The organism is Mycobacterium marseillense (genome assembly GCF_010731675.1).
In the GTDB taxonomy this organism is placed as follows: domain Bacteria; phylum Actinomycetota; class Actinomycetes; order Mycobacteriales; family Mycobacteriaceae; genus Mycobacterium; species Mycobacterium marseillense.
Genome location: NZ_AP022584.1, coordinates 4671141 through 5129588 on the forward strand (window position 1 = coordinate 4671141; position 458448 = coordinate 5129588).

The window sequence follows — 458448 nt, forward strand, 5'->3', positions numbered from 1 at the left end:
CCGCCCGCGGCGACGACGATGTGGCCGCGATCTCGGTGCTCAAGCTGCTCGGTTCCGAAGCGGAGTTGCGTGGAATGGAATTGGCGCTGACCTCGGCGGGCGCCGAGGGGCTCATCCATCCGGGCCAGACCGGGCCGTATGCGCACATGAACCTCGATCACTACTTCTCCAGCTGGTTTGAGCGCTTCGCCCGCAGCTTTTCCGGGACCATCGCCGGCGGCACGTCGGAAATCCAGCGCAACATCATCGCCCAGCGGGTGCTCGGCCTCCCGCGCGGCTAGCGCGCGCATCAAAGGGTCCGCCCAGACGTCTTGCTGGGCAACGGGATCCGGGGTGCATCCGGCGTGTCCAGCTGACCGGCCAGCCACGGCAACGCGGTGGCGAAGGCCGTGCCGGCGGTCGGCCAGTCGTGTTTTCCGCTCTGGGCGACCACTGCGCAGTCGATGCCCTTCGCGCGGCCGAGGGCGCACAGGGACGCGGCGGCCGCGGACTGGTTGGTCGGGTCGGTGGCGGCGCCGCGGCTCGCGAGAGCCATTGCGGCGGAATCGATGGTGGTGATGTCGCGTCGTGGCGTCGGTGTACCGCCCGAGGAGATCGCGAACCAACCGGAGACCCCGGTGTAATGGCCGTGGCGGTTGATCACCGTCGTCGGATCGAACTCCGCCCACGCTTCGGCGTTCCCGCCGAACAGATCGGCGATGGTCTGTTCCTTGGTTCCGGTGTTCGGGGTCAGGTCGCCCTCGATGTCGACAAACGCGCTGAACTGGGTGGGGTGCCGGACGGTCAGGTTGACCGCGCATGTTCCGCCCATCGACCAGCCGACGACGCCCCAGCGGGACGGGTCCGGGCTGACTCCGAAGTTCGAGACCACATAGGGCACAACGTCTTTGGTGAGGTGGTCGGCGGCGTTGCCCCGGCTGCCGTTAACGCATTCGGTGTCGTTGTCGAACGCCCCGCCCGGGTCCGCGAACACCAGCACCGGCGCGTTGCCGCCATGTGTGGCCGCGAAGGCGTCGATGGTGTCCACGGCATTGCCGGCGCGCACCCAGTCGGCGGGCGTATTGATCACGCCGCCGATCATCATCACCGACGGCAGCTGCGGTGGCGGGTAGCTGGCGAACCACGCCGGCGGCAGGTACACGAGTTCCTCGCGGTGCTGGAAGTGCGACGCGTCTGCGGGGATCGTCACCGGCACGAGGCTGCCGTGGGGCGGCTTGGCGCCTTTCGCCGCGAGCGTGGCGACGGTGGCCTTGTCGGTTTGGTCGGGCAGCGGAACGGAGGTGAAGTGATTCCACGCGCTCTGCACCGTCTGGAAATAGCCGACCCATTGGTTGAGGACCAGCAGCGAGCAGAGCGCACACAGCGGAACCGCCAGGATCGACAGGCCGCGCCGCCACCAACGCGCACCGCGCCAGCCCAGGACCAGGACCGCCGCGGCCATGCCGGCCAATGCCATCCACACATACAGTGCCCGCGGCACCGGCGCGCCGAGGCAACGGTGCGCCCCGACGGCCGCCATGACCCCGACGGCGGCCGCGATCGGCAGCGAGAGCAGCCGCCAGCGGCGCGAGCGCCATCCGGCGGCCAGTGCCAGCGAAAGCGGGGCGACGACCTGGGCCGTGATCGGCACCCAACCGTGCATCAGAGATATGTGGTTGCCCAGTGGCGACATCGCGATTCCTCCTCTCAGCTGCCAGCCCTGAAAGCTGCGTGGGAAAAGGATCGAATGCCGCGCTCGGCGAATCCTTGGTGGATTCTTGGCGTGCGGCTGGGGGGCGCCGCAGCATGTGACGCCACGGCTTTGAGCGTGGCGGCCGGTGGCGTGTCCTGGTCTCAGCGCAGAGTCAACGCCGCGGAATCACACTCGATGACACGGCGCCGCAACCGCGAGCCCAACCGACCGTCTAGACGGGATCGAATTTGGTGATCAGCCACTTGCCGTTGACCTGGCTCAGGCTCACCAGCACGCTGCTGGAGGCCATCGCCGGGTCGGGGTTGTCCTTGCTCGTGGTGCTCTGATCGACCAGCACCAGCACGACGGCCGAATTCGGATGCAACTCCTGAACCGCGGCCCCCAGCACCCGAGCGTTGGTTTTCAGTGACTTCTGCTTGGCTGCCGGAGCCACGATCTGTTCGGTGAACTGGTTGTAGTACGACAGGAAGTCGCCGGACAGGTGCGACTTGGCGGCGGCGAAGTCTTTGTCAAGAGAATCGGGTGAGTAGGAGAGCAGCGCGACCGTCCCGTCGGACGCCGCATTGACGACCGCGCTCGCGACGCTGGCATCGGTCTGTTTGTCGGGCCGGTACTGCTTGAAGTACAGCCACGCCGCCCAGCCACCGGAAAGCAGCAGCAGCACAATCAGAACAACCGGAACGATTTTCACCCTGCGCCGCGGGCGCGGGGCACTGGTTTCGCTGCGCTCGGTTTGTTCGGCGGTGTCGTCGGCAGTGTCGATGGTGGGCTCGTCCTCGCTCATGGGATGAACTCCACGTTGGACATCTTGTATTGCCCGCCATCGTTTTTGATGGTCACCTTGAGCCGCCAATTGCGGGGTTCGTCCTTGGCGCCCGCGGCGTTGGTGATGTGCGATGTCGCGGCGACGAGAACCAACGCGGCATCCCCGTTCATGGATTGCACGGCCGCCGCATTCACGGTGCCCTGGGTAACCACTTTGGACTGCTCGACGACGGTCGTGAAATCTTTTGCGCGCGCCTGGAAGTCGTCGTGGAACTGGCCGGTCGAGCTGTCGATCACCCGCTGGACGTCCTCCTTGGCCTTGTTGAAATCCATGGACGTCAGGTTGACGACACCCTGCCTGGCTCCGGCGATGAAGTTCGCGGCGCGCTGGTTGCGTTCGTTGACTTGATGGCGGTTCCACATCATGTATCCGCTGGCCGCGACGAAGGCGCAGATGAGCAGGATGACGGCTGCTTTCCACGTCACGGACAACGACGGGAGGCGCAAGCGTCGTCGTGAGCGGGCCGGCTCGGATTCTGGTTCCGCACCTTCGGGGGTTTCGTCGGAGACCTCATCTTTGTCGGTCTCCGCCTCGTCGGCGTCGGCGGTGTCGGCGACGTCCTCGTTGGCCTTTGCCTCGGCGCCGGCGGGTGCTTCCTCGTCGGCGGCTACCGTTTCTTGGGCGTCCGAGGACTCCTCCTCGGCGGCCTTTGCCTCAGCCGCTTTCTGGGCCTCTTTCTCGGCTTCGGCTTCGGCCAGCGCCTCGCGCCGGAGCCTGGCGGCACGGGCGCGAGCCCGCGCCGCGGCGGCCAGCGCTTCGGCCTCGGCTGCTTCGGCCTCGGCTTCCTCGAGCAATGCCCTCGCATCGGCTTTCGAGCTGGCCGAATCGCGCGGCGGTTCTTTGGCCTCAGCCATCGTGCTTACTGACTCCTGTACCTCTCACGCGGCTAGAATCGCACGAGCGAGAACGGCCAACTGTTGGTGCCCCCCGGTGCGCCACCGCAGCCCGTGTCGAACGTCGAGTCGACCTGACCCGTCAGCGTCACCGCATCCCACGAGTAAACGTCGTGCGAGGGAAAGAACTGGACCACGCAGCGCACACCGTCGGGCACGTCAACGGCCATGGTGTAGCGGCCGTTGGACAGGCGGGCCTCTCCCCGGTAGACCGTCGCCTGCCCGTTGGGCTGCGGGGTCGCGTATATCTGCAGGCATCCGGGCTGATTAGGGAAGCACGGGTTGATCGACCAAACCCAGAAATGGCCGGGATCCCGGTCCGAGTTCACGCTGTAGTTGGCATACAGCATGTCCGCGTGGGCCGTCGGCGTCATGGTCAGCGCGGCCATGGCAAGCGCAAGGCTCATTGCGAATCGCTTCACCGTTGCGTCTCCCATCTCCGTACACGCTCCGGCCCAAATATAGGGGGCGGTCACGCTGCACAGGCCTACTCGGAAAAATTGCGGCCGTCAACGCCCTGATCCGGCCGGTCCTGCCTAGTCGATGACGGCGGCTTCCTTGCGTTCGGTGATCGGAAGGGCGAGCTCTTGCTCGTCGCAGATGCGTTGGAGCTTTTCGAGTGTCTCGTCCAGGCCGGCCCCGACCTTGCGACCGGGCGTGAAGGTGGCCGGCAGCTTGCGCATGCCCTGGATGACACCGATCGTCTCGTAGTGGACGGTCCCCTCGGGATCGCACTTGTAGTCGGGCATCCGGTCGAGGACCGCGGTGAGCATGGATTTGAACACCGTGCGTGCCACATTCGACCCGATGCACCGGTGGACACCCAGCCCAAAGCTGAAGTGCCGGTTACCTTTACGGTCGAGGATGATCTCGTCCGGGTCGTGGAACACCGAGGGGTCGCGGTTGGCCATCGCCCACGAGATCCACAGCCGCTCGCCCTCTTTGAACTGGGTGCCGTCGAGTTCGGTGTCGTCGGAGAAGGTCCTGCCGTCCCCGGGCGCCGGGGTGAAGAAGCGCAGGAACTCTTCGGTCGCGGGGTCGAGCAGAGTTTTGCGCTCATCGCTGAGCAGCTGCCGTTGCTGCGGGTGCTCCGAAAGCCATTCCAGCGAGTGGGCGGTCAGGGCGGTGGTGGTGTCGAAGCCACCGCCGATGACCAACCCGAGGTTGCCGAGGATCTCCAGCTCCGGTGCGGGCTCACCGTCGATGCGCATCTCGAGCAGGCCGTTGACGATGCCTGGCCGCGGGTTCGCGCGGATCTCGATCATGTTGTTGACCATGTCGAGCCCCATCTCCCGGTGCATCGCGGTGACGCGCTCGATGTCGGGGGAGTGCTCGGGCGTGTAGACCGCGGCGTGCACCGGCTCGCTGTACATGTTCCACTTCTTCAGCGGGATGCCGAGCATGGCGAGGGTGAAGACGGCGGGCACGATGTTGGCGAGGTCGTCGACGAAGTCGATGCTGCCACCCTCGATCTTCTCGTCGAGGCAGGCGCGGGTCACGTCGTCGATGAACGGCTCCCACCGCTTGATCGCGGCCGGGGACAGATACGGGTTGAGCACGGTCCGGTAGGTGCGGTGCTCGGGGTCGTCCATTTCCAGGATGCCGCCGCGAACCGCGCTGACGCGGCTGGCCGTGGGGATCGAAATACCTTTATAGCCACGGCGTTCGCCGTGGAGGTCGTGGTCGTTGGAGACCGCGGGGCAGCGCGCCAGCTCGAAGACCTCGTGGCTGCCGGCTGCCACCCAGTGGCCGCCATAGGTTTCCGTCCAGGCCATGGGGCACTTGGCGTGCATCTCTTCGGTGATCGTCTTGAACTGCGACCGGTACTCGGAAGAATGCCGATCGAAGTGGTATCGGTTCTTCTTGCGGTCGCCGTCGTTGACGACGTCGTCGACACTCAACGCTCTGTCTCCCTCGGTGTTTCGCTGCTAAAGACTTCGGTGTCGGCTCAGTCAGTCTTCGGTGATCATGATCGCCTGCTCCGGGCAGGACTGCGCCGCTTCACGAACCTGGTCCTCCCGATCGGCGGGCACCACCTCGTCGATCGCCGACGAGCTGCCGTCGATGTCGCTGAGCTGAAACGAATCCGGAGCGATCATCGCGCACAGGGTATGCCCCTGGCATCGTTCTGAATCCACCCAAACCTTCACGGCTGTCTCCTCTCACCTGATGCTGGTTTGCCGGGCACCGTCGACGAATCGCCACCGCTCAGGTGTTACGACCGCCGTTGACGCCCAAGATCTGACCGGTGATGTAGCCGGCTTCCTCGGACACCAGGAACGCGCATGCCGCGGCGATGTCCTCGGGTGTGCCGATGCGGCGGACCGGGGTCCGGGCGATGGTCTCATCGATGTCGCCGAGAAAGCCGTTCTTCTCCGCGGCGCGCAGCATCGGGGTGTCGATGAAGCCGGGCGGCACGGCGTTGACCGTGATGCCCTTGGGTCCGTACTCGAGCGCCAGCGACTTCGTGAGGCCGTTGACCGCCGACTTGGCCGCCACGTAGTGACTCATGTAGGGGGCGCCGGAATGCGTGCTCGACGAAGAGATATTGACGATGCGTCCCCACCCGGCCTCGACCATGTCGGGCAGCACCGCTTGCACGGTGTGGAAGACGCCGTTGAGGTTGACGTCGATCACCCGCCGCCAGTCCTCGAAGGTGATGTTGTGGAACTTCTTGAAGCCATCGAGTCCGGCGGCGTTGACCAGAACGGTCACCGGTCCGAGTTGGGCGCGGATGGCCGACAGCGCGGCATCCACTTGCGAGCGGTCGGTCACGTCGGCGGTGAAGGTGAAGTCGGCGTCCGACGCCCGCAAGTCGATGGTGGCGACGTTCAAGCCGTCGGCGCGCAGGCGTTGCACGACGGCAAGCCCGATGCCGGATCCGCCACCGGTGACCACCGCAGTCTTCATGTTGAGGCCTCTACTCCGACGGGGGCCATTTCAGCCACAAAGAATCTCCCTTACAATTATGAGAACCCTACTCTCCTCGCGGAGTGGCGTGCAACACGCCCGCGAAACCGTGTTCGGCCTGCGCCGGGAGCGCCGCAGGGGCAACTTCTAGGCGTTTGCGCCGCTGGTCAGCACCTCGATCTCATTCCTGAGACTTTCTTGAATTATCGAAACTCGAATGTAAGATTCGCCGGGGAAGAGAATGAAATTATCGTGATCGTCACCACACGAGGGGGTACCGGCATGCCTGCCCAGGACACGGCAGAACCCGCCGTTGGGTCCACAGCGACCATCGCGGATGCCGCGCCTGAGTCGGGCGCAGATCGCCGTTTGTTGATCGACGGCAGGCTCGTCGCCACCGGCAAGGCCTTCCCTTCGATCAACCCCGCGACGGGCGCGGTCATCGGGCACGCTCCGGACGCCGGGGTCGAGGAGGCCAAAGCCGCGATCGCGGCAGCGCGGCACGCGTTCGACAGCACCGACTGGCCCACCGATGTCGAGTTGCGCCTCCGCTGCCTCGACCAACTGCACCGCGCGCTCGTCGAGCACGCCGACGAGTTGCGTGAGCTCACCATCGCCGAAGTCGGCGCCACGCGCGCGCTGACCCAAGGTGCTCAGCTCGACGAGCCGATCGGCATCGTGCGCTTCTACGCGGACTTGCTGCGCACCTATCAGTTCTCCGAGAACCTCGGCGAACGGGAATCGCGGGGCATGCGCCACCACCGCTGGGTGGAGAAAGAAGCCGCCGGAGTGGTGGGCGCCATCATCGCCTACAACTATCCGAACCAGCTCGCGCTCGCCAAGCTGGCACCGGCGCTGGCCGCGGGATGCACGGTCGTGCTCAAGGGAGCGCCGGACACGCCGCTGGTCACCTTGGCGCTCGGCGAGCTGATCGCCAACCACACCGACATTCCCGCCGGCGTGGTCAACGTGCTCAGTTCGTCGGATCCCGCTTCCGGTGTCGCCCTGACCACGAGCCCGGACGTCGACGTCATCACCTTCACCGGATCGACCGATGTCGGGCGCAAGATCATGGCCGCGTCCAGCGAGACCGTCAAGCGCGTCTTCCTGGAGCTGGGCGGCAAGTCGGCGGCGATCATGCTCGACGACGCCGACTTCGCCAACGCGGCACTGTTCGCGGCCTTCAGCATGGTCACCCACGCGGGCCAGGGGTGCGCGCTCACGTCCCGGCTCCTGGTGCCCCGAAAGCACCACGACGAAATTGTCGACCTCATCGCCCAGAACTTCGCCAAGGTGAGTCATGGCGACCCGGCCGACCCCAAGACCTACATGGGGCCGCTGATCAACGAACGGCAGCGCGAGAAAGTCGACGGTATGGTTCAGCGCGCCGTGGCCGCCGGGGCGACCCTGGTCACCGGTGGCAAGCGCCTCGACCCTGGCTTCTTCTATGCGCCGACGCTGCTCACCAACGTCGATCCCGACAGCGAGATCGCGCAAGACGAGGTCTTCGGGCCGGTGCTCGTGGTGATCGCCTTCGACGATGACGACGACGCGGTGCGCATCGCCAACAATTCGATCTACGGCCTGGCGGGCGCGGTGTTCAGTCGCGACCAGGACCGGGCGCTGGCGGTGGCGCGCCGGATCCGGACCGGATCGTTTTCGATCAACGGCGGCAACTACTTCGGCGCCGACAGCCCGTTCGGGGGCTTCAAGCAGTCGGGCGTCGGCCGCGAGATGGGGGTAGCCGGGTTGGAAGAGTTCTTGGAGCGCAAGACCTTTGCCGTTCCCGCGGCGATGGCCAATGGGGCCGGCGCATGAAGCCGCTCGAGGGCATCCGGGTCCTGGAAGTCGCCATGTACGGGTTCGTCCCGTCGGCGGGCGCGGTGCTTGCCGAATGGGGCGCCGACGTGGTCAAAGTCGAGCACGCGGTGACCGGCGACCCGCAGCGCGGGCTCCGGCAGACCGGGATGTTGCGCGTCGAAGGCGATCCCAACCCCAACATCGAGCACGCCAACCGCGGCAAGCGCAGCATCGGCCTGGACATGTCGGTGCCCGAGGGCAAGGAAGTGCTCTACGAACTGGCCCGTCGCGCCGATGTGTTCCTGACAAGCTTTCTTCCCGCTCATCGGAAGAAGTTCGGCATCGACGTCGACGACATCCGTACGGTCAATCCGACCATCGTCTACGCCCGCGGCAGCGCGCTCGGCCCGCGTGGCACCGAGTCGGAAAAGGGCGGCTACGACATGACCGCGTTCTGGTGCCGCGCCGGAACCGCGGCGACCATCACCCCGGTGGGAATGCCGGGGATGATCGCGCCGCCGGGCCCCGCCTACGGCGACACCATCTCGGGCACGAACCTCGCCGGCGGGATCGCGGCCGCGCTGCTCAAACGTGAGCGCACCGGCGAACCGTCCGTCGTCGATGTGTCGCTGCTGGGCAGCGGGCTGTGGTCGATGGGGCATACCGTCGCGCTGACAAAGCATCTGGGCCAGCGGCTCGAGGCGCCCCCGCCTGGCGTGCACGGCGCTCCCAACAATCCACTGGTGGGGCTATACACGACGTCGGACGGCCGCTACATCTCCTTCGTGATGATGCAGCCCACCAAGTTCTGGGCTGACGTGTGCCACCACGTCGACCTCCCGGAGCTGGCCGACGATCCGCGCTTCGCGACGGTGGAGGACATCGCCGCCAATACGGCGGACGCGGTGGAACTTCTGACCAAGGCCATCGCAACGCGCACCCTTGCCGAGTGGAGCGAACGCTTCGCCACGCTGTCCGGGCCGTGGGCGCCGGTGCAGGACACCCTGCAAGCCGTCGACGACGCGCAGATCCGCTCGAACGAGTACATGGTGCAAGCGGGTGAGCTCGAGTTGGTGGCCAACCCGGTACAGTTCGACGTCGCAGCGCCGCAGACCGGACCGGCCCCCGGGTTCGCTGAGCAGACCGACGAAATATTGATGGAACTCGGACTTGATTGGGACCGCATCATCGAGCTCAAGACGGCCGGCGCCGTCACTTGAGTACTACCGGGACTGGAGCTAGCCCTCACATGTTCGATTCGATCGTCGCTTCCGTTGGGCCGCATGTGCGTTGCGGCACGGAGCCGACCACGCGATGTCGCATAACGCTTATTCACTTTTCGCTCCGCCCGGACGCAGCATGAGTCATAATCGCCGGACGCTTCAAGACGAGGAGCCCCGCGTGTTGAAGCGCCAACTCACGCAACGGAACGGAGGACTGGCGTGAGCGAGGCCGCCGCTTGCACATCGAAAGCCGATGCCGGAAATTGGCTGCCCTCTGAGCATTTCGCCCTTGTCAGCGCGCCTTTACAGCTGTCAATTATGCCGAATGTACCGCACTCGTTGCGCCACAACAAGACTGTCGGTCTCGTAGCGCGGGAAGGGGCTGGCGCCCATGGCAACCAAGGGAGCTGACCACTGGTCGACGGGATTGCCCGCGCTTCGGCTCAAGTTCGACCTGTCGGGGCCGATGCATGCCGTCGGAGCCTTGTTCGCGATGTCGGCCGATGCGGTCAAGTTCCTGTTCCGCCGGCCGTTCCAGTGGCGCGAGTTCTTGGAGCAGTCCTGGTTCGTCGCGCGGGTGTCGTTGGCTCCCACCCTGTTAGTAGCGATCCCGTTCACCGTCCTCGTCAGCTTCACGCTGAACATCCTGTTGCGCGAGCTCGGCGCCGCGGACCTGTCCGGAGCGGGCGCGGCGTTCGGCGCCGTCACCCAGCTCGGACCGCTCGTCACGGTGTTGATCGTGGCCGGCGCGGGCGCCACGGCCATGTGTGCGGACCTGGGGTCGCGGACGATCCGTGAAGAAATCGACGCGATGGAAGTGCTGGGCATCAACCCGATCCAGCGGCTGGTGACACCGCGGATGTTGGCGTCCGGGTTGGTCGCGTTCTTGCTGAACAGCCTCGTCGTCATCATCGGCGTCCTTGGCGGCTACGTCTTTTCGGTCTTCGTGCAAGACGTTAATCCCGGCGCGTTCGCCGCGGGTATCACGTTGCTCACCGGCGTGCCGGAGGTGGTCATCTCCTGCATCAAGGCAGCGCTTTTCGGCCTCATCGCCGGCTTGGTCGCCTGCTATCGGGGCCTGTCGATCACCGGCGGAGGCGCCAAGGCCGTCGGCAACGCGGTGAACGAAACCGTGGTCTATGCCTTCATGTCCCTGTTCGTCGTCAACGTGGTTGTCACCGCGATCGGCATCAAGATGACGGCGAAGTAGGACGACCATGGCGCTGAGGGCTGCATATCCGCGATTGACCCGCCAACTCGAGCGGCCGGTCGCCCTGATGGGGCGCATCGGTGACCACACCCTGTTTTACGGCAAAGCGCTCGCCGGGGTGCCGTTCGCGGCCACCCGTTACACGCGTGAGGTCGTTCGGCTGATCGCCGAGATCAGCATGGGCGCGGGCACTTTGGCGATGATCGGCGGGACCGTGGTGATCGTCGGCTTCCTGACCCTGGCGGCGGGCGGCACCCTGGCCATCCAGGGTTATACCTCGCTGGGCAACATCGGCATCGAGGCGCTGACGGGCTTTTTGGCCGCGTTCATCAACGTACGCATCGCGGCCCCGGTGGTCGCCGGGATCGGTCTCGCGGCCACCTTCGGTGCCGGGGTGACGGCCCAGCTGGGTGCCATGCGGATCAACGAGGAAGTCGATGCGTTGGAGAGCATGGCGATTCGACCGGTCGCCTATTTGGTGAGCACCAGGATCCTGGCGGGAATGATGGCTATCACGCCGCTGTACAGCATCGCCGTGATCCTGTCGTTCGTGGCCAGCCAGTTCACCACGACGTTCCTGCTCGGACAGTCACAGGGCCTGTACCAGCACTACTTCAACACGTTCCTGAACCCGATCGACCTGTTGTGGTCGTTCCTGCAGGCCATCCTGATGGCGCTCACCATCCTGCTGATCCATACCTACTATGGCTATTTCGCTTCGGGTGGGCCGGCCGGTGTCGGCAATGCGACCGGCAACGCGGTGCGCACCTCGCTCATCGTCGTGGTGTCCGTGACGCTGTTGGTCTCGCTCTCGATTTACGGTACGAACGGCAACTTCAACCTGTCGGGTTAGCAGAGGAGGTGAAACAGCAATGACGCAGAATGTTCCAGCGGGTCGCGGCGCGGTCGCCGGCCGACCGCCGCGCACCGGCCATGCGCGGCCGCCGGCCGGACGGAATTACCTGCCGCCCTTGCTCGGACTGGCCACCGTCCTCATCATCGGCCTGATTTTCGCCGTGGCGGTGGGTCTGTTTCAGGGCTCCTTCACCGAGACGGTGCCGGTGACCGTGATCTCCAAGCGAGCCGGTCTGGTCATGAACCCGGACGCCAAGGTCAAGATGCGCGGTGTGCAGGTGGGCAAGGTCGCCTCGATCGAACCCCTGCCCAATGGGGAAGCGGCCATTCACTTGGCGATGGATCCGTCGCAGCTGCACTTCATCCCCCGCAACGTGCTTGTCGACATCGCGTCGTCGACGGTGTTCGGCGCCAAGTCCGTCCTGCTGGTCGAGCCCGACCAGCCCTCGGCACAGCGGCTACACAGCGGCCAGACGTTGCAGGGCCAGCACGTCATGGTCGAAATCAACACGGTATTCCAGCAACTGGTGTCGGTCCTGAGCCACATCGATCCGCCGAAGCTCAACGAGTCGCTGGGTGCGCTGGCGCAGGCGTTCAGTGGGCGGGGGCCACAGCTTGGCCAATCGCTGAGCGACCTGGATTCCTTTCTCGCCAGGCTGGAGCCGAGCCTGCCCGCTTTCAGGCATGACCTCTCGGTCTTGCCGGTGGTGTCCAACGCCTATGCCGACGCGGCACCCGACCTGATGAAGACCGCCTCCAACGCGACTCGGATCAGCAAGACGATCGTCGACGAGCAGCACAACCTAGATGCGTTGCTGATCAGCGCGATCGGCCTGGCCGACATCGGCAACGACGTCTTGTCGACCAACCGCCAACCGCTGACGGATGTGGTGCATCTGCTGGCGCCGACCACCGATCTGACCAATGAGTACGCCCCGGCGCTCAACTGTGCTTTAGCCGGGCTCATCCAGATAACGCACGGGGCGCCGTTGTCGGAACCGAGCATCAACATCTCGGCGAGCCTCACGTGGGGCGCCGAACGCTACCGGTATCCGACGAACCTGCCCAAGGTCGCGGCGACGGGCGGCCCGCAATGCGTCGGCCTGCCGAAGCTGCCGTTCAATACGGCCCCACCGCAGCTGATCGCCGACACCGGCGCCAACCCGGTGAACTACGGAAACCCCCAGCTGCTGATCAACTCCGACCTCCTCAAGGAGCTGCTGTACGGACCGATCGCAGGCCCGCCACGCAATCCCGCTCAGATCGGACAACCCGGATGAGAACACGTGCCACGCTGATCAAATTCGGGATCTTTGCGGTCGTCATGGCGATGCTGACCGCGTTCCTGTTCTTCATCTTCGGCCAGTACCGAACGGGCGCGACGACCAAGTATTCGGCGGTGTTCACCGACGTGTCGCGGCTCAAGCCGGGGCAGTCGGTGCGGGTCGCCGGGATCCGGGTGGGCACGGTCGACAGCGTTTCGCTGCGGCCCGACAAAAAAGTTGTAGTGAAGTTCGACGCCGACCGCAACATCGTTCTCACCGAGGGCACCCGGGCGGCGGTGCGCTACCTGAACCTGGTGGGCGATCGCTACCTCGAACTCGTCGATGGGCCGGGCTCGCCCAAGCGGCTGTCCTCCGGCGGTCAGATCCCCGTCAGCCGCACCGCGCCCGCGCTTGACCTCGACCTCCTTCTCGGCGGACTGAAACCCGTCACGCAGGGCCTGAATGCGCACGATGTCAACGCGCTGACCTCAGGGCTGCTGCAGGTCTTCCAGGGCCAAGGCGGGACTATCGAGTCGCTGTTCACCAAGACGACGTCGTTTTCGAATGCCTTGGCCGACAACGATCAAACCGTCCAGCAGCTGATCGACAACCTCAACGCGGTGATCGGCACGGTTGCCAAGGACGGCAAACAGTTCTCCGGCGCAGTCGATCGCCTCGAGCAGCTTGTCAGCGGACTGTCGAACGATCGCGACACGATCGGGTCCGCGATTGACGCGCTGGACAAGGGAACCGCCTCGCTGGCGGACCTGCTTGCCCAGGCCCGACCGCCGCTGTCCGGGACCATAGCTCAGTTGAATCGGTTGGCGCCGATACTCGAGGGTGACAAGGACCGCCTCGAGACCGCAATCGCCAAGGCGCCGAAGAACTACCGCAAGCTGGTTCGACTCGGCGTGAACGGCGCCACCATCCCGTACTACCTCTGCCAATTCGGGCTCCGCGGTACGGATCTCAACGGCAAGACCGTGCGCGCCAATATCTTCAGGTCAGATGCAGGAAGGTGCACCGAACCCTAATGCTCAAGTATCGCGGAGCTGGGCTGGTCAAGCCCGGACTCATCGGCGTCGTCCTGGCGGTGCTGATCATCCTCGTGGGCCTGTCGCCCGACCGATTCATCGCCTGGGCGACGATGGTCAGGTACCAGGCGCTGTTCACCGAAGCCGGCGGTCTTGCGGTGGGCAACCCCGTCATCGTGTCGGGGCTGAAGGTCGGCACGGTGTCGGATGTGAAGCTGCGCCACGGCGATGCGTTGGTGACCTTCGCGATGAGGGGCAACGTCCTGCTCGGGTCGGAGACTTCCGCGCACATCCGCACGGGCACACTGCTGGGCGAGCGGATGCTGACGGTGGAGTCCGCCGGCAGCGGCACGATGCACCCGATGACTCTCATTCCCGTCTCGCGCACGTCCTCGCCGTATTCGTTGACCGAAGCGGTCAGCGACCTGACATCGGACACGGCCGGCACCAACACCGCGGCGCTGAATCAGTCGTTGGACACGCTGGCCGCGACGCTCGATCAGATTGCGCCCCAAATGGGGCCGGCCTTCGACGCGCTCACCCGGTTGTCGCGCACCCTCAACAGTCGCAACAAGAACCTGGGGGAGCTTTTCAAGAGTGCCGGCGACGTCACCGGGGTCCTTTCCGAACGCAGCATGCAGGTCAACAAGCTCATCCTCAACTCTGATTCTCTGCTTCAAGTGCTGGTGGCACGCCGGCAAGAGATCGTCGACCTGCTGGCCAACACGTCGGCGGTGGCCAAGCAGCTGACGGCATTGGTGCACGACAACGAAGCCACATTGGCACCGACGCTGGAAAAATTGAATTCGGTCACCGCGATGCTGGAGAAGAACCGCGACAACATCGCCAAATCGCTGGCGGGCCTCAAGAAATTTCAGGTCACGGTTGGTGAGGCCATCTCAGGTATGTACGCCTACCAGGCGTTCGCCCCGAACTTCCTTGTCCCGCAGCTGTTCCAGGAGTTGTTCGACTACCTGTGGGGATTCCGCACCTTCGATACGTCGAAGGGCCCGGGCTTCCCGTCGCCGGTACCTCGGGCGCTGACCCCCTGGCCGTACAACTTGATTCCAATGTGCCCTGGCTGCACGTTGGGCGGACGGATCGGAGGATCACAATGACCTCTCGGATCCCGCGCAAGCGGCTGGCGGTCGTGACGGCGGTCGCCCTGGTCGGGCTCCTGCTCGCCGGAGCCGCCGTGGTCGTCCGCAATACGTTCTTCGGGCAGAGGACGATCACCGCCTATTTCACCACCGCCACCGCGATCTATCCCCATGACGACGTACGGGTTTCGGGTGTCAAGGTCGGCAGCATCAAATCCATTCAGCCGCAGGGCACACAGGCCAAGATGATCCTCAAGGTCGACCACGACGTGTCCATTCCGGCGGACGCGAAGGCGGTGATCGTCGCCTCGAACCTGGTGTCCGCCCGCTACGTTCAACTCACCCCGGCCTATCGGGACAGCGGGCCGGTCATGCGCGACGGCGCGGTCATCCCGGTCGAACGGACCGCGGTGCCGGTCGAGTGGGACGAAGTTAAAACCCAGTTGATGCGGCTGGCAACGGATTTGGGGCCCAAGAGCGGGGTATCGGGCACATCCGTCGGCCGGTTCATCGACAGCGCCGCCAACGCCCTCGACGGCAACGGCGACAAGCTGCGGCAAACACTCGGTCAACTGTCCGGGGTCGGCCGGATCCTCGCCAACGGCAGCGGCAACATCGTCGACATCATCAAAAACCTGCAGACCTTTATCGGCGCGCTGCGCGACAGCAACGTGCAGATCGAACAGTTCAACGGTCGGCTGGCCACGCTCACCAGCGTCGTCAACGACAGCAAATCCGACCTGGACGCGGCGCTGACCGATCTGTCGACGGCGGTCGGCGAGGTGCAGCGCTTCATCGCCGGCACGCGCAACCAGACCAGCGAACAGATTGCCCGGTTGGCCGATGTCACGCAGAACCTGGTCGATCATCACATGGATCTGGAGAACGTCCTGCACGCGGCGCCGAACGCGTTCGGCAACTTCTTCAATGACTACAACGCCGACACCGGAACCATCGTGGGAGGATTCGGGCTCATGAACATGGCGAATCCCACCTGGGGCGGCCAGGTTCTGCTGGGCGTACCGGGCTGTACGCAAATCGGCGCCATCGGGAACATCACGTCGGTCGAATCGGGCAAGCTGTGCTCCCTGTTCATCGGTCCCGGATTGCGACAAACCAACTTCAACAACTCGCCCCTTCCCCTCAACCCGTTCATCCAAAAGTCGATTGACCCGGCCAGGGTCCTCTACACCGAACCGCGCCTGGCGCCCGGCGGCGAGGGACCGAAACCCGCGGCACCCGAGATCCCGCCCGCGGTGTCGGCCTACACCGGCCTGCCGGGCGACCCGGTGGGACCGCCGGGGGCCGTGCCGCCGGAGCGGATACCGGGCGCCGCCATGCCCCTGCCGCCCCCACCGTCGACACCGGTGCCGCCACCGCCGGCGCCGAGCGCCTCAGAGATGCTGCTGCCGGCAGACGGGCCACAACAGTGATCGCCCGGGTGGCGGCACGGCGAGTGTTCACCGTCGGCTGTTGCGTGGTGTTGACGGCGACGGGATGCGCATTCCACGGCCTGAATTCACTACCGCTGCCGGGCGCGGTCGGACGCGGGCCGGGGGCCAACATCTACCACGTCGAGCTCCCGAATGTCGGGACGATGGAATCGAATTCGCCGGTGATGATCGACGACGTCGTCGTCGGCAGTGTCGGTGCGATGAGGGTGCAAGGCTGGCACGCCGACGTCGAGATCTCGGTCAAGCGCGACGTGTCGGTCCCGGCCAACGTGGTGGCCACCGTCGGTCAGACCAGCCTGCTGGGCTCGATGCACGTGGAGCTCAATACTCCGGTGGGCCAGCAGGGGAGCGGGCGGCTGCAGCCGGGCGCCACCATCCCGCTGAGCCGGTCCTCGGCCTACCCGTCGACCGAGCAGACGCTGTCGTCGCTGGGCGCGGTCGTCAACGGCGGTGGACTGGGACAGATCGGGGATGTCATCCACAATTTCTCGGCCGCCCTGTCCGGGCACGAGGGCGCGGTGCGCGATCTGATCACCCGCCTGGACACGTTCGTCGGGACTCTGGATGACCAGCGGGACAACATCATTGCCTCCATTCAGGCGTTGAACCGGCTGTCGGCCACCTTCGCCGACCAACGCGACGTTGTCACCGACGCGCTGCGCAAGATACCGCCGGCGCTCGAGGTGTTGGTCAAGGAGCGGCCTCGTCTGACGGCCGCGCTGGATCACCTGCGGACGTTCAGCAACACCGCCAACCGGCTGGTCAACGATGCCCAGGCCGACCTGGTGCGGAACCTCAAGAACCTGGAGCCGACCATCAAAGCGCTCGCCGACGTCGGACCGGAGTTCGGCGCGGCCATCGCGGCGTCGTTCGTGTTCCCGTTCACCCAGAACTTCGTCGACCGAGCCGTCCGGGGCGACTTCTTCAACCTGCATTTCGATTTCGACCTGACGATTCCACGGCTCAAGAAGGGGTTGTTCCTCGGAACCCACTGGGGGCAGCTGGATATGCCCATTCCACCGGTGCCCGGCGATCCGTATCGCCTCAATTACACGCTCGATCCCTTGCATAACCCGCTGAGGCCGCCGTGGGTCGATCCCGACGCGTTGCCTCTGCCCCCACCACCGCCGGGTGCGGCACCGGGACCTGGACCGGGGAACTATGGACCGCGGCCGGGGCCGGCGCCTGCCGCGGCCCCGCTGCCCGGGCCTCCCCCGGGCGCGGCCGCGTCGCCCGACGCGAACCTTGGTCAAACGCCGCCGCCGGCAGAGGCACCTACGACGGAAGCGGGTGGATAGATGCTGACGCGCTTCGTTCGTATCCAGCTGGCGATCTTCATGGTCGCCGGGACTATCGGCGTGATCGCGATGGTGCTCTTCTACATTCAGGCGCCGACCTTGCTGGGCATCGGCCGGATGACGGTGACACTGGAGTTGCCGGCCACCGGTGGCCTGTACCAGTTTTCCAACGTGACCTACCGCGGTGTTCAGCTCGGCAAGGTCACCGCGGTCGGTTTGACGCCGACGGGCGCGAAAGCGACGCTGTCGCTGAGTACTTCACCCAAAGTCCCCGCGGACCTGACGGCGGAGGTGCTCAGCGTCTCCGCGGTGGGCGAACAGTACGTGGACCTGCGGCCCAAAACCAGTTCGCCGCCGTACCTGCACGACGGCTCGGTAATCTCCGTGCGCGACACCACGATTCCGCAGCCCGTCGCGCCGATGCTCGAGCAGGTCAATGCGTTGGTCCAAAGCATCCCGAAGACGAAACTGGGCCAATTGCTTGACGAGTCCTTCGAGGGCTTTAACGGCACCGGTTACGACCTGGGGTCGCTGATCGATTCCTCGAAGACGCTGTCCCGCGACGCCAACGGTGTCGTCGACCGCACCCGGGCCCTCACCGAAGACACCGGGCCGCTGCTGGATACCCAGGCAAACACCACCGATTCCATCAGAACGTGGGCGCATAGCTTCGCGGGCATCTCGGATGTGTTGGTGAACAACGATTCCCACTTTCGAACCATCCTGCAGAACGGTCCGGACACCGCGAACGAAGCATCCCGGCTCCTCGAACAGATCAAGCCCACGCTGCCGGTGTTGCTCGCCAACCTGACCACCATCGGACAGATCGGCATCACCTACCACCCCTCGATCGAGCAGCTGCTGGTGTTGCTGCCGTCGGGGGTTGCCATCGAGCAGGCCGCTCAGGGAGAAAACCATCCCGACGGTAGGGCGTACGGCGACTTCGCGGCCACAGTCGACGATCCACCGATCTGCACGGTCGGCTTCATGCCGCCCAACACCTGGCGATCCCCGGACGACCTCAGCGACATCGACACCCCGGACGGGTTGTATTGCAAGCTTCCGCAGGATTCACCGATCGCGGTTCGCGGTGCCCGCAACTATCCCTGCATGGGTCACCCGGGCAAGCGCGCGCCCACCGTCGAAATCTGCAACAGCGACAAGCCGTACATGCCGCTGGCGATGCGTCAGCACACCACCGGGCCCTACCCATTGGATCCGAATCTGATCTCCCAGGGCGTGCCGCCCGATGACCGGATTACCGTCAACGACAGGATCTTCGGCCCGGTCGAGGGAACGCCGCTCCCCCCGGGGGCGGTGCCGCGTGGCGACGCGGCGGGGCCGCGGGGAGAAAATCCACCACCGGGCACGGTGGGAGCAGCTGTGCCCCCCGTGCCGTCATCGGGACCAACCCTGGCGCCGATGACGAGAATGTCGGCCGACATTCCGGCTTTTGCGCCACTCGATGTCGCTGCACCGGAGGAGCTTCCGGTACCATCGCCACCGCCGGTGCCCCCACTGGCGCCCGCACCACTGGATCAGGTCGACGGTGGACAGCCCCAGGCCGCGCCAAGCTCGTTCGGAGCCAACGCATCTAAGCCCGCGCCGTCGGTCGTGGTGGCGAAGTACGATCCGCACACCGGTCGTTATGTCGGCCCGGACGGAAAGTTGTACCAGCAGTCAGATCTCGCCGCTGCGAACGCGCCCAAGACGTGGAAGGACATGCTTCCCACCTGAATCCACCGCTGAGGGCGATGCGGGCCGCGAAGCGGCCCGCGGGGCGGGCCAATGGAGTTATGGCAGCCGGGTCAGGAGAGCTGGTCCAGGCGCAACGGCATCGCGACGTCAAGCCACTGGTTCTGCCCGCAGGCACCGCTGGGGCCGACCGTCTTGTCCTTGCCCGCGAAGACTCGCGACCCGATTTGGAATCCACCATTGTCGTTCACCGGGTAGAAAAAGAAGGTCTCTACCCCGGAAAACGCGGTGCCGTCTTCACACCGTTCCCAGTTCGGCACTTCGCGTCTCACCTTCCACATCTCCCCATCGGTCATGTAGAGGGGCGCGGTCCAGCCCTGGTCGCTCGTCACCTGGCCATGGCATTCCAGGGTTGAGTCACACGTCGAACTGATGGTCCACGTTTGGTAGACCGTCGGCTCACCCTTGTACTGATCGTTCGTCTGGGCATAGTCGCCGATGGACGTGACACGGAAAGTCCCATTGACCGCCACGTCTTCTTTGGTGATGGCCTGGGCCGTGGGGGCAGTGCTCAAACCGCCGAATGCAGTGGCAGCCACCAGCGTTGCGGTGGTGAGCGTTTTGGCTGAACGCATCAGGTGCTCCTCGAAGCGCGTGATCCGAGAGTGCCTATGGCACCTTTTCGCCGTCGGTTGCGGCGTTCCCGAGCGATGACGTTACACCGCTTCGGGCGGCCCGGTAACGGTTAGGACAAGATCTGCCGTGCTCACAGGGACGGGTCGAATTTCGAGATCAGCCAGGAACCGTCGATTTTTATCAGCGTGACCAGGACGCTGCTCTGCGTCTTCTCGGGATCCTTCTTTTGCACGCTTGCCGTGGTCTGGTCGACGAAAACCAGCACGGTGGCCGAATCGGGATGCAATTCCGAGACTGCGGCCCGAACTACCTTGGCGCTCGCCGTCAGTTGTCCCTTCTCCGCCGTCGGCGCGACCACCTCGTCGGCGAATTTGCTGTAGTAGGCGAGAAAGTCGCCGGTGAGATGGGATTTCGCATTGTTGAAATCGCGGTTCAAGTGTTCGTACGAATAGGACAACGCCGCCACGGCACCATCTGACGCCGCCTGGATTACCCGGTGCGCCGCCGCGTCGCCGACCTGCTGATCCGGCCGATACACAAAGAGATACACGCCGGCAGCGACTCCCACCGCGGCAATCACCAACGTCGTCGCAACGATCGAACGCCACCGTGCCAAATACCGGCGGGCGCGACGCCGAATCGCTGGCAGCCGACGCGAGCGTGCCGGTACCTCGCCGGCGGGTGAAGTCGCCACGTCGTCAACCGCCTCGTTGGTGCCGTTCGGCGGTGAGCCATGTTCTTCGGTCATCGCAGGAAATCAACTTTCGACATCTTGAGCCGGCCGTCGTCGCGGTCCATGTTGACGCTGAGCCGAAACAAGGCCGGTGGCGGTTTGGCGTTATCCGGCCCTGTGGGAATGGTTTTCGCCGCCACCAGCACGACTCCCGAATTGTCGCTCAGCGATTCGACGGCGACGGCTTCGATGGAGACCTTCGTGCCGACCTTCGTTTCCTGGGCCTTCTGGACAATCAGGGTCGACAGCACAGACAGCTGGTTCTTCTGGTCGCCGGTGGAGGCATCGATCGCGCGCTGGACATCCTCCTTGGCGTGATCGGGGTCAATCGACATGAATGCCGTGATCCCTTGCCGGGCGGCCGCACTGAACTCCGCGGCGAGTTGGCGATTGTGCACCGCGATGTGGTGCTGCCAGAGCGTGTAGCCGCTCGCGGCCACAGACGTGGAGAAGAGCACGATGCCGACGCCGGCAGCTACAGTTTTTCGCCCCGGGCGCCGGAGCCACCCGGGACGGCGCAGCCGCCCACGACGGCGCAACCGTAGCCGTTTCCGGGTCCATTTGGCGCGGCGCTGCCCAGGATCGTCGGCGTCGTCGGCGCCTTCGGTTTCGGCCGCCCGGCGCAGGCGCAGCAGGCGCGCCAGAGCCGCCTCGGCGCGCGCTTCGGCCTGGGCAACTTCGTCGTCCGCGTTCGTTTCTGACGGGGCCGCTACGTCGTCGCTGTCGGCCCCTGTGCCTGACTGTGGTTCGTCGGGATCGGTTGCGTCCCTGGGGTCACCACGATCGTCGGCGTTGGGTCCCTCCGGGTCGTGCACGGAGAAGCAGCTTATCACTGGAACCTGGGGTCAATGCCGTCATCGGACGGCTGGCTTCGTCGTCCTCACGTGCGGAAATGGCCGCTCGTCGGGGGGCGGGGCGACAGCGGGTTCGGCACGACCCGGTGCCACCACCGTTCGGTCCAGATCATCTTCTCCAACCAGGAGAATTTTCTTTTCAGGTGTGGCAGAGTGATCGGGTGCGATCAATCGTGGCTCTGGTTGCCGCGTTGCTGGGCGCCGGTGTGGTGGTGGCGCCGCCAGCCACGGCAGGACCGACTGTCTGCGACTACCCCGCCTGCACCCCGGGCATCATGCCCCATCAGGTTCTGGGCGCGCCGTGTGACAACACCACCTACTACGCCTTCGGTGTCGCCGACGGCTATGTTTCCTTCGCGTCGGAACCCGGACGGTTGATGTTCTGCGGGTCGCCGAGGCGATACCAGCCTCGATGGTTCCGCTCTCCGCCGATGGCTGGGGTCAAGGAAGAAAACGCCGACTGCACGAACTACCTGAACTACGTCGCGCAGTCGCCCGATGGCCTGTTCCTGATCTGTATTGCTCACGACGGCATATCGAGCTGGGTCCGCGCCGACACGTAGCCGCGTCAGTCGCACGTCTGCCGAGGCAGCCCGAGCAGCCGGCGGCTCAAATCGGTAACCCGGTCGAGCAGTGTGGCGTCGTCGATGTCGGCGACCAGCGGATGCATGACCGCGGTGCTGAGCGCGCCGGAGAACATCGCCGCCTCGATCCGGCCGTCAAGTCCCGCATCGCTCAGTAGCACCCGATACAGGCGGTCCATGAAAAGTTGAAACGGCTTGTGCTCGGCCAGCAATCGGACGACAACGGGGTCGAATTGCAGCGTGCGCACCAGCCGGCGGTCGCGCACGGCCATCTCAATCACACCCACTAGCAGGGCATCTCGCGCTTGAGGCCCGTCGTCGTATGCTTCGGCCGCCTCGAGTGCCGGAGCGAGGCGGCCGAGTTCGCGCTCGGTCACTGCGATGACGATCTGCTCTTTGGTCCGGAACTGATGGTAGACAGCAGCTTTCGTTATGCCGACGGCGTCGGCGATCATCTGCAGCGACGTACCGCTGACCCCGTGGGTGGCAAACAGATCCAGCGCGGCATCGAGCACCCGCGTCCGGGCCGCGCTGTGCGCGATCAGCCAGAACTGCTCATCGGTGACCTGCCGCCGTCCTGTTTCCACGCACCGAGACTAGACGACGCTATTGACCGTGGCTAGCCGATCGGCTAGCTTCGCTGACTAGCCGAGCTCTCGCGCTGATTTCGTGTGGGGAAGGAGTACCGATGTCTGACATCGGCCGAAACGATGCAGGCGCTCGCCAATCCGCGCGCACCGCGCCCCGGCGGACCGACGGCGAGGTGATCCTGCTCTGGACGTTGCCGGCCGCGCTGATCCTCTGGGTCGCCTCCTTTTTCCTGTTTCCGGGCTTCAACCCGCCGATGTCGCCCACCATGCCCGCCGACCAGGTCGCCGCGTTCTATCGCGATCCGGCCCACCTGCCCGAGATCCGCTACAGCATGATCCTGTTCAACTGGTTCGGCGTGTGTCTGGTCCCGATTCTCGCGCTGATCGTGCTGCAGATCCGCCGCATGGCCCATCGGACGCCGATCTTCTCGTACGCGATGTTGGGTTGCGTGGCCGGCGGTCCGACGCTGTTTCTCGTCGCCAACGTCTGCTGGCTGCTGGCCGCTTTTCGCCCGGAACGCAGCCCGGCGCTGACCCAGCTGCTCAATGATCTGGGCTGGATGACCTTCACCATCCTGGTCCCATTTCTGATCGGGCAAAGCGTAATCCTGGCCCTGGCAATCTATTTCGACGGCCGGCCGCGCCCGGTATTCCGACGCTGGGTGGCCCACTTCAATCTGGTGGTGGCGGCCGCGCTGGTACCCGCCGCGTTCGTCGGCGTTTCCTTGACCGGCCCGCTGGCCTGGGACGGATTCTTGTCCTTCTGGGTCAAAAATGTCGCGATCGCCGTCTGGATCGTCGTGATGGGCGTCGTGTTGGGGCAAGCCGTCTACCGGGAGCGCGCCGAGAACGCCGGGCGCGCAGACGAACTGGTCGACGCATGAGCGCGGTGATCACACCGACATTGCCGGCCACTCCGCCTGCCGGACCGTTGCATCAACGACTCGCCTGGCACCTGCGGTACAACCCCAAGCGCGAACTCTGGTTGGCGTGGTGGACACTCGTCGTGTTCTACAACATCTTCTTTCCGATGTTCTTCATCGTGGCGCAAGTCCAGCCGCCACCGCAGCCCACCTGGGACCTTGCGACGCAGGCGCACTGGTTCTCCGAACGCCACCTCGGCATACCGCTTGGCTTCGGCGTCATCTTCGCGATCAGCGGCATGATCGCGATCAACAACGCCCTCATCGCGTATTCGATGCGGCGCATGTCCGTCAGCCCCGCGTTCGGCTACACCTATCTGATCATCTACTCGCTCAGCGCCGTTCCCGGGATGCTGCTGCTCAACATCGCGTTGATCGTGGGGACGCTGCGCCCCGAGCGCGACCCCGAAGCGCTCGGCTGGCTCTACGACTTTGCGTTCCTGTCGTTCGACGGGACCATGGGGGTGTTCCTGATCGGCTCGCTGATCTGGATGGTCGCCATCCTGCTCGACAAGAATCGCGTGTTCCCCAAGTGGTTCGGCTATCTCAACCTGTGCAACGCACTGACCGAAGTCGTCGTGGCGCCGTGCTGGATCTTCCGGCGTGGCGTCTTGGCGTGGAACGGCCAGATCGCCTGGTGGCTGGACATGGTGGTGTTCGGCATCTACCAGGTCACGTTCATCGTCATGCTGTTCCAGATGATCCGGCGCGAGGACTTCGGCACCGGACCGCTGCCCGAGCGCGCCCGCAAAGAGGCGGCCATCCGATGACCGACCTCGCCGAACGCAACAAGCGCGCCGTGCCGGGCCAACCGGACATGTGGGCCTTCGTCCTGTTCGAAACACTGGTCTTCACAGCCTATTTCGGCTTCTACCTGTTCTACCGAGCCCGGCATGCCGAGCTGTTCTTGCACTCCCAGGCGCAGCTGGATCTGCGGATCGGAGTGTTCAACACGCTCGTCCTGCTGCTGAGCTCGTGGTCGGTGGCGCGCTGCGTTCAGTCGGCCCGCGCCGGCGCCTACCGGGCGGCGCTCAAAGACGTGTACATCACGGCCGCATTCGCCGCAGTCTTCCTCTTCTTCAAGGTGTTCGAGTGGGCCCGGTTGGTCGGCATCGGAAGCGGATTCGACAGCAACGACTTCTTCACCTACTACTTCTTCCTCACCGGCATTCACTTCGTGCACCTGTTGATCGGCTTCGTCGCGCTCGGCGTCATCGTCTACCAAATCCATCGAGCGGCGCGAAAAACGCAGGAGCCCAACGAAGCCCAGCAACTCGTCGAAACCTGCGCTACCTATTGGCACACCGTGGATTTCCTATGGGTGCTCATCTTTGCGCTGCTGTACGTGGTGAGGTGATCGGAATCAAATTCAACAAGCGGCTGATGATCGTGTGGCTCGTTCTCTCGACGCTCACGCTGGCCTACCTATGGATAGATCACTCCGCCGGCGGATTGCTGACGTCGAGTGCGGTGGTGACATCGAGCGTCATCGTGATCGCACTGATCAAGGTGCGCATCATCTTTCGCGAGTTCATGGAGGTGCGAAACGCCCCCGTCCTGCTGTGCCGACTCACCGATGCGTGGGTGGCGCTGATCGGCGCCGTCTTGCTCGGCTGCTACTTCGTCGGCATGCAGATCTGACTCAGGCCACGGGCACGACCGCGTCGGCGGTCGTGAACGTCAGGTGCAGCTCGCTCAAACCCCGCAGGATGTACGTGGGCTCGTAGGTGTAACGACGCTCGGTGGCCGGCCCGTGGTGGGCTTCGTTGATTTCGATGTGCGGCATCCGATCCAGGATCCGCTCGATCGACACGCGGCCCTCCACGCGGGCCAACGGCCCCCCGGGGCAGGAGTGCACACCGCGCGCGAACGCCATGTGTTCGCGGACGTTCTTGCGGCGCAGGTCGAACTCGTGCGGGTTGTCGAACCGGCGCGGGTCGCGGTTGGCGGCGCCCGGCAGGATCATGACCACGGTGCCGGCGGGGATGTCGACGCCGCCGATGCTGGTCGCCTTGCGGGCCAGGCGTGAGTCGCTCTTCACCGGGCTGTCCATCCGCAGCGACTCCTCGATGAAGCCCGGAATCAGGCTGCGGTCGTCACGCAGCTGTTGCTGGATGTCCGGCCGGTCACCGAGCACCTGCAGGGCGGCGCTGAGCAGCTTGGCCGTGGTTTCCTGGCCGGCGGCGAAGAGGAACGTCGCCGAGCGGACGACCTCGATCACCGGGGGCGTCGAGCCGTCCGGGTACTTCGCTTCGGCGAGGAAGGTCAGGACGTCGCCGCGCGGCTCGCGACGCCGATCCTCGATGTAGTGACAGAATTTGTCGTCGAGCCACTCCAGCGGGTTGATGCCGACCGACTCGTGGTCCAGGGCGCCCACCCGCGCGCCAGGACGATCGGCACCCAGGACGGTGCGGAACTCCTTGTGGTCCTCCTCCGGCACACCGAGCAGGTCCGCGATCACCAGCGTGGCGAACGGCTTGGAATATTCGGCGATGAACTCGCACTCACCGAGGCCGAGGAACTCGTCGAGCTGACGGTCGGCGAGGCGCCACATGAACTCCTCGTTCTGCTTGAGTCGGCTCGGGGTCAGCAGCTTGGCGAGCACCGATCGGGCTTTGGTGTGGTCCGGCGGATCCATGGTGACCATGTGCTCGAACATGGGGAACGAACTGCGGTGCGCGTCGATCTGTGCGCTGATGTCGTCACCTTCGGGGGTGAACGGCAGCGGAGGGAACGGGCCGCCGAGCGCGACGATGTTGGAGAACGTCTCGGGATCCTTGTAGATGTCGCAGGCTTCGTCGTAGCCGGTGATCGCAACGACGCCGTAGTGCGGCAGCCGCAGCACCGGGTTCTGGCTGCGCAGGTAATCGAAGTACGGGTGCGGATCTGGGACCAGAGACGGATCGGTGAAGAAGTCGATCGACTCGAAGGTGCTCATCGGATTGCGTCTCCCTGGGCTGGGTTAACCGGTGTCATCAACGGCAGGCGGTGTCGCCCCCGTGATTTCGAAATCGAAAATGTGCTGAGCACCTGCTTAGCATGGCGGTAATGTCAGGGTCAAGATCGAGGGCGCCGCGCCACGATACGATCCGTGTGGTCGGCACGGGATGGCACACAGTACGGAGCCGGGACATGACATCTGCCCGCAGGATCGGGGCGCCGGACGCGAAAAACCGCGTCTTGTTGCTCGATGCCGCCGAGAAACTGATGCTCGAAGAGGGCTATGCCGCGGTGACGTCGCGCCGCCTTGCGAACAAGGCCGGGCTGAAACCTCAGCTGGTGCACTACTACTTCCGCACCATGGAGGAGCTGTTCCTGGAAGTCTTTCGGCGCCGGGCGGAAGAGGCGCTCGTAGCGCACGCGCAAATGCTGAAGTTGCCACAGCCGTTGTGGGCGCTGTGGCGATTCGGCACCGATCCCGCCTTCACCCGCATCTCCATGGAATTCATGGCGCTGGCCAACCACCGCAAGGACATGCGCGCCGAAATCGCTTATTACGCAGAGCGTTTCCGCGAAGAACAGCGGCAAGCGGTGGCGACGGCGCTGGAGCGCTACGGCTCCAGGATCCAAGACGAGGGCCAGGACATCGACATCCCTCCGGTGGTGTGGACGGTGCTGATGAGCAGCCTGTCGCGTTTTCTGGTGCTCGAGCAGGCGATCGGTATGTCCGCCGGCCACGCGGAGACGGTCGAGTTGGTGGAGAACTACTTGCGGCGCCTGGAAGGCGAACCGCAGCCGATCGAGGGTGTGCCGGAGACCTGGGTGGTTCACCAATTCCGCAGTGAGCAGAGCACGCCCTTGGCACCGTCCTTGGACACGACGACGGCACCGTCCACCGCCAAGTCGCAATGAAGGTTCGGCGCCCCGGGTTCGGTACCCGTGCTCGCCACGACCATCGCATACACGTCGGGCTTTGACAGGTCCAGCTCGTAGCTCCACGGCTTGCCCGGTCCGAGGTCGATGTCGACGTGCGGCGTGAACGCATAGGGGTTGTGGCTGTAGTCGGCAAAAATGGCCGGCTCGTGATCCAGGTAATAGATGCTGGTGTAAATCGGATTCTGCGCGGACACCGTGTACTTGACGTGATGCATGACGGCCTCGTCGGCATGTGCCTGGCCGCTTCCCGCCAGCACACCGGCTGCCACCAAGAGGGACGCCGACGCCACGACGGACCCGACGCCCATCGCCGTCCTCAGATTGATGGTCATGACGCTCCTCCGGCTGCCGGGCGAGGTTTGCTGTTGCGGGTCATGACCCGTTCCGCGGCCTGCCAGTGCGGATCGGCAACCCATAGCCGTGCAAAGGATGCTATCGCCTCCTCGGGGGAAACTCCGCGGATTACGCGCTTTATCTCCGTCGCCGGCTGACGCGCGAGCGACCGTGCCACCGAACGCCACCCTTCGTCGGCCGAGTCGAAGACGGCGCGCGGCAAGACCCGGTCTATCAGGCCGATCCGCTCGGCATCCGCCGCGTTGAGCGCGGTTCCCGAGCCGGCCAACAGGAGCGCCTTGCTCTTTCCGACCAGCGCGGCCAACCGCTCGGCTCCGCCCCAGGCCGGCATGATCTCGAGCTGCACCTGGTTGAAGGCGATCTTGATGTCGTCGGCGGCCACCCGGATATCTGCGGCGACGGCGACCTCGGCGCCCCCGCCGAACGCGTGACCGTTGAGCGCGGCGACGACGGGAGCGGGGAAGTCCGCCAGCTGATCGCAGATGGACCGCATCCGCCGGGCCATCGCCGCGGCGTCGGATTCGGTCCGTAGCGCGCTCAGTTCCTTGAGGTCACCGCCGGAGACGAAAGCGTGCTCGCCGGCGCCCTTGATCACCAGCGCGTGGGCACCCGCCGCCGCATCGATCGCCTTCTCCAGCTGGTCCATGGTGTCCAGGCCGATCGCGTTGCGCGCGTGCGGGCGGTCGATGGTGAGCACCGCCAACCCGTCGTCGATCTCCAGGTCCACCATGCGTTATCGCTCCTCGACAACAACCCGATATTGGCATTCTCTTTTCGCGAGAATAACATCATCGCTGCAGGCACAAGAATTTTCGTCGGGAGATGGAGGTGACTCGGTGCGGAACCGAACAGTGGCCGCCGCTGCGGTCCTCACCGTTGCCTTGCTGGGGGCATGCGCGTCGCATCCACCGACCCACATCTCCAGCTCGGCGTCGGTGACCGTGAACGGTATCGACCGAAACTTCCACATCGTGAAGTGCGGTCAGTTGCAGTGGACGCGGACGATCGACATCGGCAGCGAATTCTCCGGCGCCAACGTCATCGTCGACGAGAGCGCGCAACTTGCGACAACCCAGTCTGTGCACATCCGGAACGTGGGCGGGTTCAGCGGGATGTATTCCCGGGGTGGCGACGGCAGCGCCGACATGAGCATGACCGGCGACAAGTTCACCATCAGCGGCACCGCCAACGGCTACAAGACCGACAAATCCAGTGAACCGGCCACGGCCACGTTCAAAATCGTCGTGACGTGCTGACACCGCGCCGAATCGGGCCCGGCGACGCCCACGTTGCGGTTGGGCACCTGTAGAGAATAGTATTCTCACAAATCAAGAAGGAGGATTCCATGGGCCAGTTGTCCCACAAGGTGGACGTTCCGTTCCCGATCTTTGACGCGGATAACCACCTCTACGAGCCGCCGGAGGCGCTGACCAAGTTCCTGCCCAAGGAGTACAAGGACTACGTCCAGTACGTGCAGATCAACGGTCGCACCAAGATCGCCATCCGCGGCCAGATCAGCAACTACATTCCCAACCCGACCTTCGAGGTCGTCGCCCGGCCGGGCGCCTGGGAGGAGTACTTCAAGTACGGCAACCCGGACGGCAAGAGCAAGCGCGAGCTGTTCGGTGAGCCGATGCGCGCCATCCCGGCGTTCTTCGAGCCCGGCCCGCGGCTGGAGACGATGAACGAGCTGGGCCTGGACAAGACCCTGATGTTCCCGACCTTGGCCAGCCTCTTGGAGGAGCGTCTGCGTGACGACCCGCTCGCTATCCACGTTCTGGTGCATGCGCTGAACGAGTGGCTGGACGAGGTCTGGGGCTTCAACTACCAGAACCGCATCTTCACCACCCCCGTCATCACGTTGCCGATCGTCGAGAAGGCGATCGAGGAGCTGGAGTGGGCGGTCAAGCGTGGCGCCCGCGCCATCCTGATTCGCCCGGCTCCGGTCCCCGGCTTCCGCGGTCCGCGGTCGTTCGCGGTACCCGAGTTCGACCCGTTCTGGGAGCGGGTTGTCGAGCACGACGTGCTGGTCGGCATGCACTCCAGCGACAGCGGCTACTCCCGGTACACCTCCGAGTGGGACGGCGCCGACCAGGAGATGCTGCCGTTCCAGACCAACGCGATGGGCATCCTCAACGAGTGGCGCCCCATCCAGGACTCGGTGGGGTCGTGGGTGATTCACGGCGCGCTCTACCGGCATCCCAAGCTGAAGGTCGCGATCGTCGAGGCCGGTTCGAAGTGGATGACCCCGCTGCTGGACGGCCTGGCAGAGGTCTTCCGCAAAGCGCCGGAGGCGTTCCCGAGCGACCCGGTCGAGATGGTCAAGAGCCGGATTCACGTCAGCCCGTTCTTCGAGGACGGCATCGACGACCTGGTCAACCTGGTCGGTGTGGATCAGGTGCTCTACGGTTCGGACTGGCCGCACCCCGAGGGACTGGCGGAGCCGACCTACTACATCGAGGCGCTGTCGCACCTGTCCACTGAGGACCAGGCAAAGATCATGGGCGGCAACCTCGGTCGACTCGTCACGGTGTGACGAAGGCCGTTGCCGGGCGGCGACGATGCGGGACGTGACGCGTCCTGAGGAGGAGCCGGCCGATCAACCACGGGCGGTGACGATGCAGAGCGCGCAGCGCGATGAGGAGGAGCCGCCCAATCGGGAATGGCAGACCATCCCCGAGATGGTCTTGAGCGCGGCGGACCGCTTCGGCGACGCGGAAGCGGTCGTCGACGGTCCGCTGCGCCTCACCTTCACCGACGTTGTCGAGCGGATACGCTGCGCCGCAGGTTCTTTCGCTGAACTCGGCATCGACAAGGGTGACCGCGTCGCGATCTGGGCACCCAACTCGGCCGAGTGGATCATCGCGGCGTTCGGGCTGCTCGCGGCCGGCGGCGTGCTAGTCCCGGTCAACACGCGGTTCAAGACCGAGGAAGCCGGCGACATCATCGCCCGCAGCAAGGTGAAGGCCGTCCTGATCCAAAAGGGCTTCTTGGACCAGGAGTACACCGCGCCCGCCGGGACACCGGTCATCGATCTGAAGTCCGACTTCTTGTCCAGCGGTTCACCATTCGAGCGGCCGGTCAGCGGCACCGACATCTCCGACATCATCTTCACCTCGGGCACGACCGGCCGCCCCAAGGGGGCGATGCTCAATCACGGCCAGACGCTGCGGATGTACGAGGAGTGGGCGACGCTCGCCGACCTGCGCGAGGGCGATCGCTACCTGCAGATCAACCCGTACTTTCACACGTTCGGTCTGAAGGCGGGGCTGGTGACGTCCTTCCTCCGCGGCGCGACGATGCTGCCGGTCGCGGTCTTCGACATCGACACCGTGGTCGATCTCATTGAACGCGAACGCATCACGATGCTTCCCGGGCCGCCGACGCTGTACCACTCGTTGCTGGGCGTCAGCGACAAGTCCAAGCTGTCGTCGCTGCGGGCCGCGGTGACCGGCGCCGCCGACATCCCGGTCGAACTGGTCCGTCGCATCCACGGCGAACTGCCGTTCGAGACGTTGATGACCGGCTACGGACTCACCGAGGCCGGCAACGTGACGCTGTCCCGGCCCGGGGATTCCTTCGAGGATGTCGCCACCACCGCGGGGCTGCCCTGCGACGGAGTCGAGGTGCGCATCGCCGACGACGGCGAGGTGGTGGTTCGCGGCTACGGCGTCATGCAGGGCTACCTTGATGACCCCGCCGCCACGGCCCAGGCGATCGACGCCGAGGGGTGGCTGCACACCGGAGATCTGGGAAGTTTCGACGATGCCGGTCGGCTGCGCATCGTCGGCCGGAAGAAGGACATGTTCATCGTCGGCGGGTTCAACGCCTATCCCGCCGAGATCGAGGGCTTCCTGCTCAACCACCCCGCCGTCGCGCAGGCGGCCGTCATCGGCATCCCCGACGAACGGATGGGCCAGGTGGGCAAGGCGTTCGTGGTCCGCAAGGGCGAGGTCGGTGCCGACGAATTGATCGGCTGGTGCCGTGACCGCATGGCCGGGTTCAAGGTGCCGCGCGCGGTACAGTTCCTTGATTCACTCCCACTCAACGCGACGGGGAAAGTGATGAAGGACCAACTTCGATGAATAACGGCGATATTCATTCGATGGTGATCGCCTCGGACTACCGCGTCCCCGATCCGTCCCGGGTATGGCCGCTGCTGGAACGCAACAAAGCGGCGCTGGCCGATATCGGCGCGCACCACGTGCTGGTCTACACCTCCACGCACGACTACGGCCGGGTCCTGGTGATGATCGGAGTCCACAGCCGTGAGCCGATCGTCGAGCTGCTGCGTTCGCGGGTCTTCTTCGATTGGTTCGACGAAGCCGGCGTCGACGACATCCCCGCGGTCTTCGCCGGCGAGATCATCGACCGGTTCATCGCCCAGCCGCCGCAAAACCCGGCGGCCCCCGGCGTAGTGGTGGCCGCCATCGCGTCCGTCAACGATGTGACCCTGCTGACCTCCGAAGTCGGCACGGCGATCGACAGATTCACCACGGCAGGCATCCGAAAGACATGGGTATTCCAGGCTTTCGACGATGACCACGAGGTGCTGATCCTGCAGGAGTTCCCCGACGAAGAAAGCGCGCGGCAGTGGATCGACCACCCCGACGCCGCGGCGCAGTGGATGTCGGGAGCGGGCATCGGCGCCTACCCGCCGCTGTTCGTCGGCCGGTTCTCCGACATGATGCGCATCGAGGCGGACTGAGGGTTCGCCGGTGTTCGTGTGCCTGTGTAACGGCGTCACCAGCCAAACCGTGTGCGATGCGGTGGAGTGCGGGGCGTCGACCACCAAGGAAGTCGCCCAGGCCTGCGGGGCGGGCGCCGACTGCGGTCGCTGCCGGCGGACGGTGCAGGCCATCCTGCGGTCATCGTCGCCGGAGCGAACGCCGAATTCGCGCTAGACCTTCAGCGGCGCGGGCTGCCGTCCGGTGACGTGGGTTGCACGAGTTCGACGAGCAGGCGCGGAATCTCGAGCCGCGGCAACACCACTTCGACGAAGACCATGCGGTCTTTGTGTTCGGCGGCGGCGGTCAATGCTTCGTCGAGCTCCCCGTAGGTCTGGACCCGGAACGCCAGGTGGTCGGTGACGCCCAGCGCGTGCGGAACGTCCGTCCACTTCCAACTGACGATGTCGTTGTACGGCGCCGTCTCGCCGTGGATGGCGCGCTCGACGGTGTAGCCGTCGTTGTTGACCACCACGATGACGGGGGAGAGCCCCTCGCGGGAGAAGGTGCCGAGCTCCTGGACTGTCAGCTGCGCGGCGCCGTCCCCGATGAGCAACACCGTGCGGCGGTCCGGATGCGCGACGGCGGCCCCCAGCGCGGCGGGCAATGTGTAACCGATTGAGCCCCAGAGCGGTTGACCGATGAAGGTGACACCCTGCGGCAGCCGGTGGTCGGCCATGCCGTAGAAGGAGGTGCCCTGGTCGGCGAGCACCACGTTGCCCGGTGTGAGGGCCAGACAAAGCCGATCCCACACCATCTTTTGGGTCAGGGGTTGATCGCGCGGCGGGGGCGGCGGCAGCGGCTCGGCCGGCGGCAGCGCCACCGGTGGCGACGGGGTCGCGCGCCGGGCCAGGATGGTGGCCAGCGCCTCCAGCGCGGCGCCCATCTCCAACGGCGCGAACACTTCTCCGGCCACACTGCTCTGGTACTGGCCGACGTCGATGGTCCGGGCCGGGTCGATCCGCTGGCTGAAGAAGCCGCTCACCATGTCGGTGAAGACCACGCCGGCGGTGACCAACACGGGCGCCTCTTCGATCGCGGTGCGCACCGCCGGGGCGCTGGCCGATCCCGCGTAGATTCCCAGGAAATTCGGTGCGCTCTCGTCGAGCAGACTCTTCCCCCACATCAGGGTGGCGTGCGGCACGACGTCGGCCGCCAGCAGCGCCTCGAGTTCTTTGATCGCCTGCAGGCGGTGGACCAGCAGGTCGGCCAGGACGGTAATTTGGTGGCCACCGATGAGTTCGGTCGCGGCCTCGACGAACATCGCGAGCGCGCGCGGGCTGGTGCCGCCGCTGTAGCGGGGCAGCGGGGCCTCGGGCGGTTCGGTGGGGAAGCGGGCCACGTCGGTGGACAGCAGGATGTATCCGGGCCGCTTCTGCTCGCGCACCTCGCACAGCACCCGGTCGATCTCCCGGCGGGCCGTTGCGGGCATGAGATTGGCTTGAGCGCAGGTGATTTCGCGGCTGACCCGGAAGAAGTGTTCGAAGTCTCCGTCGCCGAGCGAATGGTGCAGCGCCCGCCGGGTGCCCTGCGCGTCCTTGGATGGGCCGCCGACGATGTGGACGACGGGTACCTGCTCGGCGTAGCTGCCCGCGATCGCATTGGCCGCGGACAGCTCACCGACGCCGAATGTCGTTACCAGCGCCGACATCCCGCGCAGCCGCCCATATCCGTCGGCGGCGTAGCCGGCGTTGAGCTCGTTGGCGTTGCCGACCCACCGCAGACTGGGGTGGGCAATGATGTGGTCGAGGAACTCCAGGTTGTAATCACCGGGCACGCCGAAGATCTCCGAGATGCCGAGTTCGGCGAGACGGTCTAACAGGTAGTCACCGACGGTGTATGCGGGATCGGTCGCGGCATCAGTCACAGGCACGACGGTACGCTCGGCCGAATCCATTCCGGGCGGGACGCCGTGTGAGTATCGTGCGGGCCATGGCACTCAAAGAATCCCGCGACATCGTGATCGAAGCCAGTCCCGAGGAGATTCTGGACGTCATCGCCGATTTCGAATCGATGCCCGAATGGTCGGAACCGCACCAGAGCGCGGAGGTCCTCGAGACCGGCGACGACGGGCGGCCCCGTCAAGTGAAGATGAGGGTCAAGGTCGCCGGGATCACCGACGAACAGGTGGTCGCCTACACCTGGGCGGACGACGCGGTGAGTTGGACGCTGGTCAGCTCCTCGCAGCAGAAGGCGCAGGACGGGAAGTACACCCTGATCCCGCAGGGCGACAAGACGCTGGTGAAGTTCGAGCTACTCGCGGACCCGAATGTGCCGCTGCCCGGCTTCGTGCTGAAGCGCGCCGTGAAGGGGACGATCGACTCCGCCACCAAGGCCCTGCGCGAGCGGGTGCTCAAGGTGAAGAAGGGTAAGTAGTCAGCGTGAGCGGCGGCGGCCCGCTGGCCGGGGTGAGAGTCATCGAACTCGGCGGCATCGGACCGGGGCCGCACGCGGGCATGCTGCTGGTCGATCTGGGCGCCGACGTGGTGCGGGTGCGCCGCCCATCGGGCGGTCTCGACATGCCGGCCGAGGGCCGGGATCTGTTGCACCGCGGCAAGCGGATCGTCGACCTCGACGTCAAGGCGCAGCCGCAGGCGCTACTCGAGTTGGCCGCGAGGGCCGACGTGCTGCTGGACTGCTTCCGCCCCGGCACGTGCGAGCGACTCGGCATCGGTCCCGAGGATTGCGCGGCGGTCAATCCGCGCCTGATCTTCGCGCGGATCACCGGCTGGGGGCAGGACGGGCCCCTGGCGCGTACGGCGGGTCACGACATCAACTACCTGTCGCAGACCGGGGCGCTGTCGGCGCTCGGTTACGCCGACCGGCCGCCGATCCCGCCGCTGAACCTGGTCGCCGACTTCGGCGGCGGCTCGATGCTGGTGCTGCTCGGCATCACGGCCGCGCTCTACGAACGCGAACGCTCGGGCAAGGGTCAGGTCATCGACGCCGCGATGGTCGACGGGGTCAGCCTGCTGGCCCAGATGATGTGGACGATGAAGTCCACTGGCGCACTGCGCGACCGGCGCGAATCCTTCCTGCTCGACGGCGGCGCCCCGTTCTACGGTTGCTACGAGACCGCCGACGGCGGCTACGTGGCCGTCGGCGCCATCGAGCCGCAATTCTTCGCGGCGTTGCTCAATGGGCTCGGCCTGTCACCCGACGAGGTGCCCGGCCAGTCCGACCGGGATTCCTACCCACGGATGCGCGAGGTCTTCACTCAGCGGTTCGCGAGCTGCACCCGCGACGAATGGGCGCGGACGTTCGCCGGAACCGATGCGTGCGTCACCCCGGTGCTGACGTGGACCGAAGCCGCGACCGACGACCACTTGCGGGCACGCTCGACCGTCATCACCGCCCACGGCGTCGACCAGGCCGCTCCCGCCCCGCGCTTTTCGCGAACACCGTCCGGCCCCGTAGAGCGACCGCCGTCGGCGACCACCCCGCTTAACGAAATCAACTGGTAGAGCATCGATTACGTCGAACCCATCCAAGGCCGGGCCGACGTTGCTAAATTTGATCTCAGTGGCCGTAAAAGCATCACGCGAATTTGTCGTCAACGCGCCGCCAGAAGTGGTCATGGAGGCGCTGACAGATGTCGGCGTCCTCTCGTCGTGGTCACCGCTGCACAAACACATCGAAGTGATCGACCGCTATCCCGACGGCCGCCCCCACCACGTCAAGACCACGATCAAGATCCTGGGGCTCGTCGACGAGATCCTGGAATATCACTGGGGCCCGGACTGGGTCTGCTATGACGCCAAAGGAACCTCCCAGCAGCACGGTCAGCACGTCGAGTACAACCTGAAACCCGAAGGCGTCGGCCAGACTCGAGTGCGCTTCGACATCACCGTCGAACCGGGCCGGCCGATGCCCGCGTTCATCGTCCGGCGGGCAAGCGAAAGCGCCCTCGACGGGGCGGAAAAGGGTTTGCGCGAATTGCTGATGCGCGGCAACCCTTCCGCCGAGCCCGAATAATCGGCGTCTGCGGTTTTCGGCCTTCGCCGGCGGTGGCGCTGTTGTTAACTTATTAGCAGTGGCTGTACAAGCATCGTCGGAAATCGTGATCGATGCGCCTCCGGAGGTCATCATGGAGGCGCTCGCCGATATGGACGCGGTGCCGTCCTGGTCGTCGGTGCACAAGCGGGTCGAAGTCGTCGACAAGCACCCCGACGGGCGACCGCACCACGTGAAGGTCACGATCGCGGTGACGGGCATCCACGACACCGAACTGCTCGAATATCACTGGGGGCCCGACTGGATGGTGTGGGACGCCCACAAGACGGCCCAGCAACACGGCCAGCACGGGGAGTACAACCTGAGCCGGCTGGGCGACGACAGGACCCGGGTGCGGTTCACCATCACCGTCGAACCGTGGGCCCCGCTGCCGGAGTTCTGGGTCGCGCGGGCCCGCAAGAAAATCCTTCATTCCGCGCTGGAGGGGTTGCGCAAGCGGGTGATGGGCCTCGAGGGCTTCGGCCCGGCTAGATAGCGTCGCGCAGCGCGGCCAGCCGCTTGATCGCCTCGTCGAGCGTGTCGTCGCGTTTACAGAAGGTGAAGCGCACCAAGTGATTCCACACGTCGGCCGGTCCGTGCGTGGTGTCCGGATCGCAGAAGGCCGACATCGGGATGGCGGCGACCCCGACCTTCTCGGGGAGCGCCGCGCAGAACGCCGCGCTGTCGTCGTAGCCCAGCGGGCGTGGGTCGGCGCACAAGAAGTAGGTGCCGGCGCTGTCGTGCACCTCGAACCCGATGTCGATCAGCCCGGCGGCCAGCCGGTCGCGCCTGGCCTGCAATGTGGCGCGCAGGTTGTCGACCCACGCGCCCTCCTGCTCCAGGGCCAAAGCCACGGCCGGCTGGAAGGGCGCGCCGCCGACGTAGCTCAGATATTGTTTGGCCGCGCGCATGCCCGCGATGAGTTGTGCTGGGCCGCAGGCCCATCCGATCTTCCAGCCGGTGCAATTGAACATCTTGGCCGCGCTGGAGATGGTGATCGTCCGCTCGGCCATGCCCTCGAAGCCGGCCAGCGGCACGTGTTGCCGCCCGTCAAACACCAGGTGTTCGTACACCTCGTCGGTGATCACCAACAGGTCGGCCTCGACGGCGATCTCGGCGATGGCGGCCAGCTCGGTCGCGCTGAGCACCGTGCCGGTCGGGTTGTGCGGTGAGTTGACGATCAACGCGCGGGTCCGTGGCGTGACCGCCCGGCGCAGCGCGTCGGCGTCCAGGGCGAAGCCACGACCATCGGGGACCAGCGGCACGGCGACCCGCTGTGCGGAGGCCATCGCCACCACCGGGGAGTAGGAGTCGTAGAACGGCTCGATGAGCAGGACGTCCGAGCCCGGCTCGATCAGGCCGATCACCGCCGAGGCGATGGCCTCGGTCGCCCCGACCGTCACCAGGACCTCGGTGTCGGGGTCGTACTCGATGCCGTACTGGCGATGGCGCTGGGCGGCGATCGCGTGTCGCAGCGGCGCGATGCCGATGCCCGGCGGGTACTGGTTGACGCCGTTGGCGATGGCCTCCTGCGCGGCCTTCAGCATGGCCGGTGGCCCGTCTTCGTCGGGAAACCCCTGGCCGAGGTTCACCGCTCCGATCCGCGCGGCCAGCGCCGACATCTCGGCGAACACCGTGGTCGCGTACGGGCGCAGTCGCGAGACCGTCATGGTCGTCGAGCTTAACTTCCGGCCCCGAGCGTGACTGCACCGTCACGCTCGGCGCCGAACGTGACTGCACCGTCACGCTCGAGGCTCTGACCAGGGCCGACCTGCTCAACCAACAGGTTGGCCGGGCCCTGCTGTTAGGGTGGTGCGGGACCTAGTCTTGAAGACGGGATTCGAACCCTATTCGCGAACAAGGAAGTCGTCATGTCCGAAGAAGCTTTCATTTATGAGGCCATCCGCACGCCGCGGGGCAAGCAGCGCAACGGCTCGCTCAACGAGGTGAAGCCGCTCAACCTGGTCGTGGGCCTGGTCGACGAGCTGCGCCGGCGCTACCCCGACCTGGACGAGAACCTGATCAGCGACATGATCCTCGGCGTCGTGTCCCCGGTCGGCGACCAGGGCGGCGACATCGCCCGCACCGCGGTGTTGGCCGCGGGCCTGCCCGAGACCACCGGGGGCGTGCAGCTCAACCGGTTCTGCGCCTCCGGTCTGGAAGCCGTCAACACCGCCGCCCAGAAGGTGCGCTCCGGCTGGGACGACCTGGTGCTGGCCGGCGGCGTCGAGTCGATGAGCCGCGTCCCGATGGGCTCCGACGGCGGCGCGTGGGCGACCGACCCTGAGACCAACTACCAGATCGGCTTCGTGCCGCAGGGCATCGGCGCCGACCTGATCGCCACCATCGAGGGCTTCTCCCGCGAGGACGTCGACGCCTACGCGTTGCGCAGCCAGCAAAAGGCCGCCGAGGCGTGGTCGGGCGGTTACTTCGCCAAGTCGATCGTGCCGGTGCGTGACCAGAACGGTCTGGTCGTCCTCGATCACGACGAGCACATGCGGCCCGAGACCACCATGGAGGGCCTCGCCAAGCTCAAGACCGCGTTCGACGGCGTCGGTGAGATGGGTGGCTTCGACGACGTGGCGCTGCAGAAGTACCACTGGGTCGAAAAGATCAACCACGTCCACACCGGCGGCAACAGCTCGGGCATCGTCGACGGCGCCGCGCTGGTGCTGGTCGGTTCGGAGGCCGCCGGCAAGTCGCAGGGGCTGACCCCGCGGGCCCGCATCGTCGCCACCGCGACCAGCGGCGCGGACCCGGTCATCATGCTGACCGGCCCGACGCCGGCCACGCAGAAGGTCCTCGACCGGGCCGGCCTGACCGTCGACGACATCGACCTGTTCGAGCTCAACGAGGCGTTCGCTTCGGTGGTGCTGAAGTTCCAGAAGGACCTCAACATTCCCGACGAGAAGCTCAACGTCAACGGTGGCGCCATCGCGATGGGCCACCCACTGGGCGCCACCGGCGCCATGATCACCGGCACCATGGTCGACGAACTCGAGCGCCGCAACGCGCGTCGCGCCCTGGTCACGCTTTGCATCGGCGGCGGCATGGGTGTCGCCACCATCATCGAGAGGGTTTAAGACCATGGCAGAGAACACCATTCAGTGGGACAAGGACGCCGACGGCATCGTCACCCTGACGCTGGACGACCCCACCGGGTCGGCCAACGTGATGAACGAGCACTACAGCGAGTCCATGCACAACGCCGTCGAACGCCTTGCCGCCGAGAAGGAATCGATCACCGGCGTCGTGATCACCAGCGCGAAGAAGACCTTCTTCGCCGGCGGTGATCTCAAGGGCATGATCAACCTCGGCCCGGAGAACGCCGGCGAGGCGTTCGACACCGTCGAGTCGGTCAAGCGCGACCTGCGTGCGCTGGAGACCCTGGGCAAGCCCGTGGTGGCCGCCATCAACGGCGCCGCGCTCGGCGGCGGCCTGGAGATCGCGCTGGCCTGTCACCACCGCATCGCCGCCGACGTCAAGGGCAGCGTCCTGGGTCTGCCCGAGGTGACGCTGGGCCTGCTGCCGGGCGGCGGCGGGGTGACCCGCACCGTGCGGATGTTCGGCATCCAGAACGCGTTCATGAACATCCTGTCGCAGGGCACCCGCTTCAAGCCGGCCAAGGCCAAGGAGATCGGTCTGGTCGACGAGCTCGTCGGCTCGGTGGAGGAACTGGTGCCCGCCGCCAAGGCGTGGATCAAGGCCAACCCCGATTCGCACGAACAGCCTTGGGACAAAAAGGGTTACAAGATGCCGGGCGGTACCCCGGCCAGCCCGGCGCTGGCGGCGAACCTGCCAGCGTTCCCGGCGCTGCTGAAGAAGCAACTCAAGGGCGCCCCGATGCCCGCGCCGCGGGCCATCCTGGACGCGGTCGTCGAGGGTGCGCAGGTGGACTTCGACACGGCCAGCCGCATCGAAAGCCGTTACTTCACGTCGCTGGTGACCGGCCAGGTCGCCAAGAACATGATCCAGGCGTTCTTCTTCGACCTGCAGCACATCAACGGCGGCGGTTCCCGCCCCGACGGCATCGAGCCGGTCAAGATCAACAAGATCGGTGTGCTGGGCGCGGGAATGATGGGCGCCGGCATCGCCTACGTGTCGGCCAAGGCCGGGTACGAGGTGGTGCTCAAGGACGTCAGCCTCGAGGCCGCCCAGAAGGGCAAGGGCTACTCGGAAAAGCTTGAGGCCAAGGCACTTCAGCGTGGCAAGACCACCGAGGAGAAGAGCAAGGCGCTGCTGGACCGCATCACCCCGGCCGCCGACCCCGCCGAGCTGGCGGGCGTCGACTTCGTGATCGAGGCGGTGTTCGAGAACCAGGAACTCAAGCACAAGGTGTTCCAGGAGATCGAGGACATCGTCGAGCCCAACGCGCTGCTCGGGTCGAACACCTCCACGCTGCCGATCACCGGTCTGGCGACCGGCGTCAAGCGGCAGGAGGACTTCATCGGGATCCACTTCTTCTCGCCGGTGGACAAGATGCCGCTGGTGGAAATCATCAAGGGCGAGAAGACCTCTGACGAGGCGCTGGCCCGGGTGTTCGACTACACGCTGGCCATCGGCAAGACCCCGATCGTGGTCAACGACAGCCGCGGGTTCTTCACCAGCCGGGTGATCGGCACGTTCGTGAACGAGGCCCTGGCGATGCTCGGCGAGGGCGTGGCCCCGGCCAGCATCGAGCACGCCGGTTCGCAGGCCGGCTACCCGGCGCCGCCGTTGCAGCTGTCCGACGAGCTCAACCTGGAGCTGATGCACAAGATCGCCGCCGCCACCCGCAAGGGCGTCGAGGACGCCGGCGGCACCTACGAGCCGCACCCGGCCGAGGCGGTGGTCGAGAAGATGATCGAGATCGGCCGGCCCAGCCGTTTGAAGGGTGCCGGCTTCTACGAGTACGTGGACGGCAAGCGCACCCGCCTGTGGCCGGGCCTGAGCGAGACGTTCAACTCGGGCAGCGCCGACATTCCGTTGCAGGACATGATCGATCGGATGCTGTTCGCCGAGGCGCTCGAGACGCAGAAGTGTCTGGACGAGGGCGTGCTGACCTCGACCGCCGACGCCAACATCGGCTCGATCATGGGCATCGGCTTCCCGCCGTACACCGGGGGTAGCGCGCAGTTCATCGTCGGCTACTCCGGTGCCGGCGGCACGGGCAAGGACGCCTTCGTGGCCCGCGCCAAGGAACTGGCCGCCCGCTACGGCGACCGATTCCTGCCGCCCGCGTCGCTGAGCTGATCCCGCGCCGCGCAAACGCGAAAGCCCCCGAAACAGCGAGGTTTCGGGGGCTTTTTGCGTTGCGTCTCCCGAAAAGCTAACGGCGCCTTTGGAACAGGTAGTACCGAGCCGGGGTTTTCTCGGCGCGGTCGAGCTCGCGTTCGGCGCCCGCGGACAACAATGTCCAGGTGGGCGTGAACCGTCGTTCCATCTCGGCGTGATCGACGCCGCGGACCCCGACCCGGCCGCCGGGCACGAACGCGACGATCAGCAGCCGCGCATCAGGGGCCGCGACGGCGCTGATCTCCCGGACGTAGGCGTCGCGATCCGCGTCGCTCATGTTGTGCAAGCACCCGTTGTCGACGATCAACTCGAAGTTTGCGCCGATTCCGGCGTGGCTCAGCTGTGTGACATCGGCCTGGACGAAATCGACCGCCGCGCCGGCTTTACCGGCTTTGGCCCGCGCCCGTTCGAGGGGCTTGGCCACGAAGTCGACCGCGGTGACTTTCCAGCCGTGTTGGGCGAGGTAGATCGAACAGTCGCCGGTACCGCATCCGAGTTCAAGGGCGGAGCCGGCGGGAAGCGCGGCCGTGCCGCCGGTTCCCTCGACCAGGTCGCGCACGCTTTGGGCGAGCGGGTGACCGTCCCACGGGGTGAAACCGATGCGGTAGAAGATCCGAAACAGCGTCTGCTTGGAAGCCATAGCTCACCTTAAGGCCCGCGGCGAGGCATCCTCTATCGGGTGGCGGCGGCGATGCGGCGCCATTCCTCGCGCGGGAAGGCCCGGGGATCGGCCCGCAACACCTGGACGCAGACATGATCGGCGCCGGCGGAACGATGCTCGGCGACCCTGCGCATGACGGCGTCTTCGTCGCCCCAGGCAATGATCGCGTTGAACAGCCGATCGCTCACCTGCGACACGTCGTCTTCGGAGAAGCCGCTGCGAAGCAGATTGTTCGCGTAGTTGGGCAACGCCAGATAGGACCGCAGCCAGTCGGTTCCGATCTGGCGCGCCTCGTCGGCGCTGTCGGTCAGAATGACCGTCTGCTCCGGCAGCAGCAGGGGGCCCTGGCCCAAAGTCGAACGGGCAGAAGCGGTGTGGTCGGGAGTGACCAGGTACGGGTGGGCGCCACCGGCGCGGCTCGCGGACAACTTCAGCATCTTCGGGCCGAGTGCGGCAAGCACCCGACGCTCGGTGGGGACCGGCCGCGGCGCGGCATCCAACCCGTCCAGGAATGACGCGGTGGCCGCCAGCGGTTTGCGGTAGCGCCCCGGGTGTCCGGCATCGATCAGCGGTGCGTGGCTGACGCCGATGCCCAGCAGGAAGCGGTCCCCGTGCTCGGCGGTCAGCGTCGCAAAAGACGCGGCGACGTCGCCGGGCGCATGCATCCACAAATTCAGGATGCCGGTGGCGATCACGGTCCGCTTGGTCGCGCCGAGCAAATGACCGACCGAGTCGAACACCGCACCGCCGACATCGGGTATCCACAGCGCGGGGAAGCCGAGTTCATCGAGTTCGGCTGCCGCGTCGGCGGATTCGGCCGGGTCGCCGTAGCGCAGTTGACTGCTCCAGATCCCAACACCGGTCAGTTCCATCTGAGGCCTTCCCTTCGTGGCAGGCGCGCCGCGGCCGCTCGGGTTCGCGGCCTACTGGACATGCTGTCAGACGTCGCTTCCGGCGTAGTCGGGGACCGGCATCGAGTCGTGCATGCGGACGCCCTTGGTGTTCAGCTTGGCCAGCGACCGGGACAGCGACCCTGGCATCGCCGAGATCAATTGGGCTCCACGGGTTAACGCCCATACTCCGGCGCGGGAGCCGGGGATGAGGCCCTTGGCGGCGCCGCGGGCGAAGGACCGGCTGCGATGCACCGGATCGCGCATCTGCAGTTCGTAGGCGGCGAAGGCGCGCAAGTGGTCGCCGTCGGCACGGGCAAGCTCGCCGGCCAGCACGTAGGCGCCGAGCACGGCGAGGCTGGTGCTGCCGCCCACCGCCGGTCCGGGGCAGTATCCCGCGTCGCCGACCAGGGTGACGCGGCGGCGCGACCATCTGTCCGTGCGGAGCTGGGTGATGGAGTCGAAGTAGAAGGTGGGCGTGTGCTCGATGTGGGTGAGCCAACTGTCCACCTGGTCATGCATCCCGGCGAACGCGTCGCGCAGTAACGCCTTCTGCCGCAACACATCGCGGTGGTCGTAGTCCAGTTCGTCGGTGTGGCGAAACAGAAACACCACTCGCGCGTCGTCCAGGTGGTCCGCGGTGTAGATCCCGGCGAAGCGGCCGACCCCGACGTGGCCGACCATCTCGCCGGGGCCGACCAGCGTCTTGGGCGCCGACAACACCGACAGGTACCCCCCGAGGAAACGCGTCAGGCCGGCCTCCTCGCCGAAAGTCAGGCGCCGAACGTTGGAGTGCAAACCGTCGGCGCCGACGATGATGTCGAAGCGGCGTGCCGCGGAGTGCTCGAACGACACGGTGCCGTCGTGCTCGATGGCGGTGATCGAGTCGCCGAACAGGTACTCGACTTCGTCGCGGGCGGCGTCGTAGTAGATCTCGCTGAGGTCGTCGCGCATGATTTCCACGTGCCGGTCGGAACTGGCGGCATAGATCTTGGTGAGGTCGACGTTGATGGCCCGCGGCCGGCCTTCCCGGTACAACGCCAGCCGGTTCGTCCCGGTGGCCAGGGCCTCGATGCGCGGCAGGACACCCATCCTCGCCGAGATCTCCATCGCGGGACGGAACAAGTCGACGGCGTGGCCGCCGGTTTTGCGCAGTGTCGGCGCGCGCTCGACGACGGTGACGTCGAAGCCGTAACGGGACAGCCAGTATGCCAGCACCGGGCCGGCGACGCTGGCGCCGGAAATCAATATCCGCATGCTCCACCTCCCGCACTTACTTAACGTTCGGTAAGCATAGCATCCCACTTACCAATCGGTAAGTCAGATAAACTCCGGGGGTGAGCAGGCCCCGGTCGGACACGCGTGAGCGGATTCAAGAGGTCGCCCGCGAGCTCTTCTTGCGGCGGGGCGTGCAGCGGACCAGCCTGCAGGACATCGCTAACGAGCTGGGCATCACCAAACCCGCGCTGTACTACCACTTTCCGTCGCGCGAAGACCTGGTGCGCAGCATCCTGGTGCCGCTGATCGACGAGGGTGAGCGGTTCGTCACCGACCACGAGGCCCGGGGCGGCATCGACGTTCGCGAGTTGTTGGAGGGCTATTTCGATTTCCACTACCGGCACCGGCGGGACTTGGTGCTGCTGCTGCTGACCGAGCTGTCGACGCTGATCGACCTGGACCTCATCGACACCGTGCTCGCGTGGCGCGAGCGGTTGGCTCGGCTGGTGTTCGGTGAGACGCCGACGCTGGCGCAGTCCACCCGGGCGGTCGTGGCGTTCGGCGGTTTGCAGGACTGCTGCGTGCAGTTCGTCGACGCGCCGCAGGCGGAGTTGCGCGAGAAGTCGGTCGCGGCCGCACTCGACGCGCTGAATGGCTGAATTCCGGCGGGGCTAAAGTCCGTTGGTATGCGCTTCGGTCTCTTCATTCCGCAGGGCTGGCGAATGGATCTCGTCGGCATCGAACCCGAGAAGCACTGGGCGGTGATGCGCGACCTGGCCGACTATGCGGACCGGGGAAGCTGGGACTCGCTGTGGGTCTACGACCATTTCCACACCGTCCCGGTGCCCACCGCGGAAGCCACCCACGAAGCGTGGTCGCTCATGTCCGCGTACGGGGCCACCACGTCGCGGATCAAGCTCGGCCAAATGTGCACGGCGATGAGCTACCGCAACCCCGTCTATCTGGCGAAGGTGGCCGCGACGGCCGACATCATCTCCGGTGGCCGGATTCAGATGGGGATCGGTGGCGGCTGGTATGAACATGAATGGCGCGCTTACGGTTACGGATTCCCGTCGGCGGGCGTGCGGTTGCGTCGCCTCGACGAAGGCGTCCAGATCATGCGCGACGCCTGGCGCGAGGGCAAGGTCAGCTTCGACGGCAAGCATTACCAGGTGGACGGCGCGATCGTCGCCCCTAGGCCGCTGCAGGACAACGGAATTCCGCTGTGGATCGCCGGCGGCGGCGAGAAGGTGACCTTGCGTATCGCCGCCCAATACGCGCAGTACACCAACTTCACACCCGAGCCCGACGCGTTCGCCCACAAGTCGGAGGTGCTGGCCGGGCACTGCCGCGACCTGGGTACCGACTTCGATGCCATCGTGCGTTCGGTCAACGTCAACGCCATCGTCGGCGCGTCGGAGGCCGACGTCAAAGACCGGCTGCAACGGGTCCGCGACCGCATGGTCGGCTACGTGGGCGCAACCGCCGCGGACGCGATGATCGCCGGCACGAGCGGGCCGGAGTCGGCAACCGGCACACCGGAACAGGTCATCGAGCGCCTGGTAAAGCTCCGCGACCTCGGATGCGACTATGCCATCTGCTATTTCCCCGAGGCCGCCTACGACCGCTCCGGCATCGAGCTGTTCGAAAGCCAAGTCATTCCCGCGCTGACCTAAGAGGTCTCGGTGCTTCGGTGCATTGGGGTTGGCTCATGAAGGTCGGCATCGTCGGCGGTGGCTTCGCGGGTTTGGCCGCCGCTATCGCATTCCGGCAGGACGGTCACGACGTCACCGTGTACGAGAAGGCGGCCGCACCCTCCGCGATGGGTGGCGCCATCGCGCTCGCACCAAACGCGTTGACGTGCTTGTCGATTCTGGGAGTCAGACACAACGTGGTGACCGAACCGTGGTCCCGAATGGCGGCCACGGTGCGTGCCCGCGACGGCCGCATTTTGATCAGCCGCACCCTTGCGCAGCTCGCTGGAGGCAATGAGTTCGCGACCGTGCCGCGCGCTCAGTTGATCGCCTGGCTGGCTGCCGCGCTGCCCTCGCAGTGTGTGCAGTACTCGGCCAATGTCAGCCACGTCGCTGCGGACGGCACGGTTGTGGTCGGCGGCAGCGCACAGCGATTCGATCTGGTGATCGGCGCCGACGGTCTGCGAAGCATTGCGAAGAAGCTGCTGTTTGCGGACGCGCCGCCACCGCGCGCGACCGGCATCACCGGCTGGGCCTGGACAGTAGACCGCGAACTCGCAACGGGTTTTGGTCCGATCTGGGGCAGCACAGCGGATTTCGGGATCTTGCCATTGGTCGACGGCCGCACCTATGTCTACGGCGGCAGTCGGCTATGGGACACGGACTTGCGGTCGTTCCTTGACTGGCCCCAGCCCCTGCCGGCGCTGATCCTGGCCGCGAACGCGGACGAGATAATCACCCCGGAGATCTTCGAAGCGAGACCACCGCGTCAACTCATCAGGGGCAACGTCGTGCTCATCGGCGACGCCGCGCACTGCATGCGTCCTACATTCGGCCAGGGCGCCGCGCTGGCGATGGAGGACGCCATAACGTTGGCCCGCTGTGGCGCGCCCGGGCTCGCGCGACGCCGGCTGCGCATGCTCGCGTTGTACGGCGCCTCGAAAGCGGGGTCGCGATTCACGGCGCCGGGCAGCACCGCCCAGGAAGGCGCCCGCAACCGGGCGCTTCGATTGATGCCTGACCCGTTGTTCGGCGCCCTGGCGGGCTCGGTGAGCCGGTGGCGCGTCCCGCGCGCTACACGTCGCTGGTGATGTACCTGGTCTTGGCCGGCGGGGCGGCGAGCAGCGGCGGAAGCTGAGTCAGCTTGCCTTCGCCGGCCCGAAACGCGCGGTAGGCCTCGTCGTGCTCGACCGTCTCCCAGATCTCGTAGATCAGCCAGTGCGCTTCGTCGTCCTCGTCGACGAGCACGTCGGTGCGGACGTTCCCGTCGAACGCGCGGGTGTCCTGCAGCGCCCGGCCCATCAGCTCGCGCCCCGCGGCGACCTCGTCGGGCTTGAACCTGAGCTCGAGTATCACGGTGACCGTCATGGCGCCAACATATCCTCCCTGCCCGGGACGCCAGTCCTCGGTCGTTGTGCGGAGGCGAGAATGCGGTTTCCACTTTTCGGAAAGCTGTTATACGGTTCAGTCAGTTCTGTTGGCGGATTGTCGACGTTCCTGGAGGACCCCTCGATGCAGAAGGCACTTGCCCCCGAGATCTCTACCTGGCCGGATGAGAGCCCGCAGCTGATCGGCAGCCGATGCGGCAGTTGTGAGGCGACCACCTTCCCGGTGCAGCAGTGGTGCCCGCGCTGCAGCGCCGGCGAGATGTCCGAGGTGCGGTTGCCCCGCCGCGGAACGCTGGTGGCGTGGACCACCCAGGGCTTCCCGCCCGGAGCCCCCTATGCCGGCCCGACCGGTAAGGACTTCGTGCCGTTCGGCGTGGGACTGGTCCAGCTCGGTGACGTGATCCGCGTCGAGGGCCGCCTGACCGAGAACGACCCGGCCAAGCTGAAGTTCGGCCAGGAAGTCGAGCTCACCATGGTGCCGTTCGCGACCGACGACGAGGGCGCCGAAATCATCACCTTCGCTTTCCAGCCGGTCTAGCGGGTCGCCACCCTCTGATTAGGAGCACATGAGATGACCAACGACGTCGCCATCATCGGCGTGGGCCTCCACCCGTTCGGCAGGTTCGAAAAGACCGCGATGCAGATGGGCGCCGAGGCCGTCCAGCTCGCGCTCAAAGACGCCGGCGTGGACTGGAAGGACATCCAGTTCGGCTTCGGCGGCAGCTACGAGGTCTCCAACCCCGACGCGGTGACCCGCCTGGTCGGCCTGACCGGCATCACCTTCACCAACGTGTTCAACGCCTGCGCCACCGCGGCCAGCGCCATCCAGCAGACCGCCGACACCATCCGGTTGGGCAAGTACGACATCGGCATCGCCATCGGCCTCGACAAGCATCCACGCGGCGCGTTCACCGACGACCCCGCCAAGCTGGCACTGCCGCAGTGGTACGCCAACAACGGGCAGTTCGTCACCACCAAGTTCTTCGGCATGAAGGCCAATAAGTACATCCACGACCACAACATCTCCCAGGAGACGCTGGCGCGGGTGGCCAACAAGAACTTCCGCAACGGTGCACTGAACCCGAATGCCTTCCGGCGCAAGGAAATCTCCGTCGAGGAGATCCTCGCCTCGCCCGCGCTGAACTACCCGTTGACGCAGTACATGTTCTGCGCGCCCGACGAGGGGGCGGCCGCGGTCATCATGTGTCGCGCCGACATGGCCGAGAAATTCACCGACAAGCCGGTCTATGTGCGCGCCTGCGAAATTCGGACCCGCCGCTTCGGCGCCTACGAGGTGCACGCCACCTCGGCGCCCCTGGACGAGGACGCGTCGCCGACGGTGTACGCGGCCAAGGCCGCCTACGAGGCGGCCGGCATCGGACCCGAGGACGTCGACGTCGCGCAGCTGCAGGACACCGACGCCGGCGCCGAGGTGATCCACATGGCCGAGACCGGCCTGTGCGCGGACGGTGAACAGGAGAAGCTGCTGGCCGACGGCGCCACCGAGATCCACGGCTCGATACCGGTCAACACCGACGGCGGGCTGATCGCCAATGGCGAGCCCATCGGCGCGTCGGGGCTGCGACAGATGCACGAACTGGTGCGGCAGTTGCGCGGCGAGGCGGGGGAGCGACAGGTGCCCGGTGACCCGCGCGTCGGCCTGGCCCAGGTGTACGGCGCACCCGGCACCGCGTCGGCGACCATCCTGTCCCGGTAGCGCCAGCAGACACAAAAGCCCCCGAAACAACGGCGTTTCGGGGGCTTTTGCGTCTGCTCGTGTTAAATGGCCGGGCCCAGGAGGTCGTCGGCGTCGCGAATGATGTAGCCATAACCCTGCTCGGCGAGGAAGCGTTGCCGGTGCGCCGCGTATTCCGCGTCCAGGCTGTCGCGCGCCACCACGGAATAGAAGACGGCGCCGCCGCCGTCGGCCTTCGGCCGCAGCAACCGGCCGAGACGTTGCGCCTCTTCTTGGCGGGAGCCGAAGGTACCCGAAACCTGCACGGCCACCGCGGCTTCGGGCAGGTCGATAGAGAAGTTGGCGACCTTGGACACCACCAGCGTGTTGACCTCGCCGCGGCGGAAGCCGTCGAACAGCTCTTCGCGTTCCTTGGTCCGCGTGGAGCCCTGGATCACCGGGGCGCCCAGTTCGGCGCCCAGCTCGTCGAGCTGATCGAGATACGCACCGATCACCAGGGTCTGCTCACCCGGATGCTTCGCCAGAATCGATTTGACCACAGCAATTTTCGTGTGCACCGTCGAGCACAGCTTGTAACGCTCTTCGGGCTCGGCGGTGGCGTACATCATCCGCTCGTTGTCGGTCATGGTGACCCGCACCTCGACACACTCCGCCGGCGCGATCCAGCCCTGCGCCTCGATGTCCTTCCATGGCGCGTCATAGCGTTTCGGGCCGATCAAGGAGAACACGTCGCCCTCGCGCCCGTCCTCGCGCACCAGTGTGGCGGTCAACCCCAGGCGCCGCTTGGATTGCAGGTCGGCGGTCATCCGGAACACCGGCGCCGGCAACAAGTGGACCTCGTCGTAGATGATCAGGCCCCAGTCGCGGCTGTCGAAGAGTTCGAGGTGGCGGTACTCGCCCTTGGTGCGGCGGGTGATCATCTGGTACGTCGAGATGGTGACGGGCCGAATCTCCTTGCGCTCGCCCGAATACTCGCCGATCTCCTCCTCGGTGAGCGAGGTGCGGGCGATCAGCTCGCGCTTCCACTGCCGCGCCGCGACGATGTTGGTGACCAAAATCAGCGTCGTCGCACCGGCTTTCGCCATTGCGGCGGCCCCCACCAACGTCTTACCGGCGCCGCAGGGAAGCACTACCACACCGGAGCCACCGGACCAGAACGAGTCGGTGGCCATCTGCTGGTAGTCGCGCAAGTGCCAGCCGTCCTGAGCCAGGCTGATCGGGTGTGCCTCGCCGTCGACGTATCCCGCCAGATCCTCGGCGGGCCAACCGATCTTGAGCAGCATCTGCTTGACCCGACCGCGCTCGCTGGGGTGGACGATGACCGTGTCGTCGTCGATGCGGGCGCCGAGCATCGGGGCGATCTTCTTGTTGCGCAGCACTTCCTCGAGCACCGCGCGGTCCAGGCTCACCAGTGTCAGGCCGTGGGCGGGGCTTTTCACCAACTGCAGGCGGCCGTAGCGGGCCATGGTGTCGACGATGTCGACCAGCAGCGGCTGCGGCACCGCGTAGCGGGAAAAGGAGACCAGCGCGTCGACGACCTGTTCGGCGTCGTGTCCGGCGGCGCGGGCGTTCCACAGCGCCAGCGGTGTGATGCGGTAGGTGTGCACGTGCTCGGGTGCGCGTTCGAGCTCGGCGAACGGCGCGATGGCGGCTCGCGCGGCGCCGGCTTGTTCGTGGTCCACTTCGAGCAGCACCGTCTTGTCGGACTGCACGATCAACGGTCCGTCAGACATGACTAGCGCCACTCCTCCTCATCGCTTCGCTCTGCATCGTCGTCGGCACGCATGACTAGCGCCACTCCTCCTCATCGCTTCGCTCTGCATCGTCGTCGGCGCGCATGACTAGCGCCACTCCTCCTCATCGCTTCGCTCTGCTTCGCGCCCGGCATGCCAACCATTATTGGCCGGAGGCCGACACCACCGACGTGATGCGGTGGATCGCGAAGTCGCGCAGCCTCCCCGATGCCGAATCGAAGGCGACCAACTGGCCGCCCCGGACGGAGATCGGCGACACGACACGCTGCGTGGCCACGCCGGCCGCGTCTAGATAACCGATCACCAGGGTGCCTTGTTCCCGGGCGGCGCGCTGCAACAGGGTCATGGTGGCCGCCGGATCGACGCGGATGTTGCCGAACGGGGCTGCGGTGACCTTGCGCAGCACCGCGACGACCGCGTGCAAGCTGTCGCTGTTGGGACGCCGCAGCGGGCGATACGGGCGGCGTTGCTGTGGTGTGGCCACCCGGGCGCCGCGCGGCCGCACGTCGACGATGGCGCCCGTCGAGTCCTCGGCCGCCGGGGCGAATCCGGCTGCCCGCAGCGCGGCGAGCACCTCACCGATCGGCGCCGGCGACACCGCCACCGTGGGAGCCAGCGCGCGCAGCTGCACCTCTTCGGTCGCCGGCGCGGCCACGGCCTGGGCCAGCAGCGCCGGATCCTCGCAGCGCACGAACGACGCGGCCATGCCGATCCGCAGCTGCCCGTGCCGGCGCGCAACATCGTCAATGAGGTAGGTAAGCCCTTGGGGCACAGGCGTTTTAGAGTGGTTAGCGAACAGGGCGTGCATCCAGTCGCGGGTCTTGCCGACATCGAGCGCATGCCGAATCGACTGCTCGCTGACGCGGTACACCATCGCGGTACCGGCCGATTCGACGGTGGCCACAGTGGCGAGCTGCTCGGCCAGGTCACGTTGCAGCGGACCGGGCACCACGACCGTCAGATCGGCCTGCACCAGGAAATGGTCGACCGGTTTGGGGAGGGCCCGGGACATCGCGTCGACCGCGACCTGAAGATCGTTGTCCCCGTCCAGCAGCGACCGAGCGGGCGTGCTGATCGCCCCGCGCCCCACCAGGCCCATGGCGTGGCTCTCGGTGAGCAGGTCCCCGACGGGTCCCGGCTGTAATCGCTTGGCCCAGCGCGGACGCCGCCAGATCAGTGCCGCCGACGCTTCCGCCGCGTCCACGCCGGCGCCGGGCGGGAGCTCGGACAGCATGCCGAGCAGCAGCCGGCGATCCAGCGGTGCGGCCGTGGAGTACAGGGCGTCGGTAAGCGCCCCATAGGGTTTGGCGTCGGGGCTGCGGGTGCCGATCAGTGCGGGCCGGCTGGGAAGGTCGAGCCAGCTGCGTGCCAACAGCTGCCAACGCTCGGCGGTGGACAGCGCGGCGAACCGGTCGGTGGCGACCGTCGGGGCCCAGTACGGTGCCTCACCGGCGGTGGGTTCGGGGTCAGGCATGCCGCTGGCGATCAATCCCGCTGCGGCGGCGACTTCGAGGATCAAACCCAGCCGCGACTCGTCGATGCCGGTCACCTTGCTCAGCCGCTTGACGTCCCGAATCCCCAGTCCGCCGCTGCGCAGCTCGGAAACCGGTGTGGCGGAAAGTGTTTCGAGCAGGACGTCGAGCTCCCGCAGCAGGTCGATGGCGGCTCCGGCGGCCGTCGCGTCGACATCGTCGGTGCTGGTGGTCGACACCACCGGGTCCGGCGCGGTCAGTTGCATAGGGCCGGGCTGCTCGCCGCGCAGCACCTGTCCCACGTGGCGGGGCAGGATCACGGTCTCGGCGTCGATGCGCCGCAACAGGCCCATGGCCAGCAGCTGCGGCACCGGGCGGTCCGGCGCCGCGCCGGGCGCCGCATCCCGCGTGCGGCCCATCGGGGAGCCTTCGAGAAGTTTCTCCAGCACGTCGAGCTGCGCCGGGTCGAGGTCGTCGATCAGGGCGGCGATCTGCTCGGCGTCGCGCGAGGTGTCCTCGAGGATGACCTGCCCCGGATGCCACGGCATTCCCGTCCCGGCGTCCGGGGCGACCCGCAGCGCGGTCTCGCCCCAGACCAGGACGCGGTGCCGGAGGTCGTCGACCGCCTCGAGGACCTCGCCTTCGGGGGCACGGTCGCCGATCAGCGCCAGCAGCTTGGCGGCCGGCACCGGTTCCGCATCGGCCTGCAGCACCAGCAGCGCGTCGAGCACCGCCAGCCGCAGGAAGTCGAGGTCGTCGGTGGCAGCCTTGATCGACTGGCGGGCCTGGGCTCGGGCCGCCAGCGCGGCGATGCTGCCGGGCGGGGGCTGGGCGAGGTCCGGCCGCAATTCCAGCAGGCGGATCAGGCGCTCATCGGACAACTCGGCCAGCCACGACCCCAGCGGGATATCCGGGGTGTTGTCGGTCATCGCTGACCAGCGTAAAGCAGGTCGTGGGTGCTGAGCAGACTGCGAAGGGCCGGCGCGAACCTACGGTCTTGCGCCACGCGCTCCAGGGCCACCTGTCAGAATGGACCTCGTGGCTGACACTGCTGAGGGCAAAGCTCGCAAAACCAAGTATGTCGACAACGGCTGGCCGACGACGGACCCCGACGACCACGCGGTCAGTGAACTCGTGACCGACCGGACGGGTGCGCTGTCGCCCTTCGGCGAGCTGACGTTCCCGCTGCCCTCCACCGAGCTTCCCTACCTGCACCCTGTCACCGTCGTCAATCGGTAGGTCTCCACATGGCCAGGGCCTCTGAGGCCGCGAAAGCCTCGGCGACCTGGGCGTCGGGAGAATCCCGCTCGGGTGCGCTGTCACACGTGGACGACCAGGGGGCGGCGCACATGGTCGACGTCAGCGAGAAGGCAGCCACCAAGCGGACCGCCGTCGCCGCGGGTGCCTTGCGCACGTCGGCGCACGTGGTGGAACTGATCTCGTCGGGGGGCCTGCCCAAGGGCGACGCGCTTGCCACCGCCCGGATAGCGGGTATCCAAGCGGCGAAGCGCACCAGCGATCTCATTCCGCTCTGCCATCAGCTCGCGCTCACCGGGGTCGACATCGACTTCGACGTGGCCGAGTCGGACATCGAGATCACCGCCACGGTGCGCAGCACCGACCGCACGGGGGTGGAGATGGAAGCGCTTTGCGCCGTCAGCGTCGCGGCCCTGACGCTCTACGACATGATCAAGGCGGTCGATCCGGCCGCGCGGATCGATGACATTCGAGTCCTGCGCAAGGAAGGCGGCAAAACCGGAATGTGGACGCGGTCATGAGCACGCGATCGGCCCGCGTCATCATCGCCTCGACCCGGGCGTCGGCCGGACAATACGAAGACCGATGCGGGCCGATCATCACCGAATGGCTCACGGAGCGGGGCTTTTCGGCCGCAGAGCCGGAGGTGGTCGCCGATGGGTCGCCCGTCGGCGATGCGCTGCGCAAGGCGATCGATGAGGACGTCGACGTCATCCTCACCTCCGGCGGCACCGGCATTTCACCCACTGACAGCACCCCGGACCAGACCGTGGCCGTCATCGATTACCTCATCCCCGGCCTGGCAGAGGCGATCCGCCAGTCGGGGCTGCCCAAGGTGCCGACGTCGGTGTTGTCCCGCAGCGTGTGCGGGGTGGCCGGACGGACCCTGATCGTCAACCTGCCGGGGTCACCCGGTGGGGTGCGCGACGGGCTCGGCGTGCTCGCCGACGTGCTCGACCACGCGCTCGATCAACTCGCCGGTAAAGACCACCAGCGATGACGCTGGTCGTGCGCGCAGTCATGACCGAGCATCCGATCCTTCTGGCTGAGCATGAAGAGATGGTGGGCCATCAATCGGCCGGGGCCATCGTCGGCTTCGTCGGCATGATCCGCGACCACGACGTCGGGCGACGCGTGGTGCGGCTGGAGTACTCGGCGCACCCCTCGGCCGCGCAGGTCATGGCTGACGTGGTGGCCGATGTGGCGGCGCAATCGAGCGGCGTCCGCGCCGTCGCCGCCAGCCACCGCGTCGGTGTGCTGCACATCGGAGAGGCGGCTTTGGTAGCGGCGGTCGCCGCCGACCACCGGCAGGCGGCCTTCGCCACCTGCGCGCAACTGGTCGACACCATCAAGGCGCGGCTACCGGTGTGGAAGCACCAGTTCTTCGCCGACGGCACCGAGGAGTGGGTCGGCTCGGCCTGACGCCGTAGCCAGCTGACGCCCCGGATTTGGTGCGCCGTGCCCTACACGCCCCGAACAGGAGGGTTTTCGGGGCGTGCGGGGAATCTGGTGGTGCGGGAGCCTCAGGCGTTGGACGGCTGCGCCAGGGCGTCCAACGCGTCGTTCCCCTGAACGTCCTGTGCCCGAATCGCTTCCCACAGTTGCTGGGTGTAGCTGGCGTCGGACGCGAGCTCCGGCATGCCGACCGGGACGAAACCTTGGAAGTCCGCCTCGGCGACGGGCGCGGCGGGCGCGTCCACCGGAGGGGCGGGCGGCATCGCATCGGCGGGCGGAGCGGGGGGCAGATCGGCCGGGGGAGCGGCGTCCGCGGGGGGAGCTGGGGGCAGCTCCTCAGGGGGGGCCGGCAGGTCTGCGGGCGGAGCCTCCGGTGCCGGACGGTCGAAGGAGGCCAGCTGTACCGGAGCGGGCGGCGGGGCGTCCTGCGCGGGCGCCTCGGCGGGCGGGGCCAGCGGCGCCGGTGCGCCGTTGACGCCGGGCGCATCCAGCGGGGCGTCCAGGCCGGCCGGGGTCGGCACGTCGCGCGCGCTGGGAGCCGACAGCGGGCCGCCGCAGACGGGCCACGCGCCGCGCCCCTGGGTCGCCAGCACGCGCTCGGCGACGGCGATCTGCTGTTCCTTCGTGGCAAGTTCGGCCGATGGGGCGTATTGGCCGCCACCGTGTGACGACCACGTGCTGGCGCTGAATTGCACCCCGCCGTGGTAGCCGTTTCCGGTATTGATGGCCCAGTTGCCGCCCGACTCGCAGCGGGCTACCTGGTCCCATTCGCCGTCGGTGGCCGCGGCCGCCTGGCCGGCGAGGGCGATGCTGCCGCCACCAAGCACTGCGCCGGTAAAGGCGATCTTGGCGACGTTGACACTGGATGCGGTGGGCTTACGGTGACGTCCGCTCATGCGCGCCGATGTATTCCTCTCTCGTCACGCGCCTGCGAGGTCAGCTGTCGGGTTCGGGTTGGAGAGGCCACCCGGCCGGCGTGGTCGTCGGGGACGACGTCGGCTTCACCCCTAGGGGCCGCGAGCGGCCCCAGTCCGATCACGGTGGACCGGTGGGTCCCCCGTCTCCATCCATGAGTTGGTTGCCCCCGCCTATTGGATGGAGCTCGGCGCGATAGGGAGGGGAGGTCCGCCAATCGGGATGGCTGGCGAGCCTTCGGAGACCGTAACGGTTTCTGTTGGTCTCGTCACGTGTCGCGAAACCTGGCGTTTCGCTCTCGATAACGTGCGAAAACCGCAGGAGCACATGGTGTTTGCGCAGGTCATCACACGCGAGATTGGACCGTGACCGCGCCGTTATCGTTCCGTTATGTGAGATGTTTCACAGTTTCAGCCGCCGGAGAAGGGCGGCAGAACATCGATCGTGTCACCGGATTGCAACGTCGTGGTCTCATCGCGCACGGCGACGCCGTCGCACAGGTACGAGCATCGGCTCAAGACGGTGGCAAGGCGTGATCCTCGCGTGGCGAGCCGCTCGACCAGCTCGCCGACCGTGGTGCCGGGGCGCACCACCAGGGTCTCGGCCTCGACGCCCGCGGCCGCGTGAGCGGCCGCAAAGTAGCGCACCGTCACTCCGATGCCGGTTGCCTGGACGGGGGACTGCCCCATGGGGCTAGCCACCGATCGCGCTCATCGGGCGGTCGGGCTGGATGAAGTTGGGGTCGTTGATGCCGTGGCCGGCGGGCTTGCCCCACATCGCGGTACGCCACCTTGCCTCGATCGCCTCGTCGGGCGCGCCGGTGCGCAGCAGCGCCCGAAGGTCCGTCTCTTCTTTCGCGAACAGGCAGCTGCGGATCTGCCCGTCGGCCGTCAACCGGGTGCGGTCACACGTCGAGCAGAACGCGTGCGACACCGAGGCGATGACGCCCACCTTGCCTTCCGGCGTGCCGGGGCCCTCGTCGACCAGCCACAGCTCGGCGGGAGCGGAACCGCGCGGCGCCGGGTCGGGCCGCAGCCGGAAATGCGGGCGCAGCGCGGCCAGCACGTCGTCGGCGCTCAACGCCGCGTCGCGGCGCCATTGGTGCCCGGCGTCCAGCGGCATCTGCTCGATAACCCGCAACTGGTAGCCGTGCGCGAGGCAGAACCGCAACAGCTCCACCACGTCCTCGCGGCCGGTCGCGGGGTCGAGCACGGCGTTCACCTTCACCGGCGCCAGGCCCGCGTCGTGGGCGGCGGTCAGGCCGGCCAGCACGTCGTCGAGCCGATCGCGACGGGTGATCGCCGCGAAATGCTGCCGATCCACGCTGTCCAGCGAGACGTTGACGCGGTCCAGGCCTGCCCGCGCGAGCCCGGCGGCGCGGCGCGCCAGCCCGACACCGTTGGTCGTCAGGGAGATCTCGGGCCGGGGCCGCAGCCCGGCCGCCGCGGCGATCACCTCTTCGAGATGGCGTGCCAGCAACGGCTCCCCGCCGGTGAACCGCACACTGGTCACCCCCAACCGGGTGACCGCGATGTCCATCAGCCTGGCGAGCTCGCCGGCGGTCAGCAGTTGCTCGCCCGGCAGCCAGTCCAGGCCCTCGGCCGGCATGCAGTAGGTGCAACGGAGGTTGCAGCGATCGGTCAGCGAGATCCGCAGATCGGTGGCGACCCGCCCGTAGGTGTCTACCAACGGGCCCGCGGACGGCGCTTCCCCGGCAACGGCACGATCACCGCGCGCGCCGTCAGGGCGGCTCCGGACCGTCGGGAAACCCAATGCCGTCAGGGTCATGCGGCCACCGGCGCCGCGTGGTGGATCGGCGAGTCGAGGGGAACGATCTCCTTGCCCAGCGGCATCAGGGACACCGGAATCAGTTTGAGATTGGCCAGCGCCAGCGGGATGCCGACGATCGTCAGCGCCATCGTCACCGCGCTGACCAGATGACCGATCGCCAGCCACAGCCCGAACAGGATCACCCAGATGATGTTTCCAATCAGGGCCCCCGATCCCGAGGTGGGCTTGTCGACGATCGTGCGGCCGAACGGCCACAGCGCGTACGAGGCGATGCGCAGCGACGCGAAGCCGAACGGGATGGTGATGATCAGCAGAAAGCTGACGAGCGCGGCGACGAGGTATCCGGCGGCCATCCAAAGGCCGCCGAATAGAAGCCAGATGATGTTCAGGATCAGGCGCATATCTCCTCCGCGGGTACTACCAAGCGTACCGAGTGACCAATAACGGGGGTGCTCGTTATGCGCGCATCCGAGTAGGATCAGACTCTCAATACGGCGTCCTGCGCAGGCGGGACGCTTGTTGTGTTGCCTATTTCTAATGATCCGTAAGACAAGCAGGTGAGACCAGTGCCGACCGGCAAGGTTAAGTGGTACGACGCTGACAAGGGCTTCGGCTTCCTGTCGCAAGAGGACGGCGAAGACGTCTACGTCCGGTCGTCGGCGCTGCCCGCTGGGGTCGAGGGGCTCAAGGCGGGCCAGCGGGTGGAATTCGGTATCGCCTCCGGCCGGCGCGGACCGCAAGCGTTGAGCCTCAAGCTGATTGAGCCGCCGCCCAGCCTGACCAAGGCGCGGCGCGAGACGCCCGCCGAGCACAAGCACAACCCGGACGAACTGCACGGCATGGTCGAGGACATGATCACGCTGCTGGAAAGCACCGTGCAGCCCGAGCTGCGCAAGGGTCGCTACCCGGACCGCAAAACGGCGCGCCGGGTATCCGAGGTGGTCAAGGCCGTGGCGCGGGAGCTCGACGCCTAAGGCGCGCACCACCGCCAATTTGCAGACGACGGCTCGGTGGCGGGCCGCAGATGGGGTACTCAACACCCCATGACGGTCGTCTAGCAAGGAGGCTGCGATGGCACAGCAAGCGCAGGTCACTGAGGAACAGGCGAGAGCGCTCGCCGAGGAGTCTCGCGAAACCGGTTGGGAGAAACCGTCCTTCGCGAAGGAATTGTTTCTCGGCCGCTTCCCGCTGGAGCTGATACACCCGTTCCCCACACCCACGGAAGCCGACGAAACGCGCACCCGCGCGTTCCTCGACAGCGTGCGCGAGCTCCTCGAGACCGTCGACGGCAGCGCCATCGAGCGTGACGCACAGATCCCCGACGAATACGTGAAGGGCTTGGCCGACCTGGGCTGCTTTGGGATGAAGATTCCCGCCGAATACGGCGGCCTGGGCATGTCGCAGGTCGCCTACAACCGGGCGTTGATGATGGTGACGAGCGTCCATCCCAGTCTGGGCGCGCTGCTGTCGGCCCACCAGTCCATCGGGGTGCCCGAGCCGCTCAAACTCGCCGGCACCCCGGAGCAGAAGCAGAAGTTCCTGCCGCGCTGTGCCGCCGGCGCCATATCGGCGTTTTTGCTCACCGAACCCGACGTGGGCTCCGACCCCGCCCGACTGGCGTCGACGGCGACCCCCACCGACGACGGGCAGGCCTACGAACTCGATGGCGTGAAGTTGTGGACTACCAACGGCGTGGTCGCCGAACTGCTGGTGATCATGGCCCGGGTGCCTAAGAGCGAAGGGCGCCGCGGCGGCATCAGCGCCTTCGTCGTCGAGGCCGATTCACCCGGAATCACCGTGGAGCGGCGCAATAAGTTCATGGGCCTGCGGGGCATCGAAAACGGCGTGACCAGGCTGCACCGCGTCCGGGTCCCGCGCGAAAATCTGATCGGCTCCGAAGGGGACGGCTTGAAGATCGCGTTGACCACGCTCAACGCCGGACGCTTGTCAATCCCCGCCAGCGCGACGGGCTCGTCGAAGTGGGCGTTGAAGATCGCGCGCGAATGGTCCGGTGAGCGCGTCCAGTGGGGCAAGCCGCTCGCCGAGCACGAGGCGGTGGCCCGCAAGCTCTCGTTCATCGCTGCGACCAACTACGCGCTCGATGCCGTACTCGAACTGTCCGCGCAGATGGCCGACGAAGGGCGCAATGACATCCGGATCGAGGCGGCGCTGGCCAAGTTGTGGTCCAGCGAGATGGCCTGCGTGATCGCCGACGAGGTCATGCAGATCCGGGGCGGGCGGGGCTATGAGACCGCGGAGTCACTGGCCGCACGTGGCGAACGCGCCGTTCCCGTCGAACAGGTACTGCGAGACCTGCGGATCAATCGCATCTTCGAGGGTTCCAGCGAGATCATGAGGCTGCTCATCGCCCGCGAGGCGGTCGATGCCCATCTGGCCGCTGCCGGCGACCTCGCCAAGCCCGACACCGGTCTGCGGCAGAAGGCCGCCGCGGCGGTCGGCGCGAGCGGCTTCTACGCAAAGTGGTTGCCGCAGTTGGCGTTCGGTGAAGGACAGCGGCCGCGGGCCTACCACGAATTCGGCCCGCTGGCGGCGCACCTGCGGTTCATCGAACGCTCTAGCCGCAAGCTCGCGCGAAACACCTTCTACGGCATGGCGCGCTGGCAGGCCAAGCTCGAGCAGCGGCAGGGGTTCCTCGGCCGCGTCGTCGACATCGGTGCGGAGTTGTTCGCGATGTCCGCGGTGTGCGTGCACGCGGAGTCGCAACGCGCCGGCGATCCGGTGGTGGGTCAGCAGGCCTACGAGCTGGCCGAAGCGTTTTGCGACCAAGCGACCCTGCGGGTGGAGACGTTGTTTCGCGGGTTGTGGGATAACACCGACGTCGGCGATGTGCAGCTGACCCGCAACCTGCTGCAGGGCCGGTACGGGTGGCTGGAGGCCGGGGTCCTCGATCAGTCCGAGGGCACCGGACCGTGGATCGCCCATTGGGAAGAGGGTGAGTCGACCGAGACCAATCTGGCGCGACGGTTCTTATCCGGCGACCGCTCGGCAACGAGCCCGCGCTGAGCCACGATGGAAGACATGGCTTCCTACATCGCCCAAGAAGGCGAGTTCAATCGCGACACCGACTACATCACGACGCGCATCACCGCCGATGGCCGCGACGGGTACCCGGTCGAGCCGGGCCGGTACCGCCTCGTCGTCGCCCGCGCGTGCCCGTGGGCCAACCGCGCGATCATCGTTCGCCGGTTGTTGGGCCTCGAAAGCGTTCTCTCCATCGGCTTTTGCGGCCCCACGCATGACGAGCGCAGTTGGACGTTCGATCTCGATCCCGGTGGTGTGGACCCGGTCCTGAAGATCCCACGGCTGCAAGACGCCTACTTCAAGCGGTTTCCCGACTACCCCAAGGGCATCACGGTCCCGGCGATCGTCGACGTGCCGACCGGGGCGGTGGTCACCAACGACTTCGCGCAGATGACGTTGGACCTGTCGACGGAGTGGTCGGACTACCACCGCGACGGCGCGCCCGAGCTCTACCCCGAGCGGCTGCGCGCGGAAATCGACGAGGTCACCAAGCGGGTGTACACCGAAATCAACAACGGCGTGTACCGCTGCGGCTTCGCCGGTTCACAGGACGCCTACGAGGCCGCCTACGACCGGCTGTTCGCCGCGCTGGATTGGGTGAGCGACCGGCTGGCCGACCAGCGTTACCTGGTGGGCGACACCATCACCGAGGCCGACGTGCGGTTGTTCACCACGTTGGCCCGCTTCGACCCGGTGTATCACGGGCATTTCAAGTGCAATCGCGGCAAATTGAGCGAGATGCCGGTGTTGTGGGCCTACGCGCGCGACCTGTTCCAGACGCCGGGCTTCGGGGACACCATCGACTTCGTCCAGATCAAGCAGCACTATTACATCGTCCACGCCGACATCAACCCCACCCGCATCGTGCCCAAGGGTCCCGACCTGTCCGGGTGGCTGTCACCGCACGGGCGAGAAAACTTGGGCGGCAAGCCCTTCGGGGAGGGAACGCCCCCGGACCCGCCACTCGAGGGAGAGCGGGTCCCCGTCGGCCACGGGGCCTAGCCTTCTCGCCGAGCGTCGAGTTGTTGCGCGGAAATGTCGTGTTTTGCCGCAACAAGTCGACGCTCGACGGAAAACCTAAAAGACCAGCCGCACAGACCATTCCGCGTGCGGGACATCGCGGAGCTCGCCCGCCGGGTCCACCGCCAGTGTCAACAATTGGACGACGATCCCGGCGAGGCGACCGCGATGCGGGTCGACCGGGGGAATGGTCACCGCGAGCCGCGTGCCCGGCCGAAAGATGGTGCTGGTGCTGTTCGTTGGATCCTCATAGACCTGAACCAGCCGCCAGGGCGCGCGGTAGATGGCATCGGGGACCGAGAGCTGAATCGGATAGCGCTCGCCGACCTGGAGTTCCCCCTGGGTCTGCGGCGTCTCACAGTCTTCAAGGTTGAGCACGTTGCAGTACAGGTAGGGCCCCACCCGGGTCAGGTGGCCATGCGAGTACGCGCTGATCTCGGGGCGTTGCGGGCCGGAGCGACCCACCAGCAGCCACGTGCCGACCCCGACGCCCACACAGACCAAAGCCATCAGGCAGGCCAGTAACACGGCCACGCCGCGGTTGATTCGGGATTTCACTCGGCGACCACCGCCGGGCTGCCGACGCCGCGACGCGTGCCTTCCTGCTCGACCATGATCGGCCTATTACCTCCCAGGCCGGGAATCAGCGAGTTACCGCGGAAGCTGACGAGCGTCTGCGCCAGGCCCAGGATGAGCAGGGCAGTGACCGCGGTGAATCCGACCCATAGTTCGGTGTACACCAGCACCCCCACGGCCCCGCCGAGGACCCAGGCCAACTGCAGCGTCGACTCCGAGCGGCCGAACCCCGACGCGCGCGATTCCTCCGGCAGATCGTTCTGCAGCGAGGCGTCCAGGGAGGCCTTCGCGATCGCGCTGGCCCCCGACGTCACCAGTGTGGCGATCGCGGCGAGCATCAGGTTGCCGGCCACCGAGGCCGCCAACGCGACCGCGCTCACCGCCAGCGTGCAGCGCACCACCAGCACGGCGGGCCTGCCCAGTTTCATGCGCGCGCTGGTGAAGTTGCCGACGAAGTTGCCGATGCCGGCCGCGGCGCCGATCACCCCGAGGATGGCGATCTGCGCCCACCCGCTGGCGTCGTGCGCCTTGGCGACGAATGCGGGATACAAGAACAGAAAACCCACCATCACCTTGATGGTGCAGTTACCCCACAACGAGGTAATGATGTTGCGGCCCAAGGGCTGACGCAGCGTGGCAGTGGCCTTCTTGGGGACCTTCTTGAATTCTTCGGGCCAGCTTCGGCGCAGGGGTTCGCTGTCCTGGCGATAGCTCAAGGTGGCGGGAACCTCACCCGCGGTGACCTCGACCCAGCGCGGAATCCGCATGGACAACGACGCGCCGGCGAGCGTGACCGCCACGACGACGAACAACGCCCCGGGCAGTTTGAACAGGTGGGTGCAGACGAATTCGACACCCCCCGCGATGGCGCCCCCGGCGATGGTGCCGCCCAGCAGACCGAACATGGTCAGCCGCGAGTTGACCCGCACCAGGTCGATGGTCGGCGGCATGACTCGGGGTGTCACCGCGCTGCGCAGCACGCTGAAAGACTTCGAGAACACCATCATGGCCAGCGCGCACGGATACAGCACCATCGACGGGTAGCTCCCGCTGGCGCCGTCGTAGTTCATGATCAGCACCAGTGCCAACGCCGTGCGCAGGGCGAACGACGCGGCGAGCGCGACGCGTCGCCCGTGCTGCAGGCGGTCCAGCGCGGGGCCGATGAGGGGTGCGATCACCGCGAACGGCGCGATGGTGATCAGCAGATACAGCGCGACGCGGCCCTTGCTTTCCCCGGTCGCCGCGGCGAAGAACAACGTGTTGGCCAGCGCGACGGCCATCGCGGCGTCGACCGCGAAGTTGGCCACCGAGGGCCACGTCAGCGCCGTCAGACCGGACTTGTCGGCGCCATCGGCCGTCGCGGCGCGCTGCACCATCCAGTACATGCGGGAACCCATTTCGCGGCTGCGCAGTGCCGCGGCGCGGGTGACGGTGATCCGCTCGCCGGACGTCGGACCCCGCGGGGGCGGGCTGTTGCTGCGGTTCGGCTCCTCCTGCTGGCCCAGCGGGGGCAGATAGCGGTTGGCGCTCGGCATCGGCGGTGGGCGACGTGTGCGGCGCTGGGCACCGTCGCCGGCGGGGTAGTTGGCCGCGCCCGGATGTTGTGCGGCAACGCCATTGGGGGCCCGGCGCCCCGGCTTCGAGGCCACCCGGCCCGGATCGTCTTGCCGCCGCCCAGACACTCCCCGATTCTCCCCTATGCCGGCGACATGCGTCTGCAGGTAACGGGGTGTGGCTCGTCAACCTAGTATTGGAACCGCAATGCAGACAGAAGACAGCGTGACCAGACTCACCGAAGGATCTTCCGTGGCGACCGTGGACGAGTGGCCCGAAGGGTTGGCGGCGGTGCTCACGGGCGCGGCCGACCAGGCCAGGGCCGCCGTCGTGGAGTACAGCGGACCGGAGGCGCTCGGCGATTATCTGGGCGTCGGCTACGAAGACCCGAACACCGCCACCCACCGGTTCCTGGCGCATCTTCCCGGTTACCAGGGGTGGCAGTGGGCCGTGGTCGTGGCCGCCTATCCCGGCGCCGATCACGCCACCGTCAGCGAAGTGGTGCTGGTCCCGGGGCCGACCGCGCTGCTGGCGCCGGAATGGGTGCCGTGGGACCAGCGGGTGCGCCCCGGGGACCTCAGTCCCGGGGACTTGTTGGCCCCCGCCGCCGACGATCCCCGGCTGGTTCCCGGCTACACCGCCAGTGGTGACCCGCAGGTCGACGAGACCGCCGCCGAGGTCGGCCTGGGCCGACGCTGGGTGATGAGCGGCGAGGGCCGCGCCGAGGCGGCCGAACGATGGCACACCGGCGACTACGGCCCCGACTCGCCGATGGCGCGATCCACCAAGCGCGTGTGCCGCGACTGCGGCTTCTTCCTGCCGCTGTCGGGATCCCTCGGGGCCATGTTCGGCGTGTGCGGCAATGAACTGTCGGCCGACGGGCACATCGTCGACAAGCAGTACGGCTGCGGTGCGCACTCGGACACCCCGGTGCCGGCGGGCACGGGGTCCCCTGCGTACGAGCCCTACGACGACGGCGTGCTGGACGTCGCCCAGGCGCCGGTCGAGTCGACCGCACCGCCCATGACGTCGGAATCGCCAGAGACGTCGGAATCGCCGGAGACGGCGGAGACTCCGGCGACGGCGGAGACACCGGAGACGGCGGAGACTGCGGAGACGACCGAGCCGCCTGCGCCGTCAGAGACGTCGGAAGCCCCGCCGGAATCGGTGACGGAAACGCCTGAGCCGCAGTCCGAGACCGAGGCTGCCGACTCCGAGCCGCAGCCGCCGGCCGATCCCCCGAGCGAGACGCCCGACTAGCCCCGTGCGGCGTCTTCTGCGGCGGCCTTGATGCGCGCCAATGAGGCGTTCATGCCGTCGAGCAATTCGTGTTCGAAGTTGTCGGTGCCGCCGAACAGCGCTTTGACCGACAGGTTCGAAAAGGCGGTGACGCCGTTTTCGGCGTGCCGGCTCTCGATCACCCGGGTACCCTCGCCGGCCGGTTCGAGCTCATAGCTCCAGACGGTGTTGTTGGTGTCGACGCGGAACGCGAGTTTTCGGTCCGGGACGATTTCGACGACCGTGCAGGTGGTCGGCCAGAACATGCGGTTGCGGCGATTGAGGTTGAGGGTGCGGGTGCCTTGACGCACCGGGCCGAACGGCTTCATCCAGCGGCATTGCGGACTCCACTCCGGCATTCGCCGAAGATCGGAAATCAATTCCCACACTTTGGCAACCGGTGCGTTGATGTCGACGTGCGCTTGCAATAGCGGGGCTACCATCGCTCCTCCAACGGTCAGCGGATCATTTTTGGTCGAGGTAAGTTTCGAGTCCGGCCTGGGCGCCGCGGGCGCCGCGGCGGGCCGCCGCGAGTTGCAACAAGAAAATGGTTGTTCCGAGCAGCCCCACGCCCAGCCCGGCCAGCGTCACCGGGCGCCAGCTCGCCAGGGCGGGCACCAGGAATGCCACGGTCGCCGCGACGACCCAGCCCAACGCTCCGAGCGCGATGAACGGCCACGCGTGCACCAGTGCCGCCGGCAGCGGCGGTACCGCGCGGTTGTGGCCAGGTTCGGCGGACATCGCGATTAACATAGCCCGCCTCCGGCGCTCATCGGTGGCCGCCTACTTGCCGAACTGGACGATCGAAATTCCGAGCAGGCCGGGATCGGCGCGCAGCTAAGCGTTTCGATGAAATTCCGTTCGCTTTAGTGAACACCCGTCGTTCACCGGTTGGTGTCCCGGTTTCTCAGGCTTCCGTGTAACCTCGCGCCATGCCTGACAGCGATGCGCGGCTCGCCAGCGACCTGTCACTGGCTGTTATGCGGCTGGCCCGCCAACTGCGGTTCCGCAACCCGTCGTCGCCGGTGTCACTGTCGCAGCTGTCGGCGCTGGCGATGCTGGCCAACGAAGGCCCGATGACGCCCGGCGCCCTGGCGATTCGCGAACGGGTCCGGCCGCCGTCGATGACGCGGGTGATCGCGTCGCTGGCCGAGATGGGTCTGGTGGACCGCGTGCCGCACCCCGTCGACGGCCGGCAGGTGCTCGTCTCGGTTTCCGAGTCCGGGGCGGAGTTGGTCAAAGCCAACCGTCGCGCCCGTCAGGAATGGCTGGCCAAACGGCTGTCGACGCTGGACACCGACCAACGCGACATCCTGCGCAGCGCGGCCGATCTGATGTTGGCTTTGGTCGACGAAAGCCCGTGAGCGCCGGCGCCGATGCCGGCAATGTCGAGGACGTCGATGACCCCGACGACCCGAGGCTCGACGATTTCCGCGACCTGAACAGTGTCGATCGCCGTCCCGACCTGCCGTCGGGCAAAGGGCTGGTGATCGCCGAAGGCGTGCTGGTGGTTCAGCGCATGCTCGCCTCCCGCTTCCACCCGCATGCGCTGCTCGGCACCGACCGCCGGCTCACCGAGCTCAAAGAGGACCTGGCCGGCAGCGCCGTCCCGTTCTACCGGGCGTCTGCCGATGTCATGGCCCGCGTGGTCGGCTTCCACCTCAATCGCGGCGTGCTGGCGGCCGCCCGGCGGGTGCCGGAGCCCGGCGTGGCCGAGGTGATCGCCGGCGCTCGCACCGTCGCTGTGCTCGAAGGCGTCAACGATCACGAGAACCTGGGCTCGATTTTCCGCAACGCCGCCGGACTCGGCGTCGACGCGGTGATATTCGGCAGCGGATGCGCCGACCCGTTGTACCGTCGCGCCGTCCGGGTGTCGATGGGCCACGCGCTGCTGGTGCCGTATGCGCGCGCGAGCTGTTGGCCCGCCGAGTTGATGACGTTGAAGGAGAACGGCTTTCGACTTTTGGCGATGACCCCGCATGAGTCGGCGTGCCCGCTGGCCGAGGCGATGACGGCCGCGCGCGACCAGCGCGTCGCGGTGTTGGTGGGCGCCGAGGGTCCCGGGCTGACGCCGGCCACCCTGCGGTTGAGCGACGTGCGGGCGCGCATCCCCATGTCGCGGGGCACCGACTCGCTCAACGTCGCGACCGCGGCCGCCCTGGCGTTCTACGAGCGGGCGAGGCTCGGTGACGTTAGGCCACGCGACGACGAAAGGCGGGGATGAACGGTCAAGCTAGGCTTCGACTGATGAAGGACGAGTCCGTGCCCTGGGCAACGGGTTTGACGGTGACCGCGTTTGTCGCGGCGGTCATCGCCGCGGCGATCGTGGTGCTCAGCCTGGGCTTGGTGCGCGTGCACCCGCTGCTGGCCGTCGGGCTGAACGTCGTGGCGGCCGGGGGACTGGCGCCCACCCTGTGGGGGTGGCGGCGCACCCCGGTTCTGCGCTGGTTCGTGCTGGGCGCCGGAGTCGGCGTGACGGGAGCGTGGGTCGCGCTTCTCGCCCTGGCAGCCGCTTAGCGCTGCCCTCCCGAGCGCACGCCGAGCAATACGTCTTCCCACGCCGGGATGACCGGCTTGCCCCGGCGGCTGTGCACGGGCTTTTCGTCCGGCTCCGGGGCCGGCGTTTCCGCGACGGGCGGCTTCGCGGGCTCCTCGAAATCGACGTGGGCCACCCGCGCCACCGGCCGCAGCGGCCGTTCGAAGGTCGGATCGATCAGCGCGCTGGCCGCGTCGTCGATGGCGGTGACCGTGCCGCCGTGGGCGCCGGGAGCGAAGCAGAAATGCGCGAGGTTGTCCGAACGGCCGACCTTCCAGGCGAGCTGCACCGTCCAGCGGTTGTCTTCGTTACGCCAGGCGTCCCAGCTGAGCTTGTCGTGGTCGAGCCCCCGCGTCACCAGGGCGGCGCTGACCGTCTCCAATAGGGTCAACACGGCGGGACCGTCGGCCAGCATGGGGTGCGCGGCGGTTGCCAGCTCCGCGGCGCGGAACCGTTCCAACAGCACCGGGTGAGCGAAGCGGCGGATGCGTGACACGTCCGAGCCCGACGCCGCGGCGACCTGCTCGACGGACGCGCCGGCGCGGATCTTGGCCTGAATTTCCTTGGGGCTGAGCATGTTGGTGACTTCAATCTCGAGCGGCGGTTGCTCGGGGTGCTGGGCCGCGTCGCGCAGAATGCCTCGCAAGCGGTCGTCGGCCGCCAGCTTGAACTGCTCCGCGGGATCATCGCTCTCGCAGATGACGTATTTGCTGTCGGCATCGAGCCCAACCACTTTGAGTTCCCGCATGGCTATCTCCTCGCAGGCTCCGTGCAGGTCAGCGACGGATCCGTCACGGCGCACTTTAGTCCAGCCGCCACCCATCACCTGTGCTGACACGCTGGGCGGCGGCACGCCGATTGCCGGCGTTCGGTAGGTGCGGGGCTACAGGCGCTCGACGACCCAGTCGACGCACTGGGTGAGAGCGCTGACGTCGTCGGGATCGACCGCCGGGAACATCCCGACCCGCAACTGGTTGCGGCCGAGTTTGCGGTACGGCTCGGTGTCGACGATGCCGTTTGCCCGCAGGATCTTCGCCACGGCCGCGGCATCGACGTCGTCGGCGAAGTCGATGGTGCCGACCACCTGCGAGCGCAGTTTCGGATCGGCGACGAACGGGGTGGTGTAGGGCCGCTCTTCGGCCCACGAGTACAGCCGTCCCGAGGAGTCAGCGGTGCGCTTGACGGCCCAGTCGAGCCCGCCATTGGCCAGCATCCAGTCGACCTGCTCGGCCATCAGCGCCAGGGTGCCGACGGCCGGGGTGTTGTAGGTCTGATCCTTGAGGCTGTTCTCCACCGCGATGGGCAGCGACAGGAAGTCGGGCACCCAGCGGCCGGAGGCGGCGACGGACTCGACGCGGGCGAGCGCGGCGGGGCTCATGACCGCCAGCCACAGTCCGCCGTCGCTGGCAAAGTTCTTTTGCGGCGAGAAGTAGTAGGCATCCGTCTCGGCGATGTCGACGGGCAGGCCGCCGGCCCCGGACGTCGCGTCGATGGCGACCAATGCGTCACCGGAGTCGGTGGGCCGGCGCACGGGCACCGCGACGCCGGTCGAGGTCTCGTTGTGGGCCCAGGCGATCACGTCCACCGAGGGATCGCTCTGCGGCTCGGGCGCGCTGCCCGCATCCGACTTGATGACGACGGGATCGCCGACGAACGGGTTCTTGGCGACCGCGGAGGCGAACTTCGAGCTGAATTCCCCGTAGGACAGGTGCAGCGAGCGCTTGTCGATCAAGCCGAACGCCGCGGCATCCCAGAACGCCGTCGCGCCCCCGTTGCCCAGAATGACTTCGTAGCCGTCCGGCACCGAGAACAGCTGGGCGAGCCCCGACCGGAGTCGGCCGACCAGATTCTTGACCGGCGCCTGCCGGTGCGAGGTTCCGAACAGCGGCGTCGCGGTCGTGGTCAACGCCTGCAGTTGTTCGGGTCGGACCTTGGACGGGCCGCACCCGAACCGGCCGTCGCGGGGTTTGATGGCGTCGGGAATTTGAAGGGAATCTGCGAGCTGGTCAGCCATGCTCATCAGGGTAGTGAGCCACCCTGGCGGGGCGATGCGCCGGGCCAATCGAACGCGCCTGCCGTCGCGGCAAAACGCCTGATCGGGTGCCCCCAGACGTTTCGTCCGTTGTGATCTAGGGCATACGAAATCGATGACCACCGGTCAGGTCACAGTGCCTCGGAGGGGTCTAGGAAATATCCGGTACCTCCGGTACTGTCTGGACATAGCACGTCCAAATGTAAACCTCGTTGAGGAGGCCTAATTATGGCTAGGACGCGAATGGTCCGGCGTTGGCGCCGCAACATGGAAGTGCGCGACGACGCTGACTACGTCAACATGCTTGCCACACTGTCCGAGGGGTCGGTGCGGCGCAACTTCAATCCCTACACCGACATCGACTGGGACTCACCGGAGTTCGCAGTCACCGACGACGACCCTCGGTGGATCCTGCCCGAGACCGACCCGCTGGGCCGCCATCCCTGGTACTTGGCGCAGTCCGACGAGCGCAAGATCAAGATCGGGATGTGGCGGCAGGCCAACGTGGCCAAGGTGGGGCTGCACTTCGAATCCATCCTGATCCGCGGGCTGATGAACTACACGTTCTGGGTGCCCAACGGGTCGCCCGAGTACCGGTACTGCCTGCACGAGTCGGTCGAAGAGTGCAACCACACCATGATGTTCCAGGAGATGGTCAACCGGATCGGTGCCGACGTCCCGGGCATGCCGCGGATGCTCAAGTGGCTCTCGCCGTTGGTTCCGCTGGTGGCCGGGCCGCTGCCGGTGGCGTTCTTCATCGGCGTGCTCGCCGGCGAGGAGCCCATCGACCACACGCAGAAAAACGTTCTGCGCGAGGGCAAGTCGCTCCATCCGATCATGGAACGGGTGATGGCGATTCACGTCGCCGAGGAAGCGCGCCACATCTCGTTCGCCCACGAGTTCCTGCGCAGGCGGATGCCGGAATTGACCAAGAGGCAGCGATTCTGGACCGCGTTGTACCTGCCGCTGACCATGAAGGTGCTGTGCCGTGCAATTGTGGTGCCGCCCAAGGCCTTCTGGCAGGAATTCGACATCCCGCGCGAGGTCAAGAAGGAACTGTTCTTCCGGTCGCCGGAATCGCGCAAGTGGCTCAGCGACATGTTCGGTGACGTGCGGATGCTGGCCTACGACACCGGCCTGATGGAGACGCGCTCGGCGCGGTTGATGTGGCGGTTGTGCAAGATCAACGGCAAGCCGTCGCGCTACCGCAGCGAGCCGCAGCGCCAGCACCTGTCCGCGGTCCCGGCCGCATAACGGGTCCGGTTTGTAGGTTTCATGCCGCACGTTATTACCCAGTCGTGCTGCAACGACGGGTCCTGTGTTTTCGCGTGTCCGGTGAACTGCATTCACCCCACGCCGGACGAGCCCGGCTTCGGCACCTCGGAAATGCTCTACATCGACCCGGTGGCTTGCGTGGACTGCGGCGCATGCGTGAGCGCGTGCCCGGTGGGGGCCATCGCGCCCGACACTCGGCTGGACATCAAGCAACTGCCCTTCGTCGAAATCAACGCGTCGTTCTACCCGAAACGGCCTGAGGGCGAGAAGCTTCCGCCGACGTCGAAGCTGGCTCCGGTTATCCCGGCCGCCGAAGTACGTGCCCGCCACCGGCCGCTGACCGTCGCCATCGTCGGATCGGGCCCGGCGGCGATGTATGCCGCCGACGAGCTACTCACCCAGCATGGCGTGCGCGTCAACGTCTTTGAGAAGTTGCCCACCCCGTACGGGCTGGTGCGGGCCGGGGTGGCGCCCGATCACCAGAACACCAAGAGGGTCACCCGACTCTTCGACCGGGTCGCCGGCCATGAAAGCTTCCGCTTCTACCTCAACGTCGAAGTCGGCACACACCTCAGCCACGACGACCTGTTGGCGCACCATCACGCCGTGTTGTACGCCGTCGGCGCGCCCGACGACCGTCGGCTGGATATCGAGGGCATGGGTATGGCCGGTACCGGCACCGCGACCGAGTTGGTGGCCTGGATCAACGGACATCCCGAGTTCGCCGATCTGCCAGTCGATCTCAGCCATGAGCGGGTGGTGATCATCGGCAACGGAAACGTCGCCCTCGATGTCGCGCGCGTGCTCACCGCGGACGCCGAGGACCTCGCTCGCACCGACATCGCCGACCACGCCTTGGCCGCGTTCCGTGGCTCGGCGGTGCGTGAGGTAGTGATCGCCGCCCGGCGCGGCCCGGCTCAGTCGGCATTCACGTTGCCCGAGCTGATCGGGCTCACGGGCAGCTCCGAGGTCGTGCTCAGCACGGCCGACCACGAGCTGGTCGCGGCCGACCTCGCGACGGCGTCGGACCCCTTGACGAAAAAGAAGCTCGAGATCCTAAGCACGCTCGGCGACGCTTCGGCGCCGGCGTCACGCCCGCGGATCAGGTTCGCGTACCGGCTCACCCCGAACCGGGTGCTGGGAGAGCAGCGGGCGACCGGTGTGGAGTTTTCGGTCACCGGCACCGATGAGGTGCGCCGCCTGAACACGGGTCTGGTGCTGACGTCGATCGGCTACCGCGGCAAGCCAATTCGTGGCCTTCCCTATGACGAGTCGGCGGCCGTGGTGCCCAATGACGGCGGGCGCGTCGTCGATCCCGCCTCCGGCGCACCGGTGCCCGGCGCGTACGTCGCCGGCTGGATCAAGCGCGGCCCGAGCGGGTTCATCGGGACCAACAAATCGTGCTCCTTCCAGACCGTGCAGGCCCTGGTCGCCGATTTCAACGCCGGCACGCTGACCGATCCGGTGGCCAAGCCCGAGGCACTGACCGCGCTGGTGCACGCCCGCCAGCCCGACGCCATCGACGCGGCGGGATGGCGTGCCATCGACGCCGCGGAAATCGCGCGCGGCAGCGGCGACGGTCGGCCCCGCAACAAGTTCACCGACGTCGCCGCGATGCTCGCCGCCGCGGCGACCGCCGAGCCGGCGCCGCCGCCACGACGCCGACTCGTGGACCGGTTGCTCGGCTAATGCCGATGGCGGCGACCCGCAGCGCCCGGCTACGCCGCGCTTGCGATCGCCTCTAGCCGGCGCCCTGCCCGGACATCGCCGCGGTGATCTCTTCCATGCTCACCTCGCGGACGGGTTGCCCCAGTGACCAGTGGTGGCCGAACGGGTCGGCGACCGCGCCGTAGCGATCCCCCCAGAACTGGTCCTCCAACGGGGCCACCACGGTGGCACCGGCATCCAGCGCCCGCTGGAAGCTGGCGTCGACGTCGGTGACGGTGAGGTGGATCGTCACCGGGGTGCCACCCAACGAGGTCGGTGTCATCGACTTACCGCCACACATCTCCGGGAAGTCGTCGTTGAGCATCACCGTGAAGCCGTTGATGCGCACCGCGGCGTGTACCAGTTTGCCGTCCGGACGCGGCACGCGCCCGATCTCCTCGGCCCCAAAAGCCTTGACGTAGAAGTCGATTGCGGCGGCGGCATCGTCGACCACGAGGTGCGGGGACAGTGCGGGTTCGATGTTGATCGCCATGCTGGTTCTCCTTGCTGTCGGTTCCCTCGCCCGCGAACGGCGGGCAGGCTCACGACGTATGACTGCGTCGACGACGCAAACTCATCGCGAGACAGCGACCATTAAATCGCCGGGCACCGACAACCAGCAGACCTCAGGCGTTGGTGAGGCTGCGGTCCCAACCTTCGACGGATTCCGGGCTGCGCGGTTCGGGTCCCACGTAGATGGCCGACGGCCGGACCAGCTTGCCGAGCCCCTTCTGCTCGAGAATGTGCGCGCACCACCCGGCGGTGCGGCCGCAGGTGAACATCGCCGGCATCATGTTGGCCGGCACCCGGGCGAAGTCCAGAATGACGGCGGCCCAGAACTCGACGTTGGTCTCGATGGCCCGGTCCGGACGCCGCTCGCGCAGCTCGGCGAGCGCGGCCTGCTCCAGCGCGACGGCGACCTCGTGACGCGGTGCGGCGAGCCGCTCGGCGGTGGCGCGCAGCACTCGCGCCCGCGGGTCCTCGGCGCGGTATACCCGGTGCCCGAATCCCATCAGCTTGTCGCCGCTGTCCAGGATCTTCTTCACCAGACCGCGCGCGTCGCCGGTGCGCTCGACCTCTTCGATCATCGGCAGCACCCGCGCCGGCGCGCCGCCGTGCAGCGGACCGCTCATCGCGCCGATCGCCCCGGACAGCGCCGCCGCCACGTCGGCGCCGGTGGAGGCGATGACGCGCGCGGTGAACGTCGAGGCGTTCATGCCGTGCTCGGCGGCCGAAACCCAGTAAGCGTCAATCGCTTCGACGTGGCGCGGGTCCGGTTCGCCCTGCCAGCGCGTCATGAAACGGGCAGTGACCGTTTCGCATTCGTCGATCACCCGCTGCGGCACCGCCGGCTGATAGATGCCGCGCGCGGACTGCGCCACGTATGACAGCGCCATGACCGACGCCCGGGCCAGCTGGTTGCGGGCGGTGGCGTCATCGGTGTCCAGCAGCGGCTTGTACCCCCAGATCGGGGCGAGCATCGCCAGGCCGGCCTGCACGTCGACGCGCACGTCGCCGGTGTGGATGGGCAGCGGGAACGGCTCGGCGGGCGGCAGCCCGTGGCCGAACTTGCCGTCGACCAGCAGCGCCCAGACGTCGCCGAAGGTGACCTGCTGACCCACCAGGTCTTCGATATCGACACCGCGGTAGCGCAGCGCGCCGCCGTCTTTATCCGGCTCGGCGATTTCGGTGGTGAAGGCGACCACGCCTTCGAGGCCGGGCACAAAGTCTTCGGGGACCACAGTCATGCCGAAAATTCTCGCACCCCCCGGTCGGGCTGACGCTACCGGCCGGTAGCAAGCGCCGGTAGCGTTGACGCGATGGCAGGACGAGACCCCGAGCCAGGAAAAGAGCACCTGCAAAGAATGCGTGTGGAATACGGATCGGTGGAGAAGGACGGCAGCCCAGACCTCGACGCGGACTGGCTGGGCGACGGCTGGGTTTCGTTGTTGCGCAGCTGGATCAGCGACGCCGAACAATCGGGTGTCGCCGAACCCAACGCGATGGTGCTGGCCACCGTCACCGTCGACGGCCGCCCGGCGAGCCGATCGGTGCTGTGCAAGAGCATCGATGAGACCGGAATCACCTTTTTCACCAACTATGACTCGGCCAAGGGCGACGACCTGGCCGCGACGCCGTACGCCGCGGTGACTTTTCCCTGGTACCAGCTCGGCCGCCAGGTCCATGTCCGCGGCCCGGTGAGCAAGGTCACGGCGGCGGCCACCGAGGACTACTGGTCGAAACGGCCGCGCGGGTCACAGCTGGGCGCGTGGGCATCGCATCAGTCGCAACCGATCGCCTCGCGGGCGGCCCTGCTGGACCAGCTGGAGGAGGTGACCGCGCGCTTCGCCAACCGCGAGCAGGTTCCGGTGCCGCCGGGCTGGGGCGGCTATCTCATCGCTCCCGAGGTGGTGGAGTTCTGGCAGGGGCGGGAAAATCGGTTGCACAACCGCATCCGGGTCACCGGCGATCGCGTCGAGCGCCTCCAGCCGTAGCGCACCACGCCCGGCGCTAATTTGACTGGCGATGGACGAGACGGAATCGGTGCGTCGGCTCTGGAAGTCGCTCGGGCTGCCAGGCATCGTCGATGTGCACACGCATTTCATGCCCAAGTCGGTGATGGACAAGGTCTGGCGGTACTTCGACGATGCGGGCCCACTGGTAGGACGGCATTGGCCGATCGCCTACCGCACCGACGAACAGCAGCGGCTGCGGACCCTCCAGAGCTTTGGGGTCCGGGCGTTCACGTCGCTGATTTATCCGCACAAGCCCGGCATGGCGGCCTGGTTGAATCAGTGGGCAAGGTCGTTCGCGGCGGCAACGCCCGACTGCCTGCACACCGCGACCCTCTACCCGGAACGCGGTGTCGAGGACTACGTTCGCCAGTCCATCGCGGCCGGTGCGCGAGTATTCAAGGCCCACATTCAAGTCGGCCGATACAGCCCGACCGACCCGCTGCTCGACGGCGCGTGGGGCGCCATCGAAGACGCCGCGACCCCCGTCGTCATCCACTGCGGCTCGGGTCCGGTACCCGGCGAACACACTGGTGTCGGGCCCATTGCGGCGCTGCTCGCCCGCCATCCCCGCCTGCGGTTGATCATCGCCCACCTGGGTATGCCCGAGTACACGGACTTTCTCGACCTGGCCGGTCGCTACGACGACGTGCGGCTCGACACCACGATGGCTTTCACACCGTTCATCGAGGAGGCCATGGCGTTCCCGCGCTCGGAGTATGGGCGGCTTTTCGACCTTTCCGACCGCGTACTTTTCGGGAGTGACTTTCCGAACATCCCGTATGGCTACCTCGAAGCGATCGAAGTCCTGACCAGGCTGCCCGGAGTGGATGTGGCGTGGCTGCGAAAAGTGTTGCACGACAACGCTGCTGATTTGTTCGGGTTGGCCGACCCGATGTCCACGGCCGGGTGAGGACCGCAGTTTCCCAGGCAATGGCGGTGCGGGCGGGCGCCCACCCGATGCCGGGTGGCGAAAATCACGAGCTGGGAGCATCGTCGCCGCGTTACCTGATGAAAGGTTAAGGAAGATTCGCAGACCCGACCCCGGACGGGCGCCTCGTCGCCATAACGACTACCTTCAGCTGTAAGCACCAAGTCAGGGGCAGCCATATCAGCCGGAAGCACGAAGGGGTTCTCGTGGCCGACACCGACGACACCGCCACTCTGAAGTATCCAGGCGGCGAGACCGACCTGGAGATCGTCAGCGCCACCGAAGGCGCCGACGGCATCGCGCTGGGTTCGCTGTTGTCCAAAACCGGCTACACCACGTTCGACAACGGTTTCGTCAACACCGCGTCGTGCAAGAGCTCCATCACCTACATCGACGGTGACGCCGGCATCCTGCGTTACCGCGGCTACCCGATCGAGCAACTGGCCGAGAAGTCGACCTTCATCGAGGTGAGTTACCTCTTGATCTACGGCGAGCTGCCCAGCAAGGAGCAGCTGGCCGAGTTCACCAAGCGGATTCAGCTGCACACCATGCTGCACGAGGACCTCAAGCGGTTCTTCGACGGATTCCCGCGCAACGCCCACCCGATGCCGGTGCTGTCCAGCGCGGTCAACGCGCTCTCGGCGTACTACCCGGACTCCCTCGACCCGACCGACACCGAGCAGGTCGAGCTGTCCACGATCCGGCTGTTGGCCAAGCTGCCGACCATCGCCGCCTACGCATATAAGAAGTCGGTCGGTCAGCCGTTCCTCTACCCGGACAACTCGCTGACGCTGGTGGAGAACTTCCTGCGCATGACGTTCGGGCTGCCCGCCGAGCCCTACAAGGCGGACCCCGAGATCATCCGGGCGCTGGACATGTTGCTCATCCTGCACGCCGACCACGAGCAGAACTGCTCGACGTCGACGGTGCGCCTGGTCGGCTCGTCGCAAGCCAACCTGTTCACCTCCGTTTCCGGCGGCATCAACGCGCTGTGGGGTCCGCTGCACGGCGGCGCCAACCAAGCGGTCCTCGAGATGCTCGAGCAGATCCGCGAAAGCGACGACAACGTCAGCGAATTCGTCCGGAAGGTGAAGAACCGCGAGGCCGGCGTCAAGCTGATGGGATTCGGCCACCGTGTCTACAAGAACTATGACCCGCGGGCCCGCATCGTCAAGGAACAGGCGGACAAGATCCTGGCCAAGCTCGGCGGCGACGACGACCTGCTCAGCATCGCCAAGGAGCTCGAAGAGGCGGCGCTGACCGACGACTACTTCGTCGAGCGCAAGCTATACCCCAACGTCGACTTCTACACCGGGCTGATCTACCGCGCCCTCGGGTTCCCGACCCGGATGTTCACCGTGCTGTTCGCGTTGGGCCGGATGCCCGGCTGGATCGCGCACTGGCGTGAGATGCACGACGAGGGTGACAGCAAGATCGGCCGTCCGCGCCAGATCTACACCGGCTACACCGAGCGCGACTACGCGACGATCGACGCGCGGTAGTCCTCCTCACCCCTAACGTCAGCCCGAGGCGAGCACTGCCATCGCGGCGTTGTGACCGCCGATGCCCGACACCGCCCCGCCGCGGCGAGCGCCCGAGCCGCACAACATGATTCGTTCGTGAGCGGTGGCCACGCCCCATTGCCTCGCCGGGGTGTCCAGCGGGTCGTCATCGTCGGCGAACGGCCAGCACAGGCCGCCGTGGAAAATGTGCCCGCCGCTCATGCGCAGGGTGCGTTCGAGGTCCGATGTGGTGGTCGCCTCGATGCATGGGTGTCCATGCACATCGTGCAGCAGCAGCTCTTGAATGGGTTCGGCCAGAACGGAATCCAGCGATGCCAGCACCGCGTCGGTCAGCCGGTCGCGCAGCGCGCCGGGGTCGGCGTCGCCGAACAGCGCGTGCGGGGTGTGCAGGCCGAACACCGTCATCGTCTGGGCGCCCGAGCCGCGTAGGTCATCGGACAGGATGCTGGGGTCGGTCAGGGAGTGGCAATACGCTTCGCACGGCAGGGGATTCGGCGCTTGCCCCGCGGCCGCCTGCGCGTAGGCCGTATCGAGTTGCGTGAAGGTCTCGTTGGCGTGAAACGTGCCGGCGAAGGCCTGTTCGGGTGTGACGCCGCGGTCGCGTAGGCGGGGCAGTCGCTTCAGGACCATGTTCACCTTGACCTGCGCGCCGGCGGCCGCCGGTGGCGGTGCTTCGCCGAGCAGCCCGGTCAGCACGGTGGGGGTGACGCCGGCAAGGACGAACCGCGACCGGACCCGGTGCTCCTGTCCGCCGATGCGATAGCGCACTTCGCCGCTCGGATCGACGGCGTAAACCTCCGCGCCGCAGATGATTTCGGCGCCGTGGCCGACGGCGGCTGTGGCCAGCGCGGTGGTCAGCGCGCCCATCCCGCCGATCGGGACGTCCCAGTCCCCGGTGCCGCCGCCGAGCACGTGATACAGAAAGCAGACGTTCTGCGTCAACGACGGATCGTCGAGGCGGGCGAAGGTGCCGATGAGGGCGTCGGTGGCCATCACCCCGCGAACCAGGTCGTTGCCCACCGCGTCGGCGATGGCCGCGCCGACCGGTTCCTCGATCAAGGCTTCCCAGGCGGCCGCCGCGCGGGGGTCGTTACCGACCACGACGTGGCGGCGGGCCTGCGCGCGGCTGCGCAGCGGTTCGAGCAGGGTGGGCCATAGCCGTTCGGTCACCAGCCGGCAGCGCTGGTAGAAGTCCGCGAAGCCGCCGGCGTCGTCGGCCGCGCCGATGGCGGCGAAGGTGTTACCGGGCGCCCCGATCAGCAGCCCGCTGCGGCCGCCGGTGGCCGGGTCGGGCGTGTACGACGGATAGGGTCGCCGGGCAAGCCGAATTCCGGCGCCCAGGTCCTCGACGATGCGGCGCGGCAGCAAGCTGACCAGGTAGGAGTAGCGCGACACCCGGACGCCGACGCCGTCGAAGGGTTGCGCCGAGATGGCCGCGCCGCCGGTCTGTTCCAGGCGTTCCAGCAGGCGCACCCGCAGGCCCGCCCGCGCCAGGTAGGCCGCCGCGACGAGGCCGTTGTGCCCGCCTCCTACGACGGCGACGTCTACCGCGTCGGCGCCTGTCGCGTGGTCGCTCAGCTCAGGTAGCCCTCGACCTCGTCCGGCGGTCGCACCTCCGCCTCGCGCGGGTCACCGCCGCTCTCGCGGAGCGCCCGGCGCTGCCGCAGCAGATCCCAGCACTGGTCGAGCTCGATCTCCATGCGCCGAAGGCGGTCATGTTCCTCCGACGTGTCGATGTCACCGCGCTGCAGTTGGGCCCGCAGCACTTTCTCCTCGGCGACCAGGTCGCGGATGTGTGCCAGGGTGTCGTGGTCGGTGGGTTTGCTGCCGTTGGCCATCGCTCCAGTCTGCCCGACGCGGGAGGGGGCGGATAGGTGCCGAGAGCGAGCGCGGCTAGCTGGGTCCCGGGAGTCGCAGCACCAGCCGGGCACCACCCAGCGGGCTGCTTTCCAGCTCAGCGGTCCCGCCGTGTAGCTCGGCCTGCTGGGCCACCAGGGCCAGGCCCAGGCCCGACCCGGATTGAGAGGCCGTCGATCCGCGGGAGAACCGGGCGAACACCACCTGGCGCTCGTCCTCCGGCACGCCGCGCCCGTTGTCGTCGATGGCGATCTCCACACCGGCGCGGGAGCTGACCGCCGACAGCTCGACGCGGGTGGCGCCGCCATGCTTGACGGCGTTGGCGATCGCGTTGTCGACGGTCAGGCGCAACCCGGCCGGAAGGCCGACGATGATGCAGGTGGGTGACGGCACCAGGGAGACGTCGACGCCGGGGTAGATCCGGGTGGCGTCGTGGGCGGCCCGGTCGAGCAGCTCGGTGATGTCGACCGGCACGTGATCGTCGGACGTCGACAGTTCGCCCTGGGCCAGCCGCTCGAGCGCGCTCAGCGTGGCCTCGATGCGCGACTGCGTGCGGATGACGTCGCCGAGCACCTCTTTGCGTTGTTCGTCCGGCATGTCCAGGGTGGACAGCACTTCGAGGTTGGTGCGCATCGCGGTCAGGGGGGTGCGCAGCTCGTGCGAGGACACGGCGGCGAAGTCGCGCGCGGATGCGAGCGCATCCTTGGTCCGGTCTTGTTCCTTCCAGATGCGTTGCAGCATGCCCTGCATGGCCTCGGCGACCTCGACCGCCTCGGTGGCGCCGCGCACCGCCACCTGCGGGCGTTCGTCGGCGTCGATCGAACGGGCTTGCTGTGCCAGGCGTTTGAACGGCCGCACCGCGAAAGCCGCCAGGAGCCAAGCGAATACCGCCGCCGCCCCGATCGACAGCGCACAAATCAGAATCACCCGGCGATGCAGGTTGTTGGTCTGGGCGATCGTGTCGTCGTAGGTGGCGCCCACTTCCACCGTCGCCGGCTGCGGCGTGCGGACCTCGAGGGTACGCACCCGATAGCGCACCCCGTTGATGTAGGTGTCGGCGTAGCCCTCATCGAGCGGCGGCAGCGTGATGTCCGAGTTCGACTTGACCTGGCCGTCGCGTCGCACCGTGATGACGGTGTCCTGGTCGTTGGGGGCGCGCGGGATCTCGCTCAGCCCGCGCGGCAGGAAGGGAATGGCGAAACCCGCCGCCTCGTCCAGGCGCCGATCCAGCCGCTCCTTCCAGGCGCTGGTGATGCCGAACCACACGACCGCCCCCGCGATCACCACCACGATGGCGGTGCCGATCGCCGTCGCGACCGCGACCCGCGCCCGTAGCGACGGCGTACGGGTCAGGATGCGGGACAAAAAGTTCATGGCCGCTCGACCGGGCTACTGCATGCGCAGCACGAATCCCACTCCGCGCACGGTGTGCAGCAGCCGAGGCCCACCGTTGGCCTCCAGCTTGCGGCGCAGGTATCCGATGAACACATCGACGACATTGGTGTCGGCGGCGAAGTCATACCCCCACACAAGCTCGAGTAGCTGTGCGCGGGACAAGACCGCGGTCTTGTGCTCGGCCAACACCGCCAGCAGGTCGAATTCCCGCTTGGTCAGGTCGACGTCAACGCCGTTGACGCGGGCGCGCCGGCCCGGGATGTCGACTTCCAGCGGTCCCACCGTGATGGTCTCCGACGAGGAGGTGGCGGTGGCGCCGCGGCGGCGCAGCAGCGCCTTGACCCGCGCGACCAGCTCGGCCAGCACGAACGGCTTGACGAGGTAGTCGTCGGCTCCGGCTTCCAGGCCCGCCACCCGGTCGTCGACCGAGCTACGGGCCGACAGCACGCAGACGGGGACGTCGTTGTCCATGGCGCGCAGCGCGGTGACGACGCTGACGCCGTCCAGCACCGGCATGTTGATGTCGAGCACGATCGCATCCGGCCGCGTTTCGGTGGCGCTGCGCAAGGCCTCGGCGCCGTCGACCGCGGTCGACACCTCGAATCCGGACAGGCGCAGGCCACGTTCCAGCGACGCGAGCACATCGGAGTCGTCGTCGACGACCAAGACCCGCGGTGAGCTAGCTCCTGTGTCCATGCCGCCCATCTTGCCTGATTGCCGCGTGCGGCGGTGGGAGGCGCGACCTGGGCGCCGAGCGGACGCAAAAGCACCCGACACGCCGTGCGAAAAGGTGCTTTTGTGCCTGCTCGCGAGTGTTTCAGGGCAGACCGATGTTGCGGTAGCGCTGCAGCCGGGCCGCCAGCCGCTCGGCGGCGGGGATCCCGCGCAACGCCTGCACCTCCGCGGCGATGGCCCGCGACAGTCGCTGCGAGAACTCGACCGGCTCGTCGGCGGCGTCGGGATGTTCGGGGACGACGACGTCGACGATTCCGGACTCCAACAGATCAGCCGAGCGAATGCCTTGTGCGGCGGCAAGTTCCGCGGCGTGATCGGTGTCGCGGAAAACGATCGCGCTGGCGCCTTCCGGCGGTAGCGGCGCCAGCCAGCCGTGCAGCGCGGCCAACACCCGGTCGGCCGGCACCATCGCCAGCGCCGGCCCGCCGCTGCCCTGGCCCAGCAGCACGGAGACCGTCGGGGTGTCCAGCGTCACCAGCTCGGCCAGGCACTGGGCGATCTGCCCGGCCAGGCCCCCCTGTTCGGCCTCGGCCGACAGCGCCGGGCCCGCCGTGTCGATCACCAGCACCAGCGGCAGACGCAACTCAGCCGCCAACGCCATGCCGCGCCGGGCCTCGCGCAACGACGCGGGGCCGACCACGCCGCCGGTCAGGCGCTGCTGGCCGAGCACGACCACGGGCTGGCCGGCGAACCGGGCCAGCGCCAACAGCGTCGTCGCCGCCTCTCCTCGACCGGTCCCCGACAACAACACCTGATCAGTTGCGCCGTGCCGCAACAGAAGTCCGACGCCGGGCCGGTCTGGCCGCCGAGACGCCACCACCGAGTCCCAGGCCGAGACGTCGGGTGTCGGTTCGGGTGGTGGCGGGGCGGGTAGCGGCTCGGGCAGGTCGGCGATGACGGTCAACGCGCGGTCCAGCGTGGGGCGCAGCTCGTCGAGCGCGATGACGCCGTCGATCACGCCGTGCCGCTGCAGGTTCTCGGCGATCTGGACGCCCTCGGGGAACGGTTCGCCATAGAGCAGCTCGTATACGCGGGGCCCGAGGAATCCGATCAACGCGCCCGGTTCGGCGAGCGTGACGTGGCCCAGCGAACCCCACGACGCGAAGACCCCGCCGGTGGTCGGGTTGCGCAGATAGACCAGGTAGGGGAGGTGCGCCTGGGTGTGCAGCCGGACTGCCGCGGCGATCTTCACCATCTGCAGGAACGCGACCGTGCCCTCCTGCATGCGGGTGCCGCCGGAGCTGGGCGAGGCCAGCAACGGCAGCCCCTCGGCGGTCGCCCGCTGGACCGCGGCGGTGATCCGTTCGGCCGCGGCCACCCCGATCGAGCCGCCGAGGAAACCGAATTCGCAGACCACCACCGCGACCCGGCGCCCGAAGAGGCGCCCTTCGCCGGTCAGCACCGATTCGTCCAGGCCCGTCGCGGCGCGGGCATCGGCCAGCTCACGCGCATAGGAGGCGGTCAGCGGCACGGCGAGCGGCTCGCTGTCCCAGCGGATGAAGGAATTCTCGTCCAGGACCGCGTCGCGTAGTTGACCAGCCGTGATACGACTCACGTGACGAGGCTATATAGGGTGGCTGCCATGATCGGTGTCAGCCAGGCCGAAGCGGTTTTGACCATCGAGTTGCAGCGTCCCGAGCGCCGCAACGCCTTGAATTCGCAGCTCGTCGAGGAGCTGCGCGAGGCCGTGCTGAAGTCAGGCGACGGCTCCATCCGGGCGATCGTGCTGACCGGGCAGGGCACGGTGTTCTGCGCCGGCGCGGACCTCAGCGGTGACGCGTTCGCCGCCGACTATCCCGACCGGCTCATCGAGCTGCACAAGGTCTTGGACGCGACCCTCATTCCGGTGATCGGCGCCATCAACGGACCGGCCATCGGCGCGGGCCTGCAGCTGGCCATGCAATGCGATCTCCGCGTTGTTGCGCCGGACGCCTTCTTCCAATTTCCGACATCGAAATACGGTCTGGCTCTTGATAACTGGAGCATCCGGCGGTTGTCGTCACTGGTCGGTCACGGCCGGGCTCGCGCCATGCTGCTCGCCGCGGAAAAGCTGACGGCCGACGTGGCGCTGCAGACTGGGATGGCCAACCGCATCGGGACGCTGTCCGACGCGCAGGCCTGGGCCGCCGAGATCGCCGGCTTGGCCCCGCTGGCGATCCAGCACGCCAAGCGGGTGCTCAACGATGACGGCGCCATCGAAGAGGCCGGCCCGGTACACAAGGAACTCTTCGACAAGGCCTGGGGCAGTCAAGATGTCGTCGAAGCTCAGGTCGCGCGCATAGAGAAGCGGCCGCCGAAGTTCCAAGGGGCCTGACGAACCATGCGGGGGACGCTACGGCTGATCGCCGGCACGGCGTCGCTGGCGGGCGGAAGTTGGCTGGTACGCGCGTTGCACGGCACGCCGGACGCCCTCGGCGCCCACCCCGCCTCGATCGCCGCAGCGGCGGCCGGCTCCCCGCACTATCGCGACGGCGTTTTCACCAACCTCGAGCCTCCCTCGGAAACCAAGATGGACCGCGAGCAACTGCGGCTCATCGCGTGGGAGCTGGTGGGAAACCGGGGCGGAAGCCGGCCGCGGGGGCCGATCCCGCTGACGGCCCCGGGGATCTTCCGTGCGGATCCGAGCGGGCTGGCCGTCAGCTGGTTCGGCCACTCCACGGCGCTGCTGGAAATCGACGGCTACCGGGTGCTCACCGATCCGGTGTGGAGCGACCGGTGTTCGCCGTCGGACCTCGTCGGGCCGCAACGGCTGCACCCGCCGCCGATCCAACTCGAGGGGCTGCCCGCCGTCGACGCCGTGGTGATCAGTCACGACCACTACGACCACCTCGACATCGACACGATCCGGGCGTTGGCCCGCACGCAGCGGTGCCCGTTCTTCGTTCCGCTCGGTGTCGGCGCCCACCTGCGCAGGTGGGGGATACCCGAGCACCGCATCGTCGAGCTCGATTGGCACCAGAGCGCGAAGGTCGACGAGCTCACGGTGGTTTGCGTGCCGGCGCGGCACTTTTCGGGGCGCTTCCTGGATCGCAATACGACGCTATGGGGGTCGTGGGCTTTTATCGGGCCGACTCATCGCGCGTACTTCGGCGGCGACACCGGCTACACCAAGAGCTTCGCCCAGATCGGCGCCGACCACGGCCCGTTCGACCTGACGATGCTGCCCATCGGCGCCTACAACACCGCCTGGCCCGACGTGCACATGAACCCCGAGGAGGCGCTGCGGGCGCACCTGGACGTCACCGACGGGGGGCTGCTGGTGCCGATCCACTGGGGCACCTTCCGGTTGGCGCCGCACCCGTGGGCCGAACCGGTCGAGCGACTACTCGCCGCCGCCGAGCCCGAGCGGGTGAACGTGGCGGTGCCGGTTCCCGGTCAGCGCATCGATCTCGCGGCCCCGGTGAAATCGAACCCGTGGTGGCAGCTCTGATTGCTGCGGCGCGCATCGTCAGCGGGCGGGGCTGGATTGCCCGCTTCCTCCTCGCGCCGCCTGCGGCGCGCATCGTCAGCGGGCTATGGTCGCGCCATGACCAAACGCGCCGCCACGGTCGCTGCCATCTCGGTCCTGCTCGGGCTGACGGCATGCGGCTCTGCGCAACCGACCGCTGGGCCCCCCTCCACGCGGTCTGACGTCCCGCCCAACCAGGTGTCCGGCGTGACTATTCCTGCCGGCCGCATCGACGAGGCCGTCGCCAAGATCGACGGCCTGGCCGGTGACCTGATGAAAAGCACCGGCGTCCCGGGAATGGCGGTCGCTATCGCGCATGGCGGGAAAGTGTTGTACGCCAAGGGTTTCGGCGTCAAAGATGTGAGTAAGGGCCAGAGCCAAGACAATAAGGTGGACGCCGATACCGTTTTCCAGTTGGCCTCGGTGTCCAAATCGGTCGGCGCGACGGTGATCGCGCACGAGGTCAGCGACCACGTCGTCGCCTGGGAAACCCCCGTGGCCGCCAAGCTGCCGTGGTTCGCGCTGAGTGACCCCTACGTCACCAGCCAGGTGACCGTCGCCGACATGTATTCGCATCGCTCCGGGCTGCCCGACCACGCCGGTGACAAGCTCGAAGACCTCGGTTACGACCGCCGCCAGACCCTCGAGCGGCTCAAGTACCTGCCGCTGGCGCCCTTCCGGATCAGCTACGCCTACACCAACTATGGGATCACCGCGGGTGCCGAGGCGGTGGCGGCCGCGGCGGGTAAGTCCTGGGAGGACCTGTCCGACGAGGCGCTCTACCGTCCGCTGGGCATGACGTCGACCAGCTCACGGTTCGCCGATTTCGCCGCCCGGCCCAACCATGCGGTCAACCACATCAAGGTCGCCGACAAGTGGGAGGCCCGTTTCCAACGTGACCCCGATGCCCAGTCACCCGCGGGTGGCGTCAGTTCATCGGTGAACGACATGGCCCGCTGGCTGATGATGTTGCTGGGCAACGGAACTCACGATGGTCAGCGGATAGCCTCGCCGGAAGCCCTGCTGCCCGCCACCACTCCGCAGATGGTGTCGGCGCCCGCGACAACGCCCAAGGCGCGCACCGGATTCTACGGATACGGCTTCAACGCGTCGGTCGATTCCTCGGGCCGCACCGAATACAGCCATTCCGGCGCTTTCGATTTGGGGGCGGCGACGAACTTCGTGGTGATGCCCTCGGAGGACGTGGGCATCATCGCGCTGACCAACGGCGCACCCTACGGCATCCCGGAAACGCTGACCGCCGAATTCATGGACCTCGTCCAGTACGGCCAGATCCGCGAGGACTGGGGCCCCTTGTACCAGAAGGCGATCGGCTGGCTGAACAATCCGGTGGGCTCGCTGGTCGGCAAGCAGCCTCCAGCTGATCCCGCACCGCCCAAACCCCTTCGCGACTATGCCGGCAGCTACGCCAGCGACTACTGGGGTCCCGCCACCGTGACCGAACACGATGGCGCCCTGCAGCTGGCGATGGGGCCGAAAAACCGGGCTGTCACCCTCACCCATTGGGACGGCGACACCTTCACCTTCCCGCTGACCGACGAAAACGCCCCACCCGGAACCATTTCCAAAGCCGTCTTCTCCAACAACACCCTGAACCTGGAGTACTACGACACCGAGAAACTGGGAACCTTCACGCGATGAGCTCGTCAGTGATCACGGGCCTGACCGATGCCACGGTGACGCAGCGAGTCGCCGACGGCCAGAGCAACGCCGTACGGAAGCGCGCGACGCGCAGCATCACCGATATCGTGCGGGCGAACGTGTTCACCCGGATCAACGCGATCCTGGGGGTGTTGCTGCTGATCGTGCTGTCGACCGGCTCGCTGATCAACGGGATGTTCGGACTGTTGATCATCGCCAACAGCGTCGTGGGCATGGTCCAGGAAATCCGGGCCAAACAGACGCTGGACAAGCTCGCCATCGTGGGGCAGGCAAAACCCGTGGTGCGCAGGCAATCCGGAACTCGTGCGGTCGCGCCCGAAGAGGTGGTGCTCGACGACATCATCGAGCTCGGACCCGGCGATCAGGTCGTCGTCGACGGAGAAATCATTGAAGAGGCGAACCTGGAAGTCGACGAGTCGCTGCTGACCGGTGAGGCCGACCCGATCGCCAAGGACGTCGGCGACGCGGTGATGTCGGGCAGTTTCGTCGTCGCGGGCACCGGAGCCTACCGGGCCGCCAAGGTCGGGGCGGACGCCTACGCGGCAAAACTCGCCGAGGAAGCCAGCAAGTTCACGTTGGTGAAATCCGAACTGCGCAACGGCATCAACCGCATCCTGCAGTTCATCACCTACCTGTTGGTGCCGGCCGGCCTGCTGACGATCTACACCCAGCTGTTCACCACGCACGCGGGCTGGCAGCAGTCCGTGCTGCGGACGGTGGGCGCCCTGGTGCCAATGGTGCCCGAAGGACTGGTGCTGCTGACGTCGGTCGCCTTCGCGGTCGGGGTGGTCCGGCTCGGCCAGCGCCGCTGCCTGGTGCAGGAGCTTCCCGCCATCGAGGGACTCGCCCGCGTCGACGTGGTGTGTGCCGACAAGACCGGCACCCTGACCGAAAGCGGCATGCGGGTCGCGCGGGTCGACGAGCTCGACGAGGTCGCCCAGCCGGATCGCATCGACGACGTGCTGGCCTCGCTCGCCGCCGCGGACCCGCGACCCAACGCGAGCATGCGCGCGATCGCCGAGACCTATCACGAGTCGCCCGGCTGGACCGCCACGGCGACAGCGCCTTTCAAGTCCGCCACCAAGTGGAGCGGCGTGTCCTTCGAAGGGCACGGCAACTGGGTGATGGGCGCTCCCGACGTGTTACTCGAGCCCGCGTCGGCGGCGGCCGAACAAGCCGAGCGAATCGGGGCGCAAGGTTTGCGGGTCCTGCTGGTGGGCGCCGGCACCGTGGCCGTCGACCATCCCAACGCACCGGGTGACGTCACCCCGGTCGCGCTCGTGGTGCTCGAACAGAAGGTCCGTCCCGACGCCCGCGAGACGCTGGAGTACTTTGCAGATCAAGGTGTCTCGGTCAAGGTGTTGTCCGGAGACAACGCGGTCTCGGTCGGCGCCGTCGCCGGCAAGCTCGGACTGCACGGCGAGACGATGGATGCGCGCCAACTCCCCTCAGAACCGACGCAATTGGCGGACGCGCTGGACACCCACACCACCTTCGGCCGGGTGCGGCCCGATCAGAAGCGCGCCGTCGTGCACGCCCTGCAATCGCGCGGGCACACCGTCGCGATGACCGGTGATGGCGTCAACGACGTGCTGGCCCTCAAGGACGCCGATATCGGCGTCGCGATGGGGGCGGGCAGCCCGGCGTCTCGCGCTGTTGCCCAGATAGTCTTGCTGGACAACAGGTTTGCCACGCTGCCGTATGTCGTCGGCGAGGGGCGGCGGGTGATCGGCAACATCGAGCGAGTCGCCAACCTGTTCCTCACCAAGACCGTGTACTCGGTGCTGCTGGCGTTGTTGGTGGGCATCGAATGCCTGTTTTCCAAAGCACTGAAGGCCGATCCGTTGCTGTATCCGTTCCAGCCGATCCACGTCACCATCGCGGCGTGGTTCACCATCGGGATACCGTCGTTCATCCTGTCGCTGGCGCCCAACAACGAGCGCGCGGAGCCGGGCTTTGTGCGCCGGGTGCTGAGCTCGGCGCTGCCGTCGGGGCTGATCGTCGGCACCGCGACCTTCGCGTCGTACCTGGTCGCCTACCCCGGCCGTCACGCCAGCTTCCAGCAACAGGATCAGGCGTCGACCGCAGCCCTGATCACCTTGCTGATGAGCGCGCTGTGGGTGCTCGCGGTGGTCGCACGCCCCTACCAATGGTGGCGGGTCGCGCTCGTAATCGCCTCGGCCCTGGCCTATGTGGTGATCTTCAGCCTCCCGCTGGCCCGCAAGCAGTTCCTGCTGGATCCGTCCAACGTCACGGTGACGGCGACCGCGCTGGGGATCGGTCTGCTGGGCGCCGCCGCGGTCGAGGCCATGTGGTGGATCCGCGCCAGAATGCTCGGCGTCCAGCCGCGGTTGTGGCGCTGAGAACACCGAACTCAGCGGCGGCCGATTTCACCGGGCAAGTACGATGCCGGGAAAAGGGAGGGCGCATGGGATTCCTGGACAAGGCCAAGGATCTGTTGTCGCAGAACGCTGACAAGGTCGAGATGGCCATCGACAAGGCCGGCGAGTTCGTCGACGAGAAGACGCAGGGCAAATACTCCGACACCATCCACCAGGTGCAGGAGCAAGCGAAGAAGGCCACCGGGCCCGCGGACCCGGGCGACCAGCAGAACTGAGCCATGGCCAAGCTTTCCGGATCCATCGATGTCCCGCTGCCACCCGAGGTGGCCTGGCAGTACGCCTCCGATCTGTCCCGGTACAAGGATTGGCTGACCATCCACCGCGTGTGGCGCAGCACATTGCCCGACGAGATCGAAAAGGGCTCGGTCGTCGAGTCGATCGTCGAGGTCAAGGGCATGCACAACCGGATCAAATGGACGGTCGTGCGTTATAAGCCCCCCGAGGGCATGACGCTCAACGGCGACGGCGTCGGCGGTGTCAAGGTCAAGCTGATGGCCAAGATCCAGCCCAATGGGGACGGCTCCATCGTCAGCTTCGACGTGCACCTCGGCGGCCCCGCACTGTTCGGCCCCATCGGCATGATCGTCGCGGCGGCACTGCGCGGCGACATCAACCAGTCGCTGGAGAACTTCGTCACGGTCTTCACCCGATCCGATCCGAGCACCAACGGGCATCGGTGATCGCCGCCGGCGATGAGTTTTCGGCTCGGTAGCGGTCGATACGGTGAACCCCGCTCCCGGGGGCCACACCACCAGGAGGTCACCGTGCCCATTCGTGACAGCGCGCCGCTGGGCGCCCCATGCTGGATCGATCTGACCACGTCCGACGTCGCCCGCGCCCAGGAGTTCTACGGCACGGTTTTCGGCTGGACGTTCGACTCCGCCGGACCCGAATACGGCGGATACGTCAATGCCGCCAAACACGGCCACCCGGTCGCCGGAATCATGGCCAACCGGCCCGCGGCCGAGGTGCCGGATCGCTGGACCACCTACTTCCACACCGCCGATATCCAGACCACGCTGGCCGCGGTGACCGGAGCGGGCGGCTCGGTGTGCATGGCGATGGAGGTGCCCGCCAAGGGACATATGGGCCTGGCCACCGACCCCGCCGGCGCGATGTTCGGGTTGTGGCAGCCGCTGGAGCATCGCGGTTTCGAGATCGTCGGAGCAGCCGGGGCCCCGGTCTGGCACCAACTGACCACCCGCGACTACGGCAAGGCCCTCGACTTCTACCGCAACGTCCTCGGCTGGCGGACCGAATCCGCTTCCGACACCGACGAATTCCGTTACACCACAGCGCGGTTCGGCGACGAACAATTGCTCGGCGTGATGGACGGCGCCCAGTTCTTGCCCCAGGATGTTCCGTCGAACTGGGTGACCTTCTTCGGCGCCGAGGACGTCGACAAGACTCTGCGAGTGATCGTCGACAACGGCGGCGCGGTGATCCGCGACGCCGAGGACACCCCGTATGGACGGCTGGCCGCCGCGAGCGATCCGACGGGCGCGCCGTTCAACCTGTCCTCGCTGCAGAGCTGACGGCCCGACCGGCGCCACGCTAGTGCGGCGCTCGGTGCCCCGGGGCGGCGTCGGAGTCGGTTAACCTCGCTACCATGACTCGCCGACTGCGCCCCGGTTGGCTGGTGGCGTTTTTCGCGGTGGTGGTTTCGGCCAGCGCGTGGCTGCCGTGGCTGACGACAGCGGTCAACGGCGGGGGCTGGGCCAACGCCATCGGAGGCGCTCACGGCAACTTGGAGCTGCCCCCGGGGTTCGGCGCCGGCCAGCTCATCGTGCTGCTGGCCTCGACGCTGCTGGTGGCCGGCGCCATGATGGGCCGCGGTTTGTCGGTGAAGCTCGCTTCGGTTGCCGCGCTGTTGATTTCGCTACTTATCGTGGCGTTGACGGTGTGGTACTACAAGCTCAACGTCAACCCGCCGGTGTCGGCCGAATACGGCCTCTACGTCGGTGCGGGCGCCGCGGTGTGCGCCGTGGCGTGCTCGATCGTGGCGGTCATCGCGGCGCTGGCTTCCGGCCGGTCGCGGCGCTGAGCTCTCAGGCCGACGGGAACTCGTGCTTTCCCGAAGCCGCGCTGCTGTCGGGCTCGTTGACGCCGAACACGAAGGGCGCGAACACGATTTCGCGCCCGTCCGGGTCCCGATAGGTGACCGCGCCCGTGGCCGCCCAGTATGGGTGCTGGTCGACGGGTTCGACGCCCGCGTCGTGCAGGCGCGCGAGAGCGGCGCGCTGCGCCCGCTCGTCGGGAAAATACAGGCAGAGCTGTTCATGGTGGTCCACTGCGACCTCGCCGACGGCCTGCACGATCTCCATGGTGAGGTTCCAGCTGGGTAGCCCGAAAATCGCGCCGTTGCTGCCGTAGCTGTCCTCGAACGTCTCGTAGAGCGGCAGCCCGACCAGGTCGCGGTAGAAGCGCACCGTTTCCGCGAAGTGCCCGGAGCGGCGCGCAAAGCGGATGGCGCCGAGCGGGGCCAACTGCGGCGGCCAGTGCGTCGAGCGGTGGTGCTTGTGCTGGTCGGTGCTCATCACAGTCCGATCGCGTCCGCGGCCGATTCGGCGGTGTCCCAGCGCCGCAGCTCGGAGCCGGGCGCCCAGGTCGAGTGTGTGCCGCTGGAGATCCGTTCCGGCAGTGGGAGTTTGCACACGGGCCCGTCGCCGGGCCGGGCGGCGTCGAATACCAGGCAATAGGAGGCGTCGGTGTTCATGTCGGTGGTGAGGGTGACCAGGTAGCCGTCGTCTTCGCCGGTGCCGCCGACGCGCGGCGCCATCGCGGTCTCGCTGCCGTAAACGCCGTCCCCGAACGAGAACCGCTCCTCTTTTCCGGTGAGTAGGTCGTGTTTGACCAGCCCGTCGAACAGGAACCAGCCCGGTTTCCCGGTGGCGGCATAGACGTAGCGGTAATCGGCAGCCGCGTACCTCGGGTTGATGGTGCCGAACTCGGTGATGGATTCGGAGAGCTGCTCTTCGTGGACGGCACCGGTGACCACGTTGAAACGCCACCGGTGCAGGCGAGCCTGCAGACGATCGAGGGCCAGGAAGCGAAACAGCTTGTCCCACTTGGTGCCACCGGTATCGATCGGGGACGGATCGCCTTCGAAGAAGCCGTCGAGCACGATTTCGTCGCCGTCCTCGTAGGCGTTGGTGAAATGCAGCACGAACGTCGGGGCGGCCTCGAACCAGCGGATGTCTTCCGTCCCGCCGCGGCGCGGAATGACCGCGAACCGCGACGGGATGTCGGGGTAGAAGCGTGGCAGGTGCACGTCGTGCTCGAGCAGCTGCGGATCCCAGAACAACGGGAAATCGTTGAGGATGGCGTAGTTTTCGGTGAACGCCATGTCGTGGGGGAGGCGCGGCCCGGAAAGCGGGATGTCGACGTAGTGGGCCAGTTCGTTGCGCTCGTCGACGACACCGTAATGCATGTACGGGTCTTGCTTGCTGTAGTTGAAGAACAGCAATTCACCGGTTGTGTTGTCCACCTTGGGATGTGCGGACACGCCCCACGCTGTCGGGAAGCGCCCGTTCCAGGACTCCTTGCCGAGCGTGTCGGCCGAATATGGGTCGATTCGGTACAAGTCGCCGCACTGGTAGAAACTAGTCAGCGCGGTGCCACGGTGCACGATGACGTCGGTGCTCGAGGCGTCCTTCATCCTCGTCCGCGCACCCCACCCGCGCCCGCGCCGGGCCAGTTGCACGGGCTCGGCCAGGCCCGGCCACAGCGGTCCGCCGGCCTCGTTCTCGGCCAGAAATCCGTCGGTTCGGATAAAGCGGTTGCGGTAGAAGGCCTTTCCGTCGCGAAAGCCGACCACGTGCACCATGCCGTCGCCGTCGAAGGGGTGATAGGTCTTGAACGCGGGGTGCAGCGGATTCTCGGTGTTACGCAGGTAGATACCGTCGAGGTCGCGCGGGATTTCACCGTCGACGGCGACCAGGTCGTCGGCGTCCCACTCGGTGGTCTGGGGTCGCCACGGGCCGGTCCGGTAGGGGTGGCCGTCGTCCTCGGGAAGGGTGGACAGGAATTTGCCGACGATCTCAACGTCCATCATCAGATGCCTTTGCTGACAACGAAACTCACGGTGGTGGCGGTGCTGCCGCCGAAATTGAGGGTGCCGAATGTTTGCGCGCCGTCGACCTGATAGTCGCCGGCGGCATCACTGACCTGTTTGGCTGCGTCGAGCAGCATCCGCACCCCGGAGGCACCCACCGGATGCCCGCCGCCGATCAATCCGCCGCTGGGATTGATCGGCAGCCGTCCCCCGATCTCGATCTCGCCGTTTTCGATGGCCTTCCATGACTCGCCCGGGCCGGTCAACCCGATGTGGTCGATGGCCAGGTACTCGCTGGGAGTGAAGCAGTCGTGAACCTCGAACCCGTCGATGTCGTCGAGCCTGCGCCGGGCGCGGCGCAGCGCGTCGAGTACCGCGGCCCGCACATGCGGCAGCACATGAGGATCGTCGCCGGCACGGTCGAGTTTCTGCTGCAGCCCCAGCCCGACGGTGCGATGTCCCCAGCCATCGATGCGGCCGATCGGGCGCGTGTCAGCGTGGTCACGCAGGTAGGTGTCGTTGACGAGCACCAATCCCGCTCCGCCGTCGGTCATTTGGCTGCAGTCGAAGCGTCGCAGCCGGCCTTCGGTGATCGGATTGGCCGCGTCGTCGTCGGTGATGGGATCGGGGACGGTCCACCCGCGGGTCTGGGCGTTGGGGTTGCGCCGGGCGTTGGCGAAGTTGAGCTGGGCGATGGCGCGCAGGTGCGTGTCGTCCAATCCGTACCGGCGCTCGTACTCGTCGGCGACCCGGGCGAACATGGACGGCCACAGGTATTCCGCGTCGGTCCCTTCGTGACCGGCCCACGCCGCGGCCCCCAGATGCTGCGCGGCGGTGTCGCCCGGGACTGTCTTCTCGAGCTCGATGCCCACCACCAGCGCGGTGTCATAGGCGCCCGATCGCAGATCGGCCATCGCCGCCAGTGCCGCGACGCTGCCGGAGGCGCACGCGGCTTCGTGCCGGGACGCCGGGGTGTCCCAGAGGCCGTCGCAGACCGTGGCCGGCATCGCGCCGAGGTGGCCCTGTCGGGCGAACATCTCGCCGAAGGCGTTGCCGACGTGCACCACTCCGATGCCGGCCGCGTCCACCTTGGCCGACGCCAGCGTGGCGTCGACGACCTCGGCGGTCAACGCCGCGAAGTCGTGGCCTTCCTTGGTGAGGTTGCGAGCAAAATCGCTTTGGTAACCGCCGAGAATCCACACACCGGACGAGCCATCCATACGCCGACGGTACTCCCGGAGGGGCGGGTTGTTGAGGCCTATGGCCGGGCGGGCGCCGGCTGGCGCGAGCCCGGGAAGAGGCTAAAAAGGGCGGCCCCGTCGGCTCTCGGGCTGAACCGACGGGACCTAGGCGGGCACGAAGGCCGGCCGACGCACTCGCCTACTGTTGGATCATTGCCCCCGCGGGGTGCCGACAAACATGAGGCCTCAATCTCTTTGAGGCCTCGGCGTCACCGAGCAAGCAACGGCGCCGGGTCCGGTTAACGACGATTCACCTTCTCCGGCGGCGCGCGCGGCACCCGGATATGGCGTCGGCTGGAAGGCTGAGCTGCAGCGATACAGCGGGGTTGCACCGGGCTGTGGGCGGTCGCACGACGAAGGGGTCACGCTGCATCGCGGCGCACCACAAGGCTGCGGTGTAAGCCGATATACGCACGGGTGGGCTGTTCGTTTAGCGGCCGCCCAGCAAAGTAGCCGAACCCTCTTCCTGCGGCCGGCAACAATCTCATCGTGTCCGACGGTCGGTGGTGAGGACGCGAGCGGCTGTCGCGAACCGGACGGAACCCGCGGCGCGGGGCCCGCCCCCGTGGCGCGTTGTGCTGCGGTCCATCGTGACATCCGGCGCGTCGCCGCCCCACCCCCGCAGTTGCGGCTGCGGCAAAGCCGGAGACGTCCTTCAGCTGTGCGTATCGGATGTGAGCTAACAGCTTCAGCGGCGAGTTCGGCCGAAGATCCGCGCGTTGCGACACGGTCACGGATGCATACCTATCGGCTCATCGTTGGTCACATATGCCCCGCAGATCACTATCGTCACATGAGCCAACTACGGACGTCAGCGCGGTGTCCTACCCCTCGAAAGGTGTTACATGTCGGCGATTCTTCGAAGTGTGTCGCTATCGATGGCGTCGGCGGCCGCTGTCGGATTCGTCCTTGTGGTGGGGCCCGCGCCTACTGCCCACGCCACGCCGTGCGGCGCCCCCGAAGCGAACGTCGACCCTCCTGCCGCGCAGCCGGCCATGCCCGCGCCTCAGCCGGTCGTGCAGCCGCCAACCGGACGCAGGCCCACCCACACGAATGACCAGGCGCCGCTGCCGAGGCTGGGTCCGCTGATCTCCTCACTGCTCAAGCCGGCGACACCGGGGCAGCGCTACTCCGCGCCGGTGCATCCGCGGGCCGAGGGCCCGACGCCCGGGCCCGGCCCCTCCGCGCCGCTGCAACAGCAAGCCGAGGTGTTGCCGCCGGGACCCAACCCGCCCGCGCCGGCGGTTCCGCAACAGCCGAATGCCAACCCGATGCGGCCCAACGCCGCCCCGATGCCCCAGCCGCAGCCCGAGCCGGGACCGCCGCCTCCGTCGATCGCGGGCGCGCCGACGTCCCTCGTCGACTGGGTGACCGGACCGGACGGACCCAACAAGACCCTGCAACGTTTCGGGATCTCCGGCACCGACCTCGGGATTGCCTGGGACAACGGCGATCCCGCCAACCGCCAGGTGCTGATGGCCTTCGGTGACACCTTCGGTTACTGCAAAGTGCACGGCCAGCAGTGGCGCTACAACACCCTGTTCCGCAGCAACGATCGCGACCTGTCCAAGGGAATCCACATCGCCGACGGCGTGCCGAACGACAGGTATTCCGGCTCACCGGTATGGGCGCCCGGACTTTCCAAACAGGTCGTCAACACCATCCACAAGGCCGCGCACGAGACGGGAATCATTCCGACCGGGGCGATGTCGATGGGCAGAACCCAGTACATGAGCTACATGTCCATCCGCCAGTGGGGCCGTGACGGCGAATGGAGCACGAACTACTCGGCAATCGCGCGGTCCAACGACAACGGCCAGAACTGGGGGATCTTCCCCACCACGATCCGGACCGCGTCCGCGGATGCCATTCCGGGAGCCGGGTTTACGCCCGGAAATGAAAATTTCCAGATGGGCGCGTTCTTGAAGGGCAAGGACGGTTACGTCTACCAGTTCGGCACGCCGTCGGGTCGCGGCGGCGCGGCGTTCCTGTCGCGCGTTCCACCAAATCAATTGCCCGACCTGACCAAGTACCAATACTGGAACGGCGACGAGGGCGGTCGATGGGTCGCGAACAATCCCGGTGCGGCGACGCCGATCTTCCCGGCGCCGGTGGGCGAGATGTCGGCCCAGTACAACAGTTATCTCAAGCAGTACCTGGTGCTCTACACCGACGGCGGCAGCAACGACGTCATCGCGCGGACCGCGCCGGCGCCGCAGGGGCCATGGAGTCCCCCGCAGCCACTGGTGTCCGCATTCCAAATGCCCGGCGGCATCTATGCGCCGATGATCCATCCCTGGTCGTCGGGACGGGACCTGTACTTCAACCTGTCGCTGTGGTCGGCATACGACGTGATGCTGATGCACACCGTGTTGCCGTAAAAACGTCGCCGTCGAATATACGATGGTCTAGTGAGAGGAGGGCGATGATGATCGCCTTGGAGTATCACGACAACTGTTGCGGTCTTGCCGATCCGCTCACTCCTCTCGCCGCGGCCGCGTTGCCCGACGACGTGCCCGTTTCATCCGCGGGCGAACTGCGGAAAAACGGCGACGGCGCCGAAGGCCACACGGTGTTCGACGGGCACCGCCCGGATTACTGGACCGTCGGCAGGCCGGGGCTCCGCGACATCGAGGTTTGCATCGAGAGCGCCCGCGCGGACGGCGCCATCAGCCTGGGCCTGGTGGTCAACGGTTTGGATTGCAGCGGACTCCCCATTGACCAGGCGCTTTCGCTCGCAGACGCCCGGGGGGATGCGGGCGTCTGCGGCGTTAGCTGCCGGGGAGGCGGGCACCTCAAAGCCAGTTAGTCAGCGGCTGAGGGGATTTCGCGGGGCGAGGTCACGCGGCATCGGCTACGGAGGCGGCGGGATCCACCGTTTGCCGTCCGTTGTCCATCCGCACGGCAGGTAGTTCCAGTGCGCCGGGGGTTGGGGATCGAAAGACAAACACTTCGGCGCGTAGAAATCGGGCGCCGGAGAAGGCGGCGGTGGCGGCTGGTCCGTGGCGCGAGCGGTAGCCTCGCCGCTGAGCATCAAGGCCCCAACGGCCATCAGTGTCGCGACTAGCTTCCGCATCGCAGGCCCGGCGAGTGTTATGCCCCAACGAAGCGACGGCCGCTACGTTTCTTCCCTTACACGCACGCTGTCGATGGTAGTCCGCATTCCCGCTCTTTGTGGGACTTGATCGCTTCGGGTTGAGCCGACCAAGCGGCGGCCGGGGACGCCGGTACGCCCGGCGACACTTGTGCGGGTTCATCCGTCGGCGACCCGGCCAGATCCGGTTCTGGCAACCGGTGCGGAGCGATCCGGGCGAACCCGCGTCCGCGCAAGGTCCCACTTGCGGCACCGACCTAATCCCTGGACTAGCGTCACAAAAAATAAAGTACGATTGTGATCTGTACTCAGCTGGTTGGGAGAGGCTGTTGTGGCATAGGCGCCGCGCAAGTGTTGGCACTGCGATGAGGGTTCTCGATCGGGGCTCCTCTTTGTTGTCAGCGCTGAACACGTGTGGGATCACCTCCCGCGGCGGCGCACTTCACGCCCCTTCAAAAAATCGTCAGACGGCGCGGGTTCGGTCTTGCCTCGCAGCGCTCCCGGCTGAGCAAACACGTCAAGATAGCTGGCGCTCTATCGAAGTCATCGCCAATAGGCACAACCGCCGCGTCGAGTCCTATCTGCAGCGTCGGCGGCACCGCCCGTGGCGTAACCGGGGTTCCTAGCCTTCGAGTTGACCTTCATGTCGACGACGATCGGCGCTGCTTCGCCACGCCGATGATGCACACCACAACGGTGAAAATGTTAGCCCACTAGCAAACTCGCACCGTGGCAACGTATCTGGTCGCGGCATCGGCACAATCATGTCGGCTCTGCTGTGGGATGCATGTGCCGGTCGTTGAATCACCCTGCGCTACAACTCTAACGGCATATCGCCGAGGCCGCAGCGGATCACCGCTCTGAAAATCCGGCCGAGTTGCCTACTGCAGGGCGCAATTTCAGAAGTTCGGTTTATCAAATCAATCAGGCGATGCGGCGGTCGACTCATGTTGCCCTGAGTATCGCGCACTGAGTTATGAGGTGTAGCAATGGATTTCGGAGGGATGCCGCCGGAGGTCAACTCCGGTCGAATGTACTCTGGTCCCGGGGCGGGGCCGATGCTGGCGGCCGCGGCGGCGTGGGACGGGCTGGCCGCTCAGTTGCACTCCGCCGCAGCGTCTTACGAGTCGGTGATCTCGAACCTGACCGCCGGGTGGCGCGGTCCTTCGTCGAGCTTGATGGCGGCCGCGGCGGTGCCGTATGCGGCATGGATGAGTGCGACCGCCGCCCAGGCCGAGCAGACCGCCAACCAGGCGAGGGCGGCGGTAATCGCATACGAGGCGGCGTTCCTCGCGACCGTGCCGCCACCGGTCATCGCGGCGAATCGAGCGCAGTTGATGGGGCTGATCGCCACCAACTTTCTGGGTCAGAACACCCCGGCGATCATGGCCACCGAGGCCCATTACGCCGAGATGTGGGCCCAGGATGCGGCGGCGATGTACGGCTACGCCGGTTCCTCGGCGACCGCCGCGCAGGTGACGCCATTCGCCCCGCCGCCACGGAGCACCAATCCGGCCGGAACCACGGGGCAGGCCGCCGCCGTCGCGCAGGCCACCGGCGGCTCGGTCGCGACGAACACGGAATCGGTCCTGCCGCAACTGATGTCGGCCGTGCCGCAATCGCTGCAGACCCTGACCGCGCCTACCGCGGCTGCCGCCGCCGATCCACCGTCGCTGCTGTCAGCACTCGACTCGGCGCTCACGGGCCCGTTGGGCCCGGTGTCGCTGTTCGGCATCGGCGGCAGCCCGTATCTGCTGGGCGTCGAAAACTACCTGGTGCCCCAAAACGTGGCGAATGTGAACAGTGCCCGGCAGCGGCTGGACCGGGACTACTCGAAGCTGGACCTGCTGGGAATTGATTCGGGGGCGCGAGTAGTGAGCTCACCGGCGCCCACCGGGGCCGGAATGCCGACGGGCATCGGCCGCGCCGGCGTCGTCGGACGCCTGTCGGTGCCGCAGGGATGGGCGGCCGCCGCCCCGGCGATCCGGCCGGTCGCCACGGTGATTCCACAGACCGCGCTTGCCGGCGCTCCGGCGGCCCTCGCGGCCGATGGAGAGGGATCACTGTTCTCCAGCATGGCCGCGTCGGGTCTGGCCGGGCGTGCCATGGCCGCTACCGGCGGTGGCTCCGCTCGGGCAATGGGCATCGGTGGCGGCGCTTTCGGGCGCGCCGCGACCACGGCCACGATCATCGTCATCAACGCGGACGACCCGCAGGAATAGCCGCGTTCGCCCCAGACCGTTCATCGCGAAAACAAGGAGCAACAATGGATTTCGGAGCATTGCCGCCGGAGGTCAACTCCGGTCGGATGTACACAGGAGAAGGCGCAGGCTCACTGCTGGCCGCAGCGTCGGCATGGGATGGGCTGGCCGCCCAGCTGCACTCCGCGGCGACGTCGTATGAGTCAGTGATCTCGAACTTGACCAGCGGTTGGCAGGGCCCGTCCTCGCTGACCATGGCGGGCGCGGCCGCGCCATATGCGGCGTGGATGAGCGCGACCGCCGCGCAAGCCGAACAGGCCGCCTCGCGAGCCAGAGCGGCGGCCGCGGCGTACGAGGCCGCGTTCACGGCGACGGTGCCCCCGGTGGCGATCGCGGAAAACCGCGGCCGACTGGCGTCGCTGGTGGCGACGAACGTCCTTGGGCAGAACACCGCCGCGATCGCGGCCACCGAAGCGGAGTACGGGCAGATGTGGGCGCAAGACGCCGCCGTGATGTACGGCTACGCCGGATCTTCGGCGATCGCCGCGCAGATGGAGCCCTTCAACGCGCCACCGCAAACCACCAACCCGAGCGGGGCCGCCGGCCAATCAGGCGCGGTCGCCCAAGCCGTCGGCGCGGCGCCCGCCAACGCGCAGTCGGCGTTGTCGCAGCTGATGTCGTCGACCCCGCGAACCCTGCAAAGCTTCGCCGCCCCCTCCGCTTTGTCGGCGGCGGATCCGTCGTCGTTGGCGACGTGGTTGAACAACCTGAATTCCACGCCGTTGGCGAAGATCGCCGCGAACATCGAGTTCGTCACCAAAGCGATCCGCCCGGTCAACGACACGTTGCTGAGCCTCAGCTTGGGCCTGGTGGTAACGGCACGGACCTGGAGCGACACGGCGGTCGAACTCGAGGGGCCGCTGTTCGCGGCGCTGGGTTCGAGCACGCAGGCGGTGGGAGCCGCCGGGGCGTCTGCGGTGACCGCGGGCGTCGGTAATGCGGGGCTGGCGGGGGCGCTATCAGTGCCGCCGAGTTGGGCGGTGGCCAGCCCCGGGGTCAAGCTGGCCGCCACCGTGTTGGAGTGCACCAGCGCGGGTGCCGCGCCGACGGCCGCGGCCGGCGCGGGTTCGCTCGGGCAGATGGCCTTGGCGGGCCTGGCCGGAGGAGCGCTGGGTGGTGCGGTGCCCCGCGCGGTCACCGGAAGTGCCGCCCGGGGGTTGGGTCGGCGCTCGTCGGAGAACGACGCCAAGACCCCCGACAAACTGAAGACCGTCCTGGCGGAACTGCAGGAGGCGCCGGAGTCGGTCCAGCACTGGCACACCGACAAGGCGCACCTGGAAAGCCTTTTGGATCAGCTGTCCAAGAAGCCGGGCGTCCACGCCGTGCACTTGTCTTCTGCCGACAAGTCCAAGGTGACCCCGCCACGGGCTACGTGGGGATAGGGGAGCGAAGTCAGAACCGATCGCCTAACGTCCGGGTGACGCACTATGACCTGCACCGGTGCGCAGGGCTCCTCAAGCTTTAGCCTTGTGTATCAGCAGATTTGGTCGTGACTCGATTCATGACGATGGTTATCACCGCGAGCAATATCGCGTAGGAGAGGATGTAGAAAGGGATCAGAATCCAGATCGACATGCTATGGAAGATCAGCTTCGTCAGGGCCTTCAGGCCGTCGTCGATGAAGCCCGAAATGACAAGTGCGATAAGGAAAGCCATGTATACGCGCTCACGTTTGGGGGCTACCTTCCCGCGAGTTCTCTGCACGAGATACCAGGCCACAATCAGGACTACGAGCACAGCCATGATCGTGAAGCCGATGACGATCCATAGCGGCAGGTCGTTGCGGGTGTTCAAGCCGCTAGAGTTGAACAACAAATCGGTTCCGACCATCAAGGCGACGTAAACCGGTAACAGCAGCACCGCCTTGCGCATATCAATAATCATTGAAACTCCGCTTATTTGGCACAGTCCCACGCTCCCTTGACGCCGGCTTTGACCGGGGCCTCAAGCAGTCCCTTCGCGAATCCGCCAACAAAACCAAGAACGCCTCCGCCGAGAGCGCCGGGAATTGCACCGGCACCTAATGCTTCGGGTGTGACCGCGGCACCTCCGACAGCGCCTCCAATGACTCCCTTGATGGCCGTTTTGATCCCACTCTCGAATCCGCTCTTGATCATATCTTTGCCGACATTGGCCTTGACCTCTTGTCCGACACACTGTCCGAAGCTTGGTCCGGCCGGGGCAGGTGGCGCGGGTGCGGGCACAGGGGGCGCAGTCGGCGGCGGGGTCTTCGGTGCAGCGGCGGCCACTTGTGGCGGCACGGGGAACGGGCCTATCTGCGGCTGTCCTTGTGATGGGGTCGGTTGCGGCATCGGTGGCGCAGGTCCAGCGCCACCGTCCTGCTTGAAATCAACCAGCTGAACTCCACCGCGCTGACCATTGGCAGCAGGGGTTACATGTCCGTTCCGGTCCCCTTTAGAGGAGCCCTGGCCATTCTGGCCGCCATTTGTTGCGGAGTACTGTCCACCATTCGGATTCTTGAACCCACCGTCCACGACACTATCGGCGACAGCGGTGAGTTGGCCTGCGACCTTGACCTCTACCCCTTCGAGTTGTCCAGCGCGAGACCAGATTTCGCTTGCCATTCTTTCCGCTAGCGCTTGGCGAGCGGCCCGCTCGGCGGGCGTACCGCCATTCTCCGTGTACGAGACTGACAGGTCTTCCCCGACCGTAAACCCTGCGTTCTCCGCGTCCTCGACGGCGTACATGACACGCCTTTGGGCTGCGCTGATGTCACTCGCGCCGTTACGCGCTACCCCCGCCGCCTGACGCAACTGATCGGCCTTGCCGTTAACGACGGGCAGATCGGTACTCGTCCGCTGCCGCAGCGCATCGCCCCCCGCGCCTTGCCACGCCACGGCGTAGGACTGGTTGCGCATGGTCAAGAAAACGTCTTCCCACTCATCGGCGGTCTTCGTCCAATAGCTCGCCGCGTTAGTCAGGTGCTCGGTGCTCCATGCACGGATTTGCGAAAGGGTGGCGGGCATAGCTAGACCACCGTCACCGCCGCCACAGAGGTCAACTCACCTGCCGAAGTGGCTTCTTGACGGCCGTAACCCGCGGCGGCCGAAGTGGCCCCGCCAGCCGTTGACCGAGTACGAGCGACCAACGCCGCCGCAGCAACGCCAATGGCCGCGTTGACACCGTTCACCGCCGCCCTAGTGGGTTGAAACGGTTGTCCCGGCGACGGCGGTGCTTGCCCAGTGAGTTGTGCACTGAGTCCCCGCCATTGGGTGGCTGTAGCTACCAGCTCATCGAGAGCGACACGCAATCCGTTCGACGCCACGAGCCCGACCTTAGGGCGGCCGCGATCCGGACGCTATTCACCTCGCCCTGGGAGCATTCGACAGTACGGGGAGGCCGATGCCTGTTTAGTCCGTTCCCGATGGGCAATTTTTGAGTAGCGAATCGCGCCATGTGCCGCATCGTCGCCGAATGGCTGCTGGCTAGTGGCTGGTGGTATAACGGCATCTGATGAGGAAAAGCCAGTGCCCCTGCAGGGTTCGAAGCTGCGCCACCGGCTTTTGCAGCCGATAACTGCCGCGAATTGCCACTAATTTTGGGTATAGTCTCGGACCGCTGCTTTCGCTTGTCATTCGACATCGCTGGTGTACGTCGGTTTTCACCAATCATCACTCATCACGATGGATGAGTGATGAGTCGGCCATGGCGCCTGGGAGTGGTCACTAGTCGTCAAACACAGGTGTCGACTTGGTATGAAGGTCCGCAGGCGGATGATGTCCGTTGGCATGCTCGATGAGGGCTGCGAGCTGGACAATCTTCTTATGCAGGTCTAGGTGATCGAGTCCCGACTCCCAGCGTTGGACCACTTCCTTGGCGACCTTCACCTTGTCGGGCCCTTTAGTCTTGTCGGCTTGCGGGCGCAAGGCATCAGACCACCGGTCGACGTTGTGAACGAGCGGCTTGCCGTACAAGTCCTTGAGTACCGCGGATAGAAGTTCCCGGGGTACATAGTTTTCGGTCGTCCTGCCTTGGGTGACCCATACGAGACCTGGGTCCTCCATCGCGTCGCGTACACGGCGCTTCGTCGCATTCACCGTGGAGCCTTGGGACGACTTGTCGCTATCCATCACGACAGCGAGGTGCCGGTTCAGTCGTCGCAGACTGATGAACTCTTTTACTTCAGGGTCGGTGGGTGTCAGGTGGTTTAGCAGGCGGCCTCCGTAGAACATGATCGAATAGTCGATGCCCTCGCGTAGTTTCGCGTTGATGAGGCTGAGCCATTTTGAGATATAGATGCGGTCCGAGGGGCCTTCGACCCAAACCACGCAGTTGGTTTGCAGTAAGTCGCTTGGTCGATAGCCGAGGTCATAGCAGATTGCACTCAGTTCGGATGGCTTACCCGCAAACGCTATCTCGGTGCCTTGGTCGGTGTATGTCGCGTGAAATACAGATGCAATCGAGGAATCCAGCAGGTGCGCTGAATGAGTGGCGATGACGTACTGGTTGTCGGTTTCATCATTGAGGTATCGGAGCAGCTTTCGCTGAAGCAGCGGGTGGAGATGTACCTCCGGTTCTTCTACGCAGACGACTGTCTGCTGTTGGATGGTGGCGTACGCGGCGAGCATGATTACTTGTGAGACCCCGGTTCCTAAGTTCTCGAGCGGCAAGAGCAACTCGCCGCGCCGTACGTTTAGTTGCTTAGCGGTGTAGGGAACCTCGAGCGTGGCGGACGGGTCGTCGATCACGGTTCGGAGGAAGGTGTTGATGGCCTCGAACCGTGCTCGGTCATCGTCGTGCTCCAATTCAGGCCGACTAAGTGCGGCAAGTCTTTCGACGATGGGAACGCTATCGATCTGGTCATCGATACGCCGCGACGCTTGAACGAGGCGCACGCGGGGCGGTTTGAAGACTGCTTGCAGGTGGTCCAAGAAGGAACTGGCGTTCGGCCTTGGGTCGCCCATCGAAAACGGCATGTTGCGGTTTTGGACGTAACGGTTCACAACCTGTGCGGCTTCGTTGGCGAGGTCAACCGACTGTTGATAGAGGCTCGGACGCCCGTCAGACTGCCTGACATACCTGAGCCAAACACCACCATCTCGGAAGATGTCGATGGCAGGGTAAGTCAGGATTTGGCGGACTGTCTCGATCACGGCACTATGTGTGATTTTTTGGGTGTCACACAGTTCCGCGCAAACCGAGTTCCGGCCGCCAAGGCTAATAAACAGTTCGAACGGTAGAGGGCTTGTTACTCGAGGAACGTCTAATCCTTCTGGCGCCTTGGTACGAAGTCCCGCCATCTGCTGGACTAACCGCAGAACATTGGACTTACCGCTGTTATTTTGTCCAGCGATCAGATTGAGTTTCGAAAGTGGCGTGATGAATTGAGCGCTCCCGTGAAAGCTACGGAACCCGCGGATACCTATGCCAGCCACCATGTCCACCGGGACATTTCATCAGAAACCTACGGGCGATACATAATGATGAATCGTTCCGACGCCGGAGCCAGCGCCAATGGCGGCGTCGCCAGAAGCCATCGAGAGGCCATCATTGATCACCGCCATCACGGCCTGATACCTCTGCTCGGCCATGCTCAACTCCCTCATTCAGGGAGTGTCGCGGATCAACCGAAACCACTGTCAAGCATCAGCCGAAACACTGTCACCCATCAGCCGAAGACGAACTGTCACACATCAACCCAGGTCATACAAAAATTCAGTGCCCCCGGCAGGATTCGAACCTGCGACACCGGCTTTAGGAGAGCCGTGCTCTATCCCCTGAGCTACGAGGGCGGACGGCCTGAGCTTACCGGCCAGGCCGCAGCCTGAACGCCACGGCGGTCAGCGCAGTTCGGCGATCACCTTCGAGAAGTTGTCGATGTTGTTGTCCTGCACGGTGAAGGACGACACACCGTACTTCTCGCGGTAGGCGCACAACGTGTCGGCGATTTCGCGCGGGGAACCGCTGAGCACTGACGGTTGGGACAGGATTTCCTCATCGGACAGGTCCGGCGCGTAGCTGCGGGTCAGTTTCAGGTCCGGCTCGGTCTCGCCGACTCGCGGCATCGCCGTGATCGCCAGGTTCAGCTCGAGCGCGTCGAACCGCTCCCCGGCGGCGTTGCGGACGAAGTCGACGCGTTCGGCGAACGGGTCGTCGACGGCGCGCACCTTGGAGCCGGTCAGCCCGATGATGTCGGCGTTGCGGGCGGCGATGGTCAACACCCGGTCACCATTGCCGGCGATGATGAGCGGGGTCGACGGATGGTGTTCCTTCAAATACGTCGCCATGTGTTCGAGGTAGTCGACCCGGGCGCCGGCGCTGGGATACGGGATCTCGGCGGCTTCGAACTCTTCCCGGACATAGCCGGTGCCAAGCCCGATCTCGAGGCGGCCATCGCTGAGCAGATCCAGGGCCTGCATGTCCCGGCTGAGCAGGGCCGGCTTGTAGAACGCGGAATTGAGCACATACATGCTCAGCTTCAGCGTTGTGGTGGCCATTGCGACCGCGGTCAGCGTCGGAAAGGGCGCCGCCGCACCCAAATGGTCAGGCACACAGAGAATGTCGAAACCGGCGTCTTCAGCGCGCTTGGCCTTGTCGAGCAGTGCCTCGCGCGACTTGAAGAACCGCATGCTCATTCCGAAGCGAAAATCCTTGGCCACCAACAACCTCCGTTTTAACGATCCGACGACATTGACCAACTATGAGCGGCCTCGGCCAGGCCCTGGATCAGGGCGCTGGTGACCGACGACAAACCGTCCTCGCCCGGCAACGGGCTACGCGGGCTGATCCCGCGGACCCGCGCCGAGAGCTCCAGCTGGGTTCCACCCTCACGCACCCGGTTCACCGGGTTCCGCGGGTGCAGCCCGCGCAATTCCGGTGGGACGTCGTCGAGGTCGGTGATCACCTGGTAACCGGTCAGCCGGATATGACGGGCCAAGTGGGCGGCCAACTCCCGGTTCTGGCCACCGGCCAGCAGCTGGGTGCTGCGACCGTCGCGGCCATAGCCGTGCAGCGACACCGCGACGTCGACATGGTCGAGGAACTCGGCCAGCCGTGGCGACTCGCCAGGATCGAACAGGGCCGACGGCAGGTGATGTGGGTAGTGGTCGGGATGACGCACCACATACAGCGAAGCGCCGGCGGCCTCCGCCGCGCGCTCGGCGATCACGTCGGTCATCTCTTCCAGCCCCCCGCCGTGGATGGCGAGAAAGCCGAAACGCGAACGCAATTGGCTGCCTTCCGTCACACCGGGCTCGTTCAGCAATGCCGAAAGCGACTGTGGCGCAGCCCCGGACGCGGCAGACGATTTCGGGCGCGGCCAGCCTGCCGGGTCCCAGCGGCGCAAGAACTCGAGCCAGCGTTGGGGCAGGCCGTGCTGCGTGGCGCCGTCGATGATGGTGGGCAGATAGCCCGGGCGCGGGGGCCCCGGCCTGATGCGATGGTCGATGTAGACCCAGGCCGGCGATGGACCGTCGTCGGTGTGCACGGTCAGCCGGTCGCGCCGGTAGCGCACCGGCACACCTTCGGCGCTGTCCAACGTCGCCAGGTCACCATCGGAGATCTGCCAGAGCACCCCATACACCTGGTTACCGGCCAACGGCTCGACGGTGGCCACGCCGCGCTGGTTGATCAGCCAGTCGTGATCGGCGAGGACCGCCGGCCGCGGATCGGCGGCGTCGGGGCAGCGCCGCGCCATCTGCCTCACGCATAGGTTCGAGCCGTATGCGAAGTACAGATGCCGCAGGGCCGGCATTCAGCCGGTCACCGTCAGCCAGACGAGCACCATGTTAAGCAGACTAATCAATATGCCGACGCCCCAGCCAAGAATCGTCGTGATGCGGTGGTTGGCGTCATCGCCCATCAGCTCGCGGTTGCTCGTCAGCTTGATCAGGGGCAGCACCGCAAACGGAATCCCGAACGACAGCACCACCTGGGATAGCACCAGCGCGCGGGTGGGGTCGAATCCGACCGCCAGGATCACCAGGGCGGGGCACAGGGTGATCAATCGGCGCGCCACCATCGGGATCGACCGGTGCAGCAGGCCCTGCATGATCATGGCCCCGGCGTAGGCGCCCACCGACGAAGACGCCAGACCGGACGCGAGAAGACCGATCGCGAACAGCACCGCGATCGTCGCGCCCAGCGTGTTGTGGATGGCGGAATAGGCGCCCTCGATGGAGGCGCTCACGTTGCGGTCCTGCAGGTTGATCGCGGCGACCAGCAGCATCGCGGCGTTCACCGTGCCGGCCACCGCCATCGCGAGGACGACGTCCCAGCGGGTGATGCGCAGCAGCAGGCGCCGATGCGATCCGTGGTCGGGGTGCCCGTGCCGGTCCAGGACCAGACCCGAATGCATGTACACGGCGTGCGGCATGACGGTGGCCCCCAGGATGGCGGCGGCCAGCAGCACACTCTCGGTGCCCCGGAATCTCGGCACCAACCCGCCGAACACATCGTGGGGAGGCGCGGTCTTGACGAAGAAGCTCGCCGCGAACCCGATCGCGATGACCAGCAGCAAGCCGGTGATGACCCGCTCGAAGATGATCTGGCCGCGCCGGTCCTGAATGCCCAGCAACAGCAAGGCCACCACGCCGGTGATGAGCCCGCCGAGCATCAGCGGCAAGCCGAACAGGATGTGCAAGGCGATGGCCCCGCCGACGACTTCGGCCGCGTCGGTGGCGATCGCCACGAGTTCGGCCTGCGCCCAATACACCAGGCGCGCTGGGCGGCTCATCCGCTTGCCGAGGGCGGCCGGCAACGAGCGCCCGGTGACCAACCCAAGCTTGGCCGACAGGTACTGCACCAGACCCGCGAGGACATTGGCCGCGACGATCACCCACAACAGCAGGTAGCCGTACTGCGAGCCGGCGCTGACGTTGGCCGCGACGTTTCCCGGGTCGACGTAGGCGATCGCGGCGACGAATGCCGGCCCGAGCAGATACCAGTTGCCCTTGAGCGAGCCCTGGGTGCGCTGCGCCAACGTGACCTCGATTCACTTCACCGAATAAGAAAGTGAGGTTAGTCGAACATCCCGGTGGGCTGCTCAGCGGCTGTGGCGTTTCCCGGCCTGGTGGCTCACTCCGGGAGGTAGAGCCCCTTGCCGGTGACCAGCGGCAAGTCGAGCGTCGTCACGATTCCCGGGTCGGCGGCCACCACCGCGGGGATGGCGTTGACGACGCGCATGGCGGTGGCCACCAAGCCGGCGTGGTTGTGATCGCCCTTGCGGCTGCTCAGGCAGATGTCCATGGCGTACGACGGTTCGCCGGTGACCTCGATGCGGTAGGAGCCACCCTCCTGTGCGGGCTGCGGCCATTCGGGGCACAGATCCTCGCGCAGTCGGGTGACATGTTCGAGGACGACGGCGGGAGCGCCGTTGACCATCCCGAACACCTCGAAGCGCAGCGCCGCGGCGGTGCCCTTGGCGATATGACCCGAGGCGATGTCGAAGTCCTCCGGGGCCGGTATGCGAACGTGCGACTGGGTGACCTCGTCGAGCGAAACGCCAAGGCCCGCCGCCATTTGCCGGATCACCGATCCCCACGCCAGGCTGAGGACACCAGGCTGCAGGAGCATGGGAATGTCGTCGAGTGGCTTACCGAATCCCATGACGTCGAACATGACCGCGGCGCTGTCGTAGGTGGCGTAGTCGACGATCTCCATGCAACGGATCTGCTGGATGCTCTGGCAGGTGCCGGCCAGCGCCAGCGGCAGCAGGTCGTTGGCGAAGCCGGGATCGATGCCGTTGACGTACAGGCTTGAATTGCCTTCGCGCGCCGCATCTTCCAGGGGCTTGATCATCTCCTCGGGGATCACCTGCCACGGATACTGCAAGAAGACGGGGCCGCTGCCGACGATGTTGATCCCGGCCGCCAGCACGCGCCGGTAGTCCTCGAGAGCCTCGGGCAACCGGTTGTCGGCCAGCGCGTTGTACACCGCGCACTGCGGCCCGGTGGCCAGCACGGCGTCCAGGTCGGTGCTGGCGAGGATGCCCGTCGCCTCTTCGAGGCCGGCGAGCTCGGCGGCGTCCTTGCCGGCCTTGGCGTCGGAGGACACCCAGACGCCTTTGAGGTCGAACTCGGGATTGGTGATGAGCGCCCGCAGCGCGTGGATACCGACGTTGCCGGTGCCCAGTTGGACGACGGGGATGGGCATGACGTGCTCCTTAGCGGTCGGGGGTCACAGGTCCGGGACGGGGATGTCGAGGTTGGGGAAGGTGAGGCCGCCGTCGACCTCGAGGGTCTTGCCGGTCAGGAAGCTGCCGGCGGGGGAGGCCAAATAGACTGCGGCGGCGGCAATGTCGACGGGATCGCCGAGCCTGCGCATCGGGGTGGCCTTTTCCATCGGCGACCGCAGCTCGTCGTTGGAGGCGACCACATCCAGCGCCGAGGTGAGGATCGAGCCCGGAGCGATCGCGTTGACGCGAACCCGTGGGCACAGGTCCAGGGCGGTCAGCCGGGTGTAGTGCGACAGCGCGGCCTTGGCGGTGCCGTAGGCCGCGAAGCCACGTCCGGCCAGCCGGCCCATGGTCGAGGTGATGTTGATGATGCTCCCGCCGCCGGAGTGCTCGAGCATCAACGGGACGGCCGCCAGCGTGAGCGCGTGGGCGGTGCCGACGTTGAAGGTGAAGGCGTCTTTGAGGTCCTTCGTCGAGGTCGTCAGCAACGTGTTGGGCATCGTTCCCCCGACGTTGTTGACGACGATGTCTAGTTTCCCGAATGCCTCAACGGCCTGACCCGCCAGCTCGGCGGTGGATTCCGGATGCGCCAGGTCGGCGGCGACGATGTGGGCGCGGCGCCCGGCGGCGCGGACCTGTTCGGCGACGGCCTCTAGTTGGGATTCGGTCCGCGAGGCGATCAGAACATCAGCGCCTGCCTCGGCGAACGCCAAGGCGATGGCCGCCCCCAGGCCGCGGCCTGCACCGGTGATGACGGCGACTTTGTCGTCGAGACGGAACCTGTCAAGGATCATGGCGGCCTCTCTTCGTTTCGGTGTCAGCCGACACGGTAGCAAGCGGCGCCGTCTCGGATCAGACATTTCTAGAACAAGTTCTATTTTTCTATTCGGGCAGGGGGCGGTGGGGCCGTCGGATCGTCGGCCGGCGGCCGTGCCCCGTCGGCGACCCCCGCAGCCGTCACCAGACCATTTGCCCGCCGTTCACTTTGTTGCGGTTAGCTCAGTGACGCCAATCATTTTTGCTCCTTGACGTGAGGAAGAGACTTGGGACGCAATCGATTTGGTGCCGTGCTGGGCGTCCTGACCGCTGCCGTGCTGGCGTTGTCGGGATGCGGAATTCACGACAGCAGGGCCTGGGGAAGCGGGGCGGGCGCGTCGGGCACGGTCACGTGCGGTGGCAAGCAGACCCTAAAGGCGGCGGGGTCGACGGCCCAGGCCAACGCGATGACCCGGTTTTCCGGCGCGTTCGAGCGCGCCTGCCCCGGTCAGACGCTGAACTACACACCCAACGGCTCCGGCGCGGGGATCGGCCAATTCACCGGAAACCAAATCGATTTCGCGGGCTCGGATTCATCGTTGACCCCGATCGAGTACTTCGCGGCGCACAGTCGGTGCGGCTCGCCGGCGTGGAATCTGCCCGTGGTCTTCGGCCCCATCGCCATCACCTACAACGTCAAGGGCGTCAGCTCGCTGATCCTCGACGGCCCCACCGCCGCCAAAATCTTCAAGGGCGCCGTCACCGCCTGGAACGACCCGGCGATCCAGGCGCTCAACCCCGGCACCGCGCTGCCCGGCGAGCCCATCCATGTCATGTTCCGCAGTGACCAGTCCGGCACCACCGACAATTTCCAGAAATACCTGGATTCCGCGTCCGACGGCGTCTGGGACAAAGGCATCGGGAAGACGTTCCACGGTGGGGTTGGGGAGGGCGCCGACGGCAACGGCGGTACGTCGGCGGCCGTCAGGGCGACCGAAGGATCGGTCACCTACAACGAATGGTCGTTCGGTCTGGCGCAGAAGCTGACCATGGCCAGGATCGTCACCTCGGCCGGACCCGAGGCGGTGGGCATCAGCGCCGACTCGGTCGGACGGACGATTTCCGGTGCCACCCTCACCGGGCAGGGCAACGACTTGGTGGTGGACACCTTCTCGTTCTACAAGCCGACCAGGCCCGGCTCATACCCGATCGTGTTGGCGACCTACGAGATCGTGTGTTCGAAATATCCCGACCCGCAGGTCGGCGCCGCAGTGAAGGCGTTCCTGCAGAGCACCATTGGTGCCGGGCAAAATGGCTTGGCGGACAACGGGTACATCCCGGTGCCGGAGTCGTTCAAGTCGCGGCTGTCGGCGTCGATCAACGCCATCGCGTGATGTGAAGGGGCCGGACGAGGTCTTTGCTGACGAACGCCGGCCGGACGACGTCACGGTGTGCTGCCGCCGACGTCGCAAAGGGCAGCCCGCGCGTTCAGCGTCGATCGCCGAAAAGTTTGCTCAACGTTCAATTGTTACTGTTACGTTCGTGGCTGCGCGACGGGCTGGTCGGCGGGCCATGGCTAACTGACCGGCGGCGCTCATGTTTCATCCCCACCGTAAGGAAGCGAATTGAAACTCAACCGATTTGGCGCCGTGCTGAGTGTCTTGGGAGTCGGCGTGCTGGCGTTGTCGGGGTGCGGAAGCGACAACAACGGGACCGGCGCCAGCGGGCCGATCGGCTCGTCGTCGGGCAAGGTGAGTTGCGGCGGAAAGAAGGCGCTCAAGGCCAGCGGATCCACGGCCCAGGCCAATGCGATGACCCGCTTTGTCAACGCGTTCGAGCAGGCCTGCCCCGGCCAGACGCTGAATTACACCGCCAACGGATCGGGTGCTGGAATCAGCGAATTCAACGGCAACCAAACGGATTTCGGCGGCTCTGACTCGCCCCTGGCGGCCAACGAATACGCTGCCGCCCAGCAGCGGTGCGGTTCGCCGGCCTGGAATCTACCGGTCGTCTTCGGCCCGATCGCGATCACCTACAACGTGACGGGTCTGGACTCGCTCAGCCTCGACGGGCCAACGGCCGCCAAAATCTTCAACGGGTCGATCACGACGTGGAACGACCCCGCGATCCAAGCCTTCAATCACGGCGTTGCATTGCCCGCCGTGCCGATTCACGTCGTCTTCCGCAACGACGAGTCCGGCACCACCGACAATTTCCAGAAATATCTCGACGCCGCGGCGGACGGCGCGTGGGGCAAAGGCGCCGGAAAGACCTTCAAAGGCGGCGTCGGCGAGGGAGCCAAGGGCAACGACGGGACGTCGGCGGCGATCAAGGCCACCGAAGGATCCATCACCTACAACGAATGGTCGTTTGCTCAGGCGCAGAAACTGAACATGGCCAAGATCGTCACCTCGGCCGGCCCGGACGCGGTGTCGATCAGCGCCGAATCGGTGGGCAAGACGATTGCTGGGGCCAAAATCTCCGGCCAGGGTCACGACCTGGTGCTCGACACGCTGTCGTTCTACAAGCCCAAGCAGCCCGGTTCCTACCCGATCGTGCTGGCGACCTACGAGATCGTGTGCTCGAAGTACCCCGACTCCGGGGTCGGTGCGGCGGTGAAGGGATTCCTGCAAAGCACCATCGGGGCCGGGCAGAACGGCCTGGCCGACAATGGCTACATCCCGATTCCCGACGCGTTCAAGGCGAGACTGTCTGATTCCATCAACGCCATCACATAGCCTGAGGTGGTCGTGACACGAGGAACAGCAACCAGCCCGTCGACCGCGGAAGAGCCGGCATCAACGGCGCTGAGTGCGCGCGTGGCGCGGCGGGGCGACCGGCTGTTCAAGCTGGTCGCCGCCACCGCGGGCTCGACGATCGTGGTCGCCATCCTGTTGATCGCGGTCTTCCTGTTGCTGCGCGCGCTCCCGTCGTTGCGGGTCAACCACGCAAACTTCTTCACCAGCGCCGAGTTCAGCACCAGCAACCCCCACAAGCTGGCCTTTGGCATCCGCGACCTGCTCATGGTCACCGTGCTCAGTTCGCTGACCGCGCTGGTCCTGTCCGTTCCCATTGCGGTCGGTATCGCGGTGTTCCTCACCCAATACGCGCCGAAGCGGCTGGCGCGCCCGTTCGGCGCGGTGGTAGACCTGCTCGCCGCGGTGCCGTCGATCATCTTCGGGCTATGGGGAATCTTCGTCCTCGCCCCCCAAATCGAGCCGGTGGCGGCGTTTCTCAACCGGCACCTGGGGTGGTTTTTCCTGTTCAAGCAGGGCAACGTGTCGTTGGCCGGTGGTGGCACCATCTTCACCGCCGGTGTTGTGCTCTCGGTGATGATCCTGCCGATCGTCACCTCCGTCTCGCGCGAGGTCTTTCGGCAGACCCCCCACATCCAGATGGAAGCGGCGCAGGCGCTGGGCGCCACCAAGTGGGAGGTGGTGCGGATGACCGTGCTGCCCTTCGGCCGCAGCGGCGTCATCGCCGCGTCGATGCTGGGGTTGGGACGCGCGCTGGGCGAGACGGTGGCGGTGCTGATCATCTTGCGTTCGGCCGCGCGCCCGGGGCATTGGTCGCTGTTCGACGGCGGCTACACGTTCGCCTCCAAGATCGCGTCGGCGGCCGCGGAGTTCAGCGCCCCGCTGCCCACCGGCGCCTACATCTCGGCGGGATTCGCCCTGTTCGTCCTGACGTTCATCGTCAACGCGCTGGCCCGCGCGATCGCCGGCGGCAAGGTCAACGGATGACGGGCTCATGACGGTTGACGCGCTCGACCGGCCGGTCAAGGCCGAGGTGTTCCGGCCGCTCAGCTTCCGGCGGCGGATCACCAACAACGCCGCGACGATCTTCTTCCTCGCGTCGTTCCTCATCGCGCTGGTGCCGCTGATCTGGGTGCTGTCGATCGTGATCCAACGAGGCTGGTACGCCGTGACGCGGTCGGGGTGGTGGACCCACTCGCTGCACGGCGTGCTGCCCGAACAGTTCCTCGGCGGCGTCTACCACGCGCTGTACGGGACGCTGGTGCAGGCCGGGGTGGCTGCCGCCCTGGCCGTGCCGCTGGGCCTGATGACCGCGGTCTTCCTGGTGGAATACGGTTCGGGCCGCCTGGTGCGGCTGACCACGTTCATGGTCGACGTGCTGGCCGGGGTCCCCTCGATCGTCGCGGCGCTGTTCATCTTCAGCCTCTGGATCGCCACCCTGGGCTTCCAGCAGAGTTCCTTCGCGGTGTCGCTCGCCTTGGTCCTGCTGATGCTGCCGGTGGTGGTGCGCTCCGCTGAGGAAATGCTCAGGTTGGTGCCCGACGACCTGCGCGAGGCCAGCTACGCGCTGGGTGTACCGAAATGGAAGACCATCGTGCGGATCGTGTTTCCGATCGCGATGCCCGGCATCGTTTCCGGCATCTTGTTGTCCATCGCGCGGGTGATCGGCGAAACCGCGCCGGTGCTGGTGCTGGTCGGCTACAGCCGGTCGATCAACTTCGACATCTTCCACGGCAACATGGCCTCGCTGCCGCTGCTGATCTACACCGAACTCACCAACCCCGAACATGCCGGATTCCTGCGCATCTGGGGTGCGGCGCTGACACTGATCATCATCGTCGCGGTGATCAACGTCGTTGCCGCGGCCACCCGCTTTCTGGCGACCCGCCAACGCTGAGCGAGGGGTGTCGGGTCAGGACTTCGCGGCCGCTTTCTTGGCCGGAGCCTTCTTGGCGGCCGTCTTTTTCGCCGGTGCCTTCTTGGCGGCGGTCTTTTTCGCGGGTGCCTTTTTCGCGGGCGCCTTGCCGTCACCGCCCCCGGAGCGCGCCTTCACGCTGGCCTCCAGCTTGGCCAGCAGATCGGAGACGTCTTCGGTCTCATCCAGCTCTTTGGGCTTCTCCTCGGTGGTAAACGCCTCTCCGCCTTCGAGTTTGGCTTGGACCAACTCGTGGAGCTGCTCCTGGTAGTCGTCGTGGTAGCGATCGGGATTGAATTCTTCGGCCATCGAATCCACTACCTGCCCGGCCATTTTGAGCTCGGCGGGCTTGACCTCGACCTTCTTGTCGAGAATCGGGAAGTCCGGGTCACGAATCTCGTCGGGCCACAACAACGTATGGATGACCATCACGTCGCGCTTGCCGAAGTCCTTGACCCGCAACGCCGCCAGCCGCGTCTTGTTGCGCAGCGTGAAATGCACGATCGCCATCCGGTCCGTCTCGGCGAGTGTCTTGGCCAGCAGCACATAGGATTTCGACGACTTGGAGTCGGGCTCCAGAAAATAGCTGCGGTCGAACAGCATCGGGTCCACATCGCTGGCCGGCACGAACTCCAGCACCTCGATCTCTCGGCTGCGTTCCTCGGGCAGGGTGGCGATGTCGTCGTCGGTGATGATGACCATCTGGCCGTCATCGGATTCGTAGGCCCGGGCGATGTCACGGTATTCGACGACTTCGCCGTCCACCTCGCACACGCGCTGATATCGGATGCGGCCGTTGTCCTCGGCGTGTACCTGGTGGAATTTGATGTCGTGGTCCTGGGTGGCGCTGTACACCTTGACCGGGACGTTCACCAGCCCGAACGCGATGGAACCCTTCCAGATGGAGCGCATGTAAGTCAGTATGCCCATACTGTTCGCTGCCTAACAGCATCCGCGCCGTCGCGCCGCTGCTCAGAAGCCCGCGAGCGTAACGGGACGGCGAGATTGCGCTCGAATTTTCGCCCTGGCGTTACGCGTGGGCGTCCGACGAGACGCTAGCGGCGCCGGTTTGCTTGGGCGCGCAGCGCGGCGCGGTCGGGCAGATCGGCGCCGGCCCGCGAGACCGTCAGCGCCGACGCCAGGCTGGCGGCTTCGAGTGCCGCCCTGAGCTCGTCGAGGCCTATCCGATGCAGGGCGGCCCGCCGGTCGGCGCCCAACAAACCCACTGCCCACAGCGCATCCAGTAAGCCGACCATGAACGCGTCGCCGGCGCCGACGGTGTCGATGACCCCGACCGGCCGGGCCCCGACCCGGGCATTGCCGGCCGCGCAGAACGCCATGGCGCCCCGGGCGCCCAGGGTCACGACGACGATCGCGGGTCCCGAGGCCAGCCAGCCTCGCGCCGTGCGCTGCGGCTCGTGGTCGGGGTCGATCCACCTCAGGTCCTCGTCGCTGACCTTGACGATGTCGCTGCGCTCGACCAGCTGCGCGATGCGGGTCCGCGCCGCGTCCCGGTCGTCGATCAGCGACGGCCGCACGTTGGGGTCGAAGCTCAGCGTGGCCGAGATGCGATAAGCCTCGAGCAGCGACGCGACCGCCAAGCACCCCGGTTCGCGCACGGCGGCGATCGACCCGGTGTGCACCAGCAGCGGCGGCGCGACCTCGGGCGTACCGGAGACGCGCCAGTGCAGGTCGAATGTGTAAGCGGCCGAGCCGTCGTCGCCAATCGTCGCGACCGCGGTCGGCGTGCGTTCGGCCGAGACGCTTCCCGGAACGAGTTGCACACCAGAGGATTTCAGGTGCTCGGCGATGCGCCGGCCGGGTTCGTCGTCGGCGATATGGGTCAAGAAGTCGACGCCACGACCCAGCCGGGCCAGCCCGACCGCGACGTTGAGCGGGCTGCCGCCGACATGCTCGACGGTGCCGCGCCGCTCGACCCTGTCGATCAGCGCTTCACCTATGACCAGCGCGGCGCCCATAGACTCACAGTATGAGTTCGACGGCGGGGCCGCGGGTCAAGCTGACCAACGCCGAAAAAGTGCTGTATCCCGCCACCGGAACCACCAAGAGCGACATCTTCGACTACTACACGCAGATCGCCGAGGTGATGATCCCCCACGTCGCCGCGCGTCCGGCCACGCGCAAACGCTGGCCCAACGGCGTCGAACAGGAATCCTTCTTCGAAAAGCAACTGGCCTCGTCGGCCCCTGACTGGCTGCCACGCGCCAGCGTGACCCACCGATCCGGAACGACGACCTATCCGATCATCGACGACCCCGCCGGCCTGGCCTGGATCGCCCAACAGGCGGCGCTGGAAGTCCACGTGCCGCAGTGGCGATTCGTCGCCGAGTGGACCCGCAGCCGGGCCGAAGAACTCAAACCGGGCCCGGCGACGCGATTGGTGTTCGACCTCGACCCCGGTGAACGCGTGACGATGGCCCAGATGGCCAAGGTGGCGCGCGCCGTCCGCGACCTGATGGCCGGGATCGGACTGACCACCTTCCCGCTCACCAGCGGCAGCAAGGGCCTGCACCTGTACGCGCCGCTCGACGAGCCGGTGAGCAGCAAAGGCGCCACGGTACTGGCCAAACGCGTTGCGCAACAGCTGGAAAAGACGATGCCCAAGCTGGTCACCTCGACCATGACCAAGAGCCTGCGGGCGGGGAAGATCTTTTTGGACTGGAGCCAGAACAACGGCTCCAAGACGACGATCGCGCCGTACTCGCTGCGCGGACGCGAACATCCGACCGTCGCGGCGCCGCGCACCTGGGACGAACTCGACGACCCGTCGCTGCGCCAGTTGCGGTACGACGAAGTCCTGGCCCGGGTCGCGCGCGACGGCGATCTGCTTGCGGAGCTGGACGCCTCGGATAAGCAAGCCCCGGTGCCCGATCGGCTGACCAAGTACCGCAGCATGCGCGACGCGTCCAAGACCCCGGAGCCGGTCCCGGTGACAAAACCCGCTGTCGGGCAAGGGAATTCCTTCGTCATTCAAGAGCACCATGCGCGGCGGCTGCACTACGACTTCCGGCTGGAGCGCGACGGCGTGCTGGTGTCCTGGGCGGTGCCCAAGAACCTGCCCGAAACGCCGTCGGTGAACCACCTGGCGGTCCACACCGAGGATCATCCGCTCGAATACGGCGGGTTCGAGGGCGTCATCCCCAAGGGCGAATACGGTGCGGGCAAGGTGATCATCTGGGACTCCGGAACCTACGACGCCGAAAAGTTCCTCGACGATGAGGTCATCGTCAACCTGCACGGCGCCAAGATCTCCGGCCGCTACGCGCTGATTCAAACCAACGGCGACCAGTGGCTGGCGCACCGGATGAAGGACCAGAAGGTCTTCGAGTTCGACACGATCGCCCCCATGCTCGCCACCCACGGCTCGGTGACGGCACTGAAGGCAGGCCAGTGGGCGTTCGAGGGCAAGTGGGACGGTTACCGGCTCCTGATCGAAATCGACCACGGCTCCTTTCGGGTACGGTCGCGGCGCGGCCGCGAAGTCACCCAGGAGTACCGTGAACTCCGTTGGCTGGCAGACGGTCTCGCCGAACATCATGTGGTGCTCGACGGCGAGGCCGTCGTGCTGGACTCCTCCGGGGTGCCCAACTTCCACGAGATGCAAAACCGCGGCAAGGGCTCACGGGTCGAATTCTGGGCGTTCGACCTGCTCTACCTCGACGGCCGTTCGTTGCTGCGGGCCCGCTACCGCGATCGGCGAAAGTTGCTGGAAATGCTGGCAGCTGGCAGCAAGCTCATCGTCCCCGACCTGCTGCCCGGTGACGGCAAAGAGGCGCTGGAGCACTCCGGGGAGCGCGGCTGGGAGGGAGTGATCGCCAAGAAGCGCGACTCCACCTATCAGCCGGGCCGCCGTTCGTCGTCGTGGATCAAGGACAAGCACTGGAACACTCAGGAGATCGTCATCGGCGGTTGGAAAGCCGGCGAAGGCGGACGCAGCAGCGGCATCGGCTCACTGCTGATGGGTATCCCCAGCGCGGGCGGGCTGCGTTTCGCCGGGCGCGTCGGCACCGGGTTCACCGAACGCGACCTGGCCAAGTTGAAGAAGACGCTGGCGCCGCTGCACACCGACGAATCCCCCTTCGACCCACCGCTTCCCCGAAGCGAAGCTCGCGGCGTGACGTACGTGCGGCCGGTGCTGGTCGGGGAGGTGCGCTACAGCGAGTGGACCCCGGATGACCGGTTACGCCAATCGAGTTGGCGCGGGCTGCGACCGGACAAGGAGGCAAGTGAGGTGGTGCGCGAGTGAAATGGGTTACCTACCAAGACAGTTCGGGCGCAGAACGTGTCGGCGTCCTGGCAGGTGATGCGATCTATGCGCTGCCATCGGGCGTGACGCTCCTCGATCTCGTCGCCCGCGGTGCCGACGGATTGCGGCAGGCGGGGGAGGATGCGCAACGGTCCCCGGCGGCGGCCTCGCTGGCGGAGGTGCGATTGCTGGCACCGATCCCACGACCGCCGTCCATCCGCGATTCCCTGTGCTTCCTCGACCACATGCGCAACTGCCAGGCCGCGCTGGGCGCCGGTCGGACGCTCGGCGATTCCTGGTACCGCATACCGGCCTTTTACTTCGCCTGCCCGGCAACGATTTTGGGTCCGTACGACGACGCCCCGACGGCGCCCGGAAGCGCGTGGCAGGACTTCGAATTGGAGATCGCCGCCGTGATCGGCGCCGGGGGCAAGGACCTCACGGTCGAAGAGGCGGAACGGGCGATCATCGGCTACACGATCTTCAACGACTGGTCCGCCCGCGATCTGCAGCAGATGGAGAGTCAACTTGGGATCGGGCAGGGCAAGGGCAAAGACAGCGGGGTCACGCTGGGCCCCTATCTGGTGACCCCCGACGAGCTCGAACGGTATGCCCACCCCTCCTATCCGGGCAGGCTGAACCTGCGGGTCACCGCCCTGGTCAACGACGTCGTCATCGGTTCCGGGTCGACCACCCAGATGGACTGGACCTTCGGCGAAGTCATCTCCTATGCGTCGCGCGGCGTCACCCTCGCACCCGGTGACGTCATCGGCTCCGGGACCGTGCCCACCTGCACGCTGGTCGAGCACCTCAATCCCGCAGCCCTGGAATCGTTTCCGGGCTGGCTACACGACGGCGACGTCGTCACGCTCCAGGTCGAAGGGCTGGGGGAGACCCGGCAAACCGTGCGCGCCAGCGGTGCGCCGCACCCCCTGGCCGCGCGGCCGAATCCGGACGCCACCCCCGCCCCGCCGCGAGTCAACCCCGCCCGCGCGCGGGTGCCCTACACCCGCGGGCTGCACGAGGTCGGCGACCGGGTGTGGGCCTGGACACTGCCCGACGGCGGCTACGGATGGAGCAACGCCGGTCTCATCGCCGGCGACGGCGCTTCCCTGCTGGTGGACACCCTGTTCGACCTGGCGTTGACCCGCGAAATGCTCACGGCGATGCAGGCCCACACCGCGGCCGCGCCGATCGCCGACGCGGTGATCACGCACTCCAACGGGGACCACACGCACGGCAACCAACTGCTCGACCCCTCGGTGCGGATCATCGCCGCGCGCGGGACGGCCGAGGAGATCGAGCACGGGATGGCCCCGGAGATGCTGGCCATGGCGCAGACGGCCAACCTCGGCCCGGTCGCCACACCGTACACGCGAGAACGCTTCGGGCACTTCGATTTCAGCAACATCACGCTGCGCAACGCGGATCAGACGTTCGAACGTAACCTTGCGATCGAGGTGGGTGGGCGGCGCATCGATGTGCTGAACCTGGGTCCCGCGCACACCGCCGCCGACTCGGTGGTGCATGTGCCGGACGCGGGGGTGCTGTTCGGCGGCGACCTGTTGTTCATAGGCTGCACACCCATCGTGTGGGCCGGCCCTATCGCCAACTGGGTCGCCGCCTGTGACGCGATGATCGCGCTGGACGCGCCGACGGTCGTGCCGGGCCACGGTCCGGTTACCGATCCTGATGGGATCCGTTCGGTGCGTGGCTATCTCGTGCATGTCGCCGAACAGGCCGAGGCCGCGTACCGCAAGGGTCTGTCGTGGGCCGAGGCCTCCGACACCATCGATCTCGGCGAGTACGCGTCCTGGCTGGACGCCGAGCGCGTCGTCGTCAACGTCTACCAGCGATACCGCGAACTCGACCCGCAGACACCGCAGTTGGAGGTCATGGCCCTGCTCGTGATGCAGGCCGAATGGCTGGCCAAACGGACCTCGTGACCGTCTTCGTCGCCGCGAACGTGCCACTATCAACGCATTTCTCGAGACGAGCTGGCCCCAGTTGCACTCTCGCGGTCAGGTCCGCACCGCCCGGACGAAGCTGATCGTGGCGGCGGGGGCCTGGTGCTCGGCTTCCCCCAATCCCGGCAGGCCCGCCGCCGAAAACAGGTCGGCGAGTCGGAATTCGGTGGTCTCCCACCCGTTGGCCTGTAGATGCGCGGCCACGTCGGTGTGCTCCCCGGGATAGGTCAACGCGGTGATGTCCAGGTCGAGCCCTTGCCGCCGCCACCCCTCGGCCATGAGCCGCGATTTCTCCAGCGCCTCCGGCGAAGTCCCGGCCACGGCCCCGAAGTCGGCGGCGAACCGGCTGCCCTCGCTGGACAGCGGAATGATCGCGTCCAGCAGCCGCACCTCGGCCTCGGGCGGAAGGAATCCGATCAGCACTCCCTCGGCCAGCCACGCCGTCGGCTCGCCCGGGTCGAAACCGGACGCCCGCAGGGCCGCCGGCCAATCCTCGCGCAGATCGATACCCACGGTGCGCAATTCGGCGGTTGGGGCCGCGCCGATCTCGGCCAGCGTCGCGGTCTTGAACGCGATCACCTCGGGCTGATCGATCTCGTACACCGTCGTCTCCGCGGGCCATGGCAGCCGATAGGCGCGCGAATCCAGCCCCGACGCCACGATCACGACTTGGCGCAGGCCGGCCTGCCCGGCCGCGGCGAAATAGTCGTCGTAAAACAGCGCCCGCGCGGCGAAGGTGTCGACGAACCGCGAAAACCCGACGCCCTCTTCGATGTCGGAGGAATCGATTTCGCCGGTCGCCAGCTTGGTGAACAGATCGATGCCGGCGGCGCGCACCAGCGGCTCGGCGAATTCATCGGTGATGACCGGTCGCGCGCGCCTGGTGGCGGCCGCCCGCGCCGCGGCGACCATGGTGGCGGTGGCGCCCACGCTGTTGGCCAGGTCCCAGGTGTCACCTTCGGTTCGTGCCATGGCTGCTCCTTCGATGTGTGGCCAAACCACGGTATGCCCGATCGGTCGCCTACGGTCTCGGTATGCCTTCAGTGAAACTGGAAACCCTCGAGGACAACATCGCCTGCATCACCTTGAACCGGCCCGAACGCCTCAACGCGATCGACGGCTCGTTGATCGACGGCGTCGATGACGCCTTGGACGCGCTTGGCACCGGCGAGTTCAGGGTGGCGATCCTGACCGGGGCCGGCCGGGGATTTTGCGCCGGCGCGGATTTGAGCGGCACCGGGCAGCCGTGGACCGAGAACAAGCCGACCACCCCGGCGTTCAAGGTCAACTACGACGGCCAGGTCCGGCTGGCCAACCTGTACACCCGGATCTACGAGCTGGACATTCCGGTAATCGCCGCGGTCAACGGTGTCGCCGTCGGGGGCGGCCTGGCGTTCACGTTGGTCAGCGATATCCGGGTCGCCTCGGATCATGCGCGGTTCGGTTCGGTGTTCATCAAGGCCGGCTTCTCGTCGATGGACATGGGCACCAGCTACCTGCTGCCGAAGATCGTCGGTGCGGGGGTGGCACGCGAACTCATGCTCACCGGCCGCATCATCGACGCGGCCGAGGCCTATCGCATCAAGCTGGTGCACGAGGTCGTCGCGCCCGACGAGCTGATGCCTACCGCGCTCAAGTTGGCCCGCTCGATTGCCGAGAACAACGCTTATGGCGTGTGGCAGACCAAGATTGGGCTCAACGCGGCGCTGGATGCGCCCAGCCTGCGCCATGCCATCGAGATCGAGAACCGCACCCAGATCCTCAGCGGTTTCACCAACAACCCGGTCGAGGCCGCCAAGGCTCACATGGAAAAGCGCGCGCCGCGGTGGGATACGTTGTGAGAGTCAGAGCTTCGCGATTACGTTCTCGGCGAACATCTCCAGGTTGCGGATCTTGCTCTCCAGCGGCTCGGTGTCCTTGCCCTTGATGTAGGGGATCCGGAAGCCGACGATGACATCGGTGACGCCCTTGTCCTCGAGCCGCTTGATGCCGTCGGCGGTGTAGGCGTCGGCGGAGATGACGTGGATCTCGAAAGGCCCGGTCTTGCCGGCTTCTTCGCGGAACCGCTTGAGCTTGGCGAGCAGGTGGTCGAGTTCTTCGGGGTCGCTGCCGCCGTGCATCCAGCCGTCCAGGCGGGCCGCGCGCCGCAACGCCGCGTCGGCGTGACCGCCGATCAGGATCGGGACCGGTTTGGTCGGAGCCGGCGTCATCTTGGTCTTGGGGATGTCGTAGAACTCGCCGTGGAATTCGAAGTAGTCACCGGAGGTGAGGCCCTGGATGATCTCGATGCATTCGTCCATGCGCTTGCCGCGCTTGGCGAAGGGGACTCCCAGCAGTTCGTAGTCCTCGGGCCACGGGCTGGTGCCGACGCCGAAACCCACCCGGTTGTCGGTCATCGCGGCCAGTGACCCAATTTGCTTGGCCACCAACGCCGGTGGCCGGATGGGCAGCTTGAGAACGAAGAAGTTGAACCGCAGTTTCGAGGTGACCGCACCCAATGCCGATGTCAGCACGAAGGTTTCGATGAACTCCTTGCCGTCCAGGAACTCGCGGTTGCCGTCCGGGGTGTAGGGGTACTTCGAGTCGGATTCGAAGGGGTAGGCGATGCTGTCGGCGATCGTCATGGCGTCGTAGCCGGCGGCCTCGGCCGCCTTGGCCAGCGGGACGTAGAACCGAAAGTCAGTCATCGCCTCTGCGTAGGTAAACCGCACGTCATCTGCCTTCCTGAAGGGGTCGTCCCACGACATTAGAACGTGTTCTAGTTTCAGCACAACCGGCGGATCGGTGTGGCTAGAACAGATTGGAACGAGTCAGAGCTGGTTCTCGGGGCCGATGACCGCCCACACCGTCTTGCCGGACGCCCTCGGCGTGCTGCCCCACGTGCGGGACAACGCGTCGACGATCGCCAGCCCGGAGACGTCGATGCCCTTCGCCGGAGACGGAAGCCGCACGGCGGGCGTGTTGCTGGCATCGGAGACCGCGATGGTCGCCGCCGTGCCCTGCGTCTCGAGCCGCATGACCGGGACGCTGGCGGTGTGTTCCAGCACGTTCTCCACGAACACGTTGACGACCACCAACGCGACGGGGATGAGCTTGGCCTGCGACCACGTGGTGAGCCATTCGCGGACCAGCCGCCGCGACTCGCGCAGGCTGGTCAGGTCGGCGGGCAGCTGGGCATCGGCGCGCCGCACGGCGCGACGGCCGTTCTGGCCGAGCGCCTTCATCGCCGCCTTCTGGCTCGAATACACCGGCATGAAGTGGGCGATCCCGCTGCGGGTGATCGCCTCGCGGGCCGCCCGATTGGTGCAGACGAACACGATCGGAACGTGGGCCGCGCTGCCGATCTGCCAGTAGGCGCCCATGAAGGTCGACCACGCCGGTTCGGCGTTCAGCTTGAGCCCGGAGACATCGACGATCACGGCGGTGGCACCGTCCGACGTCGCCTTGATGAGGCGGTCGCGCAATGCGGTGGAGTTGGCGGCATCCAGCACGCCGTCGACGGTCAGAACGGCTATCGAGTCATCCGTCCGCGTCGCGACGGCCAACGAGCTGGCCGACTCAGCCACCGGGCTCATCCCAGCTCGATCGGGACGTCCGGGTTCATTTCCCGCTCCTTGTGTTCTGCCGGGCCGACTGCTTGAGTATCCGCCCTCAGCGGCAAAAGTCTAGTTTGCGGCAAACCCGCGTCGACGCACGCAGAAGCGGCAGGTCGCGATCGGGATCCCCCCGGACTCACGCCGCAGACCCGCATCGAATGAATCATGCGCCCCCCTCCGTGCCCGTCGAGGCGCCGATCCGCACCGCCCCGAACGCACCATGGAGTTCATTGCCCAGCACGCGCTGTTCCTCGGGGTTACCACACAGCGGGCGTAGCCAAACTTTCTGGTATGGCCCGGAAACAGGGCGTTCCCTGCGGTAATGAGCTGGCCTCAGGCGCCGGCGCGGTGCGGGTTCACCCGTTGCTCAGCGCGTAGGGGGGAGCGCCCACGCCGGCGACCGAGTGGGTGCCCCAGGGCGTCCGTTCGACGATGCGCGCCGGCGCGCTGCGCTCACCCACCGTCAGCGTGGCCGTCCGCACCTGTTTGAGGTCGTCGGACGGCGAGGCGAACACCGTCCCCTGCCAGTGGTAGCGCCCGTCGATCGGGTCCAGATGGCCGGTGAGTCGGACCCGGACCGGATGGCGGTTGCCGGCGATCTCGAGCGTGGCGGCGCCGTCGTAGGTGTCGTCGCCGGCCGGCGCGCTGGCCGAAAGATCGAACGCGGTTGCCACCGGTGGCGCTTCGGCGGGTCGCAGTTGGGCGCGTTCGTTGAAGACATGCTGGCTGCTGGCGCGCACCTCGATACGCCCGCTGCCGGTGCGCGTCATGAGCTTCAGGCACTCGACGATGTAACGGGCTTGCGCGCCCGGGTCGGGGCCGGTGATGAAGAAGTAGTTGGGAAACCCGCGAACCGCCACCCCGCAGAACGGCTCCATGCCGTCGTGCCAGGCCTGCCGGATGGGCAGCCCGCCAGCGCCGGTCAGCGTCTCGTCGGCGACGTGATCGGGGATCGAGAATCCGGTGCCGTAGATGATGGCGTCGGCGCCGTGGTGGACACCGTCGCCGGTGCGCACCCCTGACGCGGTCACCGCCTCGATCGTCGACGAAGCGATCAGCACCGACGGCCGCGACGCGCTCGGGCGGGCGCGGCGGCGCAGCCAGCGCGTGGCGCGCGCGGACCACAGCGGCACGTCGGTGACAACGCGCCGGGGTGCGCGGGCGAAGACGGTGACGGATGCGGCGACTTCGACCAGTCGGGCGAGGTGGTAGCCGGCGGTGGCGTCGGTGCCGATGACCGCGATGCGCTTGTCGGACGGGTCAAATGCCGGATCCCACGCCGCCGCGTGAAACGACTCGCCACGAAACTCGTCGCGCCCGGCGATGCGCGGCAGCCACGGGACATAAATGCCCCGCCCGGCGGCGACGACGACATCGGCCCGGACGATCTCGCCGTCGCCGGTGGTCAACAGCCAAGTGTCGGAGGCGTCGTCGAACCGCGAATGGCGGACGTCCTGGCCGGGCTGGTCGAGCAGGATCAGGTCGGTGAAACCGGCGCCCGACAACCCGTCACGGGCGCTGCGACCGCCGCCGCCCGCGCCGACAATGGCGATGTGGCAGCGGGATTCGCCGCCGAGACGCGAAGGCGTCACAGAAACCTGCTGCGCTTCCAACCGCGGCGCGCGAGGCGACCCATCAAGCCCACCTCGGTCAAAAACGCCGCCAGTGGAGCGAAGCCGGCAATCTGAACGTCGCGGCGATGCGGACTGGTGCGTGCGATCTTTCGGGCCCGCTGCGGGTCGAGGCCCGCCCGCGCATAAGGAACCGGGTTGCTGAAAAGATAGTTGAAGAAGTAGCCGCCCAGCCCGTTGATGTTGGCCATGAACCAGCGGTTGAACCGAGGCATTTCGGCGACGCGTTTGCGCGCGCCGTCGCGCGCGAACTGAATGTGTCGCGCCTCCTCGGTCACGTGAATACGCATGAGCCGCTGGATGATTGGCTGCAGTTCGGGGTCATCCATCATCTGCCGTTGCAGCGAGTCGAAGATCTCCTCACCGATCAACGCGGCGACCCACAGCATGGAGCCACGCTGAAACGCCAGCGGCAGAAAGTTGATGATCATCCGGTGAAACAGCCTGGGGCGCACCGGTTTTGCTCCGATGCGTTCGATGGCCTTGCCGAACATGACCATGTGGCGGGTCTCGTCGCCCAGCTCGGTCAGCTTGTAATGCGTGGAGTTGCTGGTCGGGTCTTCGTGCAGGATCGTGCGCAGCAATGATTGGTTGAGCATGTTCTCGAACCAGATTCCGGCCGAGAGCGTGTTGACCAATTCCTGGCGGGACAGCTCGATCTGCTGTTCCCGGGTCATCTCGTCCCACATCGGGGTGCCGTACAGCGACACCAACCGCGGTGGCAGGTAGAACTTGTCCGGGTCGAGTGGAGCGTCCCAGTCGATGTCGACGACGGGCTCATAGGACTTCTTGACCGAGCCCTTCAGCAGCCGTTCGGAGAACTCCTCACGACTCGGCCCACCTGACTTCGGCGCGGCGGTCATGGCGCCGCTCCTCGTCGCTTCGCTCTGCATCGTCTCGGCGCGGGTCATCCCTGACGTCCCTCCGTTGGGTGCTTAGTCAGTACCCATGGTACTGGGTACTTCGGGTCCCGACTAGGCCTTTGCGGTATCGATTCGGCAATGTGGTTGAGCAGCGACGCACGTCAGGAGGGTTCAGTGGGCCGGCACATCCACGTCATCGGCATCGGCGCCGGCGATCCCGACTATGTGACCGTGCAGGCGATCGAGGCGCTCAACGACACACAGGTGTTTTTCGCGATGGACAAGGGTGAGCAGAAAAGCGACCTGGTGGCGCTGCGACGCGAGATCTGCGCCCGATTCATCCGCGAACCGGGGTACCGGTTCGTCGAGCTGCCCGACCCCAAGCGCGCAGACGACACCGAGTACCGCGTCGCCGTCGCGGATTGGCATGCCGCACGCGCACGAATCTGGGCCGAGGCCATCGCGGCCGAACTGGGTCCGCACGGCGTCGGCGCCTTCTTGGCCTGGGGCGACCCGTCGCTCTACGACAGCACCCTGCGCATCCTCGAGGCCATCAAGGTAGAAGCCGCGCAGGTCGATTTCACGTTCGACGTGATCCCGGGCATCACCGCGGTGCAGGCGCTGACCGCAAGGCATCGCATCCCGCTCAACCAGGTTGGCGAACCCGTTCTGATCACCACGGGCCGGCAGCTGCGCGCGCACGGCGCCTCCGGATCGGCCGTCGTGATGCTCGACGCGGACTGCTCGTTCCAGGTGTGCCCCCCGGAAACCCGGATCTGGTGGGGCGCCTATCTGGGCACCGACGACGAACTGCTCATCGCCGGCACAATCGGCGAGGTGGGATCCCGCATCGTTTCGCTGCGGGAGGAGGCCCGCGCCCGGCACGGCTGGATCATGGACACCTATTTGCTCCGACCGGCAGACTGAACCCGTGCCGGAACTGCCCGAGATCGAAGCGCTGGCCGACCATCTACGGCGCCACGCCGTGGGCCTGACGGTCGGCCGCGTCGACATCGCCGCCCTGTCCGTCCTGAAGACCTTCGACCCGCCCATCAGCGCGCTGCACGGCCAGACCGTGGTCGGGGCCGACCGCTGGGGCAAATACCTGGGCCTGCGGACCGATGAGCTTTTCCTGGTCGCTCATTTGTCCCGGGCCGGCTGGTTGCGGTGGTCCGACAAGCTGGCCGCGGCTCCGCTGCGCCCCGGCAAGGGACCAATCGCGCTGCGGGTGCACCTGGGCACCCCCGGGGAGGCGCCCGGCTTCGACCTCACCGAGGCCGGCACCCAGAAGCGGCTGGCGGTGTGGCTGGTGGGCGACCCGCAGCAGATCCCCCAGATCGCCGCCCTCGGGCCGGACGCGCTGGACCTTGGCCCCGACGATCTGGCCCGCGTTCTGGCCGGCAACACCGGGCGGATCAAGACCGTCATCACCGACCAGAAGGTGATCGCCGGCATCGGCAACGCCTACAGCGACGAGATCTTGCACGTCGCGAAGATCTCGCCGTTCGCCACCGCCGGCAAGTTGTCCGAGAAGCAGCTCGCCGTGCTGCACGACGCCATGATCACGGTGCTCACCGACGCGGTGAGCCGATCCGTCGGCCAGGGCGCGGCCACGCTCAAGGGTGAGAAACGCTCCGGACTGCGTGTGCACGCCCGCACGGGGCTGCCCTGCCCGGTGTGCGGTGATACCGTGCGCGAAGTGTCGTTCGCGGACAAGTCTTTTCAGTATTGTCCGACGTGCCAGACCGGGGGCAAGATCCTGGCCGACCGGCGGATGTCGCGTTTGCTGAAGTAGTCGCCCGTCCAGGACTTGACACCTGTCGATATGCTGCCCCGATGACTCGCCAGAAGATCCTCATCACGGGTGCCAGCTCGGGGCTGGGCGCCGGCATGGCGCGCGCCTTCGCCGCCAAGGGCCGCGACCTCGCCCTGTGCGCGCGTCGCACCGACCGGCTCGATGAGCTCAAAGCCGAGCTGACGCAGAAGTATCCGGGCGTCACGATCGTGGTCGCCGCGCTGGACGTCAACGACCATGAGGCCGTCCCCAAAGTGTTTGCCGAACTCAGCGACGAGCTGGGCGGCATCGACCGCATCATCGTCAACGCCGGCATCGGCAAGGGCGCCAAACTCGGCTCCGGCAAGTTGTGGGCGAACAAGGCGACCCTCGAGACCAACCTGGTGGCCGCGCTGGTGCAGATCGAGACCGCGCTGGAGATGTTCAACAAGAACGGTTCGGGCCACCTGGTGCTGATTTCGTCGGTGCTCGGCAACAAGGGCGTGCCCGGCGTCAAGGCCGCGTACGCGGCGAGCAAGGCCGGCCTGAGCTCGCTGGGCGAATCGCTGCGCGCCGAATACGCCAAGGGTCCCGTCAAGGTTTCGGTCATCGAACCCGGCTACATCGAGTCGGAGATGACGGCCAAGTCGAACAGCACAATGTTGATGGTGGACAACGAAACTGGCGTCAACGCGCTCGTCGCCGCCATGGAGCGCGAGCCCGGCCGGGCGGTGGTGCCGTGGTGGCCGTGGGCGCCGCTGGTGCAGTTGATGCGGGTGCTGCCGCCTCAGCTGACCAAGATGTTCGCCTGAGATCCGTCTAGCTGGTGCGGCCTCGTTCGCTGCGGTAACGGCGGACCAGGGCGTCGGTCGAGCTATCCGATTGCGGCGCCGGCGAGGTGTCCGCGGTGAGCACCGGAAGCAGGGCCTTGGCCTGAGTTTTGCCCAGCTCCACGCCCCATTGGTCGAACGAGTCGATGCCCCAGATCACGCCCTCGGTGAAAACCTGATGCTCGTAGAGGGCGATCAGCTGGCCGAGCACCGACGGGGTGAGCCGGTCGGCCAGGATCGACGTCGACGGCCGGTTCCCCGGCATCACCTTGTGCGGCACGATATCCGCGGGCGTGCCTTCGGCGGCGATCTCCTCGGCGGTCTTGCCGAAGGCCAGCACCTGGGTCTGGGCGAAGAAGTTGCTCATCAACAGGTCGTGCATGCTGCCGTCGCCCTCGGCGGTGGGCAGGTCGTCGATCGGTTGGCTGAAGCCGATGAAGTCGGCGGGCACCAGCCGGGTGCCTTGATGCAGCAACTGGTAGAAAGCGTGCTGCCCGTTGGTTCCCGGTTCGCCCCAGAAGATTTCACCGGTGCCGGTGGTGACCGGGCTGCCGTCCGCGCGGGTCGACTTGCCGTTGGACTCCATGGTCAGCTGTTGCAGATAGGCCGCGAAACGTGCCAAGTCGTTGGAGTAGGGCAGCACCGCGCGCGACTGCGCGCCCATGAAGTTGGAATACCACAGGCCGATAAGGCCAAGCAGCACAGGCGCGTTGGACTCCAGCGGGGCGGTCTTGAAATGCCGGTCGACGATGTGGAATCCGGACAAGAAGTCCGCGAACGCTTCGCGGCCGATGGCGGCCATCACCGACAGCCCGATCGCCGAGTCCACGGAGTAGCGGCCGCCGACCCAGTCCCAGAATCCGAACATGTTGTCGGTGTTGATCCCGAAATCGTCGACGAGGCGCTTGTTGGTGGAGACGGCCACGAAGTGTTGCGCCACCGCGGCGTCGCCGAGGGCATCTGTCACCCAGCGGCGCGCGGCCGTCGCGTTAGTCAGGGTTTCCAGGGTCGAAAACGTCTTCGACGCAACGATGAAAAGCGTTGTGGCCGGGTCCAAGTCGGCCAGGGCGGCGATCAGGTCGGCGGGGTCGACATTGGAGACGAAGCGCGCCGAGATGCCCGCGTCCGCGTAGTGGCGCAGGGCCTGGTAAACCATCACCGGGCCGAGGTCCGACCCGCCGATGCCGATGTTGACCACGGTGCCGATCCGTTTGCCGGTGGCGCCGGTCCATTCGCCGCTGCGCAGCCGGTCGGTGAAGTCGCCCATCCTGTCCAGCACGGCATGCACGTCCTCGACGACGTTTTGACCGTCGACGATCAGTTCGGCGTCCCTGGGCAGTCGCAGCGCGGTGTGCAGCACCGCACGATCCTCCGAGGTGTTGATGTGCACGCCGGCGAACATCTGGTCGCGGCGCTCTTCGAGGTTCACGGTGCGGGCCAGATCGACCAAGAGCCGCAGCGTTTCTCGCGTGATCCGGTGCTTGCTGTAGTCGATGTAGAGGTCGCCGACCGAGACGGTCAGCTCACGACCGCGATCGGGATCCTCGTCGAAGAACTGGCGCAGATGGGTAGCGCCGATTTGTTCATGATGCCTGCGCAGGGCACCCCACGCCGGGGTGGCGGTGATGTCAGGGAGGGTATGCACGGAGGTCATAGGCGGCGCTCCTCGTTATCGCTTCGCTCTGCATCGTCGCCGACGCGGGTCATGCTTCGACCCTATGGGCTCTGACGTGAACGAGCCAGGTACAGCGGTGAGCGCGGGTCAGTGACCGAGCCGGCCCCTGCCCAGCCGCAGCAGCAGTATCGCAAGGTCCTTGCCGTCGGGGCCGAGCTCGCTGTAGCGCTCGATGACCTTCATCTCGCGGCTGTGGACCAGGCGCGTGCCGCCCGAAGCCATCCGGGCCTTGCCGATCGCTTGTGACACCTCGGTGCGCCGTTTGACCGCGGCGAGGATCTCGGCGTCGAGCCGATCGATCTCGTGACGTAAGTCGTCGATGTCGGTGGCCTCTGGGGTCTCCACCGTCTCGATGTTCATCTCTGCTGCCTCCGCGCCTTCGTCGTGCTGTGTGGGTTCTGGACTCATGCAGTTCGGGCCTCACTGAAGACGAGCCCCGGGTGCCGAAGGCGGGCCCGGGACTCTGCGGAAGCAGTTAGACCACGGGCACCGGGGATGGGCACCCGTAGGGGAATCGGCGACGCCACTGCCGGGTCGCGGAGCGTCGTCGACACTGCACATTGAGCACGAATTGAGTGTGCCACTAAAAACGGTGCACGCGCAAAAAAACGTGTTTAAGCTGCGCTTTTTGGACTCGGGTGCAATTACGGCACCCGCCCGAAAAGGGATTGATAATTACATTCCGACACGCCGAATTCGTCGGTAGTCCGCGTGGCGCGGCCGGAGCCGGCCGAAGCACTAGCCTGGCGTGACGCCTGGGCGCTTTGCGTCACTGGGCGGCGGCGAGTTTGGACTGAAAAGAGTGTGGACGCAGCCGAATGCGTGGCGGTAGTGCCCGAGGGCTCACTGCCGCTGATCGTGGCAGGAGCCGGCTCAGGCAAGACCGCGGTGTTGACACGGTCAGTCCCGGCTCCGGCGGGATCACACTATGGCGAGCGCCCGCGGGAACAGTACGTTGTTTTCCTTGTGCACATGCAGGTGCAGGTCGGATTCGATCTCTCGCAGACCGGCCAACATCGCGGTGTACGACCCACAGGCATCCGCGGGCGCGGTGTAGCCGCTGGTGAGCTCCCGCAGCTCTGCCAGCAATTCACCGGCGACGTCGTGTTCCTTCATGTTCTGCTCCAGCGCGGCGCGCAGTTCACCGGAGACCGCGCCGTCACCCCGGGTGCGCAACCCGGGGAAGATCGCGTCCTCCTCCCTGCGCAGATGAGGCTCGACTCTTTCGCGCAGTTCGCCGAACGCATTTCGGACCTGCCCGAGTTCGGGGTGGCTTTTCCCATGCACTCGGGCGACCTTGTCCACCAGCGCCGACATCCGCGGGAATTCGTCCCACAGGAACCGGTGGTGTGTGTCGAGGATGTGCTCGATCAATGCTGCGTCGGCCATGTCCGCCCAATCGGCCCGCGCACCGGGCTCCTCGCCGTTCAACGCGGTGAGAACCTCGTCGACGTCGATCTGCGCCTCCTCGCATGCCTCACCGACGGAGCGTTGACCATGACAGCAGTAGTCGATGCCGAAGCGGTCCAGCATCCGGGTGCGGGAGGGGTCGGCGGTGATGACATCGCCGAGAGTGGTCTCGGACGTGTAGGTGGCCATCGCAATCTCCTTGTCAGTGGGTGAGACAGACCGCAGTGTAATTAATACACCCTCGTTCGTATTTATTCCGAGGCATGGCGCCAAGGCGCGGGTTGCACCGGGTGTCACAGTCTGGCGGTAGGTTAGGAACGTCATGACCGGATACCTCACCAACGCTGTGACGAGCGCGTTTCCTGGCCCGCACGCCCCTCAATCCCCGCATGCCTCCGAAGCCGACCAACTCCTCGAAGGGCTCAACCCGCAACAGCGCCAGGCGGTGGTGCACGAGGGTTCCCCGTTGCTGATCGTCGCGGGGGCGGGATCCGGCAAGACCGCGGTGTTGACGCGCCGCATCGCCTATCTGATCGCGGCGCGCGGGGTCGGAGTCGGCCAGGTGCTGGCCATCACGTTCACCAACAAGGCCGCGGCCGAGATGCGGGAACGGGTCGTGCGGCTGGTCGGTAACCGGGCCCGCGCCATGTGGGTCTCCACGTTTCACTCGACCTGCGTACGCATCCTGCGCAACCAGGCGTCCCTGATCGAAGGCCTCAATTCCAACTTCTCGATCTACGACGCCGACGATTCGCGGCGGCTGTTGCAGATGATCGGGCGCGACATGGGGCTCGACATCAAGCGCTACTCGCCGCGGCTGCTGGCCAACGCCATCTCCAACCTGAAGAACGAGCTGATCGACCCGGCCGACGCCGTCTCCAAGCTGACCGACGATTCAGACGAGTTGTCCCGCACGGTGGCCAGCGTCTACGGCGAGTACCAGCGGCGGCTGCGGACGGCGAACGCGCTGGACTTCGACGACCTGATCGGGGAGACCGTGGCGGTGCTGCGGGCCTTCCCGCAGATCGCCCAGCACTATCGCCGGCGGTTCCGTCATGTGCTCGTCGACGAGTACCAGGACACCAACCACGCCCAGTACGTGCTGGTGCGGGAATTGGTCGGCCGCGGCGGTTCAGAAGCACCGGAATCGTCCGACGACGTGCCGCCCGCGGAGTTGTGCGTGGTCGGCGATGCCGACCAATCGATCTATGCGTTCCGCGGCGCCACCATCCGCAACATCGAGGACTTCGAACGCGACTATCCGGACGCGACGACCATTCTGCTGGAACAGAATTACCGCTCGACGCAGAACATTCTGTCGGCGGCCAACTCGGTCATCGCCCGCAATTCCGGGCGCCGCGACAAGCGCCTATGGACCGCCGAAGGCGCCGGCGAGTTGATCGTCGGCTACGTCGCCGACAACGAGCATGACGAGGCCCGCTTCGTCGCCGAGGAGATCGACGCGCTCGCCGACAAGGGCGAGATCACCTACAACGACGTCGCCGTCTTCTATCGAACCAACAACTCGTCGCGATCGTTGGAAGAGGTCTTCATCCGCGCCGGAATCCCCTACAAAGTCGTTGGGGGAGTGCGCTTTTACGAGCGCAAGGAGATTCGCGACATCGTCGCCTATCTGCGGGTGCTGGACAACCCCGGGGACGCGGTCAGCATGCGGCGCATCCTCAATACCCCGCGTCGCGGCATCGGGGATCGCGCGGAGGCCTGCGTCGCGGTGTACGCCGAGAACACCGGGGCCGGCTTCGCCGACGCGCTCGTCGCCGCGGCCGAAGGCAAAGTGCCGATGCTGAATTCCCGCGCGGAGAAGGCGATCGCGGGCTTCGTCGAGCTGCTCGACGAGCTACGGGGCCGCCTGGATGACGATCTCGGTGATCTGGTCGAGTCGGTGCTCGAACGCACCGGGTACCGCAGGGAGCTGGAATCCTCCACCGATCCCCAGGAACTGGCGCGGCTGGACAACCTCAACGAACTCGTCAGTGTGGCACACGAATTCAGCACCGACCGCGCGAATGCCGAAGCGTTGGATGAGTCGCTGCAGACGCCCGACGACGAGGACGTGCCGGATACGGGTGTGCTGGCGGAGTTCTTGGAAAGGGTGTCGCTGGTTTCCGACACCGACGAGATTCCCGAGGATGGCGCCGGCATGGTCACGCTGATGACCCTGCACACCGCGAAAGGCCTTGAGTTTCCGGTGGTGTTCGTCACCGGGTGGGAGGACGGGATGTTCCCCCACATGCGGTCATTGGACGACCCGACCGAACTCTCTGAGGAGCGGCGACTGGCATACGTGGGCATCACCCGCGCCCGGCAGCGACTGTACGTGAGCAGGGCCATCGTCCGGTCCTCCTGGGGACAGCCCATGCTCAACCCGGAATCCCGTTTCCTCAGGGAGATTCCGCAAGAACTGATCGAATGGCGCCGCACCGCGCCGACCCCGTCGTTCAGCGCGCCGGTGAGTGGTGCCGGACGATTCGGCACGCCGCGCGCGGCGCCCACTCGTTCCGGGATGAGTAAACGTCCGCTCCTGGTGCTCGAGCCCGGTGACCGGGTTACGCACGACAAGTACGGCCTGGGCCGGGTCGAGGAAGTGTCCGGCGTCGGCGAATCGGCGATGTCGCTGATCGACTTCGGCAGCTCGGGACGGGTCAAGCTGATGCACAACCACGCCCCGATCAGCAAGCTCTAGCCCGGCGGCGACCAACCGCGTCGAACGTGCATTCAGCGCGAAAAAATCGCGAAACCTTCGCCGCCAGTGCACGTTCGGCGAAAGTCAGGCGTCCAGCCAGCGTTTGGTTTGCGGCAGCATCACCAGCACCACCGTGGAAATCGGCAGCAGCGGCAGCAGGTGCACGACCCACGCCACGCGGGCTCCGGCGATGAACACGCCGATGTAGGTGAGGAAAGCGACGAGCGCGCCGGCCATCAGGAGGTAGCGGCTGACCGGTCGGCGTTGCAGCAGTGCGATCACGCCCGTGATGGTGGTGGCGCCGAACACCAGGGCGAGAAACGCGACCGCGGTGCAGAACAGGCGATCGGTGCGCCACCAGCCCGCGATCAGATCGGTGGCCACCACCGAGGTGGCCCACCCGCTGACGATGCTGACCGCGCAGGCGGCGACGGCGGTGCGATCGGTGGGCTCGAGGGCCGGCACTCCGGCATAGCCCGCCCGGCCCGCACGCGGGCCACCCCGGTACGGCGGGGGCGGCGGAACGAATTGACTAGTCGGAGAGTCCGGGGTGGTGGGGATCGGTCCCGTCGGTGCGCGGCGGATGATCCGCGTCCGTGAGTCGGAGTCCGACGAGGGCTCTGCAGTAGGTTCGGGCGGACGCGGACCGGAAGGTTGTTCGTTCGGCGCGGTCACCTCAACCAGCGTAGTTGCCGACCATAAGACCACGCTTAGCCAGCCACGGCACCGGATCGATCCGCTCGGTGCCGCCCTGCAGCACCTCGAAATGCAGGTGCGGACCGGTGGAATTGCCGCGATTGCCCATGGTGGCGATCTGATCGCCGGCCATCACGCGCTCGCCCACGCTGACCAAGGTGGTGTTGATGTGGCCATACAGCGTGACCGTGCCGTCGGCGTGCCGCAGCTTGACTAGCATGCCGTAACCGCCGGCCGGGCCGGCTTCGATGACGACGCCGTCGGATACGGCCAGGATCGGCGTGCCGATCGAGTTGGCCAGGTCGATGCCGGCGTGCAGCACCCCCCAGCGGTAACCGAAGTTGGAGGTGAATATGCCCTTGGTCGGCATCACGTAGAGCGGTTGCTGCAAGCGCGCCTCGCGCTGAGCGCGGTCGTTGGCGAAGGCGACGCCCTTGGCGAGTTCCTGGTTGTGCAGCGCCGCGGTGGCTGCGGGCTCCACGGCGATCACCTGGGGGCCGCGGACGGTGCTGTTGCCCGACCCGCCGCTGAGTGCGGACGCGTTGGCGGCCAGCACCGCCTCGGTCTTGGGAGTGTCTGCGTGGCTGGTGGCCGAGTGAGCGGCCGCGGCGGCGGCGCCGGCGGCCATCGCCGAGATCAGCAGGCGACCGCGGGCCGCGCTGGTGGGCTCCTTGCGGTGCTGCCCGCCGCGGCGGGGCGCGCCGGCGACGTCGGCGGCACGCGGACGGTCGAGCCGCCGCTCGGCGCGGGGCTCGACGGTGACCCGGGGCAACATCTCGGTGGCAGGCGCGGCCAGCCACTGCGGCCTCAGATCGTCGGTCTCGTGGAGGTCATCGAGTTCCGGTGCGAGCAGGACCTGCGCTTCGTTGTCGAACGTCGAGTCGTTGCTGAAGTCCAGGCCGGCATGATCGCCGACGTCTTCGAAGGAATCGCCGAAATCGAGGTCGTCGAAGTCAAAGCCGTCGAGCGGGAGGATCTCCGTGACTTCGGTGCGATGGGGCTCCGCCGACCGGGCGCCTGCTGCGCGACTCACCCTCAAGATGCCTGCTGTTACGGCAGAGGGCGTGGCAAAACGGTGCTGGGGCAACCTGGAATGTCCTCGTATCGTGACCATAACGTTATCTGGACCCTAGGAAGGTATCCGCTGACGCGCGGGACTGGCAACCTCGTCGCACAATCCGGGCGGAATTGTGATTTGGATCACGCGGACGGTCTATCCACGTCCCGTGAGCTGTGCCACATCGGCGGACGCGGCGGTCAAAGCCATTTCGAGGGTGGATACAGTTCGTCCGTGCGAGTCGCCGGATCCGGCGCCGCCCACCAAGAGGCCTAGCAGTTGAGTCGAGCGAAGACAGAGAGTCCATGGACCTTTTCGAGTATCAAGCAAAAGAATTGTTCGCCAAGCACAACGTACCGACTACGCCGGGACGCGTGACCGACACCGCCGAAGGGGCTCGCGAGATCGCCACCGAGATCGGTCGTCCGGTGATGGTCAAGGCGCAGGTGAAGGTCGGCGGCCGCGGCAAGGCAGGCGGCGTCAAATACGCCGCGACGCCCGACGACGCCTACGAGCACGCCAAGAACATCCTCGGTCTCGACATCAAGGGACACGTCGTCAAGAAGCTGCTGGTCGCCGAGGCCAGCGACATCGCCGAGGAGTACTACATCTCCTTCCTGCTCGACCGCGCCAACCGCACCTACCTGGCGATGTGCTCGGTCGAGGGCGGCATGGAAATCGAAGAGGTGGCCGCCACCAAGCCCGAGCGGCTCGCCAAGGTTCCGGTGGACGCCGTCAAGGGTGTCGACTTGGCGACCGCGCGCTCCATCGCCGAGCAGGGCCACCTGCCGGCCGAGGTGCTTGACGCCGCCGCGATCACCATCAACAAGCTGTGGGAGGTCTTCGTCGCCGAGGACGCCACGCTGGTCGAGGTCAACCCGCTGGTGCGCGATCCCGAAGACCGGATCCTGGCACTCGACGGCAAGGTCACCCTCGACGCCAACGCCGACTTCCGTCAGCCCGGCCACGCCGAGTTCGAGGACCGCGACGCCACGGACCCGCTCGAGCTCAAGGCCAAGGAGCACGACCTCAACTACGTCAAGCTGGACGGCTCGGTCGGCATCATCGGCAACGGTGCGGGCCTGGTGATGTCGACGCTCGACGTCGTCGCCTACGCCGGCGAGAAGCACGGCGGGGTCAAGCCGGCCAACTTCCTGGACATCGGCGGCGGCGCGTCGGCCGAGGTGATGGCCGCGGGCCTGGACGTCATCCTGAACGACAAGCAGGTCAAGAGCGTGTTCGTGAACGTGTTCGGTGGCATCACCTCCTGCGACGCCGTCGCCAACGGGATCGTGACCGCGCTGAACATGCTCGGCGACGAGGCGAACAAGCCGCTCGTGGTCCGGCTCGACGGCAACAACGTCGACGAAGGCCGGCGCATTCTGGCCCAAGCCAACCACCCGCTGGTGATCCAGGCCGAGACCATGGACGCCGGTGCCGACAAAGCCGCCGAGCTGGCGAACAAGTAAGGGACCCAAGCCATGTCGATCTTTTTGAACAAAGACTCCAAGGTCATCGTCCAAGGCATCACCGGTGGCGAGGGCACCAAGCACACCGCGCTGATGATGAAGGCCGGCACCCAGGTGGTGGGCGGCGTGAACGCCCGCAAGGCCGGCACCACCGTGTCGCACGTGGACCCCGTCGGCAAGGACGTCGAACTCCCGGTGTTCGGAACCGTCGCCGAAGCGATGAAGGAGACCGGCGCCAACGTGTCGGTCGTCTTCGTCCCGCCGAAATTCGCCAAGGACGCGATCATCGAGGCCATCGATGCCGAGATCCCGCTGCTGGTCGTCATCACCGAGGGAATTCCGGTGCAGGACAGCGCGTATGCGTGGGCGTACAACGTCGACAAGGGGCAGAAGACGCGGATCATCGGGCCGAACTGCCCCGGCATCATCACTCCGGGTGAGGCGCTGGCCGGCATCACCCCCGCCAACATCAGCGGGCCCGGTCCGGTCGGGCTGGTGTCCAAGTCGGGCACCCTGACCTATCAGATGATGTACGAGCTGCGCGATTTCGGCTTCTCCACCTCGATCGGCATCGGCGGTGACCCGGTGATCGGCACCACCCACATCGACGCCATCGAGGCCTTCGAGAAGGACCCCGACACCAAGGTCATCGTGATGATCGGCGAGATCGGCGGCGATGCCGAGGAGCGCGCCGCCGACTACATCAAGGCCAATGTGTCCAAGCCGGTCGTCGGCTATGTCGCGGGATTCACTGCGCCGGAAGGCAAGACGATGGGCCACGCGGGCGCCATCGTGTCCGGTTCGTCGGGCACCGCGGCCGCCAAGAAGGAAGCCCTCGAGGCCGCCGGAGTCAAGGTCGGCAAGACCCCGTCGGAGACCGCGGCGCTGGCCCGGGAGATCCTGCAGAGCCTGTAGCGGGTCGCCACCATCGAGCCGTGGCGATCGCGAGCGCGGCGTAGCCGGGCGAAGCGGGTCGCCACCATCGAACTGTGCGAAGGGCCCCGGATTTGGCCGGGGCCCGGCACACGGTAGATAGTGGGTCTATGAATCTCGACCCGAACACGCCCGTCATCGTCGGCGTAGGGCAGTTCACCGAGCGCATCGAAGACTCCGGCTATCGCGGAATGTCGTCGGTGGAACTGGCGACGGCCGCCGCGCAGGCCGCCCTGCACGACACCGGGGCCGACGCCACCGCCGTCGCCGCGGCCATCGACACCGTCGCCGCGACCCGGCAGTTCGAGATCTCCGGGCGCACACCCGCGCCGATGGGCAAGTCCAACAACTACCCGCGGTCGGTAGCCCAGCGCATCGGCGCCACGCCGGCCCGCGCGGTTCTGGAACCCATCGGCGGCCAGGGCCCTCAGCATCTGGTCACCGAGTTCGCGGGCGTCATCGCCTCGGGCGAGGCGGAGGTCGTGATGATCTTCGGCTCCGAAAACACGTCCAGCATCCGGTATTTCGCCGACCGGGATAAGCCGGATCATTCCGACACGGTCGAAGGCTCCCTCGAGGACCGGGGCTATGGGTACGACGGCCTGTTCGACGACTACACCGTCGCGCACGGGCTCATCGGAGCCCCGGCACAGTACGGACTGCTGGAGAACGCGCGCCGTGCCCGGCTGGGCTTGAGCGTCGCCGAATACCGGCGCCAGATGGGCGAGCTGTTCGCCCCCTTCACCAAGGTGGCGGCGAAGAACCCGTTCGCGTCCTCCCCGGTGGAGCGCAGCGTCGACGAGATCATCACCGTCACCGAGTCCAACCGGATGATCTGCGATCCGTATCCCCGGCTGCTGGTGGCCCGCGATCAGGTCAATCAGGGAGCGGCCGCACTGCTGATGTCGGTGGCCGCCGCCCGCCGGCTCGGCGTGCCCGAGGAGCGCTGGGTGTTCTTGCACGGCCACGCCGACATGGTGGATCAGCCGCTGCTGGACCGCCTCGACCTGACCTACAACTCGGCGTCGATTCTGGCGGTTCAGGAAGCACTTGCCGGCGCCGGTGTCGGCATCGACGACGTCGCGACCTTCGACCTCTACAGCTGCTTCCCGGTGCCGGTGTTCAACTTCTGCGACGGGACTCATCTTTCGCCCGACGACCCGCGCGGGCTCACGCTCACCGGTGGCCTGCCGTACTTCGGCGGACCGGGCAACAACTACTCACTGCACGGCATCGCCGAAACCGTCAGCGAAATGCGCGACCTCCCAGGGCAATTCGGCCTGGTCGCCGCCAACGGCGGGATCATGAGCAAGTACTCCGTCGGGGTGTATTCGACCACGCCGGTGAACTGGAAGCCCGACGACAGCGCCGCCCTGCGCGCCGAGGTCGCCGCCCGTCCCAAGATGGCGGTGACCATCAGGGCCGACGGTCCGGCGACCATCGAGACCTACACCGTGCGCTACGACTGGCCGGTGCACACCGGACTGATCGTCGGCCGCCTCGACGACGACGGCAGCCGCTTCCTAGCCCTGAGCGAAGACCCCGATCTGGTCGGGCTACTCAGCGAAGGCGAGCCGCTCGGGGCCTCGATCGTGGTCCGGCCGACGGAAAAGGACAACCGGGCCACGCTGGCCTGAGCGACCGCCCGCGCCGCCGCGACACTGAACCCTCGTATACGACACGCCGCTGAGCGTCGCGATGGTTTAAGTCTCGGCGCGAGACGCCGACGGGCCCAAGCTAGACGAGAGCCGCTAGTTTGCCGGCGAGCCGCTCGACGTAGGCGGCAACCTCGGCCTCGGGTTTGTCCGGCAGCCCGAACAGCACCTCGGTCACGCCCAGCTCGCTCCATTTGGCGAGCTTCTCGGGGACGGGCTTGAAGTCCAGCGCCACGATCTGCGGGGCGCCGTCGCGGCCGGCGGCTGCCCAGGTGTCCTGCAGCAGCTTGATCGGTTCGTCGATGTCGAAGTCGCGCGGCGTGGTGATCCAGCCGTCGGCGCTGCGCGCGATCCACTTGAAGTTCTTTTCGGTGCCCGCGGCCCCCACCAGCACCGGAATGTGCGACTGCACCGGCTTGGGCCAGGCCCAGCTGGGGCCGAACTTCACGAATTCGCCGTCGTACTCGGCTTCTTCCTCGGTCCACAGCGCCCGCATCGCTTCGAGGTACTCGCGCAGCATCGTGCGCCGGCGCCCGGGGGGCACGTTGTGGTCGGCGAGTTCGTCGGTGTTCCAACCGAATCCAACACCCAGGCTGACCCGTCCGCCCGAGAGATGATCAAGGGTGGCAATGCTTTTCGCCAGCGTGATCGGGTCGTGTTCGACCGGCAGCGCCACCGCGGTCGACAGCCGCACCCGTGACGTGACGGCGCAGGCCGCGCCCAGGCTCACCCACGGGTCCAGCGTGCGCATGTAGCGGTCGTCGGGCAGGGACGCGTCGCCGGTGGTCGGGTGCGCGGCCTCCCGCTTGATGGGGATATGAGTGTGTTCTGGCACGTAGAAGGTTTGAAAGCCGTGGTCATCGGCAAGCTTCGCGGCCGTTGCCGGAGAGATACCGCGGTCGCTGGTAAAAAGCACAAGCCCGTAATCCATGCAGAGAATTAGAACGTGTTCTACCTCTGCTGAGCAAGCTCTGGTGATACGGACCGTCTCGCCGGGGGGTCGCCGGGGGCCCCGCCGTCCAACCCAGTGGCAACGGCGCCGGTTGCCGCACGTGCGCTAGCGTGGGTGATCGACCGCGTCGCAACGCAGTGACGCGCCTGCAAGCAATAGCGCCGCATCGCCACCGTGGCGCCCCGCTCGGCACTTAAAGGCACTGGAAGCAACAGGAGGAGCAATGACCTACTCTCCCGGTAGCCCCGGATACCCACCGGCGCAGCCCGGCGGCACCTACGCAGGCGCCACACCCTCGTTCGCCAAAGAAGACGACGGCAAGAGCAAGCTTCCGCTGTACCTGAACATCGCGGTGGTGGTGCTCGGCTTCGTGGCCTACCTGTTGAACTTCGGGCCCACGTTCACGATTAGCGCCGACCTCGGACCGGGCATCGGCGGTCGCGCCGGCGACGCCGGGACCGCGGTCGTGGTTGCCCTGCTGGCCGCGCTGCTCGCCGGGCTGAGCCTGCTGCCGAAAGCCAAGAACTACGTGGGCGTTGTCGCGGTCATCGCGGTACTGGGCGCGCTGCTGGCCATCACCGAGACGATCAACCTGCCCGCCGGCTTCGCGATCGGCTGGGCGATGTGGCCCCTGGTGGCGGCCGTCGTGCTGCAGGCGATCGCCGCGGTCGTCGTCGTGTTGCTGGATTCCGGCGTGATCACGGCGCCGACGCCGCGCCCCAAGTACGACCCCTACTCCCAGTACGGCCAGTACGGGCAATACGGGCAGTACGGCCAACAGCCCTACTACGGTCAGCCCGGCGGCCAGCAGCATGGCGGCCAGCAAGGTTACGGATCGCAGTACGGCGGCTATGGGGCCAGCGGGGCACCGACCCAGGGCGGCGCTCCGACCGGCGGTTTCGGCGCCCAGCCCTCGCCGCAGACGGGGCCGCAGCCGTCCGCGCAGCACCAGGGCTCGTCGACGCCGCCCACGGGCTTCCCCAGCTTCAGCCCGCCGCCCAACGTCGGCGGCGGATCGGATGCCGGTTCACCCAGCGGCTACTCCGAGCAGTCCGGCGGTCAATCCTTCGGCCAGGAGCAGCAGTCGCCGTCCTCACCCTCTGGGCCAGCGCCCGCCTAACCGTGCGCTGTCGCGCCTAGTCGGGGACGTGCCCAAGAGTGACACGGCTAGAGGACAACCGGGCAGCCGGCGCTCGCCAGGCGCGTGACCTTGTCAGGGTCGCCTTCGCGCCGGCCGTGGTGGCGTTGGTCATCATCGCCGCGGTCACGCTGATCCAGCTGCTGATCGCCAACAGCGACATGACTGGCGCCCTGGGCGCCATCGCCAGCATGTGGCTCGGCGTGCACCAGGTGCCGATCTCCATCGGTGGCCGCGAACTCGGTGTGATGCCGCTGCTGCCGGCGCTGCTCATGGTCTGGGCCGCCGCGCGCACCACGGCGCGGGCCACCTCGCCCCACTCGTCGTGGCTGGTCGTTCGCTGGGTGGTCGCCTCGGCGCTGGGCGGCCCGTTGCTGATGACCGCGATCGCCCTGGCGGTCATCCACGATGCCTCGTCGGTGATCACCGAGCTGCAAACACCCAGCGCCCTGCGGGCGTTCCTCAGCGTGCTCGTAGTCCACGCCGCCGGCGCGGGGATCGGTGTGTGGTCCCGGGTGGGCCCGCGCGCGCTGGCGGCGTCGTCGCTGCCCTATTGGCTGGGCGATTCGCTGCGCGCCGCATCCGCCGGCCTGCTGGCATTGCTCGGCCTCTCCGGGTTCGTGACGGCTGGGTCGCTGGTCGTGCACTGGGCGACCATGCAGGAGCTCTACGGCATCACCGATTCGATCTTCGGCGAGTTCAGCCTCACGCTGCTGTCAATGCTGTACGCGCCCAACGTGATTGTGGGCACCGCGGCGGTCGCCGTCGGATCCAGCGCTCATATCGGATTCGCGACGTTCAGCTCGTTCACCGTGTTCGGCGGCGATATCCCCGCCCTGCCGGTGTTGGCCGCGGTCCCCAGGCCGCCGCTGGGGCCGGTATGGGTGGCGCTGCTCATCATCGGTGCGTCGTCGGGCGTGGCGGTCGGACAACAGTGCGCCCGGCGTGCGCTGCCGCCGGCCGCCGCGGTGGTCAAGCTGCTCGTCGCCTCGGTCGCCGGGGCTTTGGTGATGTCGCTGCTCGCATTCGCCGGAAGCGGCCAGCTGGGTAACTTCGGCCATGTCGGCGTGGATCAGGGCGCGTTGCTGGTCGGTGTCTTCTTCTGGTTCATGGTGATCGGCGGGATCACCGTGGTGATGAGCGGGGGGATCAGGCCTCGGCCCCGACGGCTGCGCACGAAACCCGCGCCCGCCGCACCCGCGGAGGAGCCGGCCGATTTCGCCGATGTCTTCGACGACCGGGCGGCCGAGGAGGACCTTTTCGAGCCTCCCGAGGCTGACTTCGGGGAAGATGCGACGGAGTCTGCCGGGGTCGACGGCGATCCTGGGGAGGGTGAGCCCCCCGCGGCCGAGCGCGATACCGGGGCGGACGAGCCGGGGCCTGCCGCGGCGGAGGGCGAGACGGAACCCCCCGGGGCCGACCGCCATCCGGAGCAATAGGAAAGTTGCCCACCTCTGAGCGACAACGGCGGTGAGGGCGCGCTCAGAAGCCCGACTAGGCTCGCCGATGTGGTCGAAGCCCTCCATGTGCCCCCCAACGCCTCGGCGCGGGTAGTGGTACTGGCCTCGGGCACCGGATCGCTGCTGAACTCCCTGATCGCCGCCGCCGTCGCGGACTATCCGGCCCGGATCGTCGCCGTCGGCGCCGACCGCGACTGCCTGGCCACCGAGATCGCCGCCGCCGCGTCCCTGCCCACCTTCACCGTCCGGCTTGGCGATCACGCCGACCGCGACGCCTGGGACGCCGCGATCACCGAGGCCACGGCCGCCCACTCGCCCGATCTGGTGGTGTCCGCGGGGTTCATGAAAATCCTTGGACCGCAATTTCTTTCACGGTTCTACGGGCGTGTCATCAACACCCATCCGGCGCTGCTGCCGGCGTTCCCGGGTGCGCATGGGGTGGCCGACGCGTTGGCCTACGGTGTGAAAATCACAGGCTGTACGGTGCACCTGGTGGACGCCGGGACGGACACCGGGCCGATCTTGGCCCAGCAATCCGTTCCGGTGCTCGACGGCGACAACGAAGAGACTTTGCATGAACGCATCAAGGTCACCGAACGCACGCTGCTCGCGGACGTCGTGGCCGCGATCGCAACCGGCGGGCTGACCCTGGTCGGGAGAAAAGCGACGATCGGATGAAAGGCGACAACGGATGAGCACCGACGACTGGCGGGAGAACGCCAAAAGGCCGATCCGCCGCGCCTTGATCAGCGTGTACGACAAGACCGGGCTCATCGACCTGGCCCAGGGGCTGACCGCGGCGGGCGTGGAGATCGTCTCGACGGGATCCACCGCGAAGAACATTGCCGAAAAAGGCATTCCGGTGACCCGGGTCGAAGAGCTGACCGGTTTCCCCGAAGTGCTCGACGGCCGGGTCAAGACCTTGCACCCCCGCGTGCACGCGGGCCTGCTGGCCGATCTCCGCAAACCCGAGCATGCCGAGGCGCTCGAACAGCTCGGCATCGCGGCCTTCGAACTCGTCGTCGTCAACCTGTACCCGTTCAGCGAGACCGTCGACTCCGGAGCGAGCATCGACGAATGCGTCGAACAGATCGACATCGGTGGACCGTCGATGGTGCGCGCCGCCGCGAAGAACCATCCCAGCGTCGCGGTCATCACCGACCCCCAGGGCTATGACGGCGTGCTGGCCGCGGTCCGGCAAGGCGGATTTACGCTCGCCGAGCGCAAAAGGCTGGCGGCGCAGGCGTTTCAGCACACCGCCGAATACGACATTGCGGTGGCGAGCTGGATGGAGTCGACGCTGGCCCCCGAACATCCACCGACCGCCTTCCCGAAGTGGCTGGGCCGCAGCTGGCGCCGCTCGGCGATGTTGCGCTACGGCGAGAATCCGCACCAGCAGGCTGCGCTCTACAGCGACCCCAGCGCGTGGCCGGGGCTGGCGCAGGCCGAGCAGCTGCACGGAAAAGAGATGTCCTACAACAACTTCACCGACGCGGACGCGGCGTGGCGGGCCGCCTTCGACCACGAAGAGACATGCGTGGCAATCATCAAGCACGCCAACCCATGTGGGATCGCGATTTCGTCGACATCGGTTGCGGACGCGCATCGCAAGGCCCACGAATGCGATCCGCTGAGCGCATTCGGCGGAGTCATCGCGGCCAACACCGAAGTCAGCGTTGAGATGGCCGAATACGTCAGCACGATCTTCACCGAAGTCATCATCGCGCCCGCCTACGAGCCGGCCGCCCTGGACGTCCTGACGCGCAAGAAGAACATCCGGGTGCTGGTGGCCTCCGAGCCGCTCACCGGCGGCACCGAACTGCGGCCCGTCAGCGGCGGGCTGTTGGTGCAGCAACGCGACGAGCTCGACGCGCACGGGGACAATCCGGCGAATTGGACCTTGGCGACGGGCGAGCCCGCCGACCCGGAGACACTGGCGGACCTGGCTTTTGCCTGGCGGGTATGCCGCGCCGTCAAATCGAACGCGATCGTGATCGCCGGCGGCGGCGCCACCATCGGCGTCGGCATGGGTCAGGTGAACCGCGTCGACGCCGCGCGGCTGGCCGTCGAACGCGGCGGTGACCGGGTGCGTGGCGCGGTCGCGGCCTCCGACGCGTTCTTCCCGTTCCCCGACGGACTCGAGACGCTGACCGGTGCCGGAGTGAAGGCCATCGTGCACCCGGGCGGATCGGTGCGCGACGACGAGGTGACCGCGGCCGCGGCCAACGCCGGCATCACGCTGTATCTCACCGGGGCGCGTCACTTCGCTCACTGACGATCGGCAATCGTCGGTCTCAGTCCTTGCTCTCTGGTCGCAAAGGGAAATAGCATTCACTTTGGGTCGGCATTAGTGGGGCGAACACAATTCGAGAGGAATTGATATGCGCGCGAACGCAATACGAACGGCCACAATTTCCGTCGCGATTGCGAGTCTCGCACTCGTCGGCGCAGGATGTCAGGGAAGTAAATCGGGCGAAGCCGGCAGTTCCACAACTGCACCGGCTTCGTCGGCCGCAACCTCAAGCTCAGCCGCCACGGAAACATCAGCAGCAACGACTCCGAGCGCGCCGGGCCCTACGACGCAGATTCCGGGCGCAAACGGCACGCCGTACACCGTTCAGGGACCCATCTTGGCCAAGTACCAGTCCCTCGACGATAAGGCGCGCAAGGACTTAGGGGCCCCGAAGGATAATCAGCAAACGAATCCCGATGGTGGCACCTACCAGCAATTCGATGGTGGCGTCATCGTCAACAAGACGCAGGCCTACGTGGTGTGGGGCTTGATCCGCGACAAGTGGAATGAACTCGGCGGCTCGCAGGGCAAGCTCGGTTATCCGACCAGTGACGAGGTCGACACCCCCGATGGCATGAAGAAGTCGACTTTCGAGCACGGCACCATCACGTGGAAGCCGGGTGACGCTCAGGCCGTCGTCAGCTACAGCTAGGCAGTGTTCGGGTGCAGCACCGCGCTGCGCTCAGAATCTCCTACCGGGTGCCGGGCAATCGATCAGCTTGCCCGGCACTCGCGTACTTGGGGGGAGGGCATAGTGTCGCATCGGCGGCATCGTCGTAGCGTGGAGTGGTGACGTCACCGAGCAACCTGCCCCGCACCGTCGGCGAACTGCGTGCCGCCGGTCACCGTGAACGGGGAGTCAAGCAGGAAATCCGCGAAAATCTGCTGACCGCATTGGCCGACGGGCCGGACAGCGCAGCCATCTGGCCCGGCATTCTGGGATTCGACGACACCGTCTTGCCCCAGCTCGAGCGGGCGTTGATCGCGGGACACGACTTCGTCCTGCTCGGCGAACGCGGCCAGGGCAAGACCCGGCTGCTGCGCGCGCTGGTCGGCTTGCTCGACGAGTGGACGCCGGTGATCGCCGGCGCCGAACTGGGTGAGCACCCTTTTTCGCCGATCACGCCGGAGTCGATCCGCAAGGCCGCCACCCTGGGCGACGACCTGCCGGTGGAGTGGAAGCATCGCAGCGAGCGCTACACCGAAAAGCTCGCCACGCCCGATACCAGCGTCGCCGACCTGGTGGGCGACATCGACCCGATCAAGGTCGCCGAGGGTCGCAGCCTGGGGGATCCCGAGACCATCGCCTACGGGCTGATTCCGCGCGCGCACCGCGGCATCGTCGCGGTCAACGAACTTCCCGACCTCGCCGAGCGCATCCAGGTGTCGATGCTCAACGTGATGGAGGAGCGCGACATCCAGGTCCGCGGTTACACGCTGCGCCTGCCGCTGGACGTGTTGGTGGTCGCCAGCGCCAACCCGGAGGACTACACCAACCGCGGACGCATCATCACCCCGCTCAAGGACCGCTTCGGCGCCGAGATCAGGACGCACTATCCGCAGGAGCTGGACGCCGAGGTCGGGGTTATCGCGCAGGAGGCACACCTGTCGGCGCAGGTGCCCGACTACCTCATGCAAATCATCGCGCGCTTCGCCCGCTACCTTCGGGAGTCCAATTCCGTCGACCAGCGCTCGGGGGTGTCGGCGCGCTTCGCCATCGCGGCCGCCGAGACCGTCGCGGCCGCCGCCCGCCATCGCGGCGCGATCCTGGGGGAGACGGACCCGGTGGCCCGGGTGGTCGATCTGGGCACCGTGATCGACGTCCTGCGCGGCAAGCTGGAATTCGAGTCCGGCGAGGAAGGCCGCGAACAGGCGGTGCTCGAACACCTGCTGCGCCGGGCGACCGCGGACACGGCGTCGCGGGTGCTGGGCGGCATCGATGTGGGTTCGCTGGTGTCCGCGGTCGAGGGCGGTTCCGCGGTGACGACGGGCGAGCGGGTGTCGGCCAAAGACGTGCTGGCCGCGGTGCCGAGCCTGCCGGTGGTGGAAAAGATCGCGGACAAGCTCGCCGCGCGCTCGGAGGGTGAGCGCGCCGCCGCGCTGGAACTGGCGCTCGAGGCCTTGTATCTGGCCAAGCGCATCGACAAGGTGTCCGAGGAGGGGCAAACCGTCTATGGCTGATTCTGATCGTGACGACCCGCTGCGCCCGGCTTCGCCGCGCTTGCGATCGTCACGAGGGCACTCTTCGCGGTACTCGGCGTACACCGGCGGGCCCGACCCGCTGGCACCGCCGGTGGATCTGCGCGAGGCGCTCGAACAGATCGGCCAGGACGTCATGGCCGGCACCTCGCCGCGTCGCGCGCTCTCCGAGCTGCTGCGCCGCGGCACCAAGAACATGCCCGGCGCGGACCGGTTGGCGGCCGAGGCCAACCGGCGCCGACGAGAGTTGTTGCGGCGCAACAACTTGGACGGCACCCTGCAGGAAATCAAGAAACTGCTCGACGAGGCGGTGCTGGCCGAACGCAAGGAGCTGGCCCGCGCCCTCGACGACGACGCCCGCTTCGGCGAACTCCAACTGGACGCGCTGCCGGCGTCGCCGGCCAAGGCCGTCCAGGAACTCTCCGAGTACAACTGGCGCAGCGGCGAGGCCCGCCAAAAGTACGACCAGATCAAGGATCTGCTCGGCCGCGAGATGCTGGACCAGCGCTTCTCGGGCATGAAGCAGGCGCTCGAGGGCGCCACCGACGAGGACCGCCAGCGCGTCAACGACATGCTGAACGACCTCAACGACCTGCTGGACAAGCACTCCCGCGGCGAGGACACCCAGGAAGACTTCGAAAACTTCATGGACTCCCACGGCGAGTTCTTCCCGGAGAACCCGCGCAACGTCGACGAGTTGCTGGACTCGCTGGCCAAGCGGGCCGCCGCCGCGCAGCGCTTCCGAAACAGCCTGAGCGCCGAGCAGCGCGCGGAGTTGGACGCCTTGGCGCAGCAGGCATTCGGCTCCCCGGCCCTGATGGAGTCGCTGAGTCGGCTCGATGCGCACCTGCAGGCTGCGCGGCCGGGCGAGGACTGGGGCGGATCCGAACAGTTCTCCGGCGACAACCCGTTCGGCATGGGGGAGGGCACCCAGGCGCTGTCCGACATCGCCGAACTCGAACAACTGGCCGAACAGCTCTCGCAAAGCTATCCCGGCGCCACCATGGATGACGTCGACCTCGAGGCGCTCGCGCGCCAGCTTGGCGACGACGCGGCGGTCGATGCCCGCACGCTCGCCGAATTGGAACGCGCGTTGGTCAACCAGGGCTTCTTGGACCGCGGTTCCGACGGCCAGTGGCGGCTGTCGCCGAAAGCGATGCGCAGGCTCGGCGAGACGGCCCTACGCGATGTGGCACAACAACTTTCCGGGCGGCGCGGTGAGCGTGATCATAGGTGCGCCGGGGCGGCCGGCGAGCTCACCGGCGCCACCCGGCCCTGGCAGTTCGGTGACACCGAACCGTGGAACATCTCCCGCACGCTCACCAATGCCGTTTTGCGGCAGGCGGGCACGGCCACCCTCGATGGGCCGGACGCGCGGTTGAAGATCTCCGTCGACGACGTCGAGGTCTCCGAGACCGAGACCCGTACGCAATCCGCGGTCGCGCTGCTGGTCGATACGTCGTTTTCCATGGTGATGGAAAACCGCTGGCTGCCCATGAAGCAGACGGCGCTGGCGCTCAACCACCTGGTGTGCACGCGTTTCCGCTCGGATGCCTTGCAGATCATCGCCTTTGGCCGATACGCCCGGACGGTCACCGCCGCCGAGCTCACCGGCCTGGAAGGCGTCTACGAGCAGGGCACCAACCTGCATCACGCGCTGGCGTTGGCAGGCCGTCATCTGCGCCGCCACCCCAACGCCCAGCCCGTCGTGCTGGTGGTGACCGACGGTGAGCCGACCGCGCACCTGGAGGACTTCGACGGTGACGGCACGACCGTCTTCTTCGACTACCCGCCACACCCGCGGACCATCGCCCACACCGTGCGCGGCTTCGACGAAATGGCGCGCCTCGGTGCGCAAATCACGATTTTCCGGCTGGGCAGCGATCCCGGTCTGGCGCGGTTCATCGACCAGGTCGCCCGGCGCGTCGAGGGACGCGTCGTGGTGCCCGATCTCGACGGGCTGGGAGCGGCGGTCGTCGGTGACTACCTACGATCCCGCCGCCGTCGATAGGCCACAAAAGGAGAAAAGCCCGTGAGCAAGGTTCCCACGATCGAACTCAATGACGGTGTCGAAATCCCGCAGCTCGGTTTCGGGGTGTTCCAGATCAAGCCCGACCAGACGGCCTCGGCCGTCAAGACGGCGCTCGACATCGGATACCGGCACATCGACACCGCCGAGATGTACGGGAACGAAAGGGAAGTCCGCCAAGGCATCCGCGACGCCGGCCTGGACCGCGGCGAGGTCTTCATCACCAGCAAGCTCAACAACGGCTATCACAAGCCCGATGACGCGCGCCGCGCGTTCGACCAGACGCTCAAGGCGCTCGATTCGGACTACGTCGACCTGTTTCTCATCCACTGGCCGCTACCCACGCTCTACGACGGCGACTTCGTCTCGACGTGGAAGGTCTTCGAAGAGTTCGCGCGGGACGGGCGCGCACGCAGCATCGGCGTCTCGAATTTCCAAGTCGCACATCTGAAAAGGCTCGCCGACGAAACCGACACCGTCCCGTCGGTCAACCAGATCGAGGTGCATCCGTACTTCGGCAACGACGAGGTAAGGGCGTACGGACGCGAGCACGGCATCGCCACCGAGGCGTGGGCGCCCATCGCCCAGGGCAAGGTGCTCGATGATCCGGTGATCAACCGCGTCGCCGCGTCCCGCGACAGAACGCCCGCGCAGGTGGTGTTGCGCTGGCACATTCAGCGTGGCGACATCGTCTTCCCCAAATCGGTGACACCGGCACGCGTCAAATCCAACTTCGAGCTGTTCGACTTCGAACTGGACGATTCCGACATGGACGCGATCTCAGCGCTGAATCAGGGTGAGGCGGGACGCAACGGACCCAACCCTGACACCTTCGACTACGTGCCCCGCTGACGCTCCGCCGCTGGGAAGCGGCTACCCGCCGCGTGGCCTGCGGGCTTTGCGGGCGATCCCGACACCGCCCCACAGCGAGAAGCCGCGAATGTGGACCGTCGGTGCCCCGGGAGTGCCCTGGCCGTGGACGGCGCGGTCGAAGTTTCCCATCACGCCGCGGCCGTGCACCTCGACGTTGACTTCGGGCGGCAGCAAAATGTTCTGCACACCCATAATCGACATCGCGTGGATGTCGACCTCGGTCGAGGTGAAGTCGGCGTAGCGCAAATCGACCACTCCGCTGCCCCACAGGGTGAAGGTGGTCAGCTTCTTCGGCACGTTCCAGCGGCCGCGCCGCTCGAAGCCGCTCATCAACGCCAGCAGCAGCGTCGACGGCGCCGGGTTGGGTTTGCCGCCGCGGCGCGGGCTGATCGGAGATCCGGGCAGATCGGCCCTCAACCGGTCCAGTTCTTCATACGTCGTTGCGGCATAGGCCCTGGTCAAACGGTCTTCGTAGTCGTTGAGCTGCAGGCGGCCCTGCTCGGCCGCATACGCCAGCAACTGCGCAGTCTGTATGCGATCGGTATCGGCCGCGCGCGACGGCTGGTCGCGCGTGTCCTCCGCATCACGTTGCGTTGAGTTGCTCATCACCCACGAGCCTACGACGTCCAGGTTTTGCTGCAAGAGGATTGGCTAAACTGCAACCTTGCGCCGGCCCGGGCCGGGCCGCCGGCCCGTTTGGCCGGACCTTTCTTTGACATCTGGCTAACTATTCGGTGGCTAACTCGTCCAGCTGGGCGGCCGCTTCTCGAGGAACGCCAACATGCCTTCGCGCGCCTCGTCGGACACGAAGAGCCGCGCCGACTCCTCGGCGAGCCGTTCGGCCTCACGGTCGAACCCTTCGAGCACCGCGGCCGTCGTCAGCGCCTTGGAAGCCGCCAGGCCCTGAGGCGAACCGCGGCCCACATCGGCGACCAGTTTGGCGACCGCGTCGTCGACATCCTCGACGGCCATGGTGATCAGCCCGATTTCCGCCGCCACGTCGGCGTCGAATTTTTCGCCGGTCAGGTAGTAACGCGCCGCGGCGCGCGGCGACAGCTTCGGCAGCAGCGTCAACGAGATGATCGCCGGGGCGACGCCGATCCTGGCCTCGGTCAGCGCGAAGGTGCTGCGCGGCCCGGCGACCACGATGTCGCAGGCACCCACCAGGCCGAAGCCGCCCGCCCGGACATGCCCATTGATCGCGGCGATCACCGGCAACGGCGAGGCGACGATGGCCCGCATCAACGCGGCCATCTCCCGGGCCCGCGCGACGGCCATCTCGTAGCCCGACGGTGGCGACCCGCTTCGACCGGCTGCGCCGCTCTCGCGATCGCCACGGCCCGATGGTGGCGACCCGCTTCGACCGGCTGCGCCGCTCTCGCGATCGCCACGGCCCGATGGTGGCGACCCGCTTCGACCGGCTGCGCCGCTCTCGCGATCGCCACGGCCCGATGGTGGCGACCCGCTTCGACCGGCTGCGCCGGCCTCACTCAGATCCGCGCCGGCGCAGAAGGTGCCACCGGCGTGGCCCAGTACGACCGCGCGCGCCGCCGGATCCGACGCGGCATCGCGCAGCCCCTGGTGCAATTGGGCGACCAGCGTGCTCGACAGCGCGTTGCGGTTGTGCGGTGAATTCAGCGTGAGCCGCGCGTACGGTCCGCCCGTGTCGGCGGGCCCGGCGTATTCGACGAGCGCGTCCATCAGTAGCTTCGGGGCAGGCCCAGCGACGTCTGCGCGACGAAGTTCAGCACCATCTCGCGGCTGACCGGGGCGATGCGGCCCAGCCGGGCCGAGGTCAGCATCGCGCCCACACCGTATTCCTTGGTGAGCCCGTTGCCGCCCATCGATTGGACGGCCTGGTCCACCGACCGGGTGGCCGCTTCGGCCGCAGCATATTTGGCCATGTTCGCGGCCTCGGCCGCACCCATGTCGTTGCCGGAGTCATACAGGGTGGCGGCCTTCTGCATCATCAGCTTGGCGAGTTCGACCTCGATGTGGCACTGCGCCAACGGATGTGACAGGCCTTGGTGCGAGCCGATCGGCGTTCCCCAAACCTGGCGGGTCTTGACGTATTCGGCGGCCCGGTCGAGCGCGAACCGCCCCATCCCGACGGAACTGGCCGCGCCCATGATGCGTTCGGGGTTGAGCCCGGCGAAAAGCTGTGCGATGGCGGCATCCTCGGCGCCGACGAGCGCGTCGCTTGGCAGTCGGACGTCGTCGAGGAAGACCTGGAACTGACGTTCGGGGCTGATCAATTCCATTTCGATGGGCGTGTAGGTGAAGCCGGGCGAATCGGTCGGCACCACGAACAGCGCGGGGCGCAGCTTGCCCGTCTTCGCTTCCTCGGTCCGGGCCACCACCAGCACCGCCTGGGCCTGGTCGATACCGGAGATGAAAACCTTCTGGCCCTTGAGGACCCAGTCACTGCCGTCGCGTCGGGCGGTGGTGGTGATCTTGTGCGAGTTGGATCCGGCATCCGGTTCGGTGATGGCGAACGCCATCGTCAGCGTCCCGTCGGCGATACCGGGGAGCCAGCGCTTCTTCTGCTCCTCGGTGCCGAACTTGCTGATGATGGTGCCGTTGATGGCGGGCGAGACCACCATCAGCAGCAGCGCGCTACCGGCGGCGGACATTTCCTCCATCACCAGCGACAGCTCGTACATTCCGGCGCCACCACCGCCGTACTCCTCGGGCAGGTTCACGCCCAGGAATCCGAGTTTCCCTGCCTCCGACCACAATTCGTCGGTGTGCTCGTGGGCGCGTGCCTTCTTCAGGTAGTACTCGCTGCCGTAGTTGGACGCCCACTCGGCCACCGCCTTGCGCAGGGCCTGGCGTTCCTCGTTCTCGATGAAGCTGCTGTCGGTCACTGGGGATCTCCTTCTGATTGCGGCGCTTCGACTCTTGCCAGTACGGCGCCCACTTCGACTTGCTGACCGGTCTTGACGTTGAGTTCGGCGAGAACGCCGTCGACCGGTGCGGTGATGGTGTGTTCCATCTTCATGGCTTCCAGCCAGATCAGTGGTTGACCGGCGGTGACGGTGTCGCCGATCGCGGCGCCGAGCCGGATGACGTTGCCGGGCATGGGGGCGACCAGCGATCCCTTTTCGACGGTCGAACCGGGCTCGGGGAAGCGCGGCAGCGCGATCAGATGCACCGGTCCGCGCGCGGAATCGACGTAGACGTCGGAATCGTAGCGCCGCACGGCGAAGCTTTGGTCGACGCCGTCCGTCCTGAGCACGACGTCATCCGCGGTCGCCGACACCAGCTGCACCCCAGGGTCGTCGGGTAGCACCAGCCCGGGCCTGTCGAAACGGTATTGGACCCGGTGCTCGTTGCCTTCGTCGTCACCGTAGGTCTTGACCTGATAGCCCGACCGCAGGTTCCGCCAGCCGCTGGGAACGGCACCCAACACCGGCGCGAGGGCGCGGTTGCGCGCGGCGTCGGCCAGGGCGGTCGCGATCGCCGACAGGCGCACTCCTGCGGCATCGCCCAGCGGCGAGGACAGCTCGGCGAGGCCGTGCGTGTCGAAAAACGCTGTGTCCGTGGCGCCGTCGAGGAAGGCCGGGTGACGCAGCACGTTTACCAGCAGGTCGCGGTTGGTGCGCAGCCCGTGCACCCGGGCACGGGCTAGCGCGTCGGCAAGGACCAGCGCCGCCTGGCGGCGCGTCGGGGCGTAGGAGATGACCTTGGCCAGCATCGGGTCGTAGTGGATCGACACCGTGAATCCGTCGACGATCCCGGAATCCAGCCGGATGCCGGTGCGATGCCCCAACGCGCCGAACTCGGCCCGCACCGACGGCAACGCGAACGCGCGCACCACGCCGGCCTGCGGCTGCCACCCGCGTGCGGGATCCTCGGCGTAGAGGCGGGCCTCGATCGAATGACCCTGGGCGGCGGGAGGTTCGGCGTCGAGGCGGGCGCCGTCGGCCACCGCGAGCTGAAGTTCCACCAGGTCGAGCCCGGTGGTCTCTTCGGTCACCGGGTGCTCGACCTGCAGCCGGGTGTTCATCTCCAGGAAGTAGAACTCGCCGTCGTCGTCGGCCAGGAACTCCACGGTCCCGGCCCCGGTGTAGCCGATCGCGCCGGCGGCCAGTCGGGCCGCGTCGAACAGCTTGGCGCGCATGCCCGGGGTGCGTTCCACCAGCGGGGAGGGGGCCTCCTCGATGATCTTCTGGTGGCGGCGCTGAATCGAGCATTCGCGTTCCCCGACGGCCCACACCGTGCCGTGGGTGTCGGCCATGACCTGAACCTCGATGTGGTGTCCGGTGGGCAGGTAGCGCTCGCAGAACACCGTCGGATCGCCGAAGGCGGACTGCGCTTCGCGCTGGGCCGCCTCGACTTCGGCCGGCAGGGCGGACAATTCGCGTACCACCCGCATGCCCCGGCCGCCGCCGCCCGCGGAGGCTTTGACCAGCACCGGCAGCTGCGCCTGGGTGACGGTGTCGGGATCGAGTTCGTCGAGGACGGGCACCCCGGCGGCGGCCATCAGCTTCTTGGACTCGATCTTGGAACCCATCGCCCGCACCGCGTCCACCGGCGGGCCGACCCAGGTCATCCCGGCCTCTTGGACGGTGGCCGCGAAATCGGCGTTCTCCGAGAGGAATCCGTAGCCGGGATGAATCGCGTCGGCACCGGCCGCGCGGGCGGCGGCGATGATGGCCTCGGCGTTGAGGTAGTCGTTGGTCTTGGGCAGCCGCACTCGGGCGTCGGCCTCGGCGACGTGCTGCGCGCCGGCGTCTGGGTCGGTGTAGATTGCGACGGTGCCCAGGCCGAGGCGACGGCATGTGGCGAATACCCGGCGCGCGATCTCGCCGCGGTTGGCAACCAGAACTCGAGTAACCATGGGGCTCACATCCGGAAGACGCCGAAGTTCGACGTCCCCTTGATCGGGCCATTGGCGATGGCGGACAAACACATTCCCAGCACGGTGCGGGTGTCGCGCGGGTCGATCACCCCGTCGTCGTAGAGCATCCCGGACAACACCAGCGGCAGCGACTCCGCTTCGATCTGGCCTTCGACCGCGGCGCGCATCGCCGCGTCGGCCTCTTCGTCGACCTGCTGGCCGCGGGCTTCCGCGGCGGCGCGGGCCACGATTGACAGCACGCCCGAGAGCTGCGCGCCGCCCATCACCGCGGACTTCGACGTCGGCCACGCGAACAGGAAGCGCGGGTCGTAGGCGCGGCCGCACATGCCGTAGTGGCCCGCGCCGTAGGAGGCGCCGATCAGCAGCGAGATGTGCGGGACCGTCGAATTGGACACGGCGTTGATCATCATCGCGCCGTGCTTGATCATCCCGCCCTCTTCGTAGTCCTTGCCCACCATGTAGCCGGTGGTGTTGTGCAGGAACAGCAGTGGCGTGTTGGACCGGTTGGCCAGCTGGATGAACTGGGTGGCCTTTTGCGATTCCTCGCTGAACAGCACCCCGCGCGCGTTGGCCAGGATTCCGATCGGATAGCCGTGCAACTGGGCCCAGCCCGTCACCAGCGAGGAGCCGTACAGCGGCTTGAATTCGTCGAATTCGGAGCCGTCGACGATCCGGGCGATCACTTCGCGGGGGTCGAACGGGATCCGCAGATCCGCGGGAACGATGCCAATGAGCTCCTCGGTGTCGAACAGCGGCTCGGTGATCGGTTTGGGTGTCGGGCCCTGCTTGAGCCAATTCAGCCGGGCGACGATGCGGCGGCCGATGCGGATCGCGTCGAGTTCGTCGACGGCGAAGTAGTCGGCCAAACCCGAGACCCGGGCGTGCATTTCGGCGCCGCCCAGCGATTCGTCATCGGATTCCTCACCGGTGGCCATCTTCACCAGCGGGGGGCCGGCGAGGAAAACCTTGGAACGTTCCTTGATCATCACCACGTGATCGGACATCCCGGGGACGTAGGCGCCGCCGGCGGTGGAGTTGCCGAATACCAAGGCGATGGTGGGGATCCCGGCCGCCGACAGCCGGGTCAGGTCGCGGAACATCCGCCCGCCGGGAATGAAGATCTCTTTCTGGGTGGGCAGGTCCGCGCCGCCGGATTCCACGAGCGAAATCACGGGAAGCCGGTTCTCGAAGGCGATCTGGTTGGCGCGCAGGATCTTCTTCAAGGTCCAGGGGTTGCTGGTGCCGCCTTTGACCGTCGGGTCGTTGGCGACGATCATGCATTCGACGCCCGCCACCACGCCGATGCCGGTGACCGTGCTGGCGCCGACCTTGAACGCGCTGCCCCAGGCCGCCAGCGGGCTCAGCTCCAGGAAGGGGGAGTCCGGGTCGACGAGCAGCTCGATGCGTTCCCGTGCGGTCAGCTTGCCGCGGTCGTGGTGGCGCTCAACGTATTTGGGGCCGCCGCCGGCCAGCGCATTGGCCAGCTCGGTGTCGATCTCGTCGAGTTTCGCGATCGCCGCCGACGCCGCCTCGGTGAACACCGCGTCGTCGTGGTTGAGGGTGGACCGCAGCGCGGTCATGACCGCCGCCGGCGATGCAGAGCGAAGCGATGAGGAGGCGGTGTGATCATGATTGGAATCCCAGCAGTTTGGCGGACAGTGCGGTCAGGATTTCGGTGGTTCCCCCGCCGATGCCCAAGATCCTCATATCCCGGTATTGTCGCTCGATCTCGGATTCGGCCATGTAGCCCATCCCACCGAACAGCTGGACGGCCTGATTGGCGACCCATTCGCCCGCCTCGACCGCCGTATTTTTGGCGAAACACACCTGCGGAATCAGATTCGTCTCGCCGGCGAGCTGCCGTTCCACCACGCTGCGCGAGTAGACGCGGGCAACGTCGATGCGGCGGGCCATCTCGGCCAGTGTGTTCTGCACCGATTGCCGCGAGATCAGGGGACGACCGAACGTCTCACGATCGCGACACCACTGCACCGTCAGATCCAGGCAGCGTTGCGCGCTCGAATACGCCTGCGCGGCAAGGCCGATACGCTCGGCGACGAAGGCCTGCGCGATCTGGGCGAACCCGCTGTTCTCGGCGCCGACCAGGTTGGCCACCGGCACACGGACGTCGGTGTAGGACAGCTCGGCGGTGTCCGAGGACCGCCAGCCCATCTTGTCCAACTTGCGGCTCACTTCGAAGCCCGGCGTGCCCTTCTCGACCACCAGGAGCGAAACCCCGCCCGCGCCAGGGCCGCCGGTACGCACAGCGGTGACGACGTAGTCGGCGCGCACACCGGAGGTGATGTAGGTCTTGGCGCCGTTGACGATGTAGTGATCACCGTCGCGGACAGCGGAGGTCCGCAGGTGGCCGACGTCGGAACCGCCGCCGGGCTCGGTGATGGCCAGCGAACCGATTTTGTCGCCGGCCAATGTCGGCCGGACGAACGTGTCGATGAGCCGCTGATCGCCCGAGGCGATCATGTGCGGCACCGCGATGCCGCAGGTGAACAACGACGCGAACACGCCGCCCGGGGCCCCGGCCTGATGCGTCTCCTCACAGATGATCACCGCGTCAGCGCCATCGCCGCCCCCGCCGCCGACCGATTCGGGGAAGCCGGCGCCCAGCAGCCCGGCGGCCCCGGCGCTGCGATGCAAGTCGCGCGGCAGTTCGCCGCTGCGCTCCCACTCGTCGACGTGGGGCAGAATTTCGCGTTCGGCGAAGGAGCGCACCGTCTTTCGCAGCTGCTCGCGCTCGGGTGTGTTCCACAGATTCACAGGAGACTCTCCGGGATGTCGAGGTAGCGGCCGCGTAGCCATTCGCCCAACCCCTTGGCTTGAGGATCGAATCGGGCTTGGTAGGCGACGCCCTGGCCGAGGATGCCGTCGATGACGAAGTTGACCGCCCGCAGGTTCGGCAACATGTGGCGGACCACATCGAAGTCCGCCGCTTCGGGGAGCAGCTCTTTGAGCCGCTCGACGGTCAACGTGTGGGCCAGCCAACGCCACTGGTCGTCGGTGCGGACCCACACGCCGATGTTGGCCGAGCCGCCCTTGTCACCGCTGCGGGCCCCGGCGATGCGGCCGAGCGGCACGCGCCGGGTCGGCCCGTCCGGCAGGAGTTCGGGAAGCGATGGTTCGGCGACGGGGCGGAGCGCCAATGTCTCGGTGGCGCAGGGGATATCGACACGCGTGCCATCGGCGTGCACCGCGACGTGCGGCACCTGGGCGGCGTCGACGTAGCCGGGGGTGAACACACCGTAGACCTGGCCGTCGCCCGGCGGGGCGGTGACGTGGAATCCCGGGTAGCTGGCGAGCGCCAATTCGACTGCGGCCGAGGAGAATTGGCGCCCGACGTTGCCGGGGTCCGGGTCGCGAACGACGCAGTGCAGCAGCGCGCTGGCGGCTTCTTCGGTGTCGGCGTCGGTGTGGTCGGTGCGGGCCAGGGTCCATTCGAGTTCGGCGGGCTTGACGCTGAGCGCGGCGTCGAGTTGACGTCGCACCAACTCGGCCTTGGCCTCGATGTCCAGGCCCGTGAGCACGAACGTCATCGAGTTGCGGAACCCGCCAATGCTGTTCAACGAGACCTTGTAGGTGGGCGGCGGGGCTTCGCCGCGCACGCCGCCGATGCGCACCCGGTCGGGACCGTCGGACACGAGCTCGACGCTGTCCATCCGGGCGGTGACATCGGGGTTGGCGTAGCGCGCGCCGGTGATCTCGTAGAGCAGCTGGGCGGCGACGGTGTCGACGCTGACCAAACCGCCGGTGCCCGGGTGCTTGGTGATCACCGAGGAACCATCGGCGTACACCTCAGCCAGGGGAAAGCCGGCGTGGGTCAGGTCGGCGACTTCGGTGAAGAACGCGTAGTTGCCGCCGGTGGCCTGCACCCCGCATTCGATGACGTGGCCCGCGACCACGGCGCCGGCGAGCTGGTCGTAGTCGGTGCGATCCCAGCCGAAATGCGCGGCGGCCGCCCCGACGATCACCGAGGCGTCGGTGACCCGGCCGGTGACGACGACGTCGGCGCCGCCGGACAGGCAGTCGACGATGCCCCAGGCGCCCAGGTAGGCGTTCGCGGTCAGCGGGTTGCCCAGGCCCAGTTCCGCGGCGCACGCCAACAGGTCGTCGCCTTCCACGTGCGCGATCCGGGCGTCGATGCCCAGGCGCTCGGACAGCGCGCGGATCGCGTCGGCCAGCCCGGCAGGGTTGAGGCCGCCGGCGTTGGCCACGATGCGCACCCCGCGGTCGCGCGCCTCGCCCAGGCAGTCCTCGAGTTGGGTCAGGAAGGTCTTGGCGTACCCGCGCTCGGGGTGCTTCATCCGGTCCCGGCCCAGGATCAGCATGGTGAGTTCGGCCAGGTAGTCCCCGGTGAGGTAGTCGACCTCGCCGCCGGTGAGCATTTCGCGCATGGCCGACAGCCGGTCGCCGTAAAACCCGGAGCAGTTCGCGATCCGGACGGCAGCACCGGAAGCAGAGGCCATGCCCGTCCTCCATTCAGGGATTCACCGGTGAGACCCAACCAACCAACCGGTAGGTTATCGGGTACCGCGGGTGTCACGTCAAGGATCCCACTTCGGGGCGGGTGCGCCAGGGCCGCGCGCTCAGGGTGACGCGCGATCCGCGCGGCGGGCGTCCGTTTTGGCGACGAGCGGACCAGCGACTATCCTGATACCCGATCGTCGCCCGTTCGGCCTCCCGGCCACGCCGCGCGACATGCCGAACCGCAAGCCACAACGAGGAGTCAGGCCCGACCATGGCCGTACCCAAGCGCAGAATGTCGCGCGCGAACACCCGTAGCCGGCGCGCGCAGTGGAAGGCCGAGAAGACCGAACTGGTCGGTGTCACGGTCGCAGGTCAGCGGCACAAAGTGCCGCGCAGACTGCTCAAGGCCGCTCGCCTCGGTCTGATCGACCTTGACCGCCGCTGACTCGATGGCGGCGGCCCGCCGCGCCCGGCTTTGCCGCGCTTGCGACCGCCGCTGACTCGATGGCGGCGGCCCGCCGCTAGCGCCAAACCGGCGCGCCTCTCAGGTCAGTCTCAGGCGGTGGGACGAAACTAGGGGCCGTGCGAATACTGGTCGTCGACGACGATCGCGCCGTGCGCGAGTCGCTGCGTAGGTCGTTGTCCTTCAACGGCTACTCGGTTGAGTTGGCCCATGACGGGGTCGAAGCCCTCGAACTGATAGCAAGCGATCGCCCCGATGCGCTTGTCCTGGATGTGATGATGCCGCGGCTGGATGGCCTCGAGGTGTGCCGCCAGCTCCGCAGCACCGGTGATGACTTGCCGATCCTGGTGCTCACGGCGCGTGATTCGGTCTCCGAGCGGGTCGCCGGCCTGGACGCCGGCGCCGACGACTATCTGCCGAAGCCGTTCGCCCTGGAAGAACTGTTGGCCCGGATGCGCGCGCTGCTGCGCCGGACCAAGCCGGAGGACGAAGCCGAATCGGTGGCGATGAAGTTCTCAGACCTCACCCTGGACCCGGTGACCCGCGAGGTCACCCGCGGGGAGCGCCGGATCAGCCTGACGCGCACCGAATTCGCGTTGCTCGAAATGCTGATCGCCAATCCGCGCCGCGTGCTCACCCGCAGCCGCATCCTCGAGGAGGTATGGGGATTCGATTTCCCCACCTCGGGCAATGCGCTGGAGGTCTACGTGGGCTATCTGCGCCGCAAAACCGAAGCCGACGGTGAGTCCCGGCTGATCCACACCGTGCGCGGCGTGGGTTACGTCCTTCGGGAGACGCCGCCGTGACGATGCAATCCCAACGATGATCAAATTCCCCCGGCCGCCGCGCCCACCCATGCGCCCACCGCTGCGCGCAGCCCCGTCGCTGTCGTTGCGGTGGCGGGTCATGCTGCTCGCGATGTCGATGGTCGCAATGGTCGTGGTGCTGATGGCGTTCGCCGTCTACGCCGTGATTTCGGCCGCGCTGTACAGCGACATCGACAACCAACTACAGAGTCGGGCCCAACTGCTGATCGCCAGCGGTTCACTGGCCGCGGACCCCGGCAAGGCGATCGAGGGCACCGCCTATTCGGACGTCAACGCGATCCTGGTGAACCCGGGCCACGCGATCTACACCGCCCAGCAGCCCGGACAGACGCTGCCGGTCGGTCCGCCGGAGAAAGCGGTCATCCACGGCGATCTCTTCATGTCGCGGCGTACCGCCGGCGATCAGCGAATCCTTGCCGTCCACCTGCAGAACGGCACCTCGTTGCTGATCTCCAAGAGCCTCAAGCCAACCGAGGAGGTGATGAACAAACTGCGCTGGGTGCTGCTGATCGTCGGCGGCGTCGGGGTGGCGGTCGCCGCGGTCGCGGGCGGCATGGTCACCCGGGCCGGGCTGCGCCCGGTGGGTCGGCTGACCGAAGCGGCCGAACGCGTCGCCCGCACCGATGACCTGCGACCCATCCCGGTGTTCGGCAGCGACGAATTGGCCCGGCTCACCGAGTCGTTCAACCTGATGCTGCGGGCGCTGGCCGAGTCGCGGGAACGGCAGGCGCGGCTGGTCACCGACGCGGGGCATGAGTTGCGCACCCCGCTGACGTCGCTGCGGACCAACGTCGAGCTGCTGATGGCATCGATGGAACCGGGCGCGCCGCGGCTACCCGAACAGGAAATGGTCGACCTGCGCGCCGACGTGCTCGCCCAGATCGAGGAATTGTCCACGCTGGTAGGCGATTTGGTGGACCTCACCCGCGACGACGCCGGCCAGGTGGTGCACGAACCGGTCGACATGTCCGATGTGGTCGACCGCAGCCTGGAGCGAGTCAGGCGGCGCCGCAACGACATTCACTTCGACGTCGACGTGACGCCGTGGCAGATGTACGGCGACGCCGCGGGCCTCTCGCGTGCGGTCCTCAACCTGTTGGACAACGCGGCCAAGTGGAGCCCGCCGGGCGGCCACGTCGGCGTCACCATGCGGCAACTCGACCCGTCACACGCGGAGCTGGTGGTCGCCGACCACGGCCCGGGAATTCCACCGCAAGAGCGCCGGCTGGTGTTCGAACGGTTCTATCGTTCGACGACGGCTCGGGCCATGCCCGGCTCCGGTCTCGGGCTGGCGATCGTCAAGAAGGTGGTGCTCAATCACGGCGGCTTGCTGCGCGTCGAGGACACCGTCCCCGGCGGCCAACCCCCGGGTACCTCCTTCTATGTGCTGCTGCCCGGACGGCCACTGCCACCGACGACATACCCCCCGTCCGACCCGGAGAGCGGCCAGGTAGACGCCGCGACGGACCCGGGTGTGCCGGTGGCCGGCGACGAGGCGAACTCTGGGGAATCGGCGAACGTAATCTCAGTGGACTCTCAGTCCGCGCGGGCAAGGTAGGTCTGCGGCTACTGTTGAACCCAGCCGTCGACTTGCCGAAACACTGAGATAGAGGAAGAGCGACTTAGCGACATGACGAATGACCCGAGGTATTCGCCACCGCCGCAGCAGCCGGGATACCCTCCCGCGCCGAATCAGACTGCGCCCGTCCCGAGCCATGCGGGGTCCTCAGGCTATGCCCAGGGGCAACAGCAGCCGTACAACCAGCAGTTTGACTGGCGCTATCGGTCGCAGCCGACGCAGACGACTCAGTTCCGTCCGCCGTACGAACCGTTCGGCAACAGTGGTCCCGGCCGGATCCCCGGGGCGGGCCCGCTACCCGGAGGCGCCGGCGCTGGCCCGATTCCGGGCATGCTGCCCGGAATGCCGGCCGCACCGGAACCGCGAAAGCGTTCTCGCGCAGGGCTTTTGACCGCCGGAGCGTTGGCCATCGCGGTCGTGTCGGCCGGTATCGGCGGTGCGGCGGCGACGGCCATCGAGCTCGGCGACCACGCGTCGGGCAGTGGCGGCGGGCGCGTTGTGGGAGCGGCGCCCAGTGTGCCGGCCGCGAACATGCCGCCGGGCAGTGTCGAACAGGTGGCCTCCAAGGTCGTGCCCAGCGTCGTGATGCTCGAGACCGATATCGGGAGAGCATCCGAAGAAGGCTCCGGCATCATCCTCTCGACCGACGGGCTGATTCTGACCAACAACCACGTGGTCGCGGCCGCGGCGGGACCGCCCAAGGGGCCCAGCGCGCCTCCCGGGGCTCCGCTGCCTCCCGGGGGTCCGGGCGGGCCGGGCGGCCCGACGCCGAAAACCACGGTGACCTTCTCTGACGGTCGCACCGCCCCGTTCACGGTGGTCGGCACCGACCCCACCAGCGACATCGCCGTGATTCGTGTGCAGGGTGTGTCCGGGCTCACGCCCATCTCGCTGGGCTCCTCGTCGGATCTGCATGTCGGTCAGCCGGTGGTGGCGATCGGGTCGCCGTTGGGCCTGTCGGGCACGGTGACCACCGGGATCGTCAGCGCGCTAAACCGGCCCGTGTCCACGACCGGTGAGTCGGGCAACCAAAACACCGTGCTGGACGCGATTCAGACCGACGCCGCGATCAACCCCGGTAACTCCGGCGGTGCGTTGGTCAACATGAACGGCCAACTGGTGGGCGTCAACTCGGCCATCGCCACCCTGGGCGGCGAGTCGCCGGACGCTCAGAGCGGCTCGATCGGTTTGGGTTTCGCGATACCGGTCGATCAGGCCAAGCGCATCGCCGACGAGCTGATCGCTACGGGCAAGGCCTCCCACGCCTCGCTCGGCGTTCAGGTGACCAGCGACAAGGGCGCCCCGGGCGCCAAGGTCGTCGACGTCGTCGCGGGTGGCGCGGCCGCGGCCGCGGGCGTGCCGAAGAACGTGGTCGTCACCAAAGTCGATGACCGCCCGATCAACAGCGCCGACGCGTTGGTGGCCGCGGTGCGGTCCAGGGCACCCGGTGACAAGATCACGCTGACGTTCCAAGACCCCGCCGGCGGCGGCAGCCGGACTTTGCCGGTGACTCTCGGGAAGGCGGACCAGTAGTGAGAGTGGACGAACCCTCGGCGACGGGGTTGTCGGAGCTCGGATATACGGTTGCACCCATGGAAACGGGTGCGGAATTGGTAGTTGGCCGGGCTCTGGTCGTGGTGGTCGACGATCGCACCGCGCACGGGGATGAGGACCATAGCGGCCCGCTGGTGACCGAGCTGCTCACCGAGGCGGGGTTCGTCGTCGATGGGGTGGTCGCGGTCGCCGCCGATGAGGTTGAGATCCGCAATGCGCTGAACACCGCCGTGATCGGCGGCGTGGATCTGGTCGTCTCGGTCGGCGGCACGGGTGTCACCCCGCGCGACGTCACCCCGGAGGCCACCCGCGAGATCCTGGACCGCGAAATCCTGGGGATCGCAGAGGCGATCCGTGGCTCGGGGCTGTCCGCGGGCATCGTCGACGCCGGTTTGTCACGCGGTCTGGCCGGGGTCTCCGGCAGTACGTTGGTGGTCAACCTGGCCGGCTCCCGCTATGCGGTGCGCGACGGAATGGCGACGCTAAATCCGTTGGCGGCTCAGATCATTGGGCAGTTGTCGAGCCTCGAGATTTAAGGCCCGGCCCCGAAAGCGCGTTATCGCGATTCGGCCTCCGCGCGGGGCCCATGCTCCGGTGGGGGTGTGGTCGTCACGCTGCCGTGCTTGCCCGACGAGTCGCCGTTGGTCTGCGCGAGCAGGTCGCGGATTTCGGTGAGCAGAACGACCTGCGCATCGTCGGCCGGCTCGACCTGTCCGCGTTTGCGCAGCGTGGTGTATGGCAGCACAACCAGGAAGTAGACCACCGCGGCGATGATGATGAAGTTGATCGCGGCGGACAGAACGTTGTTCAGGTCGATGGTCTGGCCGCCCCCGATGCCGATCCGCAGGATGCCGAGGTTGGATTGCTGGTTGACGCCGATCCGGTTGATCAACGGTTTGATGATGCTGTCGGTGAACTGCGTGACCAATGCGGTGAAGGCAGTACCGATGACCACCGCAGTAGACAGGTCGACGATGTTGCCCCTCGAGAGAAACTCCTTGAACCCTTTGAGCATTGGGAATGGCCTTTCTGGGACTGGACAGAGTTTGCTACAGGACGCATGGTCCCCCGCGGGCAGGCACTCAGTGCAGAGTGAGCGTCACAGTCTGGCCCAGCGCCGAGCCCGCCACCGTGTTCGCCACACGAGCCGGCAGCGCAACCAACACTACGCGGTCACCATCGGCGGCCTGGAGCTTTTCTTTGGCGGACACGAGGACCACGACGGCGTCCGTGGCCACCACCTTGGGGGCGGCGTGCGGGGTTTCCGACGCACCCGTCGCTGGGGCGGCCAACACGTCGACCACATCTCCGGCCCGGACCAGGTCGCTCAAGGCGCCGTCGGCCAGGTGTAGCGGCACGATGCGGGCCCCCGGTCCCGCCTTCGACCCGATCGCCGCGTCGGCCAGCCGGCTGCCCAGTAACCGGACGTCGGTGAGCACCTCGCCGCGGCGGGCCGGGCTGGCCAGCGTCGAACCCACCACCCCGCCCAGGTCGCTGCGTGCTCCGTCGGGAACCGTTGCAGCCAAACGCTTTTCGAGCCGAACGTCAGCGGCGGTCAGCGCGTTGCCGGGCCGCAGGTCTTGGTTGGCGACCACCACCTGCGCGTAGTCACCGGCGGGATTGGAACGCAGCGTCGCGATTCCGGCCAGCACGACCAGCCCGCCCGCCGCCACCCGGCGGGCCAGCACGGTGCGAGTCCAGTCCGGTCGCAACCACAGTGACAGCCGGCTCAATGCGCTTGGGTTCAGCGATGATTCGCCCACGCCGCAACGCTAGGCGCAACGCGACGCTCGGGTCGCCGGTCAGCGACTCCCGTGTGGATAACCCTCAGTTGGTGGCGGCGGCGGTCGACGGTGTGGAGCTGCTGCTCGACTTGTCGCTCGAGCCGGATTTGTCACTGGAACTGGACTTTTCGCTCGAACTCGAGCTCGATCCCGACTCGCTCGACGAGGAGCCGTTGGTGGAGCCGCTCGACTTCTTGCCGGACTCGCGGCTGTCGGTGCGGTAGAAGCCGCTGCCCTTGAACACCACTCCCACGGAGTTGAAGCGCTTGCGCAGCCGACCCGAGCAGCGTTCGCACGTGGTCAGCGCGTCGTCGGTGAAGGCCTGCACGATGTCGAAGCGATCGTCGCACTCGGTGCACTGATAGCTGTAAGTCGGCACGAAAACCTCCGGATGATTGCAAACCTGGTTAGCACTCTAGCGTCCCAAGTGCTAGAACCGCCACGTGACATGTCTCATTCCCGACGTGTCAGTGCGAATCGAGGGCGATCAGTCCTCGCTGCGGCGTGAGCGCGTGGGTCATCAGGACGTCGTGCGGACCGGCCGGGATCTCGTCGAGCACCTCCGCGTCGCGGACGAGCGCGACCAGGGGGACGTGGGGGTCGCGGCCGCCCAGCGAGCGGTCGTAGAAGCCCCGGCCCCGGCCCAGCCGCACGCCGCCGCGGTCGACGGCCAGCGCCGGCACCAGCACCAGGGCGGCCTCCGCCAGGGCCGACGCCGGCAGCCACGGCTGCGGGGGTTCGAGCAATCCCCACCGGCCGGTGGTCAGCGTGCCGGGCCGGTATTCGCCCCAGGACAGCGGCACCGGCGTGTTGTCGGCGGTCGTTCGCGCAACCGGCAGCAGCACCCGCCCGGCGCGCCGCAGCAACATGTCCAGCAACTCGATCGAGCCCGGCTCGGTGCCCACCGGCACGTAGGCGCAGACCGTGCTGTCGCTGGTCACAATGCTTTCCGGGGCTTCCAGCTTTTCCCGCAGCAGGTCCGCCTCGGCGGCTCGAACGTCGTCGGCAACGCGGCGCCGGGCCGCGAGTAGCTGTTCGCGCAAGGCGGCCTTGCCCGTGGTTGCCATGCGTCAACCATGACAGCCAGGACTTTGCCCGCGCCACATCGACTCGGCAAAGCGGATGCGGGTTATCGTGTGAACGATGTCATGCCCAAACGTGGTGGTGCCACGCACTGCAGTCGTGCCCGCCGCCGGTCTCGGTACCCGTTTCTTGCCGGCGACCAAAACGGTCCCCAAGGAACTGTTGCCGGTGGTCGATACCCCGGGCATAGAACTGGTCGCCGCCGAGGCGGCCGAAGCCGGCGCCGAGCGGCTGGTGATCATCACCTCCGAGGGCAAGGACGGTGTCGTCGCGCATTTCGTCGAAGACCTGGTACTGGAAAGCACCTTGGAGGAGCGCGGCAAAACCGCGATGCTCGACAAGGTTCGCCGCGCCCCACGACTGATCAAGGTCGAGTCCGTCGTGCAGAGCGAGCCGCTGGGGCTGGGTCATGCGATTGGCTGCGTGGAATCGCGGCTGTCCGATGACGAGGATTCGATCGCGGTGCTGCTGCCCGACGACCTGGTGCTGCCGACCGGCGTGCTGGGGACGATGTCGAAGGTGCGGGCCCACCACGGCGGCACCGTGTTGTGCGCCATCGAGGTGACTCCCGAAGAGATCAGCGCCTACGGCGTTTTCGACGTCGAGCCGGTGCCCGACGACGAGAACCCCGACGTGCTTCGGGTCAAGAGCATGATCGAAAAGCCCAAGGCCGAGGACGCGCCGTCGCTGTTCGCCGCAGCCGGCCGATATGTGCTCGACCGCGCCATCTTTGACGCGTTGCGCCGCATCGAGCGCGGGGCCGGCGGCGAAGTCCAACTCACCGACGCGATCGCGCTGCTGATCTCGGAAGGCCATCCGGTGCATGTGGTCGTGCACCGCGGATCTCGACACGACTTGGGAAATCCTGGCGGCTACCTCAAGGCTGCGGTTGACTTTGCATTGGATCGTGACGACTACGGCCCGGATTTGCGGCAATGGTTGGTGGCGCGATTGGGCCTGGCCGGGCAGTAGCCCGGCGATAACTCGGCCGGCGGGCCGCCCGCCCGTCAGGCATTTGAGGGCGGCGCCCGTCAGGGCATTGAGGGCAGAGAGGCGCGCTGTGCGTTCTGTGGAAGAGCAGCAGGCCCGGATCACGGCTGCCGCGGTGGCGCCGCGGCCCATACGTGTGGCGATCGCCGAGGCGCAGGGATTGCTGTGCGCCGAAGAGGTGGTGACCGAGCGCCCGATGCCCGGTTTCGATCAGGCCGCGATCGACGGTTACGCGGTGCGCAGCGTCGACGTCCTCGGCGTCGGCGAGGTGGGCAACGACCGGCTACCCGAGCCGATCGACGATTCACCCGAGAACGACGCGCGCGACGGGCTGGTGCTGCCGGTGATGGGCACCGTCGAGGCCGGTTCGCGCACGCCCAGCCGCCTGCAGCCCCGCCAGGCCGTCCGCGTGCAGACCGGCGCCCCGCTGCCCACCCTGGCCGACGCGGTCCTGCCGCTGCGGTGGACCGACGGCGGGACCTCGCGCGTGCGGATCTACCGCGGCGCGCCGTCGGGTGCCTACGTGCGCCGCGCCGGCGACGACGTCCAGCCGGGTGACGTCGCGGTGCGCGCCGGAACGGTCATCGGTGCGGCCCAGGTCGGTCTGCTGGCCGCGGTCGGCCGTGAACGGGTGCTGGTCCACCCGCGGCCGCGGGTCACGATCATGGCGTTGGGCGGCGAACTGGTCGACATTTCCCGCACCCCGGGAAACGGGCAGGTCTACGACGTCAACTCCTATGCGCTGGCGGCGGCGGCCCGCGATGCCGGCGCCGAGGTCAACCGCATCGGGATCGTCGGCGGCGGCCCCAAGGAGCTCCGCGACATCATCGAGGGCCAGATCAATCGCGCCGAGGTCATCGTCGTCGCCGGCGCCGTCGGGGGCGCGGCGGCCGAAGTGGTGCGCTCGGTGCTCTCCGAACTCGGCGAACTCGAGGTCGTCCGGGTCGCGATGCATCCCGGGTCCGTTCAGGGCTTCGGTCAGCTGGGCCGCGAGGGCGTTCCGACGTTTCTGCTGCCCGCCAACCCGGTCAGCGCGCTGGTGGTCTTCGAGGTGATGGTGCGCCCGCTCATCCGGTTGTCGCTGGGCAAGCGCCAGCCGATGCGCCGCATCGTGCAGGCCCGCACGCTGGCGCCCATCACGTCGGTGGCCGGACGCAAGGGCTATTTGCGCGGCCAGCTGATGCGCGACCAGGAGAGCGGGGAGTATCTGGTGCAGGCACTCGGCGGCGCCCCGGGCGCGTCGTCGCACCTGTTGGCCACCCTCGCCGAAGCCAACTGTCTGGTGGTGGTGCCCAGCGGCGCGGAGCAGATTCGCACCGGCGAGATCGTCGATGTCGCCTTCCTGGCTCAGCGCGGCTGAGCGGAACGACTGCGTCCACGGTGAATCTGTTGCGCTCCAATTCTCGTCATCCGGGCTGGCCCATGAGCGTTGGGCCACTGCGGGTTCCGGCGGGGGTGGTCCGGCTGCGGGCGGTGCGGCTGCGCGACGGCGCGCAGTGGAGCCGGATCCGGCTGAGCGATCGTGCCCATCTGGAGCCGTGGGAGCCCAGCTCCGAGGGCGATTGGACGGCCCGGCATGCCGTCGCCGCCTGGCCGGCGCTGTGCTCCGGGCTGCGGGCGGAGGCGCGGCAGGGACGGATGTTGCCCTACGTCATCGAACTCGACGGCCAGTTCTGCGGCCAGCTCACGGTCGGCAACGTCACTCACGGCGCGTTGCGATCGGCGTGGATCGGCTACTGGGTGCCGCGGTCGGCCACCGGTGGCGGGGTGGCGACCGCGGCCTTGGCCCTCGGGCTCGATCACTGCTTCGGGCCGGTGATGCTGCACCGGGTGGAGGCCACCGTGCGCCCGGAAAACGCCGCGAGCCGGGCCGTATTGGCAAAGGTGGGGTTCCGGCAGGAGGGCGTGTTGCAGCGCTACCTGGAAGTCGACAAGGCGTGGCGCGATCACCTATTGATGGCCATCACCGTCGAAGAGGTCACCGGATCGGTGGCATCGGCGCTGGTCCGCGCCGGTAATGCCAGTTGGGTATGACCGCCGCCTATTAAGTAGGCGCGGAGGAGACGCTCCGAAGAGACCGAATTTTTGCCGATTTGGGACTAGCGCGACACGAGTGACTCGTGGTGCTTGTGGGAGGCAAATTACAGGTGTGTAATTGTCCTGGTCGTCATGACCCGGCCGCGTTGGCCACCGATGGGCTTCGCGGGGGATGAGAACCGAAGAGAGCAGGTCATCATGCCAAGCATCCCGCAGTCGTTGTTGTGGATATCGCTCGTGGTGCTGTGGCTGTTCGTCCTGGTGCCGATGCTCGTCAGCAAACGTGACGCGGTGCGGCGAACCAGCGACGTGGCGTTGGCGACCCGAGTCCTCAACGGCGGGGCCAACTCTCGGCTGATCAAGCGCAACGGCCCGGCCGCCGGCCATCGCAGCGATCCCGACTGGCAGCCGCCGGAAGACTCGGCCGACACCGATCTCGACGAGGAGCACGACGACCACGACCGGGAGACGGACGACACCGACACCGACGAGCTGAGCCGCCGGCGCCCGGTGGTCATGAAGATGGCCATGGACGAGGCGGCCGAGGCAGCCGAGGCCGACGAGCCCGACTACCTCGACGTCGATGTGGTTGAGGATTCGGCCGCACTTCCGGTGGGGGCCAGCGCTTCCGCCGCCGAGGACCTCGACGACGAATTCGTCGAGGCCGACGAGGCTGACGACGTCGACACCGAGGCCGTCGCCAAGCACGACGACGAGGACCGCTACGAGTACGTCGAGGACTCGTCCGGATTGGAGCCCGCCGCCGATGGCGAGGACGACGACGACGAGGTGCCGGCGCCGATGCCGCGCAGCGCTGCCCGCCGGCGCCGGCTCGACGCTAAGAACGCCGCCGCGGTCAGCGCGCGCAAGTACGCCTTCCGCAAGAAGGTCTTGATGGTGATGGCGGTCTTCCTGATCGGCTCGGCCACCGCGGCGTTCAAGGTCTCGCCGAGTGCCTGGTGGGTGTGCGGCGGCGCGATCGGTATCACCCTGCTCTACCTGGGCTATCTGCGCCGTCAGACCCGGATCGAGGAGAAGGTGCGCCGCCGCCGGGCGCAGCGGATGTCGCGGGCGCGCCTCGGCGTCGAGAACGCCTACGACCGCGACTACGACGTGGTCCCGTCGCGGCTACGCCGCCCGGGCGCGGTGGTGCTGGAAATCGACGACGAGGACCCGGTCTTCGAGCACCTGGATTACGCGATGGCGATGCGGACCTACGGTTGGCCCCGCGACTTGCCGCGCGCCGTCGGCGAATAGCGCTCGCATTTCGGCGGTTGGTGCCGCGACTGGTAGCCTGCTAGCGGTCAGGGGCTATGGCGCAGTTGGTAGCGCGACTCGTTCGCATCGAGTAGGTCAGGGGTTCGATTCCCCTTAGCTCCACCCAGTTTGAGCAGTTCAGGGCCTATAGAGGCCGTTAGGGAACTTCCGCGGTCCGCAGAGCGTCCGCAGTAAGTTGGATTGCCGCGTCCAGGCGGTCCGCAACTTCGTCCAGGTCTTCGTCGAACAGGTCCGCGTAGGTATCGAGAGTCATTGAAGCCTTCGCGTGGCCCAGCATCCGTTGAACGGCTTTCACGTTGGCACGCACACTGACCGCGAGGCTGGCTGCCGTGTGCCTCAGATCGTGCGGAGTGATGGTTGGGAAGCTGGCGTCCACAGCCTGACACCTCTGGACAGCGGGACGGAACACCCGCGTCCGCCAGTTGGAGTTCCTTAGCACGCCGCCGCGTAGGTCGGTGAACACCAGATGATCGCGAGCCTTGCCGATCATCAGTGAGGCCAACTCCTCGGCGAGTACGGCGGGAAACGGCACGGACCGCCGCTCCCACGACTTCGGCGTACTCCATTGCAACCCGCCAGATTCCGTGACGGACCGCGATACATTCACGCGGCGGCGCAGCATGTCGAAGTCCTGGACACGCAACGCGGCCATTTCCCCCCAGCGGAGTCCGGTGTAGGCGAGGAACCGAACGACCTCGGGATCGCGCTCGACTTGCGACGCCAGGGCGGCGACCTGTTCGTGACTGAGGTAGCCACGGTCGGCATGCTTGCGCTTGGGGAGCTTCACTCCATCGCACGGGTTACGAGCAATTCGGTTGTCCTCGACCGCAGCTCCAAGAACCTGCCGCAGCACACCGAATGCGTTCTCGATAATCGGGGTTCCGGTGCCCTCGGCGACCATTGCTGCAACCCATCCGCGCACGGCGGACGACCGAACGTCGGCGACGAGCACGTCGCCCCAGTGCGGTTCGACACGGCTGTTCCAAACGCTGCGACGCGATGCTGCCGTCTTGGCCGAGATATGCGACTGCGCAGCGAACCACGTCTGATAGACAGCCGACACAGTGACCCGACCGGCTGACGGCTCGATATACGTCCCGGTGACGAGCTTCGCTGTCACCTCGGAGTCGAGGAACTTCTGCGCGTCCGACTTACGCTGGAACCCCTTGGCGCGTTCGGCTCCGTTGTCGTCAATAAACCTTGCCCGCCAACGCATCCCCTTGCCGTAGTTGGCGCTCCGCACCGACTGGACATTCCCATGCGCGTCGCGGATGCTCTTCGTCCAACGGTCCTCCACACCGCTGCGCGGATTACGCTTCTGAGCCATCGCGAGCCTCCTTCGCTGCTGCGTCGTTCATCGCCAGCACGAGCTTCTCTATCTCGCCGAGGAAGTAGGCGTGGTCCTCTGCGGCGGAGTAGAGCTGCTTTCGCGCTCGTTCCGACAGCTCGCGAGCGCGTTCCAGCAGGTCCTGTTTCTCGCGCAGGCCCACCGGTTGGCTGTCGCGGGACCACCAAGGAGCATCGTTCGGAAGCGACAATTCGAATACCGCCATGACGGGCATGTCGAAGACTGCCCCGAGGGCAGCGGCCTCGGCGACGCGTAGCGGTCGCGCCCCACGCTCGATTTTGGCGACAGTCGTTTGATGCATTTCGAACCCCTCATGGCGGAGCGTTTCGGCCACCTCCTCTTGTGACCAGTTGCGGTCAAGCCGCCAGCCGCGAACAACCTCTCCGAATCTCTTTTCCCACGATTCATGCGCCGCGCGCCGCTGAGCGAGGTTGTTAATCGAGATGTCGGCGGCCTCCGGCGGCAGCTTTTCGCGCAGCTCGCGGGCATATTGCTGGTTTTCAACCGCTGCGAGGGCGGATCGGTCGGGGATACTCACGCTGTAAGCCTATGCGTGAAACGCTTGTGTTTCAAGCCTATCTGGACTGGGGCGTGCTACCGTAGGGTCACCCGGCGCTTGAAGGTCAAGCGTTTAGGGGTTAAGGAGAATCGGTGTTAACAGCATCCGAGGCCGTACTGATGAGCACGACGGAGGTGTCGGCCGAGTTGGGCATCCCCGTCGGCACCCTCCGCTATTACCGTTCGTCAGGGTGCGGGCCGGCGTCGTTCCGGCTTGGTGGTCGCATCCGTTACCGGCGCGCTGATGTGATGTCGTGGGTCGAGGACCAGGAGCGCAACTCCCGTCGCGGTCAGGGGGTGGCGTGACCGCGAAGCGCGCCAGCATCACCTGGGCCGACTCGATTGCACCCGAGCCGGTTACATGGGCATGGTCCGGGAGCCTTGAGTCACTGTACGAAGGTTCCGAAGATTCCAACTCGATAGGTCCGGAATCTTCGGCATCTTCGGGGCGGATCGCCGCTGGCACCATTGCCATCGCGGCGGGACCGGAAGGTGTGGGCAAGTCGTCGTTTGGCATTACCATCGCGGCTCTCGTCTCGACCGGTCGTCTGCAGGGCGCGTGGTTCGGAACTCCTCGCAAGGTTCTGTATGTGGCCGTTGAGGATTCGTGGGCGCACACCCTCGTTCCGCGCCTGATGGCCGCTGGCGCTGATCTTGCGCAGATCGGGCGCTTCGAGGTGGTGTCTGACTCGGATTCCGTTGCGACGCTGTCTCTCCCGCACGACAACGAGTTGTTCGAAGCGGCCATTACTGACCACGGCGTTGCACTGGTAGTTCTCGATCCGCTCATGTCACTTGTGAGTGACCGCATTGATACGCACCGCGAGCGTGATGTTCGTGAGGCGCTGGACCCGCTGGCCAAGATCGCAGATCGCACGAAGGCCGTCATCCTTGGGATCGCGCACTGGAATAAAGGTTCTGGTACGGACATCAGCGCACGTATCACTGGTTCGGGAGCCTTCAAGAATGTGCCGCGAGCGATCTTCGGGTTCGGTCGCGATCCAGGATCGGCGGACGGTTCATGCGTGTTGACGCAGTCGAAGAACTCGCTCGGGCGGTCTGATCTGCCTTCGATCAGCTACCGTATCGAATCCGCGACGGTCGAGACCGCGCACGGTGACGCGCACACCGGTCGCTTCGTGGTTCTCGGCGTATCTGATCGGTCACTCGGCGAAATCCTGGCAACCGCGAACGGCGATAAGGCGAAGGGGCGGCCCGAAAAGCTCACTCCTGCTCAGGAGTTCATCCTGATGTATGTACAGGTGTATGGCGATGAGCATGGGGAGGTTGCGAGCCGCGATGCGATCGCTCAGGGCGTGGTCGAAGGCTTCAAGGTGAACGAGCTCACCAAAGCGCGCAACGCGATGAGCAACCTCGTAGGCACCCGGAAGACCAGCACGGGCGGTTGGAACTGGTTCCTGAAAAAGGAAGGGGATAGCGCGCAGTCCGCCGCTAAGGCGGCCTAACCTCTCGACACGAAGAGCGCGTGCCCGACGTCAAGTCCGGCGCGCTTTCTTCGTTTAAGGGATGGGTCGCCCGCGGGCCACATTTTTCCAAAACGTGCACAGCCGGATATGCGCCCCGAGCGGTCGCGTGCCTTGGCGATTCATAGGGATTTCGACCTACCCCTACCCGGCTGGGTTAGTGACTTTTGACCAGGACTCGACGAACAAGAAGACCTACGCGCAGCGGGATGGGGTCGGACCGACCATGACCTTGTGACTGCGCGTGTCGATCCGCGGTCCAAGTATTCATGGATACACGTGGGGCGATAGGCGAACTATGCCCATCGCCCCACGAGACCCCTTTTCAAAGCCCAGTTAGGGCGTGTCACTGTCACAGGCTGTCAGCATTCCGCTGTAGGCTTGCGGCAAGTCTGGGTGCTTTCTTGCGCGCAAAAACAAGCGCAGTGTGGCCGGCTCGCACTCCTAACGCCCACGGTCATGTCGTCTGGTCTCGCTGGCCGCACCGGGCAGAAGCGCTTGCGTCGTACCGCATACAGCCCATCGACTGTCGATCAGCCTGTCGGCTCCGGTCGAAAAGTGAGCAGGTAGTTCCGGTCGAAAAGTGAGCACCCTTCTGATTGGAGAGTGATCACTGTGGAGGATTGGGCGGAGATTCGCCGGCTGTATCGGTCGGAGAACCTGTCGCAGGCCGCGATCGCGCGGCGGTTGTCGCTATCGCGCAACACCGTGGCCAAGGCGATTAGCGCTGAGGCACCACCACGCTATGAACGCGCACCGTCAACGACGTCGGCGTGGGCGCAGATCGAGATTGCGGTACGGGTGCTGCTGGGCCAGTTCCCAACAATGCCGGCCACCGTGATTGCCGAACGGGTCGGCTGGACGGGTGGGCATTCCTGGTTCGCCGAGAATGTGGCCAGGATCCGCCCGGAGTACGCTCCAGCCGATCCGTGCGACCGACTGGTCCATCGGCCCGGTGAGCAGGTGCAGTGCGACCTGTGGTTTCCCGGAGCGCTGGTACCCGATCACGCCGGGGTGCTTCGGTCGTTCCCGGTGCTCGTGATGGTTGCGGCATATTCGCGGTACATCGCGGCGATGATGATCCCGTCGCGAGTGACTGGGGATCTGCTGGCGGGGATGTGGCAACTGGTGCAGGATGTCGGCGCGGTTCCCCGAACACTGTTGTGGGACAACGAGTCCGGTATCGGTCAACGCGGTCGCCTCGCCGAGGGCGTGGTCGGGTTCTGCGGGTGTTGGCCACCCGGCTGATCCAGACCCGACCGTACGACCCCGAATCCAAAGGACTCGTGGAACGGGCCAACGGCTACCTGGAGACCTCGTTCCTGCCCGGCCGCGCCTTCTCCTCGCCCGCGGACTTCAACACCCAACTGTGGGCGTGGCTGGCCACGATCGCCAATCGCCGCACCCACGCGACCACGGGCCTGGTGCCCGCCGATGCACTCGCGGTGGATCGGGCGGTGATGGCCGCACTGCCACCGATGGCCCCGGTGACGGGAACGACGGTCACGACGCGGTTGGGTCGCGACTACTACGTCAGTGCCGGCGGCAACGCGTACTCGGTGCACCCGGAGGTGATCGGGCGGATGATCACCGTCACCACCGGGTTGGAGAAGATCACCGCTCACTGCGGTGACCGATTAGTCGCTGACCATCAAAGGCTCTGGGGCACAGCAGGTCTGGTCACCGATCCAGGCCATCTTGCGGCTGCAGCGGTGCTGCGGGAGCAATTCCGGGCTCGTCCGGCCGCGGGGTCGCATCTGGCGGTGGACGTCGAGGTGGCCGATCTGAGTGCCTACGACGCGCGGTTCGGAACCGGGGAGGTCGCCTGATGCCCGCCAAGCGCACACCGTCAGCGCCCGGTGACGCCGACAAGCTCATCGCACATCAGGCCCGCTTGCTCAAGGCTCCGCGCATCGCCGAGCACTACCACCGGCTGGCCGAACAGGGCCGCGACGTCGGCTGGTCGCTGGAGGACTACCTGGGTGCGGTCTTGGCGGTGGAATCGAATGCCCGTGCGGAATCGGGTGCACGTCAACGCATCCGGTATGCCGGGTTCCCGGCGATCAAGACGATCACCGACTTCGACTTCACCGCCCAACCCGCCGTCGACCGCGCTCAGATCGCCCGACTGGAAGCCGGTGGCTGGCTTGCCGAGGCCCGCAACGTCGTGCTGCTCGGCCCACCGGGCACCGGCAAAACCCACCTGGCGACCGCGCTAGCGATCGCCGCCGCCCACGCCGGACACCGCGTCGCCTTCGCCCCGGCCACCGGCTGGATCACCCGACTGGCAGAAGCCCACCGCACCAACCGGCTCGAAGCCGAACTCCGCAAGATCAGCCGCTACGGGCTCATCGTCATCGACGAGGTCGGCTACATCCCGTTCGACACCGAAGCGGCCAACCTGTTCTTCCAACTGGTCTCCACCCGATACGAGAAATCGTCGATCATCCTGACCTCCAACCTGCCGTTCTCACGCTGGGGACAGGTCTTCGGCGAAGCCACCATCGCCTCAGCCATGATCGACCGGATCGTGCACCACGCCGACGTCATCGCCCTCAAAGGTGCCAGCTACCGCATCAAACACACTGCGATCGAATCCCTACCCTCCGTGGAAGCCGATCGTCAGGCAGACTCAACTCCGTAAACCTGCTCACTTTTCAACCGGAGCAGGCTGCTCAGGATTCAACCGGAGCCGACATCAGCCAATTCTCTTCGGTTCTTTAACCAACCCAATCTTTGCTGTGCACCGCACAGTGAAGGACGTTCCTTCGGGCGCGTCCAAAAGCCGGGATTTCCCGGCTTTTTTGTTGCCACACGAAGTCGGCACATCAATCCTCGAAGGAGGTTCACAATGGCCCACGGCGGAATCGCTCTTCTGATGCTGGTGGTCATAACCTTCGCGCCACTGCTGTACGGCGCGGTGTTCTGTCAAAGCGAGAAGCCTATGAAGCGTCTCGTGGCTTGGACAGAAGCCGTGTCGAAGATCGCGGTGGTTGCGATTACCTCGCTGCTGTACAAGTAGCAGACGTGGTCCTCTCTAGGGATTCGGATGGCTACGTGTTCTAGCTGCCTGACCGTGCCCTTAATGCACGGAACTCACGGCGACTCCCGCCCCGCAGCAGTCGATTCACTGACGTCGACATGCGGGGCTTTTTCATGCCCGTTTCAAGGTTGAGCAACGGGAGGTTCCAGTCTTAGTAAGCACTCTTCACTGGTCGATTGCAGACCTTAAGGATCGCCATCCTTCGATTACGGTCTCACTACCCGCTGCCAGGCCGGGTCCTCATATTTGCGACGCACCAGAGCTAAATCAGCGGTGCAGGATCTTTCGTGCGCGCAATATGGACTTCAAGTGATTCCACCGCAGCTCGTAGTGCTTGCCATTCGTTCGCCCAGCGCCGGTCAAGGGCTTCGCTGGGTTGACAAATTTGCGTCGCGATTGCTGCCATTCGGTTGCTGGCGGTCCTGATGCCGCCATCCTCTTCTAGACGCGCATCTAGCGTCTCTGGACGCTTAGCACCCGATACTGTCGCGACGACTCGGTGCAGTTTAAGTACCGCCCGCTGCAACTCGATCCGATGGACGTAAGCAGCTTCGGCGGAGCCAGTCGCCTGCTCACGCACTGCGGCGATGTACTTATCGACGTATGCGGTCTGCATTTCTAATCAACTCCTCTGCACTCCGCAAAAGTTCCTTGGCATCTCCAAGCCATATATAAATCTGGTCTAAGTCGGGCGTCTCGCGCGGTATGGGTGCCCTGTGTTGAAACGCCAATCTGTACTCGTACAAACTAGCGAAATCGTCGGCCAAAGCCCGTGCCGCGCCGGTAGCCTGTGCGGCAATGCGCACGCTGTGCAGTCGCGAAAAGTTTACCTCACCGATCAGGTAACAGATGAGGATTGACACGTGACGCACAACCATCGCTAATGTGTTTAGCTCAAAATATATGCAGCAGTCATCTTTGGTCAACTCACTCTGTATTGAGTTAAGCGCAGCCGCAAAAGCGTTAACATCGCGGTGAGCATTTTCATACGGTGGCAAATCATGAATACTTGCGTGAAATCTTCGTAGGCCTTCTCCTGAATGCGAGAGAACGCGGCTCTCGGCAGCAATATGCTGCAAAAATATAGAGCCTTCGTTACGCATTTCGAGCCATTCTGTCCACGAGTAACGGCTCGAGTGCGCACCGCGGGGGATTGCCGACTTAGGAATATTCAAGCCGGGATCGGCCAACACCAAGACGTCGAGGTCGCTGCTCGCGTCGGCGTCACCCCGAGCGGTCGATCCGTACATCGCTACGAGCGAATCACCAGCGCACGTCATCTCCGTTGGCCTACCTTCAAGAGGAGTGCGATGAAAATCCCAGCATACAGCACCCCTATGGACACCTGGGACGCGATCACGAACCTCAAGAGATCAGAGTTCGGCGGAGCAGGTGCAACCCCTGCGACCGGCAAGACATCGTCGAGACTGACAAGCAGGTAGCTCCAATAATTCATCTGCTGTCCCGGTTGTAACTGAAAACTGCCATGAAATGCCCAGAATATCAGCGGATAGATAACAAACGTGAGCGCGAAGAACATCCCTATGGGGATTCGCGCTTTTTCGCCGTAACCCCAGATGAAGCCTTGAAGCTTGCTCTTAAGGTACTCTACCGCGCCTTTAGATTGCTGCCCCGTATATTTGTTTCGGTAGTTCGACTCTCGTAAGAAGAATATTTCTTTGCAATGCTCTTCCCACGATCGGATCGCTAATAATCGGAATTTTCGCGCTTCCGCTGATTCGCCGTGTCGTTCGCATTCGCGTGCTAGGTTGTTTGCTAATCTTACACGTATATTCAAACGTGAGGGCAGTCGTGGTTTAATCTCATCGTACTTTAAATAACAATCTTGCCAATAGGTGTAGTTAGTGAAGTCCGCGCTGTCGAGCAACTTAGATCGTGCGAAATCACATGAGATAAATCGAGATGCTGGGAACTTACTGCCAATATTGGCAAGTCGAAAGTAGCAGTCGAGAAATACGCAATCCAGAAATGTGCAGCCCTCTAGCGTGCTCTCCTTGAAGCTAATATTCGCGAAAGTACAGTGCTTGAATGACTTTCCTGTCAGGTCTCTACCATCGAATCGCTCATCGACAAATAAAACATCTTCAAACTTGTCGGCTGTGGACCTCGCAACCGCGTCCAGGCTATATTGCGCGTCGCGGCGAAGATAAGATTCGGGCACCTAATTCCCTTCGGCTTCCCTTCTTGTCGACCTGTTGACTTAATAGCGTCAAGCGGTCCGCAATCTCCGCGTGACTTTACAACGCACCGGGTGTCTATCGTGCGCGAATGGCGGCCGTATGCCCATGGAAATCGCACACGCGGCCAGGCTGCGCTTTCTGTTGGCCGAGACAGCTCGTCGCGGTGGGTCTTCGGCTCTAGGGTCGGACGCCGGTTCCGGTATGTCGCAAAACTAAAGAACTGAGACGCTCCCGCCGGGATCGGTTGCGCTGTAGAAAATACGATGTCACGCTCTCTCAAAAGATGCTTCAAAACCCCTGTCTCATATTGACATATTCTGCGACTTTTGCGACACTGTTCGCATGTCGCTCACGACCGCCCCCGCTGCCGCCGGAACCGTTCTCGGATACGCCCGCGTGTCCACCGGGCATCAGAATCTCGACCAGCAGGCCGACGCGCTGACCGCTGCGGGTGTCGCCCAAGATCGCATCTACGTGGACAAGACGTCTGGCGCGACGACCCGTGAGCAGCGGCCAGGACTTGCAGCACTGCTCGACTACGCCCGTGCAGGCGACACAATCACGGTTGTCGGCATCGACCGCCTGGGCCGTTCCGCCTCGGAGGTGATGAGGACCGTGGCCGACCTACTCAACCGGGGCGTCATCATTCGTGCGATCCGCGAGGGTGTCGATTCGTCCTCGCCCACCGGTCGCGCAGTGCTGGGCATCATGGCCTCGTTGGCTGAACTTGAATTGGAGTTGGGTCGAGAACGGCGTACAGCCGCCCGTGAGGCCCGTCGTGCACGCGGGCAGGCTATCGGACGGCCCAAGGCTCTCGATGCCCAAAAGGCCGCACTGGCGCAGCGGATGCGCGCCAGCGGCGAATCGGCAAGCATCATCGCCAAGACACTTGGTGTGAGCCGCGCAACTGTCTACCGGGTGCTTGCAGAAGAGCCGGACGAAAGCGACTGATCTCTGTCGGTTCCTCACGCTAGCGTCGGGCCATGAATCCCCATGATGACTGCCGGCTGCTCCTAGGTGCGATCTCCGAGACTCTTGGAGTGCCGGGCGATACGGAACTACTTGAGGAACCGCGTGGCTACCCAGATTCGCTCGCGTTGTGCCTCATCGACTCAATCCAGTCACTGCGAAACGGCTACGACACGGTGGTCGTACCAGTGCTCAACAGGTACCGACAACATCGACTGAAACATGGTGCGGATGCCGACACCGACGGCCTTCCCCAGTTCCTTGCCGCCCTCGACGAGATCGGCGGTGTTGAACGGTGGAGCGCCTCAGTCGGCACACACCACAAAGCACCGGGAACGTCGGTACTGAAAGGTAAGGCGATGCGCCAAGCCGCAGAAGCGTTGGTGGCCCTCAACATCGAAACCACCCAAGACCTACGAAAGGCCGCCGAAAACCCCGATGAACTAGAAGCTGTGCGCAAGGCATGGACCAATGTCCACGGTCTCGGTAAGGCGTCTTGGGACTACTTCTTGATGCTGGCTGGTCCTGACGGCAGCAAGGCCGATACCCTCCTCATTCGTTACGTCAGTCGTGCGTTGGCGCTGCCAAAGTCCGCAGAACCGAACCGTGTCCAAGCCGCTCTCGAATGCGCTGCAGACACACTTGGAGTCACCCAGAAGCGGTTAGACCATGCCATCTGGCTCTACGAATCCGAGGCGTCCCGCAGAGCGCGGCGGACTCGGCGCTGATGGTTCTTTCATCCCCACGCAAATGGGGGTGGGGGCTGACCCCGCGCTGCAATAATGCCCGGCCTGGTACGGCCAGCGCCTCCTCTCTCTCCGCGAAATCCGCAGGTCAGGCAGTCCTCGATCCGCCCTGAAACGAACCTCACTCACCTCGACGTCGCGGGGAGTAATCCCAGTTCAGAGGCTTCTGCGCACCGACTTGTCAGATGGTGGGTCCAAACTGATGAATGACATGCCAAGACAGCAGATGACACGGCACACCGTGCGGTGCCACACTGACGACGTACCTTGAAGGGGAGTGCGCGATGGGCGACAAGATAGCAACGCTCTCCATGAGCGATGAGGAACTGCGAGCCCGGCGTGAGGAGATTCTCTCGAAGTTGGGTCTCACGTTGGATGAGTTGCGTATACGCGCGGACAAGTATGTGCTCGTCGGTGACGAGTATGAGGCATGGGAAGAGCTTGAATCAATCGCCTACCTCCTCGCCGACGCCTCCGCGTAGGGGTGGAGCGCAAGCAGAACTAGAGGCTTTCCAGAGCAGCGTCAGCAATTTTGCATTCGATTTAAGCTACGCACTTCTCGCGTTTCATGTCGATTCTCAGGCCGACGCCGCGTTAGAGGTCGTTTTCAGACAGGATGAGACGCGCGCCGTAATCACGGCGGAGATTCCGCTTCTCGCGAGGTGTGATGACGGCAGCACGCGTGGTGACCTTGCCACGTTCCGGGCGAATTACAAGTTGTGCCTGGACTCGTTTGGCAAGCACCTGGCGGTCGAGCACTCGACGTTAGAACTAAAATCAACGCTAGAGCGAGCGCCGATCGTCCGCTGGGACTATGACCGCGACGCGCATTCGAAACCCCACTCGCACGTACAAGTAACTGCTCACAGGGGCGCAGCTTCCCACATCCTGTCGCAGCTCGGGCACCCGACGCCGCACAGCTTTCAGTCGCTGCACATACCTATGGGCTCCGAACGCTTCCGCCCGTGTATCGAGGACGTTATCGAGTTCTTGATTTCTGACTGTGGTTTCTGCGCAGCAGCGAACTGGCGGGAGGTTATCGTCAACGGTCGCGCGAAATGGCGTCGACTCCAGACGAGGGCGGCGGTGCGTGATTCGCCGGGCGAGGCGATCGCAGCTCTCCGTGCGCTGGGATATGAAGTTGAGCCGCCAGAGTCCGGAGAAGCCCCGGAGCGTATCGACAAACTCAGGGCATGGTGACTACTCCTGGCCGTTGATTACATGCGGCAGTCCGCAGGCCGTCCGCAGTAGCTCCACTACGGTTCTTTCGTACCCAACGTGGCCAACCCGTCTACCTGCAGAAACTTAACGCGCCCAACGTTGCATGCAGTGCCAAACGCCCATGTCGACTCGTTCGCATCGAGTAGGTCAGGGGTTCGATTCCCCTTAGCTCCACAGAGTTTCATCAGGTGAAAATGCCTCTCCCGGTTGATCCGCATCCACCGAGTGGTGTCCGGTACGCAGTGAGTACGCGCCAATCGAGTTACGCAGCACCCGCCGTGCTGGTCGGTGAACGCAACCTCACTTATGAGGGCTCGTCATCGGCAGCAGAGTCGTCGTCTTTGGTCAGGTGGCGTAGGACCCGTTCGTTGAGGGCGGCGAGCATGTCGAGCTCGGCCGGGGTGAGCAGGTCGATGAAGTTGCGGCGGACGTCCTCCACGTGCCCGGGTGCCGCCTTCTCGATGGCGGCGCGGCCAGCCGGCAGCAGGCGGACCATGGTGCTGCGCGCGTCGTCGGGGTTGGGCTCGCGACAGATCAGCCCTTCCTTCTGCATGCGTCGTACCTGATGGGAGACACGGCTCTTCTCCCAGCCCAGGGCGTTGCACAGATCGCGGGCTTGCATGCGGTCCCCGTCGTGACCCGATAGCACCGCCAGGACCTCGTAGTCGGCCCCCGAGAGGCCCGATTCCTGTAGGCCCCGGTTCAGGTGCACGTCGAGCTGATGATGCGCGTGCTGGAAGGCCCGCCAGGCGCGGTCCTCGCGAGGGTTCAGCCAGTTCGCTTCCATTAGCCCCCATGCTACCGCGATTTGGTTGACGCGTCATCAAACCTGGCATAAGGTAGACGCGTCAACTTTTCGATCCTCTATCCGAGACGGGACACACCTCATGAGCAGCATCAGCATCATCGGAACCGGGAACATGGCCCGCGCCATCGGCGCGCTGGCGGTAGCGGGCGGCAACGCCGTCGAAATCATCGGCCGCGATCAGGCCAAGGCCGCTGGCCTGGCCAAAGATCTCGGCGGCGGCACCACGACGGGAGAGTTCGGCGCCACCCCGGCCGGCGACATCGTCATCGTTTCCGTGTTGTACGCCGACGTCGTTCCGGTCGTCACCCAGTACGGCGACGCCCTCGCGGGCAAGATCATCGTCGACATCAGCAACCCCTTTAATGCCGCGGCCGACGGCCTGGCCATTCCCGAGGAGACCTCGATCGCGCAGGAAGTTGCCAAGGCGGCCCCGGCCAGCGCCAGCGTGGTGAAGGCATTCAACACCATCTTCGGCGTCGTCCTGGCCCAGGGCCGACCGCTCGACGTCTTCATCGCCGGCGACGACGCGCGCGCCAAGGCGCACTTGGAAGAGTTCATCGAGAGCCTGAAGCTGCGTCCGCTGGACGTCGGGGGCCTGAACATGGCGCACTGGCTGGAAGCGACGGGCCTGGTCATGATGGGCCTCGCCCGCCACGGGATGGGCGACTTCAACTTCGCCCTGGGCGCCGCCGTTCCCGCCTAGCCGCACAGCCGAACGAACAGGGAGGCCTGCGCCCTCCCAATGGTTGATAAATCATCGAAATGATAGGAGTCTCGCGATGAAGCTTGGTTTCGCACTTCCCTTCGTCGGGTTCGCTGTCAGCGGCGCCGCCGGGCTGAGTGCCTTCTGCCGCGCACTCGAGGACCTGGGCTACGACACGCTGTGGGTCGGCGATCGCCTGGTCACGCCGGTCGAGATGCACAGCACCTATCCGGGCAAAGAGCAGCCGTACCCGCCGCAGATGACGCGCTACCTCGATCCGGTGCTGATGTTGACCGTCGCCGCGACGGCGACCAGCCGGGTGCGGCTGAACTCCAGCACGCTCAGCACGTTCTACTACGAGCCGCCGCACCTGGCCCGGCTGCTGACCACGCTCGACGTGCTCAGCGACGGCCGCCTTGACGTTGGCGTCGGCATCGGGTGGATGAAGGACGAACACGACATCGCCCGCAACGCGGACTGGAGCCGACGCGGGCGGATGCTCGATGACCTGCTGGCGTTCCTGCACGAGTGGTGGACGACCACCCCGGTGTCCTGGGACAGCGAGTTCTTCTCGTTGCCGCCCGTGCATGCCGACCTGCGCCCGGTGCAGCCTGGTGGCCCGCCCATCTGGATCGGCGGTGCCAGTGAGGCCGCGATGCGCCGGGTCGGCCGCAGCGGCACCGGCTGGCTCGGGGTTGAGGGGTTGCAGGACGAGGTCACCGACCACTTGTGGTCGATTGCGCGGAGTGCGGCGCAGGATGCCGGCCGAGATCCTGACGCGCTGAAGACGGCGATGAGGATCAACCTCGATCCGGGCACGTCCGTTGACGCTGTCGCCGACAGGCTCGAAGGCCTCGCCGAGTCCGGTGCTGACGAGGCGATCATCGATGCCTTCGCACTGTTCTCCGGCCTTGACCAGATGCTTGACTTCGCCGGCCAGGTAATCGCTCGATGGAATGGTCGTGCGGTATCCCGGGTGGATCAACCGGTATCGCGCTTGCGCGGGTGAGGGCCTACGAAAGCCATTGCAGCACACTGAGATTCGGACTATGTCCGACTTGCCAAGTCAGCCCAGGTTCAATATCTGCCAGTCCGATGAAGACAGCAGTAGGTCAAAAGGCGGGTGCAGTCGTTTGACGGCCACCCACAGAGGTTGGTGAGCTCGTACGAGCACCGTGCAGATTCTTGGCCGTCGGGGAGGTCGGTACGGTCGACTGATCCGGGTAGGTGCCGAGCAGCCGGTCCGCGGTTCCGGCGGTGGTGACGGTGAACCAGTAGTGTTCGTTTTTGAAGTGGTGCCGTCGATGGTTACGCCAAACTGCCCGATACACACTGCTTTTCGCCTTGTAGTCGGTGTGGATGAGGTAATGCGTCCATTCGTAGGCCAGCCCGAGTGCGGTCAAGACGACCAGGTACGTCAGCCCGAGGCCGAGCCGAGGGAAGGCCACCAGGGCTACGCCGACGGCCGTCGGGATCACCCAGAGCAGCGTCTGCCAGGGCATGAAGATGAGTTCGACTCTCCGCGGCTCGCAGTGATGTTCGCGATGTTTGCGCGCCAGCAAGGGATCCACGACGAAGCGACCGACACTGCGGGGCCGCCAATGCAGGATGGCGACGTGGATGGTCCACTCGAAAGCCGGGAAGGCCGCGACCATGAGCGCCGGCAGCACGGCATCGGTGAGCTGCCAATCACCGACGATGATCCGGGCCGTCAGCGCCCCGGCGAACGTCAGTGAGATGCCCCAGGGGGAGGGGTGGCGCCAAAACTCCCGGCCCGCCGCGGGCAGGGTGAGGTTACCGCGTATGGGTGTCGTCATCGCTCTTCATCCAGGCCAGACAGGACGGTGAGCAGGCCGCGGGTGGCCGGCTCGAGGAGTTCGGTCGCGGCGCGCTTGGCGCCCGCCGGATCGCCGGCGGTGATCGCCTGTGCCACTTGGCGGTACAGCTCTGGGTGATCGACCTCGGCGGCCATCACCGCGTTGAGGGCCGGGAGTGCGGGTTCGTAGGTGGCCCGCAGGGTGTTGAACATCAGCCGGAAGACGATGGAGTCGGCGGCATCGACGACGTGGTCCCAGAAGGTCAGGGCGGCACGTTGACGTTCCGTCGGATCCTCTTGGGCGGCCAGCGCGTCCACGGAGGCCTCGAGCACGGCGGCCGCCTGCGGGCCGCCACGTTCGGCGGCCAGTTCGGCGACTTTGGGGCCGTTGTGCAGCCGGGTCTCCAAAATGCTGCGCACGACCCCTACGTCCAGCTCGTCACCGCGATCCCCGCCGCGGAGCAACAACCGGGGCAGCAGGTCCAGGCCCGCGTGACGACGGTAGTCCCGCACGGTGGTGGCGTCCCCCTGTCGAACCTCGACCAGGCCGGCAGCGGTGAGGCGCTTGAGCGCCTCGCGAACCACTGGCCGGGACACCCCCAGCACCTCCGCGAGTCTGCGCTCGCTGGGCAGCATCTCCCCGGGCGCCAGTTCGCCGCTGAGCACGTCAGACATGATCTGCTCGAAGACGTGTTCGGGTATCGACTGTCGAGTCACGGGGCGCAGCGCCATGCGCCCACCATTCCGTGTAATTGGCCAGACGTCAAGTGGTCAGACCAGTGCCGCTTGCGCCTCGCAGGTTCGAAGGCGCCGCTCGCGCCGCGGAGGCATGCGGCCGGCGAGCCTCTGGTGGCCGGCAGCCTCAGCACATAAAGTTGCCCAAGCTACCTAGCACGCGCCGTCCCCATTGGGGGTGATCGATGGCTGCCGACACGCTGCCACCCGGTCCTCGAGCACCGGTGGCAGTACAAACTGCTGAGTGGATCGCTCGTCCATGGGAGTTCATGGACCGCGCCGCCGCCCGATATGGCGACACGTTCACTATGAAGCTGGTCGGCGAGGGACCGATCGTGATGGTCTCGCATCCCGATGCGGTGCGGCAGATCTTCACCTCGCCTCCCGAATTGGTGCTCGCCGGGGAAGCAAATCGCATCCTGCAGCCCGTGGTGGGCCAGAACTCGGTGCTACTGCTCGACCGCGATGCGCACAGAGAACAGCGTCGACTCCTCATGCCCGCGTTTCGCGGCAATCAGTTGCAGAGCTACATGAGCACGATGACCGCCATTGCCGAGGCTGAGATTGCGCGCTGGCCCCGCGGTGTGCCGGTGCGGCTGCATCCCCGGATGCAAGCGTTGACGCTCGAAGTCATCCTGCACCTGGTGTTCGGACTCGAGCGTGGGCAGAGCATGGACCGGTTGCGCCGGGCGCTACAGCGGACGCTCGTTCTCACAACCAACGGCGTGGCGCAGTTTTTCCTCTTGCTCGTAGGGCCCCAGAAGATGAGGACTGCGCTCACTCACAAGTTGCTGGCCGACGTGGATCGCCTGCTTTACGAAGAGATCGCCATTCGCCGTCGGCAAGCCGACCTCGATGACCGCACCGACGTCCTCTCGATGCTGTTGAAGGCCAGGCACGAAGACGGTAATCCGATGAGCGATCAAGAGATTCGCGACGAGCTCATCACGTTGCTATTGGCGGGCCACGAAACAACGGCATCGGGACTGGCGTGGGCGGTCGAGCGGATCATCCGTCACCCGGACGCGCATTCGCGCCTGATCGAAGAGGCGCACGCCGGCGACGGCCAGAGGTATGTCGATGCCGTGGTGAAGGAGACACTCCGGATGCGGCCGGTGCTCGCCCTGGTGAGCAGACGGCTCACCGAACCCATGGAGGTCGACGGGTTTTCACTGCCCGCCGGCGTCAAGGTCGCGCCCTCGATCTATCTCATGCACCGCCGTCCCGACATCTACCCCGACCCGAAAGAGTTTCGTCCCGAGCGGTTTCTCGACAACCGCGCGGGAACGTACACGTGGATTCCGTTCGGCGGAGGCGTGCGCCGTTGTCTTGGAGCGACTTTCGCCGAATGCGAGATGCGGATTGTGCTCGGCGCGATGTTCACCACCATGCGGGTGCGCCCCGTCGACGCTAAGTCCGAGCCGATACACCGCCGGTCGATCACCCAGGTGCCGGGTCGCGGAACCACCGTAGTGCTCGAATGAATCAGTCACACGGCTGAGGTCAACGAGCGGCTTCCAAGGTTATCGACGCCGTGGCGTGGCCGAGCGATCGCTGCAACGACATCTCGGACGAGCCCATGTGGTTTCGAGCCGGTGACGCTTCGGCGTGTCGCGGTTTCACCGCCAGCCGGTTCTGAGACCGTTGGACGTACTCGCGGTGGAAGCAAGGGGGCGGGGTGAGTCCGACTCAGATTTTTTTCGTGTCAGCTCTCGTCGTCATGCTGGTAGTGGGGATCGTGACGATCACGTTCCCCGGAAGGTTGTTCCGCCCTGAAGCGACCCTGGCGGTTGTGTTGACGGTGGTTACCGTGGCGGGCTGGATCTGGCGGATGCCACGGGGGTGGTTCACGATTTCGCAAATCGCTTGGCGCTACCGGCTGAAGACTTGTCAGGTCCGGGAGGTCGCGGACAAGCTTGGCATGAGGGCCTTCAACCGTGGTGCGCTGATCCCTCCCGCACAGCGGAAGAAGATGCATCCCGAACTGATGCGTCTGAAGAAGCGCAAGGCGATGCGCGAGCCGAGGGCAGCGAAGGCCACCCAATTGGTCTACGAATCCTCAGCCGCGCAGTCTGGTTTCCTGGATGAGGCCGAGCGCATGCAGTTCTCCGGTGAGGAGCTGTTGCGACATCTGCATCCGAGCGTCACCCCTTTCGTGGCCGACGCCAAGGACGAGGCAGTCTGACGAAATCAGCTGAGGCCCCACGGTTTTCAGCGGACGCCGCTTCGGATGAAGCCAGAGACCGCGGGACTGTTTATGCCAACGAGAAGTTGGCCAAGCGGGTGGAATCGACGATCTGTCAGCGCGAATCGCCGGTCGCCGCCTGCGAGCGCCTTGCGAAGTCAGGTTGCGGCGCCATCGTCGACACCCCCTCAGTTCCGCTGAGGACGGTGCTCTAAATTCGCTGATGATTCGCGGCGATGGCGCCGCGGTGCTTCAGGGGGAGCTTTACCGATGGTGAGATCAAGGACGACTCTGCGATCCCGGCGCCGCGTCGCGCGACGCGTCCGCAAGACCAGCCCATCGCCGTTCGCGCCCGAGTGGACACCGCCCCCGGCGACATACGGCGTGGGCGTGCGACACAACGTCGCCGTGCCGATGAGCGACGGTGTCGAACTGCGCGCCGACATCCACTACCCCACGGTGCCCGAGACTGGGCAGCCCGCGCAGGGTCCGTTCCCCGTGCTGCTGTCGATCACGCCCTACGGCAAGAAAGCCCCGCCCCCGGCCGCCCAGATCGGCGGCGGCGCGGCGCCCTACCTCATCAAACGCGGCTACATCGAGGTGATGGTCGATGTCCGCGGGACCGGTTCCTCGGGCGGTTCGTTCGAGATGTGCGGCGACCGGCAGACGCAGGACGGGGTGGAGTTGGTGCAGTGGGCGGCCACGCTGCCCAACGCCAACGGCCGCGTCGGCATGGTGGGACTGTCCTACCTGGCGATCAACCAGCTCTTCACCGCGGCCGCCGTCGGCCCCGGCTCCCCGCTGAAAGCGATCTTCCCGGTAATGGCCGCCCGGGATTTCTACCGCGACGCCGCCACGATGGGCGGCGTGCCGCACCTGCACGCGGTCCGCGGATACGGGTCCGTCTACACGCTGCTCAACCTGGTCAACCCCACGCTCGAGTGGCTCGCCCGCGGCGGTCACGCGCGACCGCGCTCGGGAGGTCTCGCCGCGGTGCGACAGCGCGGACGCGACCAGCGACGTTACTTCCGGCCCCTGATCGCCGAGGTGGTCGCCGGCGGCGAAACCGCCTATGACGGCCCATTCTGGGATGCGATGAGTCCGGGGCTGGTCCTGCCCAAGGTCGCCGCCAACGGCGTGGCGACCTTCCTCGTCGGCGGTTGGCACGACGCATTCCAGCGCGGGGCGCCGCTGAACTACGCCGCGCTGCAGAACGCGGCCGTCGGCCGCCCGGACGACGCACCGATGGAACCCGGCCAACCGGTCTCGGATCGCATCCGATTGATGATGGGCCCGTGGTATCACGTGTCGGACCACGGCGGACTACACCTCAACGCGCTGCAGTTGCGCTGGTTCGACCACTGGCTCAAGGACGACGCCGCCGCGGCTATCTCCGGGAAGCCGCTGGCATTTCAGGCGATCGGCAGCTCGCAGTGGTTTCGCGCCGACAACTATCCGCTCGCCGAGGCGACGCCCACTCGCCTCTACCTGTCCGACGCGGGGCGCCTGAGCTTGGACGCCTCGCCGGACGCCACCGTGGCGCCGCTCACCTATGTGGCGCGCGGGCCCCTGTCCGGACGCAGCCTCGAGCAGTGGTCGCTGGGCCTGAGCAGTTTCATGTTCTCCCAACGCGGCCGCACCATCCGCTACGACCAGGACAACCGCCGCCTGCAGCGCGGCGCGCTGAGCTACACCACCGAGCCGTTCGGGCAGGCGAAGCTGGTGGCCGGGCCGATCGCACTGACCATCCACGCGACGGCCACCACCACCGAGACGGTGTGGGTCGCCCACCTCGATGCCGTCGCGCCCGACGGCGCCAGCCGCCCGCTGAGCCAGGGCGCGCTCCTCGGCTCACACCGGACGCTGGACCCCGACCGCACCTGGTACCTGCCCGACGGCACCGTCCTGCGGCCGCAGCACCTCAGCACCCGATCGGCCGCGGAGCCCGTCGTGCCGGGGGAGGTCACCCGCTACGACGTCGAAATCTTCCCAACGGCCGCGCTGATCGCCGCGGGTCACCGCCTGCGCCTGACGATCACCACCTATGACTTTCCGCACCTGGTGCCCAGCAAGCCGGCCCGCCGAGCCCTGGCCGGCGGGCGCTATCGACTGCACCAGGGCGGGCCGACGCCCTCTCACATCCTCGTCCCGTTGGCAGACCCGGACGCCGTGAGCTGAGCCGGGACCGTCTGCGGCTCACTGCTCGACGGCGGCGTGGGCACGCACCGACGGCGCGATCCAATCCCCGAGGAACCGTCGCAGCTCCCGTCCGGTGCGCGGTGGACGCCCGCGAAGGCGTGCATGCGGCCGTTCGTGACGAGGACTTCGCCTTGCTGCCCCAATGCGGCGAGGGCGTCTGGCACAGCCACATGATCATCGGGCGCAACGAAATCGCCGTCCAGCACATGATCAGGGTGTTCGCCCAAGAACTCGGTGTCGCGCTCGCCTGAGGACCGTTCGCATCGGTTGCGATAGCGGCAGGCTATCGCGGGTACTGATCCTCTGAACCCGATGACGGAGAGGATCTCATGGCGAACCCCGACCGCGACTCAGGCGACGAGTTGCTGCAAGAACTCCTGTGGACCTACGGGCCGTGCGGGCAGGAGGACGAAGTTCGCGCCGTCATCGCCCGCGAACTGCAACCGGTCGTCGACGACATGTGGACGGACGATGCGGGAAACCTGATCGGCTACATCGCCGCCGACGCGTCTACCGACAACGCCGGCGCGCCCGACCACCGGCAGCGGACGCAAGCCACGCCCGGCACCGCGACGCGGGTCATGGCGCACATGGACGAACTGTCCATGATCGTCAAACGCGTGGACTCCGACGGCACCCTGCATATGACGCAGCTGGGCACGATGTACCCGGGCAACTTCGGTCTGGGCCCGGTCGCCGTCCTCGGCGACAACGAAACCCTCACCGCGGTACTGGCTCTCGGCTCCGAACACACCACCCAGGAAAGCTCGCGCATCTGGGAGACCAAACCCGACAAGGGCGACCGCGCATTGGACTGGCATCACGTGTACGTGTTCACCGGCCGCAGCACCGAGGAGTTGTCCGCCGCGGGAGTGCACGCCGGCACCCGGGTGTGCATCGACCGCAGCAAGCGATCCTTGGTCAAGATCGGCGACTACGTCGGCGCCTACTTCCTGGACGACCGCGCGGCGGTCACCGCGCTGCTGAAGGCCGCCCGCGAATTGCGCGAGCGCGATCATCGCCCCGCCGACGACGTCTATCTGGTCTTCACCACCAACGAGGAGATCGGCGGGGTGGGGGGCACCTACGCAAGCGCCACCCTGCCCGGCGACGTCACGCTCGCCCTGGAAGTCGGCCCGACCGAGAGCGAATACAACACCAGCGTCACCGGCGGACCGATCATCGGCTACAGCGACGCGCTGTGCATTTACGATAAAGAAGTCGCGGACCGGTTGCTGAAAATCGCCACCGACCGGGGGTTGTCGCCGCAGCCGGCCGCGCTGGGCGCCTTCGAATCCGACGCGTCGCACGCCAAGGCCACGGGGCAGGCCGCCCGGGCCGGCCTGCTGTGCCTGCCCACGCTGAGCACCCACGGCTACGAGGTCATCGCTCGCGGCGCGATCGACGACATGGCCGCCATCGTGGTCGATTTCGTGCGGGAGCCCATCCGAAAGAAGTCCTGAAAACCCGATAATCGTGCTGGTCAGGCTGTTAGTCTGGCGACGCTTCCGGACGCAGAACGATGGGGTTGGCACGTGGCACACGTGGTCTCGCAGATGGGCGATCCGCTGGACAGTGAATCCCCATGACACGTCCACGAATCCGCGCACGGGCGCCGCTGCGGATTTCGTTCGCCGGCGGCGGCACCGACGTGCCACCGTTCCCGACGACCGAAGGCGGATGCGTCCTGTCGGCGACCATCGATCGCTACGCCCAGGGATCGCTTGCCCCGCGCACCGATCGCCGGGTCAGCATCGAATCGGTGGACTTCAAGACCACGCACGAGATGACGCTCGACAGCGAGATCCTCTATGACGGCAGCCTCGATCTGATCAAGGCCGCGGTGCGCCGGTTCGGCCGGGACGGCACGGACGGCTACGACCTGGTACTGCGTTCCAGCGCGCCGCCGGGCTCGGGGCTGGGCTCGTCGTCGACGATGATGGTCGCGTTGACCGGCCTGCTCGCCGAGCACTACCGGGTGCCCATGGGCGAATACGAGACGGCCCAGCTGGCGTGTGCCATCGAACGCGACGACCTCGGCATCGCGGGCGGCATGCAAGACATGTACGCCGCGACGTTCGGCGGATTCAACTTCATCGAATTCACCGACCGGGTGATCGTCAATCCGCTGCGGATCCGCGACGAGACCGCCTTCGAACTCGAGCTCAGCCTGCTGCTGTGCTACACGGGCATTACCCGCGACTCGGCCCGCGTGATCGAGGACCAAACGCACCGCGCCACAACGGGTTCCGATGACACCTTGGCGGGCCTGCGGGCCCAGAAGGACCTGGCGGTCGCGATGAAGGCCGCGCTGCTGACGGGCAAGCTGAACGACTTCGGCGCGCTGCTGGGCGAGGCGTGGATGCAGAAGAAACGCATGTCGCCCTACATCACCAACGAACGCATCGACGACCTCTACGAGCTGGCCCTGAAAAACGGTGCGCTGGGCGGCAAGCTCACCGGCGCCGGCGGTGGGGGATACATCCTGCTGTTTTGTGACTTCGCCAAAAAGCACCGGCTCATCGAAGCGCTCGAGGGCGCACAGGCCGGCGTCACCGAATTCGCCTTCGAGAGCAAGGGATTGACGACATGGCTGGCATGACCGGCTCGGACGCCGTCTCACCCAGCGTGGAGCTGGTCCAGCAGCGCTTGGCCGAGACCATCGCGGTCAAGCAGCAGATGCAGCAGGGTGAGTGCGCCGCGCAGACCGTCGAGGTGGCGCGCGCGATCATCGACTCGCTGCGCGCCGGGGGAAAGGTGATCTTCTTCGGCAACGGCGGATCGGCGCAAGACGCCGGGCACCTGGCGGCAGAACTCATGGGCCGCTATGCGTTTGACCGTCCTGGGCTGGCCGCGATCAGCCTGCCCGACGCCACGGCGGCCATGACGGCGATCGGCAACGACTACTCCTACGACGAGGTGTTCGCCCGCCAGGTCCTCGCCACCGGGCGCCCAGGGGACGTCGTGATCGGGCTGACCACGTCGGGCAACTCTCCCAACGTCGTCCGCGCGCTCGAGGTCGCCGGTCAGGTGGGGATGACGACCGTCACGCTCACCGGCGCACGCGGCGGCAAGGTGGCCGACGTCGCGAAAATCTGCATCCGGGTTCCCAGCGAGGACACCGCGCGGGTTCAGGAGGCATGCCTGCACCTGGGCCACTCCATTTGCGAAATGGTCGAAGCGGCATTGTTTCCCGGGCCCTCCTGACATCGGCGATGACCGCAGCCGATCTGCGCAACGTGCGCACCGTCTTCCTGGACCGCGACGGCACCATCAACGTCAAGGCAGCCGAGGGCGAGTACATCCGATCACCCGCGGAACTGGAGCTGTTGCCGGGCGCGGCCACGGCGCTGGCCGCCCTGAACACCGCGGGACTGCGGACCGTGCTGGTGACCAACCAGCGGTGGCTCTCCGAACCCGCCTCCGATCCAACACATTTCACCGCCGTCCAGGACCGCCTGCAACAACTGCTCGCGGGCGAAGGCGCCCGGATCGATGCCGCCTACCACTGTCCGCACGCGACCAACAGTTGCGACTGCCGCAAACCCGGCACCGGCATGTTGTTGCGCGCGGCGACCGAACACGGCTTCGAATTGACCGAATCGGTCATGATCGGGGACAGCGACACCGACATGAGGGCGGGCCGGGCGGCGGGAACGGCGACCATCTTGCTTCGCTCCGGCGGCGGGGCGTCCGTCGACGCCGACATCGTGGTCGACGACCTCGCCGCTGCCGTCGAACTGATTTTGAGCGCCCAAGCGGCGCTCTAGTTCGGTTCATGAACACGCCGCGGATCCTTGCCGCGGTCGCAACCTGCTCATAACCTGGGCAACATCCGACCGCGTCCAGGAGTCTCGGGCCTGGCGCACCAGACGAGGGCAGGCAGGCGGGACAGGTCATGGCAGCATCGCGACGCGCTCAGCGGTGTCGCGATGCTGCGGGCGGCGGCGGTCCATAGCGGTGGCCGGACTGACCGGCGCCCGGGTGGACGAGCTGGCGACGATGGACATCTTCAAGGGATGTCCCGCCGAAGACCTTGCGCCGCTGGCGGGCCGCCTGCAGCCCCTGCGCGCCGCGGCCGGCGAGGTGCTGATGCGGCAGGGGGAGCAGGCCGTCTCGTTCCTGCTGATCTCCTCGGGTACCGCCGAGATCAAACACGTCGGTGACGACGGCGTGGTGATCGTCGAGCACGCCTCCCCGGGCACCATCGTCGGCGAGATTGCCCTGCTGCGCGACATCCCCCGCACCGCGACGGTGACCGCCGCCGAACCGCTGACCGGCTGGGTCGGTGACACGCGGTCCTTCGCCAGCATGGTGCACATCCCGGGCATCACGCCGCGACTGCTGCGCACCGTGCGCCAGCGTCTCGCCGCGTTCATCACGCCGATCCCGATCCGGGTTCGTGACGGCACACTGCTGTTGCTGCGCCCGGTGCTGCCCGGCGACAGCGAGCGCACCGTGCACGGACACATCTACTTCTCCAGCGACACGCTGTATCGGCGCTTCATGACCCCGCGGCTGCCCACCCCGGCGTTGATGCACTACCTGTCGGAGGTCGACTACGTCGATCACTTCGTGTGGGTGGTCACCGACGGCAGCGACCCGGTGGCCGACGCGCGCTTCGTGCGCGACCAGAACGACCCGACGGTCGCCGAGATCGCCTTCACCGTCGCCGACGCCTACCAGGGCCGCGGTATCGGTACCTATTTGATCAGCGCACTGTCCATCGCCGCCGACGTCGGTGGCATCGAAAGATTCTCCGCGCGAATGCTTTCCGACAATGGGCCGATGCGCGCGATCATGGACCGCTACGGCGCCGTCTGGCAGCGCGAAGACATCGGCGTGATCACTACCGTGATCGACGTGCCGCACCCGCACCACCTGCCGTTCGGTCGCGACGAGGCCGAGCAGATCAGACGCGTGGCCCGGCAGCTGATCGAGGCGGTCGGCTGAGACCGGCGCCGGCGTAGTGCTCCATCCGCGTGGTCAGGCTCCGAGCCATTAGGTGACTTCCGAATCCGCTGGCGTAGGCGCTAGCACCTTGAGGATGACGTCGTCCTACCCAGCAGCTGTTCGTGCGACGGAAGTTATTCGACCGGCACCGGCATTGGCGTGGGGGAGACGGTATGGCGGCCTCCTGTGCTATCAACTCCTCATGCGGCCGTTCGGGATTGGCCCGGCGCTGACTACCGCGCTCACGTTGGCCGTCGCCGGGTGCGCTCATCCACCCGCACCCAAACCTTCGGCCGTTCCGGCAAAGCCGTCGCCGAGCAACACCACGGTCAACCCCGCCAACATCAAACGGATCGTCCGCGACCTGCCGCCCGGTTACGAGGTGAGCACCGGAATCCCCAGCGCCGCCTCGCCGAGGGTGATCTGGAGCCTGGGCGACGACCTCCAGTCCAAGCCGGCCAAATGCGGGGCGCTGGCCGACCCCGGCAACGGGCGCGACCAATCGGCGCAGGGCGTGTCGGGCTCGGGCAGCGGCGGCATCGTCAACGCGGTGGTGGTCGGTTTGCAGGGGCCGGTGGACTTCCCGGAGGACCTGCTCACCGCGTGTCCCCGATGGTCGGAGACCGCCGGGAACACCGTCGCGCACGCCCACCTCACCGATGCGCCGCACATCGACGGTGTCCCAACCGTCGGCATGGTCACCGACGTCAAGTCATCGGTCGAGTCGGGCACCGAAATAGATTCGCGCGTCTACACATTCACCGCGTATCTCGGCAACTTTTACGCGTTCACGACGCTGACCACCGATCCGGGTTCAGCGCTTCCGGTGCTGCCGCCGCAATTCGCCGCGGATCTGCTCGCCAAAACGGTGTCCACGTTGCGCAGCTGAACCATCCGCTTGGGTAGATTGGCCACGATGTCCAAGTTGTTGCTCGCGGTCGCGGCCGTCTGCGTCCTGGCCGGGTGCTCGTCGGCCACTCACGACGCGAAGGTCGACATCAACAAGGTGGCCGACGTCAAGTCCAGCTTCGGACCCGATTTCAAGGTCAGCGACATCAGCGAACGGGGAATCGATCCCAAACTGCTGGCCGGCCGAAAACTGCCCGGCGGGTTGACGTTCGATCCCGCGAACTGCGCGAAAGTGGCGGCCGGGCCGGACATGCCGGCCGACGTGCAGGGCAACATGTCCGCGGTCACCGCCGAGGGCCGCGGCAACCGGTTTGTGGTGATCGCGCTGGAGACCTCAAAAGCGTTGCCCGTCAACGATCCCGGGAAGGACTGCCAAAAGGTGACCTTCGCCGGCCCGCAGCTGCGCGGCGGCTTCCAGGTGGTCGAGGTGCCGCAGATCGACAGCACCCGCACCCTGGGTGTGCATCGCGTCATGCAGGCGCTGACCCCCGGCGGCCCACGCACCGGCGAGTTATTCGACTATTCGGCCTCATTCGGCGACTACCAGGTGATCGTCATCGCCAACCCGCTGGTGATTCCCGATCAGCCCGTCGCCCCGGTCGATACCCAACGCGCGCGCGACCTGCTCGTCAAAGCGGTGACGTCGGTGCGTGCCTAACGTCGGCTAGCGCACGCCGCGCGGCCGGAACTGGATGCTCACCCGAGGCCCGACGGGCGCCGCCGTCTTGGGCACGGCGTGCTCCCAGGTCCGTTGGCATGACCCACCCATCACCAGCAGATCCCCGTGCGCTTGCGGCAGCCGCAGCGACGGGCCGCCGCCGCGGCGCCGCATCGCGAACGCGCGCGTTGCGCCCAGGCTGACGATCGCCACCATGGTGTCCTCGGAACTGCTGCGGCCGATCGTGTCGCCATGCCAGGCCACGCTGTCGGAGCCGTCGCGATAGCAGCACAACCCCACCGTGGTGAACGGCTCACCGAGCTCGCCGGCGTAGATGTCGTTGAGCCGGCGCCGCAGGCGAGCCAGCATCGGATGCGGCGGATCGTCGACCGTGAGGTCGTGAAAGCTCACCAGCCGAGGTACGTCGACCACTCGGTCGTACATCTGCCGGCGTTCCTCGCGCCACGGCACGGTCGACAACAAGGCGTCGAGCAGGTCATCCGCCTCCGTCAGCCAGCCGGCGCGGATTTCGATGAACGCGCCGTCACCGAGCTGCCTGCGCTCGGTGTGCTGGAACAGGGAGCCTTGGACCGCAACCTCCACGCGACCCAGTTTATCGCACATCCGTTCGATGGCGCGGGCCCGCGCGGCGGGCGTGTGACGCGATCGTCCGGCCCCCGCCGCCGCTACGGTTGAGTTGTGGGTGAGGTTGAGCTGGGCACCAACTCCGAGGTCGGCGCGCTGCGCACGGTCATCGTGCACCGTCCGGGCGCCGAGTTGCTCCGACTCAACCCGCGCAACGTCGACCAGCTGCTCTTCGACGGCCTTCCATGGGTCGCCCGCGCGCAGGACGAGCACGACCAGTTCGCCGAGGTGCTGCGTTCCCGCGGGGTCGAGGTGCTGTTGCTGTCGGACCTGCTCACCGAAGCGCTGACGCACAGCGGGGCCGCGCGGATGCAGGGCGTCGCGGCCGCCGTGGACGCGCGCCGGCTCGGAGTTCCACTGGCGCAAGAGCTTTCGTCCTACCTGCGAGGGCTGGAGCCGGCCCGGCTGGCGCAGGTCCTGATGGCCGGCATGACGTTCAACGAGTTGCCCGCGGACACCCGCACCGACGTGTCGTTGGTGCTGCGCATGCACCACGGGGGCGACTTCGTCATCGAGCCTCTGCCGAACCTGGTGTTCACCCGCGACTCGTCGATCTGGATCGGCCCGCGGGTGGTGATCCCGACGCTGGCGCTGCGGGCCCGGGTCCGTGAGGCGTCGTTGACCGATCTCATCTATGCCCATCATCCGCGGTTCACCGGGGTGCGCCGGGCCTACGAGTCGCGCACCGCACCCGTCGAAGGTGGCGACGTGCTGCTGCTCGCTCCCGGGGTCGTCGCGGTAGGGGTGGGCGAGCGCACGACGCCCGCCGGTGCGGAAGCGTTGGCCCGCAGTCTGTTTGACGACGACCTCGCGCATACGGTGCTCGCGGTGCCGATCGCCCAGCGGCGCGCACAGATGCATCTGGACACGGTGTGCACGATGGTCGACACCGACACGGTGGTGATGTACGCGAACATCGTCGACACGCTGTCGGCGTTCACCATCCAGCGCACGCCCGACGGGGTCGCCATCAGCGACGAGGTCCCCTTCCTGGAGGGCGCCGCCAAGGCGATGGAGATCGACAAGCTGCGCGTCATCGACACCGGGCTCGACCCGATCGTCGCCGAACGCGAGCAATGGGACGACGGCAACAACACGTTAGCGTTGGCGCCCGGTGTCGTCGTCGCCTATGAACGCAACGCGCAGACCAATATTCGCCTGCAGGAGGCCGGCATCGAAGTGCTGACCATCGCGGGCTCCGAACTGGGCACCGGCCGCGGCGGCCCGCGCTGCATGTCGTGCCCCGTCAGCCGCGACGCAATTTCATAGCACCGCGCACCTATAACTGGCAACGTATTTCCCGAGAGACCCCGTCGCTAGTTGCAGTCTCGCGGCACAGGCATCAGCGCCAGCTCGGCAGCCAGATCTCCATGTTCCACGTCTGCTGCGAAATCGGCAGGCCCGTCAGCACCGGGAACAGCCAGGCGAAGTTCGTCACCACCAACGCCACATAGGCGCAGACGGCGATCAGTCCCAGCGTGCGTCGCTCCGCGTTCACCCCCGGGCCCCGCGCGGGCGCTCCAGGCGTGTACAGGATGTCGCCGCAAATCAGCGCGATGGCCATCACCAGAAACGGTGCCATCGTCGCCGCGTAGAAGAAGTACATCTGCCGATCGATGTCGGCGAACCATGGCAGCCACCCCGCGCAATAGCCCACCAGCACAGCGGCATAACGCCAGTCGCGGCGCACCAGCATGCGCCACAGCGCGAAGATCAACACCGGCACCGCCACCCACCACATCGCCGGCGTCCCCACCAGCATCTCGGCCTTGACGCAGGACTGCGCGCCACATCCCGGCACGTTCTGCTCGTCGATGGCGTAGAGCACCGGCCGCAATGACATCGGCCAGCTCCACGGCTTCGACTCCCACGGGTGATGGTTGCCGGCCGAATTCGTCAAGCTCGCGTGGAATTGAAAAGCCTTGGCGGAGTAGTGCCACAGCGACCGGATCGCGTCGGGTAGCGGGATCACCGAATGCGGGCCGATCGTCTGGCCCACCTCGTGGCGATCGATGGCCGTCTCCGAGGCGAACCATGGCGCATAGCCGGCCAGATACACCAACACCGGGATGAGGCCCAGCGCATACCCGGTGGGAATGAGGTCGCGTCGCAACGTCCCCAGCCAGGGTCGGTCGACCTGATACTGGCGCCGCGCGGCCACGTCGAACGCCAGCGACATCAGCGCGAAGAACACCACGAAGTACAGGCCGGACCACTTTGTGCCGCAAGCCAATCCGAGCAGTACCCCGGCGCCGAAGCGCCACCACCGCACCCCCAGCCGCGGGCCCCATGCCGTGTCCAAATTGCGGCCCTGCAGCAGCACGACGTGCATTCGCTGCCGCACCTGGTCGCGGTCGACGATCAGCGCGCCGAACGCCGCGACCACGAAGAATGTGAGGATGCCGTCGAGCAGCGCCGTGCGCGAGGCGACAAAGCTGACGCCGTCGCAGATGACCAGCACTCCGGCGATCGCGCCGATCAGCGTCGAGCGGCTGATGCGCCGGACGATCCGCATCACCAGCGCCACCATCACCACGCCGAGCAATGCGCCGGTGAACCGCCAGCCGATGCCGCTGTAGCCGAAGATCGCCTCGCCGATCGCGATGAGTTGCTTGCCCACCGGCGGGTGGACCACCAGACCGAACCCCGGATTGTCCTCCACCCCGTGGTTGTGCAGCGCCTGCCAGGCCTGCGGGGCATAGTGCTTTTCGTCGAAGACCGGCGTGCCGACATCGGTCGGCGAGCCCAGGTTCAGGAAGCGGGTAACGGCGGCCACCACGGCGATCACGCCGGTCACCACCCAGCCGCGGACGTGATCGGTCGGCCCGAAATCGGCCACCGGCACCCGCCGGCCCGGGCTGACGACGGGGACCACGCGCTCCTTTTCGGCGCCCTGGACGTTCAAGGGGGATTCGCGGGCCGGGGCAGTCATCGGTGTCGATCGTAGGCTGTCGACCATGACCACCGGCCGCCTGTTGCTGGGCGCGACCCCCTTGGGCCAGCCCTCGGACGCCTCGCCCCGCCTCCTGGACGCGCTGGCCACGGCCGACGTGGTGGCCGCCGAGGACACCCGCAGGGTCCGGACGTTGGCCAACGCCCTCGACGTGAAGATCGCCGGCCGGATCATCAGCATGTTCGACCGGGTCGAGGCCAATCGAGTGGACTCGGTGGTCGAGGCGATCACGGCCGGCGCGACCGTGCTGGTGGTCAGCGACGCCGGGATGCCGCTGATCAACGACCCCGGCTTCCGGCTGGTGACCGCGTGCGTGGAGGCCGGCCTGCCGGTGGGATGCCTGCCGGGGCCCTCGGCGGTGACGACCGCGCTGGCCCTGTCCGGCCTGCCGGCGGAGAAGTTCTGCTTCGAGGGTTTCGCGCCGCGCAAGAAAGCGGCGCGACGAACCTGGCTGGATTCGCTGGCCGACGAGCGACGCACCTGTGTGTTCTTCGAGTCGCCGCGCCGGTTGCCCGCCTGCTTGCAGGACGCGGTCGAACGGCTCGGCGGCGCGCGCCGGGCCGCGGTGTGCCGGGAACTGACCAAGGTGCACGAAGAGGTGGTGCGCGGATCGCTCGACGAGCTGGCGGCGTGGGCGGCCGACGGTGTGCTCGGCGAGATCACCGTGGTGCTCGCCGGTGCCACCCCGCGCGCCGACCTGCCGTCGCTGGTCGCCGAGGTCGAGGAGTTGGTCGCGGGCGGTGCCCGCGTCAAGGACGCCTGCGGCGAGGTGGCCGCCGCCCATCCCGGAGTGCGGTCCCGCCAGCTCTACGACGCGGTCCTGCAGTCTCGCCGCGATTAGCGGCGGTCGCCGCACAGCCAGAGCCGGGCGCAGCGGGCCGCCGCCATCAGGACAAGCCGGCCGGGGTTGCCGCGGCGATCGACGGTAGCCCGACGATGGGCGACGCCTTGTGCAGGCATTCGGCCCACTCGGCGTCGGGGTCGGAATCGGCGGTGATCCCGCCGCCGACGCCGAGCACCGCCCCGCCCCCGGCGTCGAATTCGACGGTGCGGATCGCGACGTTGAGTTCGCAGCCGGCGACGGGGGAGGCCAATCCTATTGTCCCGCAATAGATTCCCCGGCGGTGCGGTTCCCATTTCGAGAGCAGTTGGCGGGCACGATGTTTGGGTGTCCCGGTGACCGACGCCGGCGGGAAGGTGGCGTCCAACAGCGCCGACGTCGGCAACTCGACCGGAACCTGGGCCGCCACCGTGGACACGAGGTGCCACACGCCCGGCGCGCGCCGCACCACCAACAGCTCCGGCACGGTCACCGAACCGACGATCGCCACGCGGCCCAGATCGTTGCGGACCAGGTCCACGATCATGATGTTTTCGGCCACCTCTTTGGCCGAGGCGCGCAGCGCCGACGGCCAGGCGTCCAACGGCAAGGTGCCCTTGATCGGGCTGGACGTGACGGCCGCCCCGCGCCGCCGCAGGAAAAGCTCCGGGGACAGCGACGCCACCGCGCCCCACGGGCCCGCGACGTACGCTGCCCGGGCCGGAGAGGTGCGAGCGACGCCATCGACGAAGAAGTCCAGCGAGGAACCGGTGACGGCGCCGGTGAATTGGGTGCACACGCATGCCTGGTAGACCTCGCCCGCCCGGATGGCTTCCAGGCAGGCAAGCACCCCGTCGCGGTGCGCGGACCGGTCGGCGATGCCCCAGTCGATCCGGCACTCGCGCGCCGGTGCCGCCGGTGCGGCCAGCGCGGTGGCAAGCCAGCCCGGCATCGGCGCGCCGGACAGGCTTTCGTACCACCAGTGCCCGTCGCGGTCGCGGCGCAGCACGCTGTCCGTCCAGCCGCCCGCGGCCTCGGGGATCCGGTGCGGATGGGCGTCGGCGCCGGGGTCGGGATACGAGAGGTAGCCGACCCAGCCGCCACCCACCGCGTGCGGCTCCGGCGTCCGCGAGACCTCGACGGCGAACACGTCGTCGACGTCCACCGGGCCCACCGACAGACTCGGCGCGATCACCGCCAGGGCACCGAACCACTCGCCGGTCAGCGCGGCCGGCGGCGGCAGACCGAGCCGGGTCGTGGCGTCACCGACGGCGCGCAGCACCTGGGGTGCGGCGCCGAGATCGCCGAGCCGGTCGATGCGCACCGACCCAGTGTGCCGCTCAGCCGCGGCTGATGTCGCGAGCGGTGGCCAGCGCCGCCAGTTTGCGCGGGTTGCGCATGACGTAGAAGTTGGTGATCTTGTCGTCGGCGATCTCCACCGTGATCACGCCTTCGAGCTGGTCGCCCAGGTACAGCAGCACCGCCGGGGCGCCGTTGCAGGTCACCATCTCCACCCGCAGCGTGGCCATCTCCGCGGCCCTGCGCATCAGCCCGGCGATCGCGCGGGCCACCTTGTCGGCGCCGACGACCGGCCGGCGAGCGGCGCTCACCACGCCGCCGCTGTCGGCCGTCCAGGTGGCGTCGGGGGCCAGCATCGTCATCAACGCTTCCACGTCACCCCCGGCTGCCGCGGCCAGGAACTGCGTGGTGATCTCCGCGGTGCGCTCCGGGTCCGCGGCCTCGAACCGCTTGCGCCGGGCTCGCACGTGTTCGCGAGCCCGGTGCGCCACCTGTCGCACGGTGGGCGCCGGTTTGCCCACCGCCTGGGCGATCTCGCCGTAGTCGAAGCCGAACACCTCGCGCAGCACGAACACCGCCCGCTCGTCGGGGCTCAGCGTCTCCAACAGGACCAGCATGGCCATCGAAATCGACTCTGCCAGAACGACATCGGTGGATGGATCCTGCTCGTCGAGGAGCAGCGGCTCGGGCAGCCACGGGCCCACGTACTCCTCGCGCCGCCGGGCGTCGGCCCGCAGCGCGTTGAGCGCCTGCCGGGTGACCAGCTGGGCCAGGTAGGACTTGGTGTCGCGCACCGTGGCCAGGTCGACGGCCGACCACCGCAGGTAGCTGTCCTGCAGCACGTCGTCGGCCTCGGTCGCCGAGCCCAGCATCTCGTAGGCGATGGTGAACAGCAGCGGCCGCAGCAGGGTGAACCGTTCGGCGTGCTCGCTGCCGGTGGGCCCGCGTGTCATCGCAGTGCGATCCGCTCGTCGGCAGGGGACTGCGCGGGCCGCTTGCCGCCCTTGAGCCAGAAATACGAACCCGGTTTGGCGGCCTCGCGCCGGATCGCCCACAGCGTGCCCTTGCAGATCGTCTCCTTGAGCGACGCCGCCGCCCGGCCGCCGAGGTACATGTTCACCGGGGTGTCGTCGGTGCGTGCCAGCTGGAAGGTGGCGTGCGTGCGGCCCAGGCTGATGCATTGTCCGACGAACGCCTGGCTCAGCGCCGCGGGCGCCTCTCCGGCGATGCGGTCGAGCACGGTGTTGGCGGCCTGGGCGCCCATCGGCCCGGCGGCCTGGCAGCTCATCCGCAACGGTTGGCCGGAGGGCGCGGCGGCGTCACCCGCGGCGACGATGCGGTCGTCGTCGATGCTGGTGAGCGTTTCGTCGGTGAGCAGCCGGCCCATCGGGTCGGTCCGCAGCCCGCTGCGCGTGGCCAGGTCGGGCACGGTGAATCCGGCCGTCCACACGGTGGCCGCGCTGGGCAGCACGGCGCCGTCGGTGAGCACCACGTGATCCCAGCGCACCTCGGCCACGGCGACCGATTCCAGCACGTTGACTTCGAGGCGCCGCAGCCGCTTGGCCACCGAGCGCCGGCCGCGCTTGCTCAGCGACGGGCCGAGGACGGGACCGCAGACCAGGGTCACCGGACGCCCCTGCTCGGCGAGCTCGGAGGCGGTCTCGATGCCGGTCAGGCCGCCGCCGACCACGGTGACGGGCGCGGGCAGCGGCAGATCGGTGAGCGCGTAGTGCAGTCGCCGCGCGCTTTCCAGGTCGGCGACCGAATGAGCGAACTCGGCGAAGCCCGGGACCATCGAGGGCGTCGCGCCGGTGCTGCCCACGGCGTAGATCAGGTAGTCGTAGTTCAGCTCGGCGCCCGACGCCAGCAGGACGCGCCGGCCGGCGGCCTCGATGGCCTCGACCGTGTCGACGATCAGCCGTATCCCGTCGCCGAGCAACGTCGCGTAATCGGCGGTCGCCGTGCCGGAGTCGGCGACCAGCTGGTGCAACCGGATGCGCTCCACGAACTCGGGCCGGGGGTTCACCAGCGTGATGTCGATGTCCGGGCGCCGGCGCAGATGGTTGGCGGCCAGCGTGCCGGCGTATCCGCCGCCGACAACGACGACATGGCTTCTCCTGTGGGCCGCTTCGGTCATGGCTGTCTCCTATTCGTGAGGACTTGTGCCCTTGAGACACCGCAGACCGTCCGAGCGTGACACGTCGCCCGTTATTGTGACCCGTCTCACTGCGCGCGTGCGACGGCCGGTCCCCGGTTGCCGAGCGCACCCCCGCTGAGCTGTGGCAAAGCGGCGCCGGAACGCCCGTGATACGCTGCGCTACGCCAATTCGTGGCCCGCCCCCGGGCCGGATACACGCACCAGACATCCCGCGAAATGTGGGGCCACTTCACTGCGCATCGGTGTGTATTGGGAGAAGCAACCTTGACGACGACCATCTTTGCGAGCGGCCGCAGGCCTTCGCTGTCGGGTTTGTCGTCGGGTGCGATCTGACGCGGTGACGATGTTGTGCTCAGTGAGGACAAGCGCGCTCGCCGCGGTCGTGTGCGCGGCGCTGGTGTTGAGCGGGTGTGGCGGTAAGAGTGACCCCGGGCCCCTGTCCGCGATGGTCAGCCCGCCCATCCCGCCCACCGCGCAGGAGATTCCGAACCCGCTGCGCGGGCAGTACGAGGAAATGCTGAATCCGCTTTTCCCGCAGGGAAATTCGGCGCAGCAGCGGTACTCGTCCTGGCCCGCGTCGTACGACGCCAGCCTGCGTGTCTCGTGGCGGCAGTTGCAGCCGGTCGATCCGCGCACCCTGCCCCCCGATGCGCCCGACGACCGCAAGTTCGATTTCAGCGCGATCGACGACGCGCTGTCCAAGCTCGGGGCCCGGAACATGCGCCTTGTCCTTGGCGTGTACGTCTACAAATCCTGTTGCAACGACACCTATCCCGACAACACCAACATCGCGATCCCGGACTGGGTGCGCCCGTTCGCCGCCAGCTATCCCGCGCCGGCGAAGAGCTCGGTGCCCGGCGTCACGCAGGTGGTGCCGAATTTCAACGACCCCGACTACCTCAACGGGGTCAGTGAGCTGCTGGCCGCCCTTGGCCGTCGCTACGACGGCGACGAGCGACTCAGCGTGTTCGAGTTCTCCGGATACGGCGACTTCGGCAAGAACGACGTCGCGTATCTGCGCGATGCGCTCAGCGCGCCGGGACCCGCGCAGGACGACAGCATGACAAAGCTGGGCTATTACAGCCAGTTCCGCGACCAGAGCATCACGAAGGCCTCCATTGCGCGGCTGGTCGCGGCGAACACGAATGCGTTCGGTCACACGCAATTGGTGGTGGCCCCCCAGAATCCGGAGATCGTCCGCGAACTGTTCGCCGACGACGTCACCAAGAAACTGGCCGCGCCCGTCGGCATCCGCGCGGATTGCCTCGGTGTGCAGGCGCCGTTGCCGGAATGGGCCGACGCCAGCGACTCGCATTACGTCCGGTCCAACGATGCGGTCGTCAATGCGATCAAGCAGCGGCTCAGCTCGTCGCTGGTGATCAGCCAGTGGTGCCGGTTGCCGAGCGGCGCGGACCCCCGGTCGTATTACGAGAAGGGGCTGCACGACGTCATCAGGTATCACGTGTCGATGACCTCGAGCGCCGACTTCCCCGATCGGGATGCGGCCTCGGCGATGGATTCCAAGCTGTTCCTGCTGTGGGCCAAGGCCAATACTTCTGCGGGCTACCGGTACTCGGTCGAAGCGCAGCCGGGATCGCAGTCGATCCAGGGCAAGGTGGCGACGATCTCGGTGGCCTGGACCAACTACGGCTCGGCGGCGGCCACCGAGCACTGGGAGCCCGGGTACAAGCTGGTCGACTTCTCCGGGGCGGTGGTTCGCAGCCTGCCGGCGACGGTGAACCTGGCGAAGCTGGTCCACGACGAGACCAGCCAATCGCGTGAGGAACCGGTTCCCGAATCGTCGAGCGAGTCGGTCCACGTCGACGTGACGGGCCTGGCGCCCGGCCACTACACGCTGCGGGCCTCCGTCGAATGGCGACAACACAAACCGGGCGCCTCGCACGTCGTCAATTACGCACCTATGGCGTTGGCTCGGGACGGCCGCGACGGTGCCGGACTGTACCCGATTGCCACACTTGACATCCCGAGCGATTCGGCCTCAGCAAACGGTCAGTGACCTGGTGCGGCGGTCGCGATCGTTCGTCACTGCGAGCTTGTCGTAACCCCGGATGCGCGGTGCCGTGCGTGATACCGTTCTCAAACGGATTTCAGCCCCCTGACCAGGCGGGTCGGAATTCAACCAAGCAACCGAGCGAGCGAACCGTCGAGAAATGCGCGGGCACGTCCAGCGGGGACCCACACGGGATAGTGCCCCGTATCGGAGGAGTCCGTGTCACGCAGCCTGAACCTCGTGGTCACCTCCGTCGCCACTCAGCTGATGGAGGCCACGGCACCCACCGCGACCACGGTCAGCGAAAAGGTACTGGCGCAGCTCGTCGAGCAGTTCGATGTGGACGCCAGCTTCCTGCGCCACCACGACCACGATGCCGCCGCGTCGACGTTGATCGCCGAATGGCCGCGGCGAACCGACGGCCCGGATCCGGAGCCGATGGCCGCCCTGCAATCGGACCGCGTCGAGTCGGTGCTCGCCCAATGTGAGCAGGACCGGAAGCCCGTGGTGACGCGTCCGGATCGGCGCGACGGGTGGGTCCGCCGCACGCTGAGCCCGGCGAGGACGCCGGCGTCGCCGTCGGTGGCCGCCGCGCCGCTGGTCTCCAACGACGCCTGCACCGGTGTACTCGGCTTCGTCAAATTCGGTGCCCGCAAGTGGAAGCAAGAAGAGATCAACACGCTCGAGGCGGTCGCCGCGCTGTTTGCTCAGCTTCAAGCGCGCATCGCCGCCGAAGAGCGGCTCCGCTACCTCGCCGAGCACGACGACCTGACCGGCGTGTACAACCGCCGGGCGCTCGTCGCGCATCTGTCCGGACGCCTCACTCCCGGAAGCCCGGGACCCGTCGCGGTGTTCTACCTCGACCTCGACCGGCTCAAGCCGATCAACGATTACCTCGGCCACACCGCGGGCGACTGGTTCATCAGGGTCTTCGCCCAGCGCATCGAGGAGTGCGTGGGAACGCCGAGCATGATCGCCCGGCTCGGCGGTGACGAGTTCGTGGTCATTCCGGACCTGCCGATGTCGTCGGAGGTCGCCGAGGCCTTCGCGCGCCGCCTGTCGACGATGCTGTGCGATCGCCTGACCATCGGTGGCCACGTGATCAGCCGGACCGTCAGCATCGGGTTGGCGGTGGGCACGCCCGGCGCGGACAACTGCGCCGACCTGCTCCGTCGAGCGGACGAGGCCGTGCTGACGGCCAAGCGTGCCGGCGGCAATCAGACGGCGGTGTCCACCGACGACATGTCGCTCAAGCGGGCCTTCCGCAACGACATCGAGCTGCATCTGCAGGGCGACATCGAGAGCGAGGGTCTGCTCCTGCACTACCTGCCCGAGGTCGACTTGTGGACCGGCGCCATCGTGGGTGCGGAGGCGCTGGTGCGCTGGCGGCACCCGGTCTGGGGGCTGCTGCCGCCCGACTCGTTCATCGGCGTGGCCGAATCGACCAACCTCGCCGCGGAGTTGGGCGGATGGGTGATGCGCAGCGCCTGCGCCGAGTTCAGCCGGTGGCGCGCCAATGGCGTCGGGCAGGGCGCCATGCTGCGCATCAACGTCTCACCCATCCAGCTGATCAGCCGCGGCTTCGTGGAAAGCGTCGCCGACGTGCTCGGCGAGTTCGGTATCGACGCCGGATCGGTGTGTCTGGAGATCACCGAACGCGCCGTGGTGCACGACATCGACACCACGCGAAAGACTTTGTCGGAGCTCAAGGATGTCGGCGTGCAGATCGCCATCGACGACTTCGGCACCGGTTATGCCGTTCTGTCCCATCTGAAGTCCCTGCCGGTCGACATGCTCAAGATCGACGCCGGGTTCGTGCGCGATGTCGGCACCGACGCCGGCGACCTGGCCATCGTCCGCGCCATCATCGGGCTCGCCGAAGCGTTCGGACTGGAACTGGTCGCCGAAGGCGTCGAGACACCCGCTGCCGCATTGACTTTGATGCAACACGGGTGCCACCGCGCGCAAGGCTTCCTGTTGTCGCGCCCCCTGCCCGGCGATGCGATGGAAGCGCTGCTGTCCGCGCGCTGGATGCCGATGCCGTTTCTCGCCGATCGCGAGTCGTCGTCGCTCGGCTCGATCTAACGCGACCCAGATCGCAGTGGGTGCTCAGCCGTCCGTGGGCAAGAAGACGAAGTTGTTGACGTAGGTGCCGTGGCCGGCCCAGCCGTCCTCCCGCGTGCCGACGTTGGCCGGGTCCTGATGGTGAGTCGGGTCGAACTCGGCGACGGGCCGCCGAGTGCCATCGAGATCGAAGTAACCCGCGTAACCGAGTCCGGCCAGCAGCGCCGTAATCTCGGCGACGGCGTTCCGATGATGGCGCTCCTCGGCTTCCACCACAATCGCTGGTCGATTGCGCGCGAGCGTCTGTGTGGCGCCGCGTAATACTGCGAGTTCATGGCCCTCGACGTCGATCTTGACCAGGCCGATGCCGTCGAGACGCAGGTCGTCGAGGCGCTTGACCGGCACATCGATGCTGCGGATGTCGTCCCCACTGACGTCGGTGAGGTCGTTGTGGGTGTCGATCGTGCTTCGGCCCGGTTCGGATTCGACCACCCGCATCGCGATCCTGCCGGGTTGGTCGGACAGCGCCACCGCCTCCACCTGGACCGGGGCGCCGACGGCGCCGAACATCGACGCCAGATCGCGGGCCTGGGCCGGCCGGGGCTCGAAAGCGATCACCGAGCGCGACGAATTCATCATCGCGATCGTGAATTCGCCGAGGTCCGCTCCGATGTCCAGGGAAACCAGGTTCGGATCGCACAATGACGCCACCAGCCGGATGTCCGCGCGGGATTGCCCCAGGCGGTGCAGAATTCGAAATTTCCGCTGCCAGAACAGGCGCGGTGCGAGCTTTTCCGCCGCCGGCGCGAGCCACCGTTTGGCCGAGCGTGCGACAGACATCTGCGGTGATCTCCCGTCCGATTTGCGGAGCCTCAGCTTAATCGACACGGGCTTTCCCAATGCCCAAAGCGCGCTGGCCGACGCCGCGAAGTCGACGCGCTTCGGGGCAGGCGCCCCGATTCAGCTATGTCGCCCGGGCCCTGGCTGTACCCTGTTGTAACCCTTGATATCCCGCGCAACGTTATGTCGGTCAACGCCGGAGAGGCAGCAGTCGATGCATGTGATGGAGACGGTGTTTTCTGAGCAGTGCCTGCCGATGCCGTTCCCCACCCATCGCGATCCGTTGCCGTCGGACACGGTTTAGCACCGCAATCATGGTCCGGACAATTAGGAACATTCTCCTTGTCGCCGGCGTGTGCGCGACCTTGGTGCTCGACGGATGCGATCGCCGCGGCGACCACGATCCGCTCGGACTGATCAGCAGTCCGGCCATACCGTTGTCGGTGCAAGACGTACCGAATCCGCTGCGCGGACAGTACGAAGATCTCCTGCAACCACTGTTCCCGCAGGGGAATCCGGCGCAGCGGCGCTTCCCCGCGTGGCCCGCGTCGCACGACGCCAGTCTGCGTGTCCCCTGGCGCCAGTTGCAGCCCACCGATCCGAGCACACTGCCACCGGATGCTCCCGACGATCGCAAATTCGATTTCAGCGTGATCGATGACGCGCTGACGAAATTGGCCAGTCGAAACATGCGCCTGACCCTTCGCGTGGTCGCCTACAACTCCTGTTGCGACGCCGTCTATCCGAACAACACCAACATCGCGATGCCCGACTGGATGCGCCCCGCGGCCACCAACTACTCCGGTCCACAACGATATTGGTGGACGTCCGGCGTGACACAGGTCGTGCCGAACTGGAACGACCCCAACTACCTGAACGCTTTCGGCGAGCTGCTGGCCGCATTGGGCCGTCGTTACGATGGCGACGAGCGACTGAGCATCTTCGAGTTCTCCGGCTACGGCGATTTCAGCGAAAACCACATCTCCTATCTGCGTGACACACTCGGCGCGCCGGGTCCGCCCCCCGACGAGAGCGTCGCGAAGCTGGGGTATTACAGCCAGTTTCGTGACCAGAGCATCACCGCCGGGTCCATTCGGCAGCTGGTTGCGGCGACCGTAAACGCCTTTCCCCACACGCAATTGGTGACGACGGCGCTGAACCCGGAGATCGTGCGCCAGTTGATCGCCGACGACGTGACTAAGAAGCTGTCCGCGCCGGTGGGCATCCGCGCGGACTGCCTGGGTGTCCAAGACCCGCTGCCCGCCTGGGCCGAAAGGAATGGTTCGCACTATGTGGAGTCGAAAGACCCGCTGGTCAAAGCGCTGAGAGACCGGCTGGCGTCGGCGCCGATGATCACCGAATGGTGCCAGCTGCCCGAGAAGACCGATCCGCGGGCCTACTACGAAAAGGGCCTGCAGGACGTCATCAAATACCACGTGTCGATGACATCGAGTTTCAACTTCCCGGCGGTGGATTCGTCGAGCCCGATGGACCCGGCGTTGTACTTGCTGTGGGCGCAAGCCAACGTCGCCGCCGGGTACCGGTATTCGGTCGAGGCGCGCCAGGAATCGCAATCGGTGAAAGACGGCAAGGCGACACTGGGCGTCATGTGGACCAATTACGGCGCGGCCGCAGCGACAGAAAACTGGGTCCCCGGCTACCGGCTGATCGACTTTTCGGGGGCGGTAGTCCGCACATTTCCCGCGAGCGTGGCGTTGAAGACCCTGGTCCAAAGCCCATCCGGGGACGGGTCCCGCAAGGAGCCGGTCCCGGCATCGTCCACGGAATCCATCCACATCGATCTGCCGGGCTTGGCGCCGGGACACTACACGCTATGCGCCTCGGTGGATTGGCAACAGCACAAGCCCGGCGCGAGCCATGTGGTGAACTATCCGCCCATGCGGCTCGCGCGCGACGGTCGCGATGGCAACGGCTGCTATCCGATCGCCACCCTGAACCTGTCCCGCGAAGTGCTGACCGACGCCCCTTGACGATGACGGCGGGCGCCGCGACACCGATCAAGACCTGAATCAACCGGGGCAGCGGGACTGCGATTCCGCCAAAGCCTGCCTGATGATGCTGCATAATCTGCAGTGGTATGCGCGGCTGGTACTGGAAAACGAAGAGTTTTCTTCCCGCCGAAGGCTTTTAGAAAGGTTAATAGCCGATGGATTTCCGTACCTTCGTCCGGATTCTCGGCGCGCACTGGAAACTCGCCTTGACCGCGCTGCTGGCGTGTACCGTCGGCGCCGCGTTCGTGACCGCGCTGCAGACGAAGCACTACCAGTCGTCGGCCACGGTCCTCATCTCGTTTTCCGGTGCGACCGACCTCAACGAGGTGTACAGCGGCACGCAGGCCGCACAGGAACGCCTGTCGTCGTACGCGCAAATCGCCGGCGGACACATCGTGGCCGAGCGCGCCATCCGTCAGCTCCAACTTCCCATGCGCCCCGATGATCTGCTGAGCCAAACCCAAGTGAAATACACCCCGAAGTCGGTGCTCTTCACGATCAGCGTCAAAGACACCGACCCGGCACGCGCCGCCGCACTGGCGGGCGCCATGGCCGGTCAGTTCAGCGCGATGCTCCCCACGCTTGCCCCGAATGCGGCCTCGAACGCCGCGGGTGCGCCGGTCACCGGGGGACCGCGACCCGAGGTGGTCGAGACGACGTCGCCGCCGTCGGGTCAACCGTCCGACATGCCGGCAGCGGCGGGACCGACGGGGAAGCCGTGGCCCTTGGCGCGGGCGACGATGGTCGAGCCGCCCCGCGTACCGAAGATTCCGATTTCGCCCGTGCCGCTGCGAAACATGGCGATCGGGTTCATCGCCGGTGTGCTGTTGGCCATCGCGGTGGCGCTCACCCGCGAGGCCGGCGATCGCACCGTACGCACCCGCGCCAAGCTGGAAGAACTCTCGGGCTTGCCCACGTTGGCGGAACTGCCCGGAAAGCGCGGCGGGACTCCGCGGTTCGGCACCGACACCGCATTCGACGACGCGGTGCGCGGGATGCGCACCCGGCTGCTCCGGGCAATGGGACCCAACGCCCGCCAGGTACTGGTGGCGGGCCCGTTCGGCGGCGAGGGCACGACGACGACGGCCATGAACCTGGCGCTCGCGCTCGCCGAGATGGGCGAAGACGCACTGCTCGTCGAGGGCGACAGCCGCCGACACGTGATCGCCAGCCTGCTCCGGGTCGAATCGGGGGAGGGGCTGGCCAACGCGCTCGCCAACCCCGCCGCCGCCGCCCAGGTTGTGAAGCCGACGCCCATTTCGAAGCTGCACATTCTCGCGTCGCGGTCCGCGCGGCGCGAGAGTCTGCCCCCCAGCGCGTACCTGCCGGAAGTGATCGACCGGGTGGTGCAGGAACTGTCGTCACGTTTTGACCGCATCGTCATCGATGGCCCGCCGGTGCTTGCGACCGCCGACACCGGCCTGCTGGCCGGTTCCGTCCCCGCCACCGTGCTGGTGGTTCGGGCGAAGCGCACGACCGCGGACGAACTCAAGGACGCGTTGACCGCCCTGCGCGCGGCGGGCGCGCAGGTGGTCGGCACCGTGCTCACCGACGCCCGCCAGTCGCTGCACATCAGGGCCGCCGACCGCGCCTACCGGTCAAAGGTCAGCAGGCCAGCGTGATCCCGTACCTGCGGGCCCGTCACCGCTTGGCAGTGGATGGCGCCCTGCTGGCGATCTTCGTGTTCGGGTGCTTCGCGTTCGGCGTGCTCTCGGTGCGCCGAACCACCGAGGGTGTGCTGCTGACCGCCGCGCTGTTCTGCGTGGTCGTGTACTGGGTGAAACCCGAAGGGATGGTGGGGGTCACGCTGTTCGGTGCGTTCGCGGCACTGCCAGAAGGCCTACACGTGGGGAAAGTCTTTGGCCCGCTGACGATTTACGCGTACCACCTGGCGGCCATCCTCGCGATCTGCTATCTGATCCCCACCGCGAAGCCGCGGTCGTCCGATTTCCTGCTGCCGGGAATATTGGTGGTGGCGGTGCTGTGTTCCGCGGTCACCGGGTTCGCCACCGGAAACCCCGACCTGACGGTGACCCGCGAAGCGACCACCATGATCGAAATGGCCATCGGCTTCGTCCTTGCGATGTTCGTCGTCTACAGCGGCCACGTCCGATGGTCGATCCGGGTGATGATCGTGATCCTGTGGTTTTCGGCGGGCATGGCGATCGTCAGCTCGCTGTACGCCATCCGGTTGGCCGGCCGGGCGGAAAGCCTGGAGGGCACGACGGGCGCCGGCCAGGCCGTGCGCATCATCCTGTCCACCCAGACGCCGGCAACCGCGGTACTGAGCGCGCTCGTCGCCGCACCGATCGTCGGCCGCGTCAGTCCCAAGGCGTATCTCGCGTTGGGCGTTCCCGCGCTGAGCATTTCGCTGCTGTCCTTCTCGCGCAACACGCTGATCTCCATGGGGGTGGCGGCTGCGGTCGCACTGCTGGGCAGCCTGAGTTGGGCGGCGATGCGGCGGGCCGTCAAGACCGCCACGGTCGGCCTGGCCCTCGTCGCGGTGACCGTGCCAGGGTCGCTGTTTTTGCTGCAACGTTCCAAGACCGGTGCGTGGCTTGCCGATCAGTACATCGCGTTCAATCAGCGGGTGCTCGGCGGCGTGACGTCGAGCGCACTCGCGGTCGACGATTCGGCGCTGGAACGACTCCGGGAAATCAATCTCCTCAAGGAGACCATCGCCCAGGCACCGGTTTTCGGCCACGGTCTGGGCTACGTGTACCAGCCGCCGACCGGCGACGACGAATTCCATCGGTACCTTTATCCCGCCTATTCCCACAACTTCTACCTGTGGTGGCTGGCCAAGGCCGGGGCGGTGGGCATGGCCGCGTTCATTCTGTTCGCGCTCACACCGGTGATCTTGGCGCTGCGCTGCGCCCCGGCGCCCGCAAAAATCAGTGCGGCGGTCGCTGCCGGCCTCCTGGCGATCTCCGCCGTGTGGCCGCTGCCCGAGATGCCGATGGACGCCTTGGGGTTGGGCATGGCGCTGGGAGCGGCGATGGGGTACGCCGGCTTACGGCGCCGGGGCATCGAAGGCAGCCGCTCCGAGGACGATTTCGCGCCGGCGCCGATCACTACGCCTGACCCACCCCTCGATGCCAGGGTCGGCGCGATCGCTTCCCCCTAGACGAGCGTGGCCGACATGATCGCAGTGACACACGTGGGACCCGACATGTACAGCATCGGGGGCACGCAATCCGTGATCCGGGTCTTACGCGACAACAAGATTGGCGCCGACGACATCCGGGTCCTGTCGACGTGGAACGGGAACCACCACCTCAAGAACCTGTTTCTCACGGCTCGTGCGGCGATTTCACTGGCCCGCACGCCTCGTCCCGCCATCGTGCACTTCCATATCTCCAACGGCGGGGCCTGGCTGCGCGAAGGACCGTTGATTCGATTGGCCAGGGCCAAGGGCTTCCGGGTGATCGTCACCCTCCATGGCCCCGACTTTCCCGAGTTCGCCCGGTCACGCCCTGGCTTCGTGGGCGCGACGTTGAAGCGGGCCGACCATGTGATCCTGTTGTCGGAAGAAGCGCGCGCCGCCGTTGCCGAGGTGGCGCCCACGGTGCGGACCGCCGTGGTGCCGAACCCGATCGCGGTCGACCGTGATGCACCCGGGGCCGGCTCTACGCCACCGGTGGCGCTCTTTGCGGGCACCGTCGGCCTTCGGAAAGGCGTCGACAAACTTGTCGCGGCCTGGCGGCTGCTTCTTGCCGAGGGCATCGAAGGCCGTTGTCGGATAATCGGTCCCATCGACGACTATGCCCCGCCCGAAACCGAACGGCTGAGCGTCGAAGGGGCCATCCACCCCGACGCGGTCCGCGCGCTGCTCCGCTCGGTCCGGGTGGTGGTGCTCCCGTCGTTCGCGGAGGGAATGCCGATGATCCTGACCGAAGCCCTCGCCGGCGCGCGCCCGTTCGTGGCGACGCCCGTCGGCGGGACGGCCGAGATCGCCCCCGACCCGGGCATGCTCGTCCCGGTCGACGATGTGCCCGCCCTGGCGAAGGCCATCGGTCGATACCTGCGCGACCCGGAGCTAGCCGAGCGTGACGGGTTACGCGGACAGGAGCACGTTGCGGCGACACGGAGCCCCGAAGTCATCGACGCCGAGCTCCGCCGGATCTACCTGGGCTGCGACATTGCGGCGGGTTGAGCTTCAGGGGCCGCAATTAACGGTCAGCGCAATCGGTTTCGGATGCGGCGCACTGATGCAGTCGCCGTCCCGGAAGGAACGGATGGCCGTGCTCGCCGGCGCCGTGGACAGCGGCATCACCCACTTCGACACCGCGCGGATGTACGGGCTGGGAATCGCCGAGGCGGAGCTGGGGACCTTCCTGCGCACCCTCGACCGCGACAGCGTGACCATTGCCACCAAATTCGGCATCGATGTCGGCGGTGCCGCGCGGCGGTTCGCCCGATTCCAGGCTCCGGCCCGAGCGCTGCTGAAAAGCGCGCCCGCGCTGCGCCGTATCGTCAAGCGGCGGCAGGCGCCGCCGGCGACCGCCCGGGTTTACGACGCGGCCGGCGCGGCTCGCAGCCTTGACGAGAGTCTGGCGGCGCTCGGCGTCGACTACGTCGACATCCTTTTCGTCCACGCGCCGAGGCCTCAGGACACCGTTGCCGGCGACGAACTCCGCGAATTCTTCGAGCGGGCGCACCAACAGGGAAAGATCCGCGCCTGGGGCGTCTCGCAAGACGAGGGGCTCGAGGTGGACTTCGTCCGCGCCTTCGCGCCGCGGGGAGTCAGCCAACTCCGCAGTGACTTGCTCAATCCTTCGCCGCGACCGGCCGATATCGCCTTCGGTGTACTCGACGGGCCGTACCGGAAGCTCTCCGGCGCCTTGCGTGCCGACCCCGGGCTGGCAGGCCGCTGGCGCGAAACCCTGCAGACCGATCCGCTGGCCCCCGGTGAGCTACCCAGACTGATTCTCGCGTCGTCGGTCGGTGCAACGGGTTGCCGCGCAATGCTTTACAGCAGCACCAGGCCGCAGCGGGTCGCCGAAGCCGCGAAGGCGGTTTCGTCGCCACCCGATGCCGAGACCGTGACGCGGTTCCTCGCTCTCGTCAAGGAGTTTCGGGAGGGCGCGGCCGCGTGATTCGCGACACGAAGGACTTCGACCACGGCATGACGATCGAGGCGGACGTGGTGGTCATCGGGGCCGGCCCGATCGGCATCGCGACCGCGCTGGAACTCGTCGGGTCGGGCGTGCGGGTGGCCCTCATCGAAAGCGGTCTCGAGCGCAACGACCGTGCGGCGCAAGCGCTGTCGATGTTCGATTCGCGGCACGACGACTACTTCCATGCGCGCAGCGAGCTGACCGTCCGCCGGCAGGTCGGCGGAACCTCGGCGCTGTGGGGGGGACGCTGCCTCGAGTTCGACCCCATCGATTTCGAGGACCGACCCATCACCGCGCAGGCACCATGGCCCATCGGGTACGACGACGTCGCGCCGTATCTGCAGCGGGCGTGCGACTGGGCGGTGTGCGGCCGGGCGGCGTTCAACGCGCGCGAGATCCCCGAGATCGCGGATCGGGACCTGGTCGGGGGGCTCCCCGACGGCGACGTGCGCACGACCGACCTCGAGCGCTGGGCACTGCCAACCCGCTTCGGGCGCCACTACCGCACGGCGCTGCGAAACGCGTCCCTTCTCACGTTGTGGACCGGCCTCACCTGCACCGAGATCGTGACGACGGCACCCGGTGACTCCGTCGACCACCTGGTGGTCAAGGCACTGAATGGCGATGAGGGCAGGGTGGTTGCGACCGACTACATCGTCGCGACCGGGGGTTTGGAGGCCACCCGTTTGCTGCTGGCGTCGGATCGCCATCATCCCGGCGGGCTGGGGAATGCCGGCGGGCACCTGGGGCGCTGGTACATGGCGCACGTCGAGGCCCGCGTCGCGCGCGTGCAATTCACCACGGACGCCGTCATCCATGGATACGAGCGGGACGGGGAGGGTGTCTATGTTCGCCGGCGCTTCACCTTCGACCCACGCGTGCTGCGCGAGGCCGGAATGCCTAACGCCGCAGCCTGGTTGGTGAATCCGCCGATCAGCGACCCGAGCCACGGCAGCGGGATCCTGTCGGGTGTGTATTTGACGCTGATCTCGCCGGTCGGCCGTTTCCTGCTCGCGGAGGCGATCCGCGAGGCGCACACGAAGTCGGACGGTTCGCCACGGATCCTTGCGCACCTGGGCAACGTGGTGCGAGACCTGTTCGGCTCCACCCGATTCGCCGTCGCGTTCTGCTACGCGCGGTTCGTCCGCAGGGGACGCAAGGCACCCGGGTTTTTCGTGAAGAGCGCAGACCACCGCTACCTGCTGCAGTACCACGGTGAGCACCTTCCGCACTGGGAGAGTCGGGTCGAGCTGACCGACGAACGAGACGCCCTCGGCATGAGGAGGATTCGCACGCGCATGCACTTCTCCGACGCCGATTACGCGAGTGTGCGCAAGGCCATCGCCGCAATCGATGAACACCTTCGTCGCCACGGTGTGGGACGCGTGGAATGGCTCACCGATGACGTCGAGGCCTCCGTACGTGCCTACATGCAGAAGCGGACCGGTTTCCACCAGGCGGGAACGACCCGGATGTCGACATCACCGGAAGGCGGCGTGGTGGATCGGCACCTGCAAGTCCACGGCGTTCGCGGACTCTACGTTGCGAGCACCTCGGTTCTGCCGACATCGAGCCAGGCCAACCCGACACTGCTCGGGATCGCGCTGGGTGTGCGGCTCGCGGAGCGTTTGGCCAAGGCTCGAATCGACTGCCCGTCAACGGATCAACGATAGCCCGGCCCGCGGATTACGTCGGGACGTGCCAGAGCTCGTCGATCAGTGACTTCGTCTGGCGGATGTTGGCACGGCTGGATGCGCCGAACACGATCGAATGGATCTGCGGCTGCCCGCAGACGTAATCGATGGCCTCGCGGGGCGGAATCGCGCCCGAGGCGAGCACCGACATCGCGATCAGTCGGCAGCGGCGCTCCCGGATGGTCCTCTCGTACAGCTCTATGCCGCCACACATCCGGAAGCCGATCTTGTTGAAATTGGCGCATACGATGGGGTTCTCGATTCCCTGCCCCTCGAGCGCATCGAGAAGGCGCGGGAGATTCATCGTGATGAAGCCCGGCTCGGCGCCGTACTTGAGCTTCACGTGGTCGGCAAAAAACCGGAAGCCCTCGTTCATCCCGAGGCCGAGAAGCAAGTCGGTGACCACGTTTTGGATGAAGATGACGGGCGTGGACAGTCCGGCGAACATCTTCATCTCGGCATCGACCAAAAGCTGCATGATCGGCTCGATGTCCTTGCCGGCGATGGCGACCCCGCCCTTGAACATCGACTTGACCGCCCCATCGTCGGGCAGGAACTTGCGGAGCGCCTCGACCATGCCGAACTCGGTCACGGCGTTGGCATACTTGTGGGCGTACGGCATGCACGGGTAGAAGACGTAGTCGGGATATCGGGTTGGGTTGGCGCGGAAATGATCGCAGACTTCGGCGACCCGATCGTGCGTCGTGCACACGAACGTGCGGATGCCTTCCCGGTAGGCGGCGTCCAGCGTCGCCAGCACGGGCGGGAGGTGCTGAAACCGTATCGCCTGGGCGCGCGCCTTCTCCTCGGACATGTGGTTGACGCCGAAGAACTGATTGTCGCCGAAGAGCACCCGGTCCATGGTCACGACGCCCTCGAGGTGGCGAGCTTCCTGATGCGCGCGACGATCTCGCGCCGCAACGAGCCGCGCGGCGACCCATTCGCCGCCGCCGGCGGCAGGGGGCGCGCGGCGGTCGCGCCACCGGTGATCATGTCGACCACCCGATCGACGTCGAGCGCCGAGCGAAACGTGTTCTCGCCATTCACCCGGTTGCTCTTGATGCTCTGCGCGAAATAGTCGATCTGCGCCGAATACTCCTCACCCCGAAGGTAATACCAGACCTCTTCGGTGAGATCGGTCGTGTACCGGATCGTCCATCCCGCCCCCAGATCTTCAAGGCCGGGGTGCGCCTCGCGCAGATAGATCTGGCATTCCTGCCGATCGGCGACGACGCGGCCGTTGGTTCCCCATACCGAGACCTTCGTCGACATCTTGCGAAAGCTCTCGTCGCTCCAGTTCACGCACAACTGGCCGCTGGCGCCGTTGTCATAGCGCATCGTGCAATAGACCTCGTCGTCGACGTCGCGCGAGAAAACGCTGTGGCGGACGACCCCGTCGACCGAACGGGGCACGCCGGCGATAAAATTCATCAAATCGATGGCGTGGCAGGCGTAGTCGTAGAGGGCGCCGCCGCCTTCGGCTTTCACGCCACGCCACGTGCTTCCCTTCGGGCGAAGGACCACCGGGCCGTATGCCTCGGCACGCACGTGGTGCACCTGCCCGAGAGCGCCCGACGCGACGATTCGCGCCGCCTCCTGGAAGGCGCCGATGAACCGGCAGTGATAACCGACCTGCGTGACGAGTTGATTGCCCTCCGCCAATGTCACCAGGCGCTCGCCATCCGCGACATCGAGGACGAACGGCTTCTCGCAGAAGACGTGTGTGCCTCGGGCGAGGGCCTTTTCGACCATCGGCGCATGCAGCCGCGATGGAACGGCGACGACCACCGCGTCGGCCTTCGTCTGTGTCAGCATCCGATCGAAATCGTCGTAGCAATCCAGACCGGTGTATTTGGCCAGGATGTCGCGCAGATAGCCGGCCGAGTCACACACGCCGACCACGTCGAGGTCCGGGTGCGTACGAAGGATCGCAAGGTGCGAAAGACCCATCTTGCCCAGGCCGACTATGGCCGTTCGAATCATCGTCCGCGCCTTTACTCACTCCGAGTGCCGCATCGGCAACGTGTACGGCCCGCCAACAAGGTGGACGTTAGCATCCGGTCGGAGCGTCATCGCGAAATCTGCTCGATCTCTTCGCCGTCGGCAACCCGGCGGCCACGACGGGAGTTAGTCTTTCAACGCGGTCTCGGTTATGCCGTCGGCCGCTGCACAGCACGACACTTGATAGCGGGATCGTCGCGACGTTGCCGGAGATCGGCGCGCGCCTCACGCGAGGGGAGACATGGGCCGGCTGCTCCTCATCGCGTCCTCCGGTGGGCACATCTACGAAATGTTCTGCCTGCGGGAGTTCTGGCAGGACAAGGATCGGTTTTGGGTGAGTTTCGGCACCGCCGACGCGCGTTACCTGCTGCGCGATGAGCGCGAGGTCTACTGGGCCGCGCACCCCACGGTCCGTAACGTCCCGAACCTGCTGCGCAACCTGGTGCTGGCGCTACGCCTTTTGATCCGCCATCGCCCCGCCATGATCTTGACGACCGGATCGGGCGTCGCCGCGCCCTTTCTCTGGTTGGCCTGGCTGCTGCGGATTCCCACGGTGTTCGTCGAATCCATCACCCGCATCACCGAACTGTCGCTGACCGCCCGCATGGTGAAGCCGTTCGCCTCCCGCTTTTTGGTGCAATGGCCCGAGTTGGCCGACCGCATTCCCCACACCGAGTATCACGGGAGGATCGTGTGATCTTCGTGATCATGGGGATGGAGGTTCATCCCTTCGATCGGCTGGCGCAGGCGGTGGACGAGTTGGCGCGCACGAACGCGGTGGGGGAGGACTTTTTCGTGCAGCTCGGAACCTGCGAGTTCGAGCCACGCCACGCCGCGTTCGAGCGCTTCCTGTCCTTCGGGGATGTCTGCACGCACATCCGGCGGGCTTCCGTCGCCGTCACCCACGCGGGCGCCGGATCGGCACTGCTGTGCATCGAGCAAGGGAAACATCCCGTACTGGTGCCGCGTCGCTCGTCGCGCGGGGAGCACGTCGATGAGCATCAGCTGCCCTTCGCCGAGAAGTTGGCGGGTGCCGGGCTGGCGACCGTGGTTCGGGAAACAGAGGAGCTCCCGGCGGCCATCGCGGCGACGCGGTCCCGATCGGCGCCGCCGGATGCGCTGGGCCGGGCCCGCGAGCTGACCGGTTGGCTGGAGACGTTCTGGCGGGGCCTGGCCTGAGCATCCCGTCACCGCCGGCGATCCAGCACGTCGGCGATGACGTCCAAAAAGCCCACGGCGACAAGGTCAACCGCGCACCGGTGCGCGTAGTGCCGCGCCGCGTCGGCCCCCAGCCGCGCCGCGGTCGCCGGATCGGCCAGGAGGTCGAACGCGGCGGCGAGCCCGGCGACGTCGTCGACGCCGACCGGGGCCAAACCCGGTGGCTGGTATTCGGGCAACGCGCCGGCGGTCGACACGATCGGCATGACGCCCAGCTGCATCGACAGTGATTGCACACCGCTCTGTGAGGCGCGCCGGTAGTGGGCGAGCGACCCTTTGGCGGCGGCCAGCGTGGGGATCACATCGGCGTAGCGGAAGCTGCCGTTGCGCCAGCGCACGTGTTTGGGCAGGGCGTCGGCGTCCAGCGACCCGCCGCCGACGAGCACCAGGTTGTCGCCGCGCCAGCCGCCGCCGACCACGTGTCGCTGCCAGGCCGCCAGCACGACATCGACGTTCTTGTAGGGGTTGAGCCGGCCGAACATGACGAAGTCGCGGCGCCGCTCGGCCCCCACGAACGGCGGAACGCGGTCGAGATCGAGGTCGCTGGCCAATGGCACGACGTGCACCGGCGTCCCGGCGACATCGCGGCGAGCCGAGACGGCGGTCGCGACAAAGTCGCTGTAGGCGATGGTGGCGGCCGAGCGCGCGGCCCAGCGGTCGAACACCGCACGCTCGTAGGCCGGTGTCAGTTCGTCGGGATCGTGCGGCCGATCGTCGTGCACCACCTGAATGCGCGGCGTCCGCCCGGCCAACGCGATCCAGCGTGGATCCCGCACCAGTTCGGCGATCACGACGTCAGGCCGGAACCTGCGGACACGGCGCCAGGCTTTCAGGGTGGGCAGCCAGGTCGCGGCCGTGCGAAAGCGCGGATCGAGCACCAACTCGTACTCGCGTGCGGCGTCGGACTCCGGGTGCTGATCGGAGGTGACCAGCAGCACGTCGGCGCCGTGGCGCAGCAGCGCTTCGGCCTGCACCCGCACCGCCGGCCGCGTCCACGGCGAAAGCCACAGCACCCGAGGCGAATTCACAGCACCGCTCCGATCGCATCCAGGTAGGCATCGGCCATCGCTTCCACCGTGTAGTGCTTGCGCATGCGCGCGTAACCCCGTTGTCCCACCGACGGCAGCGCGTCGGGGTCGGCCATGATCCGGGTCAAGTGTTCTCGCCAGCCCGACACGGACACGGGCTCGACGAGGAATCCCGCGCCTCCGAAATCCAGCATTTCGGGGACCGCGCAAATCGCCGACGCCGCAACCGGCACGGCCCGGGCCATCGCCTCCAGGATCACCACCGGGAAAGCCTCGGAGCGGCTGGGGACGCACAGCAGGTCCGCGTCCGCCAACGCGGGGCCCGGGCCGGCCGACCATCCGCGCCACTGGACACGGTCGCCCAACCCGGCGGGTGTGCGCGCCTGCAGCCTCTCCCGATCGGGCCCGTCGCCGAAAATCGACAACCTCCATGGCATCTCGGCCAGGCCGCCCAGCGCCTCGATCAGCAGATGCGGGTTCTTGTGCTCGACGATGCGCGAGAGCATGACCAGGTGCAGCGGTTCACCGGCGCTGCGGCGCCGAGGGCTCGGCTCGCCGATGTCGGTGACACCGTTGGGCGCGACGAAGTGCCGCCCCCGGAGCCGATGTTGTTTGGTCAGCATGTCCCAATGGCGTTGCGCCAAAACGATGAAACCGTCCGCGCGGCGCATCGCGGCAGTCAGCGGCCGCGAATAGATCGGCCTGTCCTCTTCGGGAGGCACGTGCGGTGCGACCAGCCATCGACGGCTCCTGCCGGCCGCGCGCCACAACGTGCCGAATCCCACCTCGGTATTGGTGTCGCCGGTGATCAGTACCGACGGGCCCTCGGCAATGTCGACCATCGGGGCCCACCACGGCTGGCGAATCACCCGCACCGTGTCCGGGATTTCGGCGATCAGCGGGCCGAACCGCTGCACGCAGACGATGGTGACCGCGTAGCCGCGGCGGCCCAATTCGGTCGCCAAGAGCGCCTTTTGCCGCTCTGCGCCGCCGTAGACCAGGCGATTGGTGGCGATGACGATCGATGGCAGGTCGCTACGCCGACGCGCGTGCTTCGGCCGCCGCAGTCGCTGGAGCGCGGCTGTGCCGGCCAGGTATACGTCGGCGTGGTGAACGCTGTTTTGATGTTCGAGCAACAGCGCGGTGTTGGCGCGCGCCAAGTCCCGATTGCGGCGCTGCCGGGGTTCGTCGTCGGTGACCGGGTCGCGGCGCTCGACGCCGAGCTCGTCGGCGAGCAGAATGCGCCAGCCGGCCGCACGGGCCCGGGCCTGCCAGTCGGCCGCCTCGCCGTAGCCGAAGTACTCCTCGTCGAAGCCGCCGATGGTGTTCCAGGCCGCGCGGCTGATCGCCAGGCAGACCGGATCCAAAACGCCGTCGACGCTTCGTGATTCGGTGGGCTGGTGAGAGTACCGCCGTGGGGGTGGCGGGCGGCGGGGAGGTCCGGAGCGGCCGGCGGCCGCGCTCAGCTCCCGGGTGACGGTGTAGCGGCGGGTGGCGATGTCCCAGGGCGCCCGGCCCGGCTCCTCGGCGTCGCGCGCGAGCGGCGAAACCGCCGCCACCCGGGGCTGACCGAGCAACTCGCGGGTGCGGTTCAGCGGCCCCAGCACGCGGGCGTGGGGGTCCAGCAACAGGAGGTCGGCATCGGCGGGCATGTGCTCCACCAGGGTGTTGTAGGCCGCGGCGAAGCCGACGTTCCTCTGCCCCGGAAACCAATGAACCGCAGGGTATTTCGCGGCGAGGTCCGCATGTCCCGTGCCGCTGCGGTCATAGACGTGAATCGGCAGCCCGGGTAGGTGCTCGGCGACGCTGTCGAGGCAGGCCTCGAGCAAATCGCGACCGCATCGGCTCACGATCAGCACGGCCAGTGGGCGCGTCAACGGCAACCCCGTGGTGTCGCCGACCGGGCGCTTCAGATATGCCCGGTCCGTGTCACGGGTCATGCCGTCGGCTGCTTTTCGCGCAGCGTGGCCCGCAAGGACGCCAGGCTCGACCAGCTGATCGGACCGAACGTCGCGCTGGTGGCCAGGTAGGCGGCGGCCGCCGCGATCAGCACCAGGATCACGTGATGACCCGAGAGCAACAGTGTCACAACGACACTCGCGCCCGTCGGGATCAGCAACCGCAGCACGAACATCGCGGGCGGGCGGTAGCCGCAGCGGCGGCGCAGCCACCAGCTGGAGATCGTCATGTTGAACAGCTCCGTGCACACCAGCGCCACGCCCGGACCGACGGCGCCGAACCGCCCCGCCAGGGCGACATTGAGCGCGACATTGAGCACGAGGGTCGCCACGGTCAGCCAGAGCAGGACCTGTTGATGATGGGAAGCCACCAAACCCTGGCCCAGGGTGCCGCCGACGAATCGCAAGGCCGCGGCGACGAACAGCAACGCCAGCGTGGGCGTCCCGCGTTCGATGAATGCGCTCTTGCCGAACAAGCCGATCAACGGTCCGGCCAGCAGCACGCCCACCACGGCGATCGGGACCGCTACGAAGTACATCAACTCGACGCTGCGGCGCAGAAACCGGGCGAATGCCGCGACATCGCGCGAGAACAGCTCGGTGGCCGTCGACAGCGTCGACTTGTGGAAGATCAGCGAGACCACGATCGTGTTGAACGAGATCGTGAGGGCCAGGCCGTACACGCCCACCTCGGAGTGGGTGCTCAGCAGGGACAGGATCACGCCGTCGGCGCGGCAGTACAGGAGCCCGACGATCATGAATCCGATCAGCGGCAAGCTTTCCCGTAACAGGTCGGCGGCTTCCCGCGGGGCGAACAGCGGCCGCACCGAGATGTGACGCATCGCGGCGGCGCCCTGGATCACCAGCTGCACGGCAGGCGGGATCAGCTGGGCGACCGCGAACCAGATGACGTCCGAGTGGACCGCGACCAGCCAGGCGACCATGGCCAGCGTGCTTACCCGGGCGGCGACATCGGAGATGGCCACCGCGAAAAACCGGACGGTGGCAAGGAACACCGGTTCGAATCGCGTCGTCATGGTCTGCAGCAGGAGCCCGCCCGACAGCACGACGAGCATGACGCGCACCTCGGGGTCGTGATAGATGAGCAACCCCGACCCGGCCGCCAGCACCGCGAGGGGACCACAGTAGAGAAGGGCCAGGCCGCTGTTGATGCGCACCAGGCGTTCGAGTTCGCCGCGGCCGGAAGTCACCCGTCGCACGATGACGGTGGCAATGCCCAGATCGGCGAAGCTCGTCCACATCGCGACGAACGCCACCGCGATGGTGAGCTGGCCGTAGCGTCCGGGTCCCAGGTAGCGGGCGGTCATCGCCACCGACACCACGGAAGCGAGCATGCCCAGGGCCCGACAGATCAGCTGGATCGAGAACGCGTGAGCCATCCGGGCGAGCGGCACCGAGGGCACCACCGCGGCGGGTGCCGTTGGCTCAGTCATGGCTCGCGAGCCTAGTAGGCTCCGTGGCTCGTCAACACCGCTTTCACCGTCTTGGCGACGATCATCAGATCACCCGACATCGACCAGTTGTCGACATAGGACAGGTCCAGCCGCACCGACTCTTCCCAGGAGAGGTCCGAGCGGCCGCTCACCTGCCACAGCCCGCTGACACCCGGCTTCACCAGCAGGCGCCGCTTGACCTCGCCGTCGTAGTTGTCGACTTCGCGGCGCAACGGGGGCCGCGGACCGACGACGCTCATGTCCCCCTTGAGGACGTTGATGAATTGCGGGAGCTCATCAATGCTGTATCGGCGAAGGATCCGGCCAACGGCGGTGACCCGCGGGTCCTGGCGCATCTTGAACAGCATGCCGCCGGCGCCTTCATTGACGGCCAGCAGGTGCTCGAGCTGGGTGTCCGCACCATCGACCATCGTGCGGAACTTCAGCATCGTAAAGGGCTTTCCGTCGGTGCCGATGCGTTCCGACGGGTAGAAGACGCGCCCCTTACTGGTCAGCTTGATGGCGATGGCAGCGGCGATGAGCAGCGGTGCTGTGGCGACCAGCGCCGCCAGCGAGAACACGAAGTCGAAGGCCTGCTTCTGAAAGCGGTGGGCCCCTTCGTATTGCGGCTTGTCGACGTGCAGCAGCGGCAGCCCGCCGGTCAGGCGCAGGGTCAACCGGGCCTCGGCGACGTCCATGACGCCGGGCGACACGACCAGGTCGACGTCCAGGGTCTCCAGCTGCCACAGCAGTTCCCTGATCCCGTGCATTCCAAAGTGATCCGTTTGCGTCACCGCGACGGTGTCGGCGCCGCAGCTGCCGATCGCCGTCGCCACGTGGGTTTGGTCACCCAGGATCGGAACCTGACGGCCGCCGATCGTCAGGGTGTTGCCGCGCGCCGGCCCGTAACCGGGAATACAGACCCCGACCACGACGCAGCCGGCCACCGGGTTGCGGGCCAGTTCGTGCGCGAGGTGCGTGACCGATTGCCGGTCGCCGATCGCCAAGACGCGGGTCTGACACTCGCCCTGGACACGCTTGCGGCAGATGTGCTTTCGCCACACGCTGCGGCTGGCCAGCAATCCCATGGTGCCGACGGGAAGCGCGATCGCCAGATAGCCGCGGGCCAAGTCGACCTTGGCGAGCAACGTCACCATGGCGATGATCCCGAAGGTCCAGAAGGACGCGGTGCCGATCCGGCGGTACTCCTCGATCCCCGCGCCGATGATTCGCGTTGAGCGCGTTTGGAATACCGCGAGGGCCGACAGCCACAGCGCCGCGAACAGGAAGGAAAACAGCGTCATCGTCGGGTCCGAGTAACCCGAGGTGTTCGCGATTTGTCCGAAGCGGACGTACTGGGCGAGCAGTACCGACGCGAAGACGATCACCGAGTCACTGATGCGCAGACCTTGCGAGTAGCGGTCCTGCCAGCGCTGCGCGGGATTGGCAAAAGCCGACGGCGTGGCGTGCGCGATGACGGGAGTGACAGCGGCCCGGCACGGCTGTGCCGCGGTCGGGTTCGCCGGCCAGGCCTTGAGCTGCCGCCAGCTGGGCTGCACGACATCCACCGTGTTGGGAACGATCACCGACTGACGCATGATGCCACCTGCTCCACTGGTGCCAATCTGGATTTGCGCGAGGGCCAGCTCGCGTCTTGCTCGGAGATGACCGTGACCGGTATCGGCCACGAGATTCCGAATTCGGGTTCGTCCCAGCGGATCCCCTGTTCGTCGGCCATCATGTACTGACCACTGACGTGAAAGGTGACCTCGGTGTCGTCGACCTGCGTCTGGAAACCGTGGGCGACGTACGGGGGCAAGAACAGCGTGCGTTGGTCGTCGGCGCTCAACTGCACCATGACGTGGTCGCCGTAGGTCAGCGAGTCGGGGCGGACGTCGACGGCGACGGCGGCGATGGCACCGCGGGTGCAGCGGACCAGTTTCGCCTCGGCGTGTGGCGGCACGCGGCGGTAGAGGCCGCGCACGGTGCCGCGGGTGTAGTTGAAGTAGATGTCCGTCTGCGCGACTTGAAAATCCAGCCCGTGGTTGGCGAAGTCGCGGGCGGAGAACGAACGCGAGGAAAACCCGCGGTGGTCGTGGTTGAGTTCGAAGTCGATGATTGTCACCCCGGCGACCTTGGTGGGCGTGTACTTCACTTACCGCTCCTTCTCGTGCACCGGGCCTGATAAACCTGTTCGCTCATGACATGACCTACGCGTATCCGGCGGACAGCGGGCGTGTCATGACGGTCGGGATCACGCCGTAACGGGGTCCGAGGTTCTTGCCCGAAGCGGCCGCGAGGCGGGGCAGCGAGCCCATGACGCTGGGCGGTACGTTTGCGCCGGCAAGGTTGATGGCGGGCAACGCCGACACGGCGCTGTGGGCGGCGGGAATGACGCTGGTCCAGCTCGCCGGCACGGCCAACGGCCCCAGCGCGGCCGCCTTGCCGAGGCTGCCGAAGATGCCAGATCCGAGCGATCCGATCGATCCGAGCGCTCCCGCGCCCGAACTGGCCGCGTTCGCCGCCCCGGAAGCGGCGGCCATGACTCCGTCGCCGGCGGCTTTGGCCAGGCCCTGCGCGGTCTGGGCGATGCCGAGGACGGAGGACATTCCGTACAGGGGGGTCGCCGCCGCCGAGAAGGCGCTGGGAATGGCGCCGGGGATACCGGACGCGAGGCCCGTCATGAGCGACGACGTGGCCGCGTCATTGGCCCCGGACCCGACGGTCCCAATGACATCGCCGGTGCCACCGCCGGTATCGGTGACACCCTCGGTGAGGAGGGTGGTCCCGGTCTTCATCGGTGAGGACAGCTGGTGCAGCGTGTTGGGGACCTTGGACACCACATTCGCCAGGTTCGCCTGCTCGGTCTCCGTGGTGGCCTTTTCGACCGCGGCGGCCTGCTGGGCGGTCGCGCTCTCGTTGGTCACGTTCGGCGCCGGGGCGAAGGGCGTCACGTCGCATGCGGCGGCCGAGCCCGCGGCGTACTCATACATCGCCGCGGCGTCCTGCGCCCACATCTCGCCGTATTCGGCTTCGGTGGCCGCGATGGCGGCGGTGTTCTGCCCGAAGAAGTTCGTCGCGACCAGCATCGCGAGCTGTGACCGGTTGGCCGCGACCGCCGGCGGCGGCACGGTCATCGCGAAAGCGGCCTCGAAAATCTCCACGGCGAGCCTGGCCTGACCCGCCGACTCGGCGGCCCGCGCGGCGGCCCCGGCCATCCACGCCATGTATGGCGCGTACGCGGAGGCCATCGCCAGCGAAGAGGGCCCCAGCCAGCGGCCCGTGGTCAAGCCGGCGATCACGGTGCGGTAGCAACTCGCCGCGGCGTGCAGTTCGGCGGCCAACGCGTCCCAAGCCACCGCGGCGGCCATGAGCGAGAAGGGGCCAGGACCTGCGTACATCCGCGTGGAGTTGACCTCCGGGGGAAGCGCTCCGAAGTCGATCATTTCAGGCCTGCCCCTCAGCGGATCGCGTCACGACCGCGGCAAAAGCACGCGCCTGGCATGCTCCAAGACCAACAAAATCGTAAAAGCCATACTGAAAGTATGGAAATAGCGCCATGCGGGAACTGCGAGTAATCGGTCCACGCTCGAAGGCCGTTAGTCCCCGGCTGTCAGTGCTGGAAGGCCCCGCGACTGGCGAGGAGGGGCGCGTGGCATCCATGCCCCCTCCCACCACGCGGCCCGAATAAGGCGTGGTGAGAGGGGGCATGTGCCTTCTCCTTCGTGTTATACGGACGGTCGAGACGATCCGAGGGCCTAATCAGACTGACGTACGCACAATAGCGTATAAAACATACTATAGGTTTGACAACACGCTGTGATGTGAACCTCAAGTATTTACACGAGCGTCAACCCGGACAGCCGTATGACTGCTAACCTCAGAAGTGGGCTAGAAATCTTGAGCGACGCGGATGCGTGTTCGCTCCCAATCTGCGAAGAACCGAGGTGTGTGTGCCCTGCTTGAGCAGAGCGTCAGTCGACGCAAGGGCGGGTGGCGCCGCCCGCGCCGTCACCCTCGGTGCCCATGCTTGCTCCCCGACTCCGGCCGCGAAGAACTGATTCTCGAACGCGATGACCACACATTCGACTGACGGACGAGCCGACGCGACCCGGCAACAGATTCTGCGGGCCGCGTCGCATCAGTTCGCCCGTCGGCCCTACCACGACGTCGGCCTCGACGACATTCTCGCCGAGGCCGAACTGACCAAGGGCGCAATGTATTTCCACTTCAAGTCGAAGCACGCGCTGGCGGTCGCCATCATCGAAAGTCAGGTGGAGACCGGCGCCGTCGCTGTCCGCGACCTGCTGACGCGCGGGCTCTCGGGCCTCGAGACGCTCATCGACTTCTCGTATCTGATCGCCATCCGCGACATCAAAATGGACCTCGTCAGGTCGGGACTGAACCTGATGGAGTCGGTCGGCCTGCCCGACGGATTCCAGGAGAAGTTGTTCGACCGCTGGATCAGAAACCTGGGCAAGGTCGCCGAGCAGGCCAAGGCCGAGGGCGACATCAATGAACAGTGCGACCCGCAGGACATCGGCCGCATGATGGTCTCCCTGCATATGGGACTGCGAAAGACCAGCAACCTGGACGACCCGGAACGGTTCCTCGGCGACTTGGAAAAGTGCTGGTCTTTGATGCTCACCGGGATACTGCAGCCGGACCGCACCGAATACTTCCGCCAATTCCTCAAGCGGCGTGCGGCGCTCGCCGTCAGCACCGGTTCAAACGATGACGACTCGCAGTAGTCGCCGGGGCGGGTCGCACGGTCCGGCCGCCGGCACCCTCGGCATCCTCGCGAAACGAGATGAGGGATCTGCGGATCCGACGAGACTTCGGAGGTACAGCGGCAATGCCGCGCCAGGTTCGGTCTGAAGCCACTCGGCAAAAAATCCTCGACGCCGCGATCGAAGTGTTCGGCGAGGTCGGGTACGCGGCCGCCGGATGGAGCACGATCATCGAGCGGACCGGCATGACCAAAGGTGCCCTCTATCATCACTTCGATTCGAAAGAATCGTTGGCCTCGAACATCATCGAGGAAGGGTCGGACGCGATCCTCAGCGCGTACCGAAATGTCTGCAAGTCGTCATCGCCGGGGATGGAAAACATCGTGCACGGCTCATTCACGATCATCGACGTGTTGGGCTCCGACAAAATGGCCCGGGCCGGCGCGCAATTGGCCACGGCGTTAAGCGGATTCAACGGGGCCGCCTCGCGCTTCTACGCCAACTTGGTGCTCGAGACCGCCCAGGAGGCCCGCCGCGCCGTCAAGGAGGGCGACCTTCGCAGCGATATCGAACCCGACGTGCTCAGCGCGTCGATCGTGGGGACGATATCGGGCACGCGGCTGATCGCGACCGCGATATCCAGCCACGGCAGGATCGGGGACGTCGTCGGTGACCCGTTCGCGCGGCTGCATCAGATATGGGAACTCCTGCTACCGGGCGTTGTCGCGGAAGCGTCGCTGCCCTACTTTCAGCAATTCCTGCGGCGCGAAGTGATGCGCCATACCGCGGCCAGCGCTCCCCGCGACGATGACACCACGGACCCGGAAACCAATTAGCTTTTGGTGAGAGCCGTTGCGGGACACCTTTTCGCGGTTGCCGCAACGGCGTTTCCGTTATTGCGGTTGAAGCGCTTTCAACAATGCATACTGTTCCGGTGATGTTCCGGAAAGCTCTCGGCCGAGCAATTGCACTCGCCGGTGTCGTCGGTTTCTTGGTGATGAATGCTCCGGCGGCATCATGGGGTGCGCCCGGCGATCCGGTCACCGCGACGGACTCGACGACGACGCTGACGTTGGCTGATCTCGGGTCTTCCTCCACGTTGGAGTTCTGGGGCCTGACCAACAACGTGCCGCTGACTCTGCCGGTGCTGCACGGGCTCACCCCGACTGCTCTGAACGCAACCGTCGAACTGCCGATCAATCTGCGGTCGGGGTTGATCACCGTCACGCAAGGCGATCGCACCATCGCGCGCGTGAACCTGCCGACCGCCGATCAGGCCCCGATCGTCATCCCGCTGACCGGAGCGGAGGTCATCGACGACTTTCTGAGCGTGACGGTGCGTACGTACTTGGTGCCGCTGGATGGATTCTGCTTGTACCCGGAGAGCCCGCTTCGACTGGCCAACGGAACCGTCACCTACACGGGGACCGAGCTGCCGCCCACCACCGTGGCGCATTTCTTGCCGCCCGTGCTGCGGAAACTGACCATCTACTTACCGCAATCGCCGTCAACAGCCGAGTCCGACACGGCAATCCGACTGGCCACCTCCACGGCGTCGCATTACGGCAAGCAGGCTCCCGACATCGTCGTGGTCCCGTTGCAGGAGGGCCAGGCGGGCCCACCGACGCCGCCGGCGGCGCTGGAACGCCAGGTCGTCGTCAAGGAGGGCCCGGATAACGGCCTTTCCCTCCAAGGCGCGACCGGCGTGCCATGGCTCCTGGTGTCCGGGCCGCTGGGCCAAACCGACGAGTCGAACACGGCCGTACTGTTCAGCGGCCTGTCGGAGCTGGCCTTTTCCTCCAGGGCTGCGGTGGAATCGCTGAAACCCACAGTGCAACTCGCGGGAGACACCGCCATGCTCCGCGAGCTGGGGCGCCCCTTCATCAACGCGACCTCCCTGCAACCGCGGGTGTCGATCGGACTGGACCAGACCCGATTTGGCAGGTCCATCCACGGCGTGCGCGTCCATCTGCTGGGTTCCTATACCCCGACGCCGAACAACATCGCCGGCCGGATCGCCGTCACCATCGGTCCCGAGACCATCGACCACTGGCCGACCGATGGCCATGGCAGCATCGACCACTGGATCGACGTGCCCGATCGGCTCCTGCAGCGCTACACCAACATCGAATTGGTGCTCGACGTCGCGAGCAATGTCGGGCATTGCGGAGACTTTTACACCGTGGGGCCCGGAAACCAGCTACTCACGTTGAACATCAACGGCGACAGCACTATTCAGAGCAGTGCTGCCGCGCCACCGATGCCGGACGGCCTTCAGTCGGTGCCGCAGACACTGATGCCCCGAGTGCAGGTGGGCATCGCAGAGCACTCCTTGATCGACACGGTGCGCGCGCTGGACATCATGGTGGGCCTGCAGCGGATGAGCTCCATGCCGATCGACACGACCGTCACCGGCATCAAGCAAGCGATCGATTCCGCCAATCCCGCACTACTGATTTCCGCCGACGGGTGGAATCAGTCCGACGTGACGCTCCCTGTGGCCGCGGGGCCCAGCGGCCCGATCACCGTCAACGCCGTCGGGTCCGGTGACAAGCCCGTCAAGCTCACCTTGGACCCGGTGCTGCGGTTCGCCTCTCTCCAAACGGTTTTCAACCACGGCCGGACACTGCTGGTCGCGACGTCCAACGGGGCGCCCGGGCAGCTTGATGAGCTGATCCGCTGGCTCAAGGGCGACGACAACAAGCACTGGCAGCGACTCAAAGGCGTTGCGGTGGTGTCGGTACCCGGACAAGATCCGGTGACCGTCGATCACCCGCCGTTGCCCGCCGGTGTGGCCGCCGCGGGATCCGGAGGCCATTCGGACCTCGACTGGCTGTGGTGGTTCGGCGCCGGGTGGGTCGCGGTGGCCATCGTCGGCGCAGGGGTGATCGTGTGGCGCGTCAGGCGCGAATCATGGCGGCGCCGATAGAGTTTGACTCCGCGGCGCGCCGCTGAGGGCGCCGCTAGTGCGCTTCTTCCCAGAGCTGCTCGGTCAGATCCTGGAACGCGGCCAGCGCGAACTGGTCATCCACCCGTCGCACTGCGGACTTGCTCATCATCGCGCGCACGACCGAGCCGTCCTTGTGCGCGAGCTCGACGACCATGTTCGCGAGGGCGTGGACGGTCGCTAGCAGCGATTCCGACGCCGGGGCCTGATGGAAGATCTGTTCGAACCGGAGCGACAGGGTTTCCTCCGGGTCGTAGCCCATCATGTCGGCAAACGCGGTGTTGGCGAACAAAATACTGCCGTCATCGCCGATGGCCAGCACCGGAACCGGAATGCGTTCCAGCACCACCAATGCGGGCAGCTCCCTCAAGGTCGTCATCGGCGATTGGCTCTGTTGCCGGTTCTGGCGTCGTTCCACAGCCCGATTATGGGCTATAGCAGAGGATATGTTGGGGGCTTTGCCCGACGGAGTTGACGATGTCGCTGAACTCGGTTGGTCCGCAACCGAATTGTTCGGCGTTTTCTGCGCGGTCAGTCGACCTGGTAGCGGGGGAACACACCCGTCGGGGGCGGCAGCTGCGTGCCGGGTGTCAGCCGCGCACCGACGGCGGCAAACGTTCGCCGGTCCTGCGGCTGCCCGAGCAGATCCAGCAGCGTGGCGGCGGATTCGGGCATGACCGGCTGGACCAGCAGCGCCGCGATGCGCACCGCCTCGCAGGTCACGTACAAGACCGTGCGGAACCGTCGCTGATCGGCCTCGGACTCGCTCTTGCGCAAGACCCAGGGCTGCTGCGCGGAGAAGTATCTGTTGGCCTCACCGAGCATCAGCCAGATCGCTTCGAGGGCCAGGTGCATCGCCTGCGATTCGAAACTGACGCGCAGGCGCTCCAACAAACCGTCGGCTGTCGCCAGTAGGTCGGTGTCGGCCTCGGTGAGTTCACCGGGTTCGGGCAGCACCCCGCCCAGGTTCTTGGCGATCATCGACAACGACCGCTGGGCCAGATTGCCCAGTTCATTGGCCAGATCGGTGTTGATCCGCGTGATGATGGCATCTTCGCTAAAACTGCCGTCCTGACCGAACGGAACCTCGCGCAAGAGGAAATAACGCACCTGATCCACGCCGAATGTGTCGATCAGGGCCACCGGGTCGACGACGTTGCCCACCGACTTGCTCATCTTCTCGCCGCGGTTGAGCAGGAATCCGTGCGCGAAAACCCTTCGCGGCAGCTCGATTCCGGCCGACATCAGAAACGCCGGCCAGTACACGGTGTGGAACCGGATGATGTCCTTGCCGATCATGTGCAGGTCGGCCGGCCAGTAGCGGCGGAACATCTCGGAGTCGGTGTCCGGATAGCCGACCCCGGTCAGGTAGTTGGTCAGCGCGTCGACCCAGACGTACATCACGTGGTCGGGGTGCTCGGGCACCTGCACGCCCCAGTCGAACGAGGTGCGCGAAATGGACAGATCGCGCAGTCCGCCCGCGACAAAACTGACGACCTCGTTGCGGCGCACCTCGGGCGCGATGAAGTCCGGGTTCGCCTCGTAGTGGGCCAGCAGCTTGTCGGCATACGCCGAGAGCCGGAAGAAGTAGGTCTGTTCCTCGGTCCAGGTCACCGGGGCGCCGGTCTCCACCGCCATCCGGGTCCCGTCGTCGAGGAGTCTGGTTTCCGATTCGACGAAGAACCGTTCATCGCGCACCGAGTACCAGCCCGAGTAGGTGTCCAGGTAAATGTCACCGGCGGCGGCCATCCGGCGCCAGATCTCTTTGGATGCCTCGTGGTGGTCGGGGTCGGTGGTGCGAATGAAGCGGTCGAAGGAGATATTCAACCGCTCCTGCAGGCGCTGGAACACATCGGAATTGCGCCGGGCCAACTCGGCCGTGCCGATGCCCTCGGCCGCCGCCGTCTCGACCATCTTGAGGCCGTGCTCGTCGGTGCCGGTCAGGAACCGCACGTCGAACCCGTCGAGCCGCTTGAACCGCGCGATCGCGTCGGTCGCGACGTATTCGTACGCGTGCCCGATGTGCGGATCGCCATTGGGGTAGGTGATTGCGGTGGTGACGTAATACGGCCTCATCGCAGTTCACCCTATTGTGTGCGCGTGAGTTCCAAACGCCAGCCGCCCCCGGCTCCCGAGCCCTTGAGCCCGCTCGTCGACGCGCACACCCACCTCGACGCGTGTGGCGCCACCGACGCCGAGGGGGTGCGGGCCATCGTCGACCGCGCCGCGGCGGTCGGGGTGCGCGCCGTGGTCACCATCGCCGACGACCTGGATTCGGCGCGCTGGGTCACCCGCGCCGCCGAATGGGACCCACGGGTCTATGCCGCGACGGCGCTGCACCCGACCCGCGCCGACGCGCTCACCGATGCCGCCCGCGCCGAAATCGAGCAACTGGTCAACCACCCCCGGGTGGTCGCGGTCGGCGAGACCGGCATGGACATGTATTGGCCCGGGCGGCTGGAAGGCTGCGCCGAGCCCGCCGTGCAGCGGGAGGCGTTCGCGTGGCACATCGATCTGGCGAAGCGGTGCGGCAAACCGCTGATGATCCACAATCGGGAGGCCGACGCGGAGGTGCTCGACGTGCTGGCCGCCGAGGGCGCCCCGGACGCGGTGATCTTCCACTGCTTTTCGTCGGACGCCGCCATGGCGCGGCGCTGCGTGGACGCCGGATGGCTGCTGAGTCTGTCCGGCACCGCCAGCTTCCGCAACGCCCGCGCCCTGCGCGAAGCCGTTCCGTTGATACCGCCGGAGCAGCTGCTGGTGGAAACCGATGCACCCTATTTGACGCCGCATCCTTACCGAGGGACGGCCAATGAGCCCTATTGCCTTCCTTATACTGTTCGGGCGATCGCCGAACTGGTGAATCGCCACCCGGAAGAGCTGGCTCAGGTCACGACGAGCAATGCTCGACGGGTGTACGGATTGGCCGCCGCTGGCGGCGACTGACCTGGCGATTCGTGTCACATCACCGGATTTGAGCCGCGTCAGAGTTGCCCAACATTGGCCAGTTCGTTACCGTCTTGTGATCGAACGGATGGGCCTACGGGCCCTTAATTTGTGACTTGCTGCTGACTGAGTGGGTTGTTGAGGGTTGGGTAACGCGCGTTGAGTGTATTGACAAAACTTCATCAGAATCCTTCGCCGATGTTGCGTCTCGTGGTCGGAGGGCTGCTGGTAGTCCTGGCATTCGCGGGCGGATATGCGATCTCGGTGTGCAAGACGGTGACGCTGACCGTCGACGGCGTCGCGATGCAGGTGAAGACCATGAAGTCTCGGGTGATCGACGTCGTCGAAGAGAACGGCTTCGTCATCGACGACCGTGACGACCTGTACCCCGCCGCCGATGTCGCGGTTCACGACGCCGGCAAGATCGTGCTCCGGCGCAGCCGCCCGTTGCAGATTTCGCTGGACGGCCACGACACCAAGCAGGTGTGGACCACGGCGTCCACCGTCGATGAGGCGCTGGCCCAGCTGGCGATGACCGACACCGCCCCGGCCGCGGCCAACCGCGGCAGCCGCGTCCCGCTGGCCGGGATGGCGCTGCCCGTCGTCAGCGCCAAGACCGTCCGCATCAACGACGGCGGTGCCGTGCGCACGGTGCATCTGGCGGCCCCGAACGTCGCGGGCCTGCTGAGCGCCGCCGGCGCACCGCTGCTCGAGAGCGACCAGGTGGTGCCTGCCGCGACGATGCCGATCACCGACGGAATGGAAGTCCAGGTGACTCGCAACCGCATCCAGCAGGTCACCGAGCGAATCCCGTTGCCGCCCAACGCGCGTCGGATCGAAGACCCGGAAATGAACATGAGCCGCCAGGTCGTCGAGGACCCGGGTAGCCCCGGCACGCAGGACGTCACCTTCTCGGTGGCCACCGTCAACGGGGTCGAGACCGGTCGGCTGCCGATCGCCAACACGGTGATCACGCCCGCCCGCGAATCGGTGGTCCGCATCGGCACCAAGCCCGGCACCGAGGTGCCTCCGGTCAGTGACGGCTCCATCTGGGATGCGATCGCCGGCTGTGAGGCCGGCGGAAACTGGGCGATCAACACCGGCAACGGGTATTACGGCGGTGTGCAGTTCGACCAGGGCACGTGGGAGCGCAACGGCGGGTTGCGGTTCGCCGCCCGCGCCGACCTCGCCACCCGCGAAGAGCAGATCACCGTCGCCGAGGTGACCCGAGAGCGCCAGGGTTGGGGCGCGTGGCCAGTGTGCAGCGGAAGAGCTGGTGCGCGCTGACCATCCGGCTACTCGGGCGCACCGAGATCAGGCGGCTGGCCAAAGAACTCGAGTTTCGGCCACGGAAATCGCTCGGCCAGAATTTCGTCCACGACGCCAACACGGTGCGACGAGTGGTGTCGACCTCCGGGATCGGCCGGTCTGACCACGTCCTGGAAGTCGGTCCCGGCCTCGGCTCGTTGACGCTCGCGCTCCTGGACCGAGGCGCCCCCGTCACCGCCGTCGAAATCGATCCCGTGCTGGCCGAGCGGTTGCCGCACACCATCGCCGAGCACTCGCACAGCGAAATCCAGCGCCTGACCGTGCTCAACCGCGACGTCTTGACCCTGCGCCGCGACGAACTGGACGTCCAGCCGACCGCCCTGGTCGCGAACCTGCCCTACAACGTCGCCGTCCCGGCGCTGTTGCACCTGCTCGCCGAGTTCCCGTCCATTCGGGTTGTCACGGTCATGGTGCAGGCCGAGGTCGCCGAACGCCTGGCCGCCGAACCCGGTGGCAAGGAGTACGGCGTGCCCAGCGTCAAGGTTCGCTTCTTCGGCAGGGTTCGCCGTTGCGGCACGGTCTCGCCGACCGTGTTCTGGCCGATTCCCCGCGTCTACTCCGGACTGGTGCGTATCGACCGGTACGCGACTTCGCCGTGGCCCACCGGAGAGGCTTTCCGGCGGCAGGTGTTCGAGCTGGTGGACATCGCCTTCGCGCAGCGCCGCAAGACCTGTCGAAACGCGTTCCTGGACTGGGCCGGCTCGGGCAACGAGTCGGCGGATCGATTGCTGGCCGCCAGCATCGATCCCGCGCGTCGCGGCGAGACGCTGTCCATCGACGACTTCGTGCGGTTGTTGCAGCGCTCCGCCGATCGCTCCCACAGCGCCGCCGGAACGAGCCCCCACACCGCGTCGGCCGGCTGAGGGCCGCTGCGTGTGATCGCCCCGCGGCAGCGATAGTCTGCTGCGGTGTCCGCGTCTGACGGCAATACCGCCGCGCAGTGGGTGCCCACCGGGTCGGTCACCGTTCGGGTGCCCGGAAAAGTCAACCTCTACCTGGCGGTCGGTGACCGCCGCGAGGACGGCTATCACGAGCTGACGACGATCTTCCAGGCCGTCTCGCTGCTCGACGAGCTGACGGTGCGCAACGCCGATGTGCTCTCGCTCGAGATCGTCGGCGAGGGCGCCGACAAACTGCCCACCGATGAACGCAACCTCGCCTGGCAGGCGGCGGAACTGATGGCCGAACACGTCGGCCGGGCGCCGGACGTTTCGATCATGATCGACAAGTCCATACCTGTGGCCGGCGGCATGGCCGGCGGCAGCGCCGACGCGGCGGCGGTGCTGGTCGCCATGAACTCGTTGTGGGAACTCAACGTGCCCCGCCGCGACCTGCGCATGCTCGCCGCGCGGCTGGGCAGCGACGTGCCGTTCGCGCTGCATGGCGGCACCGCGTTGGGCACCGGGCGCGGCGAGGAGCTGGCGACGGTGTTGTCGCGCAACACCTTCCACTGGGTTTTGGCGTTCGCCGACAGCGAGCTGCTCACACCGGCGGTCTTCACCGAACTGGACCGGCTGCGGGAGGCGGGGGATCCGCCGCGGCTGCCCGCGCCCGGGCCGGTGCTGGCCGCCCTGGCCGCCGGCGATGCCGAGCAACTGGCCCCCCTGTTGGGCAACGAGATGCAGGCGGCCGCGGTGAGCCTGAACCCCGGGCTGCGGCGCACGCTGCGCGCGGGCGTGGACGCCGGTGCGCTGGCGGGCATCGTGTCCGGCTCGGGCCCGACGTGTGCCTTCTTGTGCGCGTCGGCGGCCGCCGCCGTCGACGTCGGCACCGAGGTGTCCGGCGCGGGGGTGTGCCGCACGGTGCGGGTCGCCAGCGGGCCCGTGGTCGGGGCGCGCGTGGTCCCCACTCCGACCGAGGTGTGAAAATTTTCCCAATTTGCGCATTGGTTTGGCGCTTCCCTAAGAGGAGCTTAAGATAATGCGCGGTGACGGGAAGCGCTGAGCAAGATCACTTAATTCCATCGTCCGCCGGGAGCCCCGGCGGGCGATTAATGCATACGGCCCGACAAGATTTGTCGGGCCCGTTTCGCGCTTGTCGGCCGACCGGCCGCCGCCGTGGTGCGGCGCGCTGGGGCGCATCACCGATCCGAGACCTAACCGCCGCGCAACCGTGTTTACGTGCCTGCGGCGAAGTGTTACCCGGCGGGCGCAACATGAGATTTCGGGCGTTGGGACCAGGGCTGGAACCGAGGAGGTTTTTGTGAGCAGGTTTACCGAGAAGATGTACCGCAATGCCCGGTCCGTGACGACGGGCATGGTCACCGGTGAACCCCACGAGCCGGTCCGCCACACCTGGGGCGAGGTCCACGAGCGCGCGCGCCGTATCGCGGGTGGCCTGGCCGCCGCGGGCATCGGTCCCGGCGACGCGGTCGGCGTGCTCGCCGGCTTCCCGGTGGAGATCGCGCCGACGGCACAGGGCCTGTGGATGCGCGGGGCCAGCCTGACCATGCTGCACCAGCCCACGCCGCGCACCGACCTGGCCGTGTGGGCCGAGGACACCATGAACGTCATCGGCATGATCGAGGCGAAGGCCGTCGTCGTCTCGGAGCCGTTCCTGGTGGCCATTCCGGTACTCGAGGAGAAGGGCATCAAGGTCGTCACCGTCTCCGACCTGCTCGCGGCGGAGCCGATCGACCCCGTCGAGGTCGGCGAGGACGCACTGGCGCTGATGCAGCTGACGTCCGGTTCGACCGGATCGCCGAAGGCGGTGCAGATCACCCACCGCAACATCTACTCCAACGCCGAAGCGATGTTCATCGGCGCCCAGTACGACGTCGACAAGGACGTCATGGTGAGCTGGCTGCCCTGCTTCCACGACATGGGCATGGTCGGCTTCCTCACCATCCCGATGTTCTTCGGTGCCGAGCTGGTCAAGGTCACGCCGATGGACTTCCTGCGCGACACGTTGCTGTGGGCCAAGCTCATCGACAAGTACAAGGGCACCATGACCGCGGCGCCCAACTTCGCCTACGCGCTGCTAGCCAAGCGGCTGCGCCGGCAGGCCAAGGCCGGCGACTTCGACCTGTCGACGCTGCGCTTCGCGCTGTCGGGCGCCGAGCCCGTCGAACCCGCCGACGTCGAGGACCTGCTCGACGCCGGCAAGCCGTTCGGCCTGAAGACCTCGGCGATCCTGCCGGCCTACGGCATGGCCGAAACCACACTGGCCGTGTCGTTTTCGGAGTGCAACGCCGGTCTGGTCGTCGACGAGGTCGACGCCGACCTGCTGGCCGCCCTGCGCCGCGCGGTGCCCGCCACCAAGGGCAACACCCGCAGGCTGGCCACGCTCGGTCCGCTGCTGCAGGATCTCGAGGCGCGCATCATCGACGAGAACGGCGACGTGATGCCGCCCCGCGGTGTCGGCGTCATCGAGCTGCGCGGCGAGTCGCTGACCCCCGGCTATCTGACCATGGGCGGCTTCATCTCGGCCCAGGACGAGAACGGCTGGTATGACACCGGCGACCTCGGCTACCTGACCGAGGAGGGGCACGTGGTGGTGTGCGGCCGCGTCAAGGACGTCATCATCATGGCGGGCCGCAACATCTACCCGACCGACATCGAGCGCGCCGCCGGCCGCGTCGAGGGCGTGCGGCCCGGCTGCGCCGTCGCGGTGCGCCTGGACGCCGGCCATTCCCGCGAGACGTTCGCCGTGGCCGTCGAGTCCAACGCCTTCCAGGACCAGGCCGAGGTGCGTCGCATCGAGCACCAGGTCGCCCGCGAGGTGGTGGCGGAGGTCGACGTGCGGCCCCGCAACGTGGTGGTGCTCGGTCCGGGGACCATCCCGAAGACGCCATCGGGCAAGCTGCGCCGATCCAACTCGGTCACCCTGGTCACCTAAGCCGGCGAGCAGACACAAAAGCACGCAAAACCTCGGCGTGTCGGTGCTTTTGCGTCTGCTCGCGGCCCCTGGCTACCAGGCGTGCACGCGGTTCTGCGCGGGCTCTAACCCCAGTTCGATCAGCAATTCGGTGGCGTCCGCTGCCTGCTCGCAGATCGTCGGGACTTCGGCGCGCTCGGCGGCATTGAAGTTCTCCAGCACGAACGCCGCCGGGTCTTTGCGTCCCGGCGGACGGCCGATGCCGATGCGGACCCGCTGAAAGTCCTTGCTGCCCAACGCGTTAGCCAACGACCGCAGCCCGTTGTGGCCGCCCTCACCGCCGCCGATCTTGAGCCGGATGCGGCCGAAGTCCAAGTCGAGATCGTCGTGGATGACGATGATGTTGCCCGGCGTCACGGAGTAGAACTTCGCCAACGGGCCGACCTGGCGCCCGGATTCGTTCATGTAGCAGCGCGGCTTGGCCACGACCACCGAGTGCCCGACGAGACGGCCGCTGACGATCTCGGCGCCGGACCGCTTGTGCGCCTTGAACTTCGAACCCATCCGGGCCGCGAGCAGGTCGGCGACCATGAACCCGACATTGTGCCGGGTGCGGGCGTAATTGTCTCCGGGATTGCCCAGGCCGACGACCAGCAACGGCTCGGCCATGGTGGGATCCGCCTACTCGGACTCGGTTTCGGCGGCCTCTTCTTCGCCGGCCTCTTCGGCTTCGTCCTCGGCCGGCGCGGCCTCCTCGGTGACCTCACCCGCGCCCTCTTCGGCGAGCTCCTCGGCCGTCGGCGCATTAACCACGTTGACCACAAGCGATTCCGGGTCGGAGATCAGATTGACGCCCTTGGGCAATTCGATCTGTCCGGCGGTGAACTGGGTGCCGGGTTCGGTGCCCTCGACCGACACCGTCAGCTGCTCGGGGATCGACATTGCGTCGGCCTCGACCTCGATGGTGCTGGTTTCCTGGGTCACCAGCGTGCCGGGCGCGGCGTCGCCCTCGATGACGACGCGGACCTCGACGACGACCTTTTCGCCGCGCCGCACGACCAGCAGGTCGGCGTGCTGAATGGTGCGGCGGATGGGGTGGATGTCGAGCGACTTGGTCAGCGCCAGCTGCTCCTTGCCCTCGATGTCGAGGGTCAGCACCGCGTTGGTGCCGGCGTGGCGCAGCACGGCCGCGAAGTCATGGCCGGGCAGTTCGAGATGCTGGGGGTCGGCGCCGTGGCCGTAGAGGACGGCCGGGATCTTGCCGTCGCGGCGTGCTCGCCGGGACGCACCCTTGCCGGTCTCGGCTCGCACCGTGACCTTGAGCTGGTTGAGGGTTTTGGCAGCCATTGTGTCGCTCCTGTGTGTGCTCTGTGGTTCGGGGCACGGCCAGGTTCGCGACAGTTCGTCGGTCTCCGTCGATAACGGTGCTGGCCAGCCAGCCACCCTCGCCGTGACGCCCGGTCAGGGTAGCGCATGTGCACCTCAGAGGGGAAATTCGGTGCTGGGCGCCGGCCGGTCGTCGCTCGGAGGGGGCACAAGCCCCATCGCTTCGGCCAGGGACGCCTGAGGCCACCGAGGCCAACGTGTCGTCAGAGGGGGAATTGGGTCTTCGTGAGCTGCTCAGACAGCGCCCACAGAGCGGCTGCGGTGGACGCATCCTTGGCCCGCGGGCTGCGCCCCACCGGTTGGGTGCGGCCCAAATAGCCGAATCGCGGCCCGACGAAGGTGTCCCCGGGCAGATCCTGCGAGGCCGCATACAGGGTTTGCCGGGCGCCGAAATCGGCGTCGGTGGCGACCACTCGGGTCGCGGCCGACATCAGCGCGTCACCCAACTTGCGCCCCGAGGCGCCCTGCAAGTTGGTGTGCGAGTAGCCGGGGTGGGCCGCGATCGCACGCAGCGGGGATCCGGCCGCCGCCAGGCGTCGCTGCAGCTCGCTGGTGAACAGCAGGTTGGCGAGCTTGGACTGGCTGTAGGCCAGCCACGGCGAATACCGTCGCGTCTGCCAGTTCAGGTCGTCGAAGCTGATGCTTCCCGGCCAGTGCGCCATCGACGACACCGTCACGACCCGGTCGGTGAGCTTGGGCAGCAGCAGGTTCGTGAGCGCGAAGTGGCCCAGGTGGTTGGTGCCGATCTGGCTCTCGAAGCCGTCGACGGTCAGGGAGAACGGGGCCGCCATGATGCCGGCGTTGTTGATCAGGACGTCGGCCGTGCTCACCCCGTCGGCGAACCGGCGCACCGACGACAGGTCCTGCAGGTCGAGCTCGCGCACCTCGACCTGGCCGGCCATCGACCGCGCGGCGGTCTCGCCCTTGCGGATGTCGCGTACGGCCATGACGATCGTGGCCCCGCGGCGCGCCAGTTCGCGCGCGGTCACTGCGCCCAACCCGCTATTGGCGCCGGTGATGATGACGGTTCGTTCGGCGAACGACGGTAGATCTGCGGCGGTCCAACCAGTCATGGCTGACAACACTAATGGTCATGCGGCCTATTTGGCGGCGACGACGAATCCGCGGATGATCGCGTCGATGTCCGTCGACTCCGCGGCCGCTTGGTTGGCCAGGCTGGTGATGGTCAACTGCACCAGATAACGCTTGTGTTCCGGGGGCGGCCCGGTGGGGAGGACGATGCGGTTCCAGCTGTGTAGCCGCATGCCGTCGAGGTCGTAGCTGCCCTGGATCATCGACGACGGGAATCCGTTGTACGGCGCGCCCGAGGCGTCGAGCTGCTTGAAGTTCTCGAACAGGTGCGCGTCGTCGTTGCCGTGCTTGATGACTTGGGCCGGGTCGAAATCCCCGTTCAGCTGGAAGACCACCAGCCGTGCCGTCGGAAACTTGCCGTCCTTGGAGATGATCAACGTCTGCGGGGTGATGTTGGGACTGGTGAACGGCGCCCACCCCTGCGGCGTCGGGATCGAGATCGTCAGGCCGGGCACGTCTCCCGGTGCCACCGGCTGGCCGGTCACCCCGATGCTCTGCAGATACTGCGACAGAGGTACCGGCTTTTCCGTCGGGGTGGTGGTGGAGGTCGTCGGCGTCTTTGACAGAATCGATTGGTAGTCAGGGGCTTTCGGGGCGCACCCGGCGGCCGAGACCGCCAGAGCAACTATCGCGGCGGGCACCGCGCAGCTGCCGAACCGATTCACAGAATCTCGCGGACCGCGTCGATCGGACGGGCCAGCCGGGTGCCCTTCGGCGTGACGACGAAGGGTCGTTCGATCAGGATCGGGTGTTCGGCCATGGCGTCGAGCAACTGCTCGTCGGTCGCGTCGGCGAGATTGAGCTCCTCATACAGCGATTCGCGCTTGCGCACCGCGGTGCGCACGTCGATGCCCGCGTCGCGGATCATCTTCACCAGCTCGGCGCGCGATGGCGGGGTCTTCAGGTATTCGACAACCTCGGGCTCAAAGCCGCTGTCGCGCAACAGGTCCAGTGTCTTGCGGGAAGTGCTGCAGCGAGGGTTGTGGTAGATGACGGTGTCGGCCATTTAGGCGTCCCCGTCGAACAGTCCTGTGACCGAGCCGTTTTCGAACACGGCGCGGATGGTGCTGGCCAGCAGCGGCGCGATGGACAGGACCGTCAGCTGGGGGAACCGCTTCTCCTCGCCGATCGGCAGGGTGTTGGTCACGATCACTTCCCGGGCGCCGCAGGTGGCCAGCCGCTCGGCGGCCGGATCGGAGAGCACGCCGTGGGTGGCCGCGATGATCACGTCACCGGCCCCCTCGTCGCGCAGCAACTTGACCGCGCCGGCGATGGTGCCACCGGTGTCGATCATGTCGTCGATCAAGACGCAGGTGCGCCCCGCGACCTCACCGACGACGCGGTTGGACACCACCTGGTTGGGCACCCGCGGGTCGCGGGTCTTGTGGATGAAGGCCAGCGGAACGCCGCCCAACGCGTCGGCCCATTTCTCGGCGATGCGCACCCGGCCGGAGTCGGGGGAGACGACCACCATGTTGCCGTCGGGGTAGTTGTCGCGGATGTAGCCGGTGAGCAGGTTCTGCCCGCGCATGTGATCGACGGGCCCGTCGAAGAAGCCCTGGATCTGATCGGTGTGCAGGTCGACGGTCACGATCCGGTCGGCGCCGGCGGTCTTGAGCAGGTCGGCGACCAGGCGTGCCGAGATCGGTTCGCGGCCGCGGTGCTTTTTGTCCTGCCGGGCGTAGGGATAGAACGGCATGACGGCGGTGATCCGCTTGGCGCTGCCCCGCTTGAGGGCGTCGATCATGATGAGCTGTTCCATCAGCCAGTTGTTGACCGGGTCCGGGGCCGACTGCAACACGAAGGCGTCGCACCCGCGCACGGATTCGTGGAACCGCACGAAGATCTCCCCGTTGGCGAACTCGCGCGCGGTCTGCGCGGTGACGTGGACGTCGAGCTCCTTGGCCACCTGCTCGGCCAGCTCGGGGTGCGCCCGACCGGAGAAGAGCATCAAATTTTTGCGGTTATCGGTCCAGTCGTGGCTCACCGTGCTGCCCTTGCCGTTCGGATCCCAATGGAAGTGCCCATCGTACGAAGCGAATCGTACGGAAATGTGGCCGGGTTGCCAGCAACCGACGTCACGGTGTCTGTTCGGCTTCCGCGGCGGGCGGCTGGCCGGTGGCCTTCTCGGCGGCCTCGGCCGCCTGCGCGGCCGCGCTGCCGGGGCGCTTGCGGTGCACCCAGCCCTCGATGTTGCGTTGCGGACCTGCGGAGACTGCCAGCGTTCCCGGCGGGACGTCGTTGCGTACCACGGTGCCCGCGCCGGTGTAGGCGCCGTCGCCGACCGTCACCGGGGCCACGAACATCGTGTCCGACCCGGTGCGGACGTGCGAACCGATGGTGGTCCGCCGCTTGGATTCGCCGTCGTAGTTGACGAACACGCTGGACGCGCCGATGTTGCTGTGCTCGCCGATGTCGGCGTCCCCGACGTAGGTCAGGTGCGGCACTTTGGAGCCGGTGCCGATCGTGGAGTTCTTGGTCTCGACGAACGCGCCCAGCTTGCCGTCGTCGCCCAGCATGGTGCCGGGCCGCAGGTAGGTGAACGGGCCGACGGTCGCGCCGGCGCCGATCGACGACGAGGTGCCGTGCGTCCGGACCACCGAGGCGCCGTCGCCGACGCTGACATCGGTCAGGGTGGTGTCCGGGCCGACGACACAGTGCCCGCCGACCTGGGTGCGGCCCAGCAGCTGAGTCCCGGGGTGGACGACGGTGTCGCGGCCGATCGTGACGTCGACGTCGATCCAGGTGGTGGCGGGGTCGACGATGGTGACGCCGGCCATCTGGTGGGCGGCGACGACGCGGCGGTTGAGCTCGGCGCCCAGCTGCGCGAGCTGGACCCGGTTGTTGACGCCGGCCACCAGCGCGCTGTCGTCGACGTGGCGGGCTTGGATGGCCAGGCCGTCGCCCCGCAGGATCGCGATGACGTCGGTCAGGTACAGCTCCTGCTGGGCGTTGTTGGAGCTCAACCGGCTCAGCGCCGAGCGCAGCGCCGCGATGTCGAAGGCGTACACGCCGGCGTTGACCTCCCGGATCTCGCGCTGGGATCCGCTGGCGTCGGCGTGCTCCACGATCGCCGTGACCTCGTCGTCCTGGGTGCGCAGGATGCGGCCGTAGCCGCTGGGGTCGCTCACCGTCGTGGTCAGGACCGTGGCGGCCGCCCCTTGACCCGACGCCGCCGCGCTGTGGGCGGCGATGAGGTCGGCCAGGGTGTCGGCGTCCAGCAGTGGGGTGTCGCCGGAGGTGACGACGACCAACCCCGCGTAGTCGTCGGGCAGCGCGGACAGGCCGCACAGGACGGCGTCGCCGGTGCCCCGCGGCCGCTCCTGCAGGGCTACCTCGATGGGGCGGCCGAGGGCGTCTGCCCAGTCGGCGACCAGCGGGGCGATGCGCTCGTGATCGTGGCCCAACACCACGGTGAGGTGCTGCGGCGCCACCTTGGTGATCGCGTGCAGGAGGTGGGCCAGCATGCTGCGCCCGCCGAGGGTGTGCAGCACCTTCGGGGTGTCCGACCGCATCCGGGTGCCGGGCCCGGCCGCCAGCACCACGACCGCGGTGTCGCCTTGGATTGTCATCAAGCCTCCTCGGCGTCCTCGGCGCGAGCGTGCGTGTCGGTACAACGACACGCCGTCAAGCGTGTCATTTTGTGCACCCTCGCGGCAAAGGGCTCACAAGCTGAGCTCCGTCGCCAGGACTCGAACCTGAACTATCTGAACCAAAATCAGAGGTGCTGCCGATTACACCACGACGGATCGCCAAGAAGACTTTAGTCGGATGACGATGCGGGGCGCTTGCGGCCCGAGGAGGAATCCGACAACTTCGGCCTAGTCGGATGACGATGCGGGGCGCTTGCGGCCCGAGGAGGAATCCGACAACTTCGGCCTAGTCGGATGACGATGCGGGGCGCTTGCGGCCGCTGAACCGCCCACCGCCCGATACGCTGATTGACGTGGCCGTGCTGGACCCCCAAGCGCAAAAGGAACCGGACAAAGAGGTGCGGGCGCCGCGCGCGCGGATGACCGGCACCGAACGCCGACAACAACTCGTCGGCATCGCGCGTTCGCTGTTCGCCGAGCGCGGGTATGAAGGCACGTCGATCGAGGAGATCGCGCTGCGGGCCAACGTGTCCAAGCCGGTCGTCTACGAGCATTTCGGGGGCAAAGAGGGCCTGTATGCCGTGGTCGTCGACCGGGAGATGTCGGCGCTGCTCGACGGCATCACCTCCTCGCTGACCAACAACCGCTCCAGGGTGCGGGTCGAGCGGGTGGCCCTGGCCCTGCTCACCTACGTCGAAGAGCGCACCGACGGTTTCCGGATCATGATCCGCGACTCGCCGGCCGCGATCAGCTCGGGCACCTACTCGAGCCTGCTCAACGACGCCGTCAACCAGGTCAGCTCGATCCTGGCCGGTGATTTCTCCCGTCGCGGCCTGGACCCCGGGCTGGCGCCGCTATACGCCCAGGCTTTGGTGGGGTCGGTGTCGATGACCGCGCAGTGGTGGCTCGACACCCGCGAGCCCAAGAAAGAAGTGGTGGCCGCCCACCTGGTCAACCTCATGTGGAACGGGCTGATCGGGTTGGAAGCCGATCCCCGGCTGCAGGACGAGTAGACGGCGTCGCGGGCGTAACGCCACGGCGAAAATCGGCCGGAATTTCCGCCGTGGCGTTACGCCCGGCGAGCGGCCCGCGACGGGCTAACCGCAGTCGCGCGCCAGCAGGTCGGCGACCGTCTCGCGGCGAACAAGTTCGCGGGCCCGGCCATCCTTGACGGCCACCAACGACGGCCGGCCGACCATGTTGTAGTTGGACGGCATGCTGTGGTGGTAGGCGCCGGTGCAGGCCACGGCCAGTAGGTCGCCCGGGCGCAGATCCGCCGGCAGCTCGATGTCGCGGGCGATCTCGTCGCCGGATTCACAGTGCCGGCCGGCCACCGTCACGCGCTGCTTGAGACCCAGCGGATGCCGGTTGGCCAGCGCAACGGCGTACTGCGCGCCGTACAGCGACACCCGCGGGTTGTCGCTCATGCCGCCGTCGACGGCGACGAAGGTGCGGCCGCCGAATTGCGTCTTCACCGAGCGCACCCGGTACAGCGTCACGCCGGCGCGGCCGCTGATTGCCCGGCCCGGTTCCACCACGATCTGCGGGCGGGGGAACTGCTCGGCGGCGCAGGCCTCGTCGAGGGCGTTCTCGATCACCGCGGCCAGCTCGTCGAGATCCAGCTCGCGATCGCCGGGGACGTACGGGATCGCATGTCCGCCACCGATATTCAGCTCGGTGAGGATGACGCCGTGCCGGGCCCGGATATCGGCCATCGCGGCGATCATCCGCCGGATCGCCTCGCCGTACAGGGCGGCGTCGCTGACCTGCGAGCCGATGTGGCAGTGCAGGCCGACGAGATCGAGGATGGGGTGCGCGAGCACGCGTGTCACCGCGTCGGCGGCGTGGTCGCCGGCGAGGGTGAAGCCGAACTTCTGGTCGCTGACGCCGGTGGTGACGGCGCGGTGCCCGTGGATGTCGATGTCGGGGGTCACCCGGATGAGCACGGGCTGGCGCCGCCGCGCCAGGCCGGCGAGGTAGGCGATCTCCATGCAGGAGTCCAGCACGATTCGCCCCACCCCGGCGCGCACGGCGTCGCGCAGCTCCTCGGGTGATTTGGCGTTGCCGTGCATGACGATGCGGGCCGGGTCGACGCCACCGGCCAAGGCCGTGGCCAGTTCACCGGCCGAGCAGACGTCGACGCCGAGACCCTCTTCGCGGGCCCAGCGGGCCACCGCGGTGCTCAGCAGCGACTTGCCGGCGTAGACAACCTCGACCCCGCGCAGGGCGCGGCGATAGCGGCGGGCGCGATGCCGAAAGTCGGTTTCGTCGATGACGTAAGCCGGGGTGTTGAACTCGTCGGCGATATCGGCCAGCGCTACACCGCCGACGCAGAGCCTGCCCTCCTCGTCGGGGTGGGTGGTGAGGGGCCAGATCGCCGGGTCGAAGCGCGGTGGAGCCGCGTGACCAAGGGACGGCAGAATGTCCAGCAATGTCATGAATCCAACGTGCGTCCGCGGCCGCTCGCGTGGTGTTTTCTTGACGATCCTTTGACGACGCCGAGCTCAATATTGACGCGGTTCGGCGTGTCCGGTGGTCCCCCTAGAATGGAATTCATCATGACCGCACCGGGGGCTGCTCGCCCAGAAACCCCGATCGCGGGGCTCGTTGAATTGGCGCTCACCGCGCCGACCTTCCAGCAGCTGATCGACAGCGCGGCCGCGTCGCCGGCCGAATTGAGCCTGGTGGGTCCTGCCAGCGCACGGTTGTTCGTGGCCAGCGCGCTGGCGCGGTTGGGTCCTTTGCTGGTAGTCACCGCGACCGGGCGCGAAGCCGACGACTTGACCGCTGAACTGCGCGGCGTCTTCGGCGATGCCGTGGCGGTCTTCCCGTCCTGGGAGACGCTGCCGCACGAGCGGCTCTCGCCCGGCGTCGACACCGTCGGTGCCCGGCTGACGGTGCTGCGCCGGCTGGCCCACCCCGACGACGCGCGGCTGGGCCCGCCCCTCCAGCTGGTGGTGACCGCGGCCCGCTCGCTGCTGCAACCGATGACCCCGCAGCTGGGCCTGATCGACCCGGTCACGTTGAACGTCGGCCAGGAAGTCGAATTCGAGCACGTCATCGCCCGGCTGGTCGAACTGGCCTACACCCGCGTCGACATGGTGGGCCGGCGCGGCGAGTTCGCCGTGCGCGGCGGGATTCTCGACGTCTTCCCGCCGACGGCCGAGCACCCGGTGCGCATCGAGTTCTGGGGTGACGAGGTCAGCGAGATGCGGATGTTCTCCGTCGCCGATCAGCGGTCGATCCCGGAGATCGAGGTCGACACCCTCATCGCGGTGCCCTGCCGCGAACTGCTGCTCACCGAGCAGGTGCGGCAACGGGCCGCCGAGCTGTCCGCGCGGCACCCGGCGACCGAGCCCGCGATCACCGGCAGCGTCACCGACATGCTGGCCAAGCTCGCCGAAGGCATCGCGGTCGACGGCATGGAGGCGCTGCTGCCGGTGCTGCGGCCCGGCGAGCACGTGCTGCTGACTGACCAACTGGCGCCGGGCACCCCGATCCTGCTGTGCGACCCGGAGAAGATCCGCACCCGCGCCGCCGACCTGATCAAGACCGGCAGCGAATTCCTCGAAGCCTCGTGGTCGGCGGCGGCCATGGGCACCGATGCCCCCGTCGACGTCGCCCAATTCGGCGGATCGGGGTTCGCCGAGCTCGACGACGTGCGGGCCGCGGCCGCCACGGGCGGGCACCCGTGGTGGACGTTGAGTCAGCTGTCCGACGAGTCGGCCGTCGAGCTCGACATCCGGGCGGCGCCCTCGGCGCGCGGGCATCAGCACGACATCGACGGCATCTTCGCGATGCTGCGCGCGCACGTCACCACCGGCGGCTACGCCGTCGTCGTCGCGCCCGGCGCCGGGACCGCGCACCGCGTGGTGGAGCGGCTGGCCGAATGCGACACCCCGGCCGCCATGCTGGAATCCGGCGCGGCGCCGAAGCTCGGGGTGGTCGGCGTGCTCAAGGGGCCGCTGCACGACGGCGTCATCATCCCGGGCGCCACGCTGGTGGTGATCACCGAGACCGATCTCACCGGCAGCCGCGTCGCCGCCGTCGAGGGCAAGCGGCTGGCGGCCAAGCGGCGCAACACCGTTGACCCGTTGGCGCTCGCCGCCGGTGATCTGGTGGTGCACGACCAGCACGGCATCGGCCGGTTCGTCGAGATGGTCGAGCGCACCGTCGGCGGCGCGCGGCGCGAATACCTGGTGCTCGAATACGCCTCGAGCAAGCGCGGGGGTGGCTCCGACAAGCTTTATGTCCCAATGGATTCGCTGGACCAGCTGTCGCGCTACGTCGGCGGGCAGGCGCCGGCGCTGAGCAAGCTCGGCGGCAGCGACTGGACCAACACCAAGACCAAGGCGCGCCGCGCCGTGCGCGAGATCGCCGGCGAGCTGGTGTCGCTGTACGCCAAGCGGCAGGCCAGCCCCGGGCACGCGTTCGGCCCGGACACCCCGTGGCAGGCCGAGATGGAAGACGCGTTCGGCTACACCGAGACCGTCGACCAGCTGACCGCGATCACCGAGGTCAAAGGCGACATGGAAAAGCCGATCCCGATGGACCGGGTGATCTGCGGCGACGTCGGCTACGGCAAGACCGAGATCGCGGTGCGGGCGGCGTTCAAGGCGGTCCAGGACGGCAAGCAGGTCGCCGTGCTGGTGCCCACCACGCTGCTGGCCGACCAGCACCTGCAGACCTTCACCGACCGGATGACCGGGTTCCCGGTGACCGTCAAGGGCCTCTCCCGGTTCACCGACTCCGCGGAGTCCAAGGCCGTGATCGAGGGCCTGGCCGACGGGTCGGTGGACGTGGTGATCGGCACGCACCGGCTGTTGCAGACCGGGGTGCGCTGGAAGGACCTGGGGCTGGTCGTGGTCGACGAGGAGCAGCGATTCGGCGTCGAGCACAAGGAGCACATCAAGTCCCTGCGCACCCACGTCGACGTGCTGACCATGAGCGCCACCCCGATCCCGCGCACGCTGGAGATGAGCCTGGCCGGAATCCGCGAGATGTCGACGATCCTGACCCCGCCCGAGGAACGGTATCCGGTGCTGACCTATGTCGGCCCGCACGACGACAAGCAGGTCGCGGCCGCGCTGCGGCGCGAGCTGCTGCGCGACGGGCAGGTGTTCTACGTGCACAACCGGGTCAGCTCGATCGACCGGGCCGCGGCAAAGATCCGGGAGCTGCTGCCCGAGGCCCGCGTCGTCGTCGCGCACGGGCAGATGCCCGAAGAACGGCTGGAACGCACCGTGCAGGGGTTCTGGAACCGCGAATACGACATCTTGGTGTGCACCACGATCGTGGAGACCGGCCTCGACATCTCCAACGCCAACACGCTGATCGTCGAGCGCGCCGACACCTTCGGCCTCTCCCAGCTGCACCAGCTGCGCGGCCGGGTCGGCCGCTCCCGGGAGCGCGGCTACGCCTACTTCCTTTATCCGCCGCATTCGCCGCTGACCGAGACCGCGTACGACCGGCTGGCCACCATCGCGCAGAACAACGAGCTGGGGGCCGGCATGGCCGTCGCGATGAAGGACCTCGAGATCCGCGGCGCCGGAAACGTGCTGGGCGTCGAGCAATCCGGCCACGTCGCCGGGGTCGGCTTCGACCTGTATGTCCGCCTGGTGGGCGAGGCCGTCGAGGCCTACCGCGCGGCCGCCGACGGCCACACCGTAACGACGGCCGAAGAACCCAAGGACGTGCGCATCGACCTGCCGGTCGATGCGCACCTGCCGCCGGACTACATCGCCAGCGACCGGCTGCGGCTCGAGGCGTACCGCCGCCTGGCCGCGGCGGCCTCCGACGGTGAGATCGACGCGGTCGTGGAGGAACTCGTCGACCGCTACGGGGCGCTGCCCGAGCCGGCGCTGCGGCTGGTGGCGGTGGCGCGGTTGCGCCTGCTGTGCCGCGCGGCGGGCATCACCGAGGTCTCGGCGCCGTCGGCGGCCACCGTGCGGCTCTCGCCGATGACGCTGCCGGATTCGGCTCAGGTGCGGCTCAAGCGCATGTATCCGGCGGCGGGCTACCGCGCCACGACGTCCACCGTGCAGGTCCCCATCCCGCGCGCCGGCGGAGGCCAGAGTTTTGCGGGCGCCGCCCGCATACGCGATGTCGAGCTGGTGCAGATGGTGGCCAACCTGGTGACCGCACTGCAGGGACAACCGCAGGTAGACCTTGGTATAACGAGTTCAGCTGCAGCGGTGTCGAGTGAGGAGCGACAAGCTTGATCGTCGTGTTGTTCGACCCCCGCCGCCCGTCGCTGGTGCCCATCGAAGCCATCGAGCATCTCGCGGGCGAGGTGCAGTACACCGAGGAGATGCCCGTCGCGGTGCCCTGGTCGCTGTCGGCGGCGCGTCCGGTGCACTCCGGCGAGGACGCGCCGGTGCTGCTGTCGTCCGACCCCGACCACCCGGCCGTGATCGCCCGCCTGGCGGCCGGTGCCCGGCTGATCTCGGCGCCCGAGACGCCGCGCGGCGAACGGCTGGTCGACGCCGTGGCGATGATGGACAAATTGCGCACCGCCGGGCCGTGGGAGAGTGAGCAAACCCACGATTCGCTGCGCAGGTTTTTGTTGGAGGAGACCTACGAACTGCTGGACGCGGTGGGCAGCGGCAACGCCGACCAGCTGCGCGACGAACTCGGCGACGTGCTGCTGCAAGTCCTCTTCCACGCCCGCATCGCCGAGGATGCACCGCAGTCCGCCTTCACCATCGATGACGTCGCCGCCGCCCTGATGCGCAAACTGGGCAATCGCGTTCCGGGAGTGCTTGCCGGGCAATCGATTTCGCTCGAAGAGCAGTTGGCCCAGTGGGAAGAGCGCAAGGCGGCCGAAAAGCCGCGCAAATCGGCGATGGACGACGTGCACACAGGGCAGCCCGCGCTGGCGCTCGCCCAGAAGGTGATCCAGCGGGCCGACAAAGCCGGTGTGCCCGCCGACCTGATCCCCGACGACATCACCTCGGTCCGCGTATCGGCCGACGTCGATGCCGAAAGCGCCCTGCGCACAGCGGTTCTGGAGTTCGTCGACACGGTTCGCGGCGCGGAGCGCGCGATCGCCACGGCACGCCGCGGGGGTGACGTTCCCGACGAGTTCGACCTGGCCCCGCTCGGTGAAATCTCCGAACAGGAGTGGCGCGAGCACTGGCCGACGGGTGAATCGGCGGCGGGCGCGGTCGTCGAGGAGGTCACGGCCGACGCCGGGGCCGACGAGGCCTGAGCGGGCAGCAGCGCCTTGAAGCGGCCGCGCCGCGGATTATTTGCCGCCGTCGGCATTAGGGCGAGCGACCGCCGGAATGTTTGCCGGATTTGCCCTCGACCGCTCGGTAATATCGCGCATGAGGTTGCGAATCCCCGTGGTCGGCCTTGGTCTGATCACGCTAGCCAAGGCGGCCAGCGGCTAATCGGTGATTAGCTGAACCCGGCGCGACGTCGGTGCGCCAAGGCCCGACGCAACCGAGCAGTCCCCCGACGCATGGGACGATGGTGTGGCGGGAGTTGGAGCAGGCGAGTTTAGGGGAGCTCAGGAAAGCATGGTGTCGCCGAGGCGTTGGATGCGCGCGGCCGCTGTGATCGGCGCGACCGCGATCGTTCTGGCCTCCAGCTGCACATGGCAGCTCAGCCTATTCATCCCCGACGGCGTCCCGCCCCCGGCCGGAGACCCGGTGCCGCCGGTGGACACTCACGCCAGCGGCCGGCCCGCGGAACAGTTGCGCGACTGGGCCCAACCACGGTCGGCGGCCTTGGAGATCCCGGTGATCGCGCTCGAGGCCTACGCGTACGCGGCCCGGGTCGCCGAAGTCGAGAACCCGAAGTGCCACATCGCCTGGACCACGCTGGCGGGCATCGGACAGGTCGAGAGTCACCACGGCACCTACCGCGGCGCCACGCTGGCCCCCAACGGGGATGTGAGCCCCCCGATCCGCGGCGTCCGGCTGGACGGCAGCGGCGGGACGCTGCGCATCGTCGACAGCGACGAGGACCTCACCGACGGCGACGGCGTGACGCGCGCCATGGGACCGATGCAGTTCATCCCCGAGACGTGGCGGCTCTATGGTGTCGACGCTCACAACGACGGCCGCGTCAGCCCCGACAACATCGACGACGCCGCGCTCGCCGCGGCGGGCTACCTGTGTTGGCGCGGAAAGGATCTCGCGACGCCGCGGGGCTGGATCACCGCGCTGCGGGCGTACAACAATTCCGGGGTCTATGCGCGGGCGGTCCGGGATTGGGCGACCGCTTACGCGAAAGGTCACCCGTTATAGCAGGATGTATCGCTGACCCAGGCCTTACGCGAACAAGGAGAACCCCAGTGCCGATTATCGAGCAGGTCGGTGCCCGCGAGATCCTCGATTCCCGCGGCAACCCGACAGTCGAGGTCGAGATTGCCCTGATCGACGGGACGTTTGCCCGCGCGGCGGTGCCGTCGGGCGCGTCGACGGGCGAGCACGAGGCCGTCGAACTGCGCGACGGCGGCGAGCGCTACGGCGGCAAGGGTGTGCAGAAGGCCGTGCAGGCCGTGCTGGACGAGATCGGCCCGGCCGTGATCGGCCTCAACGCCGACGATCAGCGGCTGGTCGACCAGGCGCTGCTGGACCTGGACGGCACGCCCGACAAGTCGAGGCTGGGCGGCAACGCGATCCTGGGCGTGTCGCTGGCCGTCGCCAAGGCGGCGGCCGATTCCGCCGAGTTGCCGCTGTTCCGTTACCTCGGCGGCCCGAACGCGCACATCCTGCCGGTGCCGATGATGAACATCCTCAACGGCGGCGCGCACGCCGACACCGCCGTCGACATCCAGGAGTTCATGGTGGCGCCGATCGGTGCGCCCAGCTTCGCCGAGGCGCTGCGCTGGGGCGCCGAGGTGTATCACTCGCTGAAGTCGGTGCTCAAGAAGGAGGGCCTGAGCACGGGCCTGGGCGACGAGGGCGGGTTCGCCCCCGACGTGGCCGGCACCACCGCGGCGCTGGATTTGATCAGCCGGGCCATCGACTCGGCCGGTTTCAAACTCGGCGCCGACGTGGCGCTGGCCCTCGACGCGGCGGCCACCGAGTTCTTCACCGACGGGACGGGTTACAAGTTCGAGGGCAGCACGCGCACCGCCGAGCAGATGGCGGAGTTCTACGCCGGGCTGCTCGACGCGTACCCGCTGGTGTCCATCGAAGACCCGCTGTCGGAAGACGACTGGGACGGCTGGGCGACCCTGACCGCGGCGCTCGGTGACCGGGTGCAGATCGTCGGCGACGACATCTTCGTCACCAATCCCGAACGCCTGGAAGAGGGTATCGACAAGGGCGTGGCAAACGCGTTGCTGGTCAAGGTGAATCAAATCGGCACGCTGACCGAGACGCTCGACGCCGTCGCGCTGGCCCACCACAGCGGCTACCGCACGATGATGAGCCATCGCAGCGGCGAGACCGAGGACACCACGATCGCCGACCTGGCGGTGGCCGTCGGCAGCGGGCAGATCAAGACCGGCGCGCCCGCCCGCAGCGAGCGCGTCGCCAAATACAACCAGCTGCTGCGCATCGAGGAGGCGCTCGGCGATGCCGCCCGCTACGCCGGCGACCTCGCCTTCCCGCGGTATACGCCGCCGGAGGCCAAATAGCTTGCCCGGCAAGCCGGATCCGAAGCGACGTTCCCCGGCATCGCGCCCGGGGAAGGCCGGCGCTTCGGTTCGGCGCCCTCGCTCGGCCAAGCCGTCGTCGAAGCCGTCCGCGCGGACGTCGCCCGCGGCGAACCACGGCGGCCGCAACGCCCCGCAGCAAGAGCATGTCGTCGAACCCATCGCCCGCCAAGCCGCCGAATCGGTAGAGCTTCGCTCCGAGCAACGGCTGGGCTTCACCGCGCGGCGCGCGGCGGTGCTGGCCGCGGTGATCTGCGTGCTGACGCTGACCATCGCCGGACCGGTGCGCACCTATTTCGCGCAGCGCACCGAGATGAATCAGCTGGCCGCCAGCGAGGCCGCGTTGCGTCGGCAGATCGCGGATTTGGAGCAGCGCAAAACCAAACTCGGTGACCCGGCCTACATTGCGGCGCAGGCTCGCGAGCGGCTCGGCTTCGTCAAACCCGGCGACATCCCGTTCCAGGTGCAGCTTCCCCCGTCGGCGGCCGAGCCCACCCAGCCGGGGGTGCCGTCGGCGAAGCCGGTCAACAACGACCCGTGGTACACGTCGCTGTGGCACACCATCGCCGACGCCCCGCATCTGCCGCCGGCCAGCCCGCCGCCGCCCGTAGTTCCGGCCCCGCCGGCCGAACCTGGTCCGCCCGCACCGAATCCCACGGGTCCCGGTGGTTGATCGTGGCGACCTGGACGCGGTGGCTCGCCAGCTCGGGCGTGAGCCGCGCGGGGTGCTCGACATCGCCTACCGGTGTCCCAACGGCGAACCCGGCGTGGTGAAGACCGCGCCGAAATTGCCTGATGGCACACCGTTTCCGACGTTGTACTACCTGACGCATCCGGCGCTGACGGCGGCGGCGAGCAGGCTCGAGACGACGGGATTGATGCGCGAGATGAGCGAGCGGCTCGGGCGCGACGCGGACCTGGCGGCCGCGTACCGGCGCGCGCACGAGTCCTATCTGGCCGAGCGTGACGCGATCGAATCGCTGGGCACCACGTTCACCGGCGGGGGGATGCCCGACCGGGTCAAGTGTCTGCATGTGCTGATCGCTCATTCGCTGGCCAAGGGGCCGGGCGTGAATCCGTTCGGCGACGAGGCGCTGGCGATCTTGGCCGGCGAGCCCGCGATGGCGGGCATTTTGGTGGAGGGCCAATGGTGACTGGCCGGCTCGCGGGAATCGACTGCGGTACCAACTCGATTCGATTGCTGATCGCCGATGTTGAAGGGTCCGGGCGGCTGCGTGACGTGCATCGGGAGACGCGAATCGTGCGGCTGGGTCAAGGTGTCGACGCGACGGGTGAGTTCGCGGCGGAGGCGATAGCCCGCACCCGCGCCGCGTTGGCGGACTACGCCGCGCTGCTGCAGAAGCACGGGGTCTCGCGGGTGCGGATGGTGGCCACCTCGGCCGCCCGCGATGTCGCCAACCGCGACGACTTCTTCGCGATGACGGCCGAGGTGTTGGGCGAGGTGGTGCCCGGCGCGGTGGCCGAGGTGATCAGCGGCGCCGAGGAGGCCGAGCTGTCGTTCCGCGGCGCCGTCGGCGAATTAGACAGTGCCGCAGGCCCTTTCGTTGTCGTCGACCTGGGCGGGGGCTCCACCGAGATCGTCGTGGGGGCCGCGGCGGTGGTGGCCAGCTACTCGGCCGACATCGGCTGTGTCCGGCTGACCGAGCGCTGCTTGCATTCGGACCCCCCGACGCCCACGGAAGTGGCCGCGGCCCGGCAGGTCGTGCGCGAGCGGCTCGAGGTCGCGCTGGGCGTGGTGCCCGTGGAGGGGGCGCGGACCTGGGTCGGCCTGGCCGGAACGATGACCACGCTGTCCGCGCTGGCCCACAGTTTGCCGGCGTATGACTCTGCGGCCATTCATCTTTCGCGCGTCGCCGGCCCGGACCTGTTGGCGGTGTGCGAACGGCTGATCGGGATGACGCGCGCCGAGCGGGCGGCACTGCCGCCGATGCATGAGGGCCGCGCCGATGTGATCGGCGGGGGAGCGATCGTGGTGGAGGAGTTGGCCCGCGAGCTGCGCGCCCGCGCGGGCATCGAGGAGTTGACGGTGAGCGAGCACGACATTTTGGACGGCATCGTGCTGTCGATCGCCGAGTAGCGCGGGGGTGGACACGGGGCCGGTGCGAAGCAGCTCGGCGCCACCGACCCTCACACCTCGAAGCGGTAGCCCATTCCCGACTCGGTCAGCAGGTGCTTGGGGTGCGAAGGGTCGTCTTCGAGCTTGCGGCGCAGCTGTGCGAGATACACACGCAGGTAATGGGTTTCGGTGGCATACGCCGGCCCCCACACCTCCTTGAGTAGCTCTTCGCGGCCGACCAGCTTGCCGCGATTGCGGACGAGGACCTCGAGCATCCCCCACTCGGTGGGGGTGAGGTGGACCTCGCCGCCGTTCTTGCTGACCTTCTTGGCGGCCAGATCGACCGTGAACGATTCGGTCTCGATCACCGGCTGCTCGAGTTCGGAGGCCGCGGTGTTGCGGCGGACCGCCGCGCGCAACCGGGCCAGGAACTCGTCCATCCCAAAGGGTTTGGTGACGTAGTCGTCGGCGCCGGCGTCTAACGCCTCCACTTTGTCCGACGAATCGGTGCGCGCGGACAACACGATCACCGGCGCGGTGAGCCAGCCGCGCAGGCCGGCCAGCACGTCGATGCCGGAGATGTCGGGCAGGCCGAGGTCGAGGATCACCACGTCGGGTTTGTGCTCGGCGGCGGCGCGCAGCGCACCCGCGCCGCTCGACGCGGTGACCACTTCATAGCCCCGCACGGACAGGTTGATGCGCAGCGCCCGCAGGATCTGCGGCTCGTCGTCGATCACCAATACGCGAGTCATGTGTCCCGCTCCTTGATGCCGGCGACGGACGGGCCTTGCGGCGCAGCCATTTCCACGATCACGGTCAGCCCGCCTCCCGGAGTGTCGGTGGCCGTTATGGTCCCGCCCATCGCTTCGACGAAGCCCCTCGCCACCGACATCCCCAGACCGACGCCCGTGGTGTTGTCGTGATCACCGAGCCGCTGAAACGCCCCGAAGACCTGCTCCTCGGCCCCATGCGGTATCCCGGGCCCCTCGTCGATGACGTTGATCAGCACCCGATCGCCCACCCGCCCGGCGTTGACCCGGACCAGGCAATGTGGCGCGTAGCGCAGCGCATTGTCGATCAGGTTGGCCAGCACGCGTTCCAGCAGGCCGGCGTCGCCCACCACCATGGCGTCGCCCACGTCCACCTTGACCCGGTCGATGGCGGACCGGAAAAATCCGGTGGCGCCCTTGCCGATGCTGACCAGCGCGCGTTGCACGATTTCCTCCAGGTAGACCCGGCTCAGTTCGGGGTGGATCACCCCGGCGGCCAGCCGGGAGGAATCGAGCAGATTGCCGACCAGCGCGGTGAGTTGGTCGATGGACTCCTCGATGGTCGCCAGCAACTCCGCGGTGTCGGCGGCGGAGAAGGCGACGTCTTCGGCGCGCAGGCTGGACACCGCGACCTTGGCCGCCGCCAGCGGGGTGCGCAGGTCATGGCTGACCGCGGAGAGCAACGAGCGCCGCAGTTCGTCGGCCCGCACGACCGCCTCGGTGCGGCTGGCCTCCTCGGCGAGTTCGCGCTGCCTGATCAAACCGGCGGCCTGCCTGGCCACCGCGCTCAGCACCCGCCGGTCCCGCGCCGACAGCTTCCGGCCCGCCAGCAGCATCCAGAAGTCGTCGTCGCCGACCTCGATCGCGGTGTCCGCGGAATCGACGGTGACACAAGGGTCCCTGCCCACGCAGGCGACAACGTCGCTCGTGGTGTCCCCGAGGCGCGCTTCCTCACCGGGCCCGCGCAGCATGCTGACGGCGCGCTGGGCGTAAGTCTCGCGCACCCGTTCGAGCAGCGTTTCGAGATCGGCGCCCCGCAGCACCGAACCCGCGAACAGTGTCAGCAGCTCGGCCTCCTGCGACGCGCGGCGGGCCTCCCGGGTGCGCTTGGCCGCGAAATCGACGAGCACCGCCACCGCGACCGCGATCAGCAACAGCACCAATTCGGTGATGGCGCTGTTGGGCTCGGCGATGGTGAAGCTGTGCCGCGGGGCGATCAGGAAATAGTTCAGCAGCAGCCCCGACAGCATCGCCGAAAGTGCCGCGGGCGCAACACCCCCGAACAACCCGACCAGCAGCACCCCCACGAAGAACAAGGCGCTCTCGCCGCCGGTGTCCAGGTATTGGTCCAGCGCCGTGACGGCGATCGCGCAGATGATCGACGGCACGATCAGGGCCGCCAGCCACGACGTCACCCGCCGTTCGCGCGGCGCGAGCGAGGCCGTGCGAAATCCGCGCCTGGCCTCCTCGTGCGTGACCAGATGCACGTCGATCTTCCCCGAGAGCTCGACGATCCTCGCGCCGATGCCCTCCTCGAACAGGCGCGCCCACCGCGACCGCCGCGAGGTGCCGATCACCAGCTGCGTGGCGTTCATCTCGCGGGCGAACTCGAGTAGGGCCGTGGGCACCTCGTCGCCGACGACGGTGTGCAGCGACGCATCCAGGCTGGTCGCCAGCTCGCGGACCTTGGCCATCCGGGACTCCGACAGGCCGGCCAGGCCGTCACCGCGAACGACGTGGACCACCATCAGCTCGGCGCTGGACTTCGACGCGATCCGGGATGCCCGTCGCACCAAGGTCTCGGATTCGGGCCCGCCGGTGACCGCCACGACGACGCGCTCACGGGCCTCCCACATGTCGGTGATTTTGTTCTCGGCCCGGTATTTGGCCAGCGCCGTATCGACCTGGTCGGCGAGCCACAGCAGCGCCAGTTCCCTTAGCGCGGTGAGATTTCCACGGCGAAAATAGTTGGACAGCGCCGCATCGATGCGGTCGGGCGCGTAGACATTGCCATGGGACAACCTGCGCCGCAACGCCTCTGGCGTGATGTCGATGAGTTCGACCTGCGCGGCCTGCCGCACGATCAGGTCCGGAACGGTCTCTTTCTGCTCGATCCCGGTGATCTGGGCGACGACGTCGTTGAGGCTTTCCAGGTGCTGCACGTTGACGGTGGAGATCACGGTGATCCCGGCGTCGAGCAACTCTTCGACGTCCTGCCACCGCTTGGGATTTGTGCTGCCCGGCGCGTTGGTGTGCGCGAGTTCGTCGACGAGGACGACCTGCGGGCGGCGCGCCAGCACGGCCGGCACGTCGAGCTCGGGGAAGCGGCCACCACGGTATTCGATATAGCGCGGCGGAATGATCTCGATGCCTTCAAGCAGCTCAGCGGTTTTCGCACGCCCGTGGGTTTCCACCACGCCCGCCACCAGATCGGTGCCGCGCTCCAGCCGCCGATGTGCCTCACCCAGCATCGAATACGTCTTACCCACGCCCGGAGCAGCACCGAGATAGATGCGTAGCTCCCCCCGCCTGGGGTGGCGGCCGCGGAGGTTGACGTCACTCACGTCAACCATCATCCCCCTCGGAGCTAACTCGTGACGGGATACCGGCGGTCGAGTTGCAGGTTGAGTTGCAGCACATTGACGCACGGTTCACCGAAAAACCCCAGCGCGCGGCCGCTCCGGTTCTGCGCTACCACCGCGCGGATCTCATCTGGGCTGACATGGCGGGCGCTGGCGACCCGCGCCACTTGGATGTCGGCGTAGGCCGGCGAGATGTTCGGATCGAGGCCGCTGCCGCTGGCGGTGACCGCGTCGGCCGGCACGGCCGGGTTGGCGGGCGCGGCCCCGCGCACGGGCACGGTCTGTCCGCTCGAGTAGTCCTCCCCGGTTTTGGGGCCGTACCGGGCGCACTCGACGCGCACGCCTTCGTAGCGGACGAGGAACGGCGCCGGCGTCGATCCGCACGGCTCGTTGACACTGACCACCCGCGTCGGGTGGACGACGTTTCCGCGCGCGTCGCGCGGGCCGATCACCGACAACACCGCACCCACGCCGCCGCCGGTGCAGAACGGCCGTGAGCCGTCGACCCCCTCCGCTTTGCCGACCGCGACGCTGCGCGAGCACACCTGGGTCAGCAGGCTCGGCTTGGCGGGCGTGTCGATGATGCTTTCCGGCCCGAGGTTGCTGCCGCCCGACGAGGTCGGGTCGTAGCCGGCGCCGGCGGCCGAGGGTCGGCTCTGGAAGTACTGTCGCAGCGGGTTGCCACCGGAATCGGTGAACGGCTGGCCGATCAGCCTGCTGCCCACCGGCTTACCGTCCGCGGTGAGGATCGACCCTTCGGCGTGCTCGCGCAATCCCGGCAGCTGCGCGACCGCCCCGACGAACAGGGGATAGGCCAGGCCGGTGATCGCGGTCAGCACCAGCAGCGCACGCAGAGCGGCACCATGCAGGCGAACGAAATTCGTCATGTCAGGACATCCCGGGGATGAATTGGACGATCAGGTCGATCGCCTTGATTCCGATGAACGGGGCGACGATGCCGCCCAGGCCGTAGACATACAGGTTGCGGCTCAACAGTTTCGACGCGCTGCTCGGTGTGTAGCGCACACCGCGCAGCGAGAGTGGGATCAGCAACACGATGATGATCGCGTTAAAGACGACGGCGGACAGGATCGCCGACTGCGGGCTGTGCAGCCGCATCACGTTGAGCAGATCCAGGCCGGGGAACAGGGCGACGAACATCGCTGGGATGATCGCGAAGTACTTCGCGATGTCGTTGGCGATCGAGAAGGTCGTCAGCGCCCCGCGGGTGATCAGCAGTTGCTTGCCGATCTCCACGATCTCGATGAGCTTGGTAGGGTCCGAGTCGAGATCGACCATATTGCCGGCCTCTTTGGCCGCCGACGTCCCGGTGTTCATCGCCACGCCCACGTCGGCCTGCGCCAGGGCCGGCGCGTCGTTGGTGCCGTCGCCGGTCATCGCAACCAGTTTGCCGCCCGCCTGCTCACGCTTGATCAACGCGAGCTTGTCCTCCGGGGTGGCCTCGGCCAAGAAGTCGTCCACGCCGGCCTCGTCGGCAATCGCCTTGGCGGTCAACGGGTTATCGCCGGTGATCATCACCGTCCGGATGCCCATCCGGCGCATCTCGTCGAACCGCTCACGCATGCCCTGCTTAACCACGTCTTTGAGGTGGATGACACCGAGCACTCTCGCGTGCCCGTCGACGCTTTCCCCGACGACCAGCGGCGTGCCGCCGCCGGCGGAGACGCCGTCGACGATCTCGCCGAGCTGCGCGGGGACGTCGGCCCCTTGGCCGCGCACCCATTCCGCGACCGAGCTCGCCGCGCCCTTGCGCAGCAGGTGTCCGTCGAGGTCGACGCCCGACATCCGCGTGGTGGCCGAGAAGGCCACCCACTGGGCCTGTGAGAGCTCGCCCGGGGTGCGGGCCCGCAGCCCGAAGCGCTGCTTCGCGAATATGACAACCGAACGGCCCTCGGGCGTTTCGTCGGCGAGGCTGGACAACTGTGCGGCGTCGGCCAGCTGGTCGGCGGAGACACCGTCGAGCGGGATAAAAGCCGCGGCCTGCCGGTTGCCCAGCGTGATGGTCCCGGTCTTGTCCAGCAGCAGGGTGTTGACATCGCCGGCGGCTTCCACCGCCCGCCCGGACATGGCGAGGACGTTGCGCTGCACCAGCCGGTCCATGCCGGCGATGCCGATGGCCGACAACAGCGCGCCGATCGTCGTCGGGATCAAACACACCAGCAACGACACCATCACGATGCCGGTGACGCCGCTTGCATTGAGCGCCTGGCCATCCGGGACGCCGGGGCTGTTCGCCTTGGAGTAGATCGCCAGGGGCTGCAGGGTCACGACGGCGAAGACGAAGATGATCGTCAACGCGGCCAGCAGGATGTTCAGCGCGATCTCGTTGGGGGTCTTCTGCCGGTTGGCGCCCTCGACGAGCGCGATCATCCGGTCGATGAAACTCTCGCCGGGCTTCTGGGTGATCTTGACGACGATCCGGTCGCTCAGCACGGTCGTGCCGCCGGTGACCGCCGACCGGTCGCCGCCGGACTCGCGGATGACCGGCGCCGACTCGCCCGTGATGGCCGATTCATCCACGGAGGCAATGCCTTCCACCACGTCACCGTCGCCGGGGATCGCCTGGCCCGCCTCGACCACGACGACGTCGCCCTGGCGCAATTGCGCTGCGGCGACCGCTTCCTCGACCGCGGCGGCCCCCGGCGCCCAGTCCTTGAGCCGCCGGGCCACGGTATGCGTTTTCGCCCGGCGCAGCGTGTCGGCCTGGGCCTTGCCGCGGCCCTCGGCGACCGCTTCGGCGAGATTGGCGAACAGCACGGTCAACCACAACCAGACCACGGCCAGCCAGGCGAACCAGCTCGGCGCGGCGATCGCCAGGACGGTGCTCCACGCGGCGCCGATTTCGACGATGAACATCACCGGGTTGCGCCACAGGGTGCGCGGGTTGAGTTTTCGCAGCGCGCCCGGAGTCGAGCGCCACAGCATCGACGGGTCGAGCAGGCCGCCCTGCACCCGTTTGGTGCCGCCGGACACCGCCGGCTGCGTCTGCGCGGTCGGCTGAAGCGCGGTCGCGGTCATCGGTGAATTCCTTCGGCGAGAGGCCCGAGCGCGAGCATGGGCAGGAACGTGAGGGCGACGACGATCAACGTGACGCCGGCGACCATGCCCACGAACTGTGGGCGGTGCGTGGGCAAGGTGCCCGCCGAGGCCGGTGTACTGCCCTGGCGGGCCAGCGATCCGGCCAGCGCCAGTACGAGCACGATGGGCAGGAACCGGCCGAATGCCATGGCCAGGCCGAGGGCGGTGTTGTACCAGTCGGTGTTGGCGCTGAGCCCGGCGAAGGCCGACCCGTTGTTGTTGGCCGCCGAGGTGAACGCGTAGAGGATCTCGGAAAGTCCGTGCGGTCCGCCGTTGAGCATGCCGGCGCGTTCGCCCGGCAGCGCCATCGCGATCGCGGTGCCGGTCAGCACGATCAGCGGAGTCACCAGGAAATAGCTTGCGGCGAGCTTGATCTCGCGCGGGGTGATCTTCTTGCCGAGGTATTCGGGGGTGCGCCCGACCATCAGGCCCGCGACGAACACGGTGATCACCGCCAGCACCAGAATGCCGTACAGGCCGGAGCCGGTGCCGCCGGGCGCCACCTCACCCAGCTGCATGTCGAACATCGTGATCATGCCGCCCAGGCTGGTCAGCGAGTCGTGCGCGGAATCGACGGCGCCGGTGGACGTCAGCGTCGTCGCGGCGGCGAACACGCCCGAGTCGGTGACGCCGAAGCGCTGCTCGACCCCCTCCGTCGCCGCGCCGATCGCCGTGGGCACCGTGCCGTGGTGCTGCGTCTGGAACCACAGCATGAAGGTGGTGCTGGCCATGTACAGCGTCGCCATCACGGCCGCAATCGCGTAGCCCTGCTTGGTGTTACCGACCATGCGGCCGAACGTGCGCGGCAGCGAGAACCCGATCACCAGGATGAGGAAGATCTCCAGCCAGTTGGTCCAGCCGGTCGGATTCTCGAAGGGGTGCGCGGAATTCGCGTTGTAGAAGCCGCCGCCGTTGGTGCCGAGTTCTTTGATGACCTCCTGGCTGGCCACCGGCCCGCCGGTGATGGTCTGCTGGGCGCCGCTGACGGTGGTGATCACCTGGTCGTGCAGGTGGAAGTTCTGGATCGCCCCGCCGGCGATCAGCAGGATCGCGCTGACGAGGGCGATGGGCACCAGGATGCGCAACGTTCCGCGCACCAGGTCGACCCAGAAGTTGCCGAGTTCGCCGGTGCGGGTGCGGGCGAACCCGCGCACCAGCGCCACGGCGACCGCCATCCCGACCGCGGCCGACACGAAGTTCTGCACCGCCAGGCCGGCCATCTGTACGAGATGTCCCTGTGTCGTCTCGCCGGAGTAGGCCTGCCAGTTGGTGTTGGTGACAAAGCTGACCGCGGTGTTCCACGCCAGCGAGGGCGTCAGTGTGGTGGCCGGGTCGTGCAGGTGCAGCGGCAGCCTGTCCTGGACGAGCTGGAACACGAACAAGAACAGAATGCTGATCGACGAGAACGCCAGCACACTTCGGGCATAGGCCCCCCACGTCTGTTCCGAGCGCGCGTCAACGCCGATCAGTCGATAGACCACCCGCTCGACAGACGAATCCTTTTCCGAGGTGTAGACACGAAACATGTAGTCCCCGAACGGCACATGGACAACCGCCACCGCCGCGACGAGAACAACGAGGAAAATGATCCCGGCCGTTGTCGTGCTCACTCAGAACCTCTCCGGGAACAGCAGGGCGCCCCCGAGATAGAGCGCGATGAGGACGGAAAGCACCAAGCCGACGGTGTTTTGGTAGTTCATAGCCGCTCGACCAGCTTCTGAACCACGCCGAGCGCGGCGAACACCGCCACGGTCAGCATGACGTACGCCGCCACTGCCATCTCGTCTCCGTTCCGCGCCCAATCACGTGCCTACGCAAGGGACTCCGCCGGGTGGCCCCACCGTCGAGCGACAGCTCGAAGGCAAAGTCAGCTTGAAATTAACTGGGCAACGCCCGGGTAGGGCATGCGGTTGACGGTTTCCTAACGCGGCTACCGTGCACCTTTACGGTTTGTTAACGCCCCGGGCGCGCGGCGCTACGCGCCGGTTTCGGCCGTTCGATCAGGGGAAGCCGTACCCGGAAAACCGTCTCCTCCTCCGTGGATTCCACGGTGACCGAACCATGATGAGCTTTGACGATCGAACTGACGATCGGCAGGCCCAGTCCGTGTCCCGAACCGTCGGATCTCGACTTGTCCGCCCGCACGAACCGCTCGAACAGCCTGGGCAGCAGCTCTTCGTCGATGCCGGGCCCGTCGTCGGTGACGGTCAATTCCACGAACGGCGGCTCGGGACCGCCACGGTGGCAAGCGATTCCGGTCGTCACCGTGACCCCGGGCGGTGTGTGCACACGGGCGTTGCCGAGCAGGTTGCTGACCAACTGATGCAGCCGGGCGTGATCGCCTCGCACCCACACCGGGTGGTCGGGGAGGTCTTTGACCCAGTGGTGGGTCAGCGCGGCCACGGTTGCGTCGTTCACCGCATTGTTGGCCACCGCGGCCAGGTCCACGTCCTCGGACTGCAGGTCTTGGCCTTCACCCAGCCGGGAAAGCAGCAGCAACTCGTCGACGAGCAGCGCCATCCGCCGGGCCTCGGATTCGATGCGCGCCAGCGCGTACTCGGTGGTCGGCGGCAGCTCTGAACTGTCCTGACGGGTGAGTTCGGCGTAGCCCTGAATCGCCGCCAGGGGAGTGCGTAGTTCGTGGCTGGCGTCGCTGATGAATTGCCGCATCCGCAAATCGGATTCGACGCGATGCGCCAGGGCGCCATCGACGTTGTCCAACAAGCGGTTCAGCGTGTGGCCGACGATCCCGACCTCGTTCTGCGGGTCTGTGTCCCGCGGCTGCACCCGGATGCTGATCCGGTGGTCGTCATCGGCGAGCGGCATGGCGGCGACGTTGGCCGCGATGGCGCCGAGGCGGCGCAGCGGGCGAAGTGTGTACCCGACGACCCACCCGGTCAGCGCCGCGGTGAGCGCCAGCGCCCCGGCGGTCAGCGCGATCGTGGTGATCTGCTTGCGTGCGATGGTCCGGTCGGCGAGGTTCTGCGACATCCCGACCACGAGCACGTCGGAGCCGTCCACGGTGCTGTCGAGGCGGTAAGACCCCAGGCTGCCCAGCATTTCGGTCCTGGGCGGTCCGCCGGACCACGACTGCCCTTCCAACGCGCGCACGACGTCGTCCGGCGCTGGTCTCGGTTCGCCTTCGGAGAAGACCGCCGAACCGATCACCACGCCGTTGCGCAGCACGGCGATGAGGTTTCCCGGCGTTTGTCCGGTGAATTCCAGCATCGCCTCGCCGATGGGCAACGTGCCCGGATGCGCCGAACTGTGTTCGCCGTTGCGGTATTTCGTGTACTGGTGGCTGAACGCGACGAGCGACTCGGCGATGTCGGCGTCACTCATGGCGTTGACATAGCCGCGCAGGCTGAGCACGGAAACGAGGCCGACGGTGATCAGCACCACGCTGACCACGGCCAGCACCCCCAACAGGAGTTGGCGGCGCAGCGACGAGGGAAACCACCGGGGAAAGATCCCGGACGCGGTGGTCCCGTCCTGGGTCATTCCGCCGGCCGCAGCATGTACCCCACGCCGCGGACCGTGTGAATCATCGGCTCCCGGCCGGAGTCGATCTTTTTCCTCAGGTAGGAGATGTAGAGATCCACGATGCTGGTGCGCCCGGCGAAGTCGTAGTTCCACACCCGGTCCAGGATCTCGGTGCGGCTCAGCGCGCGCCGCGGATTGCGCATGAGGAACCGCAGCAGCTCGAACTCGGTGGAGGACAGCGACACCGCGGTGTCACCGCGGGTGACTTCCCGGCTGGCGGTGTCGACCCGCAGGTCGCCGACCACGAGGGTTTCGGCGGTCGGCGTCGGCGGCGGGCCGGAGCGGCGGAGCAACCCGCGCAGCCGGGCGACCAATTCCTCCAGGCTGAATGGTTTGGTCATGTAGTCGTCGGCGCCCGCGGTGAGGCCGGTCACCCGGTCCATCACCGAATCGCGCGCGGTCAAAAACAGCGTCGGGGTATAGACGTCGGACTGGCGCACCCGTTCGAGGATCCGCAGCCCGTCCACGTCGGGAAGCATGATGTCCAGGACGAGTACGTCGGGGCCGACTCGCTCGAACTTGGCCATGGCCTCGCGCCCGTTGTGGGCGATGTCGACCACCCAGCCCTCGTAGTGCAAGGCCATCTTGACCAGATTGGTCAGCGCCGGCTCGTCGTCGACCAGCAAAACCCGGATAGGTGAGCCATCGGCACGGTTGATCCGCGGCAGCTGCCCCAGGATGGCTTGGCGGGGGCGCTGCGAGCCTGAGTATCCGGCCATGGCGGTCATGTCCCTCCAATTCTGACCGGCCACACACCGGATTGTCACGCAGTTCATAGAATTCTCAAATGTAAGCGGATGGGCGGGCGCGCTCGCGAAAGCCCCTGGGATGCAGAGCCGTTGGCCTGACGACACGGATGCTTGGCGGGGCGCGGCCACGAAAGTGATTGCGCGCCAGCGGGTTTAATCGATTGAGCAGCAGACGCAAACGGGGCCGCGCACCGGTCGGTGCACGGCCCCGTTTTACAGAGACGAGGTGTCAGGCCCAGCTGGACCCGACGGCGCTGTCGGTGCTGGCCATGTTGTTGCCCGCGGACTGAACCTTCTGTCCGTGGGAGTTGGCCTGCTCGTAGATCACCTGGAAGTTGCGACCCAACTGGGTGATGAACTCCTGGCACGCGACCGAACCGGCACCGCCCCAAAAGTCACCGGCAGCAAGCACATCGCGAACGATGGCCTGGTGCTCGGCCTCCAAGGACGCGGCCTGGGCGCGGATCAGGGCACCGTGGGCGTCTACATCGCCGAACTGGTAGTTAATACTCATTTGCTTGGCTCCTTAAAAGTATTGGGCAGCAGTAGATCTGGGCTAGCTGCTGAGGATCTGCTGCGAGGCCTGCTCTTGCTGCTCGTAGTTGTTCGCGTCGCGGATCAGCCCGTCGCGCACCGAGTGGAGCATGTTGACGATGTTGCGGAAGGCCTGGTTGACCTGGCCCATGGTGTCATACGACGTCGCCTGCGCCTGGCCGCTCCAGCCCGCGCCGGCGATGTTCATCGACGACGCCCACATCTTGCGAGCCTCGTCCTCGACGGTCTGGGCGTGGACCTCGAAACGGCCCGCCATCGCCCGCATCTCGTGCGGGTCGGTCATAAAACGTGTTGCCATCTCGGCTGTCTCCTATCTTGATAGCTTCAGTCGGCCGAAGTCTTAACAGTGCTAATTGATGCGGCGGTGGCCGCGGTTTAACTAGATTACGGCCTGCCGGTTAATTGTTCGCCGCAAACGGGCGACCTGTACCCCCTTATTCCCGTATCAGCGGTCCCTTCTCAGACGACAACCTGCTTGGGCATGACGATCGGCTTGAAGCCGTACCGGGGTCCGGTGCCGTACGCGCCGGCCTTGGCGGCCGCCGCCATTCCCGGCATGCCGGGCATCGCGGTCACACCCTCCGCTTCGGCCGCGGCCGTCCAACCCGAGCCCTCGAGCGGGGCGGTGGCCGAAGCCAGCGACGCCGGGGCGGCCGCATTCCAGCCGGCCGGCACCGAGAGGCGGCCGACCGCGGACGCCTCACCCAGCGCCGCCGACGCGCCCGCGCCCGACACCGAGCCCACCGTCATGCCGGGCGTGATGGCGGCCGCGCCGGCCGCCGGGGCAACCGAGTCGGCCAGCGAGAACGGGATCGACTGCACCGCCCCAAGGGTGTGCCCGAGCGACACCGCGTTCGGGATCGCGGCACACACCCACCAGGCCGCGGTGTTGATTGCGCCGTTGGTGGCGTTGAAGAACGACGGCGTCCCCTCCAGGTGGTCGATCGCGTCGAGCAGGCCGCCACCGCTGGTGAGCGACGACAGGTCCAGGCCGGTCGCCTGCGTGGTGCCGTTCACCGCGTCGAAGGCGACCGCGCTGTTGTCGACGGCCGCCGCGGCCGCCGGGTCGGTGGTCGACGTCAGCGGGGTCACCGGGGTCAGGACGCCGGCCGCCGTCGAGGCCGCTTGATAGGTGGCCATCGTCGTGGCGTCTTGGACCCACATCTCGGCGTACTGCGCTTCGGTCGCCGCGATCGCGGCCGAATTGACGCCCAGGAAGTTCGTCGCGACGAGTGTCGCCAGCAACGTCCGGTTGGCCGCGATCACCGGTGGCGGCACCGTCGCCGCAAACGCCGCCTCGTAGGCGGCCGCCGAGGCGGTGGCCTGGGCGCTCGCTTGCTCGAGCGTCGACGCCGTCTCGGTCAGATAGGACACGATGGGCTGCGCGGCGGCGGCGGCAGCCGTCGACCCCCCTCCGGTCCACTGCTCGGTGGTCAGCAACGAGATGATCGACTCCCACTGGGTGGCCGTGGCGCTCACTTCGGCGGCCAGGTTGGCGTACGCCGTCGCGGCGGCCATCAGCGGCGCGGAGCCCGCACCCGCATACATGAGCGACGAGGTGACCTCTGGTGGTATCGCTGAAAAGTCAAGCACCATTTGTTATTCCGCTCCCTTTGCCTGTTCGGATTCGACGTCTATCGGGATGAGCGTGAGCGCCTAGACCGCGGTCGGCTTCGGCATGACGATCGGCTTGACGCCGTAGCGCGGCGCGCCGAAGCCGGCGCCGTTGCGCCCCATCGCGCCGACTCCCGGCATGCCCGGTACCACCGTTCCCGTCCCGGCCTGCGGCGCGGCGGCGGTCCAGCCGACGGTCTGCAGCGGCGCGGCGCTCGACCCCGCCACCGGGGTGGAACCGGCCCAACTCGGCGGCACCGAGAGCTTGTTGACCATGGTCGCCTGGCCCATCGCGGCGGTCGGCACCGCGCCCACGCCCGCCACGCCGCCCACACCGACGCTGGCCGGGGCGGTATCGGTGGCCAGGTCCGCCGCGGCGGCCGCACCGGCGTCGGCGGACGTGTCCAGCAGGCCGCCACCGGCGAGGCCGAGCAGGTTCGACGTGGCCGAGGACCAGTTCCCGATGCCGATGTTGCCGATATTGGCGGTGTTGCTCGAGAGGCCGAATATGCCACCGAGACCGCCGCTGGACTGGCCGTTGTAGCCGAGCAGCCAGGCGAGGATGTCGATCGGGTTGGATCCCACGCCCGAGGAGGTGCCGGAATCCGCGGCGTCCAATGCTTGGATGGCGGCCTGGCTGGCGTTTACGGCCTCGGTGTCGCCGTAGCTGTTGGAGCTGATGCCCAGGGTCTGCGAATACTGCTCGAGGAGCGCCTGCGCCTCGGCGGCGATCGTCTGGTACTGGGTGCCGTACGCCGAGAAGATGGCTGCCTGCTGGGCCGACACCGGGTCGGCGGCGGCGGGGGCGATGACGGTCGTCGCCGACGCGGCGCCGGTGTTTTGGGCTGCCAGGTTGCTGTTGATTCCGGACAGCAACGTCTCCGCGGCTAGCATTTCTTCAGTCTGTGTTGTCAGAAACGACATCTGTTGCTCCTATGCTGAACGAGCCGATCCCCGGTGTGGATCGCTGTGTGTTCACGTAACGGCCGCTGTGCGTTGGCGTAACGCTAGCGAGCCACAACTCCACATTCCCCACCCAATGAGCTGGGGTTACAGTCGTTTACGGCTTCTTAACGACAAGGGCGGCAGTTTTAACAAGACCCTGTCGGGCGACATCGGGACGTCATCTGAGTGCGGGCGCCGGGAAGGCGAAATCGCGCGCGGCGCGCGGATATTAATCGATGGGTATGGGCCCCGCATCTTTGACATCTGGCAAATACCGGCCGGGATGCGATGCCGCGCGTCGCGGTTTCACGCGCTAGATTCGCCGCCGGGCCCCCATAGCCCAATTGGCAGAGGCAGCGGACTTAAAATCCGCCAAGTGTCGGTTCGAGTCCGACTGGGGGCACCGATTGTGTGCAGTTCGGCTGGCCCACGTGATCCGGCGGCCGTGTCGCGCCGAACACCTGCGGGACGCGGATGCACCCGACGATTTGTCCTGACTTGGCTCACGATTCGTGATTCGCGGTGATTGCTGCCGATAGACGTGTTGCTTTCCGGCGAGCGGGATCCGACGGCCCCGGTTTTGTCGGTGGTCGCTGCGATGATGGCGTTATGTCTTCGATCGCATCTGTTGACGCCGAGGTGGTGACTGCGAGCGACCGCCTTGAGGTGTTGTTCGAGGAGTTGGCGGAGTTGGCCGGTCAGCGCAATGCGATTGATGGGCGCATCGTGGAGATCGTGGCCGAGATCGATCGCGACCAATTGTGCGGTGTGACCGGTGCGCGGTCGGTGCCGGCGTTGGTGGCCTGGAAGCTGGGCTGCTCGTCGGGCAATGCCCACACGATCAGCACCATCGCTGGCCGGCTGGAGGAGTTTCCCCGCTGCGCCGCGGGGCCTGGCCCAGGGTCGGCTGTCGGCTGATCAGGTGGGGGTGATCGCCGCACACGCGGGCCAGGGATCTGATGACCATTACGCCCAACTGGCCGCGGTCGCCACGGTCAATCAGCTGCGCACCGCGGTCAAGCTGGAGCCGCGTCCTGACCCCGACCCGCGTCCCGAGCGTGAGCGGTCGTTTATCGCGACCGCCACCGAGCAGGGGGCGTGTTATCGGATCACCCTGGGTCACGTGGATGCCGCGACGTTCGACACCGCGTTGGCCTCGCATCGTGACGCGCTCATCGCCGAATGGAAGCGCGACCACGGCAACGGCGACCGCGCCGGTGATCAGGTGCCGCCGGTGCCGGGCACGGCCGAGGCGTTCATGCGCCTGATCGAAGCGGGATGGGACGCCGAGGCCACCCGCCGCCCCCACGGGCAGCACACCACCGTGGTGGCCCACCTCGATGTCGCCCAGCGCGCGGCCGCGCTGCATCTGGGTCCGCTGCTGCCCGACGCCGAACGCCGCTACCTGACCTGTGATGCCACCTGTGAAGTCTGGTTCGAGCGCCACGGCGAGCCCATCGGCGCCGGCCGGGCAACCCGGGTGATCAACCGGCGCCTGCGCCGCGCCCTCGAGCACCGCGACCGCATGTGCGCGATACCCGGGTGCGGCGCCACCCGCGGTCTGCACGCCCACCACATCCGGCACTGGGAAGACGGCGGCCCCACCGAGTTGGCCAACCTGGTCCTGGTCTGCCCCTATCACCACCGGCTGCACCACCGGGGCGAGATCACCCTCACCGGACCCGCGCACGCTCTCATCGTCACCGACGACACCGGCCGAATCCTGAGCCCGGGATCACTGGCACGCCCACCCACTGGGTCCCCGCCCGCGGTGGCGCCCTGCCCCGGCCCGACCGGCGAACGCGCCCACTGGTGGTGGTATGACCCCTTCCAACCCCAACCACCACCGACCAACAACTAGCCCGGCTACCGGGACTGCATCGACGCAAACATGTTGGTGCATCAAATAATTCGTTTCACACCACGGGTCACTGACGTCGGGCTGCACAAACAATCGCGCCCACCGCCAACCCGCGATCCCAAGACCTCCGCGCCGCGCAGTCAATACCCGACTGCCGGTGGCGCTCAAGCAGAGCATGTTTGCGCCCGCATTCAGCGCTGCCGAAACACGCCATGCCAAGTAAGTTGTTCGAGACCGTTGTGCGAGCCGCCACCGCGAAGGAGCCAGCGCGAAGGTGTCCGAGGATCCGCGGGCGGACCGTGTCTCCCGCCAGTACGATCGCTGGGAATATCCGCCCCCGGTAACCGATCTCGAGGCGTGGACCCAGAACCACTGGGATTGGTTCGATCCCTTCTGGACCCACCGGGTGTTATGGCCCGACCGCGCATACCGGCCGGATCTCGACATCCTCATCGCGGGTTGCGGCACATTCCAGGCGGCGGTTTTCGCCTTCATGAACCGCGCCGCCAAGGTCGTCGCGATAGACGTCAGCCGGTCGGCGTTGGATCACCAGCAGTATCTGAAGGACAAGCACCAGCTGCTGAACCTCGAACTGCACCTGCTACCCATCGAAGAGGCCCCGGCGCTGGCCCGCGATTTCGACCTCATAGTCTCCACCGGCGTCTTGCACCACATGGCGGACCCGCTCGTCGGGCTCAAAGCGCTCGGTCGCTGCCTGCGGCGCGACGGCGCGCTGGGCATCATGCTCTACGCCAAATACGGCAGGTTCGGCGTCGAGCTGCTCGAATCGGCGTTTCGCGACCTCGGGCTGTCGCAGGACGACGCGTCGGTTCAGCTGGTCAAGGAGGCGGTTGCGGCGCTGCCCGCCGACCACCCTGTCCGGCCCTACCTACAGGGCGCGCGTGACCTGATGTCCGACGGGGCGCTGGTCGACACCTTCTTGCACGCCCGCCAACGCAGCTACACCGTCGAGGAGTGCCTGGATCTGGTCGGCGACGCCGGGCTGGCGTTCCAGGGCTGGCTGCGCAATTCGCCGTATTACCCGCACGATGCGTTCGTCGCGCCGCCGGGCCCGTTCCAGTCGCTGTTGAACCAAGTCCCCGACGCCACGCTGTGGTCGGTGATGGAACGTCTGCAACCGGCCAATGCCACACATTTTTTTGTCGCCTGCCGACCCGAACGGCCGACGCAGGACTATGCACTCGACTTCTCGACGCCGGCGTCCCTCGATTACGTCCCGCTGCCGCGGACGGCATGCCTCCTGTCCGGCGACGAGATTCACCTGCCCGGCGCGAAAGTGAGGCTCACGCCGGCCCAACTGCCCTTCGTCCAGCGCGTCGACGGCCGGCGCACCATCCGGCAGATCGTCGAGTCGGTGGCCCAGGGCAGCGCGGACGACGGGGCGCAGGTGCGCGAATTCGGCCACCAGCTGTTCCGGTCGCTGTGGCGCCTCGACTTCCTGGCGATGGCGCTGAACACGACGCCGTCCGGTTAGGCCCCGAGATCGGTTGGGGGACGTGCTTTACCGCCGGACCAATACTTTGGGCCTGCCGCCGACAGCCCGGCAAACCGTCACTCATACACTGACCCAGCATGGGCATGCTGTTCGGTCTCGCGCCGTGGATTGTGTATTGGGTCCTTGTCGGAAACGTTCCTTTCGCCGCTGCCGTGCTGGTCGCGCTGGCGGTCGCCGCGGCCAGCCTGGGTCTGGGCGGGGTGACGGGCAGGCGGTGGCAGTTCTTTGACTTCGCTTCTGTCACAGCGCTTTTGATCCTCGCCGTGCTGACTTTCACGCTCAGTCAGTCGTTCCTCGAGCGGTGGATACTGACGCTGAGCAACGCCGGCATCTTGGTGGTGACGCTGATCGGGATGCTGCTCGGCAAGCCGTTTGTGGCCGAGTCCGCCGCGGCGGAACACGCTTCCGACGTCGTCAAAACCGAGCTGTTCGGGCGCGTCGTCCAGACCCTCGGCTGGGTCTGGGTCGCGACGTTCGCCGCCATGACCGTGTCGTCGGCCATCCCGTCGATCGCCCAGCGACCCGAAGGCGCGCCTTCGGCCTTGATCCTGGACACCAAGACCCCGCTGTCGTTCCTCTGCTACTGGATCATCCCGTTTGGGTTGTTGGCCCTGGCCGCGGTGGCCTCGCGGCTGCTGCCCGACCGGATGCTGGTCGGGATCGACGATGTGGCGCGGGAAACCTCGTTCGTCGCCTACGACGAGGCCACCATCGACGAGCTGTACTTCCTCGCGCAGGAACACGCCAATCGGGAGGTGGGACCCGGTAAAGAGGCGTACGCCGTCAAGGTCGGCGGGATGGGCACCCCGTTGACCGGAGACGACTCCCGCAAGTCGTGGCCATCGACGTATAAGGTGCGCGACAAGCGGCACTGAACCCCCACAAGGAGTCGTGATGAACGCGCCCAGCCCCGACGCCATCCGCGCCGAGACGATCACCATCACCGGTCACGGCGGCGACGAGATCGAGGCCTACCAGGCCGTGCCGCTCGCGCCGGGGTCGCGCGGGGGCGTCGTGTGGATTCACCACATGCCCGGCTACGACCGGGAGACCAAGGAGTTCGTTCGCCGGCTCGCGGTCAGCGGCTATCACACCGTGGCGCCGAACCTCTATTCGCGCGAGGCGCCGGGGGCCGCGCCCGACGACGCGGCCGCAGCGGCGCGCGCGGCCGGCGGGGTGCCTGACGAGCGACTGGTCGGCGATGTCGCGGGCGCCGTCGAGCAGCTGCGCGGCCTGCCGGGGGCCAACGGCAAGGTCGGTGTCATCGGGCACTGCTCGGGCGGGCGGCACGCCTACCTGGCGGCATCCTCGCTGCCCTTCGACGCGGCGGTTGACTGCTACGGCGCCTTCATCGTCGAGGATCCGCCCGAAGGCATGCCCAAAACCATGCGGCCGATACTGAATCTGGCCGCCGACCTGAGCTGCCCGCTGCTGGGCCTGTTCGGGCGCGAGGACCGATTCCCCGCCCCCGAAGGCGTGGCCACCCTGGACGCCGAACTCACCCGACTGAACAAGCCGCACGAGTTTCACTCCTACGAGGGGGCGGGGCACTCCTTCTTCTCCGTCGACCGGCCCGCATACCGGCCGGAGGCGGCGGTGGACGGGTGGCGGCGCATCGACGAGTTTTTCGGCACCCACCTGAAAGGTTAGGTACGGCCATGTGCACCTATCTCACTGAACACGTCGAGATCGACGGCAGCGGCAAGGGCGCCACCGGGTGGTTCGGCGCCGACAGGGCGACCGTGTACGTCGACCACCCCGTCCACGCACCCTACGGCCACACGGTCAACATCGACGTGATCAACCCGCAGCTCGGTCCATCGGCGCGGGTGGCCCTGGAACTCACCGAGGAAAGCGCCCTGGCGCTGGCCGACGCCATCCACAAAGCGATCGCCCACGCACCGGCCGGGCTGGCCTCCAAAGATCAATAGGCCGAACATGACTGACTATCCGCAGATGGCCGCCGCCCGAGGCAGGATCGAACCCGCGCCCCGCCGCGTGCGCGGTTTTCTGGGCGACACGCTGGTCTTCGACACCACCGCCGCCCGATACGTGTGGGAGGTCCCCTACTACCCGCAGTACTACATCCCGCTGGCCGATGTCCGTTCCGAGTTCCTGCGCGACGAAAACCACGCCCAGACAGTGCAATTCGGTCCGTCGAGGCTGTACTCCCTGGCGGCCGGCGGCCAGACGCACGAGTCGGCCGCGCGGGTGTTCGACGCCGACAGCGACAGCCCTCTGGCGGGCACGGTGCGGTTCGAATGGAATCCGTTGCGCTGGTTCGAAGAAGACGAGCCGATCTACGGTCACCCGCGCAACCCCTATGCGCGCGTCGACGCGCTGCGCTCACACCGACACGTCCGGGTAGAACTCGACGGAATCACCTTGGCGGACACCCGGTCTCCCGTCTTGCTGTTCGAAACCGGCTTACCCACAAGGTATTACATCGACCCCACCGACGTCGACTTCGAGCACCTGCAACCCAGCGCCACAGAGACGTTGTGCCCGTACAAGGGAACGACGTCGGGCTATTGGTCGGTGCGGGTGGGCGACATCGTGCACGAGGACCTGGCGTGGACCTACCACTACCCGCTGCCCGCGGTCGGTCAGATCGCCGGTCTGATCGCCTTCTACAACGAAAAACTCGACATCGTCGTCGACGGGGCCACGTCAACGCGGCCGCAGACGCAGTTCAGCTAGCGGCTAACCATCTAACGGCGTTTTCGGGCGGTGTGATATTCGCCTCGTCGGCGGCAAATCCTGAGATTTCCTTACTAAAGCCTCAGTCGAGCACAAACGCGAATCGTTAGCGGCGAAGGCGAAATCCGCCGGAAGAGGGTTTGCCTGCGTTTCGCTACGGGTAAGCGACTGCGATACAGCGTGATTGGAAGTCTGAGCAGAACCTGAGTGCGTGAAGTGACGTAGCTAACGTCGGGCATTTTGAACTGCTTTGAGGCGAATTTTGGTCAGTAGACTACCGAAAACCAGTCTCGTCAGTGCCTTTCGGTGCTGAAAGCCGGTGGATCCGGAGGCCAAATCGTCGCGTGCGTGCGACGTCGTCACTTTGGCCACCAGGGCCGACGAACACAGCAAAGGCGGTACCAGCGTGAGTGATGCATACGACCCAACGGCGGCCGGGTTTTCGGTCGACGACACCACGGTGGTTCGAGTCCCGGTGCACCGCGGCCCGATCAGCGACATGGATCTCAGTGGCGACGGGCGCCGGCTGCTCGTCACGAACTATGGCCGCGACGCGGTGTCGGTCATCGACGCCCGCACGCTTCGGGTCTCGAGCACCCTCGCCGGTCTCAGCGAACCGTCCGCCGTCGCCATGAGCAGCGCGGACGCGAACTACGCCTACGTCAGCACCGCCACCGCCGCCTACGACGCCATCGAGGTCATCGACGTCGTCACGAACTGGCGGATCGCCACGCATCGGCTCGCGCACACCGTGAGCGACCTGACGGTCAGCGCCGACGGGAAGTACCTCTATGCCAGCCGAAACGCCGTTCGCGGCGCCGACGTGACGGTGCTGGACACCACCACGGGCGAACTCGAGGTGATCGAACTGGCCACCGCGCCGGGGACGACCACCGCATGCGTGCGCGCCAGCGCCGACGGGCGGCGCCTCTATGTCGGAGTCAACGGGCCCAACGGCGGCAGCCTCGCCGTCGTCGAAACCCGCACCCGATCCGACGGCGGCCGTGTCGGCGGCCGCTCGCGCGTCGTCGGCACCATCGAGCTCGGACTGCCCGTCCGCGACGTGGCGCTGAGCAACGACGGCGCCACGGCTTACGTGGCCAGTTGCGGCCCGGTCGTGGGCTCGGTGCTCGACCTCATCGACACCCGCGCCAACAAACTCGTCAAGACCCACAAGATCAACGAGATCACCGGACCGCTGGCGCGGCTGACCCTCAGCCGCGACGGCGAGCGGGCCTACCTGGTCAGTGACGACCGCGTCACGGTCCTGGGCACCCGCACGTTCGACGTCCTCGACGAGGTCACGGTGACCACGAACCCGTCCTGCGTGCTGGAAAGCCCCGACGGCGGCCAGCTGTATGTCGCCGACTATTCCGGGGTGGTCACCGCGGCGCGCATCGCGACGGGCCAGGCGCCGCACAGCGGCGACGCGGGTCACCCGGACCTGCCGGCCGCCGGCTGGCTGTTCGATGTGCCCCAGTGGGAGCCGGCGCTGGCCTAGCCGGCCGCAGCGCGGGACGGCGCGGCGCCCAGGGTGTGAATCCTCGGCCTTCTGTGTGAATCCTTGGCGGGGTTCGTCGGCGTGTCGCCGCCCAGCGCGCACACTCAGATCCCAGGACGCACACTCCACGGCAGCGAGCCTCGCAACCCTCCCAGGGCACACAAGAGCCATCCCAAAGCCCCGCCCGCCGAAGGGGATCCACGTCGCGGGGCGCCAGCCCGGGTGATGTCTGTCAGGATCGCCGAATCCGGGCTTAGGGTGGGAAGCGGTCGGCGGCCCATCGCCGTCGGCCCGGAATGCGGGCGCGGCATTTCGCGGTATGGCACGCACGGTGCCGCGCGGGACAGTGAGGCGGTACATCAATGGACGGCACGATGCAGGACTATCCGTTGACGATCACCGCGATCATGCGCCACGGCTGCGGTGTCCACGGGGACCGCACCGTCACCACCGCCACCGGGGACGGCTACCGCACCACGAGCTATCGGGAACTGGGCTGCCAGGCCGCCCAGCTGGCGAACGGGCTGCGTCGGCTCGGGGTCACCGGTGACCAGCGGGTGGCGACGTTCATGTGGAACAACGCCGAGCATCTGATCGCGTACCTCGCGGTGCCCTCGATGGGCGCCGTCCTGCACACCCTCAACATCCGCCTGTTCCCCGAACAGATCGCCTACGTCGCCAACGAAGCCGAAGACCAGGTGGTGGTGGTCGACGCCTCGCTGATCAAACTGCTCGGGCCGGTGCTGCCCCGCCTCGAGACCGTGCACACCGTGATCGCCGTCGGCGAGGGTGACACCGAGCTGCTGCGGAAATCGGGCAAGACCGTGCTGGACTGGGCCGACGTCGTCGCCGGGGAGTCGGCGGACTTCGACTGGCCGCACATCGACGAGAACTCCGCGGCGGCCATGTGCTACACGAGCGGGACCACCGGCAACCCGAAAGGCGTGGTGTACAGCCATCGTTCGAGTTACCTGCACACGATGGGCGCGTGTACCACCAACGGCATCGGCGTCGGGGCCACCGACAGCGTGCTGCCGATCGTGCCGATGTTTCACGCCAACGCCTGGGGCCTGCCGTACGCGGCGCTGATGGCGGGCGCCGATCTGGTGCTGCCGGATCGCCACCTCGACCCCCGGTCGCTGGTCGCCATGGTCGAAGACCTGCGGCCCACCGTGACCGGCGCGGTGCCGACCATCTGGAACGCCGTGCTGCACCACCTCGAGGACGATCCCGACCACGACATGTCGTCGCTGCGGCTGGTGGTCTGCGGCGGTTCGGCCGTCCCGGTCTCGCTGATGCGCACCTTCGAGGAAAAGCACGATGTGCAGATCCGCCAGCTGTGGGGCATGACGGAGACGTCGCCGTTGGCCACCATGGCCTGGCCACCCCCCGGCACCCCGGAGGACCAGCACTGGGCCTTCCGCGGCACCCAGGGCCAACCGGTGTGCGGGGTGGAGATGCGGATCGTCGACGACGAGGGCCAGGTGCTGCCCAACGACGGCGTCGCCGTGGGGGAGGTAGAGGTCCGCGGCCCGTGGATCGCCGGCTCCTACTACCTGGGCCATGACGAATCGAAGTTCGACTCCGGCTGGCTGCGCACCGGCGACGTGGGCCGCATCGACGGCCGCGGTTTCGTCACCCTGACCGACCGGGCAAAAGACGTCATCAAATCCGGTGGAGAGTGGATCTCGTCGGTCGAGCTGGAGAACGCCCTCATCGGTCACCCCGAGGTGGTCGAGGCCGCGGTGGTCGGCGTTCCCGACGAACGTTGGGAGGAACGGCCGCTCGCGGTGATCGTGCCCAAACAGGGCGCGTCGGTCAGCGCGGAGCAGCTGCGAGAATACCTGGCGGACAAGGTCGTTCGGTGGTGGCTGCCCGAGCGGTGGACGTTCGTCGACGAGATCCCGCGCACCAGCGTCGGCAAGTACGACAAGAAAGCCATCCGGTCGCGATACGCCGAAGACGGCTACCAGGTGACCGAAGCGCGCGACTGAGGGATGCTCGCTGACTGGCCGAGCAGACACAGAATCGCGTAGTTCGCCGGCAAAACGTGCGATTCGCGGTCTCGCGGACAACAGAGCGGAAAGGATTGAGACAGTGGCACATTCACTTGTCGTGGACCAATCCGTCGTCGCCCCGGTCGCGGCACACGACGCGTTCGGCCGGACGCTGCCGCTGCCACTGCCCACGCTGTTCAACCGCTGGTACGGCCCCTTCCCGCCGATCCGGGAGGTGCGTGAGCAGACGGGCGCCTGGGACGCGGCGGGGCAGACTCGCATCGTGCACCTGGCCGGCGGCGCCACCATGCGCGAGGAATTGACCAGTGTCGACCCGCCGCGCTCGTTCGGCTACCGGCTCTGCGAGGTCACCGGTCCGATGGCGATGCTGGTCGATCACGTTGTGGGCGAATGGATTTTCGTCCCGGCGGCCGCCGGAACCGAGATCACCTGGCGCTGGGAGATCCACCCGAAATCGCCGCGAACGGCCTGGGCGCTGCCACTGTTGGGCTGGATGTGGAAGGGCTACGCGCGCCGGGCCCTGGCCAACCTGTCGGCCTTGCTGACCGGCTGAGGCCGCCGACCATTACGGTTTGAAGGCATGTGCCGACTCTTTGGCCTGCACGCCGGGACGCACGCGTGCACCGCCACCTTCTGGCTGCTGGACGCGCCGGACAGCCTGTCCGAACAGAGCCGGAGAAATCCAGACGGCACCGGCCTGGGCATCTTCGACGAGCACGCCGCGCCGCACCTCTACAAGGAGCCGATAGCCGCCTGGCAGGACGCCGCATTCGCGACCGAGGCGCATCGGATGACCGGCACCACCGTCATCGCCCACGTCCGCTACGCGACCACCGGATCGCTCGACATCCGCAACACCCACCCGTTCTTGCAGGACGGCCGGATCTTCGCGCACAACGGCGTCCTCGAAGGCCTGGAAATCATCGACGAGCGACTGCGCGAGATCGGCACCGCCGACCTGGTATTGGGTGACACCGACTCCGAGCGCGTGTTCGCGTTGATCACCGGCTCGATCCGCGCCCGCGGCGGCGACATCACCGCGGGCCTCGTCGACGCCACGCGATGGCTCGCCGAGCACGTCCCGATCTACGCGGTGAACGTGCTGCTGAGCACGGCCACCGACATGTGGGCGCTGCGGTACCCGCAAACTCACGAGCTCTACGTCCTGGATCGATCCGACGGTGCGGCGGCGCAGGATCCCGAATTCGACTTGCACACCATACGAATTCACGCGCGCTCGGAGCACCTGTGCACGCGGCCGTCGGTGGTGTTCGCCACCGAACGCATGGACGGCGACCCGCGCTGGCGCCTTCTCGAGCCGGGGGAGCTGATTCACGTCGACGCCCGGCTGCACGTCGCCCGCGAGTTGGTGTTGCCCGACCCGCCCCGACAGCTGTTGCGCCGCGAGGACCTGAGCGTGCCGGTGGAGGACTCGCAACACGCGCTGCCGAGCACCCGGCGGGTGGTCTGACCCCGTTTGGCAGAGTTGGTGAGCGTGACGAACAAACGCGCCCTGGTGCTGGCGGGCGGAGGGATCGCGGGAATCGCCTGGGAGACAGGTGTTCTGCGGGGCATTGCCGACGAGTCGCCGGCTGCGGCCCGGGTGTTGGTCGAGTCGGATGTGCTGGTGGGGACGTCGGCGGGCTCGGCGGTCGCCGCGCAGCTCGGCAGCGGTCACACGCTGGACGAGCTGTTCGACCGGCAAGTCGCCGAGTCGTCGGCCGAGATCGATTCCGGCGTAAACGTCGACACCATCACCGAGCTGTTCCTGACGGCCCTGGCCGCCCCGTACGAGGAGCCGCTGGACAAGACGCGCCAACAAATGCAGCGGATCGGGGCCGTCGCCCTGGCGACCGAAACCGTTCCCGCGCCCGTGCGCCGCCAGGTGATCGCGCAGCGCCTGCCGTCGCACGACTGGCCCGAGCGGACGCTGCGGCTCACCGCCATCGACGTGGCCACTGGGGAACTGGCCGTCTTCGACCGCGAGTCCGGCGTCGACCTCGTCGACGCCGTGGCGGCCAGCTGCGCGGTGCCCGGGGCGTGGCCGCCGGTGACGATCGCGGATCGCGACTACATGGACGGCGGGGTCGCCAGCTCGGTCAACCTCGTGGTGGCCGCCGACTGTGACGTCGCGGTGGTGCTGGTGCCCTCGGGCGTCGACGCGCCGTCGCCGTTCGGCGCCGGACCCGCCGCCGAGATCTCCTCGTTCGCCGGTGCCGCGTTCGCGGTGTTCGCCGACGCCGAATCGCTGGCCGCCTTCGGGCCCAACGCCCTTGATCCGGGCTGCCGCATCCCCTCGGCCCTGGCCGGGCGCGGGCAGGGTCGCCGCGAGGCCGCGGCCATCGCCCGGTTCCTGGGCCTGTGACGGGTTCGCTTGGCGCGCAATATCTTTAGCGGTCTATCGCGGGTGGGGCGGCGTCGTCGCGCTCGGCTTCCAAAGAGTCCAGGGCGTCGTCGGCGAGCGCCCGGCCGGTGGCGATCACCTCCACTGCCCGGTGAAACTCCAGGGCCCGGCACGTCGACCGCGGAACCTCGATGAGCAGGTCGGGCGGGTAGACCGCCAGGCTGTGGCGCGCGAGCGCTGCCTGGGCGATGTCGATCGTCCGGTTCATCACCTCGAAGCTGCCCAACTTCGGGACATCGATCACCGCGCCGGGCAGCACACCCGCGTCGGCGTCGGCCGGGGGTTGCTCGTCGTCGGGGTCCTCCGACCAGTCGTCGGACTCGCCACCGGGCCCGCCCAGCCTGCTCAGCACCGCCCGGGCGGTCCGCCGGTCGAGCAGCGAGCGGGCCGCGGCCGTGTCGAGCAGCGCGGAGGTGCTGCGCACCATGCGGGTCAACCATTCGGCGGTGGCCCCCGGCTCCGCTTCGCGGGTGGTGATCGCCTCACTGCCGGACAGGCTCACCGCGATGGTCAGGTCGGCGTTGACGGCCGAAAGGGGCGCCATCGGCAGCGGATCGAGGATGCCGCCGTCGGCCAACAGCCGGCCGTCGACCGCGTGCGGCGCGATCACCCCCGGGATGGCGATCGACGCGCGGATCGCCTCGTCGAGGGGCCCGCGCTGAAACCACACCGACTTGCCCGCCAGCAGGTCGGTCGCCACCGCGGTGTAGGGGATCAGCAGGTCTTCGATGGCGACGGGGCCCAGGATGTCGCGCACGGCGTCCAGGATCTTTCCGGCGCGCATCACGCCCGCCGCGCTGATCGACGGGTCCAGCAGTCGCAGGATGGTGCGCTGGGTCAGCGACTTCGCCCACTCGGAGAACTCGTCGAGCCGCCCGGCCGCGTGCAGTCCGCCGACCAGCGCGCCCATCGACGAGCCGGAGACGCCGACGACCTCGTAGTCGCGGGCGCGCAGGGCCTCGATCACCCCGACGTGGGCGTAGCCGCGGGCGCCACCGCTGCCGAGGGCGAGTGCCACCCGAGTCGGCGCTGAGCGACGCGGAAGTTCGTCAGGCACCCCACCATTTTGCGCGGCGGCGCCTCGCTGCCGGGCCGGGCGGGGACTTTTTTCCGCCGTGATCGCAATTACCCCGCGGGGAGGACGCCGGCGCGCGCGGCGCTACCCGCACTCGTCGTCGGCCGCCGCCCGCGCGGCGACGATCACCGCCGCCTGCCGGGCCGGCGTCAACGCCGACCAGGGGGCGTTCCAGCTGCCCGCGGTGCCCGACGGTGATGCCTGCACCATCGCCAAATAGGGCTCGAACAGCGACGCGCCGGTCTTGGGTTGGCCGTCCATCCACACTTTTGCGGCGTGACAGGCCTGGTAGTACTCCTCCTCGGTCGAGTGTGCGGGGACATCGACCCTGGTCGTCACGCCGCCGGGGGACACGCCGATGGCCCCCGCGGGGGCCGAGCCCGGGCCGCCGGCGACGCCGGATTGCCGCGCCGAGGAGGGGGCCGGCGCACCCTGCTGGTCGCCGTGCGAGCAGCCCATGACCGCCACCAGGACGCCCACCACGGGGGCCGCGGCAACCACCGCGCCCCGCCGCCGGGGTCGACCACCGCGCCAGCGCACGGTCTCAATCTATGCAACACTGGCTGCCGTGATGGAGCGCTTCGGATTTTGCGAGTGTTGTCGGCCGTAACACGCCGCCGCCTGTCCGATCCCATTTCGCTCTGGAGTTCCCCCATGACTTTGTCCCTTGCCGGGGCAGCGCCCGTCGCCGCCACGCTCACGCGCCCCCAAACCCTGTCGTCCCCGGCGGCGGGGCCGAGCCGGCTGCGGGTGCCCGACTTGCTGCACGCCACCGACCAGGCCGCCGACGATGTGCTCAGCGGGCGCTGCGACCACCTGCTGCCCCAGGGCGGCATCCCCGAGACGCAACGCTGGTTCACCCGCATCCACGGCGACGACGAACTCGACGTCTGGCTGATCAGCTGGGTGCCCGGTCATCCGACCGAGTTACACGATCATGGCGGGTCGCTGGGCGCGTTGACCGTCGTGTCCGGCTCGCTCAACGAATACCGTTGGGACGGTAGGGCTTTGCGGCGCCGTCGGCTCGACGCCGGCGATCAGGCCGGATTCCCACTGGGCTGGGTGCACGACGTGGTCTGGGCGCCGCGGCCGGTCACCGTTCCGGTCACGGGGTTGCCGGGCGCGGGCGCCGGACCGGCGCGGCCGACGCTGAGCGTGCATGCGTACTCGCCGCCCCTGACCGCCATGTCGTACTACGACGTCACCGACCGCAAGACGTTGCGCCGGCAACGCACCGAACTGACCGACCAGCCGGAGGGATCGTCGTGAGCCGCATCGACGTCGTCTTGAGATCCGCCCGGCGCCGGTATCGCCGCCTGCCCGCCATCGAAGTGCCCGACGCGCTGCGGCGCGGCGCGGTCCTCGTCGACATCCGGCCCCAGGCCCAGCGGTTCCGCGAGGGCGAGGTGCCCGGTGCGCTGGTGATCGAGCGCAACGTCCTGGAGTGGCGCTGCGACCCCACTAGCGAGGCCAAACTGCCCGAAGCCGTCGGCGACGACGTCGAATGGGTGATTCTGTGCTCGGAGGGCTACACGTCCAGCCTGGCGGCGGCCGCGCTGCTGGACATCGGCCTGCACCGCGCCACCGACGTCATCGGCGGCTATCACGCGTTGGCCGCCGCGGGCGTGCTCACCGAGCTGACCGGCGGTGCGCCCGATGCCCCGCTGGCGGACACGGCCGCCGGCGGGCGTCGCTGGATCTAGTCGCCGGCGTGCAGCAGCGGCCGCAGCTTGGCCGTCTTCTCCGGCGTCCACCCAGGCGGCGACATCACCGCCGCCCAGCCGTCGGCGACGTCGGCGACGTACCGGTGACCGTGCCCGTCGGGGACGTCCACCGCCACCGCCATGTCGGCCGACACCTGGAGGAAGGTGACGACCGGGATCCACCGCGTCTGGGGCAACACGTCATAGCCGCGCCGCTCCCGCAGCCAGTCGGGCTTGCTGAACACCAGGTCCGGTGTCCACCAGGCGATCGGATCCGAGGCGTGCTGCAGGTAGACCACCCGCGGGTGGTCCCACGGATCCTTGGGGCGCGCCAAGTTGCCCGAGCGGGCCACGAAGCGCACGTAGCGACCGTCGTCGTAGATCGGCAGCCACTCGGGGGATCCGGCGTCACGCGTGGTGGTCAGATCGGTCCAGATGGTGTTTTGGAACGTCGGCCCGCTGAACAGGGCGCCGTCGGTGCGGGCGAGGACGTTGTTGAGACTCATGAACGATGCCTCGCCGCCGAAGGAGCCGAGGCTTTCCCCGAACACGACCAGCTTGGGGCGCTGCCCTTCGGGCATCTGGCGGATCAGCCGGTCGACGGCCTCGAACAGCGCCTGGCCGGCGTGCCGGGCGTTCTCCTTGTCCACCAGGAACGACAGCCAGCTCGGCAGGAACGAATACTGCATGCTGACGATCGCGGTGTTGCCGTTGTACATGTACTCGAGCGCGGTGGCCTCCGCCTCGTTGATCCAGCCGGTGCCGGTGGTGGTCGCGACCGCGACGACCGCGCGCCGCAGCCCGCCGGTGCGTTGCAATTCGCGCGCGGCGAGCTCGGCGGTCGCGGTGATGCCGTCGGCGGAGTTCAGCCCCGCGTAGGCCCGGATCGGTTCGGCCGCGGGGGCGCCGTTGAACGCGGTCAGATCGTCGACCTTGGGACCGCCTTCGACGAAGACACGCCCTTGGTGGCCAAGGGATTCCCAGGACACCAGCGACTCCGGCCCGCCGGAGCGCAGCGCGGTCTTCGGCGGCGCGCTGTCGGGGTTCATCTCGTTGTTCGCCGAGGCGAAGGTGTCGTTCATGGTGCGCATGGCGAACTTGAGCACGACCCCGTTGAGCACGGTGACGGTCAGGACTGCCAGCGTGACCACCACGATGGTTGCCGAGAGCCGAAACGGTACGAACCGGTCGACCTGATTGACCAGGAAGCGGACCAGCCAGCGGGTGAACTGGCCTATTTCGACCACCGTGAACAGCACCACCAGCGAGAGGACTCCCGACAGCGGGTAGTCGTACCACTTCAGGTGCGCGACGCCCATCAGGTCGCGCACGTCGTCCTGCCAGACGTGGAACCAGATCGCCATCAGCACCTGGCCGACCACACCGATCGGGATCAGCACCTTCCACGCCCAGCGTGGCGGCGGCGGGCTGTGATCCTTCTCCCGCATGAATCGCACCAGCCAGACCGAAAAGACGCCCAGCCCATAGCCGATGGCGCCGGAGAGCCCGCTCACCAGTCCCTGGAACAACGGGCCGCGCGGCAGCAGCGACGGTGTCAGCGAAAGCCAGATGAAGATCAGGCCGACCGTGGTGCCGGTGAACGTGTAATGCCGTACCCACCAAGGTTTTTCAGTCCATGGCAGGGTGGGCGCGGCGCGCCCGGCCCGCGGGGCGGGCGCGGGTTCCGGCGCGGCTTCGGGGCCGGCGCCCGGCGACTCCTCGATGTCATCCGCCGGCTTGTCGCCGGTGTCGATGTTCGTCGCGGAACCCGGTTCGCTCATGGAAGCGTCCTAGCGGTGCGTGAAGTTCGGCGGGCGCTTCTCGACGAAGGCCGCCATTCCCTCGGACTGGTCCTCGGTCGCGAAAGTCGAGTGGAACAGCCGGCGTTCGTAGAGAAGTCCCTCGGCCAGCGTGGATTCGAACGCGCGGTTGACGGCCTCTTTGGCCATCCTGGATGCCGAGCGCGACATCTGCGAGATCGTGGTGGCGACCTTCTTCGCCTCGGTCAGCAGGTCGTCGGCGGGCACCACGCGCGAGACCAGGCCGCTGCGTTCGGCTTCGGCGGCGTCGATGGTGCGCCCGGTCAGGATGAGGTCCATGGCCTTGGCCTTGCCGATGGCGCGGGTCAGGCGCTGCGAACCGCCCATGCCGGGCAGCACCCCGAGTTTGATCTCGGGCTGGCCGAATTTCGCTGTGTCGGCGGCGATCAGCAGGTCGCACATCATGGCCAGCTCGCAGCCGCCACCAAGGGCGTGCCCGGCCACCGCGGCGATCGTCGGAGTGCGCACGTCGGCGAGTCTGCCCCAGGGGGCGAAGAAGTCGGCGCCGAAGGCGTCGGCGAACGTCAGCGCGGTCATCTCCTTGATGTCGGCGCCGGCGGCGAACGCTTTAGCCGAGCCCGTGATGATGATGGCGCCGATGCCGGGGTCGTCATCGAAATCCGCTGCCGCACTGGTGACCTCGTTCATCACCTGGGTGTTCAGCGCGTTGAGGGCCTTGGGCCGGTTCAGGGTGATGATGCCGACGCGCTCCTCGCGCTCGACGAGGATGGTCTCGTACTGTGCGTCCGCCATATCCAAACCGCCTTTCTAGAAACTCAGGTCGTCGTCGACCGGGGCGAAATACGCCTCGACGTCCGCCGCCGTGACGGCGGCCAGCTGTGCCGGCGACCACTTCGGATTGCGATCCTTGTCGATCAGTTGTGCGCGAATACCTTCGACCAGGTCGTGTGAGCGCAGCGACGCCGAGGACACCCGATAGTCCTGCACGAGAACGTCTTTCAGCGTTTCCAGGTCGGCCGCGCGGCGCACCGCCTCCAGTGTGACCGACAGCGCGATCGGGGAGCGGGTGGCGATCAGGTTGGCGGCGTCGTTCGCCGGGCCGGCGTCGTGGTCCCGCAAGGCCGCGACGATGTCCTCCGCGGTGTCGCGCGCAAAGCAGCCGTCGATCCAATCGCGTTGTGCCGCAAGCTCGCTCGGTGGTGGCTCGACGGCGTATTTGGCGAGCGCGTTCTCGACGCCGTCGCTGACGATCGCCCGGCGGAATGCCTCGACGTCCGCGTGCGGCACGTAGTGGTCGGCGAAGCCCATGGCGATGGCGTCGGCCCCGGAGAACGGCGCTCCGGTCAGCGCGGCGTGCAGGCCGAGGCCGCCGGGGGCGCGTGACAGCAGGTAAACGCCGCCGACGTCCGGAATGAAGCCGATGCCGACCTCGGGCATGGCGATCTTGGAGGTGTCGGTCACCACGCGGGTGTTGGCGTGCGCGCTCACCCCCACGCCGCCGCCCATCACGATGCCGTCCATCACCGCGACGTACGGCTTGGAGAAGTCGGCGATCTGGGCGTTGAGCAAGTATTCGTCGCGCCAGAAGCGTCGCGCCTCGGCGCCGTCCTTGCGCGCGCTGTGGTAGATCGAGACCACGTCGCCACCCGCGCACAGTCCGCGCTCCCCGGCGCCGGAGAGCACCACCGCGCGCACCGCGTCGTCGTCGGCCCAGCCGGTGAGGATGGCGGTCAGATCGTCCACCATCCGCTGGTTCAGCGAGTTGATCGCCTTGGGGCGGTTGAGCGTGATCAGGCCGACGCTTCCGTCAACCTCGGTGAGAACCTCATCGGATCCGTCGGTCACGCCCTAGCCTCCCTTGCTCCGGTCCAGCCCCGAGGAAGAAATCTAGATCGTCACGACCGGCGCGGTATGCGCGGGTAAGGGTTATCTTTAACGCGACGACAACGGCGGAAGCCTTCAAGGCTCGAGAACTTCACAAAATGCCCAGCTCGGCTGGGAACCAGGGTGGGCCGCTGATCGTTGAGATGGTGTTCGCACAGCTCGAAGCCAATAAGAGAGGATCCGACGGTGCGGGAGACAAGCAACCCGGTATTTCGTTCGCTGCCTAAGCAGAGTGGCGGATACGCGCAATTCGGCACTGGCGCGGCCCCGATGCAGGGCTACCAGGCCGACCCCTATGCGGCTCCCTACCAGGCTCCGTACCAGGAGACCAGGGCTTCTCGCCCGCTGACGATCGACGACGTCGTCACCAAGACCGGCATCACGCTGGCCGTGCTCGCGGCCTCCGCCGTGGTCTCCTACTTCTTGGTGGTCTCCAACCTCGCGCTGGCGATGCCGCTGACCTTGATCGGCGCGCTCGGCGGCCTGGGCCTAGTGCTGGTGGCGACCTTCGGTCGCAAGCAGGACAGCCCGGCGATCGTGCTCAGCTACGCCGTCCTCGAGGGTCTGTTCCTGGGTGCGCTTTCGTTCGTCTTCGCCCACTTCTCGGTGTCGAGCGCCAACGCCGGCGTGCTGATCGGTGAGGCCGTCATGGGCACCTTCGGGGTGTTCTTCGGCATGTTGGTCGTCTACAAGACCGGCGCCATCCGGGTCACGCCCAAGTTCACCCGCATGGTGGTCGCCGCGCTGTTCGGCGTGTTGGCCCTGATGCTGGGCAACTTCGTGTTGGCAATGTTCGGTGTCGGCGGCGGTGCGGGCCTGGGCCTGCGCAGCGGCGGCCCGCTGGCGATCATCTTCTCGCTGGTGTGCATCGGCATCGCGGCGTTCAGCTTCCTGATCGACTTCGACGCGGCCGACCAGATGGTTCGCGCCGGTGCGCCGGAGAAGGCCGCGTGGGGCATCGCGCTGGGCCTGACCGTGACGCTGGTCTGGCTGTACATCGAGATCCTGCGCCTGCTCAGCTATCTACAAAACGATTAGCTTTGCCACCCAAAAACCGGCACGCCGATGGGCGTGCCGGTTTTTTGTCTGTCGTGCGTCGAGTGTGAGCCGGTGGCGTTGAGTGTGAACCAGCGGTGGGCTTGCTCGGCGGTTCACCGCCCGGGCTTCACACTCGAGGCCCGGAATTCACACTCAACGCCGAGGTTTCACGCTCGACGGCCGCGCGGCTCAGCTGAGCCGCTCGATCACCATCGCCATGCCTTGTCCGCCGCCGACGCACATGGTCTCCAGACCGAACGTCTTGTCGTGCGTCTGCAGGTTGTTCAGCAGCGTGGTGGCGATGCGGGCGCCGGTCATGCCGAACGGGTGGCCCAGCGCGATCGCCCCACCGGACACGTTCAGCTTGTCCTCGTCGATGCCCAACTCCCGGGCCGAGCCCAGCACCTGCACGGCGAACGCCTCGTTGATCTCGAACAGGTCGATGTCGCTGACCGACAGCTTGGCCCGCGCCAGCGCCTTCTTGGTCGCCTCGATGGGGCCCAGGCCCATGATCTCCGGCGAAAGGCCGCTGACCCCGGTGGACACGATGCGCGCGAGCGGCGTCAGGCCCAGTTCCTTGGCCTTGGTGTCGCTGGTGATCACCACCGCGGCGGCGCCGTCGTTGAGCGGGCACGCGTTGCCCGCGGTCACCGTGCCGTTGGGCCGAAAGACCGGCTTGAGCTGGCTGATCTTCTCGTACGTGGTGCCGGGGCGGGGGCCGTCGTCGGTGCTCACCGTGGTGCCGTCGGGCAGGGTCACCGGGGTGATCTCCCGCTCGAAGAACCCGCTCTTGATCGCCTCCTCGGCGCGGTTCTGGCTGCGCACTCCCCAGTGGTCCTGGTCTTCGCGGCTGATGCCGGTCAGCAAAGCAACGTTCTCGGCCGTCTGCCCCATCGCGATGTACACGTCGGGCAGGTTGCCGTCGGCGCGAGGGTCGTGCCATTCGTCGGCGCCTTCGGCCGCGGCGGCCGAGCGCTCCTGGGCCTCACCGAACAGCGAGTTCTTGCTGTCGGGCCATGAGTCGGCGCTGCCCTTGGCGAACCGCGACACGGTTTCCACACCCGCCGAGATGAACGCGTCGCCCTCACCGGCCTTGATCGCATGGAAGGCCATCCGGGAGGTCTGCAGCGACGACGAGCAGTACCGGTTGACGGTGGTGCCCGGCAAGAAGTCGAAGCCGAGCTCGACGGCGATGACCCGCGCCAGGTTGTAACCGGATTCACCCGCGGGCTGCCCACAGCCCAGGATCAGGTCGTCGATCTGGTGCGGGTTCAGGGCGGGCACCTTGTCCAGCGCGGCCTTCACGATCTGGACGGTCAGGTCGTCGGGGCGCATGTTGACCAGCGACCCCTTCATCGCGCGGCCGATCGGCGAGCGAGCAGTTGAGACAATGACGGCTTCAGGCATGGTGGTTCCCTTCAGATCCCTGCAGATCCCACAGATGGGGCTGGCTCGCTTCACCATCGGGCGGTGGGCCCACGCCGACGGGCGAACACAAATCTAGTCGCTGCCGACCTCGGGGCACGAAGACGGGGCAGGTCCGGGTGCCGGGCGCCGCCACAGCCGCGACATCACGCTGGCCCGCGTGTGGCGCTGCCCGAGGACCGGCTCGGCCGGAAGTACCGGCGGGCTCAGCGGTGGGCGCTCCACCTTCTCGCCCAGCGCGTCGCACAGGGCGAGCAGCAGCGCGTCGGCGGCCAGTGCATACGCGGGCGGCGACGGGTGATAGCCGTCGGCGGAGAACATCGCGTCGGGCGTGGCCCGGAACTGCGGCGCCATCAGCTGCGCTAGCGGCACCGGCACCCCGCCGGCCGAGCGGACCGCGGCGGTCTGGGCGCGGGCGAGCTGCAGGCAACGCTCGTGCGCGAGCGAACGCAGCGGTTGCGGAATCGCGCTGATGAAGCCGAGATCCGGGCAGGTGCCGACGATCACCACCGCGCCTCGGGCCCGCAGCTTGCGGACGATCAACGCCAGCCGTTGCGCCGACTGGCTCACCCCGTTGAGCGCGGTCACGTCGTTGGCGCCGACCATGATCACCGCCACGTCCGGCGGTGGGCCGGCCACGAACATCGCGTCGACTTGGCCGCACACGCCCTTGGAGGTGGCGCCGACAATGGCCTTGGTGCTCAGCCGGATTCGCTTGCCGGTCTGCTCGGCCAGGCCGCGCGCGATCCGTACCCCCGGCACCTCGTCGGCGCTCATGCAGCCGTATCCGGCGGCGGTCGAATCGCCGAAGATCATCAGGTGCAGGTCGGCCGCCAGGCCGCGATGCCACCGTTCCACGGGTCCGCCGCCGCGCGTGTACACGCCGTCGGCGCGGGGCGGGATGTCCCATGCCTTGGGGATGATGGTGCGCGCGTGGGTCGCCTGGCCGACCAACAGACTACGTGCCCCCAGGTAGGCGGTTCCTGTCGAGGCCAGCGCGCCCGCTGTGGCCAGGGCGATCGCCGAACGACGTGGCACCCGAATGGTCACCCCCTCAAGTTTAGGGGCGCTTCGGGGTTTGCGCGGGCGGTGCGAAAAAACGAACTGATCACGGTGCGAAGCAAAACTGGTATCAACTCAGAGATTTCATACGTTGCACTAAGCGATGGCTGTCAAGCTGAGAACAAGGGGATGGCTGAGCGCTTTGGCAAACGGCTGAACCAGACGCTCAACAGCCTCGTCACATGCTGTATCGCACTACAACGGCGTAGGAAGTGTTGAGCATGACCGCACCTAGCAAGGTATCGGGGTCGCCTGAGGCCACCGTTCGTGCCCATGATGTCCTCAAAGCCCGCCGGGCCCAGACGCGCAAGTTCGCGATCAGCGACGGCGCACCCGTCGAGGTCCTCGAATCCGGCCCCAGCGTTGCTGCGCGATTGGCCAACCTGACGTCACGGCTGACGATCCGGCCGATTTTGACCGTCGGCAGCCACGTCCCCAACCTGCCGTGGCCGTGGGGTCTCATCGACCTCACCGCGCGCGTGCTCATCCCGGCGTCGGCCACCGTCCGCGAGACCGTGCAGCTGCCGCACGCCTGCGCGCAGCTGGTGCGCGCGCCCGGGGTGCTGCCCGCCGACGGCAGCCGCCGGGTCGTCGTCTACCTGCACGGCGGCGCGTTTCTGACCTGCGGGGCGAACTCTCACGGCAGGCTCGTCGAAGCCCTCTCGAAGTTCGCCGATTCGCCGGTGTTGGTGGTCAATTACCGTCTGCTGCCCAAGAATTCGGTCGGCATGGCGATCGACGATTGCCACGACGCCTGCCGATGGCTGCGGCAGCGCGGTTACCAGCCCGACCAGATCGTGCTGGCGGGCGACTCCGCGGGCGGCTACCTGGCGCTCACGCTGGCGCAGCGCCTGCAGGCGGAAGGGCACGGAGAAGGGGACGCGCCCGCCGCGCTCGTCTTGATCTCGCCGCTGCTGCAGCTGGCGAAGGAACCCAAGCAGGCCCACCCCAACATCGACACCGACGCGATGTTCTCCGCCGAGGCGTTCGACGCCCTCGCCGAGCTGGTTGCCGGGGCGGCCGGGAAGAACAAAGTCGACGGCAAGGCCGAAGAGATCTACGAGCCGCTGGAACACATCAAGCCGGGCCTGCCGCGCACGCTGATTCACGTGTCGGGCTCCGAGGTCTTGCTGCACGACGCGCGGTTGGCGGCGAGCCGGCTGGCCGCGGCCGGGGTGCCCGCCGAGGTACGGGTGTGGCCCGGCCAGATCCACGATTTCCAGCTGGCCGCGCCGATGGTGCCGGAGGCCATGCGCTCGCTGCGCCAGATCGGCGATTACATCCGCGAGGCCACCGAGTAGCACCGGCGCGGGCAACGCGCAGAGTAGTTGCGCGCCGCGCCAAACCGCCTGAGACGATGTGACGCATGCGGATCGCGCAGCACATCAGTGACCTCATCGGCGGCACGCCGCTGGTGCGCCTGAACTCCGTCGTTCCCGACGGTGCCGGCGTCGTGGCGGCCAAGGTCGAATACCTCAACCCCGGCGGCAGCTCCAAGGACCGGATCGCGGCGAAGATGATCGACGCCGCCGAAGCCAGCGGAGCGCTGCGCCCCGGCGGCACGATCGTCGAACCCACCTCCGGCAACACCGGCGTCGGGCTGGCCCTGGTCGCCCAGCACCGCGGGTACAAGTGCGTGTTCGTCTGCCCGGACAAGGTCAGCGAGGACAAGCGCAACGTGCTGATCGCGTACGGCGCCGAGGTGGTCGTCTGCCCGACGGCCGTGCCCCCCGAGCACCCGGACAGCTACTACAGCGTCTCCGACCGGCTGGTCACCGAGATCGACGGCGCGTGGAAACCGGACCAGTACGCCAACCCGGAAGGCCCGGCCAGCCATTACGCCACCACCGGCCCGGAGATCTGGGCCGACACCGACGGCAAAGTCACCCACTTCGTCGCGGGCATCGGCACCGGCGGCACGATCACCGGCGCGGGCCGCTACCTCAAAGAGGTATCGAACGGGGCGGTGCGCATCATCGGCGCCGACCCCGAGGGGTCGGTGTATTCGGGCGGCACCGGCCGGCCCTATCTGGTGGAAGGCGTCGGCGAGGACTTCTGGCCCCAGGCCTACGACCGCACCGTGCCCGACGAGATCATCGCGGTGTCCGACTCCGATTCGTTCGACATGACCCGGCGCCTGGCCCGCGAGGAGGCGATGCTGGTCGGGGGGTCGTGCGGGATGGCGGTGGTCGCCGCGCTGCGCGTCGCCGAAGAAGCCGGGCCCGACGCGCTCGTCGTGGTGCTGCTGCCCGACGGCGGGCGGGGCTACATGTCGAAGATCTTCAACGACGCGTGGATGTCGTCATACGGATTCCTGCGCAGCCGGCTCGACGGGTCGACCGAGCAGTCCAGGGTCGGCGACGTGCTGCGCCGCAAGTCCGGCGCGCTGCCCGACCTGGTGCACACCCACCCGTCGGAAACCGTGCGCGACGCCATCGGCATCCTGCGCGAGTACGGGGTGTCCCAGATGCCGGTGGTCGGTGCCGAGCCGCCGGTGATGGCGGGGGAGGTCGCCGGCAGCGTCTCCGAGCGCGAATTGCTCTCAGCCGTGTTCGAGGGCCGGGCGAAACTGGCCGACGCGGTCGCCCAGCACATGAGCCCCCCGCTGCCGATGATCGGCGCGGGGGAACTGGTCAGCGCGGCGGGCGCGGCGCTGCGCGACTGGGACGCGTTGATGGTGGTCGAAGAGGGCAAACCGGTGGGTGTGATCACCCGTTATGACCTGCTGGGCTTCCTCTCCGAAGGGCCGCGTGGACTGAGCGGGCGCCGGTAGCGCGCGGCGCCCGTCGGTGAAACGCTCAGGTACGGTAATTCGGCTAATCCCGCTAGAGATGTCCGGCTGTTCCGCAGTGGAAGGTTGCCCATGACCGATCAACCGCCGCCCGGCGGCGCTTACCCGCCGCCTCCCCCGTCGCCCGGTCCCTCCGGCGGGCAACAGCCGCCCTCCGGCGGCCAGGAGTTCCCGCCGCCGCCTCCGTCGGCACCCGCCGGCGCGTCCTACCCCCCGCCGCCACCCATCCCTCCGGCGCCCGGTGGGTCCTATCCGCCACCCCCGCCGTCGTCAGGCGGCTACGCGCCGCCACCGCCGGGACCGGCGATCCGCACCCTGCCGACGCAGGAGTACACGCCCTGGTTGACCCGCGCGCTGGCATTCGTCATCGACATCCTCCCGTACGTCGTCGTGCATGGCATCGGCACCGCGATTCTGCTCGCGACGCAACAGACGGCCTGCATCACCGACATCACCCAGTACGCCGTCAACCAGTACTGCGCCACCCAGAACTCGACCATCGGCATGGTGGCGCAGTGGTTGGCGTCGATCGTCGGGCTGTTCTACCTGATCTGGAATTACGGCTACCAGCAGGGCACGACCGGGTCGAGCGTCGGCAAATCGGTGATGAAGTTCAAAGTGGTCAGCGAGGTCACCGGCCAACCCCTGGGCTTCGGCATGTCCGTGGTGCGCGCGCTGGCGCACTTCATCGACGCGGTCATCTGCTTCATCGGTTTCCTTTTCCCGCTGTGGGATTCGAAGCGTCAGACGCTGGCGGACAAGATCATGACGACCGTGTGCTTGCCGATCGACGGCGCCGAGAGGCAACCCGTCACCTAGGCTGATCGTCGATGAGCGACGACCGCAACCCACACCCCGAGTTCACCGGACTGGCCACCAAAGCGATTCACGCCGGCTACCGGCCGGACCCGGCGACCGGAGCGGTCAACGCCCCGATCTATGCCAGCAGCACCTTCGCCCAGGACGGCGTCGGCGCGTTGCGGAGCGGATTCGAATACGCGCGCACCGGCAACCCGACCCGCGCCGCGCTGGAGGCCGCGCTGGCCGCGGTCGAGGAGGGCCGCCACGGGCGGGCCTTCGCCTCGGGAATGGCCGCCACCGACTGCGCCCTGCGGGCGGTGCTGCGCCCGGGTGACCACGTGGTGATCCCGAATGACGCGTACGGCGGCACGTTTCGGCTGATCGACAAGGTCTTCACCCAGTGGAACGTCGAGTACACGCCCGTCGCGCTGCACGATCCGGACGCCGTCGCCGCCGCGATCACGCCGCGAACCCGGATGGTCTGGGTGGAAACCCCGACCAACCCGTTGTTGTCCATCGCCGATATCGCCGCCATTGCCGATCTGGGCCGGCATTATTCGGCAAAAGTGTTGGTGGACAACACGTTTGCTTCTCCCGCGCTGCAGCAGCCGCTGACGCTGGGGGCGGACATCGTGCTGCACTCGACCACCAAATACATCGGCGGGCATTCCGACGTGGTGGGCGGCGCGCTGGTCACCAATGACGAAGAACTGGACGACGCGTTCGGCTTCCTGCAGAACGGGGCCGGCGCGGTGCCCGGCCCGTTCGACGCCTACCTGACGATGCGCGGCCTGAAGACCCTGGTGCTGCGCATGCAGCGGCACAGCGAAAACGCCACGGCCATCGCGGAATTCCTCGCGGGCCATCCCGCGGTGAGCGCGGTGCTCTACCCCGGCCTGCCCACCCACCCCGGGCACGACGTAGCCGCCCGACAGATGCGCGGGTTCGGCGGCATGGTCTCGGTGCGCATGCGGGGCGGCCGGGACGCCGCCCGCGATCTGTGCGCCAAAACCAAGGTGTTCATCCTGGCCGAATCGCTGGGCGGGGTGGAGTCGCTGATCGAGCACCCCAGCGCGATGACGCACGCGTCGACCGCCGGGTCGCAATTGGAGGTGCCCGACGACCTGGTGCGGCTGTCGGTCGGCATCGAGGACGTCGCCGACCTGTTGGCCGACCTCGAACAAGCGCTGGCCTAGTTACGGCGGGCGTGAATGTGACGACGCAACGGGCCGTCACGCCGTCGCGGAATCCACCCTCGCGGGAGAAAAGCTCAGGAGTGGTACGGCTCCGCGCTGACGAGGGTGACCTCGACGGTGTTGCCGTTGGGCACCACATAGCTGCGGGTCTCGCCCACCTTGGCGTCGATCAGGGCGCCGCCCAGCGGTGAGTTCGGCGAGTACACCTCGAGCTTGCCGTCGTTGACGCCCTCCTGGCGGGTCGCGATGAGGAACGTCTCGCTGTCGGACTTGTCGCCGTTGTAGTAGACCTTGACCACCGAACCGGGCAGCGCGACCCCGGACTGCTTGGGCGCTTCGCCGACCTTGGCGTTGTTGAGCAGATCCTGCAGCTGGCGAATCCGGGCCTCCTGCTGACCCTGCTCTTCGCGGGCGGCGTGGTAGCCGCCGTTTTCGCGCAGGTCACCCTCCTCGCGGCGGTCGTTGATCTCCGCGGCGATGACCGGACGATTCGCGATCAACTGGTCGAGCTCGGCCTTGAGTCGGTCATGTGACTCTTGCGTCAGCCAGGTCACCGAAGTGTCCGTCATCTCGTCGTGCTCCTCGTATGTTGTTCCGCGAGTTCGCGTAAGTCCTGTTAACTCCGCCGTCGAAAGCGTGCGGGTCCATCCCCGTGTGCTGCGGCGCCGTTCTGCTGACGGCCGCTAATGCAGCAACACGGTCCCAATCGGAACCGTGCATTCACCCATGTTACCACCGCGCGAACAGTTGATGACTCCATATTCGCTGTTCGGCGTCGATGGCAGCGGTCAGGACGGGCGCAGGTAGGCGGGCACATCGGTGCCGCAACCATAGATGTCGGCCACCGCCGGCGGCTGCGAGGATTTGACCGTCGTCGTCACCTGCACCGTGGCCGCGTCTGACGGCGAGACCAGCAGTTCACGCCGTCCCGTCTCGCTGCCGTCGGCGGAGCGGACCCGCACGATGCAGTCCACCGGGCGCGACGGATCCGATCGGGTCACGCTGATCGTGATCGACGCCGTCTGGTCGTCGATCACCCGGTAACCGCCCAGCGTCCCCTTGACGTCACTGGTGCCGAACCGGTGGTAGCCGACGGCGGCCACGGCCAGGCCGGCCGCAACGACCAGCACGCCCAGCGCGACGAGCACCCATCGCCGCGGGATGCGCGACAGCCGGGAACGCCCGTAGCGGGCCTCCGGACGCGGAGTAGGAATGTCGGTCATGCCTGGTTATGCCTGGCTGTCGGCTGCCGGGCACCGGCCGACAGCATGCAACGATGTGGAACTGGAATTATAGGGTCAGACCGGGCGACCACCCGAGGTGACAAGGGAGCACGTGAGCGAATTGCGGTTGATGGCGGTGCACGCCCACCCCGACGACGAGTCCAGCAAGGGCGCGGCCACCCTGGCCCGCTACGCGGACGAGGGCCATCGGGTGCTGGTGGTGACGTTGACCGGCGGTGAGCGCGGCGACATCCTCAACCCGGCGATGGACCTGCCCGAGGTGCACGGGCACATCGCCGAGATCCGCCGCGACGAGATGGCCAAGGCCGCCGAGATCCTCGGGGTGGAGCACACCTGGCTCGGCTTCGTCGACTCCGGATTGCCCAAGGGCGACCCACCGCCGCCGCTGCCCGAGGGATGTTTCGCGCTGGTGCCGCTGGAGGAGTCGATCGAGGCGCTGGTGCGCGCGGTGCGCGAGTTCCGCCCGCACGTGATGACCACGTACGACGAAAACGGCGGCTACCCCCACCCCGATCACATTCGCTGCCACCAGGTTTCGGTCGGCGCGTTCGAAGCCGCCGGCGATTACCGGCGTTTCCCCGACGCCGGCGAGCCCTGGACCGTGTCCAAGCTGTACTACAACCACGGCTTCCTGCGGGCCCGGATGCAGCTGCTGCACGACGAGGCCCTCAAGCACGGTCACGAACCCCCGTTCAAGAAGTGGCTCGAGCACTGGGACGCCGCGCACGACCCGTTCGAGTCCCGGGTCACCACGCGCGTCGAGTGCTCGGCCTATTTCAGCCAGCGTGACGACGCGCTGCGGGCGCACACCACGCAGATCGACCCCGACCACGACTTCTTCGCGGCCCCGATCGAATGGCAGCAACGGCTTTGGCCCACCGAGGAATTCGAGTTGGCCCGCTCGCGGGTCCCGGCCCGGCTGCCCGAAGACGACCTGTTCGCCGGAATCGAGACCGACGCGTGAATCACCTCGTTCTCCTCGTGAGCGCCGCCCGTTGGCAGGCCGACAACGCGCCGCAGCACACCGGGCCCGACTTCGGCAAGGCCAGCCCGGTCGGACTGCTGATCGTCGTGTTGCTCTTGATCAGCACGCTGTTTTTGCTGCGCTCGATGAACCGGCAGCTGAAGAAGGTGCCCGAGTCGTTTGATCCCAAGCATCCCGAGCCGGACCAGGCCGCGGACGAGGGCACCGACGCCGGTGGTCCCGGTGCCGGGCAGGCCCCGGATCAGGCGGACGGGTCGCCGCGACCCCCGGGATCCGGCGATGAGCCAGGCTGATTCGTCGGCCACGAACACTCTGGGGCTGGCCACCAGCCCGTATCTGCGCCAGCACGCCAACAATCCGGTGCACTGGCAGCAGTGGACACCGGAGGCACTGGCCGACGCCGCCGCCCGCGACGTGCCGATCCTGCTGTCGGTCGGTTACGCGGCCTGTCACTGGTGCCACGTCATGGCGCACGAGTCGTTCGAGGACGACGACGTCGCCGCCGCGATGAACGCGGGATTCGTGTGCATCAAGGTCGACCGCGAGGAACGGCCCGATATCGACGCGGTGTACATGAACGCCACGGTGGCCCTCACCGGGCAGGGCGGTTGGCCGATGACGTGCTTCCTCACGCCGGACGGGCGGCCCTTCTTCTGCGGTACCTACTATCCGAAAGAGGGCTTCCTGCAACTTCTTTCGGCTGTGTCCGCCACCTGGCGGGAGCGGCGTGGTGAGGTGGAGGAAGCGTCCGACCACATCGCCGGCGAGTTGCGCAAGATGGCTGGCGGTGTACCGGGCGGCGGCCCCGCGGTGGCGCCGGACCTGTGCGACCATGCCGTCGCCTCGCTGCTCGGGGACGAGGACACCACGCACGGCGGGTTCGGCGGTGCGCCCAAGTTCCCGCCCTCGGCGCTGCTCGAGGCGCTGCTGCGCAACTACGAACGCACCGGGTCGCCGCCGGCGCTCGACGCGGTGTCGCGCGCGGGCAACGCGATGGCCCGCGGCGGCATCTACGACCAACTCGGCGGCGGCTTCGCCCGGTACAGCGTCGACAACGCTTGGGTGGTACCGCATTTCGAGAAGATGCTGTACGACAACGCGCTGCTGCTGCGCGCCTACGCGCACTGGGCCCGGCGGACCGGCGATCCGCTGGCGCGCCGGATCACCGACCAGACCGCCCGGTTTTTGCTCGACGACCTCGCCGACGGCGCCATGTTCACCTCGTCGCTGGACGCCGACGCCGATGGCCGCGAGGGCTCGACCTATGTGTGGACGCCCGAACAGCTCGACGACGTGCTGGGGCCCGACGACGGCCGTTGGGCCGCAGGCGTTTTCGCGGTCACCCCGGCCGGAACGTTCGAGCACGGCGCCTCGGTGCTGCAGCTGCCCGCCGACCCGGAGGACCCGCAGCGGGCCGAACGCGTGCGGACGCAGTTGTTGATCGCCCGTCACGGCCGGGTCCAGCCAGGACGTGACGACAAGGTCGTCACGTCCTGGAACGGGCTGGCGATCACCGCCTTGGCCGAGGCCAGCGTGGCGCTCGACGAACCCGAGTTCGCCCACGCCGCAAGCCGTTGCGCGCGGGCGCTGCTCGACCTGCACGTCGTCGATGGTCGGCTGCGGCGCGCCAGCCTGGGCGGGGTGGTCGGCGACAGCGTCGCCATCCTCGAGGACCACGCGATGCTGTCCACCGGACTGCTGGCGCTCTACCAGCTGACCGCCGAGGCGGCCTGGCTGACCAAGGCGACCGAGCTGCTGGACACCGCGCTGGCGCACTTCGCCGATCCGGATCGGCCCGGCCGCTGGTTCGACACCGCCGACGATGCCGAGCAGCTGATGCTGCGGCCCGCCGACCCGCTGGACGGGGCGACCCCGTCGGGCGCGTCGTCGATCACCGAGGCGCTGCTGACCGCGGCGCATGTGGTCGACGGGGAGCGCGCCGAGCGGTACCTGCGGGCGTCGGACGACGCGCTGCGCGCGCACTCGGTGCTGCTGGAACGGGCGCCACGCTCGGCCGGACATTGGCTGGCCGTGGCGGAGGCCGCGATCCGCGGACCGCTGCAGATCGCGGTCGCCTGCGACCCGTCGTGGTCGCCGCTGCTGGCCGAGGCGCGGCGGCTGGCGCCCGGCGGGACGATCGTCGTGGGCGGGGAAGTGGATTCCTCGGCGCTGCTGGCGGGCCGGGACCGGGTGGCCGGCGCCGACGCCGCGTACGTGTGTCGTGGCCGGGCGTGCGACTTGCCGGTGACCACCGCGGCCGAACTGGCCGCCGCCCTGGGTGTTTCCGGTCACTGAGCCGATGGTGGCGACCCGCTGCGCCCGGCTACGCCGCGCTGGCGATCGCCGCGGCCGCGCTGGCGATCACCATCGACACGGGGTTACCCTGCCTCCCATGCCGAATGCCGCCAAGACCGAAGCGATCAGAAGCACGGTCCACCGCTACATCGAGTTGGTCGCCAAGGGCAGCGCCGACGATTTGGTCGAGTTGTACGCCGATGACGCCACGGTCGAGGACCCGGTCGGCGGCGAGGTGCACATCGGGCGCCAGGCGATCCACGGCTTCTACTCCGCGGTCGACAACCTGCAGCGCGAATGCGAACTGAAGACGTTGCGCGTCGCCGGCAACGAGGCGGCCTTCCAGTTCCGGCTGACCGTGACCGCCGGCGAGCACCGGATGGTGATCGAGCCGATCGACGTCATGGTCTTCGACGGCAGCGGGAAGATCGCCGCGATGAAGGCGTACTGGTCACCCGAGGACGAGGTCGCCCCGAGCTAGCCGCCCAGCAGCCACGCTTTGTCCTCCGTGTAGAACACGGCGAACCACATGGCGATGTAATGCAAGATTGCCGCGATCGCGGTGAAGGCGTGGAAGAACTCGTGATAGCCGAACGTCCGCGGCCACGGGTCGGGCCAACGTAAGCCGTAGAAAATGCCGCCGACGCTGTAGAACACACCGCCCACGGCCAGCAGCACCATCGCGGCCACCCCGGCCTGGTGCAGGATCGTCGGCGCGTACCAGATCGCCACCCAGCCCAGCAGCAAGTAGAGCGGCACGCCGAGCCAGCGCGGCGCCGTCGGCCAGCACACCTTCAGCAAGATGCCCGCGAGCGCCCCGCCCCACACGATGCACAGCACCACCACGCCGGTCTCCTGCGGCATCACCAGCCGCGCGAACGGCGTATAGCTGCCGGCGATGAAGACGAAGATCATCGAATGGTCGAGTCGCTTCATCCGGATCCGGGCCAGATCTGACTTCCAGTGCACCCGGTGATAGGTGGAGCTGACCGCGAACAGCGCCACGGTGCACGCGGCGTAGATCAGCGTCGAATGACCGGCGCGGGCCGAGGAGGCGGCCCACGACACCGACACCAGCGTGGCGCCCGTGATGACGGCCAGCCACGCCGAATAGAAGTGGATCCAACCGCGCAGCCGGGGCTTGGTCAGAACCTGGGCGGCACCTTCGACGAGCTGCTCGACGGTGTTGCCCGGAACGATCGATTCGTTGTCAGGCTCCGGATTGGGGGCGGTGCTGGTCTGGCTGCTCATGTCTCCCGGGATTTGTCTCGGCGGGCCGCGTAAGAGCCCACAGTAGTCAGGAATGGTTACGGCGCCGGCTCGGCTTCTCAGGAGACTTCTCCGATGACCAGGCCGAAATTGCAACCCGGAATCCATCCGCGCTGGCAGTAGGGTGGGTGTTCGTGGAAATCATCCCGCGGCGACTCAAAGAGCCGCTGTATCGGATCTACGAATTGCGGTTGCGGCAGGGTCTGACCGCTTCCAAGTCGGAACTGCCCCGCCACATCGCGGTGCTGTGCGACGGGAACCGGCGCTGGGCGCGCGACGCGGGATACGACGACGTGAGCTACGGCTACCGGATGGGTGCCCTCAAGATCGCCGAGATGTTGCGCTGGTGTCAGGAAGCCGGCATCGAAATGACCACCGTCTACCTGCTTTCCACGGAGAACCTGCAGCGCGATCCCGAGGAGCTGGCGGGCCTCATCGAAATCATCACCGACGTCGTCGAGGAGATCTGCGCGCCGGCCAACCGCTGGAGCGTGCGCACCGTCGGCGACCTCGAGCTGCTCGGCGAGCAACCGGCCCGCCGGCTGCGCGGGGCCGTGGAGTCCACCCCGGTGGTGGCGCCCTTCCACGTCAACGTCGCCGTCGGCTACGGCGGGCGCCGCGAAATCGTCGACGCGGTGCGTTCGCTGTTGAGCAAGGAACTCGCCAACGGCGCGACCGCCGAAGAGCTGATCGACACGGTCACCGTCGATGCGATCTCGGAAAACCTCTACACCTCGGGTCAGCCGGATCCCGACCTGGTGATCCGCACCTCGGGCGAGCAACGACTCTCCGGTTTCCTGCTGTGGCAGAGCGCGTACTCGGAGATGTGGTTCACCGAGGCGCACTGGCCCGCGTTCCGCCGGGTCGACTTCCTGCGCGCGCTGCGTGACTACAGCCAGCGGCACCGCCGCTACGGCAAGTAAGCCCACTCCGCCCGGCTACCCCTGTGACCCATGGGACGGTTGATCCCGCCGGGGCTGGCGCGTGTCAAATATTTACCCGATAACGGGAATAGCCGGATGAACTGCCTCGTCGTTGTATCCGTGGCAATAGCCAACACCGCCATCGCGAGGAGTTATCACATGATGTCTGTTTCTGGTGTATCCGGCCTCACCACGCGGCCCCTCTACGACTCGACCGACTCACTGTTGCGTTTTGCCGTTCGCGCCGACGCGACACTGACGGGATTGTTCGGCTTGGTGATCGCGTTCCTCGCCGACTCGCTCTCATCGCTCACCGGCCTCACGTCCTTCCAGAATTACGCCATGGGGGCGTTCTTCGTGATCTACGGCCTGGTGGTGTTCAGCCTCGGGGCGATGCCGGACCTGCGCGGTGTCGGTGTTGGCGTCATCGTGGCCAATGTCGTTTTCACGCTGGGCGCGATTGTGGCGGCCGAGGCGCTCCCGCTGTCGGTCACCGGGGTTGCGCTGACGCTGGCCGGCGGCGCCTACGCCGCGGCGTTCGCCGCGCTGCAATACCTGGGCGTGCGCCGCCTCGAGACGGCGTAGTCGCGGCTAAAGCTTGCGCAGCCGCAGCCGGTTGATGGAGTGGTCGGCGTCCTTGCGCAGCACCAGCGTGGCGCGCGGCCGGGTGGGCAGGATGTTCTCGACCAGGTTGGGCCGGTTGATGGAGCGCCAGATCTCGCGGGCCGCGGCGACGGCCTTGGTGTCGTTGAGCGCCGCGTAGTGGTGGAAGTGCGATTCGGGATCGGCGAAGGCGGTGCTGCGCATGGCCAGGAACCGCGAGATGTACCACTGCTCGATGTCTTCGATCCGCGCGTCCACGTAGACGCCGAAGTCGAACAGGTCCGACACCATCAGGGTCGGACCGGTCTGTAGGACGTTGAGACCCTCGAGGATCAAGATGTCGGGATGGCGCACCACATGCTTGGCCCCGGGGATGACGTCGTATTTCAAATGGGAATACACCGGCGCGCACGCGTAGTCCGAGCCTGACTTGACCGAGGTCACGAACCGCATCAATGCCCGACGGTTGTAGCTTTCCGGAAACCCTTTGCGGTGCATCAGGTTTCGCCTGTCCAGCTCGGCATTCGGGTACAGGAAGCCGTCGGTGGTCACCAAATCCACCCGCGGGTGATGATCCCAGCGGGCCAACAGCGCCTGCAGCACACGGGCGGTGGTCGACTTGCCGACCGCCACGCTGCCGGCGACCCCGATGATGAACGGCACGGGCCGGTCCGGGTTTTGCTGAGGTTCGCCCAGGAACTCGGCGGTCGCGGCGAACAACCGCTGTCGGGCCGCGACCTGCAGGTGAATCAACCGGGCCAGGGGCAGGTAGACCTCTTCGACCTCGAGCAAGTCGATTTGTTCACCCAACCCGCGCAGGCCGACCAGTTCCTCCTCGGTGAGGGCCAGCGGCGTCGACATACGAAGCGCACGCCATTGCTTTCGGTCGAACTCCACATAAGGGCTCGGCTCGCTAAGCCGCGGCATAGTGCAAGTGTTGCAGGAGCGCCGAAAAGCCCGACGGCTGGGCTGGCGAAAAGTCGGCGCTGGATAGACTGGCGCCGTGACTGCTGCACCTGACGCCCGCGCCACGACCTCCGTGATGTCCGCCCCCCTCGCCGAGGTCGATCCCGACATCGCCGGGCTGCTGGGCCAGGAACTCGGCCGCCAGCGCGACATGCTCGAAATGATCGCGTCGGAGAACTTCGTGCCGCGCGCGGTGCTGCAGGCCCAGGGCAGCGTGCTGACCAACAAGTACGCCGAGGGCTTGCCGGGGCGCCGCTATTACGGCGGCTGCGAGTACGTCGACGTCGTGGAGAACATCGCCCGCGACCGGGCCAAGGCACTCTTCGGCGCCGACTTCGCCAACGTGCAGCCGCATTCGGGCGCCCAGGCCAACGCCGCCGTGCTGCATGCGCTGATGAAGCCGGGGGAGCGGCTGCTGGGTCTGGACCTGGCCAACGGCGGTCACCTGACGCACGGCATGAAGCTGAACTTCTCCGGCAAGCTCTACGAGAACGGTTTCTACGGCGTCGACCCGACGACGCACCTCGTCGACATGGACGCGGTGCGCGCCACGGCGCTGGAATTCCGCCCCAAGGTGATCATCGCCGGTTGGTCGGCCTACCCGCGCATCCTCGACTTCGCGGCGTTCCGGTCCATCGCCGACGAGGTCGACGCCAAGCTCTGGGTGGACATGGCGCACTTCGCGGGCCTGGTCGCCGCCGACCTGCACCCTTCGCCGGTGCCGCACGCCGACATCGTGTCGACCACCATCCACAAGACGCTCGGTGGCGGGCGCTCGGGCATGATCCTCGGCAAGCAGGAGTACGCCAAGGCGATCAACTCCGCGGTGTTCCCCGGCCAGCAGGGCGGGCCGCTCATGCACGTCATCGCGGGCAAGGCCGTCGCGCTGAAGATCGCGAGCACCCCCGAATTCGTCGAGCGGCAGCAGCGCACACTGTCGGGTGCGCGCATCCTCGCCGACCGGCTGTTGGCCGCCGACGTCGCCAAGGCCGGCGTGTCGGTGGTCAGCGGTGGCACCGACGTGCACCTGGTGCTGGTGGATCTGCGCAACTCCCCGCTCGACGGCCAGGCCGCCGAGGACCTGCTGCACGAGGTCGGCATCACCGTCAACCGCAACGCGGTGCCCAACGACCCGCGGCCGCCGATGGTCACGTCGGGTCTGCGGATCGGCACGCCCGCCCTGGCCACCCGCGGCTTCGGCGACGCCGAATTCAGCGAGGTCGCCGACGTCATCGCCACCGCCCTCGCGGCCGGCAGCTCGGCCGACGTCGCGGGACTGCGGCAGCGCGTGACACGGCTGGCCCAGGAGTTTCCGCTGTACGAGGGCCTCGAAGACTGGGCGCTGGTCGGCCGCTGACCCGGTACCGTCGCACGCCGAGCAGCCAATCCGGGCGGCCGTGAGGACCAAAGTCACCAGTTGCCGCGACACGACCCCGGCGATTTCATGAACCTGTGTACGCGGGTTACAGTTATCTCATGGCACAGAGACCCGTCGCGAACGCGCTAACCCTCGAACTCGAGCCGGTCGTCGAAGCCAATATGGATCGTCACCTGTCCACCGAGGACATCTGGTTCGCCCACGACTACGTGCCGTTCGAGCGCGGCGAGAACTTCGCCTTCCTTGGTGGACGCGACTGGGATTCGTCGTCGATGACGCTGCCCAGGCCGTTGACGGACGCCTGCGAGATCATGCTGCTGCTCAAGGACAACCTCGCGGCACACCACCGCGAGTTCGTCGAGCACTTCATCCTCGAGGAGTGGTGGGGGCGCTGGATCGGTCGTTGGACCGCCGAGGAGCACCTGCACGCCATCGCGCTGCGCGAATACCTGGTGGTCACCCGCGAGGTCGACCCGACGGCCAATGAGGAGGCCCGCGTCCAGTACGTGATGAAGGGCTACCGCGCCGACACCTACTCCCAGGTGGAAACCCTGGTGCACATGGCGTTCACCGAACGCAACCACGCGGTGCTCTGCGAGAACCTGGCCGCCAAGCTCGAAGAGCCGATCCTGGCCGGCCTCGTCGACCGGATCGCACGCGACGAGCGGCGGCACGAGGTGTTCTTCTCCAACCTCATCGCGCACTGCCTGGATTACACCCGCGACGAGACAATCGCGGCGATCGCCGCCCGCGCGGCCGAGCTGGACGTGCCCGGCGCCGACATCGACGCCTATGCGGACAAGGTGCGAAACGTCGCCGAGGCAGGCATTTTCGGTCCGGAACACCTGCGGCAGGCGATTTCGGACCGCATCACCGCGTGGGGGCTCGCGGACGAGCCCGCGCTGCGGCAATTCATCGTCGCCTGATCCGGCACCCCTCTTCGCGCTGACCCCCTGCGGGGGTCGTCGCGCTCGTCATGTCGGCGCGCCTGCACAGCGGGCACGCAACCACGGGAGTAGCGTCGTTCTCGATGGTCAGCGTCATGCTCTGCTGCCAGGGCGGCACCTCCCGTCACCACAACGGAAGGACCGGCCCCGGTCCTGGTGCTGCGGTTCCCGTCGACATGCCTGTGCGGGTCCGCGCGGGCTCATCCCGCTCGAGGAGCGCTACGTGACCGATATCCGGACCTACGTGATCGACACTTCCGTGCTGCTATCCGACCCGTGGGCGTGCAGCCGGTTCGCCGAACACGAGGTGGTTGTTCCGTTGGTGGTGATCAGCGAGCTGGAGGCTAAACGCCACCATCACGAGCTGGGATGGTTCGCCCGTCAGGCGCTGCGCCTGTTCGACGATCTTCGGCTCGTGCACGGCCGTCTCGATCAGCCCATTCCCATTGGGGCACAAGGCGGTACGCTCCACGTCGAACTCAACCACACCGACCCGGCGGTGCTGCCCGCCGGTTTCCGCAACGACAACAACGACTGCCGGATCCTGAGTTGCGCCGCTAACCTGGCCGCCGAAGGCAAACGAGTCACGTTGGTCAGCAAGGACATTCCGCTTCGGGTCAAGGCTGCGGCGGTGGGGTTGGCCGCCGACGAGTACCACGCGCAAGACGTCGTGGCTTCCGGTTGGTCGGGCATGCACGAGATCGAAACCGCCACCGAGGATATCGACGCCTTGTTCACCGACGGCGAGATCGATCTGGCCGAAGCCCGAGACCTGCCCTGCCACACCGGCATTCGGCTGCTCGGTGGCAGCTCGCACGCGCTGGGCAGGGTCAACGCGGACAAGCGCGTTCAGCTGGTCCGCGGTGATCGCGAAGTGTTCGGGTTGCGCGGCCGGTCCGCCGAACAGCGCGTCGCCCTGGACTTGCTGCTCGACGAGTCGGTCGGCATCGTGTCGCTGGGCGGCAAGGCCGGCACCGGCAAGTCGGCGCTGGCGCTGTGTGCCGGGCTGGAGGCCGTGCTGGAGCGGCGAACCCAGCGCAAGGTGGTGGTCTTCCGCCCGCTGTACGCCGTCGGTGGCCAGGAATTGGGGTACCTGCCCGGCAGCGAGAGCGAAAAGATGGGCCCCTGGGCGCAGGCCGTCTTCGACACGCTCGAGGGCCTGGCCAGTCCCGCGGTCCTCGAGGAGGTGCTCTCGCGCGGCATGCTCGAAGTGCTGCCGCTGACCCACATCCGGGGCCGCTCGCTGCACGACTCGTTCGTCATCGTCGATGAGGCGCAGTCGCTGGAGCGCAACGTGTTGCTCACGGTGTTGTCCAGGCTGGGCACCGGGTCGCGGGTGGTCCTGACCCACGACATCGCCCAGCGCGACAACTTGCGGGTGGGCCGCCACGACGGGGTCGCCGCGGTGATCGAGAAGCTCAAGGGCCATCCGCTGTTCGCCCACATCACGCTGTTGCGCAGCGAGCGATCGCCGATCGCCGCGCTGGTCACCGAGATGCTCGAGGAGATCGCCGGGCCGCACTGACGGCTTTTTGCCGCGAAACGGCTATTCCACGACAGCTCCACTCGCGATACGTGTCGCTAGCTGCCGTCTCACGGTGAGTACGCTTTTACCGTGGCGAAACGACCCGACACTTTGGCCTGGCGCTACGGGCGCACGCTGGTCGGTGTCATCGCGGCCGTCGCGGTGCTGGTGATCGGCGGGCTGACCGGTCACGTGACACGCGCCGACAACCTGAGCTGCGGGGTCATCAAATGCGTGGCGTTGACGTTCGACGATGGCCCCGGCCCCTTCGACGAGCGGCTGCTGCAGATCCTGAAGGACAACGACGCGAAGGCCACCTTCTTTCTGATCGGCAACAAGGTGGCCGCCAACCCGGCGGGGGCCAAGCGCATCGCTGACGCGGGAATGGAAATCGGCAGCCACACCTGGGAACACCCCAACATGACCACCATCCCGCGGGAGGACATCGCCGCGCAGTTCTCCAAGGCGAACGACGCGATCACCGCCGCGACCGGCCGCACGCCGACGCTGTACCGGCCCGCGGGCGGCTTGTCCGACCCCGTCGTGCGCCAGACCGCCGGGCAATTCGGGTTGGCCGAAATCCTGTGGGACGTCATCCCTTTCGACTGGGCCAATGATTCGAACACGGCGGCGACGCGATCGATGCTGATGACCTACATCAAGCCGGGTTCGGTGGTGCTGTTCCATAACACCTACTCGAGCACCGTCGATCTGGTCTATCAGTTCATCCCGGTGCTCAAGGCCAACGGCTACCGGATGGTGACGGTCAGCGAACTGCTGGGACCACGCGCCCCCGGCAGCAGTTACGGCAGCCGGGAGAACGGGACACCCGTCAACGGTCTGCGCGACATCCCCGCCAGTGACATCCCCACGCTGCCCAACACGCCCTCACCCAAGCCGATGCCCAACTTCCCGATCACCGACATTCCCGGGCAGAACTCCGGCGGGCCGAACAACGGTGCCTAGCGCGACGAGCGGGCCCGCGACGAAAGGACGAAAGTCCGCTCGACGGTGGATGTTTCACTACGGGCTCGACCTGAGTCTGTCGTATGTTCTGGCGGTCGTCGAAGCGGCCGCCATCTTGATCCCGTTGCGCGGCCACACGTCCGTCGGGGCCAACGCCGACTTCGCGCGGCACAGCACGGGGCCGGTGGTACTGCTGGTCGTGCTCGGCATCGTCGGCGTCTCGGTAGCCGGCGCCGTGAGCCTGGCGCCCACGCTGCGCTGGTTTGTGGCGGGCGACGAACCGACGCCACACCAGCGCGAGATCGTGATGAAACTGGCCGGACGCCAATCGGCGATCCTGGTGACGGCGTGGGCGCTGAGCGGCGGAACCTTCGTCCTGCTCAATCTCGGTGGCGGGGCCCGGCTCCTGCTGCCCATCGTGCTCGGGGTGCTGCTCGGCGGCACGGCCGCCGCCGGCACGGGAATGCTGCTCGCGCAACGCACCCTGCGGCCCATCATGCGTGCCGCCACGCTGGGCGCCGAGCCACGGCTGGCCGTGCCCAGCGTGTACGCGCGACTGGTTCTGCTGTGGTTCCTCTGCAGCGCCTTTCCGATCACGGTCATCGCGGCGCTGGTGGTGTTGCGCTCCTACGGATGGCTGATCGAGAAGTCGGCATCGCTGGACGTGCCGATCCTGGTGGTGTCGCTGGCGGCGCTGGTGTTGGGACTGCCGACGATGATCCTGACTTCGCGGTCCATTTCGGACCCGATCGGGGAGGTCGTCGACGCCATGGCGGAGGTCGAACACGGCCGGATGGAAACCTACGTCGGCGCCTACGAACGCTCCCAAATCGGGCGGCTGCAAACGGGTTTCAACCGAATGGTGACCGGGCTCGCCGAACGCGACCGGCTGCGCGATCTGTTCGGGCGTCATGTCGGGGCCGACGTCGCGCAGCGCGCGGTCGAAGAGGGCGCATCCCTGTCCGGCGACGTGGTCGAGGCGGCGGTTCTCTTCATCGACCTGGTCGGCTCCACGCAGCTCGCGGAAAGCCGCCCGCCGCAAGAGGTTGCCGTGGTGCTCAACGACTTCTTCCGGATCGTCGTCAACGCCGTCGACGAACACCACGGCATGATCAACAAGTTCGCCGGCGACGCCGCGCTGGCCGTCTTCGGGGTGCCGTTGCCGACAAGCGAGCCGGCGTCGTCGGCTCTGGCGACGGCCCGTGCCCTGGCGACTCAACTGCAGCGGTTGCCAGTCGATTTCGGCATCGGCGTCTCCGCGGGGCGCGTTTTCGCCGGCAACGTCGGCGCCGAGAACCGATACGAATACACCGTGATCGGCGACGCCGTCAACGAAGCCGCGCGGCTGGCCGACCTGGCCAAGACGTCCGACCGGCGAATCCTGTGTTCGGCGGCCGCAATCGACGCGGCCGGTGAGGCCGAGTGCGGGCACTGGGCCGAATGCTATTCCACCGTATTGCGCGGGCGATCCGAGGCCACCCACGTCTCGGCGCCGACCGGCCCGACCGGTTAGGGCCGGGTCAGGATTTCGCGACCTTCAGCGCGGCGATGATCTTGCCGACAAGATCCGCCGACGCGGTGTCACCGATGGGTGTGCTGCCGATGAAGACGGTGACCGGCTTGGTGTCGACCGCGATGACGCTGACCGAGTCGCCTTTGACGTTGCGGGTCGGGTCGGCGATCGTGACGTCAGCGTCGGCCCGCACCGCCTTGGTCCCGTCGACGGTGATCGACGACGTCTTGACCGGTCCCAACGTGGGTGACGCGTTCGCATATCCGGGCCCGTTGACGACGCACTGCATCAGCTTGGTGGCTTGCGCCGAGAGGTCCATGCTGGCAACGAAATTGGTGACGCCGACCTCGGCCGTCATCATCCACTGATTGGCCCCCGGCACGTCCTGGGCGACCCCGAGCCCGCCGATCAGGTTCGGGCCCTGGTCGTCGGAGAACACCGTCCACCCGGACGGCGCCGCGCTGGCCGGGAACGAGAGCTTGCCGGCGGCGATCGAGTCGCTCCGGGGTGGTTCCCCGCCGGACACGTTCGGCGTGCAATCGGTGGCGTTCTGCGCCGAATTCTTCGGTTGCGAGACCGAGGTGCTCGTGGACGACGGTGCGGCGCCCGATGGCTTGTTGCCGTGGCCGCCCTTCATCACCACGAGGGTCGCCACCAGCGCGATCACGGCCAGCGCGACCAGACCAGCGACGATCAGCCAGGGCAGTTTCGAGCCGCCGGGGGGAGGACCAGGTGGGTAGGGTCCGCCGGGCGGAAATGGTTGCCCCGGTGGGGGATACTGCGGGCTCTGGTACGGGTTGACGGCGGGACCACCCGGCGGCGGATACGGGTATTGGCCGCCCGGTGGGTAGGCGTACGGACCCCCCTGCGGGTACGGGCCTTGCGGGTAAGGGCCCGGGCCGCCGGCCTGTGGCTGGCCGCCCCAATTCGGGTCCTGCCCATACGGATTGCTTCCGTAAGGCCCCTGACCGTAGGGGCCGCCGGGAGGAGCCGTCATGGAAAAACCACCCTTACACTCATCGACCACCACCGCCGCACGACGGTCGGGCCTAGTCTTGCGGCTTGACCTTCGCCATGGCCAGCACGTCGAGCCGGCGGTCGAGCTCCTCGATCGACAGCTTGTCGCCGATCAGGCCGCGGTCGATCACGGTCTGGCGAATCGTCTTGCGCTCCTTAAGAGCTTGCTTGGCGACCGCAGCGGCCTCCTCGTAGCCGATCGCCGAATTCAGCGGCGTCACGATGGACGGCGACGATTCGGCGAGCTCGCGCAGGTGCTCCACATTGGCCGCCAACCCGCTGATGCAGCGCTCCGCGAACAGCTTCGACACGTTGGTCAGCAGCTTGAACGACTCGAGGATGTTGCGGGCCATCATCGGGATGTACACGTTGAGCTCGAACGCGCCGTTCCCGCCGCCCCAGGCGACCGCGGCGTCGTTGCCGATCACCTGCGCGGCGACCTGCGTAACCGCTTCGGGGAGAACCGGGTTCACCTTCCCCGGCATGATCGAACTGCCCGGCTGCAGATCGGGCAGCTGAATTTCGGCCAGGCCGGTCAGCGGGCCCGAGCCCATCCAGCGGACGTCGTTGGCGATCTTGGTCAGTGACACCGCGATGGTGCGCAGCGCGCCGGACGCCTCGACCAACCCGTCGCGCGCCGCCTGGGCCTCGAAGGAGTTTGCCGCCGTGCGCAATTCGCTCAGGCCGGTGGAGGCGACCAACGTTTCGACCACCTTCGCACCAAAGCCGTCGGGAGCGTTGAGGCCGGTGCCCACCGCGGTCCCGCCGATCGCCAGCTCACCGAGCCGGGGCAGCGTGGCGCGCACGCGCTCGATGCCGGCCTCGATCTGGCGGGCGTACCCGCTGAATTCCTGGCCGAGCGTCACGGGAACGGCGTCCATGAGGTGGGTGCGGCCCGACTTGACCACGGTGTGCCATTCGCGGGCCTTGCCCGCCAGCGCGTCGTGCAGCACCTCGAGCGCCGGGATGAGGTGGCGCACGGCGGCTTCGGTGGCCGCGATGTGGGTTGCGGTGGGGAACGTGTCATTCGACGACTGCGACATGTTGACGTCGTCGTTGGGGTGCACCGTGACGCCGTTGGCGCCCGCGATGCTGGCGATCACCTCGTTGGTGTTCATGTTGGAGCTGGTGCCCGAACCGGTCTGGAAGACGTCGATCGGGAACTGGTCGTCGTGGCGGCCGTCGGCGATCTCGGCGGCCGCGGCGATGATCGCGTCGGCCTTTTCCGGATCTAGCAGCCCGAGGTCCTTGTTGACCTGCGCGCAGGCGCCCTTCAGCAGGCCCAGCGCGCGGATCTGGGTGCGCTCCAGCCCCCGGCCCGAGATCGGAAAGTTCTCGACCGCACGCTGGGTTTGCGCGCGCCACAACGCTTTTGCGGGGACGCGAACCTCGCCCATGGTGTCGTGCTCGATGCGGTACTCGGCGTCTTCCGTGTTGTTCAAGGCCATAGAGTGCTGGCTTCCTCGTTCTTCGTTCTGGTGGTCAGGGCAGGGGATAGGCGGCAGAGCTGTCGCCGGTGAAGTCGATGGCGGAGTATTCGTTGAGCTTCGAAAGCCGGTGGTAGGCCTCGATCATCCGGACGGTGCCCGACTTCGACCGCATGACGATCGACTGGGTGGTGCACCCTCCGGGGTAGTACTGCACGCCCTTGAGCAGGTCCCCGTTGGTGACCCCGGTGGCGCAGAAGAAGACGTTCTCGCCGGACACGAGGTCCTCGGTGGTCAAGATCTGATCGAGGTCATAGCCGGCGTCGATGGCCTTCTGGCGTTCGTCGTCGTCGGTGGGGGCCAGCTGCGCCTGGATGGCGCCACCCATGCACCGGATCGCGGCGGCGGCGATGATGCCTTCCGGGGTGCCGCCGATGCCGGCCAGCATGTCGGTGCCCGAGTGCGGCCGACAGGCCGAGATCGCGCCGGCGACGTCGCCGTCGGTGATCAGCCGGATGCGGGCTCCGGTGGCCCGGACGTCTTCGATCAGCTGGGCGTGCCGCGGCCGGTCCAGGATGCACACGGTCATGTCGCGCACCGACAACGCCTTCACCTTGGCGACGGCCTTGATGTTCTCGGCGATCGGCGCGGTGATGTCGAGCACGTGCGCCGCCTCGGGGCCGACGGCGATCTTGTTCATGTAGAACACCGCCGACGGGTCGAACATCGCGCCGCGGTCGGCCACCGCCAGCACGGAGATGGCGTTGGGCATGCCCTTGCTCATCAGCGTGGTGCCGTCGATCGGGTCGACGGCGAAGTCGCACTCCGCGCCGTCGCCGTTGCCGACCTCTTCGCCGTTGTAGAGCATCGGCGCGTGGTCTTTCTCGCCCTCGCCGATGACGACCACGCCGCGCATCGATACCGAGTTGACCAGCTCGCGCATCGCGTCGACGGCCGCGCCGTCACCGCCCTCTTTGTCGCCGCGGCCGACCCAGCGGCCGGCGGCCATGGCGCCGGCCTCGGTGACCCGGACCAGTTCCAAGGCCAGGTTGCGGTCTGGAGCCTCACCGCGCGGCCGCGTCTGCGCTGGAGCTCGGCCGTTGGCGGTGGACGAGCGGTCGCCCTCAACTGTCATGGTTGGTGATTGTCCCAGAAGCGGATCGGTTAGCTGGAACTGGGATACTCGGGGGATGACCGAGAAGCCGCCGCTGAACGCCAGCTCGGACGGCTATGTGGCCGAGGAGCCGGGCCCGGCCGCCGGGCCCGCGCCCAGGCCGGCGAAGCCCCGGCTGCTGCAGGACGGCCGGGACATGTTCTGGTCCCTGATTCCGCTGGTCATCGGCTGCGTGGTGCTGGCCGGGATGCTGGGCATGTGTTCGTTTCAGCTCGACAGCCACAAGGGGCCCATCCCGTCCTACGACGCCGCGGCGGCCCTGCGGGCGGACGCGCAGACCCTCGGCTTTCCGATCCGCCAACCGCAGCTGCCGGGCGGCTGGCAGGCCAACTCCGGGCACCGCGGCGGGATCCCCAACGGGCGATCCGACCCGGCGACCGGTCAACGGGTGAACGCGCCCCTCTCGGTGGTCGGATACATCAGCCCGAGCGGAATGTATCTGAGCCTGACTCAGAGCAACGCCGATGAGGACAAGCTGATCAATTCGATCCATCCGGCGGCGTATCCGACCGGGGCGGTCGACGTCGCCGGGACGAGCTGGGTCGTCTACCAGGGTTCAGGTGAGAGCGGCGCGGACGCCGAGGCCGTGTGGACGACCCGGCTCAGCGGCCCGGGCGGCGCGACGCAGATCGCGATCACCGGCGCCGGGAACAGTGATCAGTTTCGTACGCTGGCCTCGGCGACCCAGTCGCAGCCGCCGCTGCCGACCAGCCGATAGAAGGGGACTCGCATGGGTGCACCAGAGGCCGATCTTGCCGGATGGTCGGCGGCGCCGTTCAGCGGCGGCGGTTACACCCACGACGTCTACCGCAAGGGCGCCGGCCCCGGCGTGGTGCTGATCCCGGAGCTGCCCGGGATTCATCCCGGGGTGTTGGGTTTGGGTAATCACCTGGTGGACAACGGTTTCACCGTTGCCATCCCGTCACTGTTCGGTGAACCGGGCCGGACCGCGACGGCCGGTTACCTCGTCGGCGCCATCGCGCGAGCCTGTGTGACAAGGGAATTCGCGGCGTTGGCGCTGAACAAGCAGCGGCCGGTGGCGTCGTTCCTGCGCGCGCTGGCGCGCGACCTCAACGCCTCGACGCCGGGCAAGGGCGTCGGCGTGATCGGCCAATGCTTCACCGGCGGATTCGCGCTCGCCGCCGCGGTCGACGACAGCGTGCTGGCGCCGGTGCTGTCGCAGCCGTCGGTGCCGTTCCCGCTCGGCGCCGCTCGCCGCCGCGACCCCGGCCTCAGCGAGTCCGAGCTGGCCACCGTGGCCGACCGCTGCGCCACCGACGGCTTGTGCGCCGTGGGATTGCGGTTCAGCGAGGACAAACTCGCGCCGGGCGAACGGTTCGCGACGCTCAAGGAGCGCCTGGGCGACGCCTTCGAGGTGATCGACATCGATTCGGGTCCGAACAATCAGCACGACTTCGCCAAGGCGGCGCACTCGGTGCTCACCGACGAGGTCCGCGAGGTCGACGGTCACCCCGCCTACGAGGCCCGCAAACGGGTCGTCGAATTCCTCACCGAGCGGCTCAGCTAGTCGCCTTCTAGGCAAACCGCCTCGAGCCCGCGAAATTCTCGGTGAGATCGGCGGCCTTGGCGACGCTTTCGGCGGGCGTCGTCATCCGCGCGGCTAGCTCGCGCGCTCGGATTGCGTACTCAGGTGCCAAGATTCGGCGTAGGTCCGCTACAAGTGATTTTCGCGTGGTGGCCGATAGGCGGCGGTGGGTGCCTACCTTGAGGCGTCGTTTCACCTGAGCTCCCCAGATGATCTGATTACCGTCCACGGAAAGGACCAGCGTCGGAATTCCGGCGCGCAGACTAGCGGCCGTCGTGCCCGAACCGCCGTGGTGCACGGCCGCGCGGCAGAGCGGAAAGATGGACGCGTAGTTCACCGTGCCGACAATTTTGACGTGATCGGAATGCGGGAGGTCGCCGAAGTCGCTCCAGCCGGCGCAAATCAACGCCCGCTCACCCAACTGCGCGCACGCTTCCGTGATCATCCCGACCGTGTCAGACGGAGATTCCACCGGCATGCTGCCGAAGCCGAAGAAAATTGGCGGTGCTCCACCGGCAATCCACGAGGCGACGTCGTCGTCGGCGCTCGTCGCCAACTCCATCGTCAGTGCGCCGACAAAGGGGCGCCGGTCCTGCCGTTCCGCCCATTCAGCGGCCAAGCCCGGGAACGCAACCTCGTCGTATGCCTGAATTTCCAATGCTCGCAATGCGGCAATCCGCCGCGGTGAGGAAGATGTTGTCTTCGGTAGGCCGAGCTCGCTTCGCTGAGTGTCTTCGAGCTTTTTGCTTAGCCGCCAAGTCAGCCAGTCGAACACCCGCACCGCGAAGCGAGACGCCGGTGCCGGCAAGATCGCCACAACCTGGCCGTTGGGACGCATCGGGACGTGGTGCAGCGTGACCAGCGGAAGACCGTGATATTCCGCCACATTGGCGGCGATCTCCTGGTAGGTCTGCCCCGCGAGCACCAGGTCGGCCCCCTCCGCCAACGACTTCATCGTCTCGCTCATATGCGCCCACGACTGGTTGGTGACCTCCTTGATTTGGCGCCCCGACCGCGATATGTCCCGAACTCTCCAGAAGTTGCTGAACAGGGTCGTACTGAATTTGCGGAACGCATCCATCCAAGCGTTCGTCTCCGCCCCGTACGGCACTGCGGAAAGGCCGGCCGATTGCGCGAAGCCGACCAGGTCGGGTGGGACCGCGATGCACACGTCATGCCCTCTGAGCTGCAGTTCGCGGCCAACGACGACAGAAGGCTCGATATCGCCTCGAGTTCCATAGCTCGCCAGCGCAAATCTCATGACGGATCTCAAACTTTCAGTCATCGTGTCCGGGCGCCGACGCGTCCGTGTCGCGGGTCCGGAACGAGCCTATGGCTTCGCCTGGGACTTGACAGGTGAACGACGACTCTTCCGCGCGGACTCCGGCGAGCCGGAAAACGAGGACGGGACACGTTAGTTCTGAGTACTATTCGGGCATTTCACTATGTCGTCCAGGGGGCTGAGGAAATCGGTGTGCCTGATACCGCTGCGCCCTATGGGGGCCTCCTCGGTGGGTGAACGGTGAAGATGGAATCTGATTGCGGCGCGTTGCCGGCTGCCAATGCCGCCGACCCCGCCAAGAGGTTGTTGTCTATCGACTGGCTCGATGCCGATGAACACGGCCAGCTGGACGAATGGGGCAACCGAGCGGTCCTGGCGCAGCCCGCCCGCCCGCCGGTCTCGATTCCGGATATGTTCGCGGCGCGGGTGGCCCGCGACGCGGATGCGGTAGCGATCACCTGCGGAAGCCGCTCGATGACCTACGGCGAGCTGGACGTGGCATCTAATCGGTTGGCGCACCTGCTCGTTGGCCGCGGCGCCGCCCCCGGTGAGCGCGTGGCGATGCTGCTGCCGCGCTGCGCCGAGGCCATCGTGGCGGTCCTGGCGGTGATCAAGACCGGGGCGGCATACGTGCCGATGGATCCAGCACATCCCGACGCGCGCATCGGGCTGGTCGTCGGTGACGCCGCACCGATCGCCGTGATCACCACGGCGGATCTACGTCTGCGGGTGGATGCATCCGACGTGCCCGTTATCGACATCGCTGACCCGGCCATCGACGCGCAGTCCGGCGACGCGTTGCCAGTCCCCGCCGCCGACAACCTCGCCTACCTCGTCTATACCTCGGGCACCACCGGCATGCCCAAGGGTGTGGGGGTCACGCACCATAATGTGACCCGGCTCCTCGAATCACTCGGTGCCGAGCTGGCGCCGGGACAGGTGTGGACGCAATGTCATTCCCTGGCCTTCGATTACTCCGTCTGGGAGATCTGGGCTCCGCTTCTGTACGGCGGGCGGCTGCTGATGGTGCCGGATGGTGTCGTTCGTTCGTCGGAAGAATTCCACGCCCTGCTCGTGCGCGAACAGGTCAGCGTCTTGAGCCAGACTCCGTCGGCGTTCCACGCCCTGCAAACCGCCGACGCGCTGCACTCCGAGATGGGGCAGCTGAACCTGACGACGGTGGTCTTCGGCGGCGAAGCGCTTGAACCGCAACGCCTTGCGTCGTGGTTCCGTAATCATCCGGAGCTGCCGCGGATGATCAACATGTACGGCATCACCGAGACGACTGTGCACGCCTCGTTCCGGCAGATCGTCGCCCGCGACGTCGACAACAGCGTCAGCCCGATCGGCGTGCCGTTGGAGCATCTGGCCTTCTTCGTACTGGACAAATTCCTGCGTCGGGTCTCGGTGGGAGCCGTCGGTGAGCTCTATGTGGCCGGTGCTGGAGTGGCCTCCGGGTACTGGGGCCGGTCCGGATTGACGGCGTCGCGGTTCGTGGCGTGCCCGTTCGGCGGTACGGACGCGTCTGGACAACGGATGTATCGCACCGGTGATCTGGTGCGCTGGGATGCCGACGGTGAGCTGCAGTATGTGGGCCGCGCGGATGAGCAGGTCAAAATCCGCGGATACCGCATCGAGTTGGGCGAGATCAAGGCCGCCTTCGGTGAGCTGGATGGCGTGGATCAGGTGGCCGTGATCGCCCGTGAGGACCGCCCCGGTGACAGACGCCTGGTCGGCTATGTCACCGGGACCGCCGATCCGGTGAAAGTGCGCGCGCAACTGGCAGATCGCTTGCCGGAATACATGGTGCCTGCCGCGGTCGTGGGCCTGGCGGCTCTGCCGCTGACGGTCAACGGCAAACTCGACACACGCGCCTTGCCGCCGCCGGAATACTGGGACGCCGATCGTTACCGTGCACCGGGAGACGCGATCGAACAGGTTCTGGCCGATATTTACGCCCAAGTCCTCGGTGTCGAGCGGGTCGGCGTGGACGACCCGTTTTTCGACCTGGGTGGGGACAGCGTCTTGTCGATGCAGGTGGTGGCCCGGGCGCGGGCGGCCGGCGTGGCGTGTCGGCAACGGGATGTCTTCGTTGAGCAGACGGTGGCCCGACTTGCGCAGGTGGCCGTATTGCTCGATGGCGACCCGGCAGAAATCGATGAGGGCGCCGGCGCGGTGGTGGCCACCCCGATCATGCGCTGGCTACACGGTTTTGACGGTCCGGTCGACGAGTACAACCAGACGGTGGTGGTGCAAGCTCCCGCCGGGGTGACCGAGGCCGACGTCGTCGTCGTGTTGCAAGCGCTGCTGGACCGGCACGCCATGTTGCGCCTGCGCGCCGAGGACACCGGGGAGGGCGATTGGTCGCTGTGGGTGCCCGAAGTAGGGGCCGTGGACGCCCGCGCCTGCCTGCGGGCGGTGGATGCGCTGTCCGATGAGGCGCTGGTGGCCGCGCGGTCACGGCTGAATCCGGCGGCGGGGGCGATGTTCACTGCGCTGTGGGTGCCAGACACGGGCCAGTTGGCTTTGATGATTCACCACCTGTCCGTGGATGTGCCGTCGTGGCGAATCCTGTTCGAAGACCTGAACATTGCTTGGGCGCAACATCATCACGGGCAGCCGGTGGAATTGCCCACGGGCGGAACGTCGTTTGCCCGGTGGGGGTCGGTACTGAGTGAGCACGCACGAAGCGCGGCGGTCGTGGAACTGGCCGACACGTGGCGGCAATTGCTGGAGACCCCCGCCGTATTGCCCGCGGTGCAACCGGCGGTCGACACCTATGCCGGCGCGGGTCACCTGTTGGCAGCGTTGGATATCGAGACCACTCACCAGTTGTTGGGCGAGGTGTCGGCCGCGTTTCACGCTGGGGTGCAAGACATTCTGTTGATCGCATTCGGATTGGCGTGGAATGAATTCCTCGGCGCGGATGGCGCCCCGATCGGCATCAACGTCAAAGGTCACGGCCGCGCCGAAGAACTGCGGCGCGACGTGGATCTGTCGCGCACCGTGGGGTGGTTCACCAGCAAGTACCCGGTGGCGTTGACGGTGGGCGACCTGCCGTGGACGCTCGTGGCCGCCGGCGGCGCCGCGCTGGGGCCGTTGATAACGGCCGCTTTGGAACGGCTTCGCGCCATGCCTGACGGCCTGACCTACGGTCTGCTGCGCTATCTGAATCCCGAAGTGGGACTGGACGGTTCGGAGCCGGCCATCGAATTCAACTACCTCGGGCGGTTTGACGCCGATGCCGCCGGTCTCTCCGAAAATCTGTGGCGGGTCGACGAGGATGCCATGGCGGCCATCCCGGCGGCCTCGGCGATACCCACGCCGCTCGGCCACACCGTGGAATTCAACGCCGCCCTCCTGGACACCGGCACCGGCCAGCGCCTGCACGCGACGTGGACGTGGGCACCTTCGGCGCTGGACGACGAACAGATCCAGCGGCTGAACCGGCTGTTGTTCGAGGCGCTGACCGGCATCTGCGCGCAGGTGCGGCAGGGTACGGGTGCTCAGCCGACATCGTCGAGCTGACTGTCGACGATAATGACGTAACGACCCCTTTGAGCTCACTCGGGAGATTGTGCACGCGCATGGCGATCGATGACCTGGTGATGGAAACCAGCTACGGCCCGGTCCGCGGTGTCGACGAGGGCCGCGTCACGGCGTGGAAGGGCATTCGCTACGCGGCGGCGCCGGTGGGCGACTTACGTTTTCGGGCGCCGCAACCGCCCGAGCGCTGGACCGAGATCGCCGACGCCACCGTGTTCGGGCCGGCCTGCCCGCAACCGATCTTTCCCAACATGCCGCTGGATCTGGGCGCACCGCAGGGCGAAGACTGCCTGCGGCTCAACGTCTGGGCATCCTCTGAGACCCGGCCCGGCGACGCCAAACCGGTGCTGGTGTGGCTGCACGGCGGCGCCTACGTCCTGGGATCGAGCAGCCAGACGCTCTATGACGGCAGCAGGCTGGTCAGCCACGGCGACGTCGTCGTGGTGACCGTCAACTATCGGCTCGGGGTGCTCGGCTTTCTCGACCTGGCGTCATTCGACACGGCAGGGCGACGGTTCGACTCGAACGTGGGGCTGCGCGACGCGATCGCGGCGTTGGAGTGGGTGCGCGACAACATCGCCGCCTTCGGCGGCGACCCGCGACGGGTCACCCTGTTCGGTGAGTCCGCCGGGGCGGGCATCGTCACGACGCTGTTGGCCAGCCCGGCGGCCGAGGGCCTGTTCGCCGGCGCGATCGCGCAGAGTTCGCCGGCCACCTCGGTGTATGACCGCGACCGTGCGCATCGGGTCACCCAAGCGTTCCTCGACAAACTGGGAATCGCGCCGTCGGAGTCGCAGCGGCTGGTCGACATGCCGATGGCGGCGATCCTGGCCGCGTCGCAACAGGTCTTCGACGAAGTGCCGGCGCGCAACCCGGGAACTCTGGCGTTCGTGCCGATCGTCGACGGTGACCTGCTGGGCGACTACCCGGTCAAGCTTGCGCAAGAGGGCCGCACCCATCCGGTGCCGTTGATCATCGGCACCAACAAACACGAGGCGGCCCTCTTCCGGCTGATGCGCTCGCCATTGATGCCGATCACCCCGAGCGCGATCACCTCGATGTTCAACCAGATCGCGGCGGAACAACCCGATTTGCAGTTGCCCACCGAGGAAGTGATCGGCTCGGCGTATTCGCGATTGCGGCGCAAGGCACGGAGTCTGCGCATCGCGACCGACGTCGGCTTCCGGATGCCCTCGGTGTGGCTGGCCGAGGGGCACGCCCGGGTGGCGAAGGTGTATCTGTACCGGTTCGATTACGCCAGCCCGTTGTTGAAGCTGCTGACGGTCGGGGCCGCGCACGCCACCGAATTGCCTTACGTCTGGGGAACTCTCGGTGCGCCCAAGGATCCCACGCTGAAACTCGGTGGCACCAGAACCGCCAAGGCGGTCTCCAAACGGGTGCGTGCCCGATGGATCAACTTCGCCGCGCACGCCAACCCCGCGGGCCCCGCGGGCGAGCCGGAATGGCCGCCGTACCGGACGAGCGATCGTGCCTGCCTGCTCATCGGCAAGAAGGACGCCCTCGCGCATGACGTCGACGCGAACATCCGCGCCGCGTGGGGCAGCGAGATGGTGAGCTTTCGCTAGACGGACGCCTTGCCCGCCAACGCTTCTCGCTTCATCTGGTCGAACATCCCCACGTAGTAGGGCAGACATTCCGACAGCGCCTGCTCCGTGGTGAACAGGGGCTGATAGCCGAGGTCGCGAGACGCCTTGGCGATCGAGAAGAAGTTGTCCAGATACAACCGCTCGACGGCCAGCGGCTCGAGCAGCGGCGCGGGTATCCCAAACCGGAAATGCAGCCGCTGCCAACCCGTCATCGCCGCGCGCACGACGGGACCGTTCACCCGGACCCGGGGCCAATTCTCGCCGCAGGCCTCGATCACCGGCCGGGCGAACTCGAACATGTTGATCGGCTCGGCGTCGTTGATGAAGTACGCCTGGCCGGGCGCGGTGCCGCCGGGAACCAGATGCTGGGCCGCCAGGATGAAACCGTGAATCAGGTTGTGCACGTAGGAGTTGTCCAACCGCGCCGACTTGCGACCGATCAGCACCTTGACGTGACCGGCGATCACGCTTTCGAACAGCTTGCGGAACATCGTCTGGTCACCGCGGCCCCAGATGCCGCTGGGCCGAATCGCACATGTGAGCAGGCCGGCCCCACCATTCGGGGAGCCGTTCTGGCCCAATACAAATCGCTCGGCGATCACTTTGGTCTCGGTGTAAAGATCGTTGAACCGGCCGGTGTAGGGCAAGGTCTCGTCGCCGCTGGCGATGTTCTGTCCGCCCATCACGACGCTGTTCGACGAGGTGTAGACGAAGCGCTGCACCCCGGCCGCCTGCCCGGCGCGGATCAGGTTCTCGGTACCCCCGACGTTGACCCCGAAGCTGCGCTGCCGGTACTCCTCGGTCACCGACGCGCCACCCATCAGGTCGATGATCGCCGCGGTGTGAAACACCGTGTCGATGCCATCGACCGCTTCGGCGCACACGGCCGTGTCGGTGATGTCTCCTTGCAGCACCTCGAGCGCAGGATGCTCCGGCAGCGGCGAGGGGGCGCGGTCAAACGAGCGGACCTGATGCCCGCGGTCGAGCAAGGTGGTCACCAGGTTGGCGCCGACGAATCCGGACCCCCCGGTGACCAGGACGCGGCCGAGTTCGGCCGTCAGCGATGCATCACCCATGGGGCAAATCATAACTGAAACGTGTTCCAGTTCGGAAAAAAACTTTCAACGCAGCCCTCCGATGTCGCGCGATTCAGGCGCCGTCGCCATCGCCGGACGCGAGTGCGTCCTCAATTCGCTTGCGGGCTCCAGCTAAATGCTCTTCACAGCGTTTGGCCAGCTGCTCGCCCCTTTCCCATAGCTGCAGCGACGCGTCTAGGTCCAGGCCACCCTGCTCTAGTTGGCGCACGACCTCGATCAGTTCGTCCCGGCACGCTTCATAGCCGAGGTTACTAATAGGTGTAATGGATTCGGTCTCCTCCGGGCCGGCGGGGCCGTCCCCGCCGTCGTTCTTACGCGCCATCGGCCGGTCCTTCGCTGACCGCGGCCACGGCGCCGTCGGCCACCCGCACCCGCAGCCGGGCACCCGCCGGCGCGTCGTCGACCGACCGCAACACCTGGCTCTCGGTGGGACCGACCGTCTGCACGACCGCATAGCCGCGCGCCAGGGTGGCCGCTGGCCCCAACGTCGCCAACCGCGCGCCGAGATGGCCGATCCGTTCGGTTTCGGTGGCGGCCAGCCGGGTGATGTCGCGGCGAATCGCCGACCGCGCGCGGTGAATCTCCTCCCCGCGCGCCGTCAGCGCCGCCAGCGGTTCGGCCAGCACCGGCCGGCTGCGGATCTGGGCCAGGGCCCGTTGTTCGCGAGATACCCAGTTGCGCAGCGCCTGTGCGCTGCGCCGGCGCAGGTCGTCGATCAGCCGCTGTTCGGCCGCGGTGTCGGGAACCACCTTCTTGGCCGCGTCGGTTGGGGTGGCCGCACGCAGATCGGCGACCAGATCGCACAGCGGATTGTCGGGTTCGTGACCGACCGCGCTGATCACCGGGGTGCGGCACGCGGCGATCGTGCGGCACAGCGTCTCGTCGGAGAACGGCAACAGGTCCTCGACGCTGCCGCCGCCGCGGGCGAGCACGATGACGTCGACGTCGGCGTCGCCGTCGAGCTCGCGCAGGGCGTCGACGATCTGCGCGACCGCGTTGGGCCCCTGGACCGCGGTGTTGCGGACGGCGAAACGCACCGCCGGCCAGCGCCCCGCCGCCACCGTTTTCACGTCGCGCTCGGCTGCGCTGGCGCGGCCGGTGATCAGGCCGATCAGGTTGGGCAGGAACGGGATTGGCCGCTTGAGCCGGGGATCGAAGAGCCCTTCGGCGTCCAACAGCCTGCGCAGCCGATCGATGCGTGCCAGCAGCTCGCCCACTCCCACCGCGCGAATCTCGCTGAGCCGCAATGAAAATGTGCCACGGCCGGTGTAAAACGACGGCTTTCCACGCACCACCACCTGGGTGCCCTCAGCCAGCTTCACCGGCGCGTTGAGCACCAGGTCGCGCGGGCACGTCACGGTCAGTGACATGTCGGCGGCGGGGTCACGCAGCACCATGAACACGGTCTTGGAATCGGGGCGCATCGAGACCTGGGCGAGCTGGCCCTCCACCCAGACGGTGCCCAGCTTGTCGATCCAGCCGGCCACCCGGATCGCCACCGCGCGCACCGGAAAAGGGTTCTCGGCGGAATTCGGTTCGGACGTCGCGGCCGGGGTCACTTCGCGTTCGCGCGGGTGATCCTGTTGGCGAGCAGCGTCTGGAACGGCGCGCGGCCCTTGGTCGCCTGCTCGTAGGCCAGCAGGGCTTCGAGTTCATCCACGCTCAGCGATTGCAGACGGGCCCGCAGCTGGGCCAGCGTCAGGGCCGCGTAGTCCAGTTCGGTGGCCACCGCGGGTTGCGACACCGCCGAGCTCGCGGGCGGCTTCTTCGCGGGGCGGGCGGGTTTGGTCAGGGCGCTGGCGTCTTCGTGCGCGTCGGCCACCGAGTACAGCGCGAACCGTCCCTCGGCCCTGCGCTCGCCCTCGCTGCCGTCGGTCACCGCGGCAAATGCCCCGTCGATCGCGTCGTCCACGTCTTCGTCGAACGTCGCCCATTCCGGCTTCTCGTCCTTGGGCGGGAAAATCGACTCGAGGGTGCTGTCCCCCTTGATCACCAGCTCGGCGAGGTTCTGTTGGAAACGCATCACGATGTGTGCCGCCTGACTGGCCAGTGTCATGGGGTACATCAGGATGGTTTTCGGCAGCCTGATGGTCTCCTCAACGGCGACCGTCGCCGCGCCGACCAGCAGCCGAACCCCATACGGTGCAGTAGCCATGGGTCCAAGATTGCCTTAAGCGGCGGCTAACTCCAAGCCCGCTGCCGCGAGCTGGCAACCCCGTGTCGGCAGAACGTACCCTGGGGGACATGCCCTCGACCGTCGACATGGGGATTCCCGGCGCAGCCAGCTCGGTAGCCGTCACCCCGACCCGCAAGCGCGTGCTCCTGGCCGAGCCGCGCGGTTACTGCGCGGGCGTGGACAGGGCCGTCGAGACCGTCGAGCGCGCGCTGGAGAAGCACGGCCCGCCGGTCTATGTGCGTCACGAGATCGTGCACAACCGGCACGTGGTCAGCACGCTGGAGAAGGCCGGTGCGGTGTTCGTCGAGGAGACCGACGAGGTGCCCGAAGGCGCCATCGTGGTGTTCTCCGCGCACGGCGTCGCGCCCTCGGTGCACTCGGCGGCCGCCGAGCGCAACCTACACACCATCGACGCCACCTGCCCTCTGGTCACCAAGGTGCACAACGAGGCCCGGCGCTTCGCCCGCAACGACTACGACATCCTGCTCATCGGCCACGAGGGCCACGAGGAGGTGGTCGGCACCGCCGGGGAGGCGCCCGACCATGTGCAGCTGGTCGACGGGGTGGCCGCCGTCGACAACGTGACGGTCCGCGACGAGGACAAGGTGGTTTGGCTCTCGCAGACCACGCTGTCGGTCGACGAGACCATGGAAATCGTCGAGCGGCTGCGGCAACGATTCCCGAAGCTGCAGGACCCGCCCAGCGACGACATCTGCTATGCGACGCAAAACCGGCAGGTCGCGGTCAAGGCGATGGCGCCGGAATGCGAGCTGGTGATCGTCGTCGGGTCGCGCAATTCGTCGAACTCGGTGCGGCTGGTGGAAGTGGCGCTGGGCGGCGGGGCCGCCGCCGCACACCTGGTCGACTGGGCCGACGACATCGACCCGGCATGGCTCGAGGGCGTCACCACGGTCGGCGTCACGTCCGGGGCGTCTGTCCCCGAGGTCTTGGTGCAAGGCGTGCTCGAGCGGCTCGCCGAGTGCGGCTTCGACCTGGTGCAACCGGTCACCACCGCGCAGGAAACCCTCGTGTTCGCCCTGCCGCGCGAGATCCGCTCAGCCCGCTGAGGGCCTCAGCCGTCGTATTCCCAGGATTCCGCCGGGGATCGTCCGTGTGCGCGGCCCGGCGTCCGTGAGCGACCCCGCCGCTCGGTGTGCGGCTCCCGCGGCTGGTCCTGGGTGCCGCCGCGGTAGCGGACCTGCGAGATGGGGTGATGCGTCCCGCCGCTCCCGGTCGACGGGGGGCGCCGTCGCCGCGGCTCGTAGGGCTCGCGGCTGTCGTCGTACCTGTCGCCGTAGGACTCAAAGCCATCGAAACGGCTACTGCGTGGCGCGGGGCGGTCGTAGGGACGCTCGTAGGGATTGCGGCGGGTGCGCGGCTCGCGTCGCGGCTCCGGGTCGCCCTCGGGGCGGGGGCGTCGGCGTGACCGACGCGGCGGTTCGGCGGCGTCGTAATCGCGGGCGGCCGCCGGGCTTCGACGGGCGCTGCGCCGTGGCCGCTCGGGCCGCTCGACCGACTCGTCGTCGAGGGGTGGCCGCGCGTGCCGGGAGCGGGCCCGCGCTGAACGCGTCGAGGAGCGACCGTCTCGGGCCGTCCGGCGGGTCCGGTCCGACGAGCCCGACGTGCGACCGCGGCGCGGCTCGGAGGCCTCGTCGGTGTCGTCGGCATCGGGCTGTAGCACCGACTGCAGTTTGGCGCCGATGGTGTTGAAGAAGGACTTGACGTCGACGCTGGTGGCGCCGGAGGACGTGCTCGCCGTGGTTGCGCCCTGGGCGTTTCCGAAATACCAGCGGGCCAGTCCGATCGCCAGCACGGCGCCGGCGGTGCCCAGCATGAGGGGGAAGCGCTCGATCAGCGGATAGCCGCAGTTGATCAGCAGGTCTTTGAGGCGGCCGATTTTGGCGTCGTGGAACAGCCAGTAGGCGCCGGGCACCGCGCAGAACAGGATCAGTGGCGGCTGGATGATCGTGGTGAAGATGCCGTCCTGGCGCACCGCGAGCACCGCCGCCACACAACCCGCTATATAGAAGCCCGCGAAAACATGGGTCAGTTCCTTGTGACCAGCGTCGATTCCGTACCCGATAGCGGTCGCCGTGACGGCGATGAGCAGGGCTGCGTACCAGGGGGCGCCTGGGATGTTGGGGTGGACCGAACGGTGGGCACTGTCCACCGTCGCACTAGCCCGCTGTGCTGACACATGTAGACCGTACCGGGAATGGACCGAAAGGCCCGTAAATACCTCGTAGCGATCCTGTGGCGTGCCCCGCTCTCGCGCACGATCGGCCGCGTGCCGGTCCCGATCGTCCGACGCCGCGATGACCCCTAGACTTGGCTCCCTGTGAGCCTGAGCCTGGGAATAGTCGGCCTGCCCAATGTCGGCAAGTCGACGTTGTTCAACGCGCTGACCCGGAACAACGTAGTGGCGGCCAACTATCCGTTCGCGACGATCGAACCCAACGAGGGCGTCGTTCCGCTGCCCGATCCGCGGCTGGACAAACTGGCGGAGCTGTTCGACTCCGAGAAGATCGTGCCGGCGCCGGTGACGTTCGTCGACATCGCCGGAATCGTGAAGGGCGCCTCCGAGGGTGCGGGGCTGGGCAACAAGTTCCTGGCCAACATCCGCGAGTGTGACGCGATCTGCCAGGTCGTGCGGGTGTTCGCCGACAACGACGTGGTGCACGTCGACGGCAAGGTCGATCCGGCCTCCGACATCGAGGTGATCGAGACCGAGTTGATCCTCGCCGACATGCAGACGCTGGAGAAGGCCGTCCCGCGGCTGGAGAAAGAGGCCCGCAACAACAAGGAGCGTAAGCCCGTGCACGAGGCGGCCGTCGCCGCGGAGGCGGTGCTGAACTCGGGCAAGACGCTCTTCGCGGCGGGTGTCGACACGTCCCTGCTGCGCGAGCTGAACCTGATGACCACCAAGCCGTTCCTGTACGTGTTCAACGCCGACGAGTCCGTGCTGACCGACGACGCGCGCAAGGCCGAGCTGTCCGCGATGGTCGCCCCCGCCGACGCGGTATTCCTGGACGCGAAGATCGAGGCCGAGCTGCAGGAGTTGGACGACGAGTCGGCCGCCGAACTGCTGGAGTCCATCGGCCAAACCGAGCGTGGGCTGGATGCGTTGGCGCGGGCCGGGTTTCACACCCTCAAACTGCAGACCTATCTCACAGCGGGGCCAAAAGAGGCGCGCGCGTGGGTGATTCACCAGGGGGATACCGCGCCCAAGGCCGCCGGGGTGATCCACACCGACTTCGAAAAGGGCTTCATCAAGGCCGAGATCGTCTCCTACGACGACCTGATCGCCGCGGGTTCGATGGCGGCGGCCAAGGCCGCCGGCAAGGTCCGCATGGAGGGCAAGGACTACGTCATGGCCGACGGTGATGTGGTGGAGTTCCGGTTCAACGTGTAGGCGAGTTCCAGTTCAACGCGAACAAGCATCGCGCAGAATCGAGATTCGGCGACACGGGTTTTCAGCAGCTGGTCTAATGATCGCCATGCCGCTGGTTGAACGTGCGCTTACCGCGCTGGCTCGCCAGCTCGGTGAACCAACCGGGTTCGCAGGCCGGGTTGTCGGACGGCTACTCAACCGTGGCAATCGGTCAATTGTCGTCGCTGCGGTCGCCGCCACGGGTTGCGGACCAGCGACCGAAGTCGCCGACATCGGATTTGGAGGAGGCGTCGGACTCGACATCTTGCTCGATTGCGACGGCACGGTTGTGCACGGCATCGAGATGTCGGAGACGATGCTCACTGAGGCAAAGCGCCGGTTCTCTGACCACATTGCTCGTGGGCGGTTACGTCTGTATTCCGGTCGGATGGAGAGCCTGCCTCTTGACGATTCCGCACTGGACGCGATCATCTCGACGAACACGATCTATTTCGTGCCGGACCTGGCCGCAGCACTGAGCGAGCTAGTTCGAGTGCTGCGACCGGGCGGGCGACTGGTACTCGGGGTTGGTGATCCGGATCAGATGTCCAAGATGCCCTTCACCCGCCATGGATTCCGGCTGCGCCCCATCGACGAACTTGTGCCGCTTATCCGCGAGGCGGGTTTCGGTCAGATTGAGGACAGGCGCGTCGGTCGGGGCCAACGCGCCTCCCATCTTCTGGTGTGCGAGTTGCCGGGCTGACGTGGCGACTCCCGAGTTCGCTGCAATGCCAACAAGGAGGAGGCACGATGCGCTGGCGGGGTGTGTGTCACGTCGAGTTCGCGGTGTTGGACTACGACGACTCGATCGCGTTCTACGACGCGCTGTTCGGCTGGCTCGGCTACAGCAGTTTCTCGTCGCTCAACATGGAATACCAGTCGACGTATTACATGACGCGTAATGTCAACCCGCACAGCTACATCGGCATCCAGCCCGCCCGCACCGGCGAAAAGTTGACGCATTCCGACCAGGCGGTCGGCATCAACCACATCGCGTTGTGGGCGCGCAGCAGGGCAGAGGTCGACCGCTTCCATCGTGAATTCTTGGTCGAACGCGCGATCCCCGTCACCGACGAGCCGAAGGACTACCCGCAGTACTGGCCCGGCTACTACGCGGTGTTCTTCGACGACCCGATCAATGGGATTCACTGGGAATTGGCCTGGCTGCCGAAAGTTCCCACGCCTCGCCAGCTTTGGGCGTTCTATCGCGCGATTCGTTCCTTCGCGAAGAGCCGGCCGGACCTGGCGAACACGGTTCCGGGCGTCACGTTGCAGGCCAGGAGAATCCTGCCGGCCCGATGACCGGGCGGCGGCGTCGAGTTCCGCGGTCGTTGTCGGAGGCGGCGGTTAGCATCCTTCGCGCACGACACCCACACCCACCATGGCCTGCAGGAGGATCGTATGAAGTTCGTATCGACCCGCATCATCACCGCCGACGTGAAGCGGCTGGTGGGTTTCTACGAGACGGTCACCCAGATTGCGGCCGTGTGGGGCAACGAGTTGTTCGCGGAGATTCCGACCCCGGCCGGCACGTTGGCCATCGGTAGCGACAAGACGGTGCCGCTGTTCGGGGCCGGATCCGCCGAGCCGGCAGCGAACCGGAGCGCCATTGTGGAATTCCTCGTCGAGGACGTGGACGCCGAATACGAGCGGCTCCGCCAGCATGTCACCGAGGTCGTGACGACGCCGACGACCATGCCGTGGGGCAACCGCGCGCTGCTGTTCCGGGATCCGGACGGAAACCTCGTCAACCTCTTCACTCCGGTCACCGATGAGGCGTGCGCCAAGTTCGGGCTCTGATCGCAGTCCACAAATCCGAACAACTACTTGCCCGGAGTCCGGTCCAGGGAAATCCTTGGGAGATGACGACTGTCAAGCGAACGGGAACGCGGCTGCGGCGGGCAACGAGCGCGCTGGTGGGCAGCGCGTGGGCGCTGTCGGTGCTGGGCCTGTCCGGCGGCCCGGGCGCGCAGGCGGCGCCGGCACCCACCGATCACTGGTGCCCGGGCGATCCATGGAATCCGGCCTGGGGCAACGTCTTGGACTGGGACTGGCATCGCTGCCACGACTGGCAACACCCGGGCGGCCCGACCGCCCCCTCGGGCTGGGGACCCTGGGGACCCCCGCCGGCGTGGGCACCGCCGCAGCCGCCTCAACCGGCGTGGGCGCCCGGGGCCCAACTGATGTGGAACCCGACCGACGCGGATTGGGGCCTATGGAACAACGGAATATGGACGCCCATCTGAGCGGGCACCGCGCCGAGCCCGTCCGAGGAGCTGGAACACCGGGTCGACGCGCTCGAGGAGCGCGAAAGAACCCTGGCCCAGCGGGAGTCTGAGCTCTAAAGCGCGAATTTCTGGCCGGCAGACGGGACCGGGTCGCCGATCAGCGCGACCAGATTGCCGACGAACGCGAGCGGGCGGCGGACGAACGAGAGCATCGCGCGGACGAACGCGAGGGAACGAGCGCAGAGCGCGAACGCACGCGATTGCAGCGCGCCCATGAAGGAGCGCAACGCGTAGAGGCGCGCGCGAAGCGGGAGCAGGCCGACGTGGACCGTGAGAGCGCCCAAAGCGAATGGGGCCGCGAGCCGGCCTGATGGGTGAGGCGACGAGCCAGTGGGTACTCCCGCGAAACGGGATCGCTTAAATGCGAGCAATTTGCCGCCAAAAATATACCCGTGTGTAATAAGTTTCCTCTAGCTGCGGCACAGGTCATTGTGGGTTTACCGAATGACGTGCGCCACAAATTTTGGTTTGCGATAAATGTTATTGCTAGCCTCGCTGCCCATGGTCGTTATTGCAACATTGATGTCGTTGATCAATCAGGTCTCCGGCACCCCGTATATTTCGGGCGGAGATTCTCCCGCCGGGACTGATTGTTCGGGACTCGCTTCGTGGATTGCGAATGCCGCAACCGATAGGCCAGTTTTTGGAGATCGATTTAATACCGGAAACGAAGAAGCCGCGCTGTTGGCGCGTGGGTTCCAATACGGGACGGCGCCCAACGCCTTGGTCATCGGCTGGAACGGTGGCCACACCGCGGTGACGCTGCCCGACGGAACGTCGGTGGCCAGCGGTGAGCGTGGCGGTGTGCACCTCGGCGGGCCAGGCGCCTACCAGGCGGGATTCACCCATCACATGTTTCTCCCGATGGAACTGGAGGACGGTGGTGCGCCGCCGCCCGACGCTTTGCCGCCTCCGCCGGAGGATCTGCCGCCCGCGCCGGAGGATTTGCCGCCTGCGCCGGACGCACCTCCGCCTGCGCCGGACGCGCCACCCCCGCCGCCGGAAGAGCCCGCCGTTTTAATCGATGCGCCGGCGCCGGCGATGGATGCACCACCGGAACTCTGATTGTTTTTATCCGGCGACGCGATAATTGCGGATTAATAACAAATGGGATGGGCGCCGCTAACCATTCTGTCGGTTCATTCGGACCGATTTGCGACACCCATCCCGCTGGGCCGCGGAAGAGTGAAATGACACCGGCGTCAGGCCGTTTGTGAGCTGCGACACTTTTCGCGGGAGTGGCGGATGTGCGTGCCGCGACGAAAGTTCACTAATGGTTTGTTTGTGACTCGTGAGGGCACTTTGCTGGGGCTCTCGCTGACCGGAAATCGCGCCCGGCGTCCCGCCGCGGCCTTGCCCGCCGCCGGATAAGCTGGCGCTGCCCGCGGTGCGGGCACATGGCAATCGGCGAACCGAGGTGGGGCCGCAATGATCTTCATCGTCGTCAAGTTCGAAACCAAGCCCGAGTGGACCGACCGGTGGCCCGAACTCGTCGCTGCGTTCACGGCAGCGACGCGTGCCGAGGAAGGCAACCTGTGGTTCGAGTGGTCGCGCAGTCTGGACAACCCGGCCGAGTACGTCCTGGTGGAGGCGTTCCGGGACGATGAGGCGGGCGGCGCCCACGTCAACAGCGATCACTTCAAGCGTGCCATGCAAGAACTTCCGCAGGCGCTGAAATCCACGCCCAAGATCATCAACCAGACTCTCGCGGCCACCGGCTGGTCCGAGATGGGCGAGATGGCGATCGGCTAACCGCCGGCCACCGCGATCTCGATCTCGTCGCCCAGCGCGTATCCCGGTGTGAGCGGCAGGCTGTCACCGCTCCAGAACGAACCGGGGTCGAACCAATTCGAGTACTTGTCCGTGGCCATCAAGCCCATTTCTTCGTAGGTGATGGCCACCGTTTCTGCGCAGTAGGCCGCCTCCAGACCGAGGCGCTGGCGCTCCTTGCGTCGCTGTGCCGACTCGCGAACCTTCTTGTCCACGAACGGGATTCCGCGTGCCCAGTCGTAGCGGTTTGGCAGGCGACCGCGCAGCCACCGGCCGGTCAGGCGCATGGTGGTCGGAAACGCGGTGCCGTCCATGCGGGCGATGACGCGCAGCAGCTTGCTCTCCTGCTCGCGGTTGGCCGGCGGAGTCAGCTGGCGCAGCCAGCACCGCTGGTGGTAGCGCTGAGTCCACTGCAAGACGGACTGCTGCAGATCGTTGAGCTGCACTCCACGGTGGTTCGTCCCCGTCCACAGATCGACGAGCTTGTCACCCAGTTCGGCGTGCCAGATCAGCGGCGGCAAATCGTCGATGGCCACCGTCATGCCGACGTGGTTCACCGGCGCGTTCGTCAGAGTCTGGATGGCACGGTCGGGTCCCGAGCCGCCGCGAAACAGCCAAAGATCGCCCGTGCGGGTTTCCTCGAGCGCTTGGTTCAAGGTGAGCATGTCCGTGTAAGCCCGTTCGCCGCTGCGGCTTTCGCCGATCTCGTCGTCATCTTGTTCCCGCCTGCGCGTCGCGGTGCCGTGCGTCGCGGGCACACCAGTCAATCACAACCAGCGCGCGACGACGGGGACTACGCATAGCCTGGTGTCATGCGCAATGTGTGGAAGTGGCTGGGACTGGCCGGTGCCGCCGGTGTGGTCGCCGGGGGCGTGCTGGTGGCTCGCGATCAGCGCAAGCGGCGGGCCTACACCGCCGACGAGGTCCGGGATCGGCTCCATCAGCGGTTGGCCGAATACGAAAGGGGAGGCCGTCAGTCCGGTCCGGGATCGGCCGAAGGCGCAGCGGCGAACAACCGATAACTGCCCGAAAAGCCCTTCAGCTCCACGTCGCGGCCGCCGTCGAACCGGATGCCGTCGGAGTCCGAAAGCGCGTCCCGCACCGGCTGACTCACCAGAATCTCACCACCGGCGGCTTGGGCCGCGACCCGCGCCGCCATAGCGACGTTGCGACCGAACAAATCATCCCCGCGGCGCACCGACCGGCCCATATGGATACCGATTCGCACGCGAATCTCCTCGTGCCGCTTGCGGTTTGCGTCTCTGCGCAACGCACTCTGCAGGTCGATGCCGCATCGCACCGCCTGTTCGGCTCGCGCGAAGGCGATCATGAATCCGTCGCCCTGACTCTTCACCACATGCCCGGACCGCCGCTGCACGAGATCCGAGACCAGCTTGTCGTGCGAACTGATCAGTTTGACCCAGGCTCGGTCACCGATCCGCTCGTTCAGCGCGGTGGATTCCTCGATGTCGGAGAACAGGATCACCACTCGGCCGTCCGGCGTGACCCGCGCAAGGTCGGGCCGTTCGACTTCGGCCCAATCCGCGAGGTCCTCGATCGAGCTGCGCACCGCCGCACCGAAGCCCTCCTTGCGCACCAGGTTGGCGGTGTTCCACACCGTCTTCACGGCCTCGCGGCCGCCCGACAGCAACCAACTGCGGGCGTCGTTTCGCTGGCGCAGATCGTCGAGCTCGCGCTGACTGCGCGCCAGCAGCTGCCACAGGACTACCAACCCGATCGCCTCGAGGGCAGCAAACCCGGCCAGAATGTAGACCGAGACATGTAGCGCGTCACCCATGCCGGTCATCCTTGCAAGGCTGCGGTTCGCCGAGGTTGTCGGCCCTGTGCGCAGTGTCTAGGGTTGAGTCCGCCGGCCGCGGGTAGAGATCTCAGGGGCGTCCCCTCAGGTGACTTTCGGGAGGAGCGGTTTTGGCCGACGGCGACGGTAATCCATCTGACCTGTTGGTGATCTTCGGGATCACCGGTGACTTGGCACGCAAGATGACGTTTCGAGCCCTGTACCGCCTCGAGCGCCGCGACGAGCTGCATCACCCGATCATCGGTGTGGCCAGCGATGACATCACCACCGAGGAATTGCTGGACCGGGCGCGCGACGCCGTCAAGAAATCGGGCGAGAAGTTCGACGACGCGGTGTTCGACCGGCTGGCCGGCCGGCTGTCCTATTTGCACGGCGACGTCACCGATGCCGATCTCTACAAGCAGCTCGCCAAGAAGATCGATTCGGACGCTCATCCGCTCTATTACCTCGAGATGCCGCCGGCGTTGTTCGCGCCCATCGTCGAGAACCTGGCGAAGGCCGACCTGCTGGAGCGGGCGCGGGTGGCGATCGAAAAGCCGTTCGGCCACGACCTGGAGTCGGCGCGCGACCTCAATGCCCGGCTGCGCGCGGTGCTCGACGAAGACCAAATCCTGCGCGTGGACCACTTTTTGGGCAAACAACCCGTCGAGGAACTGCAGTACCTGCGCTTCGCCAACAACGGCCTGGCGAAGCTGTGGGACCGTGAGAGCATCTCCGAGATCCACATCACCATGGCCGAGGACTTCGGGATCGAGGACCGCGGCAAGTTCTACGACGCGGTGGGAGCGCTTCGCGACGTCGTGCAAAACCATCTGCTCCAGGTGCTAGCGCTGGTCGCCATGGAGCCCCCGGTCGGCGCCGGCGACGATGATCTCAACGACAAGAAGGCCGAGGTTTTCCGGGCCATGCCCGCGTTGGACCCGGAGCGCTGCGTCCGCGGCCAGTACCGCGGTTACACCGAAGTTGCCGGAGTGGCAAAGGATTCCACCACCGAGACCTACATCGCGCTGCGCACCGAGATCGACAACTGGCGCTGGGCCGGAGTGCCGATCTTCCTGCGCGCCGGCAAGGCGCTGCCCGAAAAGGTCACCGAGGTCCGGATGTTCCTGCATCACGTTCCCGGGTTTTCGTTCCTGCCCAACCGCCGGCCGCCCGATCCCAACCAGATCGTGTTGCGCATCGACCCCGACCCCGGGATGCGGTTGCAGCTGTCCGCGCAAGTCGGCGATTCGTGGCACGACGTTCACCTGGACTCGTCGTTCGCCGAAGATCTCGGCGAACCGGTGCGCCCCTACGAACGACTGCTTTACGCCGCGTTCAACGGGGATCGCCAGCTGTTCGCCCGCGAGGACGCCATCGAAGAGACGTGGCGAATCGTGCAGCCGGTGCTGGACAAGCCGCGGCGAATCCACCCCTACGACCAAGGCTCCTGGGGGCCGGAGGCGGCCGAAGCACTGGTGCGCGGCCACCACAACTGGCAGGAGCCGTGGCTGCCGCACAGCGCGGCCACGAAACAGTAAAGGAGACATGAGACACGATGCAGCTTGGGATGATCGGCCTCGGCCGGATGGGCGCCAACATCGTCCGGCGCGTGGTCACCGGCGGACATGACTGCGTGGTCTACGACCACAACCCCGACGCCGTGGAGTCGATGGCGGGGGAGGACAACACCACCGGGGTGTCCTCGCTGCAAGAGCTCGCCGAGAAGATGACGGCGCCCCGCGTCGTGTGGGTGATGGTGCCGGCCGGAACGATCACCACCGGAGTGATCGACGAGCTGGCCAAAACGCTCGAGCCCGGCGACATCGTCATCGACGGCGGCAACTCCTACTACCGCGACGACATCACCCACGCAAAGACGCTGTCGGAGAAGGGAATCCACTTCCTGGATTGCGGCACCAGTGGCGGGGTGTGGGGCCGCGAGCGTGGGTACTGCCTCATGATCGGCGGCGACGACGAGGCATTCGCGCAGGCCGAGCCGATCTTCGCCACCGTCGCCCCGGGCGTCGACGCGGCCGCCCGCACACCGGGCCGTGAGGGTGAGGTCGCGACGTCGGAGCAGGGGTACCTGCATTGTGGGCCGGCCGGCGCCGGACACTTCGTGAAGATGGTCCACAACGGCATCGAGTACGGCATGATGGCCTCGCTCGCCGAGGGGCTGAACATCTTGCGCAACGCCGACATCGGCAAGCACGTCCAGGAGGGTGACGCGGAAACCGCGCCGCTGTCGAACCCGGAGTTCTACCAGTACGACTTCGACATCCCCGAGGTCGCCGAGGTGTGGCGGCGCGGCAGCGTCATCGGCTCCTGGCTCCTGGACCTGACCGCGATCGCGCTGCACGAATCGCCGGAGCTGAAGGAATTCTCCGGGCGCGTCTCGGACTCCGGCGAGGGCCGCTGGACCTCCATCGCCGCGATCGACGAGGGAGTCCCGTCCCCGGTGCTGACCACCGCGTTGCAGTCGCGATTCGCCTCGCGTTCGCTCGACGACTTCGCCAACAAGGCGCTCTCGGCGATGCGTAAGCAATTCGGCGGGCACGCGGAGAAGCCCGCGAACTAGCCCGGCCGGCTTGACCGACCGGTCAGTGGCGTTTGACGAATTTCACCACAGCGTCGCTGAACGCGTCGTTGTCGTCGCCGGCCGCGGTGTGCCCGGCGTTGGACAGCTCGACGAACTCCGCGCGCGGCACGGTGGCCAGGAAGTGCCGCACGCCCTCGGGGCTCACCACGTCGGACAGCTTGCCGCGGATCAGCAGGACGGGAATCCTCAGGTTCTTGGCGGCCTGCTCGAAGCTCTCGGTGCGCAGTTCGGGATCGTCACCGGGCTTGGTCATGAACGCCGGGTCCCAGTGCCAGTACCAGCGGCCGTCGCGCAGGCGCAGGTTCTTCTTCAGCCCCTCGGGGCTGCGGGGCTTGCTGCGGTAGGGCAGGTAGGCGGCGACGGCGTCGGCCGCTTCCTCCAGCGACTCGAAGCCCTCGAGGCCGCTGAACATGAAATCGCGGATGCGGGCGCTGCCGCCCTTCTCGAAGCGGGGCACCACGTCGACGAGGACCAAGCGGGTCACCTTCGCCGGGCCCGCCCGGTGCGCGGCGAGGATGCCGGTCAGCCCGCCCATGCTCGCCCCGATGATCGTCACCGGCCGCCCGATCGTGTCCAGCACCTTCAGGACGTCGGTCGTCAACGTCTCGATTTCGTAGTCGGCGTTGGGTGAGCGATCGCTGTCACCGTGCCCGCGGGAGTCCAGGGCCACCACGTGCAGCCCCTCATCGGCCAGCGTCTGGCCGGTGTTCTTCCAGGAAAACCGGTTTTGGCCGCCCCCGTGCAGCATCAGGATGCTCGGCCGGCCGGCGCCGTCGGTGCCCCGATTCCATTCGTCGGCGATCAGGGTGATGCCCTTGGCGCCGGCAAACTCAACCGTCCGGGGGCTGCTGCTGACGGTACTCATGCGTCCTGACGTTACATAGGTCGCATAAGCACTCTTGCGCGGGTCGACGACGCGATGACTTTCCGTCTTCGTGGGGGTCTGTCTGACAAACCCGCACGAGCGACCCAGGAGGCCACGCACATGCCATCGATCACCCCGTCGTTGTGGTTCGACGACAACCTGGAGGAAGCCGCCGGCTTCTACACCTCGGTCTTTCCGAACTCCCACATCGAGGGCTTCAACCGGACCACCGACGCGGGCCCGGGGGAGCCGGGCACCGTCCTGTCGGGCAGCTTCGTGCTCGACGGCGCCCGGTTCATCGGCATCAACGGCGGACCCCACTTCCAGTTCAGCGAGGCGGTGTCGTTCACGGTCCACTGCAAGGACCAGGACGAGGTCGACTACTACTGGGACCGGTTGACCGACGGCGGCGAGGAATCCCAGTGCGGGTGGCTCAAGGATCGCTTCGGCCTGAGCTGGCAAATCGTCCCCGATCGGCTCTACGAATTGATCAGCGATCCCGATCGCGCGCGGGCGGCGGCGGCCACCCGGGCAATGTATGGCATGCGCAAGATCGTCATCGCCGAGCTGGAACGGGCCGCCGATCCGGTCCGCTGACGGCTCGTGCCGCCTCCGAAAACCTTTGGTGGGGGCGGCATTCGAGAGATTCCCCGCTCCGGTCGGTGCGCGTGGAAGTCCCACGGGTTAGGTTTGTCCGTGCGGACGCGCCGAACAGGAGTGGATATGGCGGACAACGCGAGATGACTGAGCCGCGGTGGATCGACGTGCCCGGCCCGCCCGGGGATCTCAAGGCGCTGACGTGGGGACCCGCCGACGGCCCGATCGCCATCTGCCTGCACGGCTTTCCGGACACGGCCTACGGCTGGCGCAAGATGGCCCCGCTCCTTGCGGCGGCGGGTTGGCGGGTCATCGCGCCGTTCATGCGCGGATACGCGCCCTCGTCCATTCCCGACGACGGCAGCTATCACGTCGGGGCGATCATGGACGACGCCCTGCGGGTGCGGGCGGCCGCGGGAGGAACCGACCGCGACGTGGTGATCGGTCATGACTGGGGTGCGCTGGCGGCCACCGGCCTGGCGGCGATGCCCAACAGCCCGTTCACCAAAGCCGTGATCATGTCGGTGCCGGTCTCGGCCGCATTCCGGGGCCAGGTCAGCGAGCGGGGCCGGTTGGCCCGTCAGTTGCCGCGCCAGCTGCTGCGCAGCTGGTACATGTTCTACTTCCAATTGCCTTTGCTGCCAGAGCGTTCCGCGCGCTGGATCCTGCCGCTGTTGTGGCGGCGATGGTCACCGGGCTATCGCGGCGCCGACGAGGATTTGCGGCACGTCGACGCCGCGATCGGCACACCGGAAAGTTGGCGCGCGGCGCTGGGCACCTACCGGGCCACGCTGCGCAACACCAAGCCCCCGCAGCGGTACGCCGAGTTGAACGAGCGCTGGACCGAGGCGCCGATCCTGCCGAGCCTGTATCTGCACGGCCGCGACGACGGCTGCATGACCCCGGCGTTCGCGCACTGGACGGAGAAGGTTCTGCCCGCCGGCAGCGACGTGGCCATCATCGACCACGCCGGGCATTTCCTGCAGCTCGAACAGCCAGAGAAGGTCGCCGAGCGGGTGCTTGCGTTCGTCGGCTCACCCGGCTGACGCCATGAGCGCGCGCCGAATGGCCGCCGTCGATGCACAGTTCTACTGGATGTCGGCGCGGATCCCCAGCGACGAGTTCCTGCTCTACGCCTTCGCCGGCGAGCCCGCCGACCTCGGCCGTGCCGTCGAACAGGTCCGCGGCCGGGCCGAGAAATGCCCCGGCCTGTCGGTGCGGGTCCACGACCGGTCCGTCCTGAGGTATCCGCAGTGGGTTCCCGCGCGGGTGGTGCCGGAGCAGATCGTGCGCCACGAGCTCGCCGAGCACAGCTGGGAGGGCTGCCTGGCAGCGGTGGCCGCCCTCGCCGACAGCCAGCTGGACGTCCGCCGCATGCCCTGGCGGCTGCACGTGTTCACGCCGGTCCTCGGCATCCCGGGCGTCGACGGCCCGGGGGCCGTCGCAGTCGTGCAGATCGCGCATGCGCTGGCCGACGGGGGTCGCGGTGCGGCGATGGCGGCCTGGCTGTTCGGCCGGGACGTCCCGGTGCCCGAGGTGCGACGGCTATCGGTGGGGTTCCTGCCGTGGCGGGCCGCGCGGGCGGCCCGCGCCCACCGCCGCCAGGTCCGCGATATCGGCGCGGGCCTGCTGACACCCGCGGCCGGGCCCCGGCCGGTGCTGGCGACGAATGCCCGCCCGGAGGGCGCGCGCTCGGTGCGCACGCTGGTGCGTCCCCGCGCGCGGCTGCGTGGGCCCACCGTCACCGTCGGGGCGCTGGCCGCCGTGTCCACCGCGCTGTCTCGTCTGCTCGGACCCGGATCCGAGACGCTGGGCGCGGAAGTTCCGATGGCCAAACCCGGTGCGTCCCATGCCAATAACCATTTTGGGAACGTGGTCGTCGGGCTGTACCCCCAGCTCGATCTGGATGCGCGCCTGGACCGGATCGCGGCCGACCTGGCCAACGGCCGGCGCCGCTTCGAGCATCCGGCCACCCGCGCGGCCGACCGGGCCTTCGCCGCGGTGCCCGCACCGCTGTTGCGTTGGGGCATCAACCAATTCGACCTCGACCAGCGTCCTATGCAAGTGGCCGGCAATACCGTGGTGTCCAGCGTGTACCGCGGGGCGGCCGACCTGCGCTTCGGGGGCGCCCCGGTGGCGCTGACGGCCGGGTATCCGGCGCTGTCGCCGATGATGGGTCTGACGCACGGCGTGCACGGCATCGGCGACACCATCGCGATCAGCGTGCACGCGGCGGCCTCGGCTGTTGCCGACATCGACGCGTACCTGGCGCTGCTCGACGCGGCCCTCTAACTAGTGGGCGTCCCCGGATCTGGCCGCTTCCTCGCGGGTCAGGCCGACAGCGACGATGAGTTCTTCGTGCAGCTCGAACCACACCGTGTGGTAGGAATCGATCAGCGGCCTGGTCAGCCAGGCCGTCTCCCCGATCTTGATCTTGTCCAGTGCCGCAGCCAGTTTCGTCGCGTAGGCGTGCAGCCGGGGCAGTTGAGCCGCGGCGGCCTCGACGATCGGCACGGCGCGGGCGTGTACGTCGTCGAGGCGGGAAAGCACCGCGGCGTCATACTCGGCGTCGTCGTGGGAGTTGGGGACGCCGCCCGGGCCGCCCCTGAGTTGCCAATCCGTCACGAGGCGTTTGAAGTCGGCGTTGACGGCGCGAAAATCGCCGTACACAGCGGCCATCGCGCCCGCATCGATGCCCTCGCGCTCCTCGGCCAGCAGCGTCGCCAACCTCTCGCTGCCGCTGCGGGTGATCTGCACGCTCGCGCCCTCGGCCAGCAGACCCGCCGCGGCGAGCTTTTCGACGACGGGGCCGATGTCGCCGGGATTCACTCCCATTGTCGCGGCCAGATCGGTTCTGCTCACCCGGCCCTTGAGCCGGACCGCTTGCAGCACATCCAGTTCGGTCATGACGCCGCCCCGGCGGCCAGCCGCACCGCGGTCAGCATGACGATCAACGGGGTCGCCGAGACCACGTCGGTGTGTCCGCTGTCGAGGGCGACGCGCACCGTGGCCTCGGCGTTGTCGTCCAGCCGCGGATGGTCGCCGGTGACGTGGGCGCGCAGCGGGCTGACCCGTCGCGCGATGTCGGCCAGCTCGCGCAGCTCCGGCGAATCGTCTTCCGACCACGCGGACAAGCGCAAAAGGCCCTCGCGCACTTCGCCTTCGGCGCCATCGACGGTGATCTGCCTGCCGGCCAGCGCTGCCGCCACGCCCTGGCCGCAGCCCACCACCGCCACCCGGCCCAATTCGCGGCTGACCACCGCCGCATGGCTGGCGGCACCGCCGACCTCGGTGACGATGCCCTGCGCGGCCAGCATGCCCGACACGTCTTCGGGCCGGGTGTGATCGCGCACCAGGATCACCCGTTCGCCCCGGTCGGCGGCGCGCAGCGCCTCGTCGACGTCGGTGTACGCCGTGCCCGAAGCCACGCCCGGACAGGCCGGCAGTCCCTTAGCCAAAAGCGGTGCCGCCAAGCGTATTTCGGGCTGAAGTGCGGGAAGCAGCAGAGTCTGCACGTGCGCGGGGGTCACGCGCCGCAGTGTTTCCAGGTCGTCGATGAGTCCCTCGTGCCGCAGCTGTAGCGCCGTGCGCACCGCCGCCTGCGCCGACCGTTCCGCTGACCGGGTCTGCAGCAGCCACAGTTTGCCGTTTTCGACGGTGAATTCGATTTCTTGAACGTCGGAATCCAGCCGCTCCAGGGTGCCGGCCGCAGCGAGAAGTTCGTCGTAGACGGCCGGCTGCTCGTCGCGCAGCGCGGTGATCGGTTCCACGTCAACCGATCCCGATACCACGTCGTCGCCCTGGCCCCCGGGCAGCCACTCGCCGAACGGCTCGTTGTCGCCGGTGATCGGGTTGCGTGAAATGAATGCCCCGGCACCGGAATTGGGGCCGCGGTTGCCGAACACCATGGCCTGCACGACCACGGCCGTGCCGTGCTGATCGCCGAAACCGTAGTGGTTGCGGTAGGCGACCGCCCGCGGCGAATTCCACGACGCGAACACCGCCTCGATGCCGGCACGCAACTGCGCGTGCGGGTCCGACGGCACCTCTCGTTCGCCGCTACTCACGATGCGCCGGTACATGTCGCGGAACCGGCGGCGGGTGTCGCGGGCGAACGCCGGGTTGCCGGCCGCCGCCAGCGCCTGCTCGACGTCGTCGTTGATGCCCAGGTCCAAGATGGTGTCCATCATGCCCGGCATGGACTGGGTGGCTCCCGAGCGCACGCTGACCAGCAGCGGCCGCGGGCCCCGGCCGAATGTGCGCGAGGTCTGCGTCTGTAGCCAGCCCATCCGGTCGAGCACGCCGTCCCAGATGGCGTCCATCGTCGCCGCGGGGTCGGCGAGATAGCGCAACCCCACCGCGGTGGTGATGCAGAACGCGGGGGGAACCGGCAGATGGTGGCGGCGCATCGTCTGGATGCCGTGGCCCTTGTTGCCCAGCAACTCGCGCGGGTGGCTCGATGTGCCGTCCAGCAACACCACGGAATGCTCGGCAGGCGTGTCCCCGCGGGCGCTTGGCGCATCGCGATGGGCGCCGCTACCTGGTGCGGTGCGAGCCGTGGTGCACCCCCTTGGTGGTGTCGCTACCGATCGGGCCGACGTCGGAACGCCAGCAATGCTCCCACACGAACCAGCGGATCGAGCGACGTAGCTGCCCGGCGGCTCTTGTCGTGCGACCCCACCCATGATCTAGGTTTACAGATATGACTTCTTATGACACGTTCCATGACGTCGGATTACTGATCCTTCGGCTGGTGTTGGGCGTGACGTTGGCCGCACATGGCTACAACAAGTTCTTCGGCGGTGGCCGCATCCCCGGCACCGCGCGGTGGTTCGAGAGCATTGGCATGAAACCCGGAAAGTTCCACGCCACCGTCGCGGCGACCACGGAGATGGCCGCCGGCCTGGGCCTGGCGGTCGGATTACTCACCCCCATCCCGGCGGCGGGCTTCGTCTCGCTGATGCTGGTCGCGGCCTGGACCGTGCACCGCGCCAACGGCTTCTTCATCGTCAAGGAGGGCTGGGAGTACAACCTGGTGCTGGCGGTCAGCGCGATCGTCGTGGCCACGCTGGGCGCCGGCAAGTACAGCCTGGACTACCTGGTTTTCGGGAAGAACTGGATGGACGGCTGGCACGGCCTGCTGATCTCGGCGGTGCTCGGCCTGGCCGGGGCCATCGGCCAGCTGGTCATCTTCTACCGGCCGCCGGCCAAGCAAGCCGGCTAGCTCGGGGGCCCCTTCGCCCAACCTCGAATGGGGCGAACACGCGGGCGAGGCACCCCTAGTCGAGGCTCGAGGCCGCCACGGCGGCCGTTTCCGCGGCGGTCACCTCGGCCGCGGCGCGCTCGCCGGAGCGAATCGCGCCGTCGACCCACCCGCACATGACGGCCGAGCTCTCGGTGCCGGCCCAGTGGATGCGGCCGCAGGGTTCGCGCAGGGTGTAACCGAATTCGGTCAGCACGCCGGTGGGCGCGTGGCTGATCATGCCGCCGCCGGAGTAGCGCTCCACCGTCCAGTTCTGCTCGTGGAATTCGCGATACTCGTTCGCCTTGCTCCCGAAGCGATCGACGAGCTCACCGATGATGACCGCTTGGCGTTCGGCCTCGCCGAGCCTGCCGAGCCGTCGCGCGGCCGGTCCCTCACTGATGACGCACATGACGCCCGGGTTTCCGGTGTCCGTGCAGGCGTCGATGGTCAGGGTCGCCGGGCATCCCGGCGCGGCCGACTGGCCCGACAGCCCGTCGGCCCGCCAGAACGGCTCGTCGTAGACGACCGAGATCTTGACGACCGCGCCGCTCGGCATGCGCTGGTGCAGGAAGGCCCGATCCACCGGCAGCATCGGTTCGTAGGCGATCGACGTCGCGATCGCCAGCGGGATCGCGACGATCACCCGCCGCGCCCGCACCGTCATGCCCTCCGCGCTGACGGTGACGCCCTCGGCGTCCTGCGTGATTCGCCGGACCGGCTGCGACAGGTGCACCGCAGCACCGAGTTCGGCGGCTATCTGTCGGTAGATGGCGCCCATGCCGCCGACCGGGCGGGCGTCCTGGGAGCCGCCCTTGCCGGAAATGGCGAAGGTCGGGCCGCCGGCCGATCCCGTCTGCAGCAGCGCCCACAGCAACGACGTTTCCGACCCCGCCGAGGTGTACAGGCCGGACAAGGCCATGTCCAGCATCTCCCGGGCCGCCTTGGACATTGTGTGCTTCTCGATCCACGCGCCCAGGCTGATCCGGTCCCATGCGGCGGCTTCCGTTGCCTCCCAAGGGGCTTCGCGCGGGATCGCTTTGCACATTCTCTCGAACGACATCAGTCCGAGGCCCAGGTTGGCGACGGCCCACGGGCTCATCGTCCAAGGGACGGTGCCGCCGTAGCGGTGCTTCTTGCCGCCGACGATCATCATCGCGTCGCCGTCGTTGTGCTGTTTGTACTCTGGCACGCCGAACTCGTCCATCAGCGCGTAGATCCGGTCTTGGCCGGGCCCGATCCACGCGCCGCCGCGGTCGATCCACGTTCCGTCCGGGCGGGTCTCGGTGAAGGTGCGCCCACCGACCCTGTCGCGGGCCTCCAGCAAGGCCACCGAACGGCCCGCCCGCTGGAGCCGCAGCGCGGCCGTCAGGCCCGCGAATCCCGCTCCGACCACGCAACAATCGACGTCGGACATGGTCGGCTCCTCAACGTAGTCCCGCCCCAGCAGCAAACTACACCGACCGCGGCGTCCGCGATAGTGAGTTCACCGGGATTTCTCAGACGATGTCGTCCTCTGCGGCTCACGGAGCCACGGGCACATGACCGTCGACGGGACCGTTGTTGCCGTACTCGCCTGGCGGCGCCGGCACCGGGGGCGGTGGTACTACCCGTGGCGACCGCTGCCGTCCGCACTTGCCCTGACGAGGGAAGCAACCACAGTTGAGCCCGATGATGCAGCCATTGAATTCCGCACCGGCAGTGCGGCTTTCGGGGGCGACAGGAAGCGGCTGCGCCGGCCTCACGCCGGACCAAGCGGTCGTCGTGGCGACTGTCGGGCTTGCCGACGTCGCGACGACGCCGTCGTCGCATCCGACCGTCGAGACAAGCAGTGCGGCGCCACCGCACAGTGTGAGGATCTTCTTCGTAGCTCCAAATATCATCAGGTTCCTCCGTCCCCCTCGCGGTGCTGGGCACGGGTGATGTCGATCAGCAACATGAACAAACTTCTCCTTGGAAACGCGCGGACCTGCGCGTGGAATGGAATAGGCTGCCGTTCTCGCGAGCGTGAGTCGGCACCAGCGGCCGTCGCGCGTTGCGCAACGGCCGGTTCCGGCCGATCAGCGTCTGGAGACGCAGAGCTGAGTCAAAAGATCCTGGGCGCCAAGGGAAGTGGCGGGTGCGCGCGAGTCGACGCCGTCGGCTCGCCAGGTCGACATGGATGATGTCGGCGACGGTGACCCCTGTGGCGTCGGCGTCCAGCGCGGCGAATTCGATTGCCGGACATGAGGTCCGGTTACGGTCGCCGGAGCCTTGTGGTACTTGGCTGACAAACCCGAATCAGGAGTCGGGTGGTCGTTGCCGGCAGCGGTAACCACCGCATGCGGTGCCTCAGACGCGACTGACCCAGTCCCCGCTGACTCCGAGCGCGACGGACTGGACCCGACGACCGCGGCGTACAACCACACCATGGCGGCGATCGCAATGACCGAGCGCGACCGTCGCGGTTTGGTTCCGTCGCTGAACCACACAATGATTCAATTTTAGCGACGGCACGCTGGGCGCTGCCGAACTCTGGCCGATCTCATATGTGCCGACCATGGCCATACCAGCGCGGACGATCAGTCCGGTTCGCCGTACTCGTCGAACCAGTGCGCCAGTTTGCCGCGGCGACTCACCGCGCGGAGCCTGCGTTCGGCGGAGGCCCGTGTCTTGGGTGTGGTGACGATGAGCAGTTCGTCGCCGGCCTGGATGCGGGTGTGGGGCTGGGGGACGAACGTGCGGCCCTTGCGGATGATCAGGGTGATGACGGCGGGGTCCGGTAGCCGCAACTCGAGCACCGAGACGTTGTGCAGCCGCGACGGTGGTGACACGGTCATCGTCAACAGTTCGGCCTCCAGCACGTCCAGTGGCGCCGCTTCCACCTGGATCTCGCGAGTGGCTTCACCGGAGATCAGCCCGATCTTGTGGGCCAGCAGGCTCAATCCGGGGCCCTGGATCAGGGTGAAGACCACGACCAGGATGAACACGATGTTGAGCAGCCGGTAGCTGCCCGCGACGCCTTCGACGATGGGAAACGTCGCCAGCACAATGGGGACCGCGCCGCGCAGGCCCGCCCAGGATAAGAACACCTGCTCGCGCCACGGCACCCGAAAGGGGGCCAGGGAGATCAAGACCGAGAGCGGCCGGCCGAGCAACAGCAACACCGCGCCGATGACGATCGCCGGTATCAGTTCGCGGCCCAACTGGCTCGGGCTCACCAACAGGCCGAGGAGGACGAACAGCCCGATCTGGGCGAGCCAGCCGAGGCCCTCCGCGAACGACCGGGTGGCCGAGCGATGGGGCAACCCGGAGTTCGCCAATATCACCGCGGACAGATACGCGGCGATGAACCCGCTGGCGTGAGCGCTGGCCGCCGCGGCGAACGCCACCATGCCGAGCGCAAATGTTGCCAGCGGATAGAGGCCGGAGGCCGGTAGCGCCGCCCGGCGCATGGCGAAGGCGCCGAGCACCCCGCTGAACAAGCCGACCGCGACGCCGACGGCCAGCTCGTACACCACGCCGGTCGCGGCCGTCCCCGGCGCAAGCGTCAGCGGTGTGGTGCTGAACATGAGCACGAGAATGGCGGCGGGCGCGTCGTTGAATCCGGACTCGGCCTCGAGGAGCCCGGCGACGCGCCTGGGCAACGGTAGGACACGCAGGACCGAGAACACCGCGGCGGCGTCGGTGGGCGAAACGACGGCTCCGAGCAGCAGGGAGAGCTGCCAGTTGATGCCGAGCAACAGGTGCGCACCGGCGGCCGTGATCACCATGCTGATGCCCACCCCGACGGTGGCCAGCACACTCGCGGGCGCCAGCAGCTTGCGGATGTCGGAGAACCGCGTCGTCAGGCCGCCTTCGACCAGGATGACGGCCAGCGCCGTCGTGCCGAGGTCGCTGGCGAGCTGGACGTCGTTGAATTCCAGCCCCAGCCCGTCGTCGCCGAGGGCGACTCCGACCGCGAGGAACAGCAGCAGGCTGGGGAGCCCGACTTTGGCGGCGGCCCGGGTGGCGACGATGCTGGCCAGCAGCACGAGGCCCCCGACCAGCAGCGTCACATACAGCTGCTGCAAGGTCATGTTGTTCATCGCCGTTCGGTCGCGGCACAAGCCAGCGAAGTCGGGTTGTGTGCAAGTGAATCACTAGTAACACTAATGACTAGTCGGGTTACACGCTGACCAGCCGTCAGGAGAGTGGATAGTGCGCATCGGGATCGCCGGCGCGGGCGCGGTCGGTCGCTCGGTCGCACACGAACTACTCGAGGCCGGTCACCGGATCTTGTTGATCGAGCGCAACGTCGACCACTACGTGCCGCACACCGTGCCCGAGGCGGAGTGGTTACTCGCCGACGCGTGCGAGCTGGCGTCGCTCCAGGAGTCCGGGCTGCAGCTGTGCGATGTCGTCATCGCGGCAACCGGCGACGACAAGGTGAACCTCGCGGCGGCGTTGCTGGCCAAGGCCGAGTTCGGGGTGGCCAGAGTCGTGGCGCGCGTCAACGACTTGAGAAACGAGTGGCTGTTCAGCGAGGCATGGGGCATCGACGTGGCGGTCTCCACGCCTCGCGCCATGGTGGCCGGGGTGGAGGGGGCCATCGACGTCGGCCACCTCGTGCAGCTGATGGGTCTCGCGCGCGGTCAGGTCAGTCTGTCGAAACTGACACTGCCGGTGGACAACCCGCTTGTCGGACGCCGGATTTGTGACCTGCCGCTGCCGGAGAACTCCGCGCTGATCACCGTGCTGCGCGGCGGGGACGTCATCTTGCCGCAGCCCGACGACGTGCTCGAGGCCGGCGACGAAATGTTGTTCGTCGCAGGCAGTGCCGCCGAGAATCAGGTCCGCGCCCTGATCGTCCACGGAGCCCCGGAGCGGGCGGCGCACTGGCGGGAAATACCGGCTGGCCCAGTGAGAAACTTGCCGGCTTAGTTCGGGCCCAACGCGTGCCACCCACCTAGAACACGTTCTAGTCTGTGAAACCATGGGATTTCTGAAGCCCGAGCTACCGCAGCTCGACATGGCCGAATGGAACAAGGGCAGCCGCAGCGACAAGATCCGCCCCATGGCCAAGCACTGGGCCGAGGTCGGTTTCGGCACGCCGCTCGCACTGCACCTGTTCTATGTCGTCAAAATCCTGCTCTACATCCTCGGCGCGTGGCTGTTCGCCTCGGCCACCCGGGGCCTCGGCGGCTTCACGCAGGTCGCGTCGTGGTGGTCGGAGCCGATCGTGTTCGAGAAGGTCGTGCTCTACACGATGCTGTTCGAGGTGCTCGGCTTGGGCTGCGGCTTCGGGCCGTTGAACAACCGGTTCTTCCCGCCGATGGGCTCGGTCCTGTACTGGATGCGTTTCGGCACCATCCGGCTGCCACCCTGGCCGGACCGCGTGCCCCTGACCAAGGGCACCAAGCGCAAGCCGATCGACGTCGCCCTGTATGCGCTGTTCCTTCTGGTGACGCTCGCGGCGCTGTTCGCCGACGGCACCGGGCCGATCCCCGAGTTGGGCACGACCATCGGGCTGCTGCCCGTGTGGAAGGTCGTGCTGATCCTGCTGCTGCTCGCGGTGCTCGGCCTGCGCGACAAGGTGATCTTCCTGGCCGCGCGCGGTGAGGTCTACGCGACCATGGCGGTGACGTTCCTGTTCGCCGCGCCCGACATGATCGTCGGGTCCAAGGTGGTGTTCCTGGTGATCTGGATGGGCGCGGCGACCTCCAAACTCAACAAGCACTTTCCGTTCGTCATCTCCACGATGATGTCCAACAACCCGTTGGTGCGGCCCCGGGCGCTGAAACGGCGCTTCTTCGAGAAGTTCCCCGATGACCTGCGGCCGGGGTGGCTGTCGCGGTGGCTGGCGCACTTCAGCACCGCCATCGAGATGCTGGTGCCGCTACCGCTTTTCTTTTGTCACGGCGGGTGGCCGGTCACGGTGGCCGCCGTCGTCATGGTGTGCTTCCACCTCGGCATCCTCGTCTCGATCCCCATGGGCGTGCCGCTGGAGTGGAACGTCTTCATGATCTTCGGGGTGCTCTCGTTGTTCGTCGCGCACACCCACATCGGGCTTGCGGACCTCCAGCACCCGGTGGTGGTAGCCATCCTGTTCGTCGTGATCGCGGGAATCGTCTTGCTGGGCAACATGTTTCCGCGCAAGATCTCGTTCCTACCCGGGATGCGGTACTACGCCGGCAACTGGGACACCACCCTGTGGTGCATCAAGCCGTCCGCCAACGAGAAGATCGGCCGGGGCATCGTGGCGATCGCCAGCATGCCGCAGGCCCAGCTGGAACGGTTCTACGGCAGCCCGGAGGCGGCGCAGATCCCCCTCTACATGGGATATGCGTTCCGCGGCTTCAACACTCACGGCCGTGCGCTGTTCACGCTGGCGCACCGCGCCATGGCCGGCCAGAACGAGGACGACTACGTCCTCACCGACGGCGAGCGGATCTGCAGCACCGCGATCGGCTGGAACTTCGGCGACGGCCATATGCACAACGAGCAACTGATCACCGCGCTGCAGGAGCGCTGCCACTTCGAGCCGGGCGAGGTCCGCGTGGTTTTGCTTGACGCGCAACCGATTCACAAGCAGACGCAGGCATATCGGTTGGTCGACGCGGCGACCGGTGAGTTCGAGTGCGGCATCGTCCGGGTCGCCGACATGGTCACCCGGCAGCCCTGGGCCGACGACGTTCCCGTCGAGGTGGTGTCGGGCTAGCCCCCGGTGTAACGCCACGGCGACATTTCCGGCCGGAAATCGCCGTGGCGTTACACCCGCGGGCGAAACGCTAGGCCCCCGCGCGCACCTCCTGCGCGGCGGCGACCATGTTTTTCAGCGACGCGCTGACCTCGTCGGAGTTGCGAGTCTTCAGCCCACAATCGGGGTTGACCCAAAGCCGTTCGGCCGGAACGGCCCGCAGCGCCGCGCGCAGCGACTCGGCCATCTCCTCGGTGCTCGGCACGCGCGGCGAGTGGATGTCGTAGACGCCCGGTCCGACGCTGTTGGAGAAGCCGATCGCGTTGAGGTCGTCGAGCACCTCCATGTGGGAGCGCGCCGCCTCGATCGACGTCACGTCGGCATCCAGATCGGCGATCGCGCCGATCACATCACCGAATTCCGAGTAGCACAGGTGGGTGTGGATCTGCGTGGAGTCCGCGACACCGGACGTGGCCAACCGGAAAGCCCCTACCGCCCAACGCAAATAGTCGCCCTGGTCGGCACGCCGCAGCGGCAGCAGCTCACGCAGCGCCGGCTCGTCGACCTGGATGACCGCGATACCGGCGGACTGCAGGTCCACGGTCTCGTCGCGAATCGCGAGCGCCACCTGGTTGGCGGTGTCGGCCAGCGGCTGGTCGTCGCGCACGAACGACCACGCCAGAATTGTGACCGGACCCGTCAGCATGCCCTTCACCGGCTTGTCGGTCAGCGACTGCGCGTACTTGGCCCACTCCACCGTCATCGGGTGCTGGCGGATCACATCGCCGTAGAGGATCGGCGGGCGCACGCAGCGGCTGCCGTAGGACTGCACCCAGCCGTTCTTGGTGGCGAAAAAGCCCTCCAGCTGCTCGGCGAAGTACTGCACCATGTCGTTGCGCTCCGGCTCGCCGTGCACCAGCACGTCGATCCCGAGGTTCTCCTGCAGCTTGATGACGTCGGCGATCTCCTGCTTCATCCGCTTTTCGTACTCGGCCGCGTCGATCTCGCCGGCGACCAGTGCGGCGCGGGCCTTGCGGATCTGAACGGTCTGCGGAAACGACCCGATCGTGGTCGTCGGCAGCGGCGGCAGCTGCAGTCGCTCGTCCTGACTGGCCCGGCGCCCGGCCGCGTCACCGCGGTGTGCGCCGGAGGCCACGATCGAGTCGATGCGGGCACGAATGTCGTCGTTGTGCAGGCGCGGGTCGCTCGCGCGGGCAGCCACCGCGGCGTTGGACGCCGCGACCTCATCGGCGACGGCCTCACGTCCCTCGCGCAGCGCGCGAGCCAGCGCCACCACCTCGACGACCTTCTCCTGCCCGAAGGCCAGCCAGCTGCGCAGCGCCTCGTCCAGTCCGGTCTCCGGCTCCAACGAATACGGGACGTGCAGCGTCGAGCAGGACGTCGAAACGGCAACTGCGGCAGCCGAACCCAGCAGGCTCGCCAGCTTGCTCAGCGCGGCCTGCAAGTCGGTGCGCCAGATGTTGCGTCCGTCGACGACGCCGGCCACCAGAATCTTGTCCGCCAGCTCGGGCGCTCCAGCTATCGAGGCTGTCGCCTCGTGGGCACCGTAGACGAGGTCGACGCCGATCGCCTCGACGGGTGTGCGGGCCAGTCCCGCCAATGCCGCGCCGGGGTCGCCGAAGTAGGTGGCGACATAGATCGACGGCCGGTTGCTCAGCGCGCCCAACTTGTTGTAGACGGCCTCCGCCAACGCGGGCGCGTCGGGGGAGGCGTCGGTCACCAGCGCCGGCTCGTCGAGCTGCACCCACTGTGCGCCGTTGTCGGCGAGCAGCGACAGCAGCTCGGAATAGATGGGCACCAGTTCCTCGAGGCGTTCGATCGGTGCGCCCGCGCCGTCGACGCCCTTGCTGAGCAGCAGGAAGGTGACCGGCCCGATGACGACCGGTCGCGCGGGAATGCCCTGTGCCAGTGCCTCTTTCAGCTCCGAGAGCACCTTGTCCGGGTTCAGCGCGAACTTCGTGGTGGGTGCGATCTCGGGAACGATGTAGTGGTAGTTGGTGTCGAACCACTTGGTCATTTCCAGCGGGGCGACGTCGGAATTGCCACGCGCGGCGGCGAAGTAGCGGTCGAGGTCGTCGGAGACCTGCGTGGCCCGGGCCGGTAGCGCGTCGAGCATCACCGCGGTGTCCAGCATCTGGTCGTAGTAGGAGAAGGTGTTCACGGGCACGGAGTCGAGGCCCGCGGCCGCCAGGCTCGCCCAGGTGTCGCGACGCAGTGTCGCGGCAACGGATTCCAGTTCCGATCTGCTGGTGCGGCCGGCCCAATAGCCCTCGGTGGCGCGTTTGAGTTCGCGTTTCGGGCCGATGCGCGGCGAGCCGGTAACCGTGGCGGTAAATGGTTGAGTGGTCACGTTTTCGTCCTTTTATCAACGGTCTGGTCACCGCCGGCGGACGCGAGGCCGAACCGTCTGGCGGTGCCGTACCCGATTTCTTTCAGGCACTTACCACTAACGGTTACGGTCAAACGCCCATTCCACGAGGCGATGAGCCCGCCGGACGCGGCGCGTCCGGCACAGCTGGCAGGTCTTCGGACTCACAGGCGCGCACCGGGGTAGTGCTCCTAATGGCCGTCGCTTCCCAGTCTTTCGTAAGACCAGTGCTCGTGACGGCGGTCGTTCCTGCATACCGCTGCGGGACAGTCCCGGACTCCCACCGGGTTCCCTCTTGCGAAGCATGTCTAACATGTCTCGCTCGATGCCGACGCCGCGTTGTGCGGTGACGGCAAACCAGCTGCGTAGCGGAGCTTACTCCGCTGGTGACGGGGTCAGCGAGCCAGCGCCTCGGCGATCGGGACGTCGCCGTTGTTGAACTCGATGGTGCGGCCGATCGTGGCGTCGTCCGCCAGCGCGGCGGCGGCGACCTGCGCGACGTCGGCGCGGGAGACCGAGCCGCTCTCGGCGCCATGCGTCCTCCGGAGCGCGATGCGGCCCGTGGCCGGATCGAGGGTGAGCCGGCCCGGTCCCAGGATTGTCCAGTCCAAATCGCTGGCGCGCAGGTGGGTGTCCGCGGCCGCCTTGGCCTCCGCGTAGGCGAAGAACGGATCACTCTGCGGCACACCATGGTCCGGGCCGGCGCCGAAGTAGGACACCAGCACGAACCGCTTGACGCCCGCCCGGGCGGCCGCGTCGATCACCCGGATCGCGGCGTCGCGGTCGACGGCGTAGGTGCGCTCCGGATTGCCGCCACCGGCTCCGGCCGAGAAGACGACGGCGTCGTGGCCGGTCAGCAGCTCGGCCAGCGCGTCGACGTCGAGCTGTTCGATGTCGGCCACCACCGGATTGGCACCGGTGGCGGCGACATCGTCGGATTGGTCGGGATTGCGGAACACCGAGCTCACCTGGTCGCCGCGCTGGGTCAGGTTCTGAGCCAGCTGCAGTGCGACCTTGCCGTGTCCGCCGAAGACGATGATGCGTGCCATGTCTCCGACGGTACTTCCCCGCGAGGCTGCAATTACCAACGCAAACTCCGGGTGGAGCGGTCGGCAGTGACGGTCTCGCGGGAGAAAAGTTAGAGCTTCACCTTGCCCATGATGATGTCGATGATCGGCTTGCCCGGTGCGTAGGCGCCGGTCATCGAGGCCATGGTGTGACCCGAGTCCACCAGCAGGGTGATCCCGCTGACGCCGCAGGCCGCCTCGCTGTTGAGGAAGGCCATCACGTCGCCCATCTGCTCGGGCGTGTGCACCTTGGCGCCGGTCTCGTCGCGGTAGTCCTGGGCGAAGGACAGCCACAGGTCGGCGTTGGCCTGGGCCAGCGGGGTGTCGGTCGGGCCGGGGCAGATCGCGTTGATGCGAATGCCCTTCTTCGCCAACGGGTAGCCCTGGGTCGCCACGTAGGTGTTGATCACCTTCTTGCTGGTGCCGTAGTGGTTGATCCCCTCGGCCTCGTGCGCCTGGCACCACGCCTCGGCCGCCGCGAAGTCCGGGGTGGCCAGGAATTCCAGCATCAGGTCCAGGTCGTTCTCCCAGCCCATACCGGCGACCGAGGAGATGAAGCAGATGGCCGCGCCGTTGGGCAGTTGGTTCTTTTCCAGCAGACGGTCGATCAGGTGGCGGTGGCCGATGAAGTTGATCTTCATCAGGTCGATCGTTCCGTCGGCGACGCCGGCGGCGGAGAACACCGCGTGGATGGGGCCGTCGATCTGCTCGAGGGCGGCATCAATGGACGCGGGGTCGCGCAGGTCCACCTGGACGGACTGAGCGACCTTGTAGTCCACGGGCGCGTAGTCCATCACGATGACTTCGGCGCCGAGTTCGGCCGCTGACTTGGCCGCGGCGGCGCCCATGCCAGTCGCGCCACCGACAACAAGAGCGCGCTTGCCGTCGTAGCGCAACCGATCGACAATGGTCATGGAAATCCCCTTCTCGGATAATGCCAACGCGGTTCTAACTGCTCAACTGTATGGGTAACAGTTATTTGGTTCAATACCGGGGCGGGTTAAGTGAGATTTACTTGCCGCCCACGGCGACGCCGCGCAGCACGGTGTCCCGCGCGTGCACCAGCCCCGCACGCGTGCCCACGTCGCGGAGGATGTTCTCCGGGATCCACTGCAAGCCGACGACACAGCGTGACAACATCGCGGTGGACGGCGCGTCGACGCCGATATCCCCCGCCCGGATGCCCTCGGAGAGCAGCGTTTTCATCTGCCGCAGCCGCGTGGCGTACAGCCAACCCGGGTTGGGCGTGTCCGGGGGCGATTGACGCATCCAGGCGAGCTGGATCCTGAACTCGTCGGAAAACCGGTCCAACGCGTTGACGTTGACCCAGCTCAGCGCGTCCAGCTTTTCGATCGGGGTGGCATCCGAGCGCAGGACGTTGACCCAGCCCGCCTCCACCTTCTTGCCGAATGACTCCATGATCGAGGCGAGCAGCTCGTCCTTGGACCCGATCACCCGGTAGACGGTCCCGGTGCCCAGCCCGGCGGCCGACGCGATGTCCCTGATGGTGGTGACCTCATAGCCTTTGCGACCGAATTCCGCCCGCGCCACCGCGCGCACCACCGCCGCCTTGTCGCTGGGGTCGGCGTCGCTGTCGTCGGACCAGGTGGCGATGACGTCGTTGGCGGCGGCGAAGGCCTTCGAACGGTCCAGTGCGGCGTCGGTTGGCGGTCGAGTTGCCAACCCTTGCAGGATGATTCGGCAGAGCAGCCCGGCCACCTGGTCGCCGGGAGACTTGTGGCGCATGACGTCCAGGCCGACCTGCAGCATGGTTTGGCAGATGCGGTCGGCCAGCGTGGGCAGGTCGATGTCGGGTTTGATGTAGCCGCTCCACCGGCCGGCGCGCAGCGTCTGCAGCATCGCCTCCTGAATCGCCACGGGGCGCTGCTGCGTCAGCTTGATCAGCTCCGGATCCGTGCTCGGCCCCTCGTAGAAGGACATCTGCAAGGCGGCGCGGTGCTCGACGGCGCAATTGGCTATCGCCGCTCCGAGCTCGACGATCTGGTCGGCGACCGGGCGGGAGTCCGGTTCGTCCAACTTCGCCTGCGCGGAGCGCCCGATCCGTTCCAGATCGTCTTGGTAGCGGCGGATCAGCTCGACGAGGATGGCCTCTTTGGACTCGAAATGGTGATACAGGCTGCCGGGAAGAATGCCTGCGGCATCGGCGATTTCCTGTAGCGAGGTCCGCAACCCCGAGGAGGCGATCAGTGACGCCGCGGTCGCCAGGATCTCGGCGCGGCGCGTCGGGGAATCGGTTGTGCCGCTGGGCCGCAGTGACTCGGCTCTCGCCATGATCAGCGCTGTGCGAGCCCGGACGACTGCGGGGTGGCGAACATGCGCATTCGTCCTCTCGTGCCGAACCAAATCTTTGTTAGAGGCTATCAGACCGGGCCCGATGAATGCGCTGCACAAAGCAGTGAAAGCCCCATTCTAAAGCGCCGGCCCGTCCCAGCGGTCTCGCGCAACCACTTCCTCGACCGGTCGCCGGGGGGCCGGCCGAAAGGTGCGCCCCGCGCGAAGCCGGCCCACCGGCAGCAGGCAACCCTGCACGTAGGTTTGCGGAATTCCGAGTAACTTTCGGACTTCTTCCTCGTGGTGCAGGTGCAGCGTCGTGACGCAGGTCCCGTATCCGCGGGTGTGCAGCGCGAGCTGAAAATTCCATACCGGCGGGAAGATCGACCCGTACAGCGTTGCCAGGTGGAACGATTCGTCACCGTCGATGCGGGGCAAGTAGGGCTCGTAGCAAGGGATTACCAGCAGCGGCACGCGGGCCATGTTCTCGACCAGCCACTCCGTGGACGACATGACCCGGCTCTCGGGCGTCCCCGCCGGCATGAGGTCGGCAAGCAACTGTCCGCCGACCCGCCGTAGGTAGGCCTCGCGATACAGCTCGGCGATCTTGGCGCGCAGCACCGGTTCGGTGATCACCAGCCAGCGCCACGACTGGGCGTTGGATCCGTTCGCGGCCTGCAGGGCGATCCGCAGGCATTCGCGGATGTCGTCGAGATCGACGGCCGCGTCCAGGTCGAGTGACTTGCGTGCCGACGGCGTCGCGGTGAGCAGATACTCGATGTCCATTAGTGACGTCCTCTCTTCGCAAGGCGCGCACCGATTTCGGTGAGGTGCCTGTCGGGGCCGCCGAGAAACGCGCTCCAGCCCAGCAGGCGCTTGAGATAGAGGTGGGCGTCGTGTTCCCAGGTGTAGCCGATGCCGCCGAACACCTGGATGGCGGTGTCGGCCACGGCGGCCAGCCGCCCCGCGAACGCCTTGGCCCGCAGCGCTGCAAGATGCCGCTCGTCGCCGGGTTGCCCGTCGGTGCCAGCGACCGCGTCGCTGGCCCACAGGGCGTGGATCACCCCGCTGCGGGCCAGCTCGACGGTCTCATACATGTCGACGCACAGATGCTGGATCGCCTGGAACGACCCGATCGGCTGACCGAATTGCCTTCGCGTTTTCGCGTATTCGACGGCGAGGTCCATGACGGCGCGCGCGGCGCCGAGCGCGTCGGCGGCGCCCGCGATCAGCACGTCGTCGGTCACCGCGGCGATTTGTGGCGCAGACGCGGGGCCCAGGCGCCGGGCGGGGGCCGCGTCGAACGTGACGCGAAAGTGCTTGCGGGTCGGGTCGACGCCGCGCTCGGCCGTGACCGAAACCCCCGGCGATGGGTTCCGCACCGCGAGAAGCTGGCCGTCGGCGAGCGCGAGCAGGACGTCGGCGGCAGCGGCGTCCCGCACTCCGGCGGCCTCGCCCCGCAGTACCGCGCCGTCGTCGCGCCGGGCGGCGACCATCGGTGCAGTGGACGCGTTGTCGAGGTCCAGGAAGCACACGGCGGCGATGGTGGTGCCGTCCGCGATCCCGCGCAGCAGTTCGGTGGCGGTATCGTTGGCGCCCAACAGGTTCAGCGCCCGCGGGGCGGCCACCGCAGTCGACAACCATGGTCCCGGATGCAGCGCGGCGCCCAGCTCTTCGGCGACGATGCCGGCCTCGACCATTGTCATGCCGGAGCCGCCATGGTCCTCCGGCACCAGCAGTCCGGTGGTGCCGAGACCGGCAAGCCCGCGCCATACGGCGTCGTCGGTTCCGGTCGGATCGTCGAGCAGCGGGCGAACATGATCGGAGATCGATGCCTTTTCGGCGAGAAAACGCCGGGTGGTGTCGCGCAGCGCCACCTGCTCGTCGGTGAGTTCGAGGTTCATGTCCGCGGCAGCCCCAGTACCCGTTGAGCGGTGATGTTCTTGTTGATCTGGCTGGTGCCGCCCGCGATGGTCAGCGCGCGCGACGTCAGACGGTAGTCCGCCCACGGCGCGCGGCCGTCACCGTTGCCCAGGACGTCGAAGGCGAGGGCGGCAAGGTCCTGCCCGATCTCGCCCCAGACGGTCTTGGCGAGGCTGGCCGACCCGAATGCATCACCGCCGTGCATCGTGGCCGAGATGGATCGCTGGCACAGGACTTCGAGATACTTGATGCGGACGGCGATTTCGCCGAGGCGTCGCAGGGTGACGGGGTCATTTAGCGCGCCAGGTGCGGCCGTGGCGAAGTCGTCCACCAGCTCTTCGAGTCGGACCTGCATCTCGGCGTAGAGCCGGGCGGCCCCCGCGCGCTCGTGGCTGAGCGTGGTGGTGGCCACCTGCCAGCCCGCATTGAGTGGCCCCAGCAACGCATCGGCCGGCACCCGCACGTCGTGAAAGAACACCTCGGCGAAGTCGGCGTCGCCGTTGAGCGTGACCAGCGGGCGCGCCTCGATGCCGGGCAGCCTCATGTCGACGATCAGGCAGGAGATCCCCTTGTGCTTGGGGGCGTCGGGGTCGGTGCGCACGTAGAGCTGACACCAGTCGGCCCGGTGTCCCAGCGACGTCCAGATCTTTTGGCCGTTCACGACGAAGTGGTCTGCGTCCCGAACCGCGCGGGTGCGCAGCGCCGCGAGGTCCGAGCCCGCCTCGGGTTCCGACATTCCCTGGCACCAGATGTCGTCGGCGCGCATCATGCGGGGGAGAAGGGTGAGCTTCTGGGACTCGGTGCCGTACTGCATGATGGCCGGCGCGATGTTGTTCAGCCCAATGACGTTGAGCGGCACCGGGGCTCGGGCTCGGGTGGTTTCCTCGGTGTAGACCAGTTGTTCGAGCACCGTCGCGCCGCGGCCGCCGTACTCACGCGGCCACGACACCGCGGCCCATCCCGCGTCGGCCATGGTCGCGTTCCACACCCGCAGCTTCTCGAACGCGGCATCGTCGCGGCCCGTGGGCCGGCGGGCGGCCACCAGCTCGTCGGTCAGGTGCTCCGCCAGCCAGTCACGCAGTTCGATGCGGAACTGTTCCACTTCCGCGGGGTATGAAAAGTCCACGTCGCCTTTTTCTTTGGCCTGTTACACGTCCCTTGCGACCAAGCCGGACTCTACGTTCGCGCCGATGCTTGGTCAATGACGCCGGAAGGCGGGCGAAAGGCGGCGAGCGCGCGATCCTGCCAGTCGATTCCCCGGGCGCAGCGCTGCATGCAATCGTAGCGCTCGGATCGGTCGGTCAGGTGCCGGACCTGTTGGCGCAATTCGTCATCCACGATCAGCTCCCGTGGTGTTGGGGGGTAGGGAATTCGATGGCGGTACCGCCCGGCATCGGGCTGACACCGCGGCGCGCGCACACTTCGAGCACCTCGTCGACGACGTCGTCGGCCACGCGCGAGTCGGGCGCTTCACCCGGAAGGCCCCGCATGCCGCCGCCGAGGTCGTTGACCACCACCGCGGCGCCGCGCCGGGCCAGGTCCAGCGCATAGAGCCGGCCGAGCCCGCGACCGGCGCCGGTGACCACCGCCACCCGGCCGCTGAAGTCAATCATGATGTGCTCCCGACTAACTCGTGTCCCGCGTGCGCCCCGTTGCGACAGACCAGCCCGGGCGATTGACTGCGCTCACGGCGGACTTTACGGTGGAACAGATATTTGGTCAACGACGGGTTCGGAGGTCGGGCGTGGCCCACGACGCACGTGGCGACCGGGTGCAGGGACTCGGGATGCTGGCCTCGGCGCTGGCGGGCCGGGCGGTGGCCATCGCCGAACTGCAACCGGGTGAATCTACGTGGACCGACGGCCAGACGATCTACCTCGACCCGGCCGCGCGCGGCCGCGCCCGGCTCGAGTCGGTTGCGGTGCAGGCCTCGTTGATCGCGGCCGGCAGTCTGGATCCCGACGTGGTGCGTCCCCTGGTGCGCCACCCGCGGCTGGCCAGACGCTACCTGGCGATCGAGGGCCATCGCGCATTGGTGAGTAACGCCGACCTGCTGCCGGGCGTCGTGGCGTCGGCCGGTGATCGCGACATCGCCGGTCGCAGTGACTCGCCCGCCGCGTCGCTGGGCCTCGCCTCGTCCCGGGGAACCATCGCGGACCCGCCACCGGAATTCGGCGTGATCCGTGCGGCGAAGGTGGTGGCGGCGGCCTCCCGAGCGGCCGCGCTGCAGAATCAGGCCGAACCGCAACATGTTCCGCGAAAGTCGGGCAACCGGAAACCGGAACTCGAGGAGCTCGACGACGGTGAGGTCGACGATTCCGACGACCCGGACTTGTTCACCAGCCCGGTGGGCGGGGGCGGATTCCTCGGCAAATGGTTGAAAAAGATGCTGTCCTCGGCGCGCAAGACCGGCAGCGGCGGCGGTCCGCCGGGCGCGGACAACCCGACCCATCGCACCAACTCCACCAAGCGCGGTGCCTACGCCGTGACGTCGCTGGCGTCGGCCCCCGGCGATGGCGGGGACGCTGAGGGCCCCGCGGCGGACGGGGTGCGGTATCCGGAATGGGATGTCGCGCGCAAGAGCTACCGGCCCGCGTGGTGCACAGTGCGTGAGGTCGAGCCGACGATCAAAGCGTCCGCGACACAGGCCATCGACGATGCCATCGGTGTGCGACGGCCACTGTCGCGGCTCGGCATGGGGTTGCACCGCCGCCATCGCCAGTCGCAAGGCGACGACATCGACATCGACGCCGCCGTCGAGGCCCGAGTCGAAGTGCGGGCCGGCTCGGTGCCTGACGAGGCGGTGTACCTCGACAGCCTGCGGCGCCGGCGCGACCTGTCGGTGCTGCTGCTGCTCGACGTGTCGGGGTCGGCGGGCGAGCCGGGAACCGTCGGGCGGACTGTGCACGAACAGCAGCGCGCCGCGGTCGCCAACCTCACCGTGGCGCTGCATGACCTGGGCGACCGCGTCGCGCTCTACGCCTACTACTCACAGGGCCGGCGCGCGGTGAGCATGATGCCCGTCAAGCGGTTCGACGACCATCTCAACGCTCAGGTCATCCGGCGGCTCAACAGCCTGGAACCCGGCGCGTACTCGCGACTCGGCGCGGCGATCCGCCACGGCTCGGCCGTCCTGGAGGCGCGCGGCGGAACGTCGCGGCGGCTGCTGGTGGTGCTGTCCGACGGCCTCGCCTACGACCACGGATACGAGCGCGCCTACGGTGCGGCGGACGCGCGGCGCGCGCTGACCGAGGCTCGCAGGCGGGGGACCGGCTGCGTGTGCCTGACCATCGGCGCGGGAACCGATGTGCAATCGCTGCGCAAGGTGTTCGGCAGCGCCGCCCACGCGACGATCGCGCGGCCCGATCAGCTGGCCGGCGTCGTCGGACCGCTGTTCCGGTCCGCCCTGCGCTCGGCGGAAGTTCGCCGCAGGGCGTCGGTGATGTCAAGTCCCAGAACACAGTTGGCGCACCAACTCGCCGTACCCGCTCGCCAGGACACTTGAAAACAAATATCTGTTCCGGTTAGGCTCCATGCGTCGGACGATCTGAAGGGAAGCTATGGCCAACGAGTCCGGGCTTGCATACTTCAACGGCGGTTCGTCCGAGGGGGAGACGCTGCGGCCCTATTACCAGGCGGTGGGAGGCGAAGAGGCCGTCTTCAAGGCGGCGTACCGCCAAGGCCTGTCGCTGGTCCTCAAAGGGCCGACGGGCTGCGGTAAGACGCGGTTCGTCGAGGCGATGGCCTATGACCTGGGCCGGCCGCTGATCACCGTCGCCTGTCATGACGACCTGACGACCGCGGACCTGGTCGGCCGGTATCTGTTGCGCGGTGACGAGACCGTCTGGGTGGACGGCCCGCTGACCCGGGCCGTGCGCGAGGGCGCGATCTGCTACCTCGACGAAGTGGTGGAAGCCCGGCAGGACACCACGGTGGTCCTGCATCCGCTCGCCGACCACCGGCGACAGCTGCCCATCGAGCGACTCGGCGTCACGCTGGACGCGGCCCCCGGATTCGGTCTGGTGGTGTCGTACAACCCCGGGTATCAGAGCGTGCTCAAGGATCTCAAGGATTCGACACGTCAGCGCATGGTCGCGATCGAATTCGACTTCCCCGCAGCCGATGTCGAAGAGGGGATCGTTGCGCACGAGGCCGGTGTGGACGGCGCGACCGCAGCCGGGTTGGTCCGTTTCGGTCAGGCGATTCGCCGGCTGGAGACCGGCGGGCTGCGCGAAGTCGCGTCGACGCGCGTGCTGATCGCGGCGGGCAGGCTGGTCGCCGAGGGGCTGAGCATGAAGGAAGCGGCCCGGGCCGCCATCGCGGGGCCACTGACCGATGACGTCGCCGTGGGCAAGGCCCTGGGCGAAATGATCGAGATTTACCTCGGCGGGCCCGACCGGCCCGGCGGGCCCGATGATTGACGCTGCATACCGCCCCCGCTAGGGTCTGAACAAATATTAGGTTTTTGGTTTGGGGACGCGCGCGAGTTTGTTCCTGGAGGTCAGATGTCCTACGAAAGCAGTGCTGAGCCGATCAAGGTCGGCTACCTGATGGACTTCACGCTGCCGCCGGGGTTTCCCGAGGATCTCTTCGCGTCCTTCACCCAGACCTTCGACCTCATCTTCGAAGAGGCGGTCGGCCAGGGACTGATGGACCGCCCCGTGCGGATGATCTACCGCGAGGTGGAGGGCCTGCCCAAGGGTTCGGTCAAGGCGGTGATCGACGCGTATGGCGAACTGGTCGACGAAGGCTGCCTGGTGGTCTTCGGTCCCAACATCACCGATAACTGCGTGCCGTTGCGCGAGGCGATCGAGGAGCGGTTCAAGGTGCCCGCGATCAGCGTGACCGGCACCGACGACTGGCTGGGCGAGTGGACCTTCGCCTTCCCCCAGGGATCGATGACCGACGAACCCATCTTCCTGGCCGACCTGATCGCCAAACGGGGACTCGCCGAGATCGGTGTCCTGGTCGAACAGAGCCTCATTGGTGAGAGCTACCTGAAGAACCTGCGAAGTGCCTGCCGGCGCAAGGGCATTCGGATCGCAGCGGAAGTGGCGATCGCCCAGACGGCCCAGGACATCAACGCCGCGGTCCAGACGCTGCACGAGGCAAAGGCCGAGGCGATCGTGCACCTCGGATTCGGATTCGGGATCGTCTTCATCAACCCGGCGCTCGAGGCGATCGGCTGGGACCCACCCCGTTTCACCACCACCGCGTGGCAGAACGCCTGGGTGAACCCGATCATGTGGAACGCGTTCATGGGCTGGATCGGTATCGACCAGTACGACGAGGCGAACCGGATCGGCCAGGACTTCCTCGACAGTTACGCGATGAAGTACGACGGCAGTCGTCCCGAGTTCTGCGTGACGGTGGTGAATCGCGACGTCGCCGCGACACTGGTGCGCGCGTTCACCGACGCGCACCCGCTCAGCCCGCGCGGCGTCAAGGAGGCGCTGGAGCGGGTGAAGATGATGCCCGCCGCCTCGGGGGCGCCCGGAACCCGGATCTCCTTCGGCAAGTGGACGCGACGGGCCTGGATGGGCGCCGGGTATCTGGTGGCCCGGACGCTCGATGCCGACGGCATCAACTCGCATCTGGTTGATCGCTTCGGCGAGGAAGGCTGACGACGATGTCCACCGAACAGTCCACACCGCCTGCCGCGCAACAGGAACCGATCGCCCCACCGCGAACCAACAGGCGCCGCTGGGGCGGTTGGATCTCCGGCGCCGCGCTGGCCGCCTTCGCGTTGTTCTTCATCGCGAATTGCCGGGTGGCCCTTGACCCGCGTGTGGCGAACCCGAACGTGCAGGGGCGGCCGCGCCCGGTGAAGTTCATGTTCGGGCTGGACTACATCGGCTTCCTGGACTGGGCCACCGTGGTGGCGCTGCTCGTGCTGTTGATCGTCTTCATCAGGGGCTGGCGCCGCAACCCCGGCAGCCCGGCGATGCTGATGTTCTTGTGCACCACGCTGATCGTGTGGCAGGACCCGATCATGAACTGGTCGCCGTTCGCGGTCTACAACCCCGATCTCGTGCACTGGCCGGAATCCTGGCCGCTGGTGTCGTTGTCGCCGACGGTCGAGCCGTTCGTGGTCTTCGGTTACGTGATGTTCTACTTCGGCCCCTACTTCCCCGCCGTCTGGCTGCTCCGCAAGCTGCAGGCGAAATACGGGCCCACGAGCTATGTGTCGCGGCACCCCTTGGTGTGCCTGGGTCTGATCACCCTGGTGATCGGTTTCGTCTTCGACGCCTTCCTGGAGAACACCCTCGTCCACTGGGGCATGTACATCTACTCACAGGTCATCCCGTGGGGATCGCTGTTCACCGGCACCACCTTCCAGTTCCCGTTGATCTGGGAGTCGTTCTCGGTGTGCTTCGTGATGGTGCCGGCCGCGATTCTGTGTTACCGCGACGACACGGGTAAGTCGGTCGCCGAAAAGCTTGCCGCCAAAGCGAAGTTGTTCCCGAGCCGACCGGTGCTAGGCACGTTCCTGGTGATGTTCGTCATCATCAACGTGTCCTACTTCGCCTACGGCGGCTGGTTCTGGGTCATCAAGGTCAGCCATGCCGCCACCTCGGTGGCCTGCCCCTGGCCGTACCCGGAAGCCAAAGTGTATGACCCGCAAGGCTTCTACGAAAAGGCCGGCGCGCAGGGTCCGTTCTCGGTCGGCATCTGGTCGACGTGGGCGAGCGGGGAGCCCAACGGTCGGCCCCACGTCGAGCCCCCGCCACCGGGCGAAGGCGCGTGCGCGACCACTCCTGCCGTGAGCAACCATGGCTGACCCGCGCACGGTCGTCATCACCGGCGCGTCGCGGGGGCTGGGGTTCGCCTCGGCGGTGCGGCTGTATCGGGAAGGCTGGCGGGTGGTCGCGGCCATGCGCACACCCGATGAGGGAATGCCGCTGCTGCGTCAGGCGATTCAAGACCGGGGGCTGTCCCCTGACGATGACCGGTTGATCGGTGTGCAGCTCGACCTGACCGACACCGCGTCGATCACCGCGGCAGCCAAGGCGATCGAAGAGGCCGTGGGCGCACCGTATGCGCTGGTGCACAATGCGGGCATCTCCGCGGCCGGGATGGTAGAGGAGACCGACATGGGGCTGTGGCAGCGCATGTTCGCCACCAGCGTCCTGGGGCCCGTCGCGCTCACCCAGGCGCTGCTGCCCTCGATGCGCGCGGCGGGCGCGGGCCGAATTGTGTTGGTGTCCAGCGCCGCTGGGGTACGCGGTCAGCCCGCCACCGCGCCGTACTCGGCGGCCAAGGGGGCGCTGGAGCGGTGGGGGGAATCGATGGCGTGCGAAATCGCGCCCTTCGGTCTCGGGGTCACCGTGGTGGTCGCCGGCACGTACGACACCGAGATCATCACCGACGCCGGCACCACCGACGACCGCGATTTCGGCGGCCCGTACGCCCGACTGCACAACACCATGAACAGCCGCGGCCGCTTCGCGATGAAAATGGCCCGGCCGCCCGAGCGCTTCACCGACGGCCTGCTCAAGGCGCTCGAGGACCGGGTGCCATTCCGCCGCCGCGGTATCGGCCCGGACGCCTCGATGCTGCTGGCCGCCAGCAGGATCCTGCCCGTGTCGGGCATGCACCACGTGTCGCGGATTGTGCTGGGCATACCCAGGCAGGGGTCGATGCGCGGTGGCGCGTGGCCGTTGACCGTCAGCCAGAAGGCGATGGTGATGGCCGCAAAAATCATTCCGGCGCCGGTGCTGCAGCGCCTGGCATCGCTGGCAGCCAAGCGCCACAAAGGAAACGAGGGGAACTGATGGAACAGCTGTTCGACGACTTGGAGGATTTCGGCGCCTTCGACGACGCGATCTCCGGTGACGTGCGTGACCCGTACACCGAGCTGGCCCGGCTGCGCCGCGAGGACCCGGTGCAGCGACTCGAGACGTCGGGAGCGCTTCCGCACGAGGAATCTCTGCCGATGTTCATCGTGTATCGCCACGAGGACATCCAGCAGATGTTGCGCGACAACGAGACGTTTTCCTCCTCCGCCGTCATCGCCGCATTCGGTCCGGTGCTGGGTGAAGGCGTGATGCTCGGCATGGACGAGCCCATCCACGGCCGGCTGCGTTCGCTGGTATCGAAGGCGTTCTCGCAGAAGTCGTTGGCGCGCTGGCAGGACGAGTTGGTCGGGCGCGTGGCGAACAGCCTGATCGACAACTTCGCGTCCAACGGAAAGGCAGACCTGGTCAAAGAATTCACCTTCGACTACCCGAGCCAGATCATCGCGGGATTGCTGGGCTTGCCGGAAGCGGACTACCCGCAGTTCCAGCGGTGGTCGATTTCGCTGCTGAGTTGGTTGATGAACCCGGATCGTGGGCTCGCGGCCTCCGCCGCGCTGTGCGAGTACTTCGCGCCGATACTCGAGGCCCGCCGGGCAGAGCCGAAGGACGACTTGATCAGTGCGCTCGCCGCGGCCGAGATCGACGGCGAAAAGCTCGCGGACGAGGAGATCTTCTCGTTCCTGCGCTTGCTGCTGCCCGCCGGGGTGGAGACCACGTATCGCTCGCTGGGCAGCCTGCTGCTCGCGCTGCTGTCCGATCCCGAGCAGTTGGACGCCATCCGCGCGGATCGTTCACTGCTGCCGCAGGCCATCGAGGAGGGCGTGCGCTGGGAATCGCCGCTGTTGACCATCACGCGGGTGGCGACTCGCGACACCGAACTCGGCGGCGTGGCGATCCCCGCCGGCGCGACCGTGATGCCGATGCTCGGTTCGGCCAACCGGCAAGACGATCGCTATCCGAATCCGGACACGTTCGACATTCACCGGGAGGCCCGGGCACACCTGGGCTGGGGGCACGGCGTGCACGTCTGTCTCGGCATGCACCTGGCGCGGCTCGAGATGCGCACCGCCATCAACCTTCTGCTCGACCGGCTGCCGAACCTTCGGCTGGATCCCGACGGGGACGACCCCCACATCCGCGGGCAGGTCTTCCGGTCGCCGACGTCGGTGCCGGTGCTGTTCGACCCCCAATAAGCCGCCCCGCGGCCGGCTGCGCCTTGCCAATCGGCTAGTTTCCGGTAAGGCTCTCCGTAGCCCTTCAACGACCCAGAAGAGAGTGACAGATATGACTGAGGCTGTAAAGGTCCGCTTCGAGCCGAAGATGATGATCGACGGCAAGCTCGTCGACGGGCAGGCCGGCACCTTCACCAACATCAACCCGGCGACCGAGGAGTCGCTCGGCGAGGTGGCCGACGCCTCGATCCAGGACATGCACCGGGCCATCGACGCCGCCCGGCGCGCGTTCGACGAGACCGACTGGTCGACCAACCGCGAACTGCGCAAGCGCTGCCTGTTGCAGCTGCACGAGGCGATCGAATCGGAGAAGGAAGAACTGCGCGAGGAGCTCATCCTCGAGGTCGGCTCGCCCCGGGCCATCACGTTCGGCCCCCAGCTGGACGCCCCGCTGGAAGACGGGCTGAAGTACCCCGCCCGGTTGATCGACGAGTACGCGTGGGAAACCGACCTGGGCGACAAGGTCATCAGCCTCACCGGCACGCTGACCACCCGCAAGGTATGGCGGGAACCGGTGGGTGTGGTCGGCGCGATCGTGCCGTGGAACTTCCCATTCGAAGTCACCCTCAACAAGCTCGGCCAGGCGCTGGGCACCGGCAACACGGTGGTGCTCAAGCCGGCACCGAACACGCCGTTCAACGCCACCCGGCTCGGCCGGTTGATCGCCGAGAAGACCGACATCCCCGCCGGTGTGGTCAACGTCGTCACCGCGTCGGATCACTTCGTGGGCGAGGAGCTCACGCTGTCACCGAAGGTCGACCTGATCTCCTTCACCGGTTCGACGGTGGTCGGCAAGCGGATCATGGAAAAGGGTGCGGCCACCATGAAGCGGCTGTTCCTGGAGCTCGGCGGCAAATCGGCCACCATCGTGCTCGAGGACGCCGACTTCGGGACCGCCTGCATGGTCGGCATCGCGCCGTGCATGCACGCCGGTCAGGGTTGCGCCAACCCGACCCGGCTGCTGCTGCCGCGGTCCCGCTACGACGAGGGCGTGGAGATCCTCAAGAACATCTACGAGAACGTCACCTGTGGCGACCCGCAGGACCCCGCCACGCTGTGCGGTCCGGTGATCTCGCAGCGACAGTTCGAGCGGGTGACGGGCTACATCAAGAAGGGCGTGGAGGAAGGTGCCACGGCGCTGGTCGGCGGTCCCGACGCCCCGACCGGCTTCGACAAGGGATACTTCGTCCGGCCAACGCTTTTCACCAACGTCGACAACAAGATGACCATCGCGCAAGAGGAGATCTTCGGCCCGGTGCTCTCGGTCATTCCGTTCGACGACGAGGAGGACGCGATCCGGATCGCCAACGACAGCGTGTACGGGTTGGCCGGCAATGTGTTCGCGGGCTCCCTCGAGCGCGCGCTGTCGGTGACCCGCCGCATCAAGGCTGGCTTCATGGGTGTCAACGGCGGCGCCCCGTACGGCGCCGACACCCCGTTCGGTGGCTACAAGGAAAGCGGTGTGGGTCGCCAGAACGGTGTCGCCGGGTTCGACCAGTACACCGAGGTCAAGTCGGTCGCCTACCCCGCCGGCTGAGGCGGCGCGACCTGGTCGCGCCCCCAAAACGGCTGTGCCGGCGTCTTTTACGTGACGTCCGGGTGCGCCGGAACAGGCGATAGCGCGTGCGGCGAGGCAGTTGGTCACCGCGGCCCCACACCCCTGCGGCCGCGGTGACCGCTGGGACGCGGCCTCGCCGACCCCCGATTACCGGGCGAGAAGCACCCCGGGCTGCGCCCTCCCAACCCCTTGGTTGACAATCGTGGCAAGACTCACTCGTTTTCGAAGCCCACGTGTCAAAGGAGACAAGACCATGGCTGAAGCCGTCATCGTCGAGGCAGTGCGTTCACCGATCGGGAAGCGCAACGGCGGATTGTCCGGGCTGCACCCGGCGGACCTGTCCGCCCAGGTGCTCAACGGCCTGGTCGACAGGGCCGGCGTCGACCCGGGCATCGTCGACGACGTCATCTGGGGCTGCGTCATGCAGGCCGGCGAGCAGGCCCTCGACATCGGCCGCACCGCGCTGCTGACCGCCGGCTGGCCCGAGACCGTCCCCGGCGTGACCGTCGACCGCCAGTGCGGGTCGAGCCAGCAGTCCATCCACTTCGCGGCCGCCGGGGTGATCGCCGGGCACTACGACGTCGTCGTTGCCGGCGGGGTCGAGTCGATGTCGCGCACCCCGATGGGGGCGTCGCTGGCCAACGGCGGACGGCCGTACTCGCAGGCCTTCCTGGACCGCTACGAGGGCCAGATCCCCAACCAGGGCATCGGGGCGGAGATGATCGCCGAGAAGTGGGGTTTCGACCGCACGGCGCTCGACGAGTTCTCGTTGGCCTCGCACGAAAAGGCTGCGGCCGCACAGGATTCCGGCGCCTTCGATGACCAGATCGTGGGCATCAAGGACCAGGACGGAAACGTGGTGCTCAAAGACGAGGGCATCCGGCGCGGTACGCCGATGGAGAAGATGGCCTCGCTGAAGCCGGCGTTCAAGGAAGACGGCGTGATCCACGCCGGTAACTCGTCGCAGATCTCCGACGGTTCGGCGGCGCTGCTGTTCATGTCCGCCGAGAAGGCCAAGGAGCTGGGCCTCAAGCCGATCGCCAAGGTGCACACCGCGTCGCTCGCCGGTGCCGACCCGGTGATCATGCTGACCGCGCCCATCCCGGCGACGCAGAAGGTGCTCAAGAAATCCGGGCTGTCCATCGACGACATCGGCGCCTACGAGGTCAACGAGGCATTCGCGCCGGTTCCGCTGGCGTGGCTCAAGGACATCGGCGCCGACGAGAAGAAGCTCAACCCCAACGGCGGCGCGATCGCGCTGGGCCACCCGCTCGGCGGATCCGGCGCCCGGATCATGACCACTCTGCTTTATCACATGCGGGACAAGGGAATTCGCTACGGTCTGCAGACCATGTGTGAGGGTGGCGGCCAGGCCAACGCCACCATCGTGGAACTGTTGTGACCGAAGCGCCCGGCGCCCTGGCGGAACGCCGGGGCAACGTGATGGTGATAACCATCAACCGGCCGGAGGCCCGCAACGCGGTCAACGCCGCGGTCAGCATCGGCGTCGGGGATGCGCTCGAAGCGGCGCAAGACGATCCCGAGGTGCGGGCGGTGGTGCTCACCGGCGCGGGCGACAAGTCGTTCTGCGCCGGTGCCGACCTCAAGGCGATCGCTCGCCGCGAAAACCTGTACCACCCCGACCATCCCGAGTGGGGCTTCGCCGGCTACGTCCATCACTTCATCGACAAGCCCACGATCGCGGCGGTGAACGGGACCGCCCTGGGCGGTGGCACCGAGCTGGCGTTGGCCAGTGACCTGGTGGTGGCCGACGAGCGGGCCCAATTCGGGCTCCCCGAGGTCAAGCGTGGGCTGATCGCCGCCGCCGGTGGCGTTTTCCGCATCGCGCAGCAGCTGCCCCGCAAGGTCGCGATGCAACTGCTGCTGACCGGCGAGCCGCTCACCGCGGCCGCCGCCTGCGAGTGGGGGCTGATCAACGAGGTCGCCGCGGCGGGCTCGGTGCTGGACGCCGCGCTGGCGCTGGCCGCGCGGGTCACCGTCAACGCGCCGCTGTCGGTGCAGGCCAGCAAGCGCGTCGCCTACGGCGTCGACGACGGGGTCGTCGTCGACGACGAGCCGGGATGGGAGCGCACCGTGCGCGAGATGCGGGCCCTGCTCAAGTCCGAGGACGCCAAAGAGGGGCCGCTGGCGTTCGCCGAGAAGCGGGAGCCGGTCTGGAAGGCCCGCTAGAAGCACCGCGAGCAGTCGCAAAAGCACGCGAAAGCACCCAAAATCCGCCGTTTTGGGTGCTTTTGCGTCTGCTCGCGCTTCCTGCCGACTAGTGCGCCAGGACGTTGACCCCGCGGCGAAACACCGCCGGTAGCAGGGTGCACGCCGGCACGACGGCCCGGCGCACCACGGGCGGCGTGCTGGCCAGCACCAGCCCGCGGGTCAGCAGCCGGTAGTCGCGGGTGATCCGGTGCCACGCCTTCTCGTAGGACGCCGGCGTCTCGGCGGCGATGGCCTCGACGGCCGCGGCGGCCTGCTTGAGGGCGAGACTGATGCCCTCGCCGGTCAGGGCGTCCTCGTAACCCGCGGCGTCGCCGACCAGCAGGACGCGGCCCGCGACGCGCCGCGAAACCACCTGGCGCAGGGGACCGCACCCGCGCGGCTGCCCGCGGCTTGCGCCGTCCAGCTGCCGGGCCAGCCGCGGGAACCAGGCCAGATCGGGCCGGCCGCGCGACAGGATTGCCACGCCGACCAGATCGGGCTCGACCGGCGTCACGTAGGCCTCGCCCCAGCGCGACCAGTGCACCTCGACGAAGTCGGTCCACGCCGGCACCCGGTAATGCCAACGCACGCCGTAGCGTCGCGGCGTTCCCGCCGTCGTCGCGATGCCGACGTCCCGCCGGACCTGCGAATGCAGGCCGTCGGCCGCCACCAACCACCTCGCGCGCACCCCGGCGGCCGAGACGCCGTGCGCGTCCTGCCGGACGCTGGTCACCCGCGCGCGGATCCACTCGGTGTCTTGCTCTTTGGCGCGCGCGGCCAGCGCCGCGTGCAGCGTCGTGCGACGCACGCCTCGACCCGGCCCGCCGCGAAACGGCGCCTGGGCCCGCCGTCGTTCGCTCGCGTAGGCGATGCCGTGAAACGGCATGCCGGCGGGGTCGACGCCCAGCGCGGTCAGCTCGGCCAGGCCGCCGGGCATCAGCCCCTCACCGCAGGCCTTGTCGATGGGGCCCTCGCGCGGCTCGGCAACGATCACCGAAAGCCCAAGGCGTCGAGCGTGTAACGCCGTGGCCAGGCCGCCCGGGCCGCCGCCGACGATCAGCACGTCCGCGTCGTAATCGGTCATGTGTAACCCAGAGCCGCGTCTTCCACCTGCAGACGCACCCTCAGCAACGCGGCATTGGCGAGTGTGAAGATGGCCGCGGTCAGCCACGCGGTGTGCACCAGCGGCAACGCCAACCCCTCAGCCACCACTGCAACATAGTTCGGATGGTGCAGCCAGCGGTAGGGACCTCGTCGCACCAGCGGGGCCTGCGGCAGCACGATCACCCGGGTGTTCCACCGCCGGCCCAGCGTCGCGATGCACCACCAGCGCAGCGCCTGGCTGGCCGCCACCACCGCCAGCATCGGCCAGCCCAGCCATCCAATGAAGGGCCGGTGCAGCGCCCACGGTTCGACGAGGCAACCGACCAGCAGCGCGGTGTGGATGACCACCATCACCGGATAGTGCGATCGGCCAAACTCCTTGGCGCCCTGGGTAAACGACCATCGCGCGTTGCGGGTCGACACCACCAGCTCCGCGACGCGCTCGACCCCCACGGCCAGCACCAGCAGGTAATACATGGCTACAGTCTTTACCAGCCCTACCAGGCCAGCAGCACCAGCTCGGAGCAGAACGCCGGGCCCATTGCGATCATCAGGCCGATCGAACCCGGCGCCGGCGGCTCGGCCATGTTGGCCGCGAGCACGTCGAGCACCGACACCGACGACAGATTGCCGTTCTCGCGCAACGACTTTCGGGTGCGGTCGAGGGCGTCCGCGGGCAGGTCCAACCCGTTCTCGACGGCCTCGATCACCCGGGGCCCGCCCGGGTGACACACCCAGGTCGTCACGTCGTGGGGGTGCAGACCGTAGTCGGCGAGGAAGTCGCGGACGTCGTCGCCCAGGTATTTTTCGGCGATGGTGGCGATGTCGGCGGAGAGCACGATGCGGAATCCGTCGCCGCCGATCTTCCAGCCCATGACGTCTTCGGTGTCGGGATAGATCCGGCTCCGGGTGGCCAGCACCCGAGGCCCGGCGTGCTCGGGGCCGGCGCGGCGGGCGCCCTCGCTGATCACCACGGCCGCGCCGTCGCCGAAAAGGCTGGTGGCGACCAGGTTGGCGACCGACGCGTCGTCGCGCTGGATGGTCAGCGAGCACAGTTCGACCGCGAGCAGCGCGGCGGTGTGGTCGGGGAAGGCGCGCAGATAATCGTGCATGCGCGCCACTCCGGCCGCGCCCGCCACACAGCCCAGCCCGAACAGCGGGACGCGTTTGACGTCGGGCCGCAGCCCGACCCGCGTCGCCAAGCGCGCCTCCAGCGTCGGTACGGCGAGGCCGGTGACCGTCGTCGAAAACACGATGTCGAGCTCCGACGGTTTGACCTTGGCCTCGTCCAGGGCCGCCAGAAGTGCCTGCTCGCCGAGGTCGAGCGCGACGTCGAGGTAGGCGTCGTTGGCCTCGGTGAAGCCGCTCAGCTCGCGGTAGCGGGGCAGCCGCAAGGCCGTGTTGCGGAACTCGACGCCGCTGCTGCGGCCGAAACGGCGGAAATCGGGCCCGGCGATGTCGGTCAGCGCGCGGATGGCCTCGTGTTGCGTGTAGCGATTGGGCGGGAACTTCACCGCCACGCCGGTGATGGATGGATATTTCACCGCGACGTCCGCGGTGCCCCCAGTGAACTTCTTCATGCACCCGGACACGGTGCCGTGGCCGCACCGGTTCAAATCGGTCTTTGCGTCGCGCGGGTCATGACCCAGATGGTCGGGCTAGGGTCGGGGTATGCGGGTTCTGGTCACCGGTGCCACCGGCTATGTGGGATCACGACTGGTCACGGCGCTGCTGGAAAACCAGCACCAGGTGGTGGCCGCGACGCGAAACCCGTTGCGGCTCAAGCGCTTCGGCTGGTTCGACAACATCACCCCGGTGACCCTCGACGCCGCCGACCCGGCGTCGCTGCGAGTGGCCTTCGCCGGCTGCGACCCCATTGACGTGGTGTATTACCTGGTGCACGCCATCGGTCAGCCCGGATTCCGCGACGCGGACAAGTCCGCGGCCGCCAACCTCGCCACCGCGGCCCGCGACGCCGGGGTGCGCCGCATCGTGTACCTGGGCGGCTTCGTGCCCGCCGACGAGGCGTTATCCGAGCACCTGACCAGCCGGGCCGAGGTGGCCGAGGCGCTCACCGTCCCGGATGGCCCGGAGCTGGTGTGGCTCGGCGCGGCGATGATCATCGGCGCCGGCTCGACGTCGTTCGAGATGATGCGCTACGTGGGGGACCGCTTCCCGGTCATCCCGATACCGAGCTGGATGGACAACCCGATCGACCCGATCTCCATCCGTGACGTCCTGCACTATCTCGTCGCCGCGGCCGATCGCGACCAGGTGCCCGCGGGCGCCTACGACATCTCCGGGCCCGATACCACGTCGTATCGGCGGCTGCTCAAGACCTATGCCCGCATCTCGGGGCGCTGGCATACCGGCTTGTCGGTCGGCAGGGTCGACACCGGGCTGGCGTCGCTGATCACCGGCGTCGCCCTGCCGGTGCCCCCTGGACTGGCCGGGGACCTGGTCGAGTCGCTGGACCACCCGATGGTGGCGTCTGTCAGCGACCTGCGCGAGCGGGTACCCGATCCGCCCGGCGGCCTACTCGGCATCGACGACGCCATCGCGCTGGCGCTGCGCGGCCGGTCCCATCAGCGGCCGCGCCCGGTCAACGCCCTGGCCGACCCGCACGACCTCGCCAACACCGACGCCGCCTGGGCCGGTGGCGATGCGCGACGCATCCGCCAACTCGCCCAGCGCGTCACCCCCTCCATCGCGCGGCCGACCCTGGGGCTGGTGAACATGGTCCCCGGCCCGGTTGCCGGAGCGCTTCGCGCCGGCCTCGACATCCTGATCGCCCTGACCCCGAAGGTGCGCCCCGCATGAGCCAGTCAACGACCCCGTACCACAGCAGCGTCTACGCCGAGTTGCGCCGCGCGGTCACCAATGTTGCTGTGCCGCATCACGAACCGCCGTCCGTCGTGCGGCGGCGGCGCGTCGTCGTGGCGATCACACTGGTGGTCGGCGCGGTGGTGCTGGGTTACTCGTTGCGGCGCCATCCCGGGGAGACCAGCTTCTACTGGCTGACGCTGGCGCTCGCGGCGGTGTGGACCGCCGGTGCGCTGGTCTCCGGGCCGCTGCACCTGGGCGGCATCTGCTGGCGCGGCCGCAACCAGCGGCCGGTCATCACGGGAACCACCGTCGGCCTCCTGGTCGGGGGCGCGTTCGTCGTAGGCGGGCTGATCGCCCGGGAGATCCCGGCCGTCTCCGACCTGATCACCCGGGTGCTGCTCTTCGCGCATCAGGGCTCGTATCTGCTGGTCGTGCTGATTACGGTGATCAACGGCGTCGCCGAGGAGCTGTTCTTTCGCGGCGCGCTCTACACGGCGCTGGGCCGATACCACCCGGTGCTGATCTCCACGCTGCTGTACACCGCCGCGACCATGGCCAGCGGCAACCCCATGCTGGGATTCGCCGCGATCATCCTGGGCACGGTGTGCGCGCTGGAGCGCCGCGCCAGCGGCGGCGTGCTGGCGCCGGTGCTGACCCACGTCGGCTGGGGACTGATCATGGTGCTGGTCTTGCCGCCGATGTTTGGGGTCTGAGTCAGGCCGACGCGACGACCTCGCGCGCCAGGGTCCGCAGCGCCGCGACGCGCAGCGGCCATACCGTGAGCCGGTACACCCGGCCCGCGACGCCGCTCGGCACGAAGATCACCCGCTGCGTGTACCGGCTGCCGCCGCCGTCGAGCGGTCGGACCGTGATCTCCAGCCACGCCCGGCCCGCCGGGTGCGACGCCGAATGCAGCCGCAGCGTGACACCGGGATCGCTGTCCTCGACGGTCCAGCCGTTGAGCGGTAGGCGGCGCCGCCACCGCCGGGCGGCGGTCGCGGCGCGGGCCGCCGACCACACGTCGCCGGGCCCGGCGGCGGCGGTCGCGGTCCGCACGCGGGTGTAGACGATCTCGCCGGCCCAGGCGGGGTCGCTGGGCAACGGCTCGGCCGGCTCGGACCGCAGCGAGGACCAGCTGGCGTCGGGGAGACCGCGCGCGGCGCGCTGCAGCGCCAACTCGACCGCGCGGCGGTATCCGGTGAGCCCGCCCGGTGGCGGCGCGATGATGTCGTCGATATCGGAATCGCCCGTCACCGCATCGCATTCCAGCGACTCGACCAGCGGCCGCGCCAGGCCGGACGGGATCGGGGTCACCAGACCCACCCAGAGGCTGGCGATCGCCGGCGTCAGAAACGGCAGCACGTACAGATAGCGGGTGCCCAGACCCGCGACCTCGGCGTAGACCCGCATCATGTCGCCGTACTCCAACACGTCGGGACCACCGATGTCCCAGGTCCGTGACTTCGGGACCGGCGCGGTCGCCGCCGCCGCCAGGTAGTGCAGCACGTCGCGCACCGCGATCGGCTGGATCCGGTTGTGCACCCACTTCGGCGTGGTCATCACCGGCAACCGGTCGGTGAGGTGCCGGATCATTTCGAACGACGCGGATCCCGAGCCGATGACCACCCCGGCCTGCAAGACAACGGTCTCGATGCCCGAGTCGATGAGCGCCTCGCCGACGGCTCTGCGTGACGCGAGATGCGGTGAGAGATCGGTGTTTTCGGGATGCAGTCCACTCAGGTAGACCACCCGCCGCACCCCGGAACGCCGCGCGGCCGTCACGACATTGCCGGCGGCGCGGGTCTCCTCGGCGGCGAAATCCTTCGATGTTCCCATCGAGTGGACCAGGTAGTACACCACGTCGATTCCGTCGAACGCGGCGATCAGCGAATCGACGTCACCGAGGTCGCCGCGCGCCACCTCCACTTGTTGCCGCCACGGCACCCCCGCCAGCTTGTCGGGGTCGCGCGCCAACGCCCGAACGTGATGTCCCTCGTCCAGCAGGCGGGGGACCAGGCGCCCGCCGATGTAGCCGGTCGCACCGGTCACCAGGCACCGCACCTGTTCGGGCATCGCTCCTCCGTCGCTCATCAGCCGTTGTTCTCTGACGAGGAGGATTACCGCATCGGCGCGGACTCAAGCGTTGCGCCGCGTCGGCGCAACGATATTCAGCGATCGGTGAAGTTCGGCGTGCGGCGCTGCTGGAAGGCCGTGGCGCCCTCGACGAAGTCCGGGGACTTCAACAGCACCGACTGCCCGTCGAACTCCCGCTGCAGGGCCGGATCCAATGCGGTGAGCGTGGCCGCGTTGATCGCCAGCTTGGTCTTGGCGAACGCAACAGCCGGGCCGCCCAACAACCGTGCGATCACCTTGTCCACCTCGGCGTCGAAGTCGTCGGGCGGGTAGACCGCGGTGACCAGCCCCCAGGACAGCGCGTCGGCGGCGGTCAACCGTTCGGGAAGCAACGCCATCTGCATGGCCCGGATCCGGCCGATCGCGGCCGCGATCAACGCCGACGCGCCGCCGTCGGGCATCAATCCGATCTTGGTGAAGGCGAGCATGAAAAACGCGCTCTCCGAAGCCAATACGACGTCACAGGCCAAGGCGATGGAAACGCCGACCCCGGCCGCGGGCCCCTGGACGACCGCGACCACCGGGTGGGGCAGCGCGGCGATCGCGCGCACCAGCCGGTTGATCTCGAGGATGATCTCGTCCGGCGGGACACCACCGCCGTCGGAGACGTCGTCGGCGCTGATGCCCGCGCCCGAGCTGAAGCCGCGTCCGGCGCCGCCGAGCCGCACCACCTTGACCTCGGGGTCGGTCGCGGCGTACTCCATCGCGTCGGCGATTCCGGTGATCACCGGAATGGTCAGCGAATTCAGGCTGTCGGGCCGATTGATGGTCACCGAGAACACGCCGCCGGACAGCGTGACGTCGAGGCCTGCGACGGGGGCGAGGGTGGCGATCGCGGATGAAGGCATGGGCTCACCATAAGTGACCGGGCTGCGCGCGCCACGGGCACGGCTGCGAAGATGTCGAACGACCGGTTGTTTGAGCACGAACGGTCCAAGGCGTCAGAGCGGACGAAAGGTCGGTGGATCATGGCTGGACCGTTGAACGGGCTGCGTGTTGTCGAGTTGGCCGGCATCGGGCCGGGCCCCCACGCCGCGATGATCCTGGGGGATCTGGGTGCCGACGTGGTGCGCATCGACCGGCCCTCCTCTTCTGCCGCGGCCGGCGGCGGAGGTGCAGCCAAGGACGCGATGATGCGCAACCGCCGCGTGGTGACCGCCGATCTGAAATCCGACGACGGTCGCGACCTCGTCCTCAAACTGATCGCCAAGGCCGACGTGCTGATCGAGGGCTACCGCCCGGGTGTCACCGAGCGCCTCGGCCTCGGGCCCGAAGACTGCGCGAAGGTCAATGACCGGCTGGTCTACGCCCGGATGACCGGCTGGGGCCAGACCGGCCCGCGCAGCCAGCAGGCCGGCCACGACATCAACTACATCTCGCTCAACGGCATCCTGCATTCCATCGGCCGGGCGAACGAACGGCCCGTCCCACCGCTGAACCTCGTCGGGGACTTCGGCGGCGGCTCGATGTTTTTGCTGCTGGGCATCCTGTCCGCGCTGTGGGAGCGGCAGACCTCCGGCAAGGGGCAGGTCGTCGACGCGGCGATGGTGGACGGCTCGAGCGTGCTCGTCCAGATGATGTGGCAGATGCGTTCGTCGGGCATGTGGACCGACGCGCGTGGCACCAACCTGCTCGACGGCGGCGCCCCCTACTACGACACCTACGAATGCGCCGACGGCCGCTACGTCGCGGTCGGCGCCATCGAGCCGCAGTTCTACGCCGCCATGCTGACCGGGTTGGGCCTGGACGGCGCGGACCTGCCCGGGCAGAACGACGTCGGCCGCTGGCCCGAACTGCGCGCGGTGCTCACCGAGAAGTTCGCCAGCCAGGACCGCGACCACTGGGCCAAGGTGTTCGCCGACTCCGACGCGTGCGTGACGCCGATCCTGGCGTTCGGCGAGGTGCAGACCGAGCCGCACATCACCGAGCGCAACACCTTCTACGAGGTCGACGGAGGCCTGCAGCCGCTGCCGGCGCCGCGGTTCTCCCGCACTGCGCCGGAGATGCCGCGTCCCGCGGCGCCGGTGGCCGACGCCGAAGCCGTCCTCAAGGACTGGGTATAGTCCCAACCAACCAGTTGGCTGGATTCGAGGAGATCAGGGAAGGACTCGCATGGAGATCAAAGACGCCGTCGCCGTCGTCACCGGGGGCGCCTCAGGCCTGGGCCTGGCCACCACCAAGCGGCTGCTCGACCGCGGCGCCCAGGTGGTCGTGATCGACCTGCGCGGCGAGGAAGCCGTCCGCGAACTGGGCGACCGCGCCCGCTTCGTCGAGGCCGACGTCACCGACGAGGCCGCCGTCGGCAAGGCGCTGGACGCCGCGGAGTCCATGGGCACGCTGCGCATCAACGTCAACTGCGCCGGCATCGGCAACGCCATCAAGACGCTGTCGAAGGACGGCCCGTTCCCGCTGGACGGCTTCAAGAAGGTCATCGGCGTCAACCTGATCGGCACCTTCAACGTGCTGCGGTTAGCCGCCGAGCGTATCGCCAAGACCGAAGCCATCGGGGAGGAGCGAGGCGTCATCATCAACACCGCCTCGGTCGCCGCGTTCGAGGGCCAGATCGGCCAGGCCGCTTACTCGGCGTCCAAGGGCGGCGTCGTCGGCATGACGCTGCCGATCGCCCGCGACCTGTCGCGCGAACTGATCCGCGTGGTGACCATCGCGCCCGGGCTGTTCAAGACCCCGCTGCTGGGCTCGCTGCCCGAAGAGGCGCAGGCCTCGCTGGGCAAGCAGGTGCCGCACCCGGCCCGGCTGGGCGACCCCGACGAGTACGGCGCGCTGGCCGTCCACATCGTCGAGAACCCGATGCTCAACGGCGAGGTCATCCGCCTCGATGGCGCCATTCGGATGGCGCCCCGCTAGGGGCGTACCGTCGCTCGACAACACGAAAGCCCCCCGCGTCGGCGGGGGGCTTTCGTGATGACCACGATCGATGGTTACTTGCGGAACCACCGACTGACGGAGGGTTCGGCCATTAACAGCCGTGCGAGCATGCTCATGGTCTGGCTCAGCTCGCCGCTTGCAGTTCGTCGAACTGCTCCGAGGTCTCGCCTTCCACCAGCACGTCGCCGTGGTAGAGAGCCTCGAAGTCGACCTTGATGACATCGGCACTTGCGTCGTCGATCCACATGACACTGAGCGTATGGGCCACCTTTAAGGAAACTTTGAGTCACGATTCGGAAAATGGTGGCAATTTACCCGCGGGTAGGGTGGCCGCCATTTCCGCTGGAATTTGTCTCCTGAGCTGCTTAGTTGCGACACATTTTTCTGGCCGGACTCTTACCGTGTGCCGGGTTTAAAAACTCGGCATTGAACGGTGCGCCCGCCCTCCTGCGTGCTTAAGGACAACACTGTTCGACGCGTGGACATTAGCGTTTGTTACGTTGTCGCGGACTAGCCAGCGGCCAGCGCAACGGGGCACCGGCAGCGGAAGGGCTCACCATGCTGCAGAAAATCGCCCGAGTCGCGATCGCGGCGCCGCGCCGGATCATCGCGATAGGCGTGCTGGTTTTCATCGCCGCCGCCGTCTTCGGCATTCCCGTCGCCAAAAGCTTGTCTCCCGGCGGCTTCCAGGATCCGGACTCGGAGTCCGCCCGCGCCATCGACGTGTTGACCGACAAGTTCGGTCAGAGCGGTCAGCAGATGCTGATCCTGGTGACGGCCCCCGGCGGTACCAACAGCGAACAAGCCCGCGCGGTGGGCACCGACCTCGTTGGCCAACTGCAACGGTCCCCGCTGGTCTACAACGCGTCCTCGCCGTGGACCGGAACGGCGCCGCGCGACCTGGTGAGCCGCGACGGCAAGTCGGGACTCATCGTGGTCAACCTCAAGGGCGGCGAAAACTTCGTTCAAAACAACGCCCAGACCCTGGCGGACCAGTTCGTCCACGACCGGGACGGTGTCACCGTCCGCGCCGGCGGCGCGGCCATGCAGTACGCGCAGATCAACAAGCAGAACCAGGACGACCTGCTGGTCATGGAGATGATCGCGCTGCCGCTGAGCTTCCTGGTGCTGATCTGGGTGTTCGGCGGGTTGCTGGCCGCCGCGCTGCCGATGGCGCTGGGTGCGCTGGCCGTCGTCGGTTCGATGTCGGTGTTGCGGCTAGTCACCTTCACCACCGAGGTGTCGATCTTCGCCCTCAACCTCAGCACCGCCCTGGGCCTGGCGCTGGCCATCGACTACACGCTGCTCATCGTCAGCCGCTACCGCGACGAACTGGCCGACGGCCACGACCGCGACGAGGCGCTCATCCGGACGATGGCCACCTCCGGGCGCACGGTGCTGTTCTCCGCGGTCACCGTGGCGCTGTCGATGTCGGCGACGGTGGCCTTCCCGATGTACTTCCTCAAGTCGTTCGCCTACGCCGGGGTGGCCACCGTCGCCTTCGTCGCCACCGCCTCGATCGTGATCACCCCCGCGGCGATCGTGCTGCTGGGCGACCGGCTGGACGCGTTCAATGTGCGGCGGCTCTTGCGGCGAACGCTCCGGCGGCCCGAACCGGCGCGCAAGCCCGTCGAGCAACAGTTCTGGTATCGGTCGAGCAAGTTCGTGATGCGCCGCTGGGCGCCGATCGGGCTGGCCGTCGTGGGCCTGCTCCTGCTGCTCGGGCTGCCGTTCTTCTCGGTGAAGTGGGGGTTCCCGGACGACCGGGTGCTTCCGCGCTCGGCGTCGGCACATCAGGTCGGGGACCGGTTGCGCAGCGACTTCGCCGACGACTCCGCGACATCGGTGCCCGTCGTCATCCCCGATGCCTCCGGCCTGAACCCGGGGGACTTCGACACCTACGCCGCCGACCTCTCGCGGGTGCCCGACGTCGCGGCGGTCTCCGCGCCCGGGGGCACCTTCACGGCCGGAAACCGGGTGGGGCCGCCGTCCGGGGCGACAGGGCTGGCCCAGGGCAGCGCCTTCCTGACCGTCAGCAGTACGGCGCCGCTGTTCTCCGCGGCGAACGACGCCCAGCTCGCGCGGTTGCACGGCGTTCCCGGCCCGGCCGGCCGGGCCGTCGAGATGGGCGGGGTGGCGCAGGTCAACCGTGACAGCGTCGACGCGGTGACCGAACGGCTCCCGCTGGTCCTCGGGCTGATGGCCGCGATCACCTTCGTGCTGCTGTTCCTGCTGACCGGCAGCGTGCTGCTACCGGTGAAGGCGCTCGCGTGCAACTTCCTGTCGCTGACCGCGGCCTTCGGCGCGCTGGTGTGGATCTTCCAGGACGGCCATCTCGGTGCGCTCGGCACCACGCCGAGCGGGACGCTGGTGGCCAACATGCCGGTGTTGCTGTTCTGCATCGCCTTCGGGCTGTCGATGGACTACGAGGTGTTCCTGCTCTCCCGGATCCGGGAGTACTGGCTGGCGTCCGGCGCCGCCCGGCCCGCCACGCCGTCCCCGAAGCAGGCCCACGCCGCCAACGACGAGAGCGTGGCCCTCGGTGTCGCCCGCACCGGCCGGGTGATCACCGCGGCCGCGTTGGTGATGTCGATGTCGTTTGCCGCGCTGATCGCCGCCCACGTCTCGTTCATGCGGATGTTCGGGCTGGGCCTGGTGCTGGCCGTGTTCGCCGACGCCACCCTGGTGCGGATGGTGGTCGTCCCGGCCTTCATGCACGTGATGGGCCGCTGGAATTGGTGGGCGCCGAAGCCCCTGGCGTGGCTGCACGATCGGTTCGGCATCAGCGAAGGGGCGGAACCGGCGCGCCGCGAGCCGATCCCGGGGCCGGTTCCCGGGGCAGCGCTCGCCGAGCCGGTGCCCAATATCGGTTAACGGCCGATCCATCGTGTCGTCGAACCCTATTGTGGGCGTCATCCGAGTCGGAAGGTTCACGCACGTATGACAACGGTGGTCGACAATCCCTTCTTCGCGCGCGTCTGGCCCGTCGTCGCCAGCCATGAAGCCGAGTCGATCCGGGTGCTGCGACGGGAGAACTTGGCCGGCTTGTCCGGCCGGGTGCTGGAAGTCGGCGCGGGGATCGGGACGAACTTTCCGCACTACCCGGCGTCGGTGGACGAGGTGATCGCGGTGGAGCCCGAACCGCGGCTGGCGGCGCGGGCCCGCGCCGCGGCCGACGCCGCGCCCGCCCGCGTGATCGTTTCCGGCGAGACGGCCGAAAGCCTCAGCGGCTCCGAGCCGTTCGACGCGGTGGTGTGCTCGCTGGTGCTGTGCTCGGTGCGTGACCCCGGGGCCGTGCTGGGGCGCCTGTACTCGTTGCTGCGGCCGGGCGGGGAACTGCGCTACCTCGAGCACATCGCCAGTGCCGGTGCGCGGGGCCGCTTTCAGCGTTTCGTCGATGCGACGTTGTGGCCCCGGCTGTTTGGCAACTGCCACACCCATCGCGACACCGAACGCTCGATCATCGAGGCGGGATTCGAAGTCGACACCTCGCGGCGGGAGTGGACGCTGCCGGCCTGGGCGCCGATGCCGGTGTCCGAGCTGCTGCTGGGCCGCGCGCGCCGGCCCGCCTGAGTAGGGGCCGGCCCGCTTACTTCAGCAGAGCGGGCAGCCGCTGCAGCAGTCCGGGCAACGCCTGGCTGGCCGACTCGCGGATGCTGAGGGTGGCGTTGGCCGATAGCGGCGTGACTTCGGGATTGACCTCGATGACGGCGGCGCCGCGCACCAGCGCCAGCTCCGCGAGCCCGGCCGCCGGATAGACGATCGCCGACGTCCCGACCACCACCATCACGTCGGCAGACTCGGTCGCCTCGACCGCGCGCTGCCACGGCCCGTCGGGCAACTGTTCACCGAACCACACGATGTCGGGCCGGATCAGGCCGCCGCAATCACATTGCGGGGGCTCCACCTCGAGCGCCGGTTCGGGCATCTGCGGCAGCGCGCCGCTGTACGGCACAGCGCATCGCGCACAACGGAATTCGAACAAGCTCCCGTGCAGGTGGTGGACGGAGTCGCTGCCGGCGCGCTCGTGCAGGTCATCGACGTTCTGGGTGATGACGGTGACCTGTGCATCGTCTTGCCAGGCGGCGATGGCGCGATGACCCGCGTTGGGTTGCACCTCGGCCACGAGGTAATGCCGCCACAGATACCAGCCCCAGACGCGCTGAGGGTTGTCGCGCCACCCTTGCGTGCTGGACAGCTCGTAGGGATCGAAGCGGGCCCACAACCCGTTCTTGTCGTCGCGGAACGTCGGCACACCGCTTTCCGCGGAGATCCCCGCGCCGCTGAGCACCGCTACGCGCATCCCACCAAGATAGCCGGAGGTGGGGGATACTGAACGGGTGGAGTTGGGTGACTGGTTGCGGGTCGACGTGAAGGCGGGCAAGCCGCTGTTCGACCAGCTCAGGACGCAGGTGATCGACGGCGTCCGCGATGGCGCGCTGCCGCCGGGCACCCGCCTGCCCACCGTGCGGGACCTGGCCGGCCAACTCGGGGTCGCGGTCAACACCGTGGCTCGTGCCTACCGCGAGCTGGAGACCGCCGCCATCATCGAAACCCGGGGCCGCTTCGGCACATTCATCGCCCGCTACGACCCGACCGACGCCGCCATGGCGGCCGCGGCCCGCGAGTACGTCCGGGTGGCGCGCGGACTCGGGTTGGACAAGGCCGACGCCCTGCGCTACATCGAATCGGTGCCCGACGAGTAGGCGCTATCGTCGGGCTTCGAAAAGCGTTGGCGTGCAGTTCGTGTGGTAGTACCGTTCAGCGCAGCACCTTGTCGAGCGTGCGCAGGTTGCGCGTCGTAGTCGACGACTTGTAGCGCGCCTTGCCCATCGTCTTGCCGATCGTGCTGTCCAGGGTGCTGCCCTTGGGGACCTGCCAGTAGACCACGCCGTCGCCGCGGCTGATCCTCTCGCTCGGGCCGGCGTCCTTACCGAGCGCGGCGAGCTCGTCGAGCATCGCCTGATCGGCGACGAACGTGACGTAGGACTGGTACCCCTTGGCGTCGCGCTCGAACGGATAGGCGTCGACCACGTCGCGCACGGTGCCGAGGTCATAGGCGAGCACCCAGGCGTCGTAGCCGAACCGCTCGCGCAACGCGGCTTCGGCCTTTTTACGCACCGCCGCCACGCCGGCCGATGACTCCAGCACGACGTTGCCGCTGGCCAACACGGTTCGCACCGCGGTGAAGGCCGCATCGGTCAGCGCGGCCGCCACCTCGGCCATCTTGAGATTGACACCCCCCACGTTGACGCCACGCAGAAACGCCGCGTACTTGGTCATGTTCCGATTCCACCAGCCCGGCCGGGGAACGGCCATCCCGGGCCGCGCGGGCGGCGCGCGACGTAGGCTTTCGTCATGGGACGCCAAGTCTTCGACGACAAGCTGCTGGCCTTGATAAGCGGGCATTCCCTCGGGGTGCTGGCCACCATCAAGCGCGACGGGCGGCCGCAGCTGTCGAACGTGAGCTACCACTTCGACCCCCGCAGCATGGCGATCCAGGTGTCGATCACCGAGCCGCGCGCCAAAACTCGCAACCTGCGCCGGGACCCCCGGGCGTCGATCCTGGTCGACGCCGACGACGGGTGGTCGTACGCCGTCGCCGAGGGCACCGCCGAACTGACACCCCCGGCCGCCGCGCCCGGTGACAGCACCGTGGAGGCGTTGATTGCCTTGTACCGCAACATCGCCGGCGAACATCCGGATTGGGGCGAATACCGTCAGGCGATGGTCACCGATCGGCGGGTGCTGCTGACGTTGCCGATCTCCCACCTGTACGGCATGCCCCCCGGCATGCGCTAGCCGCGCCGCCTGCACTCCCGCCGGGGAAACCGGGACTAAGCTGCCCCTATGGCCGCATCGAATGCCCGGCAGGGTTCACCGTCGTCCAAGTCTTCGGGGGCTTTTGAATCGCCCGGGTCGGACGAGGACACCAAGCGCAGGTTCCGCGAAGCCCTCGACCGCAAGATGGCGAAATCCTCGAACGGATCCGACCACAAAGACGGCGCCGGCAAGCAGTCGCGGGCGCACGGCGCGGCGGGAAACCGCCGCGAATTCCGCCGCAAGAGCGGCTGATCCCCGAGAGCCGTTGGTAGACGGCCCGATTCGCCTAGCCGCTGGGCGGGGAGAACAGGGGTATCGAGGGGTCGTCCTGGCCCGGCTTGCCGCGCAGGCTGCCGCGGGTGCTGGGATGTTCGAAGTCCACTTGGGACGGGTCGTTCCGGTAGGCCCAGTCCGCCACGATGGTGCGTTTACCGAACTTCCAGCGGCCGTCGTGTTTGGTGTACTCGTCCAGGTACCGGCCGCCGATGATGACGTCGACGTCGTGCTCGGGACCGGCGAAGGTGTGAAACACCAGGCAGTAAATCTCGCCGCGGGCCCGCTGGCCCTCGATCACGAAATTCGTCCTGGTGATGTTGTGTTGGGAGACACGCACATACGGCTCCGCGGCCTGCAACTGCGCGATGAACTGTTCGACGCCGCCCGTCGAGAACGAGCCGTGCGAGTCCGTCGCGTCGGGGTGATACATCTCCCGCAGGCCTTCATAATCGGCGCGGTCGACGGCCCGGCAGTAGGACGTGACGAGCGCGTGCAGTTCGTCACGGGCCAGCATCAGCTCTAATCGGGCCTCATCCACCACCACGTCACGATAACTCGACGGTTAAGGTGCTGATCGTAGGCGCGGTTTCGGTGGTTGCTGTCGCGCGCAGCGGTCTCGGTCGTAGGGTGTTCAGCGGAAGGAAGGTCGTTGACGGTGAAACTGTGGCTGGCTCAAGATCCCGAGGCCGACGCGCTGCTGGACGAGAACCCCCTGGCGCTGCTCATCGGGATGGTTCTCGATCAGCAGGTGCCGTTCGAGACCGCCTTTTCGGGGCCGAAGAAGATCGCGGACCGCATGGGCGGCTTCGGCGCTCACGAAATCGCCGAGTACGACCCGGACAAGTTCGCCGCGCTGTGCTCGGAACGGCCTGCGATACACCGTTTTCCGGGGTCGATGGCCAAACGCATCCAGACGCTGGCCCAGATCATCGTGGACCGCTACGACGGTGACGCCGCGGGCTTGTGGACCGCGGGTGACCCCGACGGCGCGGAGTTGCTGCGGCGCATCAAGGGCCTGCCCGGTTTCGGCGACGTCAAGGCGCAGATCTTTCTGGCGCTGCTGGGCAAGCAATACGGCGTGACGCCGAAAGGCTGGCGAGCGGCGGCCGGGCAGTTCGGCAAGTCGGGCACGCACATCTCCGTCGCCGATATCGTCGACGCCCAGTCGATGGGCGCGGTGCGTGCCTATAAGAAGCAGATGAAGGCGGCAGCCAAAGCGGCGAAGTAGTCGGTGTACAGAAGGGAAGGGCAGCAACGTGAAGACACACATCACGTGTCCGTGCGGCGAGGCCATTGTCGGTAAGGACGAGGACGAACTGGTCGAACTGACCCAGGCTCATCTCGCCAGCGATCACCCCGGCCTCGAGTACGACCGCGACGCGATCCTGTTCATGGCGTACTAAGCGAACGCGCGTGACCCCGGTGCGGGGACACGCGCGTTCGCTGGTGGCGAGACGGTGACGACGCCGGTCTGTTACGGCACCACCGTCGAGCCGATCGTGGGCATGAACTGGCATTGCTTTTCCTTGGTCGTGACCTGCCCGAAGATCGTCGACATGATGCTGCCCGAGCCCGTGTCGGCGATCGCGCTCAACGTCGTCGGCCCGTCCGGGTTGATGTCCGAGCGCGGCTTGAGGGCGACGGTGCCGGACTTGCCGGTGGTCAGGTTCACCCAGGTGACGTTCAACGGCAGCTTCTGCACCTCGGCGGGCCCGGGCGTGCCGACCGCGGTGAACACATAGGCGGTCTGGCCGGGCCCCGGCCCGGGCAGCGGAATCGTGGCCGGCCCCGCGACCGACAGCGCGGTGGCGATAGCGCTGCTGCCATCCGCCAGGCAGTTGGTGCCGATGGAGGGATACATGAAGTCCTGGGTGGGTGGCGCGTCAGCGCCGAACCCCGGGGCCGCCGCCGTCGGGGCGGCGTCCGGCGCGGGTGCGGGCGCCGGAGCGGCCTCCGGTGCCGGTGGCGCCGGAATCGGTGCCGCGACGGGCACATTCGCGGGTTGGGCGGCGGGCTGGGCGGGTGCCGGCGCCGGAGCGGCGGCGGGCGCGGGTCCGGCCGCGTGCGCCGGGTCGACGCTCGCCGGCAGGTGCGCCTCGGGTGTGGCTTCGGGTGCGGGACCCGCCGCGTGCGCCGGGTCGATGCCGGTCGGCAGGTGCGACTGCAGACCGGGTTCCACGCCGGCCGCGGGAACGTGTTGCACCGGCGCGGCGGGCTCTTGGACGAACTGATTGACCGCCGCCGCCACGTTCTTGGACTCGCTGGGTGCGGTCGGGCTGTGGGCGAAGGCTTGCGCGGCGGCCATGAGCAGCTGTGTCGCCTGCTGCGGGTCGCCCGCCGCTTGCTGGATGAGCGGGCTGAGCTGCGACAGGGCAGGCAGACCCGGCAGCTGCCCAGCCGCGCTGGATTGTGGTGTCGGCTGCGGCGCCGCCGGGTCGGCTGCCGCGCCCGGGCAAAGCCCGAGCGCGGCAACCGATGCCGTGACGACAGCGGCCAAACCTTTGGACAGATTCCAAGTGGTTGCCACGGTGTCCTCCGGTTCTCAGTGGTGGGTTAGGGCGATGACGACGCTGCTCAAGGCAGGGCGGCAAGCAGCGGCGCTGCCGGACCGGCCGGGCTGGCAGCCGGCGCGGGTGCGGCCGGAGCCGCGGGTGCGGCTGGAGCCGCCGGGGTCTGGCCCGAAGCCAGCGCCGGCAGATCCTGCGGCAGCCGCACCTGCGAGGGCACGCTGACCGGAAGGCCCGCCGGCATCGCCGGCATGTTGACCTGCGCCTGCGGGATTTGCGGTGCGGGCGGCGTGGCCGGCGCGCTCGGCGCCGACAGCCCCGGGATCGCGGGCAGGCCCGGGATCGACGAGGAGGCCGGGGCGGCCGGGCTCGCGGCCGCCGGCTGTGCGCCGGTTAGGCCCTGGATCATCCCGGGAATACCGCTCGCCGCGGAGGGCGACGCCGGCGTGGCGGGCGTCGCCGACTGCGCCAGCCCCGGAATGGACGGGAGCGCCGCCGGAGATGACGCGGGAGCGGCGGGTGCCGCCGGCGTCAGGCCGGGAATCGACGGGATGCCCGCCGTGGCCGCCGACGCCGGGGAGGCGGCCGCCGGAACACCGGGGAAGCTGATGCCCGGCGTGGCGGGCGCCGCGGGCGGCGTGGCGCCGAGCGCGGTCGCGAGGTTCTGCAGGATTTGAGGTGCGTTGGCCGCCGAGCTGATCAGCTGCTGCGGAATGTTCGGCACGGCCGGAGCCGGCACGGGGTCGGCGTGGGCGATACCGCCCGTCAACAGTGCTGCGGACGAACCGACCACGACGGCGGCTGCACGCATGTAAGTCCAGATGGTTGGCATGACTCTCCCTGATTGATCGATTACAGGTCCCGGCGCCGAAGTTACTTTGATGCAGATGGGACTCAAGTGACACGTGTGGCATTTATTTATTCGTTACGGATACGAGTGAGAGCGGTGACCGAACGCGCGAAATACCGTTCCCTGAATAGAGGTCGGGGACCGACGGGGCCGCGCCCCATGCTCCGATCGCTAAAGTCGGGCGGATAGACACCATCTCGGCCGCCCCGGCGGCGCCCCTCACCCAGCGGTTGGCGAATCGCCTCGTCGCGGCCGCGCCGATCCTGCTCATCGTCAGCGTCGCGGCGCGGCTGGCCTGGACATACCTGGCTCCCAACGGCGCGAACTTCGTCGACCTGCACGTCTACCTCGGCGGAGCCGCCGCGCTCGATCATCCCGGCACGCTGTACAGCTACGTCTACGCCGACCAGACTCCGGATTTCCCGCTGCCGTTCACCTACCCGCCCTTCGCGGCCGTCGTCTTCTACCCGCTGCACCTGCTGCCGTTCGGGCTCGTCGCGTTTCTGTGGCAGCTCGCGACCATCGCCGCGCTGTACGGCGCGCTCCGGATCAGCCAGCGCCTGACGGGCGTGGCGGCCGGCCCGCGCGCCCGCCGACTCGCGATGGCGTGGACGGCGATCACCATCTGGATCGAGCCGCTGCGCAGCACATTCGACTACGGCCAGGTCAATGTGCTGCTCATGACCGCGGTGCTGTGGGCGGTCTACACCACGCGGTGGTGGCTGTCGGGGCTACTGGTCGGCGCGGCCGCCGGAATCAAGTTGACCCCCGCCATCTCCGGGGTCTACCTGGCCGGGGCCCGGCGGTGGGCCGCGGCGGTGTTCTCGGCGGTCGTTTTCGTTGCCACCATTGGGATTTCGGCCGTGGTCGTCGGCGATCAGGCCCGCTACTACTTCACCGACCTGCTCGGCGACGCCCACCGGGTGGGTCCCATCGCCACGTCGTTCAATCAGTCCTGGCGCGGCGCCATCTCGCGGATCCTGGGCCACGACGTCGGTTTCGGGCCGCCGCTGGTCCTCGCCCTCGTCGTCACCGCGGTGCTGGCCGTCCTGGCCTGGCGCGCGCTGGACGCCTCCGATCAGCTGGGCAGGCTGATCGTGGTCGAGTTGTTCGGGCTGCTGCTGTCGCCGATTTCCTGGACCCACCACTGGGTGTGGCTGGTGCCGCTGATGATCTGGGCGATCCACGGCACCGGGCGCACGCTGCGCGGCGCGCGGATCGCCGGCTGGGGGTGGTTGGCGCTCACCGTGATCGGCGTGCCGTGGTTGCTGAGCTTCGCTCAGCCGACCATCTGGGAGATCAGCCGCCCGTGGTATCTGGCCTGGGCCGGGCTGATCTACACCGTGGCGGCGGTGGCGACGCTGATCTGGATCGCGGTCACCGGCAGCCGCGCCAGCGGCGCCAGGCCCGGCGAACGGGCCGAGCCCTCCCGCTAGTTGTCGACGATCCCGTTGATGTCGCGGGCCATATCGACGTCGTTTTGGGTGATGCCGCCCTCGGAGTGGGTGACGAGAGCGAAAGTCACTGTCCGCCACCGAATATCGATGTCCGGGTGGTGATCCTTGCTTTCCGCGTGCTCGGCCACGCGGCGCACCGCGTCGATGCCGGCCAGGAAGCTTCCGAATTTGATCGAGCGGCGCAGGGCGCCGTCGGCACGTTCCCATCCGTCCAGATCGGGCAGTGCGGCGTCTACCTGTTCATCCGTTAACACAGCCATAACTCGTAACCATTCTTCTCTAAAAGCCTTGCTAGATGCCAGTTTACGATAGCGAAGCACGGGCAGCGTCCATGACGTCGCTCGTGAACGCCTTACTCGGAGTCAATCCCCGGATGCTCTAGGCAGCGGGCCTGGGTAAGGACCTAGGCTCCCCGCCACTGGTCGGGCTTCTTTTTGTCGCTGAGATGGCGGACGCGGGCAACGAGGGGTGAATGCCCCTGCTGTTTCGCCCAGTCCACAGCCTCCTGCTGGGTTTGGCTCTGGTGGAGCTCGCTGTCGGCGTGATCTTCAACGACGTAGTGCGTGATGGGGTCTCCGTCGCGGCCTTTGGGTCGCGGTTCGATGAAAACGTTGGCCATGGGTGCTTCTCCTCACTGAGTGACGGTCAGCCGACCTATGCATACCCAGACAGCGCCGGCCTTCACAGCGCGCTACGGATCAGCGGCCACATCGGTGTCCCACGTGCCGCATTTCCCCGGTGGGGCGCAGCCGTGGCCGCGTGATGACGCGGCCATGCTCCGACGGTATACCGTCACAGGCCATGCCGACCCAGATCGTCGTCGCCGGCGCCCTCATCTGCGACGCGCGCGTCCTGGTGGCACAGCGCGTCCACCCGCCGGAGCTCGCCGGTCGCTGGGAGCTGCCCGGCGGCAAGGTCGCACCCGGCGAGACCGAGCGCGACGCGCTGGCCCGCGAGCTGGCCGAGGAGTTGGGTTTGGTGACGGGCGACGTCGCGGTGGGCGACCGGCTCGGCGCGGACATCCCGGTGGACGGCGGCATCACGCTGCGCGCGTACCGGGTGCATTTGCTCAGCGGCCGTCCGGACGCGCGTGAGCACCGCGCCTTGCGCTGGATCACGGCGGCTGAGCTGCACGATCTCGACTGGGTCCCGGCCGATCGGGGCTGGTTGCCGGATCTGGCCGGCGTCCTGTGAACACCCTTGTAACAAGTCCACAGACTTCCCGCAGCTGATGTACAGGCACGTTGCAGGTCGCCACAGTGAACTGAATGCAACAAAATGACTTGTAGTAACGCCATACGAATCTGCCCTGGATGTGCGTGCCGATAGCTAGCCAGATGGTTGTCCAGACCTTGCCGTCCCGGCTCGGTGCCCGACCGGGACGCTTCGGCATGCGCGAAAACCGATGCTCATGACCCTGTTTTTCCTGGATCGGCCGCGCGCGGCGAAGGTGATTGCCCCGTGCACATCGACCTATGCTGGTGCAGTATCGCCGCCCAGCCCGCGGGCCCGAAATGCCAATGTTTGAGCCGATCCGAGCTGGTGCGGACGAGCGGATCACGGGGCCGATCGCCGACCACAACTCAACTGGGACCACACGCAGGGCCGGGCGACGAGGCGCGACGCTACCGATGAGGAGGAGTACTTCTTGACTGCCACACCGCACATTGGTGGAGTGCTCGAGGAGCTCTTGGAGCGCAGCGGGCGGTTCTTCACGCCGGGCGATATCTCGGCCGACCTGCGCACCGTGACGCGGCGGGGCGGCCGCGAGGCCGACGTGTTCTATCGCGACCGGTGGAGCCACGACAAGGTGGTTCGCTCCACGCACGGCGTGAACTGCACCGGGTCCTGCTCCTGGAAGATCTACGTCAAGGACGGGATCATCACCTGGGAAACCCAGCAGACCGACTACCCGTCGGTGGGTCCGGACCGTCCCGAGTACGAGCCGCGCGGTTGCCCCCGCGGTGCCTCTTTTTCCTGGTACAGCTACTCGCCCACCCGGGTGCGCTACCCGTACGCCCGCGGCGTGCTGGTCGAGATGTACCGGGAAGCCAAGGCGCGCCTGGGCGATCCGGTGCTGGCGTGGGCCGACATCCAGGCCGATCCCGAGCGCCGCCGGCGCTATCAGCAGGCCCGCGGGAAGGGCGGACTGATCCGCGTCACCTGGGCCGAGGCCACCGAACTGATCGCCGCCGCCCATGTGCACACCATCAAAACCTACGGTCCGGATCGGGTCGCCGGATTCTCCCCGATTCCGGCGATGTCGATGGTGTCCTATGCCGCAGGCTCGCGGTTCTTCGAACTGATCGGCGCCCCCATGACGTCGTTCTACGACTGGTACGCCGACCTTCCGGTGGCCTCACCCCAGGTGTTCGGCGACCAGACCGACGTTCCCGAATCCGGAGACTGGTGGGACGCAGCGTATTTGATGATGTGGGGCTCGAACGTGCCGATCACTCGGACCCCCGACGCGCACTGGATGGCCGAGGCGCGCTACCGCGGCACCAAGGTCGTCACCGTCAGCCCCGACTACGCCGACAACACCAAGTTCGCCGATGAGTGGATGCCGTGCGCGGCCGGCACCGACGGGGCGCTGGCCATGGCGATGGGTCACGTCATTCTCTCGGAATGCTATGTGCAAAAGCAGGTTCCGTTCTTCGCCGACTATTCGCGTCGCTACACCGATCTACCGTTCCTGATCAAGCTGGAAGAACGCGGCGACATGCTGGTGCCGGGGAAGAACCTGACGGCGGCGGACCTGGGGGAGGCGGTCGAGAACGCGGCACTCAAGCCCGCGGTGCTCGACGAAACCACCAATTCGGTTGTGGTGCCGCACGGTTCGCTGGGCTTCCGGTACGGCGAATCCGGGGTCGGCAAGTGGAACCTCGATCTCGGTGACCTGGTGCCGGCGCTCAGTGTGCGAGACGCGCACGGCACCAACGGCGACGGCAGCACCGCGCTGGTGCACATGCCCAGCTTCGACACCCTCGACGGCGAGGGCACGACCGCGGCCCGCGGCGTCCCGGTGCGCCGCATCGGCAAGCACCTGGTGTGCACAGTCTTCGACCTGATGCTCGCGCAATATGGCGTCGCGCGCGCGGGGTTGCCCGGCGAATGGCCCACCGGCTACGACGACGCGACGCAGCAGAACACCCCGGCTTGGCAGGAAGCGATCACCGGCGTGTCGGCCGCCCAAGCCATCCGCGTGGCACGGGAATTCGCGCACAGCGCCGAGGAATCCGGCGGCCGGTCCATGATCATCATGGGCGGCGGCATCTGCCACTGGTTCCACGCCGACGCGATCTACCGGGCGGTGCTGGCGCTGCTGATGCTGACCGGGTCGATGGGCCGCAACGGCGGCGGCTGGGCCCACTACGTCGGCCAGGAAAAGGTGCGTCCGCTCACCGGGTTTCACACGATGGCGATGGCCACCGACTGGGTGCGCCCGCCGCGCCAGGTGCCCGGCGCCTCGTACTGGTACGCACACACCGACCAATGGCGCTATGACGGCTACGGGGCGGACAAGTTGTCCAGCCCGGTGGGCCGGGGCCGCTTCGCGGGCAAGCACACGATGGATCTGCTGGCGTCGTCGGTGGCCATGGGGTGGAGCCCGTACTACCCCCAGTTCGACCGGTCGAGTCTGGACGTCGCCGACGAGGCGCGCGCCGCGGGTCGCGACGTCGCCGACTACGTCGCCGAGCAGCTCGGGCAGCGCAAACTCAAACTCGCGGTGACCGATCCGGACAACCCCGTCAACTGGCCCCGGGTGCTCACCGTGTGGCGCGCCAACCTGATCGGGTCGTCGGGCAAGGGCGGCGAGTACTTCCTGCGCCACCTGTTGGGAACCGACTCCAACGCGTCGGCGCTGCCGCCCGAGGACGGGGTGCGGCCCGTCGACGTGACGTGTGAGGGGGACATCCCCGAGGGCAAGCTCGACCTGATGATGTCGATCGACTTCCGGATGACCTCGACGACTTTGGTTTCCGATATCGTGCTGCCGGCGGCGACCTGGTACGAGAAGTCCGACATCTCCAGCACGGACATGCACCCCTACGTGCACGCGTTCAGCGCCGCGACCGATCCGCCGTGGGAAACACGTTCGGACTTCGACGCTTTCGGTGCGATCGCCCGCGCCTTCAGTGCCATGGCCAAAGAGCATCTGGGCACCCGCACCGACGTCGTGCTCAGCGCGCTGCAGCACGACACACCCGACGCGATGGCCTATCCCGATGGCACCGAACAGGATTGGCTGCACAGCGGGGCGACGCCGGTACCCGGCCGCACCATGGGCAAGCTCACCGTGGTGGACCGTGACTACGCCGCCATCTACGACAAGTGGCTGACGCTGGGTCCGCTGGTCGACAAGTTCGGACTGACCACCAAGGGCATCACCGTGCACCCCTTCCGGGAGGTCGAGGAGCTCGCCGCCAAGTTCGGGGTGCTCAAATCCGGTGTGGCGGCGGGTCGCCCGGCCATCACCACCGCCGCCCGGATGGCCGACGTGCTGCTGCTGCTGTCGGGGACGACCAACGGCCGGCTGGCGGTCGAGGGCTTCCACGAGCTGGAAAAGCGCACGGGTCAACGCCTGGTGCACCTGGCCGAGGGCAGCGAGGACAAGCGCATCAGCTACGCCGACACCCAGGCGCGGCCCGTACCCGTGGTCACCAGCCCGGAATGGTCGGGCAGCGAAACGGGCGGTCGCCGCTACGCGCCGTTCACCATCAACATCGAAAACCTCAAGCCGTTCCACACCCTGACCGGGCGGATGCATTTCTATCTGGCCCACGACTGGGTCGAGGAACTCGGCGAGCATCTGCCGGTCTTCCGGCCGCCGCTGGACATGGCGCGCTTGTTCGGCGCACCCACGCTCGGCCCGACCGAGGACGGAATCGGGCTCACCGTGCGGTACCTCACGCCGCACTCGAAGTGGTCCTTCCACTCCACCTACCAGGACAACCTCTACATGCTCTCGCTGTCCCGCGGCGGCCCGACGATGTGGATGAGCCCGGGTGACGCGGCGAAAATCCAAGTGCGCGACAACGATTGGGTTGAGGCGGTCAACGTCAACGGCATCTACGTGTGCCGGGCGATCGTCTCGCACCGGATGCCCGACGGGGTGGTGTACGTCTATCACGTGCAGGAGCGCACCGTCGACACCCCGCGCACCGAGACCAACAACAAGCGCGGCGGTAACCACAACGCGCTCACCCGGGTGCGGATCAAGCCCAGCCACCTGGCCGGCGGCTACGGTCAGCACGCGTTCGCGTTCAACTACCTGGGGCCGACCGGCAACCAGCGCGACGAGGTGACCGTCGTGCGTCGCCGCAGCCAGGAGGTGCAGTACTAACCATGAAGGTTATGGCGCAGTTGGCGATGGTGATGAACCTCGACAAGTGCATCGGTTGTCACACCTGCTCGGTGACCTGCAAGCAGGCGTGGACCAACCGATCCGGCACCGAATACGTGTGGTTCAACAACGTCGAAACCCGTCCCGGACAAGGCTATCCGCGCACCTACGAGGACCAGGAGAAGTGGCGGGGTGGCTGGATTCGCGACAAGAAGGGGCGGCTGCGGCTGCGCGACGGCGGCCGCATCCAGAAGCTGCTGCGCATCTTCGCCAATCCGAAGTTGCCCGTCATCGGCGACTACTACGAGCCGTGGACCTACGACTACGAGAACCTGACCACCGCACCCGCGGGTGACACGTTCCCGACAGCGGCGCCCCGAAGCGTGATCAGCGGTGAGCCGATGAAGGTGTCGTGGGGACCGAACTGGGACGACAACCTGGCCGGCTCGTCGGAGATCCTGGCCGAGGACCCGATCCTGAAGAAGGTCAACGACGAGATCAAGCTCAAGCTCGAAGAGACCTTCATGTTCTACCTGCCGCGAATCTGCGAGCACTGCCTCAACCCCTCGTGTGTGGCGTCGTGCCCGTCGGGCGCGATGTACAAGCGCAGCGAGGACGGCATCGTGCTGGTGGACCAGGACCGCTGCCGCGGCTGGCGGATGTGTGTGTCCGGATGCCCTTACAAGAAGGTCTATTTCAACCACAAGACGGGCAAAGCCGAGAAGTGCACGCTGTGCTATCCGCGCATGGAGGTCGGGCTGCCGACCATCTGCTCGGAGACCTGCGTGGGGCGGTTGCGCTACCTCGGGGTGGTTCTCTACGACGCCGACCGGGTGCTGGAAGCGGCGTCGGTGGAAAAGGACACCGATCTCTATCGGGCGCAGTGCGAGATCCTGCTGGACCCCAACGATCCGGACGTCATCGCCGGCGCGCGGGCCGAGGGCATCCCCGACGAGTGGATCGAGGCCGCGCAGCGTTCCCCGATCTACGCGCTGATCCACACCTACCAGGTGGCGCTGCCCCTGCATCCGGAATACCGCACCATGCCGATGGTTTGGTACATCCCGCCGCTGTCGCCCGTGGTCGACGCGGTCAGCCGCGACGGGCACGACGGGGAGGACGTCGGCAACCTGTTCGGCGCGCTGGACGCGTTGCGCATCCCGATGCAATATCTGGCCGAACTGTTCACTGCCGGCGATACCGCCGTCGTCGAAGGGGTGCTGCGGCGGCTGGCGGCGATGCGCTCCTACATGCGCGACATCAACCTCGGCCGCGACACCCAGCCGCACATCCCGCATTCGGTCGGCATGACCGAAGAGCAGATCTACGAGATGTATCGGCTGCTCGCGATCGCGAAATACGAAGAGCGCTACGTGATTCCGACGGCGTTCGCCCCTCAGGCCCGCGATCTCGAGGAGATGGGCTGTTCGTTGACGGGCGAGGGCGGCCCGGGCATGTACGAATCGGAGCCGATTCCGGTGTCCGTGGAAACCTTCCACGCGCTCAAGCGTGGGGGGGACGAGCCCGGCCAGGCGCGGCCGCGGGTGAACCTGCTCAACTGGGACGGCGGCCAGGTGCCGGCGGGGATGTTCCCCGAGGGGCAGAAGCGGTGAGGCTGCTCTCCGCGCTCCGCGAGCGTTCCGCCGGCCGGGCGATGCAGGATCGCCTGGTGTGGCAGGCGGCCTCGCTGCTGTTGGCGTACCCGGACGACGGCTTCACCGACCGCCTGGACGCCGTCGACGAAATGCTCGGCCACATCAGCGGTCCCGCCGCGACGCTCCTCGGGCAGGCGGCCGCGGCGCTGCGGGCCCGCGAGCCGATGGTCGCCGCGATGGACTATGTCGCGACGTTCGATATGCGCCGGCGCGCCACGATGTACCTGACGTACTGGACCGCGGGGGACACCCGCAACCGCGGCCGGGAGATGCTGGCGTTCGCCACCGCCTACCGGGAGGCGGGTGCGCAGCCGCCGAGCGGCGAGGCGCCCGATCATTTGACCGTGGTGCTCGAATTCGCCGCCACCGTCGACCCCGAGGCCGGACGGCGACTGCTGACCGAGCACCGCGTGCCGATCGACGTGCTGCGCGGCGCCCTGGCCGACGCCCGGTCACCGTACGAGCCCGCCGTGGCCGCGGTCTGCGAGACCCTGCCGGCGGCCACCGACCAGGAGGCGCGCCGCGCCGAGCGGCTGGCGCAGGCCGGCCCGCCCGCGGAAGCCGTTGGGCTGGAACCGTTTACCTTGACCGTGCCACCCCGCAAAGGAACGCCAGGTGTTTAGCAACGTCCTGTTCTGGGATATCGCCCCGTACGTCACGCTCTCGGTCCTGATCGTGGGGACGTGGTGGCGCTACCGCTACGACAAGTTCGGTTGGACCTCGCGGTCCTCGCAGATCTACGAGTCGCGACTGCTGAGCATCGCCAGCCCCATGTTCCATTTCGGCATCCTGGCGGTTTTCGCCGGACACGTGGTGGGGCTGTTCATTCCGCCGAAGGTGACGCAGCTGCTGAAGATGAGCGACCACTTCTACCACCTGCAGGCGGTCATCGCCGGGTCGATCGCCGGCGTCGCGACGCTCGTCGGAATCGGGCTGCTCGTCTACCGACGGTTCACCCGTCCCGCCGTGTCCTTGGCCACCACCCGGAGCGACAAGGTGATGTATGTGGTGCTGGTGCTGGCGATCGTGGTGGGCCTGTACTGCGACCTGATCGGCACCGGCCCGCACGGCGGCGAGTTCCACTACCGCTACACCGTCGGTTTGTGGTTCCGCCGGATCTGGATCTTTCAGCCGCACGGCGAGGTGATGATCAACGCCCCGCTGGACTATCAGCTGCACGCCCTGATCGGCATGGTGCTGTTCACGCTGTGGCCGTTCACCCGGCTGGTGCACGTGTTCAGCGCCCCGGTCGTCTACCTGTTCCGGCCCTACATCGTCTACCGCAGCCGCGAGGCGGCGGGTAAGGGCCAGCTGGTCGGCACGGCGCCGAAGCGCCGGGGCTGGTAGGCGGCATCGCACCGCCCACCCAACGCCGCCACCGCACACTCGACGCCGCCCGTCGGCGACCTGCCAGTTCGCTATCCGGGCCCCCCGCTGCCACAATCTCCGACGTGTCATTTCGCAACGTCGCCATCGTCGCCCACGTCGACCACGGCAAGACCACTCTGGTTGACGCGATGCTGCGGCAGTCGGGGGCGCTGCATCACCGGGGTGACGACGCGGTCGAGCGCCTCATGGACTCCGGCGACCTGGAGAAGGAAAAAGGCATCACGATCCTGGCCAAGAACACGGCCGTGCATCGCAAGAATGCGGACGGAACGACGACCGTCATCAATGTCATCGACACCCCGGGCCACGCCGACTTCGGCGGCGAGGTGGAGCGCGGCCTGTCGATGGTGGACGGGGTGCTGCTGCTGGTCGACGCCTCGGAGGGGCCGCTGCCGCAGACCCGGTTCGTGCTGCGCAAGGCCCTGGCCGCCCACCTTCCGGTGATCCTGGTCGTCAACAAGACGGACCGGCCGGACGCCCGGATCTCCGAGGTCGTCTCCGAAAGCCACGACCTGCTGCTCGACGTCGCCTCCGACCTGGACGAGGACGCGCAGAGGGCCGCCGAGGCCGCCCTGGACCTGCCGACGCTGTACGCCTCGGGACGGGCCGGCATCGCCAGCACGACGGAACCGGCGAATGGCGAGAACCCCGAGGGCGACAACCTCGATCCGCTGTTCGACGTGCTGCTCGAGCACATCCCGCCGCCGCAGGGCGATCCCGAGGCGCCGCTGCAGGCGCTGGTGACCAACCTGGACGCGTCGGCGTTCCTGGGCCGGCTCGCGCTGATCCGCATCTACAAGGGTCGTATCAAGAAGGGCCAGCAGGTGGCCTGGATGCGCGAGGTCGACGGCCATCCCGTCATCACGAACGCGAAGATCACCGAGCTGCTTGTCACCGAGGGCGTCGAGCGTTCCTCGACCGACGAGGCCGTCGCCGGGGACATCGTCGCCGTCGCGGGCATTCCGGAGATCATGATCGGCGACACGCTGGCCGATCCGGACCACGCGCACGCGCTGCCGCGCATCACCGTCGACGAGCCCGCGATCTCGGTGACCATCGGCACCAACACCTCGCCGCTGGCGGGCAAGGTGAAGGGACACAAGCTGACCGCTCGCATGGTGAAGTCGCGGCTGGACACCGAACTCGTGGGCAACGTCTCCATCAAGGTGGTCGACATCGACCGGCCCGACGCCTGGGAGGTGCAGGGCCGCGGCGAGCTCGCGCTGGCGGTGCTCGTGGAGCAGATGCGCCGCGAGGGTTTCGAGCTCACGGTGGGCAAGCCGCAGGTCGTCACGCAGACGATCGACGGCAAGCTGCATGAGCCCTTCGAGGCGATGACCATCGACTGTCCCGAGGAATTCGTCGGCGCCATCACCCAGCTGATGGCCGCCCGCAAGGGCCGGATGGAAGAGATGACCAACCACGCCGCCGGGTGGGTCCGGATGGACTTCATCGTGCCCAGCCGCGGCCTGATCGGCTTCCGCACCGACTTCCTCACGCTGACCCGCGGCACCGGGATCGCCAACGCGGTGTTCGACGGCTACCGGCCGTGGGCCGGGGAGATCCGCGCCCGCCACACCGGGTCACTGGTGTCCGACCGCGCGGGCACCATCACCCCGTTCGCCATGATTCAGCTCGCCGACCGGGGTCAGTTCTTCGTCGAGCCCGGCCAGGACACCTACGAGGGCATGGTCGTCGGAATCAACCCGCGCGCAGAGGATCTCGACATCAACGTCACCCGCGAGAAGAAGCTGACCAACATGCGGTCGTCGACCGCCGATGTCATCGAAACGTTGGCCAGGCCGCTCGAACTCGATCTCGAGCAGGCCATGGAATTCTGCGCGCAAGACGAATGCGTCGAGGTGACCCCCGAGATCGTGCGGGTGCGCAAGGTCGAGCTGGACGCCACCTCCCGGGCTCGCAGCCGGTCGCGCGCCAAGGCCCGGGGTTAACACCTGGTGGTCGGACGGGCCGCTGTGCGGCTGCTCGATACCCTGATCAGCGTGCCGAGACGCGTCCGCCGCTTGTTCATGGTGCTCGGCGGCCTCGTCTCGTTGGTCGGGCTGGTGCTCTCGGCGTGTACGGTCAACCCGCCGCCGGCGCCGCAAAGCACCGATACGCCGCACAATTCGGTGCCGCCGCCCCCGCGGGTCAGCGAGATCATCATGGGCATCGACTCGATCGGCGCGGGGTTCAATCCGCATCTGTTGTCGGACCTGTCCCCGGTGAACGCGGCGATCAGCGCGCTGGTGTTGCCCAGCGCCTTCCGGCCGGTCCCGGACCCCAACGTGCCGACCGGTTCACGCTGGGAGATGGACCCGACGCTGTTGGTGTCCGCCGATGTGACGAGCCAGAACCCGTTCACGGTGACCTACAAGATCCGGCCCGAGGCGCAGTGGACCGACAACGCCCCCATTGCCGCCGACGACTTCTGGTACCTGTGGCGGCAGATGGTCAGTCAGCCCGGTGTCGTCGACCCCGCCGGGTATGACCTCATCACCGGCGTGCAGTCGCTCGAGGGTGGCAAGCAGGCGGTGGTGACCTTCGCGCAGCCGTACCCGGCGTGGAAAGAGTTGTTCAGCAACATCCTTCCGGCGCACATCGTCAAGGACGTGCCGGGCGGATTCGCGGCCGGGCTGGCAAGGGCGCTTCCGGTCACGGGCGGGCAGTTCCGGGTGGAAAGCATCGACCCGCAGCGCGACGAGATCCTGGTCGCCCGCAACGACCGCTACTGGGGGCCGCCGGCCAAACCCGCGCTCATCCTCTTCCGCCGCGCCGGGGCGCCGGCCGCGCTGGCCGACTCCGTGCGCAACGGCGACACCCAGGTGGCGCAGGTCCACGGCGGCTCGGCGGCCTTCGCGCAGCTGTCGGCCATCCCCGACGTGCGGACCGCCCGCATCGTGACGCCGCGCGTCATGCAGCTCACGCTGCGCGCCGCCGAGCCCAAACTCTCTGACACCCAAGTCCGCAAGGCGATCCTGGGGTTGCTCGACGTCGACCTGCTCGCCGCCGTCGGCGCGGGCAGCGACAACACGGTCACCCTGGATCAGGCCCTGATCCGCGCGCCGAGCGATCCCGGCTACGAGCCGACCGCGCCGCCCGCGATGACGACGGCGGCCGCGCTGACCCTGCTGCAGGGCGCCGGATACCGGGTCGAACCCAATGCGTCGGGTTCGGGTACCTCTCCCGCGCCGCCCCCGGCGAACCCCGGGCCGCCCGAGGTCATCCGGGGCCGGATCAGCAAGGACGGCCAACAGCTGTCGTTGGCGATCGGGGTGGCGGCCAACGACCCGACCTCGGTCGCGGTGGCCAACACGGCCGCCGACCAGTTGCGCAACGTCGGCATCGCCGCGACCGTGCTGGCGCTGGACCCCGTCACCCTCTACCGCGACGCGCTCAACGACAGCCGGGTGGACGCGATCGTCGGCTGGCGTCAGGCCGGCGGCAACCTGGCGACCCGGCTCGCCTCCCGCTACGGCTGTCCCGCGCTGCAATCGACCGAGGTTCCCGCAACCGGCGAGGCGACGCCGGTGTCGTCCACTCCGGCCGGGCCCGCGCCGTCCACCGGGCCGGGCACCACGACCGCCCCCACCTCGGCACTGCCGACGTCGGCGCCCCCGCCGAGTCGCCCCGCGGATCCCAACGCCCTGGTGCAGGCGCCGTCGAACCTCACCGGCATCTGCGATCGCAGCATCCAGTCGAACATCGATGCCGCCCTCAACGGCACCAAGAGCATCAACGACGTCATCACCGCGGTCGAACCGCGACTGTGGAACATGTCGACGGTCTTGCCGATCCTGCAGGACACCACGATCGTCGCGGCCGGACCGAGCGTGCAGAACGTCAGCCTGTCCGGCGCGGTTCCGGTCGGCATCGTCGGCGACGCCGGTCAGTGGATCAAAACCGGGCCCTAACGGCGATCGTCAATCGGTGGGCGGGCGCGACGGCCGCGGCGGGATCACGGTGTCGACGATGAGCGCCAGCTCCCGCCGGTTCGGCGGCGAGCCGTTCAGCAGGAAGTGCTGATTGATCAACGCCGACCCGATGCGGGCGGTCAGCGGCGTGACCGCCGTTGGATCGAGGTCACCGTCGTCCACGGCGGCTTGCAGGATCGATTCCATGATTTTCAGCCGCGGCAGTACCACGGCGTCGGCGAAGATGGCCCGCATCTCAGGTTCGTGCAACAGCTGATGGATGACGTCGAGACCGGGAAAGCCGGTCTTTCCGGCCAGCAGGTCACGTTGGGCCGTGAACATCGCTAGCAGGTTCTCCCGGGCCGAACGGCCGGAACGCAGCTCGGGCAGCGGCGGCAGCGCGAAAACCAAAGCGGCGTGCACCAGCTCGCACTTGGTGTCCCAGCGCCGGTAGAGCGCGGCCTTGCCGGTCTGAGCCCGCGCCGCGATGCCCTCCATGGTCAGGCTCCCGTACCCGACTTCGGTCAGCTCGGCCAGGGTGGCCTCGTAGAGGGCGCGTTCGAGGACCTCACCGCGCCGGCGGCTTCGGCTGCCGGTCTGGTCTGCGTCCGTGAGCTGAGGCACCCTCTGATAGTAGCCGTCCGCGTTCCTATCTCGCTGAGAAGATTCCCTAACTCCGTTACGGATGACGGCGCCCGGCCGTCCGGCGTCGCTGATTCTGACCGGCCTGACCCTGACGCCGGCTACTGCGGGGCAAATAGCGCAGCAACGACCGCTTAACCCTGGCTGCACCGATGCAGCGGAATAATTGTGAGTGCTGCTTGTGTCGACGTACCGATCTTGTCGCTGCTCGCATGGAGACGCATATCTGCATGACGAGTTCTGCTGATACGTCATGGCGTGGCCGCCGAACCATCAACCGCCAAGGAGACGTCAATGTTCTACCTGATCGGCCAGTACGAACAACTCGGTTGGACGGCGCTGAAAACCGTCTTGCTATTCATCGTCGCAGTTATCGGTCTTCGTGTGTCACGACGGCGAATGTTGGCCGAGCTCAATGTATTTGACTTTGTGGTGGCGGTGGCGATCGGCGCCATCATAGGCCGTACGGCGACATCGGTGACAACCTCCTTCGCCACCGGCGCAGTCGCGCTGATCACGCTGTTCACGGCGCATCGGATTGTCGCCGAGCTGCATCGGCGTGGCTGGTTAGGTGAGTTGTTGATCCGTAAACCGCTGATCCTGCTGGCGAACGGGCGCTTGCAGCCGAAGGCTCTGCGAACGGCCGGCTTGGCCGATCACGATGTGTACCGACTCCTGCGCCAAGCAGGTGAAAGCGACGTCGAGGATCTGCAGTATGTCCTGTTCGAGGAGCGTGGCGAGGTCACGATCGTGCGAGCCGGCGCGCCATACGGAGAGGCGATGCGAGTTGGTCTCGCCCACGCCGGAGTCGATGACCGTCAATGACGATCGATCGCCGGCAGGAGGCGTTGGTGACTTCCCGGCAACGTGACGCAACTCCTGGACGCCGGCGATTAAGAAACGGCGCCGGTCACTAACCTGAGCGCCATGACCATCGCCGCTGCCGGTAGGGTGCCGTCCATGCCTGAGACGCCGCGGCTGTTGTTCGTCCACGCACATCCCGACGACGAAAGCCTCGGCACCGGCGCCACCATCGCCCACTACGCCGCCCGCGGCGCGGACGTCCGCGTCGTCACGTGCACGCTCGGCGAGGAGGGCGAGGTGATCGGCGATCGGTGGGCCGAACTCGCCGTCGATCGCGCCGACCAGCTCGGCGGCTACCGGATCGGCGAATTGACCGCCGCGCTGCGGGCGCTGGGGGTCGGTGGACCCCGCTATCTCGGGGGCGCGGGCCGGTGGCGGGATTCGGGCATGCGCGGCACCCCCACGCGGCACCGGCAACGATTCATCGACGCCGACGAGCGCGAGACCGTCGGCGCGCTGGTGGCCCTGATCCGCGAGCAGCGCCCCCACGTCGTCGTCACCTACGACCCGGCCGGCGGTTACGGCCATCCCGACCACGTGCACGCGCACACGGTGACCACGGCCGCCGTCGCGGCCGCCGGTTCGTCGGGCGGCGCCTCCGGCTTTCCGGGCGAGCCGTGGGCGGTGCCGAAGTTCTACTGGTCGGTCTTTTCCACCCAGGCATTCGAGGCCGGCCTGGCCGCGCTGACCCCCGAGGATCTGCGGCCGGAATGGTCGCTCCCGTCCGAGGAGGAGTTCACGTTCGGATACGACGACGGCGACATCGACGCGGTCGTCGAGACCGGCGCGGACGCCGTGGCCGCCAAGCGCGCGGCGCTCGCCGCGCACGCCACCCAGGTGGTGGTCGGGCCCACCGGGCGCGCGTGCGCCCTGTCCAACAACGTGGCCCTGCCGATCGTGGGGGACGAGCACTACGTCCTGGCCGCGGGCGACGCGGGGGAGCGCGACGGGCGTGGCTGGGAGACGGACCTGCTCGCAGGCGTCGATCTCGCCGCCACCCGTACGCGGTAGGCTGCCAAACAGGCAGCCACGGAAGGAATTCGCATGGACCCCGACCTGGACCCTAATCAGCAGCACTGGCAGGACCGGCTCGACAGCCTGCAGTGGGTAATCGGCTCGATACTCTCCAACATCGACAGCGTTCCGACCTGACCGACACCCAGCCTCGCGTCGCATCCGTTGAAGACGGCGGCGCCACAGACCCCGCGATTCGTTTCGTTGTCCTGTCTCTCCTGGCGGTCGATGGGGTTTTGTCCGCACTAGCCGGGGCCCTGCTGCTGCCCTCCTATATCGGGACGGTTCCGTTTCCTATCAGCGGATTGATTTCCGGGTTGGTCAATGCGGCCCTGGTGTGGGCCGCGGGGCGATGGACCCGCTCGCCCCGGTTGGCGGCGCTGCCGCTGTGGACGTGGCTGCTGACGGTGGCGGTGATCAGCATGGGCGGACCGGCCGACGACGTCATCCTGGGTGGTCGCGGCCTGATGGCCTACGGGGCCCTGCTGCTGTTGGTGTTCGGTGTCGTGCCGCCGGTCTGGGTGCTGTGGCGGCGGGGCCACAGCGGTTGATCACGGACCGCGGTGGGTGGACATTTCGGCCGGGATGTCGCCCGCTTGCGCCCGCGGGTGTGGGTCTACTGTTGACTGTTGCCCATACGGGACCCGCCATTGGGTGCCACGATTTCACATGTTGGGACGCACGGATGAAATTCGATCGTGGGGAAGTTACACGAAGGTGCTGTTGACTCCGGGCGAGGAGCCTACCGCTTTGCCTGATCCACAGATTCCGGCGAAGGCCAGTGCGTCGAAGGCCGATGCGTCGGCGCTGCGACGGGTATTGCGGCGGGCCCGAGATGGCGTTGCACTGAACATCGACGAGGCGGCGGTCGCGATGACCGCGCGTGGTGCGGATCTGGCCGACCTGTGCGCCAGCGCGGCGCGGGTGCGCGACGCGGGCCTGGAGTCGGCCGGGCGGCGCGGCTCCGGCGGCGGGCTGCCGATTACGTACTCGCGCAAGGTCTTTATCCCGGTCACCCACCTGTGCCGCGACAGTTGTCATTACTGCACATTCGTCACCGTGCCGGGCAAGCTGCGCGCGCAGGGCGCCGGCATGTACCTCGAGCCCGACGAGATCCTCGACATCGCCCGCCGTGGCGGCGAACTCGGTTGCAAGGAAGCGCTGTTCACGCTGGGGGATCGGCCCGAAGACCGCTGGCCGGAGGCGCGTGAGTGGCTCGGTCAACGCGGCTACGATTCGACGCTGTCTTACGTGCGGGCGATGGCGATCCGGGTGCTCGAGGAGACCGGGTTGTTGCCGCACCTGAACCCCGGTGTGATGAGTTGGTCGGAAATGGCCCGGCTCAAGCCGGTGGCGCCGTCGATGGGCATGATGCTCGAGACGACGTCGCGGCGGCTGTTCGAAACGAAAGGGCTTGCGCACTATGGCAGCCCGGACAAAGACCCGGCGGTCCGGTTGCGCGCGTTGACCGATGCCGGCCGGCTCTCGATTCCGTTCACCACCGGCCTGCTGGTCGGCATCGGCGAGACACTCGCCGAACGCGCCGACACCTTGCACGCGATTCGTAAGTCGCACAAGGAGTTCGGCCATGTGCAAGAGGTGATCGTGCAGAACTTCCGGGCCAAGGAACACACCGCCATGGCCACGGTCCCCGACGCCGGCATCGAGGATTACCTGGCGACCGTGGCGGTGGCGCGGCTGGTGCTCGGCCCCGGGATGCGCATCCAGGCGCCGCCGAACCTGGTCTCGCGTGACGAGTGCCTGGCGCTGGTGGGCGCCGGAGTCGACGACTGGGGCGGTGTCTCGCCGCTCACGCCCGACCACGTCAACCCGGAACGGCCATGGCCGGCACTGGACGAATTGGCCGCCGTCACCGCCGAAGCCGGCTACGAGCTGGTCCAGCGGCTGACCGCGCAGCCCAAATACGTGCAGGGCGGCGCGGCGTGGATCGACCCGCGGGTGCAGGGGCACGTGACGGCACTGGCGGATCCGGCGACCGGTCTGGCCCGCGACGTCAACCCGGTGGGCTTGCCGTGGCAGGAGCCCGACGACGTCGGTTCGGTGGGGCGGGTGGACCTGAACGCGGCGATCGACAGCGAGGGCCGCAACACCGACACCCGCAGCGATATCGACAGTGCGTTCGGCGACTGGGAATCAATCCGGGCGCACGTAAACGAACTGGCCGCGCGCGCCCCCGAACGCATCGACACCGATGTGCTCGCCGCGCTGCGCTCGGCCGAACGCGACCCCGCCGGGTGTAGCGACAGCGAATACCTGTCACTGGCCACCGCCGACGGTCCCGCCCTGGAAGCGGTTGCGGCACTGGCGGATTCGTTACGTCGTGACACCGTCGGTGACGACGTGACGTTCGTGGTCAACCGCAACATCAACTTCACCAACATCTGCTACACCGGATGCCGGTTCTGCGCGTTCGCGCAGCGCAAGGGCGACGCCGACGCGTATTCGCTGTCCACCGACGAGGTCGCCGACCGCGCCTGGGAGGCGCACGTCGAGGGCGCCACCGAGGTGTGCATGCAGGGCGGCATCGATCCCGAGCTGCCGGTCACCGGCTACGCCGACCTGGTCCGGGCCGTCAAGGCTCGGGTGCCGTCGATGCACGTGCACGCGTTCTCTCCGATGGAGATCGCCAACGGTGTGACCAAGAGCGGGTTGAGCGTTCGCGACTGGCTCACCAGCCTGCGCGAGGCGGGCCTGGACACCATCCCCGGCACCGCCGCCGAGATCCTGGACGACGAAGTGCGTTGGGTGCTGACCAAGGGCAAGTTGCCGACGTCGATGTGGATCGAGATCGTCACCACCGCGCACGAGGTGGGGCTGCGTTCCTCGTCGACCATGATGTACGGCCACGTCGACAGCCCGCGGCACTGGGTGGGCCACCTCAACGTGCTGCGCGACATCCAGGACCGCACCGGCGGTTTCACCGAGTTCGTGCCGCTGCCGTTCGTGCACCAGAGTTCGCCGCTGTATCTGGCCGGCGCGGCCCGGCCCGGGCCGACCCACCGGGACAACCGAGCCGTCCACGCGCTGGCACGAATCATGTTGCACGGCCGCATTTCCCAGATCCAGACCAGTTGGGTCAAACTCGGTGTCGAGCGCACGCAGGTGATGCTGGGCGGCGGCGCCAACGACCTGGGTGGCACGCTGATGGAAGAGACCATCTCGCGGATGGCCGGTTCCGAACACGGGTCGGCCAAGACGGTGGCCGAACTGACCGCGATCGCCGAGGGCATCGGGCGACCCGCACGCCAGCGCACCACCGACTACACGACGTTGGCCGCGTAGCCGCTTGCCGGCCGGCCGCGGCGGGTACCCCGAGGCCGTGACGCGACGAGTGGACGACGATCGGTTTCCGGAGTGGCGGCCCTTCGTGGATGCCGTGCAACGCAGCGGCCCGGACGCCGGCACCTGGTGTGAGGCCTGGACGGTGCGCGACATCGTCGTCCATCAGGCCGGGAACGCCGAAGAACTCGCCCGGGTGCTCGGCGGGCACCTAGCCGGGGAACCCGTCGCCACGCGCGGCTTCGCGGAGCGCGAAGACCCGCTGCGCGCCTTGAACGACACCGACCTGTGGGACGCGCTGCTGGACCGCATGGCCGCCCTCAACGAGGTCGCGGCGGCGGCGGACGGGGCGCCCGCCGACACCGATGTCGCCTGGACCGGCCGCACCATGAAGGTGCCCTGGTTCGCCGAGCACATGCGCGAAGAACTCGTCCTGCACGGCTGGGACATCACCGGGGACGAACCCGCGGCCCAGGCGAGACTGGCCGAACCGTGGATGACAACGCACAGCGTGCTCGCCGTCGGCAGGCCGCTGCTGGCCAAAGGTGCCAGTCGGCTGCAGGCCGGAGAACGGATCGACGCCCGGCTGCGGGCCGAGCGTACCGACGACGTCGTGGTGACGGCCGATGCGGACGGGTTCACCATCGGGTTCGCCGAACCAGAGGGTCCTGCCACCCTGGAGACCGACCCGGCCGCGCGGGTGCTGCTGCTGTGGGGGCGCAAGCCCGCCGACCCAGCGCGCATTCGCAGCCGCGTCGGACCGGAAACGTTAGGGCGCGTGCGCTGCCTGCTCGGTGGCTACTGAACCGCTTCTCGCGAAGCGACCGGCTCAGTAGTTGTTACAGGTGACCGCGACCTCGTTGATGGTGGCGTAGTACTTCTGCGCCGACGGCATGGCCTGAATCTGCTGGGCCATCTGCTGACGCTTCGGCGGCGGCGCGGCCAGGAAGTTGCGGATGTAGGACTGCGCCACGGGCGACGAGTTCAGCTGCTGGGCAGCTGCCGGGTCGGTCGCGTTGAGCGCGGCAATCACCTGTCCGTAGTTGCAGGTGGTGTTGATGATCGCGTCCGTGGGGTCGGCGGATGCGATGCCGGCCGCGGCGGTCAACGCCACTGCCGCGCTGCCAACCGCAACGCCCAATTTGCTCAACGACACCCTCATGTGTGGACACCTTCCCCAGTTAATGCACCGCTCTTTACGGCGAGAAAATCTGCCCAGCGGTTGCCGTCCTTCGATCGAGATTACCAGGCCCCGCGAGCGTGCTTGCAACGCAACAGATAACGAAGCCTACCGCTAGGCCATGACTCTGTGCAGGTCAGCGCGTTGGTCGCAATGTTCGCCCTCGGCGAAACGGGGGTCGCGCGCGGGCTCCGAGACTGTCAGTCTTAAATCGGTATTTCGACGGGCGCGCCAAATGGTTGACCTGTATCTGCAACGTCTAGTATCAGTAACCGAAAGCTTCACCGGGAGAGGTCGGACGCGCCGGTGCGAGCTGAACAGCAGCCCACATTGAGTAGTACATGGAGGAGACGTCTGTGACGTACACGATCGCCGAACCCTGTGTCGACATCAAGGACAAGGCGTGTATCGAAGAGTGCCCGGTCGACTGCATTTACGAAGGCGCCCGGATGCTCTACATCCATCCCGACGAATGCGTCGACTGCGGCGCGTGCGAGCCGGTCTGCCCCGTCGAAGCGATTTACTACGAAGACGACGTGCCGGACCAGTGGAGCCAGTACACGCAGATCAACGCCGACTTCTTCGCCGAGCTCGGGTCGCCCGGCGGCGCGGCCAAGGTCGGCATGACCGAGAACGACCCGCAGGTGGTCAAGGACCTGCCGCCGCAGGGCGAAGGCGACTGAGCGACCCGGTGCCATACCAGCTCAAGAAGCGGCGGCCGGCCGTGTCGGCCTCCCTGCCGGAGTTTCCCTGGGACACGCTGGCCGGCGCGAAAGCGCAGGCCAGCGCCCACCCCGACGGGATCGTCGACCTCTCCGTCGGCACCCCGGTCGACCCGGTGGCCCCAGTGATCCAGGAGGCGCTGGCCGCGGCCGGTTCGGCGTCAGGGTATCCGGCCACCGCGGGCACCGCCCGGCTGCGCGAGGCGGCGGTCGCCGCCCTGGCCCGCCGGTTCGGCGTCACCGGGCTGGCCGAGGCCAACGTGCTCCCGGTGATCGGCAGCAAGGAGCTCATCGCGTGGCTGCCGACGTTGTTGGGTCTGGGCTCCGCGGACCTGATCGTGGTGCCCGAGCTGGCGTACCCGACCTATGACGTCGGGGCGCGGCTGGCCGGGGCGCGGGTGCTGCGGGCGGATTCGCTGACCCAGCTGGGTCCGCAATCGCCGACGCTGTATTACCTGAACTCCCCGAGCAATCCGACCGGGCGGGTCCTGGGCGTCGACCACCTGCGCAAGGTGGTCGGATGGGCCCGCGACCGGGGCTGCCTGGTGGCCTCCGACGAGTGCTACCTCGGGTTGGGCTGGGAAGCCCAACCGCTGTCGATCCTGCATCCCTCGGTCTGCGACGGCGACCACACCGGGCTGCTCGCGATCCACTCCCTGTCGAAGAGCTCCTCGCTGGCCGGGTATCGGGCCGGCTTCGTCGCCGGCGATTCCGATCTCATCGCCGAGCTGCTCGCCGTGCGCAAGCACGCCGGAATGATGGTGCCGACGCCGGTGCAGGCGGCCATGGTGGCCGCCCTCGACGACGACGCCCACGAGCTGCAACAGCGGCAGCGCTACGAGCGGCGTCGAGCCGGCCTGTTGCCGGCGCTGCGGGCGGCCGGCTTCACGGTCGACTACTCCGAAGCCGGGCTCTATCTCTGGGCCACCCGCGGCGAGTCCTGCCACGACAGCGTCGCCTGGCTGGCGCAGCGCGGCATCCTGGTGGCCCCCGGCGATTTCTACGGCCCGCGCGGCGCACAGCACGTGCGCGTCGCGCTGACGGCCAGCGATGAGCGGATCGCCGCCGCGGTGCGCCGGCTCGCCTAGCCCGGCGACGATGCGCGCCGCCCCGCGGCGCGAGGAGGAGGCGGTCGATCTTGCCTAGCCCGGCTTCTCTGGTCATCCGCACTGCGCGCCGCCCCGACGCGGCCCGAACGTGCACAATGCTTCGGAGGCGTTTCACGTTCTTGAACCTCGGGTAAGGACGGTGCTTGTGACCAGTTCGACCGGCAAGCTGCGCATCCCGCTCTCGGTCGGGGACGTCGCCAAGCGTGTGTTCCTGGGAAAGCCGCTGATCACCGAGGACATCGCGTCGGAGAAGTTGTCCAATGGCGTTGCGCTGGGGGCGCTTTCGCCGGACGCGGTGTCATCGGTCGCCTACGGTCCCGAGCAGATCCTGATCGAACTGCTGCCGCACGCCGGGCTGGCGGCGTTCCTGCTGTTGCTTCCCATCACCGGCGTCATCCTGCTCATCCTGGTGTTGGTGGCCGCCTCCTACCGGCAGGTGGTGATGGCCTACACCCGGGCCGGCGGCTCCTACATCGTCGCGCGCGACAACTTCGGCCCCCGCGTCGCGCAGATCGCCGCCGCGGCGCTGCTGATCGACTACGTGGTGACCGTCGCGGTGCAATCGGCGGCCGGGACGGTCGCGGTGGTCTCGGCGGTCCCCGCGTTGGGGCCCTACAGCCTGGCGATCACGGTCGGCGTGGTGCTCATCATCTGCTACGCCAACCTGCGTGGATTGCGGGAAGCGGGAATGCCGTTCGCGGTGGCGACCTACTCGTTCATCGCCATGGTCGGGCTGACCATCGTGGTCGGCGTCGCACGCGCCATCGGCGGGGGTTTGCCGGTCTACGACCCCGCGCACATGGCCGGCGCCGTGCCCGTCAATCAGGGCAACGGGTTGGTGCTGGGCGCGACGATCCTGGTGTTGTTGCGCGCCTTCGCCAACGGCGGTTCGTCGCTGACCGGGGTCGAGGCCATCTCCAACACGGTCGACTATTTCCGAAAGCCCCAGGGCCGCAACGCCCGTCGGGTGCTCACCGCGATGGCCTGCATCCTGGGTTTCCTGCTCGCCGGTGTCGCCTACCTCGCCCACGTCACGCACGCCACGCCGTATTTGACCGAATATCCGTCGGTCCTGTCGCAGATCGGTCGCGCGGTCTACGGCAACGGCATGGTCGGTGACGTGTTCTACGTGTTGGTCCAGGCCTCGACGGCGGCCATCTTGTTCACCGGCGCGAACACCAGCTTCAACGGCTTCCCGGCCTTGGCCAGCTTCGTCGCCGAAGACCGCTTCCTGCCGCGACAGCTGACGAAACGCGGTCACCGCCTGGTGTTTTCGAACGGCATCATCACGCTGACCACGCTGTCGGTGGCGCTGCTGGTGGTGACCGGCGGCTCGGTCAACGCGCTGGTTCCCTTCTACGCGATCGGCGTGTTCACCGGGTTCTCGATGGCCGGCTACGGCATGACCAAACACCACGTGACGCATCGCGAGCCGGGATGGCGGCACCGGTTGGCCATCAACCTGTCCGCGGCGATCCTGTCGACGGTCGTGGTGGGCATCTTCGCGGTGGCGAAGTTCACCGAGGGCGCCTGGTTGGTGGTCGTCGTGTTCCCGGTGCTGGTGTTCGTGCTGACACGCCTGAACCGCGAATACCGGGCAGAGGCAGCCATTCTCGAGATGTTCCGCAGCGATCGCCCGGAACTGGTGAAGTACGCGCGGCACAAGGTGCTGGTTTTTGTCGACTCGGTCGACCTCGCGGTGATCGAGGCGTTGCGGTACGGCCGGGGCCTGCGGGCCGACGAACTCGTTGCCGTGCACTTCATGGTCGACCCGGCCCACGCCACGCAACTGCGAAAGCGTTGGGACCACTTCGCTCTCGACACTCCGCTCCGGATCGTGGACTGCCCCGACCGGCGGATCAGCAGATCCGCGCAGTTGCTGGTCGCCAAGGCCCGCGACGAGCAGCCGAACACCAACGTGACGGTCCTGTTGCCGCGCCGCACATTCGCGCGGCTGTTGGGACGGCTGTTGCACGACCGGACCGCGGACAAGGTCGCCCAGGCCGTCAGCCTCATCCCCGACGCCGCCGCGACGATCGTGCCCTACGACGTGGAATCGCGGATCAGGGAGGCCTACCCGGACTCGTTCGAACAGCGCATCTCCCAGGAGATCGACAAGATCCAGGCCTGGGTCTCCCAGGACGAAGACCAGAAGGTCGAGGCCTACGAACATCCCGAACGGCCATCGTCGCTGATCATGGTGGCCGGCCTGATCTCCGGACAACGCGCCACCATCGAAGGACGCGTCAGCGAGGTCGAGGACCTCGCCGACCGCGGCCGAACCCGACGGCAGATCGTCGTGGGCGACAGCAGCGGGGAGATCACCGTGACCTTCCGCCCCGGACGCGGGGGCGCCGACATCCGGCCCGGGCAGCTGTTGCGGATCAGCGGCAAGGCCCGCCAGGCCGGTCAGCGTTCCCTCTCGATGGTCGATCCGGCGTATCAGGTCATCGAGGATCCGGCGCAGGAGGCCGAGTCCGGTGCCGCCGAACAAGCCGACCAGTCTTAGTACCTCCGCCGACCCGTCTGACACGCGAACGCCCCGCCGGGTGAAACACACTGCGAGGCAAGGTGTTCCGATACGTCGGCTGCGACGCGCCCGCCCCACGAGGTGGCTTTGCGGTACCGCGGACGAAATTGTTTAATCCCGCTAACCGACGTGGCCCCGCTAGGTAAACTGACGCCTGCACAATTACGCCCGACCACGTGAGAAAACGGTGCGCCCCGATGCTCACGGGCGGTTGGGCGAGAAGAGGGGACTGCACTTTGCGTGCCGCGAACGCCACACCTGTGGCCGTCATCGGGATGGCCTGCCGGCTTCCCGGGGGGATCGATTCCCCGCAGGGCCTTTGGGAGGCGTTGCTGCGCGGCGACGACTTCGTTGGCGAGATCCCCGACGACCGGTGGGACGCGGACCTGTTCTACGACCCCGAGCCGGGCGTGCCCGGCCGGTCGGTGACCCGGTGGGGGGCGTTCCTCGACGACGTCGGGGGCTTCGACTGCGATTTCTTCGGGATGACCGAACGTGAGGCGATCGCGGTCGACCCGCAACACCGCCTGCTGCTGGAAACGTCGTGGGACGCCGTCGAGCACGCCGGGCTCGCCCCCGGATCGCTGGCCCAAACGCAGACCGGCGTGTTCGTCGGGCTGACACATGGCGACTACGAACTCCTGTCCGCCGACTGCGGCGCCGTCGAAGGGCCGTACGGATTCACCGGCACCAGCAACAGCTTCGCGTCCGGACGCATCGCCTACGCGCTGGGGTTGCACGGCCCGGCGGTCACGGTGGACACGGCGTGCTCGTCCGGGCTGATGGCTATCCACCAAGCGTGCGGCAGCCTGGACAGCGGCGAAAGCGACCTCGCCCTGGCCGGTGGTGTGGTGGTGACCTTGGAACCGCGGAAATCCGTTTCCGGTTCCCTGCAGGGCATGTTGTCCCCGACCGGCCGCTGCCACGCCTTCGACGTGCAGGCCGACGGCTTCGTGTCCGGCGAGGGCTGCGTCATGCTGCTGCTCAAGCCGCTCGAGGACGCGCAGCGCGACGGCGATCGCATCTTGGCGGTACTGCGCGGCACGGCGGCCAACCAGGACGGCCGCACCGTGAACATCGCGGCGCCCTCGGAAACGGCGCAGATCGCCGTTTACCGAAAGGCGTTGGGCGTGGCGGGCGTCGACCCGACCATGATCGGTTACGTCGAGGCGCACGGCACCGGTACCCCGGTCGGCGACCCGATCGAATTCTCCAGCCTGGCGGCGGTGTACGGCACCGCCGGGCCCTGTGTGCTGGGGTCGGTGAAGACCAACTTCGGCCACATGCAGTCGACGTCGGGGCCGCTGGGGCTGATGAAGGCCATCCTCGCGTTGCAACACGGCGTGGTGCCGCAAAATCTGCACTTCACTCGGCTGCCCGATGAGATGGCCCGGATCAAGACGGATCTGTTTGTGCCGCAGGAGAATACACCGTGGCCCAACGGCCCACACCCGCGCCGCGCCGCGGTGTCGTCCTACGGGATGTCGGGCACCAACGTGCACGCCATCGTGGAGCAGGCGCCGGCAGAAGCTCCCACCCGCGCGCCCGATGACCCGGCCGCACCCGGAACCGGTGGGCCACAGCTGTTTCCCCTGTCGTCCACGTCGGCTGAGCAGCTGCGAGTCGCCGCCGCCCGGCTCGCGACGTGGGTCGACGAGCAGCGCCGTGCCGTTCCCGACGGCAGCGCCGTCCTGCGTGATCTCGGCTACACCCTGTCGCGCCGCCGCGCGCATCGGCCGGTGCGGACGGTGGTCTGCGCGAACAGCTTTGACGATTTGAGCGCCGGCCTGCGCGCGGTCGCCGACAGCGACATTCCGTACGAGCCGACCGTGGGACAAGACGACCGCGGGCCGGTGTGGGTGTTCTCCGGCCAGGGTTCGCAATGGTCGCGGATGGGCGTCGAACTGCTGGCCAAGGAGCCCGTGTTCGCCGCGACGATCGCCACCATCGAGCCGTTGATCGCCGGCGAATCGGGGTTTTCGGTGACCCAGGCCATGACGGCGCCGGAGACGGTGACCGGCATCGACAGAGTCCAGCCGACGATCTTCGCCATGCAGGTCGCGCTCGCCGAGACCATGAAGTCCTACGGGGCGCGCCCGGGTGGTGTCATCGGTCACTCGCTCGGCGAATCCGCGGCGGCCGTGGTCGCCGGCGGGTTGTCGCTCGCCGACGGTGTCAAGGTCATCTGCCGCAGGTCACGGCTGATGGCGCGGGTCGCCGGCAGCGGCGCCATGGCTTCGGTGGAACTGCCGGGCCAGCAAGTGCTTTCGGAGCTGTCCATCCGCGGAATCTCCGATGTCGTGCTCTCCGTGGTCGCCTCGCCGACATCGACCGTCGTCGGCGGCGATGCCCAGGCAATCCGCGACCTGGTCGCGGCCTGGCAGGAGCAGGACGTGATGGCACGCGAGGTGGCGGTGGACGTCGCCTCGCATTCACCGCAGGTGGAGCCGATCCTCGACGAGCTGGTCGAGGTCCTCGCGGATCTGCAGCCGGCGGCACCCGAGGTTCCGTACTACTCCGCCACCCTGTGGGACCCGCGCGAACGGGCCTCCTTCAGCGCCGACTACTGGGCCGAAAACCTGCGTTACACGGTGCGATTCGCGGCGGCCGTGCAAGCCGCCCTCAAAGACGGGTTCCGCGTCTTCGGTGAGCTGTCGCCGCATCCGCTACTCACCCACGCTGTCGAGCAGAACGCCACCAGCCTGGACATGCCCATCGCCGCGCTCGCGGCCATGCGTCGCGAACAGGAACTGCCAGTTGGCATGCGCGGCTTCGTCGCCGACGTGCACAGCGCCGGCGCGCTGGTCGACTTCTCCGTCCAATATCCCAGTGGGCGCCTGGTGGACGCACCGCTGCCGACATGGACGCATCGCCGGCTGCTGCTGCGCCGCGAGTCGGCGGAGCGGACGCACGGAGCCTCGCTCCAGGCCGTTCACCCGCTGCTCGGGGCCCACGTGCATCTGCGCGAGGAGCCCGAGCGCCACGTGTGGCAAGGCGAGGTCGGCACCGACGCCCACCCCTGGCTCGCCGACCACCAAATCCACGGAGTCGCAGCGTTTCCCGGCGCCGCCTACTGCGAGATGGCGCTCGCGGCCGCCGCCGCGGCGCTCGGCGAACGCGCCGAGGTGCGCGACGTCACGTTCGAGCAGACGCTGTTGCTGGCCAACCACACGGCGGCCTCCGCCACGGCCACGGTCACCGCGCCGGGGGTCCTCGACTTCACGGTGGTCACGCACGAGGAGGGCGAACGCGTCCGCCGGGCCACCGCCGTCCTGCACGTTGCCGCCGAAGGTGCGGAATCCCAACCGCCCGCACACGACCTGGACACGCTGATCGCCGACCACCCGTCCCGCATGGAGGGGGCAGAGTTGCGAAAGGCCTTCGACGCCATCGGCATTCAGTACGGCCCCGCGTTTTCGGGTCTGTCCGCCGTGCTGGTCGGCGACGGGGGCACCACGACGGTGCTCGCGGAAGTCGCGCTGCCGGGGGCGATCCGATCGCAGCAGTCGGCCTACTGCTCACACCCTGCTCTGCTCGACGCCTGCTTCCAGTCGGTGATCGTCGCACCGGAGGTGCAACAGGCCGGCGACGGCGGTCTGTTGTTGCCGGTGGGGGTGCGCCGACTGCGCAACTACCACTCGACGCGCAACGCGCAGTACTGCCTCGCCCGGGTCACCTCCTCGCGCCCCGGCGAGTGCGAGGCCGACGTCGACGTGCTGGACCAATCCGGCACGGTGCTGCTGACTGTCGAGGGCCTACGGCTGGCCGGTGGCACTTCGGAGCGCGAACACGCCCACCGGCTGCTCAACGAGCGGTTGTTGACCATCGAATGGGAACCCCGCGAACTGCCCGAGCCGGTGCAGAGCGGGCAAGGATCCTGGCTTGTGCTCGGTGCCTCCGACGGTCACGACCGGTTGCTTGCGCAACTCGACGATGCCCTGAATTCCGATGGGGCGCAATGCACCACGGTGTCGCTGTCCGTCGGATCGGTGGACACCGCGCAGTTGCGTTCGCTGCTGTCCGGCGATGGCCAGACCGCGGCGACCCTCAAGGGGCTGGCCGGTGTCGTCGTGGTGACAGGGGCCGCTGACGATCGCTCCGGCGGCCCACGGGCCCTACGGCGCGGCCGGGACTACGTGTCACACCTGGCGACCATCGCCCGCGAGCTCTCGGAGCTTCCCGGGGAATCGCCGCGATTGTTCGTGGTGACCCGTAACGCCGCGAGTGCGACCGCCGGCGACGTGCCGAACCTGGCGCAGGGTGGGCTGCGCGGACTGATGCGGGTGATCGACTCGGAGCACCCGCACCTGAGCGTCACCCAGATCGACATCGATGACGACACCGGGCCGGAAAAGCTTGTGCTGCAATTGAAGAGCGGCTCGGAGGAAGACGAGACCGCCTGGCGCGACGGCTACTGGTACACCGCACGGCTGCGGCCCGGTCCGCTTCGTCCGGGCGAGCGGCGCACCACCGTCGTCGATCACGGGAGTGACGGCATGCGGCTGCACATCCGCACGCCCGGTGACCTGGAATCGCTGGAGTTCACCGCGTTCGACCGGGTTCCCCCCGGACCCGGCGAGATCGAGGTGGCGGTCGCCTCATCCACCATCAACTTCGCCGATATACTGGTGGCGTTCGGGCGCTATCCGACGTTCGAGGGTTACCAGCAGCAGTTGGGCGGCGACTTCGCCGGCGTGGTGACCGCCGTCGGGCCGGGCGTCACCGACCACGCGGTCGGCGACCGCGTCGGCGGCATATCCCGGCACGGCTGCTGGGGCACGTTCGTCGTCGCCGACGCCCGCCACGCGGTCACCCTGCCCGCCGAGGTGCCGCTGGAAGACGCCGCCGCGGTGGCGACCGCGGCGGCGACCGCCTGGTACGGCCTGCACGACCTGGCCCGCATCGCACCGACGGACAAGGTCCTGATCCACTCCGGCACCGGCGGCGTCGGGCAGGCGGCCATTGCGATCGCCCGGGCCGTGGGCTGTGAGGTCTTCGCGACCGCGGGCAGCGCGCAGCGCCGGCAACTGTTGCGCGACATGGGCATCGAACACGTCTACGACTCGCGCAGCACGGAGTTCGCCGACCAGATCCGCCGCGACACCGACGGGTACGGCGTCGACGTGGTGCTCAACTCGCTGCCCGGGGCGGCGCAGCGCGCGGGCATCGAACTGCTGGCGCTCGGCGGGCGGTTCGTCGAGCTGGGCAAGCGCGACATCTACGGCGACAGCCGGCTCGGGATGTTCCCGTTCCGCCGCAACCTCTCGCTGTTCGCCGTCGACCTGGCGCTGCTGACCTTCAGCCACCCGGACACCGTTCGGCGCTTATTGACCACGGTGTACCAGCGCACCGCGGCGGGGGAATTGCCGTTGCCGCGCAGCACGCGGTTTCCGATCCACGACGCGGCCGCCGCGGTGCGCCTGGTCGCCTCGGCCGGGCACACCGGCAAGGTGGTGCTCGACGTGCCGCGCGCGGGCAGCAGTGTGGCCGCGGTGCCCCCGGAGAACGTCCGGCCGTTCCGCGCCGACGGCGCCTACATCATCACGGGCGGGATCGGCGGGCTGGGTCTGTTCCTGGCCGGGGAAATGGCGTCGCGCGGTGGCGCAGCGGGTTGTGGCCGGATCGTGCTCAACTCCCGCTCGCAACCCAACGAGCAAGCGCGCCAAGCCATTGAGCGCCTTCGCGCGGCGGGGGCCGATATCGCGGTGGAGTGCGGTGACATCGCCGAGCCGCGGACGGCCGAGCGCCTGGTGGCGAGCGCGACGGCCACCGGGCTGGCGGTGCGGGGGGTAGTGCACGCAGCGGCCGTTGTCGAGGACGCCACGCTGGCGAACGTCACCGATGGGCTCATCGACCGGTGCTGGGCACCAAAGGCGCACGGCGCGTGGAACCTTCACCACGCCACCGTGGATGAGCCGCTGGATTGGTTCTGTAACTTCTCGTCGGCCGCCGCGCTGGTAGGTTCGCCGGGACAGGGCGCCTACGCCGCTGCCAACAGCTGGCTGGACACATTCGCTTATTGGCGTCGCGCTCAGGGCCTGCCGACCACCGCGATCGCGTGGGGGCCATGGTCAGAGGTCGGCCGCGCCACGGCCCTGGCCGAAGGCGCCGGCATGGCGATCAAACCGGCCGAGGGTTTCCGCGCATTCGAGACGCTGCTGCGCTACGACCGCCCCTACTCCGGCTACGCGCCGATCATGGGCACGCCGTGGTTGACCTCCTTCGCGCAACGCAGCCGCTTCGCCGAAGCGTTCGGATCGGTGGGGCAGGGCAATCCGGACACGGGCAGGTTCCTCGCCGAGCTGCAGGCGTTGCCGCGCGAGGAATGGCCGTCGGCGATCCGGCGGCTGGTATCCGGCCAAATCAGCCTATTGCTGCGGCGCACAATCGATCCGGATCGCCCGCTATCCGACTATGGCCTGGATTCGCTGGGGAACCTGGAGCTGCGGACCCGCATCGAAACCGAGACGGGCGTGCGCATCAGCCCCACCAAGATCACCACCGTCCGCGGTTTGGCGGACCACTTATGCGACGAGCTCGCCGGGTTGGAAGCGGCGCCGTCAGCGTCCTGACTCGCGGTGCCGCTACCCGCCGTATGCCGGGCGCGGCATCTTGAAGATGCGACGTCCGTTGCGCAGCACGGGGACACCGGCAGCCTGACCCGCGGTGCGGGCCGCGGGCATGGGTCCCGGGACGCTGGATGGATCCGCCGGGGATGCCAACGCTGCTCGAAATGCGCTGTGCGGCAACGATTTGAGTTCCGCACCGGCGGTTGGCGCGGGATTCGCGGCGGTCCAGGCCTGCGGGACGGATAGCTTCCCGATCAGTGCCGCCCGGCCCAGACCGCCCAGCACGGGACCGCGAATGGCCGCGATCTCCGGCACAGCTGGCGCCGGGATGTCCGGCACGATGGGCACACCGCCCTCCGCGGCCTTGGCGGCCTGGATATCGGACAGGTCGAGCCCGTACCCCAATTGCCCCCACCCCAGCAATGTGCGGGCCCCAGCCAGAAACGTCTGTCCCGGTGTGGTGATGAGCGTGTTGAAATCGTCGACCGAACTGATCAGGGACAGTCCGGATCCCGGCGCTGGCACCTCGCCAAAGGTGGCCGGGGAAGCGTTCGTGAACACGCCCGAGGCCAGCGCGGCCCGGGCCTGACCCGCGGTTGTACTCGCGGCTTGGTTGACCGCTGCGGCCTGGGCCGATGGGCCCTGCGCAGTCGTGGTGCGGGGTGGCTCGGTGAACGGCGTGAGAGTGGTGGCGGCCGATGACGATGCCGCGTAGCCGTACATGGCGGTGGCATCCTGCGCCCACATCTCGGCGTAGGTGATCTCCGTGGCCGCGATCGCCGCGGCGTTTTGTCCGAAGAAGTTGGTCGCGATCAGGGTGAGGAGCTGAAACCGGTTGGCGGCGACGACGTGTGGCGGCACCGTCGCGGCGAACGCCGCCTCATAGGCGGCCGCCGCGGCGCGTGCTTGGGCGGCGGCCTGCCCGGCCTGAGCCGCCGTGGTGAACGCCCACGCCACGTACGGGTCGACCGCGGCGGCCATTGCCGTTGCGGCATCACCCGACCACGCGCGCCCGCGCAGCTCCGAAAGCGTGGCGGAGTAACCGGCGGCGTGAGACTCCAGTTGTGCTGCCAGCGCGTCCCACGCCGAAGCGGCGGCCGACATCGGGGCCGAACCCGGCCCGGCATACATTCTGGCCGAATTGATCTCGGGCGGCAGCGCCCCGAAATCAAGCATCGGCGTTCCTTTCTGAACGAGCCCACACGCGGTCGCTGCAGGTCCATGCCTGCACTGAGGGGTGGAACTGGTGGCTATCCGCCCGCGGAAGGACGCGGCATCTTGAATTGGCGTGGCGCCACGCGCAAGACGTTGTTGACCGAGGGCCGCGACAAGAGCGCCGACGAGGCACCCGCGCCCGCCGCCGGCGCGCCGCCCCACATGTTGGTCGCCGGGCCTTCGTGCCATGACGGGCCACCGTCGAGTTCGGCGTCCGACAGCCAATGCGACTCGGCGACGGTGGCGATCGTCGGATTCGTCGCCGCCCAGCTTTGCGGGACCGACAACCGGCCTACCGCGCTCGCGCTGCCTGTGCTCGCCAGGGTCGGGCCGGCCACACCGGCGGTGGCGGTCGAGAGACTCGCGGTCGCGGCGGGGGCGACGGCCGCTTTGGCGGCTTCGCCCGCCGCCTGCAGGTTGGCGCGGAAGGCCCCGGTGCCGAAGGTTCCCGCCGACGTGACGGTTCGGCTCATGGCGTCGCCGAGGTTCACCGGCGCCGTCAGCGTGTTGAAATCATCGACGGCGTCGAGCGCGGAGCCTGTCGAAGGGCCCGAGGGGGACGACTCGGAGAGGTTCTGCAACTTCTGCGGCACGCTCGACATCGTCCGGGACAGTGCGGCTTGGGACTGCGACGCGGCCGAGTTATTCGTGGCCTGGGCGACCGCGGCGGTTTGCGCGGGTTGGCCGTCGGCGTTGGTGGTCCGGGGCGGCTCGTCGAACTGCGTCAGCGTCGTCGCGCCCGACGACGAGGCGGCGTAGCCGTACATGGCGGCGGCATCCTGGGCCCACATCTCCTCGTAGGCGCCTTCGGTCGCCCCGATCATCGCGGTGTTCTGTCCCAGAACGTTGGTGGCGACCAGCTGGGTCAGGAGGGTGCGGTTGGCCGTGACCAGCGCCGGCGGCACCGTCGCTCCGAAGGCCGTCTCGTAGGCGGCCGCGGCGGCCCGAGCCTGGCCGGCGGCCTCCTCGGCTTGTGCCCCCGCGGTCGCCAGCCATGCGGCGTATGGGGCGGCCGCGGTGGCCATCGCCGCCGAGGCGCTGCCGGTCCAGCTCTCGCCTTCCAGCTGGGTGATCACCGAGATATAGCCGCGCGACGCGGTCTCCAGCCCGTTGGCCAGCACGTCCCAGGCCGCCGCCGCGGCGACCATCGGCGCCGAGCCGGGACCGGCATACATTCTGGTCGAGTTGATTTCTGGTGGCAGGGCCCCGAAATCGAGCATTCGTACTTCCTCTTCGTCAGACGACCCCGGGAATGCACCGCCACGAGACGGCAGGGCCGGCTGGCGGTGACCCCAGGACCGTTGGATCTGTACGCGCTGGCTGTCGCGGGCGACGACGGCTTCGTGCGTTGCGGCCCAGGCGCGTCGACGAGCAGGCAATGGCAAGCGAGTCAAGGGACTTAATCATCGGAATGTTAAATGAAATTTACCTGGTGTTTACGGCCGCCCCTGCGCCGCCTCGGCTGCTGCAAATTTGCCGGCACGGTGCTGGCATCTTCGCCGGATTGGGGACGATCGAGGCTCACGCGCGGTTATCGCAGGCCCGAGCGCCGTGGCGTCCTGGCGCCAACGCGCGCACGGTGGCGCAGAGGCAAATTTTTCTCTGCTTGAGTAAAACCCGACGACCCGCCCCCGACCGCCGTGACGGGTTGACGCACAAACGATTCGGCAGGCGAGGCCACCGGCGAACCAGGGTGTCGATGCGCTCGCCCGCAGGTGCGCCCCCGGGCGGCCGGGATAGCAAACACCAATCGCCCCTGGCGTCACGGCGAAGACCGCGCCGGCCGACGTCGCTCGCCCTTCGTGGTTGTGTTTGCTGGCCAACCCGTGAGGGGACCGTGGCCGCGGCATCCGGCCGGCGGAAAACTCCCGTAAGTTGACCATCTTTACTTGTAGTCTGGTTTTAATCCGGTTTGATTGATAAGAAAATTGGTGAAGGTGTGTGGCAGCGGCGCCGTAGCTGCGCATCGACTTCGTTGCGAACAGGATCGAGAAATGTCGAACAACATCACCTGGCACGAACACAAGATCAGTCGCGACGAGCGCGAGGACCTCAATGGTCACCAGGGCTGCGTCATCTGGTTCACCGGGCTGAGCGGCAGCGGCAAGAGCACGGTCGCCAACATCGTCGAACAAAAGCTCTACGAGCGCGGCATCCGGAGCTATCTCCTGGACGGCGACAACGTCCGCTACGGGCTCAATGCCGGCCCGGAGCTGCTCGAGGAGCGTCATGGGGCTGAGTTCGCCAAGCGGTTCGGGCTGGGATTTTCCGCCGAAGACCGTGAGGAGAACATTCGCCGCATCGGCGCGGTCGCGAAGCTGTTCTGTGAGGCGGGGGTCATCGCTTTGACGGCCTTCATCAGCCCTTACGTGCGTGATCGCGACGCGATCCGGGCGACGCTGGGCGACGGCGACTTCCAGGAGATCTTCATCGACACCCCGATCGAGGTCTGCGAACAGCGCGATCCCAAAGGTCTCTACAAGAAGGCCCGGGCCGGGGAAATCAAGGGATTCACCGGGATCGACGACCCCTATGAAGCCCCGGCGCGCCCGGAGCTGCGGCTCGAGGGCGGAACGAAGGATGCGGACACGCTGGCCGACGAGGTGATCGCCCATCTCGAGCGGGCGGGAGTCATCCGGACTCCGGGCCGAGACCAAGACGGGCCGGAAAGGAACACGGCATGAACTACACGGGTCACAACGGGAAGCCGATCGTGGAGCGGGTGTCGACGGACAACGCGATCGGCCGAATGGAGGGGCTGCCGCGTGTTCCGATCTCGAAGGCCACCGCGCACGAAGTCATCAGCCTTTCCTACGGGTTCTTCACCCCGCTGACCGGCTTCATGGGTCGCCAGGAGGTAGACGGGACCCTGGACAACTTCGCGTTGCCGGACGGGACGCTGTGGAGCATCCCGATCGTCTTCGACATGTCCGCCGACGACATCGCGGACCTCGATATCAAGGAAGGCTCCAGCGTAGTTCTCGACTATCTCGGCGCCCCGATGGCGATGTTCGACGTCACCGAGATCTACGAATACGATCTCGAGCGCATGGCCGAAAAGACCTACGGCACAACGGATCCCCGGCACCCTGGTGTGAAGAAGACAATGGGCTATGAAAACCGCTTCATCGGCGGCGATATCACGCTGATCAACGAACCCGTTTTCAACGAGCCCTTCAAAAGCTTCTGGCTCACCCCGAAGCAGCACAAGGACGCGCTGGCCCAGCGGCAATGGCAGCGGGCCGTCGCCCACCAGACCAGGAACGTTCCGCACACCGGCCACGAGGCGTTGATGAAGCAAGCGTGGCTGGCCGCGAACGAGGACCAGCCGGTCGACAACCTCAACACGGGCGTGCTGGTGAATGCCATCATCGGCCAGAAGCGCGTCGGCGATTACATCGACGAGGCGATACTGTTGGCGCAGAACGCCTTACGCACCAGCGGCTATTTTCGCGAGAACGTGCACATGGTGTCCTTCACCCTTTGGGACATGCGGTATGCGGGGCCGCGCGAGGCGATCTTTCACGCGATCCTGCGCACGAACCTGGGCTGCACGCATCACATGTTCGGGCGAGACCACGCGGGGGTGGGCGACTTCTACCACCCGTACGACTCCCAGAACATCCTCAAGCAATACCGCAACCAGCTGGGCATCAAGCCGGTGTTCCTGAGGGAAAACTGGTATTGCCCGGTGTGTCTGGAGGTCACCAACTCTGCTCTGTGCGGCCATGATTCGCAGGCCCAAAGCTTCAGCGGCAGCCTGATACGCAGCATTTTGACCGACGAAGTCAAGCCGACGCAGAAGGTGATGCGCCATGAGGTGTTCGAGGTCGTGATGGAGTGCGCCGCCAAGCATGGTCAGGGTTCGCCGTTCGTCACCGAGGAATATTTGCGGGACAGGCGGCCGGTCTTCACGCTCAACCAATTGGAGGGTTCGTGAGCGACGACAAAAAGATCAAGGTCAACGTCTGGATCAACGAGGAGCGGCTGGAAGCGTTGGCGAACGCCGGGATGGCCGACCTGGCAAATGAGGCATTCGCAGGCATGAAACTGTTGGAGATTTACACCACCGAAGAGCAGAAGAATATTGTCCTGCAACGCTATCCGGGGTCCAAGTACGATTCCGCCACCACTCAGTCCATCGAGCTGCTGCCCAAGCACGCCAAGGACAGGCTATTGGAGCTGTCGATCGCGATGCATTCCACCGGTCCCGACGTGATGGGCCGTTTCCTCGAGGAGACGAAGCCCTGAGCCGTCGGTAGTGCCGCTGCCGCCGGGCTCAAAGATCGGCCAGACCCACCACCAGCAGCACAAGCCCGACCGCGGCCAGCAGCGCGGCAACCTCGATGCGACGCCGTGACCGTATCCAGTCCTGCAGCGCGGTCATCCTCGCGCGCGTTGCCGCCGGCGCCAACAGGTAAGCGGCCAACGGGATCTCGACAAGTGCGAACGCGACGACGTTGAACATCAGCAGCGCACCCAACTGCGTCATGACCGGGGCGCCGGACGCCAGGATGACCGCCAGGGCCGCCAGGTAATCCACCGACGGCAGCGCGATGCCGAGGCCCGCGACGGCGGCGACCCACAGGGAACGTCCGTCGAGCAGGCGTCGAACCCGTTCGCTCAGCCAGGCGGGGCCGGCGCGGTCGGCGCCGGGGGGAGCGCGCCGGGACCCGCGCCGCCGGTCCGCGACGATCTTCGCCGCCAGTCCCGCGGCGGCCACCAGCGCCAGTGCGCCGATGAGGATCTGCACCCGGGGCAGGGTGAAGTATGTCGAGCGCAGCAGCACGCGTCGCAGGAGGAACAAGACGGTCGCGCCCACCGTCAGCCCCATCGCGAATCCGCCGGCCAGAAACGCGAGCAGTTGCATCAGCGGCCTCGGGCGGTTCAACATCAGCACCGTCATGCCGATCCGGAACGGTTCGAGGCTGACGGCAAGGGCCATCACACCGACGGTGAACAACATCGCGATAGGGCCGGTCAGGCGTCCAACCGGGCGAACTGTTGCCGTCGATACTGCTCGACGCAGGCCGCCCGTCGGATCTTGCCGCTCGTCGTGGTGGGAATCGATCCCGGTGCCACCAGCACCAGGTCGGCGACGGTGAGCCCGTGCGCGTTCGAAATCGCCGCGGTCACATCGTTCTTGACGGCGTCGAGGCGCTGCTGCCCGTCCCCGCCGGAATCGTCGCGCTCCTTCAGTTCGATGATGGTCACCAATTTCTCGGTCTCGTTCACCGGCACCGAGATCGCCGCGGCGCGGCCCCCGGTGATCGCCTGCACGGTCGACTCGATGTCCTCGGGATAGTGGTTGCGCCCGTAGACGATCAGCAGATCCTTCATCCTGCCCACGATGAACATCTCGCCGTCGCAGACGAAACCGAGGTCACCGGTGCGCAGCCACGGCCCCTCGGGGGTGCCGGGCGACGGGTTGGCCAGGGCGGCGCCGAAGGTGCGCTGCGTTTCCTCCGGCTTGTGCCAGTAGCCCGCGGCCACGTTGTCGCCGTGGACCCAGATTTCACCGACCGTCCCGTCCGGGCACTGCGTCGTGGTGTCGGGGTCCACGATTCGCACCGTCGGCGAGTGCGGCGTCCCGTAGCTCAGCAGCGGCGAGCCGCTCTGTGGTGAGCACGGCCGGGCGTTGCCCTCCGCCAGCTGCTCTGGCTCGAAGTGAACGACTTTCGGTGCGCCGGTCTGCGCGCGGCTGGCCACGTAGACGGTCGCCTCCGCCAGACCGTAGGAGGGCTGCATCATGTCTTCGCGAAAGTTGTACGGGGCGAACCGCTTACAGAACCGGTCGAGCGTTGCGGGATGGATTCGTTCGGCGCCGCTGACGATGCTGATGACATTGCCCAGGTCGAGTCCGGTCATGTCCGCATCCGACGTCTTGCGCACGGTCAGCTCGAAGGCGAAGTTCGGCGCGGCCGAGAAGACCGGGTCGGTTTGCGCCATCGCCTGGATCCACCGTGCGGGCCGCTGCAGGAACGCCACCGGGCTCGTCAGGACACCGGGGTAGCCGCCCAGGATCGGAGCGATGACGCCCTGCATCAGGCCCATGTCGTGATAGAAGGGCAGCCACGACACGCACCGGCTGTCGCGCGGGGCCACGCCATCGAAATCGGGGAAGTACGCGGCCATCAGCTGCTGGAAATTCACGTGAAGGTTGCGGTGCGAGACCATGACCCCGGCCGGAAGACGGGTCGAGCCGGACGTGTACTGCAGGTACGCGATGCTCGGGGCGTCGCTGACGCGGATGTTGGGCGGATTCGGATCGTCGAGGCTCAGGGAGTCGACCTCGACGATGGCCGGGGCTGCTCCGTCCGGGCGCCGCAGATAATCGCCGACGGCCGGCGCGGCCGTGGAGGTGGTGAGAACCACGGTCGGGTCGGTGTCGGATAGGACGGCACCGATCCGCTCGTCGTGGGTACCTGGCTGGGGAACCGAGAGCGGGACCGCAATCAGCCCGGCCTGTATCGCGCCGAGGAACGCCGCGATGTAGGGGAGGCCTTGGGGGGCAAGGATCACGGCCCGGTCCCCGCTGCCGGCGTGCCGCGTGACCTCGTGCGCAACATTCAGGGTCCGCCGATACAGCTGTGCCCACGTCAGCGATTCGGTAACGCCCGCCCAGTCCTGCTCGTAATCGGTATAGCGGAAGGCCAAATCGTCGGGCTGCAGACCGGCGCGTTCCCGCAGCAGGGAGACGACGGACGAATGTTGCATGCGGGCTAGGTTACCGCGTCGGCTCTTTCGCGTATGACGGTCGTGCGCGGCCCGAGGACCGCGAAGCCGCGGCGGGCCAAACTGCTTATGCGCCTTACGATGTCGACCCCGTCGGGTCGGCATCCCAGGTCCTCGGCATCATCGGCGTGCGGGGGCCATCGTCGAATTCGTCGACGACGAGCGCACTCAATCCGGCCGGCGCGGTGGCGGTCTTCGTGGGGATGGTTCCGGCGAAGCCCATCGGCGGCGCGGGCCGCTCCGACGCCGTCGTCGCCGGCTCGGGCTCGAGATCCATGTATTCGTAGCCGCGGCCGAGTTGGGTGGCCTTGGCCCGTTGCCGGCGCTTCTTCGTCGCGTCTTCCTCCGGCAGTGCCACCGCTTCGGCCTCGGCGATGTCCTGTGCCGCCGCCCGTCGCGCGCGGGCGCTGGTGCTCGCGGCTCTGCGCGCATCGGCGGCCAGGCCACCGACCATGTAGCCCAGGCCCTGCATCGCGGCGACCGGCGGTCCCGCCGGGGTGGGCGGCGGGGCGCCGGGCGCCGGCGGCGCGGGTGCCGCGGCGGGTGCGGAGGCCGGCGCCGGCGCGGGAGCCGGCGCCGGGGCCGGCGTAGGGGGCGGGGTGGGCGCGAGTGCCACGGGGACGAGTGCCGGTGCCGGGATCAACGGCACGATCGGGATGGCGTGCAGTCCGGCCAGACCCGTCAGGCCCGCCAAGCCTCCCACCAGGGTGGGGACGACCAACGGAACCACGGCGACGGTCAGCAGCGGCACGATGAGCGGGATCAGCACGATCATCTGCTCGAGCAGCGTCTTGATCAGCGCGATGGTGTCGGTGATGACCGTGCCGATCACTTCGATGGTGGTGAACAGGATGGTCCACGCGATCGTCGCGGGGTTACCCGAAGCGAAGGCCGCCGCGAGGTCCGCAGCGACGAAGCTGAACATTTGCGCCAAATAGCCGAAGTACGAACCGAAATCCATCGGATAGCCGAGGGCGAACGCGATGTTGAACGGGTTCAGGAAGCTCAACGGGTTACCGAGCGATGGCAGCCACGGGTCGAAGCCGGAAAACAGGGACTGGAAGAACGGGTTGTTCATCAGCTGGTCGATCAACGGCTGGATGTAGCGGTTGTAGAAGTCGACAAACCCGGTCTTCTCCAACCAGTCCATCCACTGGTCCTGCGTGTCCGGGGGATACGACGACGACTGCTCCGCCGTGGCCGCCAGCGTGGTTGCCTTCATCACCTCGGGAGCCGGCTCGGCCGGCGGCGCGGTGGCCACCGTCGCGGTCGCGACGCCCTCGTAGGTGCTCATCACGGTGGCCGCCTGAACCCACATCCGAGCGTAGTCCGCTTCGTTCACCGCGATCGGAATGGTGTTGATGCCAAAGAAATTCGTCGCCGTCAAAACGGCGTGGGTGGCGTGGTTGGCGGCCAACTCGGGCATCGTCGGCATGGCGGCGAGCGCGACGGTGTAGGCGGTGGCGGCGATGTCCTGCTGGGCGGCCATGGTCGCGCTGTCGGCGCTGGCCTGCGCCAGCCACGCCAGATAGGGGGCGTGCGCGGCCACGTACGCCGCGGCCGTCGGGCCGTCCCAGCTGCCGGCTTGCGCGGCGCCCAGCAGCGCGGCCAGCTCGTCGGCCGTTTCGGCATATTCCACGCTCAGCGAGCTCCACGTCGCGGCGGACGCCAGCAGTGGGCCGGGGCCCGGCCCACTGCTGAGCAGCGTTGAATGCACCTCCGGAGGGGAGGCCATCCAGATCGGGGCGGTCATCGCTGGCCGCCGGTGGTCGCGGCGAAACGCTGGCCGCGTGCATCGGTGTGACGAGGGTGGGCGCGGCAGCACGGCGCCGCGGTGGCGGCGGCGTTGGCGGCCGCCCATGCCGGACGAAACATGGACGTTGACAGCTCTCTCGGGGTACACCCGCCCCGGGTCGCAGTACGCGATGACGCGAGTGTCCTGGCTCTCGGATCGCTGCTCGCCTCGCCTTCCAGCTTTTCAGCCGTGGCCGTTGAGGTTCGCTCCCCGATGACAGTGGCGGGACCGCGCCGGATTCGCACCGGCTTCCTGCGTCGTCATCACCTTACGAGGTGACATTCTTGCATCCCCTCCGAGCAACTGTCGTCAAATTGTCCGAAGGCGGCCGGTGTCGGCGCGCGGGCGCCGTTCCAGGACCCGTAGTCCCAGCGATAACAGCAGCCGAACCTCGGGGTCGGCCAGCGAGGTCGACAGCAACTTCTCGATTCGCCGCACCCGGTAGCGAACCGTGTTGGGATGCACCCGCAGCGCGTGGGCGGCCGCGGCGATATCGCCGAAGGTGTCCAGGTAGGTCCGCAGCGTTTCCGCCAGCACCGGGTCGTCTTCACCCAGCCGCACGATCCGCGGATCGATCAGGCGCTCGTCGCTGCCCACCAGGGTCACGATTTCGTCGACCAGAACGGTGGTGCGCGCCTCGGCCAGCGACGTCACCTGTCCGAACGAAATGGGATGGCGCTCAGCGCTGTCCAACACCCGGTCCACCTCGACGCGGGCCGCGGCGACCCCGGCCAGGCCCGCGACCGGCGCCGCGATGGCCGCCCGCAGCTGCACCCCCAGCTCGGCGCGCATGGCGCCGATGGTGCCGCGGGCCCAGGAGGCGACCGACCGGTTCTGGGCCTGGTGCTGAGCCTGGGGAAGCAGCACATACGTTCGTGAACCGTTCGAAGCCACCTGGGCATCGCGCCGGAAAGCGCTGGCGCTCAGCGCAATAATGCCGGCGAGCCGGGCGTGGCCGGCCGAAGTGTCGGCGATGTCCCACCCGATCAGGGCCGCGCTGGTGTCGATGGCCAGACCGAGCTCGCGGGCGATGGCGGTCGTGTCGGCGGGCTCGTCCGCCAGGCCCAGCAGTTGCTGGACCCGCCGGGCATGGGTGGACGGCCGGGCCGATAGCCGCCACATGATGCGGGCGGCCAGCACTGCGGCGCCGCGCAACATCTCCTCCGCGTCGTCGGCCAGCGGCTGTGAGCCCTGCTGCACCCAAATGGTTCCGACGAATTCGCGCGGACGTCGGGCCTCGGTCGCGGGTTGGTGGATCCCGATGGCCAGCCGCGGACGCAGCCCTAGCTCCGGTCGCTCGTCGACACGGACCACCTCGATGCCCGAACGCAGCGCATCGAATATGCCCCATTGGCCGATCCACTCGAGATGCTCGGGCGGGCCGGCCCTGCCCAGGATGGACAGGCGGCGCAACTCGTCGGCTTCGTCGTTAGAGGCCGAATAGGCCAAGACATGCGATTGCACGTCCTCGATGCTGACCATGCCGTGGATGCGCTCGGCGAGCGACTGTGCCAGGCCGAACAAGTCGGTGCCCGAGTCGTCCATCGCATCGGTGCGGTCGCGGTGGTGTGCGAGGACGTGATTGACCAACTGGTAGAGGCGTTCCCACCGGGCGCGCGGATCGACGGCCACCACGGCCGAGCCCGCCGCGACGGCCGTGTCCACCAGTGCGGCGGAGGGCCCTTTGACGAAGATGGCCACCGGCACGCGCTCGCGCGCCTGCCTACCCATCCATCGGATCGCCTCGTCGTCGGCGACGCCCAGCAGGAAGAAGACGTCCGCGGAGCCCGCCGCGGCCGCCAGTCCCAGGCGCACGTCGTCGGAGTCGATCAGCGCGGCCGAGCCCACCGGGAGGTCCAGCCCCCGCGGCGCGTCGGCCAGGCTGACGAGGGTCGCGTCCAGCGCGAGTAACAGCTGACCCAGCCCCACACCGGCCATGTTGTCCGATTTTACTATGACTCCAGCGATGTCTTGTCCGATTGGCTAACTTCCCCCAGGGTCGCCGCGAGGACTCTGGCGTTATGGACGCCATCACCCAGGTTCCGATGCCGGCCAACGAGCCGGTCCACGACTACGCACCGCACTCCCCGGAACGCACCCGGCTGCGCGCCGAACTGGCCGCGCTGGCCGATCACCCGATCGACCTCCCGCACGTCATCGGCGGCGACCACCGGATGGGCGAGGGCGAGCGCATCGACGTCGTCCAGCCGCACCGGCGCGCCGCCAAGCTGGGCACGCTGACCAACGCCGTGCACGCGGACGCGACGGCGGCCATCGACGCCGCGATGGCCGCGAAAAGCGGCTGGGCGGCAATGCCGTTCGACGAGCGGGCGGCGGTGTTCCTGCGCGCCGCCGACCTACTGGCCGGGCCGTGGCGGGAGAAAATCGCCGCCGCCACGATGCTCGGTCAATCCAAGTCCGCCTATCAGGCCGAGATCGACTCCCCGTGCGAGCAGATCGACTTCTGGCGCTTCAATGTGGCGTTCGCGCAACAGATCCTGGCGCAGCAACCGATCAGCGGACCGGGCGAGTGGAACCGCAGCGAGTACCGCCCGCTCGACGGATTCGTGTACGCGATCACGCCGTTCAACTTCACCTCCATCGCCGGCAATCTGCCGACCGCGCCGGCGCTGATGGGCAACACGGTGGTCTGGAAACCCTCGATCACCCAGACGTTGTCGGCCTACTTGACCATGCAGCTGCTCGAGGCCGCGGGCCTGCCACCCGGGGTGATCAACCTGGTGGCCGGCGACGGCTTCGCGGTTTCCGATGTGGCGCTGGCCGATCGGCGGCTCGCCGGCATTCACTTCACCGGGTCGACGGCCACCTTCCAGCGGCTGTGGTATCAGGTCGGTACGAATATCGGCCACTACCACAGCTACCCGCGCCTGGTCGGCGAGACCGGCGGCAAGGATTTCGTGGTCGCACACGCCTCCGCGCGGCCGGATGTGTTGTGCACGGCCCTGATTCGCGGCGCCTTCGACTACCAGGGGCAGAAGTGCTCGGCGGCGTCGCGAGCTTTCATCCCGCAGTCGGTGTGGCGGCGCATGGGTGACACCTTTTTGGGGGAGACGGCCTCGCTGCGCTACGGCGACGTCACCGATCTTGCCAACTTCGGTGGCGCGCTGATCGACCGGCGCGCCTTCATCAAGAACGTCGACGCCATCGAGCGGGCGAAGGGCGCGCCACACGTGACCATCGCCGCCGGCGGTGAATATGACGACCGTGAAGGCTATTTCGTGCGCCCCACCGTGCTGCTGTCCGATGATCCGACCGATGAGTCGTTCGCGACCGAATACTTCGGTCCGCTGCTGTCGGTGCATGTCTATCCCGACGACGATTACGAGAGGATCCTCGACGTCGTCGACCGCGGTTCCCGGTACGCGCTGACCGGCGCGGTCATCGCCGACGACCGGGACGCCGTACTGGCCGCCCAGCACCGGTTGCGGTTTGCCGCCGGGAACTTCTACGTCAACGACAAGCCGACCGGCGCGGTCGTCGGGCGCCAGCCTTTTGGGGGTTCGCGCGGCTCGGGCACCAACGACAAGGCGGGATCGATGCTGAACCTGTTGCGCTGGACGTCGGCTCGCACCATCAAGGAGACGTTCGTCCCGGCAATCCGGCACACCTACCCGCACATGGACGCCGAGTGATGGCCGGACTGTTCGCGAGTGCCGTGCGCCCGGTGATCCTGGCGGCGGGGCGCGGTGACGTCGTGCGCCACGCCGCCCAGCGGTTGCCGGTGACCCGGCGCGTGGTGCGCCGCTTCGTCCCAGGGGAGACGATCGAGTCCGCGCTAAATAGTGTTGCGGCGCTTCGTTCGTCGGGTCGCTTCGTCAGCGTCGACCATCTCGGCGAGGACGTGACCGACATCGATAGCGCCGACGCGGCGGTGCAGGCCTACCTGGATCTGATCGACGGGCTGGGCCGGCTCGATGCCGGGGGTGGCGTGGTGCGGCCGCTGGAGGTCTCGGTCAAGCTGTCGGCGCTCGGACAGACGCTGGGCCGCGACGGGCACAAGATCGCGCGGGAGAACGCGTGGTCGATCTGCGACGCGGCCCGGCGCGCGGGTGTGTGGGTGACGGTGGACGCGGAGAATCACACCACCACCGAATCGACGCTGTCCATCGTGCGCGACCTGCGGGCCGAGTTCCCTTGGCTGGGCGTGGCGTTGCAGGCGTATCTGCGGCGCACGCTGGGCGACTGCACGGAATTCGCGGCGTCGGGGGTCCGGGTTCGGTTGTGCAAGGGCGCCTATGACGAGCCCGCGTCGGTGGCGTATCGAGCGGCCGCCGAGGTGACTCATTCGTATTTGGAGTGCCTTCGGGTGTTGATGGGCGGGACTGGCTATCCGATGGTGGCCTCGCACGACCCGGCGGTAATCGACGCCGTGCCCGCTATGGCCCGCGAGTCGGGGCGCGGCATGGCGGATTTCGAATACCAGATGCTGTATGGCATTCGCGACGGCGAGCAGCGACGCCTCGCCGGCACAGGTCACTACGTGCGCGTGTATCTGCCGTACGGCACCCAGTGGTACGGCTACTTCATGCGCCGACTCGCCGAACGACCGGCGAATTTGGCGTTCTTTTTGCGGGCCCTGACCCGACGCGGTCAGTGAGCCACCGCGTTGAGTGTTAATCCACGGCTTTGAGTGTGCACACCGGGCGGCGACACGCCGACCACGCCCGCCCAGGATTCACCCTCGAGGCCAAGGATTCACACTCAACGACCCGTCATTGAGCGCGGCGGGGCCGTGGCCGGTCACTGGTGAAGCCGCGCACCACGTGGGCGCGCACGAACTCGGCCGCCACGTCGGGATCGTCCATGTCCAGGGTCGAGGATGGCGTGCTGAACAGCGAAAAGAGTATGCGCGCAAACCATTCGCCGGCCGCCTCGACGTCAAGATCCTTGCGCACCTCACCGGTCAGGCGGGCGGCCGACAGGTATGGGGAGAAGAACTCGACGCATTCACGCAGCAGCACGGCGGCGTCCTTGGTGAGCAGCAGGCTGATCGCATCCTCGTCGAAGTACTTCTCGGAGGCGATGACTCGTCGCGCCTGGGTGACGAATACCGCCGCCGCACACAGCTTGTCCTCCAGGCTGCTGCCCCGGTCCATCGCCTTGGACATCTCGCGGTAGAACCGCTCCGACGCGTGTTCGGCGCAGGCCTCGACGATCGCGGCCTTATCGGAAAAGTATTCATAAATGGTGCTGCGAGATACTCCCGCCCGCTTGGCGATGTCGACGATGGTTGCCTTCTGCAGTCCCTGTCCGCCGAAACACGCGAACGCGGATTCCACGATGAGCTCGCGGGTGTCGGTCACCTGAGCCGTCTCAGTCATGACGGGACCAACGCGCCTCGGGGCACCAGTCCGGCATCGGCCGATGCGAACGGAAAACTGGTGTGCTGCAGGAAGAGCCTGGGCATGATGGCCACCTCACCCCGCCGGTGCGAGGATCAGCCCGCTGGTGGGCACGCCGGTTCCGGAGGTGACCAGAACGTGCTCGACGTTGTCGACCTGGTTATACGACGTGCCGCGCACCTGGCGCACTCCCTCGGTGATGCCGTTCATCCCGTGGATGTACGCCTCGCCCAGCAGGCCGCCGTTCGTGTTGATCGGAAAATCTCCGCCCAACGACAGCCGCTCGACGGTGGCGAAGTCTTTGGCCTCGCCGCGCCCGCAGAAGCCGAGTTCTTCGAGCTGAGTGAACACGAACGGCGTGAAATGGTCGTAGATGAAGGCGGTTTGGATGTCTTGCGGTTTGAGGCCCGAATCGCGCCACAGCCTTTCGGCGACCACCCCCATCTCCGGGAGACCGGTGATGTCCTCGCGGTAGTAGCTGGTCATCATCTCGCCGTTGGCGGCGGCACCCTGCGCGGCCGCGGTGATGACGGCGGGCGGCTGCCGCAGGTCGCGGGCGCGTTCGGCGCTGGTGATGACGAGCGCGACACCGCCGTCACTCTCCTGGCAGCAATCGAGCAACCGCAGCACCGGTTCGACGATCCAGCGCGAATTCTGATGATCTTCCAACGTAATCGGACGCTCGTAGAACCAGGCGTCGGGGTTTGCCGCCGCATGTTTGCGGTCAACCACCGCGATCCTGCCGAAGTCCTCGTTGGTGACGCCGTACGTCGACATGTACCGCTGGGCGTGCATCGCGACCCAGGCCGCGGGAGTGAGCAGCCCGAACGGCGCGTAATGCGCCATGAACAATGGGGTTTCAGCCATGCTGCGTCCGCTGCCGCCGAACCGGAACCCGGAGCGTTCGTTGAAGGCGCGCCAGCACACCACCACGTCGGCGACGCCGGTGGCGACCGCCATCGCCGCGTGCACCACCGTGCCGGCGGCTGCGCCTCCGCCGTGGTGAACCCGGGAAAAGAAGCTCAGGTCACCGATGCCGACGTTGCGGGCGATGTCGATCTCGTCGCTGGAATCCATGGTGAACGTGACCATGCCGTCGACGTCGCCGGGCATCAGGCCGGCGTCATCCAGCGCGGCGCTGACCGCCTCGCACGCCAATTGCAGTTCGCTGCGCCCGGATTCCTTGGAGAACTCCGTCTGACCGATCCCGGCGATCGCCGCCGCGCCCGGCAGCATCCTGCTCATGAGGCGGCACCGTCGAGCAGGCTGAGCACCGCAGTGCCCGAAACGTGATCGCCCAGACTGTTGGCCCCCGCAAAGGTCACCTCGACGAAGTTCTCGCCCCCCGTGCCCTCGCTCTTACCGGTGACGCTGCCGGCGAACCGCAGTGGATCGTCCGGAAAGCACGGCACGCCCAGGCGAATCGACAGGTTCTTGACCATCGCCTCGGGCCCTGCCCAGTCGGTGAGGAACCGCACGCAGTAACCGTTGGTGGTCAGGATGTTCATGAACAAGTTGGGTGAGCCCTGCTGCTTGGCGTAGTCACGGTCGTGGTGCACCGGCATGAAGTCACGGGTGGCGATCGCGCCGGCGACGATCATCGTTGTGGTGATCGGGATTTCGAGGGGCGTGACCTCGTCACCCACCGCGATATCCTGCCATCGCAAGGTGGTGGTGTGCTTCGTGGTGGTCGTCATGCCTGTCCCTTCGAGGAGATTGCGCCAAGGTCGGCCGGTGGCGCCGAAGCCGGACCGCGAAAGTTGATATCCATGCCCGCACCTAGCCGCGGCGCCGGAATTGGTGCAGCACCAGGCCGTCATCGAATGTCTGGTAGTAGACCTCGACGGCCAATCCGGCTGTCACGTCGGCGGGATCGATGCCGGTCAGGTTGGATACCAGCCGTACTCCTTCCTCAAGTTCCACCAGCGCGACGACGTAGGGATAGTCGAAGAACGGAAACTTGGGCTCGTGTGGCATCACGTAGCTGTACACCGTGCCGAGGCCGGATGACGCGATCGCGTCCCACTCAAGCGAACGGCAGTGCGGGCACATCGGGCGGGGCGGGTGGCGCAGCTGCCCGCAGCCGGCGCAACGCTGAATCAGGAGTTTGTTCTCCCGCAATCCATTCCAGAAGAACTCGGTGTCGCCGGTGATCGCCGGCGCCAGACGGGCGGCCATCAGTTTGCCGGCCTGAATCGCAGCACCCGGAATCGCTGCCGCCCCAACACTTCGCCGTTCTGGTCCGTGTAAGTAGTCAGCCACGTCAGAAAGAAGCCGGTGCCCAGTGCCGTCTTCTTCTCGTCGGAGACCGCTTCGTAGACCGTCGTCGCGCTGATCTCATCGCCCAGCCGCGGGTAACGCTCGATCTCGAACTCCGAATTGGTCGCCACCGTGCTGGTGTAGCCGGCCTCATCGAGGAATTCCGTTGGGTTGCTTTTGATCTCGATAGGCGCCCCACCCCGATCGCCGATTCCCTCCAGTATCGGCGACGGCATCGTCCACGTCTGTAGCATCACCGGCGGGGACACGATGCCACCGAACCGCGACGAGTCCGCGAACTCCGGGTCGAGATATACCGGGTTCATGTCGGCCATCGCGTACGCCCAGTGCCGGATCATCGGCTGGTTCACCGGGTCCGGTGCCAGCGAGGGCTTTCCGGTGCCACCGGTCGGCTGTCCGACGAGGGCCTGCACCTTGGCGCTGACGGTTTCTGGGTCGGTCACGTAGCAAGCCCCTCTCGCAGGACACCTTGATCCGACAGATTGACGCGATCTGTCTCGCGAGTTGTGTGTACTCTGCGCCGTCGCATGCTGTCAATACAACAGCAAAGTGCGCGAGGAGCTCCGGAATTCGCGCAAATGATGATTGACGGCGGCCGCCGGGACGGGTACACCAAGTGATCAGATGACCGGAGGAAGCCCATGGCCGATTCGCCTGCTCTTGTTCAGTCCTATCAGCTCTACATCGATGGCAACTGGGTCGACCCGCAAGACGGCCGGTACGACGACATTTCTCCGTCCACCGAGGAAGCGATCGCCGCCGCGCCCGACGCCAGCGTCGCCCAGGTCGGCGACGCGATCGCCGCCGCGCGCCGCGCTTTCGACAGCGGACCCTGGCGCACCATGAGCGCCGAAGAGCGCGCCGGATGTCTCAACCAACTGGGCGACGCGCTGAGTAAACACGCCGATGACTTCTTCGCACTGTCCCAAGTGGAGTGGGGCTGCATTGCCAACGAACGCCTCATGCAGATCGACGGCGCCGGGTTCATGTCCCTGCACGCCGCCCAGCTGGCCACCCAGCTGACCGACCAAGAGGTCAGCGGGATGGGCGCCGGGACCACGTTGCTGCGTCATGAGCCGCTGGGTGTCGTGTCGGTGCTGACGCCGTGGAACTTCCCGCACTGTCTCAACGTGATGAAGCTGAATCATGCTCTGGCCGCGGGCAATACCGTCGTGCTCAAGCCCTCGCCACTGACCCCGCTGGCCGGGCTGGCGCTCGCGCGAATCATTCACGAGCACACCGACATCCCGGCGGGCGTGGTCAATGTCGTCACCCCGTCCGGCGTCGAGGCGGCCAAGCTGCTGACCACCGATCCGCGGATCGACATGGTGAGCTTCACCGGCAGCTCGGTGGTCGGCAGGCAGGTTATGTCCGCCGCGGGCGACACGATGAAGCGGATCCTGCTCGAGCTCGGCGGCAAGTCCGCGAGCATCATCCTCGACGACGCCGAGGTCACCGACGAAATGCTGCAGCAGATGCTCTTCGACTGTTGTTCGCTGCACGCCGGACAAGCGTGCATCCTGCACAGCCGTCTGCTGCTTCCCGACTCGCTGCACGACGACGTCGTCGATCGGCTCGCCGCGCTGGCCCGTGAGGTCAAGGTGGGCGATCCCACCGATCCCGACGTGCAGATGGGCCCGCTCATCAGCGCGGCGCAGCGGGACCGGGTCGCTGCGCACGTCGCCGGTGCGCTCGCCGACGGGGCGAAGCTGGTGACCGGCGGTAGCCGTCCGGCCAGCCTGGACGTCGGCTTCTACTTCGAGCCCACGATTCTGACCGGCGTGGAGCCGAATTCGACCATCGCGCAAGAGGAAGTGTTCGGCCCGGTGTTGACGGTGCTGCGCTACCGCGACGACGACGACGCCGTCGCCATCGCGAACAATTCGCAATACGGGCTCTCCGGGGCCGTTTGGGGCGGCGACGTCGACCGTGCCGTCGGCGTCGCACGTCGCATCCGTACCGGACAGATCGCGGTCAACGGCTGCGGTCCGGGCGGCGCACCGTTCGGCGGCTTCAAACTCAGTGGTCTGGGCCGCGAGGGCGGGGGCATCGGCGGGCTACACCAGTACATGGAGCCGATGGCCATCGGGGTTCCCGCGTGACGCGACCCCGCATCGGCGGATCCAATTATGGACCGGCACAAGCATTTTAGCTCCGTTCTCCACACATCTGGTCCTCCGTCGTCGCGGTGCGTGCCGGGTGCGTCGCCGTGCTGGTAGGCGGCAACATCTCGCTGACCGCACACGACGCCGGCGCACGTGGACGCTTCTCCTTCGCATGCCCGTCGGGCACCGCCCCGGTGCGCCTTTGGTAAACCGTGCGTCGCGTGCCAAGCTGCTGACATGGCCATCGAGATCGCCCGCCCAAAACTCGAAGGAAACGTCGCCGTCGGTGAAGACCGCCAGATCGGCTTCGCCGAATTCGGTGACCCGCAGGGCCGCGCGGTGTTCTGGCTGCACGGCACCCCCGGCGCGCGCCGCCAGATCCCCACGGAAGCCCGCCTGTACGCCGAGAACCACAGGATCCGGCTGATCGGGCTGGACCGCCCGGGGATCGGCTCGTCGACGCCCCATCGGTACGAGAACATCCGGGCGTTCGCCGAGGACCTGCGGACCATCGCGGACACGCTCGGCATCGACGATATGGCGGTCATCGGCCTGTCCGGCGGCGGTCCGTACGCGCTCGCGTCGGCCGCGGTGCTGTCCGACCGGGTCGTGGCGGCCGGCATCCTCGGCGGCGTCGCGCCCTTCCTCGGCGACGAGGGGATCACCAGCGGCCTGATGAATTTGGGCAAGCGGGTGGCGCCGCTGCTGCGCCTCGGCGGTGACCCGCTGCGGATCGGTGCGAGCCTGGTGGTCCGCGCGATCCGCCCGGTCGCGAATCCCGCGCTGTATTTGTATGCCGCGATATCGCCCGAGGGCGACCGCCGCCTGCTGACCCGCCCCGAGTTCGGGGCCATGTTCCTCGACGACCTGCTCAACGGCAGCCGCAAGCAGCTGGCGGCCCCGTTCAACGACATCATCCTGTTCACCCGGGACTGGGGATTCCGGCTCGACGAGGTCAAGGTCCCGGTGCGCTGGTGGCATGGCGACAGCGACCACATCGTGCCGTTCGCCCATGGCGAGCACGTCGTGGCCAGGCTGCCCGACTGCGAGCTGATCGTGCTCCCGGGCGAAAGCCACCTCGGCGGGCTGGGGCGCGGCGAGGAGATCCTGTCCACCCTGATGAAGATCTGGGACGAGCGGAGCTGACCTCATTGGGCGCCGGGTAGCCTGCTGGCGTGCTGCTGGCGTCCCTTGATCCCTCGGCCCTGACCGCCACCGATGTCGCCGACGCGGTGCGCATCGACGGCACCGTGCTTAGCCGCAGCGACCTGGTTGGTGCCGCGACGTCGGTGGCCGAGCGGGTGGGCGGCGCGGGCCGCGTCGCGATCCTGGCGGCCCCGACCGCCGCGACCGTGCTGGCCGTCACCGGGTGCCTGATCGCCGGGGTGCCCTTCGTCCCAGTGCCCGCCGACGTCGGCGCCGCCGAGCGCCGGCACATGCTCACCGACTCCGGAGCGCAAGCCTGGCTTGGGGCAGCGCCCCCAAAAGACTCGGCGCCCGAAGGGCTGCCGCACATTCCCGTGCGGCTGCACGCCCGCTCCTGGCACCGCTATCCCGAGCCCGCGCCCGACGCCACCGCGATGATCATCTACACCTCGGGCACCACCGGGCTGCCCAAGGGGGTGGTGCTGAGCCGGCGCGCGATCGCCGCCGATCTGGACGCGCTGGCCGAAGCCTGGCAATGGACGGCCGACGACGTCCTGGTGCACGGCCTGCCGCTCTTTCACGTGCACGGCCTGGTGCTGGGCCTGCTCGGCTCGCTGCGGGTCGGGAATCGCTTCATCCACACCGGGAAACCGACGCCGCAGGGCTATGCGCAGGCCCGCACCGACTTCGACGGCACGCTGTTTTTCGGCGTGCCCACCGTATGGTCGCGGGTCGGGGCCGACGAGGCGGCCGCCACGGCGCTGGGCCCGGCGCGACTGCTGGTCTCCGGAAGCGCACCGCTGCCGGTTCCGGTGTTCGACCGGTTGGCCGCCCTCACCGGACACCAGCCCGTCGAACGCTACGGCGCCTCGGAATCGCTGATCACCATTTCGACGCGGGCCGACGGCGAGCGGCGCCCGGGCTGGGTGGGCCTTCCGCTCACCGGCGTGCAGACCCGGGTGCTCGACGACGACGGCGGCGCGGTGCCGCACGACGGGGAGAGCGTCGGAAAGCTCCACGTCCGCGGTCCGATGATGTTCGACGGCTACCTGAACCGGCCGGACGCCACCGCCGAGGCGTTCGACACCGACGGCTGGTACCGCACCGGTGACGTCGCGGTCATCGACGGTGGGGGGATGCACCGCATCGTGGGACGCGAGTCGGTCGACCTGATCAAGTCCGGCGGCTACCGCATCGGCGCGGGGGAGATCGAAACGGTGCTGCTGGGGCATCCAGGCGTCGAGGAGGCCGCGGTGGTGGGGATGCCCGATGCGGACCTGGGTCAGCGCATCGTCGCCTACATCGTAGGATCCGCCAGCGGCGACGAACTGATCAACTATGTCGCGCAACAACTTTCGGTGCACAAGCGGCCGCGCGAGGTCCGCGTCGTCGACGCGCTGCCCCGCAACGCCATGGGCAAGGTCCTCAAAAAAGAGTTGCTGTCCGACGGCTGAGCGTGCACAGATGTACGCGCCGCGCGGGCGTGTCGTCGTACAAACACGCACGCTCGCGAACGGTCGGTCGGCAACGCGCAGGAATTTGCCAGGCTATCTCGCAAGCGCGACCGCAAACCTTCACCTACCGTCGGACGAGTGATGGCACGGAACGTACCGCCCGCCGGCGCCGCCGCGACCGTCGTAACCGGACCCACGCCCATGCGGCGGATCGCGGTCGCCTGCCTTGTGGGCTCGGCGATCGAGTTCTACGACTTCATGATCTACGGGACCGCGGCGGCACTGGTGTTCCCGGTGGTGTTCTTCCCGCACCTCAGCCCAGCCAGCGCCACCATCGCCTCGATGGGGACGTTCGCGACGGCTTTCGCGTCCCGGCCCATCGGCGCGGCCGTGTTCGGATACTTCGGGGATCGGCTGGGGCGCAAGAAGACCCTGGTCGCCACGCTGCTGATCATGGGCCTGTCGACGGTGTGCGTGGGCCTGGTCCCGAGCTCGGGGGTGATCGGCGCGGCGGCCCCGCTGATCTTGGTTGCGCTTCGGCTGTTGCAAGGGTTCGCCGTCGGCGGCGAATGGGCGGGATCGGCGTTGCTGAGCGCCGAATACGCGCCGGCCGACCAGCGCGGCCGGTACGGCGTGTTCACCCTGATAGGCGGTGGCACCGCGGCCGTGCTGAGCAGCGCAACCTTTCTCGGGGTGAACCTCACCATCGGCGAGGGCAGTCCGGCGTTTCTGCAGTGGGGATGGCGGGTGCCGTTCCTGCTCAGCGGGGCGTTGGTCGCGCTCGCGTTGTATGTGCGCCTGAACATCGAGGAGACCCCGGTGTTCGCGGAGGAGAAGGCGCGCGAGTTGATACCCAAAACCCCGCTCGCGGAGCTGCTGCGGCTGCAACGCCGTGAGATCGCGTTGGCCGCGGGCAGCATCCTCGGCGCGTTGGGGTTCATCTACATGGCCCACACCTACCTGGCGATGTATGCGCACTCCCACCTGGGGTATTCGCGCAACTTCATCTGGTTCGTCGGCGCGCTGGGCGGGTTCGCGAGTATGGGGTTCATGGCGGTGTCGGCCATTCTGTGCGACCGGATCGGGCGCCGCCGCATGATGCTGGTGGGTTGGAGCTGCTGTTTGCTGTGGTCGTTCCTGGTGATGCCGCTGCTGAACACCGGCAGGCCCGTGGGGTACGCGGTGGGGATCGTCGGCATGTGCACCGCGGCGGCGATCGGCTCCGGCCCGACGGCCGCGTTCATCCCCGAGCTGTTCGCCACCCGCTACCGCTACAGCGGGACGGCGCTGGCGCAAAACCTCGCCGGCATCGTCGGTAGCGCCTCGCCGCCGCTGATCGCCGGGACCCTGCAGGCGACGTACGGCAGCTGGGCGATCGGGTTCATGCTGGCCGCCCTCACGTCGGTCAGCCTAGTGTGCACCTATCTGCTGCCCGAAACCAACGGCACGGCCCTCGGGGTCGGTTAGTTGGCGTGCAGGTCCTCATTGAGGGCGATGCCCTGGCCGCCGCGGGCCACCACCTCGACGGCCCCGCTCAGCGAATTGCGCCGGAACAACAGGTTGTTGCCGCCGGAGAACTCACGGGCCTTCATCTCTTTGCCCTCGGGCGTGATGACCTTGGTGCCCGCCGTGACATAGAGGCCGGCTTCCACGACACAGTCGTCGCCCAGTGAGATGCCCAGGCCGGCGTTGGCGCCGAGCAGGCACCGCTTGCCGATCGAAATGACCTCGGTGCCACCGCCGGACAGCGTGCCCATGATCGAGGCTCCACCGCCGACATCGGAGCCGTCGCCGACCACCACGCCCGCCGAGATGCGGCCCTCCACCATCGAGGCTCCCAGCGTGCCGGCGTTGTAGTTGACGAAGCCTTCGTGCATCACCGTCGTCCCCGGGGCCAGGTGGGCGCCGAGCCGCACCCGGTCGGCGTCGGCGATGCGCACCCCGGTCGGCAACACGTAGTCGACCATTCGGGGGAACTTGTCGACGCCATAGACCGTCACCGGTCCGTGGCGGCGCAGCCGGGCCCGTACGGCCTCGAAACCCTCGACGGCGCAGGGCCCGCGGTTAGTCCAGACCACATTGGTCAATACCCCGAACAAGCCGCCGGCGTTCAGCCCGTGCGGCGCCACCAACCGATGCGACAGCAGATGCAGCCGCAGGTAGGCGTCGTAGGCGTCGGCGGCCACGTCGTCCAGCGAACCGATGACCGTGCGCACGGCGACGGTTTCGGTGCCGCGGTCGTCGTCCCGGCCGATCAGGGCGGTCAGTTCCGGGGGGACGTCGGACAGCGCCAGTCGTGACGTGGCGCCCGTGCCCGACTCGGTCAGTTCCGGTGCGGGAAACCACGTGTCGAGGATCGATCCGTCGGCGGCCAACGTTGCCAGGCCTATCCCTTCGGCACCTGCTGCTCTTGTCACGGCGGTCAGGTTACTTGCCGGCCCGCCCCGCCGGTCCTTCGCCCCGACAGGGCAAAGCCAGAAACGCCGCGAGCAGCTGCGCAATCTCCGGCGTGCACCGGCACGTCGGGCCGTATTCGCGGCGGCGTATGAAAAGCTGGCCCGCGCAACGCGATTCGGAGGCCTGGTTGCGCAGCCGCTGCATTGTGCGTTTCTAGGTCCCCCGTCTTGCCAGGTCAACCGCGTGAAATTCGCCGTTTCGGGGTACCTCGCTCCCGGGGATCGGCTGGTCACGTCCTGGGCCTGGCGGAGAGCCACCGGCGCGGGTCCGCAAGGGGCCGGCTCGTTGAGAGAAGGAGAAAACCATGTCCTTTGTCACCACTCGGCCGGAGGCGCTCCTGGCCACGGCGAGCATGCTCGAAGCGCTCGGCTCCTCGATGGACGCCCAAAACGCAGCCGCCGCGGCGCCCACCACGAGCATCGCCCCCGCGGCCGCCGACGAGGTGTCGGCGCTGCAGGCCGCGACGTTCTCCGCCTACGGCGCCTGGTACCAGCAGGTCAGCGCCCAGGCGAAGGCGATCCACCAGACGATGGTGCAGAACCTCGACACCAGCGCCGGATCCTATGGCGAGACCGAGACCGCGAACCGCGCGACGACCAGCGCCTCGGCATTGCAGGCAATCACGCCGAACGCCGTCACGGACCCGGTCACCGACCCGCCCCCGGGGAGCACCGCCCTGGGGACCGAGATCGGGTGGGGTCAGAACGTCGGCGCCGCCGCGTCGGACTTCATCACCCTGGGCGAGGGGCAATTCGCCCCCGTCGCCGGCGCCGCGGGAATCCCCAATTTCAATCCGGGACTCGCGTCAGCGACGTCGAGCGCACCCGCACCGGCCGCCCCGGCGGCCGTGGGTGCGGCGCCGATGCTGGCGAGCATGGGGCGCGGGCCCTCGATCGGCGCGTTGTCGGTGCCGCCCAGTTGGGCCGCCGGCGGTGTCCCGTCCGTGAGCCCCGCCCCGGGGCAGCTGGTCGGCGCGGGCTTCACCAGCGCCGCGCCCCACGCCGCGCCGGTGACCACCGTGCCGGGCGGCCTGCCGTCGATGGCCACCTCCGGACGCAGCGGCTACGGCCTCGGCGCCCCGCGCTACGGGGTCAAGCCGACCGTCATGCCCAAGCCGGCGATCTAGCACCTACCGAACCACAGCAGAGAACAGGAGCGACGCAATGTCTTTCGACTTTGGAGCACTTCCCCCCGAGGTCAATTCCCTCCGCATGTACACCGGGGCGGGGGCCGCGCCGATGATGGCCGCCGCGGCGGCGTTCAGCAGCCTCGCCGACGAATTGAGTACGACCGCCTCGGCCAGCCAGTCGGCGATCTCGAACCTGACCGGCGAGGAGTGGATCGGCCCCTCCTCGTCCGCGATGGCCACCGCCGTCGAGCCATACCTGACCTGGATGCACACCACCGCCGCGCAGCTGCAGCAGGCCGCCTCCCAGGCCATGGTGTCGGCGGCCGCCTATGAGGCCGCCTTTGCGATGACGGTGCCGCCGCCGCTGATCGCGGCCAACCGGGCTCAGCTCGCGGCCCTGACCGCGACGAATGTCCTGGGCCAGAACACCGCCGCCATCGCGGCCACCGAGGCGCAGTACAGCGAGATGTGGGCCCAGGACGCCGCCGCCATGTATGGCTACGCCGCCGCGTCCGCGGCCGCCGGCAAGCTGAGCCCGTTGACCTCGCCGGCGCCGACGAACAACCCGGGCGGGCTCGGCGCGCAAGCCGCGGCCGTCTCCCAGGCCACGGCCTCCGGCGCGCAGACGAGCGGCCTCAACCAGGTCGTGTCCAGAACGCCGGATGCGGTCCGGCTTTTGGCGGCGCCTCTGGACCCGCCGTCCGGCCTGAGCGGATTGGACAGCTTCCTGGGCAACCCGGTGGTGAACAGCGTCGGCAACGCCGGCTTCGACGCCGTGTCCTGGAACGTCTTCAACACCATCGTGTCCAACATCCTGTACAACCACACTCTGGACGCGGCGGCTTCCGCCGGTTTCGCCGGCGATGTGGGCGGCGCGGTCGGAGGCGGCGCCTTGGTGGGCGCGGTGGCTCCGGCGAGCACCGCGAGCGTCGGCGCCGCGCCGGTGCTGGCGAGCATGGGCTCGGCCGCCCCGGTCGGCGGCTTGTCGACACCGGTCGCCTGGTCCGCGGCCACCCCCGCGCCCGCTGCCGCGACGGCCGCGGGCTCGGGGTGGACCGCGCCGGTCGAAGAGCCGCGCACGACGTGGGCGACGGGCATGCCGGCGGTCGCCTCGGCCGGGCGCGGCGGCTACGGCATGGGCCCGCGTTACGGGGTCAAGCCGACGGTGATGCCCACGCGGTTGCTCGTGTAACCGCTGCGGCCGGCTCCGCCGGCGGCTCGCCATCACGGTGAACGGTGAACCACTACCCTGAGACCGTGCTGGACTTACGCGGGGATCCGATCGCGCTGACCGCGGCGCTCGTCGACATTCCCAGCGAATCACGAGACGAAGCGCGCCTGGCCGACGAGGTCGAAGCCGCGCTGCGCGCCCAGACCTCCGGCTTCGAGATCGTCCGCAACGGCAACGCCGTCTTGGCGCGAACCCGACACCAGCGGCCGTCGCGGGTGCTGCTGGCCGGCCACCTGGACACCGTGCCGGTGGCCGGAAACCTGCCCAGCCGTCGCGACGGCGGCGAGCTGCACGGCTGCGGCACCGCCGACATGAAATCCGGGGACGCCGTCTTCCTCCACCTCGCCGCCACCGTCGCCGAACCCGTGCACGATCTGACGCTGGTGATGTACGACTGCGAGGAAATCGACGCGGCGGCAAACGGTTTGGGTCGCATCGAACGCGAACTGCCGGACTGGCTGTCCGCCGATGTGGCCATTCTGGGTGAGCCGACTGGCGGCTATATCGAAGCCGGTTGCCAGGGCACCCTGCGCGTCGTCGTCAGCGCCACCGGGACCCGCGCCCACTCGGCGCGATCCTGGTTGGGGGACAACGCCATTCACAAGCTGGGGGCCGTGCTCGAGCGGCTGGCCGCCTACGAGGCGCGCAGCGTGGACATCGACGGCTGCACCTACCGTGAGGGCTTGTCGGCCGTGCGCATCGACGGCGGGGTGGCGGGCAACGTCATTCCCGATGCGGCCGCGGTGACGGTCAACTTCCGCTTCGCCCCGGACCGCTCGGTGCCCGACGCGCTGCAACACGTGCACGACGTGCTCGCCGGGCTGGACGTGCAGATCGAACAGACCGACGCGGCGGCCGGCGCGATGCCGGGTCTGTCCCAACCCGCCGCCAAGGCCCTGGTCGAGGCGGCGGGCGGCAACGTGCGCGCCAAGTACGGCTGGACCGACGTCGCCCGGTTCGCCGCGCTGGGTATCCCGGCGGTCAACTTCGGCCCCGGCGATCCGAATTTGGCGCATCGGCGCGACGAACGCGTCACCGTCGCCAACATCACCGCCGCGGTGGACATGCTGCGCCGCTACCTGGGCGGCTAAGCGCCGCACCGCCGCGCTTGGGCGGCGGCATCGGCGGCGGCCGCCTGCATCCCGATCGACGTCAGCTCGTCCGACACCGCCCGCAACGCCTCGGCGTCGCCGGCGGTGAGCGCTCGGGCGTGGGCCAACGCGATTCTGCCTACGACACAATCGATCTCGTCGCAGAGCCGGGCCAACGGATCGGCGGCCCGGCTATCGCCCAACCGCACGGCCTCGTGCCAGACGCGCACCGCGACGGCCCGCTGCCCACCGCGCTCGGCCGCGCGGGCGGCTTCGCGCGCGGCGGCCACCGCGCCGTGCGAATCGCGCATCAACGCCAGCCGCCAGGCCCGCGCCACCCCGAGCTCGGGCGCGAACAGGGCCGACTTGGTGCCGTGCCGGGATTCGGCCCTGCTCAACGCTTTTGCCGCGGCGGCGGTATCGCCCAGCTGGGACAGCGCGGTCGCCAGCAGCGTCAGCGACAGCGGCCCCCACGAATAGCCGGTGCGTTCCAGGGTGGCGGTCGCCGGGGTCAATAGTGCCGCCGCGGAATCGAATTCGCCGCCGGCAAGCAACACATGCGCCAGCAGCACCTCGCCGATCGCGCGGCCCGGCTGCTGCAGTTCGGCGAAATCGGTGAACTGCCGGGCGAGCTGGCGGGCCTCGTCGAGCCGGCCCGCCAACAACAGTGTGGTCGTCTGGCCCAGACCGATCGTGAACCGCAGCAGCCCGGGATGTTCGGCGCCGAGGGCGCGCTGCGCCAACGGCTCGACGTCACCGAATCGGCCCTGCCGCGCCGCGCACAACGCGGCCGCGCTGCCGGCCCAGGCCACCGCCTGGTCATCGGCGGACGGCGAGGCCAGCACCTCGTCGGCGACCTTGACCGCGTGTCCGACGTTGCCCGCGTTCATCGCGAAGGTCGCGCTCAGCGCGTCCAGGGTGGTCCGCGGGCCGGCGTCCGCGACGCGAGTGCGGACGGTGCGCAGAAACGCGGTGGCCCGCTCCGGCTCGCCGAGCATCCAGAACTGGTTCGCCGCCCGCAGCAGGGCCCACTCCATCAGCGCGGCTTCGGTCAGGCCGGTGGAGTCGACG

421 protein-coding genes, 4 tRNA genes, 9 pseudogenes and 3 riboswitches (2 of these 437 running past the window's edge) are annotated in these 458448 nt (G+C 67.4%); of the genes and pseudogenes, 246 read left to right on the forward strand and 188 right to left on the reverse strand.

The features are described 5' to 3' along the window. On the forward strand, positions 1–281 hold the 3' end of the coding sequence (locus G6N26_RS21865) for an acyl-CoA dehydrogenase family protein (RefSeq protein ID WP_067165328.1). Its footprint begins 895 nt before the window's first position; the window shows 281 of its 1176 coding nt (coding positions 896–1176); the start codon falls outside the window, past its left edge; the stop codon is at positions 279–281. Between the two features lie 8 nt (positions 282–289). Here G6N26_RS21865 and G6N26_RS21870 read toward each other — a convergent pair whose 3' ends face one another. From G6N26_RS21870 to G6N26_RS21900, 7 genes are all read right to left on the reverse strand, one after another. Further along, the gene (locus G6N26_RS21870; protein ID WP_083015040.1) at positions 290–1672 is read right to left on the reverse strand and encodes an alpha/beta hydrolase; all 1383 of its coding nucleotides are present in this window, start codon (positions 1670–1672) and stop codon (positions 290–292) included. A 232-nt stretch (positions 1673–1904) separates the two neighbouring features. After that, positions 1905–2477 carry a hypothetical protein gene (locus G6N26_RS21875; RefSeq protein ID WP_083015043.1) on the reverse strand — a complete coding sequence of 191 codons (573 nt, stop codon included), beginning with the start codon at positions 2475–2477 and terminating at the stop codon, positions 1905–1907. Next, positions 2474–3373 carry a hypothetical protein gene (locus tag G6N26_RS21880; RefSeq protein WP_067165319.1) on the reverse strand — a complete coding sequence of 300 codons (900 nt, stop codon included), beginning with the start codon at positions 3371–3373 and terminating at the stop codon, positions 2474–2476. Before G6N26_RS21880 ends, G6N26_RS21875 begins: the two co-directional genes overlap by 4 nt. A gap of 32 nt (positions 3374–3405) precedes the next feature. Next, entirely contained in the window at positions 3406–3849 is a 444-nt protein-coding gene (locus G6N26_RS21885; protein ID WP_179960247.1) for a hypothetical protein, read from the reverse strand. A gap of 99 nt (positions 3850–3948) precedes the next feature. Beyond that, positions 3949–5313: a cytochrome P450 gene (locus G6N26_RS21890; protein ID WP_067165313.1), complete on the reverse strand. Its 1365-nt coding sequence runs from the start codon at positions 5311–5313 to the stop codon at positions 3949–3951. A 51-nt stretch (positions 5314–5364) separates the two neighbouring features. Further along, positions 5365–5562: a ferredoxin gene (locus tag G6N26_RS21895; protein WP_067165309.1), complete on the reverse strand. Its 198-nt coding sequence runs from the start codon at positions 5560–5562 to the stop codon at positions 5365–5367. A 58-nt stretch (positions 5563–5620) separates the two neighbouring features. Then, a complete protein-coding gene (locus G6N26_RS21900; RefSeq protein WP_083015046.1) occupies positions 5621–6322 on the reverse strand; it encodes an SDR family NAD(P)-dependent oxidoreductase in 702 nt (233 codons plus the stop codon). A 252-nt stretch (positions 6323–6574) separates the two neighbouring features. On the opposite strand from G6N26_RS21900, the gene G6N26_RS21905 reads away from it, so the two are divergent. From G6N26_RS21905 to G6N26_RS21950, 10 genes are all read left to right on the forward strand, one after another. Next, positions 6575–8140 carry an aldehyde dehydrogenase family protein gene (locus tag G6N26_RS21905; protein ID WP_139799080.1) on the forward strand — a complete coding sequence of 522 codons (1566 nt, stop codon included), beginning with the start codon at positions 6575–6577 and terminating at the stop codon, positions 8138–8140. Further along, positions 8137–9342 (forward strand): CaiB/BaiF CoA transferase family protein, encoded by a 1206-nt coding sequence (locus G6N26_RS21910; RefSeq protein WP_067165298.1) that lies wholly within the window; start codon positions 8137–8139, stop codon positions 9340–9342. The genes G6N26_RS21905 and G6N26_RS21910 overlap by 4 nt, the downstream gene beginning before the upstream one ends. A 394-nt stretch (positions 9343–9736) precedes the next feature. Next, positions 9737–10555, forward strand: a complete 819-nt coding sequence (locus G6N26_RS21915; protein WP_067165295.1) for an MlaE family ABC transporter permease — start codon at positions 9737–9739, stop codon at positions 10553–10555. 7 nt (positions 10556–10562) lie between these two features. After that, positions 10563–11408, forward strand: a complete 846-nt coding sequence (locus G6N26_RS21920) for an ABC transporter permease (protein WP_067165292.1) — start codon at positions 10563–10565, stop codon at positions 11406–11408. A gap of 19 nt (positions 11409–11427) precedes the next feature. Next, entirely contained in the window at positions 11428–12690 is a 1263-nt protein-coding gene (locus G6N26_RS21925) for an MCE family protein (RefSeq protein WP_083015053.1), read from the forward strand. Then, positions 12687–13709: an MCE family protein gene (locus G6N26_RS21930; protein WP_083015056.1), complete on the forward strand. Its 1023-nt coding sequence runs from the start codon at positions 12687–12689 to the stop codon at positions 13707–13709. The genes G6N26_RS21925 and G6N26_RS21930 overlap by 4 nt, the downstream gene beginning before the upstream one ends. Then, complete coding sequence (locus tag G6N26_RS21935) at positions 13709–14827, forward strand: MCE family protein (RefSeq protein ID WP_083015059.1); 1119 nt, start codon at positions 13709–13711, stop codon at positions 14825–14827. Before G6N26_RS21930 ends, G6N26_RS21935 begins: the two co-directional genes overlap by 1 nt. After that, positions 14824–16242, forward strand: a complete 1419-nt coding sequence (locus tag G6N26_RS21940; RefSeq protein WP_083015062.1) for an MCE family protein — start codon at positions 14824–14826, stop codon at positions 16240–16242. Before G6N26_RS21935 ends, G6N26_RS21940 begins: the two co-directional genes overlap by 4 nt. Continuing rightward, positions 16239–17561: an MCE family protein gene (locus tag G6N26_RS21945; RefSeq protein ID WP_083015065.1), complete on the forward strand. Its 1323-nt coding sequence runs from the start codon at positions 16239–16241 to the stop codon at positions 17559–17561. The genes G6N26_RS21940 and G6N26_RS21945 overlap by 4 nt, the downstream gene beginning before the upstream one ends. Continuing rightward, complete coding sequence (locus G6N26_RS21950) at positions 17562–19298, forward strand: MCE family protein (protein WP_083015069.1); 1737 nt, start codon at positions 17562–17564, stop codon at positions 19296–19298. It begins immediately after the preceding gene. A gap of 71 nt (positions 19299–19369) precedes the next feature. Here the strand turns inward: G6N26_RS21950 and G6N26_RS21955 are convergent, their stop codons facing one another. From G6N26_RS21955 to G6N26_RS21965, 3 genes are all read right to left on the reverse strand, one after another. Continuing rightward, positions 19370–19891: an Rv2253/PknI dimerization domain-containing protein gene (locus G6N26_RS21955; protein WP_083015072.1), complete on the reverse strand. Its 522-nt coding sequence runs from the start codon at positions 19889–19891 to the stop codon at positions 19370–19372. 131 nt (positions 19892–20022) lie between these two features. Next, a complete protein-coding gene (locus tag G6N26_RS21960; RefSeq protein WP_083015076.1) occupies positions 20023–20640 on the reverse strand; it encodes a hypothetical protein in 618 nt (205 codons plus the stop codon). After that, positions 20637–21440: a hypothetical protein gene (locus G6N26_RS21965; RefSeq protein WP_083015079.1), complete on the reverse strand. Its 804-nt coding sequence runs from the start codon at positions 21438–21440 to the stop codon at positions 20637–20639. Before G6N26_RS21965 ends, G6N26_RS21960 begins: the two co-directional genes overlap by 4 nt. 212 nt (positions 21441–21652) lie before the next feature. Between G6N26_RS21965 and G6N26_RS21970 the strand changes: the two genes are divergently transcribed. Next, the gene (locus G6N26_RS21970) at positions 21653–22042 is read left to right on the forward strand and encodes a hypothetical protein (RefSeq protein WP_083015191.1); all 390 of its coding nucleotides are present in this window, start codon (positions 21653–21655) and stop codon (positions 22040–22042) included. 5 nt (positions 22043–22047) lie between these two features. Here the strand turns inward: G6N26_RS21970 and G6N26_RS21975 are convergent, their stop codons facing one another. After that, positions 22048–22578, reverse strand: coding sequence for a TetR/AcrR family transcriptional regulator (locus tag G6N26_RS21975; protein WP_415621346.1), 531 nt, complete (start codon positions 22576–22578; stop codon positions 22048–22050). Between the two features lie 173 nt (positions 22579–22751). On the opposite strand from G6N26_RS21975, the gene G6N26_RS21980 reads away from it, so the two are divergent. The 4 genes from G6N26_RS21980 to G6N26_RS21995 are packed head-to-tail and all read left to right on the forward strand — an operon-like array spanning position 22752 to position 25217. Then, positions 22752–23537: a hypothetical protein gene (locus G6N26_RS21980; RefSeq protein WP_067165257.1), complete on the forward strand. Its 786-nt coding sequence runs from the start codon at positions 22752–22754 to the stop codon at positions 23535–23537. Further along, positions 23534–24346, forward strand: a complete 813-nt coding sequence (locus tag G6N26_RS21985) for a hypothetical protein (RefSeq protein WP_067165253.1) — start codon at positions 23534–23536, stop codon at positions 24344–24346. Before G6N26_RS21980 ends, G6N26_RS21985 begins: the two co-directional genes overlap by 4 nt. Continuing rightward, positions 24343–24933, forward strand: a complete 591-nt coding sequence (locus G6N26_RS21990) for a cytochrome c oxidase subunit 3 family protein (RefSeq protein ID WP_067165250.1) — start codon at positions 24343–24345, stop codon at positions 24931–24933. The genes G6N26_RS21985 and G6N26_RS21990 overlap by 4 nt, the downstream gene beginning before the upstream one ends. Further along, entirely contained in the window at positions 24933–25217 is a 285-nt protein-coding gene (locus G6N26_RS21995; RefSeq protein WP_067165651.1) for a cytochrome C oxidase subunit IV family protein, read from the forward strand. Before G6N26_RS21990 ends, G6N26_RS21995 begins: the two co-directional genes overlap by 1 nt. Position 25218: 1 nt before the next feature. Here the strand turns inward: G6N26_RS21995 and G6N26_RS22000 are convergent, their stop codons facing one another. Then, complete coding sequence (locus tag G6N26_RS22000) at positions 25219–26514, reverse strand: cytochrome P450 (protein WP_083015088.1); 1296 nt, start codon at positions 26512–26514, stop codon at positions 25219–25221. 194 nt (positions 26515–26708) lie between these two features. On the opposite strand from G6N26_RS22000, the gene G6N26_RS22005 reads away from it, so the two are divergent. Next, on the forward strand, positions 26709–27428 hold the full coding sequence (locus G6N26_RS22005; protein ID WP_067165243.1) for a TetR/AcrR family transcriptional regulator: 720 nt from the start codon (positions 26709–26711) through the stop codon (positions 27426–27428). Here G6N26_RS22005 and G6N26_RS22010 read toward each other — a convergent pair. Both G6N26_RS22010 and G6N26_RS22015 read right to left on the reverse strand, forming a co-directional pair. Next, positions 27344–27709: a hypothetical protein gene (locus tag G6N26_RS22010; RefSeq protein WP_082991276.1), complete on the reverse strand. Its 366-nt coding sequence runs from the start codon at positions 27707–27709 to the stop codon at positions 27344–27346. The genes G6N26_RS22005 and G6N26_RS22010 overlap by 85 nt on opposite strands. A gap of 71 nt (positions 27710–27780) precedes the next feature. Beyond that, positions 27781–28536: an enoyl-CoA hydratase/isomerase family protein gene (locus G6N26_RS22015; protein ID WP_083015091.1), complete on the reverse strand. Its 756-nt coding sequence runs from the start codon at positions 28534–28536 to the stop codon at positions 27781–27783. 106 nt (positions 28537–28642) lie between these two features. Here G6N26_RS22015 and G6N26_RS22020 point away from each other — a divergent pair, with 106 nt between their 5' ends. The 5 genes from G6N26_RS22020 to G6N26_RS22040 all read left to right on the forward strand — a co-directional run bounded on the left by G6N26_RS22020 (position 28643) and on the right by G6N26_RS22040 (position 32710). Beyond that, positions 28643–29062 (forward strand): lipoprotein LpqH, encoded by a 420-nt coding sequence (locus tag G6N26_RS22020; protein WP_067165233.1) that lies wholly within the window; start codon positions 28643–28645, stop codon positions 29060–29062. 89 nt (positions 29063–29151) lie between these two features. After that, complete coding sequence (locus tag G6N26_RS22025; RefSeq protein ID WP_067165231.1) at positions 29152–30342, forward strand: amidohydrolase family protein; 1191 nt, start codon at positions 29152–29154, stop codon at positions 30340–30342. Between the two features lie 82 nt (positions 30343–30424). Then, complete coding sequence (locus G6N26_RS22030; protein ID WP_083015195.1) at positions 30425–31891, forward strand: FadD3 family acyl-CoA ligase; 1467 nt, start codon at positions 30425–30427, stop codon at positions 31889–31891. Next, the gene (locus tag G6N26_RS22035; RefSeq protein ID WP_067165228.1) at positions 31888–32514 is read left to right on the forward strand and encodes a fatty-acid--CoA ligase; all 627 of its coding nucleotides are present in this window, start codon (positions 31888–31890) and stop codon (positions 32512–32514) included. The genes G6N26_RS22030 and G6N26_RS22035 overlap by 4 nt, the downstream gene beginning before the upstream one ends. Positions 32515–32524: 10 nt before the next feature. Further along, positions 32525–32710, forward strand: a complete 186-nt coding sequence (locus tag G6N26_RS22040) for a (2Fe-2S)-binding protein (protein ID WP_067165224.1) — start codon at positions 32525–32527, stop codon at positions 32708–32710. Positions 32711–32714: 4 nt separating this feature from the next. Here G6N26_RS22040 and G6N26_RS22045 read toward each other — a convergent pair whose 3' ends face one another. Beyond that, positions 32715–34430 carry an alpha-keto acid decarboxylase family protein gene (locus G6N26_RS22045; protein WP_083015095.1) on the reverse strand — a complete coding sequence of 572 codons (1716 nt, stop codon included), beginning with the start codon at positions 34428–34430 and terminating at the stop codon, positions 32715–32717. A gap of 35 nt (positions 34431–34465) precedes the next feature. On the opposite strand from G6N26_RS22045, the gene G6N26_RS22050 reads away from it, so the two are divergent. From G6N26_RS22050 to G6N26_RS22065, 4 genes are read left to right on the forward strand one after another with little or no spacing between them, the layout of a single operon-like run. Further along, on the forward strand, positions 34466–34909 hold the full coding sequence (locus G6N26_RS22050; RefSeq protein WP_083015099.1) for an SRPBCC family protein: 444 nt from the start codon (positions 34466–34468) through the stop codon (positions 34907–34909). Positions 34910–34914: 5 nt separating this feature from the next. Continuing rightward, entirely contained in the window at positions 34915–35997 is a 1083-nt protein-coding gene (locus tag G6N26_RS22055) for a CaiB/BaiF CoA transferase family protein (RefSeq protein WP_083015103.1), read from the forward strand. 58 nt (positions 35998–36055) lie between these two features. Next, complete coding sequence (locus tag G6N26_RS22060; protein WP_083015106.1) at positions 36056–36508, forward strand: SRPBCC family protein; 453 nt, start codon at positions 36056–36058, stop codon at positions 36506–36508. 58 nt (positions 36509–36566) lie between these two features. Continuing rightward, on the forward strand, positions 36567–37022 hold the full coding sequence (locus G6N26_RS22065) for an SRPBCC family protein (RefSeq protein ID WP_067165204.1): 456 nt from the start codon (positions 36567–36569) through the stop codon (positions 37020–37022). On the opposite strand, the gene G6N26_RS22070 is transcribed toward G6N26_RS22065, so the two are convergent. After that, positions 37015–38196, reverse strand: a complete 1182-nt coding sequence (locus G6N26_RS22070; RefSeq protein ID WP_067165200.1) for a pyridoxal phosphate-dependent aminotransferase — start codon at positions 38194–38196, stop codon at positions 37015–37017. The two genes, G6N26_RS22065 and G6N26_RS22070, sit on opposite strands and share 8 nt — an antisense overlap. Before the next feature lie 201 nt (positions 38197–38397). On the opposite strand from G6N26_RS22070, the gene G6N26_RS22075 reads away from it, so the two are divergent. Further along, the gene (locus G6N26_RS22075) at positions 38398–39609 is read left to right on the forward strand and encodes an acetyl-CoA C-acetyltransferase (RefSeq protein ID WP_083015110.1); all 1212 of its coding nucleotides are present in this window, start codon (positions 38398–38400) and stop codon (positions 39607–39609) included. Between the two features lie 4 nt (positions 39610–39613). Next, positions 39614–41758 (forward strand): 3-hydroxyacyl-CoA dehydrogenase NAD-binding domain-containing protein, encoded by a 2145-nt coding sequence (locus G6N26_RS22080; RefSeq protein WP_067165185.1) that lies wholly within the window; start codon positions 39614–39616, stop codon positions 41756–41758. A 76-nt stretch (positions 41759–41834) separates the two neighbouring features. Here the strand turns inward: G6N26_RS22080 and G6N26_RS22085 are convergent, their stop codons facing one another. From G6N26_RS22085 to G6N26_RS22095, 3 genes are all read right to left on the reverse strand, one after another. Beyond that, entirely contained in the window at positions 41835–42440 is a 606-nt protein-coding gene (locus tag G6N26_RS22085; protein WP_067165182.1) for a class I SAM-dependent methyltransferase, read from the reverse strand. Positions 42441–42472: 32 nt separating this feature from the next. Next, positions 42473–43333 carry an LLM class F420-dependent oxidoreductase gene (locus G6N26_RS22090; RefSeq protein WP_067165179.1) on the reverse strand — a complete coding sequence of 287 codons (861 nt, stop codon included), beginning with the start codon at positions 43331–43333 and terminating at the stop codon, positions 42473–42475. 66 nt (positions 43334–43399) lie between these two features. Further along, a complete protein-coding gene (locus G6N26_RS22095; RefSeq protein WP_067165175.1) occupies positions 43400–44608 on the reverse strand; it encodes an FAD-dependent monooxygenase in 1209 nt (402 codons plus the stop codon). Positions 44609–44688: 80 nt separating this feature from the next. On the opposite strand from G6N26_RS22095, the gene G6N26_RS22100 reads away from it, so the two are divergent. Genes G6N26_RS22100 through G6N26_RS22110 form a run of 3 tightly spaced genes read left to right on the forward strand, consistent with a single transcriptional unit; the run spans position 44689 to position 47354 of the window. Next, positions 44689–45228 (forward strand): TetR/AcrR family transcriptional regulator, encoded by a 540-nt coding sequence (locus G6N26_RS22100; RefSeq protein ID WP_083015115.1) that lies wholly within the window; start codon positions 44689–44691, stop codon positions 45226–45228. A gap of 27 nt (positions 45229–45255) precedes the next feature. Next, complete coding sequence (locus tag G6N26_RS22105) at positions 45256–46245, forward strand: LLM class F420-dependent oxidoreductase (protein ID WP_083015118.1); 990 nt, start codon at positions 45256–45258, stop codon at positions 46243–46245. 35 nt (positions 46246–46280) lie between these two features. Then, positions 46281–47354 carry an FAD-dependent monooxygenase gene (locus tag G6N26_RS22110; RefSeq protein ID WP_163648852.1) on the forward strand — a complete coding sequence of 358 codons (1074 nt, stop codon included), beginning with the start codon at positions 46281–46283 and terminating at the stop codon, positions 47352–47354. Here G6N26_RS22110 and G6N26_RS22115 read toward each other — a convergent pair. Further along, on the reverse strand, positions 47338–47631 hold the full coding sequence (locus G6N26_RS22115; RefSeq protein WP_067165161.1) for a putative quinol monooxygenase: 294 nt from the start codon (positions 47629–47631) through the stop codon (positions 47338–47340). The genes G6N26_RS22110 and G6N26_RS22115 overlap by 17 nt on opposite strands. Before the next feature lie 144 nt (positions 47632–47775). Between G6N26_RS22115 and G6N26_RS22120 the strand changes: the two genes are divergently transcribed. Both G6N26_RS22120 and G6N26_RS22125 read left to right on the forward strand, forming a co-directional pair. Continuing rightward, positions 47776–48189 carry a Zn-ribbon domain-containing OB-fold protein gene (locus tag G6N26_RS22120; RefSeq protein ID WP_083015125.1) on the forward strand — a complete coding sequence of 138 codons (414 nt, stop codon included), beginning with the start codon at positions 47776–47778 and terminating at the stop codon, positions 48187–48189. A 33-nt stretch (positions 48190–48222) separates the two neighbouring features. Beyond that, positions 48223–49368 (forward strand): thiolase family protein, encoded by a 1146-nt coding sequence (locus G6N26_RS22125; RefSeq protein ID WP_009951777.1) that lies wholly within the window; start codon positions 48223–48225, stop codon positions 49366–49368. Between the two features lie 62 nt (positions 49369–49430). Here the strand turns inward: G6N26_RS22125 and G6N26_RS22130 are convergent, their stop codons facing one another. Both G6N26_RS22130 and G6N26_RS22135 read right to left on the reverse strand, forming a co-directional pair. After that, positions 49431–51080: a DNA repair helicase XPB gene (locus tag G6N26_RS22130; protein ID WP_067165152.1), complete on the reverse strand. Its 1650-nt coding sequence runs from the start codon at positions 51078–51080 to the stop codon at positions 49431–49433. 163 nt (positions 51081–51243) lie between these two features. Continuing rightward, positions 51244–53502, reverse strand: coding sequence for a helicase-associated domain-containing protein (locus G6N26_RS22135; protein ID WP_083015128.1), 2259 nt, complete (start codon positions 53500–53502; stop codon positions 51244–51246). Between the two features lie 109 nt (positions 53503–53611). Here G6N26_RS22135 and G6N26_RS22140 point away from each other — a divergent pair, with 109 nt between their 5' ends. Genes G6N26_RS22140 through G6N26_RS22155 form a run of 4 tightly spaced genes read left to right on the forward strand, consistent with a single transcriptional unit; the run spans position 53612 to position 55252 of the window. Then, complete coding sequence (locus G6N26_RS22140; RefSeq protein ID WP_008253834.1) at positions 53612–53812, forward strand: hypothetical protein; 201 nt, start codon at positions 53612–53614, stop codon at positions 53810–53812. Positions 53813–53820: 8 nt separating this feature from the next. Continuing rightward, on the forward strand, positions 53821–54351 hold the full coding sequence (gene moaC, locus G6N26_RS22145; protein WP_067165145.1) for a cyclic pyranopterin monophosphate synthase MoaC: 531 nt from the start codon (positions 53821–53823) through the stop codon (positions 54349–54351). Continuing rightward, the gene (locus G6N26_RS22150; RefSeq protein WP_083015198.1) at positions 54348–54830 is read left to right on the forward strand and encodes a MogA/MoaB family molybdenum cofactor biosynthesis protein; all 483 of its coding nucleotides are present in this window, start codon (positions 54348–54350) and stop codon (positions 54828–54830) included. The genes moaC and G6N26_RS22150 overlap by 4 nt, the downstream gene beginning before the upstream one ends. Next, positions 54827–55252: a molybdenum cofactor biosynthesis protein MoaE gene (locus G6N26_RS22155; protein WP_083015131.1), complete on the forward strand. Its 426-nt coding sequence runs from the start codon at positions 54827–54829 to the stop codon at positions 55250–55252. The genes G6N26_RS22150 and G6N26_RS22155 overlap by 4 nt, the downstream gene beginning before the upstream one ends. Before the next feature lie 101 nt (positions 55253–55353). Here the strand turns inward: G6N26_RS22155 and G6N26_RS22160 are convergent, their stop codons facing one another. The 4 genes from G6N26_RS22160 to G6N26_RS22175 form a co-directional block, all read right to left on the reverse strand. Next, a complete protein-coding gene (locus tag G6N26_RS22160) occupies positions 55354–56181 on the reverse strand; it encodes a transglycosylase family protein (protein ID WP_145012325.1) in 828 nt (275 codons plus the stop codon). 13 nt (positions 56182–56194) lie between these two features. Then, a riboswitch (cyclic di-AMP (ydaO/yuaA leader) is annotated at positions 56195–56398 on the reverse strand. A 212-nt stretch (positions 56399–56610) separates the two neighbouring features. Then, positions 56611–56889 (reverse strand): MoaD/ThiS family protein, encoded by a 279-nt coding sequence (locus G6N26_RS22165; RefSeq protein WP_067167989.1) that lies wholly within the window; start codon positions 56887–56889, stop codon positions 56611–56613. A 4-nt stretch (positions 56890–56893) separates the two neighbouring features. Next, entirely contained in the window at positions 56894–57988 is a 1095-nt protein-coding gene (gene moaA, locus G6N26_RS22170; RefSeq protein ID WP_067167986.1) for a GTP 3',8-cyclase MoaA, read from the reverse strand. Then, positions 57985–58392 (reverse strand): YccF domain-containing protein, encoded by a 408-nt coding sequence (locus tag G6N26_RS22175; protein WP_083017953.1) that lies wholly within the window; start codon positions 58390–58392, stop codon positions 57985–57987. The genes moaA and G6N26_RS22175 overlap by 4 nt, the downstream gene beginning before the upstream one ends. Before the next feature lie 165 nt (positions 58393–58557). Here G6N26_RS22175 and G6N26_RS22180 point away from each other — a divergent pair, with 165 nt between their 5' ends. The 3 genes from G6N26_RS22180 to G6N26_RS22190 all read left to right on the forward strand — a co-directional run bounded on the left by G6N26_RS22180 (position 58558) and on the right by G6N26_RS22190 (position 62035). Beyond that, positions 58558–58965, forward strand: a complete 408-nt coding sequence (locus G6N26_RS22180) for a cold-shock protein (protein WP_067167981.1) — start codon at positions 58558–58560, stop codon at positions 58963–58965. Positions 58966–59062: 97 nt separating this feature from the next. Further along, positions 59063–61015 (forward strand): acyl-CoA dehydrogenase family protein, encoded by a 1953-nt coding sequence (locus tag G6N26_RS22185; protein WP_083017955.1) that lies wholly within the window; start codon positions 59063–59065, stop codon positions 61013–61015. Between the two features lie 15 nt (positions 61016–61030). Then, on the forward strand, positions 61031–62035 hold the full coding sequence (locus G6N26_RS22190) for a glutathione S-transferase family protein (protein ID WP_083018071.1): 1005 nt from the start codon (positions 61031–61033) through the stop codon (positions 62033–62035). A gap of 75 nt (positions 62036–62110) precedes the next feature. Here G6N26_RS22190 and G6N26_RS22195 read toward each other — a convergent pair whose 3' ends face one another. After that, positions 62111–62563, reverse strand: coding sequence for a DUF2771 domain-containing protein (locus tag G6N26_RS22195; protein WP_276058684.1), 453 nt, complete (start codon positions 62561–62563; stop codon positions 62111–62113). Positions 62564–62607: 44 nt separating this feature from the next. Next, positions 62608–64278, reverse strand: coding sequence for an MFS transporter (locus G6N26_RS22200; protein ID WP_139799139.1), 1671 nt, complete (start codon positions 64276–64278; stop codon positions 62608–62610). A gap of 130 nt (positions 64279–64408) precedes the next feature. Between G6N26_RS22200 and G6N26_RS22205 the strand changes: the two are divergent. Then, positions 64409–65194: pseudogene (locus tag G6N26_RS22205) on the forward strand (DUF3027 domain-containing protein); the annotation flags it as partial. 245 nt (positions 65195–65439) lie between these two features. Here the strand turns inward: G6N26_RS22205 and G6N26_RS22210 are convergent. Next, entirely contained in the window at positions 65440–65904 is a 465-nt protein-coding gene (locus G6N26_RS22210) for an SRPBCC family protein (RefSeq protein WP_083017962.1), read from the reverse strand. 22 nt (positions 65905–65926) lie between these two features. Then, positions 65927–66202, reverse strand: a complete 276-nt coding sequence (locus G6N26_RS22215) for a DUF2530 domain-containing protein (protein WP_067167970.1) — start codon at positions 66200–66202, stop codon at positions 65927–65929. A 191-nt stretch (positions 66203–66393) separates the two neighbouring features. Between G6N26_RS22215 and G6N26_RS22220 the strand changes: the two genes are divergently transcribed. Genes G6N26_RS22220 through G6N26_RS22230 form a run of 3 tightly spaced genes read left to right on the forward strand, consistent with a single transcriptional unit; the run spans position 66394 to position 67978 of the window. Then, positions 66394–66825, forward strand: a complete 432-nt coding sequence (locus tag G6N26_RS22220; protein ID WP_064934318.1) for an Rv0880 family HTH-type transcriptional regulator — start codon at positions 66394–66396, stop codon at positions 66823–66825. Continuing rightward, the gene (locus G6N26_RS22225; RefSeq protein ID WP_083017964.1) at positions 66822–67685 is read left to right on the forward strand and encodes a TrmH family RNA methyltransferase; all 864 of its coding nucleotides are present in this window, start codon (positions 66822–66824) and stop codon (positions 67683–67685) included. The genes G6N26_RS22220 and G6N26_RS22225 overlap by 4 nt, the downstream gene beginning before the upstream one ends. 23 nt (positions 67686–67708) lie before the next feature. Then, a complete protein-coding gene (locus G6N26_RS22230) occupies positions 67709–67978 on the forward strand; it encodes a DUF2537 domain-containing protein (RefSeq protein ID WP_067167966.1) in 270 nt (89 codons plus the stop codon). On the opposite strand, the gene sepH is transcribed toward G6N26_RS22230, so the two are convergent. After that, a complete protein-coding gene (gene sepH, locus G6N26_RS22235) occupies positions 67975–68745 on the reverse strand; it encodes a septation protein SepH (protein WP_083017966.1) in 771 nt (256 codons plus the stop codon). The genes G6N26_RS22230 and sepH overlap by 4 nt on opposite strands. Positions 68746–68880: 135 nt before the next feature. Further along, on the reverse strand, positions 68881–70011 hold the full coding sequence (gene serC, locus G6N26_RS22240) for a phosphoserine transaminase (RefSeq protein WP_139799138.1): 1131 nt from the start codon (positions 70009–70011) through the stop codon (positions 68881–68883). A 246-nt stretch (positions 70012–70257) separates the two neighbouring features. Between serC and G6N26_RS22245 the strand changes: the two genes are divergently transcribed. Then, a complete protein-coding gene (locus tag G6N26_RS22245) occupies positions 70258–71283 on the forward strand; it encodes an AurF N-oxygenase family protein (protein WP_067167960.1) in 1026 nt (341 codons plus the stop codon). Positions 71284–71304: 21 nt separating this feature from the next. Further along, a complete protein-coding gene (locus G6N26_RS22250; protein ID WP_083017970.1) occupies positions 71305–72993 on the forward strand; it encodes an FAD-dependent oxidoreductase in 1689 nt (562 codons plus the stop codon). A 52-nt stretch (positions 72994–73045) separates the two neighbouring features. Here G6N26_RS22250 and G6N26_RS22255 read toward each other — a convergent pair whose 3' ends face one another. Beyond that, complete coding sequence (locus G6N26_RS22255; RefSeq protein WP_067167955.1) at positions 73046–73504, reverse strand: VOC family protein; 459 nt, start codon at positions 73502–73504, stop codon at positions 73046–73048. Positions 73505–73637: 133 nt separating this feature from the next. Continuing rightward, positions 73638–74759 (reverse strand): citrate synthase 2, encoded by a 1122-nt coding sequence (locus G6N26_RS22260; protein WP_067167953.1) that lies wholly within the window; start codon positions 74757–74759, stop codon positions 73638–73640. A gap of 72 nt (positions 74760–74831) precedes the next feature. Between G6N26_RS22260 and pdxH the strand changes: the two genes are divergently transcribed. From pdxH to G6N26_RS22275, 3 genes are all read left to right on the forward strand, one after another. Next, positions 74832–75506, forward strand: coding sequence for a pyridoxamine 5'-phosphate oxidase (pdxH, locus tag G6N26_RS22265; protein ID WP_067167951.1), 675 nt, complete (start codon positions 74832–74834; stop codon positions 75504–75506). Between the two features lie 31 nt (positions 75507–75537). Next, positions 75538–76437 carry an amidohydrolase family protein gene (locus G6N26_RS22270; RefSeq protein ID WP_083017972.1) on the forward strand — a complete coding sequence of 300 codons (900 nt, stop codon included), beginning with the start codon at positions 75538–75540 and terminating at the stop codon, positions 76435–76437. A 224-nt stretch (positions 76438–76661) separates the two neighbouring features. Further along, the gene (locus tag G6N26_RS22275) at positions 76662–77957 is read left to right on the forward strand and encodes a citrate synthase (protein ID WP_067167947.1); all 1296 of its coding nucleotides are present in this window, start codon (positions 76662–76664) and stop codon (positions 77955–77957) included. 18 nt (positions 77958–77975) lie between these two features. Here G6N26_RS22275 and G6N26_RS22280 read toward each other — a convergent pair whose 3' ends face one another. From G6N26_RS22280 to G6N26_RS22300, 5 genes are all read right to left on the reverse strand, one after another. Beyond that, positions 77976–79556 (reverse strand): phytoene desaturase family protein, encoded by a 1581-nt coding sequence (locus tag G6N26_RS22280; protein WP_083017974.1) that lies wholly within the window; start codon positions 79554–79556, stop codon positions 77976–77978. After that, positions 79553–79816 carry a DUF2630 family protein gene (locus G6N26_RS22285; protein WP_067167942.1) on the reverse strand — a complete coding sequence of 88 codons (264 nt, stop codon included), beginning with the start codon at positions 79814–79816 and terminating at the stop codon, positions 79553–79555. Before G6N26_RS22285 ends, G6N26_RS22280 begins: the two co-directional genes overlap by 4 nt. Before the next feature lie 55 nt (positions 79817–79871). After that, positions 79872–81209, reverse strand: a complete 1338-nt coding sequence (locus tag G6N26_RS22290) for a sensor histidine kinase (protein ID WP_083017976.1) — start codon at positions 81207–81209, stop codon at positions 79872–79874. 15 nt (positions 81210–81224) lie between these two features. Beyond that, complete coding sequence (gene prrA, locus G6N26_RS22295) at positions 81225–81935, reverse strand: two-component system response regulator PrrA (protein WP_007777113.1); 711 nt, start codon at positions 81933–81935, stop codon at positions 81225–81227. Between the two features lie 112 nt (positions 81936–82047). After that, positions 82048–83520, reverse strand: coding sequence for an acetyl-coenzyme A carboxylase carboxyl transferase subunits beta/alpha (locus G6N26_RS22300; RefSeq protein WP_067167936.1), 1473 nt, complete (start codon positions 83518–83520; stop codon positions 82048–82050). Between the two features lie 27 nt (positions 83521–83547). On the opposite strand from G6N26_RS22300, the gene G6N26_RS22305 reads away from it, so the two are divergent. The 8 genes from G6N26_RS22305 (at position 83548) to G6N26_RS22340 (ending at position 91542) form a co-directional block, all read left to right on the forward strand. Continuing rightward, on the forward strand, positions 83548–84279 hold the full coding sequence (locus G6N26_RS22305; RefSeq protein ID WP_067167934.1) for an enoyl-CoA hydratase: 732 nt from the start codon (positions 83548–83550) through the stop codon (positions 84277–84279). 6 nt (positions 84280–84285) lie between these two features. Next, positions 84286–85395, forward strand: a complete 1110-nt coding sequence (locus G6N26_RS22310; RefSeq protein WP_083017978.1) for an MBL fold metallo-hydrolase — start codon at positions 84286–84288, stop codon at positions 85393–85395. 96 nt (positions 85396–85491) lie between these two features. Then, a complete protein-coding gene (locus G6N26_RS22315) occupies positions 85492–87075 on the forward strand; it encodes a serine hydrolase (protein WP_083017980.1) in 1584 nt (527 codons plus the stop codon). After that, the gene (locus tag G6N26_RS22320) at positions 87072–89459 is read left to right on the forward strand and encodes a cation-translocating P-type ATPase (protein ID WP_083017982.1); all 2388 of its coding nucleotides are present in this window, start codon (positions 87072–87074) and stop codon (positions 89457–89459) included. The genes G6N26_RS22315 and G6N26_RS22320 overlap by 4 nt, the downstream gene beginning before the upstream one ends. A gap of 65 nt (positions 89460–89524) precedes the next feature. Continuing rightward, positions 89525–89713 carry an antitoxin gene (locus G6N26_RS22325; RefSeq protein WP_067167924.1) on the forward strand — a complete coding sequence of 63 codons (189 nt, stop codon included), beginning with the start codon at positions 89525–89527 and terminating at the stop codon, positions 89711–89713. Positions 89714–89716: 3 nt separating this feature from the next. Continuing rightward, positions 89717–90178 carry a type II toxin-antitoxin system Rv0910 family toxin gene (locus tag G6N26_RS22330; RefSeq protein WP_067167921.1) on the forward strand — a complete coding sequence of 154 codons (462 nt, stop codon included), beginning with the start codon at positions 89717–89719 and terminating at the stop codon, positions 90176–90178. A gap of 84 nt (positions 90179–90262) precedes the next feature. Next, on the forward strand, positions 90263–91033 hold the full coding sequence (locus G6N26_RS22335) for a VOC family protein (protein WP_083018074.1): 771 nt from the start codon (positions 90263–90265) through the stop codon (positions 91031–91033). Between the two features lie 74 nt (positions 91034–91107). Next, a complete protein-coding gene (locus G6N26_RS22340; protein ID WP_083017984.1) occupies positions 91108–91542 on the forward strand; it encodes a hypothetical protein in 435 nt (144 codons plus the stop codon). Positions 91543–91546: 4 nt separating this feature from the next. On the opposite strand, the gene G6N26_RS22345 is transcribed toward G6N26_RS22340, so the two are convergent. From G6N26_RS22345 to G6N26_RS22355, 3 genes are read right to left on the reverse strand one after another with little or no spacing between them, the layout of a single operon-like run. After that, positions 91547–92035 (reverse strand): VOC family protein, encoded by a 489-nt coding sequence (locus G6N26_RS22345; RefSeq protein WP_083017986.1) that lies wholly within the window; start codon positions 92033–92035, stop codon positions 91547–91549. Then, the gene (locus G6N26_RS22350) at positions 92035–93549 is read right to left on the reverse strand and encodes a carotenoid oxygenase family protein (protein WP_083017989.1); all 1515 of its coding nucleotides are present in this window, start codon (positions 93547–93549) and stop codon (positions 92035–92037) included. Before G6N26_RS22350 ends, G6N26_RS22345 begins: the two co-directional genes overlap by 1 nt. Positions 93550–93551: 2 nt before the next feature. After that, positions 93552–94772, reverse strand: coding sequence for an acetyl-CoA acetyltransferase (locus G6N26_RS22355; RefSeq protein ID WP_083017991.1), 1221 nt, complete (start codon positions 94770–94772; stop codon positions 93552–93554). 866 nt (positions 94773–95638) lie between these two features. On the opposite strand from G6N26_RS22355, the gene G6N26_RS22360 reads away from it, so the two are divergent. After that, entirely contained in the window at positions 95639–97174 is a 1536-nt protein-coding gene (locus G6N26_RS22360; protein ID WP_067167910.1) for a DUF4185 domain-containing protein, read from the forward strand. A 47-nt stretch (positions 97175–97221) separates the two neighbouring features. Then, positions 97222–97602 (forward strand): hypothetical protein, encoded by a 381-nt coding sequence (locus tag G6N26_RS22365; RefSeq protein ID WP_067168019.1) that lies wholly within the window; start codon positions 97222–97224, stop codon positions 97600–97602. 45 nt (positions 97603–97647) lie between these two features. On the opposite strand, the gene G6N26_RS26445 is transcribed toward G6N26_RS22365, so the two are convergent. Continuing rightward, positions 97648–97869: a hypothetical protein gene (locus tag G6N26_RS26445; RefSeq protein ID WP_167386393.1), complete on the reverse strand. Its 222-nt coding sequence runs from the start codon at positions 97867–97869 to the stop codon at positions 97648–97650. A 1007-nt stretch (positions 97870–98876) separates the two neighbouring features. Between G6N26_RS26445 and G6N26_RS22375 the strand changes: the two genes are divergently transcribed. Together G6N26_RS22375 and G6N26_RS22380 are read left to right on the forward strand one after the other, a co-directional pair. Continuing rightward, a complete protein-coding gene (locus G6N26_RS22375) occupies positions 98877–100109 on the forward strand; it encodes a PPE family protein (protein ID WP_179960248.1) in 1233 nt (410 codons plus the stop codon). A gap of 44 nt (positions 100110–100153) precedes the next feature. Further along, positions 100154–101530 carry a PPE family protein gene (locus tag G6N26_RS22380; RefSeq protein WP_083017993.1) on the forward strand — a complete coding sequence of 459 codons (1377 nt, stop codon included), beginning with the start codon at positions 100154–100156 and terminating at the stop codon, positions 101528–101530. Between the two features lie 79 nt (positions 101531–101609). Here the strand turns inward: G6N26_RS22380 and G6N26_RS22385 are convergent, their stop codons facing one another. The 10 genes from G6N26_RS22385 to G6N26_RS22425 form a co-directional block, all read right to left on the reverse strand. Beyond that, entirely contained in the window at positions 101610–102020 is a 411-nt protein-coding gene (locus tag G6N26_RS22385; protein WP_083017996.1) for a hypothetical protein, read from the reverse strand. 23 nt (positions 102021–102043) lie between these two features. Then, a complete protein-coding gene (locus G6N26_RS22390; protein ID WP_083017997.1) occupies positions 102044–103135 on the reverse strand; it encodes a hypothetical protein in 1092 nt (363 codons plus the stop codon). Positions 103136–103834: 699 nt separating this feature from the next. Further along, positions 103835–105547, reverse strand: coding sequence for an ATP-dependent nuclease (locus G6N26_RS22395; protein ID WP_232067625.1), 1713 nt, complete (start codon positions 105545–105547; stop codon positions 103835–103837). An 18-nt stretch (positions 105548–105565) separates the two neighbouring features. Then, complete coding sequence (locus G6N26_RS26365; RefSeq protein WP_264077912.1) at positions 105566–105700, reverse strand: hypothetical protein; 135 nt, start codon at positions 105698–105700, stop codon at positions 105566–105568. Positions 105701–105828: 128 nt separating this feature from the next. Beyond that, positions 105829–105901, reverse strand: a tRNA-Arg gene (locus G6N26_RS22400). A gap of 48 nt (positions 105902–105949) precedes the next feature. Then, on the reverse strand, positions 105950–106774 hold the full coding sequence (locus G6N26_RS22405; RefSeq protein WP_083018003.1) for an LLM class F420-dependent oxidoreductase: 825 nt from the start codon (positions 106772–106774) through the stop codon (positions 105950–105952). Positions 106775–106782: 8 nt separating this feature from the next. Further along, the gene (locus G6N26_RS22410; protein WP_083018005.1) at positions 106783–107862 is read right to left on the reverse strand and encodes a poly-gamma-glutamate hydrolase family protein; all 1080 of its coding nucleotides are present in this window, start codon (positions 107860–107862) and stop codon (positions 106783–106785) included. Further along, positions 107863–109089 (reverse strand): Nramp family divalent metal transporter, encoded by a 1227-nt coding sequence (locus G6N26_RS22415; protein ID WP_067167895.1) that lies wholly within the window; start codon positions 109087–109089, stop codon positions 107863–107865. 95 nt (positions 109090–109184) lie between these two features. After that, positions 109185–110261, reverse strand: coding sequence for an NAD(P)H-dependent amine dehydrogenase family protein (locus G6N26_RS22420; protein WP_067167893.1), 1077 nt, complete (start codon positions 110259–110261; stop codon positions 109185–109187). A gap of 24 nt (positions 110262–110285) precedes the next feature. Beyond that, complete coding sequence (locus G6N26_RS22425) at positions 110286–111077, reverse strand: SDR family oxidoreductase (protein WP_083018007.1); 792 nt, start codon at positions 111075–111077, stop codon at positions 110286–110288. 249 nt (positions 111078–111326) lie between these two features. Between G6N26_RS22425 and pstS (G6N26_RS22430) the strand changes: the two genes are divergently transcribed. From pstS (G6N26_RS22430) to pstA, 4 genes are all read left to right on the forward strand, one after another. Then, positions 111327–112433: a phosphate ABC transporter substrate-binding protein PstS gene (gene pstS / locus G6N26_RS22430; RefSeq protein ID WP_095576587.1), complete on the forward strand. Its 1107-nt coding sequence runs from the start codon at positions 111327–111329 to the stop codon at positions 112431–112433. A 231-nt stretch (positions 112434–112664) separates the two neighbouring features. After that, positions 112665–113777: a phosphate ABC transporter substrate-binding protein PstS gene (gene pstS, locus G6N26_RS22435; protein ID WP_083018012.1), complete on the forward strand. Its 1113-nt coding sequence runs from the start codon at positions 112665–112667 to the stop codon at positions 113775–113777. Positions 113778–113846: 69 nt separating this feature from the next. Beyond that, positions 113847–114782: a phosphate ABC transporter permease subunit PstC gene (pstC, locus tag G6N26_RS22440; protein ID WP_263644193.1), complete on the forward strand. Its 936-nt coding sequence runs from the start codon at positions 113847–113849 to the stop codon at positions 114780–114782. 7 nt (positions 114783–114789) lie between these two features. Next, positions 114790–115692 (forward strand): phosphate ABC transporter permease PstA, encoded by a 903-nt coding sequence (gene pstA, locus G6N26_RS22445; RefSeq protein WP_067167880.1) that lies wholly within the window; start codon positions 114790–114792, stop codon positions 115690–115692. A 15-nt stretch (positions 115693–115707) separates the two neighbouring features. Here pstA and ku read toward each other — a convergent pair whose 3' ends face one another. After that, positions 115708–116622: a non-homologous end joining protein Ku gene (ku, locus tag G6N26_RS22450; RefSeq protein ID WP_083018014.1), complete on the reverse strand. Its 915-nt coding sequence runs from the start codon at positions 116620–116622 to the stop codon at positions 115708–115710. A gap of 143 nt (positions 116623–116765) precedes the next feature. Beyond that, positions 116766–117689 (reverse strand): carbohydrate kinase family protein, encoded by a 924-nt coding sequence (locus G6N26_RS22455; RefSeq protein WP_083018016.1) that lies wholly within the window; start codon positions 117687–117689, stop codon positions 116766–116768. Between the two features lie 11 nt (positions 117690–117700). Between G6N26_RS22455 and G6N26_RS22460 the strand changes: the two genes are divergently transcribed. Both G6N26_RS22460 and G6N26_RS22465 read left to right on the forward strand, forming a co-directional pair. Continuing rightward, positions 117701–119977, forward strand: a complete 2277-nt coding sequence (locus G6N26_RS22460; RefSeq protein WP_083018018.1) for an ATP-dependent DNA ligase — start codon at positions 117701–117703, stop codon at positions 119975–119977. After that, positions 119974–121923 carry a fumarylacetoacetate hydrolase family protein gene (locus G6N26_RS22465; RefSeq protein WP_083018020.1) on the forward strand — a complete coding sequence of 650 codons (1950 nt, stop codon included), beginning with the start codon at positions 119974–119976 and terminating at the stop codon, positions 121921–121923. Before G6N26_RS22460 ends, G6N26_RS22465 begins: the two co-directional genes overlap by 4 nt. Before the next feature lie 75 nt (positions 121924–121998). Here G6N26_RS22465 and G6N26_RS22470 read toward each other — a convergent pair whose 3' ends face one another. Next, positions 121999–122916, reverse strand: coding sequence for a class I SAM-dependent methyltransferase (locus G6N26_RS22470; RefSeq protein ID WP_083018022.1), 918 nt, complete (start codon positions 122914–122916; stop codon positions 121999–122001). Between the two features lie 62 nt (positions 122917–122978). On the opposite strand from G6N26_RS22470, the gene G6N26_RS22475 reads away from it, so the two are divergent. Beyond that, a complete protein-coding gene (locus G6N26_RS22475) occupies positions 122979–123785 on the forward strand; it encodes an enoyl-CoA hydratase/isomerase family protein (RefSeq protein WP_083018024.1) in 807 nt (268 codons plus the stop codon). Between the two features lie 3 nt (positions 123786–123788). Here G6N26_RS22475 and G6N26_RS22480 read toward each other — a convergent pair whose 3' ends face one another. From G6N26_RS22480 to G6N26_RS22495, 4 genes are all read right to left on the reverse strand, one after another. Next, a complete protein-coding gene (locus G6N26_RS22480; RefSeq protein ID WP_083018080.1) occupies positions 123789–124655 on the reverse strand; it encodes an LLM class flavin-dependent oxidoreductase in 867 nt (288 codons plus the stop codon). A 99-nt stretch (positions 124656–124754) separates the two neighbouring features. Further along, on the reverse strand, positions 124755–125519 hold the full coding sequence (locus G6N26_RS22485) for an STAS domain-containing protein (protein ID WP_067167862.1): 765 nt from the start codon (positions 125517–125519) through the stop codon (positions 124755–124757). A 377-nt stretch (positions 125520–125896) separates the two neighbouring features. Further along, on the reverse strand, positions 125897–126874 hold the full coding sequence (locus G6N26_RS22490; protein ID WP_232067626.1) for a DUF4873 domain-containing protein: 978 nt from the start codon (positions 126872–126874) through the stop codon (positions 125897–125899). Positions 126875–127128: 254 nt separating this feature from the next. Then, positions 127129–128034, reverse strand: coding sequence for an AurF N-oxygenase family protein (locus G6N26_RS22495; RefSeq protein ID WP_083018082.1), 906 nt, complete (start codon positions 128032–128034; stop codon positions 127129–127131). Between the two features lie 174 nt (positions 128035–128208). On the opposite strand from G6N26_RS22495, the gene cobF reads away from it, so the two are divergent. The 4 genes and pseudogenes from cobF (at position 128209) to G6N26_RS22510 (ending at position 130620) form a co-directional block, all read left to right on the forward strand. Further along, positions 128209–128961, forward strand: coding sequence for a precorrin-6A synthase (deacetylating) (gene cobF / locus G6N26_RS22500; protein WP_083018086.1), 753 nt, complete (start codon positions 128209–128211; stop codon positions 128959–128961). Positions 128962–128965: 4 nt separating this feature from the next. Then, positions 128966–129208: pseudogene (locus G6N26_RS26370) on the forward strand (DNA-formamidopyrimidine glycosylase family protein); the annotation flags it as partial. 153 nt (positions 129209–129361) lie between these two features. Next, the gene (locus G6N26_RS26250; protein WP_225323352.1) at positions 129362–129829 is read left to right on the forward strand and encodes a zinc finger domain-containing protein; all 468 of its coding nucleotides are present in this window, start codon (positions 129362–129364) and stop codon (positions 129827–129829) included. A 41-nt stretch (positions 129830–129870) separates the two neighbouring features. Further along, the gene (locus tag G6N26_RS22510) at positions 129871–130620 is read left to right on the forward strand and encodes an SDR family oxidoreductase (protein WP_067167857.1); all 750 of its coding nucleotides are present in this window, start codon (positions 129871–129873) and stop codon (positions 130618–130620) included. Between the two features lie 7 nt (positions 130621–130627). Here G6N26_RS22510 and pgi read toward each other — a convergent pair whose 3' ends face one another. Both pgi and G6N26_RS22520 read right to left on the reverse strand, forming a co-directional pair. After that, entirely contained in the window at positions 130628–132292 is a 1665-nt protein-coding gene (pgi, locus tag G6N26_RS22515; protein WP_067167854.1) for a glucose-6-phosphate isomerase, read from the reverse strand. Between the two features lie 108 nt (positions 132293–132400). Then, the gene (locus tag G6N26_RS22520) at positions 132401–132721 is read right to left on the reverse strand and encodes a chorismate mutase (protein ID WP_082991330.1); all 321 of its coding nucleotides are present in this window, start codon (positions 132719–132721) and stop codon (positions 132401–132403) included. A 417-nt stretch (positions 132722–133138) separates the two neighbouring features. Here G6N26_RS22520 and G6N26_RS26620 point away from each other — a divergent pair. After that, positions 133139–133219: pseudogene (locus G6N26_RS26620) on the forward strand (UvrD-helicase domain-containing protein); the annotation flags it as partial. Positions 133220–133234: 15 nt separating this feature from the next. Here the strand turns inward: G6N26_RS26620 and ric are convergent. Then, complete coding sequence (ric, locus tag G6N26_RS22525) at positions 133235–133912, reverse strand: iron-sulfur cluster repair di-iron protein (RefSeq protein WP_083018028.1); 678 nt, start codon at positions 133910–133912, stop codon at positions 133235–133237. A 133-nt stretch (positions 133913–134045) separates the two neighbouring features. Here ric and pcrA point away from each other — a divergent pair, with 133 nt between their 5' ends. Beyond that, the gene (pcrA, locus tag G6N26_RS22530; protein ID WP_067167848.1) at positions 134046–136427 is read left to right on the forward strand and encodes a DNA helicase PcrA; all 2382 of its coding nucleotides are present in this window, start codon (positions 134046–134048) and stop codon (positions 136425–136427) included. Between the two features lie 84 nt (positions 136428–136511). Here pcrA and G6N26_RS25945 read toward each other — a convergent pair whose 3' ends face one another. Next, on the reverse strand, positions 136512–137102 hold the full coding sequence (locus G6N26_RS25945; RefSeq protein ID WP_179960250.1) for a hypothetical protein: 591 nt from the start codon (positions 137100–137102) through the stop codon (positions 136512–136514). A 1-nt stretch (position 137103) separates the two neighbouring features. Beyond that, a complete protein-coding gene (locus G6N26_RS22540) occupies positions 137104–138156 on the reverse strand; it encodes a M23 family metallopeptidase (RefSeq protein WP_083018030.1) in 1053 nt (350 codons plus the stop codon). A gap of 329 nt (positions 138157–138485) precedes the next feature. Here G6N26_RS22540 and sucC point away from each other — a divergent pair, with 329 nt between their 5' ends. The 3 genes from sucC (at position 138486) to G6N26_RS22555 (ending at position 142219) form a co-directional block, all read left to right on the forward strand. Then, positions 138486–139649, forward strand: coding sequence for an ADP-forming succinate--CoA ligase subunit beta (gene sucC, locus G6N26_RS22545; protein WP_067167841.1), 1164 nt, complete (start codon positions 138486–138488; stop codon positions 139647–139649). 12 nt (positions 139650–139661) lie between these two features. Then, on the forward strand, positions 139662–140564 hold the full coding sequence (sucD, locus tag G6N26_RS22550; protein WP_083018032.1) for a succinate--CoA ligase subunit alpha: 903 nt from the start codon (positions 139662–139664) through the stop codon (positions 140562–140564). 128 nt (positions 140565–140692) lie between these two features. After that, complete coding sequence (locus G6N26_RS22555) at positions 140693–142219, forward strand: acetyl-CoA acetyltransferase (protein WP_083018034.1); 1527 nt, start codon at positions 140693–140695, stop codon at positions 142217–142219. Between the two features lie 100 nt (positions 142220–142319). Here the strand turns inward: G6N26_RS22555 and G6N26_RS22560 are convergent, their stop codons facing one another. Beyond that, positions 142320–143168 carry an LLM class F420-dependent oxidoreductase gene (locus G6N26_RS22560; RefSeq protein ID WP_083018036.1) on the reverse strand — a complete coding sequence of 283 codons (849 nt, stop codon included), beginning with the start codon at positions 143166–143168 and terminating at the stop codon, positions 142320–142322. 244 nt (positions 143169–143412) lie between these two features. Here G6N26_RS22560 and G6N26_RS22565 point away from each other — a divergent pair, with 244 nt between their 5' ends. The 8 genes from G6N26_RS22565 (at position 143413) to G6N26_RS22600 (ending at position 153160) form a co-directional block, all read left to right on the forward strand. Then, a complete protein-coding gene (locus G6N26_RS22565) occupies positions 143413–144309 on the forward strand; it encodes a DUF5336 domain-containing protein (protein ID WP_083018038.1) in 897 nt (298 codons plus the stop codon). Positions 144310–144347: 38 nt separating this feature from the next. Further along, complete coding sequence (locus G6N26_RS22570; protein WP_308208234.1) at positions 144348–145766, forward strand: cell division protein PerM; 1419 nt, start codon at positions 144348–144350, stop codon at positions 145764–145766. 69 nt (positions 145767–145835) lie between these two features. Then, positions 145836–146465: a phosphoribosylglycinamide formyltransferase gene (purN, locus tag G6N26_RS22575; protein WP_067167824.1), complete on the forward strand. Its 630-nt coding sequence runs from the start codon at positions 145836–145838 to the stop codon at positions 146463–146465. A gap of 13 nt (positions 146466–146478) precedes the next feature. Then, the gene (purH, locus tag G6N26_RS22580; protein WP_083018042.1) at positions 146479–148062 is read left to right on the forward strand and encodes a bifunctional phosphoribosylaminoimidazolecarboxamide formyltransferase/IMP cyclohydrolase; all 1584 of its coding nucleotides are present in this window, start codon (positions 146479–146481) and stop codon (positions 148060–148062) included. Between the two features lie 355 nt (positions 148063–148417). Continuing rightward, positions 148418–148732 carry an LGFP repeat-containing protein gene (locus G6N26_RS26255; RefSeq protein ID WP_008254029.1) on the forward strand — a complete coding sequence of 105 codons (315 nt, stop codon included), beginning with the start codon at positions 148418–148420 and terminating at the stop codon, positions 148730–148732. A gap of 134 nt (positions 148733–148866) precedes the next feature. After that, positions 148867–150261 (forward strand): ATP-binding protein, encoded by a 1395-nt coding sequence (locus tag G6N26_RS22590; RefSeq protein WP_083018044.1) that lies wholly within the window; start codon positions 148867–148869, stop codon positions 150259–150261. Further along, positions 150254–152290, forward strand: coding sequence for a vWA domain-containing protein (locus G6N26_RS22595; RefSeq protein ID WP_083018046.1), 2037 nt, complete (start codon positions 150254–150256; stop codon positions 152288–152290). Before G6N26_RS22590 ends, G6N26_RS22595 begins: the two co-directional genes overlap by 8 nt. Positions 152291–152311: 21 nt before the next feature. Further along, positions 152312–153160, forward strand: a complete 849-nt coding sequence (locus G6N26_RS22600; RefSeq protein ID WP_067167813.1) for an aldo/keto reductase — start codon at positions 152312–152314, stop codon at positions 153158–153160. Positions 153161–153181: 21 nt separating this feature from the next. Here the strand turns inward: G6N26_RS22600 and G6N26_RS22605 are convergent, their stop codons facing one another. The 7 genes from G6N26_RS22605 to G6N26_RS22635 form a co-directional block, all read right to left on the reverse strand. Continuing rightward, the gene (locus tag G6N26_RS22605; RefSeq protein WP_067168004.1) at positions 153182–153787 is read right to left on the reverse strand and encodes a DUF1707 SHOCT-like domain-containing protein; all 606 of its coding nucleotides are present in this window, start codon (positions 153785–153787) and stop codon (positions 153182–153184) included. Positions 153788–153919: 132 nt separating this feature from the next. Continuing rightward, positions 153920–154882 (reverse strand): enoyl-CoA hydratase family protein, encoded by a 963-nt coding sequence (locus G6N26_RS22610; RefSeq protein ID WP_163648855.1) that lies wholly within the window; start codon positions 154880–154882, stop codon positions 153920–153922. Further along, positions 154882–156048, reverse strand: coding sequence for an acyl-CoA dehydrogenase family protein (locus G6N26_RS22615; protein ID WP_067167809.1), 1167 nt, complete (start codon positions 156046–156048; stop codon positions 154882–154884). Before G6N26_RS22615 ends, G6N26_RS22610 begins: the two co-directional genes overlap by 1 nt. Continuing rightward, positions 156045–158024: an acetyl/propionyl/methylcrotonyl-CoA carboxylase subunit alpha gene (locus tag G6N26_RS22620; protein ID WP_083018051.1), complete on the reverse strand. Its 1980-nt coding sequence runs from the start codon at positions 158022–158024 to the stop codon at positions 156045–156047. Before G6N26_RS22620 ends, G6N26_RS22615 begins: the two co-directional genes overlap by 4 nt. Before the next feature lie 5 nt (positions 158025–158029). Next, positions 158030–159625, reverse strand: coding sequence for an acyl-CoA carboxylase subunit beta (locus tag G6N26_RS22625; protein WP_067167805.1), 1596 nt, complete (start codon positions 159623–159625; stop codon positions 158030–158032). A 46-nt stretch (positions 159626–159671) separates the two neighbouring features. After that, positions 159672–160820, reverse strand: coding sequence for an acyl-CoA dehydrogenase family protein (locus G6N26_RS22630; RefSeq protein WP_067167803.1), 1149 nt, complete (start codon positions 160818–160820; stop codon positions 159672–159674). Continuing rightward, entirely contained in the window at positions 160817–162523 is a 1707-nt protein-coding gene (locus tag G6N26_RS22635) for an acyclic terpene utilization AtuA family protein (protein ID WP_083018054.1), read from the reverse strand. Before G6N26_RS22635 ends, G6N26_RS22630 begins: the two co-directional genes overlap by 4 nt. Positions 162524–162795: 272 nt before the next feature. On the opposite strand from G6N26_RS22635, the gene rpmF reads away from it, so the two are divergent. The 5 genes from rpmF (at position 162796) to G6N26_RS22665 (ending at position 167483) form a co-directional block, all read left to right on the forward strand. Beyond that, positions 162796–162969: a 50S ribosomal protein L32 gene (gene rpmF, locus G6N26_RS22640; RefSeq protein ID WP_003872812.1), complete on the forward strand. Its 174-nt coding sequence runs from the start codon at positions 162796–162798 to the stop codon at positions 162967–162969. Between the two features lie 137 nt (positions 162970–163106). Next, the gene (mprA, locus tag G6N26_RS22645) at positions 163107–163793 is read left to right on the forward strand and encodes a two-component system response regulator MprA (RefSeq protein WP_008254065.1); all 687 of its coding nucleotides are present in this window, start codon (positions 163107–163109) and stop codon (positions 163791–163793) included. 16 nt (positions 163794–163809) lie between these two features. After that, positions 163810–165372, forward strand: coding sequence for a HAMP domain-containing sensor histidine kinase (locus G6N26_RS22650; RefSeq protein WP_083018056.1), 1563 nt, complete (start codon positions 163810–163812; stop codon positions 165370–165372). A gap of 72 nt (positions 165373–165444) precedes the next feature. Continuing rightward, the gene (locus G6N26_RS22660) at positions 165445–166926 is read left to right on the forward strand and encodes a S1C family serine protease (protein ID WP_083018058.1); all 1482 of its coding nucleotides are present in this window, start codon (positions 165445–165447) and stop codon (positions 166924–166926) included. Positions 166927–166985: 59 nt separating this feature from the next. Then, the gene (locus G6N26_RS22665) at positions 166986–167483 is read left to right on the forward strand and encodes a MogA/MoaB family molybdenum cofactor biosynthesis protein (protein ID WP_067167795.1); all 498 of its coding nucleotides are present in this window, start codon (positions 166986–166988) and stop codon (positions 167481–167483) included. 20 nt (positions 167484–167503) lie between these two features. Here G6N26_RS22665 and mscL read toward each other — a convergent pair whose 3' ends face one another. The 4 genes from mscL to G6N26_RS22685 all read right to left on the reverse strand — a co-directional run bounded on the left by mscL (position 167504) and on the right by G6N26_RS22685 (position 169798). Further along, positions 167504–167962, reverse strand: a complete 459-nt coding sequence (gene mscL, locus G6N26_RS22670) for a large-conductance mechanosensitive channel protein MscL (RefSeq protein ID WP_067167793.1) — start codon at positions 167960–167962, stop codon at positions 167504–167506. A 67-nt stretch (positions 167963–168029) separates the two neighbouring features. Continuing rightward, positions 168030–168710: an SAF domain-containing protein gene (locus G6N26_RS22675; RefSeq protein WP_083018060.1), complete on the reverse strand. Its 681-nt coding sequence runs from the start codon at positions 168708–168710 to the stop codon at positions 168030–168032. Between the two features lie 64 nt (positions 168711–168774). Then, complete coding sequence (locus tag G6N26_RS22680; RefSeq protein ID WP_067167790.1) at positions 168775–169110, reverse strand: FmdB family zinc ribbon protein; 336 nt, start codon at positions 169108–169110, stop codon at positions 168775–168777. Positions 169111–169198: 88 nt separating this feature from the next. After that, entirely contained in the window at positions 169199–169798 is a 600-nt protein-coding gene (locus G6N26_RS22685) for a 5-formyltetrahydrofolate cyclo-ligase (RefSeq protein ID WP_067167782.1), read from the reverse strand. A 76-nt stretch (positions 169799–169874) separates the two neighbouring features. Here G6N26_RS22685 and G6N26_RS22690 point away from each other — a divergent pair, with 76 nt between their 5' ends. The 5 genes from G6N26_RS22690 (at position 169875) to G6N26_RS22710 (ending at position 174221) form a co-directional block, all read left to right on the forward strand. After that, positions 169875–170786, forward strand: a complete 912-nt coding sequence (locus G6N26_RS22690) for a UTP--glucose-1-phosphate uridylyltransferase (RefSeq protein ID WP_067167780.1) — start codon at positions 169875–169877, stop codon at positions 170784–170786. An 88-nt stretch (positions 170787–170874) separates the two neighbouring features. Further along, positions 170875–172164: a molybdotransferase-like divisome protein Glp gene (gene glp / locus G6N26_RS22695; RefSeq protein WP_067167777.1), complete on the forward strand. Its 1290-nt coding sequence runs from the start codon at positions 170875–170877 to the stop codon at positions 172162–172164. Positions 172165–172184: 20 nt separating this feature from the next. Beyond that, positions 172185–172838, forward strand: coding sequence for a GNAT family N-acetyltransferase (locus G6N26_RS22700; protein ID WP_179960252.1), 654 nt, complete (start codon positions 172185–172187; stop codon positions 172836–172838). 201 nt (positions 172839–173039) lie between these two features. Then, positions 173040–174098, forward strand: a complete 1059-nt coding sequence (sepX, locus tag G6N26_RS22705) for a divisome protein SepX/GlpR (protein ID WP_083018088.1) — start codon at positions 173040–173042, stop codon at positions 174096–174098. A 50-nt stretch (positions 174099–174148) separates the two neighbouring features. After that, positions 174149–174221 (forward strand) — tRNA-Ala (locus tag G6N26_RS22710). 34 nt (positions 174222–174255) lie between these two features. Here the strand turns inward: G6N26_RS22710 and G6N26_RS22715 are convergent. Next, positions 174256–175446, reverse strand: coding sequence for a tyrosine-type recombinase/integrase (locus G6N26_RS22715; protein ID WP_083018062.1), 1191 nt, complete (start codon positions 175444–175446; stop codon positions 174256–174258). Further along, on the reverse strand, positions 175430–176005 hold the full coding sequence (locus tag G6N26_RS22720) for a helix-turn-helix transcriptional regulator (protein WP_083018064.1): 576 nt from the start codon (positions 176003–176005) through the stop codon (positions 175430–175432). The genes G6N26_RS22715 and G6N26_RS22720 overlap by 17 nt, the downstream gene beginning before the upstream one ends. A gap of 113 nt (positions 176006–176118) precedes the next feature. Here G6N26_RS22720 and G6N26_RS22725 point away from each other — a divergent pair, with 113 nt between their 5' ends. From G6N26_RS22725 to G6N26_RS22745, 5 genes and pseudogenes are all read left to right on the forward strand, one after another. Further along, complete coding sequence (locus tag G6N26_RS22725) at positions 176119–176331, forward strand: helix-turn-helix transcriptional regulator (protein ID WP_308208233.1); 213 nt, start codon at positions 176119–176121, stop codon at positions 176329–176331. Beyond that, on the forward strand, positions 176328–177491 hold the full coding sequence (locus tag G6N26_RS22730) for an AAA family ATPase (RefSeq protein WP_163648858.1): 1164 nt from the start codon (positions 176328–176330) through the stop codon (positions 177489–177491). Before G6N26_RS22725 ends, G6N26_RS22730 begins: the two co-directional genes overlap by 4 nt. A 633-nt stretch (positions 177492–178124) precedes the next feature. Further along, positions 178125–179338: pseudogene (istA, locus tag G6N26_RS22735) on the forward strand (IS21 family transposase). Further along, a complete protein-coding gene (gene istB, locus G6N26_RS22740; RefSeq protein WP_083020620.1) occupies positions 179338–180153 on the forward strand; it encodes an IS21-like element helper ATPase IstB in 816 nt (271 codons plus the stop codon). Before istA ends, istB begins: the two are co-directional and overlap by 1 nt. Before the next feature lie 207 nt (positions 180154–180360). Next, the gene (locus G6N26_RS22745) at positions 180361–180531 is read left to right on the forward strand and encodes a hypothetical protein (RefSeq protein ID WP_163648860.1); all 171 of its coding nucleotides are present in this window, start codon (positions 180361–180363) and stop codon (positions 180529–180531) included. Between the two features lie 283 nt (positions 180532–180814). Here the strand turns inward: G6N26_RS22745 and G6N26_RS22750 are convergent, their stop codons facing one another. The 3 genes from G6N26_RS22750 to G6N26_RS22760 are packed head-to-tail and all read right to left on the reverse strand — an operon-like array spanning position 180815 to position 182734. Next, the gene (locus G6N26_RS22750; protein WP_139799162.1) at positions 180815–181168 is read right to left on the reverse strand and encodes a hypothetical protein; all 354 of its coding nucleotides are present in this window, start codon (positions 181166–181168) and stop codon (positions 180815–180817) included. Beyond that, complete coding sequence (locus tag G6N26_RS26625) at positions 181146–181832, reverse strand: nucleotidyltransferase domain-containing protein (RefSeq protein ID WP_083018765.1); 687 nt, start codon at positions 181830–181832, stop codon at positions 181146–181148. The genes G6N26_RS22750 and G6N26_RS26625 overlap by 23 nt, the downstream gene beginning before the upstream one ends. Continuing rightward, positions 181829–182734, reverse strand: a complete 906-nt coding sequence (locus tag G6N26_RS22760; protein ID WP_139799161.1) for a pentapeptide repeat-containing protein — start codon at positions 182732–182734, stop codon at positions 181829–181831. Before G6N26_RS22760 ends, G6N26_RS26625 begins: the two co-directional genes overlap by 4 nt. Before the next feature lie 361 nt (positions 182735–183095). On the opposite strand from G6N26_RS22760, the gene G6N26_RS22765 reads away from it, so the two are divergent. The 4 genes from G6N26_RS22765 to G6N26_RS22780 all read left to right on the forward strand — a co-directional run bounded on the left by G6N26_RS22765 (position 183096) and on the right by G6N26_RS22780 (position 185668). Continuing rightward, complete coding sequence (locus tag G6N26_RS22765; RefSeq protein ID WP_083018762.1) at positions 183096–183704, forward strand: recombinase family protein; 609 nt, start codon at positions 183096–183098, stop codon at positions 183702–183704. Positions 183705–183736: 32 nt separating this feature from the next. Continuing rightward, a complete protein-coding gene (locus tag G6N26_RS22770) occupies positions 183737–184450 on the forward strand; it encodes a hypothetical protein (RefSeq protein WP_139799160.1) in 714 nt (237 codons plus the stop codon). A 302-nt stretch (positions 184451–184752) separates the two neighbouring features. Next, positions 184753–184950 (forward strand): hypothetical protein, encoded by a 198-nt coding sequence (locus G6N26_RS22775; protein WP_083018760.1) that lies wholly within the window; start codon positions 184753–184755, stop codon positions 184948–184950. After that, on the forward strand, positions 184910–185668 hold the full coding sequence (locus tag G6N26_RS22780) for a hypothetical protein (RefSeq protein WP_163648864.1): 759 nt from the start codon (positions 184910–184912) through the stop codon (positions 185666–185668). The genes G6N26_RS22775 and G6N26_RS22780 overlap by 41 nt, the downstream gene beginning before the upstream one ends. 325 nt (positions 185669–185993) lie before the next feature. Here the strand turns inward: G6N26_RS22780 and G6N26_RS22785 are convergent, their stop codons facing one another. Next, the gene (locus G6N26_RS22785; RefSeq protein WP_083018758.1) at positions 185994–186476 is read right to left on the reverse strand and encodes a MarR family winged helix-turn-helix transcriptional regulator; all 483 of its coding nucleotides are present in this window, start codon (positions 186474–186476) and stop codon (positions 185994–185996) included. Between the two features lie 100 nt (positions 186477–186576). Here G6N26_RS22785 and G6N26_RS22790 point away from each other — a divergent pair, with 100 nt between their 5' ends. Both G6N26_RS22790 and G6N26_RS22795 read left to right on the forward strand, forming a co-directional pair. Then, positions 186577–187200, forward strand: coding sequence for an NADPH-dependent F420 reductase (locus tag G6N26_RS22790; protein ID WP_067167770.1), 624 nt, complete (start codon positions 186577–186579; stop codon positions 187198–187200). A gap of 76 nt (positions 187201–187276) precedes the next feature. Next, complete coding sequence (locus G6N26_RS22795) at positions 187277–188209, forward strand: TIGR03619 family F420-dependent LLM class oxidoreductase (RefSeq protein WP_083018757.1); 933 nt, start codon at positions 187277–187279, stop codon at positions 188207–188209. A 103-nt stretch (positions 188210–188312) separates the two neighbouring features. On the opposite strand, the gene G6N26_RS22800 is transcribed toward G6N26_RS22795, so the two are convergent. Both G6N26_RS22800 and G6N26_RS22805 read right to left on the reverse strand, forming a co-directional pair. Next, a complete protein-coding gene (locus G6N26_RS22800) occupies positions 188313–189017 on the reverse strand; it encodes a sterol desaturase family protein (protein WP_083018755.1) in 705 nt (234 codons plus the stop codon). Beyond that, positions 189014–189748, reverse strand: a complete 735-nt coding sequence (locus tag G6N26_RS22805; RefSeq protein WP_067167764.1) for a FadR/GntR family transcriptional regulator — start codon at positions 189746–189748, stop codon at positions 189014–189016. Before G6N26_RS22805 ends, G6N26_RS22800 begins: the two co-directional genes overlap by 4 nt. A 188-nt stretch (positions 189749–189936) precedes the next feature. On the opposite strand from G6N26_RS22805, the gene G6N26_RS22810 reads away from it, so the two are divergent. The 3 genes from G6N26_RS22810 (at position 189937) to G6N26_RS22820 (ending at position 194114) form a co-directional block, all read left to right on the forward strand. Beyond that, on the forward strand, positions 189937–191235 hold the full coding sequence (locus G6N26_RS22810) for a cytochrome P450 (RefSeq protein WP_083018753.1): 1299 nt from the start codon (positions 189937–189939) through the stop codon (positions 191233–191235). A 236-nt stretch (positions 191236–191471) separates the two neighbouring features. Further along, a complete protein-coding gene (locus G6N26_RS22815) occupies positions 191472–191936 on the forward strand; it encodes a formate dehydrogenase (RefSeq protein ID WP_083018773.1) in 465 nt (154 codons plus the stop codon). A 384-nt stretch (positions 191937–192320) separates the two neighbouring features. After that, positions 192321–194114, forward strand: coding sequence for a CocE/NonD family hydrolase (locus tag G6N26_RS22820; protein WP_083018751.1), 1794 nt, complete (start codon positions 192321–192323; stop codon positions 194112–194114). Positions 194115–194132: 18 nt separating this feature from the next. Here the strand turns inward: G6N26_RS22820 and G6N26_RS26260 are convergent. After that, a pseudogene (locus G6N26_RS26260) lies at positions 194133–194225 on the reverse strand (TetR family transcriptional regulator); the annotation flags it as partial. Here G6N26_RS26260 and G6N26_RS22825 point away from each other — a divergent pair. The 8 genes and pseudogenes from G6N26_RS22825 to G6N26_RS22860 all read left to right on the forward strand — a co-directional run. After that, positions 194204–194386: pseudogene (locus G6N26_RS22825) on the forward strand ((2Fe-2S)-binding protein); the annotation flags it as partial. The pseudogenes G6N26_RS26260 and G6N26_RS22825 overlap by 22 nt on opposite strands. 78 nt (positions 194387–194464) lie before the next feature. Continuing rightward, positions 194465–195598, forward strand: coding sequence for a M42 family metallopeptidase (locus G6N26_RS22830; protein ID WP_083018750.1), 1134 nt, complete (start codon positions 194465–194467; stop codon positions 195596–195598). A gap of 122 nt (positions 195599–195720) precedes the next feature. Next, entirely contained in the window at positions 195721–196737 is a 1017-nt protein-coding gene (locus G6N26_RS22835; protein WP_067167755.1) for a GHMP family kinase ATP-binding protein, read from the forward strand. Beyond that, positions 196725–197342: a D-sedoheptulose-7-phosphate isomerase gene (locus G6N26_RS22840; RefSeq protein WP_179960253.1), complete on the forward strand. Its 618-nt coding sequence runs from the start codon at positions 196725–196727 to the stop codon at positions 197340–197342. Before G6N26_RS22835 ends, G6N26_RS22840 begins: the two co-directional genes overlap by 13 nt. Before the next feature lie 8 nt (positions 197343–197350). Beyond that, complete coding sequence (locus G6N26_RS22845) at positions 197351–197905, forward strand: D-glycero-alpha-D-manno-heptose-1,7-bisphosphate 7-phosphatase (RefSeq protein ID WP_067167751.1); 555 nt, start codon at positions 197351–197353, stop codon at positions 197903–197905. A 232-nt stretch (positions 197906–198137) separates the two neighbouring features. Then, a complete protein-coding gene (locus G6N26_RS22850) occupies positions 198138–199088 on the forward strand; it encodes a GNAT family N-acetyltransferase (RefSeq protein WP_139799163.1) in 951 nt (316 codons plus the stop codon). A gap of 202 nt (positions 199089–199290) precedes the next feature. Further along, positions 199291–199977 carry a DUF5642 family protein gene (locus tag G6N26_RS22855; protein ID WP_083018746.1) on the forward strand — a complete coding sequence of 229 codons (687 nt, stop codon included), beginning with the start codon at positions 199291–199293 and terminating at the stop codon, positions 199975–199977. A gap of 27 nt (positions 199978–200004) precedes the next feature. Then, the gene (locus G6N26_RS22860) at positions 200005–200655 is read left to right on the forward strand and encodes a DUF5642 family protein (RefSeq protein WP_083018744.1); all 651 of its coding nucleotides are present in this window, start codon (positions 200005–200007) and stop codon (positions 200653–200655) included. Positions 200656–200661: 6 nt separating this feature from the next. Here the strand turns inward: G6N26_RS22860 and G6N26_RS22865 are convergent, their stop codons facing one another. Continuing rightward, on the reverse strand, positions 200662–201258 hold the full coding sequence (locus G6N26_RS22865; RefSeq protein WP_179960254.1) for an alpha-ketoglutarate-dependent dioxygenase AlkB family protein: 597 nt from the start codon (positions 201256–201258) through the stop codon (positions 200662–200664). Positions 201259–201354: 96 nt separating this feature from the next. Here G6N26_RS22865 and arcA point away from each other — a divergent pair, with 96 nt between their 5' ends. Continuing rightward, the gene (gene arcA, locus G6N26_RS22870; protein WP_083018742.1) at positions 201355–202569 is read left to right on the forward strand and encodes an arginine deiminase; all 1215 of its coding nucleotides are present in this window, start codon (positions 201355–201357) and stop codon (positions 202567–202569) included. A 73-nt stretch (positions 202570–202642) separates the two neighbouring features. Here arcA and G6N26_RS22875 read toward each other — a convergent pair whose 3' ends face one another. Continuing rightward, entirely contained in the window at positions 202643–204175 is a 1533-nt protein-coding gene (locus G6N26_RS22875) for a dolichyl-phosphate-mannose--protein mannosyltransferase (protein ID WP_163648950.1), read from the reverse strand. 82 nt (positions 204176–204257) lie between these two features. On the opposite strand from G6N26_RS22875, the gene rsmI reads away from it, so the two are divergent. Next, complete coding sequence (gene rsmI / locus G6N26_RS22880) at positions 204258–205094, forward strand: 16S rRNA (cytidine(1402)-2'-O)-methyltransferase (protein WP_067167733.1); 837 nt, start codon at positions 204258–204260, stop codon at positions 205092–205094. Between the two features lie 46 nt (positions 205095–205140). Here rsmI and G6N26_RS22885 read toward each other — a convergent pair whose 3' ends face one another. Genes G6N26_RS22885 through G6N26_RS22895 form a run of 3 tightly spaced genes read right to left on the reverse strand, consistent with a single transcriptional unit; the run spans position 205141 to position 208509 of the window. After that, positions 205141–206397, reverse strand: a complete 1257-nt coding sequence (locus G6N26_RS22885) for an aminodeoxychorismate synthase component I (RefSeq protein WP_083018737.1) — start codon at positions 206395–206397, stop codon at positions 205141–205143. A gap of 16 nt (positions 206398–206413) precedes the next feature. After that, positions 206414–207325, reverse strand: coding sequence for an RNA polymerase sigma-70 factor (locus G6N26_RS22890; RefSeq protein WP_067167729.1), 912 nt, complete (start codon positions 207323–207325; stop codon positions 206414–206416). Beyond that, positions 207322–208509, reverse strand: a complete 1188-nt coding sequence (locus G6N26_RS22895; RefSeq protein ID WP_083018735.1) for an NAD(P)/FAD-dependent oxidoreductase — start codon at positions 208507–208509, stop codon at positions 207322–207324. The genes G6N26_RS22890 and G6N26_RS22895 overlap by 4 nt, the downstream gene beginning before the upstream one ends. 364 nt (positions 208510–208873) lie before the next feature. Here G6N26_RS22895 and G6N26_RS22900 point away from each other — a divergent pair, with 364 nt between their 5' ends. Then, a complete protein-coding gene (locus tag G6N26_RS22900) occupies positions 208874–210547 on the forward strand; it encodes a hypothetical protein (protein ID WP_083018733.1) in 1674 nt (557 codons plus the stop codon). A 213-nt stretch (positions 210548–210760) separates the two neighbouring features. After that, positions 210761–212626 carry a putative bifunctional diguanylate cyclase/phosphodiesterase gene (locus G6N26_RS22905; protein WP_083018731.1) on the forward strand — a complete coding sequence of 622 codons (1866 nt, stop codon included), beginning with the start codon at positions 210761–210763 and terminating at the stop codon, positions 212624–212626. Positions 212627–212650: 24 nt separating this feature from the next. Here the strand turns inward: G6N26_RS22905 and G6N26_RS22910 are convergent, their stop codons facing one another. Continuing rightward, a complete protein-coding gene (locus tag G6N26_RS22910) occupies positions 212651–213445 on the reverse strand; it encodes an FkbM family methyltransferase (protein WP_067167720.1) in 795 nt (264 codons plus the stop codon). A 314-nt stretch (positions 213446–213759) separates the two neighbouring features. Between G6N26_RS22910 and G6N26_RS22915 the strand changes: the two genes are divergently transcribed. From G6N26_RS22915 to G6N26_RS22940, 6 genes are all read left to right on the forward strand, one after another. Next, entirely contained in the window at positions 213760–215436 is a 1677-nt protein-coding gene (locus tag G6N26_RS22915; RefSeq protein WP_067167718.1) for a copper resistance CopC family protein, read from the forward strand. A 176-nt stretch (positions 215437–215612) separates the two neighbouring features. Next, on the forward strand, positions 215613–217079 hold the full coding sequence (locus tag G6N26_RS22920; protein WP_083018729.1) for a tyrosine-protein kinase domain-containing protein: 1467 nt from the start codon (positions 215613–215615) through the stop codon (positions 217077–217079). After that, positions 217076–218584 carry an O-antigen ligase family protein gene (locus G6N26_RS22925; RefSeq protein WP_083018727.1) on the forward strand — a complete coding sequence of 503 codons (1509 nt, stop codon included), beginning with the start codon at positions 217076–217078 and terminating at the stop codon, positions 218582–218584. Before G6N26_RS22920 ends, G6N26_RS22925 begins: the two co-directional genes overlap by 4 nt. Positions 218585–218599: 15 nt before the next feature. Beyond that, the gene (locus tag G6N26_RS22930) at positions 218600–219613 is read left to right on the forward strand and encodes a glycosyltransferase family 4 protein (protein ID WP_083018769.1); all 1014 of its coding nucleotides are present in this window, start codon (positions 218600–218602) and stop codon (positions 219611–219613) included. 55 nt (positions 219614–219668) lie between these two features. Beyond that, positions 219669–220556, forward strand: a complete 888-nt coding sequence (locus tag G6N26_RS22935) for an aldo/keto reductase (RefSeq protein ID WP_232067499.1) — start codon at positions 219669–219671, stop codon at positions 220554–220556. Continuing rightward, complete coding sequence (locus tag G6N26_RS22940) at positions 220553–222250, forward strand: GMC oxidoreductase (protein WP_067167711.1); 1698 nt, start codon at positions 220553–220555, stop codon at positions 222248–222250. The genes G6N26_RS22935 and G6N26_RS22940 overlap by 4 nt, the downstream gene beginning before the upstream one ends. 13 nt (positions 222251–222263) lie before the next feature. Here G6N26_RS22940 and G6N26_RS22945 read toward each other — a convergent pair whose 3' ends face one another. Both G6N26_RS22945 and G6N26_RS22950 read right to left on the reverse strand, forming a co-directional pair. Beyond that, positions 222264–223139: a hypothetical protein gene (locus G6N26_RS22945; protein WP_083018725.1), complete on the reverse strand. Its 876-nt coding sequence runs from the start codon at positions 223137–223139 to the stop codon at positions 222264–222266. Next, complete coding sequence (locus G6N26_RS22950; RefSeq protein ID WP_083018723.1) at positions 223136–224254, reverse strand: Gfo/Idh/MocA family protein; 1119 nt, start codon at positions 224252–224254, stop codon at positions 223136–223138. Before G6N26_RS22950 ends, G6N26_RS22945 begins: the two co-directional genes overlap by 4 nt. 259 nt (positions 224255–224513) lie before the next feature. On the opposite strand from G6N26_RS22950, the gene G6N26_RS22955 reads away from it, so the two are divergent. Next, positions 224514–224969 (forward strand): glycosyltransferase family protein, encoded by a 456-nt coding sequence (locus G6N26_RS22955; RefSeq protein ID WP_083018721.1) that lies wholly within the window; start codon positions 224514–224516, stop codon positions 224967–224969. Continuing rightward, positions 224966–225451 carry a glycosyltransferase gene (locus G6N26_RS22960; protein WP_083018719.1) on the forward strand — a complete coding sequence of 162 codons (486 nt, stop codon included), beginning with the start codon at positions 224966–224968 and terminating at the stop codon, positions 225449–225451. Before G6N26_RS22955 ends, G6N26_RS22960 begins: the two co-directional genes overlap by 4 nt. Positions 225452–225459: 8 nt before the next feature. Here G6N26_RS22960 and G6N26_RS22965 read toward each other — a convergent pair whose 3' ends face one another. The 6 genes from G6N26_RS22965 to G6N26_RS22990 are packed head-to-tail and all read right to left on the reverse strand — an operon-like array spanning position 225460 to position 233376. Continuing rightward, entirely contained in the window at positions 225460–226503 is a 1044-nt protein-coding gene (locus tag G6N26_RS22965) for a glycosyltransferase family 4 protein (protein WP_067167702.1), read from the reverse strand. A gap of 11 nt (positions 226504–226514) precedes the next feature. Then, a complete protein-coding gene (locus tag G6N26_RS22970) occupies positions 226515–228458 on the reverse strand; it encodes a glycosyltransferase (RefSeq protein ID WP_083018717.1) in 1944 nt (647 codons plus the stop codon). Further along, positions 228455–229930: a flippase gene (locus tag G6N26_RS22975; protein ID WP_067167697.1), complete on the reverse strand. Its 1476-nt coding sequence runs from the start codon at positions 229928–229930 to the stop codon at positions 228455–228457. The genes G6N26_RS22970 and G6N26_RS22975 overlap by 4 nt, the downstream gene beginning before the upstream one ends. Positions 229931–229941: 11 nt before the next feature. After that, positions 229942–231528, reverse strand: a complete 1587-nt coding sequence (locus G6N26_RS22980; RefSeq protein ID WP_083018715.1) for a sugar transferase — start codon at positions 231526–231528, stop codon at positions 229942–229944. Continuing rightward, complete coding sequence (locus G6N26_RS22985) at positions 231513–232085, reverse strand: dTDP-4-dehydrorhamnose 3,5-epimerase family protein (protein ID WP_067167991.1); 573 nt, start codon at positions 232083–232085, stop codon at positions 231513–231515. Before G6N26_RS22985 ends, G6N26_RS22980 begins: the two co-directional genes overlap by 16 nt. Before the next feature lie 55 nt (positions 232086–232140). After that, positions 232141–233376, reverse strand: coding sequence for a PPE family protein (locus G6N26_RS22990; protein ID WP_067167693.1), 1236 nt, complete (start codon positions 233374–233376; stop codon positions 232141–232143). Positions 233377–234003: 627 nt separating this feature from the next. Between G6N26_RS22990 and G6N26_RS22995 the strand changes: the two genes are divergently transcribed. From G6N26_RS22995 to G6N26_RS23005, 3 genes are all read left to right on the forward strand, one after another. Next, complete coding sequence (locus G6N26_RS22995; RefSeq protein ID WP_067167691.1) at positions 234004–234681, forward strand: TetR/AcrR family transcriptional regulator; 678 nt, start codon at positions 234004–234006, stop codon at positions 234679–234681. Between the two features lie 104 nt (positions 234682–234785). After that, positions 234786–235496 carry a TetR/AcrR family transcriptional regulator gene (locus G6N26_RS23000; RefSeq protein ID WP_067167688.1) on the forward strand — a complete coding sequence of 237 codons (711 nt, stop codon included), beginning with the start codon at positions 234786–234788 and terminating at the stop codon, positions 235494–235496. Positions 235497–235579: 83 nt separating this feature from the next. After that, positions 235580–237589, forward strand: a complete 2010-nt coding sequence (locus tag G6N26_RS23005; RefSeq protein WP_083018714.1) for a hypothetical protein — start codon at positions 235580–235582, stop codon at positions 237587–237589. 34 nt (positions 237590–237623) lie between these two features. On the opposite strand, the gene G6N26_RS23010 is transcribed toward G6N26_RS23005, so the two are convergent. Beyond that, positions 237624–237986, reverse strand: coding sequence for a PAS domain S-box protein (locus G6N26_RS23010; RefSeq protein ID WP_067167684.1), 363 nt, complete (start codon positions 237984–237986; stop codon positions 237624–237626). 152 nt (positions 237987–238138) lie between these two features. Then, positions 238139–239683: a methionine--tRNA ligase gene (gene metG, locus G6N26_RS23015; protein WP_083018712.1), complete on the reverse strand. Its 1545-nt coding sequence runs from the start codon at positions 239681–239683 to the stop codon at positions 238139–238141. An 18-nt stretch (positions 239684–239701) separates the two neighbouring features. On the opposite strand from metG, the gene G6N26_RS23020 reads away from it, so the two are divergent. The 5 genes from G6N26_RS23020 to G6N26_RS23045 all read left to right on the forward strand — a co-directional run bounded on the left by G6N26_RS23020 (position 239702) and on the right by G6N26_RS23045 (position 245719). Beyond that, positions 239702–240553, forward strand: coding sequence for a TatD family hydrolase (locus G6N26_RS23020; RefSeq protein WP_083018710.1), 852 nt, complete (start codon positions 239702–239704; stop codon positions 240551–240553). A 159-nt stretch (positions 240554–240712) separates the two neighbouring features. Then, complete coding sequence (locus G6N26_RS23025) at positions 240713–241840, forward strand: resuscitation-promoting factor (RefSeq protein ID WP_197746759.1); 1128 nt, start codon at positions 240713–240715, stop codon at positions 241838–241840. Next, the gene (gene rsmA / locus G6N26_RS23030; RefSeq protein WP_067168351.1) at positions 241804–242745 is read left to right on the forward strand and encodes a 16S rRNA (adenine(1518)-N(6)/adenine(1519)-N(6))-dimethyltransferase RsmA; all 942 of its coding nucleotides are present in this window, start codon (positions 241804–241806) and stop codon (positions 242743–242745) included. The genes G6N26_RS23025 and rsmA overlap by 37 nt, the downstream gene beginning before the upstream one ends. 45 nt (positions 242746–242790) lie before the next feature. Then, the gene (locus G6N26_RS23035) at positions 242791–243747 is read left to right on the forward strand and encodes a 4-(cytidine 5'-diphospho)-2-C-methyl-D-erythritol kinase (RefSeq protein ID WP_083018708.1); all 957 of its coding nucleotides are present in this window, start codon (positions 242791–242793) and stop codon (positions 243745–243747) included. A 337-nt stretch (positions 243748–244084) separates the two neighbouring features. Further along, positions 244085–245719 (forward strand): fatty acyl-AMP ligase, encoded by a 1635-nt coding sequence (locus tag G6N26_RS23045; RefSeq protein WP_067170442.1) that lies wholly within the window; start codon positions 244085–244087, stop codon positions 245717–245719. Between the two features lie 72 nt (positions 245720–245791). Here the strand turns inward: G6N26_RS23045 and pth are convergent, their stop codons facing one another. The 8 genes from pth to G6N26_RS23085 form a co-directional block, all read right to left on the reverse strand. Further along, a complete protein-coding gene (gene pth, locus G6N26_RS23050) occupies positions 245792–246367 on the reverse strand; it encodes an aminoacyl-tRNA hydrolase (RefSeq protein WP_083018707.1) in 576 nt (191 codons plus the stop codon). A gap of 12 nt (positions 246368–246379) precedes the next feature. Continuing rightward, positions 246380–247045: a 50S ribosomal protein L25/general stress protein Ctc gene (locus tag G6N26_RS23055; RefSeq protein ID WP_067170448.1), complete on the reverse strand. Its 666-nt coding sequence runs from the start codon at positions 247043–247045 to the stop codon at positions 246380–246382. A 242-nt stretch (positions 247046–247287) separates the two neighbouring features. Further along, positions 247288–248157, reverse strand: a complete 870-nt coding sequence (locus tag G6N26_RS23060; protein WP_067170450.1) for an oxidoreductase — start codon at positions 248155–248157, stop codon at positions 247288–247290. A 27-nt stretch (positions 248158–248184) separates the two neighbouring features. Then, a complete protein-coding gene (locus G6N26_RS23065; RefSeq protein ID WP_067170452.1) occupies positions 248185–248841 on the reverse strand; it encodes an LpqN/LpqT family lipoprotein in 657 nt (218 codons plus the stop codon). After that, a complete protein-coding gene (gene arsC / locus G6N26_RS23070; protein WP_083018705.1) occupies positions 248838–249182 on the reverse strand; it encodes an arsenate reductase (glutaredoxin) in 345 nt (114 codons plus the stop codon). The genes G6N26_RS23065 and arsC overlap by 4 nt, the downstream gene beginning before the upstream one ends. Beyond that, positions 249183–250163 (reverse strand): ribose-phosphate diphosphokinase, encoded by a 981-nt coding sequence (locus G6N26_RS23075; protein WP_067170458.1) that lies wholly within the window; start codon positions 250161–250163, stop codon positions 249183–249185. Positions 250164–250254: 91 nt separating this feature from the next. Beyond that, entirely contained in the window at positions 250255–251748 is a 1494-nt protein-coding gene (gene glmU, locus G6N26_RS23080) for a bifunctional UDP-N-acetylglucosamine diphosphorylase/glucosamine-1-phosphate N-acetyltransferase GlmU (RefSeq protein ID WP_083018767.1), read from the reverse strand. 105 nt (positions 251749–251853) lie between these two features. Continuing rightward, positions 251854–251925, reverse strand: a tRNA-Gln gene (locus G6N26_RS23085). 263 nt (positions 251926–252188) lie between these two features. Between G6N26_RS23085 and G6N26_RS23090 the strand changes: the two genes are divergently transcribed. Then, entirely contained in the window at positions 252189–252782 is a 594-nt protein-coding gene (locus tag G6N26_RS23090; protein WP_131813324.1) for a TetR/AcrR family transcriptional regulator, read from the forward strand. 84 nt (positions 252783–252866) lie between these two features. Here the strand turns inward: G6N26_RS23090 and lysA are convergent, their stop codons facing one another. Continuing rightward, the gene (gene lysA, locus G6N26_RS23095; protein ID WP_083018703.1) at positions 252867–254207 is read right to left on the reverse strand and encodes a diaminopimelate decarboxylase; all 1341 of its coding nucleotides are present in this window, start codon (positions 254205–254207) and stop codon (positions 252867–252869) included. A 120-nt stretch (positions 254208–254327) separates the two neighbouring features. Here lysA and mfd point away from each other — a divergent pair, with 120 nt between their 5' ends. The 7 genes and pseudogenes from mfd (at position 254328) to G6N26_RS23130 (ending at position 263480) form a co-directional block, all read left to right on the forward strand. Then, positions 254328–257990: a transcription-repair coupling factor gene (mfd, locus tag G6N26_RS23100; protein WP_163648866.1), complete on the forward strand. Its 3663-nt coding sequence runs from the start codon at positions 254328–254330 to the stop codon at positions 257988–257990. Further along, positions 257987–259038: pseudogene (locus G6N26_RS23105) on the forward strand (nucleoside triphosphate pyrophosphohydrolase). The gene mfd and the pseudogene G6N26_RS23105 overlap by 4 nt, the downstream one beginning before the upstream one ends. Before the next feature lie 257 nt (positions 259039–259295). After that, positions 259296–260024: a lytic transglycosylase domain-containing protein gene (locus G6N26_RS23110; RefSeq protein WP_095578113.1), complete on the forward strand. Its 729-nt coding sequence runs from the start codon at positions 259296–259298 to the stop codon at positions 260022–260024. Between the two features lie 47 nt (positions 260025–260071). Then, positions 260072–261364 (forward strand): phosphopyruvate hydratase, encoded by a 1293-nt coding sequence (gene eno / locus G6N26_RS23115; RefSeq protein ID WP_083018697.1) that lies wholly within the window; start codon positions 260072–260074, stop codon positions 261362–261364. A gap of 1 nt (position 261365) precedes the next feature. Next, positions 261366–262055 (forward strand): FtsB family cell division protein, encoded by a 690-nt coding sequence (locus G6N26_RS23120; RefSeq protein ID WP_083018695.1) that lies wholly within the window; start codon positions 261366–261368, stop codon positions 262053–262055. After that, a complete protein-coding gene (locus G6N26_RS23125; protein WP_067170482.1) occupies positions 262048–262536 on the forward strand; it encodes a DUF501 domain-containing protein in 489 nt (162 codons plus the stop codon). Before G6N26_RS23120 ends, G6N26_RS23125 begins: the two co-directional genes overlap by 8 nt. Beyond that, positions 262530–263480: a Ppx/GppA phosphatase family protein gene (locus tag G6N26_RS23130; RefSeq protein ID WP_083018693.1), complete on the forward strand. Its 951-nt coding sequence runs from the start codon at positions 262530–262532 to the stop codon at positions 263478–263480. Before G6N26_RS23125 ends, G6N26_RS23130 begins: the two co-directional genes overlap by 7 nt. Before the next feature lie 50 nt (positions 263481–263530). Here the strand turns inward: G6N26_RS23130 and G6N26_RS23135 are convergent, their stop codons facing one another. From G6N26_RS23135 to G6N26_RS23195, 12 genes are all read right to left on the reverse strand, one after another. After that, the gene (locus G6N26_RS23135) at positions 263531–264211 is read right to left on the reverse strand and encodes a response regulator (protein WP_067170488.1); all 681 of its coding nucleotides are present in this window, start codon (positions 264209–264211) and stop codon (positions 263531–263533) included. Then, positions 264208–266805 (reverse strand): sensor histidine kinase, encoded by a 2598-nt coding sequence (locus tag G6N26_RS23140; RefSeq protein WP_083018691.1) that lies wholly within the window; start codon positions 266803–266805, stop codon positions 264208–264210. The genes G6N26_RS23135 and G6N26_RS23140 overlap by 4 nt, the downstream gene beginning before the upstream one ends. An 11-nt stretch (positions 266806–266816) precedes the next feature. Beyond that, a complete protein-coding gene (locus G6N26_RS23145; RefSeq protein WP_083018690.1) occupies positions 266817–267698 on the reverse strand; it encodes a potassium-transporting ATPase subunit C in 882 nt (293 codons plus the stop codon). Position 267699: 1 nt separating this feature from the next. Further along, positions 267700–269850 (reverse strand): potassium-transporting ATPase subunit KdpB, encoded by a 2151-nt coding sequence (gene kdpB, locus G6N26_RS23150; RefSeq protein ID WP_083018688.1) that lies wholly within the window; start codon positions 269848–269850, stop codon positions 267700–267702. After that, on the reverse strand, positions 269847–271520 hold the full coding sequence (gene kdpA, locus G6N26_RS23155; protein WP_083018686.1) for a potassium-transporting ATPase subunit KdpA: 1674 nt from the start codon (positions 271518–271520) through the stop codon (positions 269847–269849). The genes kdpB and kdpA overlap by 4 nt, the downstream gene beginning before the upstream one ends. Next, positions 271521–271610 carry a potassium-transporting ATPase subunit F gene (locus G6N26_RS23160; RefSeq protein ID WP_083018684.1) on the reverse strand — a complete coding sequence of 30 codons (90 nt, stop codon included), beginning with the start codon at positions 271608–271610 and terminating at the stop codon, positions 271521–271523. Between the two features lie 253 nt (positions 271611–271863). Continuing rightward, positions 271864–273411: a sensor histidine kinase gene (locus G6N26_RS23170; RefSeq protein ID WP_067170507.1), complete on the reverse strand. Its 1548-nt coding sequence runs from the start codon at positions 273409–273411 to the stop codon at positions 271864–271866. After that, positions 273408–274181, reverse strand: a complete 774-nt coding sequence (locus G6N26_RS23175; RefSeq protein ID WP_067170509.1) for a response regulator transcription factor — start codon at positions 274179–274181, stop codon at positions 273408–273410. Before G6N26_RS23175 ends, G6N26_RS23170 begins: the two co-directional genes overlap by 4 nt. Before the next feature lie 250 nt (positions 274182–274431). After that, a complete protein-coding gene (locus tag G6N26_RS23180) occupies positions 274432–274716 on the reverse strand; it encodes a WXG100 family type VII secretion target (protein ID WP_020824001.1) in 285 nt (94 codons plus the stop codon). 42 nt (positions 274717–274758) lie between these two features. Continuing rightward, a complete protein-coding gene (locus G6N26_RS23185; RefSeq protein ID WP_036454244.1) occupies positions 274759–275055 on the reverse strand; it encodes a WXG100 family type VII secretion target in 297 nt (98 codons plus the stop codon). A 161-nt stretch (positions 275056–275216) separates the two neighbouring features. After that, positions 275217–276353 (reverse strand): PPE family protein, encoded by a 1137-nt coding sequence (locus G6N26_RS23190; protein ID WP_067165944.1) that lies wholly within the window; start codon positions 276351–276353, stop codon positions 275217–275219. A 60-nt stretch (positions 276354–276413) separates the two neighbouring features. Further along, complete coding sequence (locus G6N26_RS23195) at positions 276414–277295, reverse strand: PPE family protein, SVP subgroup (RefSeq protein ID WP_083020618.1); 882 nt, start codon at positions 277293–277295, stop codon at positions 276414–276416. Positions 277296–277645: 350 nt separating this feature from the next. Between G6N26_RS23195 and G6N26_RS23200 the strand changes: the two genes are divergently transcribed. The 13 genes and pseudogenes from G6N26_RS23200 (at position 277646) to G6N26_RS23255 (ending at position 289277) form a co-directional block, all read left to right on the forward strand. After that, positions 277646–277719: transfer RNA gene (locus tag G6N26_RS23200), tRNA-Leu, on the forward strand. A gap of 206 nt (positions 277720–277925) precedes the next feature. Further along, positions 277926–278778, forward strand: a pseudogene (locus G6N26_RS23205) (DUF222 domain-containing protein); the annotation flags it as partial. Between the two features lie 63 nt (positions 278779–278841). After that, a complete protein-coding gene (locus G6N26_RS26265; protein WP_232067627.1) occupies positions 278842–279177 on the forward strand; it encodes an HNH endonuclease signature motif containing protein in 336 nt (111 codons plus the stop codon). A gap of 274 nt (positions 279178–279451) precedes the next feature. Beyond that, positions 279452–280672 carry a class I SAM-dependent methyltransferase gene (locus G6N26_RS23210; RefSeq protein WP_083020419.1) on the forward strand — a complete coding sequence of 407 codons (1221 nt, stop codon included), beginning with the start codon at positions 279452–279454 and terminating at the stop codon, positions 280670–280672. Between the two features lie 98 nt (positions 280673–280770). Further along, the gene (locus G6N26_RS23215) at positions 280771–281568 is read left to right on the forward strand and encodes a hypothetical protein (RefSeq protein WP_083020420.1); all 798 of its coding nucleotides are present in this window, start codon (positions 280771–280773) and stop codon (positions 281566–281568) included. Between the two features lie 19 nt (positions 281569–281587). Continuing rightward, positions 281588–282343, forward strand: a complete 756-nt coding sequence (locus tag G6N26_RS23220) for a dienelactone hydrolase family protein (protein ID WP_083020421.1) — start codon at positions 281588–281590, stop codon at positions 282341–282343. An 8-nt stretch (positions 282344–282351) separates the two neighbouring features. Continuing rightward, the gene (locus G6N26_RS23225) at positions 282352–282624 is read left to right on the forward strand and encodes a DUF6295 family protein (protein WP_083020422.1); all 273 of its coding nucleotides are present in this window, start codon (positions 282352–282354) and stop codon (positions 282622–282624) included. Between the two features lie 7 nt (positions 282625–282631). Further along, positions 282632–283393 carry a DUF427 domain-containing protein gene (locus tag G6N26_RS23230; RefSeq protein WP_067171544.1) on the forward strand — a complete coding sequence of 254 codons (762 nt, stop codon included), beginning with the start codon at positions 282632–282634 and terminating at the stop codon, positions 283391–283393. A gap of 406 nt (positions 283394–283799) precedes the next feature. Then, a complete protein-coding gene (locus G6N26_RS23235; RefSeq protein WP_232067500.1) occupies positions 283800–284894 on the forward strand; it encodes a YncE family protein in 1095 nt (364 codons plus the stop codon). Positions 284895–285256: 362 nt separating this feature from the next. Beyond that, positions 285257–286888 (forward strand): long-chain fatty acid--CoA ligase, encoded by a 1632-nt coding sequence (locus G6N26_RS23240; RefSeq protein WP_083020423.1) that lies wholly within the window; start codon positions 285257–285259, stop codon positions 286886–286888. 103 nt (positions 286889–286991) lie between these two features. Next, complete coding sequence (locus G6N26_RS23245; RefSeq protein ID WP_083020424.1) at positions 286992–287465, forward strand: SRPBCC family protein; 474 nt, start codon at positions 286992–286994, stop codon at positions 287463–287465. Positions 287466–287492: 27 nt separating this feature from the next. Further along, on the forward strand, positions 287493–288383 hold the full coding sequence (locus tag G6N26_RS23250) for a class II glutamine amidotransferase (protein WP_083020425.1): 891 nt from the start codon (positions 287493–287495) through the stop codon (positions 288381–288383). Positions 288384–288407: 24 nt separating this feature from the next. Next, positions 288408–289277: a patatin-like phospholipase family protein gene (locus G6N26_RS23255; RefSeq protein ID WP_083020432.1), complete on the forward strand. Its 870-nt coding sequence runs from the start codon at positions 288408–288410 to the stop codon at positions 289275–289277. Positions 289278–289302: 25 nt separating this feature from the next. Here G6N26_RS23255 and G6N26_RS23260 read toward each other — a convergent pair whose 3' ends face one another. After that, complete coding sequence (locus tag G6N26_RS23260) at positions 289303–290373, reverse strand: patatin-like phospholipase family protein (RefSeq protein WP_179960255.1); 1071 nt, start codon at positions 290371–290373, stop codon at positions 289303–289305. Positions 290374–290475: 102 nt separating this feature from the next. After that, entirely contained in the window at positions 290476–290931 is a 456-nt protein-coding gene (locus G6N26_RS23265) for a lipoprotein LpqV (RefSeq protein WP_225323396.1), read from the reverse strand. 114 nt (positions 290932–291045) lie between these two features. Between G6N26_RS23265 and G6N26_RS23270 the strand changes: the two genes are divergently transcribed. Then, entirely contained in the window at positions 291046–291660 is a 615-nt protein-coding gene (locus G6N26_RS23270) for a cupin domain-containing protein (protein WP_232067501.1), read from the forward strand. Continuing rightward, a complete protein-coding gene (locus tag G6N26_RS23275; protein WP_083020428.1) occupies positions 291657–292094 on the forward strand; it encodes a rhodanese-like domain-containing protein in 438 nt (145 codons plus the stop codon). The genes G6N26_RS23270 and G6N26_RS23275 overlap by 4 nt, the downstream gene beginning before the upstream one ends. Here the strand turns inward: G6N26_RS23275 and G6N26_RS23280 are convergent. From G6N26_RS23280 to G6N26_RS23290, 3 genes are read right to left on the reverse strand one after another with little or no spacing between them, the layout of a single operon-like run. Further along, the gene (locus G6N26_RS23280; RefSeq protein WP_083020429.1) at positions 292091–293875 is read right to left on the reverse strand and encodes an alpha/beta hydrolase; all 1785 of its coding nucleotides are present in this window, start codon (positions 293873–293875) and stop codon (positions 292091–292093) included. The genes G6N26_RS23275 and G6N26_RS23280 overlap by 4 nt on opposite strands. A 9-nt stretch (positions 293876–293884) precedes the next feature. After that, on the reverse strand, positions 293885–294667 hold the full coding sequence (locus tag G6N26_RS23285) for an enoyl-CoA hydratase (protein ID WP_067171527.1): 783 nt from the start codon (positions 294665–294667) through the stop codon (positions 293885–293887). 15 nt (positions 294668–294682) lie between these two features. Beyond that, the gene (locus tag G6N26_RS23290) at positions 294683–295720 is read right to left on the reverse strand and encodes an enoyl-CoA hydratase/isomerase family protein (protein ID WP_067171525.1); all 1038 of its coding nucleotides are present in this window, start codon (positions 295718–295720) and stop codon (positions 294683–294685) included. A 225-nt stretch (positions 295721–295945) separates the two neighbouring features. Between G6N26_RS23290 and G6N26_RS23295 the strand changes: the two genes are divergently transcribed. Next, positions 295946–296797 carry a Bax inhibitor-1/YccA family protein gene (locus tag G6N26_RS23295; protein ID WP_067171523.1) on the forward strand — a complete coding sequence of 284 codons (852 nt, stop codon included), beginning with the start codon at positions 295946–295948 and terminating at the stop codon, positions 296795–296797. 189 nt (positions 296798–296986) lie between these two features. Here the strand turns inward: G6N26_RS23295 and G6N26_RS23300 are convergent, their stop codons facing one another. Together G6N26_RS23300 and G6N26_RS23305 are read right to left on the reverse strand one after the other, a co-directional pair. Continuing rightward, complete coding sequence (locus G6N26_RS23300) at positions 296987–298204, reverse strand: acetyl-CoA C-acetyltransferase (protein WP_067172378.1); 1218 nt, start codon at positions 298202–298204, stop codon at positions 296987–296989. A gap of 93 nt (positions 298205–298297) precedes the next feature. Then, entirely contained in the window at positions 298298–299260 is a 963-nt protein-coding gene (locus tag G6N26_RS23305; protein ID WP_095578117.1) for an SGNH/GDSL hydrolase family protein, read from the reverse strand. Between the two features lie 245 nt (positions 299261–299505). On the opposite strand from G6N26_RS23305, the gene G6N26_RS23310 reads away from it, so the two are divergent. The 4 genes from G6N26_RS23310 to G6N26_RS23325 all read left to right on the forward strand — a co-directional run bounded on the left by G6N26_RS23310 (position 299506) and on the right by G6N26_RS23325 (position 304072). After that, the gene (locus G6N26_RS23310; protein ID WP_083020433.1) at positions 299506–300585 is read left to right on the forward strand and encodes an alpha/beta hydrolase fold domain-containing protein; all 1080 of its coding nucleotides are present in this window, start codon (positions 299506–299508) and stop codon (positions 300583–300585) included. A 65-nt stretch (positions 300586–300650) separates the two neighbouring features. Then, positions 300651–302057: a cystathionine beta-synthase gene (locus G6N26_RS23315; protein ID WP_083020430.1), complete on the forward strand. Its 1407-nt coding sequence runs from the start codon at positions 300651–300653 to the stop codon at positions 302055–302057. Positions 302058–302147: 90 nt separating this feature from the next. After that, complete coding sequence (locus tag G6N26_RS23320; RefSeq protein WP_095576645.1) at positions 302148–302894, forward strand: RDD family protein; 747 nt, start codon at positions 302148–302150, stop codon at positions 302892–302894. A gap of 11 nt (positions 302895–302905) precedes the next feature. Beyond that, on the forward strand, positions 302906–304072 hold the full coding sequence (locus tag G6N26_RS23325; protein ID WP_083017050.1) for a cystathionine gamma-synthase: 1167 nt from the start codon (positions 302906–302908) through the stop codon (positions 304070–304072). A gap of 74 nt (positions 304073–304146) precedes the next feature. On the opposite strand, the gene greA is transcribed toward G6N26_RS23325, so the two are convergent. Next, on the reverse strand, positions 304147–304641 hold the full coding sequence (gene greA / locus G6N26_RS23330; protein WP_065442111.1) for a transcription elongation factor GreA: 495 nt from the start codon (positions 304639–304641) through the stop codon (positions 304147–304149). Positions 304642–304860: 219 nt separating this feature from the next. Continuing rightward, a complete protein-coding gene (locus G6N26_RS23335; RefSeq protein WP_067165794.1) occupies positions 304861–305295 on the reverse strand; it encodes a DUF4307 domain-containing protein in 435 nt (144 codons plus the stop codon). Between the two features lie 112 nt (positions 305296–305407). Between G6N26_RS23335 and mca the strand changes: the two genes are divergently transcribed. The 4 genes from mca to G6N26_RS23355 all read left to right on the forward strand — a co-directional run bounded on the left by mca (position 305408) and on the right by G6N26_RS23355 (position 309077). Then, entirely contained in the window at positions 305408–306280 is an 873-nt protein-coding gene (mca, locus tag G6N26_RS23340; protein WP_067165791.1) for a mycothiol conjugate amidase Mca, read from the forward strand. Continuing rightward, positions 306277–306594, forward strand: a complete 318-nt coding sequence (locus tag G6N26_RS23345; protein ID WP_067165788.1) for a hypothetical protein — start codon at positions 306277–306279, stop codon at positions 306592–306594. Before mca ends, G6N26_RS23345 begins: the two co-directional genes overlap by 4 nt. Continuing rightward, positions 306581–308596 (forward strand): thioredoxin domain-containing protein, encoded by a 2016-nt coding sequence (locus G6N26_RS23350; RefSeq protein WP_083017048.1) that lies wholly within the window; start codon positions 306581–306583, stop codon positions 308594–308596. The genes G6N26_RS23345 and G6N26_RS23350 overlap by 14 nt, the downstream gene beginning before the upstream one ends. Before the next feature lie 97 nt (positions 308597–308693). Beyond that, a complete protein-coding gene (locus G6N26_RS23355; protein WP_067165781.1) occupies positions 308694–309077 on the forward strand; it encodes a nuclear transport factor 2 family protein in 384 nt (127 codons plus the stop codon). Here G6N26_RS23355 and trhA read toward each other — a convergent pair. Beyond that, positions 309074–309847 (reverse strand): PAQR family membrane homeostasis protein TrhA, encoded by a 774-nt coding sequence (gene trhA, locus G6N26_RS23360; protein ID WP_067165779.1) that lies wholly within the window; start codon positions 309845–309847, stop codon positions 309074–309076. The two genes, G6N26_RS23355 and trhA, sit on opposite strands and share 4 nt — an antisense overlap. Before the next feature lie 152 nt (positions 309848–309999). On the opposite strand from trhA, the gene G6N26_RS23365 reads away from it, so the two are divergent. Then, positions 310000–310788 (forward strand): (2Z,6E)-farnesyl diphosphate synthase, encoded by a 789-nt coding sequence (locus tag G6N26_RS23365; RefSeq protein ID WP_067165816.1) that lies wholly within the window; start codon positions 310000–310002, stop codon positions 310786–310788. A gap of 159 nt (positions 310789–310947) precedes the next feature. Beyond that, the gene (locus G6N26_RS23370; protein ID WP_067165776.1) at positions 310948–311373 is read left to right on the forward strand and encodes a hypothetical protein; all 426 of its coding nucleotides are present in this window, start codon (positions 310948–310950) and stop codon (positions 311371–311373) included. Positions 311374–311379: 6 nt separating this feature from the next. On the opposite strand, the gene coaA is transcribed toward G6N26_RS23370, so the two are convergent. Beyond that, a complete protein-coding gene (gene coaA, locus G6N26_RS23375) occupies positions 311380–312318 on the reverse strand; it encodes a type I pantothenate kinase (RefSeq protein ID WP_008254336.1) in 939 nt (312 codons plus the stop codon). A gap of 115 nt (positions 312319–312433) precedes the next feature. On the opposite strand from coaA, the gene glyA reads away from it, so the two are divergent. The 5 genes from glyA (at position 312434) to G6N26_RS23400 (ending at position 318686) form a co-directional block, all read left to right on the forward strand. Continuing rightward, positions 312434–313714: a serine hydroxymethyltransferase gene (gene glyA, locus G6N26_RS23380; protein WP_083017046.1), complete on the forward strand. Its 1281-nt coding sequence runs from the start codon at positions 312434–312436 to the stop codon at positions 313712–313714. 119 nt (positions 313715–313833) lie between these two features. Further along, the gene (locus G6N26_RS23385; RefSeq protein WP_067165813.1) at positions 313834–314661 is read left to right on the forward strand and encodes an acyl-ACP desaturase; all 828 of its coding nucleotides are present in this window, start codon (positions 313834–313836) and stop codon (positions 314659–314661) included. Positions 314662–314905: 244 nt separating this feature from the next. Continuing rightward, on the forward strand, positions 314906–316207 hold the full coding sequence (locus tag G6N26_RS23390; protein WP_067165769.1) for a PhoH family protein: 1302 nt from the start codon (positions 314906–314908) through the stop codon (positions 316205–316207). A 90-nt stretch (positions 316208–316297) separates the two neighbouring features. Beyond that, on the forward strand, positions 316298–317173 hold the full coding sequence (locus tag G6N26_RS23395; protein WP_067165766.1) for a polysaccharide deacetylase family protein: 876 nt from the start codon (positions 316298–316300) through the stop codon (positions 317171–317173). A 49-nt stretch (positions 317174–317222) separates the two neighbouring features. Further along, positions 317223–318686 carry an adenylate/guanylate cyclase domain-containing protein gene (locus tag G6N26_RS23400; protein ID WP_083017044.1) on the forward strand — a complete coding sequence of 488 codons (1464 nt, stop codon included), beginning with the start codon at positions 317223–317225 and terminating at the stop codon, positions 318684–318686. A 7-nt stretch (positions 318687–318693) separates the two neighbouring features. Here the strand turns inward: G6N26_RS23400 and G6N26_RS23405 are convergent, their stop codons facing one another. The 3 genes from G6N26_RS23405 to glpX form a co-directional block, all read right to left on the reverse strand. Continuing rightward, the gene (locus G6N26_RS23405; protein ID WP_083017042.1) at positions 318694–319683 is read right to left on the reverse strand and encodes a hypothetical protein; all 990 of its coding nucleotides are present in this window, start codon (positions 319681–319683) and stop codon (positions 318694–318696) included. A 52-nt stretch (positions 319684–319735) separates the two neighbouring features. Further along, a complete protein-coding gene (locus tag G6N26_RS23410; RefSeq protein ID WP_415621347.1) occupies positions 319736–321100 on the reverse strand; it encodes a class II fumarate hydratase in 1365 nt (454 codons plus the stop codon). 85 nt (positions 321101–321185) lie between these two features. After that, positions 321186–322265, reverse strand: coding sequence for a class II fructose-bisphosphatase (gene glpX, locus G6N26_RS23415; RefSeq protein WP_120312626.1), 1080 nt, complete (start codon positions 322263–322265; stop codon positions 321186–321188). A gap of 55 nt (positions 322266–322320) precedes the next feature. Here glpX and G6N26_RS23420 point away from each other — a divergent pair, with 55 nt between their 5' ends. Then, on the forward strand, positions 322321–323022 hold the full coding sequence (locus G6N26_RS23420; protein ID WP_083017040.1) for a DUF4245 domain-containing protein: 702 nt from the start codon (positions 322321–322323) through the stop codon (positions 323020–323022). 12 nt (positions 323023–323034) lie between these two features. Then, positions 323035–323832, forward strand: a complete 798-nt coding sequence (locus tag G6N26_RS23425) for a dienelactone hydrolase family protein (RefSeq protein WP_083017038.1) — start codon at positions 323035–323037, stop codon at positions 323830–323832. A 7-nt stretch (positions 323833–323839) separates the two neighbouring features. On the opposite strand, the gene G6N26_RS23430 is transcribed toward G6N26_RS23425, so the two are convergent. After that, a complete protein-coding gene (locus G6N26_RS23430) occupies positions 323840–325111 on the reverse strand; it encodes a glycosyltransferase (RefSeq protein WP_139799112.1) in 1272 nt (423 codons plus the stop codon). Positions 325112–325372: 261 nt separating this feature from the next. Here G6N26_RS23430 and G6N26_RS23435 point away from each other — a divergent pair, with 261 nt between their 5' ends. Both G6N26_RS23435 and G6N26_RS23440 read left to right on the forward strand, forming a co-directional pair. Beyond that, the gene (locus G6N26_RS23435) at positions 325373–328660 is read left to right on the forward strand and encodes an amino acid adenylation domain-containing protein (protein ID WP_308207966.1); all 3288 of its coding nucleotides are present in this window, start codon (positions 325373–325375) and stop codon (positions 328658–328660) included. Between the two features lie 59 nt (positions 328661–328719). After that, the gene (locus G6N26_RS23440) at positions 328720–330264 is read left to right on the forward strand and encodes a carboxylesterase/lipase family protein (RefSeq protein WP_067165742.1); all 1545 of its coding nucleotides are present in this window, start codon (positions 328720–328722) and stop codon (positions 330262–330264) included. Here G6N26_RS23440 and G6N26_RS23445 read toward each other — a convergent pair. The 4 genes from G6N26_RS23445 to G6N26_RS23460 all read right to left on the reverse strand — a co-directional run bounded on the left by G6N26_RS23445 (position 330261) and on the right by G6N26_RS23460 (position 333537). Then, positions 330261–331373 (reverse strand): 3-beta-hydroxysteroid dehydrogenase, encoded by a 1113-nt coding sequence (locus tag G6N26_RS23445; protein WP_083017032.1) that lies wholly within the window; start codon positions 331371–331373, stop codon positions 330261–330263. The genes G6N26_RS23440 and G6N26_RS23445 overlap by 4 nt on opposite strands. 61 nt (positions 331374–331434) lie before the next feature. Further along, positions 331435–331704 (reverse strand): exodeoxyribonuclease VII small subunit, encoded by a 270-nt coding sequence (locus G6N26_RS23450; protein WP_083017031.1) that lies wholly within the window; start codon positions 331702–331704, stop codon positions 331435–331437. Then, complete coding sequence (gene xseA / locus G6N26_RS23455; RefSeq protein ID WP_067165730.1) at positions 331694–332941, reverse strand: exodeoxyribonuclease VII large subunit; 1248 nt, start codon at positions 332939–332941, stop codon at positions 331694–331696. The genes G6N26_RS23450 and xseA overlap by 11 nt, the downstream gene beginning before the upstream one ends. Further along, positions 332938–333537 (reverse strand): lipid droplet-associated protein, encoded by a 600-nt coding sequence (locus G6N26_RS23460; protein WP_067165725.1) that lies wholly within the window; start codon positions 333535–333537, stop codon positions 332938–332940. The genes xseA and G6N26_RS23460 overlap by 4 nt, the downstream gene beginning before the upstream one ends. Before the next feature lie 89 nt (positions 333538–333626). Here G6N26_RS23460 and G6N26_RS23465 point away from each other — a divergent pair, with 89 nt between their 5' ends. Beyond that, positions 333627–334625, forward strand: a complete 999-nt coding sequence (locus tag G6N26_RS23465) for a 4-hydroxy-3-methylbut-2-enyl diphosphate reductase (protein WP_067165721.1) — start codon at positions 333627–333629, stop codon at positions 334623–334625. Positions 334626–334630: 5 nt separating this feature from the next. On the opposite strand, the gene G6N26_RS23470 is transcribed toward G6N26_RS23465, so the two are convergent. Beyond that, on the reverse strand, positions 334631–335755 hold the full coding sequence (locus tag G6N26_RS23470) for a DUF6542 domain-containing protein (protein WP_179960257.1): 1125 nt from the start codon (positions 335753–335755) through the stop codon (positions 334631–334633). Positions 335756–335896: 141 nt separating this feature from the next. Between G6N26_RS23470 and ychF the strand changes: the two genes are divergently transcribed. The 5 genes from ychF (at position 335897) to G6N26_RS23495 (ending at position 339234) form a co-directional block, all read left to right on the forward strand. After that, on the forward strand, positions 335897–336970 hold the full coding sequence (gene ychF, locus G6N26_RS23475; RefSeq protein ID WP_083017029.1) for a redox-regulated ATPase YchF: 1074 nt from the start codon (positions 335897–335899) through the stop codon (positions 336968–336970). A gap of 76 nt (positions 336971–337046) precedes the next feature. After that, positions 337047–337691 carry a class I SAM-dependent methyltransferase gene (locus tag G6N26_RS23480; protein WP_083017027.1) on the forward strand — a complete coding sequence of 215 codons (645 nt, stop codon included), beginning with the start codon at positions 337047–337049 and terminating at the stop codon, positions 337689–337691. Positions 337692–337738: 47 nt separating this feature from the next. Further along, positions 337739–338290: a VOC family protein gene (locus tag G6N26_RS23485; protein ID WP_083017023.1), complete on the forward strand. Its 552-nt coding sequence runs from the start codon at positions 337739–337741 to the stop codon at positions 338288–338290. Between the two features lie 99 nt (positions 338291–338389). Continuing rightward, on the forward strand, positions 338390–338788 hold the full coding sequence (locus G6N26_RS23490) for a VOC family protein (RefSeq protein ID WP_083017020.1): 399 nt from the start codon (positions 338390–338392) through the stop codon (positions 338786–338788). Between the two features lie 62 nt (positions 338789–338850). After that, positions 338851–339234 (forward strand): hypothetical protein, encoded by a 384-nt coding sequence (locus G6N26_RS23495; RefSeq protein ID WP_082991280.1) that lies wholly within the window; start codon positions 338851–338853, stop codon positions 339232–339234. A 95-nt stretch (positions 339235–339329) separates the two neighbouring features. On the opposite strand, the gene G6N26_RS26630 is transcribed toward G6N26_RS23495, so the two are convergent. Further along, positions 339330–339491, reverse strand: a complete 162-nt coding sequence (locus tag G6N26_RS26630) for a hypothetical protein (RefSeq protein ID WP_179960258.1) — start codon at positions 339489–339491, stop codon at positions 339330–339332. Between the two features lie 262 nt (positions 339492–339753). Here G6N26_RS26630 and G6N26_RS23505 point away from each other — a divergent pair, with 262 nt between their 5' ends. Both G6N26_RS23505 and G6N26_RS23510 read left to right on the forward strand, forming a co-directional pair. Beyond that, on the forward strand, positions 339754–340341 hold the full coding sequence (locus G6N26_RS23505; protein ID WP_372509312.1) for a peptidoglycan endopeptidase: 588 nt from the start codon (positions 339754–339756) through the stop codon (positions 340339–340341). A gap of 363 nt (positions 340342–340704) precedes the next feature. Then, positions 340705–341028: a putative quinol monooxygenase gene (locus G6N26_RS23510; RefSeq protein WP_083017014.1), complete on the forward strand. Its 324-nt coding sequence runs from the start codon at positions 340705–340707 to the stop codon at positions 341026–341028. Here G6N26_RS23510 and G6N26_RS23515 read toward each other — a convergent pair. Beyond that, the gene (locus G6N26_RS23515) at positions 341025–341711 is read right to left on the reverse strand and encodes a guanylate cyclase (protein WP_067168265.1); all 687 of its coding nucleotides are present in this window, start codon (positions 341709–341711) and stop codon (positions 341025–341027) included. The genes G6N26_RS23510 and G6N26_RS23515 overlap by 4 nt on opposite strands. Positions 341712–341858: 147 nt before the next feature. On the opposite strand from G6N26_RS23515, the gene G6N26_RS23520 reads away from it, so the two are divergent. Further along, positions 341859–342068 carry a hypothetical protein gene (locus G6N26_RS23520; RefSeq protein WP_082991350.1) on the forward strand — a complete coding sequence of 70 codons (210 nt, stop codon included), beginning with the start codon at positions 341859–341861 and terminating at the stop codon, positions 342066–342068. Here the strand turns inward: G6N26_RS23520 and G6N26_RS23525 are convergent. After that, positions 342020–342853: an adenylate/guanylate cyclase domain-containing protein gene (locus tag G6N26_RS23525; RefSeq protein ID WP_067168235.1), complete on the reverse strand. Its 834-nt coding sequence runs from the start codon at positions 342851–342853 to the stop codon at positions 342020–342022. The two genes, G6N26_RS23520 and G6N26_RS23525, sit on opposite strands and share 49 nt — an antisense overlap. 122 nt (positions 342854–342975) lie before the next feature. Between G6N26_RS23525 and G6N26_RS23530 the strand changes: the two genes are divergently transcribed. Then, positions 342976–344385 (forward strand): glucose-6-phosphate dehydrogenase, encoded by a 1410-nt coding sequence (locus G6N26_RS23530; RefSeq protein ID WP_083017011.1) that lies wholly within the window; start codon positions 342976–342978, stop codon positions 344383–344385. 17 nt (positions 344386–344402) lie between these two features. Then, positions 344403–345425, forward strand: coding sequence for a phosphogluconate dehydrogenase (NAD(+)-dependent, decarboxylating) (gnd, locus tag G6N26_RS23535; protein WP_083017008.1), 1023 nt, complete (start codon positions 344403–344405; stop codon positions 345423–345425). A 22-nt stretch (positions 345426–345447) separates the two neighbouring features. Here the strand turns inward: gnd and G6N26_RS23540 are convergent, their stop codons facing one another. Then, the gene (locus tag G6N26_RS23540) at positions 345448–346311 is read right to left on the reverse strand and encodes an alpha/beta fold hydrolase (protein WP_083017005.1); all 864 of its coding nucleotides are present in this window, start codon (positions 346309–346311) and stop codon (positions 345448–345450) included. Between the two features lie 120 nt (positions 346312–346431). Between G6N26_RS23540 and G6N26_RS23545 the strand changes: the two genes are divergently transcribed. From G6N26_RS23545 to G6N26_RS23555, 3 genes are all read left to right on the forward strand, one after another. Further along, positions 346432–346908 (forward strand): VOC family protein, encoded by a 477-nt coding sequence (locus G6N26_RS23545; protein WP_067168239.1) that lies wholly within the window; start codon positions 346432–346434, stop codon positions 346906–346908. A 143-nt stretch (positions 346909–347051) separates the two neighbouring features. Next, positions 347052–347954: an alpha/beta fold hydrolase gene (locus tag G6N26_RS23550; RefSeq protein WP_067168240.1), complete on the forward strand. Its 903-nt coding sequence runs from the start codon at positions 347052–347054 to the stop codon at positions 347952–347954. Between the two features lie 4 nt (positions 347955–347958). Continuing rightward, on the forward strand, positions 347959–349200 hold the full coding sequence (locus G6N26_RS23555) for a WS/DGAT domain-containing protein (RefSeq protein WP_067168241.1): 1242 nt from the start codon (positions 347959–347961) through the stop codon (positions 349198–349200). On the opposite strand, the gene G6N26_RS23560 is transcribed toward G6N26_RS23555, so the two are convergent. Both G6N26_RS23560 and G6N26_RS23565 read right to left on the reverse strand, forming a co-directional pair. Next, a complete protein-coding gene (locus G6N26_RS23560; RefSeq protein ID WP_083017003.1) occupies positions 349201–349815 on the reverse strand; it encodes a MarR family transcriptional regulator in 615 nt (204 codons plus the stop codon). Further along, complete coding sequence (locus tag G6N26_RS23565; RefSeq protein ID WP_179960259.1) at positions 349812–351389, reverse strand: pyruvate, phosphate dikinase; 1578 nt, start codon at positions 351387–351389, stop codon at positions 349812–349814. The genes G6N26_RS23560 and G6N26_RS23565 overlap by 4 nt, the downstream gene beginning before the upstream one ends. A 221-nt stretch (positions 351390–351610) precedes the next feature. Here G6N26_RS23565 and G6N26_RS23570 point away from each other — a divergent pair, with 221 nt between their 5' ends. After that, on the forward strand, positions 351611–352132 hold the full coding sequence (locus G6N26_RS23570; protein ID WP_067168244.1) for a DoxX family protein: 522 nt from the start codon (positions 351611–351613) through the stop codon (positions 352130–352132). A gap of 55 nt (positions 352133–352187) precedes the next feature. Here G6N26_RS23570 and G6N26_RS23575 read toward each other — a convergent pair whose 3' ends face one another. Together G6N26_RS23575 and G6N26_RS23580 are read right to left on the reverse strand one after the other, a co-directional pair. Beyond that, on the reverse strand, positions 352188–353567 hold the full coding sequence (locus G6N26_RS23575; RefSeq protein WP_179960260.1) for a flavin monoamine oxidase family protein: 1380 nt from the start codon (positions 353565–353567) through the stop codon (positions 352188–352190). 1144 nt (positions 353568–354711) lie between these two features. Further along, positions 354712–356208 (reverse strand): potassium/proton antiporter, encoded by a 1497-nt coding sequence (locus G6N26_RS23580; RefSeq protein WP_083017069.1) that lies wholly within the window; start codon positions 356206–356208, stop codon positions 354712–354714. Between the two features lie 121 nt (positions 356209–356329). On the opposite strand from G6N26_RS23580, the gene G6N26_RS23585 reads away from it, so the two are divergent. Next, on the forward strand, positions 356330–357052 hold the full coding sequence (locus G6N26_RS23585) for a potassium channel family protein (protein ID WP_067168245.1): 723 nt from the start codon (positions 356330–356332) through the stop codon (positions 357050–357052). A gap of 52 nt (positions 357053–357104) precedes the next feature. Beyond that, on the forward strand, positions 357105–358829 hold the full coding sequence (locus tag G6N26_RS23590; protein ID WP_083016998.1) for a DUF3556 domain-containing protein: 1725 nt from the start codon (positions 357105–357107) through the stop codon (positions 358827–358829). A gap of 70 nt (positions 358830–358899) precedes the next feature. Here G6N26_RS23590 and metE read toward each other — a convergent pair whose 3' ends face one another. The 9 genes and pseudogenes from metE to G6N26_RS26375 form a co-directional block, all read right to left on the reverse strand. After that, on the reverse strand, positions 358900–361179 hold the full coding sequence (gene metE, locus G6N26_RS23595; protein WP_083016995.1) for a 5-methyltetrahydropteroyltriglutamate--homocysteine S-methyltransferase: 2280 nt from the start codon (positions 361177–361179) through the stop codon (positions 358900–358902). A gap of 150 nt (positions 361180–361329) precedes the next feature. Next, a riboswitch (cobalamin riboswitch) is annotated at positions 361330–361545 on the reverse strand. 47 nt (positions 361546–361592) lie between these two features. Next, entirely contained in the window at positions 361593–362246 is a 654-nt protein-coding gene (locus G6N26_RS23600; protein ID WP_083016992.1) for an SDR family oxidoreductase, read from the reverse strand. An 89-nt stretch (positions 362247–362335) separates the two neighbouring features. After that, positions 362336–363178, reverse strand: coding sequence for an SDR family oxidoreductase (locus G6N26_RS23605; RefSeq protein ID WP_067168249.1), 843 nt, complete (start codon positions 363176–363178; stop codon positions 362336–362338). Between the two features lie 97 nt (positions 363179–363275). Next, positions 363276–364556, reverse strand: a complete 1281-nt coding sequence (locus G6N26_RS23610; RefSeq protein WP_083016988.1) for a TetR/AcrR family transcriptional regulator — start codon at positions 364554–364556, stop codon at positions 363276–363278. Positions 364557–364694: 138 nt separating this feature from the next. Then, positions 364695–365342 carry a nitroreductase family protein gene (locus tag G6N26_RS23615; RefSeq protein WP_083016986.1) on the reverse strand — a complete coding sequence of 216 codons (648 nt, stop codon included), beginning with the start codon at positions 365340–365342 and terminating at the stop codon, positions 364695–364697. Then, entirely contained in the window at positions 365342–366460 is a 1119-nt protein-coding gene (locus G6N26_RS23620; protein ID WP_083016982.1) for an acyl-CoA dehydrogenase family protein, read from the reverse strand. The genes G6N26_RS23615 and G6N26_RS23620 overlap by 1 nt, the downstream gene beginning before the upstream one ends. Next, the gene (locus tag G6N26_RS23625) at positions 366457–367605 is read right to left on the reverse strand and encodes an acyl-CoA dehydrogenase family protein (RefSeq protein ID WP_083016979.1); all 1149 of its coding nucleotides are present in this window, start codon (positions 367603–367605) and stop codon (positions 366457–366459) included. Before G6N26_RS23625 ends, G6N26_RS23620 begins: the two co-directional genes overlap by 4 nt. Positions 367606–367655: 50 nt before the next feature. Next, positions 367656–367817 carry a hypothetical protein gene (locus G6N26_RS23630; protein WP_225323393.1) on the reverse strand — a complete coding sequence of 54 codons (162 nt, stop codon included), beginning with the start codon at positions 367815–367817 and terminating at the stop codon, positions 367656–367658. A gap of 35 nt (positions 367818–367852) precedes the next feature. Beyond that, positions 367853–368092 (reverse strand): annotated as a pseudogene (locus tag G6N26_RS26375) (short-chain dehydrogenase); the annotation flags it as partial. A 173-nt stretch (positions 368093–368265) separates the two neighbouring features. On the opposite strand from G6N26_RS26375, the gene G6N26_RS23640 reads away from it, so the two are divergent. The 9 genes from G6N26_RS23640 (at position 368266) to G6N26_RS23680 (ending at position 379258) form a co-directional block, all read left to right on the forward strand. After that, a complete protein-coding gene (locus G6N26_RS23640) occupies positions 368266–369984 on the forward strand; it encodes a nitric oxide reductase activation protein NorD (protein ID WP_276058313.1) in 1719 nt (572 codons plus the stop codon). A 55-nt stretch (positions 369985–370039) separates the two neighbouring features. Continuing rightward, positions 370040–370900, forward strand: coding sequence for a CbbQ/NirQ/NorQ/GpvN family protein (locus tag G6N26_RS23645; RefSeq protein WP_083016972.1), 861 nt, complete (start codon positions 370040–370042; stop codon positions 370898–370900). Between the two features lie 84 nt (positions 370901–370984). Further along, the gene (locus G6N26_RS23650; protein WP_083016968.1) at positions 370985–372103 is read left to right on the forward strand and encodes an ABC transporter substrate-binding protein; all 1119 of its coding nucleotides are present in this window, start codon (positions 370985–370987) and stop codon (positions 372101–372103) included. Positions 372104–372108: 5 nt separating this feature from the next. Beyond that, positions 372109–373260: a spirocyclase AveC family protein gene (locus G6N26_RS23655; RefSeq protein WP_083016964.1), complete on the forward strand. Its 1152-nt coding sequence runs from the start codon at positions 372109–372111 to the stop codon at positions 373258–373260. Next, complete coding sequence (locus G6N26_RS23660) at positions 373253–374254, forward strand: SDR family oxidoreductase (RefSeq protein WP_083016961.1); 1002 nt, start codon at positions 373253–373255, stop codon at positions 374252–374254. Before G6N26_RS23655 ends, G6N26_RS23660 begins: the two co-directional genes overlap by 8 nt. Further along, positions 374254–375471: a cytochrome P450 gene (locus G6N26_RS23665; protein ID WP_067168260.1), complete on the forward strand. Its 1218-nt coding sequence runs from the start codon at positions 374254–374256 to the stop codon at positions 375469–375471. The genes G6N26_RS23660 and G6N26_RS23665 overlap by 1 nt, the downstream gene beginning before the upstream one ends. A 91-nt stretch (positions 375472–375562) precedes the next feature. Continuing rightward, a complete protein-coding gene (locus tag G6N26_RS23670) occupies positions 375563–377047 on the forward strand; it encodes an aldehyde dehydrogenase family protein (RefSeq protein ID WP_067168261.1) in 1485 nt (494 codons plus the stop codon). A 274-nt stretch (positions 377048–377321) separates the two neighbouring features. Next, a complete protein-coding gene (locus G6N26_RS23675; protein WP_067168262.1) occupies positions 377322–378470 on the forward strand; it encodes a thiolase family protein in 1149 nt (382 codons plus the stop codon). Beyond that, positions 378467–379258, forward strand: coding sequence for a crotonase/enoyl-CoA hydratase family protein (locus tag G6N26_RS23680; RefSeq protein WP_083016957.1), 792 nt, complete (start codon positions 378467–378469; stop codon positions 379256–379258). The genes G6N26_RS23675 and G6N26_RS23680 overlap by 4 nt, the downstream gene beginning before the upstream one ends. Positions 379259–379346: 88 nt before the next feature. Here the strand turns inward: G6N26_RS23680 and G6N26_RS23685 are convergent, their stop codons facing one another. From G6N26_RS23685 to G6N26_RS23695, 3 genes are read right to left on the reverse strand one after another with little or no spacing between them, the layout of a single operon-like run. Further along, entirely contained in the window at positions 379347–380363 is a 1017-nt protein-coding gene (locus G6N26_RS23685; protein ID WP_083016953.1) for an NAD(P)/FAD-dependent oxidoreductase, read from the reverse strand. Continuing rightward, positions 380360–380860 carry an isoprenylcysteine carboxyl methyltransferase family protein gene (locus G6N26_RS23690; protein ID WP_067172724.1) on the reverse strand — a complete coding sequence of 167 codons (501 nt, stop codon included), beginning with the start codon at positions 380858–380860 and terminating at the stop codon, positions 380360–380362. The genes G6N26_RS23685 and G6N26_RS23690 overlap by 4 nt, the downstream gene beginning before the upstream one ends. Positions 380861–380880: 20 nt before the next feature. Then, on the reverse strand, positions 380881–381963 hold the full coding sequence (locus G6N26_RS23695) for a type III polyketide synthase (protein WP_083016951.1): 1083 nt from the start codon (positions 381961–381963) through the stop codon (positions 380881–380883). Positions 381964–382054: 91 nt separating this feature from the next. Here G6N26_RS23695 and G6N26_RS23700 point away from each other — a divergent pair, with 91 nt between their 5' ends. Then, the gene (locus G6N26_RS23700) at positions 382055–383203 is read left to right on the forward strand and encodes an NAD(P)H-binding protein (RefSeq protein WP_083016947.1); all 1149 of its coding nucleotides are present in this window, start codon (positions 382055–382057) and stop codon (positions 383201–383203) included. Further along, entirely contained in the window at positions 383200–383922 is a 723-nt protein-coding gene (locus G6N26_RS23705) for a CPBP family intramembrane glutamic endopeptidase (protein WP_083016944.1), read from the forward strand. Before G6N26_RS23700 ends, G6N26_RS23705 begins: the two co-directional genes overlap by 4 nt. A 1-nt stretch (position 383923) precedes the next feature. On the opposite strand, the gene G6N26_RS23710 is transcribed toward G6N26_RS23705, so the two are convergent. After that, positions 383924–385282, reverse strand: coding sequence for a DUF2867 domain-containing protein (locus G6N26_RS23710; protein ID WP_083016940.1), 1359 nt, complete (start codon positions 385280–385282; stop codon positions 383924–383926). 95 nt (positions 385283–385377) lie between these two features. Further along, a complete protein-coding gene (locus G6N26_RS23715) occupies positions 385378–386190 on the reverse strand; it encodes an enoyl-CoA hydratase (protein WP_067172739.1) in 813 nt (270 codons plus the stop codon). Positions 386191–386310: 120 nt separating this feature from the next. Here G6N26_RS23715 and G6N26_RS23720 point away from each other — a divergent pair, with 120 nt between their 5' ends. Continuing rightward, on the forward strand, positions 386311–387405 hold the full coding sequence (locus G6N26_RS23720; RefSeq protein WP_083017067.1) for a CaiB/BaiF CoA transferase family protein: 1095 nt from the start codon (positions 386311–386313) through the stop codon (positions 387403–387405). Between the two features lie 49 nt (positions 387406–387454). Continuing rightward, entirely contained in the window at positions 387455–388207 is a 753-nt protein-coding gene (locus G6N26_RS23725; protein WP_067172743.1) for a 3-hydroxyacyl-CoA dehydrogenase, read from the forward strand. Between the two features lie 145 nt (positions 388208–388352). Here G6N26_RS23725 and G6N26_RS26380 read toward each other — a convergent pair whose 3' ends face one another. Further along, a complete protein-coding gene (locus G6N26_RS26380; protein WP_095576679.1) occupies positions 388353–388475 on the reverse strand; it encodes a hypothetical protein in 123 nt (40 codons plus the stop codon). 311 nt (positions 388476–388786) lie between these two features. Here G6N26_RS26380 and G6N26_RS23730 point away from each other — a divergent pair, with 311 nt between their 5' ends. Together G6N26_RS23730 and G6N26_RS23735 are read left to right on the forward strand one after the other, a co-directional pair. Continuing rightward, positions 388787–391102, forward strand: coding sequence for an MMPL family transporter (locus G6N26_RS23730; protein WP_083016936.1), 2316 nt, complete (start codon positions 388787–388789; stop codon positions 391100–391102). Positions 391103–391168: 66 nt separating this feature from the next. Then, positions 391169–391801 carry a class I SAM-dependent methyltransferase gene (locus G6N26_RS23735; RefSeq protein ID WP_083016933.1) on the forward strand — a complete coding sequence of 211 codons (633 nt, stop codon included), beginning with the start codon at positions 391169–391171 and terminating at the stop codon, positions 391799–391801. Positions 391802–391817: 16 nt separating this feature from the next. Here the strand turns inward: G6N26_RS23735 and G6N26_RS23740 are convergent, their stop codons facing one another. Further along, on the reverse strand, positions 391818–392531 hold the full coding sequence (locus G6N26_RS23740; protein ID WP_067172754.1) for an SIR2 family NAD-dependent protein deacylase: 714 nt from the start codon (positions 392529–392531) through the stop codon (positions 391818–391820). A gap of 37 nt (positions 392532–392568) precedes the next feature. Between G6N26_RS23740 and G6N26_RS23745 the strand changes: the two genes are divergently transcribed. After that, the gene (locus G6N26_RS23745; protein ID WP_067172757.1) at positions 392569–392934 is read left to right on the forward strand and encodes a GntR family transcriptional regulator; all 366 of its coding nucleotides are present in this window, start codon (positions 392569–392571) and stop codon (positions 392932–392934) included. 55 nt (positions 392935–392989) lie between these two features. Here G6N26_RS23745 and G6N26_RS23750 read toward each other — a convergent pair whose 3' ends face one another. Beyond that, entirely contained in the window at positions 392990–393511 is a 522-nt protein-coding gene (locus G6N26_RS23750; RefSeq protein WP_083016930.1) for a DUF1697 domain-containing protein, read from the reverse strand. A gap of 75 nt (positions 393512–393586) precedes the next feature. Between G6N26_RS23750 and G6N26_RS23755 the strand changes: the two genes are divergently transcribed. Further along, positions 393587–394030: a PPOX class F420-dependent oxidoreductase gene (locus G6N26_RS23755; RefSeq protein WP_083016927.1), complete on the forward strand. Its 444-nt coding sequence runs from the start codon at positions 393587–393589 to the stop codon at positions 394028–394030. Positions 394031–394078: 48 nt separating this feature from the next. Continuing rightward, a complete protein-coding gene (locus G6N26_RS23760; RefSeq protein WP_083016923.1) occupies positions 394079–394303 on the forward strand; it encodes a DUF5302 domain-containing protein in 225 nt (74 codons plus the stop codon). Between the two features lie 34 nt (positions 394304–394337). Here G6N26_RS23760 and G6N26_RS23765 read toward each other — a convergent pair whose 3' ends face one another. Then, entirely contained in the window at positions 394338–394871 is a 534-nt protein-coding gene (locus G6N26_RS23765; RefSeq protein ID WP_083016919.1) for a nuclear transport factor 2 family protein, read from the reverse strand. A gap of 111 nt (positions 394872–394982) precedes the next feature. Between G6N26_RS23765 and G6N26_RS23770 the strand changes: the two genes are divergently transcribed. Next, the gene (locus G6N26_RS23770) at positions 394983–395555 is read left to right on the forward strand and encodes an HhH-GPD-type base excision DNA repair protein (RefSeq protein WP_067172771.1); all 573 of its coding nucleotides are present in this window, start codon (positions 394983–394985) and stop codon (positions 395553–395555) included. Positions 395556–395583: 28 nt separating this feature from the next. Continuing rightward, positions 395584–395730 carry a DUF1059 domain-containing protein gene (locus tag G6N26_RS23775; protein ID WP_066951537.1) on the forward strand — a complete coding sequence of 49 codons (147 nt, stop codon included), beginning with the start codon at positions 395584–395586 and terminating at the stop codon, positions 395728–395730. Positions 395731–395801: 71 nt separating this feature from the next. Here G6N26_RS23775 and G6N26_RS23780 read toward each other — a convergent pair whose 3' ends face one another. Continuing rightward, on the reverse strand, positions 395802–396854 hold the full coding sequence (locus G6N26_RS23780) for an Rv1157c family protein (protein ID WP_067172775.1): 1053 nt from the start codon (positions 396852–396854) through the stop codon (positions 395802–395804). 47 nt (positions 396855–396901) lie between these two features. Beyond that, a complete protein-coding gene (locus G6N26_RS23785) occupies positions 396902–397666 on the reverse strand; it encodes a hypothetical protein (protein ID WP_067172778.1) in 765 nt (254 codons plus the stop codon). 185 nt (positions 397667–397851) lie between these two features. Here G6N26_RS23785 and G6N26_RS23790 point away from each other — a divergent pair, with 185 nt between their 5' ends. Then, positions 397852–399120, forward strand: a complete 1269-nt coding sequence (locus G6N26_RS23790; protein WP_083016915.1) for a mannosyltransferase — start codon at positions 397852–397854, stop codon at positions 399118–399120. On the opposite strand, the gene G6N26_RS23795 is transcribed toward G6N26_RS23790, so the two are convergent. Continuing rightward, the gene (locus G6N26_RS23795) at positions 399117–399401 is read right to left on the reverse strand and encodes a 4a-hydroxytetrahydrobiopterin dehydratase (RefSeq protein ID WP_067172786.1); all 285 of its coding nucleotides are present in this window, start codon (positions 399399–399401) and stop codon (positions 399117–399119) included. The two genes, G6N26_RS23790 and G6N26_RS23795, sit on opposite strands and share 4 nt — an antisense overlap. 143 nt (positions 399402–399544) lie before the next feature. Next, positions 399545–399760 (reverse strand): hypothetical protein, encoded by a 216-nt coding sequence (locus G6N26_RS23800; protein ID WP_083016912.1) that lies wholly within the window; start codon positions 399758–399760, stop codon positions 399545–399547. A gap of 182 nt (positions 399761–399942) precedes the next feature. Here G6N26_RS23800 and G6N26_RS23805 point away from each other — a divergent pair, with 182 nt between their 5' ends. The 7 genes from G6N26_RS23805 to G6N26_RS23835 all read left to right on the forward strand — a co-directional run bounded on the left by G6N26_RS23805 (position 399943) and on the right by G6N26_RS23835 (position 411446). Continuing rightward, positions 399943–400335 carry a (deoxy)nucleoside triphosphate pyrophosphohydrolase gene (locus tag G6N26_RS23805; protein WP_067172793.1) on the forward strand — a complete coding sequence of 131 codons (393 nt, stop codon included), beginning with the start codon at positions 399943–399945 and terminating at the stop codon, positions 400333–400335. Positions 400336–400789: 454 nt separating this feature from the next. Further along, positions 400790–404488 (forward strand): nitrate reductase subunit alpha, encoded by a 3699-nt coding sequence (locus G6N26_RS23810; protein ID WP_083016910.1) that lies wholly within the window; start codon positions 400790–400792, stop codon positions 404486–404488. Positions 404489–404490: 2 nt separating this feature from the next. Then, positions 404491–406101: a nitrate reductase subunit beta gene (gene narH / locus G6N26_RS23815; RefSeq protein WP_067172799.1), complete on the forward strand. Its 1611-nt coding sequence runs from the start codon at positions 404491–404493 to the stop codon at positions 406099–406101. Next, a complete protein-coding gene (gene narJ, locus G6N26_RS23820) occupies positions 406098–406766 on the forward strand; it encodes a nitrate reductase molybdenum cofactor assembly chaperone (protein WP_083016907.1) in 669 nt (222 codons plus the stop codon). The genes narH and narJ overlap by 4 nt, the downstream gene beginning before the upstream one ends. Then, positions 406759–407490, forward strand: coding sequence for a respiratory nitrate reductase subunit gamma (narI, locus tag G6N26_RS23825; RefSeq protein WP_067172805.1), 732 nt, complete (start codon positions 406759–406761; stop codon positions 407488–407490). Before narJ ends, narI begins: the two co-directional genes overlap by 8 nt. A 104-nt stretch (positions 407491–407594) precedes the next feature. Beyond that, on the forward strand, positions 407595–409484 hold the full coding sequence (gene typA, locus G6N26_RS23830) for a translational GTPase TypA (protein WP_083016903.1): 1890 nt from the start codon (positions 407595–407597) through the stop codon (positions 409482–409484). Between the two features lie 45 nt (positions 409485–409529). Next, a complete protein-coding gene (locus tag G6N26_RS23835) occupies positions 409530–411446 on the forward strand; it encodes an ABC transporter family substrate-binding protein (RefSeq protein WP_163648958.1) in 1917 nt (638 codons plus the stop codon). A gap of 9 nt (positions 411447–411455) precedes the next feature. Here the strand turns inward: G6N26_RS23835 and G6N26_RS23840 are convergent, their stop codons facing one another. Next, the gene (locus G6N26_RS23840; RefSeq protein ID WP_067176901.1) at positions 411456–412070 is read right to left on the reverse strand and encodes a TetR/AcrR family transcriptional regulator; all 615 of its coding nucleotides are present in this window, start codon (positions 412068–412070) and stop codon (positions 411456–411458) included. Between the two features lie 312 nt (positions 412071–412382). On the opposite strand from G6N26_RS23840, the gene G6N26_RS23845 reads away from it, so the two are divergent. The 5 genes from G6N26_RS23845 (at position 412383) to G6N26_RS23865 (ending at position 418071) form a co-directional block, all read left to right on the forward strand. Then, positions 412383–412913, forward strand: coding sequence for a DUF421 domain-containing protein (locus G6N26_RS23845; protein WP_067176898.1), 531 nt, complete (start codon positions 412383–412385; stop codon positions 412911–412913). Positions 412914–413048: 135 nt separating this feature from the next. After that, on the forward strand, positions 413049–413963 hold the full coding sequence (gene mshB / locus G6N26_RS23850) for an N-acetyl-1-D-myo-inositol-2-amino-2-deoxy-alpha-D-glucopyranoside deacetylase (protein WP_067176895.1): 915 nt from the start codon (positions 413049–413051) through the stop codon (positions 413961–413963). 92 nt (positions 413964–414055) lie between these two features. After that, complete coding sequence (locus tag G6N26_RS23855; protein ID WP_067176892.1) at positions 414056–414517, forward strand: hypothetical protein; 462 nt, start codon at positions 414056–414058, stop codon at positions 414515–414517. A 118-nt stretch (positions 414518–414635) separates the two neighbouring features. After that, positions 414636–417269 (forward strand): bifunctional FO biosynthesis protein CofGH, encoded by a 2634-nt coding sequence (locus tag G6N26_RS23860; RefSeq protein WP_083017065.1) that lies wholly within the window; start codon positions 414636–414638, stop codon positions 417267–417269. Between the two features lie 37 nt (positions 417270–417306). Next, positions 417307–418071 (forward strand): maleylpyruvate isomerase N-terminal domain-containing protein, encoded by a 765-nt coding sequence (locus G6N26_RS23865; RefSeq protein WP_083017063.1) that lies wholly within the window; start codon positions 417307–417309, stop codon positions 418069–418071. Positions 418072–418095: 24 nt separating this feature from the next. Here G6N26_RS23865 and G6N26_RS23870 read toward each other — a convergent pair whose 3' ends face one another. Continuing rightward, a complete protein-coding gene (locus G6N26_RS23870; RefSeq protein WP_067176886.1) occupies positions 418096–418428 on the reverse strand; it encodes a hemophore-related protein in 333 nt (110 codons plus the stop codon). Positions 418429–418802: 374 nt separating this feature from the next. Between G6N26_RS23870 and fdxA the strand changes: the two genes are divergently transcribed. The 4 genes from fdxA to pks2 all read left to right on the forward strand — a co-directional run bounded on the left by fdxA (position 418803) and on the right by pks2 (position 429379). Beyond that, positions 418803–419129 carry a ferredoxin gene (fdxA, locus tag G6N26_RS23875; protein ID WP_007773662.1) on the forward strand — a complete coding sequence of 109 codons (327 nt, stop codon included), beginning with the start codon at positions 418803–418805 and terminating at the stop codon, positions 419127–419129. Positions 419130–419170: 41 nt separating this feature from the next. Continuing rightward, positions 419171–420256, forward strand: coding sequence for a succinyldiaminopimelate transaminase (dapC, locus tag G6N26_RS23880; RefSeq protein WP_095578126.1), 1086 nt, complete (start codon positions 419171–419173; stop codon positions 420254–420256). Positions 420257–420422: 166 nt separating this feature from the next. Next, the gene (locus G6N26_RS23885; protein WP_083016893.1) at positions 420423–422786 is read left to right on the forward strand and encodes an APC family permease; all 2364 of its coding nucleotides are present in this window, start codon (positions 420423–420425) and stop codon (positions 422784–422786) included. Between the two features lie 257 nt (positions 422787–423043). Further along, positions 423044–429379, forward strand: coding sequence for a sulfolipid-1 biosynthesis phthioceranic/hydroxyphthioceranic acid synthase (pks2, locus tag G6N26_RS23890; RefSeq protein ID WP_083016890.1), 6336 nt, complete (start codon positions 423044–423046; stop codon positions 429377–429379). Between the two features lie 12 nt (positions 429380–429391). Here pks2 and G6N26_RS23895 read toward each other — a convergent pair whose 3' ends face one another. Both G6N26_RS23895 and G6N26_RS23900 read right to left on the reverse strand, forming a co-directional pair. Further along, positions 429392–430552, reverse strand: coding sequence for a PPE family protein (locus tag G6N26_RS23895; RefSeq protein WP_083016886.1), 1161 nt, complete (start codon positions 430550–430552; stop codon positions 429392–429394). Between the two features lie 74 nt (positions 430553–430626). Beyond that, on the reverse strand, positions 430627–431811 hold the full coding sequence (locus tag G6N26_RS23900) for a PPE family protein (protein ID WP_083016883.1): 1185 nt from the start codon (positions 431809–431811) through the stop codon (positions 430627–430629). Positions 431812–432585: 774 nt separating this feature from the next. Here G6N26_RS23900 and cysC point away from each other — a divergent pair. From cysC to G6N26_RS23915, 3 genes are read left to right on the forward strand one after another with little or no spacing between them, the layout of a single operon-like run. Further along, complete coding sequence (gene cysC / locus G6N26_RS23905; RefSeq protein ID WP_083016880.1) at positions 432586–433275, forward strand: adenylyl-sulfate kinase; 690 nt, start codon at positions 432586–432588, stop codon at positions 433273–433275. Further along, the gene (gene sat, locus G6N26_RS23910) at positions 433272–434531 is read left to right on the forward strand and encodes a sulfate adenylyltransferase (RefSeq protein ID WP_083016877.1); all 1260 of its coding nucleotides are present in this window, start codon (positions 433272–433274) and stop codon (positions 434529–434531) included. The genes cysC and sat overlap by 4 nt, the downstream gene beginning before the upstream one ends. Next, entirely contained in the window at positions 434528–434842 is a 315-nt protein-coding gene (locus G6N26_RS23915) for a DUF6955 family protein (RefSeq protein ID WP_067176859.1), read from the forward strand. The genes sat and G6N26_RS23915 overlap by 4 nt, the downstream gene beginning before the upstream one ends. 28 nt (positions 434843–434870) lie before the next feature. Here G6N26_RS23915 and G6N26_RS23920 read toward each other — a convergent pair whose 3' ends face one another. The 4 genes from G6N26_RS23920 to G6N26_RS23935 form a co-directional block, all read right to left on the reverse strand. Continuing rightward, on the reverse strand, positions 434871–435557 hold the full coding sequence (locus G6N26_RS23920; RefSeq protein WP_083016875.1) for a GAP family protein: 687 nt from the start codon (positions 435555–435557) through the stop codon (positions 434871–434873). A 14-nt stretch (positions 435558–435571) separates the two neighbouring features. Further along, positions 435572–437308, reverse strand: coding sequence for a fatty-acid--AMP ligase FAAL21/FadD21 (fadD21, locus tag G6N26_RS23925; protein WP_067176854.1), 1737 nt, complete (start codon positions 437306–437308; stop codon positions 435572–435574). A 94-nt stretch (positions 437309–437402) separates the two neighbouring features. Beyond that, complete coding sequence (locus G6N26_RS23930; protein WP_083016866.1) at positions 437403–439079, reverse strand: PPE family protein; 1677 nt, start codon at positions 439077–439079, stop codon at positions 437403–437405. A gap of 159 nt (positions 439080–439238) precedes the next feature. Next, positions 439239–439420: riboswitch (cobalamin riboswitch) on the reverse strand. 10 nt (positions 439421–439430) lie between these two features. Next, positions 439431–441059: a PucR family transcriptional regulator gene (locus G6N26_RS23935; protein WP_083016863.1), complete on the reverse strand. Its 1629-nt coding sequence runs from the start codon at positions 441057–441059 to the stop codon at positions 439431–439433. An 83-nt stretch (positions 441060–441142) separates the two neighbouring features. Here G6N26_RS23935 and pruA point away from each other — a divergent pair, with 83 nt between their 5' ends. Both pruA and G6N26_RS23945 read left to right on the forward strand, forming a co-directional pair. Then, positions 441143–442774 carry an L-glutamate gamma-semialdehyde dehydrogenase gene (gene pruA, locus G6N26_RS23940; protein ID WP_083016860.1) on the forward strand — a complete coding sequence of 544 codons (1632 nt, stop codon included), beginning with the start codon at positions 441143–441145 and terminating at the stop codon, positions 442772–442774. Continuing rightward, complete coding sequence (locus tag G6N26_RS23945) at positions 442774–443739, forward strand: proline dehydrogenase family protein (protein ID WP_067176152.1); 966 nt, start codon at positions 442774–442776, stop codon at positions 443737–443739. Before pruA ends, G6N26_RS23945 begins: the two co-directional genes overlap by 1 nt. 115 nt (positions 443740–443854) lie before the next feature. On the opposite strand, the gene G6N26_RS23950 is transcribed toward G6N26_RS23945, so the two are convergent. The 5 genes from G6N26_RS23950 to G6N26_RS23970 all read right to left on the reverse strand — a co-directional run bounded on the left by G6N26_RS23950 (position 443855) and on the right by G6N26_RS23970 (position 447207). Then, the gene (locus G6N26_RS23950) at positions 443855–444463 is read right to left on the reverse strand and encodes a TetR/AcrR family transcriptional regulator (RefSeq protein WP_083016857.1); all 609 of its coding nucleotides are present in this window, start codon (positions 444461–444463) and stop codon (positions 443855–443857) included. 96 nt (positions 444464–444559) lie between these two features. Then, complete coding sequence (locus G6N26_RS23955; RefSeq protein WP_067176144.1) at positions 444560–445729, reverse strand: lipid-transfer protein; 1170 nt, start codon at positions 445727–445729, stop codon at positions 444560–444562. Then, the gene (locus tag G6N26_RS23960; protein ID WP_067176141.1) at positions 445726–446181 is read right to left on the reverse strand and encodes a MaoC family dehydratase; all 456 of its coding nucleotides are present in this window, start codon (positions 446179–446181) and stop codon (positions 445726–445728) included. Before G6N26_RS23960 ends, G6N26_RS23955 begins: the two co-directional genes overlap by 4 nt. 82 nt (positions 446182–446263) lie before the next feature. After that, complete coding sequence (locus G6N26_RS23965) at positions 446264–446662, reverse strand: Zn-ribbon domain-containing OB-fold protein (protein ID WP_083016854.1); 399 nt, start codon at positions 446660–446662, stop codon at positions 446264–446266. Then, positions 446662–447207 (reverse strand): FAS1-like dehydratase domain-containing protein, encoded by a 546-nt coding sequence (locus G6N26_RS23970; RefSeq protein WP_067176134.1) that lies wholly within the window; start codon positions 447205–447207, stop codon positions 446662–446664. The genes G6N26_RS23965 and G6N26_RS23970 overlap by 1 nt, the downstream gene beginning before the upstream one ends. A 198-nt stretch (positions 447208–447405) precedes the next feature. Here G6N26_RS23970 and G6N26_RS23975 point away from each other — a divergent pair, with 198 nt between their 5' ends. From G6N26_RS23975 to G6N26_RS23990, 4 genes are all read left to right on the forward strand, one after another. Next, positions 447406–448866 carry an aldehyde dehydrogenase family protein gene (locus G6N26_RS23975; protein ID WP_067176130.1) on the forward strand — a complete coding sequence of 487 codons (1461 nt, stop codon included), beginning with the start codon at positions 447406–447408 and terminating at the stop codon, positions 448864–448866. Between the two features lie 240 nt (positions 448867–449106). Further along, a complete protein-coding gene (locus tag G6N26_RS23980) occupies positions 449107–450015 on the forward strand; it encodes an alpha/beta fold hydrolase (protein WP_067176127.1) in 909 nt (302 codons plus the stop codon). A 29-nt stretch (positions 450016–450044) separates the two neighbouring features. Beyond that, complete coding sequence (locus tag G6N26_RS23985) at positions 450045–451469, forward strand: acyl-CoA synthetase (RefSeq protein WP_067176124.1); 1425 nt, start codon at positions 450045–450047, stop codon at positions 451467–451469. 201 nt (positions 451470–451670) lie between these two features. Continuing rightward, positions 451671–452936, forward strand: coding sequence for an MFS transporter (locus G6N26_RS23990; protein ID WP_083016852.1), 1266 nt, complete (start codon positions 451671–451673; stop codon positions 452934–452936). On the opposite strand, the gene dapD is transcribed toward G6N26_RS23990, so the two are convergent. Continuing rightward, entirely contained in the window at positions 452933–453886 is a 954-nt protein-coding gene (gene dapD / locus G6N26_RS23995) for a 2,3,4,5-tetrahydropyridine-2,6-dicarboxylate N-succinyltransferase (protein WP_083016851.1), read from the reverse strand. The genes G6N26_RS23990 and dapD overlap by 4 nt on opposite strands. Before the next feature lie 344 nt (positions 453887–454230). On the opposite strand from dapD, the gene G6N26_RS24000 reads away from it, so the two are divergent. The 3 genes from G6N26_RS24000 to dapE all read left to right on the forward strand — a co-directional run bounded on the left by G6N26_RS24000 (position 454231) and on the right by dapE (position 457377). Then, positions 454231–455052 carry a PPE family protein, SVP subgroup gene (locus G6N26_RS24000; RefSeq protein WP_067176303.1) on the forward strand — a complete coding sequence of 274 codons (822 nt, stop codon included), beginning with the start codon at positions 454231–454233 and terminating at the stop codon, positions 455050–455052. A 37-nt stretch (positions 455053–455089) separates the two neighbouring features. Next, a complete protein-coding gene (locus tag G6N26_RS24005) occupies positions 455090–456247 on the forward strand; it encodes a PPE family protein (RefSeq protein ID WP_083016850.1) in 1158 nt (385 codons plus the stop codon). A gap of 65 nt (positions 456248–456312) precedes the next feature. Beyond that, on the forward strand, positions 456313–457377 hold the full coding sequence (dapE, locus tag G6N26_RS24010; RefSeq protein WP_083017059.1) for a succinyl-diaminopimelate desuccinylase: 1065 nt from the start codon (positions 456313–456315) through the stop codon (positions 457375–457377). Here the strand turns inward: dapE and G6N26_RS24015 are convergent. Next, a protein-coding gene (locus G6N26_RS24015) for an AAA family ATPase (protein WP_169925511.1) crosses the window boundary here: on the reverse strand, positions 457374–458448 show its 3' portion. 1043 nt of this gene lie beyond the right edge of the window; 1075 of the gene's 2118 nt are visible here — the last part of the coding sequence; its start codon lies off the right edge, out of view; it ends in the stop codon at positions 457374–457376. The genes dapE and G6N26_RS24015 overlap by 4 nt on opposite strands.

Excerpts from the sequence above, each read along its gene's own strand:
- trhA (WP_067165779.1), bottom strand. The coding sequence starts at position 309,847 with ATGAGCAGCCAGACCAGCACCGCCCCCAATCCGGAGCCTGACAACGAA.
- G6N26_RS22120 (WP_083015125.1), top strand. The coding sequence starts at position 47,776 with ATGCAGAAGGCACTTGCCCCCGAGATCTCTACCTGGCCGGATGAGAGC.
- G6N26_RS23310 (WP_083020433.1), top strand. The coding sequence starts at position 299,506 with ATGACCGCACCTAGCAAGGTATCGGGGTCGCCTGAGGCCACCGTTCGT.
- G6N26_RS22930 (WP_083018769.1), top strand. The coding sequence starts at position 218,600 with ATGATCGCAGTGACACACGTGGGACCCGACATGTACAGCATCGGGGGC.
- G6N26_RS21955 (WP_083015072.1), bottom strand. The coding sequence starts at position 19,891 with ATGCGTTCAGCCAAAACGCTCACCACCGCAACGCTGGTGGCTGCCACT.
- G6N26_RS21920 (WP_067165292.1), top strand. The coding sequence starts at position 10,563 with ATGGCGCTGAGGGCTGCATATCCGCGATTGACCCGCCAACTCGAGCGG.
- G6N26_RS23430 (WP_139799112.1), bottom strand. The coding sequence starts at position 325,111 with ATGAGATTTGCGCTGGCGAGCTATGGAACTCGAGGCGATATCGAGCCT.
- G6N26_RS23690 (WP_067172724.1), bottom strand. The coding sequence starts at position 380,860 with ATGTATTACCTGCTGGTGCTGGCCGTGGGGGTCGAGCGCGTCGCGGAG.
- G6N26_RS22005 (WP_067165243.1), top strand. The coding sequence starts at position 26,709 with ATGACATCTGCCCGCAGGATCGGGGCGCCGGACGCGAAAAACCGCGTC.
- G6N26_RS23280 (WP_083020429.1), bottom strand. The coding sequence starts at position 293,875 with ATGAGCGAACCGGGTTCCGCGACGAACATCGACACCGGCGACAAGCCG.
- G6N26_RS23355 (WP_067165781.1), top strand. The coding sequence starts at position 308,694 with ATGCCGAATGCCGCCAAGACCGAAGCGATCAGAAGCACGGTCCACCGC.
- G6N26_RS23550 (WP_067168240.1), top strand. The coding sequence starts at position 347,052 with ATGACTGAGCCGCGGTGGATCGACGTGCCCGGCCCGCCCGGGGATCTC.
- istB (WP_083020620.1), top strand. The coding sequence starts at position 179,338 with ATGCCCGCCAAGCGCACACCGTCAGCGCCCGGTGACGCCGACAAGCTC.
- G6N26_RS22625 (WP_067167805.1), bottom strand. The coding sequence starts at position 159,625 with ATGACCGCGCTGCGGTCCACCCTCAACCACGACGACGCGGTGTTCACC.
- G6N26_RS22715 (WP_083018062.1), bottom strand. The coding sequence starts at position 175,446 with ATGGCTCAGAAGCGTAATCCGCGCAGCGGTGTGGAGGACCGTTGGACG.
- G6N26_RS22635 (WP_083018054.1), bottom strand. The coding sequence starts at position 162,523 with ATGGCCTCTGCTTCCGGTGCTGCCGTCCGGATCGCGAACTGCTCCGGG.
- G6N26_RS22090 (WP_067165179.1), bottom strand. The coding sequence starts at position 43,333 with ATGGAACTGACCGGTGTTGGGATCTGGAGCAGTCAACTGCGCTACGGC.
- glpX (WP_120312626.1), bottom strand. The coding sequence starts at position 322,265 with ATGACAGTTGAGGGCGACCGCTCGTCCACCGCCAACGGCCGAGCTCCA.
- G6N26_RS23320 (WP_095576645.1), top strand. The coding sequence starts at position 302,148 with ATGACCGATCAACCGCCGCCCGGCGGCGCTTACCCGCCGCCTCCCCCG.
- G6N26_RS22395 (WP_232067625.1), bottom strand. The coding sequence starts at position 105,547 with ATGGTGGCTGGCATAGGTATCCGCGGGTTCCGTAGCTTTCACGGGAGC.
- G6N26_RS21985 (WP_067165253.1), top strand. The coding sequence starts at position 23,534 with ATGAGCGCGGTGATCACACCGACATTGCCGGCCACTCCGCCTGCCGGA.
- G6N26_RS22475 (WP_083018024.1), top strand. The coding sequence starts at position 122,979 with ATGCCTTCAGTGAAACTGGAAACCCTCGAGGACAACATCGCCTGCATC.
- narH (WP_067172799.1), top strand. The coding sequence starts at position 404,491 with ATGAAGGTTATGGCGCAGTTGGCGATGGTGATGAACCTCGACAAGTGC.
- G6N26_RS22210 (WP_083017962.1), bottom strand. The coding sequence starts at position 65,904 with ATGGTAGCCCCGCTATTGCAAGCGCACGTCGACATCAACGCACCGGTT.
- G6N26_RS23655 (WP_083016964.1), top strand. The coding sequence starts at position 372,109 with ATGTCCACCGAACAGTCCACACCGCCTGCCGCGCAACAGGAACCGATC.
- G6N26_RS22105 (WP_083015118.1), top strand. The coding sequence starts at position 45,256 with ATGCGCTTCGGTCTCTTCATTCCGCAGGGCTGGCGAATGGATCTCGTC.
- G6N26_RS23325 (WP_083017050.1), top strand. The coding sequence starts at position 302,906 with ATGAGCGACGACCGCAACCCACACCCCGAGTTCACCGGACTGGCCACC.
- G6N26_RS22345 (WP_083017986.1), bottom strand. The coding sequence starts at position 92,035 with ATGAGCACCGACCAGCACAAGCACCACCGCTCGACGCACTGGCCGCCG.
- G6N26_RS23195 (WP_083020618.1), bottom strand. The coding sequence starts at position 277,295 with ATGTCGTTTCTGACAACACAGACTGAAGAAATGCTAGCCGCGGAGACG.
- G6N26_RS22165 (WP_067167989.1), bottom strand. The coding sequence starts at position 56,889 with ATGGGGCAGTCCCCCGTCCAGGCAACCGGCATCGGAGTGACGGTGCGC.
- G6N26_RS22085 (WP_067165182.1), bottom strand. The coding sequence starts at position 42,440 with ATGGCTTCCAAGCAGACGCTGTTTCGGATCTTCTACCGCATCGGTTTC.
- G6N26_RS22975 (WP_067167697.1), bottom strand. The coding sequence starts at position 229,930 with ATGACTGAGCCAACGGCACCCGCCGCGGTGGTGCCCTCGGTGCCGCTC.
- G6N26_RS22250 (WP_083017970.1), top strand. The coding sequence starts at position 71,305 with ATGCCGCACGTTATTACCCAGTCGTGCTGCAACGACGGGTCCTGTGTT.
- G6N26_RS22115 (WP_067165161.1), bottom strand. The coding sequence starts at position 47,631 with ATGACGGTCACCGTGATACTCGAGCTCAGGTTCAAGCCCGACGAGGTC.
- G6N26_RS22770 (WP_139799160.1), top strand. The coding sequence starts at position 183,737 with ATGAATCCCCATGATGACTGCCGGCTGCTCCTAGGTGCGATCTCCGAG.
- G6N26_RS22290 (WP_083017976.1), bottom strand. The coding sequence starts at position 81,209 with ATGAACTTTTTGTCCCGCATCCTGACCCGTACGCCGTCGCTACGGGCG.
- G6N26_RS22320 (WP_083017982.1), top strand. The coding sequence starts at position 87,072 with ATGAGCTCGTCAGTGATCACGGGCCTGACCGATGCCACGGTGACGCAG.
- G6N26_RS22220 (WP_064934318.1), top strand. The coding sequence starts at position 66,394 with ATGCCTGACAGCGATGCGCGGCTCGCCAGCGACCTGTCACTGGCTGTT.
- G6N26_RS23225 (WP_083020422.1), top strand. The coding sequence starts at position 282,352 with ATGTGCACCTATCTCACTGAACACGTCGAGATCGACGGCAGCGGCAAG.
- G6N26_RS21950 (WP_083015069.1), top strand. The coding sequence starts at position 17,562 with ATGCTGACGCGCTTCGTTCGTATCCAGCTGGCGATCTTCATGGTCGCC.
- glmU (WP_083018767.1), bottom strand. The coding sequence starts at position 251,748 with ATGACAATCCAAGGCGACACCGCGGTCGTGGTGCTGGCGGCCGGGCCC.
- G6N26_RS23935 (WP_083016863.1), bottom strand. The coding sequence starts at position 441,059 with ATGGCCGGTGTGGGGCTGGGTCAGCTGTTACTCGCGCTGGACGCGACC.
- G6N26_RS23370 (WP_067165776.1), top strand. The coding sequence starts at position 310,948 with ATGATGTCTGTTTCTGGTGTATCCGGCCTCACCACGCGGCCCCTCTAC.
- G6N26_RS23285 (WP_067171527.1), bottom strand. The coding sequence starts at position 294,667 with ATGGCGGACGCACAGTACGAGACCATCCTCGTCGAGCGCGAGGAGCGC.
- sat (WP_083016877.1), top strand. The coding sequence starts at position 433,272 with ATGAACTACACGGGTCACAACGGGAAGCCGATCGTGGAGCGGGTGTCG.
- G6N26_RS23670 (WP_067168261.1), top strand. The coding sequence starts at position 375,563 with ATGACTGAGGCTGTAAAGGTCCGCTTCGAGCCGAAGATGATGATCGAC.
- G6N26_RS23175 (WP_067170509.1), bottom strand. The coding sequence starts at position 274,181 with ATGACCGCCATGGCCGGATACTCAGGCTCGCAGCGCCCCCGCCAAGCC.
- G6N26_RS22035 (WP_067165228.1), top strand. The coding sequence starts at position 31,888 with ATGAATAACGGCGATATTCATTCGATGGTGATCGCCTCGGACTACCGC.
- G6N26_RS22410 (WP_083018005.1), bottom strand. The coding sequence starts at position 107,862 with ATGCCGGCCCTGCGGCATCTGTACTTCGCATACGGCTCGAACCTATGC.
- G6N26_RS23440 (WP_067165742.1), top strand. The coding sequence starts at position 328,720 with ATGGCGATCGATGACCTGGTGATGGAAACCAGCTACGGCCCGGTCCGC.
- pth (WP_083018707.1), bottom strand. The coding sequence starts at position 246,367 with ATGGCCGAGCCGTTGCTGGTCGTCGGCCTGGGCAATCCCGGAGACAAT.
- G6N26_RS22130 (WP_067165152.1), bottom strand. The coding sequence starts at position 51,080 with ATGTCTGACGGACCGTTGATCGTGCAGTCCGACAAGACGGTGCTGCTC.
- pcrA (WP_067167848.1), top strand. The coding sequence starts at position 134,046 with ATGACCGGATACCTCACCAACGCTGTGACGAGCGCGTTTCCTGGCCCG.
- G6N26_RS22310 (WP_083017978.1), top strand. The coding sequence starts at position 84,286 with ATGCGGGGGACGCTACGGCTGATCGCCGGCACGGCGTCGCTGGCGGGC.
- G6N26_RS22920 (WP_083018729.1), top strand. The coding sequence starts at position 215,613 with ATGGATTTCCGTACCTTCGTCCGGATTCTCGGCGCGCACTGGAAACTC.
- pruA (WP_083016860.1), top strand. The coding sequence starts at position 441,143 with ATGGACGCCATCACCCAGGTTCCGATGCCGGCCAACGAGCCGGTCCAC.
- G6N26_RS23135 (WP_067170488.1), bottom strand. The coding sequence starts at position 264,211 with ATGACTCGCGTATTGGTGATCGACGACGAGCCGCAGATCCTGCGGGCG.
- G6N26_RS22160 (WP_145012325.1), bottom strand. The coding sequence starts at position 56,181 with ATGAGCGGACGTCACCGTAAGCCCACCGCATCCAGTGTCAACGTCGCC.
- G6N26_RS23145 (WP_083018690.1), bottom strand. The coding sequence starts at position 267,698 with ATGACGAATTTCGTTCGCCTGCATGGTGCCGCTCTGCGTGCGCTGCTG.
- G6N26_RS23460 (WP_067165725.1), bottom strand. The coding sequence starts at position 333,537 with ATGGCTACTGCACCGTATGGGGTTCGGCTGCTGGTCGGCGCGGCGACG.
- G6N26_RS22470 (WP_083018022.1), bottom strand. The coding sequence starts at position 122,916 with ATGGCACGAACCGAAGGTGACACCTGGGACCTGGCCAACAGCGTGGGC.
- G6N26_RS23570 (WP_067168244.1), top strand. The coding sequence starts at position 351,611 with ATGACTTCTTATGACACGTTCCATGACGTCGGATTACTGATCCTTCGG.
- G6N26_RS23170 (WP_067170507.1), bottom strand. The coding sequence starts at position 273,411 with ATGACCCAGGACGGGACCACCGCGTCCGGGATCTTTCCCCGGTGGTTT.
- arsC (WP_083018705.1), bottom strand. The coding sequence starts at position 249,182 with ATGGCCGACACCGTCATCTACCACAACCCTCGCTGCAGCACTTCCCGC.
- G6N26_RS22595 (WP_083018046.1), top strand. The coding sequence starts at position 150,254 with ATGGCTGATTCTGATCGTGACGACCCGCTGCGCCCGGCTTCGCCGCGC.
- G6N26_RS23610 (WP_083016988.1), bottom strand. The coding sequence starts at position 364,556 with ATGGCGAGAGCCGAGTCACTGCGGCCCAGCGGCACAACCGATTCCCCG.
- G6N26_RS23420 (WP_083017040.1), top strand. The coding sequence starts at position 322,321 with ATGACCGAGAAGCCGCCGCTGAACGCCAGCTCGGACGGCTATGTGGCC.
- G6N26_RS22845 (WP_067167751.1), top strand. The coding sequence starts at position 197,351 with ATGACCGCAGCCGATCTGCGCAACGTGCGCACCGTCTTCCTGGACCGC.
- G6N26_RS22185 (WP_083017955.1), top strand. The coding sequence starts at position 59,063 with ATGGCACAGCAAGCGCAGGTCACTGAGGAACAGGCGAGAGCGCTCGCC.
- G6N26_RS23555 (WP_067168241.1), top strand. The coding sequence starts at position 347,959 with ATGAGCGCGCGCCGAATGGCCGCCGTCGATGCACAGTTCTACTGGATG.
- G6N26_RS22685 (WP_067167782.1), bottom strand. The coding sequence starts at position 169,798 with ATGGCAACCACGGGCAAGGCCGCCTTGCGCGAACAGCTACTCGCGGCC.
- gnd (WP_083017008.1), top strand. The coding sequence starts at position 344,403 with ATGCAGCTTGGGATGATCGGCCTCGGCCGGATGGGCGCCAACATCGTC.
- G6N26_RS22025 (WP_067165231.1), top strand. The coding sequence starts at position 29,152 with ATGGGCCAGTTGTCCCACAAGGTGGACGTTCCGTTCCCGATCTTTGAC.
- G6N26_RS22360 (WP_067167910.1), top strand. The coding sequence starts at position 95,639 with ATGTCGGCGATTCTTCGAAGTGTGTCGCTATCGATGGCGTCGGCGGCC.
- G6N26_RS23445 (WP_083017032.1), bottom strand. The coding sequence starts at position 331,373 with ATGATTTGCCCCATGGGTGATGCATCGCTGACGGCCGAACTCGGCCGC.
- G6N26_RS22075 (WP_083015110.1), top strand. The coding sequence starts at position 38,398 with ATGTCCGAAGAAGCTTTCATTTATGAGGCCATCCGCACGCCGCGGGGC.
- pdxH (WP_067167951.1), top strand. The coding sequence starts at position 74,832 with ATGGCAGGACGAGACCCCGAGCCAGGAAAAGAGCACCTGCAAAGAATG.
- G6N26_RS22325 (WP_067167924.1), top strand. The coding sequence starts at position 89,525 with ATGGGATTCCTGGACAAGGCCAAGGATCTGTTGTCGCAGAACGCTGAC.
- G6N26_RS22610 (WP_163648855.1), bottom strand. The coding sequence starts at position 154,882 with ATGGACGCGCTCGTCGAATACGCCGGGCCCGCCGACACGGGCGGACCG.
- G6N26_RS22605 (WP_067168004.1), bottom strand. The coding sequence starts at position 153,787 with ATGAGCAACTCAACGCAACGTGATGCGGAGGACACGCGCGACCAGCCG.
- G6N26_RS21875 (WP_083015043.1), bottom strand. The coding sequence starts at position 2,477 with ATGAGCGAGGACGAGCCCACCATCGACACTGCCGACGACACCGCCGAA.
- G6N26_RS23090 (WP_131813324.1), top strand. The coding sequence starts at position 252,189 with ATGACCGGCACCGAACGCCGACAACAACTCGTCGGCATCGCGCGTTCG.
- G6N26_RS22425 (WP_083018007.1), bottom strand. The coding sequence starts at position 111,077 with ATGATCCTTGACAGGTTCCGTCTCGACGACAAAGTCGCCGTCATCACC.
- G6N26_RS23350 (WP_083017048.1), top strand. The coding sequence starts at position 306,581 with ATGAGCCAGGCTGATTCGTCGGCCACGAACACTCTGGGGCTGGCCACC.
- G6N26_RS23805 (WP_067172793.1), top strand. The coding sequence starts at position 399,943 with ATGCCGACCCAGATCGTCGTCGCCGGCGCCCTCATCTGCGACGCGCGC.
- G6N26_RS22520 (WP_082991330.1), bottom strand. The coding sequence starts at position 132,721 with ATGAGTCCAGAACCCACACAGCACGACGAAGGCGCGGAGGCAGCAGAG.
- G6N26_RS21885 (WP_179960247.1), bottom strand. The coding sequence starts at position 3,849 with ATGGGAGACGCAACGGTGAAGCGATTCGCAATGAGCCTTGCGCTTGCC.
- G6N26_RS23705 (WP_083016944.1), top strand. The coding sequence starts at position 383,200 with ATGAGCCAGTCAACGACCCCGTACCACAGCAGCGTCTACGCCGAGTTG.
- G6N26_RS22420 (WP_067167893.1), bottom strand. The coding sequence starts at position 110,261 with ATGCCCATCCCCGTCGTCCAACTGGGCACCGGCAACGTCGGTATCCAC.
- G6N26_RS22070 (WP_067165200.1), bottom strand. The coding sequence starts at position 38,196 with ATGACGGTCTCGCGACTGCGCCCGTACGCGACCACGGTGTTCGCCGAG.
- purH (WP_083018042.1), top strand. The coding sequence starts at position 146,479 with ATGAGCACCGACGACTGGCGGGAGAACGCCAAAAGGCCGATCCGCCGC.
- G6N26_RS23060 (WP_067170450.1), bottom strand. The coding sequence starts at position 248,157 with ATGACTGGTTGGACCGCCGCAGATCTACCGTCGTTCGCCGAACGAACC.
- G6N26_RS23785 (WP_067172778.1), bottom strand. The coding sequence starts at position 397,666 with ATGCCAACCATCTGGACTTACATGCGTGCAGCCGCCGTCGTGGTCGGT.
- G6N26_RS23315 (WP_083020430.1), top strand. The coding sequence starts at position 300,651 with ATGCGGATCGCGCAGCACATCAGTGACCTCATCGGCGGCACGCCGCTG.
- G6N26_RS22565 (WP_083018038.1), top strand. The coding sequence starts at position 143,413 with ATGACCTACTCTCCCGGTAGCCCCGGATACCCACCGGCGCAGCCCGGC.
- G6N26_RS23520 (WP_082991350.1), top strand. The coding sequence starts at position 341,859 with ATGCGCAATGTGTGGAAGTGGCTGGGACTGGCCGGTGCCGCCGGTGTG.
- G6N26_RS22285 (WP_067167942.1), bottom strand. The coding sequence starts at position 79,816 with ATGGCCAACGGCAGCAAACCCACCGACCACGACACCCTGGCACACATC.
- G6N26_RS23645 (WP_083016972.1), top strand. The coding sequence starts at position 370,040 with ATGGCCAACGAGTCCGGGCTTGCATACTTCAACGGCGGTTCGTCCGAG.
- G6N26_RS23720 (WP_083017067.1), top strand. The coding sequence starts at position 386,311 with ATGGCTGGACCGTTGAACGGGCTGCGTGTTGTCGAGTTGGCCGGCATC.
- G6N26_RS21880 (WP_067165319.1), bottom strand. The coding sequence starts at position 3,373 with ATGGCTGAGGCCAAAGAACCGCCGCGCGATTCGGCCAGCTCGAAAGCC.
- G6N26_RS22390 (WP_083017997.1), bottom strand. The coding sequence starts at position 103,135 with ATGCCCGCCACCCTTTCGCAAATCCGTGCATGGAGCACCGAGCACCTG.
- G6N26_RS24005 (WP_083016850.1), top strand. The coding sequence starts at position 455,090 with ATGTCTTTCGACTTTGGAGCACTTCCCCCCGAGGTCAATTCCCTCCGC.
- G6N26_RS23250 (WP_083020425.1), top strand. The coding sequence starts at position 287,493 with ATGTGCCGACTCTTTGGCCTGCACGCCGGGACGCACGCGTGCACCGCC.
- serC (WP_139799138.1), bottom strand. The coding sequence starts at position 70,011 with ATGGCTGACCAGCTCGCAGATTCCCTTCAAATTCCCGACGCCATCAAA.
- G6N26_RS22270 (WP_083017972.1), top strand. The coding sequence starts at position 75,538 with ATGGACGAGACGGAATCGGTGCGTCGGCTCTGGAAGTCGCTCGGGCTG.
- mfd (WP_163648866.1), top strand. The coding sequence starts at position 254,328 with ATGACCGCACCGGGGGCTGCTCGCCCAGAAACCCCGATCGCGGGGCTC.
- G6N26_RS24000 (WP_067176303.1), top strand. The coding sequence starts at position 454,231 with ATGTCCTTTGTCACCACTCGGCCGGAGGCGCTCCTGGCCACGGCGAGC.
- greA (WP_065442111.1), bottom strand. The coding sequence starts at position 304,641 with ATGACGGACACTTCGGTGACCTGGCTGACGCAAGAGTCACATGACCGA.
- G6N26_RS22665 (WP_067167795.1), top strand. The coding sequence starts at position 166,986 with ATGGAAACGGGTGCGGAATTGGTAGTTGGCCGGGCTCTGGTCGTGGTG.
- G6N26_RS22015 (WP_083015091.1), bottom strand. The coding sequence starts at position 28,536 with ATGGTGGACCTGGAGATCGACGACGGGTTGGCGGTGCTCACCATCGAC.
- G6N26_RS21935 (WP_083015059.1), top strand. The coding sequence starts at position 13,709 with ATGCTCAAGTATCGCGGAGCTGGGCTGGTCAAGCCCGGACTCATCGGC.
- G6N26_RS23400 (WP_083017044.1), top strand. The coding sequence starts at position 317,223 with ATGTTTCACTACGGGCTCGACCTGAGTCTGTCGTATGTTCTGGCGGTC.
- G6N26_RS22915 (WP_067167718.1), top strand. The coding sequence starts at position 213,760 with ATGGTCCGGACAATTAGGAACATTCTCCTTGTCGCCGGCGTGTGCGCG.
- G6N26_RS23005 (WP_083018714.1), top strand. The coding sequence starts at position 235,580 with ATGCATACTGTTCCGGTGATGTTCCGGAAAGCTCTCGGCCGAGCAATT.
- G6N26_RS23215 (WP_083020420.1), top strand. The coding sequence starts at position 280,771 with ATGGGCATGCTGTTCGGTCTCGCGCCGTGGATTGTGTATTGGGTCCTT.
- G6N26_RS22850 (WP_139799163.1), top strand. The coding sequence starts at position 198,138 with ATGGACATCTTCAAGGGATGTCCCGCCGAAGACCTTGCGCCGCTGGCG.
- sucD (WP_083018032.1), top strand. The coding sequence starts at position 139,662 with ATGTCGATCTTTTTGAACAAAGACTCCAAGGTCATCGTCCAAGGCATC.
- lysA (WP_083018703.1), bottom strand. The coding sequence starts at position 254,207 with ATGACATTGCTGGACATTCTGCCGTCCCTTGGTCACGCGGCTCCACCG.
- G6N26_RS23000 (WP_067167688.1), top strand. The coding sequence starts at position 234,786 with ATGCCGCGCCAGGTTCGGTCTGAAGCCACTCGGCAAAAAATCCTCGAC.
- G6N26_RS23860 (WP_083017065.1), top strand. The coding sequence starts at position 414,636 with ATGTTGGGACGCACGGATGAAATTCGATCGTGGGGAAGTTACACGAAG.
- G6N26_RS22245 (WP_067167960.1), top strand. The coding sequence starts at position 70,258 with ATGGCTAGGACGCGAATGGTCCGGCGTTGGCGCCGCAACATGGAAGTG.
- G6N26_RS22745 (WP_163648860.1), top strand. The coding sequence starts at position 180,361 with ATGGCCCACGGCGGAATCGCTCTTCTGATGCTGGTGGTCATAACCTTC.
- G6N26_RS23750 (WP_083016930.1), bottom strand. The coding sequence starts at position 393,511 with ATGACCAAGTACGCGGCGTTTCTGCGTGGCGTCAACGTGGGGGGTGTC.
- G6N26_RS23480 (WP_083017027.1), top strand. The coding sequence starts at position 337,047 with ATGATCGCCATGCCGCTGGTTGAACGTGCGCTTACCGCGCTGGCTCGC.
- moaC (WP_067165145.1), top strand. The coding sequence starts at position 53,821 with ATGGCCAGGGCCTCTGAGGCCGCGAAAGCCTCGGCGACCTGGGCGTCG.
- G6N26_RS22305 (WP_067167934.1), top strand. The coding sequence starts at position 83,548 with ATGATCGGTGTCAGCCAGGCCGAAGCGGTTTTGACCATCGAGTTGCAG.
- G6N26_RS23620 (WP_083016982.1), bottom strand. The coding sequence starts at position 366,460 with ATGAACCTCGAACTCACCGACGAGCAGGTGGCGCTGCGCGACACCACC.
- moaA (WP_067167986.1), bottom strand. The coding sequence starts at position 57,988 with ATGACCCTGACGGCATTGGGTTTCCCGACGGTCCGGAGCCGCCCTGAC.
- G6N26_RS21990 (WP_067165250.1), top strand. The coding sequence starts at position 24,343 with ATGACCGACCTCGCCGAACGCAACAAGCGCGCCGTGCCGGGCCAACCG.
- G6N26_RS23190 (WP_067165944.1), bottom strand. The coding sequence starts at position 276,353 with ATGGTGCTTGACTTTTCAGCGATACCACCAGAGGTCACCTCGTCGCTC.
- G6N26_RS21960 (WP_083015076.1), bottom strand. The coding sequence starts at position 20,640 with ATGACCGAAGAACATGGCTCACCGCCGAACGGCACCAACGAGGCGGTT.
- G6N26_RS23900 (WP_083016883.1), bottom strand. The coding sequence starts at position 431,811 with ATGCTCGATTTCGGGGCCCTGCCACCAGAAATCAACTCGACCAGAATG.
- G6N26_RS22460 (WP_083018018.1), top strand. The coding sequence starts at position 117,701 with ATGAGTTCGACGGCGGGGCCGCGGGTCAAGCTGACCAACGCCGAAAAA.
- G6N26_RS23980 (WP_067176127.1), top strand. The coding sequence starts at position 449,107 with ATGGCCATCGAGATCGCCCGCCCAAAACTCGAAGGAAACGTCGCCGTC.
- G6N26_RS23600 (WP_083016992.1), bottom strand. The coding sequence starts at position 362,246 with ATGGCACGCATCATCGTCTTCGGCGGACACGGCAAGGTCGCACTGCAG.
- G6N26_RS23545 (WP_067168239.1), top strand. The coding sequence starts at position 346,432 with ATGCCATCGATCACCCCGTCGTTGTGGTTCGACGACAACCTGGAGGAA.
- G6N26_RS23130 (WP_083018693.1), top strand. The coding sequence starts at position 262,530 with ATGGTGACTGGCCGGCTCGCGGGAATCGACTGCGGTACCAACTCGATT.
- rpmF (WP_003872812.1), top strand. The coding sequence starts at position 162,796 with ATGGCCGTACCCAAGCGCAGAATGTCGCGCGCGAACACCCGTAGCCGG.
- G6N26_RS23800 (WP_083016912.1), bottom strand. The coding sequence starts at position 399,760 with ATGGCCAACGTTTTCATCGAACCGCGACCCAAAGGCCGCGACGGAGAC.
- G6N26_RS22385 (WP_083017996.1), bottom strand. The coding sequence starts at position 102,020 with ATGCGCAAGGCGGTGCTGCTGTTACCGGTTTACGTCGCCTTGATGGTC.
- G6N26_RS22890 (WP_067167729.1), bottom strand. The coding sequence starts at position 207,325 with ATGACACGCGGGCCCACCGGCAGCGAGCACGCCGAACGGTTCACCCTG.
- G6N26_RS22215 (WP_067167970.1), bottom strand. The coding sequence starts at position 66,202 with ATGTCCGCCGAACCTGGCCACAACCGCGCGGTACCGCCGCTGCCGGCG.
- G6N26_RS21980 (WP_067165257.1), top strand. The coding sequence starts at position 22,752 with ATGTCTGACATCGGCCGAAACGATGCAGGCGCTCGCCAATCCGCGCGC.
- G6N26_RS22840 (WP_179960253.1), top strand. The coding sequence starts at position 196,725 with ATGGCTGGCATGACCGGCTCGGACGCCGTCTCACCCAGCGTGGAGCTG.
- G6N26_RS22230 (WP_067167966.1), top strand. The coding sequence starts at position 67,709 with ATGAAGGACGAGTCCGTGCCCTGGGCAACGGGTTTGACGGTGACCGCG.
- G6N26_RS23055 (WP_067170448.1), bottom strand. The coding sequence starts at position 247,045 with ATGGCTGCCAAAACCCTCAACCAGCTCAAGGTCACGGTGCGAGCCGAG.
- G6N26_RS23230 (WP_067171544.1), top strand. The coding sequence starts at position 282,632 with ATGACTGACTATCCGCAGATGGCCGCCGCCCGAGGCAGGATCGAACCC.
- G6N26_RS22030 (WP_083015195.1), top strand. The coding sequence starts at position 30,425 with ATGCAGAGCGCGCAGCGCGATGAGGAGGAGCCGCCCAATCGGGAATGG.
- G6N26_RS23140 (WP_083018691.1), bottom strand. The coding sequence starts at position 266,805 with ATGATGGTTGACGTGAGTGACGTCAACCTCCGCGGCCGCCACCCCAGG.
- G6N26_RS21930 (WP_083015056.1), top strand. The coding sequence starts at position 12,687 with ATGAGAACACGTGCCACGCTGATCAAATTCGGGATCTTTGCGGTCGTC.
- G6N26_RS23515 (WP_067168265.1), bottom strand. The coding sequence starts at position 341,711 with ATGCTCACCTTGAACCAAGCGCTCGAGGAAACCCGCACGGGCGATCTT.
- G6N26_RS23590 (WP_083016998.1), top strand. The coding sequence starts at position 357,105 with ATGGGATTTCTGAAGCCCGAGCTACCGCAGCTCGACATGGCCGAATGG.
- G6N26_RS22795 (WP_083018757.1), top strand. The coding sequence starts at position 187,277 with ATGAAGCTTGGTTTCGCACTTCCCTTCGTCGGGTTCGCTGTCAGCGGC.
- G6N26_RS23715 (WP_067172739.1), bottom strand. The coding sequence starts at position 386,190 with ATGCCTTCATCCGCGATCGCCACCCTCGCCCCCGTCGCAGGCCTCGAC.
- ric (WP_083018028.1), bottom strand. The coding sequence starts at position 133,912 with ATGGCCACCTACACGTCCGAGACCACTCTCGGCGATGTCATCACCGCC.
- G6N26_RS23425 (WP_083017038.1), top strand. The coding sequence starts at position 323,035 with ATGGGTGCACCAGAGGCCGATCTTGCCGGATGGTCGGCGGCGCCGTTC.
- mshB (WP_067176895.1), top strand. The coding sequence starts at position 413,049 with ATGCCTGAGACGCCGCGGCTGTTGTTCGTCCACGCACATCCCGACGAC.
- G6N26_RS22355 (WP_083017991.1), bottom strand. The coding sequence starts at position 94,772 with ATGGATGGCTCGTCCGGTGTGTGGATTCTCGGCGGTTACCAAAGCGAT.
- G6N26_RS22980 (WP_083018715.1), bottom strand. The coding sequence starts at position 231,528 with ATGCGTCAGTCGGTGATCGTTCCCAACACGGTGGATGTCGTGCAGCCC.
- G6N26_RS23605 (WP_067168249.1), bottom strand. The coding sequence starts at position 363,178 with ATGACCATTGTCGATCGGTTGCGCTACGACGGCAAGCGCGCTCTTGTT.
- G6N26_RS22935 (WP_232067499.1), top strand. The coding sequence starts at position 219,669 with ATGCAGTCGCCGTCCCGGAAGGAACGGATGGCCGTGCTCGCCGGCGCC.
- G6N26_RS22790 (WP_067167770.1), top strand. The coding sequence starts at position 186,577 with ATGAGCAGCATCAGCATCATCGGAACCGGGAACATGGCCCGCGCCATC.
- G6N26_RS22835 (WP_067167755.1), top strand. The coding sequence starts at position 195,721 with ATGACACGTCCACGAATCCGCGCACGGGCGCCGCTGCGGATTTCGTTC.
- G6N26_RS23740 (WP_067172754.1), bottom strand. The coding sequence starts at position 392,531 with ATGCGCGTAGCGGTGCTCAGCGGCGCGGGGATCTCCGCGGAAAGCGGT.
- G6N26_RS23975 (WP_067176130.1), top strand. The coding sequence starts at position 447,406 with ATGGCCGATTCGCCTGCTCTTGTTCAGTCCTATCAGCTCTACATCGAT.
- G6N26_RS23895 (WP_083016886.1), bottom strand. The coding sequence starts at position 430,552 with ATGCTTGATTTCGGGGCGCTGCCGCCCGAGATCAATTCGGCCAGAATG.
- G6N26_RS21910 (WP_067165298.1), top strand. The coding sequence starts at position 8,137 with ATGAAGCCGCTCGAGGGCATCCGGGTCCTGGAAGTCGCCATGTACGGG.
- G6N26_RS22555 (WP_083018034.1), top strand. The coding sequence starts at position 140,693 with ATGAATCTCGACCCGAACACGCCCGTCATCGTCGGCGTAGGGCAGTTC.
- sepH (WP_083017966.1), bottom strand. The coding sequence starts at position 68,745 with ATGCGGGAACTCAAAGTGGTTGGGCTCGATGCCGACAGCAAATACGTC.
- G6N26_RS23450 (WP_083017031.1), bottom strand. The coding sequence starts at position 331,704 with ATGGCGCGTAAGAACGACGGCGGGGACGGCCCCGCCGGCCCGGAGGAG.
- G6N26_RS23540 (WP_083017005.1), bottom strand. The coding sequence starts at position 346,311 with ATGAGTACCGTCAGCAGCAGCCCCCGGACGGTTGAGTTTGCCGGCGCC.
- G6N26_RS23945 (WP_067176152.1), top strand. The coding sequence starts at position 442,774 with ATGGCCGGACTGTTCGCGAGTGCCGTGCGCCCGGTGATCCTGGCGGCG.
- G6N26_RS22775 (WP_083018760.1), top strand. The coding sequence starts at position 184,753 with ATGGGCGACAAGATAGCAACGCTCTCCATGAGCGATGAGGAACTGCGA.
- G6N26_RS22950 (WP_083018723.1), bottom strand. The coding sequence starts at position 224,254 with ATGATTCGAACGGCCATAGTCGGCCTGGGCAAGATGGGTCTTTCGCAC.
- G6N26_RS23240 (WP_083020423.1), top strand. The coding sequence starts at position 285,257 with ATGGACGGCACGATGCAGGACTATCCGTTGACGATCACCGCGATCATG.
- G6N26_RS23010 (WP_067167684.1), bottom strand. The coding sequence starts at position 237,986 with ATGACGACCTTGAGGGAGCTGCCCGCATTGGTGGTGCTGGAACGCATT.
- G6N26_RS23755 (WP_083016927.1), top strand. The coding sequence starts at position 393,587 with ATGGGACGCCAAGTCTTCGACGACAAGCTGCTGGCCTTGATAAGCGGG.
- G6N26_RS23575 (WP_179960260.1), bottom strand. The coding sequence starts at position 353,567 with ATGTCCGACGTCGATTGTTGCGTGGTCGGAGCGGGATTCGCGGGCCTG.
- G6N26_RS23955 (WP_067176144.1), bottom strand. The coding sequence starts at position 445,729 with ATGAGCAGGATGCTGCCGGGCGCGGCGGCGATCGCCGGGATCGGTCAG.
- G6N26_RS22260 (WP_067167953.1), bottom strand. The coding sequence starts at position 74,759 with ATGACTGTGGTCCCCGAAGACTTTGTGCCCGGCCTCGAAGGCGTGGTC.
- coaA (WP_008254336.1), bottom strand. The coding sequence starts at position 312,318 with ATGCCGCGGCTTAGCGAGCCGAGCCCTTATGTGGAGTTCGACCGAAAG.
- G6N26_RS22340 (WP_083017984.1), top strand. The coding sequence starts at position 91,108 with ATGACTCGCCGACTGCGCCCCGGTTGGCTGGTGGCGTTTTTCGCGGTG.
- G6N26_RS23615 (WP_083016986.1), bottom strand. The coding sequence starts at position 365,342 with ATGGACATCGAGTATCTGCTCACCGCGACGCCGTCGGCACGCAAGTCA.
- G6N26_RS23990 (WP_083016852.1), top strand. The coding sequence starts at position 451,671 with ATGCGGCGGATCGCGGTCGCCTGCCTTGTGGGCTCGGCGATCGAGTTC.
- G6N26_RS21915 (WP_067165295.1), top strand. The coding sequence starts at position 9,737 with ATGGCAACCAAGGGAGCTGACCACTGGTCGACGGGATTGCCCGCGCTT.
- G6N26_RS23300 (WP_067172378.1), bottom strand. The coding sequence starts at position 298,204 with ATGCCTGAAGCCGTCATTGTCTCAACTGCTCGCTCGCCGATCGGCCGC.
- G6N26_RS22375 (WP_179960248.1), top strand. The coding sequence starts at position 98,877 with ATGGATTTCGGAGGGATGCCGCCGGAGGTCAACTCCGGTCGAATGTAC.
- G6N26_RS21870 (WP_083015040.1), bottom strand. The coding sequence starts at position 1,672 with ATGTCGCCACTGGGCAACCACATATCTCTGATGCACGGTTGGGTGCCG.
- G6N26_RS22495 (WP_083018082.1), bottom strand. The coding sequence starts at position 128,034 with ATGACCGCCGCGCCGAAGTCAGGTGGGCCGAGTCGTGAGGAGTTCTCC.
- G6N26_RS23735 (WP_083016933.1), top strand. The coding sequence starts at position 391,169 with ATGACAACGGTGGTCGACAATCCCTTCTTCGCGCGCGTCTGGCCCGTC.
- G6N26_RS23665 (WP_067168260.1), top strand. The coding sequence starts at position 374,254 with ATGGAACAGCTGTTCGACGACTTGGAGGATTTCGGCGCCTTCGACGAC.
- sucC (WP_067167841.1), top strand. The coding sequence starts at position 138,486 with ATGGACCTTTTCGAGTATCAAGCAAAAGAATTGTTCGCCAAGCACAAC.
- G6N26_RS22785 (WP_083018758.1), bottom strand. The coding sequence starts at position 186,476 with ATGGAAGCGAACTGGCTGAACCCTCGCGAGGACCGCGCCTGGCGGGCC.
- G6N26_RS22895 (WP_083018735.1), bottom strand. The coding sequence starts at position 208,509 with ATGACCGAAGCGGCCCACAGGAGAAGCCATGTCGTCGTTGTCGGCGGC.
- G6N26_RS23510 (WP_083017014.1), top strand. The coding sequence starts at position 340,705 with ATGATCTTCATCGTCGTCAAGTTCGAAACCAAGCCCGAGTGGACCGAC.
- G6N26_RS22660 (WP_083018058.1), top strand. The coding sequence starts at position 165,445 with ATGACGAATGACCCGAGGTATTCGCCACCGCCGCAGCAGCCGGGATAC.
- pgi (WP_067167854.1), bottom strand. The coding sequence starts at position 132,292 with ATGACCTCCGTGCATACCCTCCCTGACATCACCGCCACCCCGGCGTGG.
- G6N26_RS22860 (WP_083018744.1), top strand. The coding sequence starts at position 200,005 with ATGTCCAAGTTGTTGCTCGCGGTCGCGGCCGTCTGCGTCCTGGCCGGG.
- G6N26_RS22125 (WP_009951777.1), top strand. The coding sequence starts at position 48,223 with ATGACCAACGACGTCGCCATCATCGGCGTGGGCCTCCACCCGTTCGGC.
- G6N26_RS23660 (WP_083016961.1), top strand. The coding sequence starts at position 373,253 with ATGGCTGACCCGCGCACGGTCGTCATCACCGGCGCGTCGCGGGGGCTG.
- G6N26_RS26380 (WP_095576679.1), bottom strand. The coding sequence starts at position 388,475 with ATGTGGATCGACGACGCAAGTGCCGATGTCATCAAGGTCGACTTCGAG.
- G6N26_RS23930 (WP_083016866.1), bottom strand. The coding sequence starts at position 439,079 with ATGACCGCCCCGATCTGGATGGCCTCCCCTCCGGAGGTGCATTCAACG.
- G6N26_RS23685 (WP_083016953.1), bottom strand. The coding sequence starts at position 380,363 with ATGACCGATTACGACGCGGACGTGCTGATCGTCGGCGGCGGCCCGGGC.
- G6N26_RS23950 (WP_083016857.1), bottom strand. The coding sequence starts at position 444,463 with ATGACTGAGACGGCTCAGGTGACCGACACCCGCGAGCTCATCGTGGAA.
- G6N26_RS23560 (WP_083017003.1), bottom strand. The coding sequence starts at position 349,815 with ATGACCGAACTGGATGTGCTGCAAGCGGTCCGGCTCAAGGGCCGGGTG.
- mscL (WP_067167793.1), bottom strand. The coding sequence starts at position 167,962 with ATGCTCAAAGGGTTCAAGGAGTTTCTCTCGAGGGGCAACATCGTCGAC.
- G6N26_RS23920 (WP_083016875.1), bottom strand. The coding sequence starts at position 435,557 with ATGTTGTTCACCGTCGGTGTGATGGCCCTTGCCGTCAGCCTCGAACCG.
- G6N26_RS22080 (WP_067165185.1), top strand. The coding sequence starts at position 39,614 with ATGGCAGAGAACACCATTCAGTGGGACAAGGACGCCGACGGCATCGTC.
- G6N26_RS21900 (WP_083015046.1), bottom strand. The coding sequence starts at position 6,322 with ATGAAGACTGCGGTGGTCACCGGTGGCGGATCCGGCATCGGGCTTGCC.
- G6N26_RS22000 (WP_083015088.1), bottom strand. The coding sequence starts at position 26,514 with ATGAGCACCTTCGAGTCGATCGACTTCTTCACCGATCCGTCTCTGGTC.
- fadD21 (WP_067176854.1), bottom strand. The coding sequence starts at position 437,308 with ATGCAACATTCGTCCGTCGTCTCCCTGCTGCGGGAACGCGCCGGTCTG.
- G6N26_RS23700 (WP_083016947.1), top strand. The coding sequence starts at position 382,055 with ATGCGGGTTCTGGTCACCGGTGCCACCGGCTATGTGGGATCACGACTG.
- G6N26_RS22800 (WP_083018755.1), bottom strand. The coding sequence starts at position 189,017 with ATGACGACACCCATACGCGGTAACCTCACCCTGCCCGCGGCGGGCCGG.
- G6N26_RS26625 (WP_083018765.1), bottom strand. The coding sequence starts at position 181,832 with ATGACGTGCGCTGGTGATTCGCTCGTAGCGATGTACGGATCGACCGCT.
- G6N26_RS22765 (WP_083018762.1), top strand. The coding sequence starts at position 183,096 with ATGTCGCTCACGACCGCCCCCGCTGCCGCCGGAACCGTTCTCGGATAC.
- G6N26_RS23220 (WP_083020421.1), top strand. The coding sequence starts at position 281,588 with ATGAACGCGCCCAGCCCCGACGCCATCCGCGCCGAGACGATCACCATC.
- G6N26_RS22855 (WP_083018746.1), top strand. The coding sequence starts at position 199,291 with ATGCGGCCGTTCGGGATTGGCCCGGCGCTGACTACCGCGCTCACGTTG.
- G6N26_RS22810 (WP_083018753.1), top strand. The coding sequence starts at position 189,937 with ATGGCTGCCGACACGCTGCCACCCGGTCCTCGAGCACCGGTGGCAGTA.
- G6N26_RS23505 (WP_372509312.1), top strand. The coding sequence starts at position 339,754 with ATGTTATTGCTAGCCTCGCTGCCCATGGTCGTTATTGCAACATTGATG.
- G6N26_RS23580 (WP_083017069.1), bottom strand. The coding sequence starts at position 356,208 with ATGACCTTGCAGCAGCTGTATGTGACGCTGCTGGTCGGGGGCCTCGTG.
- G6N26_RS22510 (WP_067167857.1), top strand. The coding sequence starts at position 129,871 with ATGACTCGCCAGAAGATCCTCATCACGGGTGCCAGCTCGGGGCTGGGC.
- G6N26_RS23730 (WP_083016936.1), top strand. The coding sequence starts at position 388,787 with ATGCTGCAGAAAATCGCCCGAGTCGCGATCGCGGCGCCGCGCCGGATC.
- G6N26_RS23185 (WP_036454244.1), bottom strand. The coding sequence starts at position 275,055 with ATGGCAACACGTTTTATGACCGACCCGCACGAGATGCGGGCGATGGCG.
- G6N26_RS22255 (WP_067167955.1), bottom strand. The coding sequence starts at position 73,504 with ATGGCGATCAACATCGAACCCGCACTGTCCCCGCACCTCGTGGTCGAC.
- G6N26_RS23180 (WP_020824001.1), bottom strand. The coding sequence starts at position 274,716 with ATGAGTATTAACTACCAGTTCGGCGATGTAGACGCCCACGGTGCCCTG.
- G6N26_RS23490 (WP_083017020.1), top strand. The coding sequence starts at position 338,390 with ATGAAGTTCGTATCGACCCGCATCATCACCGCCGACGTGAAGCGGCTG.
- cysC (WP_083016880.1), top strand. The coding sequence starts at position 432,586 with ATGTCGAACAACATCACCTGGCACGAACACAAGATCAGTCGCGACGAG.
- G6N26_RS22995 (WP_067167691.1), top strand. The coding sequence starts at position 234,004 with ATGACCACACATTCGACTGACGGACGAGCCGACGCGACCCGGCAACAG.
- G6N26_RS23965 (WP_083016854.1), bottom strand. The coding sequence starts at position 446,662 with ATGGCCGCCCGTCTGGCGCCGGCGATCACCGGCGACACCGAGTTCTTC.
- G6N26_RS23650 (WP_083016968.1), top strand. The coding sequence starts at position 370,985 with ATGTCCTACGAAAGCAGTGCTGAGCCGATCAAGGTCGGCTACCTGATG.
- G6N26_RS23465 (WP_067165721.1), top strand. The coding sequence starts at position 333,627 with ATGCCCTCGACCGTCGACATGGGGATTCCCGGCGCAGCCAGCTCGGTA.
- G6N26_RS22365 (WP_067168019.1), top strand. The coding sequence starts at position 97,222 with ATGATCGCCTTGGAGTATCACGACAACTGTTGCGGTCTTGCCGATCCG.
- G6N26_RS22815 (WP_083018773.1), top strand. The coding sequence starts at position 191,472 with ATGCTGGTAGTGGGGATCGTGACGATCACGTTCCCCGGAAGGTTGTTC.
- G6N26_RS22805 (WP_067167764.1), bottom strand. The coding sequence starts at position 189,748 with ATGGCGCTGCGCCCCGTGACTCGACAGTCGATACCCGAACACGTCTTC.
- G6N26_RS23725 (WP_067172743.1), top strand. The coding sequence starts at position 387,455 with ATGGAGATCAAAGACGCCGTCGCCGTCGTCACCGGGGGCGCCTCAGGC.
- G6N26_RS22650 (WP_083018056.1), top strand. The coding sequence starts at position 163,810 with ATGATCAAATTCCCCCGGCCGCCGCGCCCACCCATGCGCCCACCGCTG.
- G6N26_RS21940 (WP_083015062.1), top strand. The coding sequence starts at position 14,824 with ATGACCTCTCGGATCCCGCGCAAGCGGCTGGCGGTCGTGACGGCGGTC.
- G6N26_RS23795 (WP_067172786.1), bottom strand. The coding sequence starts at position 399,401 with ATGGCTGTGTTAACGGATGAACAGGTAGACGCCGCACTGCCCGATCTG.
- G6N26_RS23335 (WP_067165794.1), bottom strand. The coding sequence starts at position 305,295 with ATGACCGACATTCCTACTCCGCGTCCGGAGGCCCGCTACGGGCGTTCC.
- G6N26_RS23710 (WP_083016940.1), bottom strand. The coding sequence starts at position 385,282 with ATGCCCGAACAGGTGCGGTGCCTGGTGACCGGTGCGACCGGCTACATC.
- G6N26_RS23495 (WP_082991280.1), top strand. The coding sequence starts at position 338,851 with ATGACGACTGTCAAGCGAACGGGAACGCGGCTGCGGCGGGCAACGAGC.
- G6N26_RS22110 (WP_163648852.1), top strand. The coding sequence starts at position 46,281 with ATGAAGGTCGGCATCGTCGGCGGTGGCTTCGCGGGTTTGGCCGCCGCT.
- prrA (WP_007777113.1), bottom strand. The coding sequence starts at position 81,935 with ATGGGCGGCATGGACACAGGAGCTAGCTCACCGCGGGTCTTGGTCGTC.
- G6N26_RS26265 (WP_232067627.1), top strand. The coding sequence starts at position 278,842 with ATGTGCGCGATACCCGGGTGCGGCGCCACCCGCGGTCTGCACGCCCAC.
- G6N26_RS23160 (WP_083018684.1), bottom strand. The coding sequence starts at position 271,610 with ATGAACTACCAAAACACCGTCGGCTTGGTGCTTTCCGTCCTCATCGCG.
- G6N26_RS23410 (WP_415621347.1), bottom strand. The coding sequence starts at position 321,100 with ATGGGCGAGGTTCGCGTCCCCGCAAAAGCGTTGTGGCGCGCGCAAACC.
- G6N26_RS22750 (WP_139799162.1), bottom strand. The coding sequence starts at position 181,168 with ATGCAGACCGCATACGTCGATAAGTACATCGCCGCAGTGCGTGAGCAG.
- G6N26_RS22135 (WP_083015128.1), bottom strand. The coding sequence starts at position 53,502 with ATGACCGACAACACCCCGGATATCCCGCTGGGGTCGTGGCTGGCCGAG.
- G6N26_RS22380 (WP_083017993.1), top strand. The coding sequence starts at position 100,154 with ATGGATTTCGGAGCATTGCCGCCGGAGGTCAACTCCGGTCGGATGTAC.
- G6N26_RS22190 (WP_083018071.1), top strand. The coding sequence starts at position 61,031 with ATGGCTTCCTACATCGCCCAAGAAGGCGAGTTCAATCGCGACACCGAC.
- G6N26_RS23405 (WP_083017042.1), bottom strand. The coding sequence starts at position 319,683 with ATGACGGCTCCTCCCGGCGGCCCCTACGGTCAGGGGCCTTACGGAAGC.
- metG (WP_083018712.1), bottom strand. The coding sequence starts at position 239,683 with ATGAGGCCGTATTACGTCACCACCGCAATCACCTACCCCAATGGCGAT.
- G6N26_RS22955 (WP_083018721.1), top strand. The coding sequence starts at position 224,514 with ATGGGCCGGCTGCTCCTCATCGCGTCCTCCGGTGGGCACATCTACGAA.
- G6N26_RS22150 (WP_083015198.1), top strand. The coding sequence starts at position 54,348 with ATGAGCACGCGATCGGCCCGCGTCATCATCGCCTCGACCCGGGCGTCG.
- G6N26_RS22990 (WP_067167693.1), bottom strand. The coding sequence starts at position 233,376 with ATGATCGACTTCGGAGCGCTTCCCCCGGAGGTCAACTCCACGCGGATG.
- G6N26_RS23845 (WP_067176898.1), top strand. The coding sequence starts at position 412,383 with ATGTTCTACCTGATCGGCCAGTACGAACAACTCGGTTGGACGGCGCTG.
- G6N26_RS22900 (WP_083018733.1), top strand. The coding sequence starts at position 208,874 with ATGTTGTGCTCAGTGAGGACAAGCGCGCTCGCCGCGGTCGTGTGCGCG.
- G6N26_RS22045 (WP_083015095.1), bottom strand. The coding sequence starts at position 34,430 with ATGGATTCGGCCGAGCGTACCGTCGTGCCTGTGACTGATGCCGCGACC.
- G6N26_RS23870 (WP_067176886.1), bottom strand. The coding sequence starts at position 418,428 with ATGAGGGTGTCGTTGAGCAAATTGGGCGTTGCGGTTGGCAGCGCGGCA.
- G6N26_RS23960 (WP_067176141.1), bottom strand. The coding sequence starts at position 446,181 with ATGACGACCACCACGAAGCACACCACCACCTTGCGATGGCAGGATATC.
- kdpB (WP_083018688.1), bottom strand. The coding sequence starts at position 269,850 with ATGACCGCGACCGCGCTTCAGCCGACCGCGCAGACGCAGCCGGCGGTG.
- G6N26_RS22910 (WP_067167720.1), bottom strand. The coding sequence starts at position 213,445 with ATGTCTGTCGCACGCTCGGCCAAACGGTGGCTCGCGCCGGCGGCGGAA.
- G6N26_RS22155 (WP_083015131.1), top strand. The coding sequence starts at position 54,827 with ATGACGCTGGTCGTGCGCGCAGTCATGACCGAGCATCCGATCCTTCTG.
- G6N26_RS22485 (WP_067167862.1), bottom strand. The coding sequence starts at position 125,519 with ATGAGCCCGGTGGCTGAGTCGGCCAGCTCGTTGGCCGTCGCGACGCGG.
- G6N26_RS22175 (WP_083017953.1), bottom strand. The coding sequence starts at position 58,392 with ATGCGCCTGATCCTGAACATCATCTGGCTTCTATTCGGCGGCCTTTGG.
- G6N26_RS22970 (WP_083018717.1), bottom strand. The coding sequence starts at position 228,458 with ATGACCCGTGACACGGACCGGGCATATCTGAAGCGCCCGGTCGGCGAC.
- G6N26_RS26365 (WP_264077912.1), bottom strand. The coding sequence starts at position 105,700 with ATGGCCGAGCAGAGGTATCAGGCCGTGATGGCGGTGATCAATGATGGC.
- pstA (WP_067167880.1), top strand. The coding sequence starts at position 114,790 with ATGACGGTTGACGCGCTCGACCGGCCGGTCAAGGCCGAGGTGTTCCGG.
- sepX (WP_083018088.1), top strand. The coding sequence starts at position 173,040 with ATGCCAAGCATCCCGCAGTCGTTGTTGTGGATATCGCTCGTGGTGCTG.
- G6N26_RS23760 (WP_083016923.1), top strand. The coding sequence starts at position 394,079 with ATGGCCGCATCGAATGCCCGGCAGGGTTCACCGTCGTCCAAGTCTTCG.
- G6N26_RS22560 (WP_083018036.1), bottom strand. The coding sequence starts at position 143,168 with ATGGATTACGGGCTTGTGCTTTTTACCAGCGACCGCGGTATCTCTCCG.
- G6N26_RS21925 (WP_083015053.1), top strand. The coding sequence starts at position 11,428 with ATGACGCAGAATGTTCCAGCGGGTCGCGGCGCGGTCGCCGGCCGACCG.
- G6N26_RS23485 (WP_083017023.1), top strand. The coding sequence starts at position 337,739 with ATGCGCTGGCGGGGTGTGTGTCACGTCGAGTTCGCGGTGTTGGACTAC.
- G6N26_RS23525 (WP_067168235.1), bottom strand. The coding sequence starts at position 342,853 with ATGACCGGCATGGGTGACGCGCTACATGTCTCGGTCTACATTCTGGCC.
- G6N26_RS22620 (WP_083018051.1), bottom strand. The coding sequence starts at position 158,024 with ATGGTTACTCGAGTTCTGGTTGCCAACCGCGGCGAGATCGCGCGCCGG.
- G6N26_RS22330 (WP_067167921.1), top strand. The coding sequence starts at position 89,717 with ATGGCCAAGCTTTCCGGATCCATCGATGTCCCGCTGCCACCCGAGGTG.
- G6N26_RS26630 (WP_179960258.1), bottom strand. The coding sequence starts at position 339,491 with ATGGGCGCGCTGCAATCGCGTGCGTTCGCGCTCTGCGCTCGTTCCCTC.
- G6N26_RS22690 (WP_067167780.1), top strand. The coding sequence starts at position 169,875 with ATGTCATGCCCAAACGTGGTGGTGCCACGCACTGCAGTCGTGCCCGCC.
- glyA (WP_083017046.1), top strand. The coding sequence starts at position 312,434 with ATGTCCGCCCCCCTCGCCGAGGTCGATCCCGACATCGCCGGGCTGCTG.
- G6N26_RS23675 (WP_067168262.1), top strand. The coding sequence starts at position 377,322 with ATGGCTGAAGCCGTCATCGTCGAGGCAGTGCGTTCACCGATCGGGAAG.
- G6N26_RS22195 (WP_276058684.1), bottom strand. The coding sequence starts at position 62,563 with ATGGCTTTGGTCTGTGTGGGCGTCGGGGTCGGCACGTGGCTGCTGGTG.
- G6N26_RS23640 (WP_276058313.1), top strand. The coding sequence starts at position 368,266 with ATGCTGGCCTCGGCGCTGGCGGGCCGGGCGGTGGCCATCGCCGAACTG.
- G6N26_RS22830 (WP_083018750.1), top strand. The coding sequence starts at position 194,465 with ATGGCGAACCCCGACCGCGACTCAGGCGACGAGTTGCTGCAAGAACTC.
- G6N26_RS22455 (WP_083018016.1), bottom strand. The coding sequence starts at position 117,689 with ATGGGCGCCGCGCTGGTCATAGGTGAAGCGCTGATCGACAGGGTCGAG.
- G6N26_RS22350 (WP_083017989.1), bottom strand. The coding sequence starts at position 93,549 with ATGGACGTTGAGATCGTCGGCAAATTCCTGTCCACCCTTCCCGAGGAC.
- G6N26_RS26445 (WP_167386393.1), bottom strand. The coding sequence starts at position 97,869 with ATGCGGAAGCTAGTCGCGACACTGATGGCCGTTGGGGCCTTGATGCTC.
- rsmI (WP_067167733.1), top strand. The coding sequence starts at position 204,258 with ATGACCACCGGCCGCCTGTTGCTGGGCGCGACCCCCTTGGGCCAGCCC.
- ku (WP_083018014.1), bottom strand. The coding sequence starts at position 116,622 with ATGCGCTCCATCTGGAAGGGTTCCATCGCGTTCGGGCTGGTGAACGTC.
- G6N26_RS22050 (WP_083015099.1), top strand. The coding sequence starts at position 34,466 with ATGGCACTCAAAGAATCCCGCGACATCGTGATCGAAGCCAGTCCCGAG.
- G6N26_RS23695 (WP_083016951.1), bottom strand. The coding sequence starts at position 381,963 with ATGAAGAAGTTCACTGGGGGCACCGCGGACGTCGCGGTGAAATATCCA.
- G6N26_RS22315 (WP_083017980.1), top strand. The coding sequence starts at position 85,492 with ATGACCAAACGCGCCGCCACGGTCGCTGCCATCTCGGTCCTGCTCGGG.
- G6N26_RS23270 (WP_232067501.1), top strand. The coding sequence starts at position 291,046 with ATGACTTTGTCCCTTGCCGGGGCAGCGCCCGTCGCCGCCACGCTCACG.
- G6N26_RS23385 (WP_067165813.1), top strand. The coding sequence starts at position 313,834 with ATGGCACAGAGACCCGTCGCGAACGCGCTAACCCTCGAACTCGAGCCG.
- G6N26_RS22095 (WP_067165175.1), bottom strand. The coding sequence starts at position 44,608 with ATGCGGATATTGATTTCCGGCGCCAGCGTCGCCGGCCCGGTGCTGGCA.